The 461,373-nt window shown below is 63.9% G+C and carries 389 protein-coding genes, 2 tRNA genes, 1 other RNA gene and 6 pseudogenes (1 of these 398 cut by a window edge); 273 read left to right on the forward strand and 125 right to left on the reverse strand.

Annotated elements, in window-relative coordinates; translation table 11 throughout:
- Positions 1-579: the 5' portion of a flavin reductase gene (locus ACSX1D_RS08600; RefSeq protein WP_439861833.1), read on the reverse strand. It extends 402 nt beyond the left edge of the window; 579 of the gene's 981 nt are visible here — the first part of the coding sequence; it begins with the start codon at positions 577-579; the stop codon falls past the left edge of the window.
- 206 nt (positions 580-785) lie between these two features.
- Between ACSX1D_RS08600 and ACSX1D_RS08605 the strand changes: the two genes are divergently transcribed.
- From ACSX1D_RS08605 to ACSX1D_RS08650, 10 genes are all read left to right on the forward strand, one after another.
- Positions 786-2,222: a coniferyl aldehyde dehydrogenase gene (locus ACSX1D_RS08605; RefSeq protein ID WP_439861834.1), complete on the forward strand. Its 1,437-nt coding sequence runs from the start codon at positions 786-788 to the stop codon at positions 2,220-2,222.
- A gap of 74 nt (positions 2,223-2,296) precedes the next feature.
- Positions 2,297-3,994 (forward strand): methyl-accepting chemotaxis protein, encoded by a 1,698-nt coding sequence (locus ACSX1D_RS08610; protein WP_439861835.1) that lies wholly within the window; start codon positions 2,297-2,299, stop codon positions 3,992-3,994.
- A gap of 92 nt (positions 3,995-4,086) precedes the next feature.
- A complete protein-coding gene (locus ACSX1D_RS08615; protein WP_439861836.1) occupies positions 4,087-5,691 on the forward strand; it encodes an amidase in 1,605 nt (534 codons plus the stop codon).
- A gap of 132 nt (positions 5,692-5,823) precedes the next feature.
- A complete protein-coding gene (locus ACSX1D_RS08620; protein ID WP_439861837.1) occupies positions 5,824-7,011 on the forward strand; it encodes an acyl-CoA dehydrogenase family protein in 1,188 nt (395 codons plus the stop codon).
- Positions 7,012-7,110: 99 nt separating this feature from the next.
- On the forward strand, positions 7,111-8,820 hold the full coding sequence (locus ACSX1D_RS08625; protein WP_439861838.1) for an FAD-dependent oxidoreductase: 1,710 nt from the start codon (positions 7,111-7,113) through the stop codon (positions 8,818-8,820).
- A 10-nt stretch (positions 8,821-8,830) separates the two neighbouring features.
- Complete coding sequence (locus ACSX1D_RS08630; RefSeq protein ID WP_439861839.1) at positions 8,831-10,534, forward strand: FAD-binding protein; 1,704 nt, start codon at positions 8,831-8,833, stop codon at positions 10,532-10,534.
- Between the two features lie 9 nt (positions 10,535-10,543).
- Positions 10,544-11,305 (forward strand): SDR family oxidoreductase, encoded by a 762-nt coding sequence (locus ACSX1D_RS08635; RefSeq protein WP_439861840.1) that lies wholly within the window; start codon positions 10,544-10,546, stop codon positions 11,303-11,305.
- A 1-nt stretch (position 11,306) separates the two neighbouring features.
- A complete protein-coding gene (locus ACSX1D_RS08640) occupies positions 11,307-12,338 on the forward strand; it encodes a 2Fe-2S iron-sulfur cluster-binding protein (protein ID WP_439861841.1) in 1,032 nt (343 codons plus the stop codon).
- A 94-nt stretch (positions 12,339-12,432) separates the two neighbouring features.
- Positions 12,433-13,974, forward strand: a complete 1,542-nt coding sequence (locus ACSX1D_RS08645; RefSeq protein ID WP_439862286.1) for a FadD3 family acyl-CoA ligase — start codon at positions 12,433-12,435, stop codon at positions 13,972-13,974.
- Between the two features lie 312 nt (positions 13,975-14,286).
- The gene (locus tag ACSX1D_RS08650; protein WP_439861842.1) at positions 14,287-15,054 is read left to right on the forward strand and encodes a substrate-binding periplasmic protein; all 768 of its coding nucleotides are present in this window, start codon (positions 14,287-14,289) and stop codon (positions 15,052-15,054) included.
- Between the two features lie 240 nt (positions 15,055-15,294).
- On the opposite strand, the gene ACSX1D_RS08655 is transcribed toward ACSX1D_RS08650, so the two are convergent.
- A complete protein-coding gene (locus ACSX1D_RS08655; protein ID WP_439861843.1) occupies positions 15,295-16,242 on the reverse strand; it encodes a LysR substrate-binding domain-containing protein in 948 nt (315 codons plus the stop codon).
- A gap of 154 nt (positions 16,243-16,396) precedes the next feature.
- On the opposite strand from ACSX1D_RS08655, the gene ACSX1D_RS08660 reads away from it, so the two are divergent.
- Genes ACSX1D_RS08660 through ACSX1D_RS08680 form a run of 5 tightly spaced genes read left to right on the forward strand, consistent with a single transcriptional unit; the run spans position 16,397 to position 20,421 of the window.
- Positions 16,397-17,518, forward strand: a complete 1,122-nt coding sequence (locus ACSX1D_RS08660; RefSeq protein WP_439861844.1) for an NAD(P)/FAD-dependent oxidoreductase — start codon at positions 16,397-16,399, stop codon at positions 17,516-17,518.
- Positions 17,508-17,846: a (2Fe-2S)-binding protein gene (locus tag ACSX1D_RS08665; RefSeq protein ID WP_439861845.1), complete on the forward strand. Its 339-nt coding sequence runs from the start codon at positions 17,508-17,510 to the stop codon at positions 17,844-17,846. The genes ACSX1D_RS08660 and ACSX1D_RS08665 overlap by 11 nt, the downstream gene beginning before the upstream one ends.
- Positions 17,836-19,242: an FAD-dependent oxidoreductase gene (locus tag ACSX1D_RS08670; RefSeq protein WP_439861846.1), complete on the forward strand. Its 1,407-nt coding sequence runs from the start codon at positions 17,836-17,838 to the stop codon at positions 19,240-19,242. The genes ACSX1D_RS08665 and ACSX1D_RS08670 overlap by 11 nt, the downstream gene beginning before the upstream one ends.
- Positions 19,239-19,589, forward strand: a complete 351-nt coding sequence (locus ACSX1D_RS08675) for a RidA family protein (protein ID WP_439861847.1) — start codon at positions 19,239-19,241, stop codon at positions 19,587-19,589. The genes ACSX1D_RS08670 and ACSX1D_RS08675 overlap by 4 nt, the downstream gene beginning before the upstream one ends.
- Before the next feature lie 49 nt (positions 19,590-19,638).
- Positions 19,639-20,421, forward strand: a complete 783-nt coding sequence (locus ACSX1D_RS08680; protein ID WP_439861848.1) for an ABC transporter substrate-binding protein — start codon at positions 19,639-19,641, stop codon at positions 20,419-20,421.
- A gap of 416 nt (positions 20,422-20,837) precedes the next feature.
- Here the strand turns inward: ACSX1D_RS08680 and ACSX1D_RS08685 are convergent, their stop codons facing one another.
- Positions 20,838-21,593 (reverse strand): SDR family NAD(P)-dependent oxidoreductase, encoded by a 756-nt coding sequence (locus ACSX1D_RS08685; RefSeq protein WP_439861849.1) that lies wholly within the window; start codon positions 21,591-21,593, stop codon positions 20,838-20,840.
- A 41-nt stretch (positions 21,594-21,634) separates the two neighbouring features.
- Positions 21,635-22,420, reverse strand: a complete 786-nt coding sequence (locus tag ACSX1D_RS08690) for an enoyl-CoA hydratase (RefSeq protein ID WP_439861850.1) — start codon at positions 22,418-22,420, stop codon at positions 21,635-21,637.
- Between the two features lie 150 nt (positions 22,421-22,570).
- Between ACSX1D_RS08690 and ACSX1D_RS08695 the strand changes: the two genes are divergently transcribed.
- The 10 genes from ACSX1D_RS08695 to ACSX1D_RS08740 all read left to right on the forward strand — a co-directional run bounded on the left by ACSX1D_RS08695 (position 22,571) and on the right by ACSX1D_RS08740 (position 33,969).
- A complete protein-coding gene (locus ACSX1D_RS08695; protein WP_439861851.1) occupies positions 22,571-23,356 on the forward strand; it encodes an SDR family oxidoreductase in 786 nt (261 codons plus the stop codon).
- Between the two features lie 56 nt (positions 23,357-23,412).
- Entirely contained in the window at positions 23,413-24,390 is a 978-nt protein-coding gene (locus tag ACSX1D_RS08700; protein ID WP_439861852.1) for a bifunctional MaoC family dehydratase N-terminal/OB-fold nucleic acid binding domain-containing protein, read from the forward strand.
- Positions 24,391-24,399: 9 nt separating this feature from the next.
- Positions 24,400-25,533 carry an acyl-CoA dehydrogenase family protein gene (locus tag ACSX1D_RS08705; RefSeq protein WP_439861853.1) on the forward strand — a complete coding sequence of 378 codons (1,134 nt, stop codon included), beginning with the start codon at positions 24,400-24,402 and terminating at the stop codon, positions 25,531-25,533.
- The gene (locus tag ACSX1D_RS08710) at positions 25,505-25,924 is read left to right on the forward strand and encodes a MaoC family dehydratase (RefSeq protein ID WP_439861854.1); all 420 of its coding nucleotides are present in this window, start codon (positions 25,505-25,507) and stop codon (positions 25,922-25,924) included. The genes ACSX1D_RS08705 and ACSX1D_RS08710 overlap by 29 nt, the downstream gene beginning before the upstream one ends.
- 19 nt (positions 25,925-25,943) lie before the next feature.
- On the forward strand, positions 25,944-27,122 hold the full coding sequence (locus ACSX1D_RS08715) for a lipid-transfer protein (protein WP_439861855.1): 1,179 nt from the start codon (positions 25,944-25,946) through the stop codon (positions 27,120-27,122).
- Between the two features lie 10 nt (positions 27,123-27,132).
- Positions 27,133-28,302 (forward strand): acyl-CoA dehydrogenase family protein, encoded by a 1,170-nt coding sequence (locus tag ACSX1D_RS08720; protein WP_439861856.1) that lies wholly within the window; start codon positions 27,133-27,135, stop codon positions 28,300-28,302.
- 82 nt (positions 28,303-28,384) lie between these two features.
- Positions 28,385-29,575: an acyl-CoA dehydrogenase family protein gene (locus tag ACSX1D_RS08725; RefSeq protein WP_439861857.1), complete on the forward strand. Its 1,191-nt coding sequence runs from the start codon at positions 28,385-28,387 to the stop codon at positions 29,573-29,575.
- Between the two features lie 11 nt (positions 29,576-29,586).
- On the forward strand, positions 29,587-30,741 hold the full coding sequence (locus ACSX1D_RS08730; protein ID WP_439861858.1) for an acyl-CoA dehydrogenase family protein: 1,155 nt from the start codon (positions 29,587-29,589) through the stop codon (positions 30,739-30,741).
- Between the two features lie 67 nt (positions 30,742-30,808).
- On the forward strand, positions 30,809-32,491 hold the full coding sequence (locus tag ACSX1D_RS08735; RefSeq protein ID WP_439861859.1) for a class I adenylate-forming enzyme family protein: 1,683 nt from the start codon (positions 30,809-30,811) through the stop codon (positions 32,489-32,491).
- 95 nt (positions 32,492-32,586) lie between these two features.
- Positions 32,587-33,969, forward strand: a complete 1,383-nt coding sequence (locus ACSX1D_RS08740; RefSeq protein WP_439861860.1) for a DUF1329 domain-containing protein — start codon at positions 32,587-32,589, stop codon at positions 33,967-33,969.
- A gap of 216 nt (positions 33,970-34,185) precedes the next feature.
- Here the strand turns inward: ACSX1D_RS08740 and ACSX1D_RS08745 are convergent, their stop codons facing one another.
- The gene (locus ACSX1D_RS08745) at positions 34,186-34,875 is read right to left on the reverse strand and encodes a TetR/AcrR family transcriptional regulator (protein WP_439861861.1); all 690 of its coding nucleotides are present in this window, start codon (positions 34,873-34,875) and stop codon (positions 34,186-34,188) included.
- A gap of 300 nt (positions 34,876-35,175) precedes the next feature.
- Between ACSX1D_RS08745 and ACSX1D_RS08750 the strand changes: the two genes are divergently transcribed.
- The 3 genes from ACSX1D_RS08750 (at position 35,176) to ACSX1D_RS08760 (ending at position 37,862) form a co-directional block, all read left to right on the forward strand.
- Positions 35,176-36,015 (forward strand): TauD/TfdA dioxygenase family protein, encoded by an 840-nt coding sequence (locus ACSX1D_RS08750; protein ID WP_439861862.1) that lies wholly within the window; start codon positions 35,176-35,178, stop codon positions 36,013-36,015.
- Between the two features lie 53 nt (positions 36,016-36,068).
- Complete coding sequence (locus ACSX1D_RS08755) at positions 36,069-36,839, forward strand: class II aldolase/adducin family protein (RefSeq protein WP_439861863.1); 771 nt, start codon at positions 36,069-36,071, stop codon at positions 36,837-36,839.
- Between the two features lie 90 nt (positions 36,840-36,929).
- Positions 36,930-37,862, forward strand: coding sequence for a 2-hydroxyacid dehydrogenase (locus tag ACSX1D_RS08760; RefSeq protein ID WP_439861864.1), 933 nt, complete (start codon positions 36,930-36,932; stop codon positions 37,860-37,862).
- A 522-nt stretch (positions 37,863-38,384) separates the two neighbouring features.
- Here the strand turns inward: ACSX1D_RS08760 and ACSX1D_RS08765 are convergent.
- The 3 genes from ACSX1D_RS08765 to ACSX1D_RS08775 form a co-directional block, all read right to left on the reverse strand.
- Positions 38,385-40,514, reverse strand: a complete 2,130-nt coding sequence (locus tag ACSX1D_RS08765) for an FAD-dependent oxidoreductase (RefSeq protein ID WP_439861865.1) — start codon at positions 40,512-40,514, stop codon at positions 38,385-38,387.
- A 71-nt stretch (positions 40,515-40,585) separates the two neighbouring features.
- A complete protein-coding gene (locus ACSX1D_RS08770; protein WP_439861866.1) occupies positions 40,586-41,416 on the reverse strand; it encodes an alpha/beta fold hydrolase in 831 nt (276 codons plus the stop codon).
- Between the two features lie 19 nt (positions 41,417-41,435).
- A complete protein-coding gene (locus ACSX1D_RS08775; RefSeq protein ID WP_439861867.1) occupies positions 41,436-42,776 on the reverse strand; it encodes a spinster family MFS transporter in 1,341 nt (446 codons plus the stop codon).
- Positions 42,777-42,975: 199 nt separating this feature from the next.
- On the opposite strand from ACSX1D_RS08775, the gene ACSX1D_RS08780 reads away from it, so the two are divergent.
- From ACSX1D_RS08780 to ACSX1D_RS08820, 9 genes are all read left to right on the forward strand, one after another.
- Positions 42,976-43,710, forward strand: coding sequence for an SDR family NAD(P)-dependent oxidoreductase (locus ACSX1D_RS08780; RefSeq protein WP_439861868.1), 735 nt, complete (start codon positions 42,976-42,978; stop codon positions 43,708-43,710).
- A 14-nt stretch (positions 43,711-43,724) separates the two neighbouring features.
- On the forward strand, positions 43,725-44,498 hold the full coding sequence (locus ACSX1D_RS08785; protein ID WP_439861869.1) for an SDR family NAD(P)-dependent oxidoreductase: 774 nt from the start codon (positions 43,725-43,727) through the stop codon (positions 44,496-44,498).
- Positions 44,499-44,503: 5 nt separating this feature from the next.
- The gene (locus ACSX1D_RS08790) at positions 44,504-45,133 is read left to right on the forward strand and encodes a nuclear transport factor 2 family protein (RefSeq protein WP_439861870.1); all 630 of its coding nucleotides are present in this window, start codon (positions 44,504-44,506) and stop codon (positions 45,131-45,133) included.
- Positions 45,134-45,142: 9 nt separating this feature from the next.
- Positions 45,143-46,216, forward strand: coding sequence for an alkene reductase (locus ACSX1D_RS08795; RefSeq protein ID WP_439861871.1), 1,074 nt, complete (start codon positions 45,143-45,145; stop codon positions 46,214-46,216).
- A complete protein-coding gene (locus ACSX1D_RS08800) occupies positions 46,213-48,075 on the forward strand; it encodes a long-chain-acyl-CoA synthetase (protein WP_439861872.1) in 1,863 nt (620 codons plus the stop codon). The genes ACSX1D_RS08795 and ACSX1D_RS08800 overlap by 4 nt, the downstream gene beginning before the upstream one ends.
- Positions 48,068-49,153 (forward strand): MBL fold metallo-hydrolase, encoded by a 1,086-nt coding sequence (locus ACSX1D_RS08805; RefSeq protein ID WP_439861873.1) that lies wholly within the window; start codon positions 48,068-48,070, stop codon positions 49,151-49,153. The genes ACSX1D_RS08800 and ACSX1D_RS08805 overlap by 8 nt, the downstream gene beginning before the upstream one ends.
- Before the next feature lie 75 nt (positions 49,154-49,228).
- Entirely contained in the window at positions 49,229-50,908 is a 1,680-nt protein-coding gene (locus tag ACSX1D_RS08810) for a DUF1302 domain-containing protein (protein WP_439861874.1), read from the forward strand.
- A 221-nt stretch (positions 50,909-51,129) separates the two neighbouring features.
- Positions 51,130-52,341, forward strand: coding sequence for a thiolase family protein (locus tag ACSX1D_RS08815; RefSeq protein ID WP_439861875.1), 1,212 nt, complete (start codon positions 51,130-51,132; stop codon positions 52,339-52,341).
- A gap of 5 nt (positions 52,342-52,346) precedes the next feature.
- Positions 52,347-53,294: an OB-fold domain-containing protein gene (locus ACSX1D_RS08820; protein WP_439861876.1), complete on the forward strand. Its 948-nt coding sequence runs from the start codon at positions 52,347-52,349 to the stop codon at positions 53,292-53,294.
- Positions 53,295-53,800: 506 nt separating this feature from the next.
- Here ACSX1D_RS08820 and ACSX1D_RS08825 read toward each other — a convergent pair.
- Both ACSX1D_RS08825 and ACSX1D_RS08830 read right to left on the reverse strand, forming a co-directional pair.
- Positions 53,801-54,994 carry an acyl-CoA dehydrogenase family protein gene (locus ACSX1D_RS08825; protein WP_439861877.1) on the reverse strand — a complete coding sequence of 398 codons (1,194 nt, stop codon included), beginning with the start codon at positions 54,992-54,994 and terminating at the stop codon, positions 53,801-53,803.
- Positions 54,991-56,163: an acyl-CoA dehydrogenase family protein gene (locus tag ACSX1D_RS08830; RefSeq protein ID WP_439862287.1), complete on the reverse strand. Its 1,173-nt coding sequence runs from the start codon at positions 56,161-56,163 to the stop codon at positions 54,991-54,993. The genes ACSX1D_RS08825 and ACSX1D_RS08830 overlap by 4 nt, the downstream gene beginning before the upstream one ends.
- Positions 56,164-56,403: 240 nt before the next feature.
- On the opposite strand from ACSX1D_RS08830, the gene ACSX1D_RS08835 reads away from it, so the two are divergent.
- The 16 genes from ACSX1D_RS08835 to ACSX1D_RS08910 all read left to right on the forward strand — a co-directional run bounded on the left by ACSX1D_RS08835 (position 56,404) and on the right by ACSX1D_RS08910 (position 74,438).
- Complete coding sequence (locus ACSX1D_RS08835; protein ID WP_439861878.1) at positions 56,404-57,294, forward strand: VOC family protein; 891 nt, start codon at positions 56,404-56,406, stop codon at positions 57,292-57,294.
- An 11-nt stretch (positions 57,295-57,305) separates the two neighbouring features.
- Positions 57,306-58,181 carry a CoA transferase subunit A gene (locus ACSX1D_RS08840; protein ID WP_439861879.1) on the forward strand — a complete coding sequence of 292 codons (876 nt, stop codon included), beginning with the start codon at positions 57,306-57,308 and terminating at the stop codon, positions 58,179-58,181.
- A 12-nt stretch (positions 58,182-58,193) separates the two neighbouring features.
- The gene (locus ACSX1D_RS08845) at positions 58,194-58,991 is read left to right on the forward strand and encodes a CoA-transferase subunit beta (RefSeq protein WP_439861880.1); all 798 of its coding nucleotides are present in this window, start codon (positions 58,194-58,196) and stop codon (positions 58,989-58,991) included.
- 16 nt (positions 58,992-59,007) lie between these two features.
- Entirely contained in the window at positions 59,008-59,919 is a 912-nt protein-coding gene (locus ACSX1D_RS08850; protein ID WP_439861881.1) for an enoyl-CoA hydratase, read from the forward strand.
- Positions 59,916-61,040, forward strand: a complete 1,125-nt coding sequence (locus tag ACSX1D_RS08855; RefSeq protein WP_439861882.1) for an NAD(P)H-dependent flavin oxidoreductase — start codon at positions 59,916-59,918, stop codon at positions 61,038-61,040. Before ACSX1D_RS08850 ends, ACSX1D_RS08855 begins: the two co-directional genes overlap by 4 nt.
- An 8-nt stretch (positions 61,041-61,048) precedes the next feature.
- Complete coding sequence (locus ACSX1D_RS08860) at positions 61,049-61,801, forward strand: enoyl-CoA hydratase family protein (RefSeq protein WP_439861883.1); 753 nt, start codon at positions 61,049-61,051, stop codon at positions 61,799-61,801.
- Positions 61,802-61,810: 9 nt separating this feature from the next.
- Positions 61,811-62,974: an acyl-CoA dehydrogenase family protein gene (locus ACSX1D_RS08865; RefSeq protein WP_439861884.1), complete on the forward strand. Its 1,164-nt coding sequence runs from the start codon at positions 61,811-61,813 to the stop codon at positions 62,972-62,974.
- A gap of 10 nt (positions 62,975-62,984) precedes the next feature.
- Positions 62,985-64,043 (forward strand): acyl-CoA dehydrogenase family protein, encoded by a 1,059-nt coding sequence (locus ACSX1D_RS08870; protein ID WP_439861885.1) that lies wholly within the window; start codon positions 62,985-62,987, stop codon positions 64,041-64,043.
- A 3-nt stretch (positions 64,044-64,046) separates the two neighbouring features.
- Positions 64,047-65,198 (forward strand): acetyl-CoA C-acetyltransferase, encoded by a 1,152-nt coding sequence (locus ACSX1D_RS08875; protein WP_439861886.1) that lies wholly within the window; start codon positions 64,047-64,049, stop codon positions 65,196-65,198.
- Positions 65,199-65,314: 116 nt separating this feature from the next.
- Positions 65,315-66,193 (forward strand): SDR family oxidoreductase, encoded by an 879-nt coding sequence (locus tag ACSX1D_RS08880; RefSeq protein WP_439861887.1) that lies wholly within the window; start codon positions 65,315-65,317, stop codon positions 66,191-66,193.
- Positions 66,194-66,308: 115 nt separating this feature from the next.
- Positions 66,309-67,190, forward strand: a complete 882-nt coding sequence (locus ACSX1D_RS08885) for an SDR family NAD(P)-dependent oxidoreductase (RefSeq protein ID WP_439861888.1) — start codon at positions 66,309-66,311, stop codon at positions 67,188-67,190.
- A gap of 23 nt (positions 67,191-67,213) precedes the next feature.
- Positions 67,214-67,675 (forward strand): nuclear transport factor 2 family protein, encoded by a 462-nt coding sequence (locus tag ACSX1D_RS08890; protein ID WP_439861889.1) that lies wholly within the window; start codon positions 67,214-67,216, stop codon positions 67,673-67,675.
- Between the two features lie 305 nt (positions 67,676-67,980).
- Positions 67,981-69,144, forward strand: coding sequence for a helix-turn-helix transcriptional regulator (locus ACSX1D_RS08895; RefSeq protein ID WP_439861890.1), 1,164 nt, complete (start codon positions 67,981-67,983; stop codon positions 69,142-69,144).
- 348 nt (positions 69,145-69,492) lie between these two features.
- Positions 69,493-70,875, forward strand: coding sequence for a DUF1329 domain-containing protein (locus ACSX1D_RS08900; protein WP_439861891.1), 1,383 nt, complete (start codon positions 69,493-69,495; stop codon positions 70,873-70,875).
- Between the two features lie 462 nt (positions 70,876-71,337).
- Positions 71,338-72,921 (forward strand): DUF1302 domain-containing protein, encoded by a 1,584-nt coding sequence (locus ACSX1D_RS08905; protein WP_439862288.1) that lies wholly within the window; start codon positions 71,338-71,340, stop codon positions 72,919-72,921.
- Between the two features lie 278 nt (positions 72,922-73,199).
- Complete coding sequence (locus ACSX1D_RS08910) at positions 73,200-74,438, forward strand: NADH:flavin oxidoreductase (protein WP_439861892.1); 1,239 nt, start codon at positions 73,200-73,202, stop codon at positions 74,436-74,438.
- Here the strand turns inward: ACSX1D_RS08910 and ACSX1D_RS08915 are convergent.
- Positions 74,431-74,871: a hypothetical protein gene (locus tag ACSX1D_RS08915; RefSeq protein WP_439861893.1), complete on the reverse strand. Its 441-nt coding sequence runs from the start codon at positions 74,869-74,871 to the stop codon at positions 74,431-74,433. The two genes, ACSX1D_RS08910 and ACSX1D_RS08915, sit on opposite strands and share 8 nt — an antisense overlap.
- 252 nt (positions 74,872-75,123) lie before the next feature.
- Between ACSX1D_RS08915 and ACSX1D_RS08920 the strand changes: the two genes are divergently transcribed.
- The 12 genes from ACSX1D_RS08920 to ACSX1D_RS08975 all read left to right on the forward strand — a co-directional run bounded on the left by ACSX1D_RS08920 (position 75,124) and on the right by ACSX1D_RS08975 (position 88,552).
- The gene (locus tag ACSX1D_RS08920; protein ID WP_439861894.1) at positions 75,124-75,909 is read left to right on the forward strand and encodes an SDR family oxidoreductase; all 786 of its coding nucleotides are present in this window, start codon (positions 75,124-75,126) and stop codon (positions 75,907-75,909) included.
- Between the two features lie 10 nt (positions 75,910-75,919).
- Positions 75,920-76,390 carry a MaoC family dehydratase gene (locus tag ACSX1D_RS08925; protein WP_439861895.1) on the forward strand — a complete coding sequence of 157 codons (471 nt, stop codon included), beginning with the start codon at positions 75,920-75,922 and terminating at the stop codon, positions 76,388-76,390.
- An 8-nt stretch (positions 76,391-76,398) separates the two neighbouring features.
- The gene (locus ACSX1D_RS08930) at positions 76,399-77,607 is read left to right on the forward strand and encodes an acetyl-CoA C-acyltransferase (protein ID WP_439861896.1); all 1,209 of its coding nucleotides are present in this window, start codon (positions 76,399-76,401) and stop codon (positions 77,605-77,607) included.
- Between the two features lie 194 nt (positions 77,608-77,801).
- On the forward strand, positions 77,802-78,776 hold the full coding sequence (locus ACSX1D_RS08935; RefSeq protein ID WP_439861897.1) for a WD40/YVTN/BNR-like repeat-containing protein: 975 nt from the start codon (positions 77,802-77,804) through the stop codon (positions 78,774-78,776).
- 10 nt (positions 78,777-78,786) lie between these two features.
- A complete protein-coding gene (locus ACSX1D_RS08940; RefSeq protein WP_439861898.1) occupies positions 78,787-81,228 on the forward strand; it encodes an efflux RND transporter permease subunit in 2,442 nt (813 codons plus the stop codon).
- Between the two features lie 193 nt (positions 81,229-81,421).
- Positions 81,422-82,663, forward strand: a complete 1,242-nt coding sequence (locus ACSX1D_RS08945) for a helix-turn-helix transcriptional regulator (protein ID WP_439861899.1) — start codon at positions 81,422-81,424, stop codon at positions 82,661-82,663.
- A 277-nt stretch (positions 82,664-82,940) separates the two neighbouring features.
- On the forward strand, positions 82,941-83,708 hold the full coding sequence (locus ACSX1D_RS08950) for an SDR family oxidoreductase (RefSeq protein WP_439862289.1): 768 nt from the start codon (positions 82,941-82,943) through the stop codon (positions 83,706-83,708).
- Positions 83,709-83,730: 22 nt separating this feature from the next.
- On the forward strand, positions 83,731-84,570 hold the full coding sequence (locus ACSX1D_RS08955) for an SDR family NAD(P)-dependent oxidoreductase (protein ID WP_439861900.1): 840 nt from the start codon (positions 83,731-83,733) through the stop codon (positions 84,568-84,570).
- A gap of 59 nt (positions 84,571-84,629) precedes the next feature.
- Positions 84,630-85,274, forward strand: coding sequence for a hypothetical protein (locus tag ACSX1D_RS08960; RefSeq protein WP_439861901.1), 645 nt, complete (start codon positions 84,630-84,632; stop codon positions 85,272-85,274).
- A 129-nt stretch (positions 85,275-85,403) separates the two neighbouring features.
- Positions 85,404-86,441, forward strand: a complete 1,038-nt coding sequence (locus tag ACSX1D_RS08965; RefSeq protein WP_439861902.1) for a Rieske 2Fe-2S domain-containing protein — start codon at positions 85,404-85,406, stop codon at positions 86,439-86,441.
- A 30-nt stretch (positions 86,442-86,471) separates the two neighbouring features.
- Positions 86,472-87,641, forward strand: a complete 1,170-nt coding sequence (locus tag ACSX1D_RS08970; RefSeq protein WP_439861903.1) for an MFS transporter — start codon at positions 86,472-86,474, stop codon at positions 87,639-87,641.
- Between the two features lie 149 nt (positions 87,642-87,790).
- The gene (locus ACSX1D_RS08975) at positions 87,791-88,552 is read left to right on the forward strand and encodes an enoyl-CoA hydratase/isomerase family protein (protein WP_439861904.1); all 762 of its coding nucleotides are present in this window, start codon (positions 87,791-87,793) and stop codon (positions 88,550-88,552) included.
- A gap of 578 nt (positions 88,553-89,130) precedes the next feature.
- Here ACSX1D_RS08975 and ACSX1D_RS08980 read toward each other — a convergent pair.
- From ACSX1D_RS08980 to ACSX1D_RS09000, 5 genes are all read right to left on the reverse strand, one after another.
- The gene (locus tag ACSX1D_RS08980; protein WP_439861905.1) at positions 89,131-89,994 is read right to left on the reverse strand and encodes an MBL fold metallo-hydrolase; all 864 of its coding nucleotides are present in this window, start codon (positions 89,992-89,994) and stop codon (positions 89,131-89,133) included.
- Between the two features lie 80 nt (positions 89,995-90,074).
- Positions 90,075-91,256: an acetyl-CoA C-acetyltransferase gene (locus tag ACSX1D_RS08985; protein ID WP_439861906.1), complete on the reverse strand. Its 1,182-nt coding sequence runs from the start codon at positions 91,254-91,256 to the stop codon at positions 90,075-90,077.
- A gap of 248 nt (positions 91,257-91,504) precedes the next feature.
- Complete coding sequence (locus tag ACSX1D_RS08990; protein WP_439861907.1) at positions 91,505-93,271, reverse strand: acyl-CoA dehydrogenase C-terminal domain-containing protein; 1,767 nt, start codon at positions 93,269-93,271, stop codon at positions 91,505-91,507.
- Between the two features lie 82 nt (positions 93,272-93,353).
- On the reverse strand, positions 93,354-94,724 hold the full coding sequence (locus ACSX1D_RS08995) for a xanthine/uracil/vitamin C permease (protein WP_439861908.1): 1,371 nt from the start codon (positions 94,722-94,724) through the stop codon (positions 93,354-93,356).
- 108 nt (positions 94,725-94,832) lie between these two features.
- Positions 94,833-96,455 carry an acyl-CoA synthetase gene (locus ACSX1D_RS09000; RefSeq protein WP_439861909.1) on the reverse strand — a complete coding sequence of 541 codons (1,623 nt, stop codon included), beginning with the start codon at positions 96,453-96,455 and terminating at the stop codon, positions 94,833-94,835.
- A gap of 226 nt (positions 96,456-96,681) precedes the next feature.
- Here ACSX1D_RS09000 and ACSX1D_RS09005 point away from each other — a divergent pair, with 226 nt between their 5' ends.
- Both ACSX1D_RS09005 and ACSX1D_RS09010 read left to right on the forward strand, forming a co-directional pair.
- Positions 96,682-98,955, forward strand: a complete 2,274-nt coding sequence (locus ACSX1D_RS09005) for a PAS domain-containing sensor histidine kinase (protein WP_439861910.1) — start codon at positions 96,682-96,684, stop codon at positions 98,953-98,955.
- 3 nt (positions 98,956-98,958) lie between these two features.
- A complete protein-coding gene (locus ACSX1D_RS09010; protein WP_208709747.1) occupies positions 98,959-99,594 on the forward strand; it encodes a response regulator transcription factor in 636 nt (211 codons plus the stop codon).
- 1,164 nt (positions 99,595-100,758) lie between these two features.
- Here ACSX1D_RS09010 and ACSX1D_RS09015 read toward each other — a convergent pair.
- Positions 100,759-101,055 (reverse strand): annotated as a pseudogene (locus tag ACSX1D_RS09015) (LasR-specific antiactivator QslA).
- A gap of 671 nt (positions 101,056-101,726) precedes the next feature.
- The gene (locus ACSX1D_RS09020; RefSeq protein ID WP_439861911.1) at positions 101,727-102,617 is read right to left on the reverse strand and encodes a LysR substrate-binding domain-containing protein; all 891 of its coding nucleotides are present in this window, start codon (positions 102,615-102,617) and stop codon (positions 101,727-101,729) included.
- 80 nt (positions 102,618-102,697) lie between these two features.
- Here ACSX1D_RS09020 and ACSX1D_RS09025 point away from each other — a divergent pair, with 80 nt between their 5' ends.
- The 26 genes from ACSX1D_RS09025 (at position 102,698) to pcaD (ending at position 130,475) form a co-directional block, all read left to right on the forward strand.
- Positions 102,698-103,906 carry a M20 aminoacylase family protein gene (locus ACSX1D_RS09025; RefSeq protein WP_439861912.1) on the forward strand — a complete coding sequence of 403 codons (1,209 nt, stop codon included), beginning with the start codon at positions 102,698-102,700 and terminating at the stop codon, positions 103,904-103,906.
- 58 nt (positions 103,907-103,964) lie between these two features.
- Positions 103,965-105,332, forward strand: a complete 1,368-nt coding sequence (locus ACSX1D_RS09030) for an MFS transporter (protein ID WP_439861913.1) — start codon at positions 103,965-103,967, stop codon at positions 105,330-105,332.
- Between the two features lie 294 nt (positions 105,333-105,626).
- Positions 105,627-106,811: an OprD family porin gene (locus ACSX1D_RS09035; RefSeq protein ID WP_439862290.1), complete on the forward strand. Its 1,185-nt coding sequence runs from the start codon at positions 105,627-105,629 to the stop codon at positions 106,809-106,811.
- Positions 106,812-106,963: 152 nt separating this feature from the next.
- A complete protein-coding gene (locus tag ACSX1D_RS09040; RefSeq protein ID WP_439861914.1) occupies positions 106,964-107,710 on the forward strand; it encodes a substrate-binding periplasmic protein in 747 nt (248 codons plus the stop codon).
- Between the two features lie 385 nt (positions 107,711-108,095).
- Positions 108,096-108,941: an IclR family transcriptional regulator gene (locus ACSX1D_RS09045; protein ID WP_208709830.1), complete on the forward strand. Its 846-nt coding sequence runs from the start codon at positions 108,096-108,098 to the stop codon at positions 108,939-108,941.
- A 221-nt stretch (positions 108,942-109,162) separates the two neighbouring features.
- Positions 109,163-110,113 (forward strand): AraC family transcriptional regulator, encoded by a 951-nt coding sequence (locus ACSX1D_RS09050; protein ID WP_439861915.1) that lies wholly within the window; start codon positions 109,163-109,165, stop codon positions 110,111-110,113.
- A 239-nt stretch (positions 110,114-110,352) separates the two neighbouring features.
- Complete coding sequence (gene benA, locus ACSX1D_RS09055) at positions 110,353-111,711, forward strand: benzoate 1,2-dioxygenase large subunit (protein ID WP_208709834.1); 1,359 nt, start codon at positions 110,353-110,355, stop codon at positions 111,709-111,711.
- Positions 111,711-112,199 (forward strand): benzoate 1,2-dioxygenase small subunit, encoded by a 489-nt coding sequence (gene benB, locus ACSX1D_RS09060; protein ID WP_439861916.1) that lies wholly within the window; start codon positions 111,711-111,713, stop codon positions 112,197-112,199. The genes benA and benB overlap by 1 nt, the downstream gene beginning before the upstream one ends.
- Positions 112,200-112,323: 124 nt before the next feature.
- Positions 112,324-113,334, forward strand: coding sequence for a benzoate 1,2-dioxygenase electron transfer component BenC (benC, locus tag ACSX1D_RS09065; RefSeq protein ID WP_208709837.1), 1,011 nt, complete (start codon positions 112,324-112,326; stop codon positions 113,332-113,334).
- Between the two features lie 179 nt (positions 113,335-113,513).
- Complete coding sequence (locus ACSX1D_RS09070; RefSeq protein WP_439861917.1) at positions 113,514-114,278, forward strand: 1,6-dihydroxycyclohexa-2,4-diene-1-carboxylate dehydrogenase; 765 nt, start codon at positions 113,514-113,516, stop codon at positions 114,276-114,278.
- 73 nt (positions 114,279-114,351) lie between these two features.
- Positions 114,352-115,692: an MFS transporter gene (locus ACSX1D_RS09075; protein ID WP_439861918.1), complete on the forward strand. Its 1,341-nt coding sequence runs from the start codon at positions 114,352-114,354 to the stop codon at positions 115,690-115,692.
- A 26-nt stretch (positions 115,693-115,718) separates the two neighbouring features.
- Positions 115,719-116,840: a muconate cycloisomerase family protein gene (locus tag ACSX1D_RS09080; RefSeq protein WP_439861919.1), complete on the forward strand. Its 1,122-nt coding sequence runs from the start codon at positions 115,719-115,721 to the stop codon at positions 116,838-116,840.
- 16 nt (positions 116,841-116,856) lie between these two features.
- A complete protein-coding gene (gene catC / locus ACSX1D_RS09085) occupies positions 116,857-117,147 on the forward strand; it encodes a muconolactone Delta-isomerase (protein WP_208709845.1) in 291 nt (96 codons plus the stop codon).
- A gap of 36 nt (positions 117,148-117,183) precedes the next feature.
- Complete coding sequence (catA, locus tag ACSX1D_RS09090) at positions 117,184-118,122, forward strand: catechol 1,2-dioxygenase (protein WP_439861920.1); 939 nt, start codon at positions 117,184-117,186, stop codon at positions 118,120-118,122.
- Positions 118,123-118,320: 198 nt separating this feature from the next.
- Positions 118,321-119,535: a benzoate/H(+) symporter BenE family transporter gene (locus tag ACSX1D_RS09095; RefSeq protein WP_439861921.1), complete on the forward strand. Its 1,215-nt coding sequence runs from the start codon at positions 118,321-118,323 to the stop codon at positions 119,533-119,535.
- Between the two features lie 144 nt (positions 119,536-119,679).
- A complete protein-coding gene (locus tag ACSX1D_RS09100; protein WP_439861922.1) occupies positions 119,680-120,969 on the forward strand; it encodes an OprD family porin in 1,290 nt (429 codons plus the stop codon).
- 87 nt (positions 120,970-121,056) lie between these two features.
- Complete coding sequence (locus ACSX1D_RS09105) at positions 121,057-122,226, forward strand: ABC transporter substrate-binding protein (protein WP_439861923.1); 1,170 nt, start codon at positions 121,057-121,059, stop codon at positions 122,224-122,226.
- A 75-nt stretch (positions 122,227-122,301) separates the two neighbouring features.
- Positions 122,302-123,162, forward strand: a complete 861-nt coding sequence (locus tag ACSX1D_RS09110; protein ID WP_439861924.1) for a branched-chain amino acid ABC transporter permease — start codon at positions 122,302-122,304, stop codon at positions 123,160-123,162.
- 26 nt (positions 123,163-123,188) lie between these two features.
- Positions 123,189-124,229 (forward strand): branched-chain amino acid ABC transporter permease, encoded by a 1,041-nt coding sequence (locus ACSX1D_RS09115; protein WP_439861925.1) that lies wholly within the window; start codon positions 123,189-123,191, stop codon positions 124,227-124,229.
- Complete coding sequence (locus tag ACSX1D_RS09120; RefSeq protein ID WP_439861926.1) at positions 124,226-124,984, forward strand: ABC transporter ATP-binding protein; 759 nt, start codon at positions 124,226-124,228, stop codon at positions 124,982-124,984. The genes ACSX1D_RS09115 and ACSX1D_RS09120 overlap by 4 nt, the downstream gene beginning before the upstream one ends.
- The gene (locus ACSX1D_RS09125; protein ID WP_439861927.1) at positions 124,984-125,700 is read left to right on the forward strand and encodes an ABC transporter ATP-binding protein; all 717 of its coding nucleotides are present in this window, start codon (positions 124,984-124,986) and stop codon (positions 125,698-125,700) included. The genes ACSX1D_RS09120 and ACSX1D_RS09125 overlap by 1 nt, the downstream gene beginning before the upstream one ends.
- 470 nt (positions 125,701-126,170) lie before the next feature.
- Positions 126,171-126,674, forward strand: coding sequence for a methyl-accepting chemotaxis protein (locus tag ACSX1D_RS09130; RefSeq protein WP_439862291.1), 504 nt, complete (start codon positions 126,171-126,173; stop codon positions 126,672-126,674).
- Between the two features lie 69 nt (positions 126,675-126,743).
- Positions 126,744-127,601: a CoA transferase subunit A gene (locus ACSX1D_RS09135; RefSeq protein WP_208709861.1), complete on the forward strand. Its 858-nt coding sequence runs from the start codon at positions 126,744-126,746 to the stop codon at positions 127,599-127,601.
- Complete coding sequence (locus ACSX1D_RS09140; protein ID WP_439861928.1) at positions 127,601-128,383, forward strand: CoA-transferase subunit beta; 783 nt, start codon at positions 127,601-127,603, stop codon at positions 128,381-128,383. The genes ACSX1D_RS09135 and ACSX1D_RS09140 overlap by 1 nt, the downstream gene beginning before the upstream one ends.
- Complete coding sequence (gene pcaF / locus ACSX1D_RS09145) at positions 128,380-129,585, forward strand: 3-oxoadipyl-CoA thiolase (protein ID WP_439861929.1); 1,206 nt, start codon at positions 128,380-128,382, stop codon at positions 129,583-129,585. Before ACSX1D_RS09140 ends, pcaF begins: the two co-directional genes overlap by 4 nt.
- A gap of 101 nt (positions 129,586-129,686) precedes the next feature.
- Positions 129,687-130,475 carry a 3-oxoadipate enol-lactonase gene (gene pcaD, locus ACSX1D_RS09150; RefSeq protein WP_439861930.1) on the forward strand — a complete coding sequence of 263 codons (789 nt, stop codon included), beginning with the start codon at positions 129,687-129,689 and terminating at the stop codon, positions 130,473-130,475.
- Positions 130,476-130,748: 273 nt separating this feature from the next.
- Here pcaD and ACSX1D_RS09155 read toward each other — a convergent pair whose 3' ends face one another.
- The 5 genes from ACSX1D_RS09155 to ACSX1D_RS09175 form a co-directional block, all read right to left on the reverse strand.
- On the reverse strand, positions 130,749-132,092 hold the full coding sequence (locus ACSX1D_RS09155) for a TRAP transporter large permease (protein WP_439861931.1): 1,344 nt from the start codon (positions 132,090-132,092) through the stop codon (positions 130,749-130,751).
- Positions 132,085-132,657: a TRAP transporter small permease gene (locus ACSX1D_RS09160; protein ID WP_439861932.1), complete on the reverse strand. Its 573-nt coding sequence runs from the start codon at positions 132,655-132,657 to the stop codon at positions 132,085-132,087. Before ACSX1D_RS09160 ends, ACSX1D_RS09155 begins: the two co-directional genes overlap by 8 nt.
- A gap of 165 nt (positions 132,658-132,822) precedes the next feature.
- A complete protein-coding gene (locus ACSX1D_RS09165; protein WP_439861933.1) occupies positions 132,823-133,836 on the reverse strand; it encodes a TRAP transporter substrate-binding protein in 1,014 nt (337 codons plus the stop codon).
- A 365-nt stretch (positions 133,837-134,201) separates the two neighbouring features.
- Positions 134,202-135,929 (reverse strand): cobaltochelatase CobT-related protein, encoded by a 1,728-nt coding sequence (locus ACSX1D_RS09170; RefSeq protein WP_439861934.1) that lies wholly within the window; start codon positions 135,927-135,929, stop codon positions 134,202-134,204.
- A gap of 20 nt (positions 135,930-135,949) precedes the next feature.
- Positions 135,950-136,930 carry an AAA family ATPase gene (locus tag ACSX1D_RS09175; protein WP_439861935.1) on the reverse strand — a complete coding sequence of 327 codons (981 nt, stop codon included), beginning with the start codon at positions 136,928-136,930 and terminating at the stop codon, positions 135,950-135,952.
- Between the two features lie 167 nt (positions 136,931-137,097).
- On the opposite strand from ACSX1D_RS09175, the gene ACSX1D_RS09180 reads away from it, so the two are divergent.
- On the forward strand, positions 137,098-137,373 hold the full coding sequence (locus ACSX1D_RS09180; protein WP_439861936.1) for a hypothetical protein: 276 nt from the start codon (positions 137,098-137,100) through the stop codon (positions 137,371-137,373).
- 7 nt (positions 137,374-137,380) lie between these two features.
- Here the strand turns inward: ACSX1D_RS09180 and ACSX1D_RS09185 are convergent, their stop codons facing one another.
- A complete protein-coding gene (locus ACSX1D_RS09185; RefSeq protein ID WP_439861937.1) occupies positions 137,381-137,770 on the reverse strand; it encodes a DUF3461 family protein in 390 nt (129 codons plus the stop codon).
- A 369-nt stretch (positions 137,771-138,139) separates the two neighbouring features.
- On the opposite strand from ACSX1D_RS09185, the gene thiC reads away from it, so the two are divergent.
- From thiC to ACSX1D_RS09220, 7 genes are all read left to right on the forward strand, one after another.
- Positions 138,140-140,047 carry a phosphomethylpyrimidine synthase ThiC gene (gene thiC, locus ACSX1D_RS09190; protein ID WP_439861938.1) on the forward strand — a complete coding sequence of 636 codons (1,908 nt, stop codon included), beginning with the start codon at positions 138,140-138,142 and terminating at the stop codon, positions 140,045-140,047.
- Positions 140,048-140,478: 431 nt separating this feature from the next.
- On the forward strand, positions 140,479-142,929 hold the full coding sequence (locus ACSX1D_RS09195; protein WP_439861939.1) for a GcvT family protein: 2,451 nt from the start codon (positions 140,479-140,481) through the stop codon (positions 142,927-142,929).
- 31 nt (positions 142,930-142,960) lie between these two features.
- Positions 142,961-143,713 carry an electron transfer flavoprotein subunit beta/FixA family protein gene (locus ACSX1D_RS09200; RefSeq protein ID WP_439861940.1) on the forward strand — a complete coding sequence of 251 codons (753 nt, stop codon included), beginning with the start codon at positions 142,961-142,963 and terminating at the stop codon, positions 143,711-143,713.
- A gap of 11 nt (positions 143,714-143,724) precedes the next feature.
- Entirely contained in the window at positions 143,725-144,654 is a 930-nt protein-coding gene (locus tag ACSX1D_RS09205; RefSeq protein WP_439861941.1) for an electron transfer flavoprotein subunit alpha/FixB family protein, read from the forward strand.
- A 31-nt stretch (positions 144,655-144,685) separates the two neighbouring features.
- Positions 144,686-145,546, forward strand: coding sequence for a formyltetrahydrofolate deformylase (purU, locus tag ACSX1D_RS09210; protein ID WP_439861942.1), 861 nt, complete (start codon positions 144,686-144,688; stop codon positions 145,544-145,546).
- An 18-nt stretch (positions 145,547-145,564) separates the two neighbouring features.
- Positions 145,565-146,467 carry a bifunctional methylenetetrahydrofolate dehydrogenase/methenyltetrahydrofolate cyclohydrolase FolD gene (gene folD, locus ACSX1D_RS09215; RefSeq protein WP_439861943.1) on the forward strand — a complete coding sequence of 301 codons (903 nt, stop codon included), beginning with the start codon at positions 145,565-145,567 and terminating at the stop codon, positions 146,465-146,467.
- 178 nt (positions 146,468-146,645) lie between these two features.
- A complete protein-coding gene (locus tag ACSX1D_RS09220; RefSeq protein WP_439862292.1) occupies positions 146,646-148,280 on the forward strand; it encodes an electron transfer flavoprotein-ubiquinone oxidoreductase in 1,635 nt (544 codons plus the stop codon).
- 325 nt (positions 148,281-148,605) lie between these two features.
- Here ACSX1D_RS09220 and ACSX1D_RS09225 read toward each other — a convergent pair whose 3' ends face one another.
- From ACSX1D_RS09225 to ACSX1D_RS09240, 4 genes are all read right to left on the reverse strand, one after another.
- The gene (locus tag ACSX1D_RS09225) at positions 148,606-149,988 is read right to left on the reverse strand and encodes an L-serine ammonia-lyase (RefSeq protein WP_439861944.1); all 1,383 of its coding nucleotides are present in this window, start codon (positions 149,986-149,988) and stop codon (positions 148,606-148,608) included.
- Positions 149,989-150,073: 85 nt separating this feature from the next.
- The gene (glyA, locus tag ACSX1D_RS09230; RefSeq protein WP_439861945.1) at positions 150,074-151,327 is read right to left on the reverse strand and encodes a serine hydroxymethyltransferase; all 1,254 of its coding nucleotides are present in this window, start codon (positions 151,325-151,327) and stop codon (positions 150,074-150,076) included.
- 23 nt (positions 151,328-151,350) lie between these two features.
- Positions 151,351-151,779 carry a GlcG/HbpS family heme-binding protein gene (locus ACSX1D_RS09235; protein WP_439861946.1) on the reverse strand — a complete coding sequence of 143 codons (429 nt, stop codon included), beginning with the start codon at positions 151,777-151,779 and terminating at the stop codon, positions 151,351-151,353.
- Between the two features lie 46 nt (positions 151,780-151,825).
- Positions 151,826-152,959: an aminotransferase class V-fold PLP-dependent enzyme gene (locus ACSX1D_RS09240; protein WP_439861947.1), complete on the reverse strand. Its 1,134-nt coding sequence runs from the start codon at positions 152,957-152,959 to the stop codon at positions 151,826-151,828.
- Positions 152,960-153,321: 362 nt separating this feature from the next.
- Between ACSX1D_RS09240 and ACSX1D_RS09245 the strand changes: the two genes are divergently transcribed.
- The 5 genes from ACSX1D_RS09245 (at position 153,322) to ACSX1D_RS09265 (ending at position 159,664) form a co-directional block, all read left to right on the forward strand.
- Entirely contained in the window at positions 153,322-153,924 is a 603-nt protein-coding gene (locus ACSX1D_RS09245) for a helix-turn-helix domain-containing protein (protein ID WP_439861948.1), read from the forward strand.
- Between the two features lie 460 nt (positions 153,925-154,384).
- Entirely contained in the window at positions 154,385-155,398 is a 1,014-nt protein-coding gene (locus tag ACSX1D_RS09250) for a taurine ABC transporter substrate-binding protein (RefSeq protein ID WP_439861949.1), read from the forward strand.
- A gap of 130 nt (positions 155,399-155,528) precedes the next feature.
- Positions 155,529-156,296 (forward strand): taurine ABC transporter ATP-binding protein, encoded by a 768-nt coding sequence (locus ACSX1D_RS09255; protein WP_439862293.1) that lies wholly within the window; start codon positions 155,529-155,531, stop codon positions 156,294-156,296.
- Positions 156,297-156,299: 3 nt separating this feature from the next.
- Positions 156,300-157,178 (forward strand): ABC transporter permease, encoded by an 879-nt coding sequence (locus tag ACSX1D_RS09260; protein WP_439861950.1) that lies wholly within the window; start codon positions 156,300-156,302, stop codon positions 157,176-157,178.
- Between the two features lie 47 nt (positions 157,179-157,225).
- Entirely contained in the window at positions 157,226-159,664 is a 2,439-nt protein-coding gene (locus ACSX1D_RS09265) for a GcvT family protein (protein ID WP_439861951.1), read from the forward strand.
- A gap of 895 nt (positions 159,665-160,559) precedes the next feature.
- On the opposite strand, the gene ACSX1D_RS09270 is transcribed toward ACSX1D_RS09265, so the two are convergent.
- Both ACSX1D_RS09270 and ACSX1D_RS09275 read right to left on the reverse strand, forming a co-directional pair.
- Positions 160,560-161,885: an MFS transporter gene (locus ACSX1D_RS09270; protein ID WP_439861952.1), complete on the reverse strand. Its 1,326-nt coding sequence runs from the start codon at positions 161,883-161,885 to the stop codon at positions 160,560-160,562.
- A gap of 68 nt (positions 161,886-161,953) precedes the next feature.
- Positions 161,954-163,618 (reverse strand): GMC family oxidoreductase, encoded by a 1,665-nt coding sequence (locus tag ACSX1D_RS09275; RefSeq protein WP_439861953.1) that lies wholly within the window; start codon positions 163,616-163,618, stop codon positions 161,954-161,956.
- Between the two features lie 192 nt (positions 163,619-163,810).
- On the opposite strand from ACSX1D_RS09275, the gene ACSX1D_RS09280 reads away from it, so the two are divergent.
- A complete protein-coding gene (locus tag ACSX1D_RS09280; RefSeq protein WP_439861954.1) occupies positions 163,811-164,626 on the forward strand; it encodes an IclR family transcriptional regulator in 816 nt (271 codons plus the stop codon).
- Positions 164,627-164,656: 30 nt separating this feature from the next.
- On the opposite strand, the gene ACSX1D_RS09285 is transcribed toward ACSX1D_RS09280, so the two are convergent.
- Both ACSX1D_RS09285 and thiS read right to left on the reverse strand, forming a co-directional pair.
- Positions 164,657-165,454, reverse strand: coding sequence for a thiazole synthase (locus ACSX1D_RS09285; protein WP_439861955.1), 798 nt, complete (start codon positions 165,452-165,454; stop codon positions 164,657-164,659).
- 37 nt (positions 165,455-165,491) lie between these two features.
- Complete coding sequence (gene thiS / locus ACSX1D_RS09290) at positions 165,492-165,692, reverse strand: sulfur carrier protein ThiS (RefSeq protein WP_439862294.1); 201 nt, start codon at positions 165,690-165,692, stop codon at positions 165,492-165,494.
- Between the two features lie 307 nt (positions 165,693-165,999).
- On the opposite strand from thiS, the gene ACSX1D_RS09295 reads away from it, so the two are divergent.
- From ACSX1D_RS09295 to ACSX1D_RS09320, 6 genes are all read left to right on the forward strand, one after another.
- Entirely contained in the window at positions 166,000-167,388 is a 1,389-nt protein-coding gene (locus ACSX1D_RS09295; protein WP_439861956.1) for an aminotransferase family protein, read from the forward strand.
- 214 nt (positions 167,389-167,602) lie between these two features.
- Entirely contained in the window at positions 167,603-169,081 is a 1,479-nt protein-coding gene (locus ACSX1D_RS09300; protein WP_439861957.1) for a PLP-dependent aminotransferase family protein, read from the forward strand.
- A gap of 320 nt (positions 169,082-169,401) precedes the next feature.
- Complete coding sequence (gene ald / locus ACSX1D_RS09305) at positions 169,402-170,514, forward strand: alanine dehydrogenase (RefSeq protein WP_439861958.1); 1,113 nt, start codon at positions 169,402-169,404, stop codon at positions 170,512-170,514.
- A 58-nt stretch (positions 170,515-170,572) separates the two neighbouring features.
- The gene (gene xsc, locus ACSX1D_RS09310; RefSeq protein ID WP_439861959.1) at positions 170,573-172,333 is read left to right on the forward strand and encodes a sulfoacetaldehyde acetyltransferase; all 1,761 of its coding nucleotides are present in this window, start codon (positions 170,573-170,575) and stop codon (positions 172,331-172,333) included.
- Between the two features lie 106 nt (positions 172,334-172,439).
- On the forward strand, positions 172,440-173,390 hold the full coding sequence (locus tag ACSX1D_RS09315) for a bifunctional enoyl-CoA hydratase/phosphate acetyltransferase (protein WP_439861960.1): 951 nt from the start codon (positions 172,440-172,442) through the stop codon (positions 173,388-173,390).
- Between the two features lie 15 nt (positions 173,391-173,405).
- On the forward strand, positions 173,406-173,705 hold the full coding sequence (locus ACSX1D_RS09320; RefSeq protein ID WP_439861961.1) for a DUF6506 family protein: 300 nt from the start codon (positions 173,406-173,408) through the stop codon (positions 173,703-173,705).
- A gap of 16 nt (positions 173,706-173,721) precedes the next feature.
- Here the strand turns inward: ACSX1D_RS09320 and ACSX1D_RS09325 are convergent, their stop codons facing one another.
- The gene (locus tag ACSX1D_RS09325; RefSeq protein WP_439861962.1) at positions 173,722-174,381 is read right to left on the reverse strand and encodes a hypothetical protein; all 660 of its coding nucleotides are present in this window, start codon (positions 174,379-174,381) and stop codon (positions 173,722-173,724) included.
- Between the two features lie 337 nt (positions 174,382-174,718).
- On the opposite strand from ACSX1D_RS09325, the gene ACSX1D_RS09330 reads away from it, so the two are divergent.
- The 5 genes from ACSX1D_RS09330 to ACSX1D_RS09350 all read left to right on the forward strand — a co-directional run bounded on the left by ACSX1D_RS09330 (position 174,719) and on the right by ACSX1D_RS09350 (position 178,514).
- Positions 174,719-175,705 carry a YeiH family protein gene (locus tag ACSX1D_RS09330; protein ID WP_439862295.1) on the forward strand — a complete coding sequence of 329 codons (987 nt, stop codon included), beginning with the start codon at positions 174,719-174,721 and terminating at the stop codon, positions 175,703-175,705.
- A 70-nt stretch (positions 175,706-175,775) separates the two neighbouring features.
- On the forward strand, positions 175,776-176,549 hold the full coding sequence (locus ACSX1D_RS09335) for a TSUP family transporter (protein ID WP_439861963.1): 774 nt from the start codon (positions 175,776-175,778) through the stop codon (positions 176,547-176,549).
- 141 nt (positions 176,550-176,690) lie between these two features.
- Positions 176,691-177,137, forward strand: coding sequence for a nuclear transport factor 2 family protein (locus ACSX1D_RS09340; protein WP_439861964.1), 447 nt, complete (start codon positions 176,691-176,693; stop codon positions 177,135-177,137).
- A 61-nt stretch (positions 177,138-177,198) separates the two neighbouring features.
- Positions 177,199-177,705 (forward strand): RNA polymerase sigma factor, encoded by a 507-nt coding sequence (locus ACSX1D_RS09345; protein ID WP_439861965.1) that lies wholly within the window; start codon positions 177,199-177,201, stop codon positions 177,703-177,705.
- Entirely contained in the window at positions 177,702-178,514 is an 813-nt protein-coding gene (locus tag ACSX1D_RS09350; RefSeq protein ID WP_439861966.1) for an anti-sigma factor family protein, read from the forward strand. Before ACSX1D_RS09345 ends, ACSX1D_RS09350 begins: the two co-directional genes overlap by 4 nt.
- 107 nt (positions 178,515-178,621) lie before the next feature.
- On the opposite strand, the gene ACSX1D_RS09355 is transcribed toward ACSX1D_RS09350, so the two are convergent.
- The 4 genes from ACSX1D_RS09355 to ACSX1D_RS09370 all read right to left on the reverse strand — a co-directional run bounded on the left by ACSX1D_RS09355 (position 178,622) and on the right by ACSX1D_RS09370 (position 182,792).
- Positions 178,622-179,296, reverse strand: coding sequence for a hypothetical protein (locus ACSX1D_RS09355; RefSeq protein ID WP_439861967.1), 675 nt, complete (start codon positions 179,294-179,296; stop codon positions 178,622-178,624).
- Between the two features lie 171 nt (positions 179,297-179,467).
- The gene (locus ACSX1D_RS09360; protein WP_439861968.1) at positions 179,468-181,054 is read right to left on the reverse strand and encodes an asparaginase domain-containing protein; all 1,587 of its coding nucleotides are present in this window, start codon (positions 181,052-181,054) and stop codon (positions 179,468-179,470) included.
- A gap of 32 nt (positions 181,055-181,086) precedes the next feature.
- Positions 181,087-181,974: a hypothetical protein gene (locus tag ACSX1D_RS09365; protein WP_439861969.1), complete on the reverse strand. Its 888-nt coding sequence runs from the start codon at positions 181,972-181,974 to the stop codon at positions 181,087-181,089.
- Positions 181,971-182,792, reverse strand: coding sequence for a hypothetical protein (locus ACSX1D_RS09370; RefSeq protein ID WP_439861970.1), 822 nt, complete (start codon positions 182,790-182,792; stop codon positions 181,971-181,973). The genes ACSX1D_RS09365 and ACSX1D_RS09370 overlap by 4 nt, the downstream gene beginning before the upstream one ends.
- A 321-nt stretch (positions 182,793-183,113) precedes the next feature.
- On the opposite strand from ACSX1D_RS09370, the gene ACSX1D_RS09375 reads away from it, so the two are divergent.
- From ACSX1D_RS09375 to ACSX1D_RS09385, 3 genes are all read left to right on the forward strand, one after another.
- On the forward strand, positions 183,114-184,544 hold the full coding sequence (locus ACSX1D_RS09375; RefSeq protein WP_439861971.1) for an IS1182 family transposase: 1,431 nt from the start codon (positions 183,114-183,116) through the stop codon (positions 184,542-184,544).
- Positions 184,545-184,863: 319 nt separating this feature from the next.
- A complete protein-coding gene (locus ACSX1D_RS09380; RefSeq protein ID WP_439861972.1) occupies positions 184,864-185,265 on the forward strand; it encodes a PA2779 family protein in 402 nt (133 codons plus the stop codon).
- Entirely contained in the window at positions 185,250-186,221 is a 972-nt protein-coding gene (locus ACSX1D_RS09385; RefSeq protein WP_439861973.1) for a PA2778 family cysteine peptidase, read from the forward strand. Before ACSX1D_RS09380 ends, ACSX1D_RS09385 begins: the two co-directional genes overlap by 16 nt.
- A gap of 55 nt (positions 186,222-186,276) precedes the next feature.
- On the opposite strand, the gene ACSX1D_RS09390 is transcribed toward ACSX1D_RS09385, so the two are convergent.
- Positions 186,277-187,560, reverse strand: coding sequence for an NAD(P)/FAD-dependent oxidoreductase (locus tag ACSX1D_RS09390; RefSeq protein ID WP_439861974.1), 1,284 nt, complete (start codon positions 187,558-187,560; stop codon positions 186,277-186,279).
- 184 nt (positions 187,561-187,744) lie between these two features.
- On the opposite strand from ACSX1D_RS09390, the gene ACSX1D_RS09395 reads away from it, so the two are divergent.
- From ACSX1D_RS09395 to nahK, 6 genes and pseudogenes are all read left to right on the forward strand, one after another.
- Positions 187,745-187,821: transfer RNA gene (locus ACSX1D_RS09395), tRNA-Val, on the forward strand.
- Between the two features lie 150 nt (positions 187,822-187,971).
- A pseudogene (locus ACSX1D_RS09400) lies at positions 187,972-188,359 on the forward strand (alpha/beta fold hydrolase); the annotation flags it as partial.
- 298 nt (positions 188,360-188,657) lie between these two features.
- Positions 188,658-191,189, forward strand: coding sequence for a pyrroloquinoline quinone biosynthesis protein PqqF (gene pqqF, locus ACSX1D_RS09405; protein ID WP_439861975.1), 2,532 nt, complete (start codon positions 188,658-188,660; stop codon positions 191,187-191,189).
- A gap of 302 nt (positions 191,190-191,491) precedes the next feature.
- Positions 191,492-192,676, forward strand: coding sequence for a porin (locus ACSX1D_RS09410; protein WP_439861976.1), 1,185 nt, complete (start codon positions 191,492-191,494; stop codon positions 192,674-192,676).
- Positions 192,677-192,936: 260 nt separating this feature from the next.
- A complete protein-coding gene (gene nosP / locus ACSX1D_RS09415; RefSeq protein ID WP_439862296.1) occupies positions 192,937-194,094 on the forward strand; it encodes a nitric oxide-sensing protein NosP in 1,158 nt (385 codons plus the stop codon).
- Positions 194,030-196,678 carry a hybrid sensor histidine kinase/response regulator NahK/ErcS' gene (nahK, locus tag ACSX1D_RS09420; protein ID WP_439861977.1) on the forward strand — a complete coding sequence of 883 codons (2,649 nt, stop codon included), beginning with the start codon at positions 194,030-194,032 and terminating at the stop codon, positions 196,676-196,678. The genes nosP and nahK overlap by 65 nt, the downstream gene beginning before the upstream one ends.
- A gap of 75 nt (positions 196,679-196,753) precedes the next feature.
- Here nahK and ACSX1D_RS09425 read toward each other — a convergent pair whose 3' ends face one another.
- From ACSX1D_RS09425 to ACSX1D_RS09450, 6 genes are all read right to left on the reverse strand, one after another.
- Positions 196,754-197,419 carry a response regulator gene (locus ACSX1D_RS09425; protein WP_208709755.1) on the reverse strand — a complete coding sequence of 222 codons (666 nt, stop codon included), beginning with the start codon at positions 197,417-197,419 and terminating at the stop codon, positions 196,754-196,756.
- A gap of 61 nt (positions 197,420-197,480) precedes the next feature.
- On the reverse strand, positions 197,481-198,041 hold the full coding sequence (locus ACSX1D_RS09430) for a PQQ-dependent catabolism-associated CXXCW motif protein (RefSeq protein ID WP_439861978.1): 561 nt from the start codon (positions 198,039-198,041) through the stop codon (positions 197,481-197,483).
- Between the two features lie 174 nt (positions 198,042-198,215).
- Complete coding sequence (locus ACSX1D_RS09435; protein WP_439861979.1) at positions 198,216-199,007, reverse strand: ABC transporter permease; 792 nt, start codon at positions 199,005-199,007, stop codon at positions 198,216-198,218.
- Between the two features lie 103 nt (positions 199,008-199,110).
- Positions 199,111-199,824: an ABC transporter ATP-binding protein gene (locus tag ACSX1D_RS09440; RefSeq protein WP_439861980.1), complete on the reverse strand. Its 714-nt coding sequence runs from the start codon at positions 199,822-199,824 to the stop codon at positions 199,111-199,113.
- Positions 199,821-200,786 carry a YVTN family beta-propeller repeat protein gene (locus ACSX1D_RS09445; protein WP_439861981.1) on the reverse strand — a complete coding sequence of 322 codons (966 nt, stop codon included), beginning with the start codon at positions 200,784-200,786 and terminating at the stop codon, positions 199,821-199,823. The genes ACSX1D_RS09440 and ACSX1D_RS09445 overlap by 4 nt, the downstream gene beginning before the upstream one ends.
- A 95-nt stretch (positions 200,787-200,881) precedes the next feature.
- On the reverse strand, positions 200,882-202,063 hold the full coding sequence (locus ACSX1D_RS09450; RefSeq protein ID WP_439861982.1) for an ABC transporter substrate-binding protein: 1,182 nt from the start codon (positions 202,061-202,063) through the stop codon (positions 200,882-200,884).
- Positions 202,064-202,221: 158 nt separating this feature from the next.
- On the opposite strand from ACSX1D_RS09450, the gene ACSX1D_RS09455 reads away from it, so the two are divergent.
- The 25 genes from ACSX1D_RS09455 (at position 202,222) to ACSX1D_RS09575 (ending at position 230,273) form a co-directional block, all read left to right on the forward strand.
- The gene (locus tag ACSX1D_RS09455) at positions 202,222-202,659 is read left to right on the forward strand and encodes a copper-binding protein (RefSeq protein ID WP_439861983.1); all 438 of its coding nucleotides are present in this window, start codon (positions 202,222-202,224) and stop codon (positions 202,657-202,659) included.
- A 150-nt stretch (positions 202,660-202,809) separates the two neighbouring features.
- Complete coding sequence (gene pedF, locus ACSX1D_RS09460) at positions 202,810-203,229, forward strand: cytochrome c-550 PedF (protein WP_208709771.1); 420 nt, start codon at positions 202,810-202,812, stop codon at positions 203,227-203,229.
- Between the two features lie 5 nt (positions 203,230-203,234).
- Positions 203,235-204,146, forward strand: a complete 912-nt coding sequence (locus ACSX1D_RS09465) for a substrate-binding periplasmic protein (RefSeq protein WP_439861984.1) — start codon at positions 203,235-203,237, stop codon at positions 204,144-204,146.
- Between the two features lie 25 nt (positions 204,147-204,171).
- A complete protein-coding gene (locus tag ACSX1D_RS09470) occupies positions 204,172-204,927 on the forward strand; it encodes a quinoprotein dehydrogenase-associated SoxYZ-like carrier (RefSeq protein ID WP_439861985.1) in 756 nt (251 codons plus the stop codon).
- Positions 204,928-205,054: 127 nt separating this feature from the next.
- On the forward strand, positions 205,055-205,372 hold the full coding sequence (locus ACSX1D_RS09475) for an EthD family reductase (RefSeq protein ID WP_439861986.1): 318 nt from the start codon (positions 205,055-205,057) through the stop codon (positions 205,370-205,372).
- 96 nt (positions 205,373-205,468) lie between these two features.
- On the forward strand, positions 205,469-206,398 hold the full coding sequence (locus ACSX1D_RS09480; protein ID WP_439861987.1) for a quinoprotein relay system zinc metallohydrolase 1: 930 nt from the start codon (positions 205,469-205,471) through the stop codon (positions 206,396-206,398).
- Positions 206,399-206,688: 290 nt separating this feature from the next.
- Positions 206,689-208,464 carry a PQQ-dependent methanol/ethanol family dehydrogenase gene (locus ACSX1D_RS09485; protein WP_439861988.1) on the forward strand — a complete coding sequence of 592 codons (1,776 nt, stop codon included), beginning with the start codon at positions 206,689-206,691 and terminating at the stop codon, positions 208,462-208,464.
- A 207-nt stretch (positions 208,465-208,671) separates the two neighbouring features.
- Entirely contained in the window at positions 208,672-210,192 is a 1,521-nt protein-coding gene (exaC, locus tag ACSX1D_RS09490) for an acetaldehyde dehydrogenase ExaC (RefSeq protein ID WP_439861989.1), read from the forward strand.
- Between the two features lie 341 nt (positions 210,193-210,533).
- Entirely contained in the window at positions 210,534-210,605 is a 72-nt protein-coding gene (pqqA, locus tag ACSX1D_RS09495; RefSeq protein WP_003284930.1) for a pyrroloquinoline quinone precursor peptide PqqA, read from the forward strand.
- Between the two features lie 59 nt (positions 210,606-210,664).
- On the forward strand, positions 210,665-211,579 hold the full coding sequence (gene pqqB / locus ACSX1D_RS09500) for a pyrroloquinoline quinone biosynthesis protein PqqB (protein WP_439861990.1): 915 nt from the start codon (positions 210,665-210,667) through the stop codon (positions 211,577-211,579).
- Positions 211,580-211,657: 78 nt separating this feature from the next.
- Entirely contained in the window at positions 211,658-212,410 is a 753-nt protein-coding gene (gene pqqC, locus ACSX1D_RS09505; RefSeq protein WP_439861991.1) for a pyrroloquinoline-quinone synthase PqqC, read from the forward strand.
- Positions 212,411-212,495: 85 nt separating this feature from the next.
- The gene (gene pqqD / locus ACSX1D_RS09510; RefSeq protein ID WP_439861992.1) at positions 212,496-212,774 is read left to right on the forward strand and encodes a pyrroloquinoline quinone biosynthesis peptide chaperone PqqD; all 279 of its coding nucleotides are present in this window, start codon (positions 212,496-212,498) and stop codon (positions 212,772-212,774) included.
- Positions 212,746-213,900, forward strand: a complete 1,155-nt coding sequence (gene pqqE, locus ACSX1D_RS09515; RefSeq protein WP_439861993.1) for a pyrroloquinoline quinone biosynthesis protein PqqE — start codon at positions 212,746-212,748, stop codon at positions 213,898-213,900. Before pqqD ends, pqqE begins: the two co-directional genes overlap by 29 nt.
- Entirely contained in the window at positions 213,897-215,777 is a 1,881-nt protein-coding gene (locus tag ACSX1D_RS09520; protein ID WP_439861994.1) for a prolyl oligopeptidase family serine peptidase, read from the forward strand. The genes pqqE and ACSX1D_RS09520 overlap by 4 nt, the downstream gene beginning before the upstream one ends.
- An 84-nt stretch (positions 215,778-215,861) precedes the next feature.
- Positions 215,862-217,025, forward strand: coding sequence for an alcohol dehydrogenase-like regulatory protein ErcA (gene ercA, locus ACSX1D_RS09525; RefSeq protein WP_439861995.1), 1,164 nt, complete (start codon positions 215,862-215,864; stop codon positions 217,023-217,025).
- A complete protein-coding gene (locus tag ACSX1D_RS09530; protein ID WP_439861996.1) occupies positions 217,009-218,751 on the forward strand; it encodes a hybrid sensor histidine kinase/response regulator in 1,743 nt (580 codons plus the stop codon). The genes ercA and ACSX1D_RS09530 overlap by 17 nt, the downstream gene beginning before the upstream one ends.
- A 378-nt stretch (positions 218,752-219,129) precedes the next feature.
- The gene (locus tag ACSX1D_RS09535) at positions 219,130-220,509 is read left to right on the forward strand and encodes an L-serine ammonia-lyase (protein WP_439861997.1); all 1,380 of its coding nucleotides are present in this window, start codon (positions 219,130-219,132) and stop codon (positions 220,507-220,509) included.
- A 70-nt stretch (positions 220,510-220,579) separates the two neighbouring features.
- Positions 220,580-221,587: a GlxA family transcriptional regulator gene (locus ACSX1D_RS09540; RefSeq protein WP_208709643.1), complete on the forward strand. Its 1,008-nt coding sequence runs from the start codon at positions 220,580-220,582 to the stop codon at positions 221,585-221,587.
- Between the two features lie 366 nt (positions 221,588-221,953).
- Positions 221,954-223,165: a M24 family metallopeptidase gene (locus tag ACSX1D_RS09545; protein ID WP_439861998.1), complete on the forward strand. Its 1,212-nt coding sequence runs from the start codon at positions 221,954-221,956 to the stop codon at positions 223,163-223,165.
- A gap of 248 nt (positions 223,166-223,413) precedes the next feature.
- Positions 223,414-223,662, forward strand: a complete 249-nt coding sequence (locus ACSX1D_RS09550; RefSeq protein ID WP_439861999.1) for a hypothetical protein — start codon at positions 223,414-223,416, stop codon at positions 223,660-223,662.
- A 481-nt stretch (positions 223,663-224,143) separates the two neighbouring features.
- Positions 224,144-224,929 (forward strand): creatininase, encoded by a 786-nt coding sequence (locus ACSX1D_RS09555; RefSeq protein ID WP_439862000.1) that lies wholly within the window; start codon positions 224,144-224,146, stop codon positions 224,927-224,929.
- Positions 224,926-226,626, forward strand: coding sequence for a BCCT family transporter (locus ACSX1D_RS09560; protein ID WP_439862001.1), 1,701 nt, complete (start codon positions 224,926-224,928; stop codon positions 226,624-226,626). Before ACSX1D_RS09555 ends, ACSX1D_RS09560 begins: the two co-directional genes overlap by 4 nt.
- A gap of 340 nt (positions 226,627-226,966) precedes the next feature.
- Positions 226,967-228,178: a M24 family metallopeptidase gene (locus ACSX1D_RS09565; RefSeq protein WP_439862002.1), complete on the forward strand. Its 1,212-nt coding sequence runs from the start codon at positions 226,967-226,969 to the stop codon at positions 228,176-228,178.
- An 83-nt stretch (positions 228,179-228,261) separates the two neighbouring features.
- On the forward strand, positions 228,262-228,570 hold the full coding sequence (locus ACSX1D_RS09570) for a hypothetical protein (RefSeq protein ID WP_439862003.1): 309 nt from the start codon (positions 228,262-228,264) through the stop codon (positions 228,568-228,570).
- A gap of 245 nt (positions 228,571-228,815) precedes the next feature.
- The gene (locus tag ACSX1D_RS09575; RefSeq protein ID WP_439862004.1) at positions 228,816-230,273 is read left to right on the forward strand and encodes a sodium:solute symporter family protein; all 1,458 of its coding nucleotides are present in this window, start codon (positions 228,816-228,818) and stop codon (positions 230,271-230,273) included.
- 206 nt (positions 230,274-230,479) lie between these two features.
- Here ACSX1D_RS09575 and ACSX1D_RS09580 read toward each other — a convergent pair whose 3' ends face one another.
- Entirely contained in the window at positions 230,480-231,496 is a 1,017-nt protein-coding gene (locus tag ACSX1D_RS09580) for a GlxA family transcriptional regulator (protein WP_439862005.1), read from the reverse strand.
- 426 nt (positions 231,497-231,922) lie between these two features.
- Between ACSX1D_RS09580 and glyA (ACSX1D_RS09585) the strand changes: the two genes are divergently transcribed.
- The 5 genes from glyA (ACSX1D_RS09585) to ACSX1D_RS09605 all read left to right on the forward strand — a co-directional run bounded on the left by glyA (ACSX1D_RS09585) (position 231,923) and on the right by ACSX1D_RS09605 (position 238,553).
- Positions 231,923-233,176 carry a serine hydroxymethyltransferase gene (glyA, locus tag ACSX1D_RS09585; protein ID WP_439862006.1) on the forward strand — a complete coding sequence of 418 codons (1,254 nt, stop codon included), beginning with the start codon at positions 231,923-231,925 and terminating at the stop codon, positions 233,174-233,176.
- A gap of 62 nt (positions 233,177-233,238) precedes the next feature.
- Positions 233,239-234,489: a sarcosine oxidase subunit beta family protein gene (locus tag ACSX1D_RS09590; protein WP_439862007.1), complete on the forward strand. Its 1,251-nt coding sequence runs from the start codon at positions 233,239-233,241 to the stop codon at positions 234,487-234,489.
- Positions 234,490-234,505: 16 nt separating this feature from the next.
- Entirely contained in the window at positions 234,506-234,835 is a 330-nt protein-coding gene (locus ACSX1D_RS09595; protein ID WP_439862008.1) for a sarcosine oxidase subunit delta, read from the forward strand.
- Positions 234,832-237,849, forward strand: a complete 3,018-nt coding sequence (locus ACSX1D_RS09600) for a sarcosine oxidase subunit alpha (RefSeq protein ID WP_439862009.1) — start codon at positions 234,832-234,834, stop codon at positions 237,847-237,849. The genes ACSX1D_RS09595 and ACSX1D_RS09600 overlap by 4 nt, the downstream gene beginning before the upstream one ends.
- A gap of 74 nt (positions 237,850-237,923) precedes the next feature.
- Positions 237,924-238,553: a sarcosine oxidase subunit gamma gene (locus tag ACSX1D_RS09605; protein ID WP_439862010.1), complete on the forward strand. Its 630-nt coding sequence runs from the start codon at positions 237,924-237,926 to the stop codon at positions 238,551-238,553.
- A 249-nt stretch (positions 238,554-238,802) separates the two neighbouring features.
- Here the strand turns inward: ACSX1D_RS09605 and ACSX1D_RS09610 are convergent, their stop codons facing one another.
- Positions 238,803-239,696: a LysR substrate-binding domain-containing protein gene (locus ACSX1D_RS09610; RefSeq protein WP_439862011.1), complete on the reverse strand. Its 894-nt coding sequence runs from the start codon at positions 239,694-239,696 to the stop codon at positions 238,803-238,805.
- A gap of 136 nt (positions 239,697-239,832) precedes the next feature.
- Between ACSX1D_RS09610 and ACSX1D_RS09615 the strand changes: the two genes are divergently transcribed.
- The 4 genes from ACSX1D_RS09615 (at position 239,833) to ACSX1D_RS09630 (ending at position 243,840) form a co-directional block, all read left to right on the forward strand.
- The gene (locus ACSX1D_RS09615; protein ID WP_439862012.1) at positions 239,833-241,341 is read left to right on the forward strand and encodes a sodium/glutamate symporter; all 1,509 of its coding nucleotides are present in this window, start codon (positions 239,833-239,835) and stop codon (positions 241,339-241,341) included.
- Between the two features lie 325 nt (positions 241,342-241,666).
- Positions 241,667-242,413: a winged helix-turn-helix domain-containing protein gene (locus tag ACSX1D_RS09620; protein ID WP_439862013.1), complete on the forward strand. Its 747-nt coding sequence runs from the start codon at positions 241,667-241,669 to the stop codon at positions 242,411-242,413.
- A gap of 132 nt (positions 242,414-242,545) precedes the next feature.
- Positions 242,546-242,908: a hypothetical protein gene (locus tag ACSX1D_RS09625; protein WP_439862014.1), complete on the forward strand. Its 363-nt coding sequence runs from the start codon at positions 242,546-242,548 to the stop codon at positions 242,906-242,908.
- Positions 242,909-243,003: 95 nt separating this feature from the next.
- A complete protein-coding gene (locus ACSX1D_RS09630; protein WP_439862015.1) occupies positions 243,004-243,840 on the forward strand; it encodes a P-loop NTPase in 837 nt (278 codons plus the stop codon).
- 16 nt (positions 243,841-243,856) lie between these two features.
- On the opposite strand, the gene rfaH is transcribed toward ACSX1D_RS09630, so the two are convergent.
- A complete protein-coding gene (gene rfaH, locus ACSX1D_RS09635; RefSeq protein ID WP_439862016.1) occupies positions 243,857-244,357 on the reverse strand; it encodes a transcription/translation regulatory transformer protein RfaH in 501 nt (166 codons plus the stop codon).
- A gap of 758 nt (positions 244,358-245,115) precedes the next feature.
- Between rfaH and ACSX1D_RS09640 the strand changes: the two genes are divergently transcribed.
- The 23 genes from ACSX1D_RS09640 to ACSX1D_RS09750 all read left to right on the forward strand — a co-directional run bounded on the left by ACSX1D_RS09640 (position 245,116) and on the right by ACSX1D_RS09750 (position 271,930).
- Positions 245,116-245,631 carry a hypothetical protein gene (locus ACSX1D_RS09640; protein WP_439862017.1) on the forward strand — a complete coding sequence of 172 codons (516 nt, stop codon included), beginning with the start codon at positions 245,116-245,118 and terminating at the stop codon, positions 245,629-245,631.
- Positions 245,632-245,730: 99 nt separating this feature from the next.
- Positions 245,731-246,894, forward strand: coding sequence for an outer membrane beta-barrel protein (locus ACSX1D_RS09645; RefSeq protein WP_439862018.1), 1,164 nt, complete (start codon positions 245,731-245,733; stop codon positions 246,892-246,894).
- A gap of 77 nt (positions 246,895-246,971) precedes the next feature.
- Positions 246,972-247,511 (forward strand): polysaccharide biosynthesis/export family protein, encoded by a 540-nt coding sequence (locus tag ACSX1D_RS09650; protein WP_439862019.1) that lies wholly within the window; start codon positions 246,972-246,974, stop codon positions 247,509-247,511.
- A gap of 93 nt (positions 247,512-247,604) precedes the next feature.
- On the forward strand, positions 247,605-249,845 hold the full coding sequence (locus tag ACSX1D_RS09655) for a GumC family protein (RefSeq protein WP_439862020.1): 2,241 nt from the start codon (positions 247,605-247,607) through the stop codon (positions 249,843-249,845).
- Positions 249,846-250,369: 524 nt separating this feature from the next.
- Positions 250,370-251,095 (forward strand): tyrosine-protein phosphatase, encoded by a 726-nt coding sequence (locus tag ACSX1D_RS09660; protein WP_439862021.1) that lies wholly within the window; start codon positions 250,370-250,372, stop codon positions 251,093-251,095.
- A gap of 67 nt (positions 251,096-251,162) precedes the next feature.
- Positions 251,163-251,855, forward strand: coding sequence for a hypothetical protein (locus ACSX1D_RS09665; RefSeq protein ID WP_439862022.1), 693 nt, complete (start codon positions 251,163-251,165; stop codon positions 251,853-251,855).
- A 355-nt stretch (positions 251,856-252,210) separates the two neighbouring features.
- Positions 252,211-253,731 carry an undecaprenyl-phosphate glucose phosphotransferase gene (locus tag ACSX1D_RS09670; protein ID WP_439862023.1) on the forward strand — a complete coding sequence of 507 codons (1,521 nt, stop codon included), beginning with the start codon at positions 252,211-252,213 and terminating at the stop codon, positions 253,729-253,731.
- 218 nt (positions 253,732-253,949) lie between these two features.
- The gene (locus tag ACSX1D_RS09675; protein WP_439862024.1) at positions 253,950-255,224 is read left to right on the forward strand and encodes an oligosaccharide flippase family protein; all 1,275 of its coding nucleotides are present in this window, start codon (positions 253,950-253,952) and stop codon (positions 255,222-255,224) included.
- Between the two features lie 302 nt (positions 255,225-255,526).
- Complete coding sequence (locus ACSX1D_RS09680; RefSeq protein ID WP_439862025.1) at positions 255,527-255,925, forward strand: CatB-related O-acetyltransferase; 399 nt, start codon at positions 255,527-255,529, stop codon at positions 255,923-255,925.
- Positions 255,926-256,085: 160 nt separating this feature from the next.
- Positions 256,086-257,207 (forward strand): GDP-mannose 4,6-dehydratase, encoded by a 1,122-nt coding sequence (gene gmd, locus ACSX1D_RS09685; RefSeq protein ID WP_439862026.1) that lies wholly within the window; start codon positions 256,086-256,088, stop codon positions 257,205-257,207.
- A 2-nt stretch (positions 257,208-257,209) separates the two neighbouring features.
- On the forward strand, positions 257,210-258,187 hold the full coding sequence (gene fcl, locus ACSX1D_RS09690; RefSeq protein ID WP_439862297.1) for a GDP-L-fucose synthase: 978 nt from the start codon (positions 257,210-257,212) through the stop codon (positions 258,185-258,187).
- Positions 258,188-258,298: 111 nt separating this feature from the next.
- Positions 258,299-259,021, forward strand: a complete 723-nt coding sequence (locus ACSX1D_RS09695; protein ID WP_439862027.1) for a glycosyltransferase family 2 protein — start codon at positions 258,299-258,301, stop codon at positions 259,019-259,021.
- An 8-nt stretch (positions 259,022-259,029) separates the two neighbouring features.
- Positions 259,030-259,551, forward strand: coding sequence for an acyltransferase (locus ACSX1D_RS09700; RefSeq protein ID WP_439862028.1), 522 nt, complete (start codon positions 259,030-259,032; stop codon positions 259,549-259,551).
- Between the two features lies 1 nt (position 259,552).
- Positions 259,553-260,872, forward strand: a complete 1,320-nt coding sequence (locus ACSX1D_RS09705; protein ID WP_439862029.1) for an O-antigen polymerase — start codon at positions 259,553-259,555, stop codon at positions 260,870-260,872.
- Positions 260,873-260,887: 15 nt separating this feature from the next.
- Complete coding sequence (locus ACSX1D_RS09710) at positions 260,888-262,033, forward strand: glycosyltransferase (protein WP_439862030.1); 1,146 nt, start codon at positions 260,888-260,890, stop codon at positions 262,031-262,033.
- Positions 262,030-263,286, forward strand: a complete 1,257-nt coding sequence (locus tag ACSX1D_RS09715) for a glycosyltransferase family 4 protein (RefSeq protein ID WP_439862031.1) — start codon at positions 262,030-262,032, stop codon at positions 263,284-263,286. Before ACSX1D_RS09710 ends, ACSX1D_RS09715 begins: the two co-directional genes overlap by 4 nt.
- Before the next feature lie 335 nt (positions 263,287-263,621).
- Positions 263,622-265,031: a mannose-1-phosphate guanylyltransferase/mannose-6-phosphate isomerase gene (locus tag ACSX1D_RS09720; protein ID WP_439862032.1), complete on the forward strand. Its 1,410-nt coding sequence runs from the start codon at positions 263,622-263,624 to the stop codon at positions 265,029-265,031.
- Between the two features lie 298 nt (positions 265,032-265,329).
- Positions 265,330-266,352, forward strand: coding sequence for a UDP-glucose 4-epimerase GalE (gene galE, locus ACSX1D_RS09725; RefSeq protein ID WP_439862033.1), 1,023 nt, complete (start codon positions 265,330-265,332; stop codon positions 266,350-266,352).
- Between the two features lie 519 nt (positions 266,353-266,871).
- Positions 266,872-267,705, forward strand: coding sequence for a UTP--glucose-1-phosphate uridylyltransferase GalU (gene galU / locus ACSX1D_RS09730; RefSeq protein ID WP_439862034.1), 834 nt, complete (start codon positions 266,872-266,874; stop codon positions 267,703-267,705).
- A 206-nt stretch (positions 267,706-267,911) separates the two neighbouring features.
- Positions 267,912-268,349 (forward strand): REP-associated tyrosine transposase, encoded by a 438-nt coding sequence (locus ACSX1D_RS09735; protein WP_439862298.1) that lies wholly within the window; start codon positions 267,912-267,914, stop codon positions 268,347-268,349.
- A 327-nt stretch (positions 268,350-268,676) separates the two neighbouring features.
- Complete coding sequence (locus ACSX1D_RS09740; protein WP_439862035.1) at positions 268,677-270,053, forward strand: phosphomannomutase CpsG; 1,377 nt, start codon at positions 268,677-268,679, stop codon at positions 270,051-270,053.
- Between the two features lie 877 nt (positions 270,054-270,930).
- Positions 270,931-271,278 carry a VanZ family protein gene (locus ACSX1D_RS09745; RefSeq protein ID WP_439862036.1) on the forward strand — a complete coding sequence of 116 codons (348 nt, stop codon included), beginning with the start codon at positions 270,931-270,933 and terminating at the stop codon, positions 271,276-271,278.
- Between the two features lie 145 nt (positions 271,279-271,423).
- Positions 271,424-271,930, forward strand: a complete 507-nt coding sequence (locus tag ACSX1D_RS09750; protein WP_439862037.1) for a hypothetical protein — start codon at positions 271,424-271,426, stop codon at positions 271,928-271,930.
- Positions 271,931-271,953: 23 nt separating this feature from the next.
- Here ACSX1D_RS09750 and ACSX1D_RS09755 read toward each other — a convergent pair whose 3' ends face one another.
- Positions 271,954-273,309: an O-antigen ligase family protein gene (locus ACSX1D_RS09755; protein WP_439862038.1), complete on the reverse strand. Its 1,356-nt coding sequence runs from the start codon at positions 273,307-273,309 to the stop codon at positions 271,954-271,956.
- A gap of 284 nt (positions 273,310-273,593) precedes the next feature.
- On the opposite strand from ACSX1D_RS09755, the gene ACSX1D_RS09760 reads away from it, so the two are divergent.
- From ACSX1D_RS09760 to ACSX1D_RS09795, 8 genes are all read left to right on the forward strand, one after another.
- A complete protein-coding gene (locus ACSX1D_RS09760; RefSeq protein WP_439862039.1) occupies positions 273,594-273,866 on the forward strand; it encodes a hypothetical protein in 273 nt (90 codons plus the stop codon).
- Between the two features lie 1,004 nt (positions 273,867-274,870).
- Positions 274,871-275,350, forward strand: a complete 480-nt coding sequence (locus ACSX1D_RS09765) for a chemotaxis protein CheW (RefSeq protein WP_439862040.1) — start codon at positions 274,871-274,873, stop codon at positions 275,348-275,350.
- The gene (locus tag ACSX1D_RS09770; RefSeq protein ID WP_439862041.1) at positions 275,337-276,884 is read left to right on the forward strand and encodes a CheR family methyltransferase; all 1,548 of its coding nucleotides are present in this window, start codon (positions 275,337-275,339) and stop codon (positions 276,882-276,884) included. The genes ACSX1D_RS09765 and ACSX1D_RS09770 overlap by 14 nt, the downstream gene beginning before the upstream one ends.
- On the forward strand, positions 276,869-277,477 hold the full coding sequence (locus ACSX1D_RS09775; protein WP_439862042.1) for a chemotaxis protein CheW: 609 nt from the start codon (positions 276,869-276,871) through the stop codon (positions 277,475-277,477). The genes ACSX1D_RS09770 and ACSX1D_RS09775 overlap by 16 nt, the downstream gene beginning before the upstream one ends.
- 5 nt (positions 277,478-277,482) lie before the next feature.
- Positions 277,483-279,129, forward strand: coding sequence for a methyl-accepting chemotaxis protein (locus tag ACSX1D_RS09780; protein ID WP_439862043.1), 1,647 nt, complete (start codon positions 277,483-277,485; stop codon positions 279,127-279,129).
- A gap of 7 nt (positions 279,130-279,136) precedes the next feature.
- Positions 279,137-281,335, forward strand: a complete 2,199-nt coding sequence (locus ACSX1D_RS09785) for a hybrid sensor histidine kinase/response regulator (RefSeq protein WP_439862044.1) — start codon at positions 279,137-279,139, stop codon at positions 281,333-281,335.
- A gap of 12 nt (positions 281,336-281,347) precedes the next feature.
- Positions 281,348-282,397, forward strand: a complete 1,050-nt coding sequence (locus tag ACSX1D_RS09790) for a chemotaxis protein CheB (protein ID WP_439862045.1) — start codon at positions 281,348-281,350, stop codon at positions 282,395-282,397.
- Positions 282,398-282,399: 2 nt separating this feature from the next.
- Positions 282,400-285,975: an EAL domain-containing protein gene (locus tag ACSX1D_RS09795; RefSeq protein WP_439862046.1), complete on the forward strand. Its 3,576-nt coding sequence runs from the start codon at positions 282,400-282,402 to the stop codon at positions 285,973-285,975.
- A gap of 117 nt (positions 285,976-286,092) precedes the next feature.
- Here ACSX1D_RS09795 and hutC read toward each other — a convergent pair whose 3' ends face one another.
- Positions 286,093-286,845 (reverse strand): histidine utilization repressor, encoded by a 753-nt coding sequence (hutC, locus tag ACSX1D_RS09800; protein ID WP_439862047.1) that lies wholly within the window; start codon positions 286,843-286,845, stop codon positions 286,093-286,095.
- 95 nt (positions 286,846-286,940) lie between these two features.
- Between hutC and ACSX1D_RS09805 the strand changes: the two genes are divergently transcribed.
- The 5 genes from ACSX1D_RS09805 (at position 286,941) to hutG (ending at position 294,029) form a co-directional block, all read left to right on the forward strand.
- Positions 286,941-288,302, forward strand: coding sequence for a formimidoylglutamate deiminase (locus tag ACSX1D_RS09805; protein ID WP_439862048.1), 1,362 nt, complete (start codon positions 286,941-286,943; stop codon positions 288,300-288,302).
- A gap of 336 nt (positions 288,303-288,638) precedes the next feature.
- Positions 288,639-290,324 carry a urocanate hydratase gene (hutU, locus tag ACSX1D_RS09810; RefSeq protein ID WP_439862049.1) on the forward strand — a complete coding sequence of 562 codons (1,686 nt, stop codon included), beginning with the start codon at positions 288,639-288,641 and terminating at the stop codon, positions 290,322-290,324.
- A 2-nt stretch (positions 290,325-290,326) separates the two neighbouring features.
- Positions 290,327-291,859, forward strand: a complete 1,533-nt coding sequence (hutH, locus tag ACSX1D_RS09815; protein WP_439862050.1) for a histidine ammonia-lyase — start codon at positions 290,327-290,329, stop codon at positions 291,857-291,859.
- Between the two features lie 165 nt (positions 291,860-292,024).
- Entirely contained in the window at positions 292,025-293,236 is a 1,212-nt protein-coding gene (hutI, locus tag ACSX1D_RS09820) for an imidazolonepropionase (RefSeq protein WP_439862051.1), read from the forward strand.
- Positions 293,226-294,029: an N-formylglutamate deformylase gene (hutG, locus tag ACSX1D_RS09825; RefSeq protein ID WP_439862052.1), complete on the forward strand. Its 804-nt coding sequence runs from the start codon at positions 293,226-293,228 to the stop codon at positions 294,027-294,029. Before hutI ends, hutG begins: the two co-directional genes overlap by 11 nt.
- Positions 294,030-294,160: 131 nt before the next feature.
- Here the strand turns inward: hutG and ACSX1D_RS09830 are convergent, their stop codons facing one another.
- Complete coding sequence (locus ACSX1D_RS09830; protein WP_439862053.1) at positions 294,161-294,751, reverse strand: HutD/Ves family protein; 591 nt, start codon at positions 294,749-294,751, stop codon at positions 294,161-294,163.
- Between the two features lie 702 nt (positions 294,752-295,453).
- Here ACSX1D_RS09830 and thrS point away from each other — a divergent pair.
- The 9 genes from thrS (at position 295,454) to ACSX1D_RS09875 (ending at position 302,906) form a co-directional block, all read left to right on the forward strand.
- Entirely contained in the window at positions 295,454-297,376 is a 1,923-nt protein-coding gene (thrS, locus tag ACSX1D_RS09835) for a threonine--tRNA ligase (RefSeq protein ID WP_439862054.1), read from the forward strand.
- Positions 297,376-297,927, forward strand: a complete 552-nt coding sequence (infC, locus tag ACSX1D_RS09840; protein WP_208710254.1) for a translation initiation factor IF-3 — start codon at positions 297,376-297,378, stop codon at positions 297,925-297,927. The genes thrS and infC overlap by 1 nt, the downstream gene beginning before the upstream one ends.
- A 60-nt stretch (positions 297,928-297,987) precedes the next feature.
- Positions 297,988-298,182 carry a 50S ribosomal protein L35 gene (gene rpmI, locus ACSX1D_RS09845; protein WP_009394045.1) on the forward strand — a complete coding sequence of 65 codons (195 nt, stop codon included), beginning with the start codon at positions 297,988-297,990 and terminating at the stop codon, positions 298,180-298,182.
- A 28-nt stretch (positions 298,183-298,210) separates the two neighbouring features.
- Positions 298,211-298,567: a 50S ribosomal protein L20 gene (gene rplT, locus ACSX1D_RS09850; protein WP_058069470.1), complete on the forward strand. Its 357-nt coding sequence runs from the start codon at positions 298,211-298,213 to the stop codon at positions 298,565-298,567.
- A 95-nt stretch (positions 298,568-298,662) separates the two neighbouring features.
- Positions 298,663-299,679 (forward strand): phenylalanine--tRNA ligase subunit alpha, encoded by a 1,017-nt coding sequence (gene pheS, locus ACSX1D_RS09855; RefSeq protein ID WP_439862055.1) that lies wholly within the window; start codon positions 298,663-298,665, stop codon positions 299,677-299,679.
- 39 nt (positions 299,680-299,718) lie between these two features.
- Positions 299,719-302,097 (forward strand): phenylalanine--tRNA ligase subunit beta, encoded by a 2,379-nt coding sequence (gene pheT / locus ACSX1D_RS09860; RefSeq protein ID WP_439862056.1) that lies wholly within the window; start codon positions 299,719-299,721, stop codon positions 302,095-302,097.
- A gap of 3 nt (positions 302,098-302,100) precedes the next feature.
- Complete coding sequence (ihfA, locus tag ACSX1D_RS09865; protein WP_003243414.1) at positions 302,101-302,403, forward strand: integration host factor subunit alpha; 303 nt, start codon at positions 302,101-302,103, stop codon at positions 302,401-302,403.
- On the forward strand, positions 302,384-302,740 hold the full coding sequence (locus ACSX1D_RS09870) for a MerR family transcriptional regulator (protein ID WP_439862057.1): 357 nt from the start codon (positions 302,384-302,386) through the stop codon (positions 302,738-302,740). The genes ihfA and ACSX1D_RS09870 overlap by 20 nt, the downstream gene beginning before the upstream one ends.
- 89 nt (positions 302,741-302,829) lie before the next feature.
- Positions 302,830-302,906, forward strand: a tRNA-Pro gene (locus ACSX1D_RS09875).
- A gap of 101 nt (positions 302,907-303,007) precedes the next feature.
- On the opposite strand, the gene ACSX1D_RS09880 is transcribed toward ACSX1D_RS09875, so the two are convergent.
- A complete protein-coding gene (locus ACSX1D_RS09880) occupies positions 303,008-305,278 on the reverse strand; it encodes an ATP-dependent DNA helicase (RefSeq protein ID WP_439862058.1) in 2,271 nt (756 codons plus the stop codon).
- The gene (locus ACSX1D_RS09885; RefSeq protein WP_439862059.1) at positions 305,275-306,915 is read right to left on the reverse strand and encodes a VRR-NUC domain-containing protein; all 1,641 of its coding nucleotides are present in this window, start codon (positions 306,913-306,915) and stop codon (positions 305,275-305,277) included. Before ACSX1D_RS09885 ends, ACSX1D_RS09880 begins: the two co-directional genes overlap by 4 nt.
- Before the next feature lie 139 nt (positions 306,916-307,054).
- On the opposite strand from ACSX1D_RS09885, the gene ACSX1D_RS09890 reads away from it, so the two are divergent.
- A complete protein-coding gene (locus ACSX1D_RS09890; protein ID WP_439862060.1) occupies positions 307,055-307,480 on the forward strand; it encodes a group II truncated hemoglobin in 426 nt (141 codons plus the stop codon).
- A gap of 138 nt (positions 307,481-307,618) precedes the next feature.
- Here the strand turns inward: ACSX1D_RS09890 and ACSX1D_RS09895 are convergent, their stop codons facing one another.
- Both ACSX1D_RS09895 and ACSX1D_RS09900 read right to left on the reverse strand, forming a co-directional pair.
- Positions 307,619-308,068 (reverse strand): class I SAM-dependent methyltransferase, encoded by a 450-nt coding sequence (locus tag ACSX1D_RS09895; protein ID WP_439862299.1) that lies wholly within the window; start codon positions 308,066-308,068, stop codon positions 307,619-307,621.
- Positions 308,069-308,818: a TIGR01458 family HAD-type hydrolase gene (locus ACSX1D_RS09900; RefSeq protein WP_439862061.1), complete on the reverse strand. Its 750-nt coding sequence runs from the start codon at positions 308,816-308,818 to the stop codon at positions 308,069-308,071.
- Between the two features lie 231 nt (positions 308,819-309,049).
- Here ACSX1D_RS09900 and ACSX1D_RS09905 point away from each other — a divergent pair, with 231 nt between their 5' ends.
- Both ACSX1D_RS09905 and ACSX1D_RS09910 read left to right on the forward strand, forming a co-directional pair.
- A complete protein-coding gene (locus ACSX1D_RS09905; RefSeq protein ID WP_439862062.1) occupies positions 309,050-309,481 on the forward strand; it encodes a YciI family protein in 432 nt (143 codons plus the stop codon).
- A gap of 3 nt (positions 309,482-309,484) precedes the next feature.
- A complete protein-coding gene (locus ACSX1D_RS09910; RefSeq protein ID WP_439862063.1) occupies positions 309,485-309,910 on the forward strand; it encodes a VOC family protein in 426 nt (141 codons plus the stop codon).
- Positions 309,911-309,953: 43 nt separating this feature from the next.
- On the opposite strand, the gene ggpS is transcribed toward ACSX1D_RS09910, so the two are convergent.
- The 6 genes from ggpS to phhA all read right to left on the reverse strand — a co-directional run bounded on the left by ggpS (position 309,954) and on the right by phhA (position 317,704).
- Positions 309,954-312,215, reverse strand: a complete 2,262-nt coding sequence (gene ggpS, locus ACSX1D_RS09915; protein ID WP_439862064.1) for a glucosylglycerol-phosphate synthase — start codon at positions 312,213-312,215, stop codon at positions 309,954-309,956.
- 180 nt (positions 312,216-312,395) lie between these two features.
- Positions 312,396-313,661 carry an MFS transporter gene (locus ACSX1D_RS09920; RefSeq protein WP_439862065.1) on the reverse strand — a complete coding sequence of 422 codons (1,266 nt, stop codon included), beginning with the start codon at positions 313,659-313,661 and terminating at the stop codon, positions 312,396-312,398.
- Between the two features lie 165 nt (positions 313,662-313,826).
- Positions 313,827-315,164 carry a DUF2254 domain-containing protein gene (locus ACSX1D_RS09925; protein ID WP_439862066.1) on the reverse strand — a complete coding sequence of 446 codons (1,338 nt, stop codon included), beginning with the start codon at positions 315,162-315,164 and terminating at the stop codon, positions 313,827-313,829.
- 99 nt (positions 315,165-315,263) lie between these two features.
- Positions 315,264-316,406, reverse strand: coding sequence for an amino acid aminotransferase (locus ACSX1D_RS09930; RefSeq protein WP_439862300.1), 1,143 nt, complete (start codon positions 316,404-316,406; stop codon positions 315,264-315,266).
- A 50-nt stretch (positions 316,407-316,456) separates the two neighbouring features.
- Positions 316,457-316,810 (reverse strand): 4a-hydroxytetrahydrobiopterin dehydratase, encoded by a 354-nt coding sequence (locus tag ACSX1D_RS09935; RefSeq protein WP_439862067.1) that lies wholly within the window; start codon positions 316,808-316,810, stop codon positions 316,457-316,459.
- A gap of 108 nt (positions 316,811-316,918) precedes the next feature.
- A complete protein-coding gene (gene phhA, locus ACSX1D_RS09940) occupies positions 316,919-317,704 on the reverse strand; it encodes a phenylalanine 4-monooxygenase (RefSeq protein WP_439862068.1) in 786 nt (261 codons plus the stop codon).
- A 255-nt stretch (positions 317,705-317,959) separates the two neighbouring features.
- Between phhA and ACSX1D_RS09945 the strand changes: the two genes are divergently transcribed.
- From ACSX1D_RS09945 to argR, 9 genes are all read left to right on the forward strand, one after another.
- A complete protein-coding gene (locus ACSX1D_RS09945) occupies positions 317,960-319,513 on the forward strand; it encodes a sigma-54-dependent transcriptional regulator (RefSeq protein ID WP_439862069.1) in 1,554 nt (517 codons plus the stop codon).
- Between the two features lie 102 nt (positions 319,514-319,615).
- Positions 319,616-320,200 (forward strand): hypothetical protein, encoded by a 585-nt coding sequence (locus ACSX1D_RS09950; RefSeq protein ID WP_439862070.1) that lies wholly within the window; start codon positions 319,616-319,618, stop codon positions 320,198-320,200.
- A gap of 273 nt (positions 320,201-320,473) precedes the next feature.
- Positions 320,474-322,429, forward strand: a complete 1,956-nt coding sequence (acs, locus tag ACSX1D_RS09955) for an acetate--CoA ligase (RefSeq protein WP_439862071.1) — start codon at positions 320,474-320,476, stop codon at positions 322,427-322,429.
- A 515-nt stretch (positions 322,430-322,944) separates the two neighbouring features.
- Complete coding sequence (locus ACSX1D_RS09960; RefSeq protein WP_439862072.1) at positions 322,945-323,724, forward strand: ABC transporter substrate-binding protein; 780 nt, start codon at positions 322,945-322,947, stop codon at positions 323,722-323,724.
- Positions 323,725-323,829: 105 nt separating this feature from the next.
- Positions 323,830-324,519, forward strand: a complete 690-nt coding sequence (locus tag ACSX1D_RS09965) for an ABC transporter permease (RefSeq protein ID WP_439862073.1) — start codon at positions 323,830-323,832, stop codon at positions 324,517-324,519.
- Between the two features lie 16 nt (positions 324,520-324,535).
- Positions 324,536-325,234, forward strand: a complete 699-nt coding sequence (locus tag ACSX1D_RS09970; RefSeq protein ID WP_208706627.1) for an ABC transporter permease — start codon at positions 324,536-324,538, stop codon at positions 325,232-325,234.
- A gap of 10 nt (positions 325,235-325,244) precedes the next feature.
- Complete coding sequence (locus ACSX1D_RS09975) at positions 325,245-326,357, forward strand: succinylglutamate desuccinylase/aspartoacylase family protein (protein ID WP_439862074.1); 1,113 nt, start codon at positions 325,245-325,247, stop codon at positions 326,355-326,357.
- An 18-nt stretch (positions 326,358-326,375) separates the two neighbouring features.
- Positions 326,376-327,140: an ABC transporter ATP-binding protein gene (locus ACSX1D_RS09980; RefSeq protein WP_439862075.1), complete on the forward strand. Its 765-nt coding sequence runs from the start codon at positions 326,376-326,378 to the stop codon at positions 327,138-327,140.
- A 59-nt stretch (positions 327,141-327,199) separates the two neighbouring features.
- On the forward strand, positions 327,200-328,180 hold the full coding sequence (gene argR, locus ACSX1D_RS09985) for a transcriptional regulator ArgR (RefSeq protein ID WP_439862076.1): 981 nt from the start codon (positions 327,200-327,202) through the stop codon (positions 328,178-328,180).
- Positions 328,181-328,238: 58 nt separating this feature from the next.
- Here argR and ACSX1D_RS09990 read toward each other — a convergent pair whose 3' ends face one another.
- From ACSX1D_RS09990 to gcl, 8 genes are all read right to left on the reverse strand, one after another.
- Positions 328,239-329,066, reverse strand: a complete 828-nt coding sequence (locus ACSX1D_RS09990) for an ion transporter (protein ID WP_439862077.1) — start codon at positions 329,064-329,066, stop codon at positions 328,239-328,241.
- A gap of 153 nt (positions 329,067-329,219) precedes the next feature.
- Complete coding sequence (locus ACSX1D_RS09995; RefSeq protein ID WP_439862078.1) at positions 329,220-329,582, reverse strand: cupin domain-containing protein; 363 nt, start codon at positions 329,580-329,582, stop codon at positions 329,220-329,222.
- Between the two features lie 201 nt (positions 329,583-329,783).
- Positions 329,784-330,704: an urea transporter gene (locus ACSX1D_RS10000; protein WP_439862079.1), complete on the reverse strand. Its 921-nt coding sequence runs from the start codon at positions 330,702-330,704 to the stop codon at positions 329,784-329,786.
- 124 nt (positions 330,705-330,828) lie between these two features.
- Positions 330,829-332,244 carry a pyruvate kinase gene (gene pyk, locus ACSX1D_RS10005; protein ID WP_439862080.1) on the reverse strand — a complete coding sequence of 472 codons (1,416 nt, stop codon included), beginning with the start codon at positions 332,242-332,244 and terminating at the stop codon, positions 330,829-330,831.
- A complete protein-coding gene (locus tag ACSX1D_RS10010; protein WP_439862081.1) occupies positions 332,241-333,515 on the reverse strand; it encodes a glycerate kinase type-2 family protein in 1,275 nt (424 codons plus the stop codon). Before ACSX1D_RS10010 ends, pyk begins: the two co-directional genes overlap by 4 nt.
- A 257-nt stretch (positions 333,516-333,772) precedes the next feature.
- Entirely contained in the window at positions 333,773-334,663 is an 891-nt protein-coding gene (locus tag ACSX1D_RS10015; RefSeq protein ID WP_439862082.1) for a 2-hydroxy-3-oxopropionate reductase, read from the reverse strand.
- 24 nt (positions 334,664-334,687) lie between these two features.
- A complete protein-coding gene (hyi, locus tag ACSX1D_RS10020; RefSeq protein ID WP_439862083.1) occupies positions 334,688-335,470 on the reverse strand; it encodes a hydroxypyruvate isomerase in 783 nt (260 codons plus the stop codon).
- Between the two features lie 57 nt (positions 335,471-335,527).
- Positions 335,528-337,303 carry a glyoxylate carboligase gene (gcl, locus tag ACSX1D_RS10025; protein ID WP_439862084.1) on the reverse strand — a complete coding sequence of 592 codons (1,776 nt, stop codon included), beginning with the start codon at positions 337,301-337,303 and terminating at the stop codon, positions 335,528-335,530.
- Between the two features lie 116 nt (positions 337,304-337,419).
- On the opposite strand from gcl, the gene ACSX1D_RS10030 reads away from it, so the two are divergent.
- Positions 337,420-338,325, forward strand: coding sequence for a LysR family transcriptional regulator (locus tag ACSX1D_RS10030; protein ID WP_439862085.1), 906 nt, complete (start codon positions 337,420-337,422; stop codon positions 338,323-338,325).
- 158 nt (positions 338,326-338,483) lie between these two features.
- Complete coding sequence (locus ACSX1D_RS10035) at positions 338,484-338,924, forward strand: GlcG/HbpS family heme-binding protein (protein WP_439862086.1); 441 nt, start codon at positions 338,484-338,486, stop codon at positions 338,922-338,924.
- 49 nt (positions 338,925-338,973) lie between these two features.
- Here ACSX1D_RS10035 and ACSX1D_RS10040 read toward each other — a convergent pair whose 3' ends face one another.
- On the reverse strand, positions 338,974-339,621 hold the full coding sequence (locus tag ACSX1D_RS10040; protein WP_439862087.1) for a TetR/AcrR family transcriptional regulator: 648 nt from the start codon (positions 339,619-339,621) through the stop codon (positions 338,974-338,976).
- Positions 339,622-339,844: 223 nt separating this feature from the next.
- Here ACSX1D_RS10040 and moaA point away from each other — a divergent pair, with 223 nt between their 5' ends.
- Positions 339,845-340,840: a GTP 3',8-cyclase MoaA gene (gene moaA, locus ACSX1D_RS10045; RefSeq protein ID WP_439862088.1), complete on the forward strand. Its 996-nt coding sequence runs from the start codon at positions 339,845-339,847 to the stop codon at positions 340,838-340,840.
- 75 nt (positions 340,841-340,915) lie between these two features.
- Positions 340,916-341,734 (forward strand): substrate-binding periplasmic protein, encoded by an 819-nt coding sequence (locus ACSX1D_RS10050; protein ID WP_439862089.1) that lies wholly within the window; start codon positions 340,916-340,918, stop codon positions 341,732-341,734.
- A 65-nt stretch (positions 341,735-341,799) separates the two neighbouring features.
- Here the strand turns inward: ACSX1D_RS10050 and ACSX1D_RS10055 are convergent, their stop codons facing one another.
- The 11 genes from ACSX1D_RS10055 to puuE all read right to left on the reverse strand — a co-directional run bounded on the left by ACSX1D_RS10055 (position 341,800) and on the right by puuE (position 354,168).
- Positions 341,800-343,161, reverse strand: a complete 1,362-nt coding sequence (locus ACSX1D_RS10055; protein WP_439862090.1) for an NCS1 family transporter — start codon at positions 343,159-343,161, stop codon at positions 341,800-341,802.
- Between the two features lie 123 nt (positions 343,162-343,284).
- Positions 343,285-344,022, reverse strand: coding sequence for an aspartate/glutamate racemase family protein (locus tag ACSX1D_RS10060; RefSeq protein WP_439862091.1), 738 nt, complete (start codon positions 344,020-344,022; stop codon positions 343,285-343,287).
- Between the two features lie 643 nt (positions 344,023-344,665).
- Positions 344,666-346,144 carry an NCS1 family nucleobase:cation symporter-1 gene (locus ACSX1D_RS10065; RefSeq protein WP_439862092.1) on the reverse strand — a complete coding sequence of 493 codons (1,479 nt, stop codon included), beginning with the start codon at positions 346,142-346,144 and terminating at the stop codon, positions 344,666-344,668.
- A gap of 420 nt (positions 346,145-346,564) precedes the next feature.
- Positions 346,565-347,437 carry an outer membrane protein OmpK gene (locus ACSX1D_RS10070; protein WP_439862093.1) on the reverse strand — a complete coding sequence of 291 codons (873 nt, stop codon included), beginning with the start codon at positions 347,435-347,437 and terminating at the stop codon, positions 346,565-346,567.
- An 89-nt stretch (positions 347,438-347,526) separates the two neighbouring features.
- Entirely contained in the window at positions 347,527-347,766 is a 240-nt protein-coding gene (locus ACSX1D_RS10075; RefSeq protein WP_439862094.1) for a hypothetical protein, read from the reverse strand.
- Between the two features lie 272 nt (positions 347,767-348,038).
- Positions 348,039-349,589, reverse strand: a complete 1,551-nt coding sequence (locus ACSX1D_RS10080; protein ID WP_439862095.1) for a cation:proton antiporter domain-containing protein — start codon at positions 349,587-349,589, stop codon at positions 348,039-348,041.
- Positions 349,590-349,775: 186 nt separating this feature from the next.
- Positions 349,776-351,065, reverse strand: coding sequence for a urate hydroxylase PuuD (locus tag ACSX1D_RS10085; RefSeq protein ID WP_439862096.1), 1,290 nt, complete (start codon positions 351,063-351,065; stop codon positions 349,776-349,778).
- A gap of 49 nt (positions 351,066-351,114) precedes the next feature.
- A complete protein-coding gene (locus ACSX1D_RS10090) occupies positions 351,115-351,618 on the reverse strand; it encodes an ureidoglycolate lyase (RefSeq protein ID WP_439862097.1) in 504 nt (167 codons plus the stop codon).
- A 59-nt stretch (positions 351,619-351,677) separates the two neighbouring features.
- The gene (gene alc / locus ACSX1D_RS10095) at positions 351,678-352,673 is read right to left on the reverse strand and encodes an allantoicase (protein ID WP_439862098.1); all 996 of its coding nucleotides are present in this window, start codon (positions 352,671-352,673) and stop codon (positions 351,678-351,680) included.
- 50 nt (positions 352,674-352,723) lie between these two features.
- Complete coding sequence (uraD, locus tag ACSX1D_RS10100) at positions 352,724-353,239, reverse strand: 2-oxo-4-hydroxy-4-carboxy-5-ureidoimidazoline decarboxylase (RefSeq protein ID WP_208706659.1); 516 nt, start codon at positions 353,237-353,239, stop codon at positions 352,724-352,726.
- Positions 353,236-354,168 carry an allantoinase PuuE gene (gene puuE / locus ACSX1D_RS10105; RefSeq protein WP_208706660.1) on the reverse strand — a complete coding sequence of 311 codons (933 nt, stop codon included), beginning with the start codon at positions 354,166-354,168 and terminating at the stop codon, positions 353,236-353,238. The genes uraD and puuE overlap by 4 nt, the downstream gene beginning before the upstream one ends.
- Before the next feature lie 421 nt (positions 354,169-354,589).
- Here puuE and uraH point away from each other — a divergent pair, with 421 nt between their 5' ends.
- Entirely contained in the window at positions 354,590-354,943 is a 354-nt protein-coding gene (gene uraH, locus ACSX1D_RS10110; protein ID WP_208706662.1) for a hydroxyisourate hydrolase, read from the forward strand.
- Between the two features lie 180 nt (positions 354,944-355,123).
- Here uraH and ACSX1D_RS10115 read toward each other — a convergent pair whose 3' ends face one another.
- From ACSX1D_RS10115 to ACSX1D_RS10130, 4 genes and pseudogenes are all read right to left on the reverse strand, one after another.
- Positions 355,124-355,891, reverse strand: a complete 768-nt coding sequence (locus ACSX1D_RS10115; protein WP_439862301.1) for a methyl-accepting chemotaxis protein — start codon at positions 355,889-355,891, stop codon at positions 355,124-355,126.
- A gap of 87 nt (positions 355,892-355,978) precedes the next feature.
- A pseudogene (locus tag ACSX1D_RS10120) lies at positions 355,979-357,070 on the reverse strand (cache domain-containing protein); the annotation flags it as partial.
- A 180-nt stretch (positions 357,071-357,250) separates the two neighbouring features.
- The gene (locus ACSX1D_RS10125; RefSeq protein ID WP_439862099.1) at positions 357,251-357,877 is read right to left on the reverse strand and encodes a LysE family translocator; all 627 of its coding nucleotides are present in this window, start codon (positions 357,875-357,877) and stop codon (positions 357,251-357,253) included.
- Between the two features lie 69 nt (positions 357,878-357,946).
- Entirely contained in the window at positions 357,947-359,296 is a 1,350-nt protein-coding gene (locus tag ACSX1D_RS10130; protein ID WP_439862100.1) for an NCS2 family permease, read from the reverse strand.
- 636 nt (positions 359,297-359,932) lie between these two features.
- Between ACSX1D_RS10130 and ACSX1D_RS10135 the strand changes: the two genes are divergently transcribed.
- A complete protein-coding gene (locus ACSX1D_RS10135; RefSeq protein WP_439862101.1) occupies positions 359,933-360,700 on the forward strand; it encodes a GntR family transcriptional regulator in 768 nt (255 codons plus the stop codon).
- A gap of 78 nt (positions 360,701-360,778) precedes the next feature.
- Here the strand turns inward: ACSX1D_RS10135 and guaD are convergent, their stop codons facing one another.
- The 4 genes from guaD to xdhA form a co-directional block, all read right to left on the reverse strand.
- Complete coding sequence (gene guaD, locus ACSX1D_RS10140; RefSeq protein WP_439862102.1) at positions 360,779-362,083, reverse strand: guanine deaminase; 1,305 nt, start codon at positions 362,081-362,083, stop codon at positions 360,779-360,781.
- Positions 362,084-362,150: 67 nt separating this feature from the next.
- Entirely contained in the window at positions 362,151-362,984 is an 834-nt protein-coding gene (gene xdhC, locus ACSX1D_RS10145; protein WP_439862103.1) for a xanthine dehydrogenase accessory protein XdhC, read from the reverse strand.
- A 298-nt stretch (positions 362,985-363,282) separates the two neighbouring features.
- Complete coding sequence (gene xdhB, locus ACSX1D_RS10150; RefSeq protein WP_439862104.1) at positions 363,283-365,679, reverse strand: xanthine dehydrogenase molybdopterin binding subunit; 2,397 nt, start codon at positions 365,677-365,679, stop codon at positions 363,283-363,285.
- Positions 365,672-367,111, reverse strand: coding sequence for a xanthine dehydrogenase small subunit (gene xdhA / locus ACSX1D_RS10155; protein WP_439862105.1), 1,440 nt, complete (start codon positions 367,109-367,111; stop codon positions 365,672-365,674). Before xdhA ends, xdhB begins: the two co-directional genes overlap by 8 nt.
- 398 nt (positions 367,112-367,509) lie before the next feature.
- Between xdhA and ACSX1D_RS10160 the strand changes: the two genes are divergently transcribed.
- The 4 genes from ACSX1D_RS10160 to ligA all read left to right on the forward strand — a co-directional run bounded on the left by ACSX1D_RS10160 (position 367,510) and on the right by ligA (position 375,210).
- Positions 367,510-368,169, forward strand: a complete 660-nt coding sequence (locus ACSX1D_RS10160; protein WP_439862106.1) for a GntR family transcriptional regulator — start codon at positions 367,510-367,512, stop codon at positions 368,167-368,169.
- Between the two features lie 3 nt (positions 368,170-368,172).
- On the forward strand, positions 368,173-371,661 hold the full coding sequence (smc, locus tag ACSX1D_RS10165; RefSeq protein ID WP_439862107.1) for a chromosome segregation protein SMC: 3,489 nt from the start codon (positions 368,173-368,175) through the stop codon (positions 371,659-371,661).
- Between the two features lie 256 nt (positions 371,662-371,917).
- The gene (gene zipA / locus ACSX1D_RS10170) at positions 371,918-372,745 is read left to right on the forward strand and encodes a cell division protein ZipA (protein WP_208706673.1); all 828 of its coding nucleotides are present in this window, start codon (positions 371,918-371,920) and stop codon (positions 372,743-372,745) included.
- 62 nt (positions 372,746-372,807) lie between these two features.
- Positions 372,808-375,210 carry an NAD-dependent DNA ligase LigA gene (gene ligA, locus ACSX1D_RS10175; RefSeq protein WP_439862108.1) on the forward strand — a complete coding sequence of 801 codons (2,403 nt, stop codon included), beginning with the start codon at positions 372,808-372,810 and terminating at the stop codon, positions 375,208-375,210.
- A gap of 46 nt (positions 375,211-375,256) precedes the next feature.
- Here the strand turns inward: ligA and ACSX1D_RS10180 are convergent, their stop codons facing one another.
- A complete protein-coding gene (locus ACSX1D_RS10180) occupies positions 375,257-376,132 on the reverse strand; it encodes a response regulator transcription factor (RefSeq protein WP_439862109.1) in 876 nt (291 codons plus the stop codon).
- 427 nt (positions 376,133-376,559) lie between these two features.
- Here ACSX1D_RS10180 and ACSX1D_RS10185 point away from each other — a divergent pair, with 427 nt between their 5' ends.
- The 14 genes from ACSX1D_RS10185 (at position 376,560) to ACSX1D_RS10250 (ending at position 389,344) form a co-directional block, all read left to right on the forward strand.
- Positions 376,560-376,754 (forward strand): Flp family type IVb pilin, encoded by a 195-nt coding sequence (locus ACSX1D_RS10185; RefSeq protein WP_246533162.1) that lies wholly within the window; start codon positions 376,560-376,562, stop codon positions 376,752-376,754.
- A gap of 28 nt (positions 376,755-376,782) precedes the next feature.
- Positions 376,783-377,298 carry an A24 family peptidase gene (locus ACSX1D_RS10190; protein ID WP_439862110.1) on the forward strand — a complete coding sequence of 172 codons (516 nt, stop codon included), beginning with the start codon at positions 376,783-376,785 and terminating at the stop codon, positions 377,296-377,298.
- An 18-nt stretch (positions 377,299-377,316) separates the two neighbouring features.
- Positions 377,317-378,639 carry an AAA family ATPase gene (locus ACSX1D_RS10195; RefSeq protein ID WP_439862111.1) on the forward strand — a complete coding sequence of 441 codons (1,323 nt, stop codon included), beginning with the start codon at positions 377,317-377,319 and terminating at the stop codon, positions 378,637-378,639.
- Positions 378,640-378,651: 12 nt separating this feature from the next.
- The gene (gene cpaB / locus ACSX1D_RS10200) at positions 378,652-379,464 is read left to right on the forward strand and encodes a Flp pilus assembly protein CpaB (RefSeq protein WP_439862112.1); all 813 of its coding nucleotides are present in this window, start codon (positions 378,652-378,654) and stop codon (positions 379,462-379,464) included.
- Between the two features lie 65 nt (positions 379,465-379,529).
- Positions 379,530-380,981 (forward strand): type II and III secretion system protein family protein, encoded by a 1,452-nt coding sequence (locus tag ACSX1D_RS10205; RefSeq protein ID WP_439862113.1) that lies wholly within the window; start codon positions 379,530-379,532, stop codon positions 380,979-380,981.
- Between the two features lie 15 nt (positions 380,982-380,996).
- A complete protein-coding gene (locus tag ACSX1D_RS10210) occupies positions 380,997-381,269 on the forward strand; it encodes a hypothetical protein (protein WP_439862114.1) in 273 nt (90 codons plus the stop codon).
- 7 nt (positions 381,270-381,276) lie between these two features.
- Positions 381,277-382,617, forward strand: coding sequence for a TadE/TadG family type IV pilus assembly protein (locus ACSX1D_RS10215; protein WP_439862115.1), 1,341 nt, complete (start codon positions 381,277-381,279; stop codon positions 382,615-382,617).
- An 87-nt stretch (positions 382,618-382,704) separates the two neighbouring features.
- On the forward strand, positions 382,705-383,175 hold the full coding sequence (locus ACSX1D_RS10220; RefSeq protein WP_439862116.1) for a TadE/TadG family type IV pilus assembly protein: 471 nt from the start codon (positions 382,705-382,707) through the stop codon (positions 383,173-383,175).
- Entirely contained in the window at positions 383,175-383,663 is a 489-nt protein-coding gene (locus ACSX1D_RS10225) for a TadE/TadG family type IV pilus assembly protein (protein ID WP_439862117.1), read from the forward strand. Before ACSX1D_RS10220 ends, ACSX1D_RS10225 begins: the two co-directional genes overlap by 1 nt.
- Positions 383,657-384,877: an AAA family ATPase gene (locus ACSX1D_RS10230; RefSeq protein ID WP_439862118.1), complete on the forward strand. Its 1,221-nt coding sequence runs from the start codon at positions 383,657-383,659 to the stop codon at positions 384,875-384,877. The genes ACSX1D_RS10225 and ACSX1D_RS10230 overlap by 7 nt, the downstream gene beginning before the upstream one ends.
- A 3-nt stretch (positions 384,878-384,880) precedes the next feature.
- On the forward strand, positions 384,881-386,314 hold the full coding sequence (locus ACSX1D_RS10235) for a CpaF family protein (RefSeq protein ID WP_439862119.1): 1,434 nt from the start codon (positions 384,881-384,883) through the stop codon (positions 386,312-386,314).
- Positions 386,311-387,297 (forward strand): type II secretion system F family protein, encoded by a 987-nt coding sequence (locus tag ACSX1D_RS10240; RefSeq protein ID WP_439862120.1) that lies wholly within the window; start codon positions 386,311-386,313, stop codon positions 387,295-387,297. Before ACSX1D_RS10235 ends, ACSX1D_RS10240 begins: the two co-directional genes overlap by 4 nt.
- A gap of 30 nt (positions 387,298-387,327) precedes the next feature.
- Positions 387,328-388,296, forward strand: a complete 969-nt coding sequence (locus tag ACSX1D_RS10245; protein WP_439862121.1) for a type II secretion system F family protein — start codon at positions 387,328-387,330, stop codon at positions 388,294-388,296.
- Position 388,297: 1 nt separating this feature from the next.
- Positions 388,298-389,344: a tetratricopeptide repeat protein gene (locus tag ACSX1D_RS10250; protein WP_439862122.1), complete on the forward strand. Its 1,047-nt coding sequence runs from the start codon at positions 388,298-388,300 to the stop codon at positions 389,342-389,344.
- Positions 389,345-389,404: 60 nt separating this feature from the next.
- Here the strand turns inward: ACSX1D_RS10250 and ACSX1D_RS10255 are convergent, their stop codons facing one another.
- Positions 389,405-389,683 (reverse strand): HU family DNA-binding protein, encoded by a 279-nt coding sequence (locus tag ACSX1D_RS10255; protein WP_208706690.1) that lies wholly within the window; start codon positions 389,681-389,683, stop codon positions 389,405-389,407.
- Between the two features lie 305 nt (positions 389,684-389,988).
- Between ACSX1D_RS10255 and ffs the strand changes: the two genes are divergently transcribed.
- Both ffs and ACSX1D_RS10265 read left to right on the forward strand, forming a co-directional pair.
- Positions 389,989-390,085: signal recognition particle sRNA small type (gene ffs / locus ACSX1D_RS10260), an RNA gene on the forward strand.
- 142 nt (positions 390,086-390,227) lie between these two features.
- Positions 390,228-390,284, forward strand: a complete 57-nt coding sequence (locus tag ACSX1D_RS10265) for a hypothetical protein (RefSeq protein WP_439862302.1) — start codon at positions 390,228-390,230, stop codon at positions 390,282-390,284.
- A gap of 202 nt (positions 390,285-390,486) precedes the next feature.
- Here ACSX1D_RS10265 and ACSX1D_RS10270 read toward each other — a convergent pair whose 3' ends face one another.
- Both ACSX1D_RS10270 and ACSX1D_RS10275 read right to left on the reverse strand, forming a co-directional pair.
- Positions 390,487-390,774 (reverse strand): DUF3509 domain-containing protein, encoded by a 288-nt coding sequence (locus ACSX1D_RS10270; protein ID WP_439862123.1) that lies wholly within the window; start codon positions 390,772-390,774, stop codon positions 390,487-390,489.
- A 72-nt stretch (positions 390,775-390,846) separates the two neighbouring features.
- Positions 390,847-391,068 carry a hypothetical protein gene (locus ACSX1D_RS10275; RefSeq protein ID WP_439862124.1) on the reverse strand — a complete coding sequence of 74 codons (222 nt, stop codon included), beginning with the start codon at positions 391,066-391,068 and terminating at the stop codon, positions 390,847-390,849.
- Positions 391,069-391,534: 466 nt separating this feature from the next.
- Here ACSX1D_RS10275 and dnaX point away from each other — a divergent pair, with 466 nt between their 5' ends.
- The 3 genes from dnaX (at position 391,535) to recR (ending at position 394,822) form a co-directional block, all read left to right on the forward strand.
- Positions 391,535-393,670, forward strand: coding sequence for a DNA polymerase III subunit gamma/tau (gene dnaX, locus ACSX1D_RS10280; protein ID WP_439862125.1), 2,136 nt, complete (start codon positions 391,535-391,537; stop codon positions 393,668-393,670).
- Positions 393,671-393,749: 79 nt separating this feature from the next.
- Complete coding sequence (locus ACSX1D_RS10285; RefSeq protein ID WP_208706694.1) at positions 393,750-394,076, forward strand: YbaB/EbfC family nucleoid-associated protein; 327 nt, start codon at positions 393,750-393,752, stop codon at positions 394,074-394,076.
- Between the two features lie 146 nt (positions 394,077-394,222).
- Positions 394,223-394,822: a recombination mediator RecR gene (recR, locus tag ACSX1D_RS10290; RefSeq protein ID WP_439862126.1), complete on the forward strand. Its 600-nt coding sequence runs from the start codon at positions 394,223-394,225 to the stop codon at positions 394,820-394,822.
- A gap of 84 nt (positions 394,823-394,906) precedes the next feature.
- On the opposite strand, the pseudogene ACSX1D_RS10295 reads toward recR, so the two are convergent.
- Together ACSX1D_RS10295 and ACSX1D_RS10300 are read right to left on the reverse strand one after the other, a co-directional pair.
- Positions 394,907-395,308, reverse strand: a pseudogene (locus tag ACSX1D_RS10295) (GNAT family N-acetyltransferase); the annotation flags it as partial.
- Positions 395,302-395,745: a rhodanese-like domain-containing protein gene (locus ACSX1D_RS10300; protein ID WP_439862303.1), complete on the reverse strand. Its 444-nt coding sequence runs from the start codon at positions 395,743-395,745 to the stop codon at positions 395,302-395,304. The pseudogene ACSX1D_RS10295 and the gene ACSX1D_RS10300, both read right to left, overlap by 7 nt.
- 92 nt (positions 395,746-395,837) lie before the next feature.
- On the opposite strand from ACSX1D_RS10300, the gene ftrA reads away from it, so the two are divergent.
- Together ftrA and ACSX1D_RS10310 are read left to right on the forward strand one after the other, a co-directional pair.
- On the forward strand, positions 395,838-396,845 hold the full coding sequence (ftrA, locus tag ACSX1D_RS10305) for a transcriptional regulator FtrA (RefSeq protein WP_439862127.1): 1,008 nt from the start codon (positions 395,838-395,840) through the stop codon (positions 396,843-396,845).
- A gap of 125 nt (positions 396,846-396,970) precedes the next feature.
- The gene (locus ACSX1D_RS10310; protein ID WP_439862128.1) at positions 396,971-398,119 is read left to right on the forward strand and encodes an acyl-CoA dehydrogenase family protein; all 1,149 of its coding nucleotides are present in this window, start codon (positions 396,971-396,973) and stop codon (positions 398,117-398,119) included.
- Positions 398,120-398,241: 122 nt separating this feature from the next.
- On the opposite strand, the gene ACSX1D_RS10315 is transcribed toward ACSX1D_RS10310, so the two are convergent.
- From ACSX1D_RS10315 to ACSX1D_RS10345, 7 genes are all read right to left on the reverse strand, one after another.
- Complete coding sequence (locus ACSX1D_RS10315; RefSeq protein WP_439862304.1) at positions 398,242-398,679, reverse strand: organic hydroperoxide resistance protein; 438 nt, start codon at positions 398,677-398,679, stop codon at positions 398,242-398,244.
- 402 nt (positions 398,680-399,081) lie between these two features.
- Entirely contained in the window at positions 399,082-402,312 is a 3,231-nt protein-coding gene (locus tag ACSX1D_RS10320) for an EAL domain-containing protein (RefSeq protein ID WP_439862129.1), read from the reverse strand.
- On the reverse strand, positions 402,309-402,773 hold the full coding sequence (locus ACSX1D_RS10325) for a response regulator (RefSeq protein WP_439862130.1): 465 nt from the start codon (positions 402,771-402,773) through the stop codon (positions 402,309-402,311). Before ACSX1D_RS10325 ends, ACSX1D_RS10320 begins: the two co-directional genes overlap by 4 nt.
- A 6-nt stretch (positions 402,774-402,779) precedes the next feature.
- Positions 402,780-407,423 carry a PAS domain S-box protein gene (locus ACSX1D_RS10330; RefSeq protein WP_439862131.1) on the reverse strand — a complete coding sequence of 1,548 codons (4,644 nt, stop codon included), beginning with the start codon at positions 407,421-407,423 and terminating at the stop codon, positions 402,780-402,782.
- Positions 407,424-407,541: 118 nt separating this feature from the next.
- A complete protein-coding gene (locus ACSX1D_RS10335) occupies positions 407,542-408,072 on the reverse strand; it encodes a response regulator (RefSeq protein WP_439862132.1) in 531 nt (176 codons plus the stop codon).
- The gene (locus ACSX1D_RS10340; RefSeq protein ID WP_439862133.1) at positions 408,069-409,421 is read right to left on the reverse strand and encodes an HD domain-containing phosphohydrolase; all 1,353 of its coding nucleotides are present in this window, start codon (positions 409,419-409,421) and stop codon (positions 408,069-408,071) included. The genes ACSX1D_RS10335 and ACSX1D_RS10340 overlap by 4 nt, the downstream gene beginning before the upstream one ends.
- The gene (locus tag ACSX1D_RS10345) at positions 409,418-410,704 is read right to left on the reverse strand and encodes an ATP-binding protein (RefSeq protein ID WP_439862134.1); all 1,287 of its coding nucleotides are present in this window, start codon (positions 410,702-410,704) and stop codon (positions 409,418-409,420) included. Before ACSX1D_RS10345 ends, ACSX1D_RS10340 begins: the two co-directional genes overlap by 4 nt.
- A 165-nt stretch (positions 410,705-410,869) precedes the next feature.
- Between ACSX1D_RS10345 and ACSX1D_RS10350 the strand changes: the two genes are divergently transcribed.
- On the forward strand, positions 410,870-411,571 hold the full coding sequence (locus ACSX1D_RS10350; RefSeq protein ID WP_439862135.1) for a DUF6901 family protein: 702 nt from the start codon (positions 410,870-410,872) through the stop codon (positions 411,569-411,571).
- 32 nt (positions 411,572-411,603) lie between these two features.
- Here the strand turns inward: ACSX1D_RS10350 and ACSX1D_RS10355 are convergent, their stop codons facing one another.
- The 11 genes from ACSX1D_RS10355 to ccoN form a co-directional block, all read right to left on the reverse strand.
- Complete coding sequence (locus tag ACSX1D_RS10355) at positions 411,604-412,152, reverse strand: adenine phosphoribosyltransferase (RefSeq protein WP_439862136.1); 549 nt, start codon at positions 412,150-412,152, stop codon at positions 411,604-411,606.
- A 54-nt stretch (positions 412,153-412,206) separates the two neighbouring features.
- Entirely contained in the window at positions 412,207-412,941 is a 735-nt protein-coding gene (gene fnr, locus ACSX1D_RS10360; protein ID WP_439862137.1) for a fumarate/nitrate reduction transcriptional regulator Fnr, read from the reverse strand.
- Positions 412,942-413,162: 221 nt separating this feature from the next.
- Positions 413,163-413,846: a sulfite exporter TauE/SafE family protein gene (locus ACSX1D_RS10365; protein ID WP_439862138.1), complete on the reverse strand. Its 684-nt coding sequence runs from the start codon at positions 413,844-413,846 to the stop codon at positions 413,163-413,165.
- Positions 413,839-414,063, reverse strand: a complete 225-nt coding sequence (ccoS, locus tag ACSX1D_RS10370) for a cbb3-type cytochrome oxidase assembly protein CcoS (protein WP_439862139.1) — start codon at positions 414,061-414,063, stop codon at positions 413,839-413,841. The genes ACSX1D_RS10365 and ccoS overlap by 8 nt, the downstream gene beginning before the upstream one ends.
- A gap of 12 nt (positions 414,064-414,075) precedes the next feature.
- On the reverse strand, positions 414,076-416,484 hold the full coding sequence (locus ACSX1D_RS10375; RefSeq protein ID WP_439862140.1) for a heavy metal translocating P-type ATPase: 2,409 nt from the start codon (positions 416,482-416,484) through the stop codon (positions 414,076-414,078).
- Positions 416,485-416,505: 21 nt separating this feature from the next.
- Positions 416,506-417,012 (reverse strand): FixH family protein, encoded by a 507-nt coding sequence (locus ACSX1D_RS10380; protein ID WP_439862141.1) that lies wholly within the window; start codon positions 417,010-417,012, stop codon positions 416,506-416,508.
- An 18-nt stretch (positions 417,013-417,030) separates the two neighbouring features.
- Positions 417,031-418,443 carry a cytochrome c oxidase accessory protein CcoG gene (gene ccoG / locus ACSX1D_RS10385; protein WP_439862142.1) on the reverse strand — a complete coding sequence of 471 codons (1,413 nt, stop codon included), beginning with the start codon at positions 418,441-418,443 and terminating at the stop codon, positions 417,031-417,033.
- Between the two features lie 147 nt (positions 418,444-418,590).
- Complete coding sequence (gene ccoP, locus ACSX1D_RS10390; RefSeq protein ID WP_439862143.1) at positions 418,591-419,577, reverse strand: cytochrome-c oxidase, cbb3-type subunit III; 987 nt, start codon at positions 419,575-419,577, stop codon at positions 418,591-418,593.
- Entirely contained in the window at positions 419,574-419,774 is a 201-nt protein-coding gene (locus tag ACSX1D_RS10395) for a cbb3-type cytochrome oxidase subunit 3 (RefSeq protein WP_208706715.1), read from the reverse strand. The genes ccoP and ACSX1D_RS10395 overlap by 4 nt, the downstream gene beginning before the upstream one ends.
- A gap of 6 nt (positions 419,775-419,780) precedes the next feature.
- A complete protein-coding gene (gene ccoO / locus ACSX1D_RS10400) occupies positions 419,781-420,389 on the reverse strand; it encodes a cytochrome-c oxidase, cbb3-type subunit II (RefSeq protein WP_439862144.1) in 609 nt (202 codons plus the stop codon).
- Positions 420,389-421,831 (reverse strand): cytochrome-c oxidase, cbb3-type subunit I, encoded by a 1,443-nt coding sequence (gene ccoN / locus ACSX1D_RS10405; RefSeq protein ID WP_439862145.1) that lies wholly within the window; start codon positions 421,829-421,831, stop codon positions 420,389-420,391. Before ccoN ends, ccoO begins: the two co-directional genes overlap by 1 nt.
- 567 nt (positions 421,832-422,398) lie before the next feature.
- Here ccoN and ACSX1D_RS10410 point away from each other — a divergent pair.
- Complete coding sequence (locus ACSX1D_RS10410) at positions 422,399-423,079, forward strand: alpha/beta family hydrolase (protein ID WP_439862146.1); 681 nt, start codon at positions 422,399-422,401, stop codon at positions 423,077-423,079.
- 45 nt (positions 423,080-423,124) lie between these two features.
- Here the strand turns inward: ACSX1D_RS10410 and ACSX1D_RS10415 are convergent, their stop codons facing one another.
- The 4 genes from ACSX1D_RS10415 to acnA form a co-directional block, all read right to left on the reverse strand.
- The gene (locus ACSX1D_RS10415) at positions 423,125-423,568 is read right to left on the reverse strand and encodes a GNAT family N-acetyltransferase (RefSeq protein ID WP_439862147.1); all 444 of its coding nucleotides are present in this window, start codon (positions 423,566-423,568) and stop codon (positions 423,125-423,127) included.
- 39 nt (positions 423,569-423,607) lie between these two features.
- Positions 423,608-424,150 (reverse strand): DinB family protein, encoded by a 543-nt coding sequence (locus ACSX1D_RS10420; protein WP_439862148.1) that lies wholly within the window; start codon positions 424,148-424,150, stop codon positions 423,608-423,610.
- 235 nt (positions 424,151-424,385) lie between these two features.
- A complete protein-coding gene (locus tag ACSX1D_RS10425) occupies positions 424,386-425,951 on the reverse strand; it encodes a methyl-accepting chemotaxis protein (RefSeq protein ID WP_439862149.1) in 1,566 nt (521 codons plus the stop codon).
- 153 nt (positions 425,952-426,104) lie between these two features.
- Entirely contained in the window at positions 426,105-428,849 is a 2,745-nt protein-coding gene (gene acnA, locus ACSX1D_RS10430) for an aconitate hydratase AcnA (protein ID WP_439862150.1), read from the reverse strand.
- Between the two features lie 158 nt (positions 428,850-429,007).
- Between acnA and rlmM the strand changes: the two genes are divergently transcribed.
- Positions 429,008-430,063, forward strand: a complete 1,056-nt coding sequence (rlmM, locus tag ACSX1D_RS10435; protein WP_439862151.1) for a 23S rRNA (cytidine(2498)-2'-O)-methyltransferase RlmM — start codon at positions 429,008-429,010, stop codon at positions 430,061-430,063.
- Positions 430,064-430,084: 21 nt separating this feature from the next.
- Here the strand turns inward: rlmM and ACSX1D_RS10440 are convergent, their stop codons facing one another.
- The gene (locus tag ACSX1D_RS10440) at positions 430,085-430,270 is read right to left on the reverse strand and encodes a hypothetical protein (protein WP_439862152.1); all 186 of its coding nucleotides are present in this window, start codon (positions 430,268-430,270) and stop codon (positions 430,085-430,087) included.
- Positions 430,271-430,441: 171 nt separating this feature from the next.
- Between ACSX1D_RS10440 and tusA the strand changes: the two genes are divergently transcribed.
- Together tusA and ACSX1D_RS10450 are read left to right on the forward strand one after the other, a co-directional pair.
- Positions 430,442-430,672 (forward strand): sulfurtransferase TusA, encoded by a 231-nt coding sequence (gene tusA, locus ACSX1D_RS10445; protein ID WP_371926153.1) that lies wholly within the window; start codon positions 430,442-430,444, stop codon positions 430,670-430,672.
- Positions 430,672-431,124, forward strand: coding sequence for a gamma-glutamylcyclotransferase family protein (locus tag ACSX1D_RS10450; RefSeq protein WP_439862153.1), 453 nt, complete (start codon positions 430,672-430,674; stop codon positions 431,122-431,124). Before tusA ends, ACSX1D_RS10450 begins: the two co-directional genes overlap by 1 nt.
- Here the strand turns inward: ACSX1D_RS10450 and ACSX1D_RS10455 are convergent.
- Complete coding sequence (locus tag ACSX1D_RS10455; RefSeq protein WP_439862154.1) at positions 431,082-432,164, reverse strand: DUF3080 family protein; 1,083 nt, start codon at positions 432,162-432,164, stop codon at positions 431,082-431,084. The two genes, ACSX1D_RS10450 and ACSX1D_RS10455, sit on opposite strands and share 43 nt — an antisense overlap.
- Entirely contained in the window at positions 432,161-433,543 is a 1,383-nt protein-coding gene (locus tag ACSX1D_RS10460) for an MATE family efflux transporter (protein ID WP_439862155.1), read from the reverse strand. Before ACSX1D_RS10460 ends, ACSX1D_RS10455 begins: the two co-directional genes overlap by 4 nt.
- A 157-nt stretch (positions 433,544-433,700) precedes the next feature.
- Between ACSX1D_RS10460 and pdxB the strand changes: the two genes are divergently transcribed.
- Complete coding sequence (pdxB, locus tag ACSX1D_RS10465) at positions 433,701-434,843, forward strand: 4-phosphoerythronate dehydrogenase PdxB (protein WP_439862156.1); 1,143 nt, start codon at positions 433,701-433,703, stop codon at positions 434,841-434,843.
- Positions 434,844-434,906: 63 nt separating this feature from the next.
- Here pdxB and ACSX1D_RS10470 read toward each other — a convergent pair whose 3' ends face one another.
- Complete coding sequence (locus tag ACSX1D_RS10470; protein WP_208706730.1) at positions 434,907-435,086, reverse strand: PA1571 family protein; 180 nt, start codon at positions 435,084-435,086, stop codon at positions 434,907-434,909.
- A gap of 180 nt (positions 435,087-435,266) precedes the next feature.
- Between ACSX1D_RS10470 and ACSX1D_RS10475 the strand changes: the two genes are divergently transcribed.
- The 4 genes from ACSX1D_RS10475 to ACSX1D_RS10490 all read left to right on the forward strand — a co-directional run bounded on the left by ACSX1D_RS10475 (position 435,267) and on the right by ACSX1D_RS10490 (position 439,092).
- Positions 435,267-436,388: an ATP-NAD kinase family protein gene (locus ACSX1D_RS10475; protein WP_439862157.1), complete on the forward strand. Its 1,122-nt coding sequence runs from the start codon at positions 435,267-435,269 to the stop codon at positions 436,386-436,388.
- A 44-nt stretch (positions 436,389-436,432) separates the two neighbouring features.
- Positions 436,433-436,867 (forward strand): thiol-disulfide oxidoreductase DCC family protein, encoded by a 435-nt coding sequence (locus ACSX1D_RS10480; RefSeq protein WP_439862158.1) that lies wholly within the window; start codon positions 436,433-436,435, stop codon positions 436,865-436,867.
- A gap of 152 nt (positions 436,868-437,019) precedes the next feature.
- The gene (locus ACSX1D_RS10485) at positions 437,020-437,283 is read left to right on the forward strand and encodes a DoxX-like family protein (RefSeq protein WP_439862159.1); all 264 of its coding nucleotides are present in this window, start codon (positions 437,020-437,022) and stop codon (positions 437,281-437,283) included.
- A 30-nt stretch (positions 437,284-437,313) separates the two neighbouring features.
- Complete coding sequence (locus tag ACSX1D_RS10490; RefSeq protein ID WP_439862160.1) at positions 437,314-439,092, forward strand: ABC transporter transmembrane domain-containing protein; 1,779 nt, start codon at positions 437,314-437,316, stop codon at positions 439,090-439,092.
- Positions 439,093-439,130: 38 nt separating this feature from the next.
- Here the strand turns inward: ACSX1D_RS10490 and rhtA are convergent, their stop codons facing one another.
- The 3 genes from rhtA to ACSX1D_RS10505 all read right to left on the reverse strand — a co-directional run bounded on the left by rhtA (position 439,131) and on the right by ACSX1D_RS10505 (position 440,999).
- Positions 439,131-440,018, reverse strand: coding sequence for a threonine/homoserine exporter RhtA (rhtA, locus tag ACSX1D_RS10495; RefSeq protein ID WP_439862161.1), 888 nt, complete (start codon positions 440,016-440,018; stop codon positions 439,131-439,133).
- Between the two features lie 75 nt (positions 440,019-440,093).
- Complete coding sequence (locus ACSX1D_RS10500; RefSeq protein ID WP_439862162.1) at positions 440,094-440,375, reverse strand: pyrimidine/purine nucleoside phosphorylase; 282 nt, start codon at positions 440,373-440,375, stop codon at positions 440,094-440,096.
- A gap of 81 nt (positions 440,376-440,456) precedes the next feature.
- Entirely contained in the window at positions 440,457-440,999 is a 543-nt protein-coding gene (locus ACSX1D_RS10505; protein ID WP_439862163.1) for an exonuclease domain-containing protein, read from the reverse strand.
- A 93-nt stretch (positions 441,000-441,092) separates the two neighbouring features.
- On the opposite strand from ACSX1D_RS10505, the gene ACSX1D_RS10510 reads away from it, so the two are divergent.
- Positions 441,093-441,971 carry an NAD(P)-dependent oxidoreductase gene (locus ACSX1D_RS10510; RefSeq protein ID WP_439862164.1) on the forward strand — a complete coding sequence of 293 codons (879 nt, stop codon included), beginning with the start codon at positions 441,093-441,095 and terminating at the stop codon, positions 441,969-441,971.
- A 233-nt stretch (positions 441,972-442,204) separates the two neighbouring features.
- On the forward strand, positions 442,205-442,465 hold the full coding sequence (locus ACSX1D_RS10515) for a YkgJ family cysteine cluster protein (protein ID WP_208706738.1): 261 nt from the start codon (positions 442,205-442,207) through the stop codon (positions 442,463-442,465).
- A 92-nt stretch (positions 442,466-442,557) separates the two neighbouring features.
- Here the strand turns inward: ACSX1D_RS10515 and gltA are convergent, their stop codons facing one another.
- A complete protein-coding gene (gene gltA, locus ACSX1D_RS10520; RefSeq protein WP_208706739.1) occupies positions 442,558-443,832 on the reverse strand; it encodes a citrate synthase in 1,275 nt (424 codons plus the stop codon).
- 374 nt (positions 443,833-444,206) lie between these two features.
- Between gltA and sdhC the strand changes: the two genes are divergently transcribed.
- From sdhC to brnQ, 12 genes and pseudogenes are all read left to right on the forward strand, one after another.
- Positions 444,207-444,581 (forward strand): succinate dehydrogenase, cytochrome b556 subunit, encoded by a 375-nt coding sequence (gene sdhC, locus ACSX1D_RS10525; RefSeq protein WP_208706740.1) that lies wholly within the window; start codon positions 444,207-444,209, stop codon positions 444,579-444,581.
- Positions 444,575-444,943, forward strand: a complete 369-nt coding sequence (gene sdhD / locus ACSX1D_RS10530) for a succinate dehydrogenase, hydrophobic membrane anchor protein (protein ID WP_208706741.1) — start codon at positions 444,575-444,577, stop codon at positions 444,941-444,943. Before sdhC ends, sdhD begins: the two co-directional genes overlap by 7 nt.
- A gap of 3 nt (positions 444,944-444,946) precedes the next feature.
- Positions 444,947-446,719 carry a succinate dehydrogenase flavoprotein subunit gene (gene sdhA / locus ACSX1D_RS10535; RefSeq protein WP_439862165.1) on the forward strand — a complete coding sequence of 591 codons (1,773 nt, stop codon included), beginning with the start codon at positions 444,947-444,949 and terminating at the stop codon, positions 446,717-446,719.
- An 11-nt stretch (positions 446,720-446,730) separates the two neighbouring features.
- Complete coding sequence (locus ACSX1D_RS10540; RefSeq protein WP_208706743.1) at positions 446,731-447,438, forward strand: succinate dehydrogenase iron-sulfur subunit; 708 nt, start codon at positions 446,731-446,733, stop codon at positions 447,436-447,438.
- Between the two features lie 251 nt (positions 447,439-447,689).
- Positions 447,690-450,521, forward strand: a complete 2,832-nt coding sequence (locus ACSX1D_RS10545; protein ID WP_439862166.1) for a 2-oxoglutarate dehydrogenase E1 component — start codon at positions 447,690-447,692, stop codon at positions 450,519-450,521.
- Between the two features lie 72 nt (positions 450,522-450,593).
- Positions 450,594-451,814: a 2-oxoglutarate dehydrogenase complex dihydrolipoyllysine-residue succinyltransferase gene (gene odhB / locus ACSX1D_RS10550; RefSeq protein ID WP_439862167.1), complete on the forward strand. Its 1,221-nt coding sequence runs from the start codon at positions 450,594-450,596 to the stop codon at positions 451,812-451,814.
- A 66-nt stretch (positions 451,815-451,880) separates the two neighbouring features.
- Positions 451,881-453,317, forward strand: coding sequence for a dihydrolipoyl dehydrogenase (lpdA, locus tag ACSX1D_RS10555; RefSeq protein WP_208706746.1), 1,437 nt, complete (start codon positions 451,881-451,883; stop codon positions 453,315-453,317).
- A gap of 217 nt (positions 453,318-453,534) precedes the next feature.
- Positions 453,535-454,701, forward strand: a complete 1,167-nt coding sequence (gene sucC / locus ACSX1D_RS10560) for an ADP-forming succinate--CoA ligase subunit beta (protein WP_208706747.1) — start codon at positions 453,535-453,537, stop codon at positions 454,699-454,701.
- Positions 454,701-455,588 (forward strand): succinate--CoA ligase subunit alpha, encoded by an 888-nt coding sequence (sucD, locus tag ACSX1D_RS10565; RefSeq protein ID WP_208706748.1) that lies wholly within the window; start codon positions 454,701-454,703, stop codon positions 455,586-455,588. The genes sucC and sucD overlap by 1 nt, the downstream gene beginning before the upstream one ends.
- Before the next feature lie 226 nt (positions 455,589-455,814).
- Positions 455,815-456,837: pseudogene (locus ACSX1D_RS10570) on the forward strand (Tar ligand binding domain-containing protein); the annotation flags it as partial.
- A gap of 309 nt (positions 456,838-457,146) precedes the next feature.
- Positions 457,147-457,740: pseudogene (locus ACSX1D_RS10575) on the forward strand (methyl-accepting chemotaxis protein); the annotation flags it as partial.
- Between the two features lie 231 nt (positions 457,741-457,971).
- A complete protein-coding gene (brnQ, locus tag ACSX1D_RS10580) occupies positions 457,972-459,285 on the forward strand; it encodes a branched-chain amino acid transport system II carrier protein (protein WP_439862168.1) in 1,314 nt (437 codons plus the stop codon).
- Between the two features lie 81 nt (positions 459,286-459,366).
- Here brnQ and ACSX1D_RS10585 read toward each other — a convergent pair whose 3' ends face one another.
- Entirely contained in the window at positions 459,367-461,115 is a 1,749-nt protein-coding gene (locus ACSX1D_RS10585) for a methyl-accepting chemotaxis protein (protein WP_439862169.1), read from the reverse strand.
- Positions 461,116-461,373 lie beyond the last annotated feature (258 nt).

Here is a 461,373-nt window from a genome sequence, read left to right on the forward strand (position 1 = left end):
CGCGCGGCCCAGCAGGTAGCCGAGCAGATCCTCGGTGTAGCTGCAGTCGGGCGGCGGAGGCGTGGTTGCCAAGCGCAGCTCGTTTCTCGGCTTGCGGGTGGCCAGCGCATATTGCCCGCTCTGGAAGGCCAGCGGCGGGCGCTCGTTATGATCGAAGGCGAGTACCTCGCCGACGAATATCACGTGATCCCCGCCCTCGTACTGGAAAGCCGTACGGCACTGGAAGCGCGCCGTACAGTCTTGCAGCAAGGGGGCTTCACTGACGCCGGAGTCGAGCTCCACTTCGGCAAACTTGTCTTCACCCTGTGTCGCAAAGCGGCCGGATAGGGCTTCCTGTTCGGCCGAAAGCACGTGCACGTTCCAGTGCCGGCCGTTGGTGAACACCGGAAGACTGCGAGCCTTCTTGGCCAGGCTCCAAAGCACCAGCGGCGGGTTGAGCGAGACCGAGTTGAAGCTATTGGCAGTGATGCCGATGGGGGAACCGTCTTCAGCCTGGGTGGTGATAATCGTCACCCCCGTGGTGAAGGTGCCTAGGGCGGCGCGGAACGCCTGAGGATCGAAGCTGCTTTGCACTGCCATGATGGACCTCATGGATTGAATTTACGTGCTAGCAGTATTCCCGGGCCCAGGGTGGGTGACATCGTCTTAATGGACTAACGATTTTTAGGGTGCTCGTCCGATTGGACGAGGCGTAGCCTTGGTGTATCGGACTAGTTTCATTCAGGGCGTTTGCAATGATGGGTTTGACCCGTGCTAGGGGCCCATGCCGATCTCAGGAGGCTTCAATGAGTTGCACAATTTCATCCGTCGAAGGCCTGGCGGGCCAGTTGGCCGAACAGAAGGCCGCGTTCGTCACCGCTGGGGCTGTCAGCGCTGCGGAGCGGCGGGCGCGCATTCAGCGGGTAATCGACCTGTTGGTGCAGTACCACAAGCCCTTGGCCGAAGCGATGGATGCCGATTTCGGTGGCAGGCCCCTAGGCTTCTCTCTGATGAACGATGTGGTCGGCTCGCTGGCCTCCCTCAAGCATGCCCGTGACAACCTCGAAGCCTGGATGCAGGACGAGCCGCGCCAGGCGTTCGCGCCCTATGACCAGCTCGGTGCGCAGGCCTGGGTGATGTATCAACCGAAAGGGACGGTGGGGATCATCGGTACCTGGAATGCGCCGCTGTTCACTCTGCTGAGTCCGCTGGCCTACGCCCTGGCCGCCGGCAATCGGGCCATCCTCAAACCGTCCGAAGTGGCCCCACGCACCGCCCAGCTGGTCGCAGAGGCATTTGCCGAGTGTTTCGATCCCCTGGAAGTGGCGGTGGTCACAGGCGGGGTGGACATCGCCAAGGCGTTCACCGCACAACCGTTCGACCACCTGGTATTCACCGGAAGCACCGAAGTCGGCAAGTCAGTGATGCGCCACGCCGCCGAGAACCTGGTGCCGGTGACCCTGGAACTGGGGGGCAAGTCGCCGGTTATCCTCGCGCGAAGCGCGGATCTGGATGCGGCGGCGTCCCGAATCGCCGTGGCCAAGGCCACCAATGGCGGGCAGATATGCATCAACCCGGACCTGGTCTATGTGCCGCGTGAGCGTCTCGAGGCGTTTCTCGCCAGCCTGCGTACTGCCTACAGCGGGCTATTCCCGACCGTGGTGGACAACCCTGACGTGGTCGCGGTGGTCAACAGCCAGCACCTGGCACGGGTCGAAGGCTATCTGCAGCAGGCGCAAAACTGCGGCGCGCGGATCGAGAGCATGCCGCAAGAGTTGCCCGTCGACGGCAATGATCGCCGGCGACCGCTGCGCGTGGTGATCGACCCGCCGCGCGACAGCCAGATCATGCAGCAGGAAATCTTCGGTCCGGCAATGGTCGTACTGCCCTATGACGAGATCGACCAGGCCGTTGCCGATATCAACGCCAGGCCGCGCCCGCTGGCCCTGTACTACTTTGGCGAGGACGACGAGGAGCAGCGTCGGGTGCTGGAGCATACGCTGTCGGGCGGCGTCACCCTCAACGACGTGATGATGCATGCGGCCATGCACGATGCGCCGTTCGGCGGAGTGGGGGCCTCCGGCATGGGGCGCTACCACGGTCGCGAAGGCTTCATCGAGTTCAGCCACCTGCGTACCGTATTCAAGGCGCCGGCCCATGATCCGCGTCGTGAGTGGGGGCTGCTGCCGCCCTATGGTGAGCATTTCCTGGCGGCGATGGAGGCTTTGGTCACGCCGGACTGACTGGCGCTTCAGCGGCCGTGACGGACCCCGGCGTCACGGTCTTCGATTGCCTATCCGTGCATTGGCCCTTGATCATGTTCAACACTATTACCATCGCCCAGCGCCTGTGGTTCTGGGCGCTGCTCGCCAGCCTGCTGTTCTTCACCGCGGTCGGCTTCGGCTGCTACGGTCTGCAGCTGGCGCGCGACAGTCTGAAAACGGTGCATGACGTGCACCTCGGCGCTCTGCTCAATTTCGCGGAAATCCAGCGTCGTCTGGACGACAACCGGCGCCTGGCGCTATTGGCCTTCCAGCATGATCCGGCGGGTGCCCTGGTGGTCGCACACGACCGGCCGGTAGGCGGTCTGCTGGATGCCATCGACGCCAACAACGCGGCCATTGAGCAACTGTGGCACCAGTATCGCCAGCGTCCGATGACGGCCGAGGAACAACGCGCGGCTGATCAGTTCGGCGTGCATTACGCCGCGTGGCTCGAGGAGTTGAACGTGGTGGTGGAGTCGATGCGCGCCGCGGATTTCCGCACCAGCTGGGTCCTGTCCTTTCTGCGTGTGGGGGAGCCTGAGGGGGCGGCGGCCAGCGAGGCGATCGCCGCGTTGCGCAGCTTTCAGGAAGAGGGGATCGCCCAGGCTTATTTGGCATCCCAGGCGCGCTACCGCCTGACTGTCGTGGTGTACGCATTGCTGGCAATAGTGGGGGCGGTGGCCGGCAGTCTGACGGCCTATTTCACCTTGCGCCGCCTGCGTCGGGCCCTGGCCACTGCTTCCGGCAGCGTGCGAGCGATCGCTCGGGGCGACCTGTCCGGCTCCTTGGCAGTGGAGGGCCGCGACGAGTTCGGTCTCATGCTGGCCGATATTGCGCTGATGCGCGAGAACCTCAACGCCCTGATCTCCGAGATGCGCCAGCAGGTGAAACGACTGGATACCGAAGCGCAGCAAATGGCGGGCACTGCAGCTCAGGCATCTTCCGCGGCCGAAGAACAGGCCTCGGTCGTGAGCAGCATTGCCGCTGCGGTGGAGCAGCTGTCGAGATCCATAGGTGAGGTGGAGAGTCATGCCGCGACTTCCAGGCGCATCACCCAGGAGTCGGCGGGGCGCTCGACCGAGAGCGCCGAGGTGATACGACAGATGGCCGAGGAAATGCACCTGATAGCCGAAGCGGTGACCGACACGGCTCACTGTATCCGCGACTTTGAGGTGAGTTCGGGCGCCATCAGCAACGTGCTCGCGGTCATCAAGCAGGTCGCCGAGCAGATCAATCTGTTGGCACTGAATGCCGCCATCGAGGCCGCGCGAGCCGGCGAGCATGGTCGTGGATTTGCCGTGGTCGCCGATGAGGTGCGTTTGCTGGCTCAGCGAACCGGGCTCTCGGTCGCCGAGATCGGTTCGACCGTGGCGCGCATTCAGGCGGGCACTCCGCAGCTGGTCGCCGGAATGGAACTGGCCGTCAAGCGAGTGCAGGCTGGCGTCAACCTGGCACAGCGGGCCGGGACCTCGGTCGAGCAGATTCGCAGCGGTGCCCTGCAGGTGATCGGTGCGGCGGATGAAATTGGTACAGCGCTGGCGGCGCAGACTTCGGCCACCAGGGAGATCGCCCGGCGCCTGGAGGGCGTATCTGCCGGTACCGGCGAACTCTCCGGCAATGCCGGCCGCAGCGCGGCGGCAGCTTTGGAGCTTGAGGGCTTGGCCAGCCGACTGCAGCAGCTTTCTCAACGCTTCAAAACGGATGCGGGTGCCGCCGGCGCCGAGTCGAGCAGTCGCTCAATGGCCGGTTGATCGCCGGGCTTGGGTCCTTTTGTAGCAGCGGCTCGGTGACCTTTCATCGAGATTTTTGTCCTTAAACGATGCCATGAAGCGGAGATCAGTCCATGGACAAGTTTGTTATGCCCCCAGTCGTTGGGGCCCCGGCCATATCCACTGACCCTGAAGCGTCCGCCGGATGGCCGCGCCGCGAGGTGCTCAAGGCTGGCGCCCTGGCACTGGGCGTCGGACTACTGGGGCGCTTCGCCGATGCGCGCGCCAGCGGGGGAGTGACCCCTGAGGAATATTTGGCCCTCGATGCCTGGGCGATGGTTGAGGCGCTGCGCGCAGGCCGGCTGAGTGCAGAGGATCTGCTGACGGCCGCCATGGCGCGTTGTGATGCGGTAAATCCCAAGGTCAACGCCGTGGTCATGCGCCATGACGACTATGCGCGCGCCCTGCTGCAAAGCAGGCAGCGTGCCGGTACGGCGACAGCAGGTGTACTGGCCGGCGTGCCTATTCTGCTCAAGGATCTCAGTACCTACCTGGAAGGGACGGTGACCACCAATGGCAGCCGCCTGTATAAAAATGCGCCGCCGGCGGTCCACACCAGCACCTTGATCGACCGCTACCAGGCTGCCGGTGCGGTGCCGTTCGGCAAGACCAGCTCTCCCGAGTTTGGTTTGACCACGACAACCGAATCGCTGCTGTGGGGCCAGACGCGCAACCCCTGGGACCTGAGCAGGAGTGCCGGCGGTTCTTCCGGCGGTGCCGCCGCGGCTGTGGCGGCGGGCATAGTGCCGGTGGCCCATGCCACTGATGGGGGCGGTTCGATCCGCATTCCGGCGTCCTATTGCGGTCTGGTTGGCTTGAAACCCAGCCGTTATCGCACGCCCAGCGGTCCTGGCCGATTTGAGGCCTGGTTCGGCGCCAGTGTTGGCAACGTGGTCTCGCGCAGTGTGCGCGACATGGCACTGTTTCTCGATGTAGGCCAGGGCCATGAGGCGGGTAGTCCCTACTGGATCCGGCCGATGGAGCGCCCGTTTGTTGATGAGTTGCGGCGCGCGCCCGGCAAGCTGCGCGTGGGCTTGGTCCGCGAATCGCTGACCGGTGCGCCCCTGGACCCGGCCATCGCCAAGGTACTGGAGGAAACGGTCAAGTTGCTGCTTGGACTCGGTCACGCGGTCGACGAACTGCGCTTGCCGGTTGATCCACGGCAGCTGTTCGGCGCCCATGGAACTGTGATTGGCAGTGGCCTGCTGACCCAGGTCCACGATCGCGAGCAGGCCCTGGGGCGAGAGCTGATTCCGGGCGAGGACCTGGAAACTGTCACCCAGACGGTGCTGGGACGCGCGCGGAAGGTCACGGGCGAGGAGCTATTTCGTGCCCGGCAGGCATTCGAAAGCATCGGTGGGGCGATGGAGCAGCAGTTCGAGCGCTTCGACGTCATTCTCTCACCGGTAACGGCGACCCTGACCCCCGAGCTGGGGATGCTCTCGCTCAACCAGCCCTGGGAGGACTACGCCCACAAAGCCATGGGCAGTGCCGGCTTCACGGTGCTGGCAAACGTCAGTGGCCAGCCGGCGATTTCCCTGCCCCTGGGCTGGAGCGATGGTGGGTTGCCGGTGGGCATGATGTTCACCGCTCACACCGGCGGCGAGGATGTCTTGCTGCGTTTGGCCGCGCAACTGGAGCAAGTGCAACCCTGGGCCGGCAAGCGCGCCGCGCTTTGAATCCCTAGTCAGGGATGGCGTCCATTCAATCTGCATTTCTCTAGTCCGCTTTGACGATGAACAAAGCGCCGCCGAATCCGATCATCAGTCATCGCCCGCGCATTTGCGCAACGAAATTGGGAGAACTGATAGATGGACAGCATGCGACAGAAGACTCGGGAAGAGATCGAACTGATTGAACGAGCACGGCGCATGGTGCCAGCGCTCAAGGCGCGGACGGCGCAGGCCGACCGCGACTTCAAGGTGCCCGAGGAAACCATCGGTGAACTGCAGGAGGCAGGCCTCCTGCGTGCTTTGCAGCCCCGGGCGTTTGGCGGTTACGAGGTGGACCCTCGGACCTTCTTCGAGATCCAGATGATCCTCGCCGAAGGCTGCATGTCCACCGCCTGGATCTACGGCGTCATGGGCGTGCATCCCTGGCAGCTGGCGCGCTACCCGATCGAGGCGCAGCGTGATGTATGGGGTGAGGACCAGTCGACCCTGGTCTCGTCGACCTACATGCCGGTGGCCAAGGTCACGCCAGTCGAGGGCGGCTACCGGATCAGCGGGCGCTGGGGCTTTTCCAGCGGCAGCGAGCACTGCCAGTGGTGCCTGCTGGGCGGGATTATCCCGGTTGAAGGCGAGCAGCCCGCCGAGCACGGTACCTTCCTGGTGCCACGCTGTGATTACCGCATCGAGAAAAACTGGGATGTGCTGGGACTGCGCGGCACCGGCAGTCATGACATCGTGGTCGACGATGTCTTCATTCCGGCGCATCGGGTGCAGCGCACCAACAACACCAGTCTCGAGGCGACGCCGGGCCGGCTGGTCAATAGCAACCCGATCTACGCCATTCCGTTCGCCCAGGTGTTCAGCCGTGCGGTGTCCACCTCGGCCATCGGCGCCCTGCAGGGCGCCATCAATGAGTTCCGCGCCAACGCGGCTGCACACATCGGCAAGCACGGCGTCAAGACCGCCGAAGACCCGGTGGCCCAAAGCACCGTGGCGGAAGCGACGATCCTGGTCGACAGTCTCAAGCTGGTGCTGGAGCGTAACTACGCGCACCTGATGGCGCTGGCCGAGGCCGGCGAGTTCCCGGATGTGGAAACCCGCCTGATGTATCGCTACCAGTCTTCCTACGTGACCAACGTGTGCGCCGAGAAAGCCAGCGAGCTGTTGCGCTGCATGGCCGCCTCGGGTCTGTACAGCACCAATCCGGTCGCCCGTCTGTTCCGCGACTTGCATCAGGCGCGTGGGCATATCGCCAACAACTTCCAGGCTTACGGCCGCAGTCTCGGCGCAGTGCAGCTCGGCCTGCCCAACCCAGATCCTTACGTGTGATGACCCTCCGGACGGGTTGCCCAACCCGTCCGGACTGGCTCCAGTGACTCCGGCCTGTGTGTCGGAAATTCTCTGAATATAGGTAACGGCATAACCATCATGACGGCTCAAATTCAGGCTCAGAACAGCTACGACGTGATCATCGTAGGCTCGGGTGCGGGTGCAATGACCTCGGCGTTGTTTGCCGCCGACAAGGGTCTCTCCGTGCTGATTGTCGAAAAAAGCGACAAGTTCGGCGGTACCTCGGCCATATCGGGCGGCGGTATCTGGATTCCGAACAACCACTATTTTGCTGAGAAGGGTGGCAACGACAGCTTTGAGTTGGCCCTTGAATACCTGAAGAACGCCACCGGCGAGCACGGCGATGAGGTGCGCCTGCGCGCCTACCTGCAACACGCGCCAAAAATGATTCACGCCCTCGAGAGCAATAGCCGGGTGCGCTATGCCGTGGCGGAGAAATACCCCGACTACTACCAGCACCTGTCCGGCGCCCTAACGGGCGGCCGCACACTGGATCCCGAACTGTTCGACACCAGTTTGCTCGGTGAAGAGTTGGACAACCTGCGCAAGCCGTCGCCCTCGACCTTGCTGATGGGGTGCATCGCCTGGACTGCCCGGCATGCGCACAAGGCCATGTCCCGCGAATTTGGCTGGCGCCTGATGATCCTCGGCTTGATGCTGCGCTACAAATTGGATTTCAAGTGGCGGCGCAAGAGCAAGATCGACCGCCGCGCCGGACTGGGAAACTCCTTGGTGGCATCGCTGCGGCGCTCGCTGATGGACCGCAACGTACCCTTGTGGCTGAACACCGACTTCCGTGAGCTGCTCACCGAACAGGGGCGGGTAAGCGGTGTGCGGGTGCACCGGAATGGTCAGGAAATCGAGCTCAAAGCACGGCGCGCGGTGATCTTTGGCTCCGGCGGCTTCGAGCAGAATCAGGCGCTGCGGGAGAAATTCCTGCCCCAGCCGACACTAAGCAGCTGGAGCGCCACTCCGCCCGGCAACAACACCGGCGCGGCCCTCGAGGCCGGCACCAAGCTCGGCGCCGCGACGGCGCTGATGGATCGGGCCTGGTGGGCGCCGACCATTGCCGTGCCCGGCGAGGAGAAGCCGCGTGGCGTCTTCGCCGAGCGCGCGTTCCCCGGTGCCATCGTGGTCAACGGCAATGGCCAGCGCTTTGTCAACGAAGCGGCGCCTTATCTGGAGTTCGTCGATGCCATGTACCGCGACAACCAGGCCAGCGGTGGCAAATCGATTCCGGCCTGGGTGATCTTCGACGGTCACTTCCGTTTTCACTACGCCATGGGGCCGCTGATGCCGGCGCAAATCATGCCGGACAGTCGTCTGCGCAAAGAGTGGCTCAATACCCTGTACTGGAAGGCCGACAGCCTGGCCGGGCTGGCCGAGCTGATTGGCGTGGATGCGGCCGGGCTGGAGCGCACGGTGCAGACCTTCAACGGTTATGCCCGAAGCGGCACGGATGTGGACTTCGGCCGAGGTGGCAACCCGTTCGATCGCTATTACGGCGATTGCAACGTCAAGCCTAACCCCTGCCTGGCACCGCTTAGCAAAGGGCCCTACTACGCCATGCGCCTGGATGCCGGCGATATCGGTACCAAAGGCGGCTTGCTGACAAACGAGCACGCCCAGGTGGTGAGCCAGGACGGCGAGCCGATCCCGGGCCTTTACGCTATCGGCAACTGTTCGGCGTCGGTCATGGGGGCTAGTTACCCTGGAGCTGGCGGCACGCTGGGGCCGGCCATGACATTCGGCTATATCGCCGCCAATCACGTTGCCGGCAACGCCTAAAGGAGTCGCCATGTCAGCCGCCGCGAGTTCCAGTTGCACGGACATCCTGCCTGCCTTCGAGGTTGCCGATGCCCAGAGCCTGCAATGGCATGACCAGTGTGATTTGCTGGTCATCGGTTGGGGCGCGGCGGGGGCCTGCGCCGCGCTGGAAGCGCGCGCCACCGGCGCGGATGTGCTGGTGGCAGACCGCTTCACCGGGGGCGGCGCCAGCGCCAAGAGCGGCGGCGTGGTATACGCCGGCGGTGGAACCAGGCAGCAGCGGGCCGCCGGTTTCAGCGACACGCCGGAAGCGATGTTCGATTACCTCAAGCATGAAACCCAGGGCGTGATAAGTGATCGCACGTTGCGGCGCTTCTGCGACAACAGCGCCGCCAATCTGGCCTGGCTGGAGAGTCACGGCGCGCCCTACGCTCACAGCGTCCCGCCGGGAGGCAAGACCTCCTATCCGCCGGATGGCTACTTCCTCTACTACTCGGGCAATGAGCTGGTGCCCTCGCATACGGGAAGTCATCCGCCAGCCCCGCGCGGCCATCGCACCGTCGGCAAGGGCCAGTGCGGGGCGGTGCTCTATGCCCACCTCAAGGCCGCCTGCTTGCGCAACGGCGTTCGCGCGCAGCTGCAGTCGGCGGCACGTCGCCTGGTCGTGGATAGCACCGGTCGGGTCATAGGCGCGGAGCTTTGGTGCCTCCCGCTGGGCAGCAAGCAGGCGCAGTTGCATGCAAAACTGGCTGCCCGCGCCGAGCGCTTGCAGAACTTTGTCCCTGGTTATTGCGACGGTCTGCGCCGTCGCCTCAGCCAGATCGAACGCGACTTTGCCAGGCCCGTACTGATCCGCGCAAGGCGTGGAGTGGTGCTCAGCACCGGCGGTTTTATCTTCAACCGCGAGATGATCCGCGAGCATGCGCCGAAATTCCGCCGCAACTTCAAGGTCGGCGCGACCGGCTGCGATGGCAGTGGCTTGCGCCTGGGACTTTCGGCCGGAGCGGTAAGCGATCGTCTGGGACGGGTCTCGGCTTGGCGTTTTATCAACCCGCCGCTGTGCTGGCCCAAGGGCATCGTGGTCAACACCTTGGGCCAGCGCTTCGTCAATGAAGAAGTCTACGGCGCCACGCTGGGCCAGCCGCTGTGCGAAGAGCAGGGCGGTCAGGGCTGGTTGGTGCTGGATGCACGGCTGCGCAAGCAAGCCATCCGCCAAGCGCTGTTTGGCGGCTACTGGTGGTTTCAGAGTCTGCCGGCCCTGGCCTTGATGCTGTTGCGGGTGCGCAAGGGGCGAAGTATCGAGCAGCTGGCAGATGCAACCGGCATGCAGGCCGATCAGCTGCGTGCTTCGTTGCAGGCGTACAACGCGGCTGCCCGGGGGGATGCCGAAGATCCTTTCGGCAAATCCGTAGGCAGCCGGCAGGTTCTCGATCAAGGGCCCTATTACGCCTGTGACATCTCCGCGGGCAACCCGGTTTTCCCGCTCGGCGCCCTGACGCTCGGCGGCCTCAAGGTCGATGAAGACAGCGGTGCACTTCTGGATCGCAATGGACAGGTCATTCCTGGCCTGTTCGCGGCAGGACGCACAGCCGTCGGTATTCCCTCTCATCTGTATATCAGCGGCCTGTCGCTGGCCGACTGCGTGTTTTCCGGTCGTCGGGCTGGACACGCGGTGTCGGCAGTAGCCGAAGCGAGCCTGGCAGCTTCCGAGCGAGTGGCTCAGGTATCACCCTAGGAGAAGCGCATGGCTGGACGAGTTCAGAACAAAGTAGCTTTGGTGACTGGCGGTGCCAGCGGAGTGGGCCGCGCTACGGCCCTGTTGCTGGCGCGTGAGGGTGCTCGGGTGGTGATCACCGACATCGATATCGAAGCCGGGCAAGCACTGGCCGATGAGATAGGGCCGGTTGCCAGTTTCATGTGCCACGATGCAGCGTCCGAGTCCGACTGGGACAGGGTGGTCGAGGCGGTCCGTGTGCTTCATGGGCGACTCGATGTCCTGGTCAACAATGCCGGCATCCTGCTGAAGGGCTCGGTCGAAGAGACCAGCCTTGCCGATTGGCAGCGTCTGATGCGGGTCAATGCCGACAGCGTATTTCTCGGGTGCCGCGCCGCCCTTGCCTTGATGAAGGAAGAGGGCGGCGGCTCGATTATCAATGTGTCGTCGCTGGCGGCCCTTGCCGGTCGCGACGACTACGCCGGTTACAGCGCCTCCAAAGGCGCCGTGGCCGCCTTGTCCCGCTCGGTTGCGGCGCTTTGCCGGCGGCGCAAGTACCGCATCCGCTGCAATTCGTTGCATCCCGATGGCGTGCTGACGCCAATGACCTGCGCTGAATACCCGGTCGGTATAGATCCGCGCCAGTTGACCATCGATTCGGACCCCATGCACCGCCTCTGCCTGCCTGAAGACGTGGCGGCCAGCGTGCTGTTCCTGGCCAGCGACGAGTCGCGCGCGATCAACGGGGTCGAGTTGCGTGTCGACAGTGGCCAATTCGTCATGAGTATCTGATATGAGCATTCACGAGTACATCAACCTGCGTGTAGCGCGAGTACATGAAGAAACCGACGACGCCTGTTCCCTGGTGTTCGAGGTGCCGGACGAGCTGGCCGAGCGCTTTCATTACAAGCCCGGCCAGTTCCTCACCCTGCGTGTACCGTTCGAGGGGGGCTGGCTGCCGCGCTGCTACTCCCTGTCGAGCACGCCGCTGGCGCAGGAGCCGCTACGTGTGACCATCAAGCGGGTGCGCGATGGTCGTGCCTCCAACTGGCTGTGTGACCAGGTGAAGGCCGGCGACAGCCTGCAGGTGCTGGCGCCTGCTGGTGTGTTCGTGCCGCGCCATCTGGACACGGATCTGTTGTTGTTCGGCGGTGGCAGCGGCGTCACGCCGGTGCTGTCGATTCTGCGCTCGGCCTTGCTTGCCGGCAGTGGCCGAATTCTCTTGATCTACGCCAACCGCGATGAGTCTTCGGTGATCTTCAAGGACGAACTCAAGGCGCTGGCCAGCGCCCATCCGGGACGTCTGCAGATCATCCATTGGCTGGATTCGGTCCAGGGCATTCCGGCCGTCGAGCAGTTGGCGGAGATCGCCCGACCCTACGCGCACGCCGAGGCCTTTATCTGCGGCCCGGGACCCTTCATGGACGCCGCCGTGGCGGCGTTGCACAGCCTTGCCATGCCCCATGCGCGCATTCACGTCGAGCGCTTCGTGTCGTTGCCCGAAGAGGGCGCGCTGGAACCCATGGCGCCAGTGGACACCAGCCAGGTAGCGACTCAGCTGTCGGTGCGCCTGGACGGTGAAGAATTCGAAGTGCCCTGCGCCGAGGGGGAGACCCTTTTGAGCGCAATGCAGCGCGCCGGCATGAGCCCTCCGAACTCCTGCCTGGTCGGCTCGTGCGCGACCTGCATGTGCACGGTCGAGAGCGGCGCGGTGGAAATGCTGCGCAACGACGCCCTGGACCAGCAAGAGCTCGATGAAGGCTGGACGCTGGCGTGCCAATCGCTGGCTCGCAGTGCCCGCTTGCGAGTCCGTTTTCCCGAATGATCCGATTGCCGAGTCCCTTATGAACCTAGTCGCGCCTACCAACCTGTCCACTGCCGCCGACGCCATTGTGCCGCCTGTTTCGATTCCCTCGTTGATGTTCGACGCAGCGCGGCGGCATGCCGGGCGCGCAGTGATAGAGGAAGCGGGTATACGTATCGACTACGCCGAGCTGCCGGCCCTGGCCCTAGGCATCAGCCGCGCGCTGATAGCCTCCGGTATCAATGCCGGAGACCGCGTCGCGATCTGGGCGCCCAATTGCGCCGACTGGATCATCGCCGCGCTCGGGGTGCAGTGTGCCGGTGGGGTGATGGTACCGATCAACACGCGCATGAAGGGGGCTGAGGCCGCCGATATCCTCGAACGTAGTGGCGCGCGCCTGCTGTTCGTGCAGGGCGAGTTCCTCGGCAGCGACTATCAGGCGATGCTGGAGCCGCATCGACCGGCGAGTCTGCAGCGCCTGGTGGTGCTGGGCGACGCTCAGCCGCTGCGCGACTCTGACATGGGCTGGGCGACCTTCGTCGCCAGTGGGCAGGTTGTCAATGAAGCCGAGGCACGGGAGCGAGCCGCCCGGGTCGGCGCCGACGACCTGTGCGATCTGCTGTTCACGTCTGGCACCACAGGCAAACCCAAGGGCGTGATGAGCGGTCACGGGCAGAACCTGCAGGCCTTCAGCGAGTTCGTGAAGGTCCTTGGGCTGGTCCCAGGTGATCGCTACCTGATCGTCAATCCGTTCTTTCATGCCTTCGGCTACAAGGCCGGATGGCTGACCTGTCTCCTGGCCGGGGCGACCATTCTGCCGCATCCGGTGTTCGATGCCGAGGCGGTCTTTCAGCGCATCGCCGCGGAGCGGATCACCGTGCTGCCGGGGCCACCGACCCTTTACCTGTCGATGCTGGCTCATCCTCGCCTGACCACGACCGACATCAGCAGCCTTCGCGTGGCGGTGACGGGGGCGGCGACCATTCCGCCCATCCTGATCGAGCGCATGCGCAACGAGCTGGGCTTCGCCGTGGTCACTACGGCTTACGGCCTGACCGAGTGCGGCGGGCTGGCAACCATCTGCAACCCGAAGGATGGGGCCGAAGTTATCGCTGGCACCAGCGGCCGGGCAATCCCGGGGACCGAGGTGAGTATCCGCGATGCCGACAACCAGGCGCTGCCGGCTGGTGAGTCGGGGGAAATCTGTCTGCGCGGTTTCCACGTGATGCAGGGCTATTTCGAGAACCCGAGTGCCTCCGCCGAGGCCATCGACGCGGATGGCTGGCTGCATACCGGCGATGTCGGTGACCTCGACCCGCACGGCAATCTGCGCATCACCGATCGGCTCAAGGACATGTTCATCGTCGGCGGCTTCAATTGCTACCCGGCCGAGATCGAAGCCGGGCTCATCCAGCATCCCGCGATCGCCCAAGTGGCGGTAATCGGGGTTCCGGACGAGCGCATGGGGGAGGTCGGTTGCGCCTGTGTCGTGTTGCGCCCGGACGCCAGCCTTGACGAGTCCGGCCTGATCAACTGGTCCCGCCAGCGCATGGCGAACTACAAGGTGCCGCGGCTCGTGCGTTTCTTCGAGGCGCTGCCGGTCAACGCATCGAACAAGGTGGCCAAAAACGAGCTGCGGTTGCTGGTGGTTGGCTGATTGCTCCAGAGTCTGGAGAGGCCGCGAATACGCCACCCGATCAGCTGAGGGTAACGATGGAAATAGATACGGCCTGAGGCGGACGCTGGCGCGTATACGGGGGCAAGACCTTCCAACGCTTCGGACGGCTTGAGCGATACGGCGACCTGGCATTTACGCTTACGCTGGCTATTGAACAGTGGCCGTATACCTTCGGTTGGTGTAGTTGCCAAGAGAGGCGGGTGGAGGCGGGTTTTGGGACGTTTCGGCCTGGAGCGTTTCCAGCTAGTCTTAGCCTGAGAAGCTACTGGCCAGCCACACCATAGAGGGCGCATGAGACTTTATTGCAATAAGGGCACGCGTGCCTTTTATCGAGTTCTGCTCATTCTCTACTTATTCTGCGCCCAGCCTGGCCATGCAGACGAACAGGTGATACAAGTCGCATGCGAGAACTGGCCAGGCTACTGCAGTCAAGAAGGCGGCGTTTATGTGGACATACTCAATGCCATTTACACGCCTCACGGGTATACCCTCAGCGTCTCACTCCTACCGTTTAAGCGCGCCCTAAATCAGCTTGAGCATGCACGTATCGACCTGATTCCAGGGATATTTCAAACGCCCGAGCGGCGAAAGATCTTTATTTACCCCAGCTACCGCCTATCAAACACCATTGCGGTGGATGCCTACCTGACAGGGCGATCCCAATGGAATACCCCGCGACGCTATGCACGCGTCCGCGGGTATCATTACGGGGGAGGGCAAGGTGAGCTGATTGAGGTGGAAAAAAACCAGCACGCCATCCGTTTATTGCAAATCGGACGGGCCGATTATTTTTCCACCGACCTGCTGGAGATGGCCATCACCCTTAAAGATATGGGCATCCCCTTTACTGACTACGCCTATATCATCACATCACGTGAAGGCCTGTATGTTGCCTTCAGCAATACGCAACGCGGCAAGCACCTAGCCATGATTTATGATGAAGGAATCCACACTCTTTACCAGAGTGGCTACCTGCAGGAAATGCTCGGTGCCCAGGTGCGAACGCTTTTCGACGAAAGGACTCGTGGCGAATATGTGCGCTTTCCAGAGTTTGAATAACGCTAATTAAGCTTGGCTGCCACTACAGTTGCATCTAGCCGGGCTTGGCTGTCCTGCTGCAAGCAGAAAACGGCATCGACATTGAGTTGCGCGAGCCTGGCGATTTCCAGCTCTGTCCGAGCCAGAGCTGGTCGAAGGTGCGCGGTGGCTTGCGAAGTCATTGGGAACTGCTTGGACAAGTGGCCTGGGAAGGCCTGCGCCATTGTCGTCGGACGGCTTGCTGGACTATGAGGCCGCGCATCAGGTTGACGCATGAACACCGTGCAGCGCCGCATCAGTTCCGGTATCTACTACGGTGTTCGGCGCCTCACTGGCGACGAACTCGCGCATATGCTGCATGAAACTCTCCTGAATGCGCGATGGCCTGGCTTGGGATGGCATCAGCATGCTGAAATCCATCTCGACTGCCGGTTCGAACGGACGAAAAACTATGGCGTCGCCCCGGTACTCCAGTGCGCTAATGGTATCCACCAGCGCCACCCCTGCGCCCAGCTCAACGAATGCACACAAGGATGCTGACAGCTGAGTCTCCAGCTGTAGTCGTCGTGTAACCCCGTGGGCGGCGAAAATGGCGTCCAGGTGATGGCGTGAGCCGACCGCGTGGGGGTAGGAAATAAATGCCTCGCCCTCCAGGTCTTCGGGCAGAACGACTGATTTTTCCTGCAGGCGGTGTCCGCAGGGCAGGGCGCAGAGCATGCTGGAGCGCAGCAGTCGCTCACCTCGTGGGCTGGGATAGGTATTTGGCTCAGCGATAAATCCCAGATCGCAGCGCTGGCCCACTACCTGATCCACCACTTCTCGAGATGACAGCACCGTCAGGCTGATCTGCGCCTGTTCGTGTCGCTTCACAAAGGCGCAGATCGCCCGGGGAAGGAAGGACAGGCCCAAAGCTGGTGCACAGGCGATCTGCAGCGAGCCGCGTGTCAGGCTGCCTATTTCCTTAGCGGCGCGGGCGATGCGCTCCACCCCCAGAAGCGAGCGCTGGACTTCCTCGTAGAGCACCAGCGCCTCGGGAGTCGGGTGCAGCCTGCCCTTGATCCGCTCGAACAGCGGGAAACCAATGTCATCCTCCAGGGCTGCGACCAACCGAGTGGCTGCGGGCTGGGAGATATGCAGCATTTCTGCAGCACGGGTCACCGTCTGCCCGAGAATCACTGCGCGAAAGGCCTCAAGCTGACGTAGGTTCATATTGCAGTCCATAACAAAAAGACATGGGCAGTCAAAAATAAAGCATTTTTAACCTGCGGTTAAGCCTTCTAGCATTCCTCGTGCTCCAGTCCTGATGCCAAACCTGCTGGCTTCAAGGGCATGGTCACCTAATGAAATGCCCGAGGGTCAACCTATGCAGAAAACACAGACCATAGTCGTAGGCGGCGGCCTCTTAGGCATGGCTACAGCCTATGGACTGGCCCGGTTGGGGCAACGAGTCTGTGTATTGGATGAGGGTGATTCGGCCTTTCGGGCCTCCCGCGGTAATTTCGGGCTGCTTTGGGTGCAGGGCAAGGGCTACGGCATGGCGCCCTACGCTCACTGGACCAGGCAAGGCGTTGCGCTCTGGCCAGAGTTGGCGGGCCTGCTGCAAGTAGAAACCGGCATTGACGTTCAACTGCGCCAGCCTGGCGGGTTCCAGCTCTGCCTGTCCGAGTCGGAGCTAGCCGAAGAAGTTCGGCGTCTGCAGTGGCTGAAAGACGAGTTGGGTGATTACCCCTTTGAAGTGCTGCGCAAGGACGAACTGAGCCGCCGCCTGCCTGGGGTTGGCCCCGCTGTCGTCGGCGCTTGCTATTCCCCCATGGACGGCCATGTGAACCCTCTCAAGTTGCTCCATGCCTTGTATCAGGCCTGCCTGCAACAAGGCGTTCGGCTGCTGACTGGCCACAAGGTTCTGGGCATCGAGGCCCGCGGCAGCGACTTCCTGATTGCCGCGGGGGACAAGCAGTTACGTTGTGAACAATTGGTGCTGGCCGCTGGTCTCGGCAATCGCGAGCTGGGCGCGCACCTTGGCCATGAAGTACCGCTGCAGCCTAGCCGTGGACAAATTCTCGTCACCGAGCGTGTGGAGCCATTCCTCAATCACCCCACCTCCACTGTACGGCAGACCGACGAGGGCACCGTGCAGTTGGGCGACTCGGCTGAGTCGGTCGGCTTTGATGATGGCACCAGCACTGCGGTCATGGCCGACATCGCTGACCGCGCCGTACGCAGTTTTCCACGTCTGGGCACTGTTCGCCTGGTCCGTGCCTGGGGCGCATTGCGGGTACTGACCCCGGACGGCTGCCCGATTTATCAGCCATTAAGCAAAGCGCCGGGCGCTTACCTGCTGTCCTGCCACAGCGGCGTCACCCTGGCCGCGATTCATGCGTTGCGCCTGGCGCCCTGGATCGCCGGGAAGATCGCGCTGCCTGAGGTGGCCGCTTTTGGGCTGGACCGCTTCAACTCTGCTACCGAGGTGCGCCATGCCGGCTGACAGCCTATTTATCCAGCTGCCCACGGACAGCCCCTGCGTGATGATCGAATTTGAAGGTCAGCCACTGGCCGTGACGCCTGGCATTTCTCTGGCCGCCGCCTTGCTGGCGAGTGGCGTTCGCCAAACCCGCAGCACAGCGGTCAGCGGCGCACCGCGCGCGCCTTATTGCATGATGGGGGTGTGCTTTGAGTGCCTGCTGGAAGTGGACGGCGTGCCTAATTGCCAGGCCTGCATGGTGACTGTCAGCGACGGCCTCAAGGTGCGTCGCCAGCTGGGGGCGCGGGTGTTGAGCGCGCTGGCTGAAGAGGGCGCGCACGATGGCATCTGAACGTATCGACCTGCTGATCATCGGGGCTGGCCCTGCGGGCATGAGTGCGGCCGTCGAAGCCCGCCGTCATGGCCTCGACGTGCTGGTATTGGACGAGCAGCCAAGCCCCGGTGGGCAGATCTACCGCAACATCCGCGAGAGTGATCCGCAGCGACTGGCGATATTGGGTGATGACTACAGTGCCGGCCGCCGCTTGGCGGATGAATTTATCGCCAGTGGTGCGCGCTATGTGCCTGGCGCGGCCGTCTGGCAGGTCGGCGAGCAGTGTCAGGTGCATTACCTGCTTGAGGGGCGCAGCGTGGTCGTCCAGGCGCGTCGGCTGCTGATCGCCACCGGAGCCTTCGAGCGTCCCATGCCGATACCGGGCTGGACGTTGCCAGGGGTCATGAGCGCCGGTGCCGGGCAAATCCTGCTCAAGAGCGCCGCGCTGCTGCCCGCCGGTCCCGTGGTGCTGGCAGGCTGCGGGCCGTTGCTTTATCTGTTGGCCGTGCAGTACCTGAAAGCCGGTATTCAGCTGTCGGCCCTTGTGGACACCGCTCAGCGCCGCGACATTCTGCAGGCCTGGCGACATATCCCGAAAGCCTTGCTCGGCTGGCGTGACCTGCTCAAGGGGCTGTCGCTGTTGGCGAAATTGCGCCTGGCCAAACTGCCGCATTACCGAGGGGCGCGAGCGCTGCGCATCGAAGGCGCTGAGTGCGCTGAAGCATTCTGCTTCAGCAGCGGCGGCAAGGCCTACCGGTTACCCGCCAACCTGGTGTTGCTGCATCAAGGTGTGGTGCCGAATACCCAGATAAGTTGGTCCTTGCGCATGCGCCACCAGTGGAGCGAGGACCAGCTCTGCTGGCGTGCCGAACGCGATCGGTGGGGCGAGACCAGTCTTGCCGGGGTGTTTATCGCCGGCGACGGCGGTGCCATAGGCGGCGCGCTAGCGGCACAGGAGCAGGGTCGGCTCGCTGCCCTTGCGGTGGCCGGTCAGTTGCAGCGACTGGATGACTCGCGGCGTGACGATCTGGCACGCCCCCATCAGCAGGCACTGACCCGATACCTCGCCGCGCGGCCGCTGATCGACGCCCTATATCGTCCGTGCCCGGAGAACCGCATGCCCCAGGACGAGGTGATCCTCTGTCGTTGCGAAGAGGTCACCGCGGGGCAGGTCCGTTCAGCCGTCCAGCTCGGGTGCCTCGGTCCAAGCCAGGCCAAGGCCTTCAGTCGCTGCGGCATGGGGCCTTGCCAGGGCCGGTTGTGCGGCCTGAGCGTTACCGAAATCATCGCTGAGCAGCGCCAGGTGTCGCCATCTGCGGTTGGCTACTACCGCGTTCGCCCACCGTTGAAGCCCATCACGCTCGCCCAGCTGGCGAGTCAATCCAGTCACGACCTTAGTCCGGAGACGCCATGAGCAGCATCCAACGTATCGACAGCAACGCCAAACTCAGTCGCGTGGTCGTGTATCAGGGCGTTGCCTGGCTGAGTGGCCTGGTCGCGGCCGATTGCAGCCAGGACATTCGAGGCCAGACCCGACAGGTGCTGGCGCGGTTGGATGAGCTGCTCGCCTCGATTGGTAGCGACAGAAGTCGAGTGCTCAGCACTCAACTGTGGATGAAGGACATGTCCGCAGACTTCGCCGCCATGAACGAAGAGTGGAGCGCCTGGTGCGCGGGTGAGCCGCCGGCTCGCGCCACCTGCCAGGTGACGTTTGATGATCCCGATATCCGCCTAGAGCTGATCGTCACGGCAGCCGCCTGAAACCGCTGGCTAAGCCCGTTTTACAACAACAATAGAAGTGGAGCCTCACATGAACCTAAAGATAAGCCTAACCACCCTGGGCCTGACCGGCCTGATCGCCCTCGGCAGCAGCGCCCAGGCCGCAGCTGATAGCCTGCGCCTGGGTATCGAGGCGGCGTATCCGCCTTTCGCTTTCAAAACGGCGGATAACCGCATCCAAGGTTTTGATTACGATATTGGCGAAGCCATTTGCACAGAAATGAAGGTGCAGTGTGAGTGGACGGAAGTCGAGTTCGACGGCCTGATCCCATCGCTCAAGGTGCGCAAGATCGATGCCGCCATCTCCTCCGTGTCGATCACCCCGGATCGACTCAAGTCGGTCGACTTCAGCAACAGCTACTACCGCCTTCCCGCCAAGATCGTGCACCGCAAAGACAGCGGCATCCAAGCCATACCGGCTGACCTTGCCGGCAAGCGTGTTGGCGTGCAGCGCTCGACCAACTTCGACCGCTACGCCACAGAGTATTTTGTGCCCGCAGGCGCCGAGATCGTGCGCTATGGCAATCAGAATGAGGTCTTTCTCGATCTACTGGCCGGTCGCATAGACGTGACCCTTGCCGGATCTGTAGCGATCGAGGAGGGCTTGCTGAACAAACCTGAGGGCAAGGCCTTCGAGTTTGTCGGTCCGAGCTATACCGATGTCAATTACTTCGGTATGGGCGCCGGTATTGCCGTGCGCAAGAATGATCCTTTGGTAGAGCGTATCAACCAGGCGCTGACGACAATTCGCAGCAACGGCACCTACGACAAGATCCGCAGCAAGTACTTCTCGTACGACATTTACGGCGAGTAATCCCAATGGTCCTTTCTTCGCTCGAGCATTTCGCCCTAGAGAGGCTGCTCGTTAACGCAGGGGTATCGTGCTCGGCGGTCGACCCAGCGAAAATCCAAGTGCTTGGACGAGAAAGGACCAAATATGGCTTTTACATCCTTGCCCGAAGCAATGGAGGGCTGGAGCTGACAGGGCTCCACCAGGAGCTCTACCTGCCGTTTACCCATCACGCATTCAGGCGCGGCGGCTACTTCGTTTGTTGGATCGAGGATGACAGCACGCTCTGCCTTGAGGCGGTCGCCAACCAACAGGACTGGCCAGGCGATATCTCTCCCGTCGATGTTCGCTGTAGAAGCTATCGTTACCAGCGTTTCTCGGCGCAGTGCCCGGAATCAATCCTGGGCCCTGCGCCGGAGAACGGATTGGCGAGGCATAGATCAAGCCGTCAGGCTGCCACCGTTGAGCGGGTAAACCTGTCCGGTCACCCAGCTGGCCTCGCGCGAGGCCAGGTAGGCGACGCCGGCACCGACGTCCGCGGGCGAGCCGGCGCGGGGCACGAAGCCGATCTTGCGCGCCAGTTCATCGGAGCCTTCCCAGTTATTCATGGTGCCCAGTGACAGGGCATTGACGGTGACGCCTTTGCGCCCGGTCTCGGCGGCCAGTTGCCGGACGAACCCGACGACCCCGGCCTTGGAGGCGGCGTAGGCGGCGATTCCCATGGGCACGCCAGCGCGCCAGGATTCGGAGGTGATGGCGACGATCCGCCCGTAGCCTTGCTCGAGCATGCCGGGCAATACCGCATGGCATCCGTTCATCAGGCCATACAGGTTCAGGCGCACGAAGCTTTCCCAGTCGGCGGGGGTGGAGTCCAGGAAGCGCGCGTAGCCCATGCCGGTGGTGGGGACGCCGGCATTGGATACGTAGATATCGATGGTGCCGACCTGCTCGCGAATGCGCGCGACCATTGCCTGCACCTGCGCATAGTCGGTGACGTCGGCCGGGGCGGCGATGGCCTTCAGTCCTTTGGCATGCAGCGCCTCTGTTGCAGCCTCTGCTCGCTCCGGGTAGTAGTCATTGATCGCCACTGTGGCGCCAAGCCGCGCGAGGGTTTCGGCGACACCAAGGCCCATGCCGCGCCCGGCGCCGGTGATGACGGCCACGCAACCATCGAAAGAGAAAAGGGTGTCGGTCATGGGGGCTCCCTGGCTGGTGGGTCGTTGCCGTTGATGGGGTATCAGCGACCTTCGAACTTCGCCGGACGCTTCTCGATGAAGGCCTGCATGCCTTCCTTCTGGTCGCGGGAGGCGAACAGCAGGGCATTGGCCTTGCGCTCCAAGGCCAGGCCGGTCTCGAGCGGCGCGTCCATGCCGGCGAGAATCACTTCCTTGATCTGCTCGGCCGCCAGCGGCGGCATGGCGGCAATGCTGCATGCCAGCTCGAGGGCGTGAGTAAGCACCTGGTCGTCATCCACGACCTCGCTGACCAGACCCGATATCCAGGCCTCCTCTGCGCTGATGGGCTGCCCGGTCAGGGCCATGCGCATGGCCTTGGCCTTGCCGACTGCGCGCACCAGCCGTTGGGTGCCGCCAATGCCGGGCATGATGCCGATGCGGATTTCCGGCTGGCAAAAGCGGGCGCCGCGACCGGCGATGATGATGTCGGCGAGCATCGCCAGCTCGCAGCCACCGCCGTAGGCGTAACCGCAGACCGCGGCGATCACCGGTTTCGGGCAGTGCTGGATCGGTGCCCAGACCCGCTCGGTATGGCGCTGGAAGATGTCGATGGGGCCAACGCCCGCCATGCTGTTGATATCGCCGCCGGCGGCGAACACCTTTTCGCCACCGGTGAGCAGGACGCAGCGCACCTCGGGATCGACAGCCAGCTCGGAGAAGTACCTGGACAGCAGCGCCTGCAGTTCCAGGCTAAGGGCATTGGTGGCCTGGGGGCGGTTAAGTCGCAGCAGGGCGACGCCAATCGCCGGGCGTTCCAGTAGTACCGGTGAGTCGGTTTGTTCAAGCATGAGCGGGTTCTCTTGATATCCGGTGCCTGATGGATAGGCATGCTCTCGATTGTTGCCGTGCCACTGTCGTGCTTCATCGTCCGTTCAGACGACGTGGGGAGTCGGGTTTGCCCCTAAAGTCCGGACTAACGGCATTATCAGGAGCGCGTCATGAGCCAACACTCAGGGCTGGATTACAGCGGCAAGGTGGTGCTAGTCACCGGTGGAACCAAGGGTATAGGCGCCGGTATCGCCCGCAGCTTTCTGGCAGCCAATGCCCGCGTGATCGTCTGCGGACGCAGCCAGCCTGAAGAGCTGCCGAGCGTCGGCGAAGCCCAAGCGGCTTTTATCGCCGCCGATGTGCGCAGTCAGGAGTCGCTAGCGCTGCTGTTCGATACGGTCCAGGCCGAATACGGCCGACTCGACGTGCTGATCAACAACGCTGGCGGCAGCCCGGCGGCCGAGGCCGCCACTGCCTCGCCACGTTTCCATGAAGGCATCATCCGACTCAATCTGATCGCCCCGCTGAACGTCGCGCAACAAGCCAATCGCTTGATGCAGAACCAGGTGGAGGGCGGTTGCATCCTGTTTATCGGCAGCATCAGTGCGCTGCGCGCTTCTCCGGGTACTGCGGCCTATGGTGCGGCCAAGGCAGGTGTTCTGGCGCTGGTGCAGTCCCTGGCAGTGGAGTGGGCGCCGAGGGTCCGGGTCGTAGCGGTCAGTCCGGGTCTGGTGCGCACCGAACAGTCTCACCTGCACTACGGCGACGAAGCGGGCATTGCGGCTGTGAGCGCCGGTATTCCTGCCGGGCGTATGGCCCACCCGGACGACATCGGCAATGCCTGTCTGTATATCGCCTCACCGCTCGCCAGCTACGCCAGCGGATGCAATTTGTTGCTGCATGGCGGCGGTGAGCGCCCTGCTTTCCTCGACGCCGCGAACGCGGCTTCGAACTGATCGACCCACGGCGACGCCCGTGTGCGGGCGCCGTCCTCAACACGCAGGAGACGAACTTGGCTGATCCAGAATTGCTATCCAAAGTGCGCGCCCTAGTGGGACGCGAGTACGGTCGCGTGTACGCCTGGGACGAAGTCAATGCGCCCATGATCCGACAGTGGTGCGAGATCATGGGGCTGGACAATCCGCTCTATACCGACCCAAAAGCGGCTGCCAACAGCAGCAATGATGGCCTGGTGGCGCCGGCCTCCATGCTGCAGGTCTGGTGCCTGGAAGGCTTCCACCTGAACAATTACGCGCCTGGCTCGACCACTGAGAACCCTTACGAGGTGCTCAAGCTGATCGAGGGTTATGGCTACGCCTCGGTGGTTGCGGTGAACTCCGAACTAACTTTCGAGCGCAACCTGCGGCCGGGCGAGAAACTCTACTACACCACGCGACTGGAGTCGGTAGGCGATGAGAAAACCACCGGTCTGGGGACGGGTTTCTTCGTCACTCTGGTGATGAGCTACTTCTCCGAACAGCCGGGTGGTGACGAGAAGGTCGGTGAGCAGCTGTTCCGGGTCTTCAAGTTCCGTCCGGCCAACCCCCAGCCACAGGCGGCCAAGGTCGAAGAAACGGCACCCAAGGCAGTGGCTAAGCGCCCGAAGCCGGGCATGAGCGATGACACCCGGTTCTTCTGGGAAGGCTGCGTTGAAGGCAAGCTACTGATCCAGCGCTGCACCCAGTGCGCGACGCTGCGACATCCGCCGGCACCAGTTTGCATCAAGTGCCACTGTTTCGACTGGGACACCGTGCAGGCCAGTGGCAAAGCCACGCTGTACTCCTTCGTGGTGATGCACTACCCGGAGGTCGCCCCTTTCGAGCATCCCAACCCCATTGGCCTGATCGAGCTCGACGAAGGCGTACGTCTGACTGCCGGCCTGATCGGTGTCAAGCGCGAAGACATCGCCATCGGTCAACGGCTTCAGGTCGAATTCCAGACCTTCGATGGCGACCTCCACTTGCCGCTGTTCCGGCCGTTGGAAGAGTAGGGAGGCCCCATGAATTTCGAACTGAACGAGGACCAGCAGGCGATCGCCGAAATGGCCGGCAACCTTTTTGCCGACTACTGCAGCGACGAGCGCCTGCGTGACGCGGACCTAGCTGGCGAGCCCTACATGGACCGCCTCTGGGCATTGTGCGTGGAAACCGGCCTGCATGCCCTGGCGATTCCTGAGAACTGCGACGGCAGCGGTCTCGGTGCGACCGATCTGATGGTTGTACTGGAGGCCCAGGGGCGCGCCCTGGCTCAGGTGCCGCTGTGGCGCCATCAGCTGGCGGCGAGCGCCCTGGCCCATTATGGCGGCGAAGCCTTGGCGCCTTGGGTGGTTCAGGCCGCCAGTGCCAAGGCGCTGCTGACCATGTCTCTAGACGGTCTGGACAGCGCCCACGGCATTGAGCTGAAGGCTCGGCGCGAGGGTGACGGATGGTGTCTGCAGGGACGTGCTGCGGCAGTGCCGCTGGCCGAGCAGGCGCAGGCCGCCCTGCTGTTGGCCGAAATTGACGGCGAGGCGCGGCTGGCTCTGGTGGATCTGTCATTGGCCGGCATTAGCGGTACCCCGGGCGTCATGACCCATGGCGAGGCGATTGCCGATTTGTACCTTGACTCAGTGCTGCTGGGCGCCGATGCGCTGCTGCCGGCCGCGGCCCTGGCCTGGCTGGAGCCACGGGCCATTGCCGCCCTGGCCTCGTTGCAGATGGGCGTCAGCGCAGAGCAGATTCGCCGCACCGTCGAGTACGTATCCGAGCGTCAGCAATTCGAACGCAGCATCGGCAGCTTCCAGGCCGTACAGATGGGCATGGCCGACGCCCATGTGGCGCTGGAGGCGTTGCGCAGCTCGCTCTGGCAACTGTGCTACCGCCTCGATGCCGGTCTGCCGGCGCCCACCGAGGCGCTGGCCACTGCCTATCTGGCCTGCGAGGCCGGTCATCTGGTCGGCCATAAAGCACAGCACGTGCACGGTGGTATCGGCGTCGATCTGACTTACCCGATTCACCGCTTTCTCTATTGGAGCCGCGCCCTGAGCAGCGCCTTGGGTGGCTCGGCGGCAAACCTTGAACGCCTCGGTGACTGCCTGAGCGCTAACGACAAGCTGGGATGGAAATATGACCTCGAAGAAAACCAAGCGCTTTGAAGACGTGTGCCCCGGCGAAGCGCTGCCGGAGCTGGCGATCCCGATCACTGTCGGTTTGATTACCGGCGGAGCGATAGCCACCCGCGACTATTTTCCCGGTCACCATGACCTGGAGGCGGCTCGTGAGCTGGGCTCGCCGCACATCTTCATGAACATCCTCACGACCAATGGACTGGTGCAGCGCTTCGTCGAAGAGTGGGCCGGCCCGGAGGCGCGCTTTGCCTCGCTGAAGATCAAGCTCGGGGCGCCCAACTATCCGGGCGACACCATGACCTTCAGTGGCGCCGTGAGTCGCCAGGATGCAGCCACCCGCACGGTGGAAGTGACCCTCAGTGGGAAAAATTCGATGGGCAACCACGTGACCGGTACGGTTGCGTTGGTTCTGCCCTAATTCGCGGGAGAAAGAACTGATGACGAATCCATCGATTTCCGGCCGCGCCGCCATTGTCGGCCTGGGCGCCACCGAGTTTTCAAAGAACTCCGGCCGCACCGAGCTGCGCCTGGCCATGGAGGCGACTCTGGCGGCGCTCAAGGATGCCGGTATAGATCCGTCCGAGGTCGAGGGCTTCAGCTCCTACTCGGTGGATAAGGTTCCGGAGTATGAGATCGCCCGTCTGCTTGGCTGCAAGGACGTTAAGTTCTTCTCCCAGGTGCCGCATGGCGGCGGCGCCGCCTGCGCGCCGGTGATGCATGCGGCGATGGCGGTCGCCACTGGCGTCGCCAAGGTTGTGGTGGTCTATCGGGCGATGAACGAGCGCTCCTGGTATCGCTTCGGCAGCGGCAGCTACGGTTTCGCCTCGACACCCATCTTCGAGAACGTCAACTACGGCTGGTACATGCCCCACGGCCTGCATACACCAGCCGCCTGGGTGGGGATGTTCGCCCAGCGCTACATGCACCGTTATGGGGCTACGTCCGAGGACTTCGGTCGCGTTGCGGTTGCCGTGCGCGACTTCGCCGCAACCAACCCGAACGCGTTCTTCTACGGCAAGCCGATCACCCTGGAGGAGCATCAAGCTTCGCGCTGGATCTGCGAGCCGCTGCACCTGCTCGACTGCTGCCAGGAGTCCGACGGCGCGGTCGCCATGGTCATTACTTCGGCCGAGCGAGCCCGTGACCTGGCGCAGAAGCCGGTGGTGATCAAGGCCGGCTCTCAGGGCATCACCGATGGCCAGCAGATCATGACGTCCTTCTACCGTGACGACATCACCGGCCTGCCGGAAATGGGCGTGGTGGCCAAGGAGCTCTATCGCCAGTCGGGCCTGGGCCCGGAGGCGTTCCAGACTGCGGTTATCTACGACCACTTCACACCGTTCGTGCTGCCGCAGCTGGAAGAGTTCGGCCTGGCCGAGCGTGGCGAGGCCAAGGAGTTCATCCGCGCCGGCCATCATGCACGCGGCGGCAAGCTGCCGATCAACACCCACGGCGGCCAGCTTGGCGAAGCCTACATCCATGGCATGAACGGGGTGGCCGAAGCTGTGCGCCAGGTGCGCGGCACCGCGGTCAACCAGGTAGCCGATGTGGAGAACGTGCTGGTCACCGCAGGAACCGGCGTGCCCACCAGTGGCCTGATTCTCGGTTCGGTATAAGGAGCGACCCATGTTCGTCGATCTAACCCCCGAGCAGCATGCCCTGCGACTGAAGGTCCGGGACTACTTCTCCAACCTGATGACCCCGGAACTGCGCCAGCAACTGCGCGGCAAAGAGGGTGGCGAGTTGTATCGCAACACCATCCGCCAAATGGGGCGCGATGGCTGGCTGGCGGTCGGTTGGCCGAAGGCCCATGGTGGCCAGGGCTACGCCGCCACCGAGCAGCTGATCTTCTTCGAAGAGGCGAACATCGCCGGCGCACCCCTGCCGTTCGTCACCATCAGCACGGTGGGCCCGGCGCTGATGGCGCATGGCAGCGAGCAGCAAAAGGAAAAATTCCTGCCGGGAATCGCTTCCGGCGAGATCATCTTCGCCATTGGCTATTCCGAAGCGAATGCCGGCAGTGACCTGGCCGTGCTGAAAACGGCCGCGCGCCTGGAAGGGGACCACTTTGTAGTCAATGGCAGCAAGCTGTGGACCTCCGGCGCCGAATCCGCGGATTACATCTGGCTGGCCGCCCGCACCGACCCCGAGCGCCCGCGCCACAGGGGCATTTCTATTCTGATTCTCGATACTCAGGCAGCGGGCTTCTCCACCACGGTGATCCCGACCACCAGCAACCCGACTGCGGCCACTTACTACGACAACGTCAAGGTGCCGCGGGATATGCTGGTGGGGGAACTGCACGGCGGCTGGAAGCTCATCACCGCGCAGCTCAATCATGAGCGCCTGGGCCTGGGCTCCTGGTCGGACAAGGTTGCCGGGTTGTTTCGCCGGGTGTATCTGTGGGCCAAGACACCCGACGAAGACGGTCGCCGTGCCACCGACAAGGCCTGGGTTCGCCGCGAACTGGCAGAGTGCTATGCCCGCCTGGAAGCCATGCGCCTGATCAACTTCCGCATCGCCGCGGATCTGGAGCAGGAACGTATGGACGTCGCCTTGGCTTCTACTACCAAGGTCTATGGCTCGGAATCTGCCATCGAAATTCTGCGCAAACTCTCCAGTATCGTCGGTGCAAACGGTTTGGTGCGGGGCGACTCGGCGGCTTCGCTGTTGCTGGGTGAGCTCGAATACGAGGTGCGTGCCTCGGTGACCCTCACCTTCGGCGGTGGCACCAACGAGATCCAGCGCGAGTTGATCGCCCAGTTCGGCTTGGGCATGCCGCGCACCCAGCGCTAAGCGCGCCTGGCGGGGCGGCTAGTACAATAATCGGATTCCAACCAGGCCGAGTTTCGGCCTGGTCAGGACAGAGGATCAAAGAATGAGCGCAATAGAGGAGTTCCGGCTGGCGACACGAGCCTGGCTGGAAGCTAACTGTCCGCCATCGCAGCGTATGGCAATCCCAGAGGGTGAATTGGTGTGGGGCGGCAGCTCGGTGGATTTTCCCAGCGAAGATGCGCGTCTGTGGTTCGAGCGGATGCGCGACAAACGCTGGTTCTGCCCGGAATGGCCTGAGGAGTATGGTGGCGCCGGCCTCAGCCCCGAACAGAACGCCGTGCTGGAAAGCGAGATGCGTCGCCTCAAGTGCCGGCCGCCACAGATCAACCTGGGCATCTGGATGCTCGGCCCGGTATTGCTGGAGTTCGGCAGCGAGGAGCAGAAGCGCACGCTGCTGCCGCCCATGTGTCGCGGCGAGGTGCGCTGGTGCCAGGGTTTCTCCGAACCCAACGCCGGTTCCGACCTGGCCAGTCTCAAGGCTTCGGCCCGCGATGACGGTGAGCATTTCATCGTCGATGGCACCAAGATCTGGACCTCCTACGGCGACAAGTCCGATTGGATGTATGCGCTGGTGCGTACGGACCCCAAGGCGCCCAAGCACCAAGGCATCAGCCTGATCGTGCTGGACATGCGCAGTGCCGGTGTGAGCGTCGCGCCCATCGATCTGATCAGCGGAAAGTCGGCGTTCTGCCAGGTGTTCTTCGATGGCGTAAAGGTGCCGAAAAGCCAGCTGATCGGACCGCTGAATGGCGGCTGGAATCTGGCCAAGCGCCTGCTTCAACACGAACGCAAGGCCATGTCGAAGTTTGGCGAGTTCAGCCTGCCCACGCATTTCCACCTGATGCCGCTGATCCGCGAGTACCTGCCCAACAGCGTCGCGCCCGCCGACCACGCCTTGCGCGCGCGAGCGCTGGCCTGTGGGATGGATGAGCACGCCTACAACCTGACTGTGCAACGCATGGGCGAGGAGGCGCGCGCGGGCCAGGATGTATCCGGCCTGATGTCGATCATGAAGCTGGTGCATACCGAGCAGGAGCGTGACAAGTTCGAGGTATTGCTCGATGCCCTCGGCTACCGTGCGCTGGGTTGGGAGGGGGACGCTTTCAGCGCCCAGGAATTGGCGATAACCCGAGCCTGGCTGAACAGTTTTGCCCTGACGATTTCGGGTGGCGCGTCAGAGGTCCAGCTCAACGTGATCGCCAAGCGGGTGCTCGGCCTGCCTGAAGCGAAGTGAGGAAATAGAAAATGAACCTGCTGTATAGCGAAGAACATCGACTGCTGGCCGACAGCGCCCGCGAGTTTCTCGCGGCGCGCAGTCCGGTGTCGGCACAGCGCCGCTTACGTGACGAAGGCAGCAGCCCGGGATTCGATCCAGTGCTGTGGCAGAACGCGGTGGCGCTCGGCTGGAGTGCGATCCCGTTTCCGGAAAGCCTCGGCGGACTGGAGTTCGGCTGCATGGGGCTGGGGCCGGTTTTCGAGGAAATAGGCCGAAATCTGTCGGCCTCGCCACTGTTGTCCAGCGTGGTGCTGAGCGGCTCGCTCTTGCACCTGGCCGGTTCGTCCGAGCAGCAGCAGCGCTGGCTCACTGCGATCATCAACGGCGAGCAGCGTCTGGCCCTGGCGCTTGACGAGCAGCCGCGCCACCGACCGTTGGCGACCTCGGTCGAGGCCGTGCGAGAGGGCGATGGATTTCGCCTCAGCGGCAACAAGTACTTCGTCATCGATGGGCTCGGTGCCGATGGTTATGTAGTCGCCGCGCGTACAGCAGGGCAGCCTGGAGAGGAGCAAGGCATCAGCCTGTTCCTGATCGAGGCGGGCACACCCGGATTGGAGGTCACTGGGTTGCCGCTGATTGATTCACGCAACTGCGCGCAGCTGAGGCTGGACGGGGTCAAGGCCGCAGCCACGGCATTGCTGGGCGAGGCGGGCCAGGCCTGGCCTGTGCTGGCCACCGCCCTGGATCGCGGACGTGTCTGCCTGGCCACGGAGCTGCTGGGAGCGTCCGAGCAACTATTCGCCGCCACCCTGGACTATCTGAAGACACGTGTGCAGTTCGATGTGCCGATCGGCTCGTTCCAGGCTCTGCAGCACCGCGCAGCGAAGCTCTATGTCGAGCTCCAGTTGGCCCGCAGCGCCGTCATGGCGGGGCTGGCGGCCCTCGATGATGGCGACTTGAGCGATGCCGAGCGTGGACGCCTGGCCAGCTTGGCCAAATGGAAGGCCGGAGAAGCGGCGGCCAAGGTCAGCAACGAAGCCGTGCAGATGCACGGTGGCATTGGCGTCACGGATGAGTTGGATGTGGGGCTGTACCTCAAGCGCGTGCGCGTGGCGCAGGCCTGCCTGGGCGACGGCGACTTTCTATGCGAGCACTACGCGGCGTTGAGCGAACGCTGCGAGTAATGCTTCAGCAGTCCTAGCCCTGCCGGGTATGACGTTCCACGCGTGCGGTGATTCGGAGAACAAAAAGATGCAGTTTGAACAGTGGCAGAGTGCCTGGCAGCAGCTGATTGCGCCAGGCTCGCCTTACGAGGTCGTTACCCCGGCAGAGGGGCCACGCTATTTTCGCCGGGCCCCCGAGAACCTGTTGGCAGCGATAGAGGTAGGGCGCCAGTTCGGCGAACGTGAGTTTCTGGTTTGGGAGCAGCAACGCCTCACCTTCGATCAGTACTTTCAGCAGGTAGATCGCCTGGCCGGGCAGCTGGCGCATCGTTTTGGCCTGCGTCAAGGTGATCGTGTGGCGATCGCCATGCGCAACCAGCCTGCCTGGCTGGTTGCATTCGCGGCAATTCAGCGCTGCGGCGGGGTTTGCGTGCCGCTCAATAGCTGGGGCCTGCGCGACGAGCTGTTCTATGGCCTGCAGGACAGTGGCGCGAGTCTGCTGCTGTGTGATGACCCGCGTTTCAAGCTGCTCCAGGGAGACCTGGTCGAGCGTCAATTGACGGCGATCGTCGTCGGCCTGGCAGAAGATCAAGCTGTCCCGAGCGGCTGCGTGCGTTATGAAACGCTGCTGGCAATGCCTGCACAGAGCGCCCCCGAAGTGCAGCTAGAAGCCGAAGATCCGGCATTGATTCTCTACACATCGGGCACGACCAGCCTGGCCAAGGGCGCGCTATCCACGCATGGGGCCGTATGCCAGGCCCTGACGGCCCTGGAGTTTCAAGGCGCATTCTGTGCGATGAGCTCGCCGGAGCGGATTGCCGGGGTGGTCAACAGTGGTTACGCGCCGACCACCCTGATGGCGGTGCCGCTGTTCCATGTCAGCGGTCTGCATGCCCAGTTCCTGCTGGCCCTGCGCACCGGGCGGCGACTGGTGTTGATGTACAAATGGGACGTCAACAAGGCCTTTGACCTGATTCGCGACGAGCGCTGCACGCAGTTCAATGGTGCCCCAGTAATGATGCAGCAGTTGTTGACGTCTCCGCGCTTCGGCAGCGCCGATACTGCGAGCCTGTTCGGCCTTGGCTTGGGCGGTGCGGCGCCGTCGGCGAGCTTGCTGGCCCATCTGACCCAACGCAAGCCAGAAGCCATCGGCGGCAGCGGTTACGGACTGACCGAAAGCAACGGCATTGGCGCTGCGATTGGCGGTGACCAGTTCGTCTACAAACCGGCCGCTGCCGGCTGGCCGCTTCCGATCGTCGAGGTACGAATCGGTGAGTCGCCAGAGCACGCCCTGCCCAACGGCGAAAGCGGCCTGATCTGGCTGCGTTCGCCGACGCTGATGAGTGCTTACTGGAAGCTGCCAGAAGCCAGCGCCGAGACCTTAAAAGAGGGTTGGTTAGATACAGGTGATATTGGTCATCTGGATGATGAGGGGTTTCTATACATCACAGACCGGGCGAAGGATCTGATCAACCGAGGCGGGGAGAAGATCGCCGCGGCAGAAGTCGAATCCTGCGCCTGCGAGATGCCTGGCGTGATAGAAGCGGCGGCCCTTGCCGTCCCCGACGACACCTTTGGGGAAGCGTTGGCTCTGGTTGTACGCAGCGACAGTGGGATCGCGCTTTCTGGCGAGGCTGTAAACGCATTCATCGCCGAGCGTCTGGCTGCTTACAAGGTGCCGGCGCAGGTGGTTATTCAGCATGACGCGCTGCCACGCAATGCGTCGGGGAAGGTGCTCAAATCGGTATTACAGAACTCGTTGGTCAGATAGTGACTGTTTAGTCCTTCTGGACGATGTGCCCGCCTGTAGATCAGGAAGAATGGAGTCACATCCCAGAAAGGCCTTACCAGCGAAGGAGGCAGTAGATGAAAATAACAAAAGCAGGCGTGATCCTTATGGCCACCGCGGCAGTCAATGCCGGCGTACTTGGCAACGCTTACGCGCAAGTGACTCCCGAGGAAGCAGCAAAACTTGGCAAGGAGCTGACCTGCGTCGGCGCTGAAAGAGCCGGTAACGCCGAGGGTACTATCCCGGAATACACCGGCAAGTATCTGGGTGAAGTGCCAGGCTGGAACCACGTCAAGTATTCCGGTGGACATGCGGTTGATCCCTATGCCGCTGAGCAGCCGATTCTGGTCATCACCGCGGAGAACATGAGCCAGTACGAGGCTCATCTGAGCGAAGGCCAGAAGGCGTTGTTCAAGCGCTACCCGACCACCTACAAGATGAACGTGTATCCGGGCCATCGTGACTACCGCTACCCGGACTATGTCTGTGAGCGGGCGATGAAGAACGCCCTGAGCGCCAAGGTGGTTGACGATGGTTTCGGCGTCGAAGGTATCGGCCAAGTGCCGTTCCCGATCCCCAAGACCGCGATGGAATTGCTGTGGAACCACCAGCTGCCGGCCCGCGCCTGGACCGAAGACAAGACTGCCGACCTGGCCTCGGTGCTGCCAAACGGCAGCATCGGCTGGGGCCGCGCCCGCGCCCGCAGCATGGCGCCGGCCAATGACCCCCACGAAGAACCGAAGACCGAGTACGGCGTGCAGGCGTACGGTTGGAACACCACCCTCAAGCCCGCGCGCGACAATGGCGTGATGAGCATTTCGCACGAGCCCTACAACTTCAAGGTCAACCCACGCCAGGCTTGGAGCTACAGCCCCTCGACCCGCCGTGTGCGTCAGCTGCCGGGTTATGGCTACGACCAGCCGATGATCGGCACCAACGGCACCATGACGATTGACGAGGACCGACTGTATAACGGCACTCCGGAGCGGTTCACCTGGAAGATGCTCGGCAAGCGCGAGATGTATATCCCGGCCAACGCATTCAAGGCCAACTCGGGCGACGTCAAGTATGAGGACATCCTCACCCCGAACCACCCCAATCCGGAGTTCATGCGCTATGAGCTGCGTCGTGTCTGGGTGCTCGAGGCCACGCTGAAACCAGATTACCGCCACGTTTATGGCAAGCGCGTGCTGTTCCTCGACGAGGACACCTGGCATTCGGTCATGGCCGACAACTACGACACCCGTGGTCAGCTGTGGAAGCACGCCTTCATCAACTACTACTACCATCCTGACATGAGTGCCTGGCAGGCTGGCTCTCAGTTCTTCATGGACCTCAACTCAGGCCAGTACACCGGCTACGGCATGATCAATGAGGCGAAGAAAGGTCCGATTCTCAACGAGGGCAAGTACACCCCGGATATGTACACCGCAGATGCGGCGAGGGCCCAGGGCCGTTAGGTACGCCAGGTAGCCTGAGTCACGACAAGCCTCGCCAGTTCATGGCGAGGCTTTTTTGCTTCTGCACAATATTGAGCGGATGCCAGGGCCGTCATGAGTACCAAGAGAGCGCGCGTGAGGCAGTCGTCGCGGGGGGCAATACGCCTTGTATTCAGATTGCTTGGGGATGCGGCACGTTGCATCTCCCTCCGATCCGTTGGGGATAGCCCACGCGCGCTACTCCTCGTCTTTGAATCCCGGCGGTCGCAGGCAACCGACAGCCATTGCGACCAAGCTGTCGAGCAAGGCCGGCGATTCGAGCTGTTCCGGAATATCTTCCTGTACCGAACGAATCACACTGCGTAAGCCTTGTCCGAGCAAATATGCCGCCAATTCTGGATGCGGTGTGTTGATCTCATGTTCATACATCTGCAGGAGCGGCAGCCAGGTCGCTTCGATGAATTCGGTCGCAGTTTGGTAGGGGCCGCGCCACATCCCAAGATGGAGGGCGTTGTGGTAGCGCAAGTGAAATGCCTGGTTCAATTTGAGCATCCGCACTTCGACGCGAATGATGTTGGCCAGGATCTCGCGCAGGGCTGTGGTCAGTGGCGCGCCGACGAGTCTTTCGCGAACCAACAGTAGTTGCTCGGCTTCTTCGTCGAGAATGCGCTCATAGAGCAAGGCGACGATTGCGTCTTTGTTGGGGAAATATTGATAGATCGAGCCGACGGCGACCCCTGACAACTCAGAGATACGGGCCACGGTTAGTGCCTCGTCGCCCTCTTCGTCGAGGATGCGCAGGCAAGCCTGCGCGACTGCGTCAACTAGCGCGCGCGAGCGCGATTGAGTTGGACGTTTGCGTAACGCAGGAAGCTGCTGCGACGTTGACCAAGTTCCCAATGCTGGTTCGTTGCCTTTCTTATTCATGAAAATCCGAGTGTCGTTCTTAAAACTCACAGGCGACAAGAAAATTACTATATAAATCAAATGCTTGAGCTGTTAATTTGCGATATGGAAACGCGAATATCACAGCGTCGGCGACCTTAGTATGATCGTTTCTGTCGATCGTACAACACCCTAACGTGCAGTCGATGCGCGGGCAAAGGCAGGGGAGTGGCCGGTCGATAATTCAAGCGGCATCGAAGCTGATTTGCCCGTACTTGGATGCGCGCCGCGGTTATTCCCGGCGTCGATAGCCCGATGTTTTAACTCACAGGGAGACTGTCCATGTCGTCACTATTCACCGTCCGCCCTCTCGGCCCCGCCATTGGCGCCGAAGTACTTGATCTGGATCTTAGATCAGTATTCTTGCCGGAAACGCTGACCGCGCTCGAAGATGCACTGGTAATACATGAAGCACTCGTACTGCACGTTCCCGACCTGCAGCCCGAGCAGCATCTGGCGATTGCGCAACATTTCGGCGAACCGGAAGTTCACACTTTTTATCCCAATCTTGGTCAGGGATTCGAGCAGATCACTATTATCGACTCCAAGCTGGGAGATCGAGCCGATATGTGGCATCACGACGAGAGCTTTCTCCCCAGCCCTCCCATTGTCACCATGACCCACGCCAAGATTCTGCCTCCTTGTGGTGGCGACACCTGCTGGATCAGCATGACGACGGCCTACGACGCGCTGTCCGAGCGGATGAAGCAATACCTCGACGGCCTTAATGCCTGGCATGACATGAATGGTCCGATGACAGCGGCGCTGCGGCAAAATGTCGTGACACACGAGCGCTATGTCGAAGTCATCAAGATGGGCCGGCGCCACCTGCATCCGATAGTGATCAAGCATCCTGTGACGGGCCGCAAGGCGCTGTATATCAGCCCGACCTACACCACGCATATCGACGGTCTGGCAATTGCCGAAAGCGATGCAATCCTCGCCTATCTGCATGCCCACTGCCAGCATGTTCAATTTGGCTTCCGGCATCGCTGGCGTGTCGGTGACATGGTGCTCTGGGACAACCGTAGCGTGCTTCACAATGCCATCCTGGATTATCAGCCGCATCAGCGGCGCATGCAGCGCGCCTCGGTGTTCGCTCGCGAGACTGCGCACGCGTGATTCATTGTTTTTCCGACAACCGCAATACAGCGGTAGTGCAAGAGGACACAAGTATGTTGAAGGATGCTCTGAATTCCGAGTTGCTGGCCCGGTATATTCCTAAACCAGGCCGGTACGCTTTGTTGCCCGACCTGACGCCGCGGCAGACCGTCGCGTTGCTGTGCCGCGTGTTGCATCGAGAAGGGTATAACGATCATATCGCGGGCCATATCACTGTCCGTCAGGACGACGGCACCTACCTTGCCAACCCGTGGGAGCTGACCTGGGGTGAAGTGACCGCTTCCGATATCGTGCGTCTCGACGCGGAAGGCAAGGTCATCGAAGGCGACTGGAACATCACGCCGGCCATCAACCTGCATATTGATGTTCATGCCGCGCGGCACGATGTTGGTGTGGTGATTCACAACCATCCGCAGTGGGGATCGGTTTGGTCGGCGGTGGGACGTATTCCTCCGATTTACGACCAGACCTCGGCCATGGTCGATACCGATCCGGTGCTTTATGACGAGTATCGCGGCACCGTTGAAGATGAGGAACTGGGCCGCGCCGCAGTGGACGCACTTGGAATGCACAAGTGGGCGCTGCTTGCGAACCACGGCGTCCTGGTGGTGGCCAATGGGATCCGCCAAGCGCACCTGCGAGCCATCACGCTCGAGTGGCGTAGCCGTCTGGCGTGGCGCGTCGAGATGCTCGGCGGCGGGTCGCCCCTACCCGCCAGCGTCGCCACTGCGACCGGGCAGCGCACCGATGCAAATGGCTTCCCCTTCCTGTGGGAGGCCATGGCTCGAGAAGAAATCCGTCGGGACCCCACTGTGCTCGAGTGAGCTGTTCCCGAGTTGGACTGCGGCATGGACAGCATCCATGCTGCCACGTTATCGGTCGTACCCCATCTCTGAAAGGACGCTCATAGAACAATGAAGCCGAACCTGCTGCTTGTCTCTAGGTTTCCCGATGCCTTTTGCGAGCGCCTGCGCGAGCATTTCGATTGTCATGAGTATGCGCAACTCGATGCTGATCGCATGGCGGCACTGGCCCCGAAGCTGCGTGGCATCGTTGCCAGTGGCGAGTCGATAGTGACGCGCGACCTGATCGCTCGCTTACCAGCACTCGGGATCATTTCGGTGCTAGGTGTCGGTTACGACGGTATCGACCTCGAGGCGGCACGGGACCACAACGTGTGCGTAACCCATACCCCAGGGTTATCGACCGACGACATTGCCGATTTCGCTATGGCGTTGTTGCTGTCGGCTGCGCGTCAGGTGGTGAGCGCCGACAGATTCGTCCGCCGGGGGGATTGGGCGGTTGGGCGGTATCCCCTGACAAGAAGCGTCTTTGGCGGGCGTATCGGCATCGTTGGTTTGGGTCGTATAGGCAGAGCGGTGGCGAAACGCGCTCTAGCATTCGGTATGAGCATTGCCTACACCGGTCGGACTCAGAAAGCGGATGTTGCTTATCGCTGGTACAACGATGCGCGGACCTTGGCTGCTAATGTCGACTTTCTAGTGGTGTGCGCCAGCGCGAGTGCCGCCACACGTGCCTTGATCAACGGAGCAGTACTCGATGCGCTCGGGCCTTCAGGCGTGTTGGTTAATATCGCGCGTGGCGCCATCGTTGACGAGGAGGCCCTGGTGCAAGCCTTGTGTGAGCGCAAGATCCTGGCAGCGGGGCTCGACGTGTTTAGCAATGAACCCCGTATTCCAGATGCCTTGCTTGCGCTCGAAAACGTGGTGTTGACGCCTCATATGGCGAGCATCACGGGCGCTACCTTGCAAGCAATGTTGGATCTGACGTTCGACAACCTGGCGGCTCATTTCGCGGGGCAGCCCGTACTGTCACCAGTGGCGTAGCATTCGGTTAACTTAGTCGTTGCCCTGACTTCCTGCTCGGGGACTGCGAGTGGTTTTCGGCAGGGCAAGCGCCTAGCCCGGCCGCAGCCCTGATTGCGAGGCTCTTCTCGCGAGCTTGGCGGCCACTCGAGGTACTTGCGATCTCTGTTGGCCACACATGTCTGTGTAGACCACGATTGCCACACTCTCTACCAGCCTGCACTCCGCGCAATTTCGCGACCTCGCCTGCCTTGCTGCTGAGTAGCCAGCGAAGACTTTTAAGGGATGGCTATGGGTCGGTGTCGCCGGTTCGGCGAGAGGGCATCGGTGTTCGGCGGCTTATCGTTGTTTAGACGGCAACCCCGGCAGTACGGTCAAATGATTGGAAAAGCTAAGGGAGCCGAACGAGACGATTCGATCAAGCGAATCGGCCTCCGGCATTTGTAGCGGCTGTCGACGGCTGCACTCGATCGTGCAACGGTCGCGGGAGGGTTAGGCTGGAAAGGAGACCGGGACGGCGCGGGCCGCCCCGGTGGGTGCAGATCAGACTTCGCGCCCGGCCTTGTGGCCCGCGGCGATTGCGCCTTCGATATAGCCCAGAGACTGGCAGTCACCGATGCTGGTGACATTCAGTCCGGCCTGGGCCAGTGCGTCACTCAGACGAGTGTCAGGCATGGCACCGGTGGCCAACACCACCGAGTCGCTCTGGCTGCTACCGCTTTCGCCGTTTGCCAGCCGATAAAGCACGCGGTCGTTCTCTATGGCCGTGACGGTGGCGCCGGTGATCAGGTTGGCTTCATGGCTGCGCAGTTCGTGCAGTACTCGCCAGCGGCGCACTATTGCGAGCTCGCGGCCCAAGTGGCTACCTTCCTCCAGGACACACACCTGCCGGCCGCGGGCAATCAGAAACTCGGCCAATTCCAGTCCGACCAGACCACCGCCGATGATGGTCACGCGCTTGCCCAAGGGCATCCATACCCGTGAAAGCTTTTGCATCGCATCGGTGCTGTCAGTGACGCCAACCAGGCTTCCCGCCTTCATCATCGTGCGTTGAGTGAACGACAGCTTACGCTTGGCAATCTCTTCGGCTCCGTCACCCGTCATCAATCGGCGCAACTCATCACCGCTCCAGACATGCTTCTGCTCGGCCCCGGGGATGGCAGGCGCGGTGCGCTGGGCGCCGGTGGCCACGAGCACCTGATCGGCGGCCAGGCCGCGCAGCAACGCTGCAGTGGCCTCGGTGTTGAGCCGCACCTCTATAGGCAGGTTCTTCACCTGATGCAGCAGGTTATCGAGTAGACGGCCGTTTTCCGGATAGGCGAGGGCGGCGAAGAACAACGTGCCGCCGAGGCGATCGCTACGCTCCAGCAGCGTGACCCGGTGCCCGCGCAGCGCGGCCACGCGAGCGGCTTCGAGGCCGGCGGGGCCGCCGCCGACGACCACGACATGGCCTGGACTGGCGGCCGGACTGATGACGTACTCGGCCTCATGGCCGGTCATCGGGTTGACGGCGCACTTGACCCGATTATTGACGAAGATCTGGCTGACGCACACATAGCAGTAGATGCAGGGTCTGATCGCCTGCGCCTGGTTGTCGCGCAGCTTGTTCGGCAGCTCGGGATCGGCCAGCAACTTGCGACCCATGGCGATGAAGTCGCACTGCTTGCGGCCAATCGCCGCGTCACCGACCTCCGGTTCGATCCGGCCGACGGCGATCACCGGGATGTTCACGCATTGCTTGATTGCAGTGGTCCAGTCCATGAATCCGGCGGGTTTCTGCACCAATGGCGCCTCGGTGAAGGACACGCCACTGGTGGTCGCTGCATAGGCCGACACACTGACGGCATCGGCACCTGCCGCCTCAGCCATGCGGGCTACGGCCTTGGCATCGTTCAGGGTGATACCGCCGGGGGTGAACATCTCCTCGGCGTCCAGGCGCAGCCACACGGGAAACTCTTTACCGACGCGCTGGCGGACGGCTGCAAGCACTTCCAAAAGTAAACGCGCACGGTTTTCCAGGCTGCCGCCGTAATTGTCCTCGCGCTTGTTGTAGTACGCCGAGAGAAAGCCGGCGATGATGTAGCCGTGGGCGGCGTGAATCTCCACGCCGTCGAAGCCGGCGCGCTTGGCTCGCTCGGCGGCCGCGGCAAACCACTCGATCATCCGCATGATGTCGTCCTGATCCATCACGCGGATCTGTACCCCCCCTTCGCGACGCTTCGCCGAGCTGATGAAAAGCGCCATTTCCTCCGGGGTAAGGGCGTCCATCATGTCGCTTTTGCTCGCTGGCGGAATCGACGGGACCATCAGCGGTCGGCCTTCGGCCATGTCTCGTATCGCGGTCTTGCCGGCGTGCTGCAGTTGCATGGCGATCTTCGCGCCATGCTTGTGCACGCGCTCGGTCAGGCGGGAAAGGCCAGGTAGGAACTCGTCGGAAGAGACCCCGACCTGGAAGGGCTCGGCCGTGCCCGCCGGAAAGGCGATAGCGCAGACGCCCATGATCAGCAGGCCGGCGCCACCGGCGGCGCGCGCTTCGTAGTACGACTGGATGCGCTCGCCGCAGTGACCGTCGGCTTCGGCGAAGTTCGAGCCCATGGGGGCCATGACGATCCGATTGCGCAGTTCGAGCGAACCGATTCGACCAGCAGTCAGTAGATTGGAATAGGTAGTCATAATGTGCTCAGCCCTTGCGGATGACCGGTCGAACCGGCAGCGGCTGAGGCATTGCCGCTGCCGATGATTACTTATTCCTCGCGGAGGAAGTCCAGGCAGGAACGATTGAACAGGTCGCGGTGCTCCACCTGTACCCAGTGGCCACAGCGGTTAAGCAGGATGAAACGGGCTTGTGGCGCATGATCAAGGAACTTGTGGGTACCGCTGACCGGGTTGAAACGGTCGTTGGTGCCCCAGAAGCCGAGAATCGGCATGCGCAGTTCGCCGAGCCGCTCGGTCATATTGGGCACCATCATGGTGCTGAACAGGTTGCGCGGCTGGTGCGCGGCGACGGCGACGCGCTCGGCCAGCAGGCTGTCTGGCAGTTGCGTGGCGTCGAACAGCTGCAGGCTCATCAGTTGACGCATAGCCGGGACATCGAGCGGACCAGCATTGTAACGCTCGACCATGCGCTGGATACCTTCCATCTGGAAATAGGTCTCCCGCTCTTCTACGCCACCCGGGGCCATCAGAATCAGTCTTTCCACCGCTTTGGGCTCGGCCAGTGCCAGGCCCAGGGCAATGGCACCACCCAGGGAGTTGCCCAGCAGGGTGCAGCTGCTCACTTCGAGGGCCTTGAGGAAGCCGGACACCGCCTTGACGAAAAACTCCAGGTTGTACTGGACATCCTCGGGCTTGTCGGAGCGCCCGAAGCCTGGTAGGTCGAGCACCAGATTACGGTAGCCAGCTGCGGCGAACTCCGGATAATTGCCCTTGAAGTTGCTGAAACCACTGGCGCCAGGTCCGCTACCGTGTAGCCAAAGCACTACGGGTCCAGTCCCCTCATCGAGAAAGTGCAAACGCAACCCGTCATTCAGGGTAACGAAATGGCCGAGGGGCAGTGGAAGGTCTTGTTCGGACATAGCTAAGGATCTCCAAAGATCAGGCGATGGCGGCTTGTGCACTCGGCGGGGTTGATGCAGCCGTCTGGTTGATTTGATTGCGATAGCGCGGCAACGCCAGAGCCAAGAATATTGCGGCCAGGATCAAGAGCGTTGTAGTCGCGGCGAGGGCGTAGCGCAGGGCCTCGCTGCCCAGGTTCGGGGCGAAGAAGTCACTGAGCATGCCCACCACCAGCGGACCTAACCCCACACCCAGCATGGTCAGGCCCATGAGGTAGATCGCGGTTGCCTGGGCCGTGCGGGTGGCCGGGAACAGATGAGTGATGGCGCTGAGGCAGGGCGTTGCCCACCAGGTGCCGAAGAAGCCGAAGACGCTGTAGAAGATAAAGGCTTCGGGGACCGCGATACTGCCGATATGGAACGCGGTACCTTGCGGCCATAGGAAATAGGCCAGGCCAAAGGGGATGCTGATCAGGGTGCCGAGCAGGGGCACGCCCATTTGCCAGCCGGCATCGCGCCGGGCCATGCGGTCGGTCACGATCCCGCATACCAGAGTCCCGACGGTTGAGCCGACGCCGCCGACCACACCGACCAGGAAACCAGCCTCCTGGATGCTCGAACCATGGGAGCGCATGAGGAAGCTGGGACTCCATGTGCCGATGGCATAGCCGGCGACAGCGCCGACGGAGCCGGTTAGCACAATCAGCAGAAACGAGGGGGTCTGGAACAGCTCGGCGATGGTTTTCGCCCAGTCTTTCTGGGGCTGGTGAGCGGCCTGCTTCAGAGTCTGTATGCCGGCGACCTTGGGCGCACGCACCGTTACCCATAGCAACAGACCGAGAAAGATGCCAGGCGCGCCGATTATCAGAAAGGCGAAGCGCCAGCCGTATTGCTGGGCAATCCAGCCACCTAAACCGAGGCCGAAAACCGCGCCGAGACTGGAGCCGAGCATCAGTACGGACAGCGCCGTGGAGCGCCGATGTGGCGGATAGAGGTCGGACACCATGGCCACGGACGGTGCCGTGCCGCCGGCTTCGCCGATGGCGACACCCACTCGCGCCAGCACCAGCATCAGAAAGCTGCTGGCCAGGCCGCAGGCCATGGTCATCGCACTCCAGGCGACACAGCAGACAGCGATCACAGGCTTGCGTCCGATCCGATCGGACAGGCGTCCCAGCGGGAAGCCAAACAAGGTGTAAAAGACGGCGAAGGTCACCCCGGAGAGTAAGCCGATGCTGGTGTCGGAGATGCCGAACTCAGCTTTCACTGGCTCGATCAGGATCGCCATCAGCTGGCGGTCGATGTAGTTGAAAATATAGATGGTCGCCAGCACGAACAACGCGTAGTGCGTGCGCCAGGTAATAGGGGTGGGTGAGTTCACGGCGTGGCTCCGACTATTGTTCTAGTGGTTGGATACTGTCTCTGACCGGTTCCTCGAGCATCGTCCATTCAGACCACATGGGCTTAGTCTCATCGGACGATGTTCTTCTTCCTTGCAGGGTTAATTATTGGTCCCGTGTTCGGCCGACAAGCATCGTGTGCTGTTGGGCGGGATGAATATTCCTGTAAGGAGAGCCTCTATGAAATTGTTGAACAAGGTGGCGTTCGTCACTGGCGCAGGGCAAGGCATGGGGCGGGCAATCGTTCGGCGTTTTGCAGAGTACGGTGCCTTGGTCGTTGCCGCCGACATCAACCTGGAGGCGGCCCAGCAGACCATCGAAGGGCTCGGCGAGAACGCTCTGGCCCTGGCCTGTAATGTTGCTGACGGTGCCTCGGTGGCGCAGGCCATGGCCGCTGTGGAAGCCCGATTCGGCCGCCTCGATATCCTCATCAACAATGCCGGTGTCGGCTCGGTCGACGCGTTTGTCGATACGCCCGACGAGAACTGGCAGCGGGTGATCGGCGTGAATCTGACCGGCACCTTCCTGTGCAGTCGCGAAGCGGTCCGCCTGATGCAAAAGGGCGAAATCAAGGGTGCGGTTATCAACATCTCCAGCACCGCAGCGCTGACCGGCGAGGGGCCAAGCCATTACTGCGCGGCCAAGGCCGGCGTAATGGGGCTGACCCGCAGCATGGCGCGCGAACTGGCGGCCAGCGGCATCCGCGTCAATACCATCGTTCCCGGTCCGACCAATACGCCGATGATGGCTGGCATTCCGGAGGACTGGATGCAGAGCATGCTCAAGGCCATCCCACTCGGCCGCATGGGCGAGACCGACGAGATCGCACGCGTCGCGGCATTCCTGGCCGGTGATGACGCCGGCTTTATTACCGGACAGAACCTCGCCGTCAACGGCGGCATGGCCTTCATCTGAGCAGGGAGCACGCTATGACCAGTCGTTTACAAGGAAAAATCGCTTTCATCACCGGTGCCGGGTCCGGTATCGGTGCCGCTACCGCCAGGCGTTTCGCTGAAGAAGGGGCGACCGTGGTGCTCTGCGGTCGGCGAGCCGAGCCGCTGCAGGAGGTGGCCGCGAGCATCCTTGCGGTCGGCGGCAAGGCCTTCTGTACCCAGGCCGATGTCAGCGATGAAAAAGGTTTCGTTACGGCCATTGAGGAGGCCGCCCAGCGCCATGGTCGCCTGGATATCCTGGTGAACAACGCCATGGCCTATACCTGGGGTGGCATCGACAGCACCTCGACCGACGACTGGCACGCGAACTTCGCGACCACGGTCGATGGCACGTTCTGGGGAACCCGCACTGCCATGCGCCTGATGAAGGACCAAGGTGGTGGTGCCATCGTTAATATCGCCTCGATCTGCGGCCTGTTCGGAACGCCGTGGATGGCCGGCTACTCGGCGGCCAAGGCGGCCGTGATCAACTTCAGTCGCGCCGCCGCATCGGAAGGCGCGAGCAGCAATATTCGCTGCAACGTGGTGATTCCCGGAGTGGTCGATACACCGGCCACGGCCGGCATGCTGGCTGACGACAAGGCCCGCCACAACACCGAGAAGCTGATCCCGCTGCGGCGTGTAGCGCGGCCTCAGGAACTGGCCAACGCCATTCTGTTCCTGGCTTCAGACGAGGCCTCCTACATCACCGGCGCGTGTTTGCCTGTTGATGGTGGCCGCAGCTCCGAACTGTACACGGTGCTGGAGTGATGGCCATGGAGCAGAGTGCGCTGCTGGCGCGCATCGACCGCCTCGAGTCGATCGAAGAGATCCGCCAACTGGCCGGCAAATACTCCCTGTCGCTGGACATGCGCGATCTGGATGCCCACGTCAACCTGTTCGCTGCAGACATTCGTGTCGGCCGTGAGAGAACCGGTCGCGCTTATCTGAAAGCCTGGGTCGATACGACCCTGCGCGACCAGTTCACCGGTACTTCCCATCACCTCGGCCAGCACATCATCGAGTTCGTCGACGCCGATCATGCAGTGGGCGTGGTGTATTCGAAGAACGAGCATGAGACGGGGCCGGAGTGGGTCACGATGCAGATGCTCTACTGGGACGACTACGAACGTATCGATGGTCGCTGGTTCTTCCGTCGGCGTCTGCCTTGCTACTGGTATGCCAGCGATCTGAACAAGCCACCGATCGGCAGCCAGAAGATGCGCTGGCCGGGGCGCGAACCCTATGCCGGTACCTTCCACGATCTGTTTCCGTCCTGGAAGGAGTTTTGGGCGAGCCGGCCGGACAAGGAGTCTCTGCCTGAAGTGGCCCCGGCAGCGCCTCTGGAACAGTTTCTTTCTACCCTGCGACGCGGTGCCCAAGCGCCGAAGATTCGCGTGCGCTGAGGAAGCGAAATGAGCGTTTTATTCGAGCCCGTGCGTCTGGGTGAGCTAGAACTGAAGAATCGCATCGTCATGGCTCCCATGACGCGAAGCCGAGCCGATGCGCAGGCCGTGCCGACGGCGGAGATGGTCGAATACTACCGACAGCGGGCCAGCGCCGGCCTGATAGTTGCGGAGGGCACGGCGCCGTCTGCTAATGGATTGGGCTACTGCCGTACCCCTGCAATCTACAGCGCCGAGCAGATTTATGCCTGGAAGGCGGTTACCCAGGCCGTGCATGGCGCCGGCGGAACCATCGTGTTGCAGCTCATGCATGTCGGTCGCGCCGCCAGCGTTCACAACAAGCCGCAGGGCGCCGAGACGGTCGCGCCGTCGGCGTTACGTGCCCGCACCCAGCTGTTCAGCGACGCCGTCGGCCTGGTCGACTCGGACGAACCACGTGCCCTCGCCCTGGAGGAGATCGCTGGCGTAGTCGAGGAATATCGTCGTGCCGCGTTGAATGCCCGCGAAGCTGGCTTCGATGGCGTCGAGCTGCACTGCACCAGTGGTTATTTGCCGATGCAGTTCATGGCCTCGGGCAGCAATTTGCGCACCGACGCCTACGGCGGCAGTGCCGCGAATCGCGTGCGTTTCCCGGCCGAAGTCCTCGCGGCCATGGCCAAGGCCATCGGCCCAGGGCGCGTGGGGTTCCGCATGTGTCCGGGAAACGAATACAACGACATTAGCGACGCCGATCCGGCCGGCACTGCGGCCGCACTCTGCTCTGCGGTGGAGCCACTGGGGCTGGCCTACCTGCACATCATGCGCTCGCCCTTGCCCGGTCTGGATGCATTCGATCTGGCCCATCGTCACTGCAGCAGCGGGCTGATCCTCAATGATGGCTTTGACGGCGCCTCGGCGGCCGCCGCCCTGGAAGCAGGGCAGGGCGAAGCGGTGTCTTTCGCCCGCCACTTCATCGGCAATCCCGATTTGGTAGAGCGCTTGCGCCATGGCCGCCCGTTGGCCAGCTTCGACCGCAAAACCCTCTACACACCGGGGGCGCGTGGATATTCGGACTACCCGAACTGGGTGGGAGTACCAGCATGAACGACTTCAATGCAGCGGGCGAATTGGCCCTTGTCGAGGGGCTTAAGGTGTCGCGGGAGCACACCCAGACCCTGCTCGATCGCCGCTCCGCGGCTGCGGCCCAGATAAAGCCACTCGATCATTACACAATCGCCGATCGCCTTGAGCATCAGGCGCGACAGTTCGGCACTCGCCCCTTTCTGATCTACCGCGAGCAGACGTTGAGCTACGCCGAGGTCGATGCACGGGCCAACCAGTTGGCTCATGTCTTTAGCGCTCGCGGTTTGCGCGCGGGTGACGTCTGCGCCATCGCCATGGAAAACCGCCCGGAGTTCTTCAGCTGCTGGTTCGGCCTGGTCAAGCTCGGGGCTGTGGTGGCCTTTATCAATACCCAGGTAAGCGGTCGGCCCCTGGTGCATGCCCTGGAGTCCACGGGCGCCAAGGCCCTGGTGCTGGGGGAGGAATGCCTGGCCAATGCGCTCGCAACAGAAAACTTGCCGGACCTGCCCTGCTGGTTGATGCCCGATGCGGAGAATCCCTTTGACGCAGCGCTTCCCGCTTGGGTTGATATCGGCTTTGCCGAGCAGCTGACAGCGGCGCCGCGCACCGCCTTTCCTCGGGAGTCGCGCAGTGAGCTGGTGGCGCAAGACACCACCCTGCTGATCTTTACCTCCGGCACCACCGGGCTGCCGAAAGCCGCTCGCTACAGTCACATGCGCTGGATGACCTCCGGTGACGTGATGGCCGTTACGCTCGAGGCCAACCCGGAAGATGTCTTTTACTGCTGTCTGCCTCTCTACCATGGCGCGGCCGCCACCTCGGTCACCTCCACTGCGCTGCGCGCAGGCGCGAGTATCGTGGTGCGGCGCAAGTTCAGCGTGCGCGAGTTCTGGAAGGATGTGCGTCGCCACCAGATCACGGTGTTCCAGTACATCGGGGAAATTTGTCGCTATCTGCTCAACCAGCCGGCTCAACCCGACGACCGGCAACACAGCTTGCGCTGCATGCTCGGTGCCGGATTGACCCCGGAGTCCTGGCAGCGTTGGGTCGAGCGCTTCGGTGCGGTGCAGATATTCGAGGGTTGGGGGGCGACAGAGGCCAATACCAACCTGCTCAACGTCGACAACCATGTGGGCTCCTGTGGCCGAGTGCCGTTCTGGGAGAAGACCAACTTTCGCCTGGTGCGTTACGACATCGAGAGCGATAGCCATCCGCGCGACGAGCAGGGGTTCTACCAGCGCTGCGAGCCCGGCGAAGTCGGTGAGGCCATGGGCCTGATCATCAACCACCCGGAATTCGGCGGCGGGCGTTTCGAGGGTTATACATCGGACGCCGCAACCGAAAGCAAGATTCGTCGCAACGTCTTCGTCGCGGGCGACGCTTACTGGAGCTCCGGCGATCTGCTGCGCTATGACGAAGATGGCTATTTCTACTTCGTCGACCGCATCGGTGACACCTTCCGCTGGAAGAGCGAGAACGTCTCGACCCAAGAAGTGGCCGACGCACTGGGCGATTTTCCGGGTCTGGAGCTGATCAACATCTATGGCGTGCAGGTGCCGCAGCAGGAAGGGCGCGCCGGCATGGCGGCGGTGTTGATGCAGCCAGGGCAGAGCTTCGATCCGGAGGCCTTCTACGCCCTGACAGAGGCCCGGTTACCGCGTTATGCCGCGCCGGTCTTCGTCAGGGTCTCGTCCGCGGCCGACATGACGAGCACCTTCAAGCTGCGCAAGGTCGATTTGCAAAGACAGGGCTATGCGCCTGACGCCTTCGAGGATCCCCTCTACGTTCGCGACGAGGCCTCGCGCAGCTATCAGCCGTATTCGGCGGAAGCGCTGGCACGGACCGGCCTGCCGCCGTTTGCAGGTGATGACCGTGGGTGAAATAGACGCCCAGGGGCACGAATGGCGCACTGGGCTTAGATATCCCTGGCTGCAGCCGCCAGCGAACGGTGAGGTCGAGGAGGTGGCGCCGGGGGTGCTCTGGCTGCGCATGCCGCTGCCCTTCGCCCTTGACCACATCAACCTTTATCTGCTGCGCCATGAAGATGGTTGGGTGGTGGTCGACACAGGCCTGAACAACGCCGAGACGCGGACGATATGGGAGCAGGTGCTCCCACAGGCATGCGAAGGACTGCCATTGCGCGCGGTGATCTGCACGCATTATCACTCGGACCATGCCGGGGTGCTCGGCTGGCTGTCTGAGCGCTTTCGCTGTCCAGTGTTTATGACCGCGAGTGAGTTCCAGTGGATGCACCTTGGCGCTCCGCGCGACCCCCGGCCGAGTTGGGCGCTACGCGACTTCTACCAGAAGGCCGGTTTTAGCAGCAACCATGCCGAGGCCTTGCTGCCATTGCTCCAGGCGTCGCACTTTCGCCCGGAATTGCCCACAAGTTTTGAGCGTTTGCGCGAGGGCAGCCGCCTGAATATTGGGGGCCGCTGCTGGCAGGTGGTGGTCGGTCGCGGTCATTCGCCCGAGCACGCCTGTCTGTATTGCGAAGAGGACGGCCTGCTGATTTCCGGTGATCAGGTACTGCCGCGGATCACATCGACGGTCAGCGTGCATGTTACCGAGCCTAACGCGAATCCGCTGCGTGATTGGCTGCAATCGATCGAGCGCCTGCGTGAACTACCCGACTCGGTCCTGGTGCTGCCAGCCCATGAGCGGCCTTTCTTCAATCTGCACCGCCGCCTGGAGCAACTGCAGGCCCACCACCAGGCCCATCTGCAGACGTTGCAGGCGGCATGCCTGGCGCCACGTAGCGCCAGGGAGCTGATGACCGAACTGTTCCCCAGGGCCAAGGGGCGCTTCGACGAGCTAATGGCCCTTGGCGAAACGCTGGCGCATGCCAATTACCTGATTGCCGAAGGTGCGCTGGTGCGTGAAACAGACGGCGGTGTGCACCGCTACCAATGCGCCGGATCGGCAGAGCTAATCTGCAATCAGCTCCTCGAGTTCTGAACAGACAACCTGGATTGCAACCGAATCTGTACACAAGACCCGGCCTGATGGCCGCTACATATTAGGAGAGGCAGGATGAACAAGAACAACAACCGCCAACGCACGAATCTTGATTTGCCCAGTTTCCGGGTCGCCGCCCTGGCCGCGGCCATTGCCCTGGTATCCACTCCCGCCTGGTCGGGGGAGATGATCGAGTTCGACGACGGCACCACCATCGATTGGTCCCTGACGACCAGCTACGGTCTGGGTGTGCGTCTGGAGAACCAGGACCGGGATCTGCTGACCGCCAACGCGGATGACGGCAACCGCAACTTCGATAAGGGTGGCCTCACCACCAACAGGATCGGAGCCCTGGCCGAGATGATCGTGCGCAAGGACAACTATGGTGCCGTGGTGCGTGCCAGCACCTTCTACGACGATGTCTACCACCAGTCCAACGACCACGACTCGCCGGGGACGGTGAACAAGACCGGTCAGCACGACGAGTTCACCGGCTCCACCAAGCATTTCAGCGGCGGTCGCAGCCGCTTCCTGGATGCCTACGTCTTCAGTGGCTGGCGTTTCGACAACGGCTCCATGCTCGATATGAAGGCCGGACGCCATGTCGAGTCCTGGGGGGAGAGCCTGTTCTATCCGGGAGTCAGCGGCGCGCAGAGCCCGGTCGATGCCGTCAAGGCCACCCAGCCTGGCGTCGAGGTCAAGGAAATCTTCCTGCCGACGGGGCAGGTATCGGCGACCTACCGCTTCAATCCCAAGGTCACCTTTGGTGCCTATGTGCAGTACGAATGGAAGGGCAACGAACTGCCGCCGGTAGGCAGTTACCTGTCGACTACCGACGTGGTCGGTCCAGGCGCCGAGTTCATCTATGGCGCGGGCGGTAGCAGAATCCAGAAAAAGAGCCGTGATGAGCCCCGCGACGATGGTCAGTGGGGCGTGCAGGTGCGCTATCGGCCGGTTCCGGCGTGGGAGCTGTCGTTGTTCCACGTCAACTACCACGACAAGAACCCGGCCACCGCAATGGTCGACTACAGCATCATCCCGCTTGGTGGCGGTATGTTCGCTGGAAGGCCTGACGGCTATCGGGAGATCTTTTTCGAAGACATCAAGCTGACCGGGATGAGCGCCTCGACCAAGTTTGGCGATGTCCAGGTCGGAGCCGAGTGGTCCTACCGTGACGGTGTGCCGGTGCAGGTATTGACAGGTCTCGGGCCGACACCGGCACGGGGCAAGGGTCAGCAGTTCCAGCTTTCCGCCATCAGGCTTCTCGGTGATCGTCCCTGGGCCAGCCAGACTGTCCTGATGGGTGAGATTGTGCATGTGCGCGTCGACAGCGTGGAAGCGACCTCGGCGGCGCCGAACTTGCTGGCATTGGGCAGTAGCCTGGTGGTTCCGCAGCTGAGATCGGGTGCTCAACCGAGCGACGATTTCAAATACAAGACCGCCACAGGCTGGAAAACCGAATCGGCTACCCACTACACCGTCGGCGCCAACTTCAGCTACCCGGGCGTATTTGAGGGCTGGGACCTAGATGTACCGGTGCGTTTCTCCCATGCGGTACAGGGTGCGGCGCCGATGGTCGGCAGCTTCTCTGGTGTACAGGGCGATCGACGCTTCAGTGTCGGCACCACGTTCAAGTACCTGGGCAACTTCGAAGTGGCGCTGAACTACGTCGGCTTCCTTGGCGAAGCGGACCCGGTCAAGCGTCAACTGGCTGACCGCGACTACGCAACCTTGGCGATGAAGTACACCTTCTGATCGAGCGGTTGAGCGTTTGGCAGGGGAGTCCCAGGGCTCTCCTGCTTCTTTTTATCGGCCGCGGGGCAAGTGTCGACATCCAGGTGAGGGTCCAAAGGGGGCCTCGCTCGACATTGCCATGACAGCTAACTAGTTGGTTTGAACGATTGCCGGGCAGCCCTTGTATGGCATGTTCGGGCTACGACAGAAACCAGTAGAAATTGCCTGCAAGTGGGGAACCCATGGGACTCAAAGGTAATGCGGCGATCATAGGCGCCGCCCAGTATAAGCCGGAAAAATACGCCACAGCGCCGCGAATGTTCCACCTGGAGCAGGTTGCCGATCTGGCAGCCCAGGCGCTGCAGGATGCCGGTCTGAGCGCCGCGGATCTCGATGGTCTGGTGATCAACGGTCCGCAATTCCATGAAGCATCGGTGTTCGTGCCAGCGATGGCCGCCGAATACCTGGGGCTGAAGCTGAATTTCGCTGAGGTGGTCGACCTGGGCGGTTGTACCGCGGTCGGCATGGTCTGGCGCGCTGCCGCCGCCATCGAACTGGGGCTGTGTCAGGCGGTTCTATGCGTGTTGCCGGCGCGTATGGCACCTTTGGGGCCGGACGAGGACCCCAGCTGGATGGCTCGCGCCATGCGCTTCGGCGGCCACAGCACGGCCTTCGGCGCACCGGAGGCGGAGTTCGATCTGCCCTACGGGCACATGGGGCAGAACACCGGCTACGCTATGATTGCCCAGCGTTACGCCGCGCAGTACGGCTATGACCCGGTGGCCATGGCGAAGATCGCCGTGGATCAACGCACCAACGCCCAGGCCAATCCCCAGGCCATGTTCTATGGCCAGCCGTTGACCATCGAGCAGGTGCTGGCCAGCAAGATGGTTGCCGATCCCCTGCACGTGCTGGAGATTGTCATGCCGGTGGCCGGCGGCGCAGCGCTGATCATTGCCTCGAAGGAGGTCGCCGAGCGTGCGCGCAAGCGTCCTGCCTATATCACCGGCTTCGGCGAGCACCTGGCGTTCAAATCTCCGTCTTACGCCGAGGACATGATCCATACCCCGATCGGTCCTGCTTCCAAGCGAGCCTTCGACATGGCCGGGCTGAAACCGAGCGAGATGGATGCCGCGCAGATCTACGACTGCTACACCATCACCGCGCTGCTGACCCTGGAGGATGCCGGTTTCTGCGGCAAGGGCGAAGGCATGGCGTTTGTCCGCGAGCATGATCTGACCTGGCGCGGCGACTTCCCGATGAACACCCACGGCGGCCAGTTGAGCTTCGGCCAGGCCGCCTCGGCCGGGGGCATGTCTCAAGTCATCGAGGCGGTGACGCAGATCGCCGGCGTCGCCGGTGAACGTCAACTCAAGCGCTGCAACAACGTCTACGTCTCCGGCACCGGCGGCGTGATGAGTGAGCAGGGCGCGTTGATCCTCCAGGGAGCATAAGCAGCATGTCGAACAACAAACCAATGCCGGTACAGACCGAAATCTCCGCACCATTCTGGGAGGGTCTCAAGGCCGAGCGCCTGTTGATCCAGCAGTGCAATGCCTGCGCCCACTGGGTGTTCTACCCGCGCCGACATTGCCCCAGCTGCCTGGCGCACGACTTGGCCTGGCGCGACGTCAGCGGTGGCGCCAGCCTCTACAGCTATACCGTGGCGCGGATCCCCACGTTGCCCGACTTCGCCGACGAAATGCCGCAGAAACTAGCGGTCGTCGAACTCGACGAAGGGGTACGGATCAACACCACCCTGGTGGGGCTTGAGGAAAACGAAATACGCATTGGCATGCGCTTGCAGCCGGTGTTCGCCCAGGTCGATGAGCAAGGCCAGCGCCTACTGCGCTTCACCGGTCTGGATAAGGATGTGCAAAGCCTGCAGCACGCGCCGATGAGCGGCGAACCGGCGCCTGAGGCTGCCCCGGCAGCGGATGCGCCGCGCAAGATCGCCCTGGACGACGATGCCGCCCTGCAGTCACTGGTCAGCGAAGAGTTCAGCGCATGGAGCAATCAGGTAGTGGTCGATCAGGTCCTGATCGATGCCTTCGCCGCCTTGTCCGGCGACGACTACTGGATCCACACCGACCCCGAGCGCGCCCGTAAGGAAAGTCCGTTCGGTGGCACCATCGCCCACGGCGCTCTGGTTCAGGTTCTCCAGTCTCGCATGAAGCTGGCGTTGGGCTTCGAGATCACCGGCTTCACCAACATGGTCAACTACGGCTCGGACCGCCTGCGCTTTCCTGCCCCGGTACCGGCGGGCTCACGCATTCACTCCCGGGCCCGGGTAAAAAGCGTGGAGCGACTCAAGCGCGGCACGCAACTGACCCTGGAGTTGAACATCCATGTGGTCGGTCAGGAGCGGCCCTCGGTTATCAACGAATTGGTGATCCTGTACATGTGATTGCACTTTGGTGGAGGCGACATGGATCTGCCTCTCTGGCCTTGCCCAGCTTGATTGCACTGGGCAAGGTTTTTTTTTGCCTGGCCTCGGTGTGCCATGGCCCAGCCGGGCTGGTGCCTCAGCTATCAGGCGCGAGCTCGAATCGAGGAATATGAGGTGGCTGTGTGTGCGGTCTTTTCCCATGGTCGCCGTGGAACAACACCGACAAGGGGCGACTTTCATGACGAGTCGATGGCGTGGGCGAGGCGGTAAATGCCGCGGTCAAGACTGAGTACCTGAAGGGGGCAAGCGACATGGCGCAGACCTTGACGGGGGGCGGGCTAAGTGGCAGTGGCGCGTGACGCCGGGCGTATGCGCAGCATCGTCCGGGCTGCAGCGCGAGCACTGGCGTAGGCCGGTTGCGATGTCGTGTTGGTGGGCTCGGGCCGCCCCGTGCAACCTATCCCGAAGGTAAGCGCGAGGCGGATTAGAGCGCGATATCGATTCAGTGGCGCCGCAGCATCAAGTCAGCTGCGGGTATTCGCCTCCTTGGGCATGCCCAGGGCGCGTTCGGCAATGATGTTGCGCTGGATCTCGTTACTGCCGCCGTAGATGGTGTCGGCGCGGGTGAAGAGAAACAGCGACTGCAGACGCGTCAACTGGTAAGGCGTGCCGTCGATAACTTCACCGGTGCTGCCGAGCACATCCATGGCCAGCTTGCCGAGTTCGCGGTGCCAGTTGGACCAGGCCAGTTTATAGATCATCGCCTCGCGGCGCAGGCCGCCATCCTGGGTTCCGGAGAGCATGCGCAGCGAGTTGTAGCGCAGTACCTTGAGGCCGGACCAAGCCTGGGCGATGCGTTGCCGCATGATAGGGTCCTGGGCGGTGCCATTGGCCCTGGCGACGCGGATGACTTCGTCAAGCTCGTTCTGAAACTGCATCTGCTGGCCGAGTGTAGATACACCACGCTCGAAACCGAGCAGGGCCATGGCGATCTTCCAGCCGTCCCCCGGCTGACCAATCAGGTTGTCGGCGGCGGTTTGCGCCTGATCGAAAAACACCTCGTTGAACTCCGAGGTTCCGGTCAGCTGCTGGATTGGCTGCACGCGTATGTTGGCCTGGTCCATCGGCACCAATAGAAATGACAGGCCGCGATGTCCCGTACTTCCGGGCTCGGTACGCGCTAGCACGAAACACCAGTCCGACTCGTGAGCCATGGAGGTCCAGACTTTCTGGCCGCTGATCGACCAGGTATCGCCGGCATCGTTGAGGGTCGCTCTAGTTCTGACACTGGCCAGATCCGAGCCCGCGCCGGGCTCCGAGTAGCCCTGGCACCAGAAGGCTTCACCGCGGAGGATACCCGGTAGAAAACGCTGCTGTTGTTTGGGCGTACCAAAGGCCGCGAGTGTCGGAGCGACCAAGCCCTCGCCAATGTGCCCCATGCGCCCCGGTCCGCCAGCCCGGGCGTACTCCTCATGGAAGATCACCTGCTGACTGATGCTCAGTCCGCGCCCACCATGCTCGACTGCCAAGCCGACGCCGATCCAGCCGCCGCTGGCCAGCTGACGCTCCCAGGCTTTGCGTTCCTGCGGGAACATGTGCTCGTCGCCGGGGCCGCCGCGGTAGCGCAGCTCTTCGAAATCACCACGCAGATGCTCGTTCATCCAGGTGGACACTTCCTGGCGAAACTGCTCGTCTTGCTGACTGAAACCAATCTTCATGCCTGCTCTCCCAGTATTTCGTTGGCCAGACGCTCGCGATGCAGGGTTGGCGAGCCAAGGAACTGCTCGCTGGCGCGGGCCCGTTTGAAATAGAGGTGCGGATCGTATTCCCAGGTGAAGCCGACTCCGCCGTGCAGCTGGATGGACTCCGCGGCGCAGTGGAAGAAGGCTTCGGAAGCCTGGATCTTTGTCGTCGCTGCGGCGGCCGCGAGCGAATCGCTTATGTTTGCTTCAGCGTTCGCTTCGAGGTGTTCCTGGGCCACGCAGGCGGCGTAATAGGCCGCCGAACGGGCGCATTCCAGCTGCAGCATCATGTCGGCGCAGCGGTGCTTAATGGCCTGAAAACTGGCGATGCTGCGGCCGAACTGCTGGCGTTCGCGGGTATATGCCACTGTCATATCCAGCGCTTGCTGGGCGCCGCCGACCTGTTCCGCTGCCAGGCCAATGCAGGCCAACTGCAGCGCTTCGAGTAATTGAGTGCCACATTGCCCTGGTTCGCCGATCAATTGAGTGACATCGACCTCGACGTCCTGCAATTCGATGCGCCCTAGGCGGCGTGTCTGATCCAGGGTGGGGAGGGCGGAGCGCACGACGCCAGGGGTGTCCGCAGGCAGCGTGAACAGGCTGATGCCCGAGTCGCCGCTACTGCCGCAGGTGCGCGCAGCGACGATCAGCAGCGTGGCCTGGGCGCCATCGACCACTTGCGGGTACTGGCCGTTCAGGCTGAAACCATTGGGCGTCGTTCGCGCCGTCGCCTGTACGGCGTCGGTACCCCAGCTTTCAGTGCTCGCGAAAGCCAGGGTGGCGGTGGTCGTACCGTCGGCAATCGACGGCAGCCAACGCATTTTCAGCTGTTCATTGGAGCTGAGCAGCAACGCCGGAGTCGCCAGGCAGGCAGTGGCATAGAAGGGCGAACACAGCAGATAGCGCCCCATCTGTTCCAGCAGGATGCTCAGTTCTACGAAACCCAGACCCAGTCCGCCGTACTGCTCCGGGATATGCAGGGCAGGCCAGCACATTTCCTCGGCAATCCGCTGCCAGACGCTGGCGTCGTAGCCTGCTGCGCTGCTCATGGCCAAGCGCACCGCGGTGGAGTCGGCGACCTCGGCGAGGAAGCGCTCGGCGGTCTCTTGAATCAGCAGTTGTTCCGCTGTGAAAGCAAACTCCATGGTGCCCCCTCTATTGCTCGACTGGCTAGAAACCCCAGTTTGCGGCGGGCCAGGACCTGCCTGAATCATTTAAACGGACTAGGTACCAGCGCTGACGTCATGTCCGCCTATGGCTCAGGCATGCCCTACCGGCAGCGTTTCTGGATATCTGCGCCTGCTTAGTCTCAACGGACGATGAGGGCCGGTTGAGTGATTAGCACAATGAAGGACATGAAGAATTCAGCTATCCAGGAGCAGGACATGGTCGACATTCGTGGTCTGAGCTATTTCGTTGCGCAAATCGCAAACCTCAGCGACTGGCAGAGATATGCGGAAGACGTACTCGGCATGATGGTCACTCCGGCACCAGGCGGTGGTTTGTACGTAAAGATGGATGAGCGCCCCTTTCGCATGCTGATCGTCGAGGGGACGGAACCACGCTATCTGGCGTCGGGTTGGGAACTGGGCAGTGAGAGCGCATTCAGCGCGGCGCTCAAGTCATTCGACCGTGCCGGGGTGCGCTGGGAAGCCGGCTCTGCGGTCGAAGTCGAGCAGCGCGGGGTGCAGGCCCTGGCCATTGTGCGCGACCCCTCCGGTAACCGTCATGAGCTGAGCTGGGGTCATCGATCCGACTGCCAGCCTTTCGTCTCGCCCCAGGGTGTGCCGCGCTTCGTCACCGGTGATATGGGGCTGGGTCACACCGTACTGCCGGCACCGAACTTCGAAGCCACCCTGGCCTTTGCCAAGGATGTCCTGGATTTCGAACTGTCGGACATCTTCAACTTCCGCCCCGACCCGTCGGCGCCGCCGGTGCGCATCCACTTCCTGCATTGCCGTAATGCGCGCCATCACTCGCTGGCTTTGGCCGAGTTCCCTTCGCCAACCGGTTGCGTCCACGTCATGGTGGAAGTGGATTCTATGACCGAGGTGGGGCGTGCTCATGACCGTCGCCAGGCCCATCAGGTGCCGCTCTCGGCGACCCTCGGTCAACACCTGAATGATCAGATGACCTCGTTCTACATGAAGACCCCTTCCGGCTTCGATCTGGAGTACGGCTACGGGGGTCTGCAAGTCGACTGGGCGGAGCATTCCGCCTTTGAATTCACCCGCGTGAGTTTGTGGGGCCACGACTTCTCGGTCGGCCAGCAGTAAGGAGTAAACAGATGAACAAGCAACTGACGGCGGCCGATGCCGTCGCCCAACTGCGAGATGGCATGACCATAGGCTTTGGCGGCTGGGGGCCAAGGCGCAAGCCGATGGCCATCGTCCGGGAAATTCTGCGTTCAAGCGTCAAGGATCTCACTGTGGTCGCCTATGGCGGTCCGGAGGTCGGCATGCTGTGTGCGGCAGGCAAGGTCAAGAAACTGGTCTTCGGCTTTGCCACGCTGGATGCGATCCCCCTCGAGCCTTACTACCGCAAGGCTCGCGAAGCGGGCGAGCTGGAGCTGCTGGAAGTCGATGAGGGCATGTTCCAGTGGGGCCTGCGCGCCGCCGGCATGCGCCTGCCGTTCCTGCCGACCCGCTGCGGTCTGGCGACCGACGTTGTCAAGCTGAATCCGCAACTGCGCACCGTTGCCTCCCCCTATGACGACGGCGAGGTGCTGCTGGCCATGCCGGCGCTGAGTCTGGATGTGGCCTTCCTGCACGTCAATGTCGCCGACCGCTTGGGCAATACCCTGGTGACCGGCCCGGATCCGTACTTCGATCACCTGTTCGCCCGTGCCGCGCAGCAATGCTTCGTGTCTTGCGAAAGGCTCGAGGACCAGTTGCAGCTGACTGCCGAACAAGCCCGCTTCAATACGTTCGAGCGCTACCTGGTGACCGGTGTGGTGCACGCGCCCTACGGCGCGCACCCGACCTCATGCCCTTCGGACTACGGCTGGGACATGAGCCACTTCAAGCGCTATGTCGCCAGCAGTCAGGAAGAGGGCGGTTGGCAGGCCTATGTCGACGAATTCGTGAGCCCTGGCGAACAGGCTTACCAAGACAAAAACGGCGGCGCCGAGCGCCTGGGCGCACTGCCCCTGCCGGTGTTCTGAGGAGGATGAAAAATGTCTGCTACCTGTGATTTCACCCTCGCGGAACTGATGATCGTCGCGGCCAGCGAAGCCTGGCGCGACAACGGTGAAGTGGTCGCCTCGGGGCTCGGTGTGATTCCGCGCCTGGGCGCCAGCCTGGCCAAACTCACCCATAGCCCCGAACTGTTGATGACTGACAGCGAGGCGTTTCTGGTCGAGGAGCCGATTCCTCTCGGCCCGCGCGGCGACTATGTGCCCAAGTATTCCGGTTATCTGAGCTTCGAGCGGGTATTCGAGTGTGTCTGGGGTGGCCGTCGCCACGCCATGATCGGTCCGACTCAAGTCGATCGCTGGGGCCAGACCAACCTGTCCTGCGTAGGTGACTACCAGAAGCCGAAGACCGCGATCCTCGGGGTGCGCGGCTTGCCCGGCAACAGCATCAACCACATCAACTCCTTTTTCGTGCCTAACCATAGCCCGCGGGTATTCGTTGCCGGGGAAGTGGACATGGTCTCGGGCGTCGGCTTCAAGGCCGAGCGCTGGCAGGAAGGTGTACGGCGAGATCTGATGGACATACGGCTGATCGTGACCGATCTCTGTGTCATGGACTTTGCCGGCCCGGATCGCGCCGTGCAGGTGCGCTCGCTGCACCCGGGCGTGAGTTTCGAAGAGGTTCAGGAGAAAACCGGCTTCCCGCTGCTCAAGGCCCCGGACCTGAAGGAGACCGCTCACCCGACAGCCGAGCAGCTGGCACTGATCCGCCGACTCGACCCCCATGATTTCCGTGCATCGGCGATCAAGGGCAACCCGGCCGGTATCCGCCAGGCCTGAGGCGAGGAGAAGCAGCATGAGTGACAGCGACAGCGAATTCGTCCTCCGCGAGGACAACGCGGTCTACGAGACCGATGAGCCGGTGCTCTATCAGGTGGCGGACGGCATCGCCACGGTGACCATGAACCGGCCGAGCTTCAATAACGCGCAGAACTCGCAGATGACCTATGCGCTGGACGCTGCTCTGCGCCAGGCCGTCGACGATGATGCAGTCAAGGTCATCGTCTTGCGCGGTGCCGGCAAGCACTTCTCTGCGGGCCACGACATTGGCACCCCGGGACGCGACATCAACAAGCCTTTCGAACGTGCTCACCTGTGGTGGGACCACACCAACAAACCGGGGGGCGAGCAACTCTATGCCCGCGAGCAAGAGGTGTACCTGGGCATGTGTCGGCGTTGGCGCGAACTGCCCAAGCCGACCATCGCCATGGTGCAGGGCGCGTGTATCGCCGGTGGGCTGATGCTGGCCTGGGTCTGCGACCTTATTGTGGCCAGCGATGATGCGTTCTTTCAGGACCCGGTGGTGCGCATGGGCATTCCGGGGGTGGAGTACTTTGCCCACCCCTACGAGCTGAATCCGCGCATCGCCAAGGAGTTCCTCTTCACCGGCGACCGCATGAGTGCCGAACGCGCGTATCAGATGGGCATGGTCAACCGGGTCCTGCCGCGCGACGAACTGGAGGCCGGGACCTATGCCCTGGCCGCCGGCATCGCCAAGCAGCCGCGCATGGGCCTGGCGCTGACCAAGCAGGCGATCAACCATGTCGAGGACCTGCAGGGCAAGCGCACCGCCATGGATGCGGCGTTCGCCTGGCACCACTTCGCTCATGCGCATAACGAACTGCTCTCCGGCGACAAGCTAGGCGGGTTCGACGCGAAAGGCATGGTGCGCGCGAACAAGCGAGCAGTAGGGGAGGACCAGGCATGACGCGTTGGCTTGAGACCCCGCTGACCGAACTCCTGGGATGCCGTTATCCGATCGTGCAGACCGCCATGGGCTGGGTGTCCGACGCCAACCTGGTGATCGCTACCACCAAGGCCGGCGGTTTTGGCTTTCTCGCCGGCGCGACCATTGCCGCCGATCAGCTCGAGGGCGAAATCCAGAAGGTCATTGCGGCCACCGGCGCCAGCAATTTCGGCCTGAACTTCCACATGTTCCAGGAAAATGCGGCGCAGTGCGTCGACCTGGCGATTCAGTACCGCCTGCGCGCGGTCAGCTACGGGCGAGGTCCGGATAAGCAGACCATCGCCCGCTTCAAGGCCGCCGGCGTGCTGTGCATCCCGACCGTAGGCGCGCTCAAGCATGCAATCAAGGCCGTCGAACTGGGCGCCGACATGATCACCATCCAGGGCGGCGAGGGCGGTGGTCATACCGGCGGAGTCCCCAGCTCCATCCTGCTGCCGCAAGTGCTTGCCGCGGTGAAGGTCCCGGTGATCGCCGCAGGTGGTTTCTCCACTGGACGCGGCCTGGCCAGCGCGCTGGCGGCCGGTGCGGCGGGAATCGCCATGGGCACGCGTTTCCTGATGACCAGCGACTCGCCTACGCCGCCCAGAACCCTGGAGCGTTACCTGCGGGTCGCTGACCCGCAGCGAGTGCGTGTGACCCTTGCGGTGGACGGCATGCGCCATCGGATGATCGAAAACTCGTTCATAGATCGCCTGGAACAGGCCGGGCCACTAGGCCGCCTGCGCATCGCCCTGCGCAGCGCCTGGCAATGGAAGCAGCAGACCGGCATGAGCCTGGGCCACATGCTCAAGGTTTTCTGCCAGGCCCTCAAGGAAGATCCGGGCGCAGTCTCGCAGACCGTTATGGCGGCCAACCAGCCGGTGTTGCTGCAGCGCTCCATGGTCGATGGCTTCCCCGATGAGGGCATCTTGCCCAGCGGCCAGGTCGCCGCGGCCATCGGCGAGCTGAAGAGCTGCCAGCAGGTGATCGAGGAGATCGCTACGGAGGCGGATGACTGCCTGCAGGCCTTGTTCTTGCGCCACATGCCGCTACCGACCAATTCCGACCAGCCGGCCATGCAGGATTGGCCATTGCCAACCTAGGAGCAAAGATGACAAGCGCATTTCAGATCGAAGTTGAGAATGGCATCGCCGAGTTGGTGATCGCCAAGCCGCCGGTAAATGCCCTGGACAGTCACGAGTGGCTGGCCCTGGCGCAACATATCGACGCACTGGGTGCCGATGAGGCTGTGCGGGTGATCGTCATTCGTGCCGAGGGCCGGGGTTTCTGCGCGGGCGTCGATATCAAGGAGCTGGATGCCCATCCCGAGCGAATCGTCGCGGTCAACGCCGGCAACTATGCCACCTTCAAGGCCGTGCATCGCAGCCCGGTTCCGGTCATCGCTGCGGTCCACGGCTTCGTGCTGGGTGGCGGTATCGGCATCACCGGTGCAGCCGACATCGTGCTCGCTTCCGAGTGCGCGACCTTCGCCTTGCCGGAAGTAGATCGTGGCGCCATGGGTGGCGGCGCACACCTGCAGCGCCTGTTTCCGGTTCAGAAGGTGCGCTACCTGTTCTTCACCGGGGAAAAGATCGGCGCCCCTGAGGCGGCCCAGTACGGATTCATCGAGCGGGTGGTACCGCGCGAGCAGCTGCGCGAAACCGCGCTGGAGATCGCCGCCAAGATCGCGGCCAAGAGTCCGTCGATGATCCGCATCGCCAAAGAAGCCCTGAACGGCATCGAGGACGGCAACCTGGAAGACAAGTATCGCTGGGAGCAGGGCTTCACGCTGCAGGCCTACACCAGCCCGGATTCGGCGGAAACCCGTCGGGCGTTCGTCGAAAAACGCGACGCGAAGTTCTGAGGAATTACCATGGAACTGACCTATACCCCCAAGCAACAGGCCTTCCGTCAGGAAGTGCGGGCCTGGCTGGCCGCCAACCTGCCATCCGAGCCGCTGGCCAACTACGACACCCGTGAGGGCTTCGAGCAGCACCGCGCCTGGGAGGCGAAGCTGTTCGACAGTCGCCTGTCGATGGTGATGTGGCCGACCGAACTGGGCGGCCGCGGCTGCGACCTGATCGAGTGGCTGATCTTCGAGGAGGAGTACTACGGCGCCGGTGCACCGATGCGGGTGAACCAGAACGGCCAGTTGCTGCTCGGCTCGACTCTGATGGAGTTCGGTACCCAGGAGCAGAAGCAGCGTTTTCTGCCGCGCATGGCGGCCAGCACCGATATGTGGGCCCAAGGCTGGTCCGAGCCGAATGCCGGATCGGACATGGCGGCGATCACCAGCAAGGCGCGCCGTGAGGGTGACCATTACGTGATCAACGGCCAGAAGACCTGGTCGACCCGGGCCATTTTCGCCGACTGGCTGTTTGGCCTGTTCCGCAGTGACCCAGCCTCCAGCCGCCACCATGGCCTGTCGTTCTTGTTGGTGCCGCTGGATGCGCCGGGCGTGACCATTCGCCCGATCAAGGCGCTGAACGGCAAGGATGCCTTCGCCGAGGTGTTCTTCGACGACGTTCGCGTACCGGTGGAAAACCGCATCGGTGATGAGGGCCAAGGCTGGCATGTGGCGATGGCCACCGCCGGCTTCGAGCGCGGCTTGCTGCTGCGCTCACCGGCACGCTTCCAGGCCACCGCACGCCGGCTGGTGGAGCTGTACAAGGCCAATCGAGACAGCGCGGATCGCGATCCGAGTATCCGCGATGCGGTGATCGACGCCTGGAGCGGGGCCGAAGCCTATGCGCTGTCTGCCTATCACACGGTCGGTCGACTCAGCCGGGGCGCGCAGATCGGTGCCGAATCCAGTACCAACAAGATCGTCTGGTCGGAGCTGGATCTGAAGATGCACGAAACCGCGATGCGCATCCTCGGTGCGCGTGGCGAGCTGCTGGCCAGCGCACCGGCAGCCGGAGACGCGGCGGGTTGGCTGGAGGGTTTCCTGTTCGCCCAGGCCGGTCCGATCTACGCCGGTACCAACGAAATTCAGCGCAACATCATCGCCGAGCGCATGCTCGGCCTGCCGAAGTAAGGAGCGGGCCATGGATTTCACTTTTACCGATGACCAGCTCACCTTCCGTGAGGCCATCAGTCGCTTCCTGATGACCGAGGCCGCGCCGGAGATGCTTCGCGAGATTTGGGAAACCGATGCCGGGCGCTCGCCCGAGCTGCGCAACAAGATTGCCGAGCAGGGGCTGACCGCGCTGTCGGTACCGGAAGAGTTCGGCGGACTGGGCATGGATGACATCGCCTGGGCGCTGATGACCCAGGAGCTGGGCTACTACGCCATTCCCGACTCCATGGCTGATACCGCATATGTGGGCGCCGGCCTGCTCAACGGCTTGCCGGTCGAGAGCCAGGCGCGGCAAACCTGGCTGCCGCGCATAGCCGACGGCAGCCTGAGGCTGGCGATTGGCCATCCGGTTAACCCGCTGGTCAGCGATGCGGCAGTCTCCGAATTGCTGTTGCTGGCCCATGGCGACGAGGTGCATGCGCTGACGCGTGATCAGGTCGATGTGGAGGCTAATCCGAGTATCGACTCCTCGCGCCGCCTGGGCCGAGTCAGCTGGACGCCCCGCCCGGAAACCTTGCTGGCCAGCGGCGAGCGGGGCCAGGCGCTGTGGGCCGAAACGCTGAACCGTGGCGCCCTGTCGGTGGCCGGGCAGCTGCTGGGACTGGCCCAGCGGATGCTGGATCTGTCGGTGGACTATGTCGCCCAGCGTAAGCAGTTCGGCAAGCCGATCGGCAGCTTTCAGGCAGTCAAACACCACTTGGCAGATGTCGCCACCAAGATCGAGTTTGCCAAGCCGGTGCTCTACCGCGCCGCTCACGCGTTGGCCAAGGGCGAGCGACGCGTGGATCTGTACGTGTCCCAAGCGAAGCTGGCCTGCAGTGAAGCCAGCTGGTTGGCCGCGCGCCATGGCATTCAAGTGCATGGTGCCATGGGTTACACCTGGGAGGTCGACCTGCAGATGTTCATGAAGCGCGCCTGGTCCCTGGATGCCTCCTGGGGTGATCGAGCCCTGCACAAGTCCCGTGTCGCTGCCTATGTGCTCGGCGACGGCGCGCAACTCGGTCCTGGCCATACCTTCGAGGAGTAACCCATGCCCCAAGCTTATATTGTCGACGCCCTGCGCAGCCCCACTGGCAAGCGCAAGGGCAGCCTGGCCCATGTCCACGCCATCGACCTGGGTGCCCATGTCCTGAAGGCGCTGGTCGAACGCAATGCCATTCCGGCGGAAGACTACGATGACGTGATCTTCGGCTGTGTCGATACCATTGGCTCGCAGGCCGGCGACATCGCTCGCACCAGCTGGTTGGCAGCCGGTCTGCCGTTGACCGTTCCCGGTACCACGGTGGACCGCCAGTGCGGCTCCTCGCAGCAGGCCGTGCATTTCGCCGCCCAGGCGGTGATGAGCGGTATGCAGGACGTAGTGGCCGTGGGTGGTGTGCAGACCATGACCCAGATCCCGATTTCCTCGGCGATGCTGGCGGGCCAGCCGCTTGGCTTCGCCGATCCGTTTTCCGGCAGCAAGGGCTGGCAGGCACGCTTCGGGGATCAGCCGGTCAACCAGTTCTACGCAGCGCAGCGCATTGCCGATCACTGGCAGCTCAGCCGCGAGCAGATGGAAGCCTTTGCCCTGCAAAGCCATCAGCGCGCCCTGGCGGCCATCGAACAGGGCCGCTTCGCCCGCGAGATCGTTGCCTGCGAAGGCCTGGATTTCGACGAAACGCCGCGGGTAACCAGCCTGGAGAAAATGGCCAGCCTGGAAGCGGTAGGTAGCGAGTACCCGTCGATCACCGCCGCCGTCTCGAGCCAGACCTGTGACGCTTCGGCCGCCTTGCTGGTGGTCTCGGAGGCGGCGCTGAAACGCTACAACCTGACGCCGCGGGCGCGCATTCATCACCTCTCGGTGCTGGGCGACGATCCGATCTGGCATCTCACCGCCCCCATTGCGGCCACCCGCGCGGCGCTGAAGAAGGCCGGCATGCGCATGGACGAGATCGACCTGGTGGAGATCAACGAAGCCTTCGCCTCGGTGGTCATGGCCTGGGCCAAGGAGCTGGACTATGACCCGGCCAGGACCAACGTCAATGGCGGCGCCATCGCGCTCGGCCACCCCCTGGGCGCCACCGGCGCCCGCTTGATGACCACCTTGCTCCACGAGCTCGAGCGCACGGGCGGTCGTTATGGCCTGCAGACGATGTGCGAAGGCGGCGGGCAGGCCAACGTCAGCATCATCGAGCGCTTGTAGAGCCTGTGCCCGCTCTGGCGTAACCAGCGCCGGAGCGGGGCGTCGGCGTGCAGACAAGCAGAAGCATTGAGCAGGCGAGCCCTTTGCTCGCCGCTAACCAGATCAGGAGACTACAGATGGCTATATGTTCGGGACGCACCGTGATCATCACCGGCGCTGGCGGCGGGCTAGGTCGCGCCTACGCGCTGGCCTTCGCGGCCGAGGGTGCCAACGTGGTGGTCAACGACATTCGTCAGGCCGCAGCCGAAGAGGTGGCCCGCGAAATTCGCGCGGCCGGTGGTCAGGCGATCGCCAACTCCGATGACATCACCAAACTGCAAAGCGCGCAGCGCATCGTCGACGCCGCGCTGGAGGTATTCGGCGAGGTGCATGTGTTGGTCAACAACGCCGGTGTGCTGCGCGATCGCATGTTCATCAGCCTCAGCGAAGAGGACTGGGACACGGTGATGAACGTGCACCTCAAGGGGCACTATTGCCTGGCCAATATTCTCGGCCGCCGCTGGCGCGACCTGGCCAAGGTCGGCACTCCGGTGGACGCACGCATTATCAACACCAGCTCCGGCGCCGGCCTGCAGGGCTCTATCGGGCAGTCGAACTATTCGGCGGCCAAGGGCGGCATCGCTTCGCTGACCCTGGTCCAGGCGGCAGAGCTGGCCCGCTACGGTGTGACCGCCAACGCTCTGGCCCCCGCAGCCCGGACCTCGATGACCGAGAACGCAATGCCCGATGTGGTCAAGAAGCCTGAAGATGACAGCTTCGATGCCTGGGCACCGGAGAACGTGGCGCCCTTGGTGGTTTGGCTGGGCAGCAGTCAGTCCAAGCATGTCAGCGGCCAGGTGTTCGAAAGTCAGGGTGGGCGTATCTCCCTGGGCGACGGCTGGCGCACCGGTGTGACCCGTGACAAAGGGGCGCGCTGGCAAGTAGGCGAAGTCGGTGCAGCCGTCGACCAAATTCTCGCCGAAGCACCCAAGGCGCAGAAGGTCTGGGGTTCATAAGCGCCTGCTCAAGGTCCTGCTGCGCGTCGGCCATACGGCGTAGGTGACGCGCTCAGAAGCCGCTTCACTGCGTTGCACCTAACTTTCCCGAGTCCAAGCAGAAAAGGAATTACTGATGCACACAGCCAGATCACAGGGAGTTGCCCTGGTCACAGGAGCCAGCCGCGGGGTCGGGCAGGGCATCGCACAGGCATTGGGTGCTGCCGGGATGACGGTGTACGTCACGGGGCGCAGTGCGCGCGAGGGCGACAGTCGGTTTCGCGGCCAGACTCTGCATGGAACGGTATTCGACAGCGCGCAAGCGGTGACCGATGCCGGTGGGCAGGGGGTCGCGGTGCTCTGTGACCATGGCGATGATGTCCAGGTTCAGGCGCTCTTGGCACGTATCGAGCGTGAGCAAGGGCATCTGGATGTACTGGTCAACAACGCTGTCTACATCGATGACTCGCTGATCGAGCCCGGCCCATTCTGGGCCAAGCCTCTGGCGCAGGCTGACATTCTGCAAGTGGGGCTGCGCTCGGCCTATGTGGCCAGCTATTACGCCGCACCGTTGCTGCTCAAGGCTCAGCAGGGCCTGATTGCCTTTACCTCCTCCTACGGCGCCGGTTGCTACATGCACGGCCCAGCTTACGGTGCGCAGAAGGCGGGTTGCGACAAGATGGCTTATGACATGGCGGTCGATTTCGAAGGCATGGGCGTGGCCGTCGTCTCGTTGTGGCTGGGTGTGCAACGGACCCAACGCACCGAACTCGCCGCCCTGCGCCGTGGTGACGCCTACGGGCGGTTCATGCAGCGCAGCGAAAGCCCGCTGTTCGTCGGGGAGGTCGTCCACGCACTTTGGCGGGACCCCGATCTACCTCGTCTGTCCGGCCAGACCCTGATCGCAGCCGAACTCGCGCAGCGTTACGGTATCCGTGACGCAGGCGATCGCCAGCCACCGTCCTGGCGCGAGATGTTGGGTGCGCCGCGGGCGGTGCATCCGGCGCGGGTCATTTGAGGCAGTAGTACAAGGGGGTAGTTATGGATCTGCAGCAGCGCATCGCCCGGCTTGAAGCATTGGAAGCCATTCGCCAGCTGAAACATCGCTATCTGAACGCCTGTGACCTCAAGGAGGTCGAGCGTATTCGGGAGTGCTTTGCCGAAGGACCGGTGGAGATCGACTACGGACCTTTAGGCTGTTTCGACAACCGCGATGATTTTATCGAGCTGTACAGCCGCCTGGCCTGCCAACCGCGCGTGATGGACAGTCACCACGGCGCCAACCCGGAAATCGACGTGCTGAGCGAGGACGAGGCGCAGGCGCGCTGGGCGCTCGGCTACTTTAATCTGGATGCGGAATCCGGCGCCACGCGCCAGTTGGGTGTCGTCTACCAGGATCGTTACCGCCGCATCGAGGGGCAGTGGAAGATCGTAGCAACGCAGTCGCGGGTTATTTCCGAGGTGTGCGGCCAGCATCAGACACAAGCCCCGGTCATCGCTTAGCCGGCCGCAAGAATAACGGTCGCCGCTGTCGCGGTTGGGTTTGCACGGTACTCCGGCAGCCTGCTCGGCTCCCGGTGAAGATATCGGCCTGTGTTTGTCGCCGGCTTCGTCCATGGTGTAGTGGCGCTGTGAATGGCGCGCGATGATTTTTGGCTCAGGTAAAAACCAGGGCCGGCGCAATGCCGGCCTTGTTCCTGCTGGCCTGAGTCCAGAGCCCCCAATCGACGCATGGCGCCGTCGCTGAAGTTCGGGGGCGGAAAATAAAGGGAAGGTCGCAGGGCCTTACCCCAAGCAAGGAGAAGCCTGTGGAGAATACCGCGCCAGGTACTCAGGTGCTGTCCGACATGAGCATGGCCGAATACGATCAGATCATTGGCCAGATATACGATTCGGCGTTCGATACCCGGCGGTTAGTCTTGGCACTGCGCCAGATACGCCGTCTATTCAAAGCCAACTTTGTGGCCTTGATCTTGCGGTCGCCGGACGAGGGGCACATTTCGCCCATGATCGTCGCCGGGAATGTCGATGGCGAGGGCGAAATCACCGACTACACCTACTATCACGACAGCGAGCCCTTTTGCAGCCTGCCCATCGATCAGGTATTCACTATAGAAGATATCATGAGCGAGTCCGAGTGGACGCGAACGGCCTATTACCTGTTCAACTGTTGTCCCTATGACGCCTATCACCTGCTGGGTGTCGATATCTCGACCCCGGACGGAGGCAAACTGCGTTTTCGTATCAGCCGTCCCGAGAGCGATCCGAAGTTTTCCGCTTCCGCGCGGGCCATGTGCAAAGCGCTGGTCCCGCACTTGCGCCGCGCCCTGCACATGCATTTCTTTCTGGATCGCAGCGAGTCGCTGGGCAATCTGTATTCCCAGGCCGTCAGCCGTCTGTCGGTGGCCACTTTGCTGCTCGACAAGAACGGCCGCGTGCTGCAGTTCAATCCTGTGGCTCGGGAGATTCTCGACAGCAACGACGGGGTGAAACTGGTCGGTGGCCGCCTGGAAGCCACCTATCCGAGCGATAACCGTGAGTTGCAGCGCCTGGTGCGCCGGGCGCTTTCCCGCCATGGCCAGGATGGTACGAGCGTGGCCGAAGCGATATCGATCTCTCGGCCTTCCGGGCGGGTGAGTCTTGGGGTGGTGGTCGAGCCGATTCCATCTCACGAACTACTGATGGATGGCAAGGGCCAGCCAGCCGCCGTGGTGTATATCCGCGATGCGGTGGGCAAGTCGCTGGTCAGCAGCGCGATGATCAAACAACTGTATAACCTGACGCCGGCGGAAACCTGTTTGGCCCTTGAGCTGGCCAACGGTCTGTCGCTGGAAGAGGCTGCCGAGCTCCTCAATATCCGGCATAACACCGCCCGTGCGCACTTGCGTGCGATCTTTTCCAAGACAGGTGTGCGCCGGCAGACCGAGCTGGTGCGGATCATGCTCAATAGCGTGGTGGCTCTGGGAGGGTAAACCCGCCTGGCATCGCAGAAATCCCCGCGCCGCGCCTGATGTGACGCAGGCGTCGTCTGCTTCGCGCCTGAGCTCACCCGCCCCCCCCTGCGCACGGGTTATCGCATCGTCCGCGTGGACGATGTTGCCAGTCCTAGGCCCTCTCGATACTGAGTCACCGCTAGCCGATGGCGGTGTCAAACAGGGGCATAACAATAATGACACATGCGTATTTCCATCCTCCGCTAGGCACTCGTCGTAGCAATGGCCACGCCGCGGCCGCGCGGTCTGATACCTCGCCGATCCCATCAGGGCTAAACGTTATCTGTGGGCAGGCGCTGGCCGTCGATTAATAACAAGGAGAAAAGCATGCGACGTAATTACCAAATTGGTTTGTGTTTGAGCGCAGCATTAGCACTGCAAAGCTATAGCGCACTGTCCTTCGGGCAAGCACCTTCTGATCAAATTGCACGATTAGGCAAGGATCTGACTTGCGTCGGGGCGGAAAAAGCTGGAAATGCCGACGGCAGCATTCCCGAATACAGCGGGAAATGGTTGGGTGTGCCACCGGGGGTGAAATTTGACGGAACAGGCAAACATCCGGTAGATCCATACCCCGATGAGGAGCCCCTGTTTGTGATTACTGCGCAGAACATGGCGCAATACGCGAATCATCTGTCGGACGGCCAGAAGGCTCTGTTCAAGCAGTATCCGCAGACTTTTCAAATCCCGGTCTATCCCTCGCACCGCGACTTCCGTTTTTCCGACACGGTTTGCCAAGCGACTCTAGAGAACGCGTCGGTGGCCAAGCTGGTTGACGAGGGTGAGGGCGTAGTGGCACGCACCGGAGGCTTCGCTTTCCCGATTCCCCAAACGGGCATTGAACTGCTGAAAAATGCGTCGTTGTTTACTGTGCGAGCATGGACTGAAGAGCTTGTCTCTGATAATGCCTACGTCCTCGGTAGTGGCAAGATCAACTGGGGCCGTGTGCACTCGCGCAACATGGCTCCTGGGCTAGAGCCGGGGCGCATCGGCAACACCGTTGGCAATTCATCGTTTTATCTGAACGTAACCCTGTTGCCGCAACGCGACAAAGGCGAGATCAACACGGGTACAGAGTACTGGAACGACAAGCGTGAGCCGCGTCAGAGCTGGCGCTATGACCCGGGTACCCGGCGGGTTCGGCAGTCACCCGGCTATGGCTTCGATATGTCATTTCCGGGAACCGGAGGTTCGATTACTGTCGACGAGGTGCGTATTTTCAACGGCTCTGCCCAGCGCTTTGACTGGAAGATCGTCGGCAAGCGCGAGATGTACATTCCATACAACACCGCGCGGCTGCACTCCGAAAAGCTCAAGTACGCAGACATGCTGACCCCTGGGCACATGAATCCGGACAATATGCGTTACGAGCTGCACCGTGTCTGGGAGCTGGAAGGCAACCTGAAGCCGGGTTATCGCCATCTATACGGCAAGCGCAAGATGTATATCGATGAGGATACCTGGTTCCCAATCATGGCCGACAACTACGATACCCGTGGTGAGTTATGGCGTACCTCGATGCTCAACTACTTCTACGCGCCTGAAGCCCAAACCTGGCAGGCGGGTGTTGGTCTCTATCATGACCTGGATGCCTCGAGCTACCTGGCTTTCAACCTGGTGAACGAGCAGCGCAATGCTTACTTCCTGAACAAGGGTGGCATGTCAGCCCGCGACTTCGGTCCTGAGGCCGCGCGGCGCTTAGGCCAGTAAGAGTCACGTGGGTCGAACTCAAGGCAATGCCTCGGCCCGTGCCGGCGAGATAACAGGGCCGATCATGCGATAGCGCTGTCTGCGCCGGCTCTCGGTCAACAGTTCTGGATATGACGTGCGTTGTTGATTCGTCGGCACGACGACACCCGTCGTGCGGCATGTCGAACACATTACGAACGGGTCCACGCAGGGCGCAGGCTGCGGGAGTTCATTGCGCCCCAACTGTAGCTATCACCTAACTGGAGCGGGCTAAGCCAAACGGGTGAAGCGTCGGCAGCGTCTGCTTGTTCACACTGATATGGCTACTGTAGCTCTAGGCTGCGGACATGATGCTGTACGGCTTGGAAACGCTCTACAGCAATAAAAAACAATAAGGAGAAGGGCATGTTTAGGCTAGTAAATAGTGCTTACCGGGGAGCGACCAAGCGGCGGGCTCCTTGCCTGCTGAGTCTCGCGGTGGCCATGGCCAGTGGCTCGGCAATGGCCGGGCCGACCATTGAATTGGGCGAGAACACCACCTTGGAGTCGGCACTGACGGTCAACTATACGGCGTCGATGCGGACCGCCAAGCAGGCGAGTGAATACCTCAATAATATTAACAATGACGACGGCACGCGCAATTTCAAGCGCGGCTCGATGATCAACAATCGAGTGAGCCTGTTCGGCGAACTGCTACTCAAGCATGACAACCTCGGCGCAGTGCTGCGCGGCAGCCATTTCTATGACGACGTCTACCATAATCGCAATGCCAACGATTCGCCGGAGACTGTGAACAAGGTCGGCCGGCACGACGCTTTCACCAGTGAGACCCGCCGCCTTAGCGGCAGCAAGGCGCGTCTGCTGGACGCCTATGTCTACGGCAACTTCGACGTCTTCGACGATCAGTATCTATCGGTCAAGGCGGGGCGTCATCTGCTAGCCTGGGGCGAAAGTCTGTTTTGGCCGAACATCAGCCAGGGCCAGGCGCCTGTCGATGCCACCAAGTTCAACGTGCCGGGCACCGAAGCCAAGGATGCTTACCTGCCGGTCGGGCAGGTCTCCGGATCCTGGTCGCTGAATGATGACCTGGCACTGGTCGCCTTCTACCAGTACGACTGGGAAGAAACCGAGCTCAACCCGGTGGGCGACTATTTCGGCAGCGACTTCTTCGGTCCTGGCGCAGAGTTTTTTCGTCTGAGTGCTGGAGCAATCGACACCCTGCCGGACAAGACATTCACTGGGGTTAATTTTGCCGGGGACGTCAAACCAGGCAATAGCGGTCAGTGGGGAGTGGGCTCGCGCTACCGCCTGACCGAAACCACCGAAGTCGGCTTGTTCCACTACCGTTACCATGAGCGCGTCGGCGCGCTGTTCTTCGATTTCACCGGGCAGACCCAGTATTCCTCGCTGAAAGCCATTGGCAAGCAGGCCAGCCCAGCCAGCGCACCCTCGTACAAGCTGGGTTATTTCGATGACGTCGAACTGACCGGGATCAGCTTCAGCTCCAAGCTCGGCGACGCCGTACAGTTCGCCGGAGATCTGAGCTACCGCGACGGTGCGGCAGTCTATCTGGATAACGGGGCGCCGACCCGCGGCCAGCTGCTTCAGGGCAACCTGAACGCCTTGTATATCCTCGGCCCAAGCCCGATCGCCCATCAGACCACCTTGTTGGGTGAGGTGACGCACCAGCGTATCGAGGGCGTTGATGACCTGACCATTACCGGTGGTGGCCCGGGGATAGACGGCACCTTCGATAACTTCGAGTTCGAAACCCAGACCCGCGGCTCGACGCTGCTGGGTATCGGGGCCTTTTTCGACTACCCATCGGTCTTCGACGGCTGGGACCTGACCACCAAGGCGATCTGGACCCAGAACGTCGATGGCAGTGCTTTCATGGGGATGGGACGTGATGAGAAGCGTATGACTGTAGGCGCGGACTTCAAGTACCTGGGCAACTTCCAGGTCGGAATGACCTATGTCGGTTACCTCAGTTCGCCGGACGTCGCTCAAGGTCGCACCCTGGCTGACCGCGACTACCTGTCGTTCAACGCCAAGTACACCTTCTGACCAGGCTGGCCGCGAGGCCTCGCCTGTCGATCCGGTCGTCCTCGCGCTCTTCTGATGGCGATGAGCGGTGGTTTGTTGGGGGGGGCAGCGATGCCCCCCCTGCTTACAGGGGTGTCTGGCGCTTAACGCCTGGCCCATCCGTTGGCCTTATCGATTCATTCGGCTTGGTTCATGAAGGTTTTCTTCTGCCCGTAGCCAGGCCTCAACCGTGCAACCGGTTGTGCCTGCGTTTGCGGGCCGTACCACAACTTGAACAATAAGTATGGGGCGTCGTGTCTATGAAAAAAGCTCAGCCCGTTTCTCCGTCGCCTTTTACTCCGTTGACCGTCGGCCCGCTGACTCTGAGAAATCGCTTTATCAAGGCCGCCACCAACGAAGGCATGGCGCCAGGGGGGATTCCTTCCAAGCAGCTGGTTAGGTTCCACGAGTCGATGGCCGCTGGCGGTGTGGGTATGACTACATTGGCCTATTGTGCCGTGAGCCCGGATGGCCGCACTCTGCCTGGCCAGATCGTTCTCAACGAAGAGACGCAACCCCATCTGCGCGTGCTGACTGATGCTGTGCACCAGCATGGCGCTGCCGCTTCGGCGCAGATTACTCACGGTGGCTGCTTTACCTTCATTCGCGAGCGGGCTACGCCGCGACCGTTGTCGGCCAGCGGCGGCTTCAACAAGGTCGGATTGATGAGTGGCATGTTTCGCAAGCAGGCAATGAGCGACGCCGACATGCAGCAGGTCGCCGACGAGTTTGTGCGTGGCGCGCGCTTGGCTCGTGAATCCGGCTTCGATGCGGTGGAGTTGCACATGGGGCATGGCTACCTGCTTAGCCAGTTCATTTCGCCGCTGTACAACAAGCGTCGCGACCAGTACGGCGGCAGCCTGGACAATCGCCTGCGCTTTCCTGCCCTGGTGCTGCGCCGAGTACTGGATGCCGTGGGAAAGGATCTCGCAGTAGTGTGCAAGTACAGCATCACTGAAGGCGTGCGCGGCGGCCACAAGGCCGAGGATGGTGCGGCCATCGCGCGGATCCTGGAGCGCGAGGGTGCGCATATGCTGGTATTAAGTGCGGGGATGAACGTGGAATCGATCACCACCATGTTCGGCTCCTCCTTTCCTAAGGAGAACCGGGTCAGCACCGGCAACCCGCTCATCGCCACGGCTATGTTTCTGCAACGCCTGACCGAGCCAAAGGTGGATTTCCGCGAACTGTACCTGCTCGAACACGCCCGCAAGGTGCGCGCCGCGGTGAAGTTGCCGCTGGCTTATCTGGGGGGGGTGAAGAGCCTACAAAGCATCGAACAGGTACGGGGTGAAGGTTTCGACGCTGTGGCCCTGGGACGCGTGCTGATCGCCGAGCCGGATTACGCCAACAAGCTGGCCGCCGGCGCAAGCCGCGACTCGATCTGTACCTCGTGCAACCGCTGCGTGGCGATGATGTACACCCCGGGCGGCACCTCCTGCGTACTCGGCCAACCCGGCAATGCACGGCTCAATGCCCAGCCGGCTGCAGTCACATGACATTGCCGCAGAAGAGATCCAGGTTCCCGTCCATCGGGCCCGCGCGTACCACAAGGGCATAAGCGCCAGCGCGCAGTTCACTCAACGTGACGGGGACTCGTCTCCAAAATTGCCAGGGTGGCCGCTTGGAGGCGAAGTCTGCGCTCAACGTCTGGTTCATTGCATAAGCCGGTTCCGGGCCAAGCTGCTGGCAAGAGCCGGGGTAGATATAGGTGTACAGATGGACAGGTCGTGTAGTTCCGCTCGGCACCCCACCGACGACAAACGAGATTGCTGTCTCGTTGCCGGCCGGGGTCAATGAAGCTTGGGCAATATGCCCGGCATTGTGCGCTGTAGCGGTCAGAGAGACGTCGACTATCTGTTCAGGTTTTGTGGTGCAACCTGAGGTCCACCCAACCGCTACCACCAACGCCAACCAAGATACTCCGTTCATCACAGGTCTCCTGATGTAAAGGAAGCGTTGCAGCAGTCCCCCTGTGAATTCTAGCTGATGCAGGGTCCAGGGCCTGAGCCTCGAAGAATACATGGAGTTCAGACTTGCCTGACGGTATTCGTTGCCGGTTGTCCTGTTCATCTCGAGACCAATACCCAGGCGTTTTCCCGACCCCGTCCGTTTTGACGATGTAGCCGCTGGTCCCAGGCCCTATACCTATGCCCATCCTGTTTATCATCAGAGGTCTACATCGTGAATCAAGCCCCTCCCTACGTACCGGGCCACCAGTTGCTCGCCGGAAAGTCAGTCCTCATTACCGCTGCGGCGGGTGCGGGCATCGGTTATGCGGCGGCTAAGCGCTGTGCCGAAGAAGGTTGTCGCGCGTTGATGATCTCGGATGTTCATCCGCGCCGCCTGGAGGAGGCGGTTGAACGCCTCAAGGCGGAAACCGGGCTCAAAGAGGTCTACGGCCAGCTGTGCAACGTGACCGTAGAGCAGGAAGTTCAGGCGTTGGTGGCGGCCGCCGAAGAAATCCTCGGCGGCGTCGACGTACTGATCAACAACGCCGGCCTCGGCGGCCAGAAGCGCGTCACCGAGATGACCGACGAGGAGTGGCTGCGGGTCATCGACATCACCTTGACCGGCACCTTCCGCATGACCCGGGCGATGTTGCCGCACATGGAAGCCCGTGGTCACGGCGCCATCGTCAATAACGCCTCGGTGCTCGGCTGGCGCGCGCAAAAGGAACAGGCGCACTACGCCGCGGCCAAGGCCGGGGTGATGGCGCTGACCCGCTGCAGCGCCCTGGAAGCAGCCGAGTCGGGTGTGCGCATCAATGCGGTGGCGCCGTCAATCGCCCTGCACGAGTTCCTCAAGAAAGCCTCCAGCGAAGAACTGCTGGCCAAGCTGGCGGAGAAGGAAGCCTTCGGCCGGGCGGCCGAGGTTTGGGAGGTCGCCAACGTCATGATCTTCCTCGCCAGCGACTACGCCTCCTACATGGTTGGCGAAGTGCTCCCAGTCAGTTCGCAGCAAGCCTAAGGAGACCGTTATGAGCACAGTATTTAGCAGCGCCGCACAGATGCTCGGCGCCGTCGGTCTGCAGCTTGGCTGCACCGAGTGGCTGACGATCACCCAGGAGCGGGTCAACCTGTTTGCCGAGGCCACGGGCGATCACCAATGGATTCATGTTGACCCTCAGCGCGCCGCCGAAGGCCCCTTTGGGGGGTGCATCGCCCATGGTTACCTGACGATGGCCCTGGCCAACCTGTTTATGCCGCAGCTGATGCGCATCGAGAACCTGGCCATGGGGGTCAACTACGGCAGTGATCGCGTGCGCTTTCCGGCTGCAGTCAAAGTCGGTGCGCGTGTGCGCGGGCGCGGCGAGGTGCTGCGCGCGGAGACCATCAGCGCGACGGTGCAGCTGACGGTGCGCATCAGTATAGAGATCGAGGGCGAGGAACGCCCAGGCTGTGTGGTCGACACCATCAGCCGCTACTCCTTCAACCCTATTGCCGACTGAGTGTGAACATGGACATGAATGAAGTTGTGATCGTTTCTACCGCGCGCACGGCGCTGGCCAAGTCGTTCCGTGGCTCCTTCAACGATACCGAGGCGCCTGTGCTGGGCGGCCATGTGGTGCGCGCCGTGGTCGAACGCGCCGGTATCGAGCCGGGGGCGGTGGAGGATGTGATCATGGGTGCCGCGGTGCAGCAGGGTACCCAGGCCTATAACATCGGTCGCTTGTGCGCCTATACCGGCGGCTTGCCGGACACCGTGCCGGGGATGGCCCTGGACCGTATGTGTGCATCGGGTCTGATGAGCATCGGGGTGGCGGCCAAGAGCATTCTTACCGGCGAGATGAACATCGCCATCGCCGGTGGTGTCGAGTCGCTATCGCTTACCCAGACCAAGCACAAGAATACCTACCGTGCCCAATCGGAGGCTGTGCTGGAATGCATGCCGAGCGCCTATATTCCGATGCTGGAGACCGCCGAGATCGTCTCGAGGCGCTATGACGTCAGCCGGGCCGCTCAGGACGAGTACGCCTTGCAGAGCCAGCAGCGAACCGCTGCTGCGCAACTGGCCGGTCTGTTCAAGGAGGAGATCGTACCCCTGGCCGCACGCAAGCTGTGTTTTGACAAGGAAGGCAAACCCAGCGGCCACGAAGATGTGCTGGTTGAACGAGACGAATGCAACCGCCCATCCACAAAGCTGGAAGATCTGGCTGCGCTGAAACCGGTGTGGAAGGACGGCAAGTGGATCGAACAGGGCGAGTTCATCACCGCCGGCAACGCCTCGCAGTTCTCGGATGGCGCCTCGGCCAGCCTGTTGATGAGTCGCGCCGAAGCCAAGCGTCGGGGGATTCGTCCAATCGGAATCTACCGCGGTATCGCCGTCGCCGGCTGTGCGCCGGAAGAGATGGGTATCGGGCCGGTGGTGGCCGTGCCCAAACTGCTCAAGCGTTTCGGCCTGACAGTCTCGGATATCGATCTGTGGGAGATCAATGAAGCCTTCGCGTGCCAGGTGCTGCATTGCCGCGACGCCCTGGGGATCGCCAGCGAGCGCCTGAACGTCAACGGGGGGGCCATTGCCATCGGCCATCCGTTCGGGATGTCCGGGGCGCGTATGGTCGGACACAGCTTGCTCGAGGGACGTCGCCGTGGCGCCCGGTTCGTCGTGGTGTCGATGTGCATCGGTGGCGGCATGGGCGCTGCGGGCCTGTTCGAGCTCTGCTGAGCGTGGTAACCGGCTGCATGGTTCGGGGGCTTAGGCCATATGGACGATGTGCCCAGGACTGTGCAGACGGACTATCGGGACAAGCAGCTGCGCCGAGCCTGCGTCAGGCTCGACTGCAGCAATAATGACAATAACAAGAGGATCGACAGTGTGAAGACCGTCGAACAGCCATGCCTTTCAGCTTGGAGCCGGCCATGCGTCAGCTGATTGCCTACCTGATGTGCGCCATAGTTGCGGCGGCCATCGTCTTCAGTTTCTCGCCACGCGCGCCAGAGGCGCCGCTCGCCACGCAGTCGAACTCGCAAAGACTGCAGATCAACGGCCTGCTGAACCTTGAAAAACGTCAGGTGGCAGTCGGTGAGCGCGGATCCATTCTTTACAGTGACGATGACGGCGCCAGCTGGCGTGAGGCCGTGGTTAAGCCGCAGCGTCATCTGACCCTGACCGCGCTGACGGCCCTGTCCGCGGAGCATTTGGTCGCAGTTGGCCATGATGGCTGGATCCTCTACTCACAAGATGCGGGCGCCACCTGGCAGGAGGCCAGTTATGACTCCGAGACGGGTGAGCCTCTTCTTGGCTTGTGGAGTGCCGACAGTACCCAGGTGCTGGCCTTCGGTAGTTTCGGCAAGTTCTACCAATCGACTGACGGCGGGCGAACCTGGCGGGCTCTGCCGCTGGAAGTGGACAGTGCCCACCTTAATAGCATGGACGGCGGTCGCGACGGTCGACGCATGCTGGTCGGCGAACAGGGGCTGGTGTTAAGAACCTTTGACGACGGCAAGCATTGGCAGGCCCTGACACCCTTCTACAACGGCTCGTTGTTTGGCGTGGTACGCCTGACCGAAGATCGCTGGGTGACTTATGGTATGCGCGGTCATGTGTTTGTCAGCGACGATTTCGGCGGTACCTGGGAACCCGTGGAAACCGGTCAGAAGGCTCCTCTGTACGGCCATGCACTGCTTCCGGAAAAGGCTGGCGTATTGCTGGTCGGGGCTGCAGGTTCACTGGTTCACCTGGACGCGCGTGGTCGCTATGTCAGCGCAGAACGCCTGAGCGGACTCGGTACCTTGACTTCAGCCGTCGTGATCAACGGGCGGCAGTTGCTGGTGGGTGGCGAGCAAGGGTTGAGTCAGAGTAGCAATAGCAGCATCGCTGTATTGACGAAGTAAGGGGCTAGCAATGAAGCAAGGTAAATCCTGGATAGATCGAAAAGTCGAGGCTTGTGCTGATCTGCTGATGGCCCAACGCAAATTCCTGCTGACGGTGTTTCTGTTGCTGACCCTGGGCTTGGGTTACAGCGCGACCCACACGCAACTGGATCCGGGTTTTAACAAGCAGATACCGGTGCGGCATGAGTACATGCTCAATTTCTTGAATTTCTCGCAGTACTTCACCGGAGCCAACCGCTTTCTGGTGAGCGTGCGCTGGAAAGGCGAGGGTGACATCTACAACCCGGAGTTCCTCGATACCCTGCGCAAGGTGACCGACGATGTGTTCTTTATCTCGGGTGTCAGCAGGGCCAGCGTGACCTCGCTGTTCACTGCCAATGTGCGCTACATCGAAATTACCGAAGACGGTTTCTTTGGTGACGTGGTAGTTCCCCCGCGCTTTACCGGGTCTGTCGAGGATCTGGCTCAGGTGCGCGGCAACGCCGCTCGCTCCGGACAGATTGGCCGTCTGGTTGCCAATGACCTGCGCTCGGCACTGGTGCGTGCTGACCTGCAGGACCTCGATCCGAAAACCGGCAAGCCGGTGTCCTATGTCGATGTCGCTCGGCATCTGGAGGATATCCGGGCGAAGTACGGCAGCGAAAACATCGAAATCAACATAGTGGGTTTCGCCAAGCTGGTCGGCGACGTTGTGGAAGGGCTGAACGTTGTCATCGCGTTCTTCTTCGTGGCCTTCGTGATTACAGCCCTGTTGCTCTGGGTCTATTCGCGTTCGCCGCGACTGACCGTCGTCGCGCTGTTGGTGGCCCTGCTACCGGTCGTGTGGCTGCTAGGTCTGCTGCCGCTACTGGGACTCGGTATCGATCCGATGTCCATTCTGGTGCCCTTCCTGATCTTTTCTATCGGCGTCTCCCACGCCGTGCAAATGACCAACGCCTGGAAACACGACATTCTCGGCGGTAGCGATTCGGTGCAGGCGGCGCGTACAGCCTTCTGCAAGATATTCATCCCCGGCTCGCTGGCATTGCTGATGAATGCTTTGGGCTTTGCCGTGATCATGCTGATCGATATTCCGATCGTGCATGAGCTCGGCGTGACGGCGTGCATCGGCGTCATGCTGATGATCATCACCAACAAGCTGATGTTGCCGATCATCCTCACTCATCTGACGCTGGAGCGACGCGCTCTGCAGCTCGGACCCGTGACCTCCCAGGGCAAGCATCCGCTGTGGTGGAAACTGTCGGCCCTGGCCGAGCCGCGTGCTGCGCTGTTGGTCTTCGCCGTGAGCCTGGTCCTGCTGGGTGCCGGTGCGTTCAAGGCGCGCGATCTGGCTGTCGGGGACATCGGAGCGGGCGCTCCGGAGCTGCGGGCGGACTCACGCTATAACCAGGACAACCACAATATCGTCAGCAGTTACTCAATCGGCCTCGATGTGCTGACGGTGTTTGTCGAGGCACAGGGAACGGAAGAAGCCTGTCTATCGCCGGCAGTAATGCGGGCGGTTGAGGCTTTTGATTTTCAGATGCGCAAGGTGGCTGGCGTTCAGTCGGTACAAAGCGTGGCAGGAATGGGGAAGGTGGTGATTGCCGGCAACAATGAAGGCAACCCGCGCTGGGCCGCTATTCCTGGCTCTTCCCGGGGCTTGAGCCAGGGTTCTCGCGCCTATCTGCCGGATGATGGGTTGGTTACTGACGGCTGCCAGCAGATGCAGATTCTGGTGTTCCTCACTGATCATGAGGGGGCGACACTGTCCCATGTGCTCAAGGAAGCCAAGCGTGTTATTGCCGAGGTACAGGTTCCCGAAGCCAAGTTCCTGCTGGCGGGAGGAAATGGCGGGGTGATGGCGGCCTCGAACGAGGCCGTAAAGCGTGCGGAAATTCTCATGCTGTCAGCGCTGTTCGGTTCGGTAGGGCTTTTCTGTTGGCTGACTTTTGCTTCGCTGCGTGCCGTATTGTGCATTCTGGTGCCCCTGGCCATCGTAGCGATTCTGTGCAACGCGTTGATGGCTCTGCTCGGTATCGGGCTGAAGGTCGCGACGCTCCCGGTAATGGCCCTGGGGGTTGGGGTTGGCGTGGACTATGGAATCTATCTGTATGAGCGTATTCAGCATGAGATGGCGGAGGGGGCTGATCTCCGTCAGGCCTTCTACGAAGCCATGTGCCAACGCGGCACGGCGGCAGTGTTCACCGCGTTGACCATGTCGATCGGCGTCGGTACCTGGGCCTTTGCGCCATTGAAGTTCCAGGCTGACATGGGGGTGCTGCTGTCTTTCATGTTCCTGGTCAACGTGCTGGGGGCAATTTTCCTGCTGCCAGCGCTGGCTGCCTGGTTTAACCGTGGCCGTCCATTGGTGGCGGTCAAGGCGAAACAGGTGAGCGACTCGCAGCAAACGCAGTTGGCTGCACAGAAACCTCTGGCCAAAAGTGTCGACCTTCCAAGCGTCGTGAGTTGAGCCGTCAGCGTCTACGCTGCGTGCCCCGATCTGGCAAGAGGCGGCCCGCTGTACGTTGGGCAATCTTGCCACTTGGCGCAGGCGAGGAGAGTATGCTTCTAGCTATTGGTCAACCACAGCTAGACCCATCCTGACCGAGGGTAAACAGCAGCAGGATCAGCTTATGTGGCTGATTCAGGTGAGGTGAACACGTATGGAGAAACCCACTTTGAGCGAGCAAGTTCTGCAGGGCATGGGGATGAGCCTGGGCGAATATGATCGGGTCATAGGCGAGATTTATGACGGTGCGATAGAGCCCAAGCAGATGGCGCAGACACTGCGCCATCTACGCACGCTGTACCAGGCCAACTACGTCACTTTGATCCTTAGAGTGCCCGATCAGCCTGATTTCAGTCTGATGATTGTCGCCGGGGAAATAGCCGGCGAGGGGGAAGTGACTTATCAGGTCTATCGCCAGGCCGAGACGCCGTTCACCAATCAACCGCCCGACCAGGTGTTCACCGTCGATGACGTCATGAGCCGCTCCGAATGGGATCGGTCGGCTTACTTTCAGAGCTACTGTGCACCGCAAGGCGTTTATCACGTGATGGGTGCAGATATCTCCACGCCCGATGGCGGCAAGCTGCGTTTTCGTATCACCCGGCCGAAATCTGCCCCGAACTTCTCGGCTGAAGAACGCGCGTTCTGCCAGATGCTCCTGCCTCACATACGTCGCGCTCTGCATATGCACAACTTGCTCGATCGCAGTGAATCCCTGAGCGAGTTGTATTCCCAGGCGATCAGTCGGTTGTCCGTCGCGACTATCGTGCTCGATGAAAATGGCAGCGTGCTGCGGATCAATCCTGTGGCCCAGGAAATTCTCGACGCCTCCGATGGTTTGAAGCTGGTGGGCGGTCGACTGGAGGCCACCTACCCAAGTGATAATCGTGAGCTTCAGCAGTTAATACGCAATGCTTTCGCCAAAGAAAGTCATGAGGGCGGAGGTTCAGCCGAGGCAATGTCGGTGGCGCGCCCGTCGGGCCAGGTCAGTCTCGGCTTGGTCGTAGAGACAATCCCCTCCTTGGAGTGGGCGGAGGGCAAGAGCAAGCCTGCAGCAGTTGTATACATCCGTGACGCTGTCGGTAAATCGCTGGCCAGCGAAGTCATCACCAAGCAGCTATTCAATCTGACCCGTGCTGAAACTGCATTGGCCATGGAGTTGGCCAATGGCCTCTCTTTGGAGGAGGCCGCCGAGGCGCTGAACATTCGTCGAAATACAGCCCGTGCGCACCTGCGCTCGATCTTTTCCAAAACCGGTGTGCGGCGCCAGACCGAACTGGTGCGCATCATGCTAAACAGCGTGGTCGCCTTGGGAAAGTCACCCCCCCTGGCGACGTTGGGTAATGCCGAGAAGCCAGGGTTGCAGATTGTTCCACCCGCGCGCCGAAGTGCCTAAGGGGCCGCTTAGAAGGCGCATTTCTTTGCTGCAAACGACAAGCCCCGGGCGCTATACGCGCTTGGGGCTTGTGCATTCTGGCCATGGATCATTCACCCTGATTCGAGCGCTGTGGCACACGCCATAGTCCGGGCAGACGATGCGATCGCTCGAGTCTGCTGCAAATACTTAAACCTCAATCAAATACAGTTCGATGCCGCCTGGCCAACCCTCCGCGTTCGGTGAGTCCTAGGCCGGTACTGCGAACTTGAGATTCACCTGATTAAGGAGAAGCATGATGCCAGTTACAGCTGTTACGGGTTCCGCTTCCGGAATAGGCGCCGCGGTTTGCGCAACTTTGCGTGCCGCAGGGCATCGGATTATCGGAATCGATCGCGCTGAGGCGGACGTCATCGCCGATCTGTCCAACCATGCAGGACGTCAGGCGGCTATTGCAGCTGTACTTGAGCGTAGCGGTGGGACGCTGGATGGATTGGTTTGCTGCGCCGGGGTAGGCGTAACTGCGCCCTCTAGTGGCCTTATGTTGGCGGTGAACTACTTTGGCGTCAGCGAGCTGCTCGACGGCCTGGCATCAGCCTTGGTCAATGGCTCGAGTCCTGCGGCCGTGGTCATCGGTTCGGTAGCCTCGACGATGGCCAATGCCGAGCAGCAACCAATGGTCGAGGCCATGCTGGCGGGTAACGAGAGCCAGGCCCTGGAGCTTGCCAATAGCTTGAACCAGCCGCATGTGGCATACGCCTGCTCGAAGTACGCCATTACCTGCGACGTTCGGCGGCGCGCCGTCACCTGGGGCAAACAGGGCATTCGGCTCAATGCGGTGGCGCCCGGTGCCGTTGAGACACCTTTGCACCAGGCTGCTCTCGATGACGCACGCTTCGGTCAGGCGGTTCGCCAGTTTGTCGCGCCTTTGGGGCGTGCCGGTCATTCCGAAGAGATCGCCTCACTGGTCGGGTTCTTGCTGTCGGATCAGGCCAGCTTCATTCATGGCGGCGTTTTCTTCGCTGACGGCGGCATGGACGCCATGGCGCGTCCCGCGCGCTTCTGAAGGTCTTTAGATAGGAGTGATCATGACTCAGGTGGCTTTCATTACCGGCGCCAGTCGCGGCATTGGCCGGGAAACGGCATTGGCTTTCGCTCGAGCCGGGTTCGATGTCGCAATCAGCGCACGAACCCTGGATGAGGGGGATAGCCATGCCCACTCACTGCGTAACGCCGACGGCTCAGCACTGCCCGGTAGCCTTAACGCTACCGCCGGAGAGATCCGCGCCCTCGGGCGCAAGGCGCTGGTCGTGCCTATGGACCTGCTCGACAGTGCCTCTGTCCATGCCGCTAGCGCCGCAGTATTCGCCGAGTTCGGTCGCGTCGACGTGCTGGTCAACAACGCCATCTACCAAGGCAGCGACCTGAATCTTCCATTCCTGGAGTTGCAGCCCGAAACGCTGGAACGGGTGTTCCAGGGCTATGTGCTGACCCCGTTCCTGCTCACCCGTGCCGTGGTTGCCGGCATGCTGGAGCAGGGCGGGGGCGTGGTGATCAATGTCACCTCCGGTGCCGGCGAGAGCGATCCGCCTGTGGCGGCGGGCAAGGGGGGCTGGGGCTATGCCTACGGTGCTGGTAAGGCTGCCGTTTCGCGTCTATCCGGCGTACTTGCTACGGAACTGGGCGAGTCGGGGATTCGTGCTTACACGATCAATCCTGGGGTGGTAACCACCGAAGCGCTCAAGGCCACCATCGGAGACAAGGGGGTGATTGCCTTGCGCGCCGGTTCGGCGCCGCCCGAAGTGCCGGCTGCGGTGATGCTCTGGTTGGCCACGGCAGAGCAAGCAGTCGACTACCAACGACGGACCATCGCTGCGCAGCCGTTCGCCCTGGAGCACGGCATAGTACCCGACTGGCGGCACACCTGAGTCCCTGCGGCATGCCCTGCGCGCCGCAGTTGACCCCGAGGTTACAGGAGATGCCAAGCATGAAGTCGGTCTGCCTGCTCAGCCGGCGTGCCGATCTGTCACGCATTGCCTTTCGCGATTATTACGAGAGCCAGCACTGCCTGCTGGGCATGCGGCACTTCCCGTTTCAGCGCTATGTGCGTAATCACTTGCTTTGTTCAGATCCCGAGGTCGATTTCGATTGCCTCAGCGAGTTTGAGGTCTCCGCTGGCTTTCGCAGCCAGGACGTCCTCAATTCACCGGCCGGTGTCCTTCTGCGAGCGGACGAGCAAAGGTTCATGATTCGCGAACTCATACGCCCGGCTGCGGCGGTTGAAAGCCTGCTGTTTGGCCCGCAGCGGAGCGTTGACAGCTTTGTCAGCGGCCGCCAATTGCTGCTGTTCAAGCGCGGCGACGAAGCGGTGCAAAGCTTCGCCCTGCGTCTCGCGGCCCACGGCGCGGCACTGGGCGCTGCCACCCCAGGCGTACGGCGTGTGACCTTAGATCAATTTCAGGCCTATCCCGGTATCGCGTTCGACTATGACGCCATGTTGTCCTTGTGGCTGGAGGAGGGCGTGGAGGTGGCCAAGAGCGATTGGCCAGCGGAGGTCAGCGTGCTGGTGAGTAGCCATGAAAGCTCGCCCGAACAGTTGGCTGCGCTCTACGCTGGGCCGTCGCTGGATTGATGCGGCGGCGGGCAGCTCTTGAGAACCAGTCCGATTTTCTCTAGTCCATGCGGAGGATGAGCGCGGCCTTCCTCTCGGTAAAGATGAACCGAACTGGCATTCAAGGCTATCCACCAGAGGAACAATAAGATGACCAAGCTTGCTGAAATTCCCGTCGACAATGTCCTGGCTCCACGCTTCGGTCGTGGCTGGCATTGCTTGGGCGAAGCGGTCGATTTTCGTGACGGTAAGCTGCACACACTGAATGTTTTCGGTACGCGCCTGGTGGCGTTCGCCACTTCGGCCGGCGAGATAAAGGTGCTCGATGCGCACTGCCCCCACATGGGCGCGGATCTATCCCAGGGCACCTTGGAAGGCGATCGGGTCGTTTGCCCATTTCATCACTGGCAATACGACGGCAGTGGGAAATGTGTGGAAATCCCGTACTGCAAGCGGATTCCGCCGAAGGCCAAGACTCGCGCCTGGCTGACCTGCGAAGTCAATAACCTGCTGTTCGTGTGGAACAACCCGGAAGGCAAGGCGCCGGCACCGGAGGTGGTGATTCCGCATTTGCCCGAGTTGGATAGCGATGAGTGGATGCACACCTGGCATCTGGACAAGATGATCATCGAGACCAACCCGCGTGAGCTGGTCGATAACCTGGTCGACGCCCAGCATTTCGGCCCGGTGCATGGCACTCCGACCAAGTACTTCGCCAACGTGTTCGAAGGCCACATCGCCCAGCAGATCTTCCATGGCGACTCCGAGCGCCTCGGCGGCGACCTGGTTGCCGAGTCCGCCTACTATGGTCCGGCCACCCACTTGACGCGGATGCGCGCCATGTTCGACGGCATGGAGATCCACTCCATCCTGCTCAACTGCCACGTACCGATTACCGCCAACAGCTTCGAACTGCGTTTCGGCTGCATGGTCAAGAAGGTGCCCGGCTGGAGCGACGAGCAGAACGAAGCCCTGGCCAAGGACTACGTGATGCGCAACCGCGAGTCCTTCTACCAGGACGTGGATATCTGGAGCCACAAGGTGCGGGTCAACAACCCGGTGCTGGCAGAGGGCGACGGACCGGTCTATCAGTTGCGCGAGTGGTACCAGCAGTTCTTTATGGACGAGGTCAGCGTGCCGCCAAGCATGGCCGAACGCCGCGAAATCATCACGGTCGGTCAGCGCTAGTTTGGCCTAGGGCCGGAAGGGGCGAAGACAATGAGGGGCCACAAGACCTTGTATGTCATGCTGGCGGCCAGCTTCGCCTCCACCATCGGCGGCTTGCCGTTCAATACACTTCCCGTATTGCTCGGCTCGCTGGCCGATACCTTTGGCTTCAGCACCGAGCACCTCGGCGCCCTTGGTTCTGCTTGTTTTGCCGGCTATCTGTTCGGCACCTTGCTATCAGTAGTGTGCATGGATCGCCTGAACTGGCGTTGGCTCACTCTGGGGTGTGCCGGCGGCGCGGCCTTTGTTTTGCTGGTATCGTCACAGATGCCGGGGAAAGCGCAGTTGCCGCTATGGGTATTGCTCGGATTCTTTTCAGCACTGATGACCTGCCTTGGGCTGCGCATCATGGCTGAAATGGCGGATAAGGAGCGTGCGCTTGGCTTGCGTCAAGGGATCGAACTGGCGCTGGTGGCTGTGGTGCTGTTCAGCCTGCCATCGTTGATGATCGCACGATTTCAGTACTCGGGCGCAGCGTTGTTTCTAGCCGCCATCATCCTTGTACTAAGTGCAAGTGCGTTTGTGCTGCCGCAGCGAAGTGATCTCGCCAAGCCTGCCGCAACGAACCAGTCGCTTGCTGCAAGCTTTAGGTTACCCCCCGCCGCCTACACCGCACTGATTCTTTTCTTTCTATTCGGTACGGGCCAGATCGGCTTGTGGGCGTTCCTTGAGCGGTTCGGCAATGCACTGGCCTTACAGCCGACTGAGTTGGGCATCGTTTTCGCTGTCCTGAAACTGCTCGGAGGGGCCGCGGCGCTTGTACTGGCGCTGGCCGGTACTCGCCTCAGCCTTGGTAAACCCTACCTGCTCACATTTGTAACGATCAGCGTTGGCCTGTTGCTGCTCGGCAAGGCCGAAGGGTTTCTGCCGTATGCCTTTGGCGCCTGGATTTGGGAAGTGGGGTTCACTTGGGGCTGCATCTTTCAAACCGCGGCCGTTGCCCGGTTGGACCCCTCTGGTCGCTCGATCATGTTGATTCCGGCCGCATTCGCTCTTAGCTCAATCGCCGGGCCGATGCTGGCAGGCAAGCTGATTGGGGAGGGCTTTAGCCCATTACTCTGGCTGGCCCTCGGGTGCGCAGTTATTCCTTTAATCGGATTTTCACTTCTGAAGCGCCGGCGCACTACGACCAAGCAATTGCCGAGTACGGCCGCGGCTTGATAATGCACGAAATTGACAAGGCCCTCGATGTGAAGGGGTATTTGAAGCGTCGAGGAAGTTCTCTGTTGCGGTGTTGTATCCGGCAATAGGACTCTCGACTAATGCTCTTCGGTTTTGATTGTTCCGGAAATACTTAAGGAGTTCCCGCGATGGCCGATTCACCCCTCATAGTCGAGTATCAAGGTGCTGTCGCTTACCTGCGGTTCAACCGTCCGCAGGTCCTCAACTCACTGAATTTAGAGATGGCCGGTGCCTTTCACGATGCTTGTCAAAGCGTCGCGACTGATAACGCCGTCAGGGTATTGGTTCTCTCGGGCATGGGGCGCGCCTTCATGGCGGGAGGCGATCTGCAGGCACTGCGCGACAACCCGGAGTCGGCTGCTGCCGCACTGATCGCGCCTTTGCATAAGTCGGTCCAGCTGCTCGCGGGTATGAAGGCGCCGGTGATCGCCAGCGTGCACGGTGCTGCGGCGGGAGCCGGGCTGAGCTTGATGATGGGCGCTGACCTGGCGATCGCTGCCGAAGGAACCAGGTTCAATTTTGCCTATACCGCTATCGGCGCAAGCTGTGATGGCGGTGCCTCATGGGGCTTGTCGCGCTTGCTCGGATTGCGCAAGGCCATGGAAATAGCCTTGCTTGGGGAGAGTTTTGACGCCGAGCAGGCATTGCGTATAGGTCTGCTGAATAGAGTGGTTCCTGCCGAGCAATTAATTGAGGCCACAGCCGAAATGGCGTGTCGCCTTGCCTCTTATGAGCCACATGCGCTGGCCCACCTCAAGCAGCTACTGCGTGCCGCTCCTGAAAGAAACCTTGACGCTCAATTGCGGGCTGAGGAACAGGCGTTCCTGGACTGCGCGGCGCGTCCCGAATTCAAGAAGGCCATCGATGATTTTTACGCGCGCCGGGCTTGAGTGGGGCTGCGCTTTGGGGCGCTCTACTAAGTCCACGCTGAGCTTCTGGAAGTAGTCTGTTTGGAGGAGGCGGGCAACGACCGTACTGCTTAGGCTTGAATCGAGGCTTTGCCTTATTTTGAGGCGGGGCTTCAGATGTTTATCTAACGATTATTAGATAGTGCTGAGGTCGAGCATGAAAACAAGAACAATGAAACTATTTTGTGTCGGGATTGTCTGTGTGTTTGCAAGCCTATCCTGGGTCCTGTTGTCGGTGAATGTTCCCCATCGATACGCAGTGAAGGAGAGCTGTTTTGTTAGCTCTGAAAGGTGTTATTTGCCGCCGGTCTCGCTGAGTCAGATATTGCCCTGAGTTGGTTATACAGAGGTAAGTCAATTAAGTGGCCGACGGCGGCTGCGTGCTGCCGTAACTGTCAGCAAGGCGCTTAGCTTGACTGCCTCTGGGGCAGGACAATGCTGGATTCGAGTTCAGCCTTGGCGCACCTCGCGGGTGGAACAGAGGGCAACAGCCCTCGCAAAACGCCGGTGCGGGGGCTGCCCCAGGTAGTTGGTTCGACGGCTTCGACCTAAGCCGTCAACTACTCAGTCAGTGCGCATACTTGCGCCGAGACATCGGTCAAGCTGTAGCGTCCTACGTCGTCGCGCATTACCCGGCCCACGGCGACTTGCGGATCATGGGTGAAGATGATCCGGCCATGATTGACGAGGTGGTCGAGCAGTTGTTCCTTCTCTTCGATCAGGCCTTCGGGGAAACGGTCGTAGCCCATGGTGAGGGGCAGGTGAACCCAGGGTGCTGCGGGGACCAGGTCGCCGGCGAAAACTACCGGTCCGGCGGGCATGTTGATTTCCGGCAACAGTTGTCCAGGGGTGTGGCCATCGCTCCAGTGCAGTCGCCAGTCGTCGCCGAGCAACTCGCTGCTGCTGGTTTCTTCCAGCAGATCCAGCCTTCCGCTTTCGCGCAGCAGTTTGAGCAGTTCCGGGATGTAGGAGGCGCGGTCGCGCGGGTGTGGATTGCACGCGCGCTGCCACTGGCGCTGGCCGGTGACGAAGCGGGCATTGGGGAACAACAGGCGTGGTGGCTGGTTTGCTGCCCAGGGGGCGAGCAGGCCGCCGGCGTGGTCGAAGTGCAGGTGGGTCAGGAGCACGATATCGATATCCGCGTCGCTCAGGCCCGCATTCGCAAGACTGTCGAGCAGCACATGATGCTCCTCCTGCACGCCATAGCGCGCCTTGAGTTCCGGGGAGAAGAACGCGCCGATGCCGGTCTCGATCAGGATGTTGCGTGCGTCCTCCTGTACCAGCAGGGTACGGCAGCCGAGGTCGATACGGTTCTGCTCGTCGGCCGCCATCCAGCGCTGCCAAAGGAACTTGGGGGCATTGCCGAACATGGCGCCGCCGTCGAGCTTCTGGCTGTTGCCCGCCAGGGTGGTGAGGGTTCGCATCAATGGTCCTCGATCAGGAGGTGGGCTGTAGTCGGGTCAACTGGCCCGGAGCAGGCAGGAGGGCGGCTCTCAAACGTGGCTCAGGTGCGTTCGATAGCCAGGGCCACGCCCTGACCGCCACCGACGCAGAGGGTGGCCAAGCCTTTCTTGGCGTCGCGGCGGACCATCTCATGGACCAGGCTGACCAAAACGCGGCAACCCGAAGCGCCTATCGGATGCCCCAGGGCGATGGCGCCGCCGTTGACGTTGACCTTGTCGGTATCCCAGCCCAGTTCCTTGCCGACCGCCAGGGCCTGGGCGGCGAAGGCCTCGTTGGCCTCGATCAGGTCCAGTTGCTCCAGGCTCCAACCGGCTTTATCGAGCGCCTTGCAGGTCGCGAAGACGGGGCCGATGCCCATGATTGCCGGGTCGACCCCGGCACTGGCGCTGGCCTTGATGCGCGCCAGTACGGGTAGCCCCAGGCTGGCGGCTCTTGCTGCGCTCATCAACAACACCGCGGCGGCGCCGTCGTTGAGCGTCGAGGCGTTGCCTGCCGTGACGCTGCCGTCCTTCTTGAAGGCCGGACGCAACTTGCTCAGGGCCTGTACGGTCGTACCCTGGCGCGGCTGTTCGTCGACTCTGAACTGGAGGGGAGCGGCGTTTCTCTGTGGGATCTGCACCGGGATGATCTCGGCCTCGAAGCGTCCGCACTCGATGGCCTCACAGGCGCGCTGCTGCGAGAGGGCGGCGAAGGCATCCTGCTCATCGCGTGACAGGCCGTATTGCTCGGCCAGGTTCTCGGCGGTGATGCCCATGTGGTACTGATTGAAGGCATCCCACAGGCCATCCTCGATCAGGCTGTCGACCAGCTTGCCGTGGCCCATGCGCAGACCCGAGCGCGCCTGCTCGACAACATAGGGGGCCAGACTCATGTTTTCCTGCCCCCCCGCGATGATGACCTCGGCGTCGCCGCAGCGGATCGCCTGGGCGCCGAGGATGACCGCCTTGATACCGGAGCCGCAGACCTTGTTGAGCGTCAGTGCCGGTACCGTATGGGGCAGCCCGGCCCTGATCGCTGCCTGACGGGCTGGGTTCTGTCCGGCTCCGGCGGTGAGTACCTGGCCGAGAATCACCTCATCGATCTGTTCGCCGGCAAGGCCGCTTTGCGCCAGCAGGGCACGGATCACCGTCGCCCCCAGCTCGACTGCGGGGACACGACTCAGCGTGCCCTGAAAACTGCCGATGGCGGTGCGGCTGGCACCAACTATTACCACTTCATGCATGTGGATCTCCTGGGGTAGTGGTGGCGCGGGCCCGGGCTGTGCGCCGCGGGCGACCGGGTCGCCGTTGGCTGGCATGCAGCGTCGCCGCCCTTGGCTCTCCTGGCGACGTCCACGCCTGTCGTGTGGCCTTGTTTCGGCTTCTTGCTGCCCGGGCGGAAGTGGCGGTTGCTGACGCGTGCCTGTACCCGCTAGGGCTGGAATAAAAAAGCGCGGAGCCTCGGTGTAGAACTCCGCGCAACGCTCAATCGTCAGAACTGTTCGGCTCTCAGGCCGAACAGTGGGGCGCTGCCGGCGCGGATACAGGCCTCCAGGGCCAGGGTCCGCGGCAGCAAGCGTGAGAAGTAAAAAGCCGCCGTCGCTTGTTTGGCGGTATAGAACTCATCTGCCTCGGCTTTGGCCTGTGCGACAGCCGCCATGCGTGCCCACATGTAGGCATAGGCGACATAGCCAACCAGGTGCAGGTATTCAACGGAGGCGGCGCCGACTTCGTTGGAATTGTCCTTGGCCTGCGCCAGCAGCCAGTCGCTGACGCCTTCCAGGCGCTCGGTCGCGGCCAGCAGCTCGTCGCAGAATGGCGTGCCGGAGGCGGCAAAGCTGCGGATTTCGCCGGTGAACAGATACAGCGAGGCACAGCCATTGGCCAGCACCTTGCGCCCGAGCAGGTCGAGGGCCTGGATGCCGTTGGTGCCTTCGTAGATCTGCGCGATGCGCACGTCGCGTACCAGTTGCTCCTGGCCCCATTCGCGGATGTAACCATGGCCGCCGAACACCTGCTGGCCGTGTACGCAGCTCTCGAGACCGCTGTCGGTAAAGAACGCCTTGGCCACCGGGGTCAGCAGCGCCACCAGGGCCTCGGCATTGCGTTTCTCCTCGGCGTCTTCGGCAAACTTGCTCAGGTCGAGTTGTTGCCCGACATAGCTGGCGAAGGCGCGCCCGCCCTCGGTCATGGCCTTGATGCTGAGCAGCATGCGGCGCACATCGGGATGCACGATGATCGGGTCGGCGCTCTTTTCAGGAGCCTGCGGGCCGCTCGGTGCGCGGCTTTGCAGGCGCTCACGGGCGTAGCTAACGGCGTTCTGGTAGGAAGCCTCGGCGCAGCCGATGCCCTGCAGGCCGATAGACAGGCGTTCGTAATTCATCATGGTGAACATCGCCGCGAGCCCCCGGTTGATTTCGCCGACCAGGTAGCCGCTGGCACCGTCGAAGTTCATCACGCAGGTGCTGGAGGCCTTGATGCCCATCTTGTGCTCGATTGAGCCGCAACTCACGGCGTTGCTGGCACCCAGGCTGCCATCGGCGTTGACCAGTTTCTTGGGCACCAGGAACAGCGAGATGCCCTTGGGGCCGGCCGGCGCATCCGGCAGCTTGGCCAGCACCAGATGGATGATGTTCTCGGTCAGGTCCTGTTCGCCGCCGGTGATGAAAATCTTGCTGCCGCTGATGCGGTAGCTGCCGTCGGCCTGGGGTTCGGCGCGGGTGCGGATCAGGCCCAGATCGGTGCCGGCATGGGCTTCGGTCAGGCACATGGAGCCGGCCCAGCGGCCTTCGTACATCGGCGGCAGGAAGGTACTTTTCAGTTCCTCGCTGGCATGGGCGTCGATCGCCAGGCAGGCGCCGGCGCTCAGAGCCGAGTAGAGCGCGAAACTGGAATTGGCGGCGTAGAGCATCTCCTCGAACTGCACGGCGAGCATTTTCGGCATGCCCATGCCGCCGTACTGTGGGTTGCCCGACAGGCCGACCCAGCCGCCGCCGATGTAGGTGGCATAGGCCTCCTTGAAACCGCTCGGCGTGGTGACCTGGCCATCCCGCCAGCGGGCCCCTTCTTCGTCACCGGTGCGGTTGAGCGGGGCGATCAGCTGGCCGGTGACCTTGGCGGCTTCTTCGAGAATCGCGCTGGCGGTTTCGGCATCCACGGTCTCGGCCAGGGCCGGCAGGCGTGCCCACAGGCTGGGGGCCTGGAAGACTTCATGAAGGACGAAATGCAGGTCGCGCAGGGGGGCATTGAATTCAGGCATGGCAGTCTCTTTGCGGCAGCCGCCACTGGTCAGTGGCGCAGGGATTAACGAGGGGCCCACCCGCAGGCGGGCCCGCTCAGGCTCAGTCGGCTTTAGGGTTAGGGCTGGTGGCAGCGCTGCTGGTGAAGCGCAGCAGGTGCGTGCGCTCCACCAGGATGTACAGCGCTGCTCCGGCCGCGAGGCCCCAGCCTGCGCCGTACACGGCGAGAACCACGCCCATGGTGCCGGCGATACCGCGCTCGGTGTTGTTGCTCAACTGCTCGAAGCCGACCATCAAACAGATATAACCGGTGAGCATCAGGGTCAGTGACAGAGCGATCGGCAGTACCGGTTGGAAGAAGCTCACCAGCGGCAGGACGAACAGGGCGATGAAGCCGGTGATCCAGAAGGTGCCGGCGCCGCTGTAGATCGAGTCCATGGCCTTGCGCCCGTACTTGTAGCGTTCGGCCATGGTCGCGGCAACTGCGGTCCACAGCGGTCCGGCCAGGCCAGGGTAGGGCGCGAAGAACGCGTGCAGGGCATTGCGCAACGCGGTGACAAGGTGGATGCGGTCGATGTTGTTGTCGATCTTCTCGTCGGTACGCAGTTCATCGGCGCGCTGCATCAGCGACTGGCCGACGATGATGTCGCCAAAGGCAATGATGTAGGCGATCACCGCGGTCGGTACGGCCAGCAGGAAGACTTCCAGATCGGGGAAGCCGACGGTGAACGGCAGGTAGTTCCACATCTCGCCGAATGCCGGGGCGGTGATGCCGAAGCGGATGTCCGGCATCTTGTATTCACCGACCGCGATGCCGATGAAGATCGCGAGCAACATGCCTGGGACCATGCCGTAGTTGACGATTTTGCGCGCCATCGGCAGTCGCTCGGTGAGTCCCTTGAACGACACCGAGAACATCAGGTACAGGCAGATCAGGGTGCCCAACACCAGGGAGATGGGGGTGTTGGCCAGGCGCCCGCCGCTGGAGATCTCGCCCATCAGCGCGGCGATGCCGGCGCCGATGATGATGCCGCCCTTCATCGAGTTGGGGATCAGGCGCACCAGCACGCTGCCCAGGCGGGTTGCGCCGAGGAACAGGAAGATCAGAAACACCAGAAACTGCAGGGCGAACAGCGCCTGGATCGCCTGCGGGCCCGGTTCGAAGTTGCCGAGGAACAGCAGCACCACCGGGATGCCAGGCGTGATCCAGCCGGGCACCAGGGGGACGCCGAGCAGCGCCGGCAGCATGAAGCCGACGCCGCAGACCACCACGTAGGCCAGGGCGACGTCGTAGGGCAGGCCCAGGTACTTTTCCAGCAGGGGAATCATCGCCAGGCTGACCACGAACATGATCAGCGCCTGCAACATCTCCGCGGTTTCCCAGCGGTAGTGAATGAACGGCAGGCGCAGCTTGAAAGGGCCCATCTTCCAGAAGGGTTGTTCAGCACCGTCTTTGCGCTTGATCAGTTGCATCAGGATTGCCTCCGTAGGCACGGCCGTACCCCTCGGATACGTGCCGATTTCTTGTTGTTGTGAAACGGATGGTTAGCGGGCCGCCGGTATCGCAGCGGCGGCCCGGGGTTACAGCGCCTTGGCCATGTCGCGCAGGACGAACTTCTGCACCTTGCCGGTCGAGGTCTTGGGCAGCAGGGTGAAGACCACGGTGCGCGGCACCTTGAAGCCGGCCAGGTGTTCACGGCAGAAACCGATGATGTCGCTCTCGGGGGTACTCAGGTGTTCGGCCTTGAGGGTGATGAAGGCGCAGGGCGTTTCGCCCCATTTCTCGTCGGGGCGCGCGACCACTGCGGCTTCGAGCACGGCCGGGTGGCGGTAGAGCACACCTTCCACCTCGATGGTGGAAATGTTCTCGCCACCGGAAATGATGATGTCCTTGAGGCGGTCGCGGATTTCCACATAGCCGTCCGGGTGGCACACGGCCAGGTCGCCGGTGTGGAACCAGTCGCCGGCGAAGGCTTCGGCGGTGGCGGCGGGGTTCTTCAGGTATCCCTTCATCACCGTGTTGCCGCGCATGAAGACCTCACCGACCGTCTGACCATCGCGCGGCGTTGGTTCCAGCGTCTTGGGGTCCGCCACCATCAGGCCTTCAAGGGTGGCGTAGCGCACGCCCTGGCGAGACTTGATTTCAGCGCGTTGCTCCAGTGGCAGTTCATCCCATTCGGCATGCCAGGCGCACAGGGTGACCGGACCATAAACCTCGGTGAGCCCGTAGACGTGGGTGACCTTGATGCCCATTTCCTCGACGGCGCCGATCACCTTGGCCGGCGGGGCGGCGCCGGCAACCATGGCGTTGACTGGGTGATCGATGGCCGCCTTGGCCGATTCCGGCATGTTAACCAGTGCATTGAGCACGATGGGGGCGCCACACAGGTGACTGACCTGGTGTTCGCGGATCAGGTTGAGGATCTTCTGCGGGTCGACCCGGCGCAGGAACACATGCACACCGGCCATGGCGGTGATGGTCCAGGGGTAGCACCAGCCGTTGCAGTGGAACATCGGCAGGGTCCAGAGGTAGACCGGATGATTGCCCATGGCCCAGGTCATCTGGTTGCCCAGGGAGTTCAGGTAGGCCCCGCGGTGGTGGTAGACCACGCCTTTCGGGTTGCCCGTGGTGCCGGAGGTGTAGTTCAACGAAATGGCTTGCCACTCGTCCGCCGGCCATTGCCAGGCGAAGTCCGGATCGCCTTCGGCCAACAGGGCTTCGTAGTCGAGTTCGCTGACAGCCTCGCCCTCGCCGTACTCGGGGTCGTCGACGTCGATGACCAGCGGCGGCTGTTCGAGCAGAGCGACGGCCGAGCGTATGACCTGATGGAACTCTCGATCGGTGATCAGCACCTTGGCCTCGCCGTGCTGCAGCATGAAGGCGATGGCCTCGGCATCCAGGCGCACGTTGAGGGTGTTGAGCACGGCACCAATCATGGGAACACCGAAGTGTGCCTCGAGCATTGCCGGGATGTTCGGCAGCATCACGGCCACCGTGTCTCCCTTGCCGATACCGCGCCCCGCCAGCGCCGAGGCCAGACGTCGACAGCGGGCGTAGGTCTCGGCCCAGGTCCGGCGAATCGACCCATGAATCACCGCGGGGTATTGCGGGTACACACTGGCTGTGCGCTCGATAAAGCTGAGTGGGGTGAGGGCGACGTGGTTCACGGCAGCAGGGGCAAGACCCTGTTCATAGATCGACATGCTAGGCACCCGATGGCTGATTATTGGTTTTGTTTCTGACCCGCCCGGCTCGCTCGGAAAGGTCGGCTCGTTGTCAGGTGTACTTTATATACCAATAACGACTTTCTATGGAATATATACCGTAGTCGTATAGTAGAAACACTATATTATCTTCTAGTTGATAGAGAGATAAAGCCATTTTTCCTAGCCGGCGGTATGCTCTGCTCCACCTAAACGCGGAGTCCCCATGACCCATAGCCCTGTTCGCCTGGATACCTGGCTGCGCCTGCAACGTGAAGGTGTCAGCCTGGCTGCCCGCGCAGATGCGCTATGCCAGGTGTTGCTGGGTTGGCCCGAAGTGCGCCAGGCCTTCTACCTGAGCTGGCAGCCCGGCACGCAAACCTACAGTCATGAGGGAAGCGGCCAGCACCTTCCGCCCGGGCAGGGCGATCCGTTGCTGGCCAGTGATCGGCCGTTGTTCGAATGCCTGGCGACCGAGGGATGCCTCGATTTGGCGCGAGTCCGGCAACTCGACTGCTGGCTGTCCGGGCGCTTGCGGCGCGCCGCCATCGATGCGGGACAGGCGTTTTGCCTGGCACTGCAGGCGGGGCAGGACGGGGTGCTGTTGGTGGAGGTGCGCGAGGGGGTGAGCCAGGACTGGATGGGCGCGATCCAGGCACTGCTGCAGACCCTCTCCGCGCTGTCTGGCGACATGCTGCGCGGTTCGCCCCTGCTCGGCTATGACCCCCAGCCGAGTCTATTGATGGATGCCGAGGCGCGGCCGCTGGAGCTGAATGCGGCGTTGTTGAAGTTGTTGGCGCATAGCCCCCTGGGCGAGGTGCTGCGATGCCTGCCGGTGAATCACCAGGCGCTGGTTCGTGCCAGCCTCAACCAGCAGCGGGCCATCGAGGAGGTCGAGGCCAGTTTCGCTGAGCAGGTCCTGGTCTGGACCTTCATCCCTGATCCCCAGGCGCAGCGGGTGCTGGCCCGCTGTCGAGTCGCCACGAGCCAGGTGGTGGCCGAGCGCGAGGCGGCCAAGGCGCGTCGTCTGTACCGGCTGATCACTGAAAACACCACCGACCTGATATCCAGGCACACCCCGGACGGTCGCTTTCTCGATGCCTCGCCAGCCTCCTGGACGCTGCTGGGGTATTGGCCGGAGGAGTTGCGCGGGCAACTGGCCCAGGGCCTGTTCCACGCCCACGACCTGGCGCATCAGGTGCAGCGCGCGCGCGATGCGCTGGAGCAAGACGGCTACCACACCATGACCTACCGCATCCGTCACCGCGACGGCCACTACCTGTGGTTCGAGACGGCCTGCCGGGGCATACGTGAAACCTATACCGGTGCGGTGGTCGAAGTGGTCAGCGTGTCGCGTGACATCACCGCGCGGGTGCAGGCCGAGGAAAACAGACGGCGGCTGGCCGAGGTGGTCGAGGCCAATACCGACCTGGTGCTGTTCATCGACTCGCAGGCGCGTGTCACCTATCTCAACCCGGCGGCGCGCCGAGCGCTGCGGCTCGCAGAGCAGCAGCCGATCCCGTCGCTGGCCGAGATACTGCCCCGCGACGATCTGGCGCGACTGGCACGCGAGGGCTGGAGCGCCGCCGAACAGTCCGGGGTGTGGAGTGTCGACTCGCGCCTGCAGCCGTCGGCTGGCGGGGGCTCGCTGCCGGTATCGCTGGTGCTGCTGGCCCACCGTGCCGCAGGAGGCGAGCGCTACTACTCGCTGGTCGCGCGGGACATGAGCGAGCGCGAGTTGCGCGAGACGCAGCAGCGCCGGCATCAGGACGAGCTGGCCCATACCGCACGGCTGGTGACCCTTGGCGAACTGGCGTCCGGTATTGCTCACGAGATCAACCAGCCGCTGGCGGCGGTGGTCAATTATGCCTGCGCCAGTCAGCGCTATCTGCAGAGCCTGGGCGACAACCCCCAGGCCGGCGAACGCATCGGCCAGGGTTTGACGCGTATCACCGAGCACGCCAATCACGCGGCGGAGGTGATCAAACGTCTGCGGGCCTTTCTGCGCAAGGGCCAGCGGCGCATGCAGGCCCTCGATCTGGCTGAGGTGGCGCGCGGCGCGGTGCGACTCTGCGCCTGGGAGGCAACCAGCTGCCAGGTGGCGATCGAGGAGCAATTACCGGACAATCTGCCGCTGGTCTATGTCGACCGGGTATTGCTCGAGCAGGTTTTGCTCAACCTGTTGCGCAACGCCATCGAGGCCAACCGCGAGGCCCATTCCGAGCGGCCCTCACGCATCGAGCTGTCTGCCGTGGAGCAGGCCGGAGAACTGTGCATTCGCGTACAGGATCAGGGCGGCGGGGTGGCCGAGGCCGAGCTCGAGCACATATTCACCCCGTTCTACACCAGCAAGGTCGATGGGCTGGGGCTGGGACTGTCGATGAGTCGCAGCATCATCGAGGGTTTCGGCGGTTCGCTCGAGGCCCGAGCTGGCGAGGGCGGCGGCTTGTGCCTCGAGTGCCGTTTGCCGTTGGCCCGTACAGAACAACATTCGGAGTGATCGATGCCGCAACAACAGGAACAACTGGTCTATGTGGTCGACGATGATCAGGGCATGCTCGACTCCACCGTCTGGCTACTGGAGTCGGTCGGGCTCAAGGCCTTGCCCTACACCAGTGGACGGGCCTTTCTCGATGCCTGTGAGCCAGACCGCAACGCCTGCGTGCTGCTCGACGTGCGTATGCCAGGCATGGGCGGCCTGAACGTACAGGAAGAACTGCGCCAACGCGGCATCGAGCTGCCGTTGATCTTCGTCAGCGGGCACGCCGATGTGCCCATCGTGGTGCGGGCGTTCAGGGCGGGCGCGGTGGACTTCATCGAGAAGCCCTACAACGAGCAGCTGCTGCTGGACAGCGTGCAGCAGGCGTTGAGCCGGCGCGCGCCCCCCGTGCGTCACGACACCCGCTTGGCCGAGGTGCAGGCACGACTGGAAAGCCTTACTCCCCGCGAACGTGATGTCCTGTTGCCGCTGGTGCGGGGCTACACCAATCGGGAAGTGGCCGAGCAGTTGGAGATCAGCGTCAAGACGGTCGACCTGTATCGCTCGCGAGTAATGAAGCGCATGCAGGCCGAGACCCTGGCGGAACTGGTCGGCATGGCCATCGCGGCCGGACTGGTCGACCCGTTGGCGATGCGCTGACGGCATCTCGAGCAGGAATTGGGCAAGTGCCCAGTCGCCATGTGAGTCTGCTCAGTTGTTGCTCAGGCGGCATGCTCCTTGGGGGCCCCCGGGGGGCGGCGACGTTGAACCGGTCTCATTGCCGAGGACGGCGAGTGAACAGCCCTGCCAGTACCTTTGCCGACGTCCCCAGGGGAGTTCCACGCAAGCTGAGAATTCCGAGCGACATAGGCGGCAGGGGGGTAATGGACAATTGCTGCAGGCCGGCGCCAGGCAGGAGTCGCTGAGCAAGGCTGGTGGGCCGAATCCGATGTTGGCTGTTCGGCGCCTCAGCTCGATGCGTCTGGGTTAAAGCTTCACATGACACGATGTTTCTCTGCGTCTCGATGTCTTGCGTCGCCAGCCGTCGCACGAAGTGGTTGCTCAGGCTCCCCTCGATGAGGTTCAGCACCCAGTTGGCGTCTTTGAGTTCCGCCCATGTCCGAGCACCCGGCATCGGGTGGTCGCGGCGGCCAGTGGGGCGGCGTGGACGTCAGCCAACGCTTCGAAGCTCACCTCATACGGCAGATCTTCTGGGTTAGATAGGTGGTAAGAAAATGGTACGGATGGTTTGGAGTTTCTGGCAAAAGCCTCTAAAGCCTTGATCTGAGATCTTTAAGCCGTCCAATCCATCAATCGGGTCGCTACTAGCCATCTTTGAGTGGGAGCAGTTCGCGTATGCCGCCGGCTGTGTTGGGGGAAATGTGGGGGAATTGCTCCCCCAAAACATGGTGCGTCTTGCTTAATTTTGTTGCATGGATGTTCTTTTAAATCAGTAGCTTGGTTTGGTGGTCGTTGAAAATATGACGTAGATATTGGATTCGAAATCCGTTCAAATCGACCGAGCAGTTTGTCTGTGTGTTTGCAAGCCTATCCTGGGTCCTGTTGTCGGTGAATGTTCCTCATCGATACGCAGTGAAGGAGAGCTGTTTTATTAGCGCTGAAAGGTGCTATTTGCCGCCGGTCTCGCTGAGTCAAATACTGCCCTGAGGTGACAAAAGATAGGGTCAGCGGCACCATCCCGCGCAGCAGCCGGGTGGAAACCTTCCGTATTCTTGATTTTGAGGGAGCCCCTGCTCTTTGCGTCAGGAGGGCTCGCCTGCGGCACAAGGGATGAGCCGGCGGCAGCGCTGGCTCAGTGCCTGCTTAGAGATACAGCGCCACCGCCTTAACGGACCCGTCGCCCTGTCGGGGTGAGCAGGCGCGTTGGCGAGTGCGGCTGAGAAAGCCCACTTCGAATGCACGCCGTTCGATAGAGCGGGGTTGGTGGTCGCGCTCGGCGATCATCGCTGCTCGGAGCTAGCCGCTGCGAGGTTTATCGAGCGAGGTCTGAGCGAAGCTCACACCCTGGTTGAAGGTTTGCCGACGGTCCGCGAGCCAGGTGATCTCCATGCCAGGGTAGCCATCGTGCGGCGGCAATAGGGTGACGATGCCTATGTTCATGACGCGACACCTCCTCGCGCTGCGGAAAGCTGGGCTGCAGGTGTATATCGCTTCTGTCACGACGCAGTGCAAAAAAATTGCTTAATCAAACCTTTTTAGTTAAGCAAGTCTATGATTTTGAAAAGAAAATACTAGAGGTTTGTCCAATCCATCATCGGTGCCACGGAAAAGCGGCGGGACAGCGCAGGGCGCGTGATTGCTGGGTTTGAGGCTGATTCTAGAGACATCTGACTCGTCGCGTTTCCGGCTTGCTCCCGGGCGTGGCGTTCTCTATGGGCGGTGATGCAATCTGCCGCGCTTAGAGTCCGCTGTACCGTGCAGATCGGTATGAAGAAGAACGGCGTGCGAGTTTACCAAGGGCGCCAGACTTTTGCCCGTCTGCAGGTCGCGCAGGGGTGGGCCGACTGTCGTGAGACCGTGCTGAGTGAACCGGGTGCTACCGAGCGGGTGAACCGTTCCTGATGGCGCCTGCCGATCCATTGCGAACGCCAATCTCGGGTAGTTATTGCGCCTCGGCTTTGTCGGGGCGCTGGTCCAGGTGGACTCGGGGCTGCGCCGCAAAGGCATCGATCCTCAAGAGTGAAAGGATCGTCTGTTTTCGGGGCTCCCAGCCCAAAATTCGCATGAAGGTGTGGACTCGGAGTCGCCGAGGCGGCGACCTTGAACCGGCCTCATTGCCGAAGGCGGCGAGTGAACAGCCCTGCCAGTACTTTTGCCGACGTCCCCAGGGGAGTTCCGCGCAAGCTGAGGATTCCGAGCGACATAGGCGGGGGCAGGGGAGTAACGGACAGTTGCTGCAGTCCGGCACCAAACATGGGGTCGCTGAGCAGGGCTGTTGGCCCGAAGCCTATGTAGTCGGTACGTCGCATCAGTTCGAGCATGAGTGTCAGCGAGGCACAGGCCATTATGTGTTTGGGCGTGTCGATGCCGTTGGCCGACAGCCATCGCAAGAAGTGGTTGCCCATGCTTCCGTCGCTGAGGTTCAGGACCCAGTTTGCGCCCTTGAGTTCTGTCCAGGTCTGAGCGCCAGCCAACGGATGGCCGAGACGGCCGGTGGGGGCGGCGTGGACCTCGGCCAACGCTTCGAAGCTCACCTCATAAGGCAGATCTTCCGGGTTAGCCAGTGCGACCGCGAAATCGAGCCGGCCCTCCAATAGGCCCGGCAGGGCCTGGGTCAGCAGTCCTTCCTCCAGGCTCAGGGTGGCATCCGGTTGCGTGCGGCGGAATTCGGTCAGGATTGGGGGTAGGACCGTCGCGGCCACCAGCGGTGTAAGGGCGACGGCTACGCGCGCGCCGGCGCCACCGCGCAGGGCGCGGATCTCCTCTCGTGCCTTATCGAGTGTCGCATGCGCAAGGCGTGCGCGAACCAGCAACGCGTGGCCAGCGGGCGTGAAATCAATGCCTCGGTAGCTGCGCGTGAGCAACTCCGCACCGACATCTTCCTCAAGCTCCCGCAAGGCCTTCGTGAGCGCGCTCTGGCTCAGGTTCATCGCGCGCGCGGCGGCGCGGATCGAGCCGGACTCGGCGACCTGGATCAGGGCTTTGAGCTGATGGTCTTTCATGATGTAGGTGATTCCTCGTGGTTGTCACCTAGGAAAAAGTACTGCCTTCCATTGGGCACTGCAAATTCTATTATCGAGTCATGAATACATTCGATCTCTACCGACCCAATGAAGCCGCGATGAAGACATGGCGGCGAACTATTCATCAGCATCCTGAGCTGGGTTTCAGCGAGTTTGCGACCAGCCGGCTGGTGGCCGACTGTCTGGAGCAGTGGGGCTACGAGGTGCATTGCGGCATTGCGGTGACCGGTGTCGTGGGGACCTTGCGCTGGGGCGAGGGCGGGCCGCGGCTCGGCCTGCGTGCCGATATGGACGCGCTGCCGATTCAGGAGCTGACCGGCCTGCCATGGGCCAGCCAGACGCCCGGTCAGATGCATGCCTGTGGCCATGATGGTCACACCACGATGCTCCTGGGCGCCGCGCAAGTGTTCGCGCGCATGCACCGGGAAGGGCGCCTGCCGGGCAGCGGCACGTTGCACCTGATCTTTCAGCCGGCCGAAGAGCTGGGCGGCGGCGGCGGAGCACGGCGCATGCTCGATGAGGGTTTGCTCGAGCGCTTCCCATGCGACGCGGTTTTCGCGATGCACAACTACCCGGGTGTCCCGACAGGCCATTTCCGTTTTCGCGCGGGGTCCTTTATGGCCTCGTCCGATCGCGTGGTAATCCGTTTCAGCGGCAAGGGGGGGCATGGCGCTTTGCCGCACCTCGCCGTGGACCCGATGCTCCCGGCCGCCGCGACCGTACTCGCACTGCAGACCATCATCGGGCGCAACATCGAGCCGAACGACGCAGCGGTCATCAGCGTGGGACGCATCGCCGCGGGAAAAACCTACAACGTGATTCCCGAAACGGCCGAGATGGAGCTGAGCGTGCGCGCCCTGCGACCAGAAGTGCGCGATTTGCTCGAGGCGCGTATTCGCAGCCTGGTCGACGGGCAGGCTGCAGCCTTCGGCGTCAGCTGCGAAATCGATTACGAGCGCGGCTATCCGGTCCTGGTCAACAGCGTGCGGGAAACGCAGCTAGCCGCCGAGGTCGCGCGCGAACTGGTCGGCGATGCGCAAGTAGTCGATGACGCCTCGCCTTTGAGTGGGAGCGAAGACTTCGCCTTCATCCTGCAGCGGGTCCCGGGTTGCTACCTGCTCATCGGTAACGGCGACAACGGTTTCGGCGGTGGCGAGCACCTCGGCCCCTGCAGCGTGCACAACCCCCATTACGACTTCAACGACGAATGTTTGGTACCTGGCGCGGCCTTCTGGGTGGCGCTAGGCGAGCGGTTCTTCGGTGAGTGAATAGCTGTCGTCACTCGCTTTCATAACAACAAGTAAGCTCTATCGTGGAGATGACATCATGAGTAGGCAAAAAACGGCTCCCCCCAAGCACCAGGTTATTGCAGCCGTGATCGGCAACGCGTTGGAATGGTACGACTTCATCGTCTTCGGTTTCCTCGCCGTGCTGATTTCGCGCCTGTTCTTTCCCAGCGAAAGTGAATACAGCTCGCTGCTCATGGCCACGGCGACATTCGGCGTCGGCTTCTTCATGCGCCCGGTCGGCGGCATCCTGCTCGGTATCTACGCCGACCGCAGGGGGCGCAAGGCCGCGCTGCAGCTGATCATCGGCATGATGACGGTATCCATCGCGATGATCGCATTCGCCCCTCCTTATGCCGCGATCGGTGTCGCCGCGCCAATGCTCATCGTGCTCGCCCGCCTGCTGCAAGGCTTCGCCACAGGCGGTGAGTTCGCCAGTGCCACCTCCTTCCTGATCGAGAGTGCACCGGCCAATCGCCGCGGACTCTATGGCTCCTGGCAGATGTTCGGCCAGGGCCTGGCGGTGTTCTGTGGCGCCGCCATTACCGCACTGGTGACCAACGGACTAACGCCGGAGGCGCTTGACGCCTGGGGCTGGCGCATCCCCTTCATCATCGGCCTGATCATCGGCCCGGTCGGTCTGTGGATGCGCCGCCACCTGTCGGAAACCAGTGCCTTCCTCGAAGCTCGGCAGGCCCCCAAGGAAAAGCAGTCGCTCGCCCGCATGCTGCGTAATCATCTGCGCGAGGTGATTACCGTCATGGGCCTCACCGTGTGCGGCACCGTCGGCTTCTACGTGATCCTTGTCTACATGCCGACCTTCGCCAATCGGCAATTGAACTTGGCGCTGACCGACGCCTTTACCGCCCAGGTGATTGCCGTCGCCCTGATGACGCTGCTGATGCCGGTATTCGGCGCGCTGTCCGACCGGCTTGGCCGCAAAGCGCTGATCATCGCCGCGACCGCCAGTCTGCTTGTCGCCCTGTATCCCTTGTTCAGCTGGGTTCATGCGGCACCGTCCTTCGCTCGCCTGATGACCATGCAGGTCGTACTGTGCACGCTGCTGGCCGCGTACTTCGGGCCAATATCCGCGGCGATGGCCGAGCAGTTCCCCGCCGGCGTGCGTTCCACCGGTCTTGCGCTCGCCTACAACCTGGCGGTGATGATCTTCGGCGGTTTTGCCCAATTCATCGTGACCTGGCTGATCCATACCACCGGCCTGGCCATCGCGCCGGTGTTCTACGTGATGTTCGCCGCGGCCCTCGGCCTGGTGGCCGCCTTCTTCCTGGTCGATCGCACCCACGAGGCTCATCTCGCGGTGGTCGATGATGGCGGCGCGGCGAACCCCGAAGTGCAACCAACCGCTGGCGACGTGCCGACCAACCGTGTGAGCACCCAAGGCCTGTAGACGCGGGCCAACGACTAGCCGTGGCGGATGCCGGTCTTGCGACTGCCTCCTGGGTCTCGAGACCACGCACCGCCACCGAGCCCAGCGTGCCGGGTGTGCCGGACAGCAGGCCCGCCGCGATTTCAAGTCGTCCATTCGCTCGCCTGCTGCGACGGGCCCGGTAGCAACGGGGCCAGCCTGCACCGAGCATAACGAATTCGCAAAACTAACCTGTCGGAAATAACAACAATGCACCACATCCAATTGATTGGGGCGCGCCCGCTCGCGCGCCTGTTCGCCGCCCCGTGTCTGCTGATGGCATCCGTGGCCATGGCAGGCGTCGTCGACGATAGCAAGGCCAGCCTGGAGCTCCGCAACTACTACCTGAATCGCGACTTCCGCCAGGAGTCGGCCCGCCAGGCAAAAGCTGCCGAGTGGGGCCAGGGCTTCATCGCCCGGTTCGAGTCGGGCTTCAGCGAGGGCCCGGTCGGTGTCGGACTCGACGCCATCGGTGCGCTTGGGATCAAGCTGGACTCCAGCCGCGATCGTCGTGGCACCGGACTGTTGCCGTTCGACCCAGCCAGCAAGGAGCCGGTGGACGATTACAGCGAGCTGGGCTTGACCGGGAAGCTGCGCGTGTCGAAGAGCGTGTTGCGCCTGGGGACCTTGCAACCCTGGCTGCCGATTGCCATCTACAACGACACCCGCCTGCTTCCTTCGACCTTCCAGGGCGGCATGCTCACGTCCCAGGATATCGAGGGCCTGACGCTCGATGGCGGGCGTCTGACCCGCAGCAATCTGCGCGACTCCTCCAGCCGTGACGAGATCGGCTATGGCAGTGCCACCAGCGACGCATTCGACTTCGCGGGGGGCAGCTATGCGCTCAATCCCCAGCTCGCCCTCAGCTACTACTATGGCCAGCTCGACGAGATCTACCGCCAGCAATTCATCGGTCTGGTGCACAACCAGGCGTTGCCCGGAGGATTCAGCCTGCGCAGCGATATTCGTTACTTCGACAGCCGCGGCGACGGCAGGCAGCGCGCGGGTGAGATCGACAATCGCAATTTCAACGGCATGTTCAGCCTCAGCCACGGTGGCCATAAGGTCAGCGCGGCCTGGCAATCCCTGTCGGGCAACAGCGCTTTCCCCTACCTGAACGGTGGAGCGGCCTACGTCGTCAACCTGGTGACCCTCAACGACTTCACGCGTGCCGATGAAGACTCCTGGCAACTTCGCTATGACTACGACTTCGCTGCCCAGGGAATTCCCGGACTGACGTTCATGACCCGTTACGTCGATGGTCGCAACGTCAGAACGGCGACGACCCGTAGCGGCGAGGAATGGGAGCGCGATACGGACCTGGCCTACGTTGTGCAAAGTGGCAGCCTCCAGGGCCTGAGCCTGCGCTGGCGCAACGTGAGCTTCAGGTCTGGTAATGGCCTCACGACCGATATTGACGAGAATCGCCTGATCCTCGGCTACACCCTGGCGCTCTGGTAGGGCTCGAGGCTCTGCTGAGGACTGACTCAGGCGTTCCCAGGCTTGGGAAGTCCAGTTGGCGGGTGTGCCGCGGCTGTTCAACGCCAAGGACTAAGCTACAGCCAATGCCATCTGCCGAGGGCATCGTCTTGCGTTCGTTGCTCCATTGCTGCTTGTCGGTTCTGCTACTGGGGGTGTGGCTGCCGTCGTCCTTGTCGGCCGAACCGTTGCGTCTGTTTTCCCAGGAATACCCGCCGGTGAACTTCAGTCGCGATGGAGAGCCGGCCGGCATGGCCGTGGACGTGGTGCGCGAATTGGCACGGCGCAGCGGCCAGCCGATCACCCTGGAGGTGGTTCCTTGGGCGCGTGCCTACCGGGGAGCGCTGACCTTGCCCAATGCAGGGCTCTTCGTCGCGATGCGCACCGCAGAGCGCGAGCCCTTGTTCCAGTGGGTCGGGCCGATCACCGTGAACATCACCAGCTTCTACGGGCTGACCCGTTCGGCGCCGCGCATCGTCAGCCTCGACGATGCGCGGCAGCATGGCGAGATCGCGGTGCCGCGCGAGTGGTACAGCCATCAGCTGCTGCTCGCCGAGGGGTTCACCAATCTGCACCCGGTTCCCGGACCGGACATGGTAGTGCAGATGCTCAAGCACGGGCGGGTGAAGCTGATGGTGATGGATAACCTTGGGCTGTCGGCGTACCTGGCTCGCGGAGGATTGCGTGAAGACGAGGTGACGCTGCTGTTCAGCTTCCTGCGCAGCTACAGCTACATTGCCTTCTCGTCCGAGACCGACCCCTCACTGGTCGCCCGTTGGCAGGATGAGTTGGACGGCATGAAGCGCGACGGCAGCTTTGCGGCGATCCATCACAAATGGCTGCCGGGTAAGGAGATGCCCGGCCTGCGGGCACAGCCCTGAGCCACCAGCGGCCGCGTCAGGCCATGCTCGATCTGCGTGTAGGGGCTAACGGCGCGCGTGTCGGCGCCGACTGGCGGTGGCATGTCCAGTCCGGGCACCACGCTTTCCTGGGTTATGCCGATAAGTAATGGCGCGTCCCCGCTCCTGAGCAAGATTCGACCAGGGCGGGGGCGCTCCTACCTTTGCCGGGGCGTGGACCGGCGGGAGGAAATGATCCCGCTTCGTGGGCAGAACCATGCCCAGTCCGTGGCAGGTACCTGACCGTAGCGATCGCGAGACCGGGCGCGGGCAAGGTTATCAGGTGAAGCGTCGGGGTCAATTGCGATTATCGAACTATGGTTCGATAATCGATCCGAGTTAAATCATGTCCGCCATCGGAGCCTGTATGAGCGAACCAAGACCGACCCAGCCACCCTTGGCGCCCCCCCCCTACGTGTCGCCGGCCCAGCGCATCGCCGAGTTCGCCGGCGATCCGAATTTCATGGCCTCCCTGGCCCGGGGGCTGGCGGTGATCAATGCCTTTCAGGAACGCAAGCGCCACCTGACCATCGCGCAGATCAGCCACCGCACGGATATTCCCCGCGCCGCCGTGCGCCGCTGCCTGTACACCCTGATGCAACTGGGGTACGCCACCACCGATGGGCGCACCTATTCGCTGTTGCCCAAGGTGCTGACCCTGGGGCACGCCTACCTGTCGTCCACGCCCCTGGCGGTGTCGGCGCAGCCCTATCTGGACCGCATCAGTGAGCAGCTGCACGAGGCCTGCAACCTGGCCACCCTGGAAGGTGAGCAGGTGCTCTATATCGCCCGCTCGGCGATTCCCCAGCGCCTGATCTCGGTGGACCTGAGCGTCGGCAGCCGCCTGCCGGCCTATTGCACCTCCATGGGCCGCATTCTCCTCGCGGCGCTGGACGATGACAGCCTGCACGACTACCTGAACAACGCCGAACTGCAGCCCAAGACCAGCCGCACCCTGCACACCCCGCAAGACCTCTGGGCCTGCCTGCAGCAGGTGCGCGAGCAGGGCTGGTGCATCGTCGATCAGGAGCTGGAGCAGGGCCTGCGTTCGCTGGCGGTGCCGGTGTACGACTCGGCCGGGCATGTGTTGGCGGCGATGAACCTCAGCACCCACGCCGGGCGGGTGTCGGTCGGCGAGCTGGAGAAGCGCTACCTGCCGATCATGCTCGGCGCCAGCCGCGAGCTCAGCAGCCAGTTGTTTGCGCCACTCTGAGCGAGGCGGCGGCCAGGCGTTAATCGCACGGTTTCTGCCGGCATCGATTGACGCGATTTCCCCCGGCTCCTTATCGTGGCAGACGGTCAGCGCCGCTTGAGCCGCTTGTCCGATAGCTGCAAAGGCGGCCATGCACTGTGGCATACACTCGAATCATGGCAATCGCCGCATGGCTCAGGCGGCGAGGCTGATCATAAAAACTACAATCGGGTACTGCGTGCATGCTGCTTCTGAGTGATAAGAGCATGGTGTTCGACCATGCCGACCCCTATGCCGTGTCGGGTTACGTCAACCAGCACGTGGGCCACCATTGCATCAAGTTGCCGGCCAAAGGTGATCTATCCGCCAGCCTCAGCCACCGCAAGTTCGCCAACCTGGACCTGTGCCGGATCAGCTACGGCGGCAGCGTGCGGGTCACCTCGGAAGCCCTGGAGACCATCTACCACCTGCAGGTACTGCTCAAGGGGCACTGCCTGTGGCGCCATCATCACGACGAGCACTTCCTGGCCCCCGGTGAGTTGCTGCTGATCAACCCCGACGATCCGGTCGACCTGACGTATTCCGAGGACTGCGAGAAGTTCATCGTCAAGTTGCCGGTCAGTCTGTTGCAGGCCGCCTGCGAGGAGCAGCGCTGGAAGTTGCCGCAGCAGGGCATCCACTTCACTCGCAACCTCTACAGCCTGCAGGAATTGGAGAGCCTGACGCGCCTGCTCGGGCTGGTGTGCCTCGAGGCGGAGGCGGACGACAGCGCCCTGCAGGTTCAGGAGCACTACAGCCGCATCATCGCCAGCAAGCTGCTGACCCAGCTCGGCAGCAACCTCAGTCGCGAGCTGCCGTTGCCCCAGGCGGCGCCCTTCGAGCACCTGATCGAGTACATCGAGGCCAACCTCAAGCAGGACATCAGCGCCGAGCACCTGGCCGCCTGCGCGCAGATCAGCCTGCGCTCGCTGTATGCGCTGTTCGAGCGCCACTCCGGCAGTACCCCCAAGCAATACATCCGCGAGCGCAAGCTGGCGCGCATCCACAGTTGCCTGCGCGATCCGAGCTGCCATGTGCGCAGCGTCACCGAGATCGCCCTGGACTACGGTTTCACCCACCTCGGGCGCTTCTCCGAGTGCTACAAGAACAGCTTCGGCGAACTGCCTTCGGACACCCTGCGTCGCCGCGGCTGATGCTCGGCCTGGCGTGCGCTCGCGCCAGCGCCGCCGCTCTTCTCCCTATCCCTTGAAACGCCCCAGAGCCGTTCGCGCACGCGTCGCCGGCGGTTCGCGTGTGCCTGCTCGACTGCGGTTCTAGCCATTTTCTGCAGCCTGCAGAAAACGGATAACGGTCATGCACAAAGCGGATATTGTCCGACAAGCCGGGCTCGTAGCCTTAACACCGTTGAAACAATAACAACGGAGCCACGGCCATGACCCTGGGACTCGAATACCTCAATAGCCTGCTTGAAGAAGACAAGGAAAAGGGCATCTACCGCTGCAAGCGGGAGATGTTCACCGATCCGCGGTTGTTCGATCTGGAGATGAAGCACATCTTCGAGGGCAACTGGCTGTACCTCGCTCACGAGAGCCAGATCCCCGAGAAGAACGACTACCTCACCACCACCATGGGGCGCCAGCCGATCTTCATCGCACGCAACAAGGATGGTGAGCTGAATGCCTTCCTCAACGCCTGCAGCCACCGTGGCGCCATGCTGTGCCGACACAAGACCGGCAACAAGGCTTCCTATACCTGTCCGTTCCATGGCTGGACCTTCAACAACTCCGGCAAGCTGCTCAAGGTCAAGGATCCGAAGGAGGCCGGCTATCCGTCGAGCTTCAATTGCGACGGCTCCCACGACCTGACCAAGGTCGCGCGCTTCGAGTCCTATCGCGGCTTCCTGTTCGGCAGCCTCAATCCCGACGTGCCGCCGCTGGTCGAGCATCTCGGCGAGTCGGCGAAGATCATCGACATGATCGTCGACCAGTCACCGGACGGCCTGGAAGTGCTGCGCGGCTCGAGCAGCTATATCTACGAGGGCAACTGGAAGCTGACCGCCGAGAACGGCGCCGACGGCTACCACGTCAGCTCGGTGCACTGGAACTACGCGGCCACCCAGCAGCAGCGCAAGCAGCGTGAGTCCGGTGAAGAAATCAAGACCATGAGCGCCGGCAGCTGGGCCAAGAACGGTGGTGGTTTCTACTCCTTCGACAAGGGCCACCTGCTGCTCTGGACCCGTTGGGCCAACCCCGAGGATCGCCCGCTGTACGAGCGCCGCGACGAGCTGGCCGGCGAGTTCGGCCAGGCCCGGGCCAACTGGATGATCGAGAACTCGCGCAATCTGTGCCTGTACCCGAACGTCTACCTGATGGACCAGTTCAGCTCGCAGATCCGCATCGCCCGGCCGATCTCCGTGGACAAGACCGAGATCACCATCTACTGCATCGCCCCCAAGGGCGAGAGTGCCGAGGCCCGAGCCAAGCGCATCCGCCAGTACGAGGACTTCTTCAACGTCAGCGGCATGGCCACCCCGGACGATCTGGAGGAGTTCCGCTCCTGCCAGCTGGGCTACCAGGGCAGCCGCGGCTGGAACGACATGTCGCGCGGCGCCGAGCACTGGATCGAGGGCGCCGATCAGGCCGCCGAGGAAATCCAGCTCAAGCCGCTGCTTTCCGGGGTACGCACCGAGGACGAGGGCCTGTTCGTGCTGCAGCACCAGTACTGGCAGCGGACCATGATCGAGGCGCTGCACAAGGAACAAGAGCAACTGATCCACGTGGAGGGTGCGTGATGAGCATTTCCTACGACGCCGTGCGCGACTTCCTCTACCGCGAAGCGCGCTACCTGGACGACAAGGAGTGGGACAGCTGGCTGGAGCTGTATGCGGCGGACGCCAGCTTCTGGATGCCGTCCTGGGACGACAACGATGAGCTGACCGAAGATCCGCAGAGCGAAATCTCGCTGATCTGGTACGGCAACCGTGGCGGTCTGGAGGACCGGGTCTTCCGCATCAAGACCGAGCGCTCCAGCGCAACCATGCCGGACACCCGCACCTCGCACAACATCAGCAACATCGAGATCCTCGAGCAGGCTGACGGGCTGTGCAAGCTGCGCTTCAACTGGCACACCCTGAGCTTCCGCTACAAGACCGTGGACAGCTACTTCGGCACCAGCTTCTACACCCTCGACGTGCGCGGCGACAGCCCGCTGATCAAGGCCAAGAAGGTGGTGTTGAAGAACGACTACGTGCGTCAGGTCATCGACGTCTACCACATCTGATTACCCGTTCGGAGCCGGCGCAGGCGCGCATCTGAGGCAGGGAGGCCGGTTGCCTTCCCGCCAGGGGCGAGCTCGCGCCAAAACGCCCGAAACCGTGTGTAACCACTGCCAAGCGAGGTGTGCCATGAGCCACAAGATCGCACTGAATTTCGAAGACGGGGTCACCCGCTTCATCGATGCCGACGCCAGCGAAACCGTCGCCGACGCCGCCTACCGCCAGGGCATCAATATCCCCCTGGACTGCCGCGACGGTGCCTGTGGCACCTGCAAGTGCTTCGCCGAGGCCGGCCGGTATGAGCTGGGCGAGGACTACGTCGAGGACGCCCTGAGCGAGGAAGAGGCCGAGCAGGGCTACGTGCTGACCTGCCAGATGCGTGCGCAGAGTGACTGCGTGGTTCGTGTGCCGGCGTCGTCGGAGCTGTGCAAGACCCAGCAGGCCAGCTTCGAGGCGGCGATCAGTGCGGTGCGCCAGCTCTCCGACAGCACCATCGCGCTGTCGATCAAGGGCGAGTCGCTGGCCAAGCTGAGCTTCCTGCCGGGCCAGTACGTCAACCTGCAGGTGCCGGGCAGCGAGCAGACCCGCGCCTACTCCTTCAGCACCCTGCAGAAGGATGGCGAGGTCAGCTTCCTGATCCGCAACGTGCCGGGTGGTCTGATGAGCAGCTTCCTCACCGGCCTGGCCAAGGCGGGCGACAGCATGACCCTGGCCGGCCCTCTGGGCAGCTTCTACCTGCGCGAGATCAAGCGACCGCTGCTGTTGCTGGCCGGCGGCACGGGCCTGGCGCCCTTTACCGCGATGCTCGAGAAGATCGCCGAGCAGGGCAGCGCGCATCCGCTGCACCTGATCTACGGAGTGACCAACGACTTCGACCTGGTGGAAATGGACAAGCTCGAGGCCTTCGCCGCGCGCATCCCCAATTTCAGCTTCAGCGCCTGTGTGGCCAATCCGGACAGCAGCTACCCACAGAAGGGCTATGTGACCCAGCACATCGAGCCCAAGCACCTCAACGACGGTGAAGTGGACGTGTACCTGTGCGGTCCGCCGCCGATGGTCGAGGCGGTCAGTCACTACATTCGCGAGCAGGGCATTCAGCCCGCGAACTTCTACTACGAGAAGTTCGCCGCCAGCGCCTGATAGCTCCTTTGGTCCGCCTACTCCGGTAAGCGGGCCTGTTTTATTCGAGAGGGCGGCCGGCCTGGAGCGCATCCGGGCGAAGCCGCCAGCGCAGTCCCGGACATTATCCGGGCTACGGGACTTGAAGCGTCGCGGGCCAGTCCATTGCCCCGGGGGCTTCGTTGAGTGAGGTCGGGACTATGAGCAAGCGTTTTCAAGACAAGGTGGCGGTGATCACCGGCGCCGCCCAGGGCATAGGTCGGCGGGTGGCCGAGCGCATGGCCGAGGAGGGCGCGCGCCTGGTCGTGGTCGACCGTTCCGAGCTGGTCCACGAGCTGGAGGGCATCGGCCCGGTGCTGACTCTGACCGCCGATCTGGAGCAGTTCGACGATTGCCAGCGGGTCATGAAAGCGGCGCTCGAGCATTTCGGCCGCCTGGACATCCTGGTCAACAACGTCGGCGGCACCATCTGGGCCAAGCCGTTCGAGCACTACCGGGCCGAGGAGATCGAGGCCGAGGTGCGCCGTTCGCTGTTCCCCACCCTGTGGTGCTGCCACGCCGCCTTGCCACACATGCTCGAGCAGGGCAGCGGCGCCATCGTCAACGTTTCCTCGATCGCCACCCGTGGCGTCAATCGCGTGCCCTACGGCGCGGCGAAGGGCGGCGTCAATGCGCTGACCGCCTGCCTGGCGTTCGAAACCGCCGAGCGTGGCATCCGCGTCAACGCCACCGCCCCAGGCGGCACCGAGGCGCCGCCGCGTCGTATTCCGCGCAACGCCGCCGAGCCGAGCGAGCAGGAGAAGCGCTGGTACCAGCAGATCGTCGACCAGACCGTGCAGAGCAGCCTGATGAAGCGCTACGGCACCATCGACGAACAGGTCGGCGCGATCCTCTTCCTGGCTTCCGACGAAGCCGCCTACATCACCGGTGTGACCCTGCCGGTGGGCGGTGGCGACCTGGGCTGAGCCCGCTCGCCACCGCCGAGGGATAGACCCGCCAGGACGCACTCGTAGCACAACAACAAAAGAGTCCCGAGCCATGAACAAAATCGACGTCCACGACATCATCGACAACGCGGGCTTCACCCGCTTCCACTGGATGGTCATGGCGCTGTGCGCCCTGCTGCTGATCTTCGACGGCTATGACCTGTTCATCTATGGCGTGGTGCTGCCGACGATCATGCAGGAGTGGGGCCTGACCCCGCTCGAGGCCGGCGCCCTGGGCAGCTATGCGCTGTTCGGCATGATGTTCGGCGCCCTGGCCTTCGGCACCCTGGCCGATCGCATCGGCCGCAAGAAGGGCATCGCCATCTGCTTCGCGCTGTTTTCCAGCGCGACCATCATCAACGGTTTCGCCAGCAACCCGACCGAGTTCGGCATCTGCCGCTTCCTCGCCGGCCTCGGCTGCGGCGGCCTGATGCCCAATGCCGTGGCGCTGATGAACGAGTACGCGCCCAAGCGCCTGCGCAGCACCCTGGTGGCGGTGATGTTCAGCGGCTATTCGCTGGGCGGCATGCTCGCCGCCGGCGTCGGCATTTACATGCTGCCGCGTTTCGGCTGGGAGTCGATGTTCTTCGCGGCCGGCGTGCCGCTGCTGCTGCTGCCGCTGATCCTGTGGAAGCTGCCGGAGTCGGTCGGCTTCCTGGTGCGCCAGGGTCGCCATGCCCAGGCCCGCGCCATCCTGCAGCGGATCGCGCCGGACGTGTCGCTCGCCAATGGCGGCGAGTTGATGATGAGTGAGAACAAGGGCAAGGGCGTGGCCGTGTTCGAGCTGTTCCGTGAGGGCCGCGCACTGCGCACCCTGTGCCTGTGGCTGGCGTTCTTCTGCTGCCTGTTGATGGTCTACGCGCTGAGCTCCTGGTTGCCGAAACTGATGGCCAGCGCCGGCTACAGCCTGGGTTCGAGCCTGTCGTTCCTGCTGGCGCTGAACTTCGGCGGCATGGCCGGCGCCATCCTCGGCGGCTGGCTGGGCGATCGCTTCAACCTGAGCAAGGTGATGGTGGCCTTCTTCATCGCCGCCGCCGTCTCCATCAGCCTGCTCGGCTTCAAGAGCGCGCCCGCGCTGCTCTATCTGCTGATCTTCGTTGCCGGCGCCACCACCATCGGCACGCAGATCCTGCTGTACGCCGCCGCCGCGCAGTTCTACGGCCTGTCGATCCGCTCCACGGGCCTCGGCTGGGCCTCGGGCATCGGCCGCAACGGCGCCATCGTCGGGCCGCTGCTGGGCGGCGCGCTGATGGGCATCAACCTGCCGCTGCAGCTCAACTTCATGGCCTTCGCCGTGCCAGGCGCGGTGGCGGCCGTCGCCATGACCCTGTTCGCCCTCAGCAGCCAGCGCCGCCGCAATGCCGCGCCGGCTGCTGCGGTGGCGGCTTCCTGATCACACCCTGCGGAATCTGAGCCGAAATGAGCCAAGTCCTGATCGAAAGCATCGAGGCGATCATCGTCGATCTGCCGACCATTCGCCCGCACAAGCTGGCGATGCACACCATGCAGAAACAGACCCTGGTGGTGATCCGCCTGCGCTGCGCCGACGGTATCGAAGGCCTAGGCGAGTCCACCACCATCGGTGGCCTGGCCTACGGCAACGAGAGCCCGGAGAGCATCAAGCAGAACATCGACAGCCACCTCGGCCCGCTGCTGATCGGCCAGGACGCGGCCAACATCAACGCCGCCATGCAGCGGTTGGACAAGGCGGCCAAGGGCAACACCTTCGCCAAGTCCGGCCTGGAGAGCGCGCTGCTCGACGCCCAGGGCAAGCGCCTCGGTCTGCCGGTCAGCGAGCTGCTCGGCGGCCGCGTGCGCGACAGCCTGGAAGTGGCCTGGACCCTGGCGTCGGGCGACACCGCCAAGGACATCGCCGAGGCCGAGCAGATGCTCGAGGCGCGCCGCCACCGCATCTTCAAGCTGAAGATCGGCGCCGGCGAGGTCAACCGCGACCTCAAGCACGTGATCGCCATCAAGCAGGCCCTGGGCGACTCGGCCAGCGTGCGGGTCGACGTCAACCAGGCCTGGGACGAGTCGGTGGCCCTGCGCGCCTGCCGCATCCTCGGCGACAACGGCATCGACCTGATCGAGCAGCCCATCGCGCGGATCAACCGTGGCGGGCAGATCCGCCTGAACCAGCGCAGCCCGGCGCCGATCATGGCCGACGAGTCGATCGAGAGCGTCGAGGACGCCTTCAGCCTGGCGGCCGACGGCGCGGCGAGCATCTTCGCCCTGAAGATCGCCAAGAACGGCGGCCCGCGTGCCGTGCTGCGTACCGCGCAGATCGCCGAAAGCGCCGGCATCGCCCTGTACGGCGGGACCATGCTCGAAGGGGCAATCGGCACCCTGGCCTCGGCCCATGCCTTCCTCACCCTGCGTCAGCTGACCTGGCACACCGAGCTGTTCGGCCCGCTGCTGCTGACCGAGGAGATCGTCACCGAGGCGCCGCAGTACCGCGACTTCCACCTGCAGGTGCCGGCGACCCCGGGCCTGGGCCTGACCCTGGACGAAGAGCGCCTGGCGTTCTTCCGCCGTCCCTAACGAGGAGATCGATCCCATGCTGTTCCACGTGAAGATGACCGTAAGACTGCCGGCGGACATGGACCCGGCCCGCGCCACCCAGCTCAAGGCCGACGAGAAGGAACTGGCCCAGCGTCTGCAGCGCGAGGGCAAGTGGCGCCACCTGTGGCGCATAGCCGGGCACTACGCCAACTACAGCGTGTTCGACCTGGAGAGCGTCGAGGCGCTGCACGACACCCTGATGCAGCTGCCGCTGTTTCCCTACATGGATATCGAGATCGACGGCCTGTGCCGCCATCCCTCGTCGATCCATTCCGACGACCGCTAAGCCCGGCGCCATAACAACAACGCGAGGTTAACCGTCATGACTATCAAGATTTCCCACACTGCCGAGATCCAGAAGTTCTTCGAAGAGGCCGCCGGCCTCACTAACGACCAAGGCAGCCCGCGGGTCAAGCAGATCATGCTGCGCATCATCAACGACGCCGCGAAGATCATCGAAGACCTGCAGGTAAGCGACGACGAGTTCTGGACCGCCGTCGACTACCTCAACCGCCTGGGCGCACGCAGCGAGTTCGGCCTGCTGGTGCCGGGCCTGGGCCTGGAGCACTTCCTCGACCTGCTGCAGGATGCCAAGGACGCCGAGGCCGGCCTCACCGGCGGTACCCCGCGGACCATCGAGGGCCCGCTGTACGTGGCCGGCGCGCCGATCTGCGAGGGCGAGGCACGGATGGACGACGGCAGCGAACTGGCCGAGGCCACGGTGATGTTCCTCGAGGGCGTGGTGCGCGACACCGACGGCCAGCCCGTGGCCGGCGCGGTGGTCGACCTGTGGCACGCCAACACCAAGGGCAACTACTCCTTCTTCGACAAGAGCCAGAGCGAGTACAACCTGCGCCGGCGCATCGTCACCGACGCCGAAGGCCGCTATCGCGCGCGCAGCATCGTGCCGAGCGGCTACGGCTGCGCCCCGGACGGCCCGACCCAGGAATGCCTGGACCTGCTCGGCCGCCACGGCCAGCGTCCGGCGCATATCCACTTCTTCGTCTCGGCGCCGGGCCACCGCCACCTGACCACCCAGATCAACCTGGATGGCGATAAGTACCTGTGGGACGACTTCGCCTACGCCACCCGCGAGGGTCTGGTCGGCAAGCTGCGCTTCGTCGAGGACGCCGCCGCGGCCGAGGCCCGTGGCGTGCAGGGTCGCTTCGCCGAACTGGTGTTCGACTTCGAGGTGCAGAAGGCGCCGGCGCCGGCCGCCGAGCTGCGCAGCCAGCGACCGCGGGCCCTGCAGGACGCCTGAGTGCGTAGGGGGCGCCGCGCGCACCATTGAGGCCGCGTGCGGCTGGCAGGGTGCGCATGGCGCACCCTACGGCAACTCCTGGAACCAAGGGTGGATGGCCACAGCGTCATCCACCCGAGGGTTCCCGCTTCACCCACAACAACAGCGATCCGGGCTTCTGGTCACGGATGGCGAGCTGCACCCTGACGACGAGGTCTTATGAAAACCTTGTTCCACGATTTCTCGCTGTCTGCCCTGGTGGCAGGCTGCATCGCCACGCTGATTTCCTACGCCGGGCCCCTGGTGATCATCTTCCAGGCGGCCGACAGCGCCGGCCTGTCCCATGCCGTGTTGTCGTCCTGGGTCTGGGCCATCTCCATCGGCAGCGCCGTGCTCGGCATCGGCCTGAGCCTGCGCTACCGGGTGCCGCTGGTCATCGCCTGGTCGGCTCCGGGCTCGGCGCTGCTGGTCACACTGCTGCCGCAGATCAGCCTGAACGAGGCGATCGGCGCCTACCTGGTGGCCAACCTGATCATCCTCCTGGTCGGCCTGTCCGGCGCCTTCGACCGCATCATCGGCCGCCTGCCGGCGGCGATCTCCGCGGCCATGCTGGCCGGCATCCTGTTCAGCTTCGGCACCGGCCTGTTCGTCTCGCTGAAGAGCCAGCCCGTGCTGGTGCTGGCGATGTTCGCCACCTACCTGATCTGCAAGCGCCTGCTGCCACGCTACGCGGTGATGGCGGTGCTGCTGGTCGGCGGCCTGGTCGCCTTCGCCAATGGCCAACTGCATGGCGAGGCGCTGGTGATCGGCCTGGCCGTGCCGGTGTGGATCACCCCGGAGTTCAGCCTGGCGGCGATCCTGAATATCGCCTTGCCGCTGGTGATGGTGGCGCTGACCGGGCAGTTCGTGCCCGGCATGGCGGTGCTGCGCAACGCCGGCTACCAGACCCCGGCCAGCCCGATAATCAACGCCAGCGCCACAGCCAGTCTGCTGCTGGCGCCATTCGGCTGCCACGGCCTGAACCTGGCGGCCATCACCGCGGCCATCTGCACCGGCCGCGAAGCCCATGAAGACCCGCGCAAACGCTACGTGGCCGGCGTCGCCGGCGGCCTGTGCTACCTGCTGCTGGGCCTGTTCGGCGCGACCCTGGTGTCGCTGTTCAGCGCCTTGCCCAAAGAGCTGATCGCCGCGCTGGCCGGGCTGGCGCTGTTCGGCGCCATCGCCGGTGCCCTGGCCAGCGCCATGGCGGTGCCGGAGGACCGCGAAGCGGCGCTGATCACCTTCCTGGTGACGGCCTCGGGCATGTCCCTGCTCGGTCTGTCGGCCGCCTTCTGGGGGCTGATCTTCGGTATCGCCGCCCATCTGCTGCTCGGCGCGCGGCGCCGCGAGCGGCGCCGGAGCGAGCCACTCGGCGAACGGGAGGTGGCGCGCTAGGCCGGCCGTTCCATCGGTTATTGCCGCCTTGCCTGGGGGATACCGGGGCGGGGCGGGGGTAAGACCACCCGCTTGCGTTGCCGCGCCGCATGGCCGGCAAGGGTGGAAGTCAACACCACGACAACAACTACAAAGAGTGAAACGATGATGCAATCAAAGCGTGTACCCCGCGTATTGCGGGCCCCCCTGTCCCTGGCCGTCGCCCTGGCCATGCCCGCCAGTCTGATGGCGGCCGAAGGCGGTTTCGTCGAGGACAGCAGCGCCACCCTCACGGCGCGCAACTACTACTTCAGTCGCGACTACTCGGACATCGTCGGGCCGAACCAGCAGTCCAAGGCCGAGGAGTGGGCCCAGGGCTTCATCCTCAACTTCAAGTCCGGCTATACCCCGGGCACCGTCGGCTTCGGCGTCGATGCCGTGGGCCTGCTCGGCCTCAAGCTCGACAGCAGCCCGGACCGGATCAATACCGGCCTGCTGCCGGTGACTGACGAGGGCAGGGCGGCCGAAGAGTACAGCCGCCTGGGCGCGGCGCTGAAGGTCAAGGTTTCGAAGACCGAGCTGAGGATCGGCGAGCAGCAGTTGATGCTGCCGGTGCTCTACTTCGGCGATATCCGCCTGCTGCCGCCGACCTACCAGGGCGCCAGCCTGGTCTCCAGCGAGATCGCCGGCTTGACCCTGCAGGCCGGCCAGCTGCGTTCCACCAGCCTGCGCAACGAAGCGGGCGACGGGGAGCTCGGCGCCATGGTGGGATTCGTCCCGCGGCGCCAGGCCGGTCAGTTGATCACCACCGACCGTTTCAACTACGGCGGCGCCGATTACGCCTTCAACCAAGGCCGCACCTCGGTCGGCGCCTGGTACTCCCAGCTGCAGGACCTCTACAACCAGCGCTACTTCAGCCTCAAGCACAGCGAGCCGGTGGGCGACTGGGTGCTCGGCGCCAACCTCGGCTATTTCGACTCGGCCGAGGACGGCGAGCAGTTGATCGGCCAGCTGGACAACCAGGCGGCGTATTCGCTGCTGTCGGCCAAGTACGGCGCCCACACCTTCTACCTCGGCTATCAGGCGATGTTCGGTGACCACGGCCTGCCGCGGGTGTTCGCCAACGTCAGCCCGCTGGGCAACGAGGTGCCGACCTACGCCTTCGACGCGGCCGACGAACGCTCCTGGCAGGTCCGCTACGACTACGATTTCGCCACCATGGGCATGCCCGGTCTGGTCGCCGGGGTGCGCTACATCCAGGGCGACAACGTCGACACCGGCCGTGGCTTCGAGGGCAAGGAGTGGGAGCGCGACCTGGACATCGGCTACGTGGTGCAGAGCGGTTCGCTCAAGGGCCTGAACGTCAAGGTGCGCAACGTCACCGCGCGCTCCAACTACCGCACCGACGTCGACGAGAACCGGCTGATCTTCAATTACACCTGGAACCTGCTCTAAGCCCCTGGCCGCTCTGGCCCGGGCGCCAGAGCGGCGCGGCGGAGATATGCGACACCTCCCATAAACCCGCATCAATGGATAACCACGATGAACAACTACAAGAAAATCGGTATCACCCTCAGCTCCGCCGCCCTGACCCTGGCCCTGGGTGCCAGCGTACAGGCGGCGGAACCGGTCAAGGTCGGCTTGTTGCTGCCCTATACCGGCACCTATGCGGCCCTCGGTGAGGCCATCACCAACGGCGTGAAGATGGCCATCGAAGAGCAGGGCGGGTCGCTCGGCGGGCGTGCCGTGGAATATGTCAGCGTCGACAGCGAGGCCGACCCGGGCAAGGCCGTGCCGAACATGCAGAAGCTGGTCGATGGCGCCAAGGTCGACGTGGTGGTGGGCCCGGTGCACTCGGGTGTCGGCATGGGCGCGGTCAAGGTGGCCCGCGAAAGCGGCGTGCCGCTGATCATCCCCAACGCCGGCTTCAACGCCGCCACCGGTCCGCTGTGTGCGCCGAACATCTTCCGCACCTCCTTCACCTCCTGGCAGACCGCCTACCCGATGGGCCAGGTAGCCGCCGACAAGGGCTACAAGAACATCGTCACAGTGGCCTGGCGCTACGGCTTCGGCACCGAGTCGGTGGACGGCTTCAAGGAGGGCTTCGAGAAGGCCGGCGGCCGTGTCAGCAAGGAGATCTACGTACCGTTCCCGGATGTGGAGTTCCAGTCGCAGCTGACCGAGATCGCCGCGCTCAAACCGGATGCGGTATTCGTCTTCTTCGCCGGCGGCGGCGCCGCCAAGTTCGTCCAGGACTACGCCGCCGCCGGGCTGCAGGGCAAGATCCCGCTGCTCGGCTCGGGCTTCCTCACCGAGGGCACCCTGGCGGCCCAGGGCCAGGCGGCCGAAGGCCTGCTGACCACGCTGCACTATGCCGACAGCCTGGACACCGAGCGCAACCGCAGCTTCCGCGAGCAGTACCGCCAGCGCTTCGGCAAGGAGGCGGACGTCTATGCGGTGCAGGGCTACGACAGCGGCCTGCTGCTGGCCCAGTCGCTGCAGAAGGTCGCCGGTAACACCACCGATCGTGCGGCCTGGATCGGCGCGATGAGCCAGGCGCGCATCGACAGCCCGCGTGGCGAGTGGACCTTCTCCAAGGCCCACAACCCGGTGCAGAACGTCTACCTGCGCGAGGTGAAAGGCGGCGTCAACCAGGTGGCCGGTATCGCGGCCGCAGACCTGGCTGATCCGGCACCGGGCTGCAAGCTCTAGCCAGCCCTGCGGCACCCGGCCCCGCGCACCCTGGGTGCGCGGGGCCGGCCCACTCGTCTACGCCAGGTATTCCCGATGGATTTTCCTACAGTTCTGATCCAGACCATGAACGGTCTGCAGTACGGCCTGCTGCTGTTTCTCATCGCCAGCGGCCTGACCCTGATCTTCGGCATCATGCACATCATCAATCTGGCCCACGGCGCCCTCTACATGGTCGGCGCCTACCTGGCCTTCTGGTTGACCGCGCTGACCGGCAACCTGTTTCTCGCCATCCTCCTCGGCCTGCCACTGGCGGCCCTGCTCGGGGTGCTGATCGAGCGCTTCCTGATCCAGGCGCTGTATAGCCGCGACCATCTCGACCAGGTGCTGATGACCTTTGGCCTGATCCTGGTGATCGACTCGTTGCGCAGCAACGCCTGGGGCAACGACGTCCACAGCGTGGCCATTCCGGCGCTGCTGGAAGGCTCGGTACGGCTCACCGAGACCCTCGAGTACCCGGTCTACCGGCTGTTCGTCTCCGCCGTCTGCGGGCTGATCGCCCTGGCCATGTACCTGGTCCTGCAGCGCACCCGCCTGGGCATCATCATCCGTGGCGGCGCCAGCAACCGCGAGATGGTCCAGGGCCTGGGGATCAATATCCGCGTCGTCTACACCCTGGTATTCGCCGCCGGCACGGCGCTTACCGCGTTCGCCGGGATGATCGCCGCACCGGTGTCCTCGGTGTACCCGGGCATGGGCAACCAGATCCTCATCATCGCCTTCGTGGTGGTGGTGATCGGCGGCCTGGGCTCGATTCGTGGCGCCTTCTTCGCCGCGCTGCTGGTCGGTCTGACCGCAACCTGGGGAGCGGTGCTGGCACCGCAATACGCGGGCATGGCGATCTACCTGCTGATGGCCGTCGTGCTGCTGTTCAAACCTCGCGGGCTGTTCGCCTGACACCTGCCCCTCGGAGGAAACGCCCCATGCGTCCCTTACCCCCAAGTATCCGTTACCTGCTGCTGGTGCTGGTTCTGCTGCTGGCCGGCTTTCCGCTGTTCGGCGAAAGCCTCAGCGGCGAGCAGCACGGCTTCCACCTGCAGCAACTGACCCACATCATGATCCTCGCCCTGGTGGCCCTCAGCCTCGACCTGCTGGTCGGCGTGACCGGCATGGTCAGCCTGGCCCAGGCGGCTTTCTTCGGCATCGCCGGCTACAGCCTGGTGCTGTTCGCCCCGGAGTACGAGGCGGTCAGTTTCTGGCTGGCGCTGCCCCTGTGCCTGGGCGTCAGCGCCGCCGCCGCGCTGCTGATGGGCCTGCTGATCATCCGCACCTCGGGCATCTTCTTCATCATGGCGACCATCGCCTTCTCGCAGATGCTCTATTACCTGTTCCACGATGCCTCCTTCGCCGGCGGCTCGGATGGCATCTACCTGTTCCTCAAGCCCGAAGTGGCGATCGCCGGCGTACAGCTGCTGGATCTGGAGAATCCGCGCAGCCTGTTCTACCTGGTACTGGGTTCTCTGGTGCTGGTCTACCTGCTGCTGCGTACCTTCCTGCGCGCGCCGTTCGGCCGGGTGCTGCTGGGCATCAAGAGCAACGAGGAACGGGTTCGCTCCATGGGCTACAACCCGCTGTTCTACAAGCTGGTGGCCTTCGTCATCGCCGGTACCATCGCCGGCTACGCCGGCATGCTCTCGGCCACCCAGTACGGCTTCGTCAGCCCCAGCCAGGTCAGCTGGCAGCTCTCGGCCCACGCCCTGGTGATGGTCATCCTCGGCGGCATGGGTAGCCTGTTCGGCCCCATTCTCGGCGCCTTCGCCTTCGAGGGCCTGCATCAGCTGTTCGCCGGCCTGACGCCGCACTGGGAGCTGCCCATGGGCCTGGTGATCATCGCCATGGTGCTGTTGCTGCCGCGCGGTATCGCCGGTCTGCTGCTGCAACTCGCTAGCCGGCGCCAGGCCGCGGTCGCCGACGCGACCACCCCACCCACCGACGAGACGCACAAGAAGGAGGCCGGCGTATGACTGTCCCTGTTCTGCAAACCCGCGGACTGAGCAAGGCGTTCGGCGGCCTGCACGCGGTCAACGACATCTCCCTGAGCGTGGCGCCTTGCGAGGTGCACGCGATCATCGGTCCCAACGGCGCCGGCAAGAGCACCATGGTCAACCTGCTGTCCGGCCATCTGCAGCCCAGCGCCGGGCAGATCCTCTTTCACGGCCGCGACATCACCGGCCTGGCGCCCAACCGGGTATCGCACCTGGGCATCGGCCGCAGCTTCCAGCGCACCAATATCTTCCCCAGCTTCACCTGCCTGGAGAACTGCTGGCTGGCGGCGCAGTCGCGCTTGAAGAACTCCTTCCGCTTCTTCCGCCGCTGCGAGGCCTATGCCGAGGTGCGCGAGCGCGCCGAGCGGGCGCTGGAACTGTGCGGCCTGGCCCGGCACCGCGACACCCTGGCCGATGCCCTGAGCTACGGCGAGCAGCGCCAGCTGGAGATCGGCATGGTGCTGGCCACCGAACCGAGCTTCCTGCTGCTCGACGAGCCCATGGCCGGCATGGGCAAGGACGAGTCGGCGCGGGTGGTCGAGCTGCTGGCCAGCCTGTCCAAGCAGTACGCCATGGTGCTGGTCGAGCACGACATGGACGCGGTGTTCAGCATCGCCCAGCGCCTGACGGTGATGGTCAACGGCGAGATGCTGGCCAGCGGGCCGCTGGAGCAGGTGCGCAACGATCCGGCGGTACAGCAGGCCTATCTGGGCGACGGCGAGGAGCAATTCTGATGAGCACACAAGCCCTGGTGCAGGCCACCGGCCTGCACACCTACTACGGCAACAGCCATGTCCTGCATGGCGTCGACCTGCATATCCAGCCAGGCGAGACCCTGGCGCTGATGGGCCGCAACGGCATGGGCAAGAGCACCACCATCCGCTCGCTGCTCGGCCTGACCCCGGCACGTCGCGGCGAGGTGCTGATCCGCGGCGAACACTGCAGCGGCCGCGCCACCCACCAGATCATCCGCCGCGGCATCGGCTACGTGCCGGAGGGCAGGGGCATGTTCCCCAACCTGAGCGTGCGCGAGAGCCTGATCATGGCCGCCCGCCCGGGGCTGGACGGGCGCCGCGACTGGGACCTGGAGCGGGTGCTGGAGACCTTCCCGCGTCTGGCCGAGCGCATCAAGCACCTGACCGGCAACCTCTCCGGTGGTGAGCAGCAGATGGTGGCGATCGGTCGCGCGCTGATGACCAACCCCGAGCTGATGATCCTCGACGAGGCCACCGAGGGCCTGGCGCCGCTGATCCGCAAGGAGATCTGGCAGGTCATCCGCCTGATCAAGGCCAGCGGCATCGCCACCCTGGTGGTGGACAAGAACGTCAACGTGCTGCTCGACCTCACCGACCGCAGCATGATCATGGTCAAGGGGCGGGTGGTCTACGACGGCGCCAGCGCCGAGCTGAAGTGCCAGCCACAGATTCTGCAGGAGCATATCGGCCTATGAGTTCAGTGAATCCATCGATGAGCCGGGTCGACCGCGAGCCCCGCCAGGGGCGGCTCAAGTCCCTGGCGGCGTTGCTGCAGCTGACCGCGGCGCTGGCCGCCGCCGGCCTGCTGCTGGACAGCAACCTGCATGGCCCGCTGGCCGCCTGGGTGCTGGTCAGCCTGGTCTTGGCCGGGCTGCTGTACCACAGGCTGCCGCCGGCCCTGGTCGAAGTGCAGGTGCCGGCGCCACCCGCGCCGGCCGCCGAGCCGGAGGCGCCGTTATTGCCGCCGGCGCCCGTTGCCGAGCAGCCGGCCGATCCGGGCCTGCCGCTGCGCGCGCCCTTGGCCCAGCTGCTCGACGGCATTCTGCGCACCGAGCAGGACATGCAGTACGCCACGGAGCTGGCGCGGGCGGGCGGGGAGAAGGTGCAGTTCAGCGCCGCCAGCATCCAGGCGTGCGAGGCGGCGATCCGCGACCTGGCCGGCTACATGGAAAGCATCGACCAGGTGTTCGATGGCCTGTCGCAGCAGTCGCTGCGCATCGGCGCCCTGGTCGGCAGCATTCAGGACATCGCCAAACAGACCAACCTGCTGGCGCTCAACGCGGCCATCGAGGCCGCGCGGGCCGGCGAGCACGGCCGCGGTTTCGCCGTGGTGGCCGACGAGGTGCGTCATCTGGCCCAGCGCGCCAACGAGTCCAGCGAGCAGATTCGCCAGATCGCCGGCGGCCTGCAGAAGTCGGCGCAGGAGGCGCGGGCCGGGGTCGAGCATATCGGTCAGTCCACCTGCACCGGCCTGGAGAAGGCCGCCGCGGCCCTGGGTGCCATGGGCGAGATGCGTGCGGGCGCGACGGCGCGGCTGGAGATAGTCCAGCGCATCGTCCAGCGCCTGGACGAGCAGCGCGCCCTGGCCCAGGGCATGGTCGAAGGGCTGGATCAGACAGTGTTCGTTAATCGCACAGATAAGCGATTATCGGATTGTTTGCCGGGGTAACTCGGCTTACCGTTGACTCACCCGCCACCCTCACGCGGTGGCACCGTCAACCGAGCGAGAGTAACTCCGATGGCCGAACTCATTTCCCTTGGCGAAGCGGTCAAGCGCTTCGTCAACGACGGCGACACCATCGCCCTCGAAGGCTTCACCCACCTGATCCCCACAGCCGCCAGCCACGAGCTGATCCGCCAGAACAAGCGCGAGCTGACCCTGGTGCGCATGACCCCTGATCTGGTCTACGACCTGCTGATCGGCGCCGGCTGCGCCAAGAAGCTGGTGTTCTCCTGGGGCGGTAACCCCGGCGTCGGCTCGCTGCACCGCCTGCGCGACGCGGTGGAGAAGGGCTGGCCACAGCCCCTGGAGATCGAGGAGCACAGCCATGCGGACCTGGCCAACGCCTATGTTGCCGGCGCCTCGGGCCTGCCGTTCGCCGTGTTGCGCGCCTATGCCGGCTCCGACCTGCCCAAGGTCAACCCGCTGATCAAGACGGTCACCTGCCCGTTCACCGGCGAGGTGCTGGCGGCGGTGCCCAGCGTGCGCCCGGACGTCACCGTGATCCACGCGCAGAAGGCCGACCGCAAGGGCAACGTGCTGCTCTGGGGCATCCTCGGCGTGCAGAAGGAGGCGGCCCTGGCGGCCCAGCGCTGCATCGTCACGGTGGAGGAGATCGTCGACGACCTGAACGCGCCGATGAACGCCTGCGTGTTGCCGAGCTGGGCGCTGACCGCGGTCTGCCATGTACCGGGCGGCGCCCATCCGTCCTATGCCCTGGGTTACTCCGAGCGCGACAACCGCTTCTACCAGGCCTGGGACCCGATCGCCCGCGATCGTGAGCGCTTCACCGCCTGGATCGACCAGTACATCCGCGGCACCGCCGATTTCTCAGAGTTCCAGGCCAAATTGGCCGCGCAGCAGGAGGCCAAGTAATGAGCGCCTACAGCACCAATGAAATGATGACCGTGGCCGCCGCCCGCCGCCTGAACAATGGCGCGGTATGCTTCGTCGGCATCGGCCTGCCGTCCAAGGCCGCCAACCTGGCGCGCCTGACCTCCTCGCCGGACGTGGTGCTGATCTACGAATCCGGCCCGATCGGCGCCAAGCCCAGCGTGCTGCCGCTGTCGATCGGCGACGGCGAACTGGCCGAGACCGCCGACGCCGTGGTGCCGACCGGCGAGATCTTCCGCTACTGGCTGCAGGGCGGGCGCATCGACGTGGGCTTCCTCGGCGCCGCCCAGGTCGACAAGTACGGCAACATCAACACCACGGTGATCGGCGACTACCACCAGCCCAAGGTGCGCCTGCCGGGCGCCGGCGGCGCGCCGGAGATCGCCGGATCGGCCAAGCAGGTGCTGATCATCCTCAAGCAGTCGCACCGCACCTTCGTCGACAAGCTGGCCTTCATCACCTCGGTCGGCCATGGCGAGGGCGGCGACCACCGCAAGCAGCTGGGTCTGCCCGGCGCCGGCCCGGTGGGCATCATCACCGACCTGTGCATCATGGAGCCGGAAGCCGGCACCAACGAATTCATCGTCACCTCGCTGCACCCGGGCGTCAGCCGCGAGCAGGTGGTGGCCGCCACCGGTTGGGCCATCCGTTTCGCCGACAGCGTCGCCGAGACCGCCGCGCCGACGGCGCTGGAGCTCGAAGCCCTGCGCGCCCTGGAGGCTCGCACCGCGGCCGCCCACGGCCAGGCCGGAGGTGAGGAATGAGCCGCGACGTCTATATCTGCGATGCCGTGCGTACGCCCATCGGCCGCTTCGGCGGTGGCCTGGCGCCGGTGCGTGCCGACGACCTGGCGGCGGTGCCGCTCAAGGCGTTGATCGAGCGCAATCCGCAGCTCGACCCGAGCCAGGTCGATGAGGTGTTTCTCGGCTGCGCCAACCAGGCCGGCGAGGACAACCGCAACGTCGCGCGCATGGCTTCGCTGCTGGCCGGGTTGCCGGACACGGTGCCGGGGGTGACCCTCAACCGCCTGTGCGCCTCGGGCATGGATGCGATCGGCACGGCGTTCCGCGCCATCGCCAGCGGCGAGATGGAGCTGGCCATTGCCGGCGGCGTCGAGTCCATGTCGCGCGCGCCCTATGTCATGGGCAAGGCCGACAGCGCCTACGGCCGTACTCAGAAGATCGAGGACACCACCATCGGCTGGCGCTTCGTCAATCCGCTGATGAAGGCCCAGTACGGCGTGGATGCCATGCCGCAGACCGCCGACAACGTCGCCGACGACTACCGGATCAGTCGCGCCGATCAGGACGCCTTCGCCCTGCGCAGCCAGCAGCGCGCCGCCGCCGCTCAGGCCGCCGGCTTCTTCGCCGAGGAGATAGTCCCGGTGCTGATCAAGGGCCGTAAGGGCGATACCGTCATCGAGCAGGACGAGCACCTGCGCCCCGACACCACCCTGGAGGTGCTGACCAAGCTCAAGCCGGTCAACGGCCCGGACAAGACGGTCACCGCCGGCAACGCCTCGGGAGTCAACGACGGCGCCGCCGCGCTGATCCTGGCCAGTGCCGAGGCGGTGCAGAAACACGGCCTGACTCCGCGGGCCAAGGTGTTGGGCATGGCCAGCGCCGGGGTGGCGCCGCGCATCATGGGCTACGGCCCGGTGCCGGCGGTGCGCAAGCTGTGCGAGCGCCTGGGCGTTGCCGTCGGCGACTTCGACGTGATCGAGCTCAACGAAGCCTTCGCCAGCCAGGGCCTGGCGGTGCTGCGCGACCTCGGCCTGGCCGACGACGCGGCCCAGGTCAACCCGAATGGCGGCGCCATCGCCCTCGGCCATCCCCTGGGCATGAGCGGCGCACGCCTGGTGCTGACCGCCTTGCACCAACTGGAGAAATCCGGAGGCAAGAAAGGCCTGGCGACCATGTGCGTCGGCGTCGGCCAGGGCCTGGCCCTGGCTATCGAGCGCGTCTGATTCAGCGATACTGAGCACTGCGCCGCCCCAGAGCACAGGCGATAGCAATCGTGCCTGCGGGGTGGCGTCTTGTCATGAATGATCTAGTGAGGAACTGCGTCATGCCTGTCGTCCAACTCGCCGACGGTGAATTGAATTATCAGCTCGAAGGGCCGGCCGGCGCGCCGGTGCTGGTCTTGTCCAACTCCCTGGGCACCGACCTGCACATGTGGGACGCACAGATGCCGGCATTCACCGAGCATTTCCGTGTGCTGCGCTATGACACCCGCGGCCATGGCCACTCGCTGGTCAGCGAAGGCTTCTACAGCATCGAGCAGAATGGCCGCGACGTACTGGCTTTGCTCGATGCCCTGGACGTCGCCAAGGCGCATTTCTGCGGTCTGTCCATGGGCGGGCTGATCGGCCAATGGCTGGCGATCAACGCCGGCGAGCGCTTGGACAAGCTGGTGCTGTGCAACACCGCGGCGAAGATCGCCAGTCCCGAGGTGTGGAACCCGCGCATCGACACTGTGCTACGCGACGGCCAGGCCGCCATGCAGGCCTTGCGCGACGCCTCCATTGCGCGCTGGTTCACCGCCGAGTTCGCAGCAGCCGAGCCGGCGAAGGTCGAGCCCGTGGTGGCGATGCTCGCGCAGACCTCGCCCCAGGGGTACGCGGCCAACTGCGCGGCGGTGCGCGATGCCGACTACCGCGAGCAACTCGGTGCGATCCGGGCGCCAACCCTGATCGTCGCCGGCAGCGCCGATCCGGTGACCACCGTGGCGGACGGCCGCTTCATGGCCGAGCGGATCAGCGGCGCGCGGCTGCTGGAACTGCACGCCGCTCACCTGTCCAACGTCGAGGCCGGGGAGGCCTTCACCCGGCCTGTGCTGGACTTCCTCAAAGGCTGAGCGACGGTTGGGGAAAGGGCCGCGAAGCAGGGCTGTTTTCCACCCGAGTAGTGGTCCACCCGTGAGCAGGGAGAGGAGTTGGATACAGGGTAGAGCCCCGCGCAGCGGACTCGGTTGCCGTGGGGGCAGGATGAGCTGCGCTGGACGCGGCCATTCAAAGAAAGCCCGACATGAAGTCGGGCGAAGAGCATGGCAAACCCTCCAATGGATTGCCGGTTCTAGTGGGTGGCGCAACTGCGATAGCGCCACGACTCGGGGGTTAGGGTAGGTGCTCTAGTACCCCAGCAGGCTAGGCAAGGTCAGGCTGATCGCCGGCACGTAGGCGATGATCAGGGTGGCGACGGTCAGCACTGCGACGAAGGGCAGGGCCTTGTGCGAGATGTCCTCGATCGCCGTGCCGGAGATGCCGGAAGCGATGAACAGGTTCTCGCCCATCGGCGGGGTCATGAAGCCGATGCTCAGGCAGCAGATCAGCACGATGCCGAAGTGCACCGGGTCGATGCCCAGGCTGTAGGCCACCGGCAGTATCACCGGGGTGAGGATCATGATGGCCGCCAGGGTCTCCATGAACATGCCGACGAACAGCAGGAAGCCGATGATCAGGATCCAGATCAGGTAGATATTGTCGGTCAGGCTGAGCATGCCGTCGGCGACGATGGCCGGAATCTGGTTCTCCACCAGCAGGCGGCCGAACACCGTGGCGGTGAACAGTATCACCAGCACCCGCCCGGTGATCCAGGTGGTGGTCTCCAGGGACTTGAACAGCTCCGGCAGGTGCAGCTCCTTGTGGATGAACAGGCCGACGAACAGGGTGTAGAAGATCGCCACTATGGCCGACTCGGTCGGGGTGAACAGGCCGGTGTAGATGCCGCCGAGGATCACGAAGGGCGCCAGGATGGACCAGATGCCGTCGCGCAGGGCCTTGCGGATCCTGCTCCAGGACCAACCTTCGCCGCTGCCGGTGTAACCCAGGTTCTTGCAGCGGAAGTAGTTCATCACCAGCAGGCCGCCGGCCAGCATCAGCCCGGGCACCACCCCGGCGATGAACAGCTTGGGAATCGACACCGAACCGAAGGCGCCAAACTTCTCAACCGCCTCGGCCGAGGGCAGCAGGCCCATGGCCGAGATGCCGAAGATCACCATGGGAATGGACGGCGGAATGATGATGCCCAGGCCGCCGGAGGAGGCGGTGACCGCCGAGGCGTAGCCCTTGCCGTAGCCGCGCTTGACCATGGCCGGGATCATCAGCATGCCCACCGCGGCGGTGGTCGCCGGGCCCGAGCCGGAGATGGCGCCGAAGAACAGGCAGGCCATCACGGCGGAGGCGGAGATGCCGCCGGTGATGGGGCCGGCGAAGCTTTCCGCCAGGGTCACCAGGCGTCTCGAGATCCCCGCCGCCTCCATCAATGCCCCGGCGAGAATGAAGGCCGGCAGCGCCATCAGCGGGAAGGAACCCACCGAGGTGAAGGCGATCTGCACGAACTTGATCGGGTTCTCGCCCAGGTAGAGGAAGGAGGCCAGCGCCGAGACCGCCAGGGAGATGCTGATTGGCGTGCCGATCAGCAGCAGCAGGATGAAGGAGCCGAACAGGATGTAGACGATATTGGTATCAACCATGGACACGCTCCCGGAGTTGGCTGTCGTCGTTGCGCGCGGAGTCGTGGATGATCTTCTCCAGTTCCGCGGATTCCGGGTCGCGGATATCGATGCCCTTGACCAGCTTGTAGTAGTTGACCTGGAGCACGCGCAGGGCCATCAGGCCGAAGGCGATCGGCAGGACCAGGTACAGGTATTTCATCGGGATGCCCAGGGTCTGGGACTTCCAGAACAGGTTGGCCTTGGTGAAGAAGAGGATACTGAGGTAGACGAAGTAGCCATTGAAGGCGACCCAAATCAAGTCGGAGAGAGCCTCCAGGCCGGTGGCCAGCTTGCGCGGCATGAACTTGAACTGGAAGGTGACGCGGTTGTGGGCGGCCAACTTGGCGGCGTAGCTGGCGCCGAAGAAGGCGAACCAGACGAACATGTAGGTGACCAGTTCCTCGGTCCAGGAAATCGAGTGGTTGAACAGGTTACGGCTGAGAATCTGGGCAAATAGGATGACCACGAATAATGCCAGCAGCGTGCGGCAGATGTAGTTTTCCAGGTTGTCGATGATCTTGAACAGGGTACTGGCCGGTTTCATGGTGGGCCTCCCGAAACGCTGCGCCCGGGCCAGGGCGCAGCATTTCATCGCAGGGTACGAGGCGCCAGGCGTAGCCGGATGGCGGACTGGCGGTGCAGGGCGGACAACGCCGGGAGCTTCGACCACCCGGCGCTCGCGCAGTGGGCCCTAGGCCCGCGTGCGGGACTAGATGGGGTCGCGACCCATGGCCTTGAGGGCCTTGTTCAGGTTGTCCTTGCCGAGCTGCTCGTAGTACTTGGGCCAGACCTGGGCCACGGCGCGGTCGATCCACTCCTTCTCGCCGTTGGCCGGGTCGGCGATGACCATGCCCTTGGCGGTCAGCTCCTTCTTGATCTTGTCTTCCTCGGCTATCAGGAACTGGGCACTGTGCGCGGTGGCGGCCTTGCCGGCCTCGAGGATGGCCTGTTGTACATCGGCGCTCTGCTCCTGGAACACCGACTCGCTGATGATCAGCGGCTCGATGGAGAACAGGTAGCGAATATTGGTGATGTACTTCTGCACTTCGTCGAACTTCATCGCCGATACGGTGATATAGGGGTTGTCCTGGCCGTCTACCACCTTCAGCTGCAGGCCGGTGAAGGTCTCGGCCCAGGCCATGGGCGTGGGGTTGATGCCCCAGGCGCGGTAGGTGTCGATCATGATCTCGTTCTTCGGCACGCGGATCTGCAGGCCTTCCAGGTCGGCCAGGGTGGTCACCGGGCGTTTGGAGTTGGTCAGCACGCGAAAGCCCGAGTAGGCCCAGCCGATGATGCGCACGCCGGCGTCACGCACGGTGTTGTCGGTCAGGGTCTGGCCGATATCGCTCTGGGTCAGGGTCACCGCATCGTCCAGGCTCTGGATCATGTAGGGCAGGGTCAGCACCCCGACCGAGGGCGAGAAGGGGGTGACGTTGTTGATGGCCAGGATGGAGAAATCCAGGGTGCCCATGGCGGCGTTGCTGACGGTGTCCTCTTCGCTGCCCAGCTGGCTGTTGGGGAACAGCTTGGCGTCGTGCTTGCCGCCGGTTCTGGCCTTGAACTCCTCGGCGAACTTGACGCCCAGTTCGTACTGGGTGCCGCCGACGTTGTCGCCGATGGCCATGCGGAAGGTCTTGGCCTGGGCCAGGGTGCTGCTGAGGGCGCCGGCCGTGAGGCACAGGGCCAGACCTAGGGTGCGGGTGAAGTGCTTGCTGGGTGTCATAACTGCGTACTCCGTTGTAGTTGTTTTTGGCTACGAAAGTGCAGGGTGGGGCCGTAGCGGCGAGCCGCTGGCTGCATAGCGGCTCGGGCAGTGGCCTCCAGGGGGAGTGTCTCAAGGTGACGTCGGTTCGGCTGTGCCCTGGGCGACGCTCGTCTCGCTGGATACTCCCGGTCGCCTCCCTTCGACGGACCAATAGTCCCCCCAGGGTTGCGCGCTGTTTAGGGCCACATTCACGGCGTTTCTGGAGCCAGTGTGACGACTGGGCGAAAGCCGAAGCAAGCGCTCTGGCACGCCAGTTAGCGTCGCGGTCGAGGGGATGGCCCGGCAGCCGGAAGTGGCTGCGGGCGTGGGCGGGGGAGGCGCGATCAGCGGCGCCGTGCCAGCAGCTGCAGCACCTCGTCGAACACCGCGTTGTCCAGGCTGCGCGACAGGTCCAGCTCCAGGCTGTGGCGGTAGTAGGCGCTCAGGTCCAGGCCGACGCCCAGGGCGTAGAGTTCGATGCGGCCGTCCTGCTCGATCTGCTGCGTTACCTGCTTGAGGTGCAGGTCGAGGATGTCCTGGGCGTTGGCCTGGTGCGTGGCGCTGTCCATCGGGCAGCCATCGCTGACGACGATCAGGAGGCGCCGGCGCGCCTCGCGTTGCAGCAGGCGCTGGCGCGCCCAGAGCAGCGCCTCGCCGTCGATGCCCTCGCGGAACAGGTCGGACTTGAGCAGCGCGGCGATGTTCGGCCGGGCGCGCCGCCAGGAGGTCTCGGCATCCTTGTAGACCAGGTGGCTGAGTTCGTTCAGGCGCCCCGGATTGGCCGGCTGGCCGAGGCCACGCCAGCGCTTGAGGGGGCGGCCTCCGTTCCACTGGCCGGTGGTGAAGCCGAGGATCTCGCTGCGCGCCCCGGCCAGTTCCAGGGCGCGGGCGAGCGCATCGGCGAGCAGGGCGATGTGCTCGATGTGGTTGCGCATGGAGCCGGAGTTGTCGATCAGCAGGCTGACCAGGCAATCGCAGTGCGGCCGCTGGCGCTCGTGGCGGAAGATGTCGCGCTGCTCGGGGCTGATGATCAGGCGGCTGAGACGGCCGCCGTCGAGTTGGCCGTCGCGTTGGGCGAAGGCCCAGCCGTCGCGTCGCGGCGCGGCCAGCAGGGCGCCCAGGCGTTTGCTCAGGCGCGGCAGGTTGAGGCCCTGGCCGGCCAGGCGGCGGTCCAGGCGCTGGCGCAGCTCGCGCAGCAGCTCGGGGCGCACCAGGCTGGCGGCGCTGCGTTCGCGGTCGTAGTCGCGGCTGAACACCTGGTAGGTGAATGCAGCTTCGCCGCCGCGCGCATTGCCCGCGCTGGCGCCGCCGCAGCTGCTGTCGCCCTCGCCATCCTGCTCGACGTCCAGCAGCAGGGCGAACGCCAGGTGGGTCTTCTCGGCGATCTCCGAGACCTTGCGCTCGTCGTTGCCGAGCAACTCGGCGTCCAGCTGCTCGAGCAGCTCCAGCACCTTGGCGGCAATCAGCCGGGCCTGTTCGGCGAACGCCGCCTGGTCGGCACGATGGCGGCGCAGCAGGCCGAAGGCCGCGCCGAAGTGGCCGAGCAGGCTCAGCCGGGGCGCTTCGATGAGCATCTCCATCTGCTCGCTGGCGCGCCCGCCACACAACAGCATCCAGCTCATCTGCGCCAGGGTGAAGAGCATCAGGCCGACGTGCCCCTCGGTCTGCCCGGAGTCGAGAAATTGCTGGCTCCACTGTTCGAAACGGCGCAGCAGGTTGTGTCGCACGCCGGGGTGACAGTCGGCCACCAGCGACTCCACGCGCAGCTGTTCGAGCAACTCGAACACCAGGCGGGCGATCGGCTGCGCCGGCAGGCTCTGGCGCAGCAGCTGCGCATCGCTGTGGCGCAGGCGCAGCGCCAAGCTGTCGGCCACCCCGCGCCAGGCCGGGAACTCGTCGCGCTCGGGGTCCGGGTGCAGGTGCGGGGCGCGCACCGGCACGACCCGCCCACGGACCTCCAGGCGTCCGCCGCGGTAGCGCAGGCGCGCCTCGCCGGACAGCGCCCGCAGGCTCGCCGCGCAGAGTTCTTCGAGCTGTTGCTGGCGTTTCTCGCGGCGCGGCGGTTGGGTCATGGCGGGGCTCCTGGGCGGGCTCAGGCCAGGGCGAGCCGGGGCAGCGCCGACTCCTCCAGCTCGTGATCGAAGCAGCGCTGATAGTACTCGGCGACCAGCGGCCGCTCGGCTTCGTCGCACTTGTTGAGGAACGACAGGCGGAAGGCCTGTGCCGGGTCGGCGAAGATCTCAAGGTTCTCCGCCCAGGAGATCACGCAGCGCGGCGACATCAGGGTCGACAGGTCGCCGGCGGCGAAGCCCTGGCGGGTCAGGCCGGCCACCGCCACCATCGCCTCGAGCACCGCCTCGCCATGGCGGGCGACCAGGTGCGGCACCCGCCCGGCGACTATGGCGACTTCCTCGGCCGGGGCCAGGTAGTTGAGGGTGGCGACTATGTTCCAGCGGTCCAGTTGCGCCTGGTTGAGCACCTGGGTGCCGTGGTACAGCCCGTTGAGATTGCCCAGGCCGATGGTGTTGGCGGTGGCGAACAGGCGGAAGTAGGGGTGCGGATGGATCAGCTGGTTCTGGTCGAGCAGGTTGAGCTTGCCGCCCTGCTCGAGGATGCGCTGGATCACGAACATCACGTCCGGGCGGCCGGCGTCGTATTCGTCGAAGATCAGCGCCGTGGGCCGGCGTAGCGCCCAGGGCAGGATGCCCTCCTGGAATTCGGTGACCTGCTTGCCGTCGCGCAGGACGATGCCGTCCTTGCCGATCAGGTCCAGGCGGCTGATATGGCCGTCCAGGTTGACCCGCACGCAGGGCCAGTTGAGCCGCGCGGCGACCTGTTCGATATGGGTCGACTTGCCGCTGCCGTGCAGGCCCTGCAGCAGCACCCGGCGATTGCGGGTGAAGCCGGCGAGGATGGCCAGGGTCACCTCCGGGTTGAAGCGGTAGGCCGGGTCGATCTCCGGCACCTGCTCGCTGCGGTTGAGGAAGACCGGCACGCGCAGGCTCGAGTCGATGCCGAACAGTTCGCGGGCTGGCACCAGGCGGCTGGCGGGTTCGATGTTCAGGTCGGTCATGGGAAGTCGCCTCTGGGCCGGGAGATGAACAGCGATTCTAGGCAGGCGGCCATGTCGGGAGAGGGGCCAGTTGCCGGTGCGCGATGCGGCCAGCACGGCCCTGGCGCCACGCCCGGGGAAAAACTGGCTCTATGGCCTTGGCCGCTGCCGGCTAAGGATGGGGCCAGATGTTCATTTCCCCGGAGGTCGACGAGATGGCAACAGATGGGCTGACGATCAAGCTGGACCCGGAGCTGGCGGCGTTGTTCCGCCGCTACGAGGCGCACACGCGGATCACGCCGGAGCTGTATGTCGGCGAGCTGCTGGCAAAGACCCGGCCGACCCTGCAGGCCGTGGTCGAGGCCCTGGACGAGGCCGGCGGCGACTCCGAGGCGCTGGCGCAGCTGTTCGGCCGCAAGATGGCCAGCCTGATGCAACAGCAGGCCGACCCGGCCGGTACCTGAGGGCGCCTCAGGCGAGGCGCTCGATCTTCTCGCGGATCTCGGCGAGCTTGGCTTCGACCACCTTCTCCAGGTGCTGCAGATCCTGCAGCAACTCCTGCTTGGGTGACAGCGCGTGCGAGCTGCTGCCGGTCAGCTGCTTGAGCTCGCCCAGGGCCTTCTGCAGCATCGGGCTGCAGTCGCTCAGCTGCTGCCAGGCTTGGCTGTGGCGGCTCTGCCCGGGAATGGCCTGGCGCGGACGGGCGAAGGTGAATTTCTGGCTGTGCGGCCGTAGCGAGGTGGCGGGGCGCAGGTAGTAGACCTTGAGGACGTCGCGGTCGTGCTCGCGACGCAGGCTGAAGCGGGAGATGAGTTCGAAGGAGCTGATGCCCATTTCCTTGAGGGTGGCGAATTCGGTCATGCGGATTTCTCGTCTGGGGTCTGTGGGTTGGCGGGCTCCTGGGGTGCTTAGGCGGCAGACGACCACGGCGGCCTGGGTATGGTCGCGGGGAGGTCTGGCGGGATTGTTATTGTTGTTCAGGCCTCGGTCGTTGGGCGCTGCCGCGAGGCGGCAGGCGGGACCGAGGCGAGGAGGCCACTCTCGTCGAGCGAGAGGTGCATGCAGTTTAACCAGGGTTAGCCGGCGGCACAGGGCCAGAGCGGCGTGTTCGATGGCGCCAGGTATGGCCCGACCCACCCTACGCACGACCTTGCAACACGCAAGTGGGGCAGATCCTTTTTTCTTCTTCTTATACGCAGCGTTCTTCAGCATGCCATTCAGGAGTCCAGCATGAGTCAGAGTTCCGTGTCACCGAGCCGCAAGAGCCCGGTCTTGAGCGAATCCGCCCAGGTCGACCAGCAGTCGATCCAGCCCTTCCCCCGTTCGCAGAAGATCTATGTGCAGGGTTCGCGTCCCGACATCCGCGTGCCGATGCGCGAGATCAGCCTGGACGTCGCTCCGACCGATTTCGGCGGCGAGATCAACGCGCCGGTGCTGGTCTATGACACGTCCGGTCCCTACACTGATCCGAGCGTCAGCATCGATGTGCGCCAGGGCCTGGCCGACGTGCGCAGCGCCTGGATCGAAGACCGCGGCGACACCGAGTTGCTCGACGGCCTGAGCTCCCATTTCGGCCAGGAGCGCCTGGCCAACCCCGAGCTGACCGCCATGCGCTTCGCCCACGTGCGCAACCCGCGCCGCGCCAAGCCCGGCAAGAACGTCAGCCAGATGCACTACGCGCGCCAGGGCATCATCACCCCGGAGATGGAATACGTCGCCATCCGCGAGAACATGAAGCTGCAGGAGGCCCGCGCCGCCGGCCTGCTGGAGCAGCAGCACGCCGGCCACAGCTTCGGCGCCTCGATTCCCAAGGAGATCACCCCGGAGTTCGTCCGCGAGGAGATCGCCCGCGGCCGCGCCATCATCCCGGCCAACATCAACCACGTGGAGCTGGAGCCGATGATCATCGGCCGCAACTTCCTGGTGAAGATCAACGGCAACATCGGCAACTCGGCGCTGGGCTCCTCGATCGAGGAAGAAGTGGCCAAGCTGACCTGGGGCATCCGCTGGGGTTCGGACACCGTCATGGACCTGTCCACCGGCAAGCACATCCACGAGACCCGCGAGTGGATCATCCGCAACTCGCCGGTGCCGATCGGCACGGTGCCGATCTACCAGGCCCTGGAGAAGGTCAATGGCGTGGCCGAGGACCTGACCTGGGAGCTGTTCCGCGACACCCTGATCGAGCAGGCCGAGCAGGGCGTGGACTACTTCACCATCCACGCCGGGGTGCTGCTGCGCTACGTGCCGATGACCGCCAAGCGAGTCACCGGCATCGTCTCGCGTGGCGGCTCGATCATGGCCAAGTGGTGCCTGGCGCACCACAAGGAGAATTTCCTCTACACCCATTTCGAGGAAATCTGCGAGATCATGAAGGCCTACGACGTCAGCTTCTCGCTGGGCGACGGCCTGCGTCCGGGTTCGATTGCCGACGCCAACGACGAAGCGCAGTTCGGTGAGCTGGAAACCCTCGGCGAGCTGACCAAGATCGCCTGGAAGCACGACGTGCAGGTGATGATCGAAGGCCCCGGCCACGTGCCGATGCAGCTGATCAAGGAGAACATGGACAAGCAGCTGGAATGCTGCGACGAGGCGCCGTTCTACACCCTCGGCCCGCTGACCACCGACATCGCCCCGGGCTACGACCACATCACCTCGGGCATCGGCGCGGCGATGATCGGCTGGTTCGGTTGCGCCATGCTCTGCTACGTTACCCCCAAGGAGCACCTGGGGCTGCCGAACAAGGATGACGTGAAGACCGGCATCATCACCTACAAGATCGCCGCCCATGCCGCGGATCTTGCCAAAGGCCATCCGGGAGCGCAGATTCGCGATAATGCCTTGAGCAAGGCGCGCTTCGAGTTCCGCTGGGAAGACCAGTTCAACCTGGGCCTGGACCCGGACACGGCGCGCAGCTACCACGACGAGACCCTGCCCAAGGACTCGGCCAAGGTGGCGCACTTCTGCTCCATGTGCGGGCCGAAGTTCTGCTCGATGAAGATCACCCAGGAGGTGCGGGTCTATGCTGAAGAGCAACGCATCGCCGCCCTGGAGCTGGATCAGGAGGTCGAGCAGGGCATGCAGGCCAAGGCCGAGGAGTTCAAGGCACAAGGCGCGCAGCTCTATCACAAGGTGTGATGGAGCTGCGGCGATGAATGGCAACTGAGAGAACGGGTCGAATGACCCGTTTTTTTATGCCTGAAAATCGCCTGCAGCCGCTACCCGTCTCCCGTCTCCCGTCTCCCTGCCTGCGCGGAGCCTGCGTCGGCCTAAGGCTCCGACGACTCTGCTTCTATAGAAGCTAATCCCTCCGGATTTTTCAGATAAATGAAAAAAAAATATAGTTTTTCATTGATCTATTTTTTTATTGTGTATAGCATCATTTTTACCCGGTGAGATGAGCTAAGTGTTCATGTCTCTTGGGCGATTTCGTTGCTTGGTTGGTGTGCGGGTTGTCCAGCCAGATTGACCGAGGAGAGTGCCGATTCGGCGGGGTGTCTTCGCTCGCCGGGGACAGTGCACGCGAGCTCCTCGTCGCGAACGGGCCATCGAGAATAAAGAGAGGGTTTATGAGCAGCTCATTGCCGAATCAGGCGCAAGTGGTGATCGTGGGTGGCGGTGTGATCGGTTGCAGTCTGGCCTACCACCTGACCAAGCTGGGTATGCGCGATGTCGTGCTGCTCGAGCGCAAGACCCTGACCAGCGGCACCACCTGGCACGCCGCCGGCCTGGTGCCGACCCTGCGCGCCAACTACACCATGTCCATGCTGGCCAACTACAGTGCCAGCCTCTACGAGCAGCTGGAGGCCGAGACCGGCCAGGCCACCGGCTTCGTGCGCAATGGCTCGCTGACCATCGCCACCAACAAGGAGCGCCTGGCAGAGATCAAACGCGGCGCCTCGATGGCCAAGGTGGCGGGCTTTCCCTGCAACCTGATCGGTCCGGAGCAGGCGCTGGAGCTGTGGCCGCTGCTGAACATCGACGACGTGATCGGCGCCATCCACCTGCCGATGGACGGCATGACCAGTCCGGTCGACACCACCCAGGCGCTGGCCAAGGGCGCGCGTCTGGGTGGCGCGAGGATCTTCGAGAACACCCGCGTACTGGACATCAAGACCCGAGATGGTCGTGCCGTCGGGGTGGTAACCGAGCAGGGCGATATCGACGCCGAGTACGTGGTCAACTGCGCCGGCATGTGGGCCCGCGAGTTCGGTCGCAAGGCCGGGGTCAACGTGCCGCTGCACGCGGCAGAGCACTACTACGTGGTGACCGAAAGCATCCCCGAGCTGAGGAGCGGCCTGGCCACCCTGCGCGACATGGACGGCTTCAACTACTACAAGCCGGATGCCGGCAAGCTGCTGATCGGCACCTTCGAGCCCAATGCCAAGCCCTGGGGCATGGAGGGCATCCCGGAAAGCTTCTGCTTCGACGAGCTGCCCACCGATTTCGAACACCTGGAGCCCTACCTGGAGTCGGCGATGCATCGCCTGCCGGTGCTCGAGCGCACCGGACTGCAGGTGTTCTTCAATGGCCCGGAGTCCTTCACCCCGGATGACCGCTACCACATCGGCGAGGCCCCCGAGCTGAAGAACTATTTCGTCGCGGCCGGCTTCAACTCGGTGGGCATCCAGTCCGCCGGCGGTGCCGGCAAGATGCTCGCCGAGTGGATTCACAAGGGCCATGCGCCGCGCGACCTGTGGGGTGTGGACATCCGCCGCAACATGCCGTTCCAGGGCACCCAGCGCTACCTCTACGAGCGCACCACCGAGTCCCTGGGCCTGCTGTACGAGACCCACTACCCGTTCAAGCAGTTCAAGACCGCCCGCGGCGTGCGCCGCTCGGTGCTGCATGAGCAGCTCAAGGCCCAGGGCGCCTGCTTCGGCGTGGAGAATGGCTGGGAGCGGGCGAACTGGTTCGCCGGCGAGGGACAGAAGGCAGAGTACGAATACTCCTTCGGCCGGCAGAACTGGTTTGCCAACAATGCCCTGGAGCACGCCTGCGTGCGCAACGCGGTCGGCGTGATCGACCAGAGTTCCTTCTCCAAGTACCAGGTCGAGGGGGCCGACGCCGAGGCCTTCCTCAACCGCATCTGCGCCAACAATGTCGCGGTGGCGGTGGGGCGGATGGTCTACACCCAGTGGCTGAACGAGCGCGGCGGCATCGAGGCCGATGTCACCGTGACCCGCCTGGCCGCCGACCGCTTCCTGGTGGTCTCGGGGGTGGCCTGCCAGAACCGCGACCTCGACTGGCTCAAGCGCAACAAGCCCGAGGGTGCCCGGGTGGCGATTACCGACATGACTTCGGCCTACGCCGTGGTCACGGTCATGGGGCCCAGTTCGCGCGCCACCCTGAGCAAGCTGACCGAGGCCGACCTGTCGCACGAAGGCTTCCCGTTCGCCACGTCGCGGGAGATCGACCTGAACTATGCCGTGGTGCGCGCCTCGCGCATCACCTACGTCGGCGAGCTGGGCTGGGAGCTGTATATCCCCACCGAATACGCGCCGAGCGTGTACGAGGCGGTGCTGGCCGCGGGGCAGGAGTTCGGCATCCGCCCGTACGGCTACCACACCATGAACTCGTTGCGCATGGAGAAGGGCTACCGCCACTGGGGCCACGACATCACTGACGAAGACACGCCGCTAGAAGCTGGCCTGGGCTTCGCCGTCGACTTCAACAAGGCCGACGGCTTCATCGGCAAGGAGGCGCTGCTGGCGCAGAAGGCCAAGGGCAGCCTGAGCAAGCGCTTCGTGGCCTTCCTGTTCGAGGATCCCGAACCGCTGTGCTACCACGAGGAGCCGATCTACGCCGATGGCCGGATCGTCGGCCGCACCACGGCCGGGATGTTCGGCCACACCCTGGGCAGCAGCATCGCCATGGGTTATGTCGAGCATGGCCCGGGCGTGACCAAGGAATGGCTGGAGAACGCCCAGTTCGAGATCGAGGTGGAGTGCGTGCGTTACAAGGTGCAGCCGTCGCTGCGGCCCTTCTACGACCCGACTAACGAACGCATCAAATGTTGATTGATTAGGCATTCAAGCAGGAGAACAGCGCATGAAGATCTTGGTAGGCGTGAAGCGGGTCATCGACCACAACGTAAAGGTACGAGTCAAACCGGATGGCTCGGGCGTGGACCTGGACAACGCCAAGATGGCGATCAACCCGTTCGACGAGATCGCCGTCGAGGCGGCGATCAGGCTCAAGGAGGCCGGGATTGCCAGCGAGGTAGTGGCAGTATCCATCGGCCCGGAGAAGGCCCAGGAAACCCTGCGCCAGACCCTGGCAATGGGCGTCGACCGGGCGATTCTCATCCCGTACGGCGGCATCACCGAGCCGCTGTCGGTGGCCAAGGCCCTGCAGGCGCTGGTGGCCAAGGAGTCGGCGCAACTGGTGATGCTCGGCAAGCAGGCGATCGACGACGACTGCAACCAGACCGGGCAGATGCTGGCGGCGCTGCTGGACTGGCCGCAAGGCACCTTCGCTTCGGGTCTGCAGCTGGCCGACGGCAAGATCGAAGTGATGCGCGAAGTCGACGGTGGCCTGGAAACCCTGGCCCTCGCCTTGCCGGCGGTGGTCAGTGTCGATCTGCGCTTGAACGAGCCGCGCTTCGCCTCGTTGCCGGCGATCATGAAAGCCAAGAAGAAACCCCTGGAGCAGGTCACCGCCGATGAGCTGGGCGTCGATCTGACGCCGCGCCTGGAACTGCTGTCGGCGACCGAGCCGCCCGTGCGGCAGGCCGGAGGGGTATTGGTAGCGAATGCCGCCGAGCTGGTGGCCAAACTGAAAACCGAAGCGGCAGTGCTCTAGGGAGTCGAAGAATGTCCAGTCTCGTAATTGTCGAACACGACAACGCCGTCATCGCGGCCGCCACCTTCAATACCCTCGGCGCTGCACAGCAGATCGGCGGTGACATCGACCTGCTGGTGATGGGCCATGACTGCGCCAGCGTCAGCCAGGCGGCCGCGGCCATCGCCGGGGTGCGTCGAGTGATCAGCGTCGAAGCGGAACACCTCAGGCAACCGGTGGCCGAGGACATGGCGCCGTTGGTGCGCGAATGCGCCGAGGGCTACAGCCACCTGCTGGCCCCGGCCAACAGCTTCGGCAAGAACCTGATGCCGCGGGTCGCCGCACTGCTGGATGTGGCCCAGCTCTCCGACATCAGCGCGGTAATCGATGCCGAGACGTTCGAGCGGCCGATCTACGCCGGCAACGTCCTGGCTACCTACCGCAGTCGCGAGGCGGTCAAGGTGATTACCGTGCGCAGCACCAAGTTCGAGGCGGTGGCTGCCAGCGGTGGCGCCGCCGAGCGGTTGAGCCGACCGGCTCCGGCAGCCCGCCCGGGCGCCATGGTGGTCAGCCGCACCGAGGCCAAGTCCGAGGGCCCCGAGCTGGCGACGGCGCGCATCGTGATTTCCGGTGGGCGCGGCATGGGCAGTGGCGCAAGTTTCGCCCTGCTCGAAGCGGTCGCCGACAAGCTCGGCGCCGCAGTCGGTGCGTCGCGTGCCGCGGTGGACGCTGGCTTTGCCGCGAACGACCTGCAGGTCGGCCAGACCGGCAAGGTGGTAGCGCCGGAGCTGTATATAGCCGTGGGCATTTCCGGGGCGATCCAGCACCTGGCGGGCATGAAGGACTCCAAGCTGATCGTGGCGATCAACAAGGACGCCGATGCACCGATCTTCCAAGTGGCCGATTACGGCATCGTCGGCGACCTGTTCGAGGTCCTGCCGCAGCTTGAAGCGGCGCTCTAATTCAACCCGTGCGAGTCAGAAGAGAATCGATATGAAGAACAAACCCTCGTATATCCTCAAGGTTTCCTGCCCGGGGCGCGCCGGCATCGTCGCGGCCATCGGCAATTTCATGGCCGACCGGGGATGCTTCATCAAGGAGTTGCACCAGTTCGACGACCTGGACTCCGGTCGCTTCTTCTCCACTATCGAGTTCGTCTTCGAAGGTGAACGCACCTTCAGCGTCGAGCAGCTGAAGGCGGCTTTCGAGGTCACCGCGCTGCGCTTCGAGATGGATTGGGAGATCCACGATGCAGCCCATCGCGCAAAGGTGCTGATCATGGTGTCGAAGTACGACCATTGTCTGCGCGATCTGCTCTACCGTCGGGCGACCGGCGAGCTGCCGATAGACATCACCGCCATCGTCTCCAACCACGAAGACCTGCGGGGGATGGCCGAGCACGAAGACATCGAGTACATCCACCTGCCGGTGACCAAGGAAACCAAGCCGGAGCAGGAGGCCCGCCTGCTGGAGATCATCGAAGGCACCGGCACCGAGCTGGTAGTTTTAGCGCGCTACATGCAGGTGCTGTCCGACGAACTGAGCAAGAAGTTGGCCGGGCGCTGCATCAACATTCACCACTCCTTCCTGCCGGGTTTCAAGGGCGCCAAGCCCTATTACCAGGCCTATGACCGCGGCGTGAAGCTGATCGGGGCGACGGCGCATTACGTCACCGGCGACCTCGACGAGGGGCCGATCATCGAGCAGATGGTCGATCGGGTGAACCATTCCCACGATGCCTTGCGCCTGACCCAGATTGGCCGCGACATGGAAGCCCAGGCGCTGGCCCGGGCGGTGAAGTATCACGTGTCCCACCGCGTGTTCCAGAACGGTCTGCGCACCGTCGTTTTCTAAGATAGAGGACTTGCACCGATGAGCGATCTGGCAACCGAAATCCACCCGACTGCAGTCGCGTCCGAGCGAATCGACGGCAAGGCTTTCGCGGCGAAGCTGCGTGGCGAAGTGACTGAGGGGGCGGCGGGCTTTACCCGTGACCTGGGGCGCCAGCCCGGTCTGGCGGTGGTTCTGGTCGGCAGCGATCCGGCCAGTCAGGTCTATGTGCGCACCAAGATGCGTCAGGCCGCGGAGGTGGGCATCGCCTCCTTTCAGCACCTGCTGCCGGCCGATACCGGCGAGGCCGAGTTGCTGGCCCTGATCGACTCGCTCAACCGCGACGATCGCGTCGACGGGATCCTGGTGCAGCTGCCGTTGCCGGCCGGGATCAGCGAGGCGGCGGTGATCGAGGCCATCGCCCCGGCCAAGGATGTCGACGGCTTTCATCCCTACAACGTCGGGCGCTTGAGCGCCGGGCAGCCGGTGATGGTGCCTTGTACCCCACTGGGTTGCCTGCTGCTGTTGCAGGATCGCCTCGGCGATCTCTCCGGCCTCAAGGCGGTGGTGGTCGGGCGCTCCAATATCGTCGGCAAACCGATGGCGCAACTGCTGCTCAATGCCAGCTGCACGGTCACCACCGTGCACTCGCGCAGCCGCAACATGGCCGAGGAGTGCCGTCAGGCCGACATCCTGGTGGTGGCGGTCGGTCGCCCGGGGCTGATCGGCAGCGAGCACATCAAACCGGGCGCGACGGTGTTGGATGTGGGTATCAACCGGGTCGAGGATGCGCAGGGACAGTCGCAGCTGGTCGGCGATGTCGACTTCGCCGCGGCTTCGCGGGTGGCCGGCGCGCTGACGCCGGTGCCCGGCGGCATCGGGCCGATGACCGTGGCTTGCCTGTTGCGCAATACCCTGAGCGCCGCCAGGCAGCGTACCCGCTAACGCGCCGCCAGCGGCGCTCGAGACCTCGAGGCAGTCTTTCCACTGCGCGTCCTGGCGCGCAGCGGCGGCCTGCCCCTGCGCAGACTTTCTCGCAGCCAAGTCAATCCGCTAGCCGCGCCGGTCGCGGTTAGCCATAACAACAAGGAACATTTTCGTGAGCCAGACTGCGCGTGAATCCATGGAGTTCGATGTTGTCATTGTCGGTGCCGGTCCGTCGGGTCTGGCCGCCGCCTGCAAGCTGATGCAGCAGGCGCAGGCCGCGGGGCAGGAATTGAGCGTCTGTGTGGTCGAGAAGGGTTCGGAGGTAGGCGCCCATATCCTCTCGGGGGCGATCCTGGAGCCCCGTGCACTCGATGAGCTGTTTCCCGACTGGGCCGAGCGCGGCGCACCGCTGCACACCCAGGTTTCGCAGGACAGGATCCTGCTGCTGCGCGACCAGCAGCGTGCGCTGCAGCTGCCCAACTGGATGGTACCGAAAACCCTGCACAATGCGGGCAACTACATCATCAGCCTGGGCAATCTGTGCCGCTGGTTGGCCGAGCAGGCCGAAGCCCTGGGCGTGGAAATCTTCCCCGGCTTCGCGGCCAGCGAGGTGCTGTACCGCGAGGATGGCTCGGTCAAGGGCATCGCCACCGGCGACATGGGCGTTGGGCGCGACGGCCAGGCCAGCGACGGCTACATGCCGGGCATGGAGCTGCATGCCAAGTACACCCTGTTCGCCGAGGGCTGTCGCGGACACCTGGGCAAGTCGCTGTATCAGCGCTTCGAACTGGACCGAGACGCCGACAGCCAGCACTACGGCCTGGGGATCAAGGAACTGTGGGACATCGAACCGAGCAAGCACAGCCCCGGATTGGTCCTGCATGGCACCGGCTGGCCGCTCAGCGATGGCACATCGGGCGGTTTCTTTCTCTACCATGGCGACAACCATCAGGTGGTGGTCGGCCTGATCGTCGACCTGAATTATTCGAACCCGCACGTCAGCCCCTTCGATGAGTTCCAACGGCTCAAGCATCACCCGGCGCTGGCCCAGTATCTGGAGGGCGGCAAGCGCGTCGCCTATGGTGCGCGAGCCATTGCCAAGGGTGGTTTCAATGCCCTGCCGAAAATGACCTTCCCGGGCGGGCTGCTGATCGGCTGCAACGCCGGCACCCTGAATTTCGCCAAGATCAAGGGCACCCATACGGCGATGAAGTCGGGGATGCTGGCCGCCGAGGTGGTGTTTGAGGCGCTGCGCCAGGGCGATGGCGGTGGCAACGAGCTGACGGCCTATACCGAGCGCTTCGAGGCCAGCTGGCTGTACCAGGAGCTGCATGCCAGCCGCAACTTCGGTCCGGCGCTGCACAAGTTCGGCCCCGTGCTGGGGGGCGCGTTCAACTTCATCGACCAGAACCTGTTCGGTGGCAAGTTGCCGATCCGCCTGCGCGACCCGCTGCCCGACCATGCGCAGATGAAGCAGGCGGCGCTCTGCCCGCGGATCGTCTATCCGAAACCGGATGGCGTGCTGAGTTTCGACAAGCTGTCTTCGGTGTTCCTGTCCAACACCAACCATGTCGAGGATCAGCCCTGCCATTTGCAGCTACTGGACCCGGATGTGCCGATGCAGCACAACCTGCCGCGTTATCTCGAACCGGCGCAGCGTTACTGCCCGGCGGGGGTCTATGAGGTGATCGAGGAGGAGGCCGGAAAGCGCTTGCAGATCAACGCGCAGAACTGCCTGCACTGCAAGACATGCGACATCAAGGACCCGGCCCAGAACATTCGTTGGGTGGCGCCGGAGGGCGGCGGCGGTCCCTGCTATCCGAACATGTGAGGGTTCTCCGTGCTGCTGCCTCTTGCGCCTGCGGGTGCGCTGGGGGAGGCGGACAGCTTTGCAGGCCGCTCTTTCCTGAAGGCACGAACACGGGTTCGTGCTTTTTTTTTTTTTGCCGGGCCCTGGTCATTAGTGGGGCCCGGCGCAATTGGAAGGATGCTGGCCAGTGGCTTTCGTTAGGCACTTAGGTCAGCGTGAGAGGCCGGTGAGCGGATAGATTGAGTTGTGCGCAGGAGGGGATAGCGGGGAGGGGGTTGTCTTTCCTGATTGCGACCTGGACAGGAAGGCGGCGTCCCTGCCGCCGCGAACCCAGGACGCGGGTCAATCAGCACTCGATGACGTTGACCGCGAGACCGCCGCGGGAGGTCTCCTTGTACTTGTCGAGCATGTCCCGGCCGGTGTCGCGCATGGTCTTGATGACCTTGTCCAGGGAGACGAAGTGATGGCCGTCGCCGCGCAGGGCCATGGACGCGGCATTGATGGCCTTCATGGCGGCCATGGCATTGCGCTCGATGCAGGGTACCTGGACTAGGCCGCCGACCGGGTCGCAGGTCAGGCCGAGGTTGTGTTCCATGCCGATCTCGGCGGCGTTCTCCACCTGCTGCGGGGTGGCGCCGACGGCCTCGGCGAGCCCCGCTGCCGCCATGGCGCAGGCAGAGCCGACTTCGCCCTGGCAGCCCACTTCGGCGCCGGAAATCGAGGCCTTGGCCTTGAACAGAAAACCGATGGCCGAGGCCGCGAGGAAGAAGCGGATCACGCCATCCTCGTTGGAGTTTGGGCAGAAGTTGACGTAGTAGTGCAACACGGCGGGAATGATGCCGGCGGCGCCGTTGGTCGGTGCGGTGACGATACGCCCACCCGCCGCGTTCTCTTCATTCACCGCCAGGGCATAGAGGTTGACCCAGTCCATGGCACCGAGGGACGGGGTGATCAGGTCCATGCGTTTGCGGTCCTTCAGGTCCCGGTGCCAGGCGGCGGCCCGACGCTTGACCTTCAACCCGCCGGGGAGGATGCCCTCGTTCTGGATGCCCTGTTTGACGCAGTCCTGCATGACCTGCCAGAGCGCCAGGATTTCGCGGCGGATCTCCTCTTCGCTGCGCCACAGCTTCTCGTTCTCCAGGGTTACCTCGGCGATCGACAGGCCCGTGTCCTGGCAGATCTTCAGCAGCTGGTCCGCCGACTTGTAGTCGTGCACCAGGGGCACTGTCGCGGCCTGTATGACGCCGGCGCCGACGGTGTCCTCGCCGACGATGAAACCGCCGCCGACCGAGTAGTAGGTCTTGCGGCACAGCTCGTGGCCGGCCTCATCGAAGGCCGTACAGATCATGCCATTGGGATGAAAGGGCAGGGATTCGCTGCGATGGAAGACCAGGTCGTGCTCGGCCTGGAAGGCGATCTCGTGGGTGCCCAGCAGTAACAGACGTCCGCCGGCATGAATCGCCTCGGCGCGCGGTGCCATGATCTGGGGCTCGACCAGGTCGGGGGCGTGCCCCTCCAGCCCGAGCAATACCGCCGCGCCACTGCCGTGGCCCTTGCCGGTGGCGCCGAGCGAACCGTAGAGCACGGTTCTCACCCGTGCCACGCGCTCGAGCAGCGCGTCATTCTGCAGCCGCTGCGCGAACATCTGCGCCGCGCGCATCGGCCCCACGGTATGGGAACTCGAGGGCCCTATGCCCACCTTGAACAGATCGAACAGACTAATAGCCATATGCCGGCCTCACGTTGTGGCATTGGGAGAGGGCGAGCCGATACCTCTCCCGCCCTCCGGTCGGACAGCGTTGCGTGCTGCCGGTCTAGGCGTAGACCGGATAGTCCGCGCAGAGGTCGGCCACCAGGGTGGCGACACGGGCCTCCACGTCCTCATCGCCGAGGCGATCGAGGATGTCGCAGATCCAGCCGGCCAGCTCGATGCACTGGCCTTGCTTGAAGCCGCGGGTGGTGATGGCCGGGGTGCCGATGCGCAGGCCCGAGGTGACGAACGGCGACTGCGGGTCGTTCGGCACGGAGTTCTTGTTCACGGTGATGCCCACGCGGCCCAGGGCGGCGTCGGCGTCCTTGCCGGTCAGGCCCTGGCGAATCAGGCTGAGCAGGAACAGGTGGTTGTCGGTGCCACCGGAGACCACGTCGAAGCCGCGCTCGATGAACACCTTGGCCATGGCCTGGGCGTTCCTGATCACCTGGGCCTGGTAGTCCTTGAACTCAGGCTCCAGCGCTTCCTTGAAGCACACCGCCTTGGCCGCGATCACGTGCATCAGCGGGCCGCCCTGGGCACCGGGGAAGACCGCGGCGTTGAGCTTCTTCTCGATCTCGGGGTTGGCCTTGGCCAGGATCAGGCCGCCACGCGGACCGCGCAGGGTCTTGTGGGTGGTGGTGGTGACCACGTCGGCGAACGGAATCGGGTTCGGGTACAATCCGGCGGCGACCAGGCCGGCGACGTGGGCCATGTCGACGAACAGCAGCGCACCGACCTTGTCGGCGATGGCGCGGAAACGCGGGAAGTCCAGGGTCTTGGAGTAGGCGCTGAAGCCGGCGACGATCATCTTCGGCTTGTGCTCGACGGCCAGGCGCTCGACTTCGTCGTAATCGATCAGCCCGGTGGCGGTGTCCAGGCCGTACTGCACGGCGTTGTACAGCTTGCCGGAGGAGCTGACCTTGGAACCGTGGGTCAGGTGACCGCCGTGGGCCAGGCTCATGCCCAGGATGGTGTCGCTGGCGTTGAGCAGGGCCAGGTAGACGGCAGCGTTGGCCGAGGAGCCGGAGTGCGGCTGGACGTTGGCGAAGTCGGCGCCGAACAGCTGCTTGGCGCGGTCGATGGCCAGCTGCTCGACCACGTCGACGTGCTCGCAACCGCCGTAGTAACGCTTGCCCGGGTAGCCTTCGGCGTACTTGTTGGTCAGGCCGCTGCCCTGGGCCTGCATGATGCGCTTGCTGGTGTAGTTTTCCGAGGCGATCAGCTCGATGTGGTGCTCCTGACGCGCTTCTTCGGCGTTCATGGCCGCCAGCAGTTCGTCGTCGTAGCCCTGGATTTGGTCTTGTTTGCTGAACATTGCGTGCTATCTCCGGCAAGGGGTCAGTTGATGACGTAGGCCTGGAAGGCCTCGACGCCGGCCTGGGCGACCAGCTCGTCCTGGTCCGGGGTGCCCGAGCTGCAGCCGATGCCGCCGATGATCTGTTCGTGGAGAAACAGCGGCAGCCCGCCGGCGACAATGGAGAAGCGCCCCTGATTGCTGGTGTTGATGCCGAAGGCCGGCTTGCCGGGCACGCTCACCTCGCCGTAGGCGCGGGTGGATTTGCGGGCGGCGGAGGCGGTGAAGGACTTGCCCATGGCGATGTCGATGCTGGTGATGCGGGCGTTGTCCATGCGCTGGAACAGCAGCAGGTGACCGGCGTCGTCGGTGATGGCGATGTCCATGTCGACGGCGATTTCCTTGGCCTTGCGCACGCAGGCCTGCATGATGACCTGGGCGTCGGCCAGGGTAAGTCTGGGTACCATTTTCATTGTTATCGACCTCAGTCTTGTAGTGATTCGGGCTGGCGGGCAGCGCTCAGGCGTCGAGGACGCCATCCAGGGCCTGCTCGAGCGTCGCCAGGGTGCGCTCGATGTTGTTCAGCTTGTCGAGGCCGAACAGGCCGATGCGGAAGGTCTGGAAGTCGCTCGGCTCATCGCATTGCAGGGGCACGCCGGCGGCGATCTGCAGGCCTTGGGCGGCGAACTTCTTGCCGCTCTTGATATCGCCATCGTCGGTGTAGCAAACCACCACGCCGGGCGCCTCGAAGCCCGGTGCGGCGACACTCTTGAAGCCCTTGCGGCCCAGCAGTGCACGTACCCGGTCGCCGAGCTGCTGTTGCTCGGCGCGCACAGTGGCGAAGCCGTAGGCCTGGGTTTCCTTCATCACGTCGCGGAAACGGGTCAGCGCGTCGCTGGGCATGGTGGCGTGGTAGGCATGGCCGCCCTGTTCGTAGGCCTGCATGATCTGCAGCCACTTCTTCAGGTCGCAGGCGAAGCTGCTGCTCCGGGTGGCGTTGACGCGCTCGACGGCCAGCTGGCTGAGCATCACCAGCGCGCAGCAGGGCGATCCGCTCCAGCCCTTCTGTGGTGCGCTGATCAGTACATCGATGCCACAGGCCTGCATGTCGACCCACAGGGTGCCCGAGGCGATGCAGTCCAGCACGAACAGGCCGCCGACGGCGTGCACGGCGTCGGCCACGGCGCGCAGGTAGGCATCGGGCAGAATCATTCCCGATGAGGTCTCGACATGGGGGGCGAATACCACCTGGGGCTTCTGCGCCCGGATGGTGGCGAGTACTTCCTCGAGTGGCGGCGGGGCGAACGCGGCCTGGCGCTGCTCCGTCAGCGGCCTGGCCTTGAGCACGGTGGTCGCCGCAGGTATGTCGCCCATCTCGAAGATCTGCGTCCAGCGATAGCTGAACCAGCCATTGCGGATCACCAGGCAGTGTTGTGCAGTGGCCAGCTGGCGGGCCACCGCCTCCATGCCGAAGGTGCCGCTACCCGGCACAATCGCTACGGCCTGAGCGTTGTAGACCTCTTTCAGGGTGCCGGAAATGTCGTTCATCACGCGCTGGAACGACTGCGACATGTGGTTGAGGGAGCGGTCCGTATAGACCACCGAGTATTCGAGGAGGCCATCGGGGTCCACGGTGGAGATGGTATTTTTCATTTTTACACCCTCGTGAAATAATTGTTTAGTTTTTCACTATGCTGCACCAACGCGTTCTGCTTGACAAGAGCTCCGATGCTCGATTTTCGGTGGTCGGCCGCGATCGCCGGGGACGCTGTGGCCGGCCCGGTGTCTCCACTGGCGAGGACGAATGACGGCTTTACGGAGGCTGAAGTCCGACAGCTGGGGCGGTCGCGCTGGCGTCATCGGTCATCGCGGCCGGGCGCGACGGCTACCGGGTAACAATTTCACGGTGGTCCTCCGATAAGTCGTTCATCATGAAAAAATAACCATATTTTTTAATGTGGCAGGGTTTCTGCTATGCTTTGTCCACTCAAATGTCCCAGAGCAATCCATTCCTTATGTCAGAGTCACTTCCCGCCAAGGGCAACGCTACGGACCCCGAGAGCCTGCGGATCGGCCGACAGATCCGTGACCTGCGCAAATCGAAGCGGATAACCCTCGCAGCCCTGGCGGAGAAACTGGACCGGTCGGTGGGCTACCTGAGCCAGGTCGAGCGCGGCGTATCATCCCTGCCGATCGGGGTGCTGCAGTCGATCAGCGAGATACTGGGGGTCAGGGTCAGCTGGTTCTTCCAGGGCGACGATGAAATTCCCACGGAGGAGCGGGAGTACCTGGTGCGCGCCGATCACCGGCGCTCGATGACTTTCTCCGGCATCGGGGTGCGCGAGGAGCTGCTATCGCCCCGCCTGAGCGGCCAGCTGCTGCTGATCATGACGCGCCTGGCTCCTGGGGCGAGCGGCGGCAAGGAGCCGCGCCAGCGCAAGGGCGAGGAGGCCGGCTATGTCGAGGCCGGCACCCTGGAGCTGAAGATCGGCCAGCAGACCTTCCTGCTCGGCCCCGGCGACAGCTTCGCCATCACCGGCGATGAGCCGCATCTGATCTACAACCCGGGCGAGGTCGAGACCCGGGTGATCTGGGTGATGACGGGCGTGGAGTACTGACCGGGCGCAGCCTTGTGTGCCCGAGCCCCCAGCGCGGAACGCCGCTGCTACCGGGCCCCGATACCGCCGGTGCTACCAGAGCTTCGCTGACCGCTATTGCCGAATCCCCAGTACCTCTGCCTGTGGGCGCCACTGGCGCCCCTCCTCTTGGCCATCACGCGTGATACGACGGGTCTAGCGGCCCATCCCTCGAGCGCCTTTGCCGGCTCCACTTGCCCGCCCAGCCTCTTCCCCTGTAGCGCCTGGCCGCAGGCCCGTCGCTCATGGGCCAGGCTAAGTGGTTGTTTTTCATATGAATTGAAAAAAAGCATAAAAACACGGCCTTAAAGTGAAATTAAATTTATATTTTTCATTTTAGAGCTATTTTTTTCTGATAGTCTCTTGCTCGTGGCGTGGCTGCATGGCCTTCAACTGCCGCACTGAACTCTCTGATAACAATATAAACAGTGAGGAACACGTTATGAGCTACCACCGTAAATCGAGCAGCGCCCCTGGCCGGCTGCTGCGCAGGGGCCTTTGTGGCTCCATGCTGGCGCTGGTGATGGGGGCATACGCCCAGGCCGAAGACCTTACGGTCGCCTACTTCCCGGGTTGGCCAACCACCCACCAGGTTGGCGAGGAGAAGGGCTGGTTCAACGAAGCAGTGGGCATGGATGTTCAGTTCCGTGAGTTCGACACCGGTGCGGCCATGGCGGCGGCGATGCTCTCGGGCGATGTGCAGGTCGCCTACTCGATGGGGGTCATCCCATTCGTGATCGCCGTCACCCAGGGCGCCCCGCTGGACCTGGTCGGGGTCGCGGTGACCTATTCGGAGAACGACAACTGCGTGGTACGCAACGGCAGCGGTATCGCGTCGCCGCTGGACCTCAAGGGCAAGACGGTCGGCGTGCCGTTCGGCACCGTGTCGCACTACAAGATGCTGAAGATCTTCGAAAACGTCGGCGTCGATGTCGGCACCCTGAAGGTGGTCGATATGGCGCCGCCAGATGTGGCCGCGGCCATGACCCGTGGCGACGTGGACATGGGCTGCGGCTGGGAGCCGGCCCTGTCCAGCATGCTGAAGGACGGCGAGTTGCTGGTCAGCACCAAGGAACAGGAGTCCTGGGGGCTCAAGGTCTTCGACGTGATCGTGGTCAATCGTGACTTCGCCAGGCAGAACCCGGAGAAAATCTCCGCGTTTCTCGCCACCGTGGACAAATCCACCGACTTCTATCAGGCCAATACCGCCGAGGCGACGACAGTCATCAGCAAGAGGGCCGGTATCTCCGAGGAGCAGACCCGCTCGATCATGGCCAAGTTCGGCTTCCCCAAGCGCGAAGAGCAGCTCAGCGACGCCTGGCTGGGCAAGGACGTGCCCACCTTCCTCAAAGGCGTAGCCGATGTGATGGTCGCCAACGGCGAAATGGACAAGGCGCTGGACGACTACAGCCCCTACGTCAAAGCCGGCTACTACACCGACACCACCGCACCTTAGTGCATCCGGCAGCCGGGCTCGACCACGCGAGCGCGTGATCAGGCCCGGTTACCTGCCCTGCCTAAGGGTTCCATGACATTCGTCTGCAAGGGGAAATGCTGTGAGTGAATTGTGTGTAAAGGGCGTGTCGATGACCTACGACGGCAGCGATGGCCAGCCGGTCAGGGCGCTCGAAAATATCAATTTTTCCATGAGCCAGGAGGACATCGTCACCGTCCTGGGTCCATCCGGCTGCGGCAAGAGCACCCTGCTCAACATCATCGCCGGCTTCCTGAGCCCGACCGCGGGCAAGGTCCTGGTCGACGGCCGCGAGATCAGCGGGCCGGGCCAGGATCGCGGCATGGTGTTCCAGCACGGCGCGCTGTTCGAGTGGCTCAGCGTCGGCGAGAACATCAACTTCGGTCCGCGCATGGCCGGCGTCGATGCCCGCCAATGCGATGCGAAGGTCGACGAGCTGCTCGGCCTGGTCGGCCTCAACGGCTTTCGCGATACGCCGATCTACAACCTGTCCGGGGGCATGCAGCAGCGGGTGGCGCTGGCCCGCTGCCTGGCCAACGATCCGGACGTGATCCTGATGGACGAACCCCTTGGCGCACTGGATGCGCTGACCCGGGAAAAGATGCAGACCTTGGTCCTCAAGCTCTGGCAGGAGACCCGCAAGATGGTGTTCGTGATCACCCACAGCGTGGAGGAGGCGATCTTCCTCGGCTCCCGCCTGGTGGTGATGGCCCCACGACCGGGGCATATCGTCAAGGAGTTTCAGCTGCCGTTCGCCGCCGCGGGGCGGGACGCCAACCCGCGCGAGATCAAGTCCAGTCGCGAGTTCATCGCGGTCCGCGAGGAGGTGCTCGAGATGATCTGGTCGATGGAAGAGCAGCTCTCGCCAGCAGGGGTATGAATCATGTCTGAAGCCAATGTAAGCAAGAAACGCATGTTTTTCCTGTACCGGCTGTGGAACACCGACGGCCTGGCCCAGCGCAAGACCGTCACCTTCGGCGACCCGGCCGCGGTCCAGGGTGGCGCCATCTACGGGGTGATTTCGGTGCTGACCGTGGCCCTGGTCTGGCAGCTGGTGGCCATGGCCGAGATCGTTCCGCCGCTGTTCTGGCCGAGCCCGAGCGCGGTCTTCGACAAGTTCATCCAGATTTCCACCGAAGGCTACAAGGGCTACACCCTGGCCGAGCACCTGGGCATCAGCCTGTACCGGGTCCTGGCGGGCTTCGGCCTGGGTTGCCTGTTCGGCATTCCGGTGGGCCTCGGCATGGGCCTGAACAAGGTCATCAAGGGCTGGATGGACCCATTGATCGAGTTCTACCGCCCGGTGCCGCCGCTGGCCTATGTGCCGCTGGTGATCATCTGGATGGGCATCGGCGACAGCGGCAAGGTGCTGCTGCTGTTCCTGGCGACCTTCTCGATCATCGTCATCAGCGCCCGCGCCGGCGTCGCCAGCGTGGCCATCGAGAAGATCCACGCGGCCTATTCGCTGGGCGCCAGCCGCTGGCAGATCCTGCGCCACGTCATCCTGATCAATGCCCTGCCGGAAATCTTCACCGGCATGCGCGTCGCCATGGGCGTCTGCTGGGGCACCCTGGTGGCCGCCGAGATGGTCGCCGCCACGTCCGGCGTGGGCTGGATGGTGCTCAACGCGAGTCGCTATCTGAACACCGACATCGTGCTGATGGGGGTGATTCTGATGGGCGTGGTCGGCTTCATGATCGACCTGTGCATGCGCCGTCTGGAGCAGAAGCTGATCCCGTGGAAGAGCAAAGGCCGCAGTTAATCCTCAGTTCAACAGAATTCCTGAGACCGTTTCCGGAGAAGAAAGACATGATGACTCATGCAAAAGTATTGGTGATCGGCGGTGGCATTGCCGGGGTGAGCACGCTCTACCATCTGGCCAAGAGAGGTTGCCCCAACATCGCCCTGGTGGAGCGTACCGAGTTGACGGCCGGCTCGACCTGGCACGCGGCGGGCAACCTGCCGCACTTCAGTACCAGCCTCAACGTGATGCGTCTGCAGCAGTACAGCATCGCCTTGTATCAGCGCCTGGAAGCCGAGACCGGGCAAGCGGTGGGTCATCACAAGACCGGCGCGCTGCGTCTGGCGCATACCCAGGAGCGTTTCCAGGAGTTCCAGCGGGTCGCCGGCATGGCCGACGCCTGCGGCCTGGACTTCAAGCTGCTCAAGCCGGAGGAGCTGCAGCAGTACCATCCGTTCCTCGAGAGCCACGACCTGGTGGGCGGCCTGTGGGATCCGGACGACGGCCACATCGATCCGACCAGCGTGACCAATGCCATGGCCAAGGGCGCCCGCGACCTGGGCGCGCAGATCTACCGCAACAGCCCGGTCAGCGCCATCAGCCGCACGGCCGACGGCCTGTGGCAGGTGGAAACCGCCAAGGGCACCATCACCGCGGAAATCATCGTCAACGCCGCGGGCTTCCGCGCCAACGAGATCGCCGCGATGATCGGCCACCAGCTGCCGATCGCCTCGATGGAGCACCAGTACCTGGTGACCGAAGGCCTGTCGGAAGTCGCCGACTGCGGCCGCGAGCTGCCCATGGTGCGCGACCCGGACGTGTCCTACTACCTGCGCCAGGAGCGCAACGGCTTCATCCTCGGCCCCTACGAGCCGGGCGGCCTGCCGTGCTGGACCGACGGGGTGCCGCCGGACTTCGGCCAGGAGCTGTTCGAACCCTCGCTGGACCGCCTCGAGGACATCATCGCCACGGCCATGGAGCAGATTCCGCTGTTGGAAAAGGCCGGCGTGCAGACCGTCATCAACGGCCCGATCACCTATACCCCGGACGGTCACCCGCTGATCGGCCCGGTGGCCGGCTTCGACAACTACTTCGTCTGCTCCGGCTTCAACTTCGGCATCGTCCAGGGCGGCGGCGCCGGCCACTTCATGGCGCAGTGGATCCTCGACGGCCACCCGGAGATCGATCTCAACGAGCTGGACCCGCGTCGCTTCGGCGACTACGCCAATGCGCGCTATACCGTGGCCAAGGCCACCGAGGTGTATGCCCACGAGTACGCCAACGGCCTGCCCTACGAGTACGAGAACCGCCCGGCGGCACGCCCGGCCAAGACCACGCCGATCTACAGCCGGCTGAAGGAGAATGGCGCGGTATTCGGTGCCCGCTTCGGCTGGGAACGCGCCAACTGGTTCGCCCCGGCCGGCATGGAGCCGCGCGACGTGCTGAGCTACAGCCGCAGCAACTGGTTCGAGACCGTCGGCGAGGAGTGCCGCGCGGTGCGCGAGCGGGTCGGCCTGCTGGACCTGTCGGCCTTCGCCAAGTTCGAGGTGTCGGGGGCGGGTGCCTTGGCCTATCTGGAGCGGCTGTCGACCAATCGCCTGCCGGCGGAAGTGGGCGGCATTGCCCTGACCTACATGGTGTCCAACTCAGGGCGTATCCTCGGCGAGTTCACCATCACCCGCCTGGCTGCCGATCGTTTCTATCTGATCAGTGCCGCCGCCGCCCAGGTGCACGACTGGGATGAGCTGCGTCGCCGCTTGCCGGCCGATGGTTCGGTGCGTCTCGATGACCTCACCGCGCGCTACGGCACCCTGGTCGTGGCAGGCCCCAAGGCTCGCGAGGTGCTGCGCAAGCTGACCTCCAGCGACCTGGGCAACGCGGCCTTCCCCTGGCTCAGTGCCCAGGAAATTGCCGTGGCCGGCGCCCCGGTACGGGCCCTGCGGGTCAACTACGTCGGCGAGCTGGGCTGGGAGCTGCACCACCCCATCGAGTACCAGCTGGGGCTGTACGATGCCCTGGTCGAGGCGGGTGCCGAGTTCGGCATGCGCAACTTCGGCACCCGGGCGATGGACTCGCTACGCCTGGAGAAGGCCTATCCGATGTGGGGCCACGAGCTGACCTGCGAGAACACCCCGCTGGAGGCCAAACTGGGCTTCTTCGTCAAGACCGAGGGCCGCGATTTCCTCGGTCGCGAGGCGCTGGTACAACAGCGCGAGCAGGGCGTGAAGGTCCAACTGGCCTACCTGGAGGTCGATGTCGAGGGCACCGATGCCTTCAACTTCGAGCCGGTGCTGGCCGGCGACCAGGTGGTCGGTGTGGTCAGCTCCGGCGGCTACGGACACTGCGTGCAAAAGAGCCTGGCGTTCGCCTATGTGCAGGCCGAGCAGGCTGCCGTGGGTACTGCGCTCAGCGTGCTGATCCTCGGCCAGCGCCGCGCGGCCCGGGTAATCAAGGCGCCGGCCTTCGATCCACAGAACCTGCGTCCGCGCGGTAACTACGAGGGCTGATAGGCCGGCGGCCTCGCTCCCGCCAGGAGCGGGGTCGTTCCCATCCCAGCCAGGCCGCATGGCCCGCTGACCAGCAGAATCATCGACCGTCGCAATGGCGGTTCGGGTTCGGCTGGCCAGTGGGCCGTTTTCAGTTGTGCCCCGCGGTCTTGTGGCATCGCTCGCGGCGTCTCGGCCGCGATGCCCCGTCGCTTGCCCCACAGCCGCTGCCCCGGCAGTGGAGCAAGAGGCGATCGCAACGGGCTATCGCCAGCCGCTGTCCGGGCGCTCGCTGCAGCCAGCTTTGTTCATCGCATCACGCAGCCGTCGCCTCGGCGGCTCGACAGGGGCTGGGCCCTGGCAAGGCTATTCGGGCCGACAGGCCGCTCCATACGGTGCGGGACCTGACTAGCACATTCGATGCCCCGTCTAGCATCAGCGGTATGGCCCTGTCCCCAGCGCCCCATCGGCGGGATCTGCTTCTTACCCACGGCCCGGGCTAAGCGGACGCTCGACGGGGTCCAGAACAGGCGTCTCATCGCCTTCACTATTCCCCTTGCCTGCCGGGCATGATGTCGAGCCGCCGTCGACAGCGCGGCGAACGTCCGTGCAATTCACGGCCGGGCTCGCGACGCACGCTGCCTCGCGCCAGGGCGGTGCGAACAACATTGCGAGGGCGGCCGGCAATCAGGCTCGGTTGGTGCGGCGGGTGTGAGGTGCCTGATGGTGCGTGGAGTGGTGCGGGTTGCTGAGCCGGCTCCGTGGCGCCAGTCAGTGGGAGTAGGGCGGAGATCTCCCGAGTGGAAGCCTGCGTTCCAGGCTGGTTCTTGCAACGCGGCATTGGCACATGGCGAAGAAAAAAAGCCCTTCGGCCGGCAGGGTGCCGGGCGAAGGGCAGGGTCTAGCGAATGGACGGTCAGGAGGTGGCGGTGCGGGCGGTCACGCCGACCTCCTCGTGAGTCACCTGCTCGCCCTTGCGTTTGCCGATCCACCAGGCGCAGTAAGCACTGACGGCGCCAGCGAACAACACGTAGAAGCAGGTGCTCCAGGGTTGGCCGTCGCTGCTGCGCATCAGGGCGGTGGCGATGATCGGGGTCAGGCCGCTGGCGAAGATGCCGGAGAACTGATAGACGAAGGAGATCCCGGTGTAGCGCACCTTGGCGTCGAACAGCTCGCAGAAGAGCGCGGCTTCCGGGCCATAGACCGCGGCGTAGAAGATGCCGAAGGGGATCACGATGGCCATCCAGATCATGAACATGTCGCCGCCGCTGGTCATCATCAGCCAGAAGGCCGGGAAGGCGGAGATGGCGGTGATCAGCGAACCCCAGAAGTACACCCGGGTGCGGCCGATGCGGTCGGACAGGGCACCGAACAGCGGGATGGTGAAGCACATCACCACCGCCGCTGCCATCACCCCGATCAAGGCATCGGAGCGCGGCAGGTTGAGCGTCTGGGTCAGGTAGCTGAGGGAGAACACGCCGAACACGTTGAAGAACACCCCGTCGATATAGCGCGCGCCCATGCCGGCCAACACGTTCTTCGGATAGCGCTTCATCATGTCGACGAAGGGGATGGCCGCTTCGGCGTTGGCTTCCTTGACCTTGGCGAACTCCGGGCTCTCCATCACGTTGAGGCGAATCCAGGTGCCGAGGAAGACCAGGGCGGCGCTGAGCAGGAAGGCGATGCGCCAGCCCCAGTCGAGGAACTGGGCCTCGCTCAGGCTGTAGGACAGGATCGCCACCACCCCCGAGGCCAGGCACAGGCCGATGGCCAGGCCGATCTGCGGCAGGCTGGCGTAGAAGCCGCGCTGGTGCTTGGGCGCGTACTCGAAGGCCATCAGCACCGCCCCGCCCCATTCGCCGCCCAGGCCGATGCCCTGGAAGATGCGCAGCAGCAGGAGGAGAAGCGGCGCCCAGATGCCGATGCTGTCGTAGCTGGGCACCAGGCCGATGAGAAAGGTGGCCACGCCCATGATCATCATGGTCATGACCAGCATGCTCTTGCGGCCGATCTTGTCGCCGAAGTGACCGAAGATCACCCCGCCGATGGGCCGGCTGAGGAAACCGACGGCGAAGGTGCCGTAGGCCAGCATGGTCGACACCAGCGGGTCGTCGGCCGGGAAGTACAGCTGGTTGAACACGATGCCGGCGACGACGCCGTAGAGGAAGAAGTCGTACCACTCGATGGTGGCGCCTATGACGCTTGCGATAACGACCTTGCGCACGGGGTTGGGCGTGGACATGTCAGTATTCCTATTGTTGTCTTTGTATGGATGGTGAGCACGGGTGGCGCGCTCCCTTCAGGCTTCCATTAGGAGGCGAGCGTGTGCAGTTCGGGGGCCGTCGCCGCGTTTGCCGCGGGCACCTGGGCACCGGTCTGCAGGCAGTCCTCGAGAATCATCGCGCTGGCCTTTTCCGCGATCATCACCACCGGGACATTGGTGTTGCCCGAGACCAGGGTCGGCATGATCGAGCAATCGACCACGCGCAGCCCCTGCAGGCCGTGCACGCGCAGGCGCGCATCGACCACCGCGAGGGGGTCGTTGCCCATCTTGCAGGTGCCGGACGGGTGGAAGATGGTCGCGCCGTACTGGCGGCAGAATTCGAGGATCTGCTCGTCGCTCTGCTGCTCGCTGCCGGGGCGGTACTCGCTGCGGATCAGGCGCTTGAGCGGCCCCGTCTCGGCCAGCCGGCGGGTCAGGCGCACCGCCGCGATCACGGTCTGACGGTCCAGCTCGGTGGACAGGTAGTTGGGTTGCATCGACGGCGGCTGCAGCGGGTCGGTGGAAGTGATGCGCACATGGCCGCGACTCTCCGGGCGCAGCTGGCACACCGACATGGTGAAGCCGGAGAACGGGTGTACGCTGCCGCCGGCAGAGTCGGCGCTGAGGGTACCGAAGTGGTACTGGACGTCCGGGGTAGGGCTGTGCGCCAGCGCCCGGGTGAACAGTCCGCCCTGATTGATGCCGATGGCCAAGGGGCCGCTGCGGGTCAGCAGCCATTGCAGGCCCATGCGCAGCTTGCGCCATGGCGAGCGCAAATCGTCGTTGGTGGTGATGGGCTGGTTGCATTCGTAGATCAGGCGAATCTGCAGGTGGTCCTGCAGGTTCTCGCCCACGCCGGGCAGGATGTGCACCGGGGCGATGTCGAACTGCTTGAGCAGTTCGGCCGGACCAACCCCGGACAGCTGCAGCAGCTGCGGCGATTGCAGCGCGCCGGCGCTGAGAATCACCTCGCGCCGGGCCCGCACGGTGTGCGCTTGGCCGTTCTGGCGGTAGCGTACGGCAACGGCGCGCTTGCCCTCGAACAGCACCTTTTCCGCCTGGGCGAGGGATTCGATGGTCAGGTTCGCGCGGCGCCGGGCGGGGCGCAGGTAGGCCACTGCGGTGCTGCAGCGCAGGCCGTTGCGGGTGGTCAGCTGGTAATAGCCGACGCCTTCCTGATCACCGCCGTTAAAGTCCTCGATGCGGGGAATGCCGAGCTCGTTGGCGGCGGCGATGAAGCCTTCGGTGAGCGGGTGGCGCGCCTTGATGCTCGAGGCCGACAGGGGGCCGTCGGTGCCGCGGGTGGGGCCCGGGCCGAGGTCGTTGCACTCGGCGCGGCGGAAGTAGGGTAGCACCTCGTCCCAGCCCCAGCCTTGGTTTCCGGCGTGGGCCCAGGCATCGTAATCCTCGCGCTGGCCGCGGATGTAGATCAGCCCGTTGATCGAACTGCAACCGCCGAGCACCCGGCCGCGCGGCCAGTAGATGCGTCGGCCGTTCATGCCGGGATCGGGGTCGGTGTAGAAGCCCCAGTTGTAGACGGGGTGAAACATGGTCTTGGCGTAGCCGATCGGGATGTGGATCCACGGATAGCGATCCGCAGGTCCGGCCTCGAGCAGGCAAACGCTGTATCGTCCGTTCTCGCTGAGTCGATTCGCCAGCACACAACCGGCGGAACCGGCACCGACAACGACGAAGTCATAGTCGCGTGACATTCGAAATCCTCTTTTTTTTATAGTCGTGAAACCGAACTGCAGGATTAAAGTAGAACGATATGGTTCATTTTTGTGGTGCCAGCCACGAGGGGGGAATGAGGCCACTCACCCTGTGTTGTCTGAATGATCCAGGTATTTCCTTGGAAATTAATGGCTTGTCTCGATACTCATGCCGATATGGAAATTTTAGTAATGGAACGAAATGATTCAAAACCATCTGTGGCGTCTGCCGGCGATGCCGGCACCGGCCCGGATCGCAGCCTGCGTGCTTTGTTGCTGCTGGAGATCGTCGCCACCGCCGATGGGCCGCTGTCGCTCGCCCAGCTGAGCGAGCGCCTGGAGGCGCCCAAGGCCACGCTGCTGCGCCTGCTGGCAGCGCTTGAACGGCTCGGTTATCTGCTGCGCGAGGTGGACGAGAAGACCTATCTGCTCGGCCCGCGGGCCGGGCGTCTGGGGCTGCAACTGCTGCGCAACGAGGTGGTGCTGCAGCGGCACCGCCTGGTGCTGCGAGCACTGGTGCGCGAACTGGGCGAGACCTGCAACCTGACGGCCTTGGATGGCGATCAGGTGATCTATGTCGACCGGGTCGAAACCAGCGAGCCCCTGCGCCTGCACGTCCAGCCCGGCACCCATGTGCCGCTGCACTGCACGGCCAGTGGCAAGCTGTTTCTCGCCGAGATGCCGGCGGCGCGTCGCCGCGGGCTGCTCGAGCGGCTCGAGCTGAGGCCGCTGACCGATCGCAGCATCACCGAGATCGACCTGCTGGAGAGCGAGCTGGACCGCGTCCAGGCCCGCGGCGTGGGCATCGACAGCGAAGAGTTCGTCAGGGGCATGGTGGCAGTGGCGGTGCCGATCAGGAGTGCCGAGGGCCACTGCGTGGCGGCCCTGGCTTGCCATGCGCCCACTGCGCGCAAGAGTCTCAACGAGCTGATCGACTACGTACCGCAGCTGCAGGAGGCTGCCGCACAGCTGGCAGAGGCCTTTGCCCTGCCGGCGCCCGGTGCCTGAGCACGGGCCCGCGGCAGTCCTGGCGAGCGGCTAGAGGAACAGTCCGCCCAGGGGGGAGGAGGCGTCGCCGCCGAGGCGACGCGGCATGCGCCCGGCCAGGTAGGCCTCGCGCCCGGCCTCGACCGCCTTGCGCATCGCCTGGGCCATACGCACGGGTTCGCGGGCACGGGCGATGGCGGTGTTCATCAGCACGCCGTCGCAGCCCAGCTCCATGGCGATGGCAGCATCCGAGGCGGTGCCGACGCCGGCATCGACTATCACCGGTACCTTGGCGTTCTCCACGATCAGGCGGATGTTGTAGGGATTGCGGATGCCCAGGCCGGAGCCGATCGGCGCGCCCAGGGGCATCACCGCTACGCAGCCGAGCTCTTCCAGGCGCCGCGCCACCAGCGGATCGTCGCTGGTGTAGACCATCACCTCGAAGCCCAGCTCGACCAGCTGGCGGGCGGCGACCAGGGTCTCGCCGATGTCCGGGTAGAGGGTCTGGGCGTCGCCGAGCACCTCCAGCTTCACCAGGTTGTGGCCGTCCAGCAGCTCGCGCGCCAGCAGGCAGGTGCGCACCGCATCCTTGGCCGTGTGGCAGCCGGCGGTATTGGGCAGCAGGGTATAGCGTTCGGGGGCGATGGCATCGAGCAGGTTGGGCTGGTCGGCGTCCTGGCCGAGGTTGCTGCGGCGCACGGCGAAGGTGACGATCTGCGCCGCGCTGGCCTGAACCGCCGCGCGGGTCTCGTGCAGGTCGGCGTAGTGGCCGGTGCCGACCAGCAGGCGCGAGGCGAAGGCCTGGCCGGCAATGAGCAGCGGATCGGGTACTGGGGTCGCGTTGGTCATAGGGGCTCCGGGTCGGATAGGGGAGGGGGGCTGCCGTTCAACCGCCGCCGATGGCGTGGACGATCTCCAGGCGGTCGCCCTGTTGCAGGCGCACCGCGCCGTACTGGCTGCGGGGCACCACGTCCAGGTTGTGCTCGATGGCCAGGCGCCGCTCTTGCAGCTGCAAGTGGATGAGCAGCTGCGCCAGGCTGATGCCCTCCGGGAGCCGCTCGGGCGCTCCGTTGATCTGCACTTCAATCATCCGTCTCTCCTGGAATCGGGCGCTTCTGGCTGTCGTGCCTGCATGGTTGGGGCATTGCGGGCGCCCGTGAAGGACCAGTCGCGGCCGCGGCACTGGTCCAGCGCCGCGCCGGGGCTGGCATCACGGCCGGGCAATAACTGGTTCTAACTGCGTCTGCGGCTTGCTCTTAGTTTCGTCGGCAAGGGTGGCTCGGGCAGTGTGCATCGCGATGCGGGTCGCTGCCGCCGCCGTCAACCTATCGGTGTCCGGAGTTCCTCTCCGGCCCGGCGGCCAACAATAAAAATGCTCCAGTCAGGAGGTACGCATGAACACTACCGCTCACGAATTCGATACAGCCGAGGCCTTGGCCAGCGACCGCGCCCACGTCTGGCACCACCTGTCCCAGCACAAGCCGCTGGAGCAGAACGACCCCCTGATGATCGTCAAGGGCCAGGGCATGCGGGTCTGGGACGCCAAGGGCAACGAATACCTGGACGCGGTGTCCGGCGCAGTGTGGACCGTCAACGTCGGCTACGGTCGCGAGAGCATCGCCGATGCGGTGCGCGAGCAGCTGGTGACCATGAACTACTTCGCCAACACCGCCGGTAACATCCCCGGCGCGCTGTTCGCCAAGAAGCTGATCGAGAAGATGCCGGGCATGAGTCGGGTGTACTACTCCAACTCCGGCTCCGAGGCCAACGAGAAGGCCTACAAGATAGTGCGGCAGATCGCCCACAAGAAGTACGGCGGCAAGAAGCACAAGATCCTGTTCCGCGAGCGCGACTATCACGGCACCACCATCACCGCGCTGAGTTCCACCGGCCAGTTCGAGCGCAAGAACCAGTACGGCCCCTTCACCCCGGGCTTCGTCGAATTCCCGCACTGCTGTGAATACCGCTCGCAGTTTGGCGAGGTGGCCGACTACGGCGTGCGCGCCGCCCTGGAGATGGAGCGGGTGATCCTCGCCGAAGGGCCGGACACCGTCGGCGCCGTGGTGCTCGAGCCGATCACCGCCGGCGGCGGGGTGATTACCCCGCCGGCCGGCTACTGGGAAACCATCCAGGCGATCTGCAAGAAGTACGACATCCTCCTGCACATCGACGAGGTGGTCTGCGGCCTGGGCCGCACCGGCAAGTGGTTCGGCTACCAGCACTACGGCATCCAGCCGGACATCGTCACCATGGCCAAGGGCGTGGCCAGCGGTTACGCGGCGATCTCCTGCACCGTGACCACCGAGGCGGTGTTCGAGGCGTTCAAGGGCGAGGCCGACGACCGCATGGGCTACTTCCGCGACATCAGCACCTTCGGCGGCTGCACCGCCGGGCCGGCGGCGGCGCTGGAGAACATGCGCATCATCGAGGAGGAGGGCCTGCTGGAGAACGTCACCCAGATGGGCGAGTATTTCATGGCCCGCCTGCGCGAGCTGCAGGACAAGTACCAGGTGATCGGCGACGTGCGCGGCAAGGGCCTGTTCTGCGGTCTGGAGCTGGTCAAGGACCGCACCACCAAGGAGCCGGTGGCCGAGAGCCTGCCGATGGCCATCGCCGCCGACTGCATGCGCCAGGGGGTGATCATCGGGCGCACCAACCGCAGCTTCGAGCAGTACAACAACACCCTGTGCTTCAGCCCGGCGCTGATCGCCACGCAAGCCGATCTGGACACCATAGTCGCCGCGCTGGACAGCGCCTTCAAGCGCCTGGCGCCCAACGCCTGAGGAGCGGCCGACCCGGGCCGGGCCGTCCACCTCGGGTGGGCGGCCCGGCTTTTGCCGTGTCTGCGTCAGTCAGGGCCGTGTTGCCGATGGTCTTGCCCCGGGGTTGTTGCTAGTCTGCGCCGAGCCGTGGCGCATGCCACGGCATGGGCATTATGAGGGCGTCGGCCGCGCTAGGGTGGGCCCGCGCCAGTCGTACTTTCAGCCGAGGCCACCTATGTTCCAGCTGTTCCACCTTTCAGCCGAGAAAGCCACCAGCCTGCAGCAGCAGCTGCGCGAACAGATTGCCCAGGCGATCCTCAACGGCAACATCCCGCTGGACACGGCGCTGCCTTCCAGCCGGAAGCTGGCCAAGCAGCTGAGCATCGCCCGCAACACCGTGGTGCTGGCCTATGAGCACCTGCTCGACGACGGCTACCTGCTGGCCCGCGAGCGCAGTGGCTACTACGTCAACCCGGACATCCTGGCGCGCAAGGTGGAGACGCCTTCGGCGGCGGTGGCCGCGGACGCGGGCACTGCGCCGGACTGGTCACGGCGCCTGGTGGTGCAGCCCTCGCAGCAGCGCAATATGAGCAAGCCGCGGGACTGGCAGAAGTACCAGTACCCCTTCATCTACGGCCAGTTCGACCCGGCCCTGTTTCCTACCGCCAACTGGCGCGAATGCTGCCGCGATGCGGTGAGCATCCCGGCGATCCGCGATTGGGCCTCGGACCGCTTCGACAACGACGACCCGCTGCTGATGGAGCAGATCAGGACCCGTCTGCTGCCGCGGCGCGGGGTCTGGGCCTCGCCGGAGCAGATCCTGGTCACGGTCGGCGCCCAGCACGCTCTGTACATGCTGGCGCGTCTGCTGTTGCGTCCCGACAGCCTGATGGGCATCGAAGACCCGGGCTACATGGACATCCGCAATATCGCCACGCTCAACCCGTCGCGGATTCAGCCGCTGGCGGTGGATCAGCACGGCCTGGTGCTCAGTGACGAACTGGACCGCTGCGACCTGATCTACACCACCCCCAGCCACCAGTGCCCGACCACCGTGACCATGCCACTGGAGCGCCGCTACGAATTGTTGCGCCGGGCCAACCAGCACGACTTCCTGATCATCGAGGACGATTACGAGAGCGAGACCAACTTCAAGGCCAACCCGATACCGGCGCTCAAGAGCCTGGACAAGAACGACCGGGTGCTCTACGTCGGCAGCCTGTCGAAGACCCTGGCGCCAGGCCTGCGGGTCGGCTATCTGGTCGGCCCCGAGGCGCTGATCCGCGAGGCGCGCGCCCTACGCCGGCTGATGGTGCGCCACCCGGCGGCGAACAATCAGCGCTCGGTGGCGCTGTTTCTCGAGCGCGGCTACCACGACGCCCTGATCATGAGCCTGATGCGCGCCTACCAGGAGCGCCACGAGCAGATGGGCGACGCCCTGCACGAGTATCTGCCGGAGTCGTCCCAGGAGCCCAGCTTCGGCGGCTCCTGCTACTGGGTCCAGGGGCCGGAAGGCCTGGATGCGCGGCAGTTGCAGAAGGAGGCCGCGGCCAAGGGCATCCTCATCGAACCGGGCGATATCCATTTCTGCGGCGACAACCCGCCGCTGAACTACTTCCGCCTCGGCTATTCCTCGATTGCCACCGAGCGCATCCGCCCCGGCGTCAAGCTGCTCGCCGAACTGATCCAGCAGCAGCTGCGCGGCCGCACCTAGCGACCAGAGGCGGCTTGCCGCGCGCCGGTTCCCGGCGCCACGGCCGCCCTGCGCGTCCCACCCCACCAGCCCTGCAGGCCGCCTGGCGCCTGGGCTGCGCCGCGGGCGCCGGCCGGCGTTAGGCACCCGGGCCCACGGCGGCGCGCGCCCGAAGCAGTGCGCCGTCCTGGCGCAACAGCTGCCCCGCAACTGGTTCTATCTGGCTCTCTCGCCCGGCTCCTACTCTAGCCCCAAGCCAGCCGCCCCGCCCTCGAGCGCGACGCGGCAGCACGCTCGACCTGCCTCACTGACTCCACACAACAACAACGGGAGAGACCGGCATGCTTATCGGAGTTCCGAAAGAGATCAAGAACCACGAGTACCGCGTCGGCATGGTGCCAGCCAGCGTTCAGGAGCTGACCAGCCGTGGCCATGCCGTACTGGTGCAGACCCAGGCCGGCGCCAGCATCGGCTTCAGCGACGACGACTACCGTGCCGCCGGCGCGTGCATCGCCGACAGCGCCGAGGAGGTGTTCGCCCGGGCCGAGATGATCGTCAAGGTCAAGGAGCCCCAGGCCAGCGAGCGCAGGCAGCTGCGCCGCGATCAACTGTTGTTCACCTACCTGCACCTGGCGCCGGACCGCGAGCAGACCGTCGACCTGCTGGAGAGCGGTGCCACCTGCATCGCCTACGAGACCGTCACCTCCAGCCGCGGCGGCCTGCCGCTGCTGGCGCCGATGTCGGAAGTGGCCGGGCGCATGTCGATTCAGGCCGGCGCCGCCTGCCTGGAGAAGTCCCGCGGCGGTCGCGGCGTATTGCTCGGCGGTGTGCCGGGGGTTGAGCCGGCCAAGGTGGTGATCCTCGGCGGCGGCGTGGTCGGCTCCAATGCCGCGCGCATGGCCCTCGGCCTGGGCGCTCAGGTGGTGGTGCTGGATCGCAGCATCGAGGTGCTACGCCGCCTGGTCAGCGAGTTCGGTACCCAGCTGCAGACGGTGCTGTCCAACCGTGCCGAACTGGAGGAGCACGTGCTGTCCGCCGACCTGGTGATCGGTGGCGTGCTGATCCCCGGCGCCGCCGCGCCCAAGCTGGTCAGCGCCGAGATGGTCCGCGCCATGAAGCCGGGCTCGGCGGTGGTCGACGTGGCCATCGACCAGGGCGGCTGCTTCGAGACCTCCCGTGCCACCACCCACCAGGAACCGACCTACCTGGTCGACGGCGTGGTGCACTACTGCGTGGCCAACATGCCCGGCGCGGTGGCGCGCACCTCCACCCTGGCGCTGAACAACGCCACCCTGCCGCACATCGTGGCCCTGGCCGACCTCGGCTGGGAGGAGGCGCTGAGCCGCGATCCGCACCTGGCCAATGGCCTGAATATCCATGCCGGGCAGGTCACCTGCCCGGAAGTGGCCGAGGCCCTCGGCTATCCCTGTGCGCCCATGCCGCTGCGCGGCTGAGCCCCGATAAAACCGGCGGCTCCGTCGCCGTCCCTTAAGCAACGAGAGGAATACCGACATGCCACGCATGACTCCCAGCGAAGCCCTGGTAGAAACCCTGGTCGCCAACGGCGTTACCGACATCTTCGGCATCATGGGCTCGGCCTTCATGGATGCGATGGATATCTTCGCCCCGGCCGGCATCCGCTTCATCCCCGTGGTCCACGAACAGGGCGCCGGGCACATGGCCGACGGCTACTCGCGAGTCAGCGGCCGCCACGGCGTGTGCATCGCGCAGAACGGCCCGGGCATCACCAACTTCGTCACCGCAGTGGCCGCCGCCTACTGGGCGCACAGCCCGGTGGTGGTGATCACTCCGGAAACCGGCTCCATGAGCCAGGGCCTGGGCGGTTTCCAGGAAGCCCAGCAGCTGCCGTTCTTCGAGACCATCACCAAGTACCAGGGCCACGTCGCCAACCCGGCGCGCATGGCCGAGCTGACCGCCCGTTGCTTCGATCGCGCCATGCTGGAGAACGGTCCGACCCAGCTGAACATCCCGCGTGACTTCTTCTACGGCGACATCAACGTCGAGATCCCCGCGCCGATCCGCATCGAGCGCAGCGCCGGCGGCGCGCAGAGCCTGGCCGAGGCGGCGGCGCTGCTGGCCGAGGCGCAGAACCCGGTGATCATCTCCGGCGGCGGCGTGGTCATGGGCGACGCGGTGGAGGAGTGCAAGGCCCTGGCCGAGTACCTCGGCGCGCCGGTGGTCAACAGCTACCTGCACAACGACTCCTTCCCGGCCAGCCACCCGCTGTGGTGCGGGCCGCTCGGCTACCAGGGCTCCAAGGCGGCGATGAAGCTGCTGTCGCGCGCCGACGTGGTGGTCGCCCTGGGCACCCGCCTGGGCCCATTCGGCACCCTGCCGCAGCACGGCCTGGACTACTGGCCGAAGCAGGCCAAGGTGATCCAGATCGATTGCGATCCGAAGATGCTCGGCCTGGTGAAGAAGATCACCGTCGGCATCTGCGGCGACGCCAAGGCGGCCGCCGCCGACCTGCTCGGTCGTCTGGAGAACCTGGCGGTGCGCTGCCTGGAGAACAAGGGCGCGCGGGCCGAGGAAATCGCCCTGGAGAAGGCCAACTGGGAAGCCGAGCTGAACGCCTGGATCCACGAGAAGGACGAATACTCCCTGGACATGATCAAGGAGCAGAGCGGCGAGGACGGCAGCTACCTGCACCCGCGCCAGGTCCTGCGTGAGCTGGAGAAGGCCATGCCGGCCGACGCCATGGTCTCCACCGACATCGGCAACATCAACTCGGTGTCCAACAGCTACCTGCGCTTCGAGCAGCCGCGTTCGTTCTTCGCCGCCATGAGCTTCGGCAACTGCGGCTACGCGCTGCCGACCATCATCGGCGCCAAGGTCGCCGCGCCGCACCGCACCGCGATCTCCTACGCCGGCGACGGCGCCTGGGGCATGTCGATGATGGAGATCATGACCTGCGTGCGCGAGAACATCCCGGTCACCTCCATCGTCTTCCACAACCGCCAGTGGGGCGCGGAGAAGAAGAACCAGGTGGACTTCTACAACCGCCGCTTCGTCGCCGGCGACCTGGAGAACCAGAGCTTCGCCGGTATCGCCCGCTCCATGGGCGCCGAAGGCGTCACCGTCGACCGCCTGGAAGACGTCGGCCCGGCGCTGAAGGCCGCCTGCGAGGCGCAGAAGGCCGGCAAGACCACGGTGATCGAGATCATGTGCACCCGCGAGCTGGGCGATCCGTTCCGCCGCGATGCGCTGTCCAAGCCGGTGCGCTTCCTGGAGAAGTACAAGGACTACGTCTGAGTCGCCGCGGTGACCGGCCCGCGCCGGTCACCCGCAGCTGGTAACACTGCAGCGGCGCCTTCGGGCGCCGTTGTGGCTTCGACCGCGAACAATCGGGAAAGCAAGCATGTTGAGCACTATTCCACGGGAATGTCCGGCGTTTCTCCTCGAGCGGGCCAAGGCCCTGCCGCGGGTGGTCACGGCGGTGGTCAACCCGGTCAACCAGTTGAGCCTGGAAAGCGCCAGGCAGGCCAGCGACCAGGGCCTGATCGAGCCGGTGCTGGTCGGCGACCCGGCACAGATCCGCGCCCAGGCCGAGGCCATCGACTGGGACCTGCACGACCTGCGCATACTGGCCGCCGCCGACGAAGGGCAGAGCGCCGAACTGGCCTGCGCCCTGGCCGGCGCCGGGGAGGTGGCGGCGCTGATGAAGGGCCATCTGCACACCGATGCCCTGCTGCGCGCGGTACTCAAGCGCGAGGCCGGGCTGCGCACCGCCAGCCGCCTCAGCCATGTATTCCACATGACCCTGCCGGGCAGCGACAAGGCGCTGTCGATCACCGATGCGGTGATCAACGTGCAGCCGACCATAGTCGACAAGATCCACATCGCCCAGAACGCCATCGAACTGATGCACGCCCTGGGCTACCAGATGCCGCGCATGGCGGTGCTCTCCGGTACCGAGGAGGTGACGCGCAGCATGCCCTCCAGCCAGGACGCCGCGGAGCTGGTCAAACTGGCGGCCATCGGCGCCCTGCGCGGCGCCTGCGTCGAGGGGCCGCTGGCCTTCGACAACGCGGTGTCGCTGGAGGCTGCGCGGATCAAGGGCATCGGTGGGCAGGTGGCGGGCAATGCCGATATCCTGCTGGTGCCGAATCTGGAGGCCGGCAACATGCTGTTCAAGCAGATGGTGTACTTCATGAGCGCCACCGCCGCCGGCCTGGTACTGGGGGCGCGGGTGCCGATCGTGCTGACCTCACGCGCCGACCCGCTGGAGGCGCGGCTGGCGTCCTGCGCCCTGGCCTCCATCTTCATCGACCATCGTCAGCAGGCGCAGGTTCGCGCCCTGGCTCACTAACCGAGGAGCAACCGTATGGCCCTGCAACGTTATGCCTTCATCTTCAAAGCCCCCGGCATGGATTTTCTCACCCACAACGGTTGCCTGGAGTCCGAGGCCTTCGCCGCCACCCTGTGCGGCGTGGCGGACGTCGAGCAGGCGGTGTTGGTGGCGCAGGAGCTGTTGACCCGCCATGTGCAGCTGATCGAGCTGTGCGGCGCCTTCAGCGCCGAGGAGGTCGAGCAGGTGCGCAGCGCCCTCGGCGACCGTATTCCAGTGGGCGCCGTGCAATACAGCGCCGCGGAGCGTGAGCGCCTGCAGCAGGCGTTCGCCTGAGCCGGCGCGGCCGGCTTCAGTTCGCCGGAGGGGCGGCCAGCCAGGCCGCCAGCACGCGCCGGCGCCACCAGTCGCTGCCTTCGACCAGTTGCCGGATCAGGGCCTGTTCGCGGGCATCGCCGGCGAACAGCCGGGGCCGCGGCAGTACCGGCAACCGGGTCTGTAGCTCCAGCGCACGCAGCAGCCAGGGGCGCTGCGCGGTGCCGGCCGGCACCGGCAGCAGAGGCAGCTGCGGGCAGAGGTAGAACAGCAGCCAGCTGGTTGCCAGGTGTCCGTCGGCGTCGTCGAACAGCGCCCGGTTGCCGGACGCCAGCAGTGCCAGGGCCGGCTCCAGGCCCTCGGCGCCGCGCCAACCTTCCAGCTGCGCCCAGCATGGCGCCAGCTCGCGACGAATGAAACCATCCAGGCGCGCGGCCAGTTCGTCGGCGCTCAGGCCGAGGAAGTCCAGCCCGGCGCAGTCCTTGAGCATGCGCAGGTAGGTCTTGTCGATCAGCGTGCGTCCGGCGTTCTGCCAGGCGGCGCCGGCGGCCCGGGTCAGGTTGCCGTAGCACTGCAGCAGCAGGCCGTTGTCGCTGCTGCGCGCATCCCGGCCGGAGGCGAACGCCGGATGCGGCTGCTGCCAGGCTTCGCGCAGGCGCTCGCCGAGCTGCACGATGCGCAGGTTGTCCAGGGTCATGGGGGCCTCTTCGGGTGATGGGGCGTGCGCCCGCCGGCGGGTTCCGGCCCGCCTCCGGTCGCCGGTGGTGGGCGTGCGCGCACCACTATAGGGGCCGCGGCGGAGCGGCCCGTAGCGCCAGCTGCGGCCTTTCTGCTGGGCCAAGCACGGCCCGGCGGCTGGACCCTATGACGCCGGTGGCGTGGCCCTAATGGGCCGGTGGCGGTTTCTCTAGCATCGAGACTCCATGTCTTCGCCACTACAGGGTGTAGGTGCCAATATGACAATAAAACAACACCACACGATCCCGCCCAGCCACAGTCAGACCCAGGACGAGGCGGTGCCGACCTCCTGGCTGATGGAGCGCAAACAGCGCCTGGCCTTGCTGCTGCCGGGCGTGATCGCCTCCGCCGTGGTCGCCGCCAGCGCCGCCTTCCTCTCCGAGCACTACGGCGCCCCGGTGATGCTCATGGCGTTGCTGCTGGGCATGGCCCTGGGCTTTCTCTCCGAGGAGGGCCGCGCGGTCGCCGGCATCCGTTTCACCTCCAGCACCATCCTGCGCATCGGCGTGGCCCTGCTCGGCATGCGCATCACCCTGGAGCAGATCCTCTCGCTGGGCAGCACGCTGATGGCGGTGGTGATAGGCGCGGTGTTCCTGACCATCAGCTTCGGCATCCTCCTCGCCCGACTGCTCGGCCAGTCGCGCGACTTCGGCATTCTCAGCGGCGGCAGCGTGGGCATCTGCGGCGCCTCGGCGGCCCTGGCGATTTCCGCGGTGCTGCCGCAGAACAAGGACAGCGAGCGCAACACCATCTTCACCGTGATCAGCGTCACCGCGCTGAGCACCATCGCCATGATCGCCTACCCGCCGATCGCCCAGTGGCTGGGGCTGGACGCCCAGCAGGCCGGGGTGTTCCTCGGCGCCACCATCCATGACGTGGCCCAGGTGGTCGGTGCCGGCTACAGCATGTCGGACGAAACCGGCGACAGCGCCACGGTGATCAAGCTGCTGCGCGTGGCCATGCTGGTGCCCATCGTCTTCAGCCTGTCGCTGCTGCTGCGCAAGCACAGCGAGGGGCCGCGCCCGGCCTTGCCGCTGCCGCTGTTCATCATCTTCTTCGTGCTCTTCGTGGCCCTCAACAGCAGCGGCGTGGCCTCGGCGCAGGTGCAGGCGTTCGCCGGCGACGTCTCGCGCTGGTGCCTGATCACCGCCATTGCCGCCCTGGGCATGAAGACCTCGCTGAAGTCGCTGCTGGAGGTCGGTTGGCGCCCGGCGACCCTGCTGGTCAGCGAGACGCTGTTCCTCGCGCTGCTGATCCTGGGGGCGGTGAGTTGGCTGGGGTGAGGCAGGCAGCCCGGATTCCGGGCGCCGGATCCAGATCGGGTCGGCCACTGGGGCCGGCCGGTAGGGCGCCATGAGTGTGCAGGAGCACCTGCTGTTCCTCGCCTGCGTCGCCCTGGCCACCGTGGCGCAGAGCCTCACAGGATTCGCCTTCGGCCTGATCCTGCTCGGGCTGGTCGCCCACCTGCAGGTGGTGCCGCTGGGCGAGGTGGCGGTGGTAATCAGCATCCTGACCCTGGGCAATGCCATGGGCACCCTGGGCGGGGCCAAGCCGCAACTGGATCGCCGCGTGCTGATGCCGCTGCTGATCAGCAGCCTGCTCGGGGTCAGCCTGGGCATCTGGGGCCTGGGCATGCTGGTCGGCCAGCAGGTCGCCTGGCTGCGCCTGCTGCTCGGCGCGTTGATCGTCATCGCCAGCCTGATGCTGGTGGTGCAGAGCAAACCGCGGGCGAAACTGTCCCTGCAGCCGTCGTTCTGGCTGGCGGGCGGCCTGTGCGGGCTGCTCAACGGCCTGTTCTCCAGCGGCGGGCCGCCGATCGTCTATCACCTGTATCGCCAGCCGCTGGCCTACGAGGTGATCCGCAATACCCTGATCACCCTGTTTGCCGCCAACGCCGCTGCACGCCTGGGGTTGGTACTGGCCCAGGGGCAGCTGCTGCCGGCCACCCTGTGGCTGGGCGCCGAGGCCCTGCCGCTGGTGCTGCTGCTCAGCTGGCTGATGCGCCGCTATCCGCCGAAGCTGTCGCCGCGCGGGGTGCGCTGGCTGGTGTTCGCGCTGATGGTGCTGGCGGGCATCAGCCTGATCCGGGACTCATTGCCGGAGTTGCTGGCGGTCCGCGCGGTCTGAGCCCCAGCAGTGCTGGTGACTCGGTCTCCTGGCCAAGGCCAGAGAATATTTTCACTGCATGGGAATAAAACCCAGCTGCGCTTCGTATACCTGATGAGTATCCCGCCTTTAGCCAGGCCTCAACCTTCGGAGTACCCCGCCATGCAGCAGAAACTGATTGCCCTTCTGTCCCTCTCGACCGTCCTGGGCTTCGCCCAAACCGCCCAAACCGCCCAGGCCGGCCCGGCTGCCGACGCTGCCAGCGCGCACTTTCAGGCGATTGCTCGCGGAGACCTGAGCCAGCTGATGGCGGCTTATGCCGCCGACGCGCAGTTGAACTGGGTCGGCGGGCCACTGGACGGCCGCTACCAGGGGGCGGACAACATTGGCCAGCTGTGGCAGCGCTTCGCCAAGGCGCAGGGGCCGTTGCAGGTCGGCCAGACCGAGCTGCAGGAGGCGGCCAACGCGAAGGGCGCGACCGTTACCGCCGATGTGCGCTTCACCGGCAAGCAGCCGATCGATGTGCGTTATGTGCTGACCTATCGTGCCGGCAAGATCGCCAGCGAGACCTGGCAGGTAATGCCGGCGCCCGTGGCCAGCGCCTATTGATGATGGCCGGACTCTGGGGCCCGGTTTGCCTTCTCGAGATCGATAGTTGTGGAACCTTTCGATGAGCGCTGACCGCGAAACGCTGCTGACCTGCATCCCGCGGCTGCGCCGTTATGCCCGCGCGCTAGTGGGCGACCGGACGGCGGCCGACGATCTGGTACAGGACACCCTGGAGCGCGCCTGGGGCAAGCTCTCCCTGTGGCGGCGCGGCAGCGATATGCGTGCCTGGCTGTTCGGCATCATGCACAACCTGCATGTCGATCAGCGACGCAGGCCGAGGCTCGACACCCATGGGCTGGACGAGGCCGGCGGCGAGCTGGCCAGCCCCGCCAGCCCTCCCGATGCCCTGGCGTTGCGCGACCTGCAGTCGGCCCTGGGCCTGCTGCCGGACGAACAGCGTGAGGTCCTGCTGCTGGTGGCCCTGCAGGAAATGAGCTACGAGGAGGTGGCCAGCACCCTGGGCATCCCCATGGGCACCGTGATGTCGCGGTTGTCCCGTGGCCGGGAGCGGCTGCGTCTGTTGATGGATGGGCGTGCGGCGAGTGTCACGTTGAAGGTGGTGAAATGAGCCGAATTGAGATCAACGAGCACGAGCTGCAGGCCTATGTCGACGGGCTCCTGCCGGAGTCGCGGCGGGCCGCGGTGGAGGCCTACCTCGCCAGTCATCCGCGTGAGGCGCAGCGGCTTCAGCGCTACCAGCAGCAGAATCGCGAAATTCGCGCGCTGTTCGATCCGGTGTTGGATGAACCCGTGCCCGAGCACCTGCGTGCAGCCGCCACGGCATCAACACCGGTTCGCCTAGCGCAGCGGCGATGGCCACGCCTGCTGGCCGGACTGTTGATCGTCTGTTTCAGTGGCGGCGCGGGCTGGCTGCTGCGCGGCGAGTTGCAGTCATCGCAGCTGGTGCAGCTGGATGGCCAGCAGTGGCAGCGCGCATCGCAGCCGGCGAGCCTGGCCCGGCAGGCGGCGATTGCCCATGTTGTATACAGCCCCGATGTGCGTCGCCCGGTGGAGATCGGCGCCGATCAGCAGGATCAGCTGCTGGCCTGGCTGTCGAAACGCCTGAACGCCAAGATCCAGGCCCCGAGCCTGGGTAGCCTCGGTTACGAGTTGATCGGTGGGCGTCTGCTGCCGGGTAACAGCGGTCCAGTGGCGCAGTTCATGTACCACGATGGCAGCGGTCAGCGCCTGACCCTGTACGTCTCCACCGAGAACAGCAGTAACCGGAACACCGGCTTCCACTTCGCAGAGGAAGGTCCGGTCAACGTCTTCTATTGGATCGACGGCCCGTTCGGCTATGCGCTGTCCGCGGGGATCGACAAGGGTGAGCTGGTGCGAGTCGCCAGCGCGGTATATGCACAATTCCAGCACCAGTGAGTCCAATCTTTGCCAGAAATGCATCGCCTCCTTAGGGACGGCTCAGTAGGCTGACGAGCCCAGCCACCCTCTGGTCGCTGGGCCTTCTATCGATGGTCAACGCAGGCTTAGATGATTTGGACGCCCGCTTCCGGGACGAACATAAAGCAATAGAAACCGTATTCCACCACCAGTTCACGGTTGTCAGTACTGGATATTGGCCCCTGGTTGACTTGCCAGTTGGCGGTCATGGGGTTGCTGATGGCGTTGCCGGCGAAGTCAAAGTTGGTGACCTGGTCGGAGCCGTCCTTCTGCGACCAGCTATCGCAAGCGCCGGATGAGTTGTCACAGCGCGCCCAGTGGTAGTCGCCCGGCCAGTTGGCGTCGCCCGCGGTGGAAACCATCAGCGCGACGAAGTGCCCGCCGAGGTAGCCGGCACCCAGGTTGCCTGGCAGCTGGGGGTTGGTGCCCTGCTTGCTGGATTTAAAGGCAAACAGCTGTTCTAGGCTGGTGCCGACGAACTCCAGCCCATCTTTTACGGCGTAGCTGCTGACCAGGGCGCCGAGGTCGGCGAAGGACTGTTGAAAGTCGGCGGCGGTCAGCAGGTAACCGCTCTGCCGTCCTGGTTGCGGAAAGGTGTTGGGGGTGATGTTGCAGCCGTAGGCGTAACAGTTGTTGTTGGGTTGGAACTTGAAGGACATGAAGTTGCCCTGGCAGTCCCTGGCGGGGTCGTAGCCTCCGGCCGCCTCTCCGTACACCGTACTCGAGTACTGGGGGACGCCGATGGTTTTTTGTTCGGGCACGCTGATTTGTACCGGTACAACTGTGGGGGCTATGTAGTGTTCATCCGGCACCGCACCCAGTGCCGGGGCGCTTGTGGTTTGGTGAAAGAAATCCTGGGGGGCAATCACACCGCTGAATTTGAAGGGGCGTGGTGAGGTGTTCATGGCGTCTTCCTCTTCGGTGGGGCAGGGTTAGGGGTAGAGCTGGCAGGCGCCTGCCATGCTGGAATAGTCGTAAACCTGAAGGAGCAGGTTGCTGTCCTGGGCTGAGCTGGCGTAATGGCCACTGATGACGAGGCGCGATGAGGCGCCACCGTATTGGCCGGTATCGCTGGCCCAGATGGCCTGGTTGTTGCGGTTGTAGAACACCAGGTTGCCGTCATCCTGCATGCGTAAGCGGCCTGGCAGGTCACCCGGTTGGATGGTGATGGGCAGGCGCCACAGTGGAGTGTTCTGTCCGCTGGCGAGCAATAGGGGGCCCTGATCTGAGGTGTTGGTCAGGGTTGCGCTGCCATCCAGGGCACTGATGCTTTGGTTGGGCAGCAGTTCGGCGCGGGTCCGGCTATCCAGATAGTTGACGCTGTGCATCTCGCCGGTGAGATTGGTTTGCAGCAGGCTCTGCACTTGCTGGCGTGTCCAGCCGTTGGATTCGGCGGCAGCCATAAGGATCATCAGCTTGGCCAGGGCGGCCATGGGCGTCATGTCCGCCGGCGACAGGGCGCCAACCTGGGGTAGCCAGGCGCCGGCCGCATAAGCGCTGTTGTTTACCGTGCCGGCCAATACCTGGGTGCAATCGACTAGGTTCACCCCGCTTTGATTGGCCTGACTCAGGGCCTGATAGATAGCCCCTGCACTGGGTGTGTCCGGGTTGCCGGACGGAAAGTTGCCTTCGCCATAGGACTCCAGAATTATGCCGCCAGCCCCGGCCTTGACCACCGCGTCGATCAGCGTGGCGAGAAAGCCGCTAGGCGGCGAAAGACTGTAGGGCGCAGGGAATGCGTTCAGTTGGGCAATCGGGAAATTATTGATGCAGGCTTTGATGCTGCTGACCTGGCGCTGTTGCCTGGCCAGTACCGTGGGGGTATCCAGGCTGAGGTTGCTGTGCACGGGGCCGGGTAAGCAGGCTGCGCCGTTGAGCGTCAGCGCGATGCCGTATTCCGCCAGGGGCGGGTAATTGGGCGACGAGAAGGCGTCAAACTGGCTGGCGTTGGTCTTGACCGCACGGCTGCCGCGATAGAGATGGTTGTGGAAGTACACGCACACCTCGGCAATGCCGCACTGCGCGGCCGCCACGGCGCCGCAGAGGTTTTGATAGGCGTCGGTGTTGAAGTTCAGGCTTAACGCCTGATCGCTGCCGGCCTGGTAATACAGCGGCACCTGTGAGCCGGTGATGATTACGGGCTTGTTCAGCACGGCGGTGCCATAGCCGTTGGCGTCGAAGCTGTTGAGCAGGAACGCCAACGCCGCGCCGGAGAAGTCCATGCTGTCGGTACCGTGGAGAATGACGAAGCCGTCGTAGGCGGCGTAACTGTCCAGGATGCCCTGGGCCATGATGCACCAGTCGGTGGGTTGCAGATTGGTGCTGTCCAGGGTTTCTGTGGCCGACTCGGGGAAGCTGACTTGGGTGAGGTAGCCGATGTTGAGGTCGGGGAACTGCTGCAGCAGGATCGGGTTGAGCAACTGCTCGCTGGCCTCGGCAAAGGCGCTTGCGCTCATCGGGGTTAGCGGGTCGCCGACACAGCTGATGGTGCCGCCGGTGTTGATGATGGCGATGTTCATGTTCTGCCTCCTTGCTTTGGCGGGTGCTGGATTTAGCGTCGAACCAGCAGGGCCTGGCGCAATCGGCTGAAGCTGGGTGCCGTGGTGCGGCTCAGGTGTTGAGAGCTGAGGCTCACCACGGGCGCCATGGCGATGGCGAAGGCGGCGCCGAGTTTGAGCTGGTCGGCGAACCAGGGCGCTTCATAGGCCGGTGTGGTCGACCAGTTCTGCCGAATCTCTTCGCTTTGCAGATTGACGATGTTGCTGAAGGCCGTGGCGGGGTCTTGCGGGTCTTTACGGAATTGCAGGGCGATCGCGGCGAGTTCGACCAGTTCGGCGTGGGTGAAGGGCAGGCCGGCGTCGCGAATCTGCACGGGCGGCTGCTCCTGGCGGCGCATGATGCAGTACACCGTTTGCCCGCCGCAGCTCGGGTCGCGTTGGTACAGCTGTAGGTCATAGGGCTGGTTGCTGATCACGGCGCGGCCATCGCCGGAGTAACTGACGCCGAAATCGCCACGGTTGTCCTGCCGTGGGTCGCCCTGCAAGAGCGCCAGTTCGCACTGGGCGACCTTGTCGCCGAGCTGGTCAATGCAGGTGCGCAATTGTTCGGCATTGGCCTGGGCGGTGCTGTTGTCCGGCGGGTTGGCGCCTTGGGCGAATATTTGATAGCTGTTGGCCGCCTGGGCGGCGATCAGGCTAAAGAAGGCCTCGATGCAGGCGGGGCTGTCGAGGTGGGCCAGAGTAAGGCTGTTGCGGTTGTCGAAGCTGCTGACCACGACGGTGATGATGCAGGAGGTGGCGCTGTCGGAGTAGGCCGTCAGTGGCGTGTCGGCCAGGATGAAGGTCTGATAGTTGCCCTGATCGACATAGAAGAAGCCTTGTGCGGGAGGGGCGATAGGTGCCTGGTCGGCGACCTTGAGGGTGATGTCGATAGCGCTCATGACAGGGTCTCCGGAAATACGCTGAGGGGGTTGTTTCTCGGGTTGCCGTTGATCTGGTACTCGCACGCCGAGCTGCTGGCGTTGACGCTGAACAGCGCGGTGGCCTGTGTGTGGAACTCGATGCCGAGGTACTCGGTTTCACGGCAAATCGAGAGTTCGGTTTGCCCGTAATATTGGTCGCTGAGCAGGGTCTTGATGCCCTGATGACTGGGATCGACCTGCAGAATGGTTTCGGCGCGTTGTAAGCGCAGGTAGGTGCTGTGATTGGCGGCGTATTGCACGGCATCTGGTTGTAGGCGGAAGTTGTTGGTCGAGACGAAAAAACCGTTGCGGCGTTTGATCAGGCGTACCGAGTCCTGGTTGAAGGGATTGGGCATGTACTCGATAAGGATGCTGATCGGCTGGGTCCTCTGTGGGTCTTTCCAGCCGCTGATCATGGCGATATCCGGTGCCGGAAATGGCGTGTCGCCGCCCGTGCTGCGGTAGAAGTCGATCAGGCTTTGCGCCGCCGCGGTTGCACTGGTATGGCTGCTGATACTGGCCTCGTAGGCGGCAAACAACGCTTCGACTTGCGCGTTGCTGGCGTAATAGTTGGCCGCGGTGGTGGTGTAGGTGTCCGCCGCGACAAAGGCCACGCCGTGGTCGTTGACCCCCGCCCAGATGCCGGAGCTCCCTTGGCGCGTCATGGCGATGTAGCTGTTCACGCCATTGCTGCCGGCACGCACATCCGGTGCGTTGAAGGTAGTGATGGGGATCAGGTCGCACTGTTTGAAGGTGTGGATGGTATTGCCGTCAAAGACGGTGCCTATGGTGCACATAGGGGGCTCCTTGCCTGCTTGCGAGATGAGGGCGAGCGCACTTGGTCGGCTTCACGCATGGGGTGAGCCGATAAAGTGCTAAGGGTTATTTACTGCGGTAGGCACAACAAAGGCGGTGCAGGACCGCCAGGGAGGGGTAGCGAAAAGCAGAAGCGCACGGCCTTGCGCATGATGGGGCATCGCTCGAACTCCTTTTCAAGGTTCACTGAGATTAGTCCAGCCTGCCCAGAAGCCAAGTTTCTCCTTACGGCCCAGGCTGTGTAAAAACGTTGGCATCGACCTTGCTGTGATTTGATGGATTCAAATCAGCGGGGGATGCCGATGAAGCGTTTTATCCAGGGAGAGCATCGAGGCCAAAGCGCGCTGCTTCCCGAGAGCCTGGATGACTACGTGGCGGACACCAACCCGGTGCGGGTGGTCGATGTTTTCGTCGATGAACTCGACCTTGGCCAACTGGGTTTCGAGGGTGTCGTCCCGGCTGAAACAGGTCGGCCCGCTTACCATCCTGCCGACCTGCTGAAGATCTACATCTACGGTTACCTCAACCGCATCCAGTCCAGTCGACGTCTCGAACGCGAGGCTCAGCGCAACGTTGAGTTGATGTGGCTGACCGGACGGTTGATGCCGGACTTCAAGACCATCGCCAACTTCCGCAAGGATAACGGCAAGGCAATCCGCGGTGTCTGTCGGCAGTTCGTGCTGCTGTGCCAGCAGCTTGGCCTGTTCTCGGAAGCGCTGGTAGCCATCGATGGCAGCAAGTTCAAGGCGGTCAACAATCGCGACCGCAACTTCACCAGCGCCAAGCTTCAGCGGCGAATGGAGGAGATCGAGTCCAGCATCAACCGTTACCTGACCGCACTGGATACCGCTGATCGTCAGGAACCGGCCGTGGCGAAGGTCAAAGCCGAACGCCTCCACGACAAGATCGCGACCTTGAAAACTGAGCTCCGGGAACTCAAGGAAATCGAGGGTCAGCTCAACGAAACACCGGATAAACAGATCTCCCTGACCGATCCCGATGCCCGCTCAATGAAGACCCGGGGCAGCGGAATGGTCGGCTACAACGTGCAGGCGGCGGTCGACGCGAAGCACCACCTGATCGTGACGCACGAGGTCACGAACGACGGAGTCGATCGAGACCAACTGAGCTCCATGGCCAAGCAGGCGCGAGAGGCCATGGGTGTCGAGGAACTCTCGGCGGTCGCAGACAGAGGGTATTTCAAAGGCGAAGAAATCCTGGCGTGCCATGAGGCTGGAATCACCGTTTTCGTGCCCAAGACGCTGACCTCGGGGGCGACAGCGGCTGGCCGCTTCGGCAAAGGTGATTTCATCTATGACGCAGCCAAGAACGAGTACCGCTGCCCTGCTGGGCAAAGCCTGATCTGGCGTTTTGCAAGAGTCGAGAAAGGGCTGAAGCTGCACCGCTACTGGAGTTCGCACTGCCAAGGTTGCGCGTTAAAAGAGCACTGTACGCCGAGCCCACAGCGCCGGGTGAGCCGCTGGGAGCATGAGGCAGTGCTCGAAGCGATGCAGAGTCGCCTGGATCAAGCGCCCGAGATGATGCGGATCCGTCGCCAAACGGTGGAGCATCCGTTCGGCACATTGAAGGCCTGGATGGGCGCCACCCATTTCCTCACCAAGACGCTCGATCGAGTGAGCACAGAAATGAGCCTGCATGTGCTCGCCTACAACTTCAAACGGGTGCTGAGCCTGCTGGGCAATAGTGCGCTGATGGCCGCGATGAAGGCCTGAACCCCATTAGCGGCCCGCTGAGATCGTCGCACAGCATCGCGGAAGCAGCACTTGCCCGAATCAGTTGAATGACCCGGATGGACATGCCAGGCGCCCATAGGGCCTCTGGGCGCCGCTAAGACCATCCAATCTCCAGCTGTCCATCACCCGCTGCGTTTTTACACGGCCTGGGCCAAATCCTTCCACGGGGTAGAACCCGTTTGGCGGGATATGATTCGGCATTGCCGAGCAATCGTTTTGCTTCCTATTGTCTATGCTCATTTCGAGACCTTACGCGCCGCACCGGTGCGGGGCATGACTGATTTGGGAGATGATCGCTATGAGCAAGCATTCTCTGTTTCGTCGTTTGGCTGCCGCCCTGGCGGTGTTCCATCTATTGATGGTCGCCCAGGTGCCCTTGGCCAATGCGGCGATGATCGGCACGGCCGAGGTGCTGGCCACGCAACAGCAACAGGTAGATCGCCAGCAGCTGCTGGGCATGCTGGAAGATCAAGGCGTGCAGAAGAAGCTCGAGGCGATGGGCGTGGAGCGGGCGCAGGTCGAGGAGCGCATCAACAGCCTGACCAGCGCCGAGCTGGCGCAGTTCAATCAACAGCTGCAGGACGCTCCGGCGGGCGGCGGCGTGGTGGGTGTCATCGTGCTGTTCTTGGTGATCTTCATCATCACGGATATGCTCTGCGCTACCAACATCTTCAGTTTCGTCAAATGCATAAATCGCTGAGTGGCTTGCGTTTCCTTCCCGTCCTACTGCTTCTTCTGCTAGCTGCATGCGCGAGGTCTCCGGTATTGCCGCCGGAGACCTCGCGTCTTCCTGAGCGGGTGGAACTCAGCAGCGTGCCCTTCTTCCCGCAGAGCGCCTATCAGTGCGGGCCTGCGGCGTTGGCGACCATGCTCAACCAGCGCGGGGTGCAGACCAGTCCTGGTTTGCTCAAGGACAAGGTATTCATTCCGGGGCGCGAGGGCAGCCTGCAGGTCGAGATGGTGGCCGCGGCTCGGGCCCATGAGCTGCTGGTGTATCCGCTCCAGCCACGCCTGGAGGCGCTGTTGGCGGAAGTGGCGGCGGGCAATCCGGTGCTGGTCCTGCAGAATCTGGCGTTCGATTGGTACCCCCGTTGGCACTTTGCCGTGGTGGTGGGCTATGACCGCCGTGAGCGCACGTTGATTCTGCGCTCGGGTACCGAGCGGCGCTGGCTGACCGACTTTGCTAGCTTCGATAGCACCTGGGCGCGTGGCGGGCATTGGGCGGTACTGACCCTGCCGGCGGACAAGCTGCCGGCGCAGCCCGAGTTGCGTGCCTGGCTCAAGGCCGCCAGCGACCTCGAGGAAACCGGCCATGGCGCGGTAGCCCAGCGCGCCTACCTGGCGGCGACGCGGCAATGGCCCGAGCAATCGTTGACGTGGTTCGCGCTGGCCAACAGTCGCTATGCCGGTGGCGATCGGCCGGGCGCCGAAGAGGCGCTGCGCACCAGCCTGCTGCGCGAGCCGGAGTTCGCCGCGGGATGGTTCAATCTCTCGCAGTTACTGGGGGAGCGGGGGTGCCGGCAGGGTGCCGAACAGGCGCTGAGTTGTGCCCGGCGCCTGGCGCCTGAAGATGGCCGAATTGCCGCTGCTGCCCTGCCGGCTTCTGGTGCGGCAGGGCAGTGCGCCGCGCCGCCGGTTTGCCCCCTAGCGCAATGACCGTGGCTGAATAGAAAACGGCGCCTGTTGGCGCCGTTTCACTGTGTGCTGGCGATCAGACGCCGAGCCTGTCCCGCAGGCTGTAATACCAGGCGCCCATGGCCGTAAATGGCACGCGGAACAGCTGACCGCCGGGGAAGGGGTAGTGGGGCAGTTCGGCGAAGGCATCGAAGCGCTCGGCCTGGCCGCGCAGCGCCTCGGCCAGCACCTTGCCGGCCACGTGGGTATAGGTCACGCCGTGGCCGCTGCAACCTTGGGAGTAGTAGATGTTGTCGCCGAGGCGGCCGACCTGAGGCAGGCGCGAGAGGGTCAGCAGGAAGTTGCCGGTCCAGGCGTAGTCGATCTTCACATCCTTTAGCTGCGGGAAGGTCTTGAGCATCTTCGGCCGGATGATGGCCTCAATGTTGGCCGGATCGCGGGCGCCATAGACCACGCCGCCACCGAAGATCAGGCGCTTGTCGCCGGACAGGCGGTAATAGTCGAGCAGGTAGTTGCAGTCTTCCACGCAGTAGTCCTGCGGCAGCAGGCTGCTGGCCAGCTCATCCGACAGCGGCTCGGTGGTGATGACCTGGGTGCCGCAGGGCATCGACTTGGCTGAGAGCTCAGGTATCAGATTGCCGAGATAGGCGTTGCCGGCCACCACCACGAACTTGGCTTTTACATAGCCGTTCGGGGTGCGCACCACGGGATTGGCGCCGCGCTCGATGCGAATGGCCGGGGATTGCTCGTAGATCACCCCGCCCAGGGACTCGACCGCGGCTGCTTCGCCGAGCGCCAGGTTCAGTGGGTGGATATGGCCGCCGCTCATGTCGAGCATGCCGCCGAGGTAATTGTCGCTGGCCACCACCTCGCGAATGCGTTTGGCATCCATCAGCTCCAGCTGGGTGTGACCGTAGCGCTCCCACAACTTCTTCTGTGCTTCCAGGTGGTCCATCTGCTTGCCGGTGATGGCCGCGAACACGCCGCCGTCCTTCAAGTCGCACTGAATGTTGTACTTGGCCACGCGCTCGCGAATGATGCGCCCACCCTCGAATGCCATCTGCCCAAGCAGTTGCGCCTGCTTGGGGCCGAGCGTGCGTTCGATCACATCGATGTCACGGCTGTAACTGTTGACGATCTGGCCGCCGTTGCGGCCGGAGGCGCCGAAACCGACTTTGGCGGCTTCGACGATGCTCACCTTGAAGCCGTTCTCCAGCAGGAACAGAGCAGTGGACAGGCCGGTGTAGCCAGCGCCGACGATGCAAACATCGGTTTCGACTTCACCGTTCAGCTCGGGACGGGCAGGGACGGGATTTGCCGATGCAGCGTAATAGGATTCTGGGTATGCCGTGTGCGCCATTTTGCATCCTCTGTTCTTTATTTTTTACGACTGATCCGATGCTACCGGAGATAAAAAAGCTCGGCTAGTAGCCTGTGCAAAATATTAAACGTAGCCGAACACGGCAAAAAATTATTTTTTTCAGTTAGTTAGCGAAAAAGGTGTTGACTCTTTCGAGCGGCTCCGTAGAATGCGCACCCATCGAAGGCACATAGCTCAGTTGGTTAGAGCACCACCTTGACATGGTGGGGGTCGTTGGTTCGAATCCAATTGTGCCTACCAATTCGAACCCGTCTAGCACGGGGCTTAAAAGGCGATCCGAAAGGATCGCCTTTTTTGTTTGGGAATATTCTGAGAAACGCTGTGGCGACTCAGGCCTTCAGGTCGGCATGGCCCAGCAGTGCTTGCATGTACTCCTACGGGTAACCCTGCGACAACATATTGAGCGACGGCGCAGGCGGCCATGCAGGCCTTGCGCGACACCTCCATCGCGCGCTGGCTCACCGCCGAATTCGCCATCGCCGAGCCGGCGAAGGTCGAGCCCGTGCTGGCGATGCTTGCGCAGACCTCTTCCCAGGGGGGCGCGGTCAACTGCACGGCGGTGCGCGATGCCGACTACCGCGAGCAATTCGGAGCGATCCAGGCGCCAACCCTGATCGTCGCCGGCAGCGCCTATCCGGTGACCATCGTGGCGGACCGCCGCTTCATGGCCGAGCGGATCAGCGGCGCGCGGCTGCTGGAGTTGCACGCCGCCCACCTGTCCCACGTCGAGGCCGGGGAGGCCTTCAGCCGGCCTGTGCTGGAGTTCCTGAAGAACTGAACGTCACTGCAGCAGCGGGACGGCATACCTGTGCTTCTATCGAAAGGGCTATTCATGCGGGCCTGCTGCTCGCAGTCTCTTGGTTTCCCAACTTGATCTCTGGCGCCCGGCAGAAGGATGAGGCAGGTCTGCTTCTTCGTCTTTCCCGCACTCATATTCGCCCCGAAGGCTTGCCGACCGAGACTTTCGTAGGGTGCCGCTGCGGCCAAAGCAGTATTGCCGGTGCGGCGCCCGGCGCCCGAAGCTGAGGTGTCGAATTCCGCCACAAGCTGACCCACCGATGCCCGCGACCTTTCCAATGCCGACAAACTGCGCGCTAGAGCCGCTCTGCCGGCAGCTGGACAATGGCCTGGGCGTGACCCTGCTAAGTCAGCCGGGCACGCGCAAGGCCGCGATCAGCCTGCGGGTGGCGGCCGGAAGTCACGACGAACCGCGGGAGTACCCAGGCCTGGCGCACTTTCTCGAACACCTGGTGTTTCTTGGCGGCGCCGGTTTCACTGCAGAACAGCGTTTGATGCCGTTCGTCCAGGCCTGCGGCGGACAGGTCAATGCATCGACTCAGGCGCGACACACCGATTTCTTCTGTGAAGTCCCGGCGGAACGGCTCGGTGAGGCGCTGGCGCGACTGATCGATATGCTTGCCCGGCCGCTGCTGACACCTGAGGCGCAACTGCGCGAGCGTGAAGTGGTGCATGCCGAATACCTCGCCCGTAGTCAGGATCCCGAGACCCTTGTGGCGACAGCGCTGACTCAAGCGCTGCCCGCGGGGCATCCTTGCACGGCGTTTCTCGCCGGCAACCGCGGCACCCTGGCGGTGGAGAGCGCTGGGTTCCAGCAGGCGCTGCGGGCGTTCCACCGGCGCTTCTATCAGGCAGGCCAATGTTCCCTGGTGTTGGTCGGACCACAGCCGCAGGCACAGCTGCTGGACCTGGCCGAGCGCTACGGCACCGCGCTGCCGCGCGGGAGGCAGGAGCTGCCCGTGCCGCCCGCACCCTTGTTGCCGCTGCGCGCGCGCCAGCTGCGCATGACCCTGGCGGGCAGCTCGCCCAGCCTGCAACTGGGATTTGCCTTGGAGTTGCCGACGCAGCTGGCGCCCGGCGCTCTGGCCACGGCGCTGGACTATCTGCGGACCTGGCTGCTCGACGAGTCCCGCGGTGGCCTGCTCGACAGCCTGCGCATGGCCGAGTTGTGCGCGGGCATGGATGTGCAGGTGTTGTACCTGCACGAGCGGCAGGCCGTGTTGCGGCTCGGCTTTACCGCTGTAAGGGATGCCGAACGGGGGCGCGCAGAGATTGCCGCGGCGCTGCGGAACTGGCTGGGCTTCTTTGCCGTTGCGGGCGAGCGCGATGATCTGGTGTCACGCTATGGGGCCATTCAGCAATGGTCTCTCAGCGGTTTGCCGGCTCTGGCATTGGCCCGCTACTGGCAGGCGAACCTGGACAACCAGCCCACCGCGTTGCGCGCCTTGGGCACCGCCGGCCTGGTGGCGTTACGCGCCGTACTCGGGCAGATGCGGGCGCCTGAGCGTGTCATCAGCCTGTTCGCCGGCCCCACGGAAGTCGCCTACTGGCCTTGCGAAGGCTTCGCCTTGCGGATGATTACCGAGACTGCGCCGCCGCTGTCATCGTCGATTCGCCATTGGGATTGGCAGCTGCCGCTGAGCAATCCGCTGCTGCAGGCCGGTCCGCTCCCGGTTGCGCGGGGGATTGCCGCCAGCTGGCGTTGGTTGCAAGCACCCCTGGAGGGGGAGGGCCAGGGCGCGCTGCACTGGCGCTTGTGTTTCGAGGAGCAGTTGGCGCCCGCGGACCTGCTGGACCTGGTGGAGACCCATCTGGCCCGAGTGCGAACCCAGGGCGCGCAACTGGGCGTGACGCTGCAATGGACCGCCGAGCACGGGGGCCTGCAACTGTGCGCCCTGGGTTCGTCCGCGCTGTTGCCCAGGCTGCTGGCGCTGGTGCTGCACCGGCTGTCGACCGCCGCAGGGCACGGCGCGTGCTCGCCAGAGCCGCGTGTTACGAACGGGCAGGTGCCGATCCGCCAGCTGCTGCGGCGTCTGCCGGAGCTGTTCCATGTTCCGCCGAGCGGCGTTTCGCCAATGGGTGCAGAGCGTCTGCCGGGTTTGCTGCAGTGGACGCGCCTGGAGGGGCAGGGGGTCGGTCTCGATGCTGCCGGTCGGGCTGCGGTCGAGGAACTGTTCACCGAGGTCACCGAGCTGCTGGCGCCAGCAGCGCCAGCGAGCGTTCATCCGGGGCTCTACTGGCGCACTGCCGGCCTGGGTGGCGAGGAGTCGGCACTGCTGCTGTTCTGTGCGCAAGCGGCCAGCGATGCCGCCAGCGAGGCAGGCTGGCGTCTGCTGGCGCAGCTCTACCAGGGGCCCTTCTTCCAGCGCCTGCGCAGTGAGCTGCAACTGGGCTATGCGGTGTTCTGCGGCTATCGCCAGGCCTCGGGGCGGCGCGGCATCCTGTTTGCCGTGCAGTCGCCCCACGCCTCGGCGTCGGAAGTGCTCGGGCATATCGAGGCCTTCCTGGCGCGGCAGACCGAGCGTCTTGCCCTCTTGGGCGACGATGAAGTCGCTATCGCTGCCGCCGAGGTGGCTCGCCAGCTGGGCGAGCAGGCCGCCAGCATGCCGGACTGGGCCGAACGCCACTGGCAACAGCACCTGGCGGGCCTGCCGCCGGAGCAGGCCAGCGCCGTGCAGCGGGCGCTGCTGGCGTTCAGCGGGCACGAGCTGCGCCGGTGCCACCGGAGCCTCTGTCAGGCGCAAGGCGGCTGGCGGGTGCTGGCCAGCAACGGGGCGCCTGGGAGCGATCGGGCGGCGCTGCGGCAGTGATGCAGGCTGACGCAGCCTGAGTCGCAGGCATCGCCGGCGGTATATCCAACCCACTGCATGGTCCCGTCTGCTGGCCATCCGTCCCATCCGCGCCCGTTACCTGCTTCTACGACCTTGGGCCAGGGTCCTTTGGGCCCGGGTCGGTCGAGGCAAGCGGCCTACGCCTTGTGCCTAGCTCCGCCGGCTCCGACCAAGGCAGTAGGCAACTGGCACCAAGGCAGCCTGGGGCAGTTGTACGGGTCTTTCGATAATCGCCTCCGACCCGACTGACCTTGCGGTCGTCCCACCTAGCGGAGAGCGTTATGCACAACAACAAGATCGCCAACACCCGGTTTCTGCCCCTGGCCCTGACGGCCGCCGTTGCCCTGGCCACTGCCCAGCAGGCCGCCGCCGAGATCGTCCTGTACGACCAGGACGACACCACCTTCTCCACCGACGGCTACATCAACGCCTTCTACGTCAATAGCGACGTCGACCGCGAGGGCGAGCTCAACGACCGCCGCCAGGCGCGGGTGAAGATGGGCTTTCTGCCCAACTGGATCGGCTTCAACTTCGGCAAGCAGATCGACGGCCTCAAGCTCGGCGGCCGCTCCTCGTTCTGGGTAACCATCAACGACAGCGAAACCAACGGCACCGCCACCGCCATCGACGTGCGCCAGTTCTACGGCACCGTGGCCAGCCCGGAGTGGGGCGAAGTGCTGGTGGGCAAGGACTTCGGCCTGTTCTCCCGTTCCAACATCTTCCTCGACGAGATGCTCGCCGGCTACGGCAACGTCAGCGACACCCTGGGCCTGGTCGATGGCACCGGCGTGTCCTTCGGCAACATCGGCACCGGCTACCCCTATCCCTTCCCGACCTCGCAGATCACCTACCGCAACAACAACCTGGCCGAAGGCCTGCGCTTCGCGGTCGGCATCATGGACCCGGTGGACACCAACGACGACAGCGCCGTCGGCCGCGCCTACCAGGAAGAGCCGCGCTTCGAGTCGGAGGTCAGCTACCAGTTCGAGCTGGGCGGGGCGACCCTCTACTCCTGGCTCAACGGCGCCTACCAGACCTCGGACAACACCGACAGCAGCGTCGACTCGGTGACCTCCCAGGGCGTCGGCTACGGCGTGCAGGCCAAGATGGGCGGCGTCTCGCTGACCGCCTCGGGCTTCCAGGCCGAGGGCATCAACCCCTTCTTCACCAACAACGCCGGCGAGCCGACCCTGCGCGAGATCGACAGCGACGGCTACCTGCTGCAGGGCTCCTACACCTTCGGCAAGAACCGCGTGGCGCTGTCCTACGGCAAGACCGAGGACGACGGCAACGGCCTGGGCAGCGCCGCCGACTACGAGACTCGTGGCATCGCCTATTTTCGCACCATCAACGACAACCTCAAGCTGGTCGCCGAGTACAACCAGTACCAGATCGATGCCGCCGCCGGCAGCGGCCTGGGCGAGGACACCGACACCTTCGCCGTGGGTGCCGTGCTGAGCTGGTAAGCACGGCCTCATGAGCCGGATGGGGGAGGCTCCGTCCGGCTTTTTCATGGGAGGTGGTTATGTGGGAGTTCTGGAGTTTCGGTGGCCTGATCCTGCTGCCGATGAGCGCGATATTCGGCGTGTTGCCGCTGTGCCTGATGCGCTGGTTCTAGCGCCTTGCTACTTAGGGAGTAGGCCCGGCGGCACTCAAGTAGCATGGGGTGCGCGGGCCGGGCTTCGTAGAATCCCCATGACGAGTGGGCTTTTTAATGGGGCAGATTATGGGGCAGGAGCTGACCGAAGGCGTGGTCACCGCGATGTCGGGCGCCAAGGATGTGGAGCTGGTGGCCCAGGAACTGGCGCGCCAGCTGATCCACCCGCACCTCGGCTTCGTGCTGTTCTTCTGCTCCGCCGAATACGACCTGCAGGGTCTCGGCGAGGCGCTGGAGCAGCACTTCGGCGGCATCAGCCTGGTCGGTTGCACCAGTGCCGGGGAGATCACGCCCCAGGGCTACGGTCGTGGTTGCGTGACCGCGGTGGGCTTCGACCACCGCAGCTTCTCCGTTGCCAGCGCGCTGATCGACGAAATGGAACGCTTCAGCCTGATCGACGCCCAGCAACTGGTCGAACGCCTGGTCGGTGACTGCCGCCACAACGAACTGGCGCCGATCAAGGGCCACAGCTTCGCCCTGACCCTGCTCGACGGCCTGTCCAGCCGCGAGGAAGTGGTGCTCGGCGCGCTCAGTGCGGCCTTCGGCAGCATCCCGCATTTCGGCGGTTCGGCCGGCGACGACAACCACCTGACCCATACCCACGTCTACTACGGCGGCCAGTTCCACACCGGCGCGGCGGTGGTGGTGCTGTTCAACACCTGGCTGGACTTCGAGGTGTTCAGCACCCATCACATCGAGCCCAGAGAGGAGAAGCTGGTGGTCACCCAGGCCGACAGTGCCAGTCGCAAGGTCCATGAGCTGAACGCCGCGCCCGCCGCCCTGGAATACGCGCGGCTGATCGGGGTGGCCGTGGCGGAGCTGGACATGCGCCTGTTCGCCGCCCACCCGCTGGCCGTGCGCATCGGCGGCCAGTACTACGTGCGTTCGATCCAGCGAGTCAACGAGGACCTCAGCCTGAGCTTCTACTGCGCGGTGGAGAACGGCATCGTCCTCACCGCGATGCGCCCGGGACCGCTACCGGACAACCTGCAGACGGCTTTCGACGGCCTGCGCCGGCGCCTCGGTCCCCTGCTGCTGACCATCGGCTGTGACTGTTTCCTGCGGCGCCTGGAGATCGAGGCCGAAGGCGCCGTTGAGCCGGTCGCCGCTCTGCTGCGCAGCCAGCAGGTCATAGGCTTCAACACCTACGGAGAGCAGTTCAATGGCATGCACATCAACCAGACCTTCACCGGAGTCGCCATCGGCCGCCCCGGCCGGGGCGGATGACGCCGCACTGCTCGCCCGTTGCCGCGCGCTGGAAGAGGAGAACCGCAAGCTCAAGCGCATCAACGGTGCGCTGATCGAGCGGGTCGAGTCGATCAACTCGCGTGGCGACGATGCCTATGCGGCCTTCCAGCACTCGGTGGTGCTGGCCGAGCAGGTGCGCGAGCGCACCGACGCGCTGAACCAGGCCATGGCCGAGCTGAAGTCCAGCAACCAGTTGCTCAGTGACGCACGACTGCGCGCGGAGACTGCTCACCAGCACCTGATCGATGCTATCGAGAGCATCTCCGACGCCTTCGTGCTGTTCGACCGTGAGCAGCGCATCGTGCTGTTCAACAGTCGCTTCAAGGCGCTCTGGGCCGGCAGTCGCGTGCGTATCTGCGGTGGCCTGCGCCTGGCCGAGATCAAGCGCCTGAGCCGCAGCACCGGGCTGGTGGTCGAGGAGCAGCGCGGCAACCGTGACGAGCACATGCTCTACCGGCTGCGCGACGGCCGCTGGGTGCAGGTCAGCGAGCGACCGACCCGCGAGGGTGGACTGGTGATCCTCTACACCGATATCACCGAGGTCAAACTCAACGAAACCCTGCGCCGCGAGCAGGCCCTGGCGCAGAAGTCGCGCTTGTTGCAGCGCGCCGTGGACAACCTGTCCCAGGGTATGGCCATGGTCAATGCCGAGGGTCAGTTGGAGTTGTGGAACCATCGTTTCCTCGACCTCTGTGGCCTGGCACCGATCAACGCGCACCGGCCCTTCGCCGAGGTGATGGCCGACAGCGAGCTGGCCCTGCTCACCCCAGACAGCCGCGACGCCCAGGGCAGGCCGGTCGAGGAGCTGGAGCTGCGCCTGTTCGACGGGCGCATGCTCGAGGTGCGCACCCATGCGCTGCCCGCCGGCGGCTTCGTCAACACCTTCACCGACATCACCGAGCGCTACCGACATGCCGAGGCGCTGAGCGAGAGCGAGCGCTGGATTCGCCTGATCACCGACCATGTGCCGGCGCTGATCGCCTATCTCAACGCCGACCTGGTCTACGACTTCACCAACAAGGTCTACGAGGAATGGTACTGCTGGCCGCGCGGCGCCATGCTCGGCCAGAGTCTGCGTGCGGTGCACAGCGAGGAGCACTGCCGGCGCCTGGAGCCTTATATCGAGCGGGCGCTGTCCGGCGAGAGCGTGACCTTCGAGGTGGCCGAGACCAACCACCAGGGCCAGGAGCGCTACATGCTGCGTTCCTATGTGCCGAACCGCCAGGGCAGCGGCGAAGTGACCGGGATCTTCGTGTTGATCCGCGACATCACCGAGCGCCGGCGCACCGCCGAGGCCCTGCATCAGGCCTATCAGCATCTGGAGCAGCGGGTGCGCGAACGCACCGCCGAGCTGACCGGACTGAACGACCAGCTGCGCCGCGAGATCGATGAGCGCACGCAGGTGGAGGGGCGGTTGCGCGAGGCCAAGGGCGAGGCCGAGCGGGCCAACCTGTCGAAAACCAAGTTCCTCGCCGCGGTCAGCCATGACCTGTTGCAGCCCTTGAACGCCGCGCGGCTGTTCACCAGTGCGTTGCTGGAGAAGCCGCAGCCGAGCGACAACCTAGGCCTGGTGCGCAACGTCAGCAACTCCCTGGAGGACGTCGAAAGCCTGCTCGGCACCCTGGTCGACATCTCCAAGCTCGACGCCGGGGTGATCAAGGCGGACATCGCGCCGTTCGCGGTCAGCGAGCTGCTGGAAAACCTCGCCGCCGAGTATCACCAGATCGCCGGCAGCGAAGGCCTGCGCCTGGATTACCTGCCCAGCTCGGCGCTGGTGCGCAGCGACATCCAGCTGCTGGCGCGGATCCTGCGCAACCTGCTGAGTAACGCCATCCGCTACACCAGCCGCGGGCGCATCCTGCTCGGCTGCCGCCGGCGGCGACAGAGCCTGTCGATCGAGGTATGGGACACCGGCATCGGCATTGCCGAGGACAAGCTCGGCGAGATCTTCCAGGAGTTCAAGCGCGGTGATGTCAGTCAGCGCAAGCAGGACCGCGGCCTGGGCCTGGGTCTGGCCATAGTCGAGAAGATCGCCGGCATGCTCGGTCATCGCATCCGCGTGGCCTCGCGTCCGGGCAGGGGCTCGATGTTCGCCATCGAGGTGCCGCTGACCACCCGCGCGCCGCGCGCACGGGTGATCCACGACACCGCGGACCTGCTGCTCGAGCGCCTGCGCGGCTCGCGTATCTGGGTGCTGGACAACGATGCGGCGATCTGCGCCGGCATGCGTACCCTGCTGGAGACCTGGGGCTGCCAGGTGGTCACCGCATTGAGCGAGGAAGACCTCGCGCGCCAGGTCGACAACTACCACGCCGAGGCCGACCTGCTGATCGCCGACTACCACCTGGACGACGGCCACAACGGCGTCGACGCCGTGGCGCGGATCAATGCCCGGCGCAGCACGCCGTTGCCGGCGCTGATGATCACCGCCAACTACAGCAACGAACTGAAACAGCAGATGCGTGAACTCGGCCATACCCTGATGCACAAGCCGGTCCGACCGATGAAGCTGAAGACGGCCATGAGCCATCTGCTGGAGCGCGGGGCGAGACTGGACGGCTAGAGAGAGTCGGGCCGGCCTACGGCTAGGGTGCGCCACGCGCACCGGTGGTTGGCGCGTCCAGCCGCGCAGCGAGGCTCAGCGGCGCAGGTAGGCGGCGAAATCGACATCCCCGGCCGAGAGGATCGCCTGTACCCGATTGTGTACGTTGAGTTTGCGCAGGATGGCCGAGACATGGGCTTTGACCGTGGTTTCGGCGATGTCCAGGCTATAGGCGATCTGCTTGTTGGATTCACCCTTGGTCATGCGCTCCAGGACCAGCAGCTGCTTGCGGGTCAGGGCCTGCAACAGCTCGGCGGAGATGCTTGGGTTCTCCGGGTGGTTGCGCCGCGAGCTGTTGCCCTGGCTGCGGATGATGTCCGGCGGCAGGTAGACGCTGCCGTTGAGGATCTGCTGGATGGCCTCGGTCATCTGCGCCCGTGGCGAGGACTTGGTGATGAAGCCGACTGCGCCGTAGGTGATGGCCTGCAGCACCACCTGCTTGTCCTGTTCGGCGGAGACGATCACCACCGGGATGGTCGGTGCCTCGTTGCGCAGCTGCATCAGGCCATTGAGGCCATGCATGCCGGGCATGTTGAGGTCGAGCAGGATCAGGTCGAGGTCGTCGTGCTCCAGCGTCAGGGCCAGGGCACTGTCGAGGTCGGCGGTTTCCATGATGCTGCTGCCGGGAAAGCCGTCGCTGATGACGTTATGGATGGCTTCGCGAAACAGCGGGTGGTCGTCGGCAATCAGAATTTTGTACATGGCCTTTCACCTCATTGTTTTGATTATGGTGCGGCGAGGGTGATGTGGAAAGTTCGGCGTCTCAGGGCAATGCCGCCGGTTGCGCCGGCAGCAGGGGCAAACCGGCCTGCGCCCAGGCGTCGATCCCATCTCGATACCAATAGAGGTTGTGATAGCCCAGGCGCTGGGCACGCTTGACCGCATTCCAGCTCAGCCAGCAGTCGGAACGGCAGTAGAACACCAGTGGCCAGCCCTTGTCGCCCTGGCTCACGGCCTCCAGGTGGTGGCTGAAATAGTGCTGCCACCGCCCATCCAGCTCACCGTCGCCGGTATTGGCCAGCCACAGGCTGCCCGGCAGATTGGCATGCACCTCATCGGCGATGAACTGGCCGTTGAGCCACTGCCGGCGATAGGTGTCGATCAGCGCGGTGCGCGGGTGATCGGCCACTAGCCGCCGCAAGGCCGGGGTATCGAGGGTGTGCGCGTGTTCGATCCCGGCCGGGGTTGGGCTGCGGTACTGGGCGATGCGGTAGCCCTCGGCGGAGAACAGGGCCGATTCGGCCTGGGCCAGGACAGCCACGAATAGGCCCAGCAGTGCGGCGAGTACTGGAAGTGTTGGCCGTGATCGTATGCAGTGGTTCATCGCCTCGGGTCCCGGTTCTTTTTGTAGAGCTATTACAAGGCATTGATCCTGCTTTGGAAATTCTACGTTGGAGAGTGAAAACGGTACCAAAGTAGTAGAAGCAGCGGGGCGGCTCCTGTGTTACATCCGGCGTCTGCACGGCTGCCCGTGTCGCCGCGAGCGGGCGGCTTTGCGTCAGTTGTTGCGCCGCAAGGCCGCGTGCTGTGGGTTGAAGGTCAGTACCGCGAGCACGGCGAACAGGCCAGTCAGGCCGAGGCAGATCAGCATGGCGTCGATGCTCAGGCGCTGGTAGAGGGCAAAGCGAACCAGTTCCACCGCATGGCTGAAGGGGTTGAGCGCGCAGAGCCAGTACAGCCATTCGCTGGCCTCGCGCATCTTCCAGAGCGGATAGAGTGCCGACGAAAGGAAGAACAGCGGAAAGATCACGAAATTCATGACCCCGGCGAAGTTCTCCAGTTGACGAATGCCGTTGGACAGCAGCAGCCCGAGGGCGCTGAGCAGCAGTGCCACCAGCAACAAAGCCGGCAGCGCGGTGAGCAGGCCCCAGGCCGGCGGTTGCACGCCATAGAGCCAGGCAATGGCGAGGAAGGCATAGACCTGCAGCAGCGAGATCAGCGCCGTGGCCAGCAGCTTGCTGGCCAGCAGGAAGCCGCGTGGCAGGGGGCTGGTGAGCAGTATGCGCATGCTGCCCATCTCGCGGTCATAGACCATCGACAGTGAACCTTGCATGCCGTTGAACAGCAGGATCATGCAGGCCAGCCCTGGCACTATGTAGGTCTCGTAGGTGATGTAGGTGTCGTAGGGGGCGATGATGGCGATGCCCAGGGCCGCACGGAAGCCGGCGGCGAACACCAGCAGCCACAGCAGCGGGCGCACCAGGGCACTGAGGAAGCGCGAACGTTGCAGCACGAAGCGCAACCATTCGCGCTGCACGATGCCGGCCAGGCAGTGCCAGTAGGGGTTCATGGCGCGGTCTCCATGGGACGATGCGAGAAAGTAGGGTGCGCCATGCGCACCAGGGTCTGGTCAGGGCTAACGGCGGTGCGCACGGCGCGTCCTGCGAGGCGCCTCATGCCTGCTCCGCAGTCAGGCGTTGGAAGCTGGCGCCGAGGTCGTCGCCGAACTGGGCGGCCGAGCCCTGGGCCACCAGTCGGCCGCGGCCGAGGATCAGCAGTTCGTCGCTGGCCTGCACCTCGTCGAGCAGATGGGTGGTCCACAGCACCGTTAGGCCCTCGTCGCGGCACAGTTGGCGCACATGCCGATTCAGCGCCAGGCGGCTGGCGGGGTCGAGTCCGGCGCTGGCTTCGTCGAGCAGCAGCACGCGCGGGCGATGGAGCAGGGCGCGGGCAATCTCCACGCGGCGGCGGTGTCCGCCGTTGAGGGCGCGAACCTTGTCGTGGCGACGCTCGCCGAGATGCTGGCGCGCCAGTTCCTCGTCTATCCGTGCCAGGGCTGCACGTGGCCCCATGCCATGCAGGGCTGCGTGGTAGCGCAGGTTCTGCTCCACGCTCAGGTCCAGGTCCAGGGTGCTCTGCTGGAACACCACCCCGAGCTGGCACAGGGCCTGTCGAGGCTGCTGGCCCAGGCTGTGGCCGAGTATCCGGATATCGCCCTGCTGCAGGTCGTAGAGGCGGGTGAGCAGGGCGATCAGGGTCGACTTGCCGGCGCCGTTCGGCCCCAGCAGCGCGGCGAAGCTGCCGGGGGCGACGCCGAAGCTGACCTGCTGCAGGGCCTGGCGCGCGCCGTAGGCGAAACTCACCGTGGATACCTGGAGGGCGTTCACGGGGTCACCACCACGCCCCAGGGATAGCGCCCGACCTTGATCGATTTGCTTACCTTGAGGCTGTCCACATCGATCACCGAAACGTCGCCGCTGACTCCGTTGGTGGTCAGCAGACGCTTCTGGTCCGGGGTGAACGCCAGGTGCCAGACGCGGCGGCCGACCAGCAGATAGTCGAGGATCTCGTAGTTCCTGGCGTCGACCACCGCCACATGGTTGGCCGGACCGAGGGCGACGAAGGCATAGCGGCCGTCGGCGCTGAGCTTGACCCCGACCGGCTGCACCTTGTCCGGGTGCACGCCCTTGATCTGGAACTTCAGGGTCTTGAGCACACGGCGGCTGGCCACGTCGAGCACCGTGACCGTGCCGCCGATCTCGGCCGAGGCCCACAGGCGCGTGCCGTCGTCGTCGAACTCGACATGCCGTGGGCGCTGGTCGACCAGGGTGTTGTCGACCAGCTGCTGGGTGGCGGTGTCGATCCAGTGCAGCATGTTGGTGGTCTCGCTGGTGTTGACCGCCCACTTGCCGTCCGGGCTGACCGCCATTCCCTCGGGCTCGACGCCGACGTCGATCTGCGCCAGCACCTCGTCGGTCTGGGTGTCGACCACCGTGGCCAGCGCATCGTCCTCGTTGGAGATATACAGCCAGCGGTCATTGGGGTGCAGGGCGAACTGCTCGGGGTCGGCGCCGGAGGGCAGCTCCTTGATGATCTTGCGCGTGGCCAGGTCCATCACCTGCACCCGGTCCGAGTCGCTGGCGCAGATGTACAGCAGCTTGTGGTCGGCGGACAGCAGCAGGCCGCGCGGACGCATGCCCACTGCCAGGGTATCGGTGACCTGCAGGCTGTCGAGGTCGATCACGCTGATGCTGTCGTCCTTTTCGTTGGACACATAGGCGGTGGCGGCCTGGCCGGCGGCGCTGGCCAGGGTCAGGCCGATAGAGAGGGCGAGCGGGGCGATACGCATGGGGGCGATCCTCTTGTTGTGGACGGGCGCGGCAGGTTCATGGGTGGTGCGCATGGCGCACCCTACGGCTGGTGTTGGGTGCGCCGTGCGCACCATCAATTGGCGTTAACAGCCAGCTCGCAGCTCACCTCCGGGCGGTCGTAGCCGAGGCTGTCCATTTCGTTGTGCGGGTGCAGGAAGCCTTCTTGGGGCGAGGTGCTGACCAGGGCGCGCGGATGTACCAGAGGGATTGGCTGGCGCAGCTGGCCGTTCCACGGGCGGTAGCTGAGCTTGCGGCCCTTGAAGCCGTCCAGCGGCAGTTGCTCGCTCAGGGCCAGGCTGCGGATCGCCGCGGCGTCGGCCTGCTGCAGCCTGGTCACCGCGCTGGCGATGCTGCGCACGGCGATCCACGCGGCGTAGTCGCGGTTGTTCATCCAGCGCCCGGCCAGCGCCTCGAAGCGCTTTTGCAACTGCGCCGCGCCGAAGGTTTCCACCGTCTTGTGCCAGGCGGTAGCGGTCAGGCCCTGGGTGCCGGCCACCGGGCGCGGGTACCAGGTCTGGTAGGGCAGGTACTCGCCGAAGTCGCCGCGTTCGTCCGCTACCAGCACCACGTCGTACTCGGTGGTCTGGGTGAACAGCGGCATCTCCGCCTGGGCGCTGCGGCGCTGGTCGTTGTCGAAGCTCCAGGCCTTCTCGGCGACTATCTGGTGGCCGAAGCGCTTGGCCGCGCGCTTGAGGGCCGCGGCATAGGCCGCATCGTCTGCAGTGGCGCCGCCGATCAGCAGCCAGCGGGTCCACCGGCGCACGGCGAGGAACTGTGCCAGGGCATCGGCAAGCATGGCCCGACTGGGCAGGGTGTGCAGCACGTTGCTCAGGCACTGGTGCTGGCGCAGCCCGTCGTCGGCGCTGCCGGCGTTGAACAGCAGGCTGTCGTCCAGGCGCGTGCTGAGCTGGCTAAGGGTGGCCGCCGGGGCGTTGACCACGAACAGGCGCACGCCCTGTCTGTGCAGCGCCTCGGCCGCCTCGATCAGGCTCGCGCCGTCGTCGCGCTCGATGACCTCCAGGCTGTAGACCTGCTTGAGGAAGCGCCCGGTGCTGTTGCTGTCGATGATCGCCAGCTCGGCGCCACGCCGTCCGGCGTCCGCGGGTTCGGGTATGACGTTGGACAGCAGTGGCCCACTGTCCGGGGTATAGGCCAGGTAGCCGATACGCACCTGCAGTTCGGTCGCCGCGCTCGGCGCCGCCACACCGAACAGGGCGAGCAGGCAGAACAGGAGGTGGAATCTGGACGGACGCATGGGCAACTCCTGGGCAGGTGTCGCCAGCATAGGAACTGCGGTAGCGGGGGGAAATATGCAGAAAGTACCAGTCGGGCGCTACCAAGGTAGTAAATCGACGGGGATTGTCGCGCCCTAGCATGGGAACCAGAACCCACGACGAGAAGAGGTCAATCACCATGCGTACCATCAAGATCCTGCTGCTGCCGCTGCTGCTGATCGTCAGCCTGATCGGCGTCGACAGCCTGCATGCCGAGGGCGACCTGACCCGCCGCACCACCGCCTTGCCCGACCTGCGCCTGGGCGACGACGACAGCGACTACGCCATGTCGCAGTACGAATACCAGCTGGAAACCGGCAAGGCCTATCAATTGAAGATCATCGCCAGCGGGCAGAAGGAGTACGCCTTCCAGGCACCGGAGCTGGCCACTGCCATCTACCTGCGTAAGGTCGAGGCCGGCGGCGTGGAGATCAAGGCGGTGACCCTCACCGAGCTGGAATTCGAGGACGCTGGCGAGGCGGAGATCTTCTTCGTGCCGATCAAGCCGGGCAAGTTCCGCTTCTATGCCAAGGGTCTGGAGCACAAGGGCATGCTCGGCCACTTCCTGGTCAAGTAGGGGGCTGCGCGCACCGCCGCAAGCCCTACTACCAAGGGACTAGGCGCGGGCCACCAAAGCAGCATTCGGGGCTTGCCGCAGGCTTCATAAGATGACCGCAAGCAAGTTTCCTTTCGGCTTGCCTTGTGTGCTCTGGATGAGGTCTGAAACATGAAAACTACAAAGAAAACTGGTTTCGCACTGCTGTTGCTGGCTGTATCGGGCACCCTCTGGGCGCACGGCGATGTGGTTCCACAGGCGGTCAAGACCGACGGCCTGGAGCAGCTGGGCGAGGAGTGGCTGGAGGAGAACCCCTATCGCGGTGACCTGAAGGCCATCGAGATCGGCGCCTCGGCCTATAACCAGAACTGCGCGGCCTGTCACGGCCTGGAGGCCAAGTCCGGTGGCATCGCCCCCGACCTGCGCCTGCTGGAAACCGGCGCCATGGGTGACGAGTGGTTCAAGGAGCGGGTGATCAACGGCGCGGTGCGCGATGGCCGGGTATATATGCCGAAGATGGCCGACTACCTCAGCCAGGAGGCGCTCTGGGCCGTGCGCAGCTACCTGGAAAGCGTGGCCATCGAGGAGTGATGGTCATGCGCCCGAGCGTCCTGCTGTTGCGTGCGCTTCTGGCCGCGTTGTGGCTGGCGGCCCTGCCGGTCCACGCCCAGGCGCCGGTGCGCGAATACGACAGCATCGTCGAGTCCGGCGTGCTGCGGGTGGCGGTGTACCAGGATTTCGCCCCCTACAGCTTTCAGCAGGACGGCCAGGCGCGCGGCGTCGACGTCGAACTGGCCCGGGCCCTGGCCGATGGCCTGGGGCTCGAGCTGGCGCTGATCTGGGCGCCGCCCGGCGAGAAACTCGACGATGACCTGCGCGACTATATCTGGCGCGGCCACTACCTGCGCCCGCACGAACTGGCCGACGTGATGCTGCGGGTGCCCTACGACCGCGACTTCGCCTACATGAGCAACGAATTCGGCGAGCTGGCCAACGACCTGGTGGTGATGTTCGGCCCCTACCAGCGTGAGCGCTGGCTGGTGGCGCACGACCGTCGGCGGCTCAAGCAGGTGCCCAGCGTGGCGGTGTTCCAGCAGCACCCGATCGGTGTGGAGGTCGACAGCGTGCCGTCGTTCTACCTGTCCTCGGTATTCGACGGCCTGCTCAGCCGCCAGCTGCACCACTACCCCAATGTCCGGGCGACCTTCGCCGGGATGAAACAGGGCGAGGTGGATGCGGTGATGGCCTTGCGCGGCGAGGTCGACTGGCAGTTGCACCTGGCCGCCGACCCTGAACTGGCGCGGGCGCAGAACGCCTACCCGAAGATGGGTAAGCAGGTCTGGGACATCGGCATGGCGGTGCACCAGAGCAACCGCCAACTGGCTTATGCCCTGGAGGAGAAACTCGAAGAGCTGATTCTCGAGGGTAAGCTGAAGGAACTCTATGCGCGTTACGGCCTGCAGTACGAATTGCCGGGGCTGTATCAGGACGCCGAACAGGACGAATGACCCCGCACACTGCAGGAGGTGGGTTATGCAGCTGGATTGGCGCTTGCGCTGGGTTTGCTTGCTGCTTGCCTGGCCCGGTAGCAACTGGGCGGTGGAGGGCGATCCCGTCACGTCGGTGATGTGGGAGTACCACCACCTGCATCTGCTCGAGGGCGCGCCCTTCGTCTTCGATCAGCGGGTCAAGGTGCTGGCCCCGCCCTTCGCCGAGGACGCCAGGCAGGTGCCGATCCAGGTCGATGCCAGTGCCCTCGGCGCCAAGGTGCTGCGGATTCTCGCCTGGGCCGAGCTCAATCCCATCCCGCGGATCTTCGACTTTCAACCGGGCGAGCAGGTGCAGCCGCGACTGGCCATTCGCATCCGCATCGAGCAGGCCACGCCGATCCGCGCCGCTGTACTGACTGCCGACGGCGTCTGGCACGTCGGCTCCACCGAAATCGACGCCGCCGGCGGTGGCTGCACGGCACCCAGCGTGGTGCGCGCCCAGCCCGGCTGGGAGCAGCGCTTGGGCGAGCTGCAGGGCGCGCGTTTCAGGCAGGGCGATGGCAGCCGCCTGCGCGTGCAGATCGCTCACCCCATGGACAATGGTCTGGTCGGTGGCATCCCCGAGTTCTTTCTCAACCAGGCCGAGTTGCGCGATGCAGACGGCCAGGTACTCGCTCGCCTGGAGCTGTTTCCCGCGGTGAGCGAGGACCCGACCCTGAGCCTCGAGGTGAGAGGGCAGGGCGAGACGCGACTGTGGCTGCGCGACAACAACGGCAACGAGTTCCAGGCGGCGCTGTAAGCGCTTGCCCTGGAGTGGCGCGGGCCGTGAAGGGCAGCCAGCGTCGCGGCGTCGGCGCCCGGAAAGGCTGGCGTGCGGGCAATCGAGCAACGAATTCAACCGACGTACTCACCACGAGGACAGCAACATGATCAAAGTCAGCGTGCTTTACCCCAACCAGCCCGGCGTGCGTTTCGACATCGAGTACTACTGCCGGCAGCACATGGACATCGTCCGCGAGTGCCTCGGCGCCGCCTGCACGGGGATCGCCGTGGAGCAGGGCCTGGCCGGCGGTGCGCCGGGCGAGGCGGCGCCCTTCGTCGCCATGGGCCACCTGTACTTCGACAGCCTGGAGCGCTTCCAGCAGAGTTTTGCCCCCCATGCCGAGCGCATCATGGGCGACCTGCCGAACTTTACCGACAGCCAGCCACTGGTGCAGATCAGCGAGGTCAAGCTGGCGCCCTGAGGCGCCCGGTGGATTAGACCCGGCCCGCCAGGTGCGAGATCCGGGCCAGGTCGCCGCTGCGGATTGCCATGTTTGTCGATGGGCCAGGAGGTGCCAATGCGCTGGATATCGCTAGTGCTCGTGATGTTCTGTGCGCCGGGTGCACAGGCCGAGTTGGACTATGCCCTGCAACCTCGACAGATCGCCGACGGCGTGTGGCTGGTGGCGGGCAGTACGGACAACTTCGCGCCCGGCAACGGCGGCAATATCGTCAACATCGGCTTTATCGTCACCGAGGCCGGCGTGCTGGTGGTCGACAGCGGGCCGTCGAAACGCTACGGCGAAGCCCTGCGCCGCGCCATCGCCGGGGTCACCGACAAGCCGGTGGAGATGCTGCTATTGACCCACCACCATCCCGACCATGCCCTAGGCAACCAGGCCTTCGCCGATGTGCCGATCGCCGCGTTGCCGGGCACTGTGGCCCTGATGAGCGAGCAGGGCGATGCCATGGCGGAGAACATGTACCGCCTGGTCGGCGACTGGATGCGCGGCACCGAGCTGGTCCTGCCCAGCGAAACGGTGCAGCCGGGCGTGCTGCAACTGGGCGAGCGACGCCTGCGTCTGCTCGCCCTGAGCGGTCACACCGGCGCCGATCTGGCGCTACTGGACGAGACCAGCGGCGTGCTGTTCGCCGGTGACCTGGTGTTCTACCAGCGCGCCCTGACGACGCCGGGTACGCCGGGGCTGGATACCTGGCTGGCTGACCTCGCGCTACTCCAGGCATTGCCCTGGAAGCAGATAGTGCCCGGACACGGGCCGCTGGCGACCAGCGACGCGCCCTTCGTGCAGATGCGCGATTACCTCGGCTGGCTGGACGCGCTATTGCGCGAGGGCGCCGAGCAGGGCGCGGAGATGAACGAGCTGATCCGCGCGCCGATTCCCGCGCGCTTCGCCGGCGTAAGCCTGTCGCGCTACGAGCTGATCCGCAGCGTCAGTCACCTCTATCCGCGCTATGAGCGCGCGGCGATGCGGCGGGTGGACCGCTGAACGTGCAGCTCGATCCGGCGTCCTCCCGGAATTGCCAAGCAACCTGCCACCGGGCGTCGGCCGGGTACGCGGCAAGCACTTGCCTTGCGCTACACCCTCGGCTCGCATCGCGCGACCTGGCCGAGGCTCTGTGGCGGCTTGTCGAAAGCCCAAGGAGCGGAGTACTGCTACCAAGGGAGTAGCTAATTCGGCACTGCGTCGAATTGTTGCCTGCGGCCGGTGGCCGAACAATCTGCGCTAGATCGGGAAATCTTCCCGGTGATAACAATTAACCCGCAGAGGTAGCCGCAATGAAACACACCGGTCTTCGCCAGCCCTTCCTCCTCAGTGCACTCTGTGCCGCCATGCTCGTACCCAGCGCCGCCGCCTGGGCCGTCACCGACCAGGAGATCCTGGACGATGTGAAAACCACCGACCAGATCGTCACCAACGGGCTCGGCCTGCAGGGCCAGCGCTACAGCCCGCTGGACCTGCTCAACAGCGACAACGTCAAGGGCCTGCGCCCGGTCTGGACCTTGTCGTTCGGCGGCGAGAAGCAGCGCGGCCAGCAGGCCCAGCCGCTGGTCAAGGACGGCGTGATGTACGTCACCGCCTCCTACTCGCGGGTGTTCGCGGTGGATGCGCGCACCGGCAAGGAACTGTGGCAGTACGACGCACGCCTGCCCGATGACATCCGCCCGTGCTGCGACGTGATCAACCGGGGTGTGGCGCTGTACGGCGACCTGGTGATCTTCGGCACCCTGGACGCCAAGCTGGTGGCCCTGAACAAGGACACCGGCAAGGTGGTGTGGCGCAAGAGCGTCGCCGACCACCGCGCCGGCTACTCGATCACCGCGGCGCCGCTGGTGGTCAACGGCAAGCTGATCACCGGGGTGTCCGGCGGCGAGTTCGGCGTGGTCGGCAAGATCGAGGCCTACGATCCGAAGAACGGCGAGCTGCTGTGGACCCGGCCGACCGTGGAAGGCCACATGGGCTACGTCTACAAGGACGGCAAGAAGGTCGAGAACGGCATCAGCGGCGGCGAAGCCGGCAAGACCTGGCCGGGCGACCTGTGGAAGACCGGCGGCGCGGCGCCGTGGCTGGGTGGCTACTACGACCCGGAAACCAACCTGTTGCTGTTCGGCACCGGCAACCCGGCGCCGTGGAACTCGCACCTGCGCCCCGGCGACAACCTCTATTCCTCCTCGCGCCTGGCCCTGAACCCGGACGACGGCAGCATCAAGTGGCACTTCCAGACCACCCCGCATGACGGCTGGGACTTCGACGGCGTCAACGAGTTGGTCTCGTTCAACTACCAGGAAGGCGGCAAGACCATCAAGGCCGCCGCCACCGCCGACCGCAACGGCTTCTTCTACGTGCTCGATCGCACCAACGGCAAGTTCATCCGCGGCTTCCCCTTCGTCGACAAGATCACCTGGGCCAAGGGTCTGGACAAGAATGGCCGGCCGATCTACATCGACGACAACCGCCCGGGCTCGCCGGCCGCCGCCGAGAAGGGCAAGAGCGTGTTCGCCGCGCCGGCCTTCCTCGGTGCGAAGAACTGGATGCCGATGGCCTACAGCCAGGACACCGGCCTGTTCTACGTGCCGTCCAACGAGTGGGGCATGGACATCTGGAACGAGGACATCGCCTACAAGAAGGGCGCGGCCTACCTCGGCGCCGGCTTCACCATCAAGCCGCTGAACGAGGATTACATCGGCGTGCTGCGCGCCATCGATCCGAAGTCCGGCAAGGAAGTCTGGCGGCAGAAGAACTTCGCGCCGCTGTGGGGCGGGGTGATGACCACCAAGGGCAACCTGGTGTTCACCGGCAACCCCGAAGGCTTCCTGCAGGCGTTCAATGCCAAGACCGGCGAGAAGGTCTGGGAATTCCAGACCGGTTCCGGCGTGCTCGGTTCGCCGGTGACCTGGGAGATGGACGGCGAACAGTACGTCTCGGTGCTGTCCGGCTGGGGTGGCGCGGTGCCGCTGTGGGGTGGCGAAGTGGCCAAGCGGGTGAAGAACTTCAACCAGGGCGGCATGCTCTGGACCTTCAAGCTGCCGAAGGACCTGGTCGCCAAGCGCTGATCCACCAGGGGTAGAACGAAGGCCGGTCTCTGACCGGCCTTCGTCGTTATCGCGCGCCTGTGGCCCGGCCGGTCGGGGCCACTACTACCAAATGAGGAGGCGACCTGTGCCATGGATGCATACCGGCCGGCGCGCGGGCTTCCTAAGATCGAACCATGACCTGTTCCACGTCCAGGGGGCAGGCTCCGACAAGAAGAGGAACGCATCATGATCTATGCCAAACCCGGTACCCCAGGCTCAGTCATCTCCCTCAAGCCGCGCTACGGCAACTATATCGGTGGCGAGTTCGTCGCCCCGGTCAAGGGCCAGTACTTCACCAACACCAGCCCGGTCGATGCCTCGGTGATCGGCGAGTTCCCGCGTTCCGATGCCGCCGACATCGAACTGGCCCTGGACGCCGCCCACGGCGCCGCCGAGGCCTGGGGCAAGACCTCGGTGGCCAACCGCGCGCTGATTCTGCTGAAGATCGCCGACCGTATCGAAGCCAACCTGGAACTGCTGGCCGTGGCCGAGACCTGGGACAATGGCAAGGCCGTGCGCGAAACGCTGAACGCCGACGTGCCGCTGGCCGCCGATCACTTCCGCTACTACGCCGGCTGCATCCGCGCCCAGGAAGGCAGCGCCGCTGAGATCGACGAGCACACCGCCGCCTATCACTTCCACGAGCCCCTGGGCGTGGTCGGCCAGGTCATCCCGTGGAACTTCCCGCTGCTGATGGCCGCCTGGAAGCTGGCCCCGGCCCTGGCCGCCGGCAACGCCATCGTGCTCAAGCCGGCCGAGCAGACCCCGCTGTCGATCACCGTGCTCATGGAGCTGATCGGCGACCTGCTGCCGCCGGGCGTGCTCAACGTGGTCCAGGGCTTCGGCCGGGAGGCCGGCGAGGCCCTGGCCACCAGCAAGCGCATCGCCAAGATCGCCTTCACCGGTTCCACCCCGGTGGGCTCGCACATCCTCAAGTGCGCCGCGGAGAACATCATCCCCTCGACCGTGGAACTGGGCGGCAAGAGTCCGAACATCTTCTTCGAGGACATCATGCAGGCCGAGCCGGCCTTCATCGAGAAGGCGGCCGAGGGCCTGGTGCTGGCCTTCTTCAACCAGGGCGAGGTGTGCACCTGTCCGTCCCGCGCCCTGGTGCAGGAGTCGATCTTCGAGCCGTTCATGGCCGAGGTGATGAAGAAGATCCAGCAGATCAAGCGTGGCGATCCGCTGGACACCGAGACCATGGTCGGCGCCCAGGCCTCGGAGCAGCAGTACGACAAGATCCTCAGCTACCTGGAGATCGCCCAGCAGGAGGGCGCCGAGCTGCTCACCGGTGGCGCCGCCGAGAGGCTCGAGGGCGACCTGGCCAGCGGCTACTACATCCAGCCGACCCTGCTCAAGGGCAGCAACCAGATGCGCGTGTTCCAGGAGGAGATCTTCGGCCCGGTGGTCGGGGTGACCACCTTCAAGGACGAAGCCGAGGCCCTGGCGATCGCCAACGACACCGAGTTCGGCCTCGGCGCCGGGGTCTGGACCCGCGACATCAACCGCGCCTACCGCATGGGCCGCGGCATCAAGGCCGGCCGGGTGTGGACCAACTGCTACCACCTGTACCCGGCGCACGCCGCCTTCGGTGGCTACAAGAAGTCCGGCGTGGGCCGCGAGACCCACAAGATGATGCTCGATCACTATCAGCAGACCAAGAACCTGCTGATCAGCTACGACATCAACCCGCTGGGCTTCTTCTGATTGCACAGCCCTTCCGGCGCGTTCGCTCCAGCGCGCCGGCTCCCTTGTGCGACTCGCCTGTGGGCGGGATTTGTCGGCGGCCGGGCAGACGGGATCGTCGCGGCAGATCGCTAGCGCAACGCGGCTTCGGCCGCGTTTTTTGTTTGCCGCCGCGGCCGCGTCGGTGGCGCAGCCCGGGTGCAACTGGGCAGTCCCCGGGGGCGCGCAGCTGCTGTGCTCGCTAACCGTCCTACCAAAGCCAGCCCGATCTCCTCCCAAAGTACCATTCTGTTGCGGCGCCCGCGGGGGCATAACTAACAGGGCCGGAATGTCCCGGCTGGATAACAAGAGAGGACCGCGCCATGTGGACTAAACCCGCCTTCACCGATATGCGCATTGGCTTCGAAGTGACGATGTACTTCGCCAATCGCTGATTCGCCCGGCCCCGGCGCTGTCGGGGCATCTCACCCGGTATTTCCCCTCGGTACCCGCCATGCATATCCAGATTCTCGGCTCCGCCGCCGGCGGTGGCTTTCCTCAATGGAACTGCAACTGCCGCAACTGTCGCGGGGTGCGTAACAGCAGCCTGCGCGCGCAGCCGCGCAGCCAGTCCTCAATCGCCCTGAGCGACAACGGCGTGGACTGGATTCTGTGCAACGCCTCGCCGGACATCCGCGCCCAGCTCGAATCCTTCCCGGCTCTGCAACCGGCGCGTCAGCTGCGCGACACGGCGATCAGCGGGATCATTCTGCTGGACAGCCAGATCGACCATTGCACCGGCCTGCTGACCTTGCGCGAGGGCTGCCCGCATCAGGTCTGGTGCACGGAAATGGTTCATCAGGACCTCAGCAGTGGCTTTCCGCTGTTCAACATGCTCGGCCACTGGAACGGCGGCCTGCAGCACAACCTGATCGAACTGGATGGCGCGCCGTTCAGCATCCCGGCCTGTCCGGACCTGGCGATCAGCGCCATTCCTCTGCGCAGCAGCGCGCCGCCTTACTCGCCGCACCGCGGCAACCCCCATCCAGGCGACAACATCGGCCTGTTCGTCGAGGACCGCCGCAGCGGCGGCACGCTGTTCTACGCCCCGGGCCTGGGCCAGGTGGACGAGGCGCTGCTGGCCTGGATGCGCCGCGCCGATTGCCTGCTGGTCGACGGCACCCTGTGGCGCGACGACGAGATGCGGGTGTGCGAGGTCGGCGACAAGCTCGGCAGCGAGATGGGCCACCTGTGCCAGAGCGGCCCCGGCGGCATGATCGAGGTGCTCGACGGCCTGCCCGCCGCGCAGAAGATCCTTATCCATATCAACAATACCAACCCGATCCTCGACCTCGATTCGCCGGAGCGCGCCGAGCTGGGCGCCCACGGCATCGAGGTCGCCTTCGATGGCATGAGCATCACTTTGTAGGGTACGCCGTGCGCACCTTAAGAACGCTGGTGCGCATGGCGCACCCTACGCCAACGGCAACGCATATCGGAGACCCTGATGAGACAAGCCGCCATGAGTCCTGTCGAATTCGAGCAGGCGCTGCGCGCCAAGGGCGCCTACTACCACATTCATCATCCGTTCCATCGGGCGATGTTCGAGGGCCGCGCCAGTCGCGAGCAGATCCAGGGCTGGGTGGCCAACCGCTTCTACTACCAGCTGTGCATCCCGCTCAAGGATGCGGCGATCCTCGCCAACTGCCCGGACCGCGACACCCGTCGAGAGTGGGTGCAGCGCATTGTCGACCACGACGGCGCGATCGGCGAGGAGGGCGGTATCGAGGCCTGGCTGCGCCTGGCCGAGGCGGTGGGCCTGGAGCGCGAGCAGGTGCTGTCCCAGGAACTGGTGCTGCCGGGGGTGCGCTTCGCCGTCGACGCCTATGTCAACTTCGCCCGACGGGCCAGCTGGCAGGAGGCGGCCAGCAGTTCGCTGACCGAGCTGTTCGCCCCGCAGATCCACCAGTCGCGCCTGGATGCCTGGCCGCAGCATTACCCCTGGATCGACGCCGGCGGCTACGACTACTTCCGCACGCGTCTGAGACAGGCTCGCCGCGACGTCGAGCACGGCCTGCGCATTACCCTGGAGCACTACCGCAGCGCCGAGTCCCAGCAGCGGATGCTGGAGATCCTGCAGTTCAAGCTGGACGTGCTGTGGAGCATGCTCGATGCCATGAGCATGGCCTACGAGCTGCAGCGCCCGCCCTACCATACGGTGACGGCCGAGCGCATCTGGCATCGGGGGATCGCGTTATGAACCCCAGACAAACGGTGCGCACGGCGCACCCTACGGCTGAATCCTTTGTAGGGTGCGCCGTGCGCACCAGCCGGGAGCCCGAACGATGACCGTCACCATCCTGCCCAACGTCCCGGCCATCCGCCGAGGCTTTCGCCTGCAGTTCGAGCCGGCCCAGGGCTGCCATGTACTGCTGTACCCGGAAGGCATGATCAAGCTCAACGACAGCGCCGGGGAGATTCTCCGCCAGGTCGATGGCAAGCGTTCGGTGGCAGAGATCATCGGCCAACTGCAGCAACGCTTTCCCGACGTGCCCGGTATCGAGGAAGACATCCTCGCCTTTATGGAGGTAGCCCATGCCCAGTTCTGGATCGAGCTTCGCTAAACCGGGCCATGCCGCCGGCCCACCACTGTGGCTGCTGGCCGAACTGACCTACCGTTGTCCGTTGCAGTGCCCGTACTGTTCCAACCCGCTGGACTTCAGCCAGCAGGGCCAGGAGCTGAGTACCGCCGAGTGGATCGAGGTGTTTCGCCAGGCCCGCGAGCTTGGCGCCGCGCAGCTGGGCTTCTCCGGCGGCGAGCCGCTGGTGCGCCAGGACCTGGCCGAGCTGATCGAGGCGGCGCGGGGCCTGGGCTACTACACCAACCTGATCACCTCCGGCATCGGTCTCACCGAACAGCGCATCGCCAGCTTCAGCGAGGCCGGCCTGGACCATATCCAGATCAGCTTCCAGGCCGCCGACGAGGAGGTGAACAACCTGCTGGCAGGCTCGAAGAAGGCCTTCGCCCAGAAGTTGGCCATGGCCCGTGCGGTCAAGGCGCACGGTTATCCCATGGTGCTCAACTTCGTCACCCACCGGCACAACATCGACAATATCGAGCGGATCATCGAGCTGTGCCTGGAGCTGGAGGCGGACTTCGTAGAACTGGCCACCTGCCAGTTCTACGGCTGGGCCGAACTGAACCGCGCCGGCCTGTTGCCGACCCGCGCCCAGCTGGAGCGCGCCGAGCGCATCACCAACCAGTGGCGGGCGAAACTGGCGACCGAGAAGCACCCCTGCAAGCTGATCTTCGTCACCCCGGACTACTACGAGGAGCGGCCCAAGGCCTGCATGAACGGCTGGGGCAATCTGTTTCTCGACATCACCCCGGACGGCACCGCGCTGCCGTGCCACAGTGCCCGGCAGTTGCCGGTGCAGTTCCCCAACGTGCGCGAGCACAGCATCGCGCACATCTGGCACGACTCCTTCGGCTTCAACCGCTTTCGTGGCGACGACTGGATGCCAGAGCCTTGCCGCAGCTGCGACGAGAAGCACAAGGACTTCGGCGGCTGCCGCTGCCAGGCCTTCATGCTCACGGGCGATGCCAGCAATGCCGACCCGGTGTGCAGCAAGTCCGCGCATCATGGCGTCATCCTGGCCGCGCGCGAAGAAGCCGAACGAGCCCCCGGGGCGCTGCACAGTCTGCAGTTTCGTAACGAGCAGGCCTCCCGGCTAATCTGCAAGGCATGAACAATAAAACGGTCGCGCCCTTCGGCTTCTGGGACAGCGCCTGGTCGAGCGCCGAGGCGGCTGCCGCCGGCCGCGACTTCGCCGAGCTGCGCGCAGGCCTGGGCGGCCTGGTGTGGCTACAGTACGACCCAACCGACGGTCGCTCGACCCTCTGGCACTGGACGGCGCAGCAACTGCGTTGCCTGACGCCTGACGACCTGTCGGTGCGCAGCCGGGTCTACGAGTACGGCGGCGGTGCCTTCTGTCTCACCGACTGCGGCCTGGTCTTCGTTGGCGAGGCCGACCAGCAGCTCTATCACCAAGTGCTGGATGGCGCGCCCAGGCGCCTGACCGCGCGCTCCGACTGCCGTTTCGGCGACCTGCGCTTCGACGCCCGCTCCGGCACCCTGGTGGCGGTGGAGGAGTCGCGCGAAGCGGGGCAGGTGGTGCACCGGCTGGTCGGCATCGATCTGCGCGACGGTGCGCGCCGGGTGCTGGTCGAGGGTTGCGACTTCTATGCGGCGCCGAGCCTGAGCGCGGATGGCCGGCGCCTGGCCTGGATCGAGTGGCAGCGGCCATGGCAGCCCTGGCTGGCGACCCGCCTGTGCGTCGCCGAGCGCGCAGTCGACGGTTCCTGGCTGCCGGCCCGGGTAGTGGCCGGACAGGATGACGATGAGTCCCTGCAGCAACCGGCGTTCGACGCACAGGGCCGGCTGCTGGTGCTCAGCGACCGCAACGGTTACTGGCAACCCTGGCGCGAAACGGCCGAGGGCCGCTTGGCGCCGCTGCCTTGCGTCGCCGCCGACCACGCCGCCGCGCCCTGGCAGCTGGGCAACTGCAATTACCTGCCGCTGGCCGGCGATGGCGTGCTGTTGAGCTGGCTCGACGACGGCTTCGCGTGTCTGGCCGAGGCTGACGCCGAGGCTATCGGCGGGCGGCGTCTGGCCCAGGGCTACAGCCGCTTTCGCCAGCTGGCGGCCGACTCTGCACATTTCTACGTGATCGCCGCCGCACCGGAGCAGGGCAGTGTGGTACTGGCGATTGAGCGGGCCAGCGGCCAATGTCGGGCGCTGGCCGGCGGCGAGGCGCCCCTGGACGCGTGCGAGGTCTCGCGGCCGCAGCCGCTGTCCTTCGCCAGTGGCGGGGGGCGCTGCCATGCCTTCTTCTACCCGCCACACAACAGTGGTTTCCAGGGGCCGGCAGGAGAGAAGCCGCCGTTGCTGGTGTTCCTGCATGGCGGCCCGACCTCGGCCTGCTACCCGGTGTTCGACCCGCGCATCCAGTTCTGGACGCAGCGTGGCTTCGCCGTGGCCGACCTCAACTATCGCGGCAGCAGCGGCTACGGTCGCGCCTATCGGCTGCAACTGCACCGACAATGGGGGCTGTTCGATGTCGAGGACGCTTGCGCGTTGGTCGAGCACCTGACCGGGCTCGACCTCATCGATCCGTCCCGCGCCTTCATTCGTGGCGCCAGTGCCGGTGGTTATACCGCACTGTGCGCCCTGGCCGGCGGTCGGGTGTTTCGTGGCGGCGCCAGTCTCTACGGGGTCAGCGATCCCCTGGCCCTGCGGCGGGTCACGCACAAGTTCGAGGCCGATTATCTCGACTGGCTGATCGGCGACCCCCAGCAGGATGCCGCGCGCTATGCCGCGCGCACGCCCTTGCTACAGGCCGAGCGATTCCAGGCGCCGCTGATCTTCTTCCAGGGCGGCCAGGATGCCGTGGTGCTGCCGGCGCAGACCGAGGCCATGGTCGCCGCCCTGCGCGAGCGCGGGATGCCGGTCGCCTATCACTGCTATCCCGAGGAGGGACACGGTTTCCGACAGGCCTGCAACCAGGCCCATGTCCTGGAGCAAGAATGGCGCTTCTACCAGCGCCTGCTGGCAGCCCCCGCCTGAATCCTCAGCGCTTAGGTCGCATTGCATTGGCAGGCCAATGCAGTAGTCTGGCGCTAGTCAGAACAACAACAGGCAGGCCGTAGTGTGAGCCCCGATATCAGTCTTCACCGCAAGTTCGTCTCGCCGGAAATCATCTTCGGCGCCGGCTGCCGTCATAGCGTGGGCAACTACGCGAGCAACTACGGCGCGCGCAAGGTATTGCTGGTGTCTGACCCCGGGGTAATGGCGGCCGGCTGGGTCGCCGACGTGCAGGCCAGCCTGCAGCGCCAAGGCATCGAGCATTGCCTCTACACCCAGGTATCGCCCAATCCGCGCGCCGAGGAGGTGATGCTCGGCGCCGAGCGCTACCTCAGCGAGGGTTGCAACGTGATCGTCGCGGTCGGCGGCGGCAGCCCGATGGACTGCGCCAAGGGCATCGGCATCGCCGTGGCCCACGGTCGCAACATCCTCGAGTTCGAGGGCGTGGACACCCTGCGCGTGCCCAGTCCGCCGCTGATCCTGATTCCCACCACCGCCGGCACCTCGGCGGATGTGTCGCAGTTCGTGATCATCTCCAACCAGCAGGAGCGGATGAAGTTTTCCATCGTCAGCAAGGGCGCGGTGCCCGACGTGTCGCTGATCGATCCGGAAACCACCCTGAGCATGGACCCCTTCCTGTCGGCCTGCACCGGCATCGATGCGCTGGTGCACGCCATCGAGGCCTTCGTCTCCACCGGCTCGGGGCCGCTGACCGACTCCCACGCCCTGGAGGCCATGCGCCTGATCAATGGCCACCTGGTGGCGATGATCGCCAACCCGGCGGACATCGCCCTGCGCGAGAAGATCATGCTGGGCAGCATGCAGGCCGGCCTGGCCTTCTCCAACGCCATCCTCGGCGCCGTGCATGCCATGAGCCACAGCCTCGGCGGCTTCCTCGACCTGCCCCACGGCCTGTGCAATGCGGTGCTGGTGGAGCACGTGGTGGCGTTCAACTACAACTCGGCGCCGGAACGCTTCAGGATGGTTGCCGAGACCCTTGGCATCGACACCCGCGGGCTCACGCACCCGCAGGTTCGCCAGCGCTTGATCGAACACCTGACCCAGTTCAAGCACGCCGTGGGTTTCCACGAAACCCTGAGCCTGCACGGCGTCAGCACCGCCGATATCCCCTTCCTGTCGCAGCATGCGATGGAGGACCCGTGCATCCTCACCAACCCGCGCGAATCGAGCCAGCGGGATGTCGAGGTCGTCTATGCCGAGGCCCTCTGACCAGCAGCGCCAGGCGCTCACCGAGCTGCTCGGGCTGGGCAGCCATTCGGTGCGCAAGAGTCACTACCCGGAACTGCTGGCGCGCCTGGAAGAGCTGGAGGCCGAGCGCAATCGCTATAAGTGGCTGTTCGAGCACGCCGTGCACGGCATCTTCCAGGCCAGCTTGCAGGAGGGCATGCGGGCGGCCAACCCGGCCCTGGCGCGGATGCTCGGCTACGACGACCCGCAGCAGGTGCTGTGGTCGCTGACCGACCTGGCCGAGTACCTGTTCGTCGGCGGCGGCGAGGAGCTGCAGCATATTCGCGACGCCCTGCAGCGTCAGGGCGGCCTGTTCGGCTACGAGACCCAGTTGCGACGCAAGGATGGCCGGGTTATCGACGTGCTGATGAACCTGCTGCTCAAGCCGGACGAGGAGGGCCTGTTCGAGGGTTTCGTCGCCGATATCAGCGAGCGCAAGCAGGCGCAGCAGCGCCTGCAGCAACTCAACGACGAGCTGGAGCAGCGGGTCAGCGCGCGCACCGCCGAGTTACAGGAAGCCAACCGCAACCTGCTGCGGCAGATCGTCGAGCGCAAGCGCGTCGAGCAGGATCTGCGCGAGGCGCGTGACGCGGCAGAGGCGGCCAACCACAGCAAGGACAAATATCTGGCGGCAGCCAGCCATGACCTGCTGCAGCCCTTGAATGCGGCACGCCTGCTGATTTCCACCCTGCGCGAGCGCCGCTTGCCGGACGCCGAGGGCAATCTCATCGAGCGCAGCCATCAGGCCCTGGAGGGCGCCGAGGACCTGCTCACCGACCTGCTGGAAATCTCCAAACTGGACCAGGCGGCGATCAAGCCGGATATCGATGTATACCGCCTGGGCGAGCTTCTCGCGCCGCTGGCCTCGGAGTTCCAGCCGGTGGCCGCGGAGGCGGGGCTGGCGCTGAAGGTGCGCATTGCCGATTGCACGATCAGCACGGACTTTCGCCTGCTCACCCGCATCCTGCGCAACTTCCTGAGCAATGCCTGCCGCTACACCGAGTGTGGCGGCATCCTGCTCGGTGCGCGCCGGCGCGGTGAGTTTCTCGAACTGCAGGTCTGGGACAGCGGCCGGGGAATCGCCGAAGACCAGCTCGACAGCATCTTCCTCGAATTCAACCAGCTGCAGGTCGGCCGCGCCGCCGAACGCAAGGGGGTCGGCCTGGGGCTGGCCATCGTCGACCGGATCGCGCACATGCTCGGTTACCAGGTCATCGTGCGCTCGCAACTGGGGCGGGGCTCGATGTTCGCCATCCGGGTCCCCCTGGCCCAGCAGCCCAGCCCGGTCGCCAAGACCGTGTCGACGCCGCGCAACCTGGTCGGTGATCCGCTGCCAGGGCGTCGCCTGCTGGTGCTGGACAACGAAGTGAGCATTCTCGACAGCATGTCTGCCCTGCTCGGGCAGTGGGGGTGTGAGGTGATCACCGCAATCGACCTGCCCGCCGCGCTTCAGGCACTGGGTCGGCAGGTACCCGATGTGATCCTGGCCGACTTCCACCTCGATCACGGGGTGACTGGATGCGAGGTGGTGCGGCAATTGCGCGAGCATTTTGCCTGCGCCATTCCCTCGGTGATCATCACCGCCGACCGCAGCGACCAATGTCGCCGCGAACTGCAGCGCATGGCTGTGCCGCTGCTCAATAAACCGGTCAAGCCAGGCAAGCTGCGGGCGGTGCTCAGTCAGTTGCTGGGGACGCCTGACCCATGATGTGGCCATGGCATTGAGGCAATGCCTCGATTGTCATGACCGGTCGAGCTGAGGCCATCTTCCAGTCGTGGATTGCAGGGTGCGTCCTGCCGCGTCCTGAGCAGGCCCTGGGGCCCGCTGCGGCCAGTTGTGCTCGCCTGCTAGATCATCTGGCGGCCGTGCTAGCCCAAGCGCTCGAACCCCATCCTCTTTCCGGTCGCCTGCTATAGCTGAATAAGCACGGGCATGTGCTGGGGCATTGTGTCCCGGCTTGGATTGACCTGCGAGGGCGACGCTGGACAACTCTGTGTCGAGGTTAGACAGATTTTGTAGCCGCTAGCGGCCGAGAATCCTCATCAGAGCGCGCACCTGATGGTGCGCAGTGATCGAGGATTCGCTATGGCCATCAGTGTGTTCGACCTGTTCAAGATCGGTATCGGGCATTCCAGCTCCCATACCGTCGGCCCCATGCGCGCCGCGGCGCTGTTCGTCGGTGCCCTGCGCGAGCGTCGCCTGCTCGAGCGCGTCGGCCGTGTCGAGGTGCGCCTGTACGGTTCGCTGTCGGCCACCGGCGTCGGTCACGGCAGCGACACCGCGGTGATCATGGGCCTGATGGGCGAGTGGCCCGACAGCATCGACCCGAGCCAGATCGCCCCGCGCGTCGAGGCGCTGCGCGAGAGTGGCCAGCTGCAGCTGGACGGGCGCCTGGCGGTGGCCTTCGACTGGCAGCGCGACATGCTGCTGCTGGAGGAGAACCTGCCGTACCACCCCAATGCCATGACGCTGACGGCGTTCTGCGGCGAAGGCCGCGAGCTGCACAGTGACACCTACTACTCGATCGGCGGCGGCTTCGTGGTCGACGCCGAGCAGGCCGCCGCCGGCCAGCTGGATCAGGACAGCACCCGGCTGCCCTACGACTTTTCCAGCGCCGCCGAGCTGCTCAGCCTGTGCAAGCAGCACGGCCTGCGCGTGTCGCAGCTGATGATGGAGAACGAGAAGGCCTGGCGCAGCGAGGCGGAGATCCGCGCCGGCCTGATGCGCCTGTGGCAGGCCATGCGTGACTGCGTGGACAATGGCCTGAAGCACGAGGGCATCCTGCCCGGCGGCCTCAACGTCAAGCGCCGCGCCGCCAAACTGCACCGCAGCCTGCAGGAGATGAGCAAGCCCAACGTGATCGGCTCGACCCTGAGCGGCATGGAGTGGGTCAACCTGTTCGCCCTGGCGGTGAACGAGGAAAACGCCGCCGGCGGGCGCATGGTCACCGCGCCGACCAACGGCGCGGCGGGGATCATCCCGGCGGTGCTGCACTACTACGTGCGCTTCAGCCCGGCGGTGAGCGAGGCCGACGTGGTCGACTACCTGCTGGCGGCCGCCGCCGTGGGCATCCTGTGCAAGAAGAACGCCTCGATCTCCGGCGCCGAAGTGGGTTGCCAGGGCGAGGTCGGTTCGGCCTGCGCCATGGCCGCCGCGGGCCTGGCGGAGATCCTCGGCGCCACCCCGGAGCAGCTGGAGAATGCCGCCGAGATCGGCCTGGAGCACAACCTCGGGCTGACCTGCGACCCGGTCGGCGGCCTGGTCCAGGTGCCGTGCATCGAGCGCAACGCGATCGCTGCGGTGAAGGCGATCAACGCCGCGCAAATGGCCCTGCGCGGCGACGGCGAGCACTTCATCTCGCTCGACCGGGTGATCCGCACCATGCGCGACACCGGTGCCGACATGCACGACAAGTACAAGGAAACCTCGCGCGGTGGCCTGGCGGTCAGCGCGGTCGAGTGTTGAGCCCAGTAATTCATTCGTTAGTGAGCCGCTTGCCGCTCCATTGCCAGGCCGTTACCGAGGAGATATCCCCATGTCCGCTTACCAGGCGCTGAAGCAGCCGGCAGAGGTTGCGATCCAGACGATCGGCTTCATGCTCACCGACGAGTTCAGCCTCATAGCGTTGGCTGCAGTACTGGAGCCGTTGCGCCGCGCCAATCAGTTTTCCGGCAGCAACCTGTATCGCTGGCGCACCCTGACGGTGGATGGCCGGCCGGTGCGGGCCAACAGCGGCATGCTGGTCACGCCGGACGGTGCCGCCACGTCCGAGGACGAGCTGGATGCGTTGATCATCTGCGGTGCGGAAAACATCCAGCGCCGCTGCGACCCAGAGCAGATTCGCCTGCTGCAACGGCTGGCCGATCGAGGCACCCACCTGGGCAGCCTGGGTTCTGGCAGTTGGCTTCTGGCCAATGCCGGTCTGCTGGACGGCTATGAATGCTGCACAAGCTGGGAGTACCGGGTCGATATGCAGGAAGCCTTTCCCGGCGTCGTCCTCAGTAGCCGGCATTTCGTTCTGGATCGTGACCGCTTCACCGCGGGGAATGGCAGCGACGGGGCGGACATGATGCTCCAGCTGATCCTGCGCAGCCATGGCCCTGTGCTGGCGCAGGCGATCGGCGATACGCTGGTGCTGGAGCGCATCCGCAGCGAGCAGGTGCCTCAAAGATTGACGCTACGGCAGACCTTGGGCAGCGCCCAGCCGAAATTGCAGGAGGCGATCGGGTTGATGGAAGCGAATCTCGAGGAGCCCATCGAGTTAGGGCGGCTGGCGAGCTTTGTCGGCCTGTCTCGGCGCCAACTCGAGCGATTGTTCTGCCAGCATCTGCACTGTTCGCCATCGCGTTACTACCTGAAGTTGCGGCTGCTGCAGGCCCGCCAGCTACTGAAGCAGACGAGGCTATCGATACTGGAAGTCGCCACCGGTTGTGGATTCGTATCCCCGCAGCATTTCTCCAAGTGCTATCGCGAGCACTTCGGCGCGGCCCCGAGTCGCGAGCGTCAAAACAGTTCGCCGCGCGCTGCGTTGGCCATGCACTGACCTAATCAACGCCTGGATTTTCTTTAGGCTCGCCCGTGCGACATAGCACCGGCGGGCCTTTTTTTTTGTTTTCCGGAAACGCGTGGGGGCGCAACCAATGCCCGGTGCGAGGCAAGCGCGCAGTCGGTGTTTATGTGCATGGATTGGGCCAGATCGCGCCTTGTGCAGGCTCCGTTCCGCTGGGCTCCGAAGGCCATTGTCCGCCGCGTGGCCAGTGCCTGGAGGGCGCTCCAGGCGGGGTAGCGGATCTGACCAATTTCGGGTCGGAAACGTACAAAAACGGCCTGCGGGCATCTGGTGCAATGCTTTCCAACGGCTCGCCAAACCGGCGGACCGAGTCACTGGAAAACAAAAAGGATTCACGCCATGCAAATGCCCAAGACGATCCGGATTCAGAACGGCGAAAAGGTCAAATCTACTTTCTCCGCTCAGGAGTATGTCAACCGCCAGGCCAAACTGCGTGCCCACATGGCAGCGCAGGACATCGACGCCGCGGTATTCACCTCGTACCACAACATCAACTACTACAGCGACTTCCTGTTCTGCTCGTTCGGTCGTCCCTACGCCCTGGTGGTGACCCAGGACGACGTAGTCAGCATCAGCGCTAACATCGATGGTGGCCAGCCTTGGCGTCGCACCGCCGGTACCGACAACATCGTCTACACCGACTGGCAGCGCGACAACTACTTCGTCGCCATCCAGCAGGCGCTGCCGAAGGCGCGTCGTATCGGCATCGAGTACGACCACATCAACCTGCAGAACCGCGCCAAGCTGGCCGACCGCTACCCGGGCGCCGAACTGGTCGACATCGCCGCCCCGTGCATGGGCATGCGCATGATCAAGTCCGCCGAAGAGCACGAGATGATCCGCCATGGCGCGCGCATCGCCGACATCGGTGGCGCCGCCGTCGTAGAAGCGCTGCGTGACCAGGTGCCGGAGTACGAAGTGGCCCTGCATGCCACCCAGGCCATGGTGCGGGAGATCGCCCGTACCTTCCCGGACGTCGAGCTGATGGACACCTGGACTTGGTTCCAGTCCGGTATCAACACCGACGGCGCACACAACCCGGTGACCACCCGCAAGGTGAACAAGGGCGACATCCTCAGCCTGAACTGCTTCCCGATGATCGCCGGCTACTACACCGCGCTGGAGCGCACCCTGTTCCTCGACCACTGCTCCGACGACCATCTGCGCCTGTGGCTGGCCAACGTCGAAGTGCACGAGGCCGGCCTGAAGCTGATCAAGCCGGGCATGCGCTGCAGCGATATCGCCCGCGAGCTGAACGAGATCTTCCTCAAGCACGACCTGCTGCAGTACCGCACCTTCGGCTACGGCCACTCCTTCGGCACCCTCAGCCACTACTACGGCCGTGAAGCCGGGCTGGAGCTGCGCGAGGACATCGACACGGTGCTCGAGCCGGGCATGGTGGTGTCCATGGAGCCGATGATCATGCTGCCGGAAGGTCGTCCGGGCGCTGGCGGCTACCGCGAGCACGACATCCTGATCGTCAACGAGCAGGGCGCGGAGAACATCACCAAGTTCCCGTACGGGCCGGAGAAGAACATCATTCGCAAGTGATGTGCGAAACAAGCGGCGCAACGCCGCTTGGTTACTACGTTCCTGGCCCACAAGGTGCGGAGGAGTTTGCGCTTCCGTGCCTTGCCCCTGTCTATCAAGCCCGATGCAGCCAAGGCCCATTACAGAGTGTCAGGCAAGAACGCAGCGGACGAACAGGCATATCAGTGCCAGCGCTTGCCCTGTGGCGAGCAGTCAATCTCCTTTCAGCGCTTGCAGCTGGCGGGCCTTCCTGGCGAAGGTGATTCATCTTGGATGTCACCGCGGAAAAAATACTGTCTTACGTAGAACGCCGCGAACTTTATGATCGGTTGATGAATAGCTTCGCTCTCAATCTATGCAATGAAACCGCGATGAAGCCCTGGCAGCCCACGACTCAACAGCACCCTGAGATCGGCATGGGCGAGCTGGCGACAAGTCCGTTGGTTGCTGAGTGCCGTGCAGCCCTCGTGCGGATGCACCGCGAAGGACGTCTGTCGGGTAGAGCTAACGGAACCTGATCTTTTATCCCGCCGAGACGCTGGTCGGTGGCGGAGCAGCGCGCATGTTCGGCGAGGGACCGTTCGAGCGTTTTCCTTGATGCCCCTTTTTTGGTGCCAACGAGTAAGCGTTCGTGAGCGTCCGCAGCAGAGCCGAAACTGGCTATCTGCTGGTACTGCTGACGGTAGGAAGCGTACTCGCAGCCAGCTTCCTTGCTGCCAACGCGCTGGTTGGTGGTTCCGCCCCCCAAGAAAGAGTGGCCACCTGCTTGTTTGCACAGACAGGTATCACCCCGGCACCGCCCGAATGCACTGGCCGCCGCTGCCGCTCCTAGAGGGCGGGCAGATGATCAACGAGGCGGCACATAGGCGTGCGCCGGGCCGCATCCTGGCGAGTGTGGCCAACTTAGGGTCGGGTATGTACAAAAACGGCACTGCTGCTTCTGCTGCAATGCCAGGCAGTGAGAGGCCATCTGTGCCTGCACTCTCAGGAGACGAATCGATGACTAGAAGCGTTTTTGTAGGAGAGCTGACCTGGAAGGAATACGAATCCAGGGTCAGTCGAGGCGATTGCGTGATGATGTTGCCGGTAGGTGCATTGGAGCAGCACGGCCACCATATGTGCATGAATGTCGATGTGCTGCTTCCCACCGCCGTATGCCAGCGGGTCGCCGAGCGCATTGGGGCGCTGGTCCTGCCGGGGCTGCAGTACGGATACAAGTCGCAGCAGAAGTCCGGCGGTGGCAACCACTTTCCTGGCACCACCAGCCTGGATGGCGCCACCCTCACCGGCACGGTGCAGGACATCATCCGTGAGCTCGCACGCCATGGCGCGCGCAGGCTGGTGCTGATGAATGGCCACTTCGAGAACTCGATGTTCGTAGTCGAGGGTATCGATCTCGCCCTGCGCGAGCTGCGTTATGCCGGCATCGACGATTTCAAGGTGGTGCTGCTGTCCTACTGGGATTTCGTGAACGACCCGCAGGTAATCGCCCAGCTCTATCCCGAGGGCTTCCTCGGCTGGGACATCGAACATGGCGGCGTATTCGAGACCTCGCTGATGCTGGCGTTGTACCCCGAGCTCGTCGACATGAGCCGTGTCGTCGACCACCCCCCTGCAAGCTTCCCCCCCTATGACGTCTTTCCCATCGTGCCGCAGCGAACACCTGCATCCGGCACCCTGTCCTCCGCGCGCGGCGCCAGCCGGGAGAAGGGGGAACTGATTCTTGACGTCTGTGTTGCGGGAATCGCCGCCGCGGTGCAGGAGGAATTCGAACCGCTTCGTTGATTCGACCACTTCGTACGCTCGACCAGCACCCACAAGAACAATCAGAGGGCTGTAACATGAAACCAGAAGAATGCGCGGTCGAGGCCGCGCCCACGCTCTTGAGTCACGACCTGAGGAGTGACTTGCACGAGGCCAGTGTAGCGATCTCGCAGAGTCCCTGGCTCAAGGGCCTCAATCCAGTTGTCACCCTTGGTTCACTGGCGATTATCGTCGGCGTGATCTTCGCGGTACTGGGATTTCAGGAGGAGGCGGCGGCGCTCTTTGATCGTGTCCGCAGCGGCATCACCTACTACTTCACCTGGTACTACGTGCTGATCGCCGCGTTGTTCCTGATCTTCAATGGTTGGCTGGCGTTCAGCCGTTTCGGCAGCATCCGCCTCGGGCACGCCGACGAGAAGCCGCAGTACGGGTATTTCTCCTGGTTCGCCATGGTGTTTTCAGCTGGCCAGGGCATCGGCCTGATTTTCTGGAGTATCGCCGAGCCGATCTTTCACCTGCAGAGCAACCCGTTCGCGGCCGAGGGCATGAGCCCGGAGGCGGCGGAAAGCGCCATGCGCATCACCTTCTTTCACTGGGGGCTGCATGCCTGGTCGATCTACTGCATCGTTGCGCTGGCGTTGGCCTATGCCGCGTACCGCAAGGGCCTGCCGCTGACCATCCGCTCCACGCTGCGGCCGCTGTTCGGCAAGCGCATGGATGGCCCGCTCGGCCATACCGTGGACATCATGGCCATTCTGGCCACCATCTTCGGCGTGGCGACATCCCTGGGCCTCGGCGCGCAGCAGATCAACGCGGGCCTGAGCCGCCTGGTCGGGCTGGACAGCTCGGTGGCGGTGCAGTTGGCGATTATCGCTGTGATCACCCTGGTGGCGATGTTCTCGGCGGTCTCGGGGGTCGATCGGGGGGTCAAACGCCTCAGCGAGCTTAATATCTGGCTGACCGTGGCGCTCGTCTTGTTCTTCTTTATCTGGGGGCCATCGCGTTACCTGATCATGTCGCTGGTCGACGCCACCGGCGATTACCTGGCCAGCTTCATCGAAATGAGCTTCTGGACCGACGCCAGCCATCAGGACCCGGCCAAGTGGGAAGGCTGGAAGTCGAGCTGGCAGGGCTGGTGGACGGTGTTCTATTGGGGCTGGTGGCTGTCCTGGGCGCCTTTCGTTGGCGTGTTCATTGCCCGCGTTTCCCGCGGCCGCACCATCCGCGAGTTCATTTTCGGCGTAATCGGCGTGTCCTCACTGCTGACCTTCATCTGGGTCGTCGCCTTCGGTGGTACGGCGGTGAGCAATGAGCTGTTTGCCGACGGGGGTATCAGTGCCGCGGTTTCCAAGGATGTGGCCAATGCCTTCTTCGCCACTGTCGACTCCATGTCATTGGGCGGGTTGGGGACCATGGCGCTCTGGTTGGGCGCGGTGCTGGTGGCCACCTACTTCATCACGTCTTCGGATTCGGCGACCTTGGTGATGACTACCATCATGTCCCATGGTGCTGTGCATACCGCGACCCGCCATCGCGTGTTCTGGGGCGTGCAGCAGGGCTTGGTAGCGGGCGTGCTGCTGGTTGCAGGAGGGGCAGCATCTCTGGCCACACTGCAGACTGCCGCCATCGCCAGTGCGCTGCCGTTCTCTGTGATCATGCTGTTGATGTGCGCAAGTCTGGTGCGGGCACTGCAGCAAGAGAGCATCTCCAAGGACTGAGTCAGACCTGGGGCGGTGACCCTTCCGACACCCACTCGGGGACCGAGAGCGGAACGCCCATGAAGACAAAGCCACGGACTTGGAGAAGTCCGTGGCTTTGTGCTGTCAGTGCTCCGTGTTGTGGTCAACAGACACCGTGTGGAGTGATGGCAGGGCGTCAGGACAGGCGCGGCAGGCCGAGGCAAGCTCGGGCCTGGGGAAGCCCAGGGACGGCAAGCGGATCTGACCAACTTCGGGTCGGAAACGTACAAAAGCGGCAGAAGTGCATCTGGTGGAATGCTTTCCAACGGCTCGCCGAACCGGCGGACCGAGTCACTGGAAAACAAAAAGGATTCACGCCATGCAGATGCCCAAGACGATCCGGATTCAGAACGGCGACAAGGTCAACTCCACTTTCTCCGCCCAGGAGTATGCCAACCGCCAGGCCAAACTGCGCGCCCACATGGCGGCGCAGGACATCGACGCCGCGGTCTTCACCTCGTACCACAACATCAACTACTACAGCGACTTCCTATTCTGCTCGTTCGGTCGTCCCTACGCCCTGGTGGTGACCCAGGACGCCGTGGTCAGCATCAGCGCCAACATCGATGGTGGCCAGCCGTGGCGTCGCACCGTCGGTACCGACAACATCGTCTACACCGACTGGCAGCGCGACAACTACTTCGTCGCCATCCAGCAGGCCCTGCCGAAGGCGCGCCGTATCGGCATCGAGTACGATCACATCAACCTGCAAAACCGCGCCAAGCTGGCCGACCGCTACCCGGGCGCCGAGCTGGTCGACATCGCTGCCCCGTGCATGGGCATGCGCATGATCAAGTCCGCCGAAGAGCACGAGATGATCCGCCATGGCGCGCGCATCGCCGACATCGGTGGCGCCGCCGTCGTAGAAGCGCTGCGAGACCAGGTGCCGGAGTACGAAGTGGCCCTGCATGCCACCCAGGCCATGGTGCGCGAGATCGCCCGTACTTTCCCGGACGTCGAGCTGATGGACACCTGGACCTGGTTCCAGTCCGGTATCAACACCGATGGCGCGCACAACCCGGTGACCACCCGCAAGGTGAACAAGGGCGACATCCTCAGCCTGAACTGCTTCCCGATGATCGCCGGCTACTACACCGCGCTGGAGCGCACCCTGTTCCTCGATCACTGCTCCGACGACCATCTGCGCCTGTGGCTGGCCAACGTCGAGGTGCACGAGGCCGGCCTGAAGCTGATCAAGCCGGGCATGCGCTGCAGCGATATCGCCCGCGAGCTGAACGAGATCTTCCTCAAGCACGACCTGCTGCAGTACCGCACCTTCGGCTACGGCCACTCCTTTGGCACGCTCAGCCACTACTACGGCCGTGAAGCCGGGCTGGAGCTGCGCGAGGACATCGACACGGTTCTCGAGCCGGGCATGGTGGTGTCCATGGAACCGATGATCATGCTGCCGGAAGGTCTGCCGGGCGCCGGTGGCTACCGCGAGCACGACATCCTGATCGTCAACGAGCAGGGCGCGGAGAACATCACCAAGTTCCCCTACGGGCCGGAGAAAAACATCATTCGCAAGTAATGTCCGGCCGGAGCCGTGCCTTCCACGCGGGGCACGGCTCCTCCACCGTCGCCAACAAGGCCGACCGGCCAGGAGGCAACCAGATGAATACATCCAGCCTGTTTTTCGGTGGGGTGTTTTTCGCGGCAGACGGGAAGCGGTTTAGTTGTTTTCAAGAAAATCGCGGGTATCCGCGCCTGGATCCGCTGGATAAGTCAGATAACAGGTCAGTTAATTCGCGACTTATCCGTAACCACCGTGAGTCGAAGTGCTTCGCCTGGCAGTTTGCCCGCGATTGTCTTCTCGGCCTGGACCGCAACAACTCTTCGCAGTGGGTTAATCACCTGTTGTACAGCCGATCCTGCACGGCGCCTGCTAACAGGATCAAAGACCACCACACAGGGAAAACCTGACCAAGTCCAATCGATATGCACTCAGTGTGCGGAGTTGTGACGAAACCCATTACCTCACTTGAATGGACGTAGTCGTTTCGTTACTTCGCCAGCAATTATTACAAATACAAGAATGAGGCTTTGAATATGAACTCCTGGGTACTGACGCTCTTCGTGGCGCTCAACATTCTCATGTTCCTGATCGCGGCTGGAACCTATCTGTGCCGCTCCGCCAAAGAAAAAGCCGGACAGCGAGGGTAAGCACAATGGACTTCTATGAACTGTTCAATTGGGGCCTGCTGCTCGTCACCTTCGCGGTAATGATCGGAATCGGCTTCCTCTCCTCGCGTAAGGTCAAGGACAGCGATGAAGGCGGGTTTCTTCTCGCGGGCAGGAGTCTCGGCGCTTTCGTCGGTGCGAGCACCATAGTGGCCACCGGCTTCAGCGGCTGGGGCTTCATGGGGTCGCCGGCGGTGGCTTACGAGTTCGGGGCCATCGAGCTGCTGGGCAACTTCTTCTTCGCTCCGGCGATCATGATCGCGGTGCTGTTCTTCGCCAACCACATGCAGAACCGCGCCATTCACATGGGCAGCAATACCATCCCCGAGTACATCGGCCAGATTCATGGCGGCGGTGCCGGTGGGCGACTGCTGCAGGGTGTGGCGGCGTTCATGACCATCATCCTGCTGATGGTGTTCCTGGTCAGCCAGATCAAGGCGGTCGGCATGCTCGGCGCGTCCTGGCTGAACATCGAGATGACCAGCAGCGCCTGGCTGATGATTTCGGTGATCATCCTCTACACCATGCTGGGTGGCCTGGCCGCCGTGGCCTGGACCGACACGGTGATGGTCTGCGGCATGGCCCTGGCGGCGATCGTGATCATGGTGCAGATGTTCACCAGCGTCGATCTAGGGCAGTGGCAGGCCAACCTCAACGCCATCAATCCCAGTCTGCTCAACCCGGAGACCGCGGCGCCCTATGGCCAGAGCAAGGGGTCGGTGTTTCTGGTGTTGCCTTACGCCTTCCTGTTTGCCGCGGTGCTGCCGTACATGGCGATCCGCTTCCTCGCCTTCAAGCCGAACGTGAAGATGCACAAGGTCGGCATCTACGTGGCGATTCTCGGCGCGTTGCTCAGCCTGATCCCGCTGGTTGGTCTGTACATGCGTGCCTTCGGTCCGCAACTGGCCGATCCGGACGGCGCCATGCCGATGTACCTGCAGACCTTCATGCACCCGGCGCTGCAGGGGATCATTACCCTGTTCATCATCTTCGCCATGAAGTCCACCGCCAATTCGATGCTGCACACCGTAGCGTCGGCGACCTCCCATGACCTGCGTCTGGCGCTGAACAAGCATGCCGAGGTGGACTCGCCCCGTGCCCTGACCGTCAACCGGATCGCGGTAGTGGTGTTGGGCCTGCTGGGCCTGCTGATGATGATGTATGCGCCGCCGTTCATGCTGTCCTGGCTGGGCATCCTCGGCTCCGGCACCCTGCTGGCGGCGATGATCGGTCCGGTGTTCATCTCCACCTTCTGGCAGGGCAACGTGGCCGGTGCCCTGGTGGCGATGCTGGTGGGCTTCTTCACCAGCGGCGGGCTGCTGTTGAGCACCGATATTGGTTGGGTCGAAGGGCCGCTGATCGGTTGCCTGGCCTCATCGGTAACCTATGTGCTGGTCTCAATGCTGACGCGTGCGCGGGTGTCGGTGCCGCGTCGCGCTCGGTAAGTCTAGGGGTTAGACGAAGCCACGGACTCAACAAAGTCCGTGGCTTTTTTCTGTCTGTGCGCCTGCTATATCGCCTTTAACGCGCTTCGTGGCGGAAATCAGCCAGTCGATCGGCAGCGGCTGGCCCGATCAGCTCAACCAAGCTGCCAATCAGAAGTACTTCAGGTTTAAGCGTAAGGGGGCAGGTCCGCTAGCGTACGCGGTAGCTAATCCAGGGCACTCTGCTTGCGTTCATCCCGTGGCGAGTGGCCGAACAGGCGGCTGTAGCACTTGGAGAAGTGCGCCGGCGAGGCGAAGCCGCAGGACAGGGAGACGTCGCGTACCTGTGCGTCTGTGCGCAGCAGCAGATCGCGGGCGCGGTTCAGGCGCAGCTCCAGGTAGTACTGGCTGGGCTTGCGCTCCAGGTACTTGTGGAACAGTCGCTCCAGCTGACGCACCGACACCTCGTTGAGCTGGGCGAGTTCCTCGAGTTCCAGAGGCTCCTCCAGGTTGGCCTCCATGATTGCGACTATCTGGCTGAGCTTCGGCTGGGCATGCCCGAGCTTCTGCCGCAGCGGCACCCGTTGTTGCTCGCGTGAGCCGCGCATGCGATCGCACAGCAGCAGTTCCGCGGCATGCTCGGCAATTTCCGCGCCACCGGGTTCGCGGGCGATCAGTTGCAGGGTCATGTCCATGGAGGCCGTGCCGCCGGAGCAGGTGTAGCGATTGCGGTCCAGCTCATACAGCTGGTTGGAGATGATGATGCCGGGGAACTTCTCCTTGAGCTGCTCGATGTCCTCCCAGTGAATGGTGCAGCGGTGGCCTTTGAGCAAATCGGCACTGGCCAGCAGGTGACTGCCGGTGCAGATACCGCCGAGCGGCACATCCTGATGGGCCAGTTTGCGCAGCCAGTTGAGCAGGTTGCGGTCGTGCTTGGCCGGAATCGGGTTGGAACCGACCACGAACAGTGCGTCCAGCTCGGGGGCATCGATGATGGAGTGATCCGGCACCACGCACATGCCGTTGCTGGCGCGGACCAGTTCATGGTCCGCGGCGATCAGCAGCGATCGGTACAGCGTGCGCCGCGCCGCCAGGTTGGCCATGCGCAGGGTTTCGATGGCGCAGGCAAAGCCGATGGTGGTGAAGTTGGGGGTAAGCAGGAAACCAAAGGTTTTCACTCGAGGTTCCGGCGCTGCCCTGAGCGGCCTCTCGACCGGTTCCAATGTATTTGACGTTTGCGCCATTTGAAAAAACCTCCACTGCAGTAGCCAGTGCCTTTGCGCGCGAGACAGGCGCAAAGCAGGCTACTGAGGCTCTTGTAGTTCTTGGGCTGCCTGGTACGGCCAGCCAGTGGTCGATTTTACACCCATTCCAGCGCCTATCGATTATTCCCCGGGCGCTATCTGGAGGCCTTTGCCGCGGCCGTTTCGCCGAGCAGAGGTGCCCGCACTTGCCGGGCAAGCCGAACATATTCGTGTCGGAAATGAACAAACGGCGCCTTGGGCCTTTTCGCACAATCCATCGCAACTAGTCCTACCCATCCAGCTCCCGACCAGGTGCGCCATCTATGGCATTGCGGACGTCGGGGCGGGGGATGGGGTTAACCCGTTCGGGCGCAGGGCGGCCCTATACCAACAAGAGCGACTTCAGACTGTCGCAGGAGATCAGCGATGTTCAGCAAACAAGACCAAATCCAGGGCTATGACGACGAACTGCTCGCGGCGATGAACGCCGAAGAGGCCCGTCAGGAGCATCACATCGAGCTGATCGCCTCGGAGAACTACACCAGCAAGCGCATCATGCAGGCCCAGGGCAGCGGCCTGACCAACAAGTACGCCGAAGGCTACCCAGGCAAGCGTTACTACGGTGGTTGCGAGCACGTCGACGTGGTCGAGCAGCTGGCCATCGACCGCGCCAAGCAGCTGTTCGGCGCCGACTTCGCCAACGTCCAGCCGCACTCCGGCTCCTCGGCCAACGCTGCCGTCTACCTGGCCCTGCTCAACGCCAGCGACACCATCCTGGGCATGAGCCTGGCCCACGGCGGTCACCTGACCCACGGTTCCAAGGTCAGCTCCTCCGGCAAGCTGTACAACGCCGTGCAGTACGGCCTGGACACCGCCACCGGGCTGATCGATTACGACGAAGTCGAGCGCCTGGCCGTCGAGCACAAGCCGAAGATGATCGTCGCCGGCTTCAGCGCCTACTCCAAGACCCTGGACTTCCCGCGTTTCCGCGCCATCGCCGACAAGGTCGGTGCGCTGCTGTTCGTCGACATGGCCCACGTCGCCGGCCTGGTTGCCGCCGGCCTGTACCCGAACCCGATTCCGTTTGCCGACGTGGTCACCACCACCACCCACAAGACCCTGCGCGGTCCGCGTGGCGGCCTGATCCTGGCCAAGGCCAACCCCGAGATCGAGAAGAAGCTCAACGCCGCGGTCTTCCCCGGCGCCCAGGGCGGCCCGCTGATGCACGTGATCGCCGCCAAGGCGGTGTGCTTCAAGGAAGCGCTGGAGCCTGAGTTCAAGGAATACCAGGCCCAGGTGATCAAGAACGCCCAGGCCATGGCCAAGGTGTTCATCGAGCGCGGCTTCGACGTGGTCTCCGGCGGCACCGACAACCACCTGTTCCTGCTCAGCCTGATCAAGCAGGGCCTGACCGGCAAGGACGCCGACGCCGCCCTGGGCCGCGTGGGCATCACCGTGAACAAGAACTCCGTGCCGAACGACCCGCAGTCGCCGTTCGTCACCTCGGGCCTGCGCATCGGCACCCCGGCCGTGACCACCCGCGGCTTCAAGGAGCCCCAGTGCATCGCCCTGGCCGGCTGGATCTGCGACGTGCTCGACCACCTCGGCGACGCCGACGTCGAGGCCCAGGTGGCCAGCTTGGCAGCGGGATTGTGCGCGGACTACCCGGTCTATCGCTGAGTTTTCCCTCACCCCCAAGGCCTCTGGCGAGGCTTGGGGGAACAGATTTCAGGAGCATACCCATGCAACGTTATTCCGGCTTCGGCCTGCTCAAGCATTCCTTCAGCCACCACGAGAACTGGCAGCGCATGTGGCGCAACCCGACGCCCAAGCCGGTCTACGACGTGATCATCGTCGGCGGTGGCGGCCACGGCCTGGCCACCGCCTACTACCTGGCCAAAGCGTTCGGCGTGAAGAACGTCGCGGTCATCGAGAAGGGCTGGCTGGGCGGCGGTAACACCGCGCGCAACACCACCATCGTGCGTTCCAACTACCTGTGGGACGAGTCGGCGCAGCTCTACGAGCACGCCATGAAGCTGTGGGAAGGCCTGTCCCAGGACCTCAACTACAACGTCATGTTCTCCCAGCGCGGCGTGTTCAACCTCGGCCACACCCTGCAGGACATGCGCGACATCGAGCGCCGGGTCAGCGCCAACCGCCTCAACGGCATCGACGGCGAGGTGCTCAACGCCAAGCAGGTCGAGGAAATGATCCCGTTCATGGATTGCAGCAAGAACACCCGTTACCCGGTGATGGGCGCTTCCCTGCAGCGTCGCGGCGGCGTCGCCCGTCACGATGCGGTGGCCTGGGGCTATGCCCGCGCCGCCGACGCCCTGGGCGTCGACCTGATCCAGCAGACCGAAGTGATCGGTTTCCGCAAGGAAAACGGCGCGTGCATCGGCGTCGAGACCACCCGTGGTTTCATCGGCGGCAAGCGTGTCGGCGTCGTTACGGCGGGCAATTCGGGGCACATGGCCAAACTGGCCGGCTTCCGCCTGCCGCTGGAGTCGCACCCGCTGCAGGCCCTGGTGTCCGAGCCGATCAAACCCATCATCGACAGCGTGATCATGTCCAACGCGGTACACGGCTACATCAGCCAGTCGGACAAGGGCGACCTGGTCATCGGCGCCGGCATCGACGGCTACAACGGCTACGGTCAGCGCGGCTCCTACCCGACCATCGAACACACCCTGCAGGCTATCGTCGAGCTGTTCCCGATCCTCTCGCGGGTGCGCATGAACCGCCAGTGGGGCGGCATCGTCGACACCTGTCCGGATGCCTGTCCGATCATCAGCAAGACCCCGGTGAAGAACCTGTTCTTCAACTGCGGTTGGGGTACCGGTGGCTTCAAAGCCACGCCGGGTTCCGGCCATGTATTTGCCGCCAGCCTGGCCAAGGGCGAGATGCACCCGCTGGCCAAGCCCTTCGCCATGGACCGCTTCTACAGCGGCGCGCTGATCGACGAGCACGGCGCTGCCGGCGTCGCCCACTAACAGGAGAAATACCGACATGCTGAACATCTTCTGTCCCCATTGCGGCGAGCTGCGCTCCGAAGAGGAGTTTCACGCCAAGGGTCAGGCGCATATCCCGCGTCCGCTCGATCCGAATACTTGCACCGACGAACAGTGGGGCGACTACCTGTTCTTCCGCGACAACCCACGGGGCATCCACCACGAGCTGTGGATTCATGCCGCGGGCTGCCGGCAGTACTTCAATGCCACACGCGACACCATCAGCTACGAAATATTCGAAACCTACAAGATTGGCGAGAAGCCGAGCGTGACGGGCCAGCCGAAGCCGGCTCGCCAGGTCACCCGTGCGTCAGGAGAAAAGGCATGAGTCAGATCAATCGTCTCTCCCAGGGCGGGCGCATCGATCGCAGCCAGCCCCTGACCTTCAAGTTCAACGGCGAGACCTACCAGGGCTATGCCGGCGACACCCTGGCCGCCGCGCTGCTGGCCAACGGCGTCGACATCGTCGGCCGCAGCTTCAAGTACTCGCGTCCGCGCGGCATCGTCGCCGCCGGCGCCGAAGAGCCGAACGCGGTGCTGCAGATCGGTTCCACCGAAGCGGCGCAGATCCCCAACGTGCGCGCCACCCAGCAGGCGCTGTACAGCGGCCTGGTGGCGACCAGCACCAACGGCTGGCCGAACGTCAACAACGACCTGATGGGTATCCTCGGCAAGGTCGGCGGCAAGATGATGCCGCCCGGGTTTTACTACAAGACCTTCATGTACCCGCAGAACCTCTGGCTGACCTACGAGAAGTACATCCGCAAGGCCGCCGGCCTCGGTCGTGCGCCGCGGGAAAACGACCCGGACAGCTATGACTACATGAACCAGCACTGCGACGTGCTGGTGGTCGGCTCCGGCCCTGCCGGCCTGGCCGCCGCCCTGGCCGCCGGCCGCAGCGGCGCGCGGGTGATCCTCGCCGACGAACAGGAAGAGTTCGGTGGCAGCCTGCTCGACAGTCGCGAGACCCTGGATAGCAAGCCTGCCGCCGAGTGGGTCGCCAAGGCCCTCGCCGAGCTGGAGAAGCTGCCTGAAGTGTTGCTGCTGTCGCGCGCCACGGTCAACGGCTACCACGACCACAACTTCCTCACCATCCACCAGCGCCTGACCGACCACCTCGGTGTTGTCGCGCCCATGGGCCAGGTGCGTCAGCGCATGCACCGCGTGCGCGCCAAGCGCGTGGTCCTGGCCACCGGCGCCCACGAGCGGCCGTTGGTTTACGCCAACAACGACGTACCGGGTAACATGCTGGCCGGTGCCGTGTCTACCTACGTGCGTCGCTATGGCGTCGCGCCCGGCAAGCAGTTATTGCTGTCGACGACCAACGATTACGCCTACCGCGTGGCCCTGGATTGGCTTGAGGCCGGCCTGCAGGTGGTGGCCATTGCCGATGCCCGCCCCAATCCACGCGGTGCCTGGGTCGAGGAGGCAAGGGCAAAAGGACTTCGCGTCATCACCGGCAGTGCGGTGGTCGAAACCCGCGGCAGCAAGCGCGTCAGCTCGGCTCGGGTGGCTCGCATCGATGCCCAGACGCATAAGGTCACCAGCCCGGGCGACTGGCTGGACTGCGACCTGGTGGCCAGCTCCGGTGGCTACAGCCCGGTGGTGCACCTGGCTTCGCACCTCGGTGGTCGCCCGGTGTGGCGTGAAGACCTGCTCGCCTTCGTTCCGGGTGACGGCTTCCAGCAGCGCCTGTGCGCCGGCGCGGTCAACGGTGTGTTCGCCCTCGGCGATGCCCTGGCCGACGGCTTCGAGGCCGGCGCCAAGGCGGCGGGCGAGGTGGGCTTCAAGCCGGTGAGCGGCGAGTTGCCGAAAGTATTCGGCCGCCATGAGGAGGCCGGACTGGCGCTGTTCCTGGTGCCCCACGACAAGCCGACGGCGCGCGCGCCGAAACAGTTCGTCGACCTGCAGAACGACGTCACCGCGGCTGGCATCGAGCTGGCCACCCGCGAGGGCTTCGAGTCGGTCGAGCACGTCAAGCGCTACACCGCCCTGGGCTTCGGTACCGACCAGGGCAAGCTGGGCAACATCAACGGTCTGGCCATCGCCGCCCGTTCCATGGGCATCGGCATTGCGCAGATGGGCACCACCATGTTCCGCCCGAACTACACCCCGGTGACCTTCGGCGCCGTGGCTGGCCGCCATTGCGGCGAGCTGTTCGAGCCCAAGCGCTACACCGCGCTGCACGCCTGGCACCTGAAGAACGGCGCCGAGTTCGAGGACGTCGGCCAGTGGAAGCGCCCCTGGTACTTCCCCAAGCGCGGTGAGGACATGCACGCCGCCGTGGCCCGCGAGTGCAAGGCCGTGCGCGACAGCGTCGGTATCCTCGATGCCTCGACCCTGGGCAAGATCGATATCCAGGGCCCGGATGCCCGCGAGTTCCTCAACCGCGTGTACACCAACGCCTGGACCAAGCTGGACGTGGGCAAGGCCCGCTACGGCCTGATGTGCAAGGAAGACGGCATGGTCTTCGACGACGGTGTCACCGCCTGCCTGGCCGACAATCACTTCGTCATGACCACCACCACCGGTGGCGCCGGTCGGGTGATGGAGTGGCTGGAGATCTACCACCAAACCGAGTGGCCGGAGCTGAAGGTGTACTTCACCTCGGTCACCGACCACTGGGCCACCCTGACCCTGTCCGGCCCCAACAGCCGCAAGCTGCTGGCCGAGGTCACCGACATCGACCTGGACAAGGATGCCTTCCCCTTTATGACCTGGAAGGAAGGCAAGGTCGGCGGCGTGCCGGCCCGGGTGTTCCGCATCTCCTTCACCGGCGAGCTGAGCTACGAGGTCAACGTCCAGGCCGACTACGCCATGGGCGTACTGGAGCAGATCGTCGAGGCGGGCAAGCAGTACAACCTGACCCCCTACGGCACCGAGACCATGCACGTGCTGCGCGCCGAGAAGGGTTTCATCATCATCGGTCAGGACACCGACGGCTCGGTGACCCCGGACGATCTCAACATGGGCTGGTGCGTCGGTCGCAACAAGCCGTTCTCCTGGATCGGCTGGCGTGGCATGAACCGCGAGGACTGCCTGCGTGAAGACCGCAAGCAGCTGGTCGGCCTCAAGCCGGTCGACCCGAACAAGGTGCTGCCGGAAGGCGCGCAACTGGTGTTCGATGCGAAGCAGCCGATCCCGATGAGCATGGTCGGCCATGTGACCTCCAGCTACTTCAGCAGCTGCATGGGCCATAGCTTCGCCATGGCCCTGGTCAAGGGCGGTCTCAAACGCATGGGCGAAAGGGTCTTCGCGCCGCTGGTCGACGGCAGCGTGATCGAGGCCGAGATCGTCAGTGCGGTGTTCCTCGACCCGCAGGGCGAACGGCAGAACATCTGAGGCTTCAGCATTCACCTCCAGGCGCCGGCGAACCGGCCCTGGAGGTCAACCAGACAACCTCGAAGGTTAACGATATGACAGCGTTCAACGTCTACAAGCAGCGCCCCGATGCCGGCCAGGCCGAATCCCCGCTGTTCCACGCCGGCCTCGACGGGCTGGCACGCAAGGGCAAGAGCAGCGCCGGGGTGACCCTGCGCGAGAAGAAGCTGCTCGGCCACCTGGTCCTGCGCGGCGATGGCCATGATCCGGCTTTCTCTGGCGCCGTACACAAGGCCATCGGCCTGGAGCTGCCGGTGGCCCTGACCCTGGTGGCCAGCGGCGAGATTTCCTTGCAGTGGTTGGGCCCGGAGGAGTGGCTGCTGATCGTGCCCAGCGGCTCCGAGTTCGAAGTGGAGCAAAAGCTCCGGGCAAGCCTTGCCGGTCAGCATCATCAGGTGGTCAACGTCAGCGGCGGCCAGACCATCGTCGAGCTGAGCGGTCCGAAGGTCCGCGAGCTGCTGATGAAGTCCAGCTCCTACGACGTGCACCCGAGCAACTTCCCGGTGGGCAAGGCGGTCGGCACCGTCTTCGCCAAGTCCCAACTGGTGATCCGCCACACCGCCGAGGACACCTGGGAACTGCTGGTGCGCCGCAGCTTCGCCGACTACATCTGGCTGTGGTTGCAGGATGCCAGCGCCGAGTACGGCCTGGCGATCAAGGCCTGAGGTGCCGGTAGCGCCGCCCTGGTGATGAAGCTGCTTGGCGACTCTATAGGTTGGTTCGTTTGGGTGAGCGCGCATGTATGGCGTCGGTGGTTCGAGCCCCACTGTGCCTACCCGTTCGCCCCCCGGCTAGCTGGCAGGGCTTAGAAGGCGATCCGCAAGGATCGCCTTGCTTGTTTGCGGGAATGTTCGGCAAACCCGTGGCGATTCAGTTGTTGGTCGTGTGCCCGGGGCGCATGTTTCATGGCACACCTAGGCGGACGGTCTCCACTGCCTGAGGAAGTCGATAAAGGTCTGCTGGATGGGCGTCACCGAGGCCTTCACCCAGGCGACCTCGGTGACGATCTTTCTTTTTATCCCTTTGAGCGGGCGCAGGACGACGCCCTTGCGGCTGATGTTGCTGGAGCACTCGGCGTGGATGCTGACGCCTATATTCGCCGCCACGAAGCCGAACACGCCTTCGCTGTTGTAGGCCTCCTGTACGACATTGGGCAGGAAGCCGGCCTCGACGCACAGCGCGTCGAGGTGGCGGCGGAAGTGGGTCCAGCGATGCATGAAGCCCATGACAAATGGTTCGTGAGCAAGATCTTCCAGCAATACCTCGGACTGGCTGGCGAGTGGATGCCGCTGCGGCAGTACCGCGACAAAACGGTCATGTTGCACTTCGATGCTGTCGAACTCTAGACCCTGTATTGGCCCGGTGACCAGGCCGAAGTCGATATTGCCCTGCGTCAGGTCGATGAGTTGCTGTTGCGTCGAGGCGTAGATCAGCTCGGTGCGAATCTTGGGGTGCTGCCTGCGGAAGCCATCGAGGATGCTGGGCAGCTCGCCCGATATCGCGAAGTCGGTATAGCCGATGCTCAGTTGACCGCTGAGGCCAGCTCCGGCCTTGCGCGCGAGTTCCACGGCGATGTCCAGTCGTTCGAACACCGCCTTGCTGCCAGCCAGAAAGGCCCGGCCGGCTTCGGTCAGTTCCACCCGCCTGTTGCTGCGCAGCAGCAGCACCTCGCCAATGGATTCTTCCAGTTGCTGGATGGTCCGGCTCAGCGCCGGCTGTGCCACGTGCAGGCGCTCGGCCGCGCGGCGAAAGTGCAGCTCTTCGGCAACCGCCTGGAAGGCCTGTAGATGACGCAGGTCGATGCGCAAATTGATACCTCCCGGGTATCACTCGTTCTAAAATCGATATTGTACGGGTCATGTCGAAATCTTGTATCTTTGTGACGCATTTATCTTTCTATTGCTTTGCCATCTGCCCCGGGATTGCTCGTCATCGCTCAGCGACATGGCGGCACCGATCGATGCGGGGAATGCTACAGAGGCTAAGGAGCTTTGTTTTTTTGGCGCCAGCTTGCCACTCGATGCGGAAAATTTAACTGTGGGAAGTACGTTTCACGGCGTCATTGCCTTTGCCCTGCTAGCCAGCATGTTGCTACTTGGCGCTGTCCTGCGCAGCCGCATCGCGCTGCTGCGCAACATGCTGGTGCCCGCCAGCATTGTCGGTGGCCTGCTGGGTTTCACGCTGTTGTCGGCCGAACTGCTGCCGGGCTTTCAGCCCGATGATTTCACGGACCTGGCCTTCCACTTCTTTACCCTCAGCTTCATGTCCCTGTGCCTGACCGGCAAAAGCAAAGACCACTCATTGGCCGGCGGGAGCGTGGTGCGGGGTGGGCTTTGGCTGACCCTGATCTGGACCGCCAGCCTTGGCCTGCAAGGGGTGATCGGCTACTCGCTCATGACCGGTTACGACGCCGTTACTGGCGCCGGTCTCAGTGAGTGGCTCGGCGCCATCATCACCCATGGCTTCACCCAGGGCCCAGGGCAGGCGCTGACTTACGGCGCGGTCTGGGAGGCGGACTACGGAATCGAGGATGCCGCCCAGGTCGGCATGATCTACGCCTCGCTCGGTTTTCTGGTGACCTTTGTGGTGGGTGTGCCGCTGGCGAAGCGCTTTATCGGTCGCGGCCTCAACGCCAATCGGGCGCCGGCCGAGGATGCCGACTTCGCGTTCGGCTTCTATCGCGGCGCCGCCAAGCCGGCTAGCGGTCATATGGTCACGCATCCGGCGAGCCTGGATTCGCTGGCCTACCATCTCGGGCTGCTGGCCATCGCCTACGTGATCACCTATGTGTGGCTGAGCTTTCTGCAGGGGCAGGTCGCAAGCTTCAGGCCCTTTGGCCTCGACCTATCGGTGCTGTGCAACTTCAACCTGTTCTTTCTGCACGGACTGGCCGTCTGTGTGCTGATGCGCCTGGTCATCGACCGCTGCGGGCTCGACGAGCGCGTCGACGACGAAACGCTGAAACGTATCACCGGCTCGTCGGTGGATTTCATGGTGGTTGGCACCCTGATGAGCATCAAATTTGCGGTGCTCTATGCACTGTGCGCGCCGATCCTGCTGGTCGCTGGCGCCATTACCGTGGTGACACTGGCTGGCTGTCTGCTTCTCGGGCGTCTCAGCGGGCCGCTGGGATGGGAGAGGGCGGTCACCGCTTTTGGCTGTTGCTGTGGTTCGACCGGCACAGGCTTGCTGCTGTTGCGCATGATGGATGCCAATTTCAGCACGTCCGTGGCCAAGGAGCTCGCCTTCTTCAATGTGGCGGTCATCGTCACCACGGCTCATATCCTGTTCTTCTTCGCGCCACTGGCGCCGTCGCTGGGGCGGGACGCTTACTTTTTGGCTTTTGGTGGCACCGCGCTGTTATCGCTTGCCTGTGTTCCGCTGCTGCTCAAGTGCTGGCCGGCATACGAGGAGCGGAGCTCTTCGAGTGCTGTGCCGCAATCTGGGCGGTAGAGCAGGGGAATGTCGGTAGTCGGGAAGGCCTTCAGTGTAAAGCAATATTTATTTCGTTCGCTTATAACTGTTCAAGCGATGCCTCTATAACGACGGTAAGTATCCGCAAGGCTTGGATGCTGGCGCCAATTTCTGAGCGTTACAGCGCTTTTAGGCTTGACAGAAAACGGTGAAGTTCTATGGCAGTCCTTTGGGGGTTCTAATAGGTACTATCGTTTAGGTTGGCCAGAAGTTAAGCGCTCGATTGTTATAAAACGTCAGCTAACTCCAGTATTCGATGCACTAAAATGTAGAAGTACGTCACATTTTTGGATGCAGAAAGGATATGGATGGCAAGGCCGCAGAAGGAAGGGCAGCAGTAGCCGTTTGGGGAAACCCGAATCGCCCATTGATGGCCGAAGGACTTTGTCCAGAGTTCTATACCAAGTTATTTCCTGTCTATTCGGTCAGAATATTCGATCTTGGAGCATCGCCGAGTGGCATTGACAGCTATAAGGCGGCGGTCGTTGAGATTGAGTCGGCGGCGGAGTTCAAGAGAAGCCTGGAAATAATAGGCAGCATTCGGGATCTTAATCCGGATGCGCTTATTTTGGCGCTGGTGAAAAAGCCAACAGTTGACGAGCGAGTGCAACTCTATCTTGCAGGGGTCGACACGTGCCTGGTTTTGCCCGTAGGCGCGGCGGAGATCGCTGATGCCTTCGTGAAGCTTGTTGGAGATGGTAGCAGTGAGAATGTACCGGTTCTTGATCTGCGCCAACTGTGTTTGTGGACTGAGCGAGAGCAAGTTCAACTTTCGTACTTTGAGTTGAGGGTGCTCTGCGCGCTCAGCCGGGCGCGGGGGCGGATTGCAAGTCGGGAAGAAATAGTCGACTTGTTGGAGTGGAGCCCTGATGGCTATGACCAGCGTACGCTGGAAAAATTCATAAGCAGGCTGCGCGCGAAAATTAAGAAATTATTGGGGGGGGATGCCATCCAAAGCATTCGCGGATATGGCTACCGGCTTTCAAGGCGGTTGGCGATCGTGGGGGCTGACGGCATTAACTTACTGCATAAAACAAGAGCTGCTGAATAAAGCATGCCTTTCAACTTGATGAGGGGTGTTCGTCTTCTTGGAAAGGGAAGATGGCATGGTTTTTATTCGCAGTGTGCGTGGAGGGCTTGCGGGCTTTTTGCGGGCACTTGCTTGGTGTAGGGCGTTACCGTGATGGGAGATATAGCTTTTGAGTGTGCGGCAGTCGAACAACTTGGCGCGCGCGTGGTGGATGGCGCTGAGGCGTGGGTGCTGGATTATGAGCGTCGCATGCTCTTGGGAGGGTGCGGGCAAATAGCGCTGACGGCGTCGGAGGCGCTTATCTTGAAGGACTTCGTGGCCAGTGGGCAGCGTGTGCTCAACAAGACCGACATTCTTGCCTGCCTGAATAAAGATTCCGGTAACTACACGGGATTGGTCATGTGCATCAGCAGATTGCAAAGCAAATTCAAGAAGATATCGGGTGGTGCGGGCCTGTTTCGATCGGTCCGTAATCGTGGATATTGTTTGGTGCAGAAGGTTGAGCTGCTCGGCTAGTGCTGTGTATTCGGTGTTGAGTGCGCGCTGATTGCGCGGTAGGTGACCAGGCGCGGTACTCCCGGCCGGCAAGAAGAATCTTGATGAGCTTGGGAATGAGCACTGTGCAGGTTATTGCGGTCACCAGTGGAAAATCGGGAGCAGGCAAGACCAGTGTCGCGGTCAACCTGGCACTGGCATTGGCCGATTTGGGTCGGCGGGTCGTCCTGCTGGATGCCGACCTGGCCATGGGCAATGTCGACGTTGCGCTGGGTTTGATCGCCGAGCGCACCCTGGCCGATGTGGTCGGCGGCCAATGCGCGGTTAGCGATGTGATTCTGCGGCACTCCAGCGGTGTTCGCGTGGTGCCGGCGGCATCCGGTCAGCCCCATATGAGCCGGCTTTCCGCTCGGCAACATGCCGAGATAATCCATGCTGTCAGCGAACTCGGCGACAGCCTGGACTACCTGATAATCGACACGGCTGGAGGGCTGAGCCAGGCGTCGCTCGATTTCGTATGCGCCGCGCGCGAGGTATTGATAGTGGCCAATGGTGAACCTGCCGCTATCTCCGCTGCCTGCGCACTGATCAGGCAGCTCAATTGCGAGTACGGCATTGGGCGGGTTCAGGTGCTGGTCAGCATGGCTCGCAGTGCCTACGAGGGGCTGATGGTGTTCAAGAAACTGGAGCAGTTTGCCGACAGTTTCCCTGACGTTTCCCTGTGTTACCTCGGCACCGTGCCCTTCGAGGATGTGGTGCGCAAGTCAGTGCAGCAGCGGCGCGCGGTCTATGAGGCATTTCCCCGTTCGAGTTGTGGGCAGGCTTATCGACGGCTTGCCGAGAGGGTCGAAGGCTGGCCCCTGCCAGCAGAGCCCAGCGGGCGAGTCGAGTTCTTTCTCGAGCAGTTGATTGAGCGTGTCAGGAAGGATCGGCGCTACCCGGGGGCGGCCTAGCCTGCCTCTGGTCCACTTAGACTTTACGTATGCCACTCAATGGCGCGCGCACTTTCTGCTCGCGCTGCATGATATTGAGCAGGAGTACAACGCGCTCGCTGCCGTCCATCGACAGGAATATCGCGTCCATTTCGGCAAGTGGCCCCTGCTTGATGCGCACCTTCTCACCTGGCTTGAGCGATGCTTCAACAAGTGGGGTGGACTCTCGTTGGCGAAGTTGGCCGATAAGCTCTGCGGATATGGCTTGCGGCTGGCCGCCGAAACCGACGACGCGCGCCACGCCGCGGGTTGAGCGCAGTGGCGCCCAGGAGTCGTCCGGGCTGATGGCAATAAATAGATAGCCCGGGAAGAGTGAGTCTTGGGTCGGTCTGCTCGAGCCCGGCGCACGCCTCCTCATTTTCGGGCGGTAGCAGCTATAGCCTTGGCGAAGCAGGTTCTCTTCTGCGCGGTCATCCTGGCGCGGTTTGCACTGTATGAGGTACCAGGTAATAGCGGTGGATCGCTGGGCTTCAGCCATTTGTGCACTTCCATGCGAATGTTGCGGTGTTTTTTCGGCGCCCGCTTTTTGACCCTCGATGGTTATCAATTAGAGGGCGCAATGTATCGTCGCTGGTTAGTCCAGTTATTCTGTCTGCCTCATTACGACGAGAGCGGCGCTGCATTTTACTGCGCGCTAGATTGCTTGGGTCGCTCTTTTGCTGACGATTTATAACAATGCCGCATTGAATGGCTCTGGTTGTCGCGCTATGGCTGAATTGTTATAAAACGTCAGCCTCAATATGGGTGCGCTGTATTAGATTAGCGCCACGTTGAAGGTCGCGCGGGATGCGTGACGAAACAGCGCTCAATAATAAAATCAAGACTCGAAGGCTGTACGGTCCTCACCTTGCTCACAGGTGGGATTGTTCGGCTGGCTTTCTATTGCGCGGCGCGTACTGGAGGGCAGGGCGTGATGATTGTTGGGTATTGCACTTTAGTCGGTTTAGGTAAGTGCGGCTGTTTTGTATAACAACTAGGCATTTAGTCTCAGGAGAAACTGTTAATCCTGGGGCGGTAGCGTGGGAAATTCAGTGTGCTTCAACCGTAGGTGCGGCAGTCGAGCGATTGGCGATGGCGTGCGGAATATCGGTTGATAGCGCCTGACGTCAGGCCAAGCGCCAATCCCCTCTGCACCTTCTCAAACATCGCCATGGCGGACCCATTCCCCAAGACTGCCCGCGTATCGCTATAGAACCGGGACAGGACACCCAGCAACATCTGACGAGGACGTTCGATATGCGCAAAACCCTAACCGGCCTTTCCCTGGCCCTGACCCTGGCCTCGGGCCAGGCTTTCGCCGACCAGGCGACCCTGGATGCACTCCAGGCAGCCGGCATTGCCCTCAGCGAGGCTCAGGTGCAGGCCGTGGTTGCCGCCGAGGGCGAAGCCCTGGTAGCGGTGATCGCCGGTCTCGTGGCGGCCAACCCTGACGCCGCAGCTGCCATCGTCGCCGCTGCAGTGTCGGCCAACCCGACCCAGGCTGCCGCCATTACTGCCGCGGCAGTCAAGGCTGCACCGGCCCAAGCCGCTGCCATTACCGCCGCTGCGGTCAAGGCCGCCCCGGCGCAAGCCACCGCCATCACCGCCGCTGCCGTTGCCGCCGCACCCGCCCAGGCTGCCGCCATCACTGCCGCAGCCAATGCCGCCGCCCAGAGCAGCGTCGCCGCAGCGACCAGCTCCGGCAACAGCAACACCTCCTCCAGTGTGCCGAGCAGCAGTGGCGGTGGCGGCGGTGCGGCAAGTCCCAACTAAACGGCTGACTCACAGCTGAATCGAGAGTGCTGTCGGCGAGCCGGCAGCGCTTTCCCATGTCTGCCGGCAAGACCACAGGTAAGGAACACTGGGTACCCTATGAGCATCAATATCAACGCACGTTCACTGGCTGTCGCCGTCTCCGCTGCACTCAGCGCCAACGCCTGGGCGATCGAGCCGCAGAGCATCAAGCTGGCCGACGGCCTGACCTTCACCCCGACCCTGCAGGTCAGTGAGCGTTACGATGACAACTTCCGCGCCGTGGAAGACAACGAAGAGTCTTCCTGGATCACCGCCATCACGCCGACCTTCGTCCTCGGCGCCCAGGGCCGCAAGAGCGCCTACGCGCTGACCTACTCGGCCAGCAGTGACATCTTTCATTCCAGCCACGCCGACGACAACACCGATCATCACCTGACGGCAGATGCCGGCTTCGAGTTCGACGTGCGCAACCGCCTGAAGCTCAATGCCGGCTACCACCAGGTCGAAGAAACCGCCTCGCTGGATCAAGCGCTCGAGAACGACAAGTACAGCACCAGCAATGTGGGCGGTGTGTACAGCTTCGGCGCCGAGAGCGCCCGTGGGCAGATCGACTTCGGCGCCAACTATGAAGAGCTGCGCTACCAGAACGGCAACAACCTCAATGCCGACAAGGAGCGCGACACCACCGCGCTGAGCAGCACCTTCTATTACCGTGTGGCGCCCAAGACCCGCGCCCTGGTCGAGGCGCGTCACACCGACTACGACTACGTGACCAACACCCGCCTCAACAGCAACAACATCGCCCTGCTGGGTGGTGTGACCTGGGATGCCACGGCCAAGACCACCGGCACCATCAAGATCGGCGGCGAGCGCAAGCGCTTCGACGACTCGCGCATCGACGACAAGAGCGGCTCGCTCTGGGAAATCGGTGCCAGCTGGAGCCCGCGCACCTACTCCACCTTCGACCTGAAGACCCGCCGTGCGCTGGACGAAGGCGACAGCGGCGCCTCGTCCATCCAGTCGCAGAGCACCACCCTGAGCTGGAACCATCAGTGGATGGAGCGCCTGAGCTCGGACGTCAGCTACACCTACTCCGACCAGGAGTACCAGGACGTCAAGCGTGACGACAAGATCGACACCTTCGGCCTGGGCCTGACCTACGAGATGCGTCGCTGGCTGGATGTGGGCATCGGCTACAAGTACTCCGAGAACGATTCCTCGGCAGTCGGCGAAAGCTACAAGCGCAACATCTACTCGATCAGCGTCACCGCCAGCCTGTAACGGCGACTGCATCGAGACAGCAGGGGGCTAGCCGCCCCCTGTCGTTATCCCAAGCTTCAAGCGTGTAACAGAGGCACATGGACATGCGCATATTGATCAGCCTGATCATCGGCATCCTGCTGAGCACCAGTGGATACGCTCAGGCAGAAGGCAACTCCCAGTACCGCCTGGCGTCCGGCGATGTCATCCGCATCAGCGTGTTCGGCGAACAGGACCTGAGCTTCGAAGAGCTGCGTCTGACCGACGCTGGCACCTTCTCCTATCCCTTCGTCGGTGAGGTCAGGGCCAAGGGCAAGACCGCCGCCGAGATCGAACAGATCATCATCGACAAGCTGCAGGGCGACTACCTGATCGACCCACGGGTGTCGGTCAGCGTGCTGGAGTACCGCGAGTTCTTCATCAGCGGCGAGGTGAAAACCCCGGGCGGCTATCCGTTCCAGCCGGGCCTGACCCTGCGCCGCGCCGTGGCGTTGGCCGGCGGCCTGACCGAGCGCGCCTCCGAGAGCCGCATCACCATCATTCGCGACCACGATGAGAGCCGCACCCCGGAGGTGGCCAACCTCGACACCCGGGTGATGCCCGGCGACACCATCACCATCGACCAGGGCTTCTTCTAACCGATCAGTCCACGCCCTGCGCGCCCGGGTGGCGCGCAGCGGCCGGCCGCGCCCTGGTGCCTGAGCGCCTTTATTTGCAGAGTTTTCCCAAGCATGGAAAGTAATACCCAGATCATCGAGCGAAACCTGATCGCCCAGCGTCAGGACGAGGACGACGACGAGATCGACCTGCTCAAGCTGTGGCAGACCATCTGGCGCCGCAAGTGGAGCATTCTCACCCTGGTGTTTGTGGTTACCCTGGTGGCCATCCTCGCCGTGCTCGCCATCACCCCCATCTACCGCGCCGCCGCCACCCTGATGATCGAGGAGAAGGCCGCCAAGGTGGTCTCCATCGAGCAGGTCTACGGCCTGGAAGGGGCGGGCAGCGAGTACCTGCAGACCCAGTTCGAACTGCTCAAGTCGCGCAGCCTGGCCGAGCGCGTGGTGCGTCAGCTCAACCTGACCGCCCACCCCGAGTTCGACCCGCGCCAGCAGCCCGAGCCGCTGATCGACATCAAGGGCCTGCTGGCCAATTTCGATTTCAAGAACGTGGTACCGGCGACCCTGCCCGGTGACCTGGATGACCCGCAGGCAGCGAGCGAGGCGGAGATCTTCGACGAAGTCACCAAGGCGTTCATGGAGCGCATCAGCGTCGAGCCCCAGGGCAAGAGCCAGCTGGTCAAGGTGCAGGTGGACATGGCCGATGCGCGCATGGCCGCGCTGGCCGCCAACGCCCTGGCCAATGGCTTCATCGAAGGCCAGCTGGAGGCGACCATGGAAATGTCCATGACCGCCACCAACTGGATGAACAGCCGCCTCGGCGAGCTGCGCAGCAAACTCAAGGACGCCGAAGACCGCCTGCAGGCCTTCCGCGAGGCGGAGAACCTGGTGGACGTGGACGGCGTGGCGACCATCAGCGCCGCCGAGCTGTCGCTGACCGGCGACCGCATGATCGACGCCCGTCGCCAGCGTGCCGAAGCCGAGAGCCAGTACCGCCAGGTGCAGGCCATGGGCAAGAGCAACTGGGAGCGCCTGGCGAGCATTCCGGCGGTGCTCGGTCACCCGTTGATCCAGCAGTTCAAGGGTGATGAAGCCAAGGCCCGGGCCAAGGTCGAGGAACTGTCGCGCCGCTACGGCAAGCTGCACCCGGCCATGCAGGCCGCGCGTTCCGACCTCAACGCCGCCTCCGCCAGCCTGCGCAGCCAGGTCGAGCAGGTGGTCGCCGGCATCGAGCGCAACTACCAGCTGGCGGTTGCCAACGAAAGCTCGCTGCAGGCCTCGTTCAACGCCAACAAGTCGCAGATCCAGGACATCTCCCGCAAGGAGTTCAAGCTGCGCGAACTGCAGCGCGAAGTGGATGCCAACCGCGCGCTGTACGACACCTTCATGACCCGCCTGAAGGAAACCGCCGCCACCGCCGACCTGCAGAGCGCCAATGCCCGCGTGGTCGACCAGGCGGTGATGCCGACCGAGCCGGTCAAGCCGAAGAAGGCGCTGATCGTCGCCATCGCCGCGCTGCTGGCCGGCTTCGTCGGTGTCGGCCTGACCCTGCTGCTGGATGCCCTGAACAACACCTTCAAGAGCACCGAACAGGTGGAAGGGCGGCTGAACATCCCGGTGCTGGGCATCCTGCCGCTGATGAAAACGGTGGAGCGCAAGGACCTGGCGCGCATGTTCACCCGCAACCAGGACAAGAGCTTCAGCGAGTCGATCCGCACCATCCGTACCGGTGTGGTGCTCTCGGGCATCGACCACCCGCACAAGGTCATGGTCATCACCTCGTCGATCCCGGGGGAGGGCAAGAGCACCGTGTCGGCCAACCTGGCCTTCGCCCTCGGGCAGATGGAAAAGGTGCTGCTGATCGACGCCGACCTGCGCCGCCCGACCCTGGCCAAGAGCTTCGACTTCCCGGTCGGCACACCCGGCCTGGCCAACCTGATCGCCGGCACCGCCAAGCTGGACGAGTGCCTGCGTAGCGTCGACGGCATCGACCTGCTGAGCGCCGGCACCGTGCCGCCGAACCCGCTGGAATTGTTGTCGTCGCCGCGCTTCGCCAAGGTCATCGAGGTGATGAAGAACAAGTACGACCGCATCATCATCGACTCGCCGCCGACCCAGGCGGTCAGCGATGCGGTGGTGCTGTCCACCTTCGCCAACTCGCTGATCTACGTGGTCAAGTCCGACTCCACCGCCATCCCGCTGGTGGAGAAGGGCGTCGGCCAACTGCTGCAGAACAACGCGCCGGTCAAGGGCGTGGTGCTCAACCAGGTGGACATCAAGAAGGCACAGAAGTACGGCTACAGCTACGGCGGCTACTACGACTACTACGGCTACAGCGACGCGAAAACCGCCTGAGCCAACCGAAATCGCGGCGAGGGCGCCGCTCCTACAGACGCTCCACGCTCCCTGTAGAGCCTCCGCCCTCGCCGCGACCTAAACACCCAAAAAGCTCGCGGCGAGGGCGCCGCTCCCACAGCCAACGCGATCCCCTGTAGGAGCGGCGCCCCCGCCGCGAAGCAATAGCCCAGCCACCACAGCATCACCAGGCACAGCACAAAAGCTCGCGCCGAGGACGCCGCTCCCAAGAAGAGTCGCGCTTTGCGTAGGAGCGGCGACCTCGCCGCGAAGCGATAGCCCAGCCACCGCAACACCAAAGGCACAGCACAAAAGCTCGCGCCGAGGGCGACGCTCCCACAAACAACGCGATCCCCTGTAGGAGCGGCCGGGCGGCGATCCGCGCCCCCGCCGCGAAGCGATAGCACAGCCACCACTGCACCAACAGACAAACCCAAAAGCTCGCGCCGAGGGCGACGCTCCCACAGCCCGGCCGCACCCACAGCCCAAACCGCACCAAACACCAACGGACCTTTCCGCCCACCATGATCGACCTGCACAACCACCTGCTGCCCGGCATCGACGACGGGGCGCCTGATCTGGATACCTCGCTGGCCCTGGCGCGGGTGGCCGTGGCGGACGGCATCACCCATGTGGTCTGTACCCCGCATATCCACCCCGGGCGCTATGACAACACGCCGGCCAGCATCGAGGCCGCGCGCCTGGAGCTGGTGGCCGCTCTCGACAAGGCACAGATTCCGCTGAGGGTCGCCGCCGCCGCCGAGGTGCGCTTCGACATGGAGCTGATGATGGGCGTCAGCCAGGGCACCATCCCGTTCCTCGGCGAGTGGCGGGGCAAGCGGGTGCTGCTGCTGGAGTTCCCCCACGGCTTGGTGCCTTTCGGTGCCGAACGGCTGATCGGCTGGCTGCTGCAACGCGACATCGTGCCGATGATCGCCCACCCGGAACGCAACAAGGGCCTGATGCGCAGCCCCGAACAGCTCAAGCCGCTGCTGGCCCAGGGATGTCTGCTGCAGGTTACCGCTGGCGCCGTGGCCGGGCATTTCGGCCCGGCGGCCGAGCAGCTGGCGCTCAACCTGCTGGCCGAAGACGTGGTCACGGTCATCGCCAGCGACGCCCACAACCTGCAACACCGCCCGCCGGTGCTGAGCGAAGGCATGCAGCGCGCGGCGCGCATCGTCGGCAAGGCCAAGGCCGAGGCCCTGGTCAACCACACGCCCTGGCTGATCGCGCAGACGCACTTCACCTGAACCCCATCGACCCACCCGCCGGCCTCGTGGCCGGCGTCGGCCCAACTCGTTCCCAGAGTTCCAAAGCGTGAAATCCGTCACAGAAAAACTGCCGCTGCTGCTCGTGCTGCTGCTCGCCCTGGCGCTGCTCGCGGCCGGCGCGCGGATGATTCCCGCCGGCATCGCCAGCTACCAGGCCGAAGCCTTTATCGGCACCTGGGAACAGGCCGCTGGCGAGCCGTCGCCCCGCGCCTGGGTGATCGCCCACGATGCGGCGCAGCGGGCCATCGCCTGGTATCCGGTGGCCAATGGCGACTACCTCGACCGTCTCGGACGCATCTACAGCTGGCAGCAGTTCCGCCAGCCCTACGGCGACCCGCTGGCAGAGGCCTCCCGGCGCGCGGCGCTGCAAGCCTACCGCGCCGCAACCGCCGCCCGGCCCGCCTGGCCCTACAGCTGGGAGCGCCTGGCCCACACCAAGCTGTACCTGCAGCAGTTCGACGGCGAGTTCGCCCACGCCCTGGGCGAAGCCCAGCGCCTCGGGCCCTGGCGCATCGGCGTAAACCGCGAACTGGCGGCCATCGGCCTCGGCGCCTGGGCGCAGCTCGACGCGCCGCAACGCCAGGCCAGCCTGGAGTCCGCCCGCCGCGTCGTCGCCTATGGCCCGGCAGAGACCAAGCGCCTGCTCGAACTCGCCGAGGCTACCGGCCACCTGGACGAACTGTGCAACAAACTCGGAGCCGCACTGATCACAACCCGCCAGCGCACGCCATGTACCTGATTCAAAACCTCGCGCCGAGGGCGCGGATCGCCGCCCGGACGCTCCTACAGCCAACACAATCCCCTGTATGAGCGGCGACCTCGCCGCGAAGCGGGCCGCAGGCCCGCCCGACTGGCCCGCCCAAAATCCGTAACCGTCTTGTAGGAGCGGCGCCCCCGCCGCGATGCGATAGCCCAGCCACCACAGCACCAACGGACAGCCCCAAAGCTCGCGCCCCCGCCGCGAAGCGATAGCCCAGCCACCACAGCACCAACGGACAAACCCAAAAGCTCGCGCCGCCTAACAACCGCAACCGCCGCAGCACCCAAAGCCAAACCACGGCTCCGCTGAATCCAAACTTCACCAGGTAACCGATATGTCACGGACTCAGACAACCGCCACCTTGTTCGACCCTCAATCGAACCCGCCCCTGCACCGGCGCCGTCGCGGCGACCTGGCCGGGCTGGGCCGCGGCGCGAACGAAACGCGGCAGCGCGGCGGCCTCAACCTGGTCGGCAAGCGCGACACCAGCGCCGCCGCCGGCCGTGGCCTGACCTTCTGGGGGCAGTGGTTCGCCGCCATCAGCAGCGTCATCCTGCTGCTGAGTGTGCTGGCGCTGTTCAAGACCGGCGAGATGGGCGAGCAATACCGGGTGCTGGCACTGCTGGTCCTGCTCGGCTCGGTGCCGGCCTATTCGCTGCTGCGCGTGTACCACAAGCATCACGGTTACCTGACTGGCCTTAGCCGGCTGTTGGCTGGCTGGTTGGTGCTGCTGGCCGGCCTGACCGTGGCCGCCTTCGTCACCAAGACCAGCGCATCGTTCTCTCGCGAGGTCATCCTGACCTGGGCCGTGCTGGGCTTCGCCCTGCAGGCCGGCCTGTACCTGCCGTTGCACTTCTGCGCCCGCAGCTACCAGCGGCAACTGCAGCGCGAACGCACCTCGCTGATCATCGGCACCGGCGACCTGGCCCACAACCTGGCCGACAAGCTCGCCCGCCAGCAGTGCGAGCCCCTGGCCGGGCTGGTAGCGGCGGACGATGGCCTACATCAGCAGGGCGACTACCCGATACTCGGCAACCTGGCCCACCTGCGCGACCTGATCGCCACCCACCGCATCCGCCGCCTGTACATCGCCCTGCCGCTGAGCGAGGCCGAGCAGGTGGAAGGCCTGTACATCGACCTGCTCGATGCCCAGGTGGACGTGGTGTGGATACCCGACCTACGCAGCCTCACGCTGCTCAACCACTCGGTGTCGGAGATCGACGGCCTGCCGGCGATCAACCTCAACGAAAGCCCGCTCACCGCCTACCCGACCGCCGCCCTGACCAAGGCCGCACTGGATCGCGGCGTGGCCCTGCTGGCCATTCTCGCCCTCAGCCCGCTGCTGCTGGCCACCGCCCTGGCGGTGAAGCTGAGCTCCCCCGGCCCGGTGCTGTTCAAGCAGAAGCGCCACGGCTGGAACGGCAAGATCATCAAGGTGTGGAAGTTCCGCTCCATGCGCGTACACGCCGACGCCCAGGTCAAGCAGGCCAGCCGCCAGGACCCGCGAATCACCCGCGTTGGCCGCTTTATCCGCCGCACCTCCATCGACGAGCTGCCACAACTGTTCAACGTGCTGCAGGGCCGCATGTCCCTGGTCGGCCCACGCCCCCACGCCGTGGCGCACAACGACTACTACACCGGCAAGATCGACGCCTACATGGCCCGCCACCGCATCAAGCCCGGCATCACCGGCCTGGCACAGATCAGCGGCTGCCGCGGCGAAACCGAAACCCTCGACAAGATGGCCAAACGCGTGGAACTGGACCTGGCCTACATCAACAACTGGTCCGTGTGGCTCGACATCAAAATATTGATCAAGACGCCGTTTACGTTATTGTCGAAAGATGTGTACTAAGTTTTTCGGACTAGTAATAAATAAAGTTACGTAAAGCTTCATGTGCGATTACCTAGTGCAGTGAATTGCTCACTGCCGATGCCGTAATTTTGAAGGTGTGTGGTTATATTTAGGCGGTGAAAATGAAGGTATTAGCGGCTGCTCAAGAGCGAGCGTATTCGATGAGGCGGTTGTTTTTGTGCTTAACCAGTCTAAGTAATAGGGATCACCGCCTGTTGATGTCCGTTGTATATTCGTTGCTCTCAAAATTTGTTGGTATTTTTGTCGCGCTAGTTACAATGCCATTGACTTCGGAGTACTTTGGCGGTGAGTTGTTTGGGGTTTGGATGATGGTTACCGGACTATTGGCAACACTGACGTTTGTTGACCTTGGAATCGGTACTGGATTGCAAAATGGAATAAGCAAGTCGTTTGGGCTTGATGATCCGAAAATTTCAGAAAAGTACATTGTGAACGCGTACCTGACCGCGTCGTTGGTAGCGGTGCTGTTGATGATTACTTTGTCCATATGCTTAGAGGTAATTAGGGCTGAGGATGTGGTGGCCATATCGTCGTCCCCTGCTTTAAGTTTGGAAACGATAAATGCGCTATATTTTGGTCTCTGCGTATATTTGGTTGGTGTTCCAGCAAGTCTTGTGCATCGGGTCTTGAATGGCTATCAAGAAAACTCCACTACAAATAAATTGATAATATGCGGCAATGTGACAGGGTTTATCGGAATTTGTGCGTCCGTTTATTTGGATTTGGGTTTTTCAGGTGTTTTGTTTTTTTTTGCTGCTTCTCCGGTAGTTATTAATTCTATCTATAGTATTTATTACTTCCATAATAAGCGGGGCTTTTTCTTAAGGCGAAATTTAGATCGGGAAGTGATCTCCAAGCTTTTTACGGATGGTGGGTGGAGTTTGCTTGCACAGGTCATGTTTGCAGTGAAATTAAATTCGCCTCCAGTAATAATTGGAGTTGTGGTTGGCGCCGTAGCTGTTGGGGAGTACGGCGTAGCTCAGAAATCCGTGTCAGTATTAGGGGTGTTGGTCGCGGTTGCGCTCCAGCCATTATGGAGTGCATACGGCGAAGCCTATTATCGGAAAGACAAAATTTGGATTCTTAAGGCGCTAAAGAAATCTATATTGTTCGTGTTAATAGTAACGCTTCCTTCTTCTCTGTTTTTTATGTTTTTTGGTCAGGATTTAATTGGATACTGGATTAAAGATGTTGTGCCATCCGTAGCTTTAATAGCGGCTCTGTCTGGCTGGGTTGTTCTTTCTAATCTTAATGTTTGTTTCGCTATGTTTCTTAACGGCATCGGGGCATTTAAGAGACAGTCGCTTATATCTGTGCTGTTTATGCTGGGGGCGCTTTGGGTCTCATACTACAGCGGACTGGCTTGGAGCGAGGCGGGTGTAGTAATAGGTTTCGTGTTAGTCGCTGAGTTGGCTAGGATGCCTTTTCTTGCAAATGAAGTACGTCGAGAGTTCAGGGGAATCGCAGCATGAACCACCTAAGTAAAGACTTCTGGAAGTGGTCGCTATACACAAGAAAAAAAACTATGGACTGTGTTCGTGGGTTCAATGCTCATTGGAATTCGATGTCAAATAATTGCGTCTTTGGAGAGTACTCTCATTTGATGAGGGGGTCGGAGGTGTCCGATTCATCTTTTGGGCGGTTTACGAGAATTAGCGGTGGCGCGGTAACTAAGTCAAGTGTTGGCGCGTTTTGTGCTATATCTAAAGGTTCGATAGTTGGAGGAGGGGGGGATCACCCTTTGGACCAAATATCTTTCCACTCTGTGTTTTACATGAATAATCGAGTGCAACATCCAAAATTGCAGCTTTCAGAGAAGCAGCTTTTTGATGATGAGGTTCAGGAAGTGGTTATTGAGAATGACGTGTGGGTAGGGTCAAACTCAGTAATAAAGTCGGGTGTAACGATAGCTACTGGCGCAGTAGTTGGGAACAGTGCGTTAGTTGTGAAAGATGTGCCTCCGTACGCCATTGTAGGCGGGGTCCCGGCCCGAGTTATAAAGTATAGGCACTGCGACAACCTAATCTCTGAATTGTTGAGGTCCGAATGGTGGAATTGGTCTGTTCCTCAACTAAAAATAATATCCAAGCACTTTGATCAAAGTAGACCGATGACTCTAGAGCGTTTTTTAGATATTGAAGAGGAGGCTCTTTCCATTTCTTATGATGTATAGAGTTCCTGTGAGTGGATATGCACGGTAAATTTACCGCCGTTAGCCGTTCTTTTACAGTCTTCAAGTCAAAAATAGAAATTATGACTTAACTTGGGTCTGGGTCTACAGCCGCTTCGGACTCATTCATAATGTTTTTTAATTAATTACTAGGTCTAGACAAATGGTCAAGCGCGCTCTTATTACCGGCATCACCGGCCAGGACGGCTCCTACCTTGCAGAGTTCCTGCTGGAGAAGGGCTACGAAGTTCACGGCATCAAGCGCCGTGCCTCTTCCTTCAATACCCAGCGGGTGGACCATATCTACCAAGACCCGCATGTAGGTAATCAGAACTTCATCCTGCATTACGGTGATTTGAGCGATTCGTCGTGCCTCACCCGCATCATCCAGCAGGTGCAGCCGGACGAGGTGTACAACCTCGGCGCGCAGTCCCATGTGGCGGTGAGTTTCGAGTCGCCGGAATACACCGCCGATGTGGATGCCATGGGCACCTTGCGTATTCTCGAGGCCATCCGTTTGTTGGGCCTGGAGAAGAAGACGCGCTTCTACCAGGCCTCCACCTCCGAGTTGTACGGCCTGGTGCAGGAAACCCCGCAGAAGGAAACCACGCCCTTCTACCCGCGCTCGCCCTACGCGGTGGCCAAGCTGTATGCCTACTGGATTACCGTGAACTACCGCGAGTCCTACGGCATGTATGCGTGCAACGGCATCCTGTTCAACCACGAGTCGCCACGCCGTGGCGAAACCTTCGTGACCCGCAAGATCACCCGCGGCCTGGCCAATATCGCCCAGGGCCTGGAGCAGTGCCTGTACATGGGCAACATGGATGCGCTGCGCGACTGGGGCCATGCCAAGGACTACGTGCGCATGCAGTGGATGATGCTGCAGCAGGAACAGCCGGACGACTTCGTGATCGCCACCGGGGTGCAGTATTCGGTGCGCGAGTTCATTCGCTGGTCGGCGGCGGAGCTGGGCATCAGCCTGCGCTTCGAGGGTGAGGCTGTGCAGGAGCAGGCTGTTGTCGAACGCATCGAGGGCGACAAGGCGCCGGGCCTGACGGTGGGTGATGTGATCGTGAGGGTCGACCCGCGCTACTTCCGCCCGGCCGAGGTGGAGACCCTGCTGGGCGACCCGAGCAAGGCCAAGGACAAGCTCGGCTGGGTGCCGGAAATCACTGTGCAGGAAATGTGCGCCGAGATGGTCCGCGAAGACCTGAAGATCGCCCAGCGTCATGCGCTGCTCAAGGAGTACGGCCACGACGTACCGATGGCGATGGAGAACTGATGGTGGCGCGCGATCTCAACCAGGCGGTGTTCGTGGCCGGGCATCGTGGCATGGTCGGTTCGGCCATCGTGCGCCGGCTCAAGGCGCTGGGCTACAGCACCATCCTCACGGCGAGCCGTGAGGAGCTGAACCTGCTCGACCAGGCAGCGGTGCGCGAGTACTTCCAGGGCAACCGTATCGATCAGGTGTATCTGGCGGCGGCCAAGGTGGGCGGCATCCATGCCAACAACAGCTACCCGGCGGATTTCATCTACGAAAACCTGATGATCGAGGCCAACATTGTGCAGGCGGCCCACAGCACGGGCGTGCAGAAGCTGCTGTTTCTCGGCTCGTCCTGCATCTATCCCAAGCATGCGCCGCAGCCGATGCAGGAAGAGGCGCTTTTGACCGGCGTGCTGGAGCCGACCAACGAGCCTTATGCCATCGCCAAGATCGCCGGCATCAAGCTGTGCGAGAGCTACAACCGCCAGCATGGCCGCGACTACCGCAGCGTGATGCCGACCAACCTCTATGGCCCGCACGACAACTACCACCCAGAGAACAGCCATGTGATCCCGGCGCTGTTGCGGCGCTTCCACGAGGCGGTGCAGCGTGGTGACGAGGAGGTGGTGATCTGGGGCAGCGGCAAGCCGATGCGCGAGTTCCTGCATGTGGACGACATGGCGGCGGCCAGCGTGCATGTGATGGAGCTGGACGGCGAAACCTACCGCGCCAACACCCAGCCGATGCTGTCGCACATCAACGTGGGCAGCGGGGTGGATTGCACCATCCGCGAGCTGGCCGAGACCATCGCCAAGGTCACCGGCTTTGCCGGGCGGCTGAGCTTCGACGCGAGCAAACCCGACGGCGCGCCGCGCAAGTTGATGGACGTGTCGCGGCTCAGGGCGTTGGGGTGGCAAGCAGGTATTGGTTTGAAGGAGGGCTTGGCTTCGACCTATAACTGGTATGGAGAAAATATCTCTAGAGGCCGAATTAGTTGAACAGAGCTGCCGGCAGAAAATATTGCGCAGGAAAGCTCCTACTCCGAAAGCGTATCAAACAGTTAAGCGGGACTTACCAGGTTGAAAACTATAAAGATGCCGCCAAAGCCTATGTTTAGTATCATCGTGGCTTCCTTTAATAGCGAATGCTACATTCGGGATGCGCTCGAGTCAGTCAAAAATCAAACTTTAAAAGATTACGAACTTATAATTATTGATGGAGGATCTACAGATAGTACTGTTGAGATAGTCAATAAAGATTACTGCCGCCTTATTAAGTGTATGGTTTCAGAAAAAGACAAAGGCATAGGCGATGCTTGGAATAAAGGGCTTCAGAAATCTGAGGGTGATTTTGTTCTGTTGTTGAACTCGGACGATTTTTGGCCGCCTGAGTATCTCGAGATGATTGCTAGGGAAATATCTGTTAGTGATGATAGAGTCGTCTATTATGGATCGACAATAATGGTGGATGAGGGAAAAAATATAATCTGCACAATAAATAAGAGGTTTCGTAGGTTCTTGTTATGCATGGGATTCAGGTTTATCCATACATCCTGTGTCATTCCATTGGCGACATATAAAATTATTGGGCGATTTGATACGAATGTTCAAATTGCCGTTGACACCGACTGGCTTCTCAGAGCCTACAAGCTTGGAATACCTTTTAAGAAATTGCCGCATAAGAATTTTATGCGTACAGGTGGGGTGTCCGACAAGCATAAAAATCGTGCCTTTTTAGAGTATATCTCAAGAGCCAGGTTTCATAACGTTCTAAGATTGCCTAAAATTTTCTACAGTGTACTGATGCATGTGGCTCTGTATATAAAAAAATGAAAACGCAATTGTTCTTCCTGTATGTAAGGGTAGTAAATTTAACGGCAAATCTTATTCCGTTCTTCAAGGTCAAGAATCTGCTTCTTAGGCTACTTAATGTCCGTTTAAAGAAGAATGCGGTTGTGCATTCCAAGGTCAGACTCTTTGGTCTGTCTGAGGTGCGCATTAATGAAAACTCAATAATTAATTTCGGTGTTTATCTGGATAATCGAGGAAGAATTACTATCGGGAAAAACGTTTCAATTGCGCACGATGTTAAAATATATACTGCGGGGCACAAAATTGATTGTGATAACTTCGGGTATTATAAGAAGGATGTATTAATAGAGGACTACGCCTGCATATTCTCGAACGCACTAATTATGCCGGGAGTTAGGATTGGGAAGGGCGCAGTGATTCTTCCCGGGGCCGTAGTAACAAAAGATATCCCAGAGATGGCAATCGCAGGTGGGAATCCTGCGAGCCTTATAAGAGTTAGAAAGTCTAAGTTGACATACAAGCTGGATTATAAGTATTGGGCTGCCAGTTGATATGAATGAATTGCTTGTTATTTTGAACTTGGTATTGCCTGTTGTTTATTCGCTCCACGCGCTGAAGAAGACTGGAACGCATGCGTCTTTAATTGTTTATGGGATGCATGTTGTGTATTTTTCCTTGATGCCATCCTTGCACATCGCATTTGGTTTTTCGGTGTATAAAAACCTACACATGAATGATATCTTAAATACCTATTTGATTTGCGGTGTCATCGGTATTACTTTAATGCACGTGTCATTGATCACCGCTCTTCGTCTTAATAAAAAGTTTATCGGTAAGCACATCTTTGAGCGTGTAAATAGTGCAGAGAAGACCAAGAGAAGTCTTGTTGCATCCTTGTTATTGTTGGGGGGAGGGGCTTATGTGATTACTTTCTTTAAGACAGGTGATTTTCTTTACGTTTTTAATCCGGTAAATTCCTTTGAAGTAATGATGTCTCTAGCTCGCGGAAAGTATTTTCTAAATTTCATATCTGGCGGATTAGTTTATTTGTGTCTTTACATTGTTTATATTTATGGGGAGAAAGACGGAAAATTTCACATCCCCCTAGTATGTTTAGTTGTGTTCATTTATTTCATTCTAGCGCAGCCAGCTACGCGAACCTGGGTGCTTACCATGCTGCTAAGTATTATTTTTTTACGCCATTATCCTTCGCGTAAGTTGTTAAGCAGGACTACTGTAGTAGCTATATTTGCTGCGCCAGTATTGATTGTCCTGTTGCATGTTCTGAATTATTCTCGCTTGGGAGATTACTCAGCTATCTCCCTAGGTACCTTTTTTAAAGGTTCGTTAACTGCGCTGTATTTGAATTTCTTGCAATTCGAGAATGGTCTTTCACTAATCGAATATTTCAAATCGCATGATTTTCTGTATTTTAGATTCTTAGTTGCTGCTCTATCCCCGCTTGCGGCTATTCCATCAGCTATTCTTCCTTTTGAAAAACCTCGAGCTGACAAAGAGGCGCATTTGACCGAGCTCATTTTTGGTGATGAGTTAAATTTGAATTTTTATCATTTGGGTTCAACTCTAACATACACCATTCCAATGTCTGGGTACGCCGACTTCGGGTACTTTGGGACTATTGTCGCCTGCGTGATCTATGGCATGGTTTTGGGGTTAATTGCACAAGGAATATCATACGGCGGTTTGGTTCGTTTTATATCGCTCTACCTGTTTGTTAGTTTTTCTGCTGGCTACCGCTTGGGTGTAGAAGGTCTGTTACTGTCGGTATATAATTTTGTAATTATGAATGCTGTTTTCTTGTTTTTCTTTAAGGTTAAAGGCTTCTTGAGAAAATCAAGCCGTATTGTATAAGGAGGCTATCTAGTAATGAGGGACGTAGCATTATTTGTCACGTTTGGGGATTTTGGTACTCCTACCGATGGCGGTAGTAAGTTCACTCGTGAAGTTATTGAGTTGATGAGATTGTCCGAGTTGGATGTTGAGATATTTAGCTATTATGATTGGTCAAGTATCAAGCATAAATTTCTTAGAAAAATTGCATCTATGTTTGTTGCGCTTCTACTCAGGCTACCGTTGCCGGTTTCTTATTTTTATAGTGATAATTTGAGGGTGGCTATAATAAATAGGGCGCGTGAGTTACTGGGCGAGCCTTGCCGGTCTATTAAAAAATTAACGATTTTTATCGACCACCTAGAGCTTTGCTATCTCGCGGTAGATCTGCGTAAGGTCTTCGGGGAAGCTGTTGAAATCGTACATATAAGCCATAATATTGAGCCTGCTCTTTTTCAGCAGCGTATGGGAGGAAAAGGGCTATATAAATACTCACAACTGTGTTGCGTTTATAGCGATTTTGAGAAAGAGGCCTTAAGTCATGTCGATAGAATATATTCTATTTCTGACGAGGAGAGGCACCACTATTCCTTACTTAATCCAGTTTCCTCATTTGGTACTTCAATTAAGACGATTACTATTCCGCCAGTTTTTTCCTATGCATCGAAATTAGAAGGTAATAGCCGGCTCTCCCATAAAAAGCTAGTGTTTCTTGCAAGTTTTGATTGGTGGCCAAATTTACAAGCCTTTCAATGGATACGTGATTGCTTGGCACCTAGGTTGTCTTCGGAATTTAAGATTCATGTATATGGGAAGAATAGCAAAAAATACTCCTTTGGGGCTCCAGAGAATATGGTGTTTCACGGATATGTCACGGACATAATGGAGGTGTGGGATAATTGTTTTTTTTCGATCGCTCCCATTGTCCAAGGTGCCGGCGTTAATATTAAGGTTGCAGAGAGCCTACATAATAAAATTCCAGTTATTGGAACTAAGGTTTCGTTCGGTGGCATATCTGAGGTCTACTTGAAAGGCTCGCTGGAACTTGAATTAAATGCAGATAAATGGGTGGCAGCCATGTGCTACTACTCGAATAGCTCAGATGAGTACGAGAAATTAAAGGGTTCGATATCATATCCATCAGTGAATGACGTGCTTGAACAACTCAGGCGGTGCGCATGAAAGACGTCAAGACTAAAATTCTTTTGGTTCTCTCGCGGAGTTTGTCAAGTAGCGATGGTGGGCGTGAAGCGTTAATAATCGATTTCATAAAAAGAATGAGTGTCTATTGCGATATCAGTGCTGCCGTATTTAATACGAAAGCAGAGGTAGAGCAGGATATAATAATTAGCCACAAAAATAATGGCGTAAGCACCACTATAGTACTAGCTAAACCTGGGCTGCCTTCCATGATAAAAAATGTGGCGATGTCTAGAGGTGCATTTCAGGAAGCACTATTTTTTAGCAAGTATAATTTGCGCAAAATAGAGGCGTTTGTTAAGTGTGAAGGAATCTCAGCTGTATATTTCGATATGGTACGGCTTTTCAAATATGCAGAAGGCGTAAAAAATAATACAGCGGCGAAGGTCGTGTATGACCTTGATGATCTCCTATCGCTACGGTATGACCTTTTTGCAAGGTCTAATCTAACACCAGTGCAGGTGTTTGGTTCTTACGGAAAGTTTATACCTATAATTTTGTCTAAAGTGCTGGTAAAAAAGATATTACCTGTGATTTTGAGCTATGAGGCAAAAAAGTGTAGGGAGCGTGAAATAGCTGTCGCTAGTATTGCAGATGTAGTCTTGATTACATCACCATCAGAGAAAGAAATCTACCAGAAGTTTACGGGCAGGCAGGAGAGTATATTCACTAATTTTCCTATCGTTAACGTAAGAGAAGCTATTGTCGGTCCTGGTAAAGTTGGTGAGAAGGAGCTTGTCTGGCTAGGCAATAACTATGTTGCGCATAACATTGAAGCCTTGGAGCATCTTATCTCCAGTGTGCTTCCCAAGGCCACTGGTTTTACTTTGGTGGTTGCGGGGAAAACACCAGCAGAATTTGTTGAAAGGCATAGGGGTAAGGATTATGTCCAGTTTGTCGGCTTTATTTCATGCGTAGATGTATTGTTTCGACCGGGTAAGATTTTGATATCGCCGTTTAAGTTTGGCACAGGTATCAAAATTAAATTGCTGGAGGCAATGTCATCCGGTGTGGCTGTCGTAACTAATGACATAGGATTTCAAGGTATTCCTCATGGCGGGAATGTGTACTTTACCCCTTGTTCTAGTGATGAGGAAATCATAGATAGAGTGCATAAATTAACAAGTGATCACAGTTATCTTTATGGCTGGTTAGTAGAGCAGCGGAAAGTTCTAGAGCGTCATTTTTCGCGCAGCTACGAGAAGAATATTGTTTTGGCTATTAAATCCAGTTAGTAGTAATTCCATGTAAGTAATAGACGCCTCCAGTTTCTTTCTGCGCAGGCGTTCGGTTCCGACAGCCCCCCTTCCTGCCCAGCCTTATCCTAAAGCAACTCCAGTTACTAGCCAGTATCAATATTGCTGTGTTGTGGTGATTTTTCCATCGCCTGGCGAGTGACTCGCTTCCTACGGTTACGCATCGACAATAAATAGTCTTCCCACCGGCGCCGAATAGCTTCATCTGGTGAGGATGGAGCACGCAAGCGAAAGGCTGTTTGTAAGTAGGCAGGCATATCGACGCTTATTAACAGCAGCTCACTAAATCTATTTGACTCTGAAGGACCCTCTAAATGTTAATTCCGGTAATCATGGCCGGCGGTGCGGGCTCGCGCCTGTGGCCTTTGTCGCGCCAGCTCAACCCCAAGCAGTTCCTGCCGCTGGCCGACAGCGACCTGTCCATGTTGCAGGCCACCATCAAGCGCCTCGACGGGCTCGGCGCGGCCTTGCCGCGGCTGATCTGCAACGAGCAGCACCGCTTCCTCGCCGCCGAGCAGTTGCGCGTGCTGGGCATGGAGCAGGCCAACATCCTGCTCGAACCGGTGGGCCGCAACACGGCGCCGGCCATCGCCCTGGCGGCGCTGCAGGCGAGCAGCGAGGCCGACGATCCGGTGCTGCTGGTGCTGGCGGCCGATCACCTGATTCAGGACGCCGCCGCCTTCCAGGCCAGCATCCAGACGGCGCTGCCGCTGGCCGAGGCCGGCAAGCTGGTGACCTTCGGCATCGTCCCCACCCACCCGGAAACCGGCTACGGCTATATCGAGCAGGGCGCCGCGGTGGGCGAGGGCGGCTTCGCCGTCAGCCGCTTCGTCGAGAAGCCGGACCTGGCCACGGCGCGGGATTACCTGGCCTGCGGTAACTACTTCTGGAACAGCGGCATGTTCATGTTCCGCGCCAGCCGTTATCTGCAGGAGCTGGAATGCTTCCGCCCGGACATTCTCGCGGCGTGTCGCCAGGCCCTGGCCGGCGGCTCGCAGGACCAGTACTTCACCCGCGTGGACGAGACCGCCTTCGCCGCCTGCCCGGACGACTCCATCGACTACGCGGTGATGGAGAAAACCGCCGACGCGGTGATGGTGCCGCTGGATGCCGGCTGGAGCGATATCGGCTCCTGGTCGGCGCTGTGGGACGTGAGCGCCAAGGATGCCGTCGGCAATGTATTCAAGGGCGATGTGCTCGACCAGAGCAGCCGCAACACCTATGTGCACGCCGACAGCCGCTTGGTGGCGACGGTGGGGGTCGAGGACCTGGTGATAGTCGAAACCAAGGACGCCGTGCTGGTGGCCCACAAGGACCATGTGCAGGACGTGAAGAAGGTGGTCGAGCGCCTCAAGGGCGGGGCGCGCAACGAGCACATCAACCACCGCGAGGTGTACCGGCCCTGGGGCGTGTACGACTCCATCGATAACGGTCATCGCTATCAGGTCAAGCGCATCACCGTAAAGCCGGGCGCCAAGTTGTCGGTGCAGATGCACCACCACCGCGCCGAGCACTGGATAGTGGTCAGCGGCACCGCCCAGGTCACCAACGGCGATAAGAGCTACCTGGTCACTGAAAACCAGTCCACCTACATCCCCATCGGCCAGGTGCACAGCCTGGAAAACCCGGGGGTGATCCCGCTGGAGCTGATCGAGGTGCAGTCGGGCTCGTACCTGGGCGAGGACGACATCGTGCGCTTCGCCGACAAGTACGGCAGGACGTAAGGCAACCGCTTTGGTTCGCGGTGACCGCCATCGCGGCGAGGGCGCCGCTCCTACAGGACTGATCGAGGTTTCTCGTGGGAGCGTCGCCCCCGGCGCGAGCTTTTTTAATGACCAACACGATTCCGATGGTTGCCGGCGTTGATGCGTCGGCCTGCCTGCAATCGCCATCGCAGCGAGGGTCGGATCGCCGCCCGGCCGCTCCTACAGGACGGGCTGCGCTTCGGTGTAGGAGCGCTCGGGCGGCGATCTGTGCCCACGGCGCGCGCTTTTTCTTGTCCCTCTGAATGGATGCTGACTTTTGACTGAAAAAATTCTGGTAACCGGCGGTGCCGGCTATATCGGTTCGCACACGACCCTGGCGTTGCTCGAAGCCGGGTTTGAGGTGGTGGTGCTGGATAACCTGAGCAACAGCTCGGCCGAATCGCTGCGCCGGGTGGCGCAGATCTGCGGCCGGGCGCCGGAGTTTGTTGAGGGTGATATTCGTGATCGTGCTCTGCTGCGCAGGTTGTTCGCCGATCACTCGATAGATGCGGTGCTGCACTTTGCCGGGTTGAAGGCGGTGGGCGAGAGCGTGCGCAAGCCGCTGGACTACTACGAGAACAACGTGACCGGCACCTTGGCGCTCTGCCAGGCCATGGCCGCCGCCGGGGTGTTCCGCCTGGTGTTCAGCTCGTCGTCCACGGTGTATGGCGAGCCCGCGCAGATGCCCATCCGCGAGGACTTCCCCACCGGCGCGCCGACCAATCCCTATGGCCGTTCCAAGCTGATGGTCGAGCAGGTGCTGGGCGATCTGGCCGCATCCGAACCGCGCTGGAGCGTGGCCCTGCTGCGCTACTTCAACCCGGTGGGCGCCCATGCCAGCGGGCTGATCGGCGAGGACCCCAACGGCATCCCGAACAACCTGGTGCCCTATATCAGCCAGGTGGGCGTCGGCAAGCTGGCGCAGTTGTCGGTGTTCGGCGGGGATTACCCGACCGAGGACGGCACCGGGGTGCGCGACTACATCCATGTGGTGGACCTGGCGGCGGGGCACCTCAAGGCCCTGCAGGCGATTAGCCAGCGTAGCGGGGTGAACGTCTGGAACCTGGGCACCGGCATTGGCTACAGCGTGCTGCAGATGGTCCAGGCATTCGAGCAGGCCAGCGGCAAGCGGGTGCCCTATAAGGTGGTCGGTCGCCGTCCGGGAGACATCGCCGAATGCTGGGCCGACCCGTCCAAGGCCGCCCACGAACTCGGCTGGAAGGCCGAGCGCGGGTTGTCGGAGATGATCGCCGACACCTGGCGCTGGCAGGTGCGCAATCCGCAGGGGTATGCGCAGTAGGTCCCATCGCGCTCGGGTCGCGCCTACGTGATTGACGGCGCATCGGTGTGGGAGCGGCGCCCCCGCCGCGAGCTTTTCTGAATGACCCACACGACCCCGATGGTTGCCGGCGTTGGCGCGCTGGTGTGCCTGCTGCCACCATCGCGGCGAGGACGCCGCTCCTACAGGGGTGGCTATTTGTAGGAGCGCCGCCCCCGGCGCGAGCTTTTGTTTTGCTTTTGGTTTTTCGTGCTGGTTGCGTTTATTGGCTGGCCTGCGGCCCGCATCGCAGCGAGGGCGCCGCTCCTACAGGGGTGGCTATTTGTAGGAGCGCCGCCCCCGGCGCGAGCTTTTGTTTTGCTTTTGGTTTTTCGCGCTGGTTTCGTTTATTTGGCGGGCCTTTGGCCCGCATCGCGGCGGGGGCGCCGCTCCTACAGGCAGACGCTGTTGCAGCGGTGCGCCGTGCCCTCGGCCCGAGCTTTTGATTTTTTGTTTCCCATAGGCCGCTTGTGGCCTCATTCGCAATAGCCAAGGTACCTCATGATTCGCAAATGCCTGTTCCCCGCTGCCGGTTACGGCACCCGTTTCCTGCCGGCCACCAAGTCCATGCCCAAGGAGATGCTGCCCATCGTCAACAAGCCGTTGATCCAGTACGGCGTCGAGGAGGCGCGGGATGCCGGGCTGCAGCAGATGGCCATCGTCACCGGCCGTGGCAAGCGCGCGCTGGAGGATCACTTCGACATCAGCTACGAGCTGGAGCACCAGATTCGCGGCACCGACAAGGAGAAGTACCTCACCGGCACCCGCGAGCTGATCGACCAGTGCACCTTCTCCTACACCCGCCAGGTGGAGATGAAGGGCCTGGGCCACGCCATCCTCAGCGGCCAGCCGCTGATCGGCGACGAGCCCTTCGCCGTGGTGCTGGCCGATGACCTGTGCCTGAACCTCGGTGGTGACGGTGTGCTGGCGCAGATGGTCAAGCTGTACAAGCAGTTCCGCTGCTCCATCGTCGCCATCCAGGAAGTACCGCGCGACCAGACCAGCAAGTACGGGGTGATCGCCGGCGAGATGATCCGCGACGACATCTACCGGGTCAGCCACATGGTCGAGAAGCCCAAGCCGGAGGAGGCACCGTCCAACCTGGCGATCATCGGCCGCTACATCCTCACCCCGGACATCTTCGACCTGATCGCCGACACCGAGCCGGGCAAGGGCGGCGAAATCCAGATCACCGACGCGCTGATGAAACAGGCCCAGAGCGGCTGCGTGCTGGCCTACAAGTTCAAGGGCCAGCGCTTCGACTGCGGCAGCGCCGAGGGCTATATCGACGCGACCAACTTCTGCTTCGAGCGGTTGTACAAGCAGGGGTTGTAGCCGGTGGGGGATGACGCGGGCGCTGGCGCCTCTGGGGGCGATGCTACAGGGGCGTGTGGATTGTGCTTCTCTGTAGGAGCGCCGCCCTCGGCGCGAGCTTTTTATGGCGGTAAATGCGGCGATCCGTCGGACGGCGCTCCGTCGGACGGCGATCCGCGCCCCCGGCGCAAGCTGCTGGTTCTATGGAAGGGAGTTCCATGATGATCATGAGCAAAGGAGCTGCTAACCGGCTGCGCAAAGGCCGCCATTCCCAGCCTGGGCAGCTCTACCTGGTCACCACCGTGACCCGCGAGCGCCAGCCGGTTTTCGCTGAGTTTGCTTGCGCCCGTTCCTTGGTTCAGGTGTTACGCGCGGAGTCCGCACTGGGCAGCGCCGAAACCCTGGCCTTCGTGGTGATGCCGGATCATCTGCACTGGTTGTTGCAATTGCAGCAGGGCTCGCTGTCGGCGGTGGTGGGGCGGGTCAAGTCGATTTCCGCGCGGCGCCTGGGCAGTGCGGTCTGGCAGGCGGGCTTTCACGATCGGGCCATCCGCCGTGACGAAGACCTGCAGGCGGTGGCGCGCTATGTGGTCGCCAACCCGCTACGCGCGGGATTGGTGGCCGGTGTGGGGCAGTACCCGCATTGGGACGCCGTGTGGCTGTAGGGCGGAAATCGCGTTGCCATTCGGATCGCTTCGCGGCGGGGGGCGGAGCGCCGCCCGACGGATCGCCGCCCGGCCGCTCCTACAGGGGAGAGATGGGCTCGGCGTAGGAGCGCCGCCCCCGGCGCGAGCTGTTGGTTTTGTTTCTGTTTTTTGCGCTGGTTGCCTTCATTTGGCGGCCCTGCGGCCCGCATCGCGGCGGGGGCGCGGTACGCCGCCCGGCCGCTCCTACGGGGCGATACCCTCGGCGCGAGCTTTTTCTTCCTCGGTTATTCGTTATCAGGCCGCGTTCGCTGCCTGTTCTTTCGTTCTGCAAAGAGTTTCTTTCCGATGAGCACACTGACCTGTTTCAAGGCCTATGACATTCGCGGCCAACTCGGCACGCAGCTGGATACCGATATCGCCTACCGCATCGCCCGCGCCTATGCCGAGTGGCTCAAGCCCAGGCGCGTGGTGCTGGGTGGGGACATTCGCGCCACTTCGCCGGCGCTGAAGAGCGCCCTGGCCCTCGGCCTGCGCGATGCCGGCGTGGAGGTGCTGGACCTGGGCATGGTCGGTACCGAGGAGGTGTACTTCGCCACTTGGCACCTGGGCGTGGATGGCGGCATCGAGGTGACGGCCTCGCACAATCCGATCGACTACAACGGCTTCAAGCTGGTGCGCCAGCAGGCCCAGCCGATCAGCCAGGACAGCGGCCTGCAGGCCATCCGCGAGTTGGCCGAGCGCAATGACTTCGCGGCGCCTGTCGCCGAGCTGGGTGCCTACCGCGAGGTGTCCACCCGCGCCGCCTATGTCGAGCACCTGCTGAGCTACATCGATGTCCGCGCGCTCACGCCGCTGAAGCTGGTGGTCAACGCCGGCAACGGCGCGGCCGGGCCGGCGCTGGATGCCATCGAGGCCGCGTTCCAGGCACGCGGCGTGCCGGTAGAGTTCATCAAGATCCAGCACGAGCCGGATTGCACCTTCCCCAATGGCATCCCCAACCCGATGCTGCTGGAAAACCGCGAGGCCACCCGCGCCGCGGTACTGGCGCATGGCGCGGACATGGGTATTGCCTGGGACGGCGACTTCGACCGCTGCTTCCTGTTCGACGAGCAGGGCAACTTCATCGAGGGCTACTACATCGTCGGCCTGCTGGCCGAGGCCTTTCTGCGCAAGGAGAGCGGCGCCCGCATCATTCATGACCCGCGTCTGACCTGGAACACCCTGGACATCGTCGAGCAGAACGGCGGCGTGCCGGTGCAGTGCAAGGCCGGGCATGCCTTCATCAAGGAGAAGATGCGCGAGGTCAACGCCATCTACGGCGGCGAGATGAGCGCCCATCACTACTTCCGCGACTTCGCCTACTGCGACAGCGGCATGATCCCCTGGCTGCTGGTGGCCGAACTGCTGTGCACCCGCCGGCAGCCGCTGTCCGAGCTGGTCGGCGAACGCATCGCTGCCTTCCCGTCCTCGGGGGAGATCAACCTCAAGGTGACCGATGCGGCCGATGTGCTGCACCGCATCGAGTCCATCTACGCCGACGATGCACGCCTGGTGGACTTCACCGATGGCCTGAGCGTGGCGTTCAGCAACTGGCGCTTCAACCTGCGTGCCTCCAATACCGAGCCGGTGATCCGCCTGAACGTCGAGAGCCGCGGCGACGAGGCGCTGATGCAGCGCAAGACCGAGGAATTGCTGAAGCTGATTGGCGGAGCGCGCGCTTGAGACTTGCGGTCAGTTGGTGCCATGGCCATCGCGGCGAGGTCGCCGCTCCTACAAGGTCGCGGTGGTGAGTTGCATGCTATGTAGGAGCGCCGCCCCCGGCGCGAGCTTTTTTGAATGACCAACACGATCCCGATGGTTGCCGGCGCTGTTGCGTCGGTGTGCCGGCAATCGCCATCGCGGCGAGGTCGCCGCTCCTACAGGCTCGCGGTGGTGAGTTGCATGCTATGTAGGAGCGCCGCCCCCGGCGCGAGCTTTTTTTGAATGGCCAACACGATCCCGATGGTTGCCGGCGCTGTTGCGTCGGTGTGCCGGCAATCGCCATCGCGGCGAGGTCGCCGCTCCTACAAGGTCGCGGTGGTGAGTTGCATGCTATGTAGGAGCGCCGCCCCCGGCGCGAGCTTTTTTGAATGACCAACACGATCCCGATGGTTGCCGGCGCTGTTGCGTCGGTGTGCCGGCAATCGCCATCGCGGCGAGGTCGCGGATCGCCGCCCGGCCGCTCCTGCAAGGTCGCGGTGGTGAGTTGCATGCTATGTAGGAGCGCCGCCCCCGGCGCGAGCTTTTTTTGAATGGCCAACACGATCCCGATGGTTGCCGGCGCTGTTGCGTCGGTGTGCCGGCAATCGCCATCGCGGCGAGGTCGCGGATCGCCGCCCGGCCGCTCCTACAAGGTCGCGGTGGTGAGTTGCATGTTATGTAGGAGCGCCGCCCCCGGCGCGAGCTTTTTTTGAATGGTCAACACGATCCCGATGGTTGCCGGCGCTGTTGCGTCGGTGTGCCGGCAATCACCATCGCGGCGAGGGCGCCGCTCCTACAGGATCGCGTTGGTGATGCGGCTCAACCGCGCAAATATTGGCTCCATTGATGGATATTCCGCTTGAAACCTACGTTCTTCGTTGTCTGCTGTGCGCTGATGCTCTACGGCCTGTTCCGCCCGCAATCACCGCCGGATTTGTTCGAGCAGTCGGACAAGGCCCTGCACCTGCTGGCCTTCGGCGCGCTGGCGCTGAGCAGTCGCCTGGCCTTCGACCGGGTCGCCGGCTGGTGCTTGTGGGGCGTGCTGTTTGCCCTGGCGCCGCTGCTGGAATGGCTGCAGCTCCTCGTGCAGCCGGTGCGTCAGTTCAGCCAGGACGACATCCTGGCCAATGCCCTCGGCGTACTGCTGGCGCTGTTGGCCTGGCTGACGTGGCAGGCGTTGCGCAGCCGTTTGCGCCTGCTGCGTTAAGGGCAATGGCCAAGGGCGAGCTGATGGCATATTGCCGCCAGATTGCGGGTCAGCGACCTACACTGAACCTGAGGGCGGATTTGCGGAGAGGGTGAGTTGATGTAGGGAGCCGCTCGAGGCGCAGTACCCAGCGAGCGTGGCAGTGATGAATCTCGGGTCGAGAAGTACTGAAGTAGAGAACCCGTGGGCGGTCGTTAGCCGTCTGAGCGTCTGGCAAGACCACCTGGCCCGTGTTGGCTTGCGCCAGCATGTGTTGTGGTTGGTGCATTTTCCCGTTGGCGAGGCGGCGCGTTCGTGTCTCGCCTGCGCACGCGCGACGGCGCTGGCCGGCAGGCACTGTGAGTACCTGCCGGCGAGGTTTCAGGCGGCGCCGTGCCTGCTGGTGCTGGCGGCAGCCTTGCTACTGCCTGGCTGTGCAAGCGAGAGCGCGCCGCCCGGGATCATTCGTGACGATGTGCTGATCCATGTGCGCCTGGTCGATCAGATCGAATACAAGCCCGGCACCGAAGCATTCGGCCTGGCGCGCTGCGCCAATGACGTGTGCGTGCTGGAGATCCTGCGAGATCGATACCCGTTCTGCCTGCAGCATGAGATTCGCCATGCGTTTGAGGGCGACTGGCATCCGGATCGGGAAACCCTGGACGATTGCTGAGTGGTCCGCTGCGGTTGCCTGGTTCAAGCCAGCGCGGTGCTGCGCTGGCGCTTGTGGCCATGGCTGCCGGCCAGGACCGCTATCGCACAGAGCACCACCAGGGTCGCGGCGTTGGCCGGGATCTGCAGGTTGAAGTCGGTGCTGGAGTGGATCAGCAGGGCGATGATGCCCATGGCCGCGCCGAAGCCGACGCCGCTGCGGTACACCGACTCTCGTCGCCACAGGGCGCGCAACGCTTGCCACAGGGCCAGCAGCAGGAAGGCCGCGAGCGGCAGCAGGCCGAGCAGGCCGAATTCGATGGCGAACTGCAGGTAGTCGTTGTGGGCGTGGTCGAAGTGCAGGCGGATGTCCTCGCCGGGATACTGCGGGAACACCGCCTCGAAACTGCCGGCGCCCTGGCCCAGCAGGGGCCGCTCCTGCAGCAGCGGAATGGCGTAGCCGAACACGTCGTCGCGCACCTCGTTGGCCTGCTGCACCACTTCGCCATTGACCACCACGTCGTTGAGGCGGGTGTTGAGCAGGCGATCCTTGAGCTTCTCCAGGCCGAAGTACTGGCTGATCACCAGCACGTCGATGAGCACGATGCTGGCCAGGATCAGGCCGTTGCGCAGGCGGTGTTCCTTGTTCAGCAGCACGAACAGGCCACCGACCAGCAGCAGGCTGGCGAAGAAGCCGGTGTTGCCCATGCGCGAGTGGGTCATCACCAGGGCGATCACCATCACCACTAGGGCCAGGCGCAGGCGCGCCTTGGCGCCCATCAGCAGTTCCAGCAGGTTGACCCAGCTGAAGGGCCGACCGTCGCGCAGGGCCAGCAGCAGGCCGATGCCGCAGGCCAGGGTCATCTCCAGGTAGCCGGCCAGGTGGTTGCGGTTGACGAAGGTGCCGGTGGCGTCGCCGAGGTAGCTGGTCTTGGGCGTCAGCAGCAGCCACTCCACCCCGGACAGGGTCATGAACGCGCCCCAGAAGGCTTGCAGGGTGCCGCTGACCACCAGGGTGCCGAGCAGCAGGCTCAGGCGCTTGCGCGTGTGGCACAGGCTGACCACCAGCAGGAACAGCAGGCTGTAGGCCAGGCCGAGCATCAGGTACTGGAAGGTCGCGCCGTTGTCCATGCTCAAACCCGCCAACCACTGCACCGCCACCCAGCCCTGGGCCAGCAGCAGCAAGCCCAGCAGGGGCAGGGCGGCCTTGAGCTGGCGCGCCGGCGGTAGCGCGCCGCGTAGCTGGCCGATCGCCCAGAGGCTCCCCAGTCCGCCCATCAGCAGCACGAACAGCCCCACGGCCCAATCCCGGTTGCTGCCCAGCGGCAAGGGCAGCCAGACCAGGGTGAACAGCAGGGTGGCCAGCAGGAAGCGATCGAGGCGGGTGGAGGAGTTGGGCATGGGCTGGGCTATCCCTGGCGGCGAGCGGGTACGTGACGATTTCGCAGGGGCGCATTGTAGGGGCATCGGCTCCAGGGCTCTACGTTATAAAACTCGCCGCTGTCGGGGCCGGGCCGGTCTGCGCCGGGGACAGCTGTTAGCAACTGTCAGCCTGCCTCGCGTGGCGCCGTATACGCTGCTCAGGTCGCGCTATGCAGACTTCTATCAATTGGCTGCAGCGACCGCAGGCGCAGCGCAAATGTTGCCATTGCGTCGACTCAATCACTTGGCAGGGATGGCCGCTCATGACCCCTAAAGAGCAACAAATCACCGAACTCATCACGCTGACTTCGCGCAGCATCACCCACCTGACGGCTACCTTGACCATGCTGTCCTTCGACCTGCTGCGCGGTGAGGACAAGAACCTGCGCGGCGGCGGTTCGCGCATGCTCGAGAGACTCGAGGCGGTGAGCAAGGAACTGGATCAGCACTGGAAGCTGATCGCCGAACTGAATGGCGAGCAGCCACCGCACCGCGACGATGCGGTGGAAGAGGTGCTTATGCAGCTGGTGAAGTAAGTCGTCTGCAATTACTCCCCGGGAAGCTGTTCAGCTTCCCTCATCGCTCAAGCTGGTCGGACTTCCAGTTGGCCACTCGTCGGAAGGCAATGCCGTGGGCGCTGCTCGACCCGAGCGCTCCTTTCTCCTCCTGTGCCGTCCTGGCGGACCTTGAAGCGCTGCCAGGCCTCGGCAACGCCACTATCAAACCATCAAACTTTCGCTTCGGCCCCGGATTATTGCTGGGCGGCTCCATCGTCTCAGGCAAGCGTCAAGGACGCGCTTTTCCTGTGCTTGAGGGCGGCTGACGAACACAGTTCTGCTGGTCAACTTGGGCCGCGCTTATTGAGGGTTAAAGAAGCGCTTGGCCTGACTCTGTGCGGCTGTTTTTCCGAATTTATTTATCTGTATAGATATATTCTGGCACGTTCGTTTTATTAACTTCGTTTGTTATAAATTGTCAGCCTTCTGGCGTGGCTGGGCGTCTACATTAGGGCCACGTGATGGCTGCGCCGGATGTGTGCCCATTCGCCCCGCAATAACAAGATCAAGACTCAGAAGTTGCGCCGACCTGGCCCTTCCTAAAAGGGCGGCTGGATGCCTCTTGCGTGACGGGCAGGGGACGGAGGTGTGACGATCCGAGTTGCGTAGTATGTCCGGCACTTCAAGGTTTAATTGAAATCGCCTGTCGCTCGATAACCGCAGTCTTGTGCAAAACGCACTGATATTGGTCGCAAGCAGCGCCTGTGACCTGTAATGGTGCATGAGCGAACTTGAAAGTGCTGGGCGTTATCCCGCGCGAGTTATTTGATCGTCGTTGCAGGCTAACTAATATATTCGTGTGAACTCACTGTGTTAAACGTATTTCATCAAGCCAGCTTGTGCCGGTTTCTCGCATGGAGGCAGTTCAAGTTTTCTTGCTCGAAAAATCGGCGACGAGCATTCGGTAATTACCACAAGTTATTTGCGGATATTCGTTCTCTAGAACGTTTCGGCCTCCAATCGCTGGTGGCAAGGGCTGGTTTGTGAAAGATAACTTGGTGTTGCCGTTCCGCTTGTCCGGCCAACACTTGGCCGTGGCCCTCGAGCAGGTGGTGCGGGTGCTGCCGGCATTGCGCAGTACCCCCTTGCCCGGCGCGCCGGAGTCGATCTGTGGCTTGGCCAACGTCCGTGGCCGGTTGCTGCCCGTGGTGGACCTGGCCCGGCGCTTTGGCTGGCGCGCGCCCGCCCTCGATCTGTGGCAACCCTTTATCTGGCTGCGCAGCAGCAAGCGTGAACTGCTGCTGCCGGTGGAGCACGTGGAGGTCGTGAGGGCCTTCGCGACCGGCGACTTCACCGCGGCCCCGGACCCGCGGGTGCCTTCCAGCCTGCTGCGCGGGGTGGTGCGCAGCGCCGAGGGACTGCTGCTGATCCAGGACGTCGAGCAGCTGCTCAGTGATAGCGACGAAGCGCAGTTGGTTGAGCTGCTCGACAACCGGGAGGGCTCGCTCGATGTTGCGCGCTGAGGCGAGCGTTTCCCCGCGCCTGTTGGCGGCGCTGAGCCAGAAGGTCTTGCGCCACCTGGGGGCGGACTATTCCGGCGCGCGGCAGGCGGACCTGTTGCGCCGCCTGCAGTTGCTGGCCCTGGAGCGGGAGGTAGCGGATTTCGACAGCTGGCTGCAGGAACTGGCGTTCGCCGAGTGGGATGCCGGCCAGGTGCAGTCGCTGATCGCTGCCTTCACCGTTGGTGAAACCTATTTTCGCCGTGATGCCGAGGCCTTCGAATGGCTCGCCAGCCAGCACCTGGCGCCCTTGCTGGAGCGTCGGCGGCGCGAGGGGCGACGTCATCTGCGCCTGTGGAGCGCCGGCTGCTGTACCGGGGAGGAGGCCTACGGCCTGCTGTTCCTGGTCGACGAACTGCTCGGCAGCGAGCGCGGGCAATGGACGCTGGAACTGGTTGCCAGTGATATCAACGCAAGCTTTCTCGCCCGTGCCGAGCAGGGGCTCTATGGGCGCAACGCCTTTCGCAGCAGCGAGGACGATTTCCGCACGCGCTACTTCCAGGCCGAGGGGCGTCTGTGGCGGGTGCGTCCGGCCTGGCGCGAGCGCATCCGTTTCGTCCAGTACAACCTCGCCGACGCCGCCCAGGCACCCGCCCTGGCGGACGCCGATGTGATTCTGTGCCGCAACGTGCTGATGTATTTCACCCCGGGGCGGGCGCAGGCGGCGCTGCGCCGACTGCTCGGCAGCCTGAGTGGCGACGGCGTGCTGCTGCTGAGCGCCGTGGAGGCCGGGCTGGCGACCCAGGCCGGCCTGCAGGGCCGCTGGGCCGGCTGCAATTACGCGCTAGCCGCCAGGACGCGGCAGTCGCCCTGGGCTCACAGCCCGGCTTCGCCAATTCGCGCAGCGCTGGCCGCAACGCCGCGCGCCAGCCTGTCCGCCCCGGTGGTTTCCCTTCCAACCCAGAGGCCGCGCTCACTCATTACTGCGCCACGCGCCGAGACGCGGAGCGCCACCGAGAGCGCCGAGGCCAAGGCTGAACGCCACTGGCAACAGGCCACCCAGGCCCAGGCGGCGGGTCAGCACGAGCAGGCCCGTGCGGCGCTGACGGCCTACCTGAACTGTGCCGGACCGAGCCGTGCGCAGCAGCACCAGGCCTGCCTGGCCATGGCGCGCAGCTGGGCCGATCAGCTGCAGTTCGAGCCGGCAGGGGAGTGGCTGCAGCGCGCGCTCGCGCTGGATGCAGCCTCGATATCGGCGTACTGGCTGCAGGCCCTGCTCGCGCAGCAGCGCGGCGACCACCGCCAGGCCCTGCTGGCGCTGCACAGGGCCTTGTATCTGCAGCCGGATTTCATCCTCGGCTACTTCCTGCGTGCCCGCCTGCTGCGTGCCGACGGCCAGTCGCGCGCCAGCCAGAAGGCCTTGCAGGTCTGCCGGCAACTGCTCCTGGGTCAGGACCTCCAGGCCCTGGTTCCTCTCGGCGACGGCCTCAGCTGTGCGCAACTGCTGCGCCTGTGCGATCAACTAATGGAGGACTCGACGGGATGTCCGAGCCTGTGAACGACGACCCACGCTGGAGCCAGATCCATCGGCGCCTGGCCCGGAGCGAGCTGCGCCTGGCCGCCGGTTTCGCCGTGGATGCCGAGGAGCGCGATGCGCGCCTGCTCGAACGCACCCGGCAATGGGCGCAGCAGGTGGAGCCGGAGCAGGTCGAAGGCTGGCTGGAGGTGCTCACCTTCAACATCAGTGGCGAGCTGTACGCCATCGCCAGCGCGCATGTCGCCGAGGTGCTGCCGCTGCCCCATTTCACCCCGTTGCCGGGCACACCTCCCTACGTGCTGGGCATCGTCAACGTGCGTGGTCATATCGTCTCGCTGCTCGATTTGCGGGTGTTGTTCGAACTGCCGCTGAACAGTCTTTCCGACAAGAACTTCCTGATGATTCTGCGCGGACCCGAGACGGAGTTCGCGCTGCTGATCGACCGGGTCCTGGGCATCTCGCGGATCCACCGCGACGCGCTGCAGACCGAACTGGCCAGCCTGACCGGGGTGCGCGCCGCCTACCTGCTGGGAGTCACCGCCGAACAGTGCACGGTACTGGACGGCGAGCGGCTGCTGGGCGACCCCAATTTACGTGTGATGGACGAGGATTAGTGGCGATGCAAAGTGTGATGACCCGAGCCTTCAACCTGGGGATCGGCAGCAAGCTGATCGCCGCCTTCGCCGCGCTGATCCTCGGCTTCGGCATCCTGCTGTTCGGCAGCCTGGAGCGCTTCGCCAACCTGCAGGACATCGAGCAGCAGCGGTTCCAGGAACACTATGGGCGGGTCTCCGATGTCAAGGAGCTGCGTCTTAATCTCGCTGCCCAGCGCACCGACCTGATGCGGGCGATCATCGAGCAGGCGCCGGCCGAGCTGCAGGGCATAGAGGACGGCATCCGCCAGCGCAGCGCGATCAACGACCGCCTGGTCAAGCGGTTGCAGCAGGCTGCCAGCGACGATCAGGCGTTCGCCGAACTGTTCGACGAGCTGCTGGTGGTCCGTGAGGCCATGGCGCAGACCCGTGCCGAGGCGCTGACGCTGATCCGCGCCGGTGCCTACGAGCAGGCGCGTCTGTTGAGCCTGGGCGTGCAGCTCGAGCGCATGCAGCGGATTCACGATCTCGGCGTAGAGCTGTCCGAACTCACCGACCGGCGGGTCGCAGCGGCCGTGAAACGTTCGCGCCAGGCCCTGGAGGCCCAGCGCGAACGGGTATTCAACTGGAGCCTGCTGCTGGTCGGCATCAGTGCCGTGCTGGCCTGGCTGCTCAGCCGGCATATCGCCAGGCCGTTGGCACGCCTGACCGGCTGGGCCGAGCGTATCGGCCGTGGCGAGATCCCCCAGGGCATTGTCGCCGGCACCCGTCAGGATGAAGTGGGGCGCCTGTCCCTGGCGTTCGTCGACATGAGCCAGTACCTGCGTGAACTGGTACAGGAGATGAACGAGGGCATCACGGTGCTGGCTACGTCCAGCGAGCAAATCCTCGCCGCCGCCAGCCAGGTGGCCACCAGCACCCAGGAGACCGCCACCGCGATCAGCGAGATCGTCACCACGGTGGAAGAGGTCAAGCAGACCGCGGTACTCGCCGGCAGCAAGTCACAGACGGTGGCCGAGAGCACCGAGCGCACCCGCCAGGTGGCGCTGAACGGCCGTGAGGCGGTGGAGGAGTCGCTCAAGGGTATGGGGCAGATCCGCGAGCAGATGCAGGCGGTGGCGGAAAGCATCATGACCCTGGGCGAGCAGAGCCAGACCATCGGCGAGATCGTCGCCTCGGTGGGCGACCTGGCCGAGCAGTCCAACCTGCTCGGGGTCAACGCCTCGATCGAGGCGATGAAGGCCGGCGAGGCGGGCAGGGGCTTCTCGGTGGTGGCTCAGGAGGTCAAGGCCCTGGCCGACCAGTCCAAGCAGGCCACCGCCCAGGTGCGCAGAATGCTCGGCGAAATCCAGAAGGCCATGACCAAGGCGGTGCTGCTGGCCGAGCAGGGCAGCAAGACGGTGGAGAGCGGCTACGCGCGCGCCCAGTCCAGTGGCGACGCGATTCGCACCCTGAGCAGCAACATCGAAACGTCCAGCGAGGTGGCGCTGCAGATCGCCGCCACCAGCCAGCAGCAGCTGGTCGGCATGGACCAGATCGTCACAGCCATGGCCAGTATCCGCCAGGCCAGCCAGGACAACGTCGGCGGTACCCGTCAGGTCGACCTGGCAGCGCGCAACCTGCATCAACTGGGCCTCAAGCTGCAGGGCCTGGCGAGTCGTTTCAGTCTGTGAGCCGCCCATGAGCCTGGATCGCAAGGCACTGCAGGAACGTTTGCTCGACAGCTTCCGGATCGAGGCGGGAGAGCGCCTGGCCGTGCTCGCCGACACCCTGGCCAACTGGCGCCAGGCGGGGGCCAGCGGCGACTCCATCGAGTCGCTGTTCCGCGAAGTGCACAGTCTCAAAGGCGCCGCCAGGGCCGTGGGCCTGGCCCCCATCGAGCGGCTCTGCCATGCCTGGGAGAGCCTGCTTAGCGCCGCACGTGGTGGATTACTCGAGTTGACGGCGGAGCGAGTCGAACTGTGCCGGCACGCCCTGCGCCTGGTGCAGCAGTTACACCTCGGCGAGAGTGTCGAGGCGGGCGCACCCGAGCAGTTCTGCGAGCGCTTGGAAAGCGCCGCGCGCGGCGAGGCGGTCAGCCTGCCGGCGGCTGTTCCAGCCGCCGTGGCGCCGCCACAGGAGCCGGGAACGGTGAGGGTTTCGGCTCGGCGCCTGGACAACCTGCTGTTCCACAGCGAAAGCCTGCTGCAGCTCAAGCTCGAGGCCCAGGCCCATGCCCGCCGCCTGCGCGAACACGCCGCCGCCTTCGAGCCGCAGCGCGGCAAGCGGTTGCTCGGCGCCGGCAACCTGAAACGCCTGCACGCCCAGCTCGACGAGCTGCCGCTGGCCAGTCGCGACGCCCTCAAAGGGGTGCTCGACTACCTGAACTGGAGCCAGGCGCAGCTCGATCAGCTGCACTTCGAGTCGATCCATCTGGCCAAGGCCGGGCAGCACCTGGCGCAAGGCCTGAGCCAGCTATCCGAGGCCCAGGCCGGCGAGCTGCAGGCGGTGCTGCTGCTGGCCGGCAGCACGCTGGTGGAGGGCCTGCCGGCGATGGTCCAGGACCTGGCCAGTCAGTCCGGCAAACGGGTCGAGCTGCAGGTGCGCGGCACCGACTTGCAGGTCGACAAGCGCATCCTCGACGAACTGCGCACGGTACTCACCCACCTGCTGCGCAACGCCGTGGACCACGGCCTGGAGTCGCCCCAGCGGCGCGAGGCCAGCGGCAAGCCGGTGGTCGGGCTGATTCAGGTGGACTTGCTGCAGGAGTCGGCGGATCGCTTCGAACTGCGCGTGCAGGATGATGGTGGCGGCATCTCGGCGGCTTCGCTCAAGGCCAAGGCCGTCGCCGCCGGGTTGCTCACCCCGGAGCAGGCCCAGGCGCTGAGCGAGGCGGAAAGCCAGCGGCTGATCTTTCGCTCCGGGCTGTCGACCAGCGCGCTGATCACCGACCTGTCCGGGCGCGGCCTGGGCATGGCCATCGTCCAGGAGGTGGTCGAGCGCCTCGGCGGGCGCATCGAGCTGCAGTCCAGCCCCGGCCAGGGCACCTGCTTCCACCTGCACCTGCCGCTGAGCCTGTCGACCTTCCGCGCGGTGATCGTGCGCAACGCCGAACGCACCTTCGCCATACCGGCACTGGCGGTCGAGCGCTGCCTGCGCCTGCCGGCCGGTGCGCTGAAGAACCTGGAGAACCGCCCCTCGCTGGCCCTCGACGGGCGCGTTCTACCGGTCTGGGCCCTGGCCGACGTGCTGGGCCTGAGCGACACGGCGCGCAGCGGCGACGAGCTGACCCTGCTGCTGCTCAAGGTGCGCGGCGAGCCCTTCGTGCTGCTGGTCGACGAGCTGCTCGGCGACCAGGAGATCACCGTGAAGAACCTCGGCAAGCAGCTGCTGCGGGTGCGCAACCTGCTGGGCGCGACCCTGCTCGGCGACGGCCAGCTGGTGCCCATCCTGCATCCGGGCGATCTCTACCGCAGCGCCCTGAACGTCGGCGCCGGCAGCCTGCAGCGCCGCGACGGCGAGGCGCCCGGCGCCACGGCGCAACGCTTGCTGATCGCCGAGGACTCGTTCACCTCGCGCGGCCTGCTCAAGGCCATTCTCGAGGGGGCCGGTTACCAGGTCACCACCGCCAATGACGGGCTGGAGGCCTGGAACGCCCTGAAGCAGGGCGCGTTCGACCTGCTGGTGTCGGACGTGGAGATGCCGCGCGTGGACGGCTTCACCCTCACCGCGCGGATTCGCGGTGACCGTGAGCTGGCGGAACTACCCGTGGTGCTGGTGACGGCGCTGCACTCGGCCGAGGACCGCGCCCGCGGCCTCGAGGTCGGGGCCAGCGCCTACCTGGTGAAAAGCGGTTTCGAGCAGGACAGCCTGCTCGACGCGATTCGTCGTCTGATCTGATTGGGAGCTGTCATGCGCGTACTGATTGTCGACGATTCGCCGGTGCTGCGCGTGCTGCTGCGCACGGTGCTGGAAAACGCCGGCTTCGAGGTGAGCGAAGCCGACAGCGGCGAGCAGGCCTTGCGCCTGCTGGCCGGCTATCAACCGGACATCATCACCATGGATGTGCACATGCCGGGCATGGATGGCTATGAAGCCACCGCGCGGATACTGGAAAAGTACGCACTGCCGGTGGTGGTATTGACCGCCAGCGCCAACCTGTACGGTGCCGCCACGGCCATGCATGCGCTGGAAGCCGGCGCCCTGGCCGTTCTGGAGAAGCCCCGTGGGCCTGGCGCGGCGAACTTCGAGGAGCGGGTCGAGGAACTGCTGGGCACCCTGCGCAACATGGCGCAGGTCAAGATAGTGCGGCGCCCGCGCACGTTGAAGAAGGGTGCGACGGCGGAAGGCAGCCCGCTCTATGCCGGGCGCCCGCGCCTGGTGGCAATCGCTGCCTCTGCCGGTGGTCCGGTGGCCCTGAAAGAGCTGCTGTCGCGCTTGACGGCCCAGCAGCCCTGGCCGTTGCTGCTGGCGCAGCATATTGCCGTGGGCTTTCTGGGCAGTTTCCGCGACTGGCTGGTAACCGTCTGCAAGTTGCCGGTGAGCGTCGCCGAGCACGGCCAGGCGCTGCAGCCCGGCAGGCTCTACCTCGCCCCGGACGGCCAGCATATGGGAATCAGCGACGACCTGCGGGTCCGCCTGCAGCCTCGAAACAGCGAGCTGTACTGCCCATCGGCCGACCATCTGTTTCGCAGCGTCGCCCAGCGCCTCGGCAGCGAGGCTATCGGTATCCAGCTTTCCGGCATGGGCCGGGACGGTGCCGAGGGCCTGGCCGAGCTGCACCGTGCCGGCGCGCTCACCATTGCCCAGAAACCCGAAAGTGCGCTGATCGATGCCATGCCGCTGGCGGCGATCCAGTTGCACGCGGCGCGCCAGGTGCTACCGCCCGAGGCGATTGCCGCCCTGCTCAATACCATTGCCTCGCGCGGTGCTGCCTACAACGCCCTGCCGAAAGGAGAGTAACCATGTTCACGGATGCTGAAATTCTCATCGTCGAAGACAGCCCGACCCAAGCTACCGAACTGCAGTTCCTGCTCGAGGCGGCTGGCTGCCAGACCCGAATCGCGCGCAACGGCGTGGAAGCCGTGGCCTGCCTGGCCGAGCGCCTGCCGACCATCGTCATCAGCGATATCGTCATGCCGGAGATGGACGGCTATGAGCTGTGCCGCCGGCTCAAGGGCGACCCGCGCACGGCGAACATTCCGGTGATCCTGGTCACCAGCCTGGCCGACGCTCGGGACGTGGTGCACGGCCTGGCGTGCGGCGCCGACAACTTCATCGTCAAGCCTTACGACGAGAAGTTCCTGATGTCGCGCATCCGCTATTTCGTGGTCAATCTCGAGCTGCGCAACAACGAGCGGGTGCAGATGGGCATGGAGGTGATGCTGGAGGGCGAGCGTCACTTCATCACCGCCAGCCGTCAGCAGATTCTCGACCTGCTGATCTCCACCTACGAGCAGGGCGTGCGGCTCAATAATGAGCTGCGCGCCAAGCACGATGAGTTGGCCCGCAGCAACTCGCTGCTCAACTGCCTGTTTCATTTCACCAGCGGCTTGAGCGAGGCCCAGAGCGAGCGTCACGTCATCGAGGCTGCCCTGGGGCGCATCCTAGAGTTCCCCAACGCGGTCGGTGCCTGGCTGCTGCTCAGCGATGCCGGCGAACCCGGTGGTGCGGTGCGCGTGGCCGGTACGCGCGGCCGTGCCGGCAGCAGCCAGTTCAATATGGAAAGGATGACGAGCTGCGTCCAGGAGTGCCCCTGCCGGCACGCCTGGCTGAGCGACCAGCTCAGCGTGCCGAGCAATATCGCCGGCTGTCCGGCCCTGGCGCAGATGACCGGACGCAGCCATGCCAGCATCCCGCTGCAGCTCGGTGGCGAGACCATTGGCATGCTCAATGTGGTGCGCAACCAGGGCCAGCCCTGGCCGGAGGATGCCCTCATCGCACTGGCCTCCATCGGTCGCCAGTTGGCCATGGCTCTGGGACGCGGGCGTCTGTTCGAGAGCCTGGAGCATCTGGTGGAGCAGCGCACCCGGGCACTGGCGCAGAGCGAGGCGCTGCTGCGCAAAATTCTCGACAACTTGCCGATCGGTGTGTCGGTGGCCGACAGTCAGGGCCGCCTGATTCTCAGCAACCCGGAGAACGGCCTGATCTGGGCCGGCCAGCAGCCGGCGGAATTGGCCGACTATGCACGCTACCAGGGCACCTGGGCCGAGCATGGCGAGCCGGTGCAGCTGGGCGACTGGCCCCTGGCCCGGGCCGTGCGTGAGGGCCAGACACTGCGCAACCAGGCGATCGATATCCGCGCGCCCGACGGCAGCCACAAGTCCACCCTCAGTTCGGCCGTGCCCTATCTGGACGAGCAGGGTGTGGTGCAGGGCGCCATCGCGGTGATCCAGGATATCAGCGAACAGCGTCAGCGCGACCTGGAGATTCGCATCCGCACTCAGGGGCTCGAGGCCAGCGTCAACGCAGTAGTCATCACCGACAACCAGCGCGAGGATCAGCCGATTGTCTACGTCAACCCGGCTTTCGAGCGCCTCACCGGCTACAGCAGCGAGGAGGTGCTCGGACGTAATTGCCGCTTCCTGCAGGGCACGGATCGCGAGCAGCCGGAGCTGGAGATGATCCGTCGCGCCTTGGGTGCACAGGAGGAGGGCTGGGCGGTATTACGCAACTACCGCAAGGACGGCTCCGTCTTCTGGAACAAGTTCAGCCTCGCTCCGGTGGTGAATGATCGCGGCAAGGTCAGCCATTTCGTCGGCTACTTGAATGACATCACCGAGGCCAAGCGCTATCAGGAAGAGTTGGAGCACCAGGCCAACCACGATGGCCTGACCGGCTTGCCCAACCGCAACCTGCTCAACGACCGCATCCGGCAGGCCATCGCGTTTGCGGGTCGCAAGCAGGGACGCTTTACCCTGGCCTTTATCGACCTGGACCACTTCAAGGTGGTCAACGACAGCCTCGGCCACAACGCCGGCGACCAGTTGTTGGTGCAGATGGCGGCGCGACTGCAGGCCTGCGTCCGGGAGACCGACACCGTGGCGCGCCTCGGCGGCGACGAGTTCGTCATCCTGCTGGCCGATGGCGGGCAGATCAACCAGAGCATCGACAGCCTGGAACGCCTCAAACAAAGCCTTGCCGAACCGCTGATGCTCGACGGCCAGGAGGTGGTGGTCGGTTGCAGCATCGGCTTCTGCTGCTTCCCCGAGGACGGCGAGGATCTCGACACCCTGTTGCGCCATGCCGATACCGCCATGTACCAGGCCAAGCATCAGGGCAGGAACCGCATCTGCGCCTTCACCCCGCGGATGAACGAGCAGATGCAGCGCCGCCTGCTGCTTGAGCGCGAGATCCGTCAGGCCCTGCAGTACAACGAGTTCCAGGTGGTCTACCAGCCGCAGCTGGATCTGCACAACGGGCGCTTGTGTGGTTTCGAGGCATTGGTGCGCTGGAGTCATGATGGCAAGACGGTGATGCCCGGTGAGTTCATCCCCTTGGCCGAGGAAACCGGGCTGATTGTCGACATCGATTTCCAGGTCTTCGATGTCGTCTGCCGGCAGCTGCAGCAGTGGAAGTACCTGCTGCTCAACGGCAGTATCGCGGTGAACTTCTCCGCCATCAGCTTCATGGCGCCCGACTTCGTCGAGCGCATCCAGGCCATCCTGCGCCAGCATGAGGTGGCGCCATCGCTGGTCAAGCTGGAAGTCACCGAGTCCATGCTGATGGCCAACGCCGATGAGGTGCTGGCCCGCATGCGCACTCTGATCGGCCTGGGAATTCGTTTCGCGATCGACGATTTCGGCACCGGTTACTCATCGCTGGGCTACCTCAAGCGTTTCCCCTTCAGCGAACTGAAGATCGACCGCAGCTTCGTCACCGACGTGCACCTGGACCCGGACAGCGCGTCCCTGGCGCGCTCGATGATCTCCATCGGCCACAACCTGGGCATCAAGGTGATCGCCGAGGGCGTGGAAAACGCCGAGCAACTGGGCTTTCTGCGCGCCGCCGGCTGTGACGAGTTGCAGGGCTATTACTACTCGCCACCGTTGCCGCCAGAGACCTGCCTGCAGTTCCTCGGCGAAAGCAGCGAGTTGGAACTGCCATCCATCCTGGCCGATGACGATCAGCACTATCTGCTGCTGATAGACGATGAGCCTGGGGTCATCCGGGCTCTGCAGCGTGAACTGCGCCAAGAGAACTACCGGATATTGGTGGCTCGGAACAGCGTGGAAGCGCTGAATCTGTTGGCGACCCATCCGGTGGATGTGGTGCTGACCGACCTGCGCCTGCCGGACATGAGCGGGGTGGAAATCCTGCGGCGCATCAGGATCCTTTATCCGGAAATCATCCGCATGGTGCTCAGCGGCTCCACCGAAGTGCGCAGTATCCTCAAGGCCATCAACGAAGGCGTCATCTACCGCTTCATCACCAAGCCCTGGGAAGCCGATGACCTGCGCAGCCAACTGCGCGAGGCCTTCGCCCATCGACAGTTGGTGCAGGAGCATCAGCGTATGCGTCAGCGCTTGCTGTGCGGGTGAAGCCTGCGCGTTCTCCATCTAACAGTGAGTGGCCATTGTCATGGCCGCATGGCCAGGCCATGTCCCCTCGGTTTTGATGGTGGCACGCGTTGACACCTGGCGCCGGGCTGAGCCGGCTTACGACTTGAAGCGGCCTTCCAGACGATGCCGTGAGCCGGGGTGGAGCAGGCGGGCCGTCGATACTGCCCGTTGCCCCGACCAGGTTCGCCGACGAATCAGCAGGCAGGGTTCGTGCTCGTCGACTTGCAGCAGGCGACACTCTTCCGGCTCGGCGAGTATCGCCTCGACCACGTGCTCGCCCTCGGTCAGTGGCGCCACTTTCGACAGGTAGGCGTAAGGGGTGAGCTGGGTGAAGTCCTGCTTGAGGTAGTCGGGCGCCAGCAGGGCGTTGACGTAGCGGTCCTCGAGCTGGATCGGCAGGTCATTCTCGTAGTGCACGATGATCGAGTGAAAGACTTCCTGGCCTTCGCGCAGCTCCAGGGCCTGGGCGGTCTCGTGGCTGGCGGGCTCCTGGTCCAGGCTGACCAGCCGGCTGTGGTAGCGGTTGCCGCGCGCCGCAATCTCGTCGGCTATGTTGTTCACGGCAAACAGCGCCGAGTGACCCTTCGGCTCGGCGACGAAGGTGCCCACGCCCTGCATGCGGGTGAGCAAGCCGTCGTTGGTCAGTTCGCGCAGCGCGCGGTTGATGGTCATGCGACTGAATCCAAGCTCCTCGACCAGCTCGCTTTCCGATGGCACCCGGTGGTGCGGAGGCCAGGTGCCGCTCTTGATCTGCTGGATGATCAGTTGCTTGACCTGGGCGTAGAGCGGTGCCGGAGCATCGCTGAGCTGGGAGGCCAGGGTGGCAGGCTTGGATTCGATGTTTGCCATGTAACGTTCCTTGCTGTTCGGAGCCGTCGTTTACAGTAGTCGCTAAGGTCTGTATATGTATATACAAATAAAGGCCAGTACTTAGGACGATCATTATGCCTGCATTTTTCGCCCCTCGCGCATTGCTTGTCGAAGGCTGGGCGCAGAACGTGCGCCTCGATGTCGACGCCGGCGGTTGCCTGGAACGCATCACTATCAATGGTTCGGACGAGGGCGCGCAGCGGCTCGCCGGCCCGGTGCTGCCAGGCATGCCGAATCTGCACTCCCATGCCTTCCAGCGGGCGATGGCCGGTTTGGCCGAGGTGGCGGCGAATCCGAATGACAGCTTCTGGACCTGGCGTGACCTGATGTACCGGTTGGTCGAGCGCCTGGACCCGGAGCAGTTCGAGGTCATCGCCCGGCAGCTGTATATCGAGATGCTCAAGTGCGGCTATACCAGCGTGGCCGAATTCCACTATGTGCACCATGACGGCCGCGGTCAGGCCTATGCCGATCCGGCGGAGCTGGCCCTGCGCATCAGTAAGGCGGCGCGCGACGCCGGCATCGGCCTGACGTTGCTGCCCGTGCTCTACTCCCATGCCGGCTTTGGCGGGCAGGCGCCGAGTGACGCGCAGCGGCGCTTCATTCACAGCACCGACAGCTACCTCAGCCTGATCGAGCGTCTGCGTCCCGAACTGGACGGGCAGCCCTCGCAACACTTGGGCCTGTGTTTCCACTCGCTGCGTGCGGTGACCCCGGAGCAGATCGCCGCTGTGCTCGGTGCTGACAAGGGCGCCTGCCCGATTCATATCCATATCGCCGAGCAGCAGAAAGAGGTCAGCGACTGTTTGGCCTGGAGTGGCCGCCGACCGTTGCAGTGGCTTTTCGAGCACGTTTCGGTGGATCAGCGCTGGTGCCTGGTGCACGCCACCCATGCCGATGCGCAGGAGGTCGGCAGCATGGCCCGCAGCGGGGCGGTCGCGGGCCTGTGCCTGACGACGGAAGCGAACCTGGGCGATGGCATCTTTCCGGCGGTGGACTACCTCGCCCAGGGCGGGCGGCTGGGCATCGGTTCGGACAGCCATGTCTCGGTGAGCGTGGCCGAGGAGTTGCGTTGGCTCGAGTACGGCCAGCGGCTGCGCGACCAGAAGCGCAACCGCATCTATCGCGGCGACCAGCCGATGATCGGCCGCAGCCTGTTCGATGCCGCCACTGGCGGCGGCGCCCAGGCGCTCGGCCAGCCGGTCGGCGCGCTGGCGGTCGGCAAGCGCGCCGACCTGCTGGTGCTCGACGGCGATGACCCGTACATCGCCACGGCCGAGGGGGATGGGATTCTCAATCGCTGGCTGTTTGCCGGCGGCGATCGGCAGGTGCGTGATGTGCTGGTCGCCGGGCGCTGGGTGATCCGCGAGGGTCGCCATGCCGCTCAGGAGTCGACCCAGCAGGCCTTTGCCCAGGTGCTTCGCCAGATGGCCTGATGCCCAGGGCTGATGTTCCAGCGCAGCGCCGGGCAGTGCTTGCGCGGCGTTGCGGCTCCTGTGTGCAGTGGACTGGTGAGTGAATCGCGCATTGCGCCGCGGGTGCTATCACCCGTCGGGTTGTCCGGGAGAGGGCGCTGCTCAGGGCCTGCCGCCGCCCGAGGCGTTCGCGGCGGGGCGCCAAAGCATACGAGAAGAATGTGCTGTCCGCTCAGGTGTCGAGGTCCGGAGAAAGCACTTGATATGAGTTGTATATACATGCTTACATATCGACATGCCTTGCTGTGAGGCCCGAGTGTGCCCAGGCGGGCGGCACTATTTACTGGAGGATTTCTTGTGAGCAATTCGAGCCGTTTTCGTGATGTCGAAATCCGCGCGCCGCGCGGCACTCAGCTGAACGCCAAGAGCTGGTTGACCGAGGCGCCGCTGCGCATGCTGATGAACAATCTCGATCCGGAAGTGGCGGAGAACCCCAAGGAGCTGGTGGTGTACGGCGGCATCGGCCGCGCCGCGCGCAACTGGGAGTGCTTCGACGCCATCGTCGAGTCGCTCAAACAGCTGAACGACGACGAGACCCTGCTGGTGCAGTCGGGCAAGCCGGTCGGCGTGTTCAAGACCCACAGCAATGCGCCGCGGGTGCTGATCGCCAACTCCAACCTGGTGCCGCACTGGGCCACCTGGGAGCACTTCAACGAACTGGACGCCAAGGGCCTGGCCATGTACGGCCAGATGACCGCTGGCTCCTGGATCTACATCGGCAGCCAGGGCATCGTCCAGGGCACCTACGAGACCTTCGTCGAGGCCGGTCGCCAGCACTACGGCGGCGACCTCAAGGGCCGCTGGGTGCTCACCGCCGGTCTCGGCGGCATGGGTGGCGCCCAGCCGCTGGCCGCGACCCTGGCCGGCGCCTGCTCGCTGAACATCGAGTGCCAGCAGAGCCGCATCGACTTCCGCCTGAAGACCCGCTACGTCGATGAGCAGGCCCAGGACCTGGACGACGCCCTGGCACGCCTCGACAAGTATTGCGCCGAGGGCAAGGCCATCTCCATCGCCCTGTGCGGCAACGCCGCCGAGATTCTTCCGGAACTGGTCAAGCGCGGCGTGCGGCCGGACATGGTCACCGACCAGACCAGCGCCCACGATCCGCTCAACGGCTACCTGCCGCTCGGCTGGACCTGGGAGCAGTACCGCGAGCGCGCCCAGAGCGAGCCGGCCGCGGTGGTCAAGGCGGCCAAGCAATCGATGGCCGTGCACGTGCAGGCCATGCTGGACTTCCAGAAGCAGGGCGTGCCGACCTTCGACTACGGCAACAACATCCGCCAGATGGCGCTGGAGGAGGGCGTCGAGCATGCCTTCGACTTCCCCGGCTTCGTCCCGGCCTATATCCGCCCGCTGTTCTGCCGCGGCATCGGCCCGTTCCGCTGGGCGGCCCTGTCGGGCGATGCGCAGGACATCTACAAGACCGACGCCAAGGTCAAGGAACTGATCCCGGACGATGCCCACCTGCACCACTGGCTGGACATGGCCCGCGAGCGCATCAGCTTCCAGGGCCTGCCGGCGCGCATCTGCTGGGTCGGCCTGGGCCAGCGCGCCAAGCTTGGTCTGGCCTTCAACGAGATGGTCCGCAGCGGCGAGCTGAGCGCACCGGTGGTGATCGGCCGCGACCACCTGGACTCCGGTTCGGTGGCCAGCCCCAACCGCGAGACCGAGTCGATGCGGGACGGCTCCGACGCCGTCTCCGACTGGCCGCTGCTCAACGCCTTGCTGAACACCGCCAGCGGCGCCACCTGGGTCTCGCTGCACCATGGCGGCGGCGTCGGCATGGGCTTCTCCCAGCATTCCGGCGTGGTGATCGTCTGTGACGGCAGCGACGAGGCGGCCGAGCGCATCGCCCGCGTGCTGCACAACGACCCGGCCACCGGGGTGATGCGTCACGCCGATGCCGGCTATCCGATCGCCATCGACTGCGCCCGTGAACAGGGCCTCAATCTGCCAATGATTACCCCGGTAAAAGGAGCCTGAACATGAGCGCCCTGAACATTCTGCCCGGCCAGCTGACCCTGGCCCAGTTGCGCCAGGTCCACCAGGGTCCGGTGACCGTCAGCCTGGACGCGAGCGCCAGTGAGGCCATCGAGGCCAGCGTCGCCTGCGTCGAGCAGGTGCTGGCCGAGAAACGCACCGTCTATGGCATCAACACCGGTTTCGGTCTGCTGGCGTCGACCCGCATCGCCAGCGAGGACCTGGAGAACCTGCAGCGCTCGCTGGTGCTGAGTCACGCCGCCGGCGTCGGCCAGCCCATCGACGACGCCCTGGTGCGGCTGATCATGGTGCTCAAGGTCAACAGCCTGGCCCGTGGCTTCTCCGGCATCCGCCGGGTGGTGATCGATGCGCTGATCGCCCTGATCAACGCCGAGGTCTACCCGCATATCCCGCTCAAGGGCTCGGTCGGCGCCTCCGGCGACCTGGCGCCCCTGGCGCACATGTCCCTGGTGCTGCTCGGTGAGGGCAAGGCGCGCTACCAGGGCGAATGGCTGCCGGCCACCGAGGCCCTGGCGGTCGCCGGCCTGGAGCCGCTGACCCTGGCGGCCAAGGAAGGGCTGGCGCTGCTCAACGGCACCCAGGCCTCCACCGCCTACGCCCTGCGCGGGCTGTTCGAGGCCGAGGACCTGTTCGCCGCGGCGCTGGTCTGCGGCGGCCTCAGCGTCGAGTCGATGCTGGGCTCGCGCTCACCCTTCGATGCGCGTATCCATGCGGCCCGCGGCCAGCGCGGCCAGATCGACGCGGCCGCGGCCTATCGCGACCTGCTCACGCCGAGCACCGAGATCTCCCAGTCCCACGCCCAGTGCGACAAGGTGCAGGATCCCTATTCGCTGCGCTGCCAGCCCCAGGTGATGGGCGCCTGCCTGACGCAGATCCGCCAGGCCGCCGAGGTGCTCGCCACCGAGGCCAACGCGGTGTCCGACAACCCGCTGGTGTTCGCCGCCGAAGGGGACATCATCTCCGGTGGCAACTTCCACGCCGAGCCGGTGGCCATGGCCGCCGACAACCTGGCCCTGGCCATCGCAGAGATCGGCTCGCTGTCCGAGCGGCGCATCTCGTTGATGATGGACAAGCACATGTCGCAGCTGCCGCCGTTCCTGGTGGCCAATGGCGGGGTCAACTCCGGGTTCATGATCGCCCAGGTCACCGCCGCGGCGCTGGCCAGCGAGAACAAGGCGCTGTCCCATCCGCACAGCGTCGACAGCCTGCCGACCTCGGCCAACCAGGAAGACCATGTGTCCATGGCTCCGGCCGCCGGCAAGCGCCTGTGGGAAATGGCCGACAACGTGCGCGGCATCCTCGCCGTGGAGTGTCTGGGTGCCTGCCAGGGCCTGGATTTCCGCGAAGGCCTCAAGAGCTCGGCGAAGCTGGAGCAGGCGCGCCATGTCCTGCGCGAGCGGGTGCCACACTACAAGGAAGACCGCTTCTTCGCCCCGGACATCGAGGCGGCCAGCGAGCTGTTGGCGTCTCGCTGCCTGACTGCGCTGGTGCCGGCGAAGCTGCTGCCCAGCCAGTGAGCCGCGACGCAGGGTGCGCGCCTGTCCCGGTGTGCACCCTGCGTCCGCGCTTGGGTTTCGTCGAGTGGGGCGGCCGCGAGGCGGCTCCAGGCTCGATCCTCTCATTGCCGGCGCTCGATCCACCGGAGCGGCGCCGGCCCGGAACTTAGCGAGGAGCCAATCGCCATGCTTCGTCTGTGGTTCAACTGCCACGCCGCCACCATGGCCGGCGGCAATTACTCGATCATCGAGGATGCGGCGCTGGTCACCCGTGGCGCCCTGATCGAGTGGATCGGCCCGCATGCCCAGTTGCCGGCCGCTGACTACGCCGAGCGCATCGACCTGGGCGGCAAATGGCTGACCCCGGGGCTGATCGACTGCCACACCCACCTGGTGTTCGGTGGTGATCGCAGCGCCGAATTCGAGCAGCGTCTGCAGGGCATCAGCTATGCCGAGATCGCCGCCGCCGGCGGGGGTATCGCCAGCACCGTGCGCGCGACCCGCGCCGCCAGCGAAGATGAGTTGCTGGAGGCCGCGACGCAGCGCCTGCGCGGCCTGCTGCGTGAAGGCGTGACCACGGTGGAGATCAAGTCCGGCTACGGCCTCGACCTGGCCAGCGAGGGCAAGATGCTGCGGGTCGCCCGCCGCCTCGGCGAGCGCCTGCCGGTTACGGTCAAGGCCACCTGCCTGGCGGCCCATGCGCTGCCGCCGGAATTCGCCGGCCGCGCCGACGACTACATCGAGCTGGTCTGCAGCGAGATGCTGCCGGCCCTGGCGGCGGAAGGGCTGGTCGATGCGGTCGACGCGTTCTGCGAGCACCTGGCCTTCTCGCCGGCGCAGGTCGAGCGGGTGTTCCAATGCGCCCAGGAGCTGGGTCTGCCGGTCAAGCTGCATGCCGAGCAGCTGTCTTCGCTGCACGGCTCGAGCCTGGCGGCCCGCTATGGCGCGCTGTCGGCCGATCACCTGGAGTTCATGGACGAGTCCGACGCCCGGGCCATGGCTGCCGCCGGCAGCGTGGCGGTGCTGCTGCCCGGCGCCTTCTACTTCCTGCGCGAGACTCAACTGCCGCCGCTGCAGGCACTGCGCGAGCAAGGCGTGGCCATGGCGATCGCCAGCGACCTCAACCCCGGCACCTCGCCGGCGCTGTCGCTGCGGCTGATGATGAACATGGCCTGCACCCTGTTCCGCATGACCCCGGAAGAGGCCCTGGCCGGCGTCACCCTGCATGCCGGCAAGGCGCTGGGGCTGGCCGACAGCCATGGCAGCCTGGAGGTCGGCAAGTTCGCCGATTTCGTCGCCTGGGATATCGAGCGGCCGGCCGAGCTGGCCTATTGGCTGGGTGGCGAGCTGGATAAACGGGTGATTCGCCATGCCGAGGAAGTGACCGATGTCCTATAGCAATGATGCTTTCGAGTTCAGTCCCGGCCGGGTGCCGCTGCTGATCAGCATGCCCCACGCCGGCCTGCGCCTGACCCCGGCGGTCGAGGCGGGCCTGGTCGAGCAGGCCCGCGGCCTGCCGGACACCGACTGGCATATCCCGCGGCTCTATGACTTCGCCGCCGAGCTGGGTGCCAGCACCCTGGCCGCCGGCTACTCGCGCTACGTGGTCGACCTCAACCGCCCGGCGGACGACAAGCCCCTGTACGCCAGCGCGACCACCGGGCTGTTCCCCGCGACCCTGTTCGATGGCGCCCCCTTGTTCCGCGACGGCCTAGAGCCGTCAGGCGCGGAGCGGGCCTGTTACCTGGAGGAAATCTGGGCGCCGTACCATCGCACCCTGGCGGCCGAGCTGGCGCGCCTGCGCAGCGAGTTCGGCTACGCGTTGCTGTTCGATGCCCACTCGATCGCCTCCCGGGTGCCGCGCCTGTTCGATGGCCGCCTGCCGGACTTCAACCTGGGCAGCAACGACGGCGCCAGTTGCTCCCCGCAGTTGGCGGGCCAACTGCAGCAGGTCTGCGCCGCTGCGGAAGGCTACAGCCAGGTGCTCAACGGACGCTTCAAGGGCGGCTACATCACCCGCCACTACGGCAGCCCGGCCGACGATATCCACGCCATCCAGCTGGAGCTGGCGCAGTGCACCTATATGGATGAGGCGCCGCCCTACGGCTACCGAACCGACCTGGCCGAACCCGTGCGTGTGGTGCTGCGCCGGTTGCTTGAGGCCCTGCTGCACTGGGGCAAGACGCACTAAGGGTATTAGGTATCAAGGAGCGTGCCGAGACCTGTCTCCTGGCACCGCGGTCTCGCCTGCCGCGGCGTGTTTTTTTTGGAAGGAGGACTGCGTCACGCAAGTACGCTGGGGCGGGTTTGACGTTGCAAGCCTCAGCGGCGGCTGAGTTCGATCAGGCAGCATCGGGCGTCTGCGTGGCCTTCGAGGCGCAGTTCGGCGATCCCTGCCGGGCGTTCGATCTGCAGGCAGTCATGGTGTTCCAGGCTGCCGCACGCCGCGCCATCGAGCCGGGCGTCCATCTCGCCACCGGCCGCGAACAGCAGCAGGGTCGTGGCACTGGTATGGATCCGCTGCGCGCTGCCCATGGGCAGCCATTGCAGGCGTGCGCTGAGGCGCGCTGGTGAGTAGATCAGGTTGAAGTCGCGAATGGCGCCCTGCAGCAGATGGCAATGCACGTGGCTGTCCCCTGAGAAGGCAAAGGGCTCGAACGCCAGCAGCGGGGCAGAGGGCAGGCCGTCCACCTCCAGGCGCATGCCTGCGCCTTCCAGCACGCTGATGACTCGCTGGTAGCCGCTGAACGACGAGAAGCCGTTGGATTCACCGATATCGGCAATGGACAGGCGCCAGCCAAAGCCATCCAGCCCCTCGCCGCCGTCGCGCGCCACCTCGAGCGTGGAGCCCAGGCCGTTCTTCCAGGGCGTGGATACATAGGTGGAGGCTCGATAGAGCTGCGTGCGGTTCATGGACTTACGGATTCCTCTGTGTGGGCGGGTGGCTTCGCTGTAGTGGAATGAATGAGAAGGTCGCCGAGTGCAACTGCGTTGGGCGGGGCGCTCGGTATGCCGGGGCTGAAATGCTCGCCATCCGGTCCGCAGCAGGCGCGGATGTCCGGATTTTATATAGATATTTATATGTATATACAAGTGGCGGGTGCGGGTTTGTGATCCGTGATTGGCAGGCTTTCCAATTGGAGGCATTGACGGTCGGGCTGGCCATTACATGCGCGATCAGCGGGCCGCTACAGTCGAGTTCCAGCCTGGGCCTTGATTGAAAAATCAATGCTAAGTTATTGATTCCGCTGTGGTAGAGTGCGCCCTTCGCTGATGCCCTTGGAGACACCCTTCTCTTTGAGATCAGTAGGTTAGGCGCTGCTAGCCGTCACCCTGAGAGGGTGGGGCGTTGCTTCGAAAGCAATTGCGCCTGACAAATTCGCTAGAAAGGTCGCTGATGCGACCCTTTTTTATTGGGCGGCTTGCCAGTCAGGTGGCTTTCTGGAAGCATCCCGTTTTTGTTCGTTATTGCATTGACCTCCAGTGACTCTGGTTCGGTTTCGGTTGGCTCGCGAGCTCCTGTCACTGTAAGGCAGGCATACCGCCGGATCGCTTACTGGCTCATCCCAACCCATGTGGCCTTTGGTAGAGGTCACCACTAGGAGAGGAGGCGCCATGCCAACCATTACTCTTCCCGACGGCAGTCAGCGTTCGTTCGATCACCCGGTCACCGTGGCCGAGGTGGCGCAATCCATTGGCGCGGGCCTGGCCAAGGCCACCGTGGCCGGCAAGGTCAATGGCAAGCTGGTCGATGCCTGCGATCCGATCACTGCCGACGCGACCCTGCAGATCATCACGCCTAAGGATGAAGAGGGCCTGGAGATCATTCGGCACTCCTGTGCCCACCTGATCGGTCATGCGGTCAAGCAGTTGTTTCCCACGGCCAAGATGGTCATCGGCCCGGTCATTGACGAAGGCTTCTACTACGACATCGCCTACGAGCGCCCCTTTACGCCGGATGACGTGGCCGCCATCGAGCAGCGCATGCAGCAGCTGATCGAGAAGGACTATGACGTCATCAAGAAGGTCACTCCGCGCGCCGAGGTCATCGAGGTCTTCCAGTCCCGCGGCGAGGACTACAAGCTGCGCCTGGTCGAGGACATGCCGGACGAGCAGGCCATGGGCCTGTATTACCACGAAGAATACGTCGACATGTGCCGTGGCCCGCACGTGCCGAATACCCGCTTTCTCAAGTCCTTCAAGCTGACCAAGCTGTCCGGTGCCTACTGGCGCGGCGATGCCAAGAACGAACAGCTGCAGCGCGTCTACGGCACCGCCTGGGCGGACAAGAAGCAGCTGGCGGCCTATATCCAGCGCATCGAGGAGGCCGAAAAGCGCGATCATCGCAAGATCGGCAAGCGTCTGAACCTGTTCCATACCCAGGAAGAGGCGCCGGGCATGGTGTTCTGGCACCCGAACGGCTGGACCCTGTACCAGGTGCTCGAGCAGTACATGCGCAAGGTGCAGCGTGAGCATGGCTATCTGGAGATCAAGACGCCGCAGGTGGTCGATCGCTCCCTGTGGGAGAAGTCCGGGCACTGGGCCAACTACGCCGAGAACATGTTCACCACCGAGTCGGAAAGTCGCGATTACGCGATCAAGCCGATGAACTGCCCGTGCCACGTGCAGGTGTTCAACCAGGGCTTGAAGAGCTACCGCGAGCTGCCGATGCGTCTGGCCGAGTTCGGTGCCTGTCACCGTAACGAGCCGTCCGGCGCCTTGCACGGCATCATGCGCGTGCGCGGCTTCACCCAGGACGATGCGCACATCTTCTGCACCGAAGAGCAGATGCAGGCGGAGTCGGCGGACTTCATCAAGCTGACCCAGGCGGTCTATGCCGATTTCGGTTTCTCGGACATCCAGCTCAAGCTGTCGACCCGTCCGGAAAAGCGCGTGGGCTCCGATGAATTGTGGGACCGTGCCGAGGCCGCGCTGGCCGCTGCATTGGAGAGCGCCGGCCTGCCTTATGATCTGCAGCCGGGCGAGGGGGCCTTCTACGGGCCGAAGATCGAATTCTCGCTGAAGGACTGTCTCGGCCGGGTCTGGCAGTGTGGTACCCTGCAGCTCGATTTCAACCTGCCAGTCCGTTTGGGGGCAGAGTTCGTCAGCGAGGACAACAGCCGCAAGCATCCGGTGATGCTGCACCGTGCCATTCTCGGTTCGTTCGAGCGCTTCATCGGCATTCTGATCGAGCACTACGAAGGTGCGTTCCCGGCTTGGCTGGCGCCGACCCAGGCGGTGGTGATGAATATCACCGACAAGCAGGCCGAATTTGCCCTCGATGTCGAAAAAACTCTGGCTCAAAGCGGTTTTCGTGCCAAGTCCGACTTGAGAAACGAAAAAATCGGCTTTAAAATCCGCGAGCATACTTTGCTCAAGGTTCCCTATCTCTTGGTTATTGGAGATCGGGAGGTTGAGACGCAAACTGTCGCCGTGCGTACCCGTGAAGGTGCTGACCTGGGCTCCATGCCCGTCGCCCAATTCGCTGATTTCCTCGCGCAGGCGGTTTCCCGGCGTGGTCGCCAAGATTTGGAGTAATCATTATTAAGCGTGAAATGAGACAAGATAAACGAACTGCACCGAAGGCCCCGATCAACGAGAATATCTCGGCACGCGAGGTTCGGTTAATTGGCGCTGAGGGCGAGCAGATTGGCATCGTCTCTATTGATGAAGCGCTTCGCGTGGCTGAAGAAGCCAAGCTGGATCTGGTAGAAATTTCTGCCGACGCCGTACCTCCGGTTTGCCGGATCATGGACTACGGCAAGCACCTGTTCGAAAAGAAGAAGCAGGTCGCGGCGGCGAAGAAGAATCAGAAGCAAGTCCAGATCAAAGAAATCAAGTTTCGTCCAGGGACGGAGGAAGGGGATTACCAGGTAAAACTACGCAACCTGGTACGTTTCCTTAGTGAGGGGGACAGGGCCAAGGTATCCTTGCGATTCCGTGGCCGTGAGATGGCCCATCAGGAGCTGGGCATGGAGTTGTTGAAGCGGGTCGAAAACGACCTCGCCGAATACGGCTCGGTTGAACAGCATCCGAAGATGGAAGGACGCCAGCTGATCATGGTCATCGCCCCCAAAAAGAAGAAGTAACCACCAGGGCACGGCAGGCCTTGCGGTTATGTTTATCCACTGAATGCGGAGTATCCGAACATGCCAAAGATGAAAACCAAGAGCGGTGCAGCGAAGCGTTTTTTGAAAACCGCTTCCGGCTTCAAGCACAAGCACGCTTTCAAGAGCCACATCCTGACCAAAATGTCCACCAAGCGTAAGCGTCAACTGCGCGGTAGCAGCTTGCTGCACCCGTCTGACGTGGCAAAGGTGGAGCGCATGCTGCGCGTTCGTTAATTCGGTCAAGGTTTAGAGGAAATTACTCATGGCTCGTGTAAAGCGCGGCGTTATCGCTCGTAAGCGTCACAAAAAAATTCTGAAACTCGCTAAAGGCTACTACGGTGCGCGCTCGCGCGTATTCCGCGTCGCCAAGCAGGCAGTGATCAAGGCAGGCCAGTACGCCTACCGCGACCGCCGTCAGCGCAAGCGTCAGTTCCGTGCCCTGTGGATCGCTCGTATCAACGCTGGTGCGCGTGTCAACGGTCTGTCCTACAGCCGTCTGATCGCTGGCCTGAAAAAAGCGTCCATCGAGATCGACCGTAAGGTTCTGGCTGATCTGGCAGTGAACGAAAAAGCGGCGTTTGCTGCGATTGTCGAGAAAGCGAAAGCCGTACTGGCTTAAGTCCCCGACAATCACCGGGCTCGCCCGGTGCTAAACGTCACCAATAGGGGAAGAGCCTTCAAGCTCTTCCCCTATTTCGTATCTGGAGTCTGTAAATGGAAAATCTGGATGTGCTGGTCTCGCAAGCGCTTGAGGCCGTTAGCCACACCGACGATGTGAGCGCCCTGGAGCAGTTGCGGGTTCACTATCTGGGCAAGAAGGGCGAGCTGACTCAGGTGATGAAGACCCTGGGCAATCTGTCGGCGGAAGAGCGTCCGCAAGCCGGCGCGCTGATCAACGCGGCCAAGGACAAGGTCCAGGACGCGCTGAACACCCGCAAGACGGCGCTCGAGCAAGCCGCACTGGGCGCCAAGCTCGCCGCCGAACGCATCGACGTGACCTTGCCGGGCCGCGGCCAGGCCTCCGGTGGTCTGCATCCGGTTACCCGGACTCTGGAGAGGGTCGAGCAGTTTTTCACCCGGATAGGCTACGGCATCGCCGAAGGCCCCGAAGTGGAAAACGACTATCACAACTTCGAGGCGCTCAATATCCCCGGCCATCATCCGGCGCGGGCGATGCATGACACCTTCTATTTCAACGCGAACATGTTGCTGCGCACCCACACCTCGCCGGTGCAGGTGCGCACCATGGAGTCGCAGCAGCCGCCGATCCGCATTGTCTGCCCTGGCCGCGTGTATCGCTGCGACTCGGATATCACCCACTCGCCGATGTTCCACCAGGTCGAGGGGCTGCTGGTCGACGAAGGCGTCAGCTTCGCCGACCTCAAGGGCACTATCGAAGAGTTTCTTCGAGTGTTCTTCGAAAAGCCGCTGGGCGTGCGCTTCCGTCCTTCCTTCTTTCCCTTCACCGAGCCTTCGGCGGAAGTCGATATGCAGTGCGTGATGTGCAGCGGCAAAGGCTGCCGCGTGTGCAAGCAGACCGGCTGGCTGGAAGTGATGGGCTGCGGCATGGTCCATCCGAACGTGCTGCGCATGTCCGGCATCGATCCCGAGAAGTACCAGGGCTTCGCCTTTGGCATGGGCGTAGAACGCCTCGCCATGCTGCGCTACGGCGTCAACGACTTGCGCCTGTTCTTCGATAACGACCTGCGATTCCTGGCGCAATTTCGCTAGAGCCGCACGACCGTAACCGAATTGTTTTAGGAGAGCAGGATGAAATTCAGTGAACAATGGCTGCGTACCTGGGTAAACCCACAGGTTTCACGCGATGAGCTGGTCGCGCGCCTTTCGATGGCCGGTCTCGAGGTCGACAGCGTAACGCCGGCCGCCGGTGCATTCAGTGGCATCGTGGTGGGCGAGGTGCTGGCCACCGAGCAGCATCCAGATGCCGACAAGCTGCGCGTGTGCCAGGTGAGCAATGGCGCGGAAACCTTTCAGGTCGTGTGTGGCGCGCCGAACGTGCGCCCGGGCCTGAAGATTCCCTTCGCCATGATCGGGGCAGAGCTGCCTGGCGACTTCAAGATCAAGAAGGCCAAGCTGCGCGGCGTCGAGTCCAACGGCATGCTCTGTTCGGCGTCCGAGCTGCAGATCAGCGATGACAACGACGGCCTGATGGAGCTGCCGGGCGATGCGCCGGTCGGCCAGGATATTCGGACCTATCTGTCGCTCGATGATGCGAGCATTGAGGTCGACCTGACCCCCAACCGCGGCGACTGCCTGTCCCTGGCCGGTCTGGCTCGTGAGGTCAGCGCCCTGTACGGGGCGCCGGTCACGCGTCCGGCGATCAATGCCGTCGCGCCGAGTCATGATGAAGTGCGTCCGGTCGAGGTGCTGGCCACCCAGGCCTGTCCGCGTTACCTGGGGCGCGTGCTGCGCAATGTCGACCTGTCCCGGCCGACGCCGCTGTGGATGGTCGAGCGTCTACGCCGCGCCGACGTGCGCAGCATCGATGCGGCTGTCGACGTCACCAACTATGTGATGCTCGAGCTCGGCCAGCCGATGCACGCCTTCGACCTGGCGGAAATCAATGACGGCATTCGCGTGCGCATGGCCGAGGAGGGCGAGAAACTGGTCCTGCTCGACGGCCAGGAAGTCAGCCTGCGGGCCGATACACTGGTTATCGCCGACCACCAGCGGGCTCTGGCGATCGCCGGCGTGATGGGCGGCGAGCACAGTGGTGTCAGCGCAAAGACCCGCGACCTGTTCCTCGAAAGCGCCTTCTTCGACACCATCGCCATTGCCGGCAAGGCACGCTCCTATGGTCTGCACACTGATTCCTCGCACCGTTTCGAGCGCGGTGTGGACTCTCGACTGGCGCGCGAGGCCATGGAGCGGGCAACTGCCTTGCTGCTGGAAGTCGTCGGTGGCGAGCCTGGGCCGATCATCGAGGTGGTCGATTCGGCACAACTGCCGAGCGTGGAGCCGATCACCCTGCGCGCCGAGCGCATCGAGCAAATGCTCGGCCTGAAGATGGAGAGCGCAGAGATCGAGCGGCTCCTCAGCGCGCTAGGCCTGGGTATCAGTGCTAGCGGGGAAGGGCAGTGGCGAGTCGAAGTGCCCAGCCATCGATTCGATATCAGTCTGGAAGTCGACCTGATCGAAGAGCTCGGGCGCTTGTACGGTTACAACCGTCTGCCAGTGCGCTATCCGCGGGCGCGTCTGGCGCCGCAGCCGAAGGCCGAGGCGGCAGTCGAGCTGCCCGCCCTGCGCCGGCTGCTGGTAGCGCGGGGCTATCAGGAGGCCATCACCTACAGCTTCATCGATCCCAAGCTGTTCGAGCTGTTCAACCCGGGTGTCGAGCCGCTGATGCTGGCTAATCCGATCTCCGCCGATATGGCCGCCATGCGTTCGTCGTTGTGGCCGGGCCTGGTCAAGGCACTGGAGCACAACCTCAATCGCCAGCAGTCGCGTGTGCGCCTGTTCGAGAGTGGTCTGCGTTTCGTCGGGCAATTGGCAGATCTGAAACAGGAGGCGATGCTGGCTGGCGTCGTTGCTGGTAGCCGCTTGCCGGAAGGCTGGGCGCACGGCCGCGATGGCGTGGACTTTTATGACGTCAAGGCCGACGTCGAGGCGCTGTTGGCCAGTGCCGGCGCGGCAGATGGCTTTAGGTTCGTGGCGGGTGAGCATCCCGCTCTGCATCCGGGCCAAACCGCACGTATCGAGCGTGATGGTCGATTGGTCGGCTTCCTTGGGGCGATTCATCCCGAGTTGGGCAAGGCCCTGGGGCTCGATCAGCCGGTCTACCTGTTCGAGTTGCTGTTGAGCGAAGTCATCGAAGGTCGCCTGCCGGCGTTCCGCGAACTGTCGCGCTTCCCGGAGGTGCGCCGCGACCTGGCCTTGCTGGTCGATCGCGAAGTGCCGGCCGAGGCACTGCTGGCGGCCATTCGGGAGGCGGCGGGGGAGTGGTTGACCGACCTCAGGCTATTTGACCTGTATCACGGTAAAGGCATTGATCCGCATAGAAAAAGCCTTGCCGTCGGCTTGACCTGGCAGCATCCATCGCGCACTCTTAATGATGACGAGGTGGGAACCACAACGCAGAATATCCTCACCTCCCTGGAACAAAGGTTCAACGCCACGTTAAGGAAGTAGCGTATGGGGGCTCTGACGAAAGCTGAAATGGCGGAACGTCTGTATGAAGAGCTAGGCCTGAATAAACGGGAAGCCAAGGAGTTGGTCGAACTGTTCTTCGAAGAGATCCGCCAAGCGCTGGAACTCAACGAGCAGGTCAAGCTCTCGGGGTTCGGCAACTTCGATCTGCGCGATAAGCGTCAGCGCCCCGGTCGTAATCCAAAAACGGGAGAGGAAATTCCGATCACGGCCCGCCGTGTGGTGACTTTCCGTCCAGGCCAGAAACTTAAAGCCAGGGTTGAGGCTTATGCTGGAACCAAGTCATAACGACGAACTACCTGCCATTCCCGGCAAGCGGTATTTCACGATCGGCGAGGTTAGCGAGCTCTGTGCGGTAAAGCCGCACGTCCTGCGCTATTGGGAACAGGAGTTCCCCCAGCTCAACCCGGTCAAGCGTCGCGGCAATCGGCGTTACTATCAGCGACAGGATGTGCTGATGATTCGCCAGATCCGTGCGCTGCTGTACGACCAGGGCTTCACCATCGGCGGGGCGCGACAGCGCCTTTCCGGAGATGAGGCCAGGGATGACACCACTCAGTACAAGCAGCTGATCAAGCAGATGATCGCTGAGCTGGAAGATGTCCTAATGGTCCTTCGAAAGTAGCGAGCGATTCAAAAAAGTTTCCATATTTCAGAAGCTTAGTGTATAGTTCGCGACGTTTTCAGATCAAAGAAAACAGAATCACGCCTAGTCGGGGCGTAGCGCAGCCTGGTAGCGCACTTGCATGGGGTGCAAGGGGTCGAGTGTTCGAATCACTCCGTCCCGACCATATATCAAAATGAAAAGGCCCGGTTCGGAAACGACCGGGCTTTTTCATGTCCGCATTCAGGTCGATTTGTTCGCTCGGCAACCTCATGCGCCGCAGTGCGACTAGAACCTGAAGCTCGTCAGCTGCCACCAGTCCGGCAGCAGTCGTCGGGTCTGCGCCTGGGCGAAGCGGTCGTCCAGCAGGTAGACCACGCCCTCGTCCTCGGTGGTGCGAATCACCCGGCCGGCGGCCTGCACCACCTTCTGCAGCCCCGGGTAGAGGTAGGCGTAGTCGTAGCCGTTGCCGAACATCTGCTCCATGCGCGCCTTGATTTCCTCGTTGATCTCGTTGACCTGCGGCAGGCCCAGGGTGGCGATGAAGGCGCCGATCAGGCGCTTGCCCGGCAGGTCGATGCCCTCGCCGAAGGCGCCGCCCAGCACGGCGAAGCCAATCCCGTGGGAGTGCTCGGTGAAACGGTCGAGGAAGGCCTGGCGGTTGAGTTCGTTCATGCTGCGCGACTGGTGGAGGGTCGGCACCTCGGGATGCAGGGTCCTGAACAGGTCCAGCACCTGCTGCAGGTAGGCATAGCTGCTGAAGAAGGCCAGGTAGTTGCCGGGCTTGGCGCGGTATTGCTCGGCCATGATGCGGCAGATGGGGGCGAGGCTGGATTCGCGGTGCGGGTAGCGGGTCGACAGGTTGCGCACGATGCGCACGTCCAGCTGCTCGGCGGAAAAGGGCGAGGCTACGTTCAGCCACTGGGTCTCTTCGGGCAGGCCGAGCAGGTCGCGGTAGTAGTCGGCCGGCTGCAAAGTGGCGGAGAACAGGGTGGTGCTGTGGGCGGTGTCGAAGCGTTCGGCGAGGAACACCGCCGGCACCACGTTGCGCAGGCACAGGTCGGCGCTGGGGAAGGTGCCCTGGGCATCGTTGCGGGTGATGTCGAACAGCGAGTGGGGGCCGTAGGCTTCGGCCAGCCGGCAGAACAGCGAGGCGTCCATGTAGAACTGCAGCAGCGAGCGTTCGTTGTTGTTGTTGTTCTGATCGGTCAGGTGGTCCTTGATCGCGCCCACCGCCTTGTTCAGCGCCGCGACGTACAGGTCGGGCAGGGCGGGGTAGATCTGGTAGGGCAGCGCCTGGTCCTGATGCAGCTGATGCCAGTGCCGGGCGACCCGCTCCAGGGCGCCCTTCAACCGGGCCGGCGCCGCCGTGCACAGGGCGTGGAAGTCGTCCTGGATCAGCTCGGCGGTGTACATGCCGCGGCCGCGTTCGATCAGGTTGTGGGCCTCGTCGACCAGCAGGGTGACGCGCCAGTCGTACTGCAGGGTCAGGCCGTAGAGCAGGGCGCTGATGTCGAAGTAGTAGTTGTAGTCGCAGACCACCACGTCGGCCCAGTGGCACAGCTCCTGGCTCAGGTAGTAGGGGCAGATGTGATGGGCCAGGGCCACTGCGCGCACGTCCTGCTGGGTCAGCCAGCGGCGCTCGACGGCGGCCTGGCGGGCAGCGGCCAGGCGGTCGTAGAAGCCCTTGGCCAGCGGGCAGGAATCGCCGTGGCAGGACTTGTCCGGGTGTTCGCAGGCCTTGTCGCGAGCCACATGCTCGAGCACCCGCAGCGACATCTGCTCCTCCTGCCTGCGCAAGCTGGCCAGGGCGTCCAGGGCCAGGCGCCGGCCCGGGGTCTTGGCGGTCAGGAAGAACAGGCGGTCGAGCTTCTGCGCGGGAAAGGCCTTCAGCTGGGGGAACAGGGTGCCAAGCGTCTTGCCGATGCCGGTGGTGGCCTGGGCCAGCAGGGTGTGACCGTCCCGGGCCGAGCGGTAGACGTTCTCGGCCAGCTGGCGCTGGCCATGCCGGAACGCGGGGTAGGGAAAGCGCAGGCGCTCCAGGCTGTGGTCGCGGGCGCTGCGGTGCAGGCCCTCCTGCTCGGCCCAGGCGATGAAGCGGCTGCACTGCAGGTTGAAGAACGCCTGCAGGTCCTCGGCGCCGAAGCGCTCGCGCAGGACCGTTTCCTGCTGGGTCACGACATTGAAATACACCACCGCCAGCTCGACCTCGGCGAGCTCGTAGTTCAGGCACAGCAGCCAGCCGTAGACCTTGACCTGGGCCCAGTGCAGCAGCCGGTGGTTGTGCGGGATGCGCGCCACGTCGCCGCGGTGGGTCTTGATCTCTTCCAGCAGGTTGCTTTCGGGGTCGTAGCCGTCGGCCCGGCCGCTGACCAGCAGGCCGGGGAAGGCGCCGGCCAGCGGCAGTTCGGCGATATAGTCCGGGCCGCGGCGGCTGACCACGGTCTGGTGTCCGGCGATGCCCTCCTGCGCCGAGGGCGAGGGGGTGAAGCGCAGGTCCAGGTCGCCCTCCTTGGCGGTGAACTCGCAGAGGGCGCGTACCGCCACGGCGTAGCTCATGGCTGTGCCCACTGCACGTAGCAGACCTCGACCGGCATGCCCTGCTCGGCGCAGAACTCGAGCCAGCGCTTCTGGTTGTCCTGCAGGCGATCGCCGGGGCCTTTCACCTCGATCATCCGATAGCGCTGTTCGCCCGGGTAGAACTGGATTAGATCGGGCATGCCGGCGCGGTTGGCCTTGAGGTCGCGCAGCAGGCGCTGGCAGCAGGCCTTCAGGTGCGCCGCCGGAATGCAGGCCAGGGCCTGTTCCAGCAGTTCCTCGCCGAGCATGCCCCAGAACACGAACGGCGACTGGGTGCCGAACTTGTCGCGGTACAGGGTGCGGATGTGCGCCTGATAAGCGTACGAATCCAGGCGCGCCAGGCAGGTGGCGAACAACGCCTCGCGCCGCGGCTGAAAATCGGCGCTGAGCAGGTCCGCCGGGCCGCTCTGGAACGGATGGAAGAAGGCCCCCGGCAGCGGCGCGAACACCGCCTCCCAGCACAGCAGGCCGAACAGGCTGCAGATCAGGGTGTTCTCCACGTAGTGCACCGGAGCGTGATCGCGATGCAGGTGCTCGCGCACCGCGTGCTCGACGCCGCCGACCTCGGGCTGGGCCAGGGTCAGCTCGATGCGCGCCTCCGCTACCACGGCCCGGCGCTTGGCCGCTGGCAGGCCCAGCTTGCGTTGCAGGCGTGGCAAGGCGCGTTGCACCTGCTGGCTTTCCTGATCGTGGCGCGGCGCGGCGTCGACCTGCAGGGCGAGGGCATGGGCCTCGGCGTGGCGCTCGAGCTTCTCCAGCACGCGGATCCGCCGCCAGCGGGCATCGCCGTAGTCCGAGCGCCGATAGAGGGCCAGGGCCTGCTCGAACTCGGCCTGTCTTTCCAGGTGCTGGGCGAACTGGAACAGCAACTTGGCGTGGCGCGACTGCAGGTAGGGATTGGCCGAGGCGAAGGACGACAGGGTGGCCAGCATGTCATCGATGGCCTCGCCGGATTCGAAGCGCAGGCGCTGCTCGCGCAGCAACAGGTAGTCCTCCAGGTCCTGGCGACTGCGGAAGGCCCGCGAATCCGCGGTGATGGCCACGGGCTCGTAGCGCAGTACGCCCAGCTCGGCCAGCACGAACTCGGACCAGTCCTGGCTGAGGTTGCCGAAAAACAGCAGGCGCAGGCGGTTGCACAGCTCGCCGATGGTCAGGCTGTACAGGCTGTCCGCCAACCCAGGGCACCAGTGGGCGAAAGGTTGCGGCTTGTGCTCCGCCTCGAGCAGCTGTTCGAGCAGTTCACTCTTCTTCAGCGAGGCACGGCGGTCGGCCAGTGGCAGGTGGGTGAGCAGCTCGTCCTTGCGCAGCAGGGCGACGACCTCCTCGGTCGTGAGCAGCGCGCTGTCGGTCAGCCAGCCGAGGGCCAGCAGTTGCGCCGCCGGGGCCTGGATGTCGCCGATTTCGACATAGCTCAGCTTGCTCGCGCGAAAGTGCGGGCCCTTGCGCATCACCAGGCGTACCAGCAGGGCCTGGGCGGCCAGGTCCAGTCCGGCAAAGTGCTGGATAAACGCCTGCTCCGCGTCGCTCAGCAGGTCCCGATAGCGTTCGTCGATCCAGGCGAGGGCGGACCGGAAGTTGCTCAGGTAATAGAAGTCGGCGGAGAGGGCGGTTGGCATGGCGGGCTTGGCTGGATTTCTGTCCAGCATTCTGCGTGTGCCGCTGGCTCGACACAACCGCCCGGGCGGTCCATCCGTCCAGCGTTCCGCGTGTTGCCCGACTGACCGTACAATGCGCCTTTTGCACAGGGGGTGACTCGTGGCCAGTACGGCGCAATTTGGCGTAGAGGATGCTTCATACCAGGCGGCCGGTGGGATCGACGGGCTGCGGCGCCTGGTCGACGACTTCTACCGGATCATGGACGAGTCCAGCGCGGCGTCCGACATTCGCCGCATGCACCCGGCAAGCCTGGAGCAGGCGCGCGACAAGCTGGCCTGTTTCTTAAGCGGCTGGCTCGGCGGCCCGCGCCTGTTCCAGGAGAAGTACGGCGCCATTGCGATTCCCGCCTTCCATGCCCAGTGGCCGATCGATGAGGCCCACGCCGAGGCCTGGCTCGGCTGCATGGAGCAGGCCATCGCGCGGCAGCCGTATTCCCCGGCCTTCGCCGAGTACTTGCTGACCCAGCTGCGGGTGCCGGCGCAACGCATCGTCCAGGCCAGTCGCAATCGCCACAGCCCGCAGTAGTCTGTGCACCTGGGCGCGCCCTGTGGGGGCTGGGTCCGGCGCCCCGGCCGAGCAGTCGCTTCATGAGGTGACGAGGCCAGCGGCGTCGCTGTTCACGCCCTTGATTCCCTGGGCGTTCGCTCGGTAGGCGCGTGCCGATCAGGCCTTCCTCGCGACGATAAACACGGCCCTGTTTTTTTTTCCAGGTTGCCAGTGCCGTTCGATCGAAAAGCCGGCGCGGGTCAAGCTGTCGAGCAGCTGCTGCTGGCTGAAGGCGCTAAGTGACGGCAGCAGGCCCAGCCATGCGCCCATCGATACGAGGCACTTCATGGCTTTCAACTTCAGCGAATCACCGAGACACATGGTGCTGCTGATGAAGACGCCGCCCGGCTTGAGCATTTGCTCGACCCGGCCGATGGCCTCGTCCCAATCGTCCAGCAGATGCAGGATATTGAGTCCAAGCACCGCGTCCAGGCTCTGCGCGGGCACCGCGAGTTTGTTGAGAGTGGCCTTACTAGAGGTGATAGTGCCGATAGCGCGCTCGGCCGCCTTTTCCTGAGCGATTGCGGTCGCGGCTGACGCAGGCAGGGCCTTTCCGGGCCCGAGTATTCAGCAGTAGCGGCGCAGCGCATCGGCCAGATCCTTGGCCAGCAGGGCGTCGGGGGCCCGGGCTTGGTCGCCGGCGCGGTACTTGCCGGTCTGCACCAGGCAGGCCTGCAGGCCGGCGCGCTGCGCGCCCAGCACGTCGCTCTCGACATCGTCGCCGATCATCAGCGCCTGCCCGGCCGCCACGCCGAGCTCCTCCAGGGCCCCGGCAAAGAAAGCCGGCGAGGGTTTGCCTAGCACCTTGGCCTGCACCCCGGCGGCGTACTCCAGGGCGCGGACGAAGGGCCCAGCGTCCAGGCGCAGTGCGCCCTGGTAGCGAAAGTAGCGGTTGTCGCCCATGGCCAGCAGCGGCGCGCCGTCCAGCAGCAGGTGGAAGGCCCGCTCCAGGTGGGCGTAGTCGAAGCGCTCGGCGGCATCGCCGATGACCACCGCATTGGGCGCCGGCAGTTCCAGCAGGTCGGCGAATTCGGCTTCTAGGTTGCGGTGGATCAGGCAGTAGGGGCGCAGGCCATGCGCCTGCAGGTAGTGACGCATGGCGCGCGGTGCGCTGTAGATCTGCTCGGGCTGCAGGGCATAACCCATGGCGAGGAGCTGGCGATGGATCTCGGCGGCGGTCAGGCGCGAGGTGTTGGTCACGAGGCGCAGCGGGTAGCCCTTGGCCTGCAGGGCCCGGACCGCCTTCACCGAGCCGGGTATCGCCTGGGTGTCCTGGTAGAGCACGCCGCTGATATCGAGCAGCACCGCCTGTGGCATCGGCCTATTCTCTCGCTGGTATCGGTCCTGGCGCGTCAGCGCCTTCTACAGCGATAGCACAGCTTGTCCGCGGCTGCCCTCTGCGCGCGCCCGCGGGGAGTGGTCTAGGGTTGCTGACTCGCCGGTGGAAAACGGCCAGCCGCTTGCCTCGATCGACTGCGGGGCAGGGCAACCAGGCGACAGGTGAGCGCCGGGCTGGTTCTCCCCAACAACCCGATGAGGAGACACGACATGCGTTTTATGGTGATGGTCAAGGCCACAGCCGATTCCGAAGCCGGTGTGATGCCCAGCGAAGAATTGCTGGCCGCCATGGGGCGTTACAACGAGGAGTTGGTCGAGGCGGGGGTGTTGCAGGCCGGCGAAGGTCTGCACCCCAGCAGCCGGGGCGCGCGGCTGCGGTTTGCCGGTAGCCAGCGCAGCGTGGTGCAAGGCCCCTTTCCGGAAACCCGGGAGCTGATCGCCGGATTCTGGATCTTTCAGGTGGAGTCCTTGCAGGCCTGCATCGACTGGGTCAAGCGTTGCCCCAACCCCATGCCGGGTGACTCGGAGATCGAGATTCGTCAGTTGTTCGAGGCCGAGGACTTCGGTGAGGCACTCACGCCAGAGTTGCGCGAGCAGGAAGAACGCCTGCGCGCGCACCGAACACCAACCGCGAGGAAATAAAGGATGAAGATCAATAGCTATCTGTCGTTCGACGGCCAGTGCGAGGCCGCCTTCAGGTTCTACGCCGAGTGCCTGGACGGCAAGCTGGACACCCTGATGCGCTACGGTGAAAGCCCCATGGCCAAGGACGTTCCGACGCAGTTCCATGAGCGCATCATCCATGCCAGCCTGAAGCTCGATGAGCAGGTGTTGATGGGCTCGGACAGCATTCCGCTGCAATGCCCTTACGAGGGGATCAAGGGCTGTTCGGTCTGCCTGCAGGTGGACAACGTACCCCAGGCGGAGCGCCTGTACGCCGCCCTGTCGGCAGGAGGGGCGGTGCAGATGGAGCTGCAGGCGACCTTCTGGGCCGCGCGCTTCGCCATGTTCACCGACCGTTTCGGCGTACCGTGGATGATCGACTGCGAGGTAGACAGCCAGATGGGCTGAGCCGTCCAGCGGGTGCCCCATCAGGCACCCGCTGGCCTTGGCCCTAGACGGCCAGCAAGGCCTCGCGCTCGGGCAGTGGCTCTTCGGCCACCCCGGCGAGGAACTCGTCGCCCCAGCGGCGGATGTCGTTGTAGCTGACGATATCGAACAGCTGGCGCAGGCGCGCCTGGGCCTCGGCCTTGGGCAGGTTCAGCGCCAGGTAGCAGCTCTGCACCAGGTCAGCCGGGTCGTGCGGATTGGTCAGCAGGGCACCCTTGAGTTCGGCGGCGGCGCCGGCGAACTCGGAGAGCACCAGTACGCCGCTGCCACCGAGCAGGCCCTGGGCGGCGACGAACTCCTTGGCCACCAGGTTGAGGCCGTCGCGCAGCGGGGTGATCCACATGACGTCGGCCATGGCGTACCAGGCGCTGACCTCCTCGAACGGCAGGCTGCGGAAGAAGAACTGCAGCGGCGTCCAGCCGATGCGGGCGAAGCGCCCGTTGATCCGCCCGACGGCCTGCTCGATCTGCCCCTGCAGCTCGTCGTAGATGGTCATTTCCTTGGCCGCCGGCACGCAGACGGTGACCAGGGTGACCTTGCCGAGCAGCTCCGGGTTTTCCGCCAGCAGGCGTTCGTAGGCGTTGAGCTTCTCCAGGATGCCCTTGGTGTAATCCAGGCGCTCCACCGACAGGATCAGCTTCACCCCGGACAGCTCCTCGCGCAGGCGGGCCATCATGTCGAGGATCTTCGGGTTGTCCAGGGCGCTGCGGACCCGGTCGATGTCCAGGCCGACCGGATGGGCGCCCAGCTTGACCACCCGGCTGCCGGTATCCACGGCGGTGGTCATGCGTTCCAGGCCGACCGCGCAGCCATAAGTGATGAAGCGCGGCGCGCAGTTCTGCCGGCTGACCGTCTGCAGCGGCGTGACGCCGCGGGCCACGTCGACGAAGTTCTCCACCTGGCGCGGGATATGGAAGCCCACGTAGTCGCACTGCAGCAGGCTGCCGATGATCTGCCGGCGCCACGGCAGCACGTTGAACACGTCCGCCGAGGGGAAGTAGGTGTGGTGGAAGAAGGCGATGCGCAGGTCCGGGCGCAACTCGCGCAGGTAGGCCGGGACCATCCACAGGTTGTAGTCGTGCAGCCACACGGTGGCGCCTTCGGCGGCCTCCAGGGCGGTGCGCTCGGCGAAGGCGCGGTTGACCTTGCAGAACACCTGCCAGTCGTCCTCGTTGAAGGTGGCGCGCTCCCAGAAGGTGTGCAGGGTCGGCCAGAAGGCTTCCTTGGAGAAGCGCTTGTAGAAGACGTCGACATCCGCCTTGCTCAGCTTGACCCGCGCGGCGGTGAGCTTGGGGTAGCGCTCGGCATCCACGGGGGTATGGGTATCGAAGGGCTCATCGTCGTCCTCGTGCACCGCCCAGGCGATCCAGGAGCCCGGCCGGCCGTCGCCGAAGAAACTCAGCAGGGTGGGGATGATGCCGTTCGGCGAGGTCGGACGGCGACGCTGCAGCTTGCCGTCGGCGCCGCGATGCTCCTCGTAGGGCAGGCGGTGGTAGACCATCACCAGCTCGGCGTTGCCGGGCTGGGCGGCCTTGCGGCGTTCGGCGGCGATGCCGTGTTCGCCGAGGAAACCGAAGTGGGCGAAGGCCTCGAGGATGCCGCCGCAGCCTGGGCGCTCGGCGTGCAGGGTGAGCGAGTGCTGGGCGGTGGCTTCGAGCAGGCCCCGTTCCGACTGGCCGACGCAGACGCCCTTGAACGGGCCGCTGAGCATGGACAGGTCGTTGAGGGTGTCGCCGGCCGCCAGCACCTGGTCGTCCTCCAGCTCCAGCCAGTCGGCCAGGGCCTTGAGGCTGCTGCCCTTGTTCACCCCCTGGGGCAGGAAGTCGAGGTAGCGTTCGGCGGAATACAGCAGGTCGCAGCCCAGGGCCTGTGCGGCCTCGAGCAGGGCCGGGTTGGCGGCCTGTTCCGGCGTGCAGAAGTAGGAGCAGCGGCGGGCCTGGGGCACGTCCTGGCGCTCCAGCTCGAAGCCCTCGATGGCGCTGGCGACCTGGCTCTCGCCGGGCCACAGGGCATCCACCGCGCTCTGCAGCGGCTGGATCGGCTGCAGCGTATCGCCGTGCACCAGGCTGGCGCCGACGTCGGCGATGATGAAGTCCGGCTGCGGCAGCGTCGGGTCCGCCAGCAGCGGCAGCACCGCTTCCAGGCTACGCCCGGTGACGTAGGCCAGGCGGATGTCCGGGTGGGCGGCGATGGTCTGGTAGAGGCTCAGGCGATCCTCGGGATCGCCGGCGAGAAAGGTTCCATCGAGATCGGTAGCAAGTAGCATGCGCTGTCTCCCTGTCCATAAGTGGGTGCAGTTGACGCGCCGACGTGGGCCGACGAGCTATGAGCCTGGTGATGCATTGCTGCGCGATTGTTGCGCGGCAGGCATCGGGCTCTGCGTGTTGGGCAGTCGCGCCTGGGAAGGCGGCTGCCGGGTTTGTCGCAGACGCTGGCGAACCGGCGCCTACGGAGATTCGGCCAAGGGCTCCTCGGCCTGCGGCTCGGCGTCCGCCGCTGGCGCGTCGGGCATCAGCTCGAGCACCGTATGGCTGGTACGCAGCATCGGCACGAAGTGCGCGTGCTCGCCGCTGACCAGGTCACTGACGTGACGCAGGCGATAGAGGGTGTAGGCGGCCAGCAGGGCCAGCACCGCGGCGAAGAACAGCGGCAGCGCCTGGGCGCCGAGCTGCTGCATCAGCAGCCCGGCGAGCAATGGCCCGCAGACCGATCCGATGCCGTTGACCATCAGCAGGCTGCTGGAGCCGGCAAGAATTTCATCGCTGTGCAGTTGGTCGATCAGCTGCGCGACGGCCACCGGGTAGATGGCAAAGGACAGGCCGCCAAACAGGAAGATCAGCCCGAGCAAGGGCCGACCGGCCGGCAGCAGGCTCATCAGCAGGGCCACCAGTACCGCCAGGATCACCACCCAGAGCAGCACCAGGCGGCGGTCGTGCTTGTCCGAGTAGAGCCCGATCGGCCACTGCAGCAGGGCGCCGCCGAGGATCGCGCTGCTCATCAGCAGGCCCACGCCGCTGGCATCGAAGCCGCTCAGGCTGGCGTATACCGGCGCCATGCCCCAGAAGGCGCCGAGGGCGAGGCCGGACAGGCCGGCGGCGGCGATCGACAACGGGGCGATGCCGAGCAGCTGACGCAGGTTGGTGTGCAGGGTATCCGGCACGCTGGGCTGGCCCTGGCGGGTCAGGGTGATGGGCATCAGCGCGGCGCTGATCAGCATCGCCGCCAGGGCGAACAGCATGAACTCGCCGGGTTCGGCCAGGCCGAGCAACTGCTGGGCGGCCGCAAGGGCGCCGAGGTTGACCGCCATGTAGATGGCGAACACCTGGCCGCGCTTGTCGGCGGGGGCCTGGGCGTTCAGCCAGCTCTCGATGACCATGTACAGGCTGACCAGGGCCAGGCCATAGAGCACGCGCAGGCCCAGCCAGACCCAGGGATCGACCAGCAGCACATGGAGCAGGGCGGTGATGGCGGCGAGCGCTGCGCAAAAGGCGAACGCACGGATGTGCCCAACGCGGCGCACCAGCGGAATCGCCAGCCAGGTGCCGAGGAGAAAGCCGACGAAGTACCCGGACATGATCAGTCCGAGCATTGCGGTGGAGTAGCCTTCGGCGACACCACGCAGCGTCAGTAGGGTATTGAGCAGGCCATTGCCGAGCAGGAGTAACGCGACCCCGCTCAGCAACGAACTGATAGGGGCAATTTGAGACCACATGGCGGACTACCCTAGGGAAGTAAGTCCTCGATAGCAAGCATGAATCGCGCCAGCGACCGCCGGGCGTGTTATGTAAGCTATTGTTTTATATCGAAAAAATAACTGACAAAAGGCGTTTTGGTTTATTTTTAGGCCGCTCGTGCACCGCTATGGTGCGCGCATGCCTCAGTCATTCTCGATTTTCAGCGGTTTCAATGCAGGCGGCGACAGCGGCGCCGCCTGGTTGAAGCGTTCGATCATGCCGTTGATTTCTTCGCGGTCGCGGCGGTTGCGGATATGCACCGCCGCGGTCTCCACGACGCTGCGCGCGTGGCGTACCAGGTCCGCCTGGTGGTGGGCGCGGGGCTGCTGGTAGAGCAGGTTCTTGAAGGCCTGCAGCAGGCTGGTCAGGACTTGGGGGTCGCAGCTGCCGTAGGTCCTGAGCGGGCCGAAGATCAGTTGCAGCAGCTGGTCCAGCGACAGCTCGAAGAAGAACAGCCGCGGCGGCCCGTCCGGCAGCGGCGATACGTCCAGGTCGGGCAGCTCCATGCGCTTGCTGAACAGCACGGCGAGCATGTCGATGGCGGTGATGGCGGTGCCCGGGTCGTTGATCCCGGGGCTCAGGGCCTTAACCGCGATCTCGGAAATATGCTTGCAGCCGAACACGTAGTGGGAGCTGGCGTACTGCTCGACGAAGAAGTCGAAGCAGTCGCGCAACTGCTCGCTGAGCGCCTCGTCGACCTCGCGGTCCAGCTTGAACAGCGGGTGCCCGGCCATGACGAAGAACCCTCGATGGATCAACACCACCATGCGCAGGTCGTTGTCGACCAGCAGTTCATTGAGGGCACTGGTATTGAGTTCCTTGAAGTAGCCGCTGCGCCGGGCGTCGACCGTGGCCCAGCCCTCGTCGGCCGGCCAGGACGGCGAGTCCTGGCACTCGAGCAGCTTCCTGGTGTTGCTGTCGAGTTTCTCCAGGGTCGTGACGTAGAGGTTGTTGAGGATGTGTTCGACCTGAATGGACAGCGAGATCGAGCGGATGAAGTCGACGAACAGTCCCAGGCAGGCGATGCCCAGGCCCAGGGTCACCAGGACGCCCAGGCTCGGGACGCGCTCGCTGTTGCCCTGCTCGATGGTGGTGATCAGCAGCAGCGCGTAGACGATGGTGCCGAGGTAGAAACCCAGGGTCTTCTGGTGCCCCTTGCTGCTGATCAGCCCCGGCACGACCCGCGGCGAGAGCGCCGCGGAGGCGTTGTTGAGCACCACCATGACCATCGAGAAGCTGAACACCATCAGCGACATCACCCCGCCCACCAGGGTGCCGAGGATCAGCCGCGCGTTGTCGGCATTGCGCACCAGGCCGATGTCCAGATGGGCCTTGAGGGCCATCAGCCAGGGCTGGTACTCGATGGCGATGTTCAGCAGCCCGGCCAGCAGGAAGCCCAGGGAGATCAGCGTCGGATAGAACGCCAGGCTGTGGATGGTGCGCAGATAGATGCGAAACAGCAGGTTGGCTGGCTGGACCACGGGACTTTCCGCTTCGGCGAGGACAATGCCTCGAAGAATAGTCGAGCTCCGGGCCGCGCCTGGACCAGCCGGCGCGCGGCCGGCTGGTCCAGGGTTGCCTCAGGCGCAGACGGTGGCGATGGCGGCGGCCAGTTGTTCCAGGCGGCGGGCATCCAGGCCGGCGACATTGGCCCGACCCGAGCCGACCATGTACACGCTGAACTCGTCGCGCAGGCGCTGCACCTGCCGGGGCGACAGGCCGGTGTAGGAGAACATCCCGCGCTGTTCGGCGATGTGGGCGAAGCGCTCGGCCAGGCCGTGGGGGCGCAGGGCATCGACCAGGCCCTGGCGCAGGCCGGCGACGCGCTGGCGCATGGCGTCCAGCTCCTCCTGCCACAGCGCCCTGAGTGCCTCGTCGTCGAGGATGCTGGCGACCACCGCCGCGCCGTGGGCCGGTGGCGTGGACCACAGGTTGCGGGCGATATAGGCCAGCTGGCTGCGCACATCCAGGAGCTTCTCCGCGTCCGCCGCGCAGACCAGCAGGGCGCCGGTGCGTTCGCGGTAGAGGCCGAAGTTCTTCGAGCAGGAGCTGGTGATCAGCAGTTCCGGCAGGGCCTCGGCGAACAGGCGTACGGCCCAGGCGTCCTGTTCCAGGCCGGCGCCGAAGCCCTGGTAGGCGAAGTCGATCAGCGGCAGCAGCTCGCGGGCCTTGACCACCTCCAGCACCCGGCGCCAGTCGTCCTGGCTCAGGTCGAAACCGGTGGGGTTGTGGCAGCAGGCGTGCAGCAGCACCACATCGCCCTGGGGCAGGCGGCCGAGCACCTCGAGCATCGCCTCGACATCCAGGCGGTTGTCCGCGCCGACGTAGGGGTAGTGGCCGACGCGCAGGCCGGCTTCGGCGAACAGGCTCTCGTGGATCGGCCAGGTCGGATCACTCAGCCAGATGCCACGGCCGGGCAGGCAGTGGCCGATGAAGTCGGCCGCCAGGCGCAGGGCGCCGGTGCCACCGGGCGTCTGGCTGGCGGCGGCGCGGCCCTCGGCGAGCGCCGGGCTGGCGGCGCCGAGCACCAGTTCGGCCAGGCGCGTGGTGAACAGCACATCGCCATGACCGCCGATATAGCTCTTGGTGGTCTCGCGTTCGACCAGGCGCTGCTCGGCCAGCTTCACCGCCTGGGGGATGGGCGTCAGGCCCTGGGCGTCCTTGTACACGCCGACACCCAGGTCGAGCTTGGCCGGATTGCCGTCGGCGCGGAAGGCTTCCATCAGCCCCAGAATGGGGTCGCCGGGGACCCGCGCGATCGGGCCGAATTGCCTCACTTGCGGCCCTCCGCGTTGCTTGCCACCTGGTCGGTGCGCGCGGCCATGATGAAGTCGTTGCGATGCAGGCCGCGGGCTTCGTGGCTCCACCAGGTCACGGTGACCTTGCCCCATTCGGTGAGCAGCGCGGGATGATGGCCTTCCTCCTCGGCGATCGCACCGACGGCGTTGCTGAAGGCCAGGGCGTGGCGGAAGTTCTTGAACAGGAAGACCTTCTCCAGCTCCATGTGATCGCCGCGGGTTTCGATGTTCCAGTCGGGGATCTGCTTGATCAGCTCGGCCAGCTCCTCGTCGGATACCAGCGGGGCGCCGGCGCGGCAGGCTTCGCAGTGGGCTTGGGCAAGGCTCATGGGGATTCTCCTGAAGATGGGGGGGGCGTAGGGTGGACAACGGCCCTCGGCCTTGTCCACCTGGACAGGGTGATGGTGGATAAGCCGCCGTAGGCGGCGTTATCCACCCTACGCCGCTTTGGGCGGGAATTTGGGGGCGTGCAGGCCCATCTGCATGGCCCGGTGGACCAGCGCCATGATGTCCTCGTGGGCCAGCTCGAACAGGCGCTTGAGCTCCGGGAGGACGAAGTACAGCGGCTGCAGGATGTCGATGCGGTACGGCGTGCGCATCGCCTCCAGGGCGTCGAAGGGCTGGTGCTCGGGCTCATCGGACAGGCAGTAAACGGTTTCCTTGGGTGAGGAGAGAATTCCGCCGCCGTAGATCTTGCGCCCCTGACTGGTATCGACCAGGCCGAACTCGATGGTCATCCAGTACAGCCGCGCCAGGTACACCCGCTCTTCCTTGCTGGCCTTGAGGCCGAGCTTGCCGTAGGTGTGGGTGAATTCGGCGAACCAGGGGTTGGTCAACAGCGGGCAGTGGCCGAAGATCTCGTGGAAGATGTCCGGTTCCTGCAGGTAGTCCAGCTCTTCCGGGGTGCGGATGAAGGTGGCCACCGGGAATTGCTGGCTGGCCAGCAGCTCGAAGAAGGTCTGGAAGGGGATCAGCGCCGGCACGCGGGCGACCCGCCAGCCGGTGGCTGCCAGCAGCACCTTGTTGATCTCGTCGAGCTGGGGGATGCGATCGAGCGGCAGGCCGAGCTGGTCGATGCCGTCCAGGTACTCCTGGCAGGCGCGCCCTTCGACTACCTTGAGCTGCCGGGTGATCAGGGTGTTCCACACCTGATGCTCGGCGTCGCCGTAGTGGATGAAGCCGCTTTCGTCCGGTTTGCGGGCCACGTACTGCGTGGATTTCATCGCTGCCTCCTGAGGGGGCCTTGTTGTTGTGTTGGACTATGGATATCCCAGGATGTGCAATTGCGCAGCTGCCTCCGTGGCGCCAGAGGCAGATTGTGCTCGTTTTTTTGTAAAGAATAGATTACGAGGTCGGCGACCTGGCTCGCTGTCTTCTTGCTGTCGGCTATCCCTGTCACATATTCTTGACGAAAATTAAGGCTAAGCGCGCTTTTTCAGGGCCTTCAGCCGTCCAGAACGCCGTCTTCGGGGCCCCTCATGCGTATCAAAGTCCACTGCCAGAACCGTATCGGCATCCTGCGCGACATCCTCAATCTGCTGGTCGAGTACGGCATCAACGTGGCCCGCGGCGAGGTCGGCGGTGAGCAGGGCAATGCCATCTACCTGCACTGCCCGAACCTGATCAACCTGCAGTTCCAGTCGCTGCGCGCCAAGTTCGAGGCGATTCCCGGGGTCTTTGGCGTCAAGCGCGTCGGCCTGATGCCCAGCGAGCGCCGCCACCTGGAGCTCAATGCGCTGCTCGGTGCCCTGGACTTTCCGGTGCTGTCGATCGACATGGGTGGCTCGATAGTCGCCGCCAACCGCGCCGCCGCGCAGCTGCTCGGCGTGCGGGTGGACGAGGTGCCGGGGATTCCGCTGTCGCGCTATGCCGAGGATTTCGACCTACCCGAACTGGTGCGGGCCAACAAGTCGCGGATCAACGGCCTGCGGGTCAAGGTCAAGGGCGACGTGTTCCTCGCCGATATCGCGCCGCTGCAGACCGAGCACGACGAGAGCGATGCACTGGCCGGGGCGGTGCTGACCCTGCATCGCGCCGATCGCATCGGCGAGCGCATCTACCATGTGCGCAAGCAGGAGCTGCGCGGCTTCGACAGCATCTTCCAGAGCTCCAGGGTGATGGCCGCGGTGGTGCGCGAGGCGCGGCGCATGGCGCCGCTGGATGCACCGCTGCTGATCGAGGGCGAGACCGGCACCGGTAAGGAGCTGCTGGCCCGGGCCTGCCACCTGGCCAGCCCGCGTGGCCAGTCGCCGTTCATGGCGCTCAATTGCGCCGGGTTGCCGGAGTCGATGGCCGAGACCGAGCTGTTCGGCTATGGCCCCGGCGCATTCGAGGGGGCGAGGCCGGAGGGCAAGCTCGGCCTGCTCGAGCTGACGGCCGGCGGCACCCTGTTTCTCGACGGTGTCGGCGAGATGAGCCCGCGCCTGCAGGCCAAGCTGCTGCGCTTCCTGCAGGACGGTTGCTTCCGCCGGGTCGGCAGCGACGAGGAGGTGTACCTCGACGTGCGGGTGGTCTGCGCCACCCAGGTCGACCTGTCCGAGCTGTGCGCCCGCGGCGAGTTTCGCCAGGACCTCTATCACCGGCTCAACGTGCTCAGCCTGCATATTCCGCCATTGCGCGAGTGCCTGGATGGCCTGGCGCCACTGGTCGAGCACTTCCTCGACCAGGCGAGCCGACAGATCGGCTGCCCGCTGCCCAGGCTGGCGCCCCAGGTGCTGGACAAGCTCGACCACTACCACTGGCCGGGCAACGTGCGCCAGCTGGAGAACGTGCTGTTCCAGGCCGTGTCGCTGTGCGAAGGCGGCACGGTCAAGGTCGAACACATCCGCCTGCCGGACTATGGCGCCCCTCAGCCGCTGGGGGACTTCTCCCTGGAGGGCGGCCTGGACGCCATCCTCGGGCGGTTTGAGAAGGCCGTGCTGGAGCGCCTGTACCAGGATCACCCGAGCAGCCGGCAGTTGGGCAAGCGTCTCGGTGTCTCGCACACCACCATCGCCAACAAGTTGCGCCAGCATGGTCTCGGCAAGGAATAGCGAGGTCGCAAATCGGTTTGTTGATGCGAATGCGAACAGGTAGCATTAGCCTTCATTTTTTGGGTGCATGGAGTGCAGCCTCGACAACAAGAAGGTGAAACCATGCTGAAAACGCTCCTCGTCTACGCCCATCTGCTCGCCACCTGCGTAGCCCTCGGCACCCTGCTGCAAACCGATCACAAGCTCTGGCGCTGGCGCAAGCTGGGCCTGGATCAGGCCCGGCGCGCCCAGCTGGCCGAAGTCCAGCAGGTAGTCAGCGTGGCGCTGCTGGCCCTGTGGCTGACCGGCCTGGCCCTGGTGACCGAGGGCTACCTGAGCGCCGGGGTCGACTATCTGCTCAATCAGAAACTCTGGGCCAAGGGCAGCGTGGTCGTGCTGCTGACCCTGAACGGGGTGCTGCTGCACCGCATCGGCTTTCCCCTGTTGCACCAGGGGCCTTTCGTCTGCTTGCCCGCGGCGGCGCGCCTGCGCCTTGGCCTGCTCGGCGCGCTGTCCATGAGCGCCTGGCTGTTCGCCGCCTTCCTCGGCGTGGCGCGGCCGTGGAACCAGGGCATCTCCTATCTGCAGGTGATGGCCACCTTCGTCGTGCTGTGGTCGTTGGCCAGCGCCGTGGCCAGCGTGGTGGTCAGCAGCCTCGGCGCTGGCGCCGAGGCGCCGCGCGACAGTGGGGCGGCAGAGTCCTGTTAGACCTTGGTGCAATGGCTCGTCCGGAGCCGCTGGCGGAGACTTTTGGCATCCGAACCCTGCGTGATTTGGATGCAGTACGCTTCCGTTCCCCGTAAGCCTTATGGGTAAGCGATCCCTCGCGGGATCGCTTTTTTTTGCCTGCGATTTGCCCGCCGGCGCTGGCTGCGACCAATGCAGTAGTGCGGTACTACGATGGTCGAATGGTCCGGCCCAGGGCGCGCGGGCTAAAAATGCAGCATTGAAGAACAACAACTACCCACCGAGGTGTAATCGATGAGTGCTGCGTCCCTGTATCCCGTGTGCCCCGAGGCGGCTGCCCGGTCCTTGACCGATGAGGCCACCTACAAAGCCATGTACCAGCAGTCGGTGAGCAACCCCGATGGTTTCTGGCGTGAACAGGCGCAGCGGCTCGACTGGATCAAGCCGTTCACCCGCGTCAAACAGACCTCCTTCGATGAGCACAATGTCGACATCAAGTGGTTTGCCGATGGCACCCTGAATGTCTCCCACAACTGCCTGGACCGGCATCTGGCCGAGCGTGGCGAGCAGGTGGCGATCATCTGGGAGGGCGACGATCCTGCCGAGCACAAGCACATCACCTACCGCCAGCTGCATGAGCAGGTGTGCCGCTTCGCCAACGCCCTGCGTGGCCAGGGCGTGCAGCGTGGCGACGTGGTGACCCTCTATATGCCGATGATTCCCGAGGCGGTGGTGGCGATGCTGGCGTGCACGCGCATCGGTGCCATCCATTCGGTGGTCTTCGGCGGCTTCTCTCCCGAGGCCCTGGCCGGGCGCATCGGCGATTGCGGCTCGAAGGTGGTGGTCACCGCTGACGAAGGCGTGCGCGGCGGCAAGCACACGCCACTCAAGGCCAATGTCGATGCAGCCCTGGGCGGCGCGGAAACGGCCAGCGTGGAGAAGGTCATCGTCTGCCGGCGCACTGGTGGCGAGATCGCCTGGAACCCCGGACGCGACCTCTGGTACGAGGAGCTGGTCGAGGTCGCCGGCAGTGACTGTCCTGCCGAGGAGATGGGCGCCGAGGACCCGCTGTTCATCCTCTACACCTCCGGCTCCACCGGCAAGCCCAAGGGTGTGCAGCACACCAGCGGTGGCTACCTGTTATACGCCGCGCTGACCCACGAGCGGGTGTTCGACTACAGGCCCGGTGACATCTACTGGTGCACCGCCGACGTCGGCTGGGTCACCGGCCACAGCTACATCGTCTACGGGCCGCTGGCCAATGGCGCGACCACCCTGCTGTTCGAGGGCGTGCCGAACTACCCGGACATCACCCGCATGGCGCAGGTCATCGACAAGCACCGGGTCAATATCCTCTACACCGCGCCGACCGCGATCCGCGCCATGATGGCCCAGGGAGATGCGGCGGTGCAGGGCACGGACGGCTCCAGCCTGCGCCTGCTCGGTTCGGTGGGCGAGCCGATCAATCCGGAAGCCTGGAACTGGTACCACACCACCATCGGCCAGGGCCGCTGCCCGATCGTCGACACCTGGTGGCAGACCGAGACCGGCGGCATCCTGATCAGCCCGCTGCCGGGCGCCACCGCGCTCAAGCCCGGCTCGGCGACCCTGCCGTTCTTCGGCGTGCAGCCGGCCCTGGTGGACAACGAAGGCCAACTGATCGAGGGCGCCGCCGAAGGCAACCTGGTGATCGTCGACTCCTGGCCGGGGCAGGCGCGCACCCTGTATGGCGACCACGGGCGCTTCGTCGACACCTACTTCAAGACCTTCAAGGGCATGTACTTCACCGGCGACGGCGCCCGTCGCGACGAGGACGGTTACTACTGGATCACCGGCCGGGTGGATGACGTGCTCAATGTCTCCGGGCACCGCATGGGCACCGCGGAGATCGAGAGCGCCCTGGTCGCGCACGCCAAGGTCGCCGAGGCGGCGGTCGTGGGCGTGCCTCACGACATCAAGGGGCAGGGCATCTATGTCTACGTGACCCTGAACCAGGGCGAGGAGCCCAGCGAGCAGCTGCGCCTGGAACTGAAGAACTGGGTGCGCAAGGAAATCGGCCCGATCGCCTCGCCGGATGTGATCCAGTGGGCCCCGGGCCTGCCGAAGACCCGCTCGGGCAAGATCATGCGGCGTATCCTGCGCAAGATCGCCACCGCCGAGTACGATGCCCTCGGCGATATTTCCACCCTGGCCGACCCGGGCGTGGTGCAGCACCTCATCGATACCCATCGCAGCATGCAGGCCGCCTGACCGGAGCCTGACAACGACGCCCCGCCCCGGCTGCAAGCCGCGGCGGGGCGTTGTGCTTTCTGCGGTCTGCTCGACGGCCGCGCTGGGCGCAGCAGCGGTAACGCTTTGCCCAGGCTGCTGGGGCGAACGGAAACGTTTTGTCTGGAATTTGCCTGTTCGGCTGGCGCCCGGCGCAAGGCAGGGATGCGCCAGGCCTGATGGTTATTGGTCTAGGTATATTTGGGCGCATTTCTTGCTTTGTTCATTGGTTCTCTCTTCTTCTGGTCTCTGCACGTTTGGTGGAGGCTGTCAATGTGTCCGCTCCGGGCTTCCTGGGCTTTTGTAATTACTTGTCGCATTGAGGAAATTTCGCCTTCCGGGCTCTCGCTAGAATGCCGCTCACCCAGTCGGGCCGCCTGTTGTCCGTGTGTAACGCGGCAAGGACGGCGACGTTCCCCGCAATTCATGCATGGCTGGATGCATGCGCATATCGGCAGGCTGCCGAGCGAGCCATTCCCATTCGAAGGAGTCACAAGATGAAGAAGATTGCACTTCTCGGCGCCCTGGCGCTCTCCGTGCTGTCCCCGCTGGCCATGGCCGAAGACGCCAAGCCCCTGCGTATCGGCATCGAAGCGGCCTACCCGCCGTTCGCCTACAAGACTCCGGAAGGCAACATCACCGGTTTCGACTACGACATCGGCCAGGCTCTGTGTGAAGAAATGAAGGTCGAGTGCAAGTGGATCGAGCAGGAGTTCGACGGCCTGATTCCGGCACTGAAGGTGCGCAAGTTCGACGCCGTGCTGTCCTCCATGAGCATTACCGAGGATCGCCTGAAGTCGGTGGACTTCTCCAAGAAGTACTACCACACCCCGGCCAAGCTGGCGATGAAGGCCGGCACCGAGATCAACGATCCGCTGGCCGATCTCAAGGGCAAGAAGGTCGGCGTGCAGCGCGCCTCGATCTACGATCGCTACGCCACCGACAAATTCGCTCCGGCAGGCGTCGAAGTGGTGCGCTACAGCTCGCAGAACGAGATCTTCCTCGACATGACCGCCGGCCGCCTGGATGCCACCCTGGCTGATGCGGTGAACATCGATGACGGTTTCCTCAAGACCGACGCCGGCAAGGGCTTCGCCCTGGTAGGCCCGGATTTCACCGAGCACAAGTACTTCGGCGAAGGCGCCGGTATCGCCGTGCGCAAGGGTGACACCGAGCTGGCCGACAAGATCAGCGCGGCCATCGCGGCGATTCGCGCCAACGGCAAGTACCAGGAAGTCCAGGGCAAGTACTTCGACTTCAACGTCTACGGCGAGTAATCGCACCCCACCGAAAGTGGCGCAAACCGATCCGAAGGTGAATCTGCGCCACTTTTTCGTTGTGCTCCACGGCGCCCTGTGGCGCCCGCTTGAGGTAACTAGAGCATGCTGAACGGCTACGGCTCGACCATTCTCGAAGGTGCCTGGCTCACCTTGCTGCTGGCCCTGTCCTCCGTGGCGGTGGCGGTCTTCCTCGGTCTGGTCGGGGCGGCGTTCCGCCTGTCACCGATCAGGTGGCTGGCGATGCTCGGCGAAGCCTACGCCACGGTGATTCGCGGCATTCCCGATCTGGTGCTGATCCTGCTGATCTTTTATGGCGGCCAGGACCTGGTGAACCGCGTGGCGCCGATGCTTGGCCATGACGAGTACATCGATATCAACCCGTTCATCGCCGGTGTGTTCACCATGGGCTTCATCTTCGGCGCCTACCTGTCCGAGACCTTCCGTGGCGCCTTCATGGCGATCCCCAAGGGCCAGGGCGAGGCGGGTGCCGCATACGGCATGAGCGGGGTGCAGGTGTTCTTCCGCATCCTCGTGCCGCAGATGATCCGTTTCGCCATTCCCGGCTTCACCAACAACTGGCTGGTATTGACCAAGGCCACCGCGCTGATCTCGGTGGTCGGCCTGCAGGACATGATGTTCAAGGCGAAAAGCGCGGCCGACGCCACGCGTGAGCCCTTTACCTTCTACCTGGCGGTCGCGGCCCTGTACCTGGTACTGACCAGCGTGTCCCTGTTGGCCCTGCGCTACCTGGAAAAACGCTACTCGGTCGGCGTCAAAGCCGCGGAACTGTGAGTAAGGGAGCGAGCGCATGATCTTCGATTACAACGTTATCTGGTCGAGCCTGCCGCTGTACCTGGGCGGGGTGCTGGTGACCATCAAGCTGCTGCTGATCTCCCTGGCCCTGGGCCTGGCGATGGCCATTCCGCTGGGGCTGATGCGGGTGTCCAAGTCGCAGCTGCTGAACTTCCCGGCCTGGCTCTACACCTATGTCATCCGCGGCACGCCGATGCTGGTGCAGCTGTTCCTGATCTACTACGGCCTGGCCCAGTTCGAGGCGGTGCGCGAGAGCATGCTCTGGCCGTACCTGTCGGACGCGACCTTCTGTGCCTGCCTGGCCTTCGCCATCAACACCAGCGCCTACAGCGCGGAGATCCTCGCGGGCAGCCTGCGCGCCACGCCCCACGGCGAGATCGAGGCGGCCAAGGCCATGGGCATGTCGCGAGCCAAGCTGTATCGCCGCATCCTGCTGCCGTCGGCCCTGCGCCGGGCGCTGCCGCAGTACAGCAATGAAGTGATCATGATGTTGCACACTACCAGCCTGGCGTCGATCGTCACCCTGATCGACATCACTGGCGCGGCGCGCACCGTCAGTTCCCAGCACTACTTGCCGTTCGAGGCCTTCATCACCGCCGGCCTGTTCTACCTCTGCCTGACCTTCGTCCTGGTGCGCCTGTTCAAGTCGGCCGAGCGCCGCTGGCTGGGCTACATGGCGCCGCGCAAGGCCTGAGGAGGCGAGCATGCACCGGATCGAGCACGTACTGCCCTGGGGTTGCCCGGGCACCGAACGCCGGTTGACCGTGTTCCGCTTCGGCAGCGGGCCGTGCAAGGCCTATATCCAGGCATCCCTGCACGCCGATGAGTTGCCCGGCATGCGCGTGGCCGTGGCGCTCAAGCGCCGCCTGCGCGAGCTGGAGGCCCAGGGCCGCCTGAGCGGAGTGATCGAGCTGGTGCCGGTGGCCAACCCGATCGGCCTGGCGCAGATTTTTCAGGCCGCCCACCAGGGCCGTTTCGAGTTTGCCAGCGGCAAGAACTTCAATCGCGACTTCTTCGACCTGGCCGGCGCCATCGCCCCGGCTCTGGTAGGCAGCCTGGGCCAGGACGGCCCGGCCAACGTGCGGCTGATCCGCGCGGCCATGCAGGCGGCCCTCGACGCGCTGCCGCCGGCCGAGTCCGAGCTGCAGGGCCTGCAGCGCCTGCTGCTGGGGCATGCCTGCAACGCCGACGTGGTGCTCGATCTGCATTGCGACTTCGAGGCGCTGGTGCACCTGTACTGCCTGCCGCAGCAATGGTCGCTGCTGCAACCCTTGGCCGCACGGCTGATGGCCGGAGCGGTGCTCACTACCGAGGACGGCGGCGGCAGCTCCTTCGATGAAGCCTGCTCTGCGCCCTGGTTGCAGTTGGCGCGGCGCTTTCCAGCGGCGGACATCCCGCTGGCCTGCCTGGCCGCCACCGTGGAGCTGGGCGGCATGGCCGACACCGAAGCGGAGCGGGCCGAGGCCAGTGCCGAGAGCATCCTGGCGTTCCTCGCCGAGCAGGGCCTGATCGCCGGCGACTGGCCGGCCGCGCCCGGGGACTGCTGCGAGGCGACGCCATTCGAAGGCGCCGAGTACGCCTACCCACCCCATGCCGGGGTGGTGAGTTTCCTGCAACCGCTGGGGGCGCGGGTCGAGGTCGGTGATCCGCTGTTCGAGGTGATCGATCCACTGGAGGATCGCCACAGCACCGTCTGCGCCTCCACCGACGGTGTGCTCTACGTGCGTGAACGGATGCGCTTCGCTCAACCCGGTCTATGGCTGGCCAAGGTGGCCGGCAAAACCCCTATTCGCCAGGGTCGCCTGCTGAGCGACTGATTCAAGAGAGTGGAAACCATGTACAAACTCGAAGTTCAGGATCTGCACAAGCGCTACGGCAGCCATGAAGTGCTCAAGGGCGTGTCCCTGGCGGCGAAGGCCGGCGACGTGATCAGCATCATCGGCTCCAGCGGTTCGGGCAAGAGCACCTTCCTGCGCTGCATCAACCTGCTGGAGCAGCCCTACGGCGGCAAGATCCTGCTCAACGGCGAGGAGCTCAAGCTGGTGGCCAACAAGGATGGCGGGCTCAAGGCCGCCGACCCCAAGCAGCTGCAGCGCATGCGCTCGCGCCTGTCCATGGTGTTCCAGCACTTCAACCTGTGGTCGCACATGAGCGCCGTGGAGAACGTCATGGAGGCGCCGGTGCAGGTGCTCGGCGTGGCGAAGAAGGAGGCCCGCGAGAAGGCCGAGCACTACCTGAGCAAGGTCGGCGTGGCCCACCGCAAGGATGCCTATCCGGGACACATGTCCGGTGGCGAGCAGCAGCGCGTGGCAATCGCCCGCGCCCTGGCGATGGAGCCAGAGGTGATGCTGTTCGACGAGCCGACCTCGGCGCTCGACCCGGAGCTGGTCGGCGAAGTGCTCAAGGTCATGCAGGATCTGGCCCAGGAAGGCCGCACCATGGTGGTGGTGACCCACGAAATGGGCTTCGCCCGCGAGGTGTCCAACCAGCTGGTGTTCCTCCACAAGGGCGTGGTAGAAGAGCGTGGCTGCCCGAAGGAAGTGCTGGTCAACCCGCAATCCGAGCGGCTGCAGCAATTTCTCTCCGGTAGCCTGAAGTAAGTGGTAACTCGTGCGTCGCGGCATGCCCCAGAAAGCCATTAGAGCCTAAACTGCCCCCCATGACTGCCCATCGAATCGGCTTCCTGCTTTGGCCCAATACCAAGCCCCTGACCTTGGCCCTGGCCGAAGAAGCCCTGCGTGTCGCTCAGCGCGTCCACCCCGAGGTGGTCTACGAGCTGTCCTTCCTCCAGGCGGAGGTGCCCGAGGAGGGCGCCTGGCGCCTGCCGGGCGTGCCCTGGCAAGGCGAGCTGGAGGGCTTTGACAAGCTCTTCCTGCTCGCCGACGAGCCACCGGCGGCCATCGCCCCGGCGCTGTCCAGTGCGCTCAAGCACCTGGTGCGCGGCGGCTGCGTGGTCGGTGGCATCTCGGCGGGGGTCTATCCGCTGGCGCAGCTGGGCCTGCTCGACGGCTACCGCGCCGCCGTGCACTGGCGCTGGCAGGACGACTTCACCGAGCGCTTCCCCAAGGTGATCGCCACCAGCCACCTGTTCGACTGGGATCGCGACCGCCTGAGCGCCTGTGGCGGCCTGGCCGTGCTCGACCTGCTGCTGGCCCTGCTGGCCCGCGATCATGGCGCCGAGCTGGCCGGGGCGGTGTCCGAGGAGCTGGTGGTCGAGCGCATCCGCGAGGGCAGCGAGCGTCAGCGCATTCCGTTGCAGAACCGCCTGGGCTCCAGTCATCCGAAGCTGACCCAGGCGGTGCTGCTGATGGAAGCCAACATCGAGGAGCCGCTGACCACCGACGAGATCGCCCAGCACGTGTGCGTGTCGCGGCGCCAGCTGGAGCGCATCTTCAAGCAATACCTGACCCGCGTGCCGAGCCAGTACTACCTGGAGCTGCGCCTGAACAAGGCGCGCCAGCTGCTGATGCAAACCAGCAAGTCGATCATCCAGATCGGCCTGTCCTGCGGCTTCTCCTCGGGTCCGCACTTCTCCAGCGCCTATCGCAACTTCTTCGGCGCCACCCCACGCGAAGACCGCAACCAGCGGCGCAGCAACAGCCCGTTCGAGCTGACGTCCTCGGAAGCCGAACGCAGCTGATCGCGGTGGATGAAAAAGCCCGCGTTCTCGCGGGCTTTTTCATGCCTGGCAGGCGCTGCTAGCGTTGATCGTTTTCGCGCGGGAACAGTGCATGGCCACAGCGTGTGCAGAACGCCGCTTCCAGCTCGTGGAAGTTCTTGGCGCAGCTGGGGCAGTCGCGCTTGAGCTGGTCGCTGCCGCGCATCGCGGCGGCCAGTTCGGCGCTAAAAATGCCGGTGGGCACGGCGATGATCGAGTAACCGGTGATCATCACCAGGGTCGACAGGGCCTGACCCAGCGGAGTCTGCGGCACGATGTCGCCGAAGCCGACGGTGGTCAGGGTGACCACCGCCCAGTAGATGCCGGTGGGGATGCTGGTGAAGCCGTTGACCGGCCCTTCGATCACATACATCAGGGTGCCGAACACCGTGACCAGGGTGGCGATGCTGGCAAAGAACACGATGATCTTCTGCCGGCTGCCGCGCAGGGCGGTGAGCAGGAAGTTGGCCTGGCTCAGGTACTGGCGCAGTTTGAGTACGCGAAACACCCGCAACATGCGGATCACCCGGATGATCAGCAGGTACTGGGCGTCGGCGAAGAACAGCGTGAGGATGGCCGGCAGGATGGCCAGCAGGTCGATCAGGCCGAAGAAGCTGAAGGCGTAGCGCAGCGGCTTGGGCGAGCAGTACAGGCGCACCCCGTACTCGATCGCGAACAGCAGGGTGAAGCCCCATTCCAGGGCCTTCAGCCACTCGCCGTACAGGCTGTGGTAGGCGTCGACGCTGTCGAGCATGACCACCACCAAGCTGGCCAGGATCGCCAGCAACAGGTAGCGATCGAAGCGCTGCCCGGCCGGGGTGTCGGTGAAGAAGATGGTGACGTAAAGATTCTGGCGCCAGTTTTCCAAGGCGAACTCCCTGCTTGCGAGAGGGAAAAGCCTATGCAGGATGAGCCAGGGGTGGCAAGGGTTAATCTCGGGGACGGGTTGAATGCTGAATGCGGGTGTGCTGCAGCCAGAGAAGCGCTTGCGCCCGGCGTATCGGCAGGGCGCGCGCCGTGGTCAGTCGACCGCCAGGTAGTGCTTGGTGAAGCTGTCGCTGAGCACTTCCCACAGGGTCGGGGTGCCGCTGGCGACGAAGAAGGCATCGCCCGCCTTGTAGTGGGCGGTCTCGCCGGTCTGTTCGTTGGTGATCTTCACCTCGCCAAGGGTCACCACGGCCTGCTCGTGGAAGGTGTAGGGCAGACGGAAGCGGCTGCGGCGGACACCGAAGTAGCCGGCGCTGACCGACTCGTCTTCGGTGGCGAAGGTGGTCAGGGCGAACATGGCGTTGTCGCCTTCGAGCATCTCGACGCCGATGTCTTCGAGGGTGCCGCTGGGTTCCAGTTCTTCCAGGGTGATGCCTTGCTTGATGCTGTGCAGCATGTCGTTCTCGCTCGGTTGAGGGGGCGGGCCCGCAGGGATGGGGCTCTACGCTAGCAGGGCAGGTTGCCTGTGCCATGCGTATGCGCGACACCGGGCGCCATGGAAACGCCTTGCTGCCGGTAATTAGGCAGGCGATTGACGGTTTCCCCTGGCAACCGATCCGCCCCGGGCGATCCGCGCGCCCGGAGGACAGGTCCCTGCTCAGTGAGGTTGCCGTCCGGGCGCGCCGGCCTTAACCGCGCGCTGCCAGCCTTGTGCGCCGGTCTGGATCAGCCAGCAGGCGAGGATGAAAGGCAGGGTCAGCGCCTGCAGCCCCAGACTGGTCAAGCCCAGCTGCAGCAGCGTGGCCATGCCGATGCCCAGCAGCAGTACCCAGGGTCTGCGTTGCACCTGGCTCAGGGCGATCGCCGCCAGGGCGCCGTTGTAGCCGTAGAGCCCGGCGAGCGCCTGCTCCTGGGGCGCGCCCAGGAGCAGCGCCAGGCCCAGGCCGAATGCCGAGCCGAGCAGCGCCCAGCACGCCGCGCGGCGCTCGGCCAGGAGCAGGCCGAGCAGCATCAGCAGGCCGGCCCAGGGGCGGTCCAGGAAGGTCACCTGGGAGAGTCCCAGGGGCACCCCGTTCAACGCACCCAGCCAGTCCAGGGCAGGCGTCGCGGCCAGTTGTCCCGGTTGCGCCTGGAGTCCCAGGGCGGGCGCCAGGCTCAGCAGCAACCAGCCCAGGGCCACGAATGGAAAGGTGAAGGCCGGCAGCCAGCGGCGTTTGCGCATGCCCTGCATCCAGGGCGCCAGGATCAGGCTGGACAGGCCGGCGCTGGCGATGATCAGCAGCGGCACAACGAGCGACCAGGTGAACTGCAGGCTGATCAGCAGGCCGAGCAGGATGCCGTTGTAGCCATACAGGCCGATCTCGATATCGGCCGGGGGGTAGCCGCGGCGCTGGGCGGTGAGCATGCCGCTCAGGCCGCCGAGCAGGGCGCCGCCGAGCAGCGCCGGCGCCGCCGCGGCCAGGCTCAGTACTACCAGCAGGCCGCAGCCCGGATGACTTTGCAGAAAGATCTGGCTGAAGCCGTTGAGCAGGGCGCGCAAGCCGCGCAGGGCGTGATGTGGCGACGGCAGTTCGTGCATGCGCGTGAACCCGAACAAAAAGAGGCGCCCATCGTTTCAGCGATGGACGCCTGCAAACTGGCGATGCCAGCGTGGGAGCCGTGGGACTGCGGCCAGATCGACTCGGGCCGCAGCTGTTAGTGGGTCAGTGCAGGGTCTCGATGCGCAGGCTGTTGGTGCTGCCCGGCTGGCCGAAGGGTTCGCCGGCGGTGATCACCAGGGTGTCGCCGGCCTTGGCCAGGCCGGCGGACTGGGCAATTTCCACGGCGGTGCGGGTGACATCCTCGACCTGGTGCAGGCGCGCGTTGACCACCGAGTAGACGCCCCAGGCCACGGACAGGCGGCGCGCGGTATCGAGGTTGGGGGTCAGGCTGAGGATCGGCGCCTTCGGCCGCTCGCGCGAGGCGCGCAGGCTGGAGGCGCCGGACTCGGTGTAGTTGACCAGCGCCGCCACCGGCAGGATGGTGCTGATGCGGCGGATCGCGCAGCTGATGGCGTCCGAGGCGGTGGCCTCGGCCTGGGGGCTGCTGACGTCGAGCTGAGCCTGGAAGTCCGGGCCGCTCTCCACCTGGCGGATGATCTTGCTCATCATCTGTACCGCTTCCTGTGGGTAGTCTCCGGAGGCGGTCTCAGCCGAGAGCATCACCGCGTCGGCTCCCTCGGCCACGGCGTTGGCCACGTCGGTGACTTCGGCACGGGTCGGCGCCGGGGAGAAGCGCATCGACTCGAGCATCTGTGTGGCCACCACCACCGGCCGGCCGAGCTGGCGGCAGGTGCGGATGATGTCCTTCTGGATGCGCGGCACGTTTTCCGCCGGCACCTCCACGCCGAGGTCGCCGCGGGCGACCATGATGGCGTCGCAGAGCCGGGCGATCTCTTCCAGGTGCTGCACCGCCGAGGGCTTCTCGATCTTGGCCATGAGGAAGGCCTTGCCCTGGATCAGCTCGCGGGCCTCGCGGATGTCCTCGGGGCGCTGGACGAACGACAGGGCCACCCAGTCGACCCCCAGCTCCAGGCCGAAGCTCAGGTCGCGGCGGTCCTTCTCGGTCAGTGGCGACAGCTGCAGCACGGCTTCGGGCACGTTGACCCCCTTGCGGTCGGACAGTTCGCCACCGGCGATCACCCGGGTATCGACGGCGTCGGCATGCTTGGCGGTCACCTGCAGGCGCAGGCGGCCATCGTCCAGCAGCAGGGTCATCCCCGGCTGCAGGGCCTCGATGATCTCCGGGTGGGGCAGGTTGACCCGCCGGGCGTCGCCTGGGGTGGGGTCCAGGTCCAGGCGCAGGGCCTGCTCGCGTTCCAGGGTGACCTGGCCCTCGGCGAAGAGCCCGACCCGCAGCTTGGGCCCCTGCAGGTCCATGAGGATGCCGATCGGCGTGCCCAGCTGCTGCTCCACCTCGCGCACCCAGCGATAGCGCTGGGCGTGGTCGGCGTGTTCGCCGTGGCTGAAGTTGAGGCGGAACAGGTTGACGCCGTTTTCCACCAGCTGACGGATGTCGTCGATGGTCTTGATCGCCGGGCCGAGGGTGGCGAGGATCTTTACTTTCTTGTCGGCTTTCATGGGGCTGGACTCTCGAGAATAAGAATGGCGCGGAAATCGTTGACGTTGGTGCGGGTCGGCCCGGTGACGATCAGCTGGTCCAGGGCGGCGAAGTAGCCGTAGCCGTTGTTGTCGTCCAGTTCGTCGCCGGCGTTCAGGCCCAGGCGCGCGGCGCGCCGGTAGCTGTCCGGGGTCATCAGGGCGCCGGCGTTGTCTTCCGAACCGTCGATGCCGTCGGTGTCGCCGGCCAGGGCGTAGACCCCGGGCAGCCCCTTGAGGCAGTGGGTCAGGCTGAGCAGGAACTCGGCGTTACGCCCGCCACGGCCATTGCCGCGCACCGTCACCGTGGTCTCGCCGCCGGAGAGGATCACGCAGGGCGCCTTGAGCGGCTGGCCATGCAGCAGCACCTGGCGGGCGATGCCGGCGTGGACCTTGGCCACCTCGCGGGCCTCGCCCTCCAGATCGCCGAGGATCAGGGCCGGCAAACCGGCGGCCTCGGCCTTGGCGGCGGCGGCATCGAGGGACTGCTGGGGCATGGCGATCAGCTGGAAGTGGCTGCGCGACAGGCAGGGATCGCCGGGCTTGACCGTTTCCGAGCGCGGGTCCTGGAGCCAGGCGCGGACGTTGGCGGGAATCTCGATCTGGTAGCGGGCGAGAATGGCTAGGGCCTCGGCCGAGGTGGTGGGATCGGCCACGGTGGGGCCGGAGGCGATCACCGTGGCCTCGTCACCCGGCACGTCGGAGATCGCATAGGTGTACACGCTGGCCGGCCAGCAGGCCTTGGCCAGGCGGCCGCCCTTGATCGCCGAGAGGTGCTTGCGCACGCAGTTCATCTCGCCGATGGAGGCGCCGGACCTGAGCAGGGCCTTGTTGATCGCCTGCTTGTCGGCCAGGCCGATGCCCTCGGCCGGCAGGGCCAGCAGGGAGGAGCCGCCACCGGACAGCAGGAAGATCACCCGGTCGGACTCCTCGAGGTTGCTGACCATCGCCAACACCCGCCGCGCCACCCGTTCGCCGGCATCGTCCGGCACCGGGTGGGCGGCTTCCACCACCTCGATCTTGCGGCAATCGGCGCCGTGGTCGTAGCGGGTCACCACCAGGCCGCTGACCTCGCCCTGCCATTCGCGCTCGATCACCTCGGCCATGGCGGCGGCGGCCTTGCCGGCGCCGATGACGATGACCCGGCCGCTGCGATCGGCCGGCAGGTGGTCGGCCAGCACCTGGCGCGGATGGGCGGCGTCGATGGCGGTGGCGAACAGCTCGCGCAACAGGCTTTGCGGATCGAAGGACATGGCGGACTCCTTAGTCTGGGCTCTTGTTATGGCTGGCTACGCCACCGGGCGAGGCTCACCGCTTTGGTCGATTGCAGTCCGCAGCGGCCGCCTGGCAGCGGCTATGGACTGGAATCGACCCACCCGGCCGGCAGGCCGTGACACCGCCAACCGGGCAGATCGAAAAGGGCACCGGCTGACTGGCCCAACCTACCTTGGGTCAGCCAGCCGGTGTGTTGCTCGTTGCGCGCGGGCTCGGCTCGTCCCACGCGGCGGCTTCAGTCCTCGCGGATCGAGAAGTTGGCCATGTGCTCCAGGCCCTTGATCAGCGCCGAGTGGTCCCAGTTGCTGCCGCCGAGGGCCGCGCAGGTGCTGAACACCTGCTGGGCGTTGGCGGTGTTGGGCAGGTTGAGGCCCAGCTCGCGGGCGCCGGACAGGGCCAGGTTGAGGTCCTTCTGGTGCAGGCTGATGCGGAAGCCCGGGTCGAAAGTGCCCTTGATCATGCGCTCGCCGTGCACCTCGAGGATCTTCGAGCTGGCGAAGCCGCCCATCAGCGCTTCGCGCACCTTGGCCGGGTCGGCGCCGTTGCGCGCGGCGAACAGCAGGGCCTCGGCCACCGCCTGGATGTTCAGCGCGACGATGATCTGGTTGGCCACCTTGGCGGTCTGACCGTCGCCGTTGCCACCGACGCGGGTGATGTTCTTGCCCATGGCCTGGAACAGCGGCAGGGCGCGTTCGAAGGCCTGCTCGCCGCCGCCGACCATGATCGACAGGGTGGCGGCCTTGGCGCCGACCTCACCGCCGGAGACTGGGGCGTCCAGGTATTCGGCGCCGCTAGCGTTGATCTTGGCGGCGAAGGCCTTGGTGGCCGACGGCGAGATCGAGCTCATGTCGATCACCACCTTGCCGGCGCCGACGCCCGCGGCCACGCCGTCCTGGCGGAACAGCACGTCCTCGACCTGGGGGGTGTCCGGCACCATGACGATGATGAACTCGGCTTCCTGGGCCACTTCCCGCGGGTTGGCCAGGGCGATGGCGCCGGCCTCGAGCAGGTCGGCCGGGGCCGGATCGTGGTGCTCGGAAAGGAACAGGGTGTGACCTGCTTTCTGCAGGTTCTGCGCCATGGGCTTGCCCATGATGCCGGTGCCGATGAATCCGATTTTTGCCATGAGATGCACTCCTAGATAGTGGGCTCAGATTGCGTTGTGCGCTTTCATCCAGCCGAGGCCGGCGAGGGTGGTGGTGGCCGGCTTGTATTCGCAGCCGATCCAGCCCTGGTAGCCGATGCGCTCCAGATGCTCGAAGAGGAAGCGGTAGTTGATCTCGCCGGTGCCCGGCTCGTTGCGGCCGGGGTTGTCGGCCAGCTGCACGTGGTTGATCGCCGCCAGGTTGTCCGCCACGGTACGGGCCAGGTCACCTTCCATGATCTGCATGTGGTAGATGTCGTACTGCAGGTACAGGTTGTCGCTGCCGACCTTGTCGCGAATGGCCAGGGCCTGCCTGGTGTTGTTCAGGTAGAAGCCGGGAATGTCGCGGGTGTTGATCGCCTCCATGACCAGCCTGATGCCAGCGGCCTGGAGTTTTTCCGCGGCATACTTGAGGTTGTCGACGAAGCACTGCTCGACAGTGGCGCAATCCAGACCCTGGGGGCGGATGCCGGCCAGGCAGTTGACCTGGGTGTTGCCCAATACCTTGGCGTAGGCGATGGCCTGGTCCACGCCGGCGCGGAACTCCTCCACCCGGTCGGGGTGGCAGGCGATGCCGCGCTCGCCCTTGGCCCAGTCGCCGGCCGGCAGGTTGAACAGCACCTGTTCGAGCCGGTTGGCGTCCAGGCGCGCCTTGATCTCCTCTACCGGATAGTCATAGGGGAACAGGTACTCGACACCGCCGAAGCCGGCCTCGGCGGCGGCGGCGAAACGATCCAGGAAGTCCACTTCGGTGAACAGCATGGACAGGTTGGCTGCAAAGCGGGGCATGGGGTGCTCCTTCAATGGTCGGGTAGGGCCCGGAGTTACTCCGGGCTCGGTAGTGGTTCAGTCGAGCGCCATGATGCTGGTCGGTGCGTCCGCCCGGCTGGTGGCCAGCGCCTCGAACTCGTTGATGGCGTCGATCTCGGTACCCATGGCGATATTGGTCACCCGCTCGAGGATCACCTCGATCACCACCGGCACCTGGTGCTCGGCCATCCAGGCCTCGGCCTGCTCGATGGCCGGGCGCAGTTCTGCCTGGGAGCGCACGCGGATCGCCTTGCAGCCCAGGCCCTCGACCACCGTGATGTGGTCGACGCCGTAGCCCTCGACCTCGCCGGCATTGATGTTGTCGAAGGCCAGCTGCACGCAGTAGTCCATGTCGAAGCCGCGCTGGCTCTGGCGGATCAGGCCGAGGTAGGCGTTGTTCACCAGGATGTGGATATAGGGCAGCTTGAACTGCGCACCCACGGCCAGCTCCTCGATCATGAACTGGAAGTCGTAGTCGCCGGACAGCGCGACGATCTTGCGCTGCGGGTCGGCCACGCGAACGCCCAGGGCTGCCGGGATGGTCCAGCCCAGCGGGCCGGCCTGGCCGCAGTTGATCCAGTGGCGCGGCTTGTACACGTGCAGGAACTGGGCGCCGGCGATCTGCGACAGGCCGATGGTGCTGACGTAGCAGGCATCCTTGCCGAACGCGTTGTTCATGCACTGGTAGACGCGCTGCGGCTTCATCGGTACGTCGTCGAAGTTGGTCTTGCGCAGCAGGGTGGTCTTGCGCTCGCGGCAGTCGGCGGCCCAGGCGCTGCGATCCTTCAGGCGGCCGGCGGCCTTCCACTCGCTGGCCACCTGGACGAACAGGGCCAGGGCGGCGCCGGCATCGGAGACGATGCCGTAGTCCGGCGAGAACACCCGGCCGATCTGGGTCGGCTCGATGTCGACGTGGACGAACTTACGATCCTTTGTATACACCTCGACCGAGCCGGTGTGCCGGTTGGCCCAGCGGTTGCCGATGCCCAGCACGAAGTCCGAGGCCAGCATGGTGGCGTTGCCGTAGCGGTGGCTGGTCTGCAGGCCGACCATGCCGGCCATCAGCGGGTGGTCGTCGGGGATGCAGCCCCAGCCCATCAGGGTCGGGATCACCGGCACGCCGACGATCTCGGCGAACTGCTGCAGCAAGGCCTCGGCGCCGGCGTTGTAGATGCCGCCGCCGGCCACGATCAGCGGGCGCTCGGCCTGGTTGAGCATCTCCAAGGCCTTCTCGACCTGGGCGCGGGTGGCGCTCGGCTTGTAGGCCTGCAGCGGCTGATAGGTCTCGATGTCGAACTCGATCTCGCCCATCTGCACGTCGAACGGCAGGTCGATCAGCACCGGCCCGGGACGGCCCGAGCGCATGACGTGGAAGGCCTGCTGGAACACCCGTGGGACCAGGGCCGGCTCGCGCACGGTGACGGCCCACTTGGTGACCGGCTTGGCGATCGACTCGATGTCCACCGCCTGGAAGTCCTCCTTGTGCAGGCGGGCACGCGGCGCCTGGCCGGTGACGCAGAGGATCGGAATGGAGTCGGCGGAGGCCGAGTACAGGCCGGTGATCATGTCGGTGCCGGCAGGCCCCGAGGTGCCGATGCACACGCCGATGTTACCGGCCTTGGCCCGCGTGTAGCCCTCGGCCATGTGCGAGGCGCCCTCGACGTGGCGGGCCAGGATGTGGCGGATGCTGCCATCGGCCTTCAGCGCGGAATACATCGGGTTGATCGCCGCACCGGGTACGCCGAACGCGACCTCTACACCTTCCTTGCGCATTACCGCCACTGCAGCATCGATTGCTCTCATTCGCGCCATGATTAAATCCTCCAGGCTGTATTCGATATTTTTTGTACGTGGCAAAAGCATGCCGTGCCCGTAGTTATGGGGTAAATTGCAGGCTTGTTCATTTCTGTCGATATCAGGAGTATCGAATGGACCGTCATACCCTGTTGCACAGCTTCGTTCTGGTGGCCGACCACGGCAGCTTCGCAGCTGCCGCCCTGGCCGAAGGCGTGACCCCGGTGGTGATGGGCCGGCGTCTCGATGCCCTCGAGCGCCACCTGGGGGTCAAGTTGATGCATCGCTCGACCCGCGGCCTGTCCCTGACCGACCTGGGCGAGCAGTATCTGGAGCGCGCCCGCGGCCTGCTGCGTGACTTCGACGAGGCCGACGCGAGCATCACCCACGGCGGTCATTCGGTCAGCGGCCACCTGGTGGTGTCGGCGCCGGCGGCGTTCGGCCGGCGCCATATCGCCCCCCACGCCCCGGCGTTTCAGGCGCGTTACCCGGAGCTGAAGCTGTCGTTCAACCTGACCGACAGCGTGGTCGACCTGGTGCGCCAGGGCTACGACATGGGCATCCGAATCGGCGAGGTCACCGACCCCAACTATGTGGCGATCAAGCTGTTTCCCAACCGCCGCGTGGTCTGCGGTGCACCCAGCTATTTTCAGCGCCATTCGGCGCCGCAAACCCTGGAGGACCTGACCGAGCACAACTGCCTGGCCTTCAACCTGCAGGGAGGGCAGCAGCGCGGCTGGACCTTCTTGCGCGATGGCAAACAGGTGGCGATCAAGGTTTCCGGCAATCTGGACTGTAATGACGGCGAACTCCTGTACAACTGGGTAAAACAGGGGCTGGGCATCGGCTGGCGGTCGACCTGGGAGATCCAGGCCGAACTCAAGCGTGGGCAGCTGGTGACGGTGCTCGACGAGTTCGCCGTGCCGGCCTACGACATCCAGGCCGTCTATCCGCAGCAGCGCTACCTGCCAGCCAAGGTGCGGTTCTTCATCGACTACCTGAAGACGATCTACAACACGCCAGGCTATTGGGAAAGCTGATGGGAGTAACTGTATACAAAAATATCAATTTAAATGTAAACAAATAAATTATTCATGTGTACAGTTTCTCGGCCTGCCGACCTGCAGCGCCGCGCTTGGCCGAGGGCGCCGGGGCGGCGGGCAGAGTCTTGGATCATCAGCCTGAGAGAGGACAAACCATGAGCACCCTGAACCTGCATACCGCGACAGCCATCAGCAACCAGGCCCTGGCGATCGGCCGCGAACTGTCGGCGGCGCCGCTGACCGTTGCCGTGCTGGACGCCGGCGGTCACCTGATCTGTCTGCAGCGCGAGGACGGCGCGAGCCTGCTACGCCCGCAGATCGCCATCGGCAAGGCCTGGGGGGCGGTGGCCCTGGGCAAGGGCTCGCGTCTGATCGCCGCCGATGCGCAGCAGCGTCCGGCGTTCATCGGCGCGGTGAATACGCTGGCCGATGGCAAGCTGGTGCCGGCCCCAGGGGGCGTGCTGATACGTGATCAGGCCGGGCTGCTGCTCGGGGCCATTGGCATCAGCGGCGATACCTCGGACCTCGACGAGCAATGTGCGCTCAGGGCGGTGGAGGCCCAGGGGTTGCTGGCCGATGCGGGGGTGAGCGCCTAGAGGGCGGGGCGGCGGTCCCGCCCGCCAGCGACGCGGCGGGCGGAGATGACTAGCGGCTGGTGACCTGCTCGGAGGGGCTGCTGGCCGAGCTGGCGTCGATCTCGCAGCCCTTGATCACCAGGCGGATGATGGTTTGCGCGGCGGCTTCGTAATCCTCGTCGCTGAGGCTGGCCTTGCCGGTGACGGTGGAGATCTGCCAGTCGAAGTCCGCGTAGGTCTGGGTCGCCGCCCAGATGCTGAACATCAGGTGGTGCGGGTCGACGGGCGCCATCAGCCCCTGGTCGATCCAGCGCTGGATGCAGGCGATATTGTGCTGGGCCTGGGCGTTAAGCTCCTCGGCCTGCTCTGCGGACAGGTGCGGCGCACCGTGCATGATCTCGCTGGCGAACACCTTCGAGGCGAAGGGCAGTTCGCGGGAGATGCGGATCTTCGAGCGAATGTAGGCCTCCAGCACCTCGGCCGGACGCCCCGACTGGTTGAAGGGCGCGGAGGCGGCGAGCAGCGGCTCGATGATGCTTTCCAGCACCTCGCGATAGAGGTTCTCTTTCGATTTGAAGTAGTAGTAGACGTTGGGCTTGGGCAGGCCGGCCTTGGCGGCAATGTCGCTGGTCTTGGTCGCCGCGAAGCCCTTGTCGGCGAACTCCTCACTGGCCGCGCGCAGGATCAGCTCTTGGTTGCGCTCGCGAATGCTGGTCATAGGCCCTTTCGATTTCCTGGTGTCGCCCTGCTTGGGACGGCGGGCGGGCATGGTAGCACCGGCCTCGCGCGGCGCTCAAGCCGGCGGCGAATGGGCCTGTCAGCGCTTTCCTGACCTCTCGGTCAATTAACTGTATACATAATTGTTTTTTTCTGTTTACATCCGTGTCGATTCGCTTCACCACAAGAAATGCCTCGGCTCCTTGGGCGACAGGAGACTCGCTGTGCACAACTCCCAGCTGGTCGACCCCTTCGGTCGGCGCATCACTTACCTGCGGCTGTCGGTCACCGACCGTTGCGATTTTCGCTGCACCTACTGCATGGGCGAGGACATGGTGTTCGCCCCGCGCGCGCAGATTCTCAGCCTGGAGGAGCTCTATGCGGTGGCCGATGCCTTTATCGGCCTGGGCGTCAGGCGTATCCGCATCACCGGCGGCGAACCCCTGGTGCGCAAGAACCTGCTGAGCCTGCTGGCGCGCCTGGGCCGGCGCGCCGAGCTGGAAGACCTGGCCATTACCACCAACGGCTCGCAGCTGGCCGAACTGGCGCCGCAGCTGCGCGCCGCCGGGGTGGCGCGGCTGAACATCAGCCTGGACTCGCTGAGGCGCGAGCGCTTCGCCGCCTTCACCCGTCGCGATCGCCTCGAGCAGGTACTGGCCGGCATCGACGTGGCGCGGGCCGCGGGTTTTCGCCGGATCAAGCTCAATACCGTGGTGCAGAAGGGGCGCAACGACGACGAGGTGCTCGATCTGCTCGAGTTCGCCATGGCGCACGGCCTGGATATCAGCTTTATCGAGGAGATGCCCCTGGGGGATATCTCCAGCCACAGCCGTCAGGCCACCTTCTGCTCCAGCGACGAGGTGCGCGAGCGCATCGCGCAGCGCCATGTCCTGGTGCGCAGCGGCCGGGCGACCGGTGGGCCCTCGCGCTATTGGCAGGTGGTGGGCAGCGCCACCCAGGTGGGCTTCATCTCACCGCACAGCCACAACTTCTGCGGCGATTGCAACCGGGTGCGGGTCACCGCCGAGGGCAAGCTGGTGCTCTGCCTGGGGCACGACCATGCCCTGGACCTCAAGGCCCTGATCCGGCGCCACCCAGGCGACCGCGAGTGTCTGCGCGAGGCCTTGCAGCAAGCCCTGCGGCTCAAGCCTGAACGCCATCACTTCGCCAATGACGAGCAGGTTCAGGTGGTGAGGTTCATGAGCATGACCGGCGGCTGATTCGCCGCCAGCGGGGCACTTGCCGGCCCCTTGCCGTTGCGCCACCCCGATCCCAACAGAAGAAGGAGGGTTGCTGTGAAGTTCACTCGCGTCTGCAGTTTACTGACGGTTCTGGCCGCTACCGGAGCCAGCGCCGAGAGCTATGTGATCGGCGTCGAGCAGCTGGCCTTCGCCCCGCACTACAGCATCGACAAGCAGGGCCAGTACCAGGGCTTCGCCCGCGAGCTGTTCGACTCCTTCGCCGCGCACAGCGGTATCCAGTTGAGCTACAAGCCGTTGCCGGTGGCGCGCCTGTTGCCCGCGTTGCTGGAGGGGGAGGTGGATCTCAAGTACCCCGACAGCGCCCATTGGGCCCAGGCGCAGAAGGCCGGCCAGGACCTGCGCTACAGCCAGGCGGTGGTCAGCTATGTCGATGGCGTGCTGGTCGCGCCGAAGCGTCAGGGCCGCCCGCTCGAGCAGCTCAAGCGCCTGGCCATGGTCGACGGCTGGACACCCTGGGGCTATCAGGAACGGATCGACACCCAGCAGATTGTGCCGACCTACAGCGATGACCTGCGCAAGATGATCCATCAGGCGCTGAAGCAGGACGCCGACGGCGCCTACTTCAACGTGGTGGTCGCCACCCATTACCTCGACAACATCCGCGCCCGCCCCGGCGCCCTGGTGTTCGACCCCAAGCTGCCGCATACCCGCGGCAGCTTTCACCTGTCCAGCCTGCGGCATCCCGAACTACTGCAGCGTTTCGACCGCTTTCTGCTCGAGCGCCAGGACGAAGTGACGGCGCTGAAGGCGAGGTATCGGGTCGAGGCCAATCTGGATTCGGAATACATGGGCATGGAACAGTGGAAGGTGGACTTCCTCGAGCGGCAGAAGGCCAGGCAGGCCGGCGAGTGAGCGCTTGTGCACGGCAGCCCCATGGGCCTGTGCATCGCCCACGGGGCTGCCTGGCGGCAGTTCTATCAGCTACGGAAACGCTGGCAGGCCGACCAGTGGCGCATCATCAGGTAGTAGCTGAGGCCGGCCGGGATCAGGCTGGCGTACCAGGACACCGAGGACAGGCTCAGGGCCACCGCGGCACCGATCAGCGAGGCGATGATTGCGGCGTAGTTCACGCCGCGGTAGGGGCCCTGCGCATCGTAGAGCTTGCCGATATCCAGTTGGCGCCGGCGGATGATGAAGTAGTCCACCACCATCACCGCGAAGATCGGCCCGAGGAACGCCGAGTAGGTCTGCACGAACATTTGCAGGCCGGCGGAGGACTCTTCCCTGACCAGCTCCCAGGGAAAGGTGCCGAAGGCCAGCAGGCCGACGATGATGGTCGAGGTGCGGAACGGCAGCTTGAACACGTCCATCAGGATGTAGGTCGGCGGCACCACGTTGTTCAGCACGTTGGTGGTCACCTGGGCGAAGGCGATGAACAGCAGGGTGGTCACCAGCAGCGGGGTGTTGTCGACGGCGCTGGAGAACACTTGGATAGGGTCGTTAACCCCGGTTGCGCCGGACACCATCAGGCCAATAAGGCCCATGAACAGGGTGCACGGCAGGATCGACATGGCATAGAGGGTGGTCAGCAGGCCCGCGCCGCTGCCCTGCTTGAGCTCGCGCGAGTAGTCGCTGACGTTGAGCATCATGGTGCTGTAGATGCCGAGGAACAGCATGGTCGCGCCCCAGAACGGCAGGCCCCAGGTGCCTTCGACGTTGACCAGGTTGGTCATGATCTCGTCGCCGTAGCGGTTGATCACGCTGTAGAACATGTACACCAGCGACACCAGGATAAAGGCGCTGCCAATGTTCTCCAGCCACTTGATGCCCTGGAAACCGAACATCGACAGGCCGATCTGCAGGAACTGGAACACCACGAAATAGAAGATCATGTTGTCGAAGCCCAGCAGCGTCGTCGATACGGCGTTGATCGCTGCGGCCCCGACCCAGCTCTGAAAGCCGTACCAGACGATCGCCGGCACCGCCCTGACCAGTCCGGGGAAGCGGGTGCCGGCGAAGCCGAAGGCGCTGCGCGCCTGCACCATGAACGGGATGCCGTACTTGTAGCCAGCCGCACCGTTGAGTGCCAGGGCGATGCCGATGACGAAGCAGCCGATGCCGATGGCCAGCGCCGTTTGTAGCAGGTTGAGGGTGCCGACGATGCTCGAACCCATGGCGAAGGTGCCGATCGACACGCAGCCGCCAAACCAGGCCAGCAGGTAGGACACCCTGCCCATGATGCGTTTTTGTTGCGGGGCCAGTGATTCGTCACCGGCGGTTTTGCTGGCTGCTGGCTGTGCGTAGTCCAGAGCCGATGAGGCGACAGTTTCATTGTTCATGGAATGAACCTCGGTACAGGGAACTGAAGTTCCCGCTGTTATTGTTGTGTCGTTACCTGAATCCATCGTCGCAGCACGCCTGGCCCTCACTGGCCGGCGTCTTGTGGTACCTGTCTATTGCCTCTATTGGCCGTGAGAAAGGAATTCGAACTGTCCGCTGAAGGCCTTCGGCCTGGGGAAGTCGAGGTCGCCGTGCTTGCTGGTGCCCAGCCCCAGGCCGACCAGCGCCTCGGCCAACTTCACCGCCGCGGTGACGCCTTCGACGATTGGTAGGCCGACCGCCTCGCTGATCTGCGCGGTCAGGTCGGCCATGCCGCCGCAACCGAGGACGATGGCGCCGATGTTGTCTTCGGCCTTGGCCCGCAGGCATTCCTCGATGATCCGATCCAGCGCCAGGTTGCCGTGGTGCTCGAGATCGAGCACCGGAATCTCCGCCGCCCGCACCCGGCGACAGTGGTGGGCGAAGCCGTAGCTCTGCAGCAGGTGCTCGGCAATGATCCCGGTGCGCCCCAGGGTGGTGACGATGGAAAAGCGCGTGCTGATCAGCGTCGCCAGATGAAAGGCCGCTTCGGCGATACCGATCACCGGGGCGCGGGTGATCTCGCGGGCCGCCAGCAGGCCGGGATCGCCGAAGCAGGCGAGGATGTAGGCATCGGTCTGTTCGAGCTCCCCGGCGCGGACCTCTTCGATGACGCCGACGGCGCTGATCGCCTCGTCGAAGTGGCTTTCGATCGATACCGGACCGCTGCGCGGGTTGCTCGCAACGATAAGGGTGCCGGGCGCCGCCACCCGGGCGGCCGCCTCGCCGATCCTTTCCGTCATGCCGGCGGTGGTGTTGGGGTTGATGACGCGAATCTTCATGGCTTCCTCTTCTTGGTGAGTGGTTGTATGCAGTGTTGTACACAATAAGAGCTCAAATTTAAATAAAAAAGTTTGATCTGTGGCTACAAAACTTCGCTCAAGTGTGATAGGAAGTTGACCTTATGGTCAGATTTAATGCTTGGTATGTAATAAAAATCTATGTAATTCAGATGGTTGGGCCAATGCGCTGCAATGCCACGGTTTCTCGATTCTGGACAGGCTAAGTCGCTTATCGCTTATCGCTTATCGCTTATCGCTTATCGCTTATCGCTTATCGCTTATCGCTTATCGCTTATCGCTTATCGCTTATCGCTTATCGCTTATCGCTGATGCGGAAGCATCGGCGGAGGATGGTTGCCTCGGCGTCGAAGCGGCGCCTGGTGCAATCTGGCTGGGGGCGGTGCAGTCAGGTGGGTATGGCGTCGTTGCCATGGGGGCAAGACGCTGCAACCGGCCGCCTGAGTGATCGGCCTGATGCTGGGATGGGGGATTTTGAGTTCTTCCGGTGCGGAACCGGGCCAGCGCCATGGTGTGCAACTGGCCACAGCTGTGGTCCGCGGTAACTCAAGGCAGGCGGATGGAGTAAGTTCCTTGCCCTACGGGCGCCGCGCGCCTGGGCGCGCGGCTTGGCAAAGGGCGTGCCTTAGCTGGGCGAGCCGGCTGGCGCCGAGCTGCCGTTGGTCACGCAATGCTTGCGCATCAACAGGTAGTGGAGGAGCGCGCCGAGTATCGCGCCGAAGATCCAGGAATAACCGGAAAGGCTGCTCAGCGCCGGGCTCCAGACCGAAGCGACGGAGAATACCGAGGCGATGCCGAAAGCAATCATCGCCTTGCGATTCCAGCCACCATCGTAATGGTAGCGAGTGCCCGGTTCGGCGGAAAACAGTTGCTGCAGGTCCAGATGCTGCCGGCGCACCAGGTAGTAGTCGGCGACGATGATGCCGTAGAGCGGCGCGAGCACCGCGCCCAGGGTGTCGACGAAGGCGGCGATGCCGACGTTGCTGATGAACGATACCCACAGCGCGCCGATGAAGAAGGCGATTGCCGCGGTGATGAAGCCACCGGTGCGCGCGCTGATATGCGCCGGCGCCAGGTTGGCGATGTCGTAGGCCGGCGGGATGAAGTTGGCTACCAGATTGATGCCGACCGTGGCTGCGAAGAAGGTCAGGGCGGCGATCACGGTCAGGGTCAGGTTGTCGACCCGGGCGACGATGTCGGTGGGGTTGGTCAGGGTTTCGCCGAACACCACCACGGTGCCGGCGGTGATGACCAGGGCGATCATCGAGAAGATCGCCAGGCTGACCGGCAGGCCGAGGAAGTTGCCGGCGGTCATCTGCTTCTCGCTCTTCACGAAGCGGGCGAAATCGCCGTAGTTGATCACCACCGCGGCAAAGTAGGCGACCATGGTGCCGACCACCGCGATAAAGGCCGCTACCGGGCCGGCGGCGTATTCACCGGTGCCGCGGAAGATGTCGCCCAGCTCGCTGAGCAGGCTGGGACCGGCCTTGTACCAGATCATCAGCATCAGCGCGATCATCACCAGGTAAACCAGCGGACCGGCCCAGTTGAGGAACTTGGTGATCCAGTCGATGCCGCGAATGAACAGGGCGACCTGGAAGGCGCAGACGATCATATAGGAAAGCCAGCCTACCGCCGTCATGCCGAGGAAGGTGGCGCCGGCGCCGCTGACACTGCCCATCAGCGAGTTGATCAGCAGCGCCACTGCGGTGGAGGCGAAGTAGGTCTGCACGCCGTACCAGAAGATCGCCACGATGCCGCGCACCACTGCGGGGAAGTTGGCGCCGCGCACGCCCATGCTGGCACGGGCCATGACCGGGAAGGGAATGCCGTACTTGACGCTTGGCTTGCCGGTCAGTTGCACCAGGCCCATGACGATGAAGCCGGCCAGGACGATCCCCGCCAGCACCGCCCAGCCGTTCAAACCGTAGGAAATAAACAGGGTGGCGGCCAGGGTGTAGCCGAACAGGCTCTGGATGTCGTTGGACCAGACGTTGAATATCTCGAACCAGCCCCATTTGCGTTGCGCGGGGGGCAAAGGCGCCAGGTCCGCGTTATGCAGCGAGGTGTCGATCTGCTTGATGTGGAAGTCTTCTGTGGACATGGACAGCTCCTGAATTTTGTTTTTACGCGCTCTCGGGGGCGCACCTGCGGAGGATTGTCGGTACGGTCCGTCTGGCCTCGCTCGCGCCAGCCCTGAGGCGGGGGCTGCGGGTGAGGGTGCAAGCGAAGACACAGGGATCGTCTGCATGTTGTACACATAAAAAAATGCGATGAACATATAAAATCGTAAGAATGTACACAAAAAAAAGAAGTTGTGAGTACAAAAACTTGACTTAATGATCAGTTTTATGCTCCCAGGCCTGCGCTCGGCTGCCGCTCCGCCTGACTTCGATGTGCCATGGGGCGCGTCTGTCGCCGAGGCCTGTGGCGCAGCCCAAAAACAAAAAAACGGGGTCACGCTGTGCGCGACCCCGCTATGCTGGCAACCCGCGCCGCCTAAGCGGCAGCCGGCCATCTGGTTCTAGAAGTGATACTGCACCAGCGCCTGCACCGCAGTCTGATCGAAGCCATCGGTGGAGCCGTCGATCGGCTTGATGCCGTACTTGTTGTGCCACATGTTCAGCTCGGTGCCGACGTACAGCTGGCGCTCCTTGCCGAACATGGCCTTGCCGGCATCCCACTTGACCTGGATCGAGGAGCCGAGGGAGGTCTGGGTGTTGGCCTCCTTGGACGGCGAGCGCCAGTCGAGGTAGCCATCGACCACGAAGTCCTGCGCACCGATGGCAAAGGGGTAGGCGCCGGCCACGGTCAACTGGGTGGCATAGCCGTTGCCGGCGTCGCTGGCCTTGAAGTCGTGGTCGAAGAAGATGTGGTTGTTGATCTTGACCCGGTACAGGTTGGTGTTGAGGAAGGCGAAGCCGGGCACGTCCCAATCCAGACCGATTCCGTACAGGTAGTTCTCGGTACCGGGGCCACCGTTGCCTTTCTCATAGGTGAAGGCGGCCTTGACGTCCTGCAGCGGCCCGACCGAGAGATCCTGGCCGGTCAGCCAGCTGAGGCTGATGCGCGGCTTGAACTCCATGTAGTAGAAGCTGTTCTTTTCCTTGACTTCGAGGTTGCCGAAGTTGCTGCCGCGGTACTGGGTGTTGTCGGCGTCCACGTAGTCGAGGAAGAAGAACACGTCGCCCCACACCCAGCCGCTGGCGTGTTCGAAGGTGTAGGTGGTCTGTGAGCGTTGCTCTTCGCCGTTGAAGTTCAGGCGTTGGAAATTGCTGCCGTTGAGGTAGGTCAGGCTGTTGTCCTGCCAGAACATCAGGTCGCCGGCGTTGACCTGGTTGCCGGCGAGCAGGCCGGCAGACAGGACGAGGCAGTGGGGGAGGTGCTTGAGCTTCATCGGGGTTTCCTCAGGTTTAGGACGGACAGGGTTTGCCACCCCGCGGCTGGGCGCGGGGCGATACAGGGGTGGATCAGGGAGCGCTTGGCTCAGCTTTTGCGGTTGGCCGCGCCGAACGCGATGGCTGGCACGGCGCGCGCCTCGATGCAGGCCGCGGCGCTCGCGAGCAGGGTCAGGGGGCGGGCGCCGATAGCGGCCAGGCGGGCCAGCAGCTGCGCCAGGGCGGGGGTGAAGGCTGGCGCGCAGGCGGGGCGGTCAACCAGCGGGAGGATCGGCTCGCTGCTGGCGGCAGACGGAGCTGGGGTGTTCGGCGTACGAGTCGTGGTCATGTCAGAGCCTGCCAGTTGTTTTTATATGGTCATGGGCTTGTACGAGGCTTCACGGCGCCTCCTTCCGATCGCCAGAAAGCTGTCTTGGCGGTCAGGATGTGCCGACTATAGCAATGTGGTCACAGGTGTGGAAACAAGATATTTGTTAATTGTGTACAAAGTTCAGTGCCGCTGGTCGCCTAAGGGCGGTCAGGCGTGCTGGCGCAGCGCAGGTTGCCCCGGGAGGGTGCTGCCAGGGGGCTGGCGTAAGGGAGGGGGAAGGAGGGGAAGGTTCAGTCGCCCCGTCGCAGCTCATGGAAGACGTGCTCGGCCAGGCCGGCGCCGGCTTCGCTCATGGTCAGATAGGTGCGGTCGGCGCCGGCTTCGATGATCCGCTTGGCGATGTCTTCGTACATGGCGTGGGAGGCGATCAGGCCGGGAAAGCCGCGTTCGCGCAGCTTGCCGATGGAGATGATCTTGGTCTCGGCGTCGTTGAGCGCCAGGATCACCGCTTCGATGCTGGGCATGTCCAGGCGTTGCCAGAGCATCTGGTCCTCGCCGTCGGCGAACAGCGCGCGGCGCCCGGCCTTGGCGCAGGCCTCGATGACCACCGGGTCGGAGTCCAGCCCGACCACCTTGAAGCCCTTGCCCTTGAGATAGTCATAGGCGGCGCGCCCGGTGCGGCCCATGCCCATGATCAGGATCTGCGCATCGCCGAGCGACACCGGTTGCTCGTCGGGGTGGCGGGTGTCGCGTTCCAGGGGGATCAGCCAGCGCGCCAGGCGCTCGTAGAGTGGGTGGGCGAGGCGGCTGAGCGGAGCGGAGATGACGAAGGACAGCGCCACGGTGATGGCAAGGGGAATCAGCCACTGTGGCAGGACCACGCTGGCGACGATCAGGCCGAATTCGCTGTAGTTGGTCAGGCTGACGCTGCTGAGAAAGGCGCTGCGCGCGCGCAGGCGGAACATCACGAACAACAGGAAGAACAGAAAGCCCTTGAGCGGCAGCAGCAACGCCATGACCACGGCGAACGCCAGGGCGTCGGCCCCGGGCAGGCCGCTGATGCCGATCTGCAGGAAGAAGCCGACCAGGAACACCTCCTTGATGCTCCACAGCGCGTTGGACAGCTCGATGGCGCGCTTGTGCTTGGCCAGCATGGCGCCGAACGCCAGGGCGCCGAGTTCCGAGCTGAGGCCGAGGGACTCGAAGCCGTAGCCGCCGATGACCAGGGCCAGCAGCAGCCCCAGCAGGACCATCAATTCCTCGTGGCCGCTGGCGTCCAGCAGGCGGAATAGCAGTGGTCGCAGCAAAGGCAGGGCGAATACCAGCAGGGCCCAGGGCGAGGGCGCGTCGCCATTGGCCAGGCTCATCACCAGCAGGGCGAGCAGGTCCTGAATGATCAGCACGCCGATGGCCAGCCGGCCGTGGAAGGAGCGCAGCTCGCGCTTGCTCTCCAGCACCTTGGCCGCCAGCACCGTGCTGGAGAAGGACAGGGCGACCGACAGCAGCAGCGCCTCACGCAGGGGCAGCTCGAGGATCAGCACGATGGCGCCGAGGAACAGCAGGCTGGAGATGAAGAAGTGCAGCAGGCCGCCGGCGATCACCTCGCGCCGCACCAGGTTGCTCAGCTTCAGCTTCAGGCCGACGGTGAACAGCAGCAACAGCACGCCGAGGTGGGAGACATGGCTGAGGATGGTGCTGTCCAGGGGACCGATGCGCAGGTACTGGCTGAGCCCCGCCAGGGTGAAGCCGGCGGCCAGGTAGCCGACCAGGGGCGGTAGGCCGATGAAGCGGGCGGCCAGTCCCAGCATGAAGGCGAAGGCGATCCAGCTGGCTTCGAGCATCGGCAAGTACCTGTCGGCTTTCGCGTGGGCGGTGGACTCCAGTCAATTGTAGCGGGCCGCTCCTGGCCGGCGTCGCCGGGTGGCCCGTAGGCCGCTGCGGGAGCGGCGTGCTGGTGCCAGAAATGACACAAGCCCGCCGGGTGGCGGGCTTGTGCTGGATCGCGGTGCGGCCCTGGGGCCTTGTGCTCAGTTGATCTGCGCGCCCTGGGCAATCCAGGCGCCGATCAGGTCGCGTTCTTCCTGGGTCATCTGGGTGATGTTGCCCAGCGGCATGACCTGGCTGGCGACGCTCTGCGCGTGAATCTTCGCCGCCTGTTGCTGGATCTGCTGCGGGGTGTCGAGCATAAAACCAGCCGGCGCGCTGCTGAACATCGGGCTGCTCGGGCTGGCCGAATGGCATACGGTGCAGCGTTCCTGGATCACGCTGTTGACCGTGGCGAAGGGCGGCTCACTGGCCTGGGTGATTGCCGGGTCGGCGCTCGGCTCGGCGAGTGCCGTGGCGGGCGCGACCTCCTCGACCTTGGCGACGGTGGCCGCCGGCTCGCTGCTGACCGCCGCGACAGGCGCGGCGCTCGGCGCTGGACGCAGCGGGGCGGTGACGTAGGCCAGGCAGATCATGCCCAGGGCGGCGGCCGGCAGGGTCCAGGCGAACCTGTTGCTGTCGTGGCGGGTATTGAAGTAGTGCCGCACCAGCACCGCCAGAATCGCGATGCTGGCCAGGATCAGCCAGTTGTACTGGCTGCCGTAGGTGCTCGGGAAGTGGTTGCTGATCATGATGAACAGCACCGGCAGGGTGAAGTAGTTGTTGTGGCGCGAGCGCAGCAGGCCCTTGGCCGGCAATACCGGGTCGGGTTCGCTGTTCTCTTCGATGGCCTTAACCAGGGCGCGTTGTGCCGGCATGATGGCGAAGAACACGTTGCCGACCATGATGGTGCCGATGATGGCGCCGACATGGATATAGGCCGCGCGACCGCTGAAGATCAGGCTGAAGCCCCAGGCCGCGGCGATCAGCAGGACGAACAGCACCGCACCGAGCAGCGCCGGCTGCTTGCCCAGGGGCGAGTCGCAGAGGAAGTGATACGCCGCATAACCGGCCACCAGCGAACCGAGGCCGATGGCGATGGCGACGGCCGGGGCCATGTCGCTGCCGGGGGCGATCAGGTACAGGCTGGGGTTGAGGTAGTAGACCACCAGCATCAGGGCGATGCCCGACAGCCAGGTGAAATAGGCTTCCCATTTGAACCAGTGCAGGTTGTCCGGCATTTTCGGCGGGGCCAGCTTGTACTTTTCCAGGTGGTAGATGCCGCCGCCGTGGATGGCCCACAGGTCGCCGGCCAGGCCGTCGCGTGGGTTGCTGCGGTTGAGGTTGTTCTCCAGCCAGACGAAATAGAAGGATGCGCCGATCCAGGCGATGCCGGTGATCATATGGATCCAGCGGATGCCCAGGTTCAGCCATTCAGTCAAATGTGCTTCCACAGTGTGTACCTCTTTCCCAGTGCCGGCAGGCCGGTCCCCTGGGCTTCTCTTATTGGTGGGGGTCGAGGAGCAGTTGCTCTGCCTCGGTAAAGAAATGCTCATCGCAGTTGTTGCCGGAACCACTGCGATCAACCACCAGGAAGTCATCCCGCTTTTCGATCGTCAGCACCGGGTGGTGCCAGACGCCGCGATGGTAATTAATGCCCTGCCTGCCGTTGCTGCGGAAGGCGCGGACCAACTCCGATTCAGGTGCATCGCCAAGTGGCGCGACCACGATCAGAAAGGGGTGGCCGAGCAGCGGCACGAAGGCCTGGCTGCCCAGCGGATGGCGCTCCAGCATGCGCACGGTCAGCGGCATCTGCAGGGCCTCGGCACTGAAGATGCTGATGATCGCCTGATCCCCAGGCTCCGCGGTCTCGACCGTGGCCAGCTTGTGGTAGCGGCGAGTGGAGCCGTTGTTGATCATGAAGAATTCGCTGCCTTCGGTTTCGATAACGTCGCCGAAGGGGGCGAAGGCTTCTTTGCTCAGGGGCTCGATGATCAGTTTGCGCATGTCGGTCTACTTGTTCTCTGTTGCGTGATGCCCCCGGCCGCAAACCGGGGGCCGTTGCCTTACTTGCTGACCTTGCCGAACAGGCGCAGGCGACTGACGCCGCCGTCCGGGAATACGTTCAGCCGCACATGGGTGATCGGGCCGAGGGCCTGGATCTGCTCGACGAATTCGTGCTCGGCGTGCATCGACAGTTTCTGGCTCGGCAGCAGTTCGCGCCAGAACAGGCTCTGGGTCTCGATCTGGCTGTCGGTGCCGCCCTTGACGAAGGCGCCCTGGATCGAGCAGCTGTCCGGGTAGTTGCCCTTGAAGTGCAGGGTGTCGACGACGATGCGCTCGATTTCGCCGGGGTGGCCGAGGGCGACGATTACCCAGTCGTTACCCGGGGTGCGGCGGCGCGCGGTTTCCCAGCCGTCGCCCATGTTGATGCCGCGGCCCGGGTTGAGGATGTTGCTCATGCGCCCGAAGTGCTCGTCGGAGCAGGCCAGGGCGCGACCGCCATTGAGGGCCGCGGCCAGGTCGACCTGTTCGTTGTCGCCGATCGAGGACCAGTCGCGGAACGGAATGCCGTAGACCCGCAAGCGGGCGACGCCGCCATCCGGGTAGATGTTGAAGCGCAGGTGGGTGAAGGCCTGCTGGTTGTGGATCTCGTGGTAGTGGTGGGCGTTGCCCTGCAGTTCGACGGCGCCCAGTACCTCGGTCCACTCGGTGGCGTCAGTCGGGTCGCCCTCGGCGACGAAGCAGCCTTCCAGGGAGGCCGACGGCGGGAAGTTGCCGGTGAAGAAACTGGTGTCGATGTCCACGCCCTTGATCGAGCCCGCCACGCCCAGGCGGATCACCGCGCTGTCGTAGCCCTCGAAGCGCTTGCGCCGCGACTCCCAGCCGTCCATCCACTTGCCGTTGTCGTCGAACACGCCTTCCTTCCACACCGCCGGGGTCGGTTGGAACAGACGGTTGACGTCGGCGAACCAGTCGTCGGTGACCGAGATGGCTTGGGTGCCGAGGCGTGCGTCGGCCAGGTTGACGTATTTCTCGAAGGGTACGGCGTAAGCTTTCATGTGGTCTCTGCCTTGGGTGGTGGCGATTGTAGGGGGCGGTGCCTGGGCGCCTAGAGCTGCTGCAGGCGGAACAGGGCGATCCGGTTGATTTCGCTCAGGGCGCGGGCGAATTCCTGCTCCGGCGAGTTGTGGATGCGCTCCTCGAAGGCCGCCAGTATCTGATGCCGATTGCTGCCCTTGACCGCCATGATGAAGGGGAAGCCGAACCTGGCCTTGTAGGCATCATTCAGTTCGGTGAAGCGGGCGAACTCCTCGGCGGTGCATTCGCTGATCCCGGCGCCGGCCTGCTCGGAGGTGCTGGATGCGGTCAGCTCGCCGCGCACCGCGGCCTTGCCGGCCAGGTCCGGGTGGGCGTTGATCAGCGCCAGCTGGGCCTCGCGGCTGGCGCCGAGCAGTAGCTCGGCCATGCGCCGGTGCAGGCCTTCGATTTCGTCGACACTGGGGTCCAGGCCCAGCTCATAGGCCTGCTCGGCGACCCAGGGCGAGTGCTCGTAGATGTCGGCGAAGGCGTTGACGAAGTCCGCGCGGTCGAGTCGCGACGGCGTCAGGGTCTGAAAGCGGCTCATTGCGCGCGCTCCTCCTTGAACGGGTGGGTGGCGTACCAGTGGCGGGCGATGTCGACGCGGCGGGCGAACCAGACCTTGTCATGGCCCTTGGCGTACTCGATAAAGCGCGCCAGGGCGGCCAGGCGGGCCGGGCGACCGAGCAGGCGGCAGTGCATGCCGATGGACAGCATCTTCGGTGCGCCCTCCAAGCCTTCGGCATAGAGCACGTCGAAGGCGTCCTTGAGGTAGTTGAAGAAATCGTCGCCGGTGTTGAAGCCCTGTACCTGGGTGAAGCGCATGTCGTTGGTGTCCAGGGTGTAGGGGATCACCAGGTGCGGCTTGGCTGGGCTGCTGGCCGGGTCCCAGTAGGGCAGGTCGTCGTCGTAGGTGTCCGAATCGTAGAGGAAGCCACCTTCCTCCCTGACCAGACGCCGCGTGTTGGGGCCGGTGCGGCCGGTGTACCAGCCCAATGGGCGTTCGCCGGTCAGGTCGGTGAGGATGCGGATGGCTTCGAGCAGGTGCTCGCGTTCCTGCGCCTCGTCCATGTACTGGTAGTCGATCCAGCGATAGCCATGGCTGCAGATCTCGTGGCCGGCCGCCACCATGGCCTTGATCACGTCCGGGTGGCGCTGCGCCGCCAGGGCCACGGCGAACACCGTCAGCGGGATGCCGTGCTTGTCGAACAGCTTGAGCAGGCGCCAGACGCCGGCTCGGCTGCCGTACTCGTAGAGCGATTCCATGCTCATGTTGCGCACCCCCTGCAGCGGCTGCGCGGACACCATTTCGGAGAGGAAGGCCTCGGACTCCTTGTCGCCATGCAGTACGTTGCGCTCGCCGCCTTCCTCGTAGTTGAGGACGAACGACAGGGCGATGCGGGCATCGCCCGGCCAGTGGGGATGGGGCGGGTTGTTGGCGTAACCGATCAGGTCGCGTGGATAGTCAGCGCTCACTGCAGTCTTCCTTCTAGGCGATGTTGCGGTCTGTGCGCAGCCCATGGCTCTCATGGCTACGCAACCGTGATGGGCTAATTGTATACAAAAGCAATTGTGTTTTGTAAATCAAAAATTCGCTGTGTTTTTCGCTTCGAGCACTCGAGGATCAACTGCCAGTCGGCCGTGGAGCAAGCACGGCGATCCATTGCGCGCTCGCCTGGGTGGATAGCATCGACGGCGAGGCTGGCGGCGTCGGCAAGGCGCTGGAGTTTAATTGAGTGTATACAATATCGCTGAAAACTGTTTTAAATAACTCCGTCCATGCTATGCTTCGCCGAACTCGGGGCTGCTCCAGCCCGCGCGAGCCGCTGATTTCCGACAAGAATAGAGGAGGAGTGGTGTCCGTGAGACCCCAGGTCGCCGCGGATGCCCGGAACCAATGGGACGATTGACGACACATGTTCTAGATGCTGCACACGGTTGCCCGGGCAGCGCGCTCAAGGTCGAGCTGTACCGTGTCGAAGGTGAACAGCTGGAGCTGCTCGCCAGCGTGCGGACCAACCACGATGGCCGCTGCGATGCGCCGATCCTGCAGGGCGCGGACTATCGCAGCGGCGTCTATCAACTGCACTTCCACGCCGGCGACTACTACCGTGGGCGCGGCGTGGCGCTGCCCGATCCGGCATTTCTCGATGTGGTGGTGCTGCGCTTCGGCATCGACGCCGGCCAGGAGCACTACCATGTGCCGCTGCTGATTTCGCCCTACAGCTATTCGACCTATCGCGGTAGCTGATACCCAATGCTTGTCACCCTTTGACTCCGTCAACGAGTCGTTAGCCCGCGCACTGCGGGCTTTTTTATGCATGGGGGTGGAGGGGGACTTGCCCAGGCACAAAAAAGGCCGGCTGCGATGCCGGCCTCTTTCTGTTCTGGACGCCCGATGATGCGGGGCGCCCGGGCGTCCGTTCTCGCCTCAGGTGCGGAAGCGATGGACCAGGCTGTTGAGCTCCTCGGACAGGCTCGAGAGGTTCTGCGAGTCGCTGCGCGCCGACTCTGCCAGGCCGGCCACCAGTTGCGCGTCGCCGTGGATCCGCGTGATGTGCCGGTTGATGTCCTCGGCCACCTGGTGTTGCTCTTCGGCGGCCGTGGCGATCTGCGCATTCATGTCGCGGATCACATCCACCGACTCGCGGATCAGGCCGAAGCTGGAGCTGGCCTCGTTGATGCTGGCCACGGTGCGCTGCGACACCTCCAGGCTGGCGTGCATCTGCTTGGCCATCTCGCGAGTGCGCTGGGCCAGGCCGCTGAGCAGACCGTCGATCTCCGAGGTCGAGTCGGCGGTGCGCTTGGCCAGGGCGCGCACCTCGTCGGCAACCACGGCGAAACCGCGGCCCTGCTCGCCGGCGCGGGCCGCTTCGATGGCGGCGTTGAGGGCCAGCAGGTTGGTCTGTTCGGCGATCGAACGGATGGTGCCGAGAATCGACTGGATGTTGTTGTTGTCCTGCTCCAGCTGTTGCATGGCGGCGGCCGACTGGGAGAGTTCCCGGCTCAGCTGCTCGACGCTGTGCACCGCTGCATCGATCTGCAGCTGGCCCTCGTGGGCCTGCCGTTGCCCGCTGTCGGCGGAGTCGGCGGCCTGGCTGCAGGAGCGGGCCACTTCGTTGGCGGTGGCGACCATCTCGTGGAAGGCGGTGGACACCATGTCCACCGATTCGCGCTGGCGCCCGGCCGCCTCGGCCATGTCGCCGGAGACCTGGGCCGAGGTGCCGGAGGTATGGTGGATCTGCTTGGCCGCCTGGCCGATGCTGAGGATCAGTTGGCGAATGCTGGCGAGGAACTGGTTGAACCAGCCGGCCAGCTGCGCGGTTTCGTCCTGGCCGCGCACGGTCAGCGAGTGGGTCAGGTCGCCCTCGCCCTGGGCGATGCCTTCCAGGCCGTTGGCCACGGCACGGATCGGGCTGACGATCAGGCTGGCGAAGCTGGCGCCGACAAAGGCGAACAGCAGGGCCAGCAGCGCGGCCATGCCGATGATGATCCAGGTCAGCTGGGTCACGCTGCTCATCACGTCGTCCTGGCGGATCAGGCCCATGAAGCGCCAGCCCAGTCGGTCGGAGGACCAGACATTGGCCATGTAGCGCACGCCGTCGAGTTGGACTTCAACCAGGCCCTGGTCGGCCTTGGCCAGCTCGGCATAGCCGCCGCCCAGCTCGCCGAGCTTCTTGAAGTTGTGCTCGGGCTGGCTCGGATCGACCAGCACGGTGCCGTTGTTCTCCATCAGCATCAGGTAGCCGCTTTCGCCCAGCTTGATGCCCTTGACGATATCGGTCAGCTGGTTGAGCGACACGTCGATGCTGAGCACCCCGCCCGGGTTGCCCAGGCCGTTGGCCACGCTGCGCACGCTGGCCACCAGGGTCGCGTTGTCGTTGGCCCAGTAGTAGGCGTCGGTGCGCACGGTCTTGCCCTGGCCGTTCATGCCGGCCTGATACCAGGGGCGTGGGCGCGGGTCGTAGTTGCTCAGGCCGGCGTCGTTTGGCCAGCTGACGTAGCCGCCGTCGATGGTTGCGGTGGTGACATAGGCGTAGGCCGGGTGGCTGGCGGCGACGTCGGCGAACAGCGCCAGCAGTTTCTCGCCGTGCTCACCCAGCGGCGCCTGGGCCGCATTGGCGTCCATGTACTTCTTCAGGTTGCCGTTCACCCCGGTGACCAGCGGGTGCTTGGCCAGGTAGTCGACATTCTGGCTGATGCCGTCGAAGAACAGCTGCATGGCGTTTTCGACCTGGCGAATCTCGCGGGAGCTGCTGTCGACGAACTCGTCGCGGGCGTCGCTGCGCAGGTTGAGTACCACCAAGATGGCGACCAGCATGATTGGCACGCAGGCGATGATCGCAAAGGCCCAGGTCAGTTTTTGTTTTATGTTCATCGGGGGTCCCCGGACGGTTGTAGGCGGCTCCTATTCTGTCGGCTGGACAACCGGGAGCTTTACCGAATACGACCGTTACTGTCGCAAGCGCGCGCTGAGTGTCGCGCCTAGGCATCTGCGCCGCAGGAGCGCGGGGCAGCTTCGCACCGTGCGAATGCCCGGGCCGACTGCCCGGCGCGATCAGTGACTCAGCAGGGACGCGGTGCCGGCGCTGGCGAACAGGCCGGCGCTGACCCGGTTGAACCAGACCTGGCCCTTGCCCGAACGCAGGTAGCGCGCGGCGCCGTGGGCGCTGAGGCCGTAGAACAGCTTGCAGCCCAGGTCCAGGGTCGCCCAAGTGAGGATCAGTACCAGTAGCTGGCTGAGGATCGGCTGGCCGGCACTGATGAACTGCGGCAGGAAGGCGGCGAAGAACAGGATGTCCTTGGGGTTGCTGGCGCCGAGGCCGAAGGCCTTCCAGAACATGCTCCTGAAGCCGGGGTTGACCGCCTGGTCCTCGGCCTTCGTCGGTATGGCGGCCTGGCATGACTGCTGCCAGCTCTGCCAGGCCAGATAGAACAGGTACAACGCACCGATCAGCTTGAGCAGGCTGAACAGCCGCTCCGAGGCCAGCAGCAGGGCGCCCAGGCCCAGTGCCGAGGCGCTGAGCAGGCAGATCGAGGCCGATACCCCGCCGAGAAATGCCGGCAGGGAACGACGCAGGCCATAGTTCAGGCTGTTGCTGACCATCAACAGGGACAAGGGCCCGGGGATCAGGATCACGATCAGCGCGGCGCTGCTGAACAGCAGCCAGGTTTCCAGACTCATCAGGTGGCCTCCAGATGCGACAAAGCCCCGGCGCATGCGCGTCGGGGCCGGGTAGGGCTCAAGCCAACCTTACAGGAAGGCGAACTTGGCGATAAAGATGATGCACAGCACATAGAGGCTGACTGAGACCTTGTCGCGCTGGCCGGTCAGCAGCTTCAGCGTGGCATAGGTGAGGAAGCCCAGGGCGATGCCGTTGGCGATGGAGAAGGTCAGCGGCATCATCACCACGGTGACGATGGCCGGGATGGTGTCGGTGAGGTCTTCCCAGTCGATATGCGCCATGCCGCTCATCATCAGCATCGCCACATAGATCAGCGCGCCGGCGGTGGCATAGGCCGGAATCATCCCGGCCAGCGGGGCGAAGAACATCGCCGCGAGAAACAGTACGCCGACGGTGACGGCGGTGAGGCCGGTGCGCCCGCCGGCGGCCACGCCCGAGGCGCTTTCGACGTAGCTGGTCACCGGCGGGCAACCGACCATGGAACCGATCACGCTGGAGGTACTGTCGGCCTTGAGGGCCTTGGACAGGTTCTGGATCTTGCCGTCCTCATCCACCAGGTTGGCGCGGTGGGCGACGCCCATCAGGGTGCCGGCGGTGTCGAACATGTTCACGAAGAGAAACGCCAGGATCACGCTGACCATGGCCACGTTGAAGGCGCCGGCGATGTCCATGGCCAGGAAGGTCGGCGCCAGGCTCGGCGGCAGCGATACCAGGCCATTGTACTCGACCAGGCCCAGGGCCCAGCCGATGGCGGTGACGCCGAGCATGCTGAAGAGGATGGCGCCGAACACGTTGCGATGGCTGAGCACGGCGATCAGCAGGAAGCAGACCGCCGCCAGCAGGGCCGAGGGCTCGCCGAAGGAGCCCATGGTCAGCAGGGTGGCGGGGCTGTCGACCACTATGCCGGCGGTCTTCAGGCCGATCAGGCCGAGGAACAGGCCAACCCCGGCGCCCATGGCGAAGCGCAGGCTCATGGGAATGCTGTTGAGCAGCCATTCACGGATGCGCGACAGGCTCATGATCATGAACAGGATGCCGGAGATGAATACCGCCCCCAGCGCGACCTGCCAGCTGTAGCCCATCTCGCCGACCACGGTGTAGGTGAAGAAGGCATTGAGGCCCATGCCCGGCGCCAGGCCGACCGGCCAGTTGGCGTACAGGCCCATGAGGAAGCAGCCGAGGGCCGCGCCGATACAGGTGGCGACGAAGGCGGCGCCGTGGTCGACGCCGGCGTTGGCCATGATGTTGGGGTTGACGAAGATGATGTAGGCCATGGTGACGAAGGTCGTCAGCCCGGCCAGCAGTTCGGTCCTGATGCTGGTGCGATGCTCGGTCAGCTTGAAGAAGCGGTCGAGTGGTCCGGCATCTGCCGTTCCTTGGGTGTGAGTCGCAAGTTGTTCTTGTTTGGCGCTTTCCACAGCAGGTACTCCTCATTTCTCTTGTTGTGTTCCACCCAGAGTCACGGGCGCGGCAGGCTTCGACTCTCTGAGGCTGGTGGTTCGTTTGGGGGGGGCTTGCTGGCTAAGTTGTTGATCGAGCGGTCAGGAAGTCACCCTGTCGCGATTATGCGTTTGTATACAAAAAAAGCAAATAATGTTTTTCACGTTGTGCAAGCCGTTGGGAGCGGCGGCAGCGCTCGGAGGCGCGATGGGTATTGGCAACCATGCAGTCGCGGGACAGGTCTATAAAGCCAGTCAAAACAAGCAGATAGCGATTGTGTGTGGCTTCGCCAGCGGGCCCGGCCTGGGGGAAGAATCTGATCTGGTCCAGGGAGCATGGCGCGGGATCGATCACAGAACATCTAGAAAGAAAACAGTTTTTATAAGAAATGGATTTAGTCGGACCCGGGAAGACGTCTGCCGATGCTCCTAGGGTGCGCACTGATCCGGACGCCCGCCTGTAGCGCTCGGCGATGGGATTGCTGCAGGGATGGTTAAATTGTGTACAATGCCGCATTGTATTCTTTGCGCTATGCCCCACGTCTGCTTGCCAGAAATGGGGTAAAAAGCAGTAGAGTTCCCGGTAACCGGTCGACCCTCTAGACGCGAGTCAGCATGAACGAACAATTGCAGCCCCTAAAGAAGCAGCCGCGCGTAGGCAAGAGCAGCCGCAGCGGGACTCAGGACGACGTCGTATACGCCCATATCTTCGATGCCATCCTCGAGCAGCGGCTGGCACCCGGCACCAAGTTGAGCGAGGAGGCCCTGGGCGAGATATTCGGCGTCAGCCGCACCATCATCCGTCGTGCCTTATCGCGCCTGGCTCACGAGGGCGTGGTGCTGTTGCGTCCGAATCGCGGTGCGGTGGTGGCCAGCCCCAGCGTCGAGGAAGCCAGGCAGATCTTCTATGCCCGGCGCATGGTCGAGCGCGCCATCACCGAACTGGCGGTACAGCACGCCACGCCCGAACAGTTGGCCGAGTTGCGCCAGATGGTCGAGGATGAACATGCGAGCTTCGCCAGGGGCGACCGTGGCGCCGGCATTCGCCTGTCCGGCGAGTTCCATCTGAAGCTGGCCGAGGCGGCGAAGAACGCCCCGTTGATCAGCTTCCAGCGCAGCCTGGTGTCGCAGACTTCGTTGATCATCGCCCAATACGAGAGCGGCAGTCGTTCGCACTGCTCCTACGACGAGCACAACCAGCTGATCGATGCCATCGAGGCAGGGGATGCGGCCAAGGCCGTGACCCTGATGATGCATCACATGGACCACATCGACAGCAAGCTCAACCTCGACGAGGACAGCGCCTCGGACGATCTGCACACGGTGTTCTCCCATGTGCTGCAGACCAAGAAGAAGCCGGGGCGCAATGGCGCCAACCGCTGATTGACGATCCGCCAGAAAGCCCCGCGGTGTGAGCCGCGGGGCTTTTCTATGGTCGGTCGTTAAGCCAGGAGCGGCGGATCAGTCGCGCCGATGCACCGACTGGCCCGCGGCGAAGGTTTCCTTGACCGCGCGGTCGTCGCCGAGAATGGTCAGGGCGAACAGCTTCTCGGCCAGGCTCGTGGCCTGCTGCATGCGGTAGGCGATCAGCGGCGTGGCCCGATAGTCGAGCACCACGAAGTCGGCGTCCTTGCCGCTCTCGAAGTTACCGATCTTGTCGTCCAGGTACAGGGCATTGGCGCCGCCGAGGGTGGCCAGGTACAGCGACTTGAACGGATCGAGCTTCTTGCCCTGCAACTGCATCACCTTGTAGGCCTCGCTCAGCGACTGCAGCTGGCTGAAGCTGGTGCCGGCGCCGACATCGGTGCCCAGGCCGACGCGCACGCCGTGCTGTTCCAGGGCCTGCAGATCGAGCAGGCCGCTGCCGAGGAACAGGTTGGAGGTGGGGCAGAAGGCCACCGCCGAGCCGGTCTCGGCCAGGCGCTTGCATTCCTCGTCGCACAGGTGCACGCCATGGGCGAACACCGAGCGTGCGCCAATCAGCTGGTAGTGGTCGTACACATCCAGGTAGCCCTTGCGCTCGGGAAACAGCTCCTTGACCCATTCGATTTCCTTGCGGTTCTCGGACAGGTGGGTATGCATGTAAAGACCCGGGTATTCGCGATACAGCTTGCCGGCCAGCGCCAGCTGCTCAGGCGTGCTGGTCGGGGCGAAGCGCGGGGTCACCGCGTAGTGCAGGCGGCCCTTGCCATGCCAGCGCTCGATCAGCTCCTTGCTGTCGGCATAGCCGGATTCCGGCGTGTCGGTCAGGTAGTCCGGGGCGTTGCGATCCATCAGCACCTTGCCAGCGATCATCCGCAGGTTGAGCGCCTGGGCCGCCTCGAAGAACGCATCCACCGACTGCTTGTGCACGCTGCCGAACACCAGGGCGGTGGTGGTGCCGTTGCGCAGCAGCTCCTTGAGGAATATCCCGGCCACGTCGCCGGCATGAGCCTTGTCGGCGAACTGCCGCTCGGTGGGGAAGGTGTAGGTGTTGAGCCAGTCCAGCAACTGCTCGCCGTAGGAGGCGATCATGCCGGTCTGCGGGTAATGGATATGGGTGTCGATGAAGCCGGGGGTGATCAGCGCGTCGCGGTACTCGACGACCTCCACGCCCTTGAGTCTGGCCAGTAGCTCGGTGGCGTGGCCGAGCTGCGCCACCTGGCCGTCCTCGACGACCAGCAGGCCATCTTCGAAATATTCATAGGAGTGTTCCACGCCGACCACGGCCGGATCGGCAATGCTGTGCAGGATGGCGGCGCGGTAGGCTTTGATAGTGCTAGTCATCTAATACATCTCGATCGTGTAGGGGGTGCGCCAGGCGCACCAAGCTCAATGGGGTATCGGGCGCACCCTACTGGGAGCGGCGTGAGGCAGGTAACAGCCTGGCGATGCTCGACTCGCCTTTCTTCACGTCCTGGCCAAAGGCGGCGTTGTAGGTGGCGATCACCTCGCCGGCGATGGACACGGCGATCTCCGCCGGAAGCTTGCCCTTGACCTCCGCCAGGCCCATCGGGCAGCGCATGCGCTGGACCAATTCGGCGGCGAAGCCACGCTCGCGCAGGCGGTGTTCGAACTTGCCGCGCTTGCTCTTGGAGCCGATCAGCCCGTAGTAGGCGAAGTCGTTGCGCTTGAGAATGGCGGCGGTCAGTTCCAGGTCCAGCTGGTGGTTGTGGGTCATGACGATGTAGTAGCTACCGGCGGGCATGGCCGCCACTTCATCGACCACCTCGTCGTTGACCACTTTCTCCACGCCGGCGGGAATCTGCGCGGGGAACTCGTTCTCGCGCGAGTCGATCCAGCGCACCTTGCAGGGCAGGCTGGCGAGCAGCGGGACCAGGGCGCGGCCAACATGGCCGGCGCCGAACACGGCGATCTGCGCCTGTGGCTGGCCCATGGGTTCGAACAGCAGCACGGTGGCGCCGCCGCAGCACTGGCCGAGGCTGGCGCCGAGGCTGAAGCGCTCCAGGCGGGTATCCTGGCTGCGGCTTGCGAGCATCTCGCGGGCCAGTTCCATGGCCTTGTATTCCAGGTGGCCGCCGCCGATGGTTTCGAAGATGCGTTCGGCGGTGACCACCATTTTCGAGCCGGCATTGCGCGGCGTCGAGCCGCGCTCCTCGATGATGGTCACCAGTACGCAGGGTTCGCCTTTTTCCTGCAGTTCAGCCAGGGCACTGATCCAGCTCATTTGCTCAGCCTCCAGGTCGGTGGCAATTGTCCCGGCCGCGGCAGGCGCCAGTTGCTCAGCGAGGGTTCCAGCAGTGGAACCGGCGCCGGCCGAGGCGGTTGGCTATTCGGCTCGGTGTGTCTTGTCATTGTTCTACACCTGTATTCGTTCGGTACGTAGCCCGGATGCAATCCGGGAGAGGGTTTCCCCGGATTCCATCCGGGCTACGGATCTGGTGGAAAACGCTTCGCGGTTTTCCACCCTACGGAGCGGCCCGTAGGGTGGATGTCGCGCAGCACATCCACCAAGGTGGTTGGTGTTACGCCGGTTCGACCTCTGCAGCCGCGGCCTTGGCCGGCTGCTGCAGTTTCTTCATCTGCTCCACGCCCCAGAGTACGCGCTCCGGGGTGGCCGGGGCGTCGATCGCCGGCTGTACGCGATAGTCGGCGAGGCTGGCCACCGCATCCTTGATCGCGCACCACACGGCGATGCCGAGCATGAACGGCGGCTCGCCCACGGCCTTGGAGTGGAACACCGTGTCTTCCGGGTTCTTGCGGTTCTCCACCAGCTTGACCCGCAGGTCGAGCGGCATGTCGGCGATGGCCGGGATCTTGTAGCTGGCCGGGCCGTTGGTCATCAGCTTGCCCTTGGCGTTCCACACCAGCTCCTCCATGGTCAGCCAGCCCATGCCCTGGACGAACGCGCCCTCGACCTGGCCGATGTCGATGGCCGGGTTCAGCGAGGCGCCGACGTCGTGCAGGATGTCGGTGCGCAGCATCTTGTACTCGCCGGTCAGGGTGTCGACTATCACCTCGGCGCACGCCGCGCCGTAGGCGAAGTAGTAGAACGGCCGGCCGGCGGCCTTGTCGCGGTCGTAATAGATCTTCGGCGTGCGGTAGAAACCGGTGCTGGAGAGCGACACCTGGGCGAAGTAGGCCTTCTGCACCAGCTCCTCGAACGACAGGAACAGCTCGCGCACGCGCACCTGGCCGTTGCGGAACTCGACGTCTTCCGGGGTGACCCGGTATTCGCGTACCAGGAAGTCCACCAGGCGCTGCTTGATGGTCTCGGCGGCGTTCTGCGCGGCCTTGCCGTTGAGGTCGGCGCCGCTGCTGGCGGCGGTCGGCGAGGTGTTGGGCACCTTGTCGGTGTTGGTCGCGGTGATCTGGATGCGCGAGATGTCGACCTGGAACACCTCGGCCACCACCTGGGCGACCTTGGTATTGAGGCCCTGGCCCATCTCGGTGCCGCCATGGTTGAGGTGGATGCTGCCGTCGGTGTAGATGTGGATCAGCGCGCCGGCCTGGTTGAGGAAGGTGGCGGTGAAGCTGATGCCGAACTTGACCGGGGTCAGCGCCAGGCCCTTCTTCAATACCGGGCTCTTGGCATTGAAGGCGCGGATGGCCTCGCGGCGCTTGGCGTATTCGCTGCTGGCCTCGAGTTCGGCGGTCATCTCGGCGAGCATGTTGTGCTCGACGGTCTGGTGGTAGTGGGTGACGTTGCGCTCGTGCTTGCCGTAGTAGTTGAGCTTGCGCACCTCCAGCGGGTCCTTGCCGAGGGTGCGGGCGATGTGATCCATGACCTGCTCGATGGCGACCATGCCCTGGGGGCCGCCGAAGCCGCGATAGGCGGTGTTCGAGGCGGTGTTGGTCTTGCAGCGATGACCATTGATGGTGGCGTTGCCGAGGAAGTAGGCGTTGTCGGAGTGGAACATCGCCCGGTCGACGATCGAGCCGGACAGGTCCGGCGAATAGCCGCAGTTGCCGGCCAGCTCCATCTGGATGCCGTGAAGCAGGCCGTCGTCGTCGAAGCCGACGTCGTACTCGACGTAGAAGGGGTGGCGCTTGCCGGTGATGCTCATGTCCTCCATGCGCGGCAGGCGCATCTTGGTCGGCCGGCCGGTGAGGTGGGCAATGACCGCGCACAGGCAGGCAGGCCCGGCGGCCTGGGTCTCCTTGCCGCCGAAACCGCCACCCATGCGGCGCATATCGATGACGATCTTGTGCATGGGCACGCCGAGGACTTCGGCGACCAGTTTCTGCACTTCGGTGGCATTCTGCGTCGAGGTGTAGACGATCATGCCGCCATCTTCGGTGGGCATCACCGAGGAGATCTGGGTCTCCAGGTAGAAGTGCTCCTGGCCGCCGATGTGCAGCTTGCCCTGCAGGCGGTGCGGGGCCGTGGACAGGGCGGCGGCCGAGTCGCCGATGCGATGCTGGTGGCTGTCGAGGACGAAGTGCTTCCTGCGCAGGGCTTCCTCGACATCCAGCACCGGCTCCAGGTCTTCGTATTCGATGACCGCCGCCATGGCGGCCTTGCGTGCGTTCTCCAGGTTGTCGGCGCCGACTGCAACCACCACCTGGCCGACATACTCGACCTTGCCGTCGGCCAGCAGCGGATCGCCGGCGACTACCGGGCCGATGTCCAGCTGGCCCGGCACGTCCTGGCTGGTGATGGCGATGGCCACGCCCGGAATCGCATAGCAGGGCGAGGTGTCGATGCTGACGATGCGCGCATGGGCGCGATCGCTCAGGCGGGCATAGACGTGCAGCTGGTTGGGGAACTCCAGGCGGTCATCGACGTAGACCGCCTCGCCGGACACGTGTTTGTCCGCGCTCTCGTGCTTGACGCTGCGGCCGACGCCGGTGGTGATGTCGGCGCGGAACAGTTCTGCCAGTTCGGCCTGGGTCTTCGGGGTTTTGTGATGGTTAGACATAGGCGGTCACCCGGGTTTCGACTTCGGGAGCTTGCAGCTCGAGGAAGAATTTGCGCAGCAGGTTCTGCGCGGTGAGCAGGCGGTATTCCTTGCTGGCGCGGAAGTCGCTGAGCGGGGTGAAGTCCTCGGCCAGGGCGGCGCAGGCTCGCTCGATCACGCCGGGGTACCAGGCCGAACCGTTCAGCGCGGCCTCGCAGGCGGCGGCGCGCTTGGGAATCGCCGCCATGCCGCCGAAGGCGATGCGGGCTTCTTTCACCACGCCATCCTCGATCCGCAGGTTGAAGGCCGCGCACACCGCCGAGATGTCGTCGTCCAGGCGCTTGGACACCTTGTACGCGCGGAACGCCTGGTTGGCTTGGGCGCGCGGCACGATGATCTTCTCGATGAACTCGGCCTCCTGGCGGGCGGTCACCTTGTAGTCGAGGAAATAGTCTTCCAGGGCCAGGGTGCGGGTGGTGCAACCCTGGCGCAGGACAATCTGCGCGCCGAGGGCAATCAACAGCGGCGGGGCGTCGCCGATCGGCGAGGCGTTGCCGATATTGCCGCCCAGGGTGCCCTGGTTGCGGATCTGCAGGGAGGCGAAGCGATGCAGCAACTCGCCGAAGTCCGGATATTCGCGGGCCAGCGCCGCGTAGCAGTCGGTCAGCGCAGTGGCGGCGCCGATCTCGATGCGGGTTTCGGTCACCTCCACGCGCTTCATCGCTTCGATGTGGCCGACGTAGATCATCACCGGCAGCTCGCGGTGGAACTGGGTCACCTCCAGGGCCAGGTCGGTGCCGCCGGCAAGCAGGCGCGCCTCGGGGTTGGCGACATAGAGATCGGCCAGGTCGGCCACGGTCAGCGGCAGCAGGCAGCGCTTGTCGCCGCTGTTCAGCTCGGCGGTTTCCCGCGGGGCGATGGCTTGCAACTGGGCGACGGTCTCGGCTTCGAAGGCGTCGAATTGATCAGGCTGCTTCTGGCAACAGGCCTGCTCGGCGGCGTCGATGATCGGCCGGTAGCCCGTGCAGCGGCACAGGTTGCCGGCCAGGGCCTCCAGGGTGGCGCCCTTGTCGAAGCCATCTGCCTGCTTCTGCAGGGCGAACAGCGACATAACGAAGCCCGGCGTGCAGAAACCGCATTGCGAACCATGGCAGTCGACCATGGCCTGCTGCACGCTATGCAGCTTGCCCTGATGCTTGAGGTCCTCGACTGTGATCAGCTGCTTGCCGTGCAGCGAGGCGACGAAGGTCAGGCAGGAGTTGAGGGTGCGGTAGCGCACCCGATCGCCATCCAGCTCACCGACCACCACGGTACAGGCGCCGCAGTCGCCCGAGGCGCAGCCTTCCTTGGTGCCGGGCTTGCCGACGTGCTCACGCAGATAGTTGAGCACTGTTAGGTTGGGATCGAGTCGCTGCTCGGTGCGCAGCTCCCGGTTGAGTAAAAACTGGATCAAGGACGACCTCCAGGCATTTTATTGTTCTTTACGAGCGGCTCGTATCAGGCGGAGAAGGCGCAGCAGTATGGGGCTACGGGCGCTGCCAACCTTCCGATATGAGGCAAATCTAGAGTTTTCTGACTTTTGGGTCAACAAATATTTGACCCTCTGGTCAGGTGTTTGTCATGCAATTCGGTTATGAGCCCGCCAAGGACGTCTCGCGCCCATACATACGTCGCAGGATAGGCGACTCCAGGCGCGTCTGAGGGGCCTGGAATGCTTGCCCGTGCTGCCGTTGGCCCGGTAACACCCTGTGTTACACTCGCGCCCCGCGCCCGCCAGTCCAGCGCCTGTCGAGTGCGCCCGCAGCCACAATGCCGCCTGTCCCAATAGGTCAACAGAGCCTAAGGAAAATCATGACGTTCAAGGCACCGGACAGCCTCGCCGAGCAGATCGCCCAATACCTGGCAGAGCGCATCATTCGCGGTGAAATGCAGGCGAACGAGCGCATTCAGGAGCAAAAGGTCACCCAGTCGCTCAACGTCAGTCGCGGCTCGGTGCGCGAGGCCTTGCTGATTCTCGAGCGTCGTCACCTTGTGGTGATCCTGCCGCGCCGCGGCGCACAGGTCAGCGAGCTGACCCCGCACAGGGTGAGGAGCCTCTATGCCCTGGTCATCGAGCTGTACGTCCTGCTGGCCCGCGCAGTGGCCGAGGGCTGGCGCGTGAAGGCCGACCTGGCCCCCTTCGTGACCATTCAACAGCGCTTGCAGGACAGTCAGCAGCGAGAGGATATCGACGCCTTCGTTAAGCACAGTTTCGACGTCATGCGCGCGGCCTATCCGTTCGCGGACAATCCTTACCTGCAGGAAACCGTGGAGAATCTGCTGCCGGCGATCAGTCGCACCTATCATCTGGTGCTGGAGCGGCGCAGGGGCGAGATGGCCCAGTACCTGGGCACCTTCGCCCAGCTGTTGCAGGCGATTGGCGAGCGCGACCATGCGCGTGCCCGGGAGCTGCTGGTCCGCTACGGCGAGCACAATTGCCAGTTGGTCCTGGCGACCCTGGGAGAGCGCTGAGCCATGCGCCTGAAATGCATCAAGCTGGCGGGCTTCAAGTCGTTCGTCGATCCGACCACGGTCAGCTTCCCGAGCAACATGGCGGCGGTGGTGGGTCCCAACGGCTGCGGCAAGTCCAATATCATCGATGCGGTGCGCTGGGTAATGGGTGAAAGCTCGGCGAAGAACCTGCGCGGCGAATCGATGACCGACGTCATCTTCAACGGCTCCAACACGCGCAAGCCGGTGACCCAGGCCAGCATCGAGCTGATCTTCGACAACTCCGACGGCACCCTGGTCGGCGAATACGCCGGCTACAACGAGATTTCCATCCGCCGCCGGGTGACCCGCGACAGCCAGAACACCTACTTCCTCAACGGCACCAAGTGCCGCCGGCGAGACATCACCGATATCTTCCTCGGCACCGGCCTGGGGCCGCGCAGCTATTCGATCATCGAGCAGGGCATGATCTCCAAGCTGATCGAGGCCAAGCCCGAGGAGCTGCGCAACTTCATCGAAGAGGCCGCGGGGATCTCCAAATACAAGGAGCGCCGCCGCGAGACCGAGAACCGCATTCGCCGCACCCACGAGAACCTGGCGCGCCTGACCGACCTGCGCGAGGAGCTGGAGCGCCAGCTCGAGCGCCTGCATCGCCAGGCCCAGGCCGCGGAGAAGTATCAGCAATACAAGGGCGAGGAGCGCCAGCTCAAGGCCCAGCTCACGGCTCTGCGCTGGCAGGCCTTGAACGAGCAGGTCGGCCAGCGCGAGGCGGTGATCGGCAGCCAGGAGGTCAGCTTCGAAGCGCTGGTGGCCGAGCAGCGCAACGCCGACGCCAGCATCGAACGGCTGCGTGACGGCCACCATGAGTTGAGCGAGCGCTTCAATCTGGTGCAGGGGCGCTTCTACTCGGTCGGCGGCGATATCGCCCGGGTCGAGCAGAGCATCCAGCACGGCCAGCAGCGCCTGCGCCAGTTGCAGGACGACCTGCGCGAGGCCGAGCGGGCACGCCAGGAAACCGAATCGCACCTGGGCCACGACCGTACCCTGCTGGCCACCCTGGGCGAAGAGCTGGCGATGCTCGAACCGGAGCAGGAGCTGACCGCCGCCGCCGCCGAGGAAGCCGCCGCCGCGCTGGAGGAAGCGGAGAGCGCCATGCACGGCTGGCAGGAGCAGTGGGATGGCTTCAACCAGCGCAGCGCCGAGCCACGCCGCCAGGCCGAGGTACAACAGTCACGCATCCAGCAGCTGGAGCAGAGCCTGGAGCGTCTGGCCGAACGCCAGCGACGCCTAGCCGGGGAGCTGCAGCAGCTGGCCGCCGATCCGGAAGATGCGGCGATTATGGAGTTGGGCGAGCAGATCGCCGCCGCCGAGCTGGACCAGGAGCAGTTGCAGGCTGACGAACAGCAACTGGCCGAGCGCCTGCAGCAGCTGCGCGACGAACTGCTGCAAGCCGGCCAGGCGCAGCAACAGGCCCAAGGCGAACTGCAACGCCTGAATGGTCGCCTGGCCTCGCTGGAGGCCTTGCAGCAGGCGGCGCTCGACCCGGGGCAGGGTGCCGGCGAATGGTTGCGCGAGCAGCAGTTGAGCGAGCGTCCGCGACTGGCCGAGGGGCTGCGGGTCGAGGCGGGCTGGGAACTGGCGGTGGAGACCGTGCTCGGCGCCGACCTGCAGGCGGTGCTGCTGGACGATTTCGAGGGGCTGGACTTCACCGGCCTGAGTCAGGGCGAGCTGCGCCTGCTCAGCCCGGGCGCCGGCACCGCAAGGGTGGCCGGCAGCCTGTTGGACAAGGTCGAGGCGAGCGTCGATCTGGCGCCCTGGCTGGCCCGGGTGCGGCCGGTGGAGTCCCTCGAGGAGGCCCTGGCCGGCCGCGCGGCGCTGGGCGAGGGCGAAAGCCTGATCAGTCGCGACGGTTATTGGGTCGCGCGGCATTCTCTGCGCGTGCGCCGCGCCGGCGAGGCGGACAGCGGGGTGCTGGCCCGCGGCCAGGAGCTGGAACGCCTGGCACTGGAGCGCGAAGAGCGCGAAGCGGCCCTGGAGCTGCTCGACGAACGCCTGCAGGGCCTGCGCGCGGCGCAGCGCCAGCTGGAGGAGCAGCGCGAGCAGCAGCGCCGCCAGTTGCAGGACCGCACCCGCGCCCTCGGCGAGCTGAAGGCGCGGCTGTCCGCCAGCCAGGCCAAGGCCGAGCAGTTGACCCTGCGTCGGCGTCGACTCGATGGCGAGCAGGCCGAGCAGGCCGAACAGCGCGAGCTGGAGCAGGAGCAGCTGGGCGAGGCGCGCCTGCAGTTGCAGGAGGCCCTGGAGGCCATGGCCCTGGACAACGAGCAGCGCGAGGGCCTGCTGGCCAGCCGCGATGCCCTGCGCGAGCGGCTCGATCGCGTGCGTCAGGAGGCTAGGGGGCACAAGGATCACGCCCACCAGTTGGCGGTGCACCTCGGTTCGCTGCGGGCCCAGCACGACTCCACCCGTCAGGCCCTGGAACGCCTGGAGTTGCAGGCCGAGCGCCTGCACGAGAAGCGCGAGCAGCTCAGCCTCAACCTGGAGGAGGGCGAGGCGCCGCTGGAGGAGCTGCGCCTGAAGCTCGAGGAGTTGCTTGACAGGCGCATGGGCGTGGAGGAAGAGCTCAAGCACGCCCGTCTGGCCCTGGAGGACGCCGACCGCGAGTTGCGTGATGCCGAGAAGCGCCGCAGCCAGGCCGAGCAGCAGTCGCAGCTGCTGCGCGGCCAGCTCGAGCAGCAGCGCATGGAGTGGCAGTCGCTGAACGTGCGCCGCAAGGCCCTGCAGGATCAACTGGCCGAAGACCAGTACGACCTGCACGGTGTGCTCGCCAGCCTGCCGCCGGAGGCCAGCGAACAGGCCTGGGAGGAAGAACTCGAACGGCTGGCGGCGCGCATCCAGCGTCTAGGGCCGATCAACCTGGCGGCCATCGACGAGTACCAGCAGCAGTCCGAGCGCAAGCGCTATCTGGACGCCCAGGACGCCGACCTGGTGGAGGCGCTGGACACCCTGGAAAACGTCATTCGCAAGATCGACAAGGAAACCCGCAACCGCTTCAAGGAGACCTTCGATCAGATCAACGGCGGCCTGCAGGCGCTGTTCCCCAAGGTGTTCGGTGGCGGCAACGCCTACCTGGAGCTCACCGGGGACGACCTGCTGGATACGGGTGTGACCATCATGGCGCGGCCGCCGGGCAAGAAGAACAGCACCATTCACCTGCTGTCGGGTGGCGAGAAGGCGCTGACCGCTCTAGCCCTGGTGTTCGCCATCTTTCAGCTCAACCCGGCGCCGTTCTGCATGCTCGACGAGGTGGATGCACCGCTGGACGACGCCAACGTCGGACGCTACGCCCGCCTGGTCAAGGAAATGTCGGAGAAAGTGCAGTTTATCTATATCACCCACAACAAGATCGCCATGGAAATGGCCGATCAACTGATGGGCGTCACCATGCACGAGCCGGGCTGCTCGCGCCTGGTCGCGGTGGATGTGGAGGAGGCGCTGGCCATGGTGGACGCCTGATTAAGCCGGTACTCGCCAGTCAGGGTCGATACCGTCGGTCACAGGGGTGAAATGCTGTGCCGGCATGGGCGGACGGCGTTTATAACGGCCTTCTGGCTGTGTAAAGTTGCCTTTCGTCGTGCTAGCTTAATGCGCACTTTTATTGTTCGTGGAAAACGCCTGTCAGAACATGGAGTTGGCGCCACGTTTAAGGTCATCGAAGTAAGGGCCGGATGCCCTTTGTTCATCGCAAATTCATTAGGGGTCAGGGTATTTCATGGAATTCGGTCTGCGCGAGTGGCTGATCGTCATCGGTATCATCGTCATCGCTGGCATCTTGTTCGATGGCTGGCGACGCATGCGCGGTGGCAAGGGCAAGTTGAAGTTCAAGCTCGATCGGAGCCTGGTCGGTGGCGTGGATGACGATGGCGATCCCGACCTGCTCGGCCCGCCACGCGTGGTCGAGCGCCACCAGGAGCCTTCCCTGGATGAGCACGATCTGCCGGCCATGAGCGCCCGTGAGTCGAATCGCCGCCGCTCCGCCGAGCCACGCCAGGGCGACCTGAACCTGGGGCTGGAGGAACCGGTTCCGACCCTGCTCAATCCGGTCGAACAGGACGCCGCCGAAACTCATAACGGCGCCAAGAAAGCGGTGGCCAAAGAGCCGGCAGCGGTGGAAGAGGTGCTGGTGATCAACGTGGTGGCCCGCGATGGCGAGGGTTTCAAGGGCCCGGCCCTGCTGCAGAACATTCTCGAGAGCGGCCTGCGCTTCGGCGAGATGGACATCTTTCATCGCCACGAGAGCATGGCCGGCAACGGCGAGGTGCTGTTCTCCATGGCCAACGCGCTCAAGCCGGGCACGTTCGACCTGGACGATATCGAGGGCTTCAGCACTCGCGCGGTGAGCTTCTTCCTCGGCCTGCCGGGGCCGCGGCACCCGAAGCAGGCGTTCGACGTGATGGTCGCCGCCGCGCGCAAACTGGCCCATGAGCTGAACGGCGAGCTGAAGGACGACCAGCGCAGCGTGATGACCTCGCAGACCATCGAGCATTACCGCCAGCGCATCGTCGAGTTCGAGCGCAAGCAGTTGACCAGTAAACGCTAAGTACCAATGGTTTCGCGAAGAAGAGCAGCCCAGGCTGCTCTTTTCGTTTGAGAGATGAATCCATGACCGACACCACCCCATCTGGCCAAAGTGCCGCCGAACGCATCGCCCAGTTGCGCAGCGAGCTGGATGAGCACAACTACCGCTACCACGTGCTCGACGAGCCGAGCATTCCGGACGCCGAGTACGACCGTCTCTACCATGAGCTCAAGGCCCTGGAGAGCGAGCATCCGCAGCTGGTCACGCCTGATTCGCCGACGCAGCGGGTCGGCAGCCTGGCGCTGAGCGCCTTCGGCGAGGTCAGGCACGAGGTGCCGATGCTCAGTCTCGGCAACGCCTTCGAGGAGGCCGATCTGTTGGATTTCGACCGCCGCGTGCGTGAGGGCCTGGACTTGCCGGCCGGCGAGCATACCGGGGACCTGTTCGGTGGCGGCGTGGATATCGAGTACAGCTGCGAGCCCAAGCTCGATGGCCTGGCCGTCAGCCTGCTGTACGAGAACGGCCTGCTGGTGCGCGGCGCCACCCGCGGCGACGGCAGCACCGGCGAGGACATCAGTGTCAACGTGCGTACCGTGCGCAACATCCCCCTGCGCCTGCACGGCAGCGGCTGGCCCGCGGTGCTGGAGGTGCGCGGCGAGGTGTTCATGTCCAAGGCCGGCTTCGAGGCCCTCAACGCGCGCCAGCTGGAAAGTGGCGGCAAGACCTTCGCCAACCCGCGCAACGCCGCGGCGGGCAGCCTGCGCCAGCTCGACCCGAGGATCACCGCCAGCCGCCCGCTGGAGCTGTGCGCCTACGGCGTCGGCCGGGTCGAGGGGGAGCTGGCGCAGACCCATATCGGCATTCTCGAGGCGCTGAAGGGCTGGGGCCTGCCGATCAGCCGCGAGCTGAAACTGGCCAGGGGCGCGCAGCAATGCCTGGACTACTACCGCGATATCGGCGAACGCCGCGAGTCGCTGCCCTATGAAATCGACGGCGTGGTGTTCAAGGTCAACAGCCTGGCCTACCAGCGCGAGCTGGGCTTCCGTGCCCGCGAGCCACGCTGGGCTATAGCGCACAAGTTCCCGGCGATGGAGGAGCTGACCGAGCTGCTCGCCGTCGAGTTTCAGGTCGGGCGCACCGGCGCTGTCACCCCGGTGGCCCGCCTGAAACCGGTGAAGGTGGCCGGCGTCACCGTCTCCAACGCCACGCTGCACAATATGGATGAGGTGGCGCGCCTGGGGGTGATGGTCGGCGATACGGTGATCATCCGCCGCGCCGGCGATGTGATTCCCCAGGTGGTCCAGGTGGTGTCCGAGCGCCGTCCGGCCGGCGCGCAACCGGTGCAAGTTCCGGTGCAGTGTCCGGTCTGCGGTTCCCAGGTCGAGCGCACCCAGTTGATCAAGCGCAGCAAGGGGCGCGAGACCGTCAGCGAAGGCTCGGTGTACCGCTGCGTCGGGCGCCTGGCCTGTGGCGCCCAGCTCAAGCAGGCGATCATCCATTTCGTCTCGCGCCGTGCCATGGATATCGAGGGCCTCGGCGAGAAGAGCGTCGAGCAGCTGGTGGACGAGGGTCTGGTGCGCTCACCGGCCGACCTGTACAGCCTGTCGTTCGAGCAGATCGTCGGCCTGGAAGGCTTCGCCGAGCTGTCGAGCAACAACCTGCTGGCGGCCATCGCCGACAGTCGCGCGCCAAGCCTGGCGCGCTTCGTCTATGCCCTGGGCATTCCCGATGTCGGCGAGGAAACCGCCAAGCTGCTGGCCCGCGCCCTGGGCTCGCTGGCGCGCATCCAGCAGGCGCTGCCCGAGGTGCTGACCTACTTGCCGGATGTCGGCCTGGAGGTCGCCCACGAGATCCGCAACTTCTTCGACGACAGCCACAACCAGCAGGTGATCCGCGATCTGCTAGCCCGGGGCGTAGCGCCCCAGGAGGAGGGTGGGCTAAGCGCCGAGTTCGCCGCCTGCGCGACCCTGGCCGGGTTCATCGACAAGCTGAATATCGCCGGCATCGCCGCTACCGGGGCGAAGAAACTGGCCGAGAAGGCTGGCAGTCTCGATGGGGTGATCGCCCTGAGTCAGGACTGGCTGGAACTGAGCGTGATGAAGGGCCTCAACGAGAAGGCCAAGCAGGCGCTGCGTGAGCATTTCGCCATCCCGGCCAACGTCGAGCGGGCCCGGGCCATCGAGGAGCAGTTGCGCGAATTCGGCATGCACTGGCAGAGCGAGCGCAAGAGCGTCGCAGGACTGCCCCTGGCGGGACAGACCTGGGTGCTGACCGGCACCCTGGAAGTCATGAGCCGCGATGTGGCCAAGGAGAAGCTGGAGAGCCTGGGCGCCAAGGTGGCCGGTTCGGTGTCGGCCAAGACCAGTTGCGTGGTCGCGGGGCCCGGCGCCGGCTCGAAGCTGGCCAAGGCCAGCGAGCTCGGGCTCAGGGTCATGGACGAGCAGGCATTCCTGGCGCTGCTCGAGGAGCATGCCGGCGGGCAATGATGGCTGGGAATGAGCAGTGCGCCGGGGCGTTTCGCCCTGGCCAGGCTCAGGCGCGGATTCCGGGAATCAGACTTTCCAAGGCGGCGGCGGTGGTCTCGTCCAGTTCCACTTCATCTTCGACCTTGTGGGGATGGGCCGCCTGGCGATACTCGCTGGGCGTGCAGCCATTGGCCTGCTTGAAGGCCCGGGCGAAGTAGGAGGGGTCCTTGAAGCCGGCCTCGTAGCCGATGCTGGTAATGGGCATCTGGCTGTTATCGAGCAGTTCCTTGGCCAGGTCCATGCGCTTGTTGAGGATGTAGTCCATGAAGCCCATGCCGATGACTTCCTTGAACAGGCGGCTGAAGCGGAAGGGCGTCATGCCAGAGCGTTGCGCCAGGTCCTTCTGGTCGATGCTTTCGCGGAAATGTTGATCGATATGCTGCAGCACCTGGTTCAGCGCCTGGTGCTTCTGATGCTTGGCGGTCAGGCGGATGCTGTCCGGAAAGGTCGGATAGCGCTCTACCGATGCCTTCCTGGTGCGGCCATTGGTGCCCCGGCGAGCCTCGCAAAGCTGGGCCAGGGAGCGCAGGTAGCGGTTCTTCTCCGCTGAAGTAAGGGGCAGCACCATGTATTCCCAGACGCGCGAGCGCATCGCCCATACGGCCAGCTCTTCCGAGTGCTGCACGGTGAACATGGTGATGGGGATCGACGGCACGCTGCGCTTGACCTCCAGCAGCAGGTTCAGGCCCAGGGCATCGGGATGGTCGAAGTGCATGCAGATCATGTCCGGCTGCTGTTCGCTGGCCCGCTCGGACAGGCTGGAGGACTTCGCCAGGCGGCACTCGCAGGCAGCACGAAACTGGTCGATAAGCTCCTCAACCGATCGGTCATGAGTCAGATCGAGCCATAACAGCAGTGGTTTTGTCGCCGAGTTAGACATCATTTTCTTAGCTCTGCGCTCTTGAGTTTTCTTGCGTACTTCCGCTGAAGTATTGTCAGAATGCCAGTACTGTAAAGATTAAAAGCTAATAAATACCAATCCTCATATTTCGATTCTCTCTAGGTGGCTGCTGCGTCGTGGTTTGGCGCGGCTTCGATCTGCTGTCCTCTTGTTAATAACCAGCCACCGCCCGTCGCATGCGAATCAGTTTCACAATCATATATAGCCTTCCTTCAGTTGGCTCCTGCATCCGCCGCGCGCGATTGGCGCCAGTAGATTAAGCGGGCGCTCCGCCGGCCACGCAAAAATGTCCTAGGGGTCAGCAAAAATCTCCTAACCGCGCATTGGCTTCCTGACTAGGGTTGCAAACAGGCGGGGCAAGAAGTGCCGCCGTTTCCTGGAATATCAACTTTCTAGTGAGGTGGGCGAAATGACTTTTCAAGCAATCAAGACTTCGGTGATGAAGTTCGTAAAAGACGAAGAGGGTCTGACCATCGTGGAATATGCGGTGGCGGGAGGTCTTGTAACAGTTGGTGTTGTTGCGGCATTTGTCCTTTTAGGCGGTGCCGTAGACACCAACATCAGGACTCTGTGCGGGGCTATTACCAACTCTGCCCCGTGCTAATACGACAGTTTCCGTGAGAGAAACAGCGATGTCCATAGAGCAGATGGTCCCCGTCATTGTGCTACTAGGGCTGCTGGGCATAGCGGTGGCGAGCGACTTGCGTCGCCACCGCATTCCCAACTTGCTGATCGTGCTGGGCTTCGCCCTGGGGCTGGCTGGCCAGGCTTATTCGGATGGATTCGGTGGTCTGGGCGATGGAGCCCTGGGCCTGTTGATCGGCTTCGGCGTGTTTCTTCCGCTCTACGCCCTGGGCGGCATGGCCGCTGGTGACGTCAAGCTGATGGCCATGGTCGGTGCTTTTCTGACGCCGAATGGCGCGCTCTGGGCTGCATTCTTCAGCCTAATCGTCGGCGGCCTGTGCGGCTTCCTGATCGTGCTGGTGCGCGGGCAGTTGCCGATGACCTTTTCGCGTTACTGGTTGATGCTCAGGGCCCGCGCCTACTTTGCGCCGTCTGCAGACGAGGTGGCCGGCAAACCCTTTCCTTATTCGCTGGCGATTCTGTTGGGCACGCTGACCTGCCTGTACTTGCAGCATTTCGCTTGATAACCCGGGAGGCCAACCATGTACGCCATCAGCGACAGCGAAGCCTATCCCAGTCAACGCGAGGCGGTGCAACGATTGGCGCCGCAACCGCGTACGGTTCGCGACACCGGTCTGGCGGATAACTTTCTCGGCGATCTGCTGTGCAAGCACTTGCATGACGCCGGCGTGCTGGACCTGGCGCAACTGGTCAAGCGCCTTGCGCTGACCGGGGCCGTGCTGGAGGAAGTGCTCGGCTTTCTGCGCAAGGACGGGCGCGTCGAGGTGCTCGGGCAGACAGGGGGCCAGACGCTGCGCTATGGCCTGACCGAGCGTGGCCGCAGCGCCGCTCGCGACGCCCTGGCGCGCAGCGGCTACATAGGCGCTGCGCCCTTTCCGGTAAGCGCGTATCGCTCCTTGATCAAGCTGCAGACCATTCACCATGGCCGCATTACCTCCCGCGACATGCACAAGGCCTTTGCCGGGGTCGTGCTCTCGGAGGCCATGCTCGATCAACTGGGCGCGGCCATGAACTCCGGCCGCGCCATCATGGTTTACGGGCCGGCCGGTACCGGCAAGACCTACATCAGCAGCCGCCTGATCCGGCTGTTTGCCGAAGCCATCTGGGTGCCGCACGCCATTGCGATCAACGAAGCGGTGGTCGAGATCTACGATCCCCAGGTGCACCAACTACTCGACGACAAGGAGCAGCAGGGCAGCCTGATGCTCAATGAAGGCATCGACCGTCGCTTGCTCTGCTGCAAGCGCCCGGTGGTGATCACCGGCGGCGAGCTGAGCATGGAGCAGCTGGACATCCGCTACGACCCGTTCAGCCGCCAGTACCAGGCGCCCCTGCAGCTAAAGGCCAGCAACGGCCTGTTCATCATCGACGACATGGGCCGCCAGCGCATGGCGCCGGCGGAGTTGCTCAACCGCTGGATCGTGCCGATGGAGGAGAAGCGCGACTTTCTCAACCTCGGCGGTGGCCGTCACTGCGAGCTGCCGTTCGACCTCATCCTGCTGTTCTCCACCAACCTCAATCCGCTGGAGCTGGCCGACGAGGCCTTCCTGCGGCGCATCGGGTACAAGCTGCACTTCGACTACCTCAAGCCGCAGGAATACGAGCGTATCTGGCGCCAGGAAACCGAGCGCCTGGGCATCGATTTTGACCCGCTGCTGCTGCGCTATGTCCTGCAAGGCTTGTACGAGACCGAGGGCGTGCCGTTGGTGCCGTGCCATCCGCGTGATCTGTTGGGCATGGCGCTGGACCGTCAGCGCTACCTGGACAGTTCCGACCCGCTTTCCCCACGCGAGCTGGAGTGGGCCTGGCAGAACTACTTCGTTCAGCTCGACTTTCTTGGATAAGGAGATGCAGACATGAGCTCTCGTACTCTCGGCTTGGTAACGCTTTCCCTGGTTCTTGGCCTGGGCGCGGCCTGGATGGCCAACAGCTGGCTGGATGCTCGGCTCAACGCCAGCCCCGATGACAACCTGCAGAACGTGGTGGTCGCCACCACCGAGATCCCGTTCGGGCAGATGGTCGAGGCCCAGCAGGTCACCGTGGTGCGCATGCCCAAGGGCACGGTACCGGACGACTCCTTCGCTGAGCCTGAGAAGGTGGTGGGCAAGATCGCCACCTTCAGCATGCTTCGCGGCGACATCCTGCGCGAAGCGCGGCTGGCCGAGCACCTGGGCGGCAGCACCCTGGCTTCGCTGATCGAAACGGACAAGCGCGCCGTCACCGTGCGGGTCGACGACGTGGTCGGCGTCGGCGGGTTCCTCCTGCCGGGCAACCGGGTCGATGTGCTGGCCACCAAGCGGGTGGGCAACGGCAACGATTCCGAATCCAAGACCATTCTCGAAGACTTGCGTGTGCTGGCGGTCGATCAGACCGCCAGTACCGACAAGACCCAGCCGGTGGTGGTACGCGCAGTCACCCTGGAAATGACTGGAGAAGAGGCCGAAGTGCTGGTCAAGGCGCAGAGCGAAGGCAAGCTGCAACTGGCCTTGCGCAATCCGCTGGACAACCAGAAGAAGCCCGAACCCACGGTCGCAGCTGCGGAGCCGGCCGTGCCGGTTGCAACTCCGGCGCCGGCTCCGGTGAAGCGGGTGGTGCGCCGTCGTTCGGGTGGAAGCGGGGTCACCATCATCCGCGGTACCGACGTCGAGGTGACGAAAGTACAGATCTAGTCTCGGACTGCTCAAGCCCAGCTTACTGCGATCGGGCAAGCGACCTGTCAGGCAAGGAGAGGGATATGCAAAGCATTCTAAAAGTAGCGTCGATGGCTGTACTGCTGGGCGCCTGGCTGATACCGCTGGCGCAGGTCGACGCGGCGGAGGTGACGGCCATGCCGGCTGCCAACATCAGCAATATCCAGGTGCCGATCTACAAGTCACGGATCCTGTCCACCCGGGCGGCGGTCAAGAAGGTTTCGATCGGCAATCCGGAGATCGCCGACATCCTGATTACCAGCCCGACCCAGCTGTATCTGCTAGGTCGTTCCCTGGGCAGCACCAATGTGCTGCTGTGGGATGGACGCAACCGCCTGATCGACAGCCTGGATCTGGAGGTGGTCCACGACCTCGGTGGGCTGAAGAGCAAACTGCACCAGTTGATGCCCAACGAGCGCATCGAGGTGTTCAGCGCCCAGGGCGCGCTGGTCCTGCGCGGCCAGGTCAGCAGTGCCGTGGCAATGGACACGGCGGTCAAGCTGGCCAAGACCTACACCGCGCAGACCGCCAGTGTCGTGCAGGGCGAGGGCGAGGCCGCGGCGGCCGCGCCGACCCAGTCGCTGGAGGTCATCAACCTGCTCAGCGTCGGCGGCACCCAGCAGGTGATGCTCGAGGTCAAGGTGGCGGAGATGCAGCGCAGCCTGGTCAAGCGTCTGGGCGTGCGCTTTCTGGCCGTCGGTGATTCCGGCAACTGGAGCCTGGGCGGCTTCAACAACAGCACCTCCCTGGTCAACGGCCTATTGAGTTCGGACAAAGGCTTCCTCGCGCAATTCACTTCGGCGAGCTTCCTCCTCGATGCAGTGCTCGAGGCGGCCAAGGAAAACGGTTCGGCCAAGGTGCTGGCCGAACCGACCTTGACCACCCTGACCGGGCAGCAGGCCGAGTTCATCTCTGGCGGCGAGTTTCCCATCCCGGTTTCCGACGACGATGGCATCACCATCGAATACAAGGAGTTCGGTGTCGGCGTGAAGTTTCTTCCGGTGGTACTCGATTCCGAGCGCATCAATCTCAACCTCAATGTGTCGGTCAGTGAGCTGGTCGCAGCCAATAGCTTGGTTGTCGATACCTCGCCGCTTGCCGGAGCGTCCTTGCTGGTGCCCGCACTGACCAAGCGCAGTGCGCAGTCCACGGTGGAACTTGGAAACGGCCAGACCATCGCCATCGCCGGCCTGATCAGCGAGAACACCCGCGATTTTGTCAGCCGCTTCCCCGGCCTGGGCGATATCGCGGTGATCGGCCACCTGTTCCGCAGCCAGGAGTTCATCAACGGTGAAACCGAGCTGGTGATCCTGGTCACTCCGCACCTGGCCAAGCCGGTGGATGCCCGGAGCGTGCGCCTGCCAACGGAAAAATTCGTAGAGCCGGGCGATATGGATTTCTACCTGATGGGCAAGACCAAGGGGCGCCAATTGCATCGTCCGGTGCCCGTCAGCCTTGGCGTCAGCGAAGGCAGTTTCGGCCATGACCTCAACTAGCAGGAGACAGTAACCATGAAAGGCATGATTTCGTTAAGCCTGCTGCTCGCTGCGCTGGCTGGCTGCATGAGCTACGAAGAAGGCCGGGTCGGTACGTTGGGTTACAGCGTCTACCAGACCCAGTACCAGCAGATCGCCGACAAGGAGCGGGCGGCCAACCCGGGTACCGACGTCGCCCAGGCCGGCACCGATGGCCCCCTCACCGAACAGGTGATGGACGGCTACCGCGGGGTGACCGGCGACGCGCAGCAGGTCGGCCAGCCAATCCAGATCAATATCAGCAATTGAGGGTTGGATGATGAAACCCTGCATGAAACGGCCGTTCACAAGCTTGCCGCTGCGTCAGCGAGGGGCGGTGATGGTGCTGATCGTGGTGGCCTTGGCATCCATGTTGCTCATGTCCGCCCTGGCGCTGGACGGCGGGCACATGCTGCTTAACAAGGCGCGCCTGCAGAATGCCGTGGATGCCGCCGCCCTCAGTGGTGCCAAGACCCTGAGTCAGGTCATGGGCAGCGGTAACGCTTCCAGCCAGGCGCGCGATGCCGCCTTGAACACCCTGTCGCTCAATGCCAACGCCAGTGGTAATGGTGAACTGGCGGCGGCGATCGCTGCAGCCGGCGGCGTCGGTGCATTCGCGCAGGTGGAGTTGGCTACCAATGTCGCAGGACCGTTCATTTTTCCAGGGCCGGTGGATGCGCGCTTCGTTCGGGTAACAGTCGCGGACTACTCTCTGCCCGGTTTCTTTTGGGGTTTCGCCCAGGCGTTTGGCGCTGGCAATTTAGCCGACAAGGCAGTGGCGGCTATCGCCACTGCCGGACCAAGCCAGACCGCGCCCTGCGAGCTCGCCCCCCTTCTTGTGTGTGGCGACCCCAACCAGTATCGGCCAGAGGACGACATGTTCTGGGGCTATCGGTTTGGCGACCTGGAGGTGCTGAAAAGTGCAGCGGGCAACGCCCCGGCAATTGGTCCCGGCAACTTCCAGTTGCTTCGCCTGGACAATATGAGCGGCGCCAGGGATGTCCGCGAGGCCCTGGCCGGCGGCATCAATCACTGCCTGACCCTGGGTGAGCCCGTGGAAACAGAGCCGGGCAATACCGTGGGGCCGGTGGCCCAGGGACTGAACACCCGTCTTGGTGAGTACTCCGGGCCGATCAGTCCGGGCGACTATCCGCCGGATAAGGTGATCAGTTTCACCACGCCCCGGATGACCTACAACGATCGCGCGTCACCGCCTCGGGTGGAGTACCGGAACCAGCCGGTCACGTCTAATAACGGTGATCTGACTGCGGGCAACTGGAGTGTGCGCGGCTACAACGACTGGATGAGGAGCGTCGCCGATTGCCCGAATGGCTGCGAAGCCAATGGCGTAGCAGAGAGGCGTTTGCTGAAGATTGTGGTCGGCAACTGCAACGGTGTTTCTGGCGGGCAGACCTCGGTACCGGTATTGGGCTACGGCTGTTTCTTCCTGCTGCAGACGGTCAGCCAGCAGGGCAACCAGGCGCAGATCTTCGGCCAGTTCGTGATGGACTGTGCCGGCGATAGCGTCCCGGGACCCGTAGTCGATGATGTAGGGCCAAAGATCATACAGCTTTACAAGACCTATCTGACGCCCACGACGCCAAGCCCTGACTCTTAAGTGCGTGCGGGCGGCGCCTCCTACGGGGGCGAATGCCGTGCGACACGCCGGGCCAAGGTAAGGGCAATAACTTGGAAGAGGTGCGCGATGAGCATCAAGGCATCCAAACCGCTTCATAGCCAGCGCGGTGTAGCTATGGTGGAGTTCGCCATCGCCCTGCCGTTGTTGCTGTTGCTGTTGCTGGCCATCGGCGAGTTCGGACGCATGCTTTATCACTACAACAACCTGCTGCAGGCCAGCCGCGACGCCGGCCGCTACGTCGCCGGACAGGCCTGGAACGCCACACTTGGGCAGATTGATCTGAATGGCGATCTGCAAACCAGAACCAAGAACGTCGCCGTCTACGGGGTGCCGGCCAATCCGAATGGTTATGCGTCGGTGGTGCCATATTTAGGGACAAACGACGTGCAGGTCAGCGCAGTAGGTGCCGAGCACGTGCGCGTTAGCATCACCTATACCTTTCGCCCGGTTATCGGCAATTCGTTGCCGACATTCTTCGGCGCGTCGTTCCCGTTGAATATTGCGCTGAACTCCACCGTTGTCATGAGGGCTCTGTGATGAATAAGAAGCGCATGCAGGGTGTCTACGTGGTGGAGTTCGCCATCATCGGCTTGCTCCTTTTCACACTGTTGTTCGGCGTGCTGGAAATGGGGCGGCTGTTATTTACCGTCAATGCACTGGACGAGGTGGTGCGCCGAGGTGCGCGGCTCGCAGCGGTATGTGCCATAGGCGATCAGACCACAGTGAAGCAGCGGGCGATCTTCAATGACGCCGGGGACAGCAGTGCCAGCCCCCTGATCGCCAGCCTACAAACCAGCGACCTGAGCCTGACCTATCTGGATGAGAACGGTGCCGTGGTGGCCAATCCTGGTGATCCTGCCAACCTGAGTTCTATCCGCTTCGTCCAACTCAGCGTGGAAGATTTTCCCTTCACCCTGTTGATACCACCGCCGTTGGGCGGGGCCATCACTTTGCCGGTGTTCAGGGCGATTTTGCCTCGCGAAAGCCTAGGTTCCGATGGCGACGGGGGGAACACATCATGTTGACATCCAAAGAGCTTACGCCAGTGCGCCGTGCTACCAGTAAGCAGCGGTTGCAGCTCTTGATCAGCAGCCGTGATGCCACGGCTCTGAATCACCTGAAAACCCTGAGTGAGCGTATTTCCAGCCTGCAGGTGACCACGCGCCTGGTGAGTAACGGCCATACCGATCCGTTGTACGGATTGGAGCGCATGCCCGATTTTCTGCTGCTACGGGTCAGTCATCTATGGCGCGAGGAGTTGGCGGCCCTGCTGCAGAGGCCAGCCCATGAACGACCGCCATTCCTGATTTGTGGCCCGCTGGAGGAACACGAAGGAATACGGCTGGCGATGCAGGCTGGCGCCCGGGATTTCTTGCCCGAGCCATTAGCCGCCGATGACCTCCTTGCTGCCTTGGGTCGGATGATTCAGGAGACGCCAGCCGGGCAGGCTGCCAACGGCAAGTTGGTCGCGGTGATGAATGCCAAGGGCGGCTCGGGTGCCACCCTTCTGGCTTGCAATCTGGCCCAGCAACTCAGCGTACGAGGTGGCAGCACACTGTTGTTGGATCTGGACTTGCAGTTTGGCAGCGTTGCCCATTGCCTGGATGTGGTGCCGGCGCACAGTCATGTTGAGGTGCTGCAACAGATCGAGGAAATGGACAGCGTCGCCTTGCGCGGATTCTGCAGCCATTTCAGCCAGACCTTGCATGTGCTGGGTGGGCGTACTGGGGAGTTTTGCTTGCCGCAAGATGTACGGCTGGAGCAGCTCGAGGCGCTGCTGCGTCTCGCACGCAGTACCTACGACTGGGTCGTGGTGGACCTGCCGCGGCAGATCGATCATCTCACCGGTATCACACTGGAACAGTCTGATCACGTCTACATCCTGGTGCAGCAAAGTCTAAGCCATCTAAAGGACGCGACCCGCCTGATGCGCATCATGCGCGACGACCTCGGTGTGCAGAACAACCGTTTTCAGGTGGTAGTCAATCGCTACGACAAGGCAGCGCCGGTCAGCCTCAGGGATGTGGCCGAGTCGTTGCGTTGTTCGGAATTGCAGAAACTGCCCAATGACTTTGCCGTGGTCAGCGAAAGCCAGAATACCGGCGTACCGCTCGACCTCCATGCGCCCAGGGCTCCGGTGACCCTGGGGATACGCGAGTTGACTCAGGAATTGCTTGGCACCGAAGCAGCTGAGCAGGGCTTGCTGAAACGTACCTTCGACCGACTGTTCAGGGGGTAGACCATGCTCAGTGAATTTCGTAATCGGCTGCGCCAGCAGGCCGGCAAGAATGCCCAAGCTGCGCCCCAGGAAGAGCAAGTGATTGGTGAGTTGGGCGCGGCGATGGCCTGGGAGGCCAGTGTGCCGGATGCCATCTACGAAACCCGCACCCAGCTCAACCCGATGGAAGTCCAATGGCGCGAGCGCATCTATCAGCAGCTGCTCAAGGTCATGGACCTGTCGCTGCTGGACTCGCTGGAGCCGGCGGAGGCCGGACGGCAGATTCGCGAGCTCAGTCAACGGCTACTGGAGGAGCACTCGGCCCCTGTGACCAGCAGCAGCCGGCAAGTGATCATCAAGCAGATTACCGATGAAGTGCTCGGCCTCGGCCCGCTAGAGCCATTGCTGGCCGACCACAGCGTCTCGGACATCCTGGTCAACGGGCATGCCTCGGTCTACGTCGAACGGCATGGCAAGCTGCAGCGCACCGATGTGCGCTTTCGCGACGATCAGCACCTGCTCAACATCATCGACCGCATCGTCTCCAGCCTGGGGCGACGCATCGATGAGTCCTCACCGCTGGTCGATGCCCGCCTGAAAGACGGCTCCCGGGTCAACGCGATCATCCCGCCGCTGGCTATCGACGGGCCGAGTATGTCGATCCGCCGCTTCGCGGTGGACCTGCTCAATACCGACAGCCTGGTGGAGATGGGGACCCTGACGCCGGCCATCGCCCTGGTGCTCAAGGCCATCGTGCGGGGGCGGATGAATGTGCTGGTGTCCGGCGGTACCGGTACCGGCAAGACCACCATGCTCAATGTGTTGTCCAGCTTCATTCCGCACAACGAACGGATCGTCACCATCGAGGACTCCGCCGAGCTGCAGCTGCAGCAGCCCCATGTGGTGCGCCTGGAAACGCGCCCGTCGAATATCGAGGGTCGCGGCGAGGTCAACCAGCGCGAGTTGGTGCGCAACAGCCTGCGCATGCGCCCGGACCGTATCGTCATCGGCGAGGTGCGGGGCGCCGAGGCCCTGGACATGCTGACGGCCATGAATACCGGTCACGACGGCTCCCTGACCACCGTCCATGCCAACACCGCGCGCGACGCCCTGGGTCGTATCGAGAACATGGTGTCGATGACCGGCGCTACCTTCCCGATGAAAGCATTGCGCCAACAGATCGCGTCGGCGATTGATGTGGTGATCCAATTGGAGCGTCAAGAGGACGGCAAGCGCCGCCTGGTCAGTGTGCAGGAAATCAACGGCATGGAAGGCGATATCATCACCATGACCGAGATATTCGGATTCGTCCGCCGTGGCATGGGCGAGCAGGGCGAAGTGCTCGGCGACTATCGCCCGACCGGCATGGTGCCGGCATTTCGCGACGTATTGTCCAAGCGCGGCATCGAGTTGCCGCTGACCTTGTTCCGCCCGGAATGGATGGAGGGACAGTCATGAACCAGATTCCCAGCGAATTCATTCTGGCTTTCCTTGGTATGGTGTTCGCCGCGGTCTTTCTGCTCAGTCAGGGGCTGGTAGTGCCAGTGTTCGGCGAGGCGGGAAAGGTACGCAAACGCATCCGTTCTCGCCTGCATGTACTGGAGCAAGCTAGCGACCTGCCTAATATGCAGACAGTGTTGCGACAGAAGTATCTGCGGCGCCTGTCGCCGCTGGAGGCCAAGCTGGAGCAGCTGCCTGCCATGGAGGCCCTGGCGCAGATGATCGAGCAGGCCGGTCATGGTTATCGTGCTTATCGCGTGCTGTTGCTTGGGCTGCTGCTGGGCGTGGCAGCGGGTGTGCTGCTGTGGTTGTTCACCCGACTCTGGTGGCTGGCACTGCCGACTGCCCTGATCGTCTGCTGGATGCCGGTGCTAAAGATCGCCAGTGACCGTGCCAAGCGTTTCGCCCAGTTCGAGGAGGGCCTGCCGGATGCATTGGACGCCATATGCCGAGCGCTGCGCGCCGGCCACCCGTTCAACGAAACCCTGCAACTGGTGGCCGAAGAGCACAAAGGCCCCGTTGCGCACGAGTTCGGCCTGACCTTCTCCGATATCAACTATGGCAACGATGTGCGTAGGGCCATGCTGGGTCTGCTCGAGCGGATGCCAAGTATGACGGTGATGATGCTGGTGACCTCAGTGCTCATCCACCGGGATACCGGCGGCAACTTGACCGAGGTGTTGGAACGCTTGAGCAGCCTGATCCGCGGGCGGTTCCGTTTTCAACGAAAAGTCAAAACCTTGTCGGCCGAAGGGCGCATGTCCGCCTGGGTGCTGGTGGCCGTGCCGTTCGTATTGGCTGCGGCGATCGTGGTTTCGAGCCCGACCTATCTACCCTTGCTGATCAAGGAACCGATTGGTCAGAAGCTGGTGATGGCGGCCTTCGCCGCCATGCTGGTCGGAATTTTCTGGATCCGCAAGATTATCAGGATTCAGGTCTAGCCACCGGCGGTCGCCGGGGAGGAACTAGTCATGGACTATCTGCTTAGTCTGCTTAACCGAGTGGTGGAGAACGAAGAAGCGGCGCGCTTGCTGTTCGTCGGCGCCATTGGCCTCAGCGTGGTGCTCGTCCTGGTCACAGTGAGTTTACTGGTGATGGGTTTACAGGATCCGGTTCAGCGTCGCTTGGCCTTGATAAAGCGCGGGCATGGCGGGGAGAGCGCAGGGCAGGGGGGGGCGAGTAACCTGCAATTGATGCTGGAGCAGGTGGGCCAGCGTTTCACCCCCGATGAGCAGGGGCAGGATTCTGCGACCCGTACCCTGTTGACACATGCCGGTTATCGCTCACCCGCTGCAGTGCAGACCTATTGGGCAGTCCGCCTGCTGTTACCGCTGGTGCTACTGGCCCTGACGCTAATGGCTCTGCCGCTGGTTCCCGAGTTGTCCTTGGCTATGGGCTTCGGGTTGGTGGCATCGGCCGTCGCGGCCGGATGGCTCGTGCCAGCTATCTATGTCGAAAAACGCAAACAGGCGCGCATGACCCGATTGCTGGTGGCCTTTCCCGATGCTCTGGACCTGATGGTGGTCTGTGTGGAGTCGGGATTGGCCTTGCCCCAGGCCATTGAGCGGGTTGCCGACGAGATGGCGGTGAGCCAGCCAGAACTGGCCGTGGAACTGGCCCTGGTTAATGCGGAAATCCGGGCTGGTATTACCAGCACCGAGGCGCTCAAGCACCTGGCCGACCGCACTGGGTTGGAGGACATCCAGGGGTTGGTCAGCCTGCTGGCGCAGAGCATCCGTTTCGGCACCAGCGTCGCCAATACCCTGCGTATTTATGCAGAGGAGTTTCGCGACCGACGCACTCAGAAAGCCGAGGAGGCTGCTGCGAAAATCGGCACCAAGCTGGTATTCCCACTAATCTTGTGCCTATGGCCGAGCTTTTTTCTGGTCGCCATTGGGCCTGCAATCGTTGGGGTGCTTAAAGTCTTCGGGAAGGTATGAAATGAACAGGATCAGTATGCTGCTGGCCATGACGGCCGTGTTGTCGGGATGCCAGACCATGGGGCCTGAGTCAGCGGTAAACACCCGCTCAGTCTACTCCGGCGGCAATTCAGTGCTGTACCAGGTGCAGAAACAGGCGACCACCGCCGAGCAAGCCATGCAAATAGCCGCTATGGCCTACCAGGCCGGCGATCTGGACCAGGCGCTGTTCCTCTACCTGCGCGCCATCGAACTGAACCCGCAACACTATCCGGCATTGGTCTGGATCGGCCGCATCCACCGCGAGCGCGGCAATAGCGAACTGGCCGCCATGGCTTTCAAGGATGTGCTGGCCAACGCGCCTGAAAACATAGATGCGCTGACCGAGATGGGCCTGTTGCAACTGGCCAAGGGCCGGCAGGCAGAAGCGCAAGAGATGTTGTCCAGGGCTGTCCTGCTGGACCAGCATCGCCTGGGGCTGAACCGGGACGGCGCAATGCCGGACACGGACGCACTCAAAGTCGACAGTCAGTCGCCGTTGAAGCTCTACAACGGCCTGGGGGTGCTCGCCGATCTGCGTAACGACTTCCAGCTTTCCGGGGCCTACTATCGTCTGGCCATGCTTATCGAGCCACGTTCGGCGCTGGTGCAAAACAGCCTGGGCTATTCCCATTACCTGGCGGGGCAATGGCCGGAAGCGGAGCAGCTCTATCAGCGTGGCATCAACTTCGACGCCGCGTACAAACCCTTGTGGCGCAACTATGGCCTGCTGCTGGCGCGGATGGAGCGTTACGAGGAGGCCATCTCCGCGCTGGAGCAGGTCGGCAGTCGGGCACAGGCGAGCAACGATGTTGGCTATATATGCCTGGTGGAGGGCAAGCTGGATCTGGCCGAGCAGTTCTTTCGCAGCGCGATCGAACAGTCGCCTGCGCACTATGCCAGTGCCTGGGAGAACCTGAATCGAATCCAGCAGGTCAGGCGCATTCGCCAGATGGGCGGTGCCCAGTCGGCTGTCAAGCCGGCAGTGGCTGAGCCGGGCGCGGCAGTCGCGGTAGTGGCTACGCCCTGAGCGACCCTGTATCCGTGAAGTGGCGCAGGCTGGGCCCTGGGCCTGCGCGATCCCGTCAACTTAGTTGATTGCGTCGGTCAGCGCCTTGGCTGGGACGTATTTGACGACCTTTTTCGCCGCGATCTCGATCGCCTTGCCAGTCTGCGGATTGCGTCCGGTGCGGGCCGGGCGCTCGCTGACCTTCAGCTTGCCGATGCCGGGCAGGGTGATTTCGTCGCCGTTTTCCAGGGCATCGCTGACGATTTCGCTGAGTTGCTCCAGCGCGGCGCGCACTGTGGCCTTCGGTGTGTCGATGGCTTCCGCGATGTCGCTGATCAGTTGGTCTTTGGTCATGGCCATATTGTTGCTCCTTGATTGAGGTGTGGCGCTGAAATGCCCCGCGCAGGGTACTGCGATTTCGCCTCGCTGGCACCGCCGGATATGCGCCAAGGTCAATCTTGTGGCCGGGTGCCAAGGTGGATTCCAGCGTTGGCCGTTCTCACGAACCTGTATTCGCCAGATACTCCGCAAACTGCTTGTCGGTGCCATGGTTTCGCCGGCAGCAGGTCAGTTTTGTATCGTAAGTGCTTGAAGCAGTTGTAAGTTCGAGACAAGCCGGTACAATGGCGCGGCCCGCCGCCTGGTGGGCAGCGTTATGGTGGCCCTGCCGGTCCCCCCGCAACGATCAGCCGTGAACCCGGTCAGGCCCGGAAGGGAGCAGCCGCAGCGGTGACATTGTGTGCCGGGGTGTGGCTGGTGGGGTCCACCTCCATATCGTATATCCTTGATTTATAACGGTTTTTCTCTCTGATCACGCCAGTGATCGATAGGGTGACCCACCGTGTCTTCTGTCCCTTCTTGCCTCTGGTTATACCGCCACTCGATCTTCTATTTCAGGATCGTGGTGCCTGGAACTCTCCGCCCGCTTTTCCCCTGTTCTGAGATCCGTCGCTCGCTGTAGGCACGCTGCAAGCGCCAAGTGTTGATCCGTGGGCGGGAGTTACTCTTGCAGGTTCAGCAGCGATATACCCAGGCATTCCAGGGCTAGATTCCTTGCGCGGTGCCTGGGAGGCTGGTGGTAAGCAAGTGGCCAGTTGGCTGCGCCTTTCTGCGCACAATAAAAAAGCCCCGTGCTAAGCGGGGCCTCGTGTGGTCGTGGTGCTTCAGGGCGCTTGATAGTTGAGCACGCTGTCCTGTTCCTTCAGGGCCTTGCGCATTTCCGCCGGAATGCTGCCGGAGCGCACGGCGAGTTCCAGGCGGATGTCCTCCAGGCTTTGGGCGAAGGCCTGTGGATCGGTCAATTGCGCGGTGTTGAGTACGCGGCTGTATGCGGTGGCGTCGCTTTCGTCGAGCAGGGACAAGACGATGCTGCCGTCCGGTCGTGGCGCGCCGAAGTTGGCCCGCAGGGGGGCGAACAGCTGATCGACGAATTGTTGATTGGGGTTGTCCATGACCAATACTCCATCCTGAGGGTGACAAGCTCTGACCATAGCATTGCGGCTAAGTTCAATGCCAATCGGGCATCAGGCGTGCAGCGATTGTCGTGCGCGGTGTATCACTTGTTGCAGGGATTCGTCGCTGTATTGCCCAGGGTAGAGGCGCTGGCTGTGCCGGGCGATGCCGGCCTGGTTGACGACGGTAAAGCTGAAGCTGCCTTTGCGCGTTGCCAGGATGCGGCAGTCGAGCGGGGCAAAGGCCTGGGACAGGGTGCGAACGGCAGCCTGCATCTGGTGTTGAGTGTTCATAATTCTGGGTAATTCCTAAAAACTAGCGAGCGCGTCACTGCGCAGATAAAGCTCCAGGCGCCGGCCCGTCGGGCAGGCAGGAAGAGTCCGGTAGGAGCGAAGTTGCACGAGCAGGCTCTGCTTTTTCGGCGCCTGAACGGGTCGGTACTTCGGAGGCAGGCGAAGTCTGTGCTTGGGCGAGACGGCCTGATCAGTCAGCAGGGTGGGTCGGGGAGGGAAGTTGTGTGGCTCCGCTTGAGGCGCGAATGCACGATTTCACCTGGAACCATCGTGGGGCAGGGAAGCCCGATTGACTTGCAGCGTGGTACGAACGGCGTGGATATTAACCGTCTGGTCAATTTTGTTCCAGTTATATCTGGGCTCGATCGGCCATGAGACCGCTTCGGGTCTGTCCATCGGATGCATTTTGCCCCATGCTCCGTTAGCATTAGCCCACTTCAATGCTTTCCTCTCGTGACGGGTTTCGATGAGTTATCAGGTTCTTGCACGCAAGTGGCGTCCGCGCTCGTTTCGCGAAATGGTCGGCCAGACCCATGTGCTCAAGGCGCTGATCAACGCCCTCGACAGCCAGCGCCTGCACCACGCCTATCTGTTCACCGGTACCCGCGGGGTGGGCAAGACCACAATTGCGCGGATCATCGCCAAGTGCCTGAACTGTGAAACCGGCATTAGTTCGACACCTTGCGGCGTCTGCTCGGTGTGCAAGGAAATCGACGAAGGCCGCTTCGTCGATCTGATCGAAGTCGACGCCGCCAGCCGCACCAAGGTCGAAGATACCCGCGAGCTGCTGGACAACGTGCAGTATTCGCCGAGCCGCGGGCGCTTCAAGGTCTACCTGATCGACGAAGTGCACATGCTCTCCTCGCACTCGTTCAACGCGCTGCTCAAGACCCTGGAAGAGCCGCCGCCTCACGTCAAATTCCTCCTGGCCACCACCGATCCGCAGAAACTGCCGGTGACCATCCTCTCGCGCTGCTTGCAGTTCTCCCTGAAGAACATGCCGCCGGAGCGGGTGGTCGAGCACCTTACTCACGTGCTTGGCGCCGAGAGCATCCCCTTCGAGGAGGGCGCCCTTTGGCTGCTCGGCCGCGCCGCCGATGGCTCGATGCGCGACGCCATGAGCCTGACCGACCAGGCCATCGCCTTCGGTGAAGGCAAAGTGCTGGCCGCCGACGTGCGGGCCATGCTCGGCACCCTGGATCACGGGCAGGTGTATGGCGTGCTGCATGCGCTGCTGGAGGGCGATGCCCGTGGAGTGATCGATGCCGTGCGCCACCTCGCCGAGCAGGGCCCGGACTGGAACGGTGTTCTGGCGGAGATGCTCAACGTCCTGCACCGCGTGGCCATTGCCCAGGCGTTGCCGGAGGCGGTGGACAACGGCCAGGGTGATCGCGACCGGGTGCTGGCCCTGGCCCAGGCATTGCCAGCCGAGGACGTGCAGTTCTACTACCAGATGGGGTTGATCGGCCGGCGCGACTTGCCTCTGGCGCCGGACCCACGCAGCGGCTTCGAGATGGTGCTGCTGCGGATGCTGGCATTCCGCCCGGCGGACAGCGGTGACGCGCCGAGGGTGCCGCTAAAGCCGCTAGGGATTAGCCAGGCCACTGCTGATCCCCGGAACAACCCAGTGGCCGGCGCCGGCACGCCTGCGCCGGCTGCCGGCGTGCAACCTGCCAGTATCGAGCCGACGCCTGTCGTCGAATCCGCTCCTGAGACGGTCGCCATACCCTCAGCCGCGTCGGTTGCCCCGGTCGCAGCGCCGACACCGGTGCCTGCGCCTGCGCCTGCCGTTGCTGCCGTTGCTGCCGAACCCGCTCCAGTCGCGCCCGCGCCCGCGCCTGCACCTGTTGCTGAGCCGGCCTTGGCCGCGCCGACGGCAGTGCCGGAGCCGGTCATCGATCTGCCCTGGGAGGAGCCGCAAACGCAGTCGGCTACCGCCTCATTGCCTGCAGCTGCAGAGACAGAGGTGAAGGCAGAGGCTGAGGTGGAGCAGCCTGACGTTCAACAGGCCGAGTCGGAGCCAGTGATCGAGGCCGCCGCCACGCCGCCGGGTGACAATCATCTGCCATTCACCGCCGAGCGCGACGATGAGCCGCCGCCAGGGGACTACGACTATGTCGAGATGGATGCCGAGTCCTTCGACTACGACTTCGAGTCGGTGGCGCCGGCGCTTCCTGCCGAGGTGGAACCGTCACCGGCCGCGCAGCCGGCCACCGGCCTGGCTGCCGAATGGCTGGAGCTGTTTCCCAAGCTCGGTCTGTCCGGCATGACCGGCAGCATTGGCGCCAACTGCACGCTGATCGCGGTAGAGGGCGACAACTGGTTGTTGCATCTGGACCCAGGGCACAGCGCGTTGTTTAACGCCACCCAGCAGCGCCGCCTGAACGATGCCCTGAACCAGTTTCATGGGCGCGAGTTGAAGCTGCAGATCGAGCTGCGCCAGCCCGAGCAGGAGACGCCTGCGCAGGCCGCGGCGCGCAAGCGCGCCAATCGCCAGCGCGAAGCCGAGGCGTCGATCCATGACGACCCCCTGGTCCAGCAGATGATTCAGCAGTTCGCCGCCAGCATCCGTGCGGACAGCATCGAACCCATAGATACCTAGGACCTGCTGCGGCCAGGGCGTAAAGTACCCTCTGGCGTGAGCATGTCGAACTCAAACCCCTATTACGAGGACTAGCACCATGATGAAAGGTGGCATGGCCGGCCTGATGAAGCAGGCCCAGCAGATGCAGGAAAAAATGCAGAAGATGCAGGAAGAGCTGGCGAACGCCGAGGTGACCGGCCAATCCGGCGCCGGCCTGGTGAGCGTGGTGATGACTGGTCGCCACGACGTCAAGCGCGTCAGCCTGGACGACAGCCTGATGCAGGAAGACAAGGAAATCCTCGAAGACCTGATCGCCGCCGCGGTGAACGATGCCGTGCGCAAGGTCGAGCAGAACAGCCAGGACAAGATGGCCGGCATGACCGCCGGTATGCAGCTGCCGCCCGGCTTCAAGATGCCATTCTGATTCGCCGCTTCCCGCCAGTGCACCTGGGGAATTCCCCGGTGTGCGCTGGGCATGGATGCCCGGTTCGTGGAAGCCGAGCCTCCCGCCTGCGCGGTTCATTGCGCAGCGCCAGCTGATCAACCCACCCGTAGTAGTCGAGTTTCGCCATGAGCTTCAGCCCACTGATTCGCCACCTGATCGACTCCTTGCGCATTCTGCCGGGTGTCGGGCAAAAGACGGCCCAGCGCATGGCCCTGCACCTGCTCGAGCGCGACCGCAGTGGCGCTGTGCGCCTGGCCCAGGCATTGACCCAGGCAATGGACGGGGTGGGCCATTGCCGGCAGTGCCGCACGCTCAGTGAAGCCGAGCTGTGCCACCTGTGCCTGGATCCGCGGCGCGACGACAGCCTGCTGTGCGTGGTGGAGGGGCCGATGGATGTCTACGCGGTGGAGCAGACCGGTTTCCGTGGGCGCTACTTCGTGCTCAAGGGCCATCTGTCGCCGCTCGACGGCCTTGGCCCCGAGGCCATCGGTATCCCCGAGCTGCTGGCGCGTGTCGAGGCGGGCAGCTTCAGCGAAGTGATACTCGCGACCAACCCGACCGTGGAAGGCGAGGCCACTGCCCACTACATCGCGCAGTTGCTGGCCGGCAAAGGCCTGGTTGCCTCGCGCATCGCCCATGGCATGCCGCTCGGCGGGGAGCTGGAGCTGGTCGATGGCGGGACCCTGGCCCACGCCCTGGCCGGACGGCGTCCGATCAATCTCTGAGCAGTCCTGCTGCAGTAGCCGCAGCGCCGCGTCATCCTTTTCGTAGGCGAGCCATTTGCTCACCGGACGACCGCCCTGGCGTCGGTAGAACGCTTGCGCGCCCCGGTTGCCGGCCAGTACGTCCCAGTGCAGGCGTCCGGCGCCCCGGGCCAGCGCCCAGTTCGCTACGGCGGCCAGCAGTTTCCTGCCCAGCCCTTGGGCTCGCAGGCCCTCCTTTACATAGAGTTCCTTGAGGCGCACGGTGGGGCGGAGGTCGTGGGTGAAGGGGATCGTCAGCGCCACGGCGTAGCCGAGCAGCGCAGCCTCGCGTTCGACAACGAATATCTGGCACTGTGCCTCGTCGACGAAGGCCCGCCGTTTGAGCGCTGGTTCGTCGACGGCGAAGCTCGTCAGGTAGTCCTCGAACGCCGCCAGCTCCCGCATCAGCCCCAGCAACTGCGGCACATCCGCCGGCCTGGCGCGGCGCACCAAGGCGTGCCTCAGCATGCGCAGCTGGCGCCGGTTGCAGTTGTCGCGACAACGCCTTCGTCGTCCACGACCAGGCTCAGGCCTTCGTTGAGCCAGCCGGTCACCCCGCCGAGCATTTCCTTCACGGCATAACCCAGGCTGGCAATGCGTACCGCCGCACGGTGCACCCCGTTGCAGTGCGGTCCGGCGCAGTAAACGACGAACAGGCTGTCGCGCGGGTAGGTGGCCAGGCGATCGGCGTCGATCTGCCGATGGGGCAGGCAGATTGCGCCCGGCAGATGGCCGGCACCGTAGGCTGCTTCGTTGCGCACGTCGAGCAGCACGAAGTCGGCTGCGCCGCTCTGCAGGCTGTGATGGACGTCCGAACAGTCGGTCTCGAAACTCAGGCGCTGACTGAAGTGCATCAGCGCGACGGCGGCGGAGGCGGCTGGGTGTTGGCTGACCGGGCTCATGATGTGGCTCCCTGGGTGGTGTGTGCGGCCACTGTATCCAGCGCCTGGACTCGGCTACAGTGGCGTCTCGGACAGTGATCGGAAGTTTTCCGCCAATGCGCAACGACCCCGGCCTGGTGGCCATCCTCGCCTACGATGGCCTGTGCACCTTCGAATTCGGCATCGCCGTGGAGATATTCGGGCTGCCGCGGCCGGAGTTCGATTTTCCCTGGTATCGCCACCGTATCGTCGGCCTGGAGGCCGGCCCCATGCGCGCCATGGGCGGCATCCAGGTGCTGGCGGATGCCGGCCTGGAAGCCCTGACCGAGGCGCGCACCATCGTCATTCCCGGCTGGCGCGATCGCGCCGAGTTGCCGCCGGTGGAGCTGCTTCAGGCGCTGCGCGAGGCCCACGGGCGCGGTGCCCGGTTGCTGTCGATCTGCTCAGGGGTGTTCGTGTTGGCCGCCAGCGGTCTGCTGGATGACCGCAGTGCCACGACCCATTGGCGCTATACCGAGGAGCTGGCGCAGCGCTACCCACGGATCGAGGTGGACCCCCAGGTGCTCTATGTCGATGCCGGGCAATTGATCACTTCGGCCGGCAGCGCGGCGGGCATCGACGCCTGCCTGCACCTGGTGGCGCGCGATTTTGGCAGCCAGGTGGCCAACCGTGTGGCTCAGCGCCTGGTAATGGCGCCCCAGCGCTCCGGTGGGCAGGCGCAGTTCATTCCCGCACCGGTCGCAAGACTCGCGCGCCACGATCTGTCCGGGCTGCTCGACTGGGCACGGCAGCGCCTGGAGGCGCCACTGGCGGTAAGCGAGTTGGCGCAGCGCGCGGCGATGAGCGAGCGCACCTTCCTGCGCCGTTTTCGTCAGGCCACCGGGCTGACGCCCAAGGCCTGGTTGCAACACGAGCGGATGATCCGTGCCCGGGCCTTGCTGGAGGGTGGCAGGCAGAGCATCGAGTGGATTGCCGAGCAATGCGGCTTTCGCACGGTGGAGAGCTTCCGCAGCGCCTTCCGCAGCAGTGTGGGCCTGTCGCCGAGTGCCTACCGTGAACGCTTCGGCTCGAGTCAGGAGGCTGCCTTGCTAGCCTTGGATACCGCGGCGCTTGGCGACGCGTGAAGGTGCATCGGCCGTGCGTTGGTCGGCGACCGGACGAATCGCCCGCCGTTATGGCCGATATCCTGGCTTGATAACCAAGCAAGCGCTCGGTTAGGTTGCGAGGGTGCCTGTCCACGGAGCCGACCATGCCTGCCTTTCCCGATTACTTCGATCCGTCCCATCAGCTGATCCGCGACTCGGTGCGACGCTTCGTCGAGCGCGAGATACTGTCCCACGTAGACGACTGGGAGGAGGCCGAGGCGTTTCCCCGTGAGCTTTATCTCAAGGCCGGCGCGGCCGGTATTCTGGGCATTGGCTATCCGGAGCGCTTCGGCGGCAGCCACGAGGGCGACATCTTCGCCAAGGTGGCAGCCAGCGAAGAGCTGATGCGCTGTGGCTCCGGCGGCCTGGTGGCGGGGCTGGGCTCATTGGATATCGGCCTGCCGCCGCTGCTCAAGTGGGCCCAGCCGGCGCTGCGCGAGCGGGTGGTGCCCCAGGTGCTGGCTGGGGAAAAGATCATGGCGTTGGCGGTGAGCGAGCCATCCGGCGGCTCCGACGTGGCCAATCTCAAGACCCGCGCGGTGCGCGATGGCGACTGTTACCGGGTCAGCGGCAGCAAGACCTTTATTACCAGCGGCGTGCGTGCCGACTACTACACGGTGGCGGTGCGCACCGGCGGCGATGGCTTCGGCGGGATCAGCCTGTTGCTGATCGAGAAAGGCACAGCCGGCTTCAGCGTGGGGCGCAAGCTGAAGAAAATGGGCTGGTGGGCCTCGGATACTGCCGAGCTGTTCTTCGACGACTGCAGGGTTCCTTTGGGCAATCTGATCGGCGCGGAGAACGCCGGCTTCGCCTGCATCATGGCCAACTTCCAGGGCGAGCGGCTGGCGCTGGCGATCATGGCCAACATGACCGCGCAGCTCGCGCTGGAACAGTCCCTGAGCTGGGCAAGGTCGCGCGAGGCCTTCGGCAAGCCGATTGGCAGGTTTCAGGTACTCAAGCACCGTCTGGCGGAGATGGCCACCCAGCTGGAAGTGTCCCGCGAGTTCACCTATCGCCAGGCGGCGAAAATGGCGGCGGGGCAGAGCGTCATCAAGGAAATCTCGATGGCCAAGAACTTCGCCACCGACATCGCCGATCGCGTGACCCATGATGCCGTGCAGATGCTGGGGGGCATGGGCTACATGCGTGAGAGTCTGGTCGAGCGGCTGTACCGCGATAGTCGCATCCTCTCCATCGGCGGCGGCACACGGGAGATCATGAACGAGATCATTGCCAAGCAGATGGGGCTCTAGCCGCAGTTTGTCGTGAGCGAAGGTTGTTCGGCGGACGGCGAGGCGCTGGCGATATGCGTCGGCGCGGGGCAAGGGCGGATGCCTTGGATAGGTGGGGGCTCGCGGACGAGAGCCCCACGGCGTTACCTGGTGCAGTCGACCAGGGTCAGGGTGACATCGATGTTGCCGCGGGTGGCATTGGAGTAGGGGCAGACGATGTGCGCGCGTTCGATCAGCGTGCGTGCCTGCGCGCGATCCAGACCCGGCAGGCTGATGCGCAGTTCGACTTCGATGCCAAAGCCGTTGGGAATCGCGCCGATGCCGACCACCCCTTCGATGGATGCGTCGGCGGGGATCGCCGGCTTGTCGCGGGCGGCGACGAACTTCATTGCGCCGATGAAGCAGGCCGAGTAGCCGGCGGCGAACAGTTGCTCCGGATTGGTGCCTGTACCGCCGGCACCGCCGAGTTCCTTCGGTGTACTCAGGGCGACGTCGAGCACGCCGTCGGAAGAGATGGCGCGGCCATCCCGGCCGCCGGTGGCTTCTGCATAGGCGCGGTAAGCAATGGTTTCAATCGATATGTGGTTGTTCCTCTGTGCTGTGGTAGGCGGATCTACTGGTTGAAGCGGGTTCTGCTGCGGTGTGGCGAATAACCTTTGCGCTCACTCCGCCCCCACGGATACAAGCCTTTGACGCCCTGCATGCGCGGTTGACCTCTGGCGAGGCTTGCCAGGACTGACGGTGCGTAGTGGCTAGCTTCCGCTGTCATGATCTTCGTGGGGAGGCTTCTGGCTCTCCGGTTGCCAGGACGGATGTGGAATAGAGGGCGAAGCAAAGCTGATTGTCCAGCTGCAACTCGGCGCAGGTTTCTGGCGAGGCCATGCTGCACTCCGGTAGCGAGGGATATGGACAGCAATTTATCGAGCTAAAGGACGTGATGCCAAGCGATCTCCTGATGACAATGCACCGGTGCGCCGGTTGTTTTAGGACGGTTGCTCGTCCGGAGGTGCCACGCTGTGCTCCTTATCCTGGCCGAGCCTGTGGTGCTGAAACGCCTGGGTTACGGTGGCGCGAAGCTGCTCGTCATCCCAGGGCTTGGTGAGGAACTTGTAGATGGCGCCCTGGTTGATCGCGTCGGTGACCGACTTCAGGTCGGTATAGCCGGACAGGACGATGCGGATGGTATGCGGATAGAGATCTTTTACCCGACTCAGGAACTCGGTGCCGTTCATTTCCGGCATGCGCTGGTCCGAGAGGATCACCTGCACATCGTGCTTGGCCAGTAGGCCAAAGGCGTCCTGGGCGCGATTGGCGGTCAGAATGCGGTAACCATCGCGGCGCAGGACGCGGGTCAGGGCACGCAGGATGTTTTCTTCGTCATCGAGCAGCAGCAGGGTTTGCTCGTTGCTATCCTCCGCGGCCAAGGGCAAGCGCCCCGGCACTCCGTCTCGCTGCGCTCGGAGAAACTCCTCCAGCAGTGGCAGCGGCATGGGTTTGGCGAAGTAGAAGCCTTGGAACTGGTTGCAGTGGTTTTTCTTCAGGAAGGCGTACTGGGGTTCGGTCTCCACACCCTCGGCGACCACCTTGAGCTTAAGGTGGTGGGCCATGGAAATGATGCCCAGAGAGATCGCCGCATCTGTGCTGTCGCTGATGACTTCCTGGACGAAGGAACGGTCAATCTTGATCTTGTCGATCGGCAGACGCTTGAGGTAGTTCAGGCTTGAGAAGCCTGTGCCGAAGTCGTCGATCGCCAGGCTCACGCCGAGATCCTTCAGGGCGTGGAGGACAAAGATCGCCCGCTCGGCGTTGTCCAGCAGGACGGACTCGGTGAGCTCCAGTTCCAGCAACTCGGGTGGCAGGCCGGTCTCCTCCAGCACGGCGCGTACGGTGTCGACGAAGCCAGAGCGCTGGAACTGGATAGGCGAGATGTTCACCGCCATCACGCAGCCGCTCCAGCCCTTATCGAGCAGGGCGCGAGCCTGCCTGCAGGCGGTACTGAGCACCCACTCACTGAGCGGAATGATCTGCCCGGTGTCTTCGGCCACCGGCACGAACTGAGCAGGGGAGATGAAGCCAAGTTCACTGTGCTGCCAGCGCAGCAAGGCCTCATAGCCCACGACACGGCCGCTTCGACCATCGATCTGTGGTTGGTAATACAGTTGAAAGGCTTCGGCCTCGATGGCCTTCTGCAGCTCGTTGCGCAGGGTGACCCGCTCGTTGACCCGCTGGTTGAGGTCCTGGGTGTACCACTGGTAGTTGTTGCGGCCCTGCTGCTTGGCCTTGTACATCGCCAGGTCCGCCTGCTGGATCAGTTCGGTCGGCGGCTCTGTGGTGCCATCGCTCAGTGTGATGCCCAGGCTGGCGGTTATGTGCATCTCGATGCCGCCCACCTTGTACGGCTGGGCAATGCTGGCGATGATCCGGTCGGCGACCAGCAGCGCATCCTCCTCGCGGGCCAGGTCCGGCAGGATGACGATGAACTCGTCGCCGCCCAGCCGCGCCACGGTGTCGCCGGGGCGAACCTGCTGGTTCATGCGCCTTGCCACCTCGACCAGAATCTGGTCGCCGGCGCTGTGGCCCATGCTGTCGTTGACCGGCTTGAAGCCGTCCAGGTCGATAAACATCACCGCCAGGCTGCGCTGGTAGCGCAGGCTGATCTGGCAGCCCTGGGTCAGGCGATCCTCCAGCAAGGAGCGGTTGGGCAGGCCTGTGAGCACGTCATGGCTGGCGTTGTAGGCCAGTTGTGCCTCGAAGTTCTTCTGCTCGGAAATATCGTTCTGGATGCCGATAAAGTGAGTGATATTGCCCTGTTCATCCGGAACCGGCGCTATGTACAACGCGTTCCAGAACGGCGTGCCGTCCTTGCGGAAGTTGCGCAGCACCACATGGGTTTCACGGATTTCCTTGAGACCCAGGCGGATCTCATCGATGCCAGGTTGATCTCGCTCGCTGCCTTGCAGGAAGCGGCAGTTCCGGCCGAGCACCTCGTCTGCGCTATAGCCGGTGATGCGCTCGAACGCCGGGTTGGCATAGATGATCGGAAGGTCACTGGCTTGGGCATCGCAGATCAACGCCCCGTTGTAGGTGGCTTCCAGGCTGCGCCGCAGTACCCGTAGCTGCTTTTCCGACTCGATTCGCGCGCCGATGTCACGCAGCGTCAGCAGACGCATTTGCTGACCGTCCCATTCGGATTGCGAGCACTGCACTTCGGCGTCCAGGGCCTTGCCGCCTGCCAGCGGCACGCGGATTTCGCGGAGCTGGCCCGATGTCACCGGGAGATCGAGATGCTGGTCTTGCAGGTGGGCGAAATTTTCTCCGAGGAGTTCTTCGGCGGCCGGATTGGCATAGCGCACCCTGTTGCCAGAGTCCACCACCAGCATGGCGTCGCGGCTATCGGTCAGCAGTTGGCGAAATGCTCGATCCTTGCGTTGGGCCTGCTCTCGCGAACGGACCTGCTCGGTAACATCCTTCACCAGTGCCAGGTAGGCCGGTAGGCCGTTGAAGTCGATTTCGCTCCAGGTTACTTCCACCAGTATCTGTCTGCCGCCCTTGAGGCTATGGGCCCAGGGTCTGTCTTCGGCCAGCGGTGAGGCCTCTATGAGCTGCCCAGAGGCGGTGAGCAGGCGACTGCGCTCTTCCGCAGGGCGTATGTCCAGCACGGTCATGCCGGCAAACTCCTCCTGCGAATAACCATAGACATCGAGCATCTTCTGATTGACCGCCAGAAACGCCAGACTTTCCCGGTGGAACACGTACATGGGCTGTGGGTTGGCATCGAACAGCAGGCGATAACGTGACTGGCTGTCGCTGAGCGCGCTGCGCGATTGGGCCCGGCTCAAGGCATAGCGAATGCTGCGGGCCAGGCTACGGCCATCGAACTGGCCCTTGACCAGATAATCCGAGGCGCCCATGTCGATGGCATAGGCATCGAGCTCATCATCGCCCTGGCCAGTGAGGAGAATGAATGGTGTCTGCACGTTCTCGGCCTGGGCCGCGGCAATCAGGTCCAGGCCGCTCTCTGCGCCGAGGCGGTAGTCGACCAGGTAGAGGTCGTGCTCATTACGGCGGATTGCGTCCAGGGCACCGTCATAGTGGCTGACCCAATCCAGTTGGAAGTGCAATTGCTTGGCATCGCCGAGCAGGTCGCGGGTGATCAGGTAGTCGTCCTCATCATCCTCGATCAGTAACAGGCGCAGGGAGCGTTGATTAGTCATCGGTTCTGATGCACCACCGGCAGTTCGGCGAGTTCGAGCCAATAGCGGCCCAGGGTCTGGGCAACGTCACGCAGACCCGAATAGCTGGAGGGCTTGGTGAGATAGGCGTTGGCGCCACTTTCGTAGCTTTCCAGAACATCCTCCCTGCTGCTGGAGGTGCTCAATACCACGATCGGTATGCTGTGCAGCCTTTGGTCCGACTTGATCTCCGCGAGGGCCTCGCGACCGTCCTTGCGCGGCATGTTCAGGTCGAGCAGGAGAAAGCCTGGCAGGGGGTACTTCTGCGCGTCCTCATAGGGTGGGCGATGATGAAGGTAATCCATCAGTTGTTCGCCGTCGTGAACGAAGTGCACCTGATTGTTCACACTGCACTCGCGCAGCGCCTCGGTGAGGAGCAGGCAATCATCCTGGTCGTCGTCGGCGATCAGGATGTGGATTGGGTGCGAGGTCTTTTGGGGCATAAGTGTTTATTCGGTTGACGCAAAGGTGATGCGGAACGTAGTGCCGCGACCGGGCTTGCTGCTGGCGGTGACTGTGGCGCGATGGTGTTCGACGATCTTCTTCACGATCGCCAGGCCGATCCCTGTGCCTGCATAGGCCTGTCGGTCATGCAGGCGCTGGAATGGGTTGAAAATCCGGTCCAGATACTTCTCGTCGAAACCGATTCCTTGGTCTTCCACGCAGAGGGTCCACTCGTTTACATCCGATGCTTCGGAATATATACGAATTTTTGGAGGCTGGCCGGGAGCGTGAAACTTGGCGGCATTGCTCAGCAGATTCTGCAGCAACTGACGAATGTGGGTGGGCTCGCCCACCAGGTCGGGCAGCGGTTCGCGTTCGACCTGGGCGCCGGCGCTGCTCAGGGTCACCTCCATGTCCTGCAGCACTTCATCGAGGATGCTGTCGACATCGAGCCGGACGAAAGGCTGGGCCCTTGAGGTTACCCGCGAATAGCTCAGCAGGTCCTTGATCAGCGCCTGCATGCGCCCGGCGGCTGAGCTCATGCGGTGCAGGTAGTCCAGACACTCTGGCTCGAGATTGGCCGCCCGCGCCTCCAGGCGCTCGGAGAACGCCTGAATCTTGCGCAGCGGTTCCTGCAGGTCATGGGAGGCGACAAAGGCGAATTCCTGTAGCTCGCTGTTGCTGCGTTCGAGCTCCTTTAGCGTGGTCTTGAGCTTCTTCTCGGCGGCCTTGCGCGCGTTGATGTTGCGGCCGGCGAAGTAGATGAGCTGATCGTCGCCCAGGGCAGCGCTGAACTGCAGATAATGCCGCTCGCCCTGCAAGTCCTGCACGCGCACTTCCTGATTCTGCAGCGGTTCGCCGCGAGTCACCTGGCGCAGTGATTGCAAAGCCGTTTCGCGATCCTCGGTAACTATCACCTCCAGGCAGGAATGCCCGATCAGGCTCTCTTCCGGATAGCCGAGCATTGCGACGAAGGCCGGGTTCAGTTGGATGATCCGCCCCTGCTGGTCGAGCATGCAGTGCAACTCAGGCGACAGGTGAAAGAATTGGTCGCGTTCGCGCATGGCTTTTTCCGCCAGGGCCTGGGCGCTGATATCGCGGAACGCCATCACCCAACCGGTGATGCTGGCGCCATCGATCAGCGGCGCGCAGTCGTAGCGCATATGCGCGGCGCTATTGCCTTTGCCCGGGAGCATGAATTCGCCGTGCCGGGCTGCACTGGGAGCGCTCGCGTCGCTCAGTACGTTCGGCTCGATGGGCAGCAGGTTGGTGAGCGCTTGTCCGCGCAGGTCAGCGTTGGTGCGGCCCAGCAAGGTAGCCGCCGTAGGATTGGCATAGGTGAGTAGTCCGCGGGCGTCGAAGGCCAGAAGGCCTTCGCCGATGCTGTCGGTAATGGTCGCGGTAAAGTTCAGCTGCTCTTTCAGGCGATGTTCGCCCGCTATGATCTCGCCCATCAGCCGCTTGTTCTCGAGCGCGACAACGGCCATCTGGGCGAACTGCTCGGCGATGGCCAGGTCGTCGGTATCGAACTCGCCATGGTACTTGTCCGACAACTGGATAAAGCCTAGCTGCTGGCCGCTGGCACTCTGCAGCGACACCGCCAGAAGCCCATGAAGCGGCGGGTGAGCCAGGGACTCAGCTGGTCGTTCGGTCCACCTGGGGTCGGTCTGCAGCTGGGCCGAAGTGAGCTTGAGGGCGTGAGCGAACTCGATGAAGTCGCGGCCCTGGATGACGTATCCGGGCATGATCGGCCGGTCGGCCCAGTCGGCGTACTTGGATGAGACGGCAAGGATGGTCTGCGCTGGCGATACGGTGTCCGCGCACAGGTTGAACAGCGCCTGATGAACGCCGATCAGGCTGCGCAGTCGTTCACAGAGCAGGTCAAGCAGCTTCGGATTGTCGAACATGCCGTTGATCTGTACGGCAATATCGCTGAGCCCGCGCAGCAGCATGCCGCGGCGTTGGGAATGCAGCAAAGCCGTGCGCAGGTCACGCTCCAGCTGATTGCGCGCGCCGACGTCCTTGGCCACGGCGAATACGCCGACAATCTGCTCATCCACCCGGATCGGCAGGTAGGTGCATTCCAGCTCCAGCGGAAGACCGCTAGGGGTGCGAAACTTGGCCTCGAAACGTTGGGCCTCGCCGTTGCGCGCGGTGCGGAAATGCTCGTTCACCCGACTCGCATCGTCGGGCTGCAGAAAGGTTGCGGCAGGTGTGCCCAGCAAGTTCGCTTCCTGCGTGCCAAATAGCTGGCAACCGGCGTCGTTTACGCTCTCGATCTTGCCTTGGCGATTGATCGAGAAGACCGCGCTCGGTGTGAAGTCGTATAGCGAGCGAAACCTCTGCTCGCTGCGTTCCAGGCTCTTGCGGTCTGCCGACCGTTCGCAGGCGATGGTGGCAAGTTGCGCTGCCGTCGAGATCAGCTGCAGGTGTTGGTCATCGGGCGCCATGGGCTGGCGGTGGTACAGCGCCAGGCTGCCGAAGACCTGGCCGTTGTCGCCGATCAGCGGAATGGACCAGCAGGCGCGCAAGCCGTGGCCGAGGGCGAGTTCGCGGTAGTCCTGCCAGAGCGGGTCGCTGGCGATGTCCTCGACCACTACCATCTGCTTGCGAAACATCGCCGTACCGCAGGAGCCGCAGGCGGGGCCCACTGCAACGCCAGCAGTGCCCTGCAGGTAGCTCGCCGGCAGGCTCGGGGCGATATTCATGACCAGCTGGCCGCTATCCGGGTCGAAGCGTTGGACCGAGCAAAGGGCCGTCGGGTCGCGGCTTTCGCTCATGCGGCAGATGGTGTCGAAAATCTCGGGCAGTGGCTGGTTGGTGGAGATCATGCCGAGGATATCGCGCTGGTCCTCCAGGTAGGCCTCTGCCTGTACCAGATGAGTGATGTCGTGGCCCACGCAGAAGAAACTGTCCGCGCTTGTCGACCAGCTGTGGGACCAGTCGATATAGACGATATGGCCATCCTTGTGCCGGTACCTGTTGCGAACGCGGTGAATATTCTCGTCTTCCAGTGAATCGGCGGTGTGCTGCCTGGACAGCGGGCGATCCTCTGGTAGCACCAAGTCCAGGTAGTTCCGGCCAATCAACTCTTCGCGCGTGTAGCCCAGCAGGGGGAACCAGGCGGGGTTGACCTCGGTGAAGTAACCCTGGGCATCGTGCGAGCAGAGCAGATCGGTGGAGTGCTGCATGATGCGCTGGTTGAGGTTCTGTAAGGATTCCTGGCGCTTCAAGCTGTCGTTCAGCGCCTGGTTGGTTTGACGCAGGCGCTGGTTGTGCTCGCGGGCCAGGCTCGCCAGGCGCAGGCTATACATCAGAAAGAAGCTGATGCACAGGCCGAATGGAACGATCAACAGTGTCTGCAGCTGGCTAAGCGACAGGCTGCGTTTCGGGTTGCTCAGGAAAGTCTGCAACTGCCATTGCACGCCCGAGGGCAAGGTGACGATGCGCGAACCGAGCATCGTTGGGGGCGCTGCGTCGGGAGTGGGCAGAAATGGCGCTCGCCCGTGCTCGGCAACGTGGAAACTCAGCTCGTTGGTGCCTGCGTTTAGCAGGGAGCCGAGTTGCAGTTCGGCGATCAGCAGCGAATTGGCTTGTCCCTTGACCTGCAGGGGGCTGGCTAGGAATACGGTGGTGCCGAGGGATACCAATTGTGCGGACCTGACACCCAGCCGAGTTCTGTGCAGCCAGGCACGGTGTTCGGGGTTGGCCAGCAGGGTCGTCAGTTGGTTGAGGGCCTTCAGGTTCCGTTCGAATAGCCAGTGCGGTTGCAGCTTACTGTCGAGGACCCCGAGCAGCGCCAGATAAGGGAAGTCACGCAGGTAACGACGCCCCTCTCTATTCAGCTCGGCGGTACCCGGTGACCATGCAGGCTCCTCCCAGCGGTCGGCAAAGCGCTGCAGCATGGCGCCGTAGTCTTCGAACTCATGGTTGAGGCTGAGTTGCAGGTCATTGAGCGCCTGGTCGCTTTTTTGGTGGAGATCTCGAAGGAGTTCGGCGCTGAGTAGAAACCACATGAGGCAGGTGAGCAGGATGCCGAGGCTGCCGGCGATCAGGCTGCGACGATCCAGCAGCTGCCTGCGCTCTTTGGGGAGCAGGGGAAGCAGTAACAGGCTTATACCCAGCGCCAGACTCAGCAGGCAATAGAGACTGTTGGTGTCCGGCTTGGGGCCTAACCGCAGCTCGCTAAGATCCGGCAACAAGTCGGAGAGCTGCGCGGCGATAGCCAGCAGGGCGGTGAGCAGGCCAGCCGCACGACCGAACCAGCGGCCAGACCGGCTAGCGCCGATGATCTGTGGGAGCGCGAGCGCTGCCAGCGCGAAAACCAGCCCCAAGGGCGTCTGCCCGATCAGCGCGGCCGAGGGTGCATTGGTGGGCGATGCCAGCAGCGAGTGCGAGTAACTGTAGAGGATGAATGCGAGCACCAGGCCCGATGCCGCCAGGACTGCGCGAAAACGGCCTTGGGCGGCTGCGAGCAGGCCTAATCCTAATAGCGCCAGGGGCAGGGCGCGGTCTGGCAACAGCACAAGGCTATAGATATTGAACTGCTGCTGGCTCACATAATCCAGGACACCGCCGGCCCCGAGGACCAAGAGGGCGATGGCCAGGGTGTGCAGGAAAGTCTGGATGAATACATGGCGCGTGTGCATGAGCGTTACGTCCGAGAGCCAGTGGCTGGGGCAGCCGCGTAATGCCCACACTGATCGCCTGGCGGATAAGCCGTGCTGATCTGCTGGGAGGTAGCGCCCATCGCCGGATGGGGCCCGATCAGAGATCCTGGTCGTCGATGATTATCGAACCGTCGGCGTCGCGCACGACCCGGGTCAGGCCCGGGTTCTCCGTCTCCAATCGCCACAGTTCCTGTCGCTGCAGGTCGAGGGAACTCTGCTGCTGGCGTACCTGTTCCAACAGGCGTTGGTTTTCCTCGCGCAGCAGGTGGAGGTCGATGGCGCTGCGCAGCGCCACCTCGACCTCGAAGTCCTCCCACGGCTTGGAAATGAAGCGGAAGACCTCCGCCTCGTTGATCGCCTGCATCATCGATTGGCGGTCGCCGTAACCGGTCAGCATCAGGCGTACGGCGTGGGGCTGGCGCTGCTTGGCGAACTTCAGGTAGGTGATGCCATCCAGGTTCGGCATCTTGAAGTCGGAAACGATCACCGCGTAGTCATGCTCGGTGAGGGCATCCAGTGCCTCGTATACATCGCTGAACGGGTGCAATTCCCAGCCTTGCGGATTGAGCAGGCGTTGCAGTGATTTGAGAATCTGCGGTTCATCGTCCACCAGCTGGATCTTGATCATTGAACGGCTTCCTTAGGCGTGGCGCTGGCATCGGGCGCTGGGCGGACGAACAGGGTGTAGCGCGCGCCTTCGCTTTCCTCGAAGGCGATGAGCTTGCTGATCAACGGGCGCGTGAGTTGCTTGCCTTCGTTGAGCAGGAGGGTGCCGTTTTCCGAATTGAGGTTGCGCGCCAAGGTCATGCCGGGCTCCAGGCGCCTGGTGTCGAGTATCAGGATGCTGGGGTCGGCCAGAACCAGATCGGGCGCCAGCTCGGTGCACAGGCGAATGAACTCCTCGCATAGCTGGGGATCGTAGAGCTTGCCGCTGTACTTCTGGATCAGCAACAGCGCGTCATCGCGACTCAGGCGGCGCTCCAGCATCAGGCCGCACTGCAGCTCGATGAAGTCCACGGCCAGTTTGATCAGGCGCGAGCCGAAGGGGATGTCCTTGCCCTTGAGGCGATCGGGAAAGCCGCCGCCGTCCCAGCGCTCCTGATGATGGCGAATCAGCTTGGCGGCGTCCTGCAGTGGCTCGAGGCTCATCAGCAGGCTTTCGCCGAGGGCGGGATACTGCCGATAGCGCTCGCGCTCGTTCTTGTAGAGCAGGTCGGCGGGGCTGTTGAGCAGGCTGTCACTCCAGGTCAGCTTGCCGACATTGTAGAGTGCCGCGGCCATGGTCAGGTCGCGGCTGAGCACTTCGCCCAGGGAATACTGCTCGGCGTAGGCGCGGACTAGGGCGATGACCTGGCAGTTTGACTGTTTGTCTCGGGGGATGCGCTGGGTCACCAGGCTGGAGAAGACCTCGGTGGCTGTCACGTAGCTGCGCTTGAGCTCCTCGTAGGCCATGTCCAGCATGTCGGCGGTCTGCTGCAGCTCCGCGGTGCGGTTCTTGACCCGCTGTTCGAGGCTGGCATTGAGTTCCTGCAGGTGCTGGTTCTGCTCGTGGGTCAGCCGTTCCAGGCGCTCGCGCTCGCGCTCGGAGTGCTGGAAGGCCAGCGCCTGACGAATGATCAGGCGCAGCTCATCGTCGTCCCAGGGCTTGCTGATATAGCGGTAGATCTGCCCCTCATTGATCGCCTTGATCGTGGTGGCGATGTCGGCGTGGCCGGTCAGCAGGATGCGCTGGCAGCCTGGCCAGCGCTTCTGAATTTCGGTCAGCAGGGTGGCGCCATCCATGCCTGGCATGCGCGCGTCGGATATCACCAGGTCGACGGGGTGCTGGGCGAGTATCTCCAGCGCCTGTTCGCCGCCGTTGGCGAGCAGCACTTCGTAGGGTTCCTGGCGCAGCAGGCGGCGCAGGCTCTTGAGGATATTTTCCTCGTCATCGACGAGGAGCAGGGTGGCACTGCGCGGCGGTAGTGGGTCGGTCATAGGCTTGGATTACCAGAACTGCCTGCTTCGGGTTGGCGGATGGGGAGCCAGATGCGGAATCGAGTACCCTGGCCCGGCTCGCTGCTGACCTCGATGCGCCCGTTGTGTTTTTGCAGGATGTTATAGGACAGCGACAAGCCCAGGCCAGTGCCTTTGCCCACCGGCTTGGTGGTGAAGAACGGCTCGTAGATGCGGTTGAGCAGGTGGGGCTCGATGCCCTTGCCGGTGTCCTCCACCTCCAGCCAGATCCAGTCGCCTTCTTGCTGGCTGCGCAAGGTGATACGCCCGAACTGTTCAATGGCGTGGGCGGCGTTGACCAGCAGGTTCATTAGCACCTGATTGATCTGCGAGGGGATGCATTCGACCTGCGGCAACTCGCCGTATTCCTTGACGATGTCCGCCTTGTACTTCAGCTCGTTGTTGACCACGTTGAGCGTGGTATCCAGGCCACGGTGCAGGTCGGCGAACTGGAATTCGTCTTCCTCGATATGGGAGAAATCCTTGAGTGCGGTGATGATCTTCTTGACCCTGTCGATGCCATCTTCCGACTCGGTGATCAAGGCCTCGATATCGCTGCGGATGTAGTCGTATTCCAGGCTGCGCTTGAGCTGACGCAGTTCGTCGAGACTTGTTGCGCCATCGACCGCGTCGCTGATACGCAACAAGTCCTGGACGTAGCCGGCGAGGGTCTTGAGGTTGGAAAAGACGTAGCCAATCGGGTTATTGATCTCGTGGGCTACGCCAGCGGCGAGCTGACCGATGGCGGCGAGCTTCTCCGATTGCAGGAGTTGCGCGTTGGCTTTTTCCAGTTTTTTGATCAAGCGCTCTTGCTCGATTTGTTTGCCGCTCAGCGCCTCCAGGGCCGCATCCAGTTGTTTGTTGGTGCGCGCAAATTCGGTTGTGTCGTAAAGCAGCAGGCCAAAACACAGTTGTTCGTCCATGTCGCGGAACGGGAACAGCAACGTGCTCTGCAGCATGAGCACCCCTGGTTCCCTGGCAGGCTTGTACGGCAGCTTGATCAGGTAGGGGTTGTCGCGCCACTGGGTATAGGCGTGCTGTCCATGGTCCCGAGCCTGCGTCACCATCTGGTCCAGGTGAGGCGTATTGGCCTCGGGGAATACGCTGGTCAGCGCCTGATTGATCCCTTGCTCGAGTTGCTTGCCGCTACACTGGCTGATAAATGCATTCCAGTACTGAATACGCAGCTTCGAATCGAGGATAATCACCCCGATCCCGATATGTTCGACCAGAGCGCTGGCGAGGTACCGTTGCCTGCCGTCCATCGCAGACTCCCGATCTTGGTTGGGTTGTTGTCGATTGATCACTGATTGTTATCTGGGTATCGGTAGGGAGGTGTCGACTTGACGTACAATTGGCGCCTGGATTATGGCGTCTCGATTGGGCGACTACCATATCTTTTTCATGCTCCCCGACGATCAGGTTAGACCATGGATTTAGACGCCGCGGATGACTCCGTCATCCACTACCAGTTCCGCTTTGCCGATGGCCGCACCTGGTCTCACCAGGTTGTCCTGCGACCCGATAACAGTCAGGCCCAGGTCGAGCAGGCGCCTGCGTGGACGAAGCTGGAATTCCATCAGTGCAAACATTGCCCGCTGCGGCCTGAGGAGTCGCCGCACTGTCCATTCGCGCAGGCGTTGGTCGCTCCCGTCGAGCTGCTGGCCCAGTCGCCGTCCTATGAGCGGGTCGAGGTCGAAGTGCATTGGCGCGGTCGGGAAATTCGCCAACGCACCAGCCTGCAGCGCGCCCTGGGTTCGCTGCTCGGAGCCTTGGGGGCGACCTCGGGATGCCCGCATACGCGCATCCTCAAGGCGATGGCCTGGTTCCATCAGCCGTTCAGCGGCACGGACGAAACGCTGTATCGCGTATTCGGTACCTACCTGCTCGGTCAGTACCTGCGGCAGCAGCGTGGGTTGGGCGCGGATTGGTCGATGAACCAGTTGCGTGAGGTATATCGCAAGCTACGCCAGGTCAACCTGGGCATGACCGAACGGCTGCGGGCCGCCGCCGTCGAGGACTCGGGGCCCAACGGGATGATCCTGCTGGACCTGCTGGCGGCCGACACCCTGTATTCGCTGGACCAGTACGATGGCGAGCTGGATCGCTTCTTCGCAGCCTATTTCGAGTAGCCATCGAGGGCCCGCAACAGGCCCCACATGCCTCAGCGCTCGTTCAGGGCGAACGCGGTCAAGGTAAAGGTCGGGATACCCATATCCTGCAGTTTCTGCGAACCGCCCAGCTCCGGCAGGTCGATGATCGCGGCCGCCTCATGGATTCTGGCGCCCATCCTGCGCACTAGTTGTGCGGCGGCCAGCAGGGTGCCGCCGGTGGCGATCAGGTCATCGAATATCAGGATGTTGTCGCCCTCGCACAGGCTGTCGGCCTGTACCTCCAGAAAGGCTTCGCCGTACTCGGTCTTGTAGGCCTCGCGTAGCACTTCGCCCGGCAGCTTGCCGTGCTTGCGAAACAGGATCAGCGGTTTGTTGAGCTCGTAGGCCATGATCGAGCCGATCAGGAAGCCACGGGCATCCATGGCCGCGATATGGCTGAAGTCGGCTTCGACATAGCGCTGGATGAAGCTGTCGGCGACCATGCGCAAGGCGCGTGGCGACTGGAACAGCGGGGTGATGTCGCGGAAAGTGACTCCGGGCTTGGGGAAGTCGGCGACCGGGCGGATCAGGGTCTTGATGCTGAACTCGTCGAAGATCATCGTGGCACTCCTGTAGCGTTGAATGGCAGCCTGACTTGAAGTGTAAATGGCCACTCAGCCGTCGAGATTACCGCCGGCTAGGGCGCACAGTTCGACGGGGTCGAGAATATGCACTTCCTTGCCGTCGGCTTCGAGCAGTCTATTGCGCTGGAAGCGAGTGAATACCCGGGAAACGGTCTCCACCGCCAGGCCCAGGTAGTTGCCAATCTCGTTGCGCGACATGGCCAGGCGGAACTGCTGGGCGGAAAAGCCCCGGGCGCGAAAGCGCGCTGACAGATTGACCAGGAAGGAGGCGATGCGTTCGTCCGCCGTCTTCTTCGACAGCAGGAGCATCATCTGCTGATCTTCGCGAATCTCCCGGCTCATCACCCGCATCAACTGGCGCCTGAGTTGGGGCAGCTGGGCGGCCAGTTCATCGAGACGCTCGAAGGGAATCTCGCAGACCGAGGTGGTTTCCAGTGCCTGGGCGGAAACCGGGAAGCTTCCGGTGTCCATACCGGACAGGCCGACCAGCTCACTGGGCAGATGAAAGCCGGTTATCTGCTCCTCGCCGCCATTGCTCAGACTGAAGGTCTTGAGGGCGCCGGAGCGTACGGCGAACACCGAGTCGAAGGCATCGCCCTGGCGAAACAGGAACTCGCCCTTCTTCAGAGGTCGCCCGCGCTTGACGATCTCATCCAGTGCGTCGAGGTCTTCCAGGTCCAGCGACAGAGGCAGGCAGAGAGGCGCCAGACTGCAGTCCTTGCAGTGAGCCTGATGAGCTGCACGGGGTGTGGCAGATTGCGACATCGAGGTTGTCCCTGATTAAACACATACTCTATATGAGGGTAACGCAGCGGGCGGCGATTCAGCCAGCCGATGGTAGCGGGTTCTGGCCTGCCAGTTGAGGGATTGGCGTGCGGCGCCTCCCAAGGAGCATAGCCAGGCGCAGGCAGTTCGCAGAGCCTTTCCGACACTGGAGTGGAGCCGCAATCGAAGCGCTGTCGTGGTGGGCAAGGCGGCGATCCGGCTCAGTGTCCCATCAGCCAGTGCTGGTGCGGGCCGGGCAGGGTCCAGAGGCCGAAGAGGATCACCAGCACGCCGCCTGCTGCGCGCACACCTTGCTTGCGCAGCAGGGCAGTGACGCGCTCCGCTGCCATGCCGGTGGCCAGCAGCACCGGCAGGGTGCCGAGGCCGAAGGTCAGCATCAGCACCGCACTGTCCAGGGCGTTGCCCTGACTCGAAGCCCACAGCAGGGTGCTATAGACCAGCCCGCAGGGCAGCCAGCCCCACAGCGCCCCCAACATCAGGGCCTTGGCCGTGCTGTCGACCGGCATGAAGCGCCGGGTCAGTGGCTGTACATGACGCCACAGGCCCCGACCCAGGGCTTCGATGCGGGTCAATCCGCTCCACCAGCCCCCGAGGTACAGGCCCATGGCGATCAGCAGCAGCGCCGCCAGCACGCGCAGGGCGATGGCTGCCGGGCTGCTGGCCAGTGCCCAGCCGGCCAGGCCAAGCAGCAGGCCGGCGACCGAATAGCTGAGAATGCGGCCGAGGTTGTAGCTCAGCAGCAGGCGAAATCGCTGCGCCCGCCGTTCCGCCGGAATGGCCAGGGTCAATGCGCCCATCAGGCCGCCACACATGCCCAGGCAATGACCGCCGCCGAGCAGGCCGAGGATCAGGGCCGAGAGCAGCAGGGGCGCCAGTTCAAGCATCGGGTTTATCCGCCGGGTCCTGCCTGGCCTCCGCCGTCTGTTCGCCTGCTTCCTGCGCGCCGGCCTGGTGTTTCGGGTCCTCGTCGTCGAACAGGATGCTGTGTGCCGGGCCGTCGAGGTCGTCGTACTGGCCGCTGTCGACCGCCCAGAAGAACAGCCAGATGGCGAACGCCACCAGCAGCAGGGCGACAGGGATGAGGATGTACAGCGCGGACATGAAAGCTCCAGCCTACGGGGTGGGCGTGCGGGTGAGACGCAAGGCGTTGAGCACCACCAGCAGCGAGCTCAACGACATGCCGAGGGCCGCCCAGATCGGGGTGATCCAGCCCAGGGCGGCGAACGGCAGCACCAGGCCATTGTACAGGCTGGCCCAGGCCAGGTTCTCGATGATGACCCGGCGGGTGCGCCGGGCCAGGGCGAAGGCCTGCACCAGGCTGGTCAGGCGATTGGACAACAGCACGGCGTCGGCGCTGGTCTTGGCCAGGTCGGTGGCGCTGCCCATGGCGATGCTGATGTCGGCGCCGGCCAGCACCGGCACGTCGTTGACCCCGTCGCCGAGCATCAGCACGCGGCGACCCTGCTGATGCAACCGCTTCAGTTCGGCCAGCTTGGCGTCTGGCGTCAGGCCGCCTCTGGCCTGTTCGATGCCCAGTTGCCGCGCCACTTCGCCGACCATTGGCGAGCTGTCGCCGGACAGCAGCAACACCTGCCAGCCTTGGGCGCGGCAGGCCGCGATGAGTGCCGGGGCGTCGTCGCGCAGGCGGTCGTCGAGTACCAGCCAGGCCAATGGCCCCTGGTCATCGCCGAGCAGCAGCCATTGCCCCTGTTGGCCGGGAATGGCTGGCGCGCTCTGGCCGCTCAGGGCGCTGACGAAATCCGGCTGGCCGATGCGCAGCTGGCGACCGCCAACCCAGCCCTGCAGGCCCTGGCCGGGAACGCTGTCGACCCGTTCGGCGGCCTGCGGGGCGCGGCCGAAGGCGCGGGCGATGGGGTGTTCGGAGCGGTTTTCCAGGGCGGCAGCCAGGGCCAGGCAGGCGTCGCCGTCCAGCGTGCCGAGCGGATGGATGGCGCTGAGGGTCAGGCGGCCTTCGGTTAGGGTGCCGGTCTTGTCGAAGATCACCGTGTCGATCTGCTTCAGGCCTTCGAGCACATGGCCACGGGTGAGCAGCAGGCCGAGCCTGTGCAGGCTGCCGGTGGCCGTGGTCAGGGCCGTCGGGGTGGCCAGGGCCAGGGCGCAGGGGCAGGTGGCGACCAGCAGCGCCAGCACCACCCAGAAGGCGCGCGACGGGTCGATCTGCCACCAGGCCAGGCCAACGACCGCGGAGACGACCAGGACGATCAGCAGGAACCACTGCGCCACCCGATCGGCGACCTCGGCCAGGCGCGGCTTCTCGCTCTGGGCGCGTTCCAGCAGGCGGACGATGGCCGACAGGCGGGTGGCGTCGCCGAGCGCCTCGACCTCGACGGTCAGCGGCCCTTCGACATTGAGGGTGCCGGCGGTGACGCTGTCGCCCTCGCGCCGCGGCTGTGGCAGGTACTCGCCGGTCAGCAGCGACTCGTCGACGCTGGACTGGCCGCTGACGATGGTGCCATCGGCCGGCAGCAGGGCGCCGGGCGGCACCAGGACCCGCTCGCCGGTGCGCAGTTCGCTGAGCAGGATGCGCTGGCCATGACCCTCGGCGTCCAGGCGCAGGCACGAGGCCGGCAGCAGGTTGACCAGTTGTGCGGTGGCCGCCGCCGTGCGTTCGCGGGCGCGTCGCTCCAGGTAGCGGCCGGCCAGCAGGAACAGGGCGAACATGCCCACTGCATCGAAATACAGCTCGCCCTGGCCGGTCACCGTCGACCAGATGCCGGCGACATAGGCGCCGCCAATGGCCAGGGATACCGAGACATCCATGGTCAGGTGGCGAGTGCGCAGGTCGCGCAGGGCGCCGCGAAAAAACTGGCCGCAGCAATAGAAGACGATCGGCGTGGTGAGGAACAGGCTGACCCAGCGCAGGATCTTGTCCAGCTCCGGGCTCAGGTCGATGTTGAACTCGGGCCAGGTGGCCATGGATGCCATCATCACCTGCATCCACAGCAGGCCGGCGACCCCCAGTTGGCGCATGGCCCGGCGGTTGTCGCGGGTCAGCTGGGCGGTGGCCGCGTCGGCTTGCCAGGGATGCCCGGCATAACCGATCTTGCGCAGCTCCTTGAGCAGCGCGCTGAGCGGCAGCTGGCTATCGGCCCAGCGCACCTGCAGGCGCTGATTGGACAGGTTGAGGTGCGCCTCGGCGACGGCGGGCAGGGCGCGCAGGTGCTTTTCGATCAGCCAGCCGCAGGCTGCGCAACTGATGCCCTCAATCAGCAGGCAGGTCTCACTGAGTTCGCCCTGATGCTCGACGAAGGGCGCCTGCACCTCGGCGCGGTCGTACAGCGCCAGCTCATCCGGCAGGGCCTGGGGCAGCGCCTGGGGATTGGCGGCCGTCTCGCTGCGGTGCTTGTAGTAGTGCTCCAGGCCACCGGCGACTATGGCCTCGGCCACCGCCTGGCAGCCGGGACAGCACAGCTCGCGGGCTTCGCCCAGTACCTGGGCATGGAAGCGGCTGCCTGCCGGTACCGGCAGGCCGCAGTGGAAGCAGGGGATCGGGTTCGCCATCGAAGAGGGACGGGCCTGTTGTCAGCGTGCGTCGCCGAGACGAATGGTCTTGCCGGTTTCCAGGGTCTCTTCCTCGAACAGGCGCCACTCCCGGCCGCCCTCCTGACCGAGCAGCTCGACGAAGCGTCGGCCCTGCACCACGTCCTGCATCTGCCCGGTGTACAGGCCTTCGCCTTGCGGCTGCAGGACGATGCGGCGGTCGCGCTCGGGCTGGGTCGGCGAGATCAGGTTGAGCACCAGTTGCGCCGGACCGCTGTTGCCCTGCAGCTGCAGCGAGGCGATGCCGGCGTCCTCGTCGATCTCGAGGTGGGCGCTCAGCTGCAGGCGCTGGGCGAACTGCTCACGCTCCAAGGACTGATTGATGCCCTTGCCGACGTCGTAGTAATCGTCGGAAATGAGGCCCGGGGGATTCTGCGTGGCGATGGTCAGCAGGGCGACCCCCTGGATCACCGAGTAGCCCAGCAGGGCAAGGATGAACCAGGGCCAGAAATGCTTGTACCAGGGTTTGGCCGGGGTTTGTTCGGACATGGGTGGTTTGCTCATGGGTCAGCGGACGCTCGGGCCAATGAAGCGGCTGTCGGCGTCATTGTGAATGCTTGGCTCGTCGGCGGACTGGATGCGGAAGCGGATCTCGTTGGCGCTGGACGGCAGTTTCTCTGGCTCGATTGACAGCTCGATCGGCAGCGACAGTACTTCGCCGGCCAGCGCCTTGACCTCGCGCTTGCCTTCGTAGACCAGTCCGTCGAGACCGTCGGCCTCGATCAGGTAGGTCATGTCGCGCTGGGACTTGTTCATGATCTTCAGGGTGTAGACGTTCTCGATGCGCCCGGCCTCGTTCTCGCGGTACAGCACGCGATCCTTGATCACGTCCAGCTCCACCAGCGGGCGGCTGGCCACGGCCCAGGCGAACAGGCCGATCATCGCCAGCAGGGCGACGGCGTAGCCGATCAGGCGCGGTCGCGCCAGGTTGGTCTGCTGACCGGACAGGTTGTGTTCGGTGGTGTAGCTGATCAGCCCCTTGGGGTAGTTCATCTTGTCCATGATGCTGTCGCAGGCATCGATGCAGGCGGCGCAGCCGATGCATTCGATCTGCAGGCCGTCACGGATGTCGATGCCGGTGGGGCAGACCTGCACGCACATCTTGCAGTCGATGCAGTCGCCGAGGCCCTCGGCCTGGTAATCGGCGTCCTTCTTGCGCGGGCCGCGGTGTTCGCCGCGCCGCGGGTCGTAGGAGACGATCAGGGTGTCCTGGTCGAACATCACGCTCTGGAAGCGTGCATAGGGGCACATGTAGATGCACACCTGTTCGCGCAGCCAGCCGGCATTGCCGTAGGTGGCGAGGGTGAAGAAGCCGACCCAGAACACCGCCCAGCCGCCGGCCTGCAGAGTCAGCAGGTCGGGAATCAGCTCGCGGATCGGCGAGAAGTAGCCGACGAAGGTCAGCGCGGTAGCCACGGAGACCGCGACCCAGATGCCGTGCTTGGCCGCCTTGCGCAGCAGCTTCTGGCCGCTGATGGGCGCCTTGTCCAGTTTCATGCGCTGGTTGCGATCCCCTTCGGTGATCTTTTCCGCCCACATGAACACCCAGGTGAACACGCTCTGCGGGCAGGTGTAGCCACACCAGACCCGGCCGGCGAACACGGTGATGAAGAACAGGCCGAAGGCGGCGATGATCAGCAACGCCGAGAGCAGGACGAAATCCTGTGGCCAGTAGGTGGCACCGAAGATGTGGAACTTGCGCGCCGGCAGGTCCCACCAGACGGCCTGGCGACCGTCCCAGCTGAGCCAGACGGTGCCGAAATAGAGGATGAACAGCAGGGCGCCACCGAGCATGCGCAGGTTGCGGAAGAGGCCGGTGAAGGCGCGGGTGTAGATTTTCTCGCGACTGGCGTACAGGTCGACGGATTCGACCTTGGCCGGGGCGGGGGTGACGTCTTTGAGCGGAATCTGCGAACTCATCGGTTGCTACCACAGCGGTGGATTGGCGGCCCCGGCCGGCTGTAGCCAGCCGGGGTCATTTCACTCATACGCCATGGTACGCCTGACAAGGCCCTGCTTGGGTGCGACGGGGCGTCGCGCTCGCTACAGGGCCTGCAGGGATCGGCTTTACTGCTGCGCAGGCTTCTGCGAGAGGCTGTACACATAGGCCGCCAGCAGGTGGACCTTGTCGTTGCCGAGGAAGTCCGCCTGGGCCGGCATGCGGCCATTGCGGCCGTAACGCAGGGTCTGCTGCACCTGGCCGAAGCTGGAGCCGTAGAGCCAGGTCTTGTCGGTCAGGTTCGGCGCGCCCATGGCCTGCTGGCCTTTGCCTTCGGCGCCGTGGCAGACCGCGCAATTGGCAGCAAAGATTTCCTTGCCGGCAACCGGGTCGGCCTCAATGCCCTCCGGGGTCTTCAGCCCGGACAGGCTGCGCACATAGGCCGTGACGTGCTTGATGCCGTCCTCGCCGAGGCTGTCCTTCCACGCGGGCATCGCCGCCTGACGACCTTCCATGATGGTGGTCTTGATGGTTTCCGGCTCACCACCGTACAGCCAGTCGCTGTCGGTCAGGTTGGGGAAGCCGTAGGCACCCTTGGCGTCGGAACCGTGGCAGACCGAGCAGTTGGAGGCGAACAGGCGGCCGCCCATTTTCAGGGCCTGCTCATCCTGGGCGACCTGCTCGATGGGCATGGCCGCGTACTTGGCGAAGATCGGCCCGTACTGGGCGTCGGCCTTGGCCATTTCCTTTTCCCACTGGTGCACGCCGGTCCAGCCTGCATTGCGCTCGCCGTCGGCGATCTGCACGTTGGCGGCGAACGGGGTCTTGGCCTCGTTGTCGAGGTAGTCGTAACCCGGCAGCAGGCCCTTCCAGTTGCCCAGGCCCGGGTAGAGCACCAGGTAGCCGAGGGCGAAGATGATGGTGGCCACGAACAGCATGAACCACCACTTGGGCATCGGGTTGTCGAACTCCTCGACGCCGTCGAACACATGCCCGACGGTTTCTTCGGTGCTCTCCTGGCGCTGGCCCTTGCGGGTGCCGAAGATCAGCCAGGTCAGGGCGAAGATGGTGCCGAGTACGAGAATTGTTACGTACCAACTCCAGAACGTGGTCATTGGTTATTGCTCCTGGAAGATTGCTCGTCACGTTCGTCGGGTTTCGGGTCATCGGCAAAAGGCAGGTTGGCGGCTTCGTCGAAACTCGACTTGCGCTTGCTGCTGTAGGCCCAGAGCACCACGCCGATGAAGGCGATGAACACCACTGCTGTGCCTATGCCGCGGATGGTCCCGATGTCCGTGAGAAAAGAAGGCATCGTGAGTTACCGCTTGCTGCTGATCGAGGTGCCGAGAACCTGCAGGTACGCGACCAGCGCGTCCATTTCGGTCTTGCCCTTCACCGCATCCTTGGCGCCGGCGATGTCTTCGTCGGTGTAGGGGATGCCGAAGCCACGCATGACTTCCATCTTCTTGGCAGTGTCCTTGCCGTCGAGCTTGTGCTCGACCAGCCAGGGGTAGGACGGCATCTTCGACTCAGGCACGACGTTGCGCGGGTTGTACAGGTGCGCGCGGTGCCATTCGTCGGAGTAGCGGCCGCCGACCCGGGCCAGGTCCGGACCGGTACGTTTGGAACCCCACAGGAAGGGGTGGTCCCAGACGCTCTCACCGGCCACCGAGTAGTGGCCGTAGCGCTCGGTCTCGGCGCGGAACGGACGGATCATCTGCGAGTGGCAGCCGACGCAGCCGTTGGAGATGTACACATCGCGACCTTCCAGCTGCAGCGCGGTGTAGGGCTTGAGGCCCTCGACCGGCTCGTTGGTGACGTCCTGGAAAAACAGCGGGACGATCTGGGTCAGGCCACCGATGCTGACGGCGATGACCATCAGCAGCGCCATCAGACCGATATTCTTCTCGATGATTTCGTGTTTCATCAGTGAGCTACTCCGGCGGGAATCTGCGCAGCCGCTTCGTATTCAGCCGGCTTGGCGGCACGCACGGTGCGGTAGGTGTTGTAGGCCATCAACAGCATGCCGGTGACGAAGAAGGCGCCGCCGATCATGCGAACCACGTAGCCCGGATGGCTGGCTTCCAGGGCTTCGACGAAGGAATAGGTGAGGGTGCCGTCTTCGTTGACTGCACGCCACATCAGGCCCTGGGTGATGCCGTTGACCCACATCGAGGCGATGTACAGCACGGTGCCGATGGTGGCCAGCCAGAAGTGCGCGTTGATCAGGGCGATGCTGTGCATCTGCTCGCGACCGTAGACCTTCGGAATCAGGTGATACAGCGAGCCGATGGAGATCATCGCCACCCAGCCGAGGGCGCCGGCGTGTACGTGGCCGATGGTCCAGTCGGTGTAGTGGGACAGCGCGTTGACGGTCTTGATCGCCATCATCGGGCCTTCGAAGGTGGACATGCCGTAGAACGCCAGGGACACCACCAAAAAGCGCAGGATCGGGTCGGTGCGCAGCTTATGCCAGGCGCCGGACAGGCTCATCATGCCGTTGATCATGCCGCCCCAGCTCGGTGCCAGGAGGATGATCGACATGGCCATGCCGAGGGACTGGGCCCAGTCCGGCAGGGCGGTGTAGTGCAGGTGGTGCGGGCCGGCCCAGATGTACAGGGTGATCAGCGCCCAGAAGTGCACGATGGACAGGCGATAGGAGTAGATCGGACGCTCGGCCTGCTTCGGCACGAAGTAGTACATCATCCCCAGGAAGCCGGTGGTCAGGAAGAAGCCCACGGCGTTGTGGCCGTACCACCACTGGATCATCGCGTCGGTCGCACCCGAGTACATCGAGTAGGACTTGAACAGGCTGACCGGCATTTCCATGCTGTTGACGATGTGCAGCATCGCGGTCACCAGGATGAACGCGCCGAAGAACCAGTTGCCGACATAGATGTGCTTGGTCTTGCGCTTGATGATGGTGCCGAAGAACACCGCCACGTAGCACAGCCACACCACACCCAGGAGGATGTCGATTGGCCACTCGAGCTCGGCGTACTCCTTGGAACTGGTGTAACCCATCGGCAGGGTGATGATCGCCAGCACGATCACGGCTTGCCAGCCCCAGAAAGTGAATGCGGCCAGACCGTCGGAGACCAGACGCGCCTGGCAGGTACGCTGCACCACGTAGTAAGACGTGGCGAACAGGGCGCAACCGCCGAAGGCGAAGATCACCGCGTTGGTGTGCAGGGGACGCAGACGGCCGAAGCTCGTCCATTCCATGCCCAGGTTGAGTTCCGGCCACACGAGTTGTGCGGCAATGAACACGCCTAGACCCATGCCGATGACCCCCCAGATCACCGTCATAACGGCGAACTGGCGGACCACCTTGTAGTTATAAGCAGTCTGACTGATTGCTGTGCTCATGCTGGGGTTCCACGGTTAATGGAGTTTTTAGGGGACAAAAATCGGCGGCAAGTATGGAGAAAGCAGGTGGCCATTGCAACGACGCAAACCTTTGAGAAATGGGCATTTCGGGCTTTTGAGCGGCAATCTGATACCGTCTGCCGGTGCCTTGCTTGGGCTTTTGGCGCCTATCAAGGCAAGGCGCCTGGAAGGGGGTCGCCTAGGCCCATGGCTGCTGGCGACCGGTGCAAGGTTAGTTCAGGGTGGAGCCTTGGCGAGTCCATCTGTCGCGCGGTGCGACACAGCGTCGCATTGGTGGTTTTGTCGCGCAGCGGCCGCCGGCGCGGGGCGATTCAAGCCTGCGCCGGGTCGATGAGCTGTCGCGCGATCAATTGACCAGCACCGCGGGCCGACCGCTGGCGACTGGAGGGGCATAATGGTCGGCAGAACGGCGATCCGAAGGTGATTGCTGCAACAGGTCGTGGCGCTCATGGGTGGGCGTTCATTCACTCTTAGAATATTTCGCCGGGCCGCAGGCAGTGCCGTGGTGCTGAGGCTCGGCTCGGCGGATAGCGAAGCGAGGCAAGCATGGGCATAGAACAGGGAGCGGGTATTGACGCGGATCAAGTGGCGACGCCAAGAGATCGGCAGCAGTGGCTGTGGAATCGGCCGGCGGAGGCGAGCAAGGCGACCCTGATTCTCGCCCATGGCGCCGGTGCGCCGATGGACAGTGCCTTCATGGAGGCTATGGCCGAGCTGCTGGCGCAACGGGGTGTCGCGGTGCTGCGCTTCGAGTTCGCCTACATGGCGGCGCGCCGGGTCGATGGCAAGCGGCGACCGCCCAATCCCCAGGCCAAGCTGCTGGAACGGTGGCGGGAGGTCTATGCCGAGGTGCGGCAACAGGTCGCGGGTCCCTTGGCGATTGGCGGCAAGTCCATGGGCGGGCGCATGGCCAGTCTGCTGGCGGACGAACTCGGCGCCGACGCCCTGGTATGCCTGGGCTATCCCTTCCATGCCATCGGCAAGGCCGACAAGCCGCGAGTCGCCCATCTCGCCGAACTGCGGACGCCGACCCTGATCGTCCAGGGCGAGCGCGACCCATTGGGCGACGCGCAAACCGTGGCCGGCTATCGATTGGCCGATGCGATCGGCGTCCACTGGCTAACGGCGGCCGATCACGACCTCAAGCCGCTGAAGCGTTCGGGCTTCAGTCATGAGCAGCATCTGCAAGCTGCGGCGGACGCGGTGGCGGAGTTTTTGCGGCCTTGAGGCCTGCAGCGCCGAGCCCCCTGGCAGGGTCGCCGACGGAGAGGCTCAAGGTGCAGGCGAGGCCAGTTGGTGTTCCATCTTGAGCAGATGGCCGTCGCTGCCGACGACGGTGAAACCCAGTCGTTCGTACAAGGGTCTTGCCGGGTTATCCATGAACACCTTCAAGCGGGCCGAGCGAAGCGCGCTAGCACGTGCGTTCGCCAGCACCTGCGTCAGGGCCCAAGTGCCGATGCCTTTGCCAGTGGACTGCGCGGCTAGCTGGATGTCTCGAATGTACAGGTGCGGGCCGTCGCGACCCAGGCTCAGAAAGCCGACGCCCTGGTCCGCCTCGACAATCAGGTAGTTCTCCAGCGTGCACCAGGCCTGCAGGAACTCCGGCTGACTCCACTTGAGGGCGTAACGCCGGTAGTAACCATGCATATTGCCGCTTGCCAGGCGCTCGGCATTGGCGGCGTCCTGGGGGCTGGCCGGCGATAATCGAAGGCTCATCGTTGCACCATGGGGCATGGTTGTACGGGCGGCGATCCGCTAGGCCTCGCCTTCGTCCGGTATCAGGGCCAGAAGGTCGGTAACCCCGACGTCGAGCCCGGCTTGGGACAGCAGGGTCGTCGCCTGGCCGCGATGATGGGTCTGATGGTTGAAGAAGTGCAGCAACAAGCTGGAGAGCCGTCGCTGCGCCTGCTGTCCCTTCATGTTCTGGTAGCTCAGCACGTGGTCCAGGTCGCGCTCCTGCAGGGACGAAAGCCACTGACAAATCAGTGCGTCCAGCCATCGGCGACGCTCGGAAAGCTGGCCGAAGTCGCTGAACAGCACTTGCTCAAGGGAGGCGGGCCTCGGCAGCTCGCAGGCGGGCTGCAGGCTGGGTGCTGATGCGGGATGCTGGGCGAAGCGCTGCAGCCAGACCGTGTCGGCCACGATGAGGTGATTCAGCGTGCCCAGAATGGATCGGAAGAACGCACCTCTATCCTGTGCTATCGCCTCGGGCGATAGTTTTTCGGCGGCTGCGTAGACTTGGCCATTCATCCATTGGTTGTAACGGGCGAGCAGATCGAAGTGCTGTTGCAGGTTCATTGGAGTCCATTCCTCTGGGGGCGTGGGGTAATCGCCCTGATAGCTGGTCGCGCCCGGCGTGCAGCCTGAGGCTCAGGCTTCAGCAGCGGGCAGGGCGAAGTGACCCCTTTTGTATTGTTCCGGGAAAATAGCCCGATAACTCGGGCCGCGAAGGCAGGCGGGTCGAAAGACTCTGGCAGGGCGGACAGGCCTGGCTCGCAACGGGCGCGCCGCCAGGTGGCGGCGCGCCTCCGGCTCAGCGGTTGAAGCGTTCTACCAGGGAATACTGGCCTTGCGCCGTGGCCGTGAGCTCGCCGCTGAGCTGGACGGTGCTCTGGGCCTCGCCGGCGGTCTGGTCGGCCAGGTGGGCGATGTTGGTGATGTTCTGGTTGATCTCGTCGGCTACAGCGCTCTGCTCTTCGGCGGCAGCGGCGATCTGGTTGGCCATGTCGGCGATATTGGCCACCGCATCGCTGATTCCGGCGAGTGCCTGGTCGGCCTGCCGTACGCGCTCGACACCGTCATCCGCCTGCTTGCGGCCGATCTCCATGGTCATCACCGCCTCTTCGGCCGTGCGTTGCAGCTTGGCAATCAACTGATGGATCTGCCCGGTGGATTCGGCGGTACGCTGGGCCAGCGAGCGCACCTCGTCCGCCACCACGGCGAAGCCGCGGCCCATCTCGCCGGCGCGCGCCGCCTCGATGGCGGCGTTGAGGGCGAGCAGGTTGGTCTGGTCGGCGATGCCCTTGATGACGTCGACCACGCCGCCGATCTCGTTGCTGTCCTGGGCCAGGCGGGTGACGGTCTCGCCGGTCTCGCCGACGGACACCGAGAGGCGCTGGATGGCTTCGCGGGTTTCCGCAGCGATGTTGCGTCCCTCACTGGTCAGGCGGTTGGCTTCCTGGGTGGCGATCGCGGTGCGCGCCACGTTGCTCGCCACCTCCAGGGTGGTGGCGGCCATTTCGTTGATCGCGGTGGCGACCTGCTCGGTCTCCTGGCGTTGGCGATCGAGCCCGGACGAGCTGTTGCGCGCCAGGGTGTCGGCGCGCTTGGCCTGTTGGGTGAGGTACTCGGCACTGTCCTGCAAACGGGTCAGGCAGGTCTTCAGTCTGGCCTCCTGGCTGAGCATGGACATCTCCAGGCGTCCTTGGGCGCCGCGGCTGTCGGTGTACATCTGCGCGATCAACGGGTCGTTGGTGGTCTGTTCGGCCTGTTGCAGCAGGCGCTTCAGGCCGCGTCGTTGCCAGCTGAGGCCAGCCAGGCCGAGCGGCACGGAGAGCAGGGCGGCGAGCAGAAAGCCCCAGCCGGAGTCGAGCCAGGCGCCGAGCAGAAAGCCGAGCTGGCCGATCAGAATGAACGGCAGCCAGTCCTGCAGCACCGGCAGCCAGCTGTCGCTGCCCGGCACCGCCGACTTGCCGGCATTGAGCCGCTGGTACAGCGCCTCGGCGCGGCGTACCTGCTCGCTGCTCGGCTTGACCCGCACCGACTCGTAGCCGCTCACCTTGCCGTTCTCCAGGACCGGTGTGACATAGGCGTTGACCCAGTAGTAGTCGCCGTTCTTGCAGCGGTTCTTGACGATGCCCATCCACGGTCGCCCCTGCCTCAGGGTGTTCCACATGTGCTCGAACACGGCCGGCGGTACATCGGGGTGGCGCACCAGGTTGTGCGGCGCGCGCAGCAGTTCGTCACGGCTGAACCCGCTGACCTCGACGAAGGCGTCGTTGCAGTAGCTGATCTGGCCCTTGAGGTCGGTGGTGGAGATCAGCCGCTGCTGGGCCGGAAAGCTGCGTTCACGCTGGGTGATCGGTTGATTGTTGCGCATGGCTGAGGAGTCCCTGAAGGCGATACCGAATTGTCGGCTGCCGCGAGCGAAAGTTGAGGGCAAGAATAATGGCTGCGCGGCACGCCGTGTTGACCTAAATCAGCCATCTGGCGCCCGCGCTGTGGCAGGGCAGGGAGCCCTGCCACGCTGGACTCAGCTACCGGCGATGAGTTGTCGCAATACGTAATGCAGAATGCCGCCGGCCTTGAAGTACTCCACCTCGTTGACCGTGTCGATGCGGCACAGCACCTCGAAGCGTTCGGCCGATCCATCCTCGCGCCGTATCTCCACCGTCAGGTTCATGTGCGGGTGCAGTTCCACCCCGTCCAGGCCGCAGACACTCAGCGTCTCCTTGCCACTCAGTTGCAGGGTCTTGCGGTCCTGGCCGGCCTTGAACTGCAGGGGCAGCACGCCCATGCCGACCAGATTGGAGCGGTGAATGCGCTCGAAGCTCTCGGCAATCACCGCCTTGACCCCGAGCAGGTTGGTGCCCTTGGCCGCCCAGTCGCGGGAAGAACCGGTACCGTACTCCTTGCCGGCGACCACCAGAAGCGGCGTGCCGGCTTCCAGATAGCGCATCGCCGCGTCGAAGATCGCCAGTTTCTCGCCACTCGGCACATGCAGGGTGTTGCCACCTTCCTCGCCGCCGAGCATCTCGTTCCTGATGCGGATGTTGGCGAAGGTGCCACGCATCATCACCTCGTGGTTGCCGCGCCGCGAACCGTAGGAGTTGAAGTCCCTGGGTTCGACGCCCTGCTCGCGCAGGTAGCGCCCGGCCGGGCTGTCGGCCTTGATGTTGCCGGCCGGGGAGATGTGGTCGGTGGTCACCGAGTCGCCCAGCAGGGCGAGAATCCGCGCCTGGTGAATATCGCCGATATGGGGCGGGGCGCCGGCGATGTTCTCGAAGAAGGGTGGATGCTGGATGTAGGTGGAGTCGGCCTGCCAGGCGTAGGTGTCGGCGTCGGGTACCTGGATGGCCTGCCACTGCTCATCACCGGCGAAGACTTCGGCGTACTCCTTGTGAAACATCGCCGTATCGACCTTCTGGATGGCCTCGGCGATCTCCTTCTGGCTCGGCCAGATGTCTTTCAGGTACACCGGCTTGCCGTCCTTGCCATGGCCCAGCGGCTCCTCGCCGATGTGCATGCGCACGCTGCCGGCCAGGGCATAGGCCACCACCAGCGGCGGCGAGGCCAGCCAGTTGGTCTTCACCAGTGGATGCACGCGGCCCTCGAAGTTGCGGTTGCCCGACAGCACCGAGGCCACCGTCAGGTCGTTCTCCTGAATGGCCTTCTCGATAGGCTCGAGCAATGGGCCGGAGTTGCCGATGCAGGTGGTGCAGCCGTAGCCGACCAGGTCGAAGCCCAATTCATCCAGGTAGCGGGTGAGGCCTGCCGCCTTGAAGTAGTCGGTCACCACCTTGGAGCCGGGGGCCAGCGAGCTTTTCACCCAGGGTTTGCGCCTGAGGCCCTTCTCCACGGCGTTCTTGGCCAGCAGGCCGGCGGCCATCATCACGCTCGGGTTGGAGGTATTGGTGCAGGAGGTGATCGCCGCGATCACCACGGCGCCGTCCCTCAGCTTGTGGGTCTGGCCATCGTGCTGGTAATCGACCTCGCCGGCCTGCTCGGCGGCGCCGACCGCGGTACCGCCACCGCCCTCGTTGAGCAGGCGGTTTTCCTCCTTGGGACTGGGCTTCATCTGCAGGCCCATGAACTCATCGAAGGCCCTACTGACCTGGGACAAGGCCACCCGGTCCTGGGGGCGCTTGGGCCCGGCCAGGCAGGCCTCGACGCTATCCAGTTCGAGGGCCATGGTGTCGCTGAACACCGGCTCGTGGCCGGCCTCGCGCCACAGTCCCTGGGCCTTGCAATAGGCCTCGACCAGTTTGACGCGCTGCTCCGGCCGCCCCGATAGGCGCAGATAGCCCAGGGTGATCTCATCGACCGGGAAGAATCCGCAGGTCGCGCCGTATTCCGGCGCCATGTTGGCGATGGTCGCGCGGTCGGCCAGCGGCAGGTCGGCCAGGCCGTCGCCGTAGAACTCGACGAACTTGCCGACCACGCCCTTGCTGCGCAGCATCTGGGTGACGGTGAGCACCAGGTCGGTGGCGGTAATGCCTTCCTTTAGCTTGCCGGTGAGCTTGAAGCCTATGACCTCCGGGATCAGCATCGACACTGGCTGGCCGAGCATCGCCGCTTCCGCCTCGATGCCGCCGACGCCCCAGCCGAGCACGCCGAGGCCGTTGATCATGGTGGTGTGCGAGTCGGTGCCGACCAGGGTGTCCGGGTAGGCGAAGACCTGGCCGTCCTCTTCCTTGGTCCACACGGTGCGGCCGAGGTATTCCAGGTTGACCTGGTGGCAGATGCCGGTGCCCGGCGGTACCACGCTGAAATTATCGAAGGCGTGCTGGCCCCAGCGCAGGAAGGCGTAGCGCTCGCCATTGCGCTGCATCTCGATGGCCACGTTCTGCTCGAAGGCGGCCTTGGTGGCGAACTTGTCGACCATCACCGAGTGGTCGATGACCAGGTCGACCGGCGACAGCGGGTTGATTTTCTGCGGATCGCCGCCGGCCTTGGCCATGGCATCGCGCATGGCGGCCATATCGACCACCGCCGGCACGCCGGTGAAGTCCTGCATCAGCACGCGCGCCGGGCGGTACTGGATTTCGCGCTCCGAGCCGCGGCGCTTGAGCCAGTCGCTCATGGCCTGCAGGTCGTCGCCGCATACGGTAGTGCCGTCCTCCCAGCGCAACAGGTTCTCCAGCAGCACCTTCAGCGACATCGGCAGTTTGTCGATATTGCCGAGGGATTTGGCGGCCTCCGGCAGGCTGAAGTACTGGTAGGTCTCGCTGCCGACTACGAGGCAGCGGCGACTGTTCAGACTATCTAGGGAAGGCATTGTGCATCTCCTTGGGACTCGCACGGCGCGAGCCGGATTTAACGCAACAGAGTCTTCAAACTAGCTCTGCTTGGCGGGTCTTGCCATCTATCAGGACAGACCGTTGCCACCTGGGGTTCCCGACTCCGCTAGAATGCGCGCCTCGAGGAGAACCCCCAATGAATACTTTGTTACTGCACTGCCGTCCCGGTTTCGAGAGCGAGGTCTGCGCGGAAATTTCCGAGCGGGCCGCCGGCCTGCAGGTGGCCGGCTACGCCAAGGCCAGGCCCAGCTCGGCCTATGCCGAGTTCATCTGCAATGACGCCGAAGGGGCCGAGCGGCTGATGCGTGGGGTGCGCTTCAATCAGTTGATCTTCCCACGCCAGTGGGCGCGCGGGGCCTTCGTCGAGTTGCCGGAGACCGACCGCATCAGTGTCCTGCTGGAGCATCTGAACGAGGCCCCGGTGTTTGGCAGCCTGTGGCTGGAAGTGCTGGATACCAACGAGGGCAAGGAGCTGTCGAATTTCTGCAAGAAGTTCGAGGCGCCGCTGCGCAAGGCCCTGGGCAAGGCCGGCAAGCTGGTCGAAGACCCGCACAAACCGCGCTTGCTGCTGACCTTTCTCAGCGGTCGCCAGGTGTTCCTCGGCCTGGCCGAGGCGCACAACTCGGCGCAGTGGCCCATGGGCATTCCACGGCTGAAATTCCCCCGCGAGGCGCCAAGCCGTTCGACCCTCAAGCTGGAGGAGGCCTGGCACACCTTTATTCCCCGTGAGCAGTGGGAGGAGCGCCTGTCCGGTGACATGACCGGCGTCGACCTCGGCGCCGCCCCGGGTGGCTGGACCTATCAGCTGGTCAGACGTGGCATGCTGGTGACCGCCATCGACAACGGCCCCATGGCCCAGAGCCTGATGGACACCGGCCTGGTCCAGCACCTGATGGTCGACGGTTTCACCTACAAACCGCGCCAGACCGTGGACTGGATGGTCTGCGACATCGTCGAGAAACCCGCGCGCAGCGCCGCCTTGCTGGAGACCTGGATAGGTGAAGGGCTGTGCCGCGAGGCGGTGGTCAACCTCAAGCTGCCGATGAAGCAGCGCTATGCCGAGGTGCGCCGCCTGCTGCAGCGCCTCGAGGACGCCTTCGCCGCACGCAAGATCAAGGTGTCGATCGCCTGCAAGCAGCTCTACCACGACCGCGAGGAAGTGACCTGCCACCTGCGCCGTCTGGGCAAGTAAAGGATTCGCTCCGCGGCTGCTTCAGCGACTCTCTGGTTCGCCTGGCTGTCGCCTGACCCAGTAGCTCTGCTTGTGCCCGTGGGCCTCGAACTCGCGGGCCAAGGCCTCAGCCTCGGCGCGGGTGAGGTCGCGGCGCACGACGAACTCGTTGCCGTTGTCGTCCAGGCGCACCAGGCACCAATTGCGCTCGAATTCTGCGATGGGCATGATCGCGACCTGCGCGGCTCGGGTGAAGGGGCGGTGCCGAGCGTCCATGCCACCTGCCGCGCGTCTCCCTGGTCGCCCCGAATCGCACGGCAAAGGTGACCTGGAGGTCAGCTTTGCGCCAGAATAGCAGCCTGTCTCTGGAGTCTGCCGATGTCCCTGCAAACCGATGCCATGCACGATGATCTTCTCGACGCCACTGGGCTGAATTGCCCGGAGCCGGTCATGCTCCTGCACAACAAGGTGCGCGACCTGCCCGCCGGCGGCCTGCTCAAGGTGATTGCCACCGACCCCTCGACCCGTCGCGACATCCCCAAGTTCTGCGTGTTCCTCGGCCACGAGCTGCTGGAGCAGGCCGAAGACGCCGGCACCTACCTGTACTGGATTCGCAAGAAGGTCGACTGATGGGTTGGTACTTCGCCTACGGCTCGAACATGAACCCGGCGCGCATGCAGGCACGTGGCCTGAGCGTGCGTGAGGCCATGCCGGGACGACTGCCGGGCTATGCGCTGTGCTTCAACAAGCGCGCGGTGGATCGCCCTGATTGCGCCTATGCCAACATCCGTCACCAGCGTGACAGCGTGGTGGAGGGGGTGCTCTATCGCCTGGCCGAGCCGAACGAGATCGCCAAGCTCGATCCGTTCGAGGGTACGCCCGTCTACTACAGCCGCGAACGCCTGCCGGTCCTCACCGCCCGGGGCGTGCAGCCGGCCTGGGTGTATATCGCCAATCCGGCCTTCCGCCAGGACGGGCTGCTACCGGCCAGGGATTACCTGGATCACCTGCTGGCGGGCCGTGAGTACCTCTCGGCGGCCTACTGGTCGCTGCTCGCGGCCTGGCCATCCCAGCCGGCCTGACCTGGCGCCAGGCCGCAGCTCTTCAGTAGTTGTTGCCAGGCGCGCACGTGGCGCCCGTTGGCCTGCTGGAACCCCTCCCAGAGCGACGCCCCGGGTCCTGCCAGGCTGAGCAGATAGTGCCGTGTCGCCGCCGGCGCCTGGGGCGCTGCGCTCAGCTGGCGCAGGCTCTCGCTCCAGCGCTGGCCGCGTTGATGCACCTGGGCCAGGTAGGGTTGCAGGCCGCCGGCATAGAATTTGACGAAGATATTCTGCAGGATGCGCCCGCGCGGCGTCGGCCTGCCCAGGGGGCAGGGCGGTCGGCGCTGCAGGCGGTTTTGCAGTAGCTCGCTGGCCTCGTTCAGGGTGTGCGTGAGGCTGGACAGACTGGTGATCAACTGGCCGCCCTGGTCGCTGCTGTGCAGGGCGAAGAACAGCGGGTCGAGTTGCGCCACCGGCGGCGGCAGGCGCTGCGGCAGCGCTTCGCCGATGGCGGCCAGCTGCGTCAGGGCGTCCAGCGCGGCGTCGTCCTCCTGGGGGGATGTGGGCAAGGCCTGGTCGGCAAAACGCAGGTAGCGCTCGACCTCCGAACTGGCGTTCAGCGCGTTCCAGAATACCGCGGGCAGTTGCCGGCGTTTCTGCTCGGCCAGGCTTTCCAGGTTGGCGCGCAGTTCGGCGTCCGCGCCTCGCTGTAGCGCGCCGCTGCAGGCCTCCAGGGCACGCAGCAGGTCGCCCTCGTAGGCCAGGCGACTGCTTGCCTGCAGCTGCTTGCCGAGGCTGCTGTTGCGCAGGCTGATCTGCTGCTGCAGGGCGGGACAGCGGCGTACGTCGATCAGCAGGTCGAGCAGACCGATGCGAATCTCGGGGATGTCGCTCAGTCGTTCGCGTCGAGGCGGCAGGCGGTAACGCAGCAATTGCTCGCGCTGAAAGTCTTCGCCGCCGTCGCCCTCGACGGCGTTGTTCAGGCGTTGCAGATAGTCGGCCTGCAGGGCCAGGCCATCGTCGGCCGGGCTGCAGGCCGCAAGCAACAGTGCGGACAGCAGGACCAGGTATCTGGGGCTCATTGCGCCAGCTTAGTCGCGCGGATCTGTCTGCGTGCGCTGCTGCTCAGGCGGATCGCCAGCATGATCGCCGCGCAGGTCAGTCCGACCACCAGGCCCTGCCAGAGTCCGTGCGGGCCGCTGGGCTCGCCGAGCCAGTCGGTCAGCCCCAGACTGTAGCCCACCGGCAGGCCGATGCCCCAGTAGGCGAACAGGGTCAGCAGCATGGTCACCCGGGTGTCCTGATAGCCGCGCAAGGCGCCGGCGGCGGTGACCTGCACCGCGTCGGAGAGCTGGAACAGCGCGGCGTAGACGATCAATGTCGCGGCCAGGGCGATCACCGCCGGGTCGGGGCTGTAGATCTGCACGATCTGCTCGCGCAGCAGCAGGATCAGGCTGGCGGACAGGCAGGCATAGGCCAGCGCGCTGGCCATGCCGACGCCGGCGGCGAAACGGGCGTCGCGCGGGTCGCGCCGGCCCAGGGCCTGGCCGACTCGCACCGTGACCGCCATGCCCAGGGAGTAGGGGATCATGAACACCATGGAGCTGAAGTTCAGGGCGATCTGGTGGCCCGCCACCACGGTGGCGCCCAGGCCGCCGATCAGTAGGGCGATCACCGCGAAGATGCTCGACTCGGCGAACACCGCGATGCCCATCGGCAGGCCGAGCGCCAACAGGCTGCGGATCACCGGCCAGTTGGGGCGCTCGAAGCGTTCGAGCAGTAGGCTCGGCTGGTAATAGGGGGCCCACTTTACCCACCAGAGCATGCCCAGCAGCATGAAGACCATCACCAGCGCGGTGGCCCAGCCGCAGCCGACGCCGCCCATGGCGGGCAGGCCGAGCTTGCCGTAGATGAAGATGTAGTTCAGCGGGATGTTCAGCAGCAGGCCAATGAGACCCAGCACCATGGTCGGACGGGTATGGCCGAGGCCGTCGCTGAAACAGCGCAGCACGTGGAACAGGGCCACCGCGGGAAAGCCGCAGGCCACCGCGCGCAGGTAGCCCATGGACGGACTGATCAGGTCAGGGTCGATGTCCATCAGCCGCAGGATGCCCCCGGCGTTCCACAGCAGCGCGGCGGCGCCCACCCCGACTGCCAGCGCCAGCCACAGCGCCTGGCGTACCAGTGGGCCGATGCTGGGCTGCTCACCGGCGCCGAAGCGCTGGGCGACCTTGGGCGTCGTGGCCAGGAGGATGCCGGTCATCAGCAGGAACACCGGCACCCAGATCGAGTTGCCCAGTGCCACCGCGGCCAGGTCGCGCGGGCCGACCCGGCCGGCCATCACGGTATCGACGAAGCCCATCGCGGTATGCGCCAGCTGGGCGATGATGATCGGCGTGGCCAGCAACAGCAGGCTGCGTAGTTCGGTGCGCACGCGCCGCAGGCGCGATTGGGCAGGCATAGGGGTGATCCATCGAGGTGCTGGGAAAACCGCGCAGTCTACCCGTTGACGCTTGAGTCAGGAAACGCAGTAACGGCCTGATTCGACGGAACAGTCGCGGGGCGACGCTGGCGGCCCGGCTGCCTTAGAATGACGGCCTGAACTGTGGAGCCCTGCCATGCGAATTGTCGCGGACGAGAACATTCCCCTGCTCGATGAGTTCTTCGCCGGTTTCGGCGAGATCCATCGCTACCCTGGCCGCGCTATCGACCGCGCCGCCCTGGCCGATGCCGAGTTGCTGCTGGTGCGTTCGGTGACCCGGGTCGACCGGGCCCTGCTGGAAGGCAGCGCGTTGCGCTTCGTCGGCACCTGCACCATCGGCACCGACCACCTCGACCTGGACTACCTGCAGCAGGCCGGTATCGGCTGGGCCAGCGCGCCGGGCTGCAACGCGCGCGGGGTGGTCGACTACGTGCTCGGCAGCCTGCTGGCGTTGGCCGAGCGCCAGGGCGCGGACCTCTCCGCGCGCACCTATGGGGTGGTTGGCGCCGGCCAGGTCGGCGCGCGCCTGGTCGAGGTGCTGCGTGGGCTGGGCTGGCGTGTGCTGGTCTGCGACCCGCCACGGCAGGCCGCCGAAGGCGGCGACTACGTCGACCTGGACCAACTGATACAGGCGTGCGACGTCATCAGCCTGCATACGCCACTGGCGCGCGAGGGTGAGCATCCGACCCATCACCTGTTCGATGCAGCGCGGCTGGCGCGCCTCAAATCCGGCTGCTGGTTGATCAACGCCAGTCGGGGAGCGGTGGTGGACAACGCGGCGCTGCGCCAACTGCTGCCGGGGCGCGGCGACCTGCAGGTGGTGCTGGATGTCTGGGAGGGGGAGCCGCAGGTGGATGTCGAGCTGGCCGCGTTGTGCCAGATCGCCACTCCGCACATCGCCGGCTACAGCCTGGACGGCAAGCTGCGCGGCACGGCGCAGATCTATCAGGCCGTCTGCCGGTACCTGGGGCGTGCGCCGGAACAGGCGCTGGATGAGCTGATGCCGGCGCCCTGGCTCTCGGAATTGCATCTGGACGGCGCGGCTGAACCTGCCTGGGCGTTGGCCAGCCTGTGTCGTGCGGTGTACGACCCACGTCGCGACGATGCCGACTTTCGCCGCAGCCTGGAGGGCGACCAAGCCAGTCGGCGGGCGGCGTTCGATGCCTTGCGCAAGTACTATCCGATGCGTCGGGAGATCGACGGCCTGCGGGTCGCCGTGCAGGGCGAGGCGCCGCACCTGGCGCAACTGGTCAAGGCCCTGGGCGCCACCTTGTGCTAGTGGCCGCCCATCCGCGGGCAAGAAAAAGCCCAGGCGGGGCCTGGGCTTTGGAAGAGGGGCGGATTACTTCGCCGGGCCGTCGGGTACCACGAATTCCTTGTCCAGCTCTTCGCAGGCCTGCTGGATCATGCCTTCGGTGATCGGTACTTCATGGCCTTCGGCATCAATGATCGCACCGCCGACCGGCTGTTGCGCTTCGGCCTGATCGTTCGGGTGCTCGGAGCTCTGCTTGGGCGAATTCATGTCGTGTCTCCTCATCGGTGGGTGCATGCAGTCTAAGCGATCAACGTGAACGCGCAGTGACAGGCTGGGACGACGGTAATCCGTCGCGAGTTACAATCGTGCAATGAGCAAGCACCTGCTGTGCCAGAAAAACATAAGCAGTTTACCCCTTCGCCGCAGCGAAGGTCTAACGAGGTGGTTATGTCACGGTTTCACCTGGGATTGATCATCAACCCGCTGGCCGGACTCGGCGGCCCCGCAGGGCTCAAGGGCAGCGACGGCGTCGCCGAACAGGCCCTGGCCCTGGGCAGCGAGCCGAAGGCGGCGCAGCGTACGCGCACGGCACTGGAGTTCCTGTTGCCGGTGCGCGAGCGTCTGGAGTTCCTGACCTTTCCCGGCGCTATGGGCGCCGATCTGCTGGCCGAGATGGGTTTCATCCATCATGTACTTGGCGAGCCGGGCGCCGGGGCGACCAGCGCGGATGACACGCGGCGGGCGGTCGCGGCCCTGCAGGATGCCGGGGTTGCCTTGATCCTCTTCGCCGGAGGCGACGGCACGGCCCGCGACGTCTGCGCCGCGGTGCGCGAAGGCCAACCGGTGCTGGGCATTCCGGCCGGGGTGAAGATCCACTCCGGGGTCTATGCGATCAGCCCGCGGGCGGCCGGCGAACTGACCCGGCGCCTGGTCGAGGGCGGCCTGGTGCGCCTGGCCAGCGGCGAGGTGCGCGATATCGACGAGGCGGCGCTGCGCGACGGGCGGGTGGCGGCACGCTGGTATGGCGAGCTGTGCGTGCCGGAGGAGGGTGGCTTCGTGCAGCAGGTCAAGCAAGCCGGGATGGAGTCCGAGGAGCTGGTCCTGAGCGATCTGGCGGCCTGGCTGGAGGACAGCTGGGAGCCCGGCGTGCGCTACGTGTTCGGCCCCGGCTCGACCCTGCACGGCCTGGCGCAGAACCTGGGCTTGCAGACCACGCTGCTGGGCGTCGACGTAATAGAGGATGGCCAGGTGGTGGCCCGGGATGTCAGCGAGGCGCAGCTCCATGAGCTGGTGGCCGGGCATCCGGCGCGCCTGCTGGTCACCGCCATCGGCGGCCAGGGGCATATCCTCGGCCGCGGCAACCAGCAGATCAGCCCACGGGTGCTGCGCGCCGTCGGTCTGGAGCACCTGCGCGTGGTGGCGACCAAGCGCAAGCTCGGCACCCTGCAGGGGCGGCCGTTGCTGGTCGATACCGGTGATGTCGAGCTGGACGATGGCTTTCCCGACGTGGTGCGGGTCTGGGCGGGCTACAAGGAGGAGCTGCTGTATCCGCTGAGCAGTGGGGTTTAAGCTGAACTGCATGCGGGGCAAGAATGGCCAGCCGGAGGGCGCCGATGGGTGTTGATAAGCTTCCCCCTTTTATTCAGCCGGGCGAACGCGTGGTGCTGTTCGATGGGGTGTGCAGGCTGTGCAATGCCTGGGCGAAGTTCCTTATTCGCCATGATCGGCGACGGCTGTTCCGCCTGGCCTCGGTGCAGTCGGCGGAGGGCCAGGCGATTCTCGCCTGGTTCGCGCTGCCGCTCGAGCGCTTCGACACCATGGCCTATGTCGAAGGCGACGCGTTGTTCGTGCGCTCCAGTGCGGTATTGCGCATCCTGGCTCAGCTCGATTGGCCCTGGCGCGGCTTCGGCCTGCTGCGTATCTGTCCGCGACCTGTTCGCGACTGGTTGTACGACCGCATCGCCCTGAACCGCTACCGCCTATTTGGCCGCTACGACAGCTGCCTGCTGCCAGACCCCGACCATGCGCGGCGCTTCCTCGATGGTTGAGCCGCGGCTGCGGTCGATCGCCCTGGTGTCGCGCCTGGCCCTGGGACTGGTGTTCATCTGGCATGGCCTGGTGCCGAAAATCCTCTGGCTGAGCGTGGACGAGGTGGCGATGATCCAGGCCCACGGGCTGCCGGCTGCCGGCTGCCGAATGGGTGGCCCGCGCAGCGGGGCTGGCCGAGATTCTGCTAGGGCTCCTGCTGGTGCTGCTGCGGGGCCATCGCTGGCCGCTGCTCCTGGCCGGATTGCTATTGATCGGCCTGCTGGTCGATGTGGCGCTGTTCAGCCCCCATCTTCTGTTGCAGGCCTTCAACCCGGCCTCTACCAACCTTGCCGCCCTGGCGCTGTGCCTGTCGGCCTGGCTGGCCGAAGCCAAGCCAGCCGAGGTCAGGCCGCCCAGTAGAATGCAATCCCATTGACCCGGGCCTGGCGCCCTTGTGCGAGCCGTCATGATCGCGATCCTCTCTTCCCGCCAGCGTGATGCCCTGCGCATGGCCTGGCGCTTCGTCGCGCCCTATCGCTGGCGAGTTGCAGGCGCGCTGCTGGCGTTGCTGTTCACTGCCGCCATCACCCTGTCGATGGGCCAGGGCATCAAGCTGCTGGTGGACCAGGGCCTGGCGACTCAATCGCCGCAGGCCCTGGGACGCTCGATCGGCTTGTTCTTCGTGCTGGTGGTGGCCCTGGCGATTGGCACCTTCACCCGCTTCTATCTGGTGTCCTGGATTGGCGAGCGCTTCGTCGCCGATATCCGCAAACGCGTGTTCAATCACCTGGTCGGGCTGCATCCAGGCTTCTACGAAAGCAACCGCAGCTCGGAGATCCAGTCGCGCCTGACTGCCGATACCACCCTGCTGCAGTCGGTGATCGGTTCTTCCCTGTCCATGGCCCTGCGCAACGCGATCATGCTGGTCGGCGGCGTGGCCCTGCTGATCGTCACCAATCCCAAGCTCAGCGGCATCGTCCTGCTGGCCCTGCCACTGGTGGTGGCGCCCATCCTGATCTTCGGTCGGCGTGTGCGCCAGCTGTCGCGCCAGAGCCAGGACCGGGTGGCCGATGTCGGCAGCTATGTCGGCGAGGTGCTTGGGCAGATCAAGACCGTGCAGGCCTATAACCACCAGGCCGAGGATCGCCGCCGCTTCGCGATTGCGGCGGAGGCCGCCTTCGATACGGCGCGCCGGCGCATCGCCCAGCGCGCCTGGCTGGTGACCCTGGTGATAGTGCTGGTGCTCGGTGCCGTCGGGGTGATGCTCTGGGTCGGCGGCATGGACGTGATCGCCGGACGCATTTCCGGCGGCGAGCTGGCGGCCTTCGTCTTCTACAGCCTGATCGTCGGCTCGGCCTTCGGCACGCTCAGCGAGGTGATCGGCGAATTGCAGCGCGCGGCCGGGGCGGCCGAGCGCATCGCCGAGCTGCTGGCGGCCCGCAACGAGATCAGCGCACCGGCAACCGGCGGCATGCCGTTGGCGCAGCCCGTGCAGGGGCGGATCGAGCTGCAGGCGCTGCGCTTCGCCTACCCGTCGCGGCCGGCCAGCTTTGCCATCGACGGCATCAGCCTGAGCATTGCGCCTGGCGAGACCCTGGCCCTGGTCGGGCCGTCCGGTGCTGGCAAGTCGACCCTGTTCGACCTGTTGCTGCGCTTCTTCGATCCCCAGGAGGGGCGCATCCTCATCGATGGACAGGCCATCGAGCGTCTCGACCCCAATGAGCTGCGCCGCTGCTTCGCCCTGGTGTCGCAGAATCCGGCGCTGTTCTACGGCACGGTCGAGGACAACATCCGCTACGGCAAGGCCGACGCCGGCCATGGCGAGGTGGAGGCAGCTGCGCGGGCTGCCAATGCCCATGAGTTCATCATGAAGCTGCCGGGCGGCTACCAGACCCATCTGGGTGACGCGGGCCTGGGGTTGTCGGGCGGCCAGCGCCAACGCCTGGCGATCGCCAGGGCGCTATTGGTCGACGCACCGATCCTGCTGCTGGATGAGGCCACCAGCGCTCTCGACGCCGAGAGCGAGCACCTGGTCCGGCAGGCCTTGCCGCGCCTGATGGCCGGGCGTACCACCCTGGTGATCGCCCACCGTCTGGCGACGGTCACGAGTGCCGACCGCATCGCGGTGATCGACCAGGGCAGGCTGGTGGCTGTCGGTCGGCACACGGAGCTGGTGGCCAGCGACCCGTTGTATGCGCGGCTGGCGGCGCTGCAGTTCAATGAGGGCAGTGTCGAGTTGCGCTGACTCGGCAGGCTCCGCTGTCTCCTCGACGGCCTGCCGGCTCAAGGCGTCGGGTTCTCGATGGGCTTGGTGTGGGGCTTGATCGTCGCGGAGGCGCCAGCCGAGGCGAGGATGATGGCGCCGACGGCCAGCCACTGGGTGGTGGTCAGTTGCTCGTTGAGGATCAACAGCGCAGAAAGCGCGGCGATGGCCGGCTCCATGCTCATCAGGGTGCTGAAGGTACGCACCGGGAGTCGGGTCAGGGCGAACATCTCCAGGCTGTAGGGCAGGGCGGATGACATCACCGCCACGGCAAGCGCCAGAGGCAGCAGCTGCACGGAGAACAGGCTGCTGCCGGCCTGCCACACACCCACCGGCAATATCAGCAAGGCAGCGATCAGGGTGCCGAGGACCACGGTTTGTGAGCCGTGCTCGGCGCCGGCTTTCTTGCCGAAGACGATGTACAGGGCCCAGCACAGCCCCGCCGCCAATGCCAGGGCCATCCCCATGGGGTCCATGCGCGAATCACTCTGATGGCTTGGCAGGAGTAGCCAGAGGCCGAAGATCGCCAGGGCGACCCAGGCGAAATCGAGCATGCGCCGCGAGGACAGCAAGGCCAGAGCCAGTGGGCCGGTGAACTCGAGCGCCACCGCGACGCCCAGGGGAATGCTGTTCAGCGATTTATAGAACAGCAGGTTCATGCAGCCCAGCGAGAGCCCGTAGGCCAGCAGTGAGCGGCACGAGCGCCAGGTTAAACGCGCGCGCCAAGGGCGCATGAACAGGCAGAGGATCAGCGCCGCAAAACCGAGGCGAAGTGCGGTAGTGCCTTCGGCGCCGACCAGGGGAAACAGACCCTTGGCCAGGGAGGCGCCACTCTGCAGGGAAGTCATCGCCAGCAGTAGCAGCGCGATGGGCAGAAGGACCGAGGCGGCGTGAGAAGAGCGGAGCATTGCGAGCATCCTGGCGGGAACTATATGGCAATAAAAAACCGGCCACCTGGGCCGGTTTCTTTCAAGCCGCGGAGCTTAGCGATATTCGCAGAGGTAGGCCGTCTCAATAGCGACCTGCAACTGGAACTTGCTGTTGGCCGGCACGGTGAACTGGCTGCCGGCGGCGAAGGTTTCCCAGCTGTCGCCGCCCGGAAGCTTGACCGTCAGGGCGCCGCTGATCACGTGCATGACCTCCAGCTGGTTGGTGCCGAATTCGTACTCCCCCGGCGCCATCACGCCAATCGAGGCAGGGCCTGCGGCCATGTCGAAAGCGATGGATTTGACGGTGCCGTCGAAGTATTCGTTGACCTTGAACATCTGCAGTTCCTCGTAAAGGGGTGGAAAAAAGGCCGCCAGTATGCCCAACGCCCAGCGGGGCGTCACCCGCTTTGCGCCGGTCTACGACGGCAGGATCAGCGGCAGCAGGCGGGCGGTATTGCGCGCATCGTTGAGGGCCCGATGTTGCTGGCCGCTGAACTGCAGGCCGGCCAGCTGCAAGGCGCGGTTAAGTCCTACCGGCCTGGGCAGCTGGCGGGCTTCGGCGAAGCGGTGCTTGAGATTGAGGTGGGGAATCTGGCTCAGCAGGCTGGTCAGCTGCAGGCGTTGCCAGTCCTGTTCCAGCTGGCGCCGGTCGTACTCGCCCCAGCTGGCCCAGCCGCGAAGATGCGCCTGGTGCCCGCTCAGCCAGCGTTCGAACTGTGGCCAGACGGCGCTCAGCGTTGAGGCCGCACTGACCTTGTCCTGATCGATATGGGTGAGGTCGCAGCAGAAGACGGTGAGCTGGGGGCGGCGCAGCGGTCGCACGAAACGTTGAAAATGGTCCACTTCATGGCCGCTGGCGCTGACCAGGCTGGCGCCGATCTCGATGATCTCCATTTCTTCCAGTGGCCAGCCACCCTCTTCGGTGGTGGCCTCCAGGTCGATTACCAGCCAGTGTCCCATAAGCCCTCCATTGCGTTAGAGGCAGTATGCAAGGCTTTCCTGGCCTGGCAAGCCCCGTGATAGGCTTGCCGCTCCTGTGTTTCGGAGGTGTTTATGGCGAAGGTTGCCTTTATCGGCTTGGGCGTAATGGGCTACCCGATGGCCGGGCATCTGGCGCGCGCGGGACATCAGGTGTGCGTGTATAACCGCACCGCGGCCAAGGCGGCCCAGTGGCTGAGCGAGTTTACCGGCAGTAGCGCCGCGACCCCGCGTGAGGCGGCGCAGGGAGCGGACTTCGTGATGGTTTGCGTGGGCAACGACGATGACCTGCGCGGCGTGGCGCTAGGGGGCGACGGTGCCTTCGCCGGCATGTCGGCAGGCGCCGTGCTGGTCGATCACACCACCGCGTCGGCCAACGTCGCCCGTGAACTGGCGGCTGAGGCGCTCGAGCGTGGGCTGGGTTTCCTCGATGCGCCGGTGTCCGGGGGGCAGGCGGGTGCGCAGAACGGCGTGTTGACGGTGATGGTCGGCGGCGACGAGCAGGCCTACGCACGCGCCGAGCCTGTGCTCCAGGCCTATGCGCGCATGGTACGCTTGATGGGCGCCGCCGGTAGCGGCCAGCTGACCAAGATGGTCAACCAGATCTGCATCGGCGGGCTGGTCCAGGGGCTGTCCGAAGCCCTGCACTTCGCCCAGCGCGCCGGCCTCGACGCGCACGGCGCGATGGAGGTGATCAGCAAGGGCGCCGCGCAATCCTGGCAACTGGAAAACCGGCACAAGACCATGCTGGCCGGCGAGTTCGACTTCGGTTTCGCCGTCGACTGGATGCGCAAGGACCTGTCGATCCTGCTCGAAGAGGCCCGCCGCAATGGGGCGCAGCTGCCGGTCACCGCGCTGGTCGATCAGTTCTACGCCGACGTCCAGGCGATGGGCGGCGGTCGCTGGGACACCTCCAGCCTGATCGCTCGTCTGCAGGCGCCCAAGCGCCCTTGAGCCAGGGGCCGGCGGCTGCGCGGTGAGCGTGGTGGCTGGCTTGCCGGCTCTCTTCTGTGTCGGCCATTGCCCCTCGGAACGGTTCGAAGCGGGCAGGGCGCCTGGCCGATTGCAGCTGCCGATGGTCGGCGCAGCGGTCGCAATGCCCTTCGAGGGTGCTGCTAAGTCGGATGGGAATTGGCTAGAATCCGCGACCTTTCCGACTTCCTGAGTTAACCGAGGATCATGTCGTCATGAATTGCCGTCCTGGCTGTGGCGCCTGTTGCATCGCCCCTTCGATCAGTTCCCCCATACCCGGCATGCCGAAAGGCAAGGCAGCCGGAGAGCGCTGCGTGCAGCTCTCGCTCGACAATTATTGCGGTTTGTTCGGCAAGCCCGAGCGGCCGGCCGTGTGCTCGGCGTTCCAGGCGGATGTCGAGGTCTGCGGAGCGACGCGCGAGGAGGCCATTCGGCTGCTTGGCTGGCTGGAGCAGAGTACCGCCCTGGCCGGCTGATCGGGGTGCAACGCTCGGCGTCGCTGCGCGTGGACGCAGAATGTAAAAAAGGCTGCCAGTGGCAGCCTTTTTCGTAGGACGAGCCGACGCGCTTAGCGCGGCAGGTCGCGCTGCGGGTGGCCGGTGTACAGCTGGCGCGGGCGGCCGATCTTGTACGGGCTGGAGAGCATTTCCTTCCAGTGCGAGATCCAGCCGACGGTCCGCGCCAGGGCGAAGATCACGGTGAACATGCTGGTCGGAATGCCGATGGCCTTGAGGATGATGCCCGAGTAGAAGTCGACGTTCGGGTAGAGGTTGCGCTCCTTGAAGTAAGGATCGTTACGCGCAATTTCCTCCAGTTTCATCGCCAGCTCCAGCTGCGGATCATTGTTGATCCCCAGTTCGGCCAGGACTTCGTCGCAGGTCTGCTTCATCACCTTGGCGCGCGGGTCGAAGTTCTTGTACACGCGATGGCCGAAGCCCATCAGCTTGAACGGATCGTTCTTATCCTTGGCCTTGGCGATATAGGCATCGATGTTTTCCACGCTGCCGATCTCGTCCAGCATGCTCAGCACCGCCTCGTTGGCGCCGCCGTGTGCCGGGCCCCACAGCGCGGCGATGCCGGCGGCGATACAGGCGAACGGGTTGGCGCCGGAAGAACCGGCCAGGCGCACGGTGGAGGTCGAGGCGTTCTGCTCATGGTCGGCATGGAGGATGAAGATCTTGTCCATCGCCTTGGCCAACACCGGGCTGATCGGTTTGATCTCGCACGGGGTGTTGAACATCATGTGCAGGAAGTTTTCCGCATAGTTCAGGTCGTTGCGCGGGTACATCATGGGCTGGCCCATGGAGTACTTGTAGACCATCGCCGCCAGGGTCGGCATCTTGGCGATCAGGCGCATCGCGGAGATGTCGCGGTGCTGCGGGTTATTGATGTCCAGGGAGTCGTGGTAGAAGGCCGAGAGCGCGCCCACCACACCGCACATGATGGCCATCGGGTGAGCATCGCGACGGAAACCGTTGAAGAAGGTCTTCAGCTGCTCGTGAACCATGGTGTGGTTCTTGATGGAGCTGACGAAGCTGGCCTTCTGCTCGGCGTTCGGCAGTTCGCCGTTGAGCAGCAGGTAGCAGGTTTCCAGGTAGTCGGAGTTGTCGGCCAGTTGCTCGATGGGGTAGCCGCGGTGCAGCAGAACGCCCTGATCGCCGTCGATATAGGTGATCTTCGACTCGCACGAGGCGGTGGACATAAAGCCAGGATCAAAAGTGAAACGGCCCGTGGCGGTTAAGCCCCGTACGTCAATTACATCGGGACCAACGGTGCCGGTTAAAACGGGCAGCTCGACGGGGGCAGCGCCCTCGATGATCAACTGCGCTTTTTTGTCAGCCATGGGTGGCCTCCTAGTTATGCTTGAAATCATCTGACAGCCCCCCACGCAGGGCCCGCACCACTATAGTGAGATAAATCCGAAAGTCAATTTGGGTAAACCCACGCGCCAGAAGGGTTTTCCGGCGGTTTTCTGGGTCGGGGAGCGGCTCTTCGCATCCTCTATATAAGGTGCGCAAAAGGTTCGCAATCGGCTCTTCGTTCAAGGCCTTCACGTTGTCATTAGTAACCTAACTGTCTATACTCTGCGCCCGACCGCCGGGGGCTTCGCGCCCTGTCTGAAGTGGTCGTCACTCCTTGGGTGATGGGTACCTGACCAGTGCACTTCCCGACAACTTTGCCCTGCTAGTTAGGGGCTCTCAGTGTGATAAAAAAGCCGTGAATAGCCAACGACCTGTAAACCTAGACCTTAGGACTATCAAACTCCCAGTCACCGCTTACACGTCCATTCTCCACCGTATCTCCGGTGTCATCCTCTTCGTCGGTATCGCCGTACTGCTGTTCGGCCTCGACAAGTCGCTGGCTTCCGAAGAGGGCTTCGCCCAGGTGAAGGAATGCCTGACCAGTCCGCTGGCCAAGTTCGTGATTTGGGGATTGTTGTCCGCTCTGCTGTACCACCTGGTGGCCGGCGTACGCCACTTGATCATGGACATGGGCATCGGTGAGACGCTGGAAGGCGGCAAGCTGGGCTCGCAAATCGTCATCGCCGTTTCGGTGATCGTGATCCTGCTGCTGGGGGTGTGGATATGGTAACTAATGTCACTAGTTTTGCTCGTTCGGGCCTTGCCGATTGGATGGTTCAACGAGTTTCTGCGGTCGTTCTCGCGGCTTACACGCTGTTTTTGCTGGGTTATGTAGTGCTTAACCCAGGCATGGGCTACGCCGAATGGCAGGGCCTGTTCTCCAATGACGCTGTACGCATCTTCAGTCTGCTGGCGCTGGTTGCGCTCTGCGCCCATGCATGGGTCGGCATGTGGACGATCTCCACTGACTACCTGACGCCGATGGCGCTGGGCAAGTCGGCGACTGCCGTGCGTTTTCTCTTCCAGGCCGCGTGTGGCATTGCCATCTTCGTGTTTCTCGCCTGGGGCGTGCAGATTCTTTGGGGTATCTGATTCATGACTAGCATTCGTACTCTTTCTTATGACGCCATCATCGTAGGTGGCGGCGGCGCGGGCATGCGCGCTGCCCTGCAGCTGGCTCAGGGTGGCCACAAGACCGCCGTGGTGACCAAGGTGTTCCCGACTCGTTCGCACACCGTCTCCGCCCAGGGCGGCATCACCTGCGCCATCGCCTCCGCCGACCCGAATGACGATTGGCGCTGGCACATGTACGACACCGTCAAGGGCTCCGACTATATCGGTGACCAGGACGCCATCGAATACATGTGTTCCGTCGGCCCGGAAGCCGTGTTCGAGCTGGAGCACATGGGGCTGCCGTTCTCCCGTACCGAGCAGGGCCGCATCTATCAGCGCCCGTTTGGTGGTCAGTCAAAGGGTCCGGACAATCCGACCCAGGCTGCGCGTACCTGCGCCGCCGCCGACCGTACCGGTCATGCGCTGCTGCACACCCTGTACCAGGCCAACCTCAAGGCTGGCACCTCGTTCCTCAACGAGTGGTACGCGGTCGACCTGGTGAAGAACCAGGATGGCGCCGTGGTTGGCGTCATCGCCATCTGCCTGGAAACCGGCGAGACCGTCTATATCCGCTCCAAGGCCGTGGTTCTGGCCACTGGCGGTGCCGGTCGCATCTACGCCTCGACCACCAACGCCCTGATCAACACCGGTGACGGTATCGGCATGGCCCTGCGTGCCGGCGTGCCGGTGCAGGACATCGAGATGTGGCAGTTCCACCCGACCGGTATCGCCGGCGCGGGCGTGCTGGTGACCGAAGGCTGCCGTGGCGAAGGTGGCTACCTGATCAACAAGCACGGCGAGCGCTTCATGGAGCGCTATGCACCGAACGCCAAGGACCTCGCCGGTCGCGACGTGGTCGCGCGCTCGATGGTCAAGGAAATCATCGCCGGTAACGGCTGTGGTCCGGAAGGCGATCATGTGATGCTGAAGCTCGATCACCTGGGCGAGGAGGTGCTGCACAGCCGCCTGCCGGGTATCTGTGAGCTGTCGAAGACCTTCGCCCATGTCGATCCGGTCGTCGCGCCGGTTCCGGTGGTGCCGACCTGCCACTACATGATGGGAGGCGTGGCCACCAACATTCATGGCCAGGCGATCACCCAGGATGCCAACGGCAACGACAAGATCATCGACGGTCTGTTCGCCGTGGGCGAAGTGGCCTGCGTATCGGTGCATGGCGCCAACCGCTTGGGCGGCAACTCGCTGCTCGATCTGGTGGTGTTTGGTCGGGCCGCTGGCCTGCACCTGGAGAAAGCACTGAAGGAAGGTGTCGAAGTTCGTGGCGCTTCGCAGACCGATATCGAGCAGTCGCTCAAGCGTCTGTCCGGGGTCAACGAGCGTACCACCGGCGAAGACGTGGCCCCGCTGCGTAAAGAACTGCAGAACTGCATGCAGAACTACTTCGGTGTATTCCGTACCGGTGAGTACATGCAGAAGGGCATCCAGCAGCTGTCCGACCTGCGCGAGCGTATCGCCAACGTCAAGATCGCGGACAAGAGCCAGGCGTTCAACACTGCACGTATCGAGGCCCTTGAGCTGCAAAACCTGCTCGAGGTGGCCGAGGCGACTGCGGTGGCTGCCGAGACCCGTAAGGAATCTCGTGGCGCCCATGCCCGCGAAGACTTCGAAGAGCGCGATGACGAGAACTGGCTGTGCCACTCCCTGTACTTCCCGGGAGAGAAGCGCGTGAGCAAGCGCGCCGTCAACTTCGCGCCGAAGACCGTGCCGGCGTTTGAACCCAAGGTTCGGACTTATTAAGGGTGGCTGATATGTTGCAAGTCAGTGTTTATCGCTACAACCCGGAGCAGGACGCTGCGCCGTTCATGCAGGACTTCCAGGTCGACACCGGCGGCAAGGACATCATGGTCCTCGACGTGTTGGCGCTGATCAAGGAACAGGACGAGGGCTTTTCCTATCGTCGTTCCTGCCGTGAGGGCGTGTGCGGCTCCGATGGTATGAACATCAACGGCAAGAACGGCCTGGCCTGTATCACGCCGATTTCGGCCGCCGGCCTCAAGGGCGGCAAGCTGGTGATTCGCCCCTTGCCTGGCCTGCCGGTCATCCGTGACCTGGTCGTCGATATGAGCATCTTCTACAAGCAATACGAGAAGGTGCAGCCGTTCCTGCAGAACGACACGCCGGCGCCGGCGATCGAGCGCCTGCAGTCGCCGGAAGAGCGCGAGAAGCTCGATGGTCTGTACGAGTGCATCCTCTGTGCCTGCTGCTCGACCAGCTGCCCGTCGTTCTGGTGGAACCCGGACAAGTTCCTCGGCCCTGCCGCGCTGCTGCAAGCCTATCGCTTCCTGGCTGACAGCCGCGACACCAAGACCGAAGAGCGCCTGGCTTCGCTGGACGATCCGTTCAGCGTGTTCCGTTGCCGCGGCATCATGAACTGCGTGAACGTCTGCCCCAAGGGTCTCAACCCGACCAAGGCGATCGGCCACGTACGCAATATGCTGCTGCAGAGCGGTACCTGATTCTCAGTTGTTCGCAAGACCCGTTACACCTGCGGCGCCGGCCTCAACCCGGCGCTGCAGTTTGAGCCAGAACCACAGCTCACAAAGCCGTGGTTCTTATTTGAAAAAATGACGACCAGCAGGGGCATCCGGGCTGGTACCCGGACTATCTGCGGGATCCGTGGTGGCTTTACCGAAGTCGCTGCTTCAGGACTTCAAAAGCCAATGCGGTTTCCACGCCGGTGGTGTCCCCTTACTGAGGGTGACCAAGCATGCAAGAAAGCGTGATGCAGCGCATGTGGGACAGTGCCCACCTATCTGGTGGCAACGCTGCCTATGTGGAAGAGCTCTACGAGCTCTACCTGCACGATCCCAACGCTGTGCCAGAAGAGTGGCGCACCTACTTCCAGAAGTTGCCTAGCGACGGCAGCGCCGCTACAGACGTATCGCACTCGACGATTCGCGACCATTTCGTCCTGCTCGCCAAGAATCAGCGTCGCGCCCAACCGGTTTCCGCCGGCAGCGTGAGCAGCGAGCACGAAAAGAAGCAGGTCGAAGTGCTGCGGATGATTCAGGCCTACCGCATGCGTGGCCACCAGGCCGCCAAGCTGGACCCGCTGGGGCTCTGGCAGCGTCCTGCGCCGGCCGATCTGGCGATCACTCACTATGGCCTGACCGATGCCGACCTGGACACCACCTTCCGCACCGGTGGGCTGTTCATCGGCAAGGAAGAGGCTACTCTGCGCGAAATTCGCGATGCGTTGCAGCAGACATATTGCCGCACCATCGGCGCCGAGTTCACCCACATCGTCGATTCCGAGCAGCGCAGCTGGTTCCAGCAGCGCCTGGAAAGCGTGCGCGGCCGTCCGCAGTTCTCCGCCGAGGTACAGAGTCACCTGCTCGAGCGCCTCACCGCGGCCGAAGGCCTGGAGAAGTACCTGGGCACCAAGTACCCGGGCACCAAGCGTTTCGGCCTGGAGGGTGGCGAGAGCCTGATCCCGTTGCTCGATGAAGTGATCCAGCGTTCCGGCTCCTATGGCACCAAGGAAATCGTCATCGGCATGGCCCACCGCGGCCGCCTGAACGTTCTGGTCAACACCTTCGGCAAGAACCCGCGCGAACTGTTCGACGAGTTCGAGGGTAAGAAGGTCGAGGGGCTCAGCTCGGGCGACGTGAAGTACCACCAGGGCTTCTCCTCCAACGTCATGACTGCCGGTGGCGAAGTCCACCTGGCGCTGGCGTTCAACCCGTCGCACCTGGAGATCGTCTCCCCGGTGGTCGAGGGCTCGGTGCGGGCGCGTCAGGACCGTCGTAGCGACGTGTCCGGTGACAAGGTGCTGCCGATCTCGATCCATGGCGATGCCGCGTTCGCCGGTCAGGGCGTGGTCATGGAAACCTTCCAGATGTCGCAGACCCGCGGCTTCAAGACGGGCGGTACCATCCACATCGTGATCAACAACCAGGTCGGCTTCACCACCAGCCGTGCAGAAGACTCGCGCTCCACCGAGTACTGCACCGACGTGGCGAAGATGATCCAGGCGCCGATCTTCCATGTGAATGGCGATGACCCGGAGGCCGTGCTGTTCGTCACCCAGCTGGCCGTCGACTATCGCATGCAGTACAAGCGCGACGTGGTCATCGACCTGGTCTGCTACCGCCGTCGCGGCCACAACGAGGCCGACGAGCCGAGTGGCACCCAGCCGCTGATGTACCAGCAGATCTCCAGGCAGCGTACCACTCGCGAGCTGTACGCCGAGTCGCTGACCAGCGCGGTCAGTCATTCCGCGGACGAGGTGCAGGCCAAGATCGACGACTACCGTACTGCGCTGGACAACGGCCAGCACGTGGTCAAGAGCCTGGTCAAGGAGCCGAACAAGGAGCTGTTCGTCGATTGGCGTCCGTACCTGGGCCATGCCTGGACCGCACGTCACGACACGCGTTTCGACCTGAAGACCCTGCAGGATCTGTCCAACAAGCTGCTGGAAATTCCGGAAGGCTTCGTGGTCCAGCGCCAGGTCGCGAAGATTCTCGAGGATCGCCAGAAGATGGGCGCCGGTGCGCTGCCGATCAACTGGGGCTATGCCGAAACCATGGCTTACGCCACCCTGTTGTTCGAAGGCCATCCGATTCGCATGACCGGCCAGGACATCGGTCGCGGCACCTTCTCGCACCGCCACGCGGCGCTGCACAACCAGAAGGACGCCAGCACCTACCTGCCGCTGCAGAACCTCTACCAGGGTCAGCCGCGCTTCGACCTGTACGACTCCTTCCTCTCGGAAGAAGCGGTACTGGCCTTCGAATACGGCTATGCCACCACCCAGCCCAACGCCTTGGTGATCTGGGAAGCGCAGTTCGGCGATTTCGCCAACGGTGCCCAGGTGGTATTCGACCAGTTCATTTCCAGTGGCGAGCACAAGTGGGGCCGTCTCTGCGGCCTGACCATGCTGCTGCCGCACGGTTATGAAGGGCAGGGGCCGGAGCACTCGTCCGCGCGCCTGGAGCGCTTCCTGCAGTTGAGCGCCGAGCACAACATGCAGGTCTGCGTGCCGACCACTCCCGCGCAGATCTACCATCTGCTGCGTCGTCAGGTGATCCGCCCGCTGCGCAAGCCATTGGTCGTATTGACCCCGAAGTCGCTGCTGCGCCACAAATTGGCCATCTCGACCTTGGAAGACCTGGCCGAAGGTTCGTTCCAGACGGTGATTCCGGAGCTCGACACGCTGGATCCGAAGAAGGTCGAGCGCATGATCCTGTGCAGCGGCAAGGTCTACTACGACTTGCTGGAGAAGCGCCGGGCCGAAGAGCGCCAGGACATCGCCATCGTGCGTATCGAGCAGCTCTATCCGTTCCCGGAAGACGATCTGGCCGAGGTGCTGGCGCCGTACAAGAACCTCAAGCACATCGTCTGGTGTCAGGAAGAGCCGATGAACCAGGGCGCTTGGTACTGCAGTCAGCATCACATGCGCCGTGTCGCCACCGCGCACAAGAAGACGCTGTTCCTTGAGTACGCCGGTCGCGATGCCTCTGCTGCGCCGGCTTGCGGTTACGCCTCGATGCACGCCGAGCAGCAGGCAAAACTGCTGCAAGACGCTTTTACCGTTTAACGCCTTCGCCCGAAAGAGGCGGCCCACCACGGCCGCCTCGCTGAAGAAACCGAATTAAAGGAACCACACATAATGGCTATCGAGATCAAAGCGCCTACCTTTCCGGAGTCGGTTGCCGACGGCACCGTTGCGACCTGGCACAAGAAGCCTGGGGACGCGGTCAAGCGCGATGAACTGATCGTTGACATCGAAACCGACAAGGTGGTGATGGAAGTGCTGGCCGAGGCCGATGGTGTCCTCGCCGAAATCGTCAAGAACGAAGGCGACACCGTGCTCAGCGGCGAGCTGCTGGGCAAATTGAACGACGGCGCAACTGCCGCGGCGCCGAGCCAGTCGGCAGCAGCCGCGCCGGCTGCTCAGGAGTCCGCCCCGGCCGCCGCCGGCGACGAGCAGATCCTGTCCCCGGCCGCGCGCAAGCTGGCCGAAGAGAACGGCATCGACCCGAACAGCATCACAGGTTCGGGCAAGGGTGGCCGGGTGACCAAGGAAGACGTGGTCGCCGCCGTCGAAGCGAAGAAGAAGGCCCCGGCTGCAGCGCCGGCCGCCAAGCCTGTCGCCCAGGCCGCCGCGCCGAAGCTGGAAGCCGGTGATCGCGTCGAGAAGCGCGTGCCGATGACTCGCCTGCGCGCCAAGGTCGCCGAGCGTCTGGTCGAGGCGCAGTCCTCCATGGCCATGCTGACCACCTTCAACGAAGTCAACATGAAGCCGATCATGGAGCTGCGCTCCAAGTACAAGGACCTGTTCGAGAAGAAGCACGACGGTGTGCGCCTGGGCTTCATGTCCTTCTTCGTCAAGGCTGCCACCGAGGCGCTGAAGCGTCAGCCGGGCGTGAACGCCTCGATCGACGGCAGCGACATCGTCTACCACGGCTACCAGGATATCGGTGTGGCTGTGTCCAGCGACCGTGGCCTGGTGGTTCCGGTGCTGCGCAACGCCGAGCACATGAGCCTGGCCGAGATCGAAGGCACCATCGCCGCGTTCGGCAAGAAGGCCAAAGACGGCAAGCTGACCATCGAAGACATGACCGGCGGCACCTTCACCATTTCCAACGGTGGGGTGTTCGGTTCGCTGCTGTCGACGCCGATCGTCAACCCGCCGCAGACCGCGATCCTGGGCATGCACAAGATCCAGGAGCGGCCGATGGCGGTCAATGGCCAGGTGGTGATCCTGCCGATGATGTACCTGGCGCTGTCCTACGACCACCGCCTGATCGATGGTAAGGAAGCCGTGACCTTCCTGGTTACCATGAAAGACCTGCTGGAAGACCCGGCTCGTCTGTTGTTGGATATCTAATCCGTTTGTCCTGAGCGCGACGGCCCCCACAAGGGGCCGTTGTCTTCATCCGAGAAGGAATGAGTTATGACCCAGAAATTCGACGTGGTAGTCATCGGTGCCGGCCCTGGTGGCTATGTAGCAGCCATCAAAGCAGCCCAGCTCGGTCTGAAGACCGCCTGCATCGAGAAGTACCAGGATAAAGAGGGCAAGATCGCCCTCGGCGGTACTTGCCTGAACGTCGGTTGCATTCCGTCCAAGGCCCTCCTGGACAGCTCCTGGAAGTACCACGAGGCGAAGGAAGGCTTCGCCGTCCACGGCATCGAGGCCAAGGGCGTGAGCATCGACGTACCGGCGATGATCGGTCGCAAGAGCAACATCGTGAAGAACCTCACCGGCGGTGTCAGCACCCTGTTCAAGGCCAACGGTGTGACCCTGCTGGAAGGCCACGGCAAGCTGCTGGCCGGCAAGCAGGTCGAAGTCACCGCGCTGGACGGCACCACCCAGGTGGTCGAGGCGGCGAACGTGATCCTGGCTTCCGGCTCCAAGCCGGTAGACATCCCGCCTGCGCCGGTTGATCAGGACGTGATCGTGGATTCCACCGGCGCCCTGGAGTTCCAGAGCGTACCGAAGAAGCTGGGCGTGATCGGCGCCGGCGTGATCGGCCTGGAACTGGGCTCGGTATGGGCGCGTCTGGGCGCGGAAGTCACCGTGATCGAGGCGCTGGACAAGTTCCTCCCGGCCGCCGACGAGCAGATCGCCAAGGAAGCCATGAAGACCCTGACCAAGCAGGGTCTGAAGATCCGTCTGGGCGCCCGTGTGACTGGCTCCGAAGTGAAGAAGAAGCAGGTCACCGTGACCTTCACCGACGCCGACGGCGAGCAGCAGATGACCTTCGACAAGCTGATCGTCGCGGTCGGCCGTCGTCCGGTGACCACCGACCTGTTGGCTGCCGACAGCGGCGTCGACATGGACGAGCGCGGCTTCATCTACGTTGACGACCAGTGCGCCACCAGCGTGCCGGGCGTCTACGCCATCGGTGACGTGGTGCGCGGCGCGATGCTGGCCCACAAGGCCTCGGAAGAGGGCGTGATGGTCGCCGAGCGCATCGCCGGCCACAAGGCGCAGATGAACTATGATCTGATTCCGTCGGTCATCTATACCCACCCGGAGATCGCGTGGGTCGGCAAGACCGAGCAGCAGCTCAAGGGCGAGGGTGTTGAAGTCAAGGTCGGCACCTTCCCGTTCGCAGCCAGCGGCCGGGCCATGGCGGCCAACGATACCGGCGGCATGGTCAAGGTCATTGCCGACGCCAAGAGCGACCGCGTGCTGGGCGTCCACGTGATCGGCCCAAGCGCTGCCGAGCTGGTTCAGCAGGGCGCGATCGGCATGGAGTTCGGCACCAGTGCCGAAGACCTGGGCATGATGGTGTTCTCGCACCCGACCCTGTCCGAGGCGCTGCACGAAGCAGCCCTGGCAGTGAATGGCGGCGCCATTCACATCGCCAACCGCAAGAAGCGCTGAGTCACGGGCGTATCGTCGCCGCGTCAGCTGGCCCGCTCAAGGGTGGGCAGTCGACGCCGGCGACAGCAGGACAATAAGAACCACGGCGATCAGCCCGCGTCGGCCTAGGTTTGGCGCGGAACGTACGTCGGACTGCTCTCGATGGCAGTCACAGGTGGCGCGGCACCATAAGTGCAGCGCCGAATGCGCAATACCCAAACGAAGACGGTAGACAAGCATGAATCTCCATGAGTATCAGGGTAAGCAGCTGTTCGCTGAATACGGCCTGCCCGTATCCAAGGGCTTCGCCGTAGACACCCCGGAAGAAGCGGCAGCAGCCTGCGAGAAAATTGGTGGCAGTGAGTGGGTCGTTAAGGCCCAAGTGCATGCCGGTGGCCGCGGTAAAGCGGGCGGCGTGAAGCTGGTCAAGAGCAAGGAAGACGCCAAGGCCTTCGCCGCCAACTGGCTGGGCAAGCGCCTGGTGACCTACCAGACTGACGCCAACGGTCAGCCGGTCAGCAAGATCCTGGTCGAGTCCTGCACCGACATCGCCAAGGAACTGTACCTGGGCGCGGTCGTCGATCGCTCCAGCCGTCGTATCGTGTTCATGGCTTCCACCGAAGGCGGCGTGGACATCGAGAAAGTGGCCCACGACACCCCTGAGAAGATCCTCAAGGCCACCATCGACCCGCTGGTCGGCGCTCAGCCGTTCCAGGGCCGCGAGCTGGCCTTCCAGCTGGGCCTGCAGGGCGACCAGATCAAGCAGTTCACCCACATCTTCGTTGGCCTGGCCAAGCTGTTCCAGGACTACGACCTGGCCCTGCTGGAAGTCAACCCGCTGGTGATCAAGGCCGATGGCAACCTGCATTGCCTGGACGCCAAGATCAACATCGACAGCAACGCCATGTACCGTCAGCCGAAGCTGCGCGCCATGCACGATCCGTCCCAGGACGATCCGCGCGAAGCCCACGCCGCCAAGTTCGAACTGAACTACGTGGCCCTGGAAGGCAACATCGGTTGCATGGTCAACGGCGCCGGCCTGGCCATGGGCACCATGGACATCGTCAACCTGCACGGCGGTCAGCCGGCCAACTTCCTCGACGTAGGTGGCGGCGCGACCAAAGAGCGCGTGACCGAAGCGTTCAAGATCATCCTCTCCGACGACAACGTCAAAGCTGTTCTGGTGAACATCTTTGGCGGCATCGTGCGCTGCGACATGATCGCCGAAGGCATCATCGGTGCAGTGAAAGAAGTTGGCGTCAAGATCCCGGTAGTGGTTCGCCTCGAAGGCAACAATGCCGAGCTGGGCGCCAAGGTCCTGGCGGAAAGTGGCCTGAACATCATCGCGGCAACCAGCCTGACCGACGCTGCTCAGCAAGTCGTCAAAGCTGCGGAGGGCAAGTAATGAGCGTCCTGATCAATAAAGACACCAAAGTAATCTGCCAGGGTTTCACCGGTTCGCAGGGTACTTTCCACTCCGAACAGGCCATCGCCTACGGCACCCAGATGGTCGGCGGCGTGACCCCGGGCAAGGGCGGTACCACCCACCTCGGCCTGCCGGTGTTCAACACCGTCAAGGAAGCGGTCGCCCAGACTGGCGCCACCGCCAGCGTGATCTACGTACCGGCTCCGTTCTGCAAGGATTCGATCCTCGAAGCGGCCATGGGCGGCATCAAGCTGATCGTCTGCATCACCGAAGGCATCGCGACCATCGACATGCTGGAAGCCAAGGTCAAGTGCGACGAGCTGGGCGTGGTCCTGATCGGCCCGAACTGCCCAGGCGTCATCACCCCGGGAGAGTGCAAGATCGGCATCATGCCGGGTCACATCCACCTGCCGGGCAAGGTCGGTATCGTGTCGCGTTCCGGCACCCTGACCTATGAAGCCGTGAAGCAGACCACCGACGCCGGTTTCGGCCAGTCCACCTGCGTGGGCATTGGCGGCGACCCGATCCCGGGCTCGAACTTCATCGACATCCTCAAGCTGTTCCAGGAAGACCCGAAGACCGAAGCGATCGTGATGATCGGTGAGATCGGCGGTTCGGCCGAGGAAGAAGCAGCGGCCTTCATCAAGGCCAACGTGACCAAGCCGGTGGTCTCCTACATCGCTGGTGTGACCGCTCCGGCGGGCAAGCGCATGGGCCATGCCGGTGCGATCATCTCCGGCGGCAAGGGCACTGCGGACGAGAAGTTCGCCGCCCTGCAGGACGCAGGCGTGAAGACCGTGCGTTCGCTGGCCGATATCGGTAAGGCCCTGGCCGAGCTGACCGGCTGGGAAGTCAAGAAGGCCTGAGGCTGACTTGATCGACAAAAGGCCACCTTCGGGTGGCCTTTTGTTTTTCGGGCTCATGCCGGCCCTCATCTGCACGCCGTGGCGGAGTCAGCGCCGCAGACTCAAGCGATGGACTCCTGCGGCCGATAAGCAGCATAGGCGCGGAATTGGCGCCCATGGCCCTACTCCTGTCGTCAGAGGATGCCTGCTTATGCGTTGGTTCGCCGATCTGCGGATTGCCTACAAGATGGCCGTAGTGCCGGCCGTGCTCTGCATCCTGCTGGTCGTGCTGGGCGTCGTATCGTCGCTTGCGCTGCGCAGCATTGCCGATCGGGTCGGGGTCGTCACCCGCGACCTGGGGCCAAGCCTGGACCAGGTGGCCCAGGTCACCGACAGCATGGCGCGCCTGCAACTGGCGCTGAGCCAATATGCCCGCAACGGCGAGGCAAGTGCCGAACAGAAATTCACCCAGCTCGATGCGCATCTCGCGCAGGCCCTGCAGCAGGCCGGCGAGCGTCTGCGGGACCCGGCGCAGAGTCAGTTGCTGGCGCAGATCGAAGGCCTGCGTGAGCAGTACAGCCGGCTGTTTCGTGAACATCTGGTTCCCCTCAGCCAGCAGCGTCAGGCCTTGGTCAGCGGCGAGCTGAACCAACATGGTCCGGCGATCGAGAAGGTCCTGTCGGCGGTTTTGGCCGATGCCCAGATGAGCTTCAATCTGGACGCGGTGTTCTATGCCAGCGCCGGCATGCGCAACCTGCTGCTCGGTAGCCAGTATCTGTACCAGTTTCTCCAGGAGAATCAGGCCGAGCAGGCCAAGGCCTTCGCCCGCGAGTTGGCCAATGCGCAGAGCATGATTGGGGTGCTACGCGACCGCGGAGGCAGCGAGCGCCTGACCGCACGGTTGGATCAGGCCTTGGCCAGCCTGGAGCTGTATAAGGCCGCCGCCGGCAAAGTCGTCGAGCTGATCGATGCGCGCAACGCGACTCTGGCGCAAATGGATCGTATCGACCCGCAGATCGCCGACTTGGCCGAGCGCCTGCAACAGAGCCTGATGGACGCAATGCAGCAGGCGGGCAACGCCGCGGACACCACCGTATCGCAGGTCAGCCGCCTGCTCTGGCTGGTGGTTCTGGCGGCGGTGCTGTTCGGCGTGCTGGTCGCCTACGGTGTCGCATCCGCATTGCTGCGCACGCTGCGGCAGATCAACCTGATGCTGCGGGATATGGCGCAAGGCGAGGGTGACCTGACCAAGCGCCTGCCCGTTCTCGGCAGGGACGACCTCGGTCGGCTGGCCGTCAGTTTCAACACCTTCGTCGAGAAGATCCGTGCAACCGTGACCGAGGTTGCCCAGTCGGCCCGAACCTTGGAGGGCGCCGGCGAGGATCTGCAGGTGGCAACGCAGCGGGCCCATCAGAACGTCGAGTTGCAGCGTCTCGAGAGTGCCCAGGTGGCCTCGGCCATGACCGAGATGGCCGCCAGTGCGCAGCAGATGGCGCACAGCGCCGCTCACGGGCAGCAGTTATCGAAAGACGCGCGTCGGGCCGCCGACGATGGGCTCGACCGGGTGCAGGGTAATCGGCAGGCCATGCGCAGCCTGACGGACAAGGTCGGACGGCTCGCCGAGGTGATCGAGGCGCTGAGCACCGACAGTGAGCGGATCGGCTCGGTACTAGCGGTGATTCGCGCCATCGCTGAACAGACCAATTTGCTGGCCCTCAACGCGGCCATCGAGGCGGCGCGGGCCGGCGATCAGGGCCGCGGCTTCGCCGTGGTAGCCGACGAGGTGCGCAGCCTGGCGCAGCGCACTCAGGTCTCCACCGAAGAGATTCAGGCCATCATCCAGTCCCTGCAAAGTCGCAGTCAGTCGTCCATCGAAATGATGGGGGAGAGCCGACAAGCGGTCGATCTGGCCCGCGACAGTGTCGAACAGGCCAGCGCTTCGCTGCAGCGCATCACCGGGGCGGTGGACACCATCGACCAGAATATCCAGCAGATGGCCGAGGCGGCGACCGAACAGGCCCGCGTGGCGGAACAGGTGGGCGCAGGCGTGGTGCGTACCAACGGCATCAGCGAGGATACCCATGCCACCGTGGAGCAGACCCGGGCGGCAGCACAGAGCATTCGCACGCTGGAGAATCGACTGAGCCGCCTGATCGAGCAGTTCCAGACCTGACTGCCCAAGGTCGACGCCTTATAGCATTGCGACATTGAGTTACGGCAGATCGACGTCACGATCGGCGTCGGTCGCGCGCCGGGGGCCGTTGCATTAGGGTGCGCCGCCCACCGGCCTCACAAGGGCCGGGCGGAGCGCCATAGCCCACGTCGACCAGACAGGCGTCCCTCCCTTCACCAAGGGGAACGTTTGCACCCCCTCAAGAATTCCTGCTTTGGTATTGCGTCCTCCATGAATGCGTTGAAAACACCCGATATTCTCGCTCTCGGCTTTATGACCTTTGCGCTGTTTCTCGGCGCGGGCAACATCATCTTCCCCCCCAGCGCCGGCATGGCCGCGGGAGAGAACCTCCACTCGGCGGCGCTCGGGTTTCTCCTCACCGGTGTGGGCTTGCCGCTGCTGACCATAGTGGCCCTCGCCCGCGTCGGTGGTGGCATGGCCCAGCTGACCGCACCATTGGGGCGCCGGGCCGGGGCCTGCTTCGCCGTTGCCGTGTACCTGGCCATTGGTCCGCTGTTCGCTACGCCACGGACTGCCGTGGTGTCATTCGAAATGGGCGTGGCCCCGTTCACCGGTAACGACGGCACGCCGCTGCTGCTCTATACCCTGGCGTATTTCGCCGCCGTGCTGTTCCTGGCGCTGAACCCCGGCCGCCTGGTGGACCGCATCGGCAAGTTCATCACCCCGGTACTGCTGGCGGGGTTGTTGGTGCTCGGCGGGGCGGCGCTCTTCGCCCCGGCCGGCGCCATAGGTGAAACGACCGAAGCCTATCAGGCTGCGCCCTTCGTCCAGGGATTCCTGCAGGGCTACCTGACCATGGATACCCTCGGCGCCCTGGTCTTCGGTATCGTCATCGCCACGGCGATCCGTGACCGCGGCGTGAGCGAGCGCGGGCTGATCACGCGCTACTCGGTGATCGCCGGCCTGATCGCCGCCCTGGGTCTGTCGTTGGTCTACCTCGCGCTGTTCTACCTGGGCGCGACCAGCCAGGGCATCGCCGGCGAGGCGCAGAACGGCGTGCAGATACTCACGGCCTACGTGCAGCACACGTTCGGTACCACCGGCAGCCTATTACTCGCGCTGGTAATCACCCTGGCGTGCCTGACCACGGCGGTGGGCCTGCTGGCGGCCTGTGGCGAGTTCTTCAGCGAGCTGCTGCCGGTTTCCTACCGCGCGGTCGTGGTGACCTTCGGGCTGTTCAGCCTGGTAGTGGCCAACCAGGGCCTGACCCAATTGATCAGCGTCTCGGTGCCAGTGTTGGTCGGCCTCTACCCGCTGGCCATCGTCCTGGTCGCCCTGAGCCTGCTCGATAGCCTGTGGCTGTCGAGCAGGCGTATCTTCATCCCGGTGATGTCGGTGACCCTGGTACTGGGCCTGTTCGACGGTATCGCCGCCGCAGGCTTCAAGCAGTGGACGCCGGCGCTGATTGGCGAGCTGCCATTGGCCGAGCACGGGCTGGGCTGGCTGGTGCCCGTCCTCGTGACGCTGTTGCTGGTCACTGTGCTCGACCGCACTCTGGGAGAGCCGCAGCGAATTACGGCCTGAGTCCGTGTCCAGAGCTGGCTCAGTGGTTTAGGAGCCGGGGCGGTCTCGGGCGAATCGCCGGGACCGCCAAATCGATTCCAGTCAGCGCCCGCCGTCACCCAGATTGAAGTGGCGGACCTGCTGGCTAAGCTGTTCGGCGAGTTGCGCCAGGCACTGGCTGGCTTCGGTGACCTGGGTGGAGCCTTCGGCGTTACCGCTGGCCAGGTCGCGGATCATCTGCACGCGCTGGCTGATGTCCTGGGCCACCGCCGCCTGCTGCTCGGCGGCGCTGGCGATCTGCACAGCCATTTCAGTGATCTCGCGATTGGCGTCACTGATGGTTTCCAGGGCCGTTCCGGCCTCCAGTACCCGATTCGCGCCGGATTCGGCCTGCTCCCGACTCTGGCTCATCGCGCCCGCGGCCTTCTGGGCACCGACCTGCAGGCGTTCGATCATCTCCTGGATCTCCATGGTGGAGTCCTGGGTGCGCTTGGCCAGCGAGCGCACTTCATCGGCTACCACGGCGAAACCGCGGCCTTGGTCGCCGGCCCTCGCCGCTTCTATCGCCGCGTTGAGGGCGAGCAGGTTGGTTTGATCGGCGATGCTGCGAATCACGTCGAGGATGCTGCCGATGTCCGCGGTATCCTGCGCCAGGGCCTGAACGGCCGCGGCGGCAGCGCCAATATCCTGGGACAGGGTCTGGCTCGACTCGACCATCTGCCCGACCAGTTGATGGCCGACATTGGCTGCCTCATCGGCTCGCTTCGCCGCCTCGGCGGTCTGGTTCGAGTGACGGGCGACTTCCTGCACCGTGGCCGCCATCTCGGTCATGGCCGCGGCCACCTCGATGGTATGCAATTCCTGTTGCTTGAGGTTGTGCTGGGTCGAGGCGGTGGTGCTGGTCAGCTGTGAAGCCGAAACGCTGAGCTGGCTGCTGGAATTAAGCACGTTGCTGACGATTTGCCGCAGCTTGGTCACCATCTGCCCGAACGAATGCGACAGAACGTCGAACTCCCCGCCGCCTTGGCCTTCAAGGTCAGTACCCAGTTCGCCGGCGGCGACCTTGCGGGCATCGTTGCTCAGGCGCAACAAGGCCGCGCCGACCTTGCGTCGAATCGCCAGGATGCCGACTGCGGAGATCAGGATCAGCAGCGCCACTACCAGGCTCACGGCGACCATGTAGCGCTCACCGATATCGCTGTATTTGGTTACGGCGTCACCGGTGCGGCGATCGAGCAGGGCGTAGAAGGCATCGACCGGCTTCATGATCTTGGCTTTTTCTCGGTGATAGTCAGGGCTGTGCATCAGCCGGCTGGCCAGCGCCAGGTCGGGCTCACCTTGGCGCGTGAAGCCGCCCTGACCGTCGGCATAGCGGCCCTTGACCGCGTTCATCGCTTCGGTCTCGATCAGTACCAGGGTGTCCGAATTAGCCTGGGCTTCTGCCAGGTGGTCCAGTTCGGCCTCAGTGAAGCCCTGGCGCTGCATCAGCTCGAGCAGGGGCACCCGCTCAGCATCTGGCCTCGGCGCCGGCTGGCCGGCGGCAACGAAGTCCCAGTACAGGCGTTCGTACTGCTGGGGGCGGGGCAGCTTGCCGTTGCGAATATCCAGCACCTGCCAATATTGACGCTCGTAGGCCGGATCTCCGCTCACCGCGTAGGTGCGCGCCAGGCGGGTGAGGTCATCGGAACTCTGCCTCAGCTCGTCCGCCAGCAGGTAGGACTGATAGCGGTCGGCCTGGCTCGCAGTCAGTCGAGCCTGGTTGTTGATCATCAGGTACACCAGGATCGCTAGCAGGCTCGTGCAAAGGATGATGGCGGAGAAAATAAGGGAAAACAGGCGCTGAACGGACATGACGGCTCTCCTTAGCAGTTGAGGACTCGGACTTCCTGTCAGAGCGACGCTGACGTCGCTAAATAAAGCGGGGCAGTCTCGGGATTAGAATGCACCTCGCCGGTGCACTGGCCCTTAGAGACTTGTTCAGGAATGGGGCGTTTGCAAACCGGGCCGCACATTTCTGTTGTTCGAGGCGGTGTGGGCCTGCCCGCGCCGGAGGAACCCTGCGAAATAAGCATTAACGAGGCGAGACTAATACTGGCTGGCTATAATCGC

Origin of the sequence: Pseudomonas sp. MBLB4136, from assembly GCF_051904765.1 — a bacterium.
Taxonomy (GTDB): Bacteria; Pseudomonadota; Gammaproteobacteria; order Pseudomonadales; family Pseudomonadaceae; genus Aquipseudomonas.

Excerpts from the sequence above, each read along its gene's own strand:
- ACSX1D_RS08605 (WP_439861834.1), top strand. The coding sequence starts at position 786 with ATGAGTTGCACAATTTCATCCGTCGAAGGCCTGGCGGGCCAGTTGGCC.
- ACSX1D_RS08610 (WP_439861835.1), top strand. The coding sequence starts at position 2,297 with ATGTTCAACACTATTACCATCGCCCAGCGCCTGTGGTTCTGGGCGCTG.
- ACSX1D_RS08615 (WP_439861836.1), top strand. The coding sequence starts at position 4,087 with ATGGACAAGTTTGTTATGCCCCCAGTCGTTGGGGCCCCGGCCATATCC.
- ACSX1D_RS08620 (WP_439861837.1), top strand. The coding sequence starts at position 5,824 with ATGGACAGCATGCGACAGAAGACTCGGGAAGAGATCGAACTGATTGAA.
- ACSX1D_RS08625 (WP_439861838.1), top strand. The coding sequence starts at position 7,111 with ATGACGGCTCAAATTCAGGCTCAGAACAGCTACGACGTGATCATCGTA.
- ACSX1D_RS08630 (WP_439861839.1), top strand. The coding sequence starts at position 8,831 with ATGTCAGCCGCCGCGAGTTCCAGTTGCACGGACATCCTGCCTGCCTTC.
- ACSX1D_RS08635 (WP_439861840.1), top strand. The coding sequence starts at position 10,544 with ATGGCTGGACGAGTTCAGAACAAAGTAGCTTTGGTGACTGGCGGTGCC.
- ACSX1D_RS08640 (WP_439861841.1), top strand. The coding sequence starts at position 11,307 with ATGAGCATTCACGAGTACATCAACCTGCGTGTAGCGCGAGTACATGAA.
- ACSX1D_RS08645 (WP_439862286.1), top strand. The coding sequence starts at position 12,433 with ATGTTCGACGCAGCGCGGCGGCATGCCGGGCGCGCAGTGATAGAGGAA.
- ACSX1D_RS08650 (WP_439861842.1), top strand. The coding sequence starts at position 14,287 with ATGAGACTTTATTGCAATAAGGGCACGCGTGCCTTTTATCGAGTTCTG.
- ACSX1D_RS08655 (WP_439861843.1), bottom strand. The coding sequence starts at position 16,242 with ATGAACCTACGTCAGCTTGAGGCCTTTCGCGCAGTGATTCTCGGGCAG.
- ACSX1D_RS08660 (WP_439861844.1), top strand. The coding sequence starts at position 16,397 with ATGCAGAAAACACAGACCATAGTCGTAGGCGGCGGCCTCTTAGGCATG.
- ACSX1D_RS08665 (WP_439861845.1), top strand. The coding sequence starts at position 17,508 with ATGCCGGCTGACAGCCTATTTATCCAGCTGCCCACGGACAGCCCCTGC.
- ACSX1D_RS08670 (WP_439861846.1), top strand. The coding sequence starts at position 17,836 with ATGGCATCTGAACGTATCGACCTGCTGATCATCGGGGCTGGCCCTGCG.
- ACSX1D_RS08675 (WP_439861847.1), top strand. The coding sequence starts at position 19,239 with ATGAGCAGCATCCAACGTATCGACAGCAACGCCAAACTCAGTCGCGTG.
- ACSX1D_RS08680 (WP_439861848.1), top strand. The coding sequence starts at position 19,639 with ATGAACCTAAAGATAAGCCTAACCACCCTGGGCCTGACCGGCCTGATC.
- ACSX1D_RS08685 (WP_439861849.1), bottom strand. The coding sequence starts at position 21,593 with ATGACCGACACCCTTTTCTCTTTCGATGGTTGCGTGGCCGTCATCACC.
- ACSX1D_RS08690 (WP_439861850.1), bottom strand. The coding sequence starts at position 22,420 with ATGCTTGAACAAACCGACTCACCGGTACTACTGGAACGCCCGGCGATT.
- ACSX1D_RS08695 (WP_439861851.1), top strand. The coding sequence starts at position 22,571 with ATGAGCCAACACTCAGGGCTGGATTACAGCGGCAAGGTGGTGCTAGTC.
- ACSX1D_RS08705 (WP_439861853.1), top strand. The coding sequence starts at position 24,400 with ATGAATTTCGAACTGAACGAGGACCAGCAGGCGATCGCCGAAATGGCC.
- ACSX1D_RS08710 (WP_439861854.1), top strand. The coding sequence starts at position 25,505 with ATGACCTCGAAGAAAACCAAGCGCTTTGAAGACGTGTGCCCCGGCGAA.
- ACSX1D_RS08715 (WP_439861855.1), top strand. The coding sequence starts at position 25,944 with ATGACGAATCCATCGATTTCCGGCCGCGCCGCCATTGTCGGCCTGGGC.
- ACSX1D_RS08720 (WP_439861856.1), top strand. The coding sequence starts at position 27,133 with ATGTTCGTCGATCTAACCCCCGAGCAGCATGCCCTGCGACTGAAGGTC.
- ACSX1D_RS08725 (WP_439861857.1), top strand. The coding sequence starts at position 28,385 with ATGAGCGCAATAGAGGAGTTCCGGCTGGCGACACGAGCCTGGCTGGAA.
- ACSX1D_RS08730 (WP_439861858.1), top strand. The coding sequence starts at position 29,587 with ATGAACCTGCTGTATAGCGAAGAACATCGACTGCTGGCCGACAGCGCC.
- ACSX1D_RS08735 (WP_439861859.1), top strand. The coding sequence starts at position 30,809 with ATGCAGTTTGAACAGTGGCAGAGTGCCTGGCAGCAGCTGATTGCGCCA.
- ACSX1D_RS08740 (WP_439861860.1), top strand. The coding sequence starts at position 32,587 with ATGAAAATAACAAAAGCAGGCGTGATCCTTATGGCCACCGCGGCAGTC.
- ACSX1D_RS08745 (WP_439861861.1), bottom strand. The coding sequence starts at position 34,875 with ATGAATAAGAAAGGCAACGAACCAGCATTGGGAACTTGGTCAACGTCG.
- ACSX1D_RS08750 (WP_439861862.1), top strand. The coding sequence starts at position 35,176 with ATGTCGTCACTATTCACCGTCCGCCCTCTCGGCCCCGCCATTGGCGCC.
- ACSX1D_RS08755 (WP_439861863.1), top strand. The coding sequence starts at position 36,069 with ATGTTGAAGGATGCTCTGAATTCCGAGTTGCTGGCCCGGTATATTCCT.
- ACSX1D_RS08760 (WP_439861864.1), top strand. The coding sequence starts at position 36,930 with ATGAAGCCGAACCTGCTGCTTGTCTCTAGGTTTCCCGATGCCTTTTGC.
- ACSX1D_RS08765 (WP_439861865.1), bottom strand. The coding sequence starts at position 40,514 with ATGACTACCTATTCCAATCTACTGACTGCTGGTCGAATCGGTTCGCTC.
- ACSX1D_RS08770 (WP_439861866.1), bottom strand. The coding sequence starts at position 41,416 with ATGTCCGAACAAGACCTTCCACTGCCCCTCGGCCATTTCGTTACCCTG.
- ACSX1D_RS08780 (WP_439861868.1), top strand. The coding sequence starts at position 42,976 with ATGAAATTGTTGAACAAGGTGGCGTTCGTCACTGGCGCAGGGCAAGGC.
- ACSX1D_RS08785 (WP_439861869.1), top strand. The coding sequence starts at position 43,725 with ATGACCAGTCGTTTACAAGGAAAAATCGCTTTCATCACCGGTGCCGGG.
- ACSX1D_RS08790 (WP_439861870.1), top strand. The coding sequence starts at position 44,504 with ATGGAGCAGAGTGCGCTGCTGGCGCGCATCGACCGCCTCGAGTCGATC.
- ACSX1D_RS08795 (WP_439861871.1), top strand. The coding sequence starts at position 45,143 with ATGAGCGTTTTATTCGAGCCCGTGCGTCTGGGTGAGCTAGAACTGAAG.
- ACSX1D_RS08800 (WP_439861872.1), top strand. The coding sequence starts at position 46,213 with ATGAACGACTTCAATGCAGCGGGCGAATTGGCCCTTGTCGAGGGGCTT.
- ACSX1D_RS08810 (WP_439861874.1), top strand. The coding sequence starts at position 49,229 with ATGAACAAGAACAACAACCGCCAACGCACGAATCTTGATTTGCCCAGT.
- ACSX1D_RS08815 (WP_439861875.1), top strand. The coding sequence starts at position 51,130 with ATGGGACTCAAAGGTAATGCGGCGATCATAGGCGCCGCCCAGTATAAG.
- ACSX1D_RS08820 (WP_439861876.1), top strand. The coding sequence starts at position 52,347 with ATGTCGAACAACAAACCAATGCCGGTACAGACCGAAATCTCCGCACCA.
- ACSX1D_RS08825 (WP_439861877.1), bottom strand. The coding sequence starts at position 54,994 with ATGAAGATTGGTTTCAGTCAGCAAGACGAGCAGTTTCGCCAGGAAGTG.
- ACSX1D_RS08830 (WP_439862287.1), bottom strand. The coding sequence starts at position 56,163 with ATGGAGTTTGCTTTCACAGCGGAACAACTGCTGATTCAAGAGACCGCC.
- ACSX1D_RS08835 (WP_439861878.1), top strand. The coding sequence starts at position 56,404 with ATGGTCGACATTCGTGGTCTGAGCTATTTCGTTGCGCAAATCGCAAAC.
- ACSX1D_RS08840 (WP_439861879.1), top strand. The coding sequence starts at position 57,306 with ATGAACAAGCAACTGACGGCGGCCGATGCCGTCGCCCAACTGCGAGAT.
- ACSX1D_RS08845 (WP_439861880.1), top strand. The coding sequence starts at position 58,194 with ATGTCTGCTACCTGTGATTTCACCCTCGCGGAACTGATGATCGTCGCG.
- ACSX1D_RS08850 (WP_439861881.1), top strand. The coding sequence starts at position 59,008 with ATGAGTGACAGCGACAGCGAATTCGTCCTCCGCGAGGACAACGCGGTC.
- ACSX1D_RS08855 (WP_439861882.1), top strand. The coding sequence starts at position 59,916 with ATGACGCGTTGGCTTGAGACCCCGCTGACCGAACTCCTGGGATGCCGT.
- ACSX1D_RS08860 (WP_439861883.1), top strand. The coding sequence starts at position 61,049 with ATGACAAGCGCATTTCAGATCGAAGTTGAGAATGGCATCGCCGAGTTG.
- ACSX1D_RS08865 (WP_439861884.1), top strand. The coding sequence starts at position 61,811 with ATGGAACTGACCTATACCCCCAAGCAACAGGCCTTCCGTCAGGAAGTG.
- ACSX1D_RS08870 (WP_439861885.1), top strand. The coding sequence starts at position 62,985 with ATGGATTTCACTTTTACCGATGACCAGCTCACCTTCCGTGAGGCCATC.
- ACSX1D_RS08875 (WP_439861886.1), top strand. The coding sequence starts at position 64,047 with ATGCCCCAAGCTTATATTGTCGACGCCCTGCGCAGCCCCACTGGCAAG.
- ACSX1D_RS08880 (WP_439861887.1), top strand. The coding sequence starts at position 65,315 with ATGGCTATATGTTCGGGACGCACCGTGATCATCACCGGCGCTGGCGGC.
- ACSX1D_RS08885 (WP_439861888.1), top strand. The coding sequence starts at position 66,309 with ATGCACACAGCCAGATCACAGGGAGTTGCCCTGGTCACAGGAGCCAGC.
- ACSX1D_RS08890 (WP_439861889.1), top strand. The coding sequence starts at position 67,214 with ATGGATCTGCAGCAGCGCATCGCCCGGCTTGAAGCATTGGAAGCCATT.
- ACSX1D_RS08900 (WP_439861891.1), top strand. The coding sequence starts at position 69,493 with ATGCGACGTAATTACCAAATTGGTTTGTGTTTGAGCGCAGCATTAGCA.
- ACSX1D_RS08905 (WP_439862288.1), top strand. The coding sequence starts at position 71,338 with ATGGCCAGTGGCTCGGCAATGGCCGGGCCGACCATTGAATTGGGCGAG.
- ACSX1D_RS08910 (WP_439861892.1), top strand. The coding sequence starts at position 73,200 with ATGAAAAAAGCTCAGCCCGTTTCTCCGTCGCCTTTTACTCCGTTGACC.
- ACSX1D_RS08915 (WP_439861893.1), bottom strand. The coding sequence starts at position 74,871 with ATGAACGGAGTATCTTGGTTGGCGTTGGTGGTAGCGGTTGGGTGGACC.
- ACSX1D_RS08925 (WP_439861895.1), top strand. The coding sequence starts at position 75,920 with ATGAGCACAGTATTTAGCAGCGCCGCACAGATGCTCGGCGCCGTCGGT.
- ACSX1D_RS08930 (WP_439861896.1), top strand. The coding sequence starts at position 76,399 with ATGGACATGAATGAAGTTGTGATCGTTTCTACCGCGCGCACGGCGCTG.
- ACSX1D_RS08935 (WP_439861897.1), top strand. The coding sequence starts at position 77,802 with ATGCGTCAGCTGATTGCCTACCTGATGTGCGCCATAGTTGCGGCGGCC.
- ACSX1D_RS08940 (WP_439861898.1), top strand. The coding sequence starts at position 78,787 with ATGAAGCAAGGTAAATCCTGGATAGATCGAAAAGTCGAGGCTTGTGCT.
- ACSX1D_RS08945 (WP_439861899.1), top strand. The coding sequence starts at position 81,422 with ATGGAGAAACCCACTTTGAGCGAGCAAGTTCTGCAGGGCATGGGGATG.
- ACSX1D_RS08950 (WP_439862289.1), top strand. The coding sequence starts at position 82,941 with ATGCCAGTTACAGCTGTTACGGGTTCCGCTTCCGGAATAGGCGCCGCG.
- ACSX1D_RS08955 (WP_439861900.1), top strand. The coding sequence starts at position 83,731 with ATGACTCAGGTGGCTTTCATTACCGGCGCCAGTCGCGGCATTGGCCGG.
- ACSX1D_RS08960 (WP_439861901.1), top strand. The coding sequence starts at position 84,630 with ATGAAGTCGGTCTGCCTGCTCAGCCGGCGTGCCGATCTGTCACGCATT.
- ACSX1D_RS08965 (WP_439861902.1), top strand. The coding sequence starts at position 85,404 with ATGACCAAGCTTGCTGAAATTCCCGTCGACAATGTCCTGGCTCCACGC.
- ACSX1D_RS08970 (WP_439861903.1), top strand. The coding sequence starts at position 86,472 with ATGAGGGGCCACAAGACCTTGTATGTCATGCTGGCGGCCAGCTTCGCC.
- ACSX1D_RS08975 (WP_439861904.1), top strand. The coding sequence starts at position 87,791 with ATGGCCGATTCACCCCTCATAGTCGAGTATCAAGGTGCTGTCGCTTAC.
- ACSX1D_RS08980 (WP_439861905.1), bottom strand. The coding sequence starts at position 89,994 with ATGCGAACCCTCACCACCCTGGCGGGCAACAGCCAGAAGCTCGACGGC.
- ACSX1D_RS08985 (WP_439861906.1), bottom strand. The coding sequence starts at position 91,256 with ATGCATGAAGTGGTAATAGTTGGTGCCAGCCGCACCGCCATCGGCAGT.
- ACSX1D_RS08990 (WP_439861907.1), bottom strand. The coding sequence starts at position 93,271 with ATGCCTGAATTCAATGCCCCCCTGCGCGACCTGCATTTCGTCCTTCAT.
- ACSX1D_RS08995 (WP_439861908.1), bottom strand. The coding sequence starts at position 94,724 with ATGCAACTGATCAAGCGCAAAGACGGTGCTGAACAACCCTTCTGGAAG.
- ACSX1D_RS09000 (WP_439861909.1), bottom strand. The coding sequence starts at position 96,455 with ATGTCGATCTATGAACAGGGTCTTGCCCCTGCTGCCGTGAACCACGTC.
- ACSX1D_RS09005 (WP_439861910.1), top strand. The coding sequence starts at position 96,682 with ATGACCCATAGCCCTGTTCGCCTGGATACCTGGCTGCGCCTGCAACGT.
- ACSX1D_RS09010 (WP_208709747.1), top strand. The coding sequence starts at position 98,959 with ATGCCGCAACAACAGGAACAACTGGTCTATGTGGTCGACGATGATCAG.
- ACSX1D_RS09020 (WP_439861911.1), bottom strand. The coding sequence starts at position 102,617 with ATGAAAGACCATCAGCTCAAAGCCCTGATCCAGGTCGCCGAGTCCGGC.
- ACSX1D_RS09025 (WP_439861912.1), top strand. The coding sequence starts at position 102,698 with ATGAATACATTCGATCTCTACCGACCCAATGAAGCCGCGATGAAGACA.
- ACSX1D_RS09030 (WP_439861913.1), top strand. The coding sequence starts at position 103,965 with ATGAGTAGGCAAAAAACGGCTCCCCCCAAGCACCAGGTTATTGCAGCC.
- ACSX1D_RS09035 (WP_439862290.1), top strand. The coding sequence starts at position 105,627 with ATGGCATCCGTGGCCATGGCAGGCGTCGTCGACGATAGCAAGGCCAGC.
- ACSX1D_RS09045 (WP_208709830.1), top strand. The coding sequence starts at position 108,096 with ATGAGCGAACCAAGACCGACCCAGCCACCCTTGGCGCCCCCCCCCTAC.
- ACSX1D_RS09050 (WP_439861915.1), top strand. The coding sequence starts at position 109,163 with ATGCTGCTTCTGAGTGATAAGAGCATGGTGTTCGACCATGCCGACCCC.
- benA (WP_208709834.1), top strand. The coding sequence starts at position 110,353 with ATGACCCTGGGACTCGAATACCTCAATAGCCTGCTTGAAGAAGACAAG.
- benB (WP_439861916.1), top strand. The coding sequence starts at position 111,711 with ATGAGCATTTCCTACGACGCCGTGCGCGACTTCCTCTACCGCGAAGCG.
- benC (WP_208709837.1), top strand. The coding sequence starts at position 112,324 with ATGAGCCACAAGATCGCACTGAATTTCGAAGACGGGGTCACCCGCTTC.
- ACSX1D_RS09070 (WP_439861917.1), top strand. The coding sequence starts at position 113,514 with ATGAGCAAGCGTTTTCAAGACAAGGTGGCGGTGATCACCGGCGCCGCC.
- ACSX1D_RS09075 (WP_439861918.1), top strand. The coding sequence starts at position 114,352 with ATGAACAAAATCGACGTCCACGACATCATCGACAACGCGGGCTTCACC.
- ACSX1D_RS09080 (WP_439861919.1), top strand. The coding sequence starts at position 115,719 with ATGAGCCAAGTCCTGATCGAAAGCATCGAGGCGATCATCGTCGATCTG.
- catC (WP_208709845.1), top strand. The coding sequence starts at position 116,857 with ATGCTGTTCCACGTGAAGATGACCGTAAGACTGCCGGCGGACATGGAC.
- catA (WP_439861920.1), top strand. The coding sequence starts at position 117,184 with ATGACTATCAAGATTTCCCACACTGCCGAGATCCAGAAGTTCTTCGAA.
- ACSX1D_RS09095 (WP_439861921.1), top strand. The coding sequence starts at position 118,321 with ATGAAAACCTTGTTCCACGATTTCTCGCTGTCTGCCCTGGTGGCAGGC.
- ACSX1D_RS09100 (WP_439861922.1), top strand. The coding sequence starts at position 119,680 with ATGATGCAATCAAAGCGTGTACCCCGCGTATTGCGGGCCCCCCTGTCC.
- ACSX1D_RS09105 (WP_439861923.1), top strand. The coding sequence starts at position 121,057 with ATGAACAACTACAAGAAAATCGGTATCACCCTCAGCTCCGCCGCCCTG.
- ACSX1D_RS09110 (WP_439861924.1), top strand. The coding sequence starts at position 122,302 with ATGGATTTTCCTACAGTTCTGATCCAGACCATGAACGGTCTGCAGTAC.
- ACSX1D_RS09115 (WP_439861925.1), top strand. The coding sequence starts at position 123,189 with ATGCGTCCCTTACCCCCAAGTATCCGTTACCTGCTGCTGGTGCTGGTT.
- ACSX1D_RS09120 (WP_439861926.1), top strand. The coding sequence starts at position 124,226 with ATGACTGTCCCTGTTCTGCAAACCCGCGGACTGAGCAAGGCGTTCGGC.
- ACSX1D_RS09125 (WP_439861927.1), top strand. The coding sequence starts at position 124,984 with ATGAGCACACAAGCCCTGGTGCAGGCCACCGGCCTGCACACCTACTAC.
- ACSX1D_RS09130 (WP_439862291.1), top strand. The coding sequence starts at position 126,171 with ATGGAAAGCATCGACCAGGTGTTCGATGGCCTGTCGCAGCAGTCGCTG.
- ACSX1D_RS09135 (WP_208709861.1), top strand. The coding sequence starts at position 126,744 with ATGGCCGAACTCATTTCCCTTGGCGAAGCGGTCAAGCGCTTCGTCAAC.
- ACSX1D_RS09140 (WP_439861928.1), top strand. The coding sequence starts at position 127,601 with ATGAGCGCCTACAGCACCAATGAAATGATGACCGTGGCCGCCGCCCGC.
- pcaF (WP_439861929.1), top strand. The coding sequence starts at position 128,380 with ATGAGCCGCGACGTCTATATCTGCGATGCCGTGCGTACGCCCATCGGC.
- pcaD (WP_439861930.1), top strand. The coding sequence starts at position 129,687 with ATGCCTGTCGTCCAACTCGCCGACGGTGAATTGAATTATCAGCTCGAA.
- ACSX1D_RS09155 (WP_439861931.1), bottom strand. The coding sequence starts at position 132,092 with ATGGTTGATACCAATATCGTCTACATCCTGTTCGGCTCCTTCATCCTG.
- ACSX1D_RS09160 (WP_439861932.1), bottom strand. The coding sequence starts at position 132,657 with ATGAAACCGGCCAGTACCCTGTTCAAGATCATCGACAACCTGGAAAAC.
- ACSX1D_RS09165 (WP_439861933.1), bottom strand. The coding sequence starts at position 133,836 with ATGACACCCAGCAAGCACTTCACCCGCACCCTAGGTCTGGCCCTGTGC.
- ACSX1D_RS09170 (WP_439861934.1), bottom strand. The coding sequence starts at position 135,929 with ATGACCCAACCGCCGCGCCGCGAGAAACGCCAGCAACAGCTCGAAGAA.
- ACSX1D_RS09175 (WP_439861935.1), bottom strand. The coding sequence starts at position 136,930 with ATGACCGACCTGAACATCGAACCCGCCAGCCGCCTGGTGCCAGCCCGC.
- ACSX1D_RS09180 (WP_439861936.1), top strand. The coding sequence starts at position 137,098 with ATGTTCATTTCCCCGGAGGTCGACGAGATGGCAACAGATGGGCTGACG.
- ACSX1D_RS09185 (WP_439861937.1), bottom strand. The coding sequence starts at position 137,770 with ATGACCGAATTCGCCACCCTCAAGGAAATGGGCATCAGCTCCTTCGAA.
- thiC (WP_439861938.1), top strand. The coding sequence starts at position 138,140 with ATGAGTCAGAGTTCCGTGTCACCGAGCCGCAAGAGCCCGGTCTTGAGC.
- ACSX1D_RS09195 (WP_439861939.1), top strand. The coding sequence starts at position 140,479 with ATGAGCAGCTCATTGCCGAATCAGGCGCAAGTGGTGATCGTGGGTGGC.
- ACSX1D_RS09200 (WP_439861940.1), top strand. The coding sequence starts at position 142,961 with ATGAAGATCTTGGTAGGCGTGAAGCGGGTCATCGACCACAACGTAAAG.
- ACSX1D_RS09205 (WP_439861941.1), top strand. The coding sequence starts at position 143,725 with ATGTCCAGTCTCGTAATTGTCGAACACGACAACGCCGTCATCGCGGCC.
- purU (WP_439861942.1), top strand. The coding sequence starts at position 144,686 with ATGAAGAACAAACCCTCGTATATCCTCAAGGTTTCCTGCCCGGGGCGC.
- folD (WP_439861943.1), top strand. The coding sequence starts at position 145,565 with ATGAGCGATCTGGCAACCGAAATCCACCCGACTGCAGTCGCGTCCGAG.
- ACSX1D_RS09220 (WP_439862292.1), top strand. The coding sequence starts at position 146,646 with ATGGAGTTCGATGTTGTCATTGTCGGTGCCGGTCCGTCGGGTCTGGCC.
- ACSX1D_RS09225 (WP_439861944.1), bottom strand. The coding sequence starts at position 149,988 with ATGGCTATTAGTCTGTTCGATCTGTTCAAGGTGGGCATAGGGCCCTCG.
- glyA (WP_439861945.1), bottom strand. The coding sequence starts at position 151,327 with ATGTTCAGCAAACAAGACCAAATCCAGGGCTACGACGACGAACTGCTG.
- ACSX1D_RS09235 (WP_439861946.1), bottom strand. The coding sequence starts at position 151,779 with ATGAAAATGGTACCCAGACTTACCCTGGCCGACGCCCAGGTCATCATG.
- ACSX1D_RS09240 (WP_439861947.1), bottom strand. The coding sequence starts at position 152,959 with ATGAAAAATACCATCTCCACCGTGGACCCCGATGGCCTCCTCGAATAC.
- ACSX1D_RS09245 (WP_439861948.1), top strand. The coding sequence starts at position 153,322 with ATGTCAGAGTCACTTCCCGCCAAGGGCAACGCTACGGACCCCGAGAGC.
- ACSX1D_RS09250 (WP_439861949.1), top strand. The coding sequence starts at position 154,385 with ATGAGCTACCACCGTAAATCGAGCAGCGCCCCTGGCCGGCTGCTGCGC.
- ACSX1D_RS09255 (WP_439862293.1), top strand. The coding sequence starts at position 155,529 with ATGACCTACGACGGCAGCGATGGCCAGCCGGTCAGGGCGCTCGAAAAT.
- ACSX1D_RS09260 (WP_439861950.1), top strand. The coding sequence starts at position 156,300 with ATGTCTGAAGCCAATGTAAGCAAGAAACGCATGTTTTTCCTGTACCGG.
- ACSX1D_RS09265 (WP_439861951.1), top strand. The coding sequence starts at position 157,226 with ATGATGACTCATGCAAAAGTATTGGTGATCGGCGGTGGCATTGCCGGG.
- ACSX1D_RS09270 (WP_439861952.1), bottom strand. The coding sequence starts at position 161,885 with ATGTCCACGCCCAACCCCGTGCGCAAGGTCGTTATCGCAAGCGTCATA.
- ACSX1D_RS09275 (WP_439861953.1), bottom strand. The coding sequence starts at position 163,618 with ATGTCACGCGACTATGACTTCGTCGTTGTCGGTGCCGGTTCCGCCGGT.
- ACSX1D_RS09280 (WP_439861954.1), top strand. The coding sequence starts at position 163,811 with ATGGAACGAAATGATTCAAAACCATCTGTGGCGTCTGCCGGCGATGCC.
- ACSX1D_RS09285 (WP_439861955.1), bottom strand. The coding sequence starts at position 165,454 with ATGACCAACGCGACCCCAGTACCCGATCCGCTGCTCATTGCCGGCCAG.
- ACSX1D_RS09295 (WP_439861956.1), top strand. The coding sequence starts at position 166,000 with ATGAACACTACCGCTCACGAATTCGATACAGCCGAGGCCTTGGCCAGC.
- ACSX1D_RS09300 (WP_439861957.1), top strand. The coding sequence starts at position 167,603 with ATGTTCCAGCTGTTCCACCTTTCAGCCGAGAAAGCCACCAGCCTGCAG.
- ald (WP_439861958.1), top strand. The coding sequence starts at position 169,402 with ATGCTTATCGGAGTTCCGAAAGAGATCAAGAACCACGAGTACCGCGTC.
- xsc (WP_439861959.1), top strand. The coding sequence starts at position 170,573 with ATGCCACGCATGACTCCCAGCGAAGCCCTGGTAGAAACCCTGGTCGCC.
- ACSX1D_RS09315 (WP_439861960.1), top strand. The coding sequence starts at position 172,440 with ATGTTGAGCACTATTCCACGGGAATGTCCGGCGTTTCTCCTCGAGCGG.
- ACSX1D_RS09320 (WP_439861961.1), top strand. The coding sequence starts at position 173,406 with ATGGCCCTGCAACGTTATGCCTTCATCTTCAAAGCCCCCGGCATGGAT.
- ACSX1D_RS09325 (WP_439861962.1), bottom strand. The coding sequence starts at position 174,381 with ATGACCCTGGACAACCTGCGCATCGTGCAGCTCGGCGAGCGCCTGCGC.
- ACSX1D_RS09330 (WP_439862295.1), top strand. The coding sequence starts at position 174,719 with ATGGAGCGCAAACAGCGCCTGGCCTTGCTGCTGCCGGGCGTGATCGCC.
- ACSX1D_RS09335 (WP_439861963.1), top strand. The coding sequence starts at position 175,776 with ATGAGTGTGCAGGAGCACCTGCTGTTCCTCGCCTGCGTCGCCCTGGCC.
- ACSX1D_RS09340 (WP_439861964.1), top strand. The coding sequence starts at position 176,691 with ATGCAGCAGAAACTGATTGCCCTTCTGTCCCTCTCGACCGTCCTGGGC.
- ACSX1D_RS09345 (WP_439861965.1), top strand. The coding sequence starts at position 177,199 with ATGAGCGCTGACCGCGAAACGCTGCTGACCTGCATCCCGCGGCTGCGC.
- ACSX1D_RS09350 (WP_439861966.1), top strand. The coding sequence starts at position 177,702 with ATGAGCCGAATTGAGATCAACGAGCACGAGCTGCAGGCCTATGTCGAC.
- ACSX1D_RS09360 (WP_439861968.1), bottom strand. The coding sequence starts at position 181,054 with ATGAACATCGCCATCATCAACACCGGCGGCACCATCAGCTGTGTCGGC.
- ACSX1D_RS09365 (WP_439861969.1), bottom strand. The coding sequence starts at position 181,974 with ATGAGCGCTATCGACATCACCCTCAAGGTCGCCGACCAGGCACCTATC.
- ACSX1D_RS09370 (WP_439861970.1), bottom strand. The coding sequence starts at position 182,792 with ATGTGCACCATAGGCACCGTCTTTGACGGCAATACCATCCACACCTTC.
- ACSX1D_RS09375 (WP_439861971.1), top strand. The coding sequence starts at position 183,114 with ATGAAGCGTTTTATCCAGGGAGAGCATCGAGGCCAAAGCGCGCTGCTT.
- ACSX1D_RS09380 (WP_439861972.1), top strand. The coding sequence starts at position 184,864 with ATGAGCAAGCATTCTCTGTTTCGTCGTTTGGCTGCCGCCCTGGCGGTG.
- ACSX1D_RS09385 (WP_439861973.1), top strand. The coding sequence starts at position 185,250 with ATGCATAAATCGCTGAGTGGCTTGCGTTTCCTTCCCGTCCTACTGCTT.
- ACSX1D_RS09390 (WP_439861974.1), bottom strand. The coding sequence starts at position 187,560 with ATGGCGCACACGGCATACCCAGAATCCTATTACGCTGCATCGGCAAAT.
- pqqF (WP_439861975.1), top strand. The coding sequence starts at position 188,658 with ATGCCGACAAACTGCGCGCTAGAGCCGCTCTGCCGGCAGCTGGACAAT.
- ACSX1D_RS09410 (WP_439861976.1), top strand. The coding sequence starts at position 191,492 with ATGCACAACAACAAGATCGCCAACACCCGGTTTCTGCCCCTGGCCCTG.
- nosP (WP_439862296.1), top strand. The coding sequence starts at position 192,937 with ATGGGGCAGGAGCTGACCGAAGGCGTGGTCACCGCGATGTCGGGCGCC.
- nahK (WP_439861977.1), top strand. The coding sequence starts at position 194,030 with ATGGCATGCACATCAACCAGACCTTCACCGGAGTCGCCATCGGCCGCC.
- ACSX1D_RS09425 (WP_208709755.1), bottom strand. The coding sequence starts at position 197,419 with ATGTACAAAATTCTGATTGCCGACGACCACCCGCTGTTTCGCGAAGCC.
- ACSX1D_RS09430 (WP_439861978.1), bottom strand. The coding sequence starts at position 198,041 with ATGAACCACTGCATACGATCACGGCCAACACTTCCAGTACTCGCCGCA.
- ACSX1D_RS09435 (WP_439861979.1), bottom strand. The coding sequence starts at position 199,007 with ATGAACCCCTACTGGCACTGCCTGGCCGGCATCGTGCAGCGCGAATGG.
- ACSX1D_RS09445 (WP_439861981.1), bottom strand. The coding sequence starts at position 200,786 with ATGCGTATCGCCCCGCTCGCCCTCTCTATCGGCCTGACCCTGGCCAGC.
- ACSX1D_RS09450 (WP_439861982.1), bottom strand. The coding sequence starts at position 202,063 with ATGCGTCCGTCCAGATTCCACCTCCTGTTCTGCCTGCTCGCCCTGTTC.
- ACSX1D_RS09455 (WP_439861983.1), top strand. The coding sequence starts at position 202,222 with ATGCGTACCATCAAGATCCTGCTGCTGCCGCTGCTGCTGATCGTCAGC.
- pedF (WP_208709771.1), top strand. The coding sequence starts at position 202,810 with ATGAAAACTACAAAGAAAACTGGTTTCGCACTGCTGTTGCTGGCTGTA.
- ACSX1D_RS09465 (WP_439861984.1), top strand. The coding sequence starts at position 203,235 with ATGCGCCCGAGCGTCCTGCTGTTGCGTGCGCTTCTGGCCGCGTTGTGG.
- ACSX1D_RS09470 (WP_439861985.1), top strand. The coding sequence starts at position 204,172 with ATGCAGCTGGATTGGCGCTTGCGCTGGGTTTGCTTGCTGCTTGCCTGG.
- ACSX1D_RS09475 (WP_439861986.1), top strand. The coding sequence starts at position 205,055 with ATGATCAAAGTCAGCGTGCTTTACCCCAACCAGCCCGGCGTGCGTTTC.
- ACSX1D_RS09480 (WP_439861987.1), top strand. The coding sequence starts at position 205,469 with ATGCGCTGGATATCGCTAGTGCTCGTGATGTTCTGTGCGCCGGGTGCA.
- ACSX1D_RS09485 (WP_439861988.1), top strand. The coding sequence starts at position 206,689 with ATGAAACACACCGGTCTTCGCCAGCCCTTCCTCCTCAGTGCACTCTGT.
- exaC (WP_439861989.1), top strand. The coding sequence starts at position 208,672 with ATGATCTATGCCAAACCCGGTACCCCAGGCTCAGTCATCTCCCTCAAG.
- pqqB (WP_439861990.1), top strand. The coding sequence starts at position 210,665 with ATGCATATCCAGATTCTCGGCTCCGCCGCCGGCGGTGGCTTTCCTCAA.
- pqqC (WP_439861991.1), top strand. The coding sequence starts at position 211,658 with ATGAGACAAGCCGCCATGAGTCCTGTCGAATTCGAGCAGGCGCTGCGC.
- pqqD (WP_439861992.1), top strand. The coding sequence starts at position 212,496 with ATGACCGTCACCATCCTGCCCAACGTCCCGGCCATCCGCCGAGGCTTT.
- pqqE (WP_439861993.1), top strand. The coding sequence starts at position 212,746 with ATGCCCAGTTCTGGATCGAGCTTCGCTAAACCGGGCCATGCCGCCGGC.
- ACSX1D_RS09520 (WP_439861994.1), top strand. The coding sequence starts at position 213,897 with ATGAACAATAAAACGGTCGCGCCCTTCGGCTTCTGGGACAGCGCCTGG.
- ACSX1D_RS09530 (WP_439861996.1), top strand. The coding sequence starts at position 217,009 with ATGCCGAGGCCCTCTGACCAGCAGCGCCAGGCGCTCACCGAGCTGCTC.
- ACSX1D_RS09535 (WP_439861997.1), top strand. The coding sequence starts at position 219,130 with ATGGCCATCAGTGTGTTCGACCTGTTCAAGATCGGTATCGGGCATTCC.
- ACSX1D_RS09540 (WP_208709643.1), top strand. The coding sequence starts at position 220,580 with ATGTCCGCTTACCAGGCGCTGAAGCAGCCGGCAGAGGTTGCGATCCAG.
- ACSX1D_RS09545 (WP_439861998.1), top strand. The coding sequence starts at position 221,954 with ATGCAAATGCCCAAGACGATCCGGATTCAGAACGGCGAAAAGGTCAAA.
- ACSX1D_RS09555 (WP_439862000.1), top strand. The coding sequence starts at position 224,144 with ATGACTAGAAGCGTTTTTGTAGGAGAGCTGACCTGGAAGGAATACGAA.
- ACSX1D_RS09565 (WP_439862002.1), top strand. The coding sequence starts at position 226,967 with ATGCAGATGCCCAAGACGATCCGGATTCAGAACGGCGACAAGGTCAAC.
- ACSX1D_RS09570 (WP_439862003.1), top strand. The coding sequence starts at position 228,262 with ATGAATACATCCAGCCTGTTTTTCGGTGGGGTGTTTTTCGCGGCAGAC.
- ACSX1D_RS09575 (WP_439862004.1), top strand. The coding sequence starts at position 228,816 with ATGGACTTCTATGAACTGTTCAATTGGGGCCTGCTGCTCGTCACCTTC.
- ACSX1D_RS09580 (WP_439862005.1), bottom strand. The coding sequence starts at position 231,496 with ATGGCGCAAACGTCAAATACATTGGAACCGGTCGAGAGGCCGCTCAGG.
- glyA (WP_439862006.1), top strand. The coding sequence starts at position 231,923 with ATGTTCAGCAAACAAGACCAAATCCAGGGCTATGACGACGAACTGCTC.
- ACSX1D_RS09590 (WP_439862007.1), top strand. The coding sequence starts at position 233,239 with ATGCAACGTTATTCCGGCTTCGGCCTGCTCAAGCATTCCTTCAGCCAC.
- ACSX1D_RS09595 (WP_439862008.1), top strand. The coding sequence starts at position 234,506 with ATGCTGAACATCTTCTGTCCCCATTGCGGCGAGCTGCGCTCCGAAGAG.
- ACSX1D_RS09600 (WP_439862009.1), top strand. The coding sequence starts at position 234,832 with ATGAGTCAGATCAATCGTCTCTCCCAGGGCGGGCGCATCGATCGCAGC.
- ACSX1D_RS09605 (WP_439862010.1), top strand. The coding sequence starts at position 237,924 with ATGACAGCGTTCAACGTCTACAAGCAGCGCCCCGATGCCGGCCAGGCC.
- ACSX1D_RS09615 (WP_439862012.1), top strand. The coding sequence starts at position 239,833 with ATGGCGGCACCGATCGATGCGGGGAATGCTACAGAGGCTAAGGAGCTT.
- ACSX1D_RS09620 (WP_439862013.1), top strand. The coding sequence starts at position 241,667 with ATGGATGGCAAGGCCGCAGAAGGAAGGGCAGCAGTAGCCGTTTGGGGA.
- ACSX1D_RS09625 (WP_439862014.1), top strand. The coding sequence starts at position 242,546 with ATGGGAGATATAGCTTTTGAGTGTGCGGCAGTCGAACAACTTGGCGCG.
- ACSX1D_RS09630 (WP_439862015.1), top strand. The coding sequence starts at position 243,004 with ATGAGCACTGTGCAGGTTATTGCGGTCACCAGTGGAAAATCGGGAGCA.
- rfaH (WP_439862016.1), bottom strand. The coding sequence starts at position 244,357 with ATGGCTGAAGCCCAGCGATCCACCGCTATTACCTGGTACCTCATACAG.
- ACSX1D_RS09640 (WP_439862017.1), top strand. The coding sequence starts at position 245,116 with ATGCGCAAAACCCTAACCGGCCTTTCCCTGGCCCTGACCCTGGCCTCG.
- ACSX1D_RS09645 (WP_439862018.1), top strand. The coding sequence starts at position 245,731 with ATGAGCATCAATATCAACGCACGTTCACTGGCTGTCGCCGTCTCCGCT.
- ACSX1D_RS09650 (WP_439862019.1), top strand. The coding sequence starts at position 246,972 with ATGGACATGCGCATATTGATCAGCCTGATCATCGGCATCCTGCTGAGC.
- ACSX1D_RS09655 (WP_439862020.1), top strand. The coding sequence starts at position 247,605 with ATGGAAAGTAATACCCAGATCATCGAGCGAAACCTGATCGCCCAGCGT.
- ACSX1D_RS09660 (WP_439862021.1), top strand. The coding sequence starts at position 250,370 with ATGATCGACCTGCACAACCACCTGCTGCCCGGCATCGACGACGGGGCG.
- ACSX1D_RS09670 (WP_439862023.1), top strand. The coding sequence starts at position 252,211 with ATGTCACGGACTCAGACAACCGCCACCTTGTTCGACCCTCAATCGAAC.
- ACSX1D_RS09675 (WP_439862024.1), top strand. The coding sequence starts at position 253,950 with ATGTCCGTTGTATATTCGTTGCTCTCAAAATTTGTTGGTATTTTTGTC.
- ACSX1D_RS09680 (WP_439862025.1), top strand. The coding sequence starts at position 255,527 with ATGAATAATCGAGTGCAACATCCAAAATTGCAGCTTTCAGAGAAGCAG.
- gmd (WP_439862026.1), top strand. The coding sequence starts at position 256,086 with ATGGTCAAGCGCGCTCTTATTACCGGCATCACCGGCCAGGACGGCTCC.
- ACSX1D_RS09695 (WP_439862027.1), top strand. The coding sequence starts at position 258,299 with ATGTTTAGTATCATCGTGGCTTCCTTTAATAGCGAATGCTACATTCGG.
- ACSX1D_RS09705 (WP_439862029.1), top strand. The coding sequence starts at position 259,553 with ATGAATGAATTGCTTGTTATTTTGAACTTGGTATTGCCTGTTGTTTAT.
- ACSX1D_RS09710 (WP_439862030.1), top strand. The coding sequence starts at position 260,888 with ATGAGGGACGTAGCATTATTTGTCACGTTTGGGGATTTTGGTACTCCT.
- ACSX1D_RS09715 (WP_439862031.1), top strand. The coding sequence starts at position 262,030 with ATGAAAGACGTCAAGACTAAAATTCTTTTGGTTCTCTCGCGGAGTTTG.
- ACSX1D_RS09720 (WP_439862032.1), top strand. The coding sequence starts at position 263,622 with ATGTTAATTCCGGTAATCATGGCCGGCGGTGCGGGCTCGCGCCTGTGG.
- galU (WP_439862034.1), top strand. The coding sequence starts at position 266,872 with ATGATTCGCAAATGCCTGTTCCCCGCTGCCGGTTACGGCACCCGTTTC.
- ACSX1D_RS09735 (WP_439862298.1), top strand. The coding sequence starts at position 267,912 with ATGAGCAAAGGAGCTGCTAACCGGCTGCGCAAAGGCCGCCATTCCCAG.
- ACSX1D_RS09740 (WP_439862035.1), top strand. The coding sequence starts at position 268,677 with ATGAGCACACTGACCTGTTTCAAGGCCTATGACATTCGCGGCCAACTC.
- ACSX1D_RS09750 (WP_439862037.1), top strand. The coding sequence starts at position 271,424 with ATGAATCTCGGGTCGAGAAGTACTGAAGTAGAGAACCCGTGGGCGGTC.
- ACSX1D_RS09755 (WP_439862038.1), bottom strand. The coding sequence starts at position 273,309 with ATGCCCAACTCCTCCACCCGCCTCGATCGCTTCCTGCTGGCCACCCTG.
- ACSX1D_RS09760 (WP_439862039.1), top strand. The coding sequence starts at position 273,594 with ATGACCCCTAAAGAGCAACAAATCACCGAACTCATCACGCTGACTTCG.
- ACSX1D_RS09770 (WP_439862041.1), top strand. The coding sequence starts at position 275,337 with ATGTTGCGCGCTGAGGCGAGCGTTTCCCCGCGCCTGTTGGCGGCGCTG.
- ACSX1D_RS09775 (WP_439862042.1), top strand. The coding sequence starts at position 276,869 with ATGTCCGAGCCTGTGAACGACGACCCACGCTGGAGCCAGATCCATCGG.
- ACSX1D_RS09780 (WP_439862043.1), top strand. The coding sequence starts at position 277,483 with ATGCAAAGTGTGATGACCCGAGCCTTCAACCTGGGGATCGGCAGCAAG.
- ACSX1D_RS09785 (WP_439862044.1), top strand. The coding sequence starts at position 279,137 with ATGAGCCTGGATCGCAAGGCACTGCAGGAACGTTTGCTCGACAGCTTC.
- ACSX1D_RS09790 (WP_439862045.1), top strand. The coding sequence starts at position 281,348 with ATGCGCGTACTGATTGTCGACGATTCGCCGGTGCTGCGCGTGCTGCTG.
- ACSX1D_RS09795 (WP_439862046.1), top strand. The coding sequence starts at position 282,400 with ATGTTCACGGATGCTGAAATTCTCATCGTCGAAGACAGCCCGACCCAA.
- hutC (WP_439862047.1), bottom strand. The coding sequence starts at position 286,845 with ATGGCAAACATCGAATCCAAGCCTGCCACCCTGGCCTCCCAGCTCAGC.
- ACSX1D_RS09805 (WP_439862048.1), top strand. The coding sequence starts at position 286,941 with ATGCCTGCATTTTTCGCCCCTCGCGCATTGCTTGTCGAAGGCTGGGCG.
- hutH (WP_439862050.1), top strand. The coding sequence starts at position 290,327 with ATGAGCGCCCTGAACATTCTGCCCGGCCAGCTGACCCTGGCCCAGTTG.
- hutI (WP_439862051.1), top strand. The coding sequence starts at position 292,025 with ATGCTTCGTCTGTGGTTCAACTGCCACGCCGCCACCATGGCCGGCGGC.
- hutG (WP_439862052.1), top strand. The coding sequence starts at position 293,226 with ATGTCCTATAGCAATGATGCTTTCGAGTTCAGTCCCGGCCGGGTGCCG.
- ACSX1D_RS09830 (WP_439862053.1), bottom strand. The coding sequence starts at position 294,751 with ATGAACCGCACGCAGCTCTATCGAGCCTCCACCTATGTATCCACGCCC.
- thrS (WP_439862054.1), top strand. The coding sequence starts at position 295,454 with ATGCCAACCATTACTCTTCCCGACGGCAGTCAGCGTTCGTTCGATCAC.
- rpmI (WP_009394045.1), top strand. The coding sequence starts at position 297,988 with ATGCCAAAGATGAAAACCAAGAGCGGTGCAGCGAAGCGTTTTTTGAAA.
- rplT (WP_058069470.1), top strand. The coding sequence starts at position 298,211 with ATGGCTCGTGTAAAGCGCGGCGTTATCGCTCGTAAGCGTCACAAAAAA.
- pheS (WP_439862055.1), top strand. The coding sequence starts at position 298,663 with ATGGAAAATCTGGATGTGCTGGTCTCGCAAGCGCTTGAGGCCGTTAGC.
- pheT (WP_439862056.1), top strand. The coding sequence starts at position 299,719 with ATGAAATTCAGTGAACAATGGCTGCGTACCTGGGTAAACCCACAGGTT.
- ihfA (WP_003243414.1), top strand. The coding sequence starts at position 302,101 with ATGGGGGCTCTGACGAAAGCTGAAATGGCGGAACGTCTGTATGAAGAG.
- ACSX1D_RS09870 (WP_439862057.1), top strand. The coding sequence starts at position 302,384 with ATGCTGGAACCAAGTCATAACGACGAACTACCTGCCATTCCCGGCAAG.
- ACSX1D_RS09880 (WP_439862058.1), bottom strand. The coding sequence starts at position 305,278 with ATGAGCTACGCCGTGGCGGTACGCGCCCTCTGCGAGTTCACCGCCAAG.
- ACSX1D_RS09885 (WP_439862059.1), bottom strand. The coding sequence starts at position 306,915 with ATGCCAACCGCCCTCTCCGCCGACTTCTATTACCTGAGCAACTTCCGG.
- ACSX1D_RS09900 (WP_439862061.1), bottom strand. The coding sequence starts at position 308,818 with ATGCCACAGGCGGTGCTGCTCGATATCAGCGGCGTGCTCTACCAGGAC.
- ACSX1D_RS09905 (WP_439862062.1), top strand. The coding sequence starts at position 309,050 with ATGCGTTTTATGGTGATGGTCAAGGCCACAGCCGATTCCGAAGCCGGT.
- ACSX1D_RS09910 (WP_439862063.1), top strand. The coding sequence starts at position 309,485 with ATGAAGATCAATAGCTATCTGTCGTTCGACGGCCAGTGCGAGGCCGCC.
- ggpS (WP_439862064.1), bottom strand. The coding sequence starts at position 312,215 with ATGCTACTTGCTACCGATCTCGATGGAACCTTTCTCGCCGGCGATCCC.
- ACSX1D_RS09920 (WP_439862065.1), bottom strand. The coding sequence starts at position 313,661 with ATGTGGTCTCAAATTGCCCCTATCAGTTCGTTGCTGAGCGGGGTCGCG.
- ACSX1D_RS09930 (WP_439862300.1), bottom strand. The coding sequence starts at position 316,406 with ATGGAAGCCTTCCGCGCCGACGGCAATCCGGCCAAGCTCGACCTGGGT.
- ACSX1D_RS09935 (WP_439862067.1), bottom strand. The coding sequence starts at position 316,810 with ATGAGCCTTGCCCAAGCCCACTGCGAAGCCTGCCGCGCCGGCGCCCCG.
- phhA (WP_439862068.1), bottom strand. The coding sequence starts at position 317,704 with ATGAAATCCACGCAGTACGTGGCCCGCAAACCGGACGAAAGCGGCTTC.
- ACSX1D_RS09945 (WP_439862069.1), top strand. The coding sequence starts at position 317,960 with ATGCGTATCAAAGTCCACTGCCAGAACCGTATCGGCATCCTGCGCGAC.
- ACSX1D_RS09950 (WP_439862070.1), top strand. The coding sequence starts at position 319,616 with ATGCTGAAAACGCTCCTCGTCTACGCCCATCTGCTCGCCACCTGCGTA.
- acs (WP_439862071.1), top strand. The coding sequence starts at position 320,474 with ATGAGTGCTGCGTCCCTGTATCCCGTGTGCCCCGAGGCGGCTGCCCGG.
- ACSX1D_RS09960 (WP_439862072.1), top strand. The coding sequence starts at position 322,945 with ATGAAGAAGATTGCACTTCTCGGCGCCCTGGCGCTCTCCGTGCTGTCC.
- ACSX1D_RS09965 (WP_439862073.1), top strand. The coding sequence starts at position 323,830 with ATGCTGAACGGCTACGGCTCGACCATTCTCGAAGGTGCCTGGCTCACC.
- ACSX1D_RS09970 (WP_208706627.1), top strand. The coding sequence starts at position 324,536 with ATGATCTTCGATTACAACGTTATCTGGTCGAGCCTGCCGCTGTACCTG.
- ACSX1D_RS09975 (WP_439862074.1), top strand. The coding sequence starts at position 325,245 with ATGCACCGGATCGAGCACGTACTGCCCTGGGGTTGCCCGGGCACCGAA.
- ACSX1D_RS09980 (WP_439862075.1), top strand. The coding sequence starts at position 326,376 with ATGTACAAACTCGAAGTTCAGGATCTGCACAAGCGCTACGGCAGCCAT.
- argR (WP_439862076.1), top strand. The coding sequence starts at position 327,200 with ATGACTGCCCATCGAATCGGCTTCCTGCTTTGGCCCAATACCAAGCCC.
- ACSX1D_RS09995 (WP_439862078.1), bottom strand. The coding sequence starts at position 329,582 with ATGCTGCACAGCATCAAGCAAGGCATCACCCTGGAAGAACTGGAACCC.
- ACSX1D_RS10000 (WP_439862079.1), bottom strand. The coding sequence starts at position 330,704 with ATGCACGAACTGCCGTCGCCACATCACGCCCTGCGCGGCTTGCGCGCC.
- pyk (WP_439862080.1), bottom strand. The coding sequence starts at position 332,244 with ATGAAAGCCGACAAGAAAGTAAAGATCCTCGCCACCCTCGGCCCGGCG.
- ACSX1D_RS10010 (WP_439862081.1), bottom strand. The coding sequence starts at position 333,515 with ATGTCCTTCGATCCGCAAAGCCTGTTGCGCGAGCTGTTCGCCACCGCC.
- ACSX1D_RS10015 (WP_439862082.1), bottom strand. The coding sequence starts at position 334,663 with ATGGCAAAAATCGGATTCATCGGCACCGGCATCATGGGCAAGCCCATG.
- hyi (WP_439862083.1), bottom strand. The coding sequence starts at position 335,470 with ATGCCCCGCTTTGCAGCCAACCTGTCCATGCTGTTCACCGAAGTGGAC.
- gcl (WP_439862084.1), bottom strand. The coding sequence starts at position 337,303 with ATGGCGCGAATGAGAGCAATCGATGCTGCAGTGGCGGTAATGCGCAAG.
- ACSX1D_RS10030 (WP_439862085.1), top strand. The coding sequence starts at position 337,420 with ATGGACCGTCATACCCTGTTGCACAGCTTCGTTCTGGTGGCCGACCAC.
- ACSX1D_RS10035 (WP_439862086.1), top strand. The coding sequence starts at position 338,484 with ATGAGCACCCTGAACCTGCATACCGCGACAGCCATCAGCAACCAGGCC.
- ACSX1D_RS10040 (WP_439862087.1), bottom strand. The coding sequence starts at position 339,621 with ATGACCAGCATTCGCGAGCGCAACCAAGAGCTGATCCTGCGCGCGGCC.
- ACSX1D_RS10055 (WP_439862090.1), bottom strand. The coding sequence starts at position 343,161 with ATGAACAATGAAACTGTCGCCTCATCGGCTCTGGACTACGCACAGCCA.
- ACSX1D_RS10060 (WP_439862091.1), bottom strand. The coding sequence starts at position 344,022 with ATGAAGATTCGCGTCATCAACCCCAACACCACCGCCGGCATGACGGAA.
- ACSX1D_RS10065 (WP_439862092.1), bottom strand. The coding sequence starts at position 346,144 with ATGTCCACAGAAGACTTCCACATCAAGCAGATCGACACCTCGCTGCAT.
- ACSX1D_RS10070 (WP_439862093.1), bottom strand. The coding sequence starts at position 347,437 with ATGAAGCTCAAGCACCTCCCCCACTGCCTCGTCCTGTCTGCCGGCCTG.
- ACSX1D_RS10075 (WP_439862094.1), bottom strand. The coding sequence starts at position 347,766 with ATGACCACGACTCGTACGCCGAACACCCCAGCTCCGTCTGCCGCCAGC.
- ACSX1D_RS10080 (WP_439862095.1), bottom strand. The coding sequence starts at position 349,589 with ATGCTCGAAGCCAGCTGGATCGCCTTCGCCTTCATGCTGGGACTGGCC.
- ACSX1D_RS10090 (WP_439862097.1), bottom strand. The coding sequence starts at position 351,618 with ATGCGCAAACTGATCATCGAGCCCCTGAGCAAAGAAGCCTTCGCCCCC.
- alc (WP_439862098.1), bottom strand. The coding sequence starts at position 352,673 with ATGAAAGCTTACGCCGTACCCTTCGAGAAATACGTCAACCTGGCCGAC.
- uraD (WP_208706659.1), bottom strand. The coding sequence starts at position 353,239 with ATGAGCCGCTTTCAGACCCTGACGCCGTCGCGACTCGACCGCGCGGAC.
- uraH (WP_208706662.1), top strand. The coding sequence starts at position 354,590 with ATGGGACGATTGACGACACATGTTCTAGATGCTGCACACGGTTGCCCG.
- ACSX1D_RS10115 (WP_439862301.1), bottom strand. The coding sequence starts at position 355,891 with ATGGCCGAGGCGGCCGGGCGCCAGCGCGAATCGGTGGACATGGTGTCC.
- ACSX1D_RS10125 (WP_439862099.1), bottom strand. The coding sequence starts at position 357,877 with ATGAGTCTGGAAACCTGGCTGCTGTTCAGCAGCGCCGCGCTGATCGTG.
- ACSX1D_RS10135 (WP_439862101.1), top strand. The coding sequence starts at position 359,933 with ATGAACGAACAATTGCAGCCCCTAAAGAAGCAGCCGCGCGTAGGCAAG.
- guaD (WP_439862102.1), bottom strand. The coding sequence starts at position 362,083 with ATGACTAGCACTATCAAAGCCTACCGCGCCGCCATCCTGCACAGCATT.
- xdhC (WP_439862103.1), bottom strand. The coding sequence starts at position 362,984 with ATGAGCTGGATCAGTGCCCTGGCTGAACTGCAGGAAAAAGGCGAACCC.
- xdhB (WP_439862104.1), bottom strand. The coding sequence starts at position 365,679 with ATGTCTAACCATCACAAAACCCCGAAGACCCAGGCCGAACTGGCAGAA.
- ACSX1D_RS10160 (WP_439862106.1), top strand. The coding sequence starts at position 367,510 with ATGACGTTCAAGGCACCGGACAGCCTCGCCGAGCAGATCGCCCAATAC.
- smc (WP_439862107.1), top strand. The coding sequence starts at position 368,173 with ATGCGCCTGAAATGCATCAAGCTGGCGGGCTTCAAGTCGTTCGTCGAT.
- zipA (WP_208706673.1), top strand. The coding sequence starts at position 371,918 with ATGGAATTCGGTCTGCGCGAGTGGCTGATCGTCATCGGTATCATCGTC.
- ligA (WP_439862108.1), top strand. The coding sequence starts at position 372,808 with ATGACCGACACCACCCCATCTGGCCAAAGTGCCGCCGAACGCATCGCC.
- ACSX1D_RS10180 (WP_439862109.1), bottom strand. The coding sequence starts at position 376,132 with ATGATGTCTAACTCGGCGACAAAACCACTGCTGTTATGGCTCGATCTG.
- ACSX1D_RS10185 (WP_246533162.1), top strand. The coding sequence starts at position 376,560 with ATGACTTTTCAAGCAATCAAGACTTCGGTGATGAAGTTCGTAAAAGAC.
- ACSX1D_RS10190 (WP_439862110.1), top strand. The coding sequence starts at position 376,783 with ATGTCCATAGAGCAGATGGTCCCCGTCATTGTGCTACTAGGGCTGCTG.
- ACSX1D_RS10195 (WP_439862111.1), top strand. The coding sequence starts at position 377,317 with ATGTACGCCATCAGCGACAGCGAAGCCTATCCCAGTCAACGCGAGGCG.
- cpaB (WP_439862112.1), top strand. The coding sequence starts at position 378,652 with ATGAGCTCTCGTACTCTCGGCTTGGTAACGCTTTCCCTGGTTCTTGGC.
- ACSX1D_RS10205 (WP_439862113.1), top strand. The coding sequence starts at position 379,530 with ATGCAAAGCATTCTAAAAGTAGCGTCGATGGCTGTACTGCTGGGCGCC.
- ACSX1D_RS10210 (WP_439862114.1), top strand. The coding sequence starts at position 380,997 with ATGAAAGGCATGATTTCGTTAAGCCTGCTGCTCGCTGCGCTGGCTGGC.
- ACSX1D_RS10215 (WP_439862115.1), top strand. The coding sequence starts at position 381,277 with ATGATGAAACCCTGCATGAAACGGCCGTTCACAAGCTTGCCGCTGCGT.
- ACSX1D_RS10220 (WP_439862116.1), top strand. The coding sequence starts at position 382,705 with ATGAGCATCAAGGCATCCAAACCGCTTCATAGCCAGCGCGGTGTAGCT.
- ACSX1D_RS10225 (WP_439862117.1), top strand. The coding sequence starts at position 383,175 with ATGAATAAGAAGCGCATGCAGGGTGTCTACGTGGTGGAGTTCGCCATC.
- ACSX1D_RS10230 (WP_439862118.1), top strand. The coding sequence starts at position 383,657 with ATGTTGACATCCAAAGAGCTTACGCCAGTGCGCCGTGCTACCAGTAAG.
- ACSX1D_RS10235 (WP_439862119.1), top strand. The coding sequence starts at position 384,881 with ATGCTCAGTGAATTTCGTAATCGGCTGCGCCAGCAGGCCGGCAAGAAT.
- ACSX1D_RS10240 (WP_439862120.1), top strand. The coding sequence starts at position 386,311 with ATGAACCAGATTCCCAGCGAATTCATTCTGGCTTTCCTTGGTATGGTG.
- ACSX1D_RS10245 (WP_439862121.1), top strand. The coding sequence starts at position 387,328 with ATGGACTATCTGCTTAGTCTGCTTAACCGAGTGGTGGAGAACGAAGAA.
- ACSX1D_RS10250 (WP_439862122.1), top strand. The coding sequence starts at position 388,298 with ATGAACAGGATCAGTATGCTGCTGGCCATGACGGCCGTGTTGTCGGGA.
- ACSX1D_RS10255 (WP_208706690.1), bottom strand. The coding sequence starts at position 389,683 with ATGGCCATGACCAAAGACCAACTGATCAGCGACATCGCGGAAGCCATC.
- ACSX1D_RS10270 (WP_439862123.1), bottom strand. The coding sequence starts at position 390,774 with ATGGACAACCCCAATCAACAATTCGTCGATCAGCTGTTCGCCCCCCTG.
- ACSX1D_RS10275 (WP_439862124.1), bottom strand. The coding sequence starts at position 391,068 with ATGAACACTCAACACCAGATGCAGGCTGCCGTTCGCACCCTGTCCCAG.
- dnaX (WP_439862125.1), top strand. The coding sequence starts at position 391,535 with ATGAGTTATCAGGTTCTTGCACGCAAGTGGCGTCCGCGCTCGTTTCGC.
- ACSX1D_RS10285 (WP_208706694.1), top strand. The coding sequence starts at position 393,750 with ATGATGAAAGGTGGCATGGCCGGCCTGATGAAGCAGGCCCAGCAGATG.
- recR (WP_439862126.1), top strand. The coding sequence starts at position 394,223 with ATGAGCTTCAGCCCACTGATTCGCCACCTGATCGACTCCTTGCGCATT.
- ftrA (WP_439862127.1), top strand. The coding sequence starts at position 395,838 with ATGCGCAACGACCCCGGCCTGGTGGCCATCCTCGCCTACGATGGCCTG.
- ACSX1D_RS10310 (WP_439862128.1), top strand. The coding sequence starts at position 396,971 with ATGCCTGCCTTTCCCGATTACTTCGATCCGTCCCATCAGCTGATCCGC.
- ACSX1D_RS10320 (WP_439862129.1), bottom strand. The coding sequence starts at position 402,312 with ATGACTAATCAACGCTCCCTGCGCCTGTTACTGATCGAGGATGATGAG.
- ACSX1D_RS10325 (WP_439862130.1), bottom strand. The coding sequence starts at position 402,773 with ATGCCCCAAAAGACCTCGCACCCAATCCACATCCTGATCGCCGACGAC.
- ACSX1D_RS10330 (WP_439862131.1), bottom strand. The coding sequence starts at position 407,423 with ATGCACACGCGCCATGTATTCATCCAGACTTTCCTGCACACCCTGGCC.
- ACSX1D_RS10335 (WP_439862132.1), bottom strand. The coding sequence starts at position 408,072 with ATGATCAAGATCCAGCTGGTGGACGATGAACCGCAGATTCTCAAATCA.
- ACSX1D_RS10340 (WP_439862133.1), bottom strand. The coding sequence starts at position 409,421 with ATGACCGACCCACTACCGCCGCGCAGTGCCACCCTGCTCCTCGTCGAT.
- ACSX1D_RS10345 (WP_439862134.1), bottom strand. The coding sequence starts at position 410,704 with ATGGACGGCAGGCAACGGTACCTCGCCAGCGCTCTGGTCGAACATATC.
- ACSX1D_RS10350 (WP_439862135.1), top strand. The coding sequence starts at position 410,870 with ATGGATTTAGACGCCGCGGATGACTCCGTCATCCACTACCAGTTCCGC.
- ACSX1D_RS10355 (WP_439862136.1), bottom strand. The coding sequence starts at position 412,152 with ATGATCTTCGACGAGTTCAGCATCAAGACCCTGATCCGCCCGGTCGCC.
- fnr (WP_439862137.1), bottom strand. The coding sequence starts at position 412,941 with ATGTCGCAATCTGCCACACCCCGTGCAGCTCATCAGGCTCACTGCAAG.
- ACSX1D_RS10365 (WP_439862138.1), bottom strand. The coding sequence starts at position 413,846 with ATGCTTGAACTGGCGCCCCTGCTGCTCTCGGCCCTGATCCTCGGCCTG.
- ccoS (WP_439862139.1), bottom strand. The coding sequence starts at position 414,063 with ATGTCCGCGCTGTACATCCTCATCCCTGTCGCCCTGCTGCTGGTGGCG.
- ACSX1D_RS10375 (WP_439862140.1), bottom strand. The coding sequence starts at position 416,484 with ATGGCGAACCCGATCCCCTGCTTCCACTGCGGCCTGCCGGTACCGGCA.
- ACSX1D_RS10380 (WP_439862141.1), bottom strand. The coding sequence starts at position 417,012 with ATGTCCGAACAAACCCCGGCCAAACCCTGGTACAAGCATTTCTGGCCC.
- ccoG (WP_439862142.1), bottom strand. The coding sequence starts at position 418,443 with ATGAGTTCGCAGATTCCGCTCAAAGACGTCACCCCCGCCCCGGCCAAG.
- ccoP (WP_439862143.1), bottom strand. The coding sequence starts at position 419,577 with ATGACCACGTTCTGGAGTTGGTACGTAACAATTCTCGTACTCGGCACC.
- ACSX1D_RS10395 (WP_208706715.1), bottom strand. The coding sequence starts at position 419,774 with ATGCCTTCTTTTCTCACGGACATCGGGACCATCCGCGGCATAGGCACA.
- ccoO (WP_439862144.1), bottom strand. The coding sequence starts at position 420,389 with ATGAAACACGAAATCATCGAGAAGAATATCGGTCTGATGGCGCTGCTG.
- ccoN (WP_439862145.1), bottom strand. The coding sequence starts at position 421,831 with ATGAGCACAGCAATCAGTCAGACTGCTTATAACTACAAGGTGGTCCGC.
- ACSX1D_RS10410 (WP_439862146.1), top strand. The coding sequence starts at position 422,399 with ATGGGCATAGAACAGGGAGCGGGTATTGACGCGGATCAAGTGGCGACG.
- ACSX1D_RS10415 (WP_439862147.1), bottom strand. The coding sequence starts at position 423,568 with ATGAGCCTTCGATTATCGCCGGCCAGCCCCCAGGACGCCGCCAATGCC.
- ACSX1D_RS10420 (WP_439862148.1), bottom strand. The coding sequence starts at position 424,150 with ATGAACCTGCAACAGCACTTCGATCTGCTCGCCCGTTACAACCAATGG.
- ACSX1D_RS10425 (WP_439862149.1), bottom strand. The coding sequence starts at position 425,951 with ATGCGCAACAATCAACCGATCACCCAGCGTGAACGCAGCTTTCCGGCC.
- acnA (WP_439862150.1), bottom strand. The coding sequence starts at position 428,849 with ATGCCTTCCCTAGATAGTCTGAACAGTCGCCGCTGCCTCGTAGTCGGC.
- rlmM (WP_439862151.1), top strand. The coding sequence starts at position 429,008 with ATGAATACTTTGTTACTGCACTGCCGTCCCGGTTTCGAGAGCGAGGTC.
- ACSX1D_RS10440 (WP_439862152.1), bottom strand. The coding sequence starts at position 430,270 with ATGCCCATCGCAGAATTCGAGCGCAATTGGTGCCTGGTGCGCCTGGAC.
- tusA (WP_371926153.1), top strand. The coding sequence starts at position 430,442 with ATGCACGATGATCTTCTCGACGCCACTGGGCTGAATTGCCCGGAGCCG.
- ACSX1D_RS10450 (WP_439862153.1), top strand. The coding sequence starts at position 430,672 with ATGGGTTGGTACTTCGCCTACGGCTCGAACATGAACCCGGCGCGCATG.
- ACSX1D_RS10455 (WP_439862154.1), bottom strand. The coding sequence starts at position 432,164 with ATGAGCCCCAGATACCTGGTCCTGCTGTCCGCACTGTTGCTTGCGGCC.
- ACSX1D_RS10460 (WP_439862155.1), bottom strand. The coding sequence starts at position 433,543 with ATGCCTGCCCAATCGCGCCTGCGGCGCGTGCGCACCGAACTACGCAGC.
- pdxB (WP_439862156.1), top strand. The coding sequence starts at position 433,701 with ATGCGAATTGTCGCGGACGAGAACATTCCCCTGCTCGATGAGTTCTTC.
- ACSX1D_RS10470 (WP_208706730.1), bottom strand. The coding sequence starts at position 435,086 with ATGAATTCGCCCAAGCAGAGCTCCGAGCACCCGAACGATCAGGCCGAA.
- ACSX1D_RS10475 (WP_439862157.1), top strand. The coding sequence starts at position 435,267 with ATGTCACGGTTTCACCTGGGATTGATCATCAACCCGCTGGCCGGACTC.
- ACSX1D_RS10480 (WP_439862158.1), top strand. The coding sequence starts at position 436,433 with ATGGGTGTTGATAAGCTTCCCCCTTTTATTCAGCCGGGCGAACGCGTG.
- ACSX1D_RS10490 (WP_439862160.1), top strand. The coding sequence starts at position 437,314 with ATGATCGCGATCCTCTCTTCCCGCCAGCGTGATGCCCTGCGCATGGCC.
- rhtA (WP_439862161.1), bottom strand. The coding sequence starts at position 440,018 with ATGCTCCGCTCTTCTCACGCCGCCTCGGTCCTTCTGCCCATCGCGCTG.
- ACSX1D_RS10500 (WP_439862162.1), bottom strand. The coding sequence starts at position 440,375 with ATGTTCAAGGTCAACGAATACTTCGACGGCACCGTCAAATCCATCGCT.
- ACSX1D_RS10505 (WP_439862163.1), bottom strand. The coding sequence starts at position 440,999 with ATGGGACACTGGCTGGTAATCGACCTGGAGGCCACCACCGAAGAGGGT.
- ACSX1D_RS10510 (WP_439862164.1), top strand. The coding sequence starts at position 441,093 with ATGGCGAAGGTTGCCTTTATCGGCTTGGGCGTAATGGGCTACCCGATG.
- ACSX1D_RS10515 (WP_208706738.1), top strand. The coding sequence starts at position 442,205 with ATGAATTGCCGTCCTGGCTGTGGCGCCTGTTGCATCGCCCCTTCGATC.
- gltA (WP_208706739.1), bottom strand. The coding sequence starts at position 443,832 with ATGGCTGACAAAAAAGCGCAGTTGATCATCGAGGGCGCTGCCCCCGTC.
- sdhD (WP_208706741.1), top strand. The coding sequence starts at position 444,575 with ATGGTAACTAATGTCACTAGTTTTGCTCGTTCGGGCCTTGCCGATTGG.
- sdhA (WP_439862165.1), top strand. The coding sequence starts at position 444,947 with ATGACTAGCATTCGTACTCTTTCTTATGACGCCATCATCGTAGGTGGC.
- ACSX1D_RS10540 (WP_208706743.1), top strand. The coding sequence starts at position 446,731 with ATGTTGCAAGTCAGTGTTTATCGCTACAACCCGGAGCAGGACGCTGCG.
- ACSX1D_RS10545 (WP_439862166.1), top strand. The coding sequence starts at position 447,690 with ATGCAAGAAAGCGTGATGCAGCGCATGTGGGACAGTGCCCACCTATCT.
- odhB (WP_439862167.1), top strand. The coding sequence starts at position 450,594 with ATGGCTATCGAGATCAAAGCGCCTACCTTTCCGGAGTCGGTTGCCGAC.
- lpdA (WP_208706746.1), top strand. The coding sequence starts at position 451,881 with ATGACCCAGAAATTCGACGTGGTAGTCATCGGTGCCGGCCCTGGTGGC.
- sucC (WP_208706747.1), top strand. The coding sequence starts at position 453,535 with ATGAATCTCCATGAGTATCAGGGTAAGCAGCTGTTCGCTGAATACGGC.
- sucD (WP_208706748.1), top strand. The coding sequence starts at position 454,701 with ATGAGCGTCCTGATCAATAAAGACACCAAAGTAATCTGCCAGGGTTTC.
- brnQ (WP_439862168.1), top strand. The coding sequence starts at position 457,972 with ATGAATGCGTTGAAAACACCCGATATTCTCGCTCTCGGCTTTATGACC.
- ACSX1D_RS10585 (WP_439862169.1), bottom strand. The coding sequence starts at position 461,115 with ATGTCCGTTCAGCGCCTGTTTTCCCTTATTTTCTCCGCCATCATCCTT.